This is a genomic window from Paenirhodobacter sp. (assembly GCF_047600745.1).
Lineage (GTDB): Bacteria > Pseudomonadota > Alphaproteobacteria > Rhodobacterales > Rhodobacteraceae > Rhodobacter.
The window spans coordinates 281,476-733,271 of record NZ_JASGKI010000004.1 but is presented as its reverse complement, the minus strand read 5'-3'; the positions used below and the strand labels follow the sequence as shown (position 1 = coordinate 733,271).

Here is a 451,796-nt window from a genome sequence, read left to right as displayed (position 1 = left end):
CGGGCGCGAGACCGCCGAGCGCGGCACCGAGAAGGGGTTGCTGGAACAGGCCCACGGCGGGGTGATCTACTTTGACGAAGTGGCCGAGATGCCGATGGGCACGCAGTCGAAGATCCTGCGGGTGCTGACCGAGCAGCAGTTCACCCGTGTCGGCGGCAGCGACAAGGTGCGGGTGGACCTGCGGGTGATTTCCTCGACCACGCGGGAGCTGGCGGCCGAAATCGCGGCGGGGCGGTTCCGGCAGGAATTGTATGACCGGCTGAACGTGGTGCCGATCGCGGTGCCCGCGCTTTCCGAACGGCGCGAGGACGTGCCGCTGTTGGCCGCGCATTTCATCGAGATCTTCAACCGCACGCAGGGCCTGCCGCTGCGCGAACTGTCCGAAGAGGCGACGGCGGCGCTCCAGACGATGGACTGGCCGGGCAACATCCGGCAGTTGCGCAATGTCATCGAGCGGATCCTGATCCTGGGCGAGGGCACCGGCCCGATCGAGGCGCGCGAACTGCCGGGCGATGCGGCGCCGTCGGAGGAGGGGCGGATCGTGCTGGGCGGGCAACTGGCGACGCTGCCGCTGCGCGAGGCGCGGGAACTGTTCGAGCGCGAATACCTGCTGACGCAGATCAACCGCTTCGGCGGCAATATCTCGCGCACCGCGAATTTCGTCGGCATGGAGCGTTCGGCGCTGCACCGCAAGCTGAAATCGCTGGGCGTGGTGACCACCTCGAAATCCGGCGGGCGGATCGCCCATCTGGAAGATGAGGATCTGGACGAAGAGGTCTGAGATGAAGGTCATCATCTGCGGCGCGGGGCAGGTCGGCTGGCAGATCGCGCGCCATCTGGCGGGCGAGAAGAACGACGTGACCGTGGTGGATTCCAACGCCGAACTGGTGCGCCGGGCGTCGGATACGCTCGATGTGCAGGGCGTGGTGGGGTTCGCCTCGCATCCGGATGTGCTGGAACGCGCGGGGGCGAAGGACTGCGACCTGATCGTTGCCGCGACCTATTCGGACGAGGTGAACATGGTCACCTGTCAGGTCGGCCATTCGGTCTTTGGTATCCCGCGCAAGATCGCCCGGCTGCGGGCGCAAAGCTATCTGGCGCCGCAATATGCGAGCCTGTATCGCCGCGAACAGATGCCGATCGACGTCGTGATCAGCCCGGAGCGCGAAGTGGCCGAAGCCGCGCTGCAACGGCTTTCGGCCCCGGCGACCTTCGACACGGAGAGCTTTCTGGGCGGCAAGGTGCAGCTTCTGGGCATCGCGCTGGAGGAAGCCTGTCCGGTGCTGAACACGCCGCTGCGGCAGTTGACGGATCTGTTCTCGACGCTGCGCGCGCTGGTGGTGGGGGTGCGCCGCGAGGGGCGGTTGTTCGCGCCGGAACCGGGGGATCAGCTGTTCGCGGGCGATCAGATCTATGTCTTTGCCTTCACCGAGGACGTGGCCCGGACGCTGGAACTGTTTGGCAAGACGACGCGGAAGCAGGAGCGGGTGGTCATCATCGGCGGCGGCAATGTCGGGCTGGGCGTGGCGCGGGCGCTGGAAACGCGCTCCGACCGGGTGCGGGCGAAGATCATCGAGCGCGATCGCCCCACCGCCGAACGCGCGGCCGATGCGTTGCAGCGCACGATCGTGCTGCATGGCGACGGGATGAGCGCGGAGCTTCTGGAAGAGGCGAATATCGAGCGTGCCGATGCCGTTCTGGCGGTGACCGATGACGACAAGACCAACATCCTTGTCGCCGTACGGGCGAAGCAGGCGGGCTGCCCGATGTCGATCGCGCTGGTGAACGATCCGACGCTGGTGCCGCTGATGGCGTCTCTGGACATCGACGCCTATATCAACCCGCGGGCGACCACGGTGTCCTCGATCCTGCGCCACATCCGCCACGGCCGGGTGCGCGAGATCTATTCGATCGGTGATGCCGAGGGCGAGGTGATCGAGGCGCAGGTTCTGGGCACCTCGTCGATGGCGGGCAAGCTGCTGCGCGAGATCGAATTCCCCGAAGGCGCGCTGATGGGGGCGGTGCAGAAGGGCGACCGGATCGTGAAGCCCGGCGGCGATACAAGGATCGAGGAGGGCGATGTGATCCTGCTTTTCGCGCTGGCGGCGGATGTGCCGGAGGTCGAGCGCCTGTTGCAGGTTTCGGTCGATTTCTTCTGATGCTGCGGGCCTTGCGCGATACACCGTTGCTGATCCAGTTGATCGGGATCGCGGCGCTGGCGATGCTGGTGCCGATGTTCCATGCGATGAGCCTGCATGATTACCGGGTGGCGCGGGTCTTTCTGTATGGCTGTCTGCTGTTCCTGTTCCTGGCGGTGTTGACGGGGCTGGCGGCGTCGTCCAATCCGGCCGGGAATTCGGGGCGGACACAGCTTCTGAACATGCTGGCGACCTTTCTGCTGCTGCCCCTGGTTCTGGCGCTGCCGTTCTACGAAGCGGTGCCCGATACCGGTCTGTTCCGTAGCTGGTGGGAGATGGTTTCCGCGCTCACCACCACGGGCGCGACGCTGTATGACCCCGAGCGGCTGGCCCCGAGCCTGCATCTGTGGCGCGCGCTGGTGGGGTGGCTCGGCGGCTTCTTCATGCTGGTGATGGCGATCGCGGTGCTGGCGCCGCTGCGGCTGGGCGGGTTCGAGATTTTCGGTGGCGGCGCGATGCTGGGGGGCGGCGCGAAGGGGGGCGAATCCCCCACCTTCTTCGATGAGGATACCGCCGAGCCCGAGGAGCGGATCCGCCATTACACCTTCGTGCTGCTGCCCGCCTATGCCGGGCTGACGGTGGCGTTGTGGCTTGGGCTGGTGCTGCTGGGCGAAGACAGCCTTGTCGCGCTGTGCCATGCGATGTCGACGCTTTCGACCTCGGGGATTTCACCGCTGCGCAGCCTTGAAAACAGCGGCGCGGGGATTCCGGGGGAGATGCTGATCTTCCTCCTGTTGATTCCCGCTTTGTCGCGCAGGCTCTGGCCCGGCGGGGGCGAGCTGCGGGCCACCGACAGGCTGCGCAACGATCCGGAACTGGTGCTGGCGGCGGCGCTGGTGGGGGCGGTGACGGTGCTGCTGTTCTTGCGGCACTGGATTGCGGCGCTGGAGATCGACACGGCGCTGTCGCCGCTGGCGGTGCTGCGTTCGGTCTGGGGATCGGCTTTCACGGCGCTGTCCTTTCTGACGACGACGGGTTTCGCCTCCGAAAGCTGGGACGATGCGCGAACCTGGTCGGGGCTCGGCACGCCGGGGCTGGTTCTGGCGGGGCTGGCGATCACCGGGGGCGGCATCGCCACCACGGCGGGCGGGGTGCGGCTGCTGCGGGTCTATGCGCTGGTGCGCCATGGCGAGCGCGAGATGAACCGGCTGATGCACCCGGCCTCGGTTTCGGGTGGCGGGCCGACGGCACGCTGGCTGCGGCGGCAGGGCGCCTATATCGCCTGGATTTCCTTCATGCTCTTCGCCATGACCATCTTGGTGGTGATGGCCGCCGCCACCCTGACCGGGCTCGATTTCGAGGCGGCGATGGTGATGACGATCTCCGCGCTGACGAATACCGGCCCGCTTGCAACCATCGCGGGCAACGCGCCGCTGCACTGGTCCGACCTGAACGACGGGGCGCAGTTCGTGTTGGCGCTCGCAATGGTTCTGGGGCGTCTGGAAACGCTGGCGATCATCGCGCTGTTCAACCCGGAGCTTTGGCGTTCCTAGCAAAGGATTGATTTTGGGGGTGGAAACTCGCCCGCTCTTGCGCATACTCTGGGAAGACGGGAGCCCCCTGGGCGGCCGCGCGACACCAACAACAATAACAATAGGCATAGATAATATGGCTGCCGACAAACAGAATCTTCAGGACGCCTTCCTGAACCACGTCCGCAAGACGAAGGTGCCGGTGACGATTTTCCTGATCAACGGGGTGAAGCTGCAAGGCGTCATCACCTGGTTCGACAATTTCTGCGTCCTGCTGCGGCGCGATGGCCAGTCGCAACTGGTCTACAAGCACGCGATCTCGACGATCATGCCGGGGCAACCGATCTCTCTGTACGAGGGCGAAGACTGAGCGATCCCGTCACCCATGCGGACAAGCCCACGCGGGCCTATGTCCTGCATCCTGATCTGAAGAACAGTGATGCGCGCCGCGAGCCGGGCTTGCGGCTTGCGGAGGCGGTGTCGCTTGCGGCGGCGCTGCCCAACCTCGATGTGGTGGGGGAGGAGGTCGTGCGCCTGCCCAAACCCCATGCCGGGCATCTGTTCGGTTCCGGCAAGGTCGAGGAGTTGAAGCAGCGGATGCGGGCGCTGGACGTCGATCTGGTGCTGATCGACGGGCCGGTGAGCCCGGTGCAGCAACGCAACCTGGAAAAGCTCTGGGGGGTGAAGCTGCTCGACCGCACCGGGCTGATCCTTGAGATTTTTGCCGACCGGGCGCGGACGCGCGAGGGCGTGTTGCAGGTCGAACTCGCCGCGCTGAGCTATCAGCGGACGCGGCTGGTGCGGGCCTGGACCCACCTTGAGCGGCAGCGCGGTGGCTTTGGCTTCGTCGGCGGCCCCGGCGAAACGCAGATCGAGGCGGACCGCCGGGCGATCGACGATCAGGTGATCCGGATCCGGCGTCAGCTGTCGAAGGTCGTGCGCACCCGCGAATTGCACCGTGCCGCCCGGCGCAAGGTGCCGTTCCCGATCGTCGCGCTGGTGGGCTATACCAACGCCGGAAAATCCACGCTGTTCAACCGGATGACCGGGGCGGATGTGCTGGCGAAGGACATGCTGTTCGCCACGCTCGACCCGACGATGCGGGGGATCACGCTGCCTTCGGGGCGCAAGGTGATCCTGTCGGATACGGTGGGGTTCATCTCTGACCTGCCGCATGAACTGGTCGCCGCCTTCCGTGCCACGCTGGAAGAGGTGCTGGAAGCCGATCTGATCCTGCATGTGCGCGACATTTCCCACCCCGAGACCGAGGAGCAGGCCGAGGATGTGGGCGAAATCCTCGAATCGCTGGGCGTGGACGAGGATGTGCCGCTGATCGAGGTCTGGAACAAGATCGACGCGCTCAGCCCGCCGCTGCGCGAGGCGCTTCTGGTGCAGGATGCGCGGCGCGCGGATATTCAGGCGGTCTCCGCGCTGACCGGGGAGGGGTTCGAGGCATTGCTGGCCGCGATCGAAACCCGGCTGGGCGAGGAGCGCCATGACGAGGTGCTGCATCTGGGCTTCGACAAAGGCCGCGAACGGGCATGGCTGCACGAACAGAACGTCGTGCGGGCGGAGACCGAGGGCAAGGACGGCTGGGAGATTCAGGTGAACTGGTCCGGCAGCCAGCGCCATCGCTTCCGCGCGCTTTAGCCGAGCGTGACGCCCAGCACGACCATCATCAGCCCGATCACCGAGACGAAGAGCGCCCCCATGTTCAGCGCCACGGCGCTGCGCAGCTTTGCCCGCAGCGCGTCGTCCGCAAGACCGGCCCGGCGTGCGCGTGCAATGGTCAGCACGCTGGCGAGGATCCCCGCGATGCCCAGCACGGAAACCAGCGCGCCCGCCCAGATCAGAGTGTCCATTCCCGTCTCCCCAACTGTCGGCATGGCCTAGCCTGCGCCGGGCGGGTTGGCAAGCAGGCGGGGTTGAAGCCGCCCCCGCGCCGGGCTACTCAGACCCCCGAGCCTTTTCCGAGGAAGAACAAGATGCCCAATGACACCGCCTATAACGTGACCGCGGACGAACTGCGCCAGTTCATCGAGCAATACGAACATCTCGAAGCCGAGAAGAAGGACATCACCGAGCAGCAGAAGGAAATCATGTCCGAGGCGAAGGGCCGGGGCTATGATACCAAGGTGATCAAGAAGATCATCGCGCTGCGCAAGCGCGACAAGGACGACATCGCCGAGGAAGAGGCGATCCTTGATATCTACAAGGCCGCGCTGAACATGATCTGAGGGCCATGCCCGCCGGGTCAGGGGTGCAGGAATGTCACCCCTGGCATGGCCGCAATCCGGGCCACATCGGCGTCATAGCCCTGGGTAATGTCCTCGACCAGTTCGTCGGTCCAGCCGGGCAGGGGCAGGTCCAGTTCCCGCGCATCGGGCAGGCTGTAGCTTTCCAGAAAGGCCGTCACGACCTTGCGCCGCTGCGCCACCGAATGCGGCGGGCGGCTGGCCAGATAGTCGCGCAGCCGCGTCAGGCCCTCGGGCGTCATGATCTGTTCGAGCATCCCGAATTCGCCCGCCAGCGGGTCGGTGGCCGCAAGCCCGGCCATCGCGCGCACCACCTCCGGCAGAATCAGCGGCATGTCCTCGTTGCACCAGATCGTCAGGCGCCGCCCCTGCGCCGCCTCGACCATCCGCGCGACGACCGGCGTCCAGGTCAGGTCGGTGGGGGACAGCCCGGCCATGATCTCGTCATAGCTGCGCCGGTGTTGGCGCGTGACCAGCGCCATCACCAGCAGCGCGGGGTTGATCAGCGCGAAGTGGAATTCGGTCTGCGCATCGGGGAACAGGTTGGCCAGCGGGCCGATCCGCTCCGCCGCCAGCGGATAGAGCCCCTCCGCTGTGATGATCCGCTCCGGCTGCGCAAGGAAATTCCCATGGCTGAGCACCAGCCTGCGCAGATCGTCCGCCTGTTCGACCGCCAGCGCATCGCAAAGCGCGGAGCTGGTTTCGGCACTGGCGGGTTGGCCCTGTAGGGCCGTAAGCGTGTCGCGCAGCACACCGCGAAAGGCGATCGGATCGGGCAGGCAGATCCCCCGCCGACGCAGCAGCCGATCGTTTTCGTGCAGGGTCCGGACCAGTTGGTCGGCATCCGTGGAATAGGCCCCGAGGTGGAACGCGACCTGCATTTCGTCATCCTTCATCGCTTGCGCGGACCATAGCGGGCGGATCCCGCCCTGGCAAATCGGTTCTACTTGCGCCCCATCCCGTGGACATGTATCGAGAAACCGGGCCGGCGTAGCTCAGTTGGTAGAGCGGCGATCTTGTAAGTCGAGGGTCGGGGGTTCAAGTCCCTCCGTCGGCACCAGAATTCCTGTAAGTCATTGGTCTCGGCCCGATGGGTCGGGGTGTCGGCGCGATGAACCGTGGCGGATTCGGACAGGGCGCCCCGGCGCGGACTGGTCCGCCGCCCTATTCCGGTGTTTCGACACTGCTCGATGCGCCTTATCGGCCCGATGCGGCGGCGGAAGATTTTTTCGGTCTGAAGGTCGCGCTGATCGGGGTGCCAGATGGATCTGGGCGTGACCAACCGGAATGGCTCGCGGTTCGGGGCGCGCGCCCTGCGTGGTGTTGAACGGATCGGCCCCTTTCATCACGTCCTGCGCACCGTGCCGTTGACGGAACTTGCGGTCGCGGATGTAGCTGACGTTATGTTCCGCAGCCGGTCTTGCCTGACGCCTCGACCGAGGACATTCAAGCCTATTATCGCCATGTCGCGGCCAGCGGTGTAACGTCGGTGGTGCCATTCGATAAGCTGTCCGATCCAGAAGGCGCTTTTGGCACGGGGCGATCCAGATCGACGCGCATTGCGATACGGCTGGCCCCTATGAGGAGCAGAGGTTTCATCATGGCGTGCCGTTCTGAATGGCGTGCTTGATTCCAGGCGCGTGGTTCAGATCAGCATTCGGGGCGGCGGGGAATACCTGTGGGAATTCTCCTATGCGTCCGGCATGACGCTGATACTGATCAGCATTGGTGGCATGGTGAGGCGAGAAATCCAAGCAGGTACCAGAATGGGCAATGAAAGCCTCTGTTTGCAAAGCTGTGGGCTCGCGTTAGAAACGCTGCCTTAGCTCGCCCTTCGAATAATCGCATAAGTCATCCTGTAACATATGATCCCCTCAACAGGGAAGATTCGCGTCATACTCCAAGGCCGCACTCATGGGGTCAACGCCCTCTCTATGGATGAACTTACCCATATGGTGATGGCGTCGGAATATCCAAGTGAAAGATGCGATCCCGAAATTCCGGCCCGATCATGCCTGGGAGGATAGGGGCGTCAGGTTTGCTTCTACGTTGAAGCCAATCCGCGAAAGGCGCGAATAGTGATCATTACGGGATTGCGCGCATCGCCGATCGAACCATTGCCTGCCGGAGAAAACCGGGAACCTCGGCGAACCGGGCGCCCGATATACGCTGCTCTTCGGTGTGATTGCGTGGCGCTCCCCCGCCCGGATCTTGCGGAACAGCGCCCTCTTGTCGCATCAAACCCCACCGAAATCCTCAGGTTAAAATCCCCAAGAAAATAACTCAACTATATGAAATTAAAAAGAAAAACTTGACGCCATCCGCCGGGGTTCCTATATGTCCCTCAAGAGACAGCGAGCCAGCCGAAAGCCAGCGAGCCAGCCGAAAGCCAGCGAGCCAGCCGAAAGCCAGCGAGCCAGCCGAAAGCCAGCGAGCGATCCACAACAGCCAGCCAGGAGATCATCATGGCCCATAATTGCAGCGCCTGTGCGTTCTATGAAAACCATGCCGCCAACTCCGGAAGCCAGCTTTCCGATGCCGGTCTGTGCCGCGCCAATCCGCCTGTCACCCAGAAGGACGCTGACAGTCGCGGCTATTGGCCGGTTGTCAAGCCGAATGACTGGTGCGGGGAATTCGCGACCAAATTCGCTGCCGAATAATCCGCAGAAGATATGTTTGCAGAAGGCAGCCTTTGGGCTGCCTTTTGACGTTTGGACGCGTTTTCTGCCCCTAACTATCAGTCCGTTTCCTGTCGGGAGAGTGCACGACCGCCTTCGGGGCGTCCTTGCCATGGGCCGGGGATACAGGCCGGTGCTTCGGCCTCGGCGCGCCCTGTCGGGGCCACCCCGGCGCCGCGTTGTGCACCGCGCCGCGCTCATCCCATGAGCGCCTTTCGCAGCATGTTTCCTGCGAGCAGGAGGATGGTGCAGGCGAAGACGGTGCGCAGCTGCGCCGGGCTGAGCCGATGCACCATCTTCACACCGATCTCCCCGAACACCAGTTGCAACTGGTCCGAATGATAGCCCATCGCGCCGAAGACATAGAACAGCGCGGGCACGAGGATGATCCCCCCGCCCACGCCCAGAAGCCCCGATATGATCCCCGCCAACCCCCCGGCAACCGCGATCACCGCAAGCAGGAGCATCATGCCGGTGCCTTGCCCACCGCGATATCGGCGAAGACCCCGGTCATGCCCAGCAGCGCCTGCCGCATCAGCGGCTTCAGGACATGTTCGTTCGGCGCGTGCTGGTTGCAGCCCGCATAGCTGTGCGGCACCCAGATCGTCGGCAGCGCCAGCACTTCGGCAAAACAGTCGTTCGGCAGCGACCCGCCGAGGTTCGGCAGCAGATGCGGCGCGAAGCCCGTCGTCTGTTCCAGCGACCGGGCGGTGAAGCGCACCCAGGGGTGATCCGGGTCGAGCCGCGTCGCCGGGAAGGTGCCCCGGTCGGCGGCGATGACCTGCACCGCGCCGAAGCCCCGGGCCGCCAGATGGCGCCGCAGCGCGGGAACGATGTCGTCCGGATCGGTGCCGACCACATAGCGCAACTGACAGGTCGCGCGGGCATGGCCGGCGATGGCGTTCACCGGCGCCTCGGGCACGCCGGATTTCATCGCCAGAACGGCGAAGCTGTTCCAGCCGAAGACGCGCTCCGCCGGGGTCAGGCTTTCTTCGCCCCAGTCGGGGTCGAGCGTGATCCCCGCCTCGACCGGCGGCAGGACGGAGAGCACCTCGCGGATGCGCGGGGTCAGGCTGTCGGGGCGCCATTCGGGGATCAGGATCTGCCCCCGCGCATCGGTGATCGTGGCCAGCGCATGGGCCAGAATGATCGACGGGTCCGCGATCAGCCCGCCGAAATTGCCCGAATGATGCGCGCCGTCGCGCAGATCGACCAGCAGATCGAAGGTCACGCCGCCACGCGAGCCGGTGAAGATCGTCGGCCGTTCGGGCGACAGCCGCGGCCCGTCCGAAGCGATCAGGACATCCGATTTCAGCAGATCGCGCTGTTCGGCACAGAACTGTTTCAGCCCGGGCGATCCCGCCTCTTCGCCCATTTCGATCAGGATTTTCGCGTTGAACCCCAGCTTTCCCTGTGCCGCGATCAGCGCGGAGAAGGCGCGCAGGTTGACGAGGTGTTGCCCCTTGTTATCCGCCGCGCCCCGGCCATAAAGGCGATCACCTTCCTCGGTCAGGGTAAACGGGGCAAGCCCCGCGCGCCACTGGCCCTCCTGCGCGCGCACCACATCGCCATGGCCATAGGTCAGCACCGTCAGCGCCGAAGGATCCTCGATCCGCTCCGCCGTCAGCAGCGGCCCGGCCCCCGTGACGGGATTGTCATGGATCCGCCAGACAAAGCCCATCTCCTCCAGCATCGGCACCATATGGCCGGTCAGGTAGTCCATCAGATGGGGCCCGCCCCGCGGATCCTGGCTTTCGCTCGGAACGGCGACCAGCGCCGCCAGTTCGCGTGCAAAACCGCCCGCGTCGAAATAGGTCGCGCTATGGCTCAGCGCCGCGTCACGGATGCTCATCTCGTCCTCGATTCTGCGGGAATGTCTGGGGGGGCGGCACCGTAGGGAGCGGCAGGCGAAGGCGTCATGCCGCGCCCTCCGCAGGGGGAAGGGCAGAGCCTGCGGATTGCGGCCACCATCGCCACGCGCAAGGTCGCCTCGACAACCGACGATTACGCGGGTGGGGTGGCGGAGGGGATCCTCGAACCGATCGCGGTCGAGGGGCTCGCGCCCGGCGCGCATGCCTGCACCGTCGCCACCAATGCGCTCCTGGAGGGCGCGCTGATCATCACCGAGGGTTTCCGCGACGTGCTGGAGATGCGGCGCATCCGGGTGCTGCGATGTCATGATCCGCTTTACGAAAGGCCCCCGCGCTCAGCCCGCGGAAATGGCGTTTCGAGGTCACGGAGCGGATGGGTTGCCGCGGCAATGTCCGGACTCCGCGGAACGAGGCGGGGGTGATGGTGGCTATCCGCGCGGGGGCTGCCCGCTGCATTCCTACGCCAATCCGGCGCATGAATGCCGTATCGGCGCGCTTCTGGCCGAACACCTGCCGGGGGTCTTCGTGTCGCTTTCGGTCGATGTGCTGTCCGAGATCCGGGACTATGAGCGGACCTCGATCACGGTGATCGGCTCCTGCGTCGGGCAGCCGGTGAAGGGGTATCTCGACTCGTTCAGCAGCCGGCTGGTCGGCCTGCCCGACGGCACCTGTCGCATATCGGTGGGCTGGGCGAAGATCCGGAGCCGATCGGCATCTGCGTGACGCCGGAGATCTAGGGCGATACGATCACGGGGGATTGCACCGGCTCCTGACCGCAGGTCAAGGGGGGCATGAACACGCCGCTGCCCTTTACCAGGGCTTCATACTGCGCTGCGCTCGGATATCCCGAATTGCCACGGGTTCGAGCGGGTGATGACGGTGAGCGCGCCGAAGGGCACGGTGGTCAATTCCATCCTGTCGCACCGGCTACCGGGTGATCGACGCGATGTTCGGCGCGCTGGCACCGGTGCAGGCCATAGGCGGGTTCGTTCCGGAATACGTCCAGCCCCGCCAGTTGCCCCGAGGCCAGCGCGCCGATCGGCGCCTCTTTGTCCACCAGGCTGCCGCGCGCGGGATTGACGAAGATCGCCGCGGGTTTCATCCGGGCGAAACGTGCGCCGGGGAGGTTCAGGCTGAGCGTATCCGCGCAGGCGATCAGCGCGTCGAGATCGGAGACATAATCCGTACCGGCCTCAGGCGGAGGCGGTTGTGACAGGCGATCCGCATGCCGAAGGCGCGGGCACGATGGGCGACGGCCCGCCCGATCCGGCCCATACCGACGATGCCGGGCAAGATCCTTGCCCAGCATCTCGTTCAGCGCAAAGCCGCGCGGCCAGCCGTCCTCCATGACCCGGGCATAGTCCCGCGCCCGGCATCGGCAGCAGCGTCATGTCGGCTTTGGCGCGGGGGAGAACATCGGATCACTGCAATGCCGTGGCGGGCGGCCGCGCTGGTCATGCCCCACGGAACATGTGGCGATCAGCCGGCTGCCTCGGGGCGGGATGCTGCGACGCCCTTTGGCTCAGCTTGTCACGGGACGGAGCCGCCCCTGAGCCACGCGGGATCAACCGTTGCGTGGGCGGTCAGGGGGAGAAAGCGCGGCGTATGACGGCGCCCGCGCCGCGCTATAGGCCCCGCGCCGCAACAGGATCCGGTCCGACTGTGGCCGCGCGATCAACTGGTCCATACTCCAGGCGTCGAAGATCATCAGATCGGCCGGGCGCCCGGCGGCGATGCTGCCGGCAGCGAGGCCGGTGATCGCGGCGGGCACCGGCCCCGCCAGCGCGGGCGCATCGGCGAAGGGGTGGTCGAGATGCAGGATCCGCACCGCCTGCCGCCAAGTGTCCAGCATATCACCGTCGCCATAGGCGTGGAATGGGTCGCGGGTATTGTCGCCCGCCACGGCGACCGGCACGCCCGCCGCGCGCAATTCCTGGACCGGCATCACCCCGCGCCAGCGCGGCGTGCGCCCGGCCCGACGGTCCTGAAGATACATGTTCACGGTCGGCAGCGTGACCAGCGACAGCCCGGCCTCGGCCACCAGCGCGATCACCTGCGCGGCCTCACGCTCGGGCAGGAGCGCCAGCGAACAGCAATGGCCGCAGGTCACCCGGCCCTGATAGCCGTGCCGGATCGCCGCGCGGGCGACATGGGGCAGGGCATCGGCCTCGGCGGCCTCGTCGACATGCAGATCGACATCCAGATCCCGTTCGCGCGCCAGCGTGAACAGCCGGTCGAGCAGCGCGTCGATGTCATCGAGCCCGCCGCCATGCGTGCCCCCCGTCGCCCGGGTGACGCCGCCCAGAAGCCCGCCCTTCGCTGCGACCAGATCGGCCAGTTGCACCGCGTAATCGCCGCGATAGGCATCGAGCGGCACCAGCGCCACCCCTTGCAGCGCCACCCTGTCCGACCAGCGCGCGCAGATCGTGTCGAAGGCGCCCCATGTGGTTTCGCCCTGACCCTCGTGGCTGTCCAGATGGGTGCGGATCGCGGCGACGCCATGCGCCTCGGCACAGGCAAGGGCGAAGTCCATCCGCCGCAGTAGGTCTTCGCGGGTCCAATGCGCGATCCGGTCGCGGGTCGTGGCCTCGCGCGCGCCGGGATGGGTGCCGCCCGAATCCGGCGCGCGGCCAAGGATATGCCCCTTGTCGAGATGGGCGTGCATGTCGATCAGCATCGGCCAGACATGCCGCCCCGCCAGATCATGGCCCGTATCGCCGGGCGCGGTCACCGCCACCACCACGCCATCCGCGATCCGGATATCCACCAGCGCGGTGCCATCCGCCGCCACCGGAACGCCCGCGGGCGCCCCCCCGGCCAGCAGGCACACCGGCACCCGCGCATGGTGCAGCACCAGCGCCCCGCGCCCCGTCATCATCTTCAGGTTGTTCATGGTCTTGTCCGATCCGCCGGATCAGGGGGTCTCGGACCCGCCGAAATGATCCAGCACGAATTGCATGAAGCGGCTCGCCGCAGGCGAGAGCGAACCGCGCGAACGATGCACGAGGCTGAGCCGCTGCCGCCCCGCCGCGCCGATCAGCGGCAGGAAGGCAAGGTCGCCGTCGCGCAGTTCCTGATCCACGTCGACGCGGTTCAGGAAGGTGACATGGGCCGACTGCCGGACCAGGCGCTTCATCAGCTCCATCGAATTGGTCTCGACCGCGGGCACGACCGCGACATTCGCCGGGGCGAGCTTGTCGATCAGGTCGCGCAGCGAGGAGGTTTTATCCGCCAGCACCAGCGGGTAGTTCAGGCAATCCGCCACCCGCACAGATTTCTTCAGCACCAGCGGATGTTCCTTCGCCACCACGGCGCCCAGACGGTGCTGGAACTCTGCCGCGCGCTGAAGCCGGCTGTCCTGCGGCAGGTTGTAGGCCAGCGCGATCTCCGCCGTGCCCGAGGCGACCATCTCCGTCACCCCGGCGCGGTCGCCGACCATGATCCGCAGGCTGACCAGCGGATGCGCCTCGCGATAGGCGGCGACGACATCGGCCAGCCGCCCGGCGGCGAGCGTCGCCATCGTCGCGATCGCCACCTCGCCCCGGCTGAGCCCGCGCAGCGACTGGATCTGTGCCCGCATCCGGTCATGGGCGCGCAGCGTTTCCCGGATATGGGCGAGCAGCAATTCCCCGGTCGAGGTCAGCTTCAGCCCGCGCGGCAGCCGTTCAAAGATCGGCGCGCCGAGTTCGGTTTCCAGCTCGATCACATGGCGGTTGATCGCCGAGGCCGCGATATGCAGCTCCTTCGCCGCCTTGCGGATCGAGCCCTGCCGGGCGATTTCGTCGATGTAGCGCAGCGCGCGTCCGTGCAGCATGGTCCTTCCGGGATCTGTCGGCGTCACGATGCCATCCGGAAGGACCATCTTCAACGCCTCACTTCTTCGCGAAATTGGCGTTGATGCGCATGGTCAGGTAATCGCCCGCGGTCATCGGCTCGTATTTGCCCAAGGGGCCGACCATCAGCGCATCGCGGTTCGCCTGGCAGAAGAACGGCAGCGACAGGCGGCGCCCCATATATTCGCCCTCATGCGGCATCCGCACCCGGTGCAGCGTCGATTGCAGCTGATCGTCCGACCAGCGCATCAGCATGTCGCCGATGTTGCAGGTGATATAGCCCTTCTGCGGCGGCACATCGGTCCAGGCGCCAGAGGCGGCATCCTTGCCCGGGCAGACCTGCAAACCGCCTTCGCCTTCTTTCTGGTGCAGGATCGTCAGCACGTCGAAATCGGAATGCGCCCCGGCACGCCATGCCTTGAAATCCTCGGGCTTGGCGTCTTCCATCGACATGTAATGGATCATCCGCAGCGTGGATTGATACTGATCCGAGTCCGGATCATGCGCCTTGGTAAAGAAATCCTCGGCGAAACCCATCTTCAGCGCGAAGCAGGACAGGATCCGCATCCCGAGTTCCCAGTTCTGCCGCTCGAATTTCAGCGCCTTTTCGCGGAAGCCGGGGAACTCTTCCTCGGTCGGCCATTTCCCCTCCATCAGCGGGCGGGTGACCTGATAGCTTTCCTTGTTGTCGGGCGTGCCGGTCGAGGGGCGCACCTGTGCCTTGAACTCCCAGCCCGCGTTGACGCCCTTCGGCATCGGATATTGCGCCTTCACCTCGGTCGGCAGTTCAAAGAAATCCCAGGCGTTGTCGAAGGCCGCGTCGATGTCTTCTTGCGGGATGCCGTGGTTGTAAACCTGAAAAAAGCCGATACCGGTCGAGGCTTCCCACAGCGCATCCGCGATCTCCTGCTTGCGGTTGTCGAAATCCGACAGGTCGATCGCGGGCACCGCGCGGGCAATGGTGGTGCCTTCGCCGCCGATGGTGGCTTCCTTGTTCAGTTCGGCAAGGGCATAGTCTTTCTGGGTCATGGTCGTCTCCTTGGGGTTGAGGAGCAATGTCCGGGCGCACCCGACCGCTTCTACTCCGGGGGAAATGGGGTCAGCCTTTGCGCGGCAGGCTCCAGGGGAACAGCAGCCGTTGCGCCAGCACGACCGCCTGAAACAGGATCAGCGACATCGCAGCCAGCACGATCAGCCCGGCCCAGGCCTGCGGCAGCTTGAACAGCGAGGTCGAGAACTGGATGAAATAGCCCACCCCGGCATCCGAGGCGCAGAACTCCGCCACCACCGCGCCGATCACCGCCAGCGTGATCGAGATCTTCAGCGCCGAGAAGATATAGGGCACAGCGAAGGGCAGGCGGATCTGCGTCATCTCGCGAAAGCCCGAGGCGCGCAGCGAGCGGGACAGTTCGATCAGTTCGGGCGGTGTCGCGGCAAGGCCCGTCGCGGTCGAAACCACCATCGGGAAGAAGGTGATGAGCGTGGTGATCACGATCCGCGGCGCATCGCCCGCGCCCAGCACCACGATGATGATCGGCGCGATGGCGACGACCGGCGTCGATTGCACCACCACCAGCAGCGGATAGAGCGTGCGCGACAGGAAGGGCGAGCGCATCATGATCACGGCAAGGGGGATCGCCACCAGGATCGACAGGCCGAAGCCCAGCAGCGCGACCCGCAGCGTTGCCCAGATATGCAGCGCCCAGCGGCTGGCCGGGATCGCCGCGAAGGAGCCGAAGATCGCCGAGGGCGCGGGCAGCAGGAAGGACGGGATCGCGAGGAGCCGAACCACCGCCTCCCAGATCAGCACGACGACAACCAGTGTCGCGACGGTGGACAGGCCGGGCAGGCGGCCGATCTGGCGCAGCCAGGCGGAGCGGTCGGAGGGGCGAAGCTCCATCTCAGGCCGCCTCCGGCCGGAGGAGGAGGTCGCGCAGATGGGCGGCGAGGTCATTGATCGCGGGATCCTTCATGGTTTCCGGCCCGCGCGGACGGCCCGCCGGCACCGGGATTTCGGTCAGCACCGTGCCCGGCCGTCCGGTCATCACCAGAACCCGGTCGGCCAGCAGCGCGGCTTCGGAGACGGAATGGGTGATGAAAACCACCGTCTTTGGCCGTTTCGCGAAGATGTCCAGCAGGTCGAACCCCATCACCTCGCGCGTCAGCGCATCCAGCGCGGAAAACGGTTCGTCCATCAGCAGGATGTCCGGGTCCATATGCAGCGCCCGGGCAATGCCCACCCGCTGCTGCATGCCGCCCGAAAGCTCGTCCGGCAGGCGCTTGCCGAAACCCTCCAGCCCGACCATCTGCAACAGATCCCGCGCCCGGTCGCGATCCGCCGCGCTGACCCGGCCGCGTTTGTGGCGCACCGGGAAGGTCACGTTGTCCTCGACCGTCGCCCAGGGCAGCAGCGTCGGCTTCTGGAACACGATGCCGATATCCTCGCGCGGGCCGCTGACCGGCAGGCCGAAGACCGCGACCTCGCCGCGCGTCGGTGTCAGCAGCCCCGCGATCATTCGCAGGATCGTCGATTTGCCGCAGCCCGAGGGGCCGAGCACGGCGAGGAATTCATGCCGGGCGACCTCGAAGCTGACATCGCGCAGCGCCTCGGTCTGGCCGGAGCGGGTGTCGAATACCTGCCCCGCGCGGGTGAAACGGATGGCCGGGGTGGGCTGCATGTCAGTTCCCCGGGATGAAGGCGCGGGTGACGGTCTTTTCGGCGTCATAGCTGGCCGGGTCGATCCCCTGTGCCGCCGACACGCGCGCCCAGGTTTCCGCGAGCCGCCCGGGTTCGAAAACGCCCAGCCCGTCCTTCTCCGTCACCTCGTTGAAGATCAGCGGCAGCGTATCGTTGAGCGAGCCCTGCACATCCTCGGACCCCAGTTCCGCCACCAGCGCGGTCACCGAGCGCGCGGCCTCGGCCGGGTTGTCCTGCGCGAACTGCATCGACTTGCGGAAGGCCGCCACGAAGCGGCGCGCGACATCGGGCCGATTGGCGAGGAAATCGTCATTCGCGATCAGCGAGGCGGAGTAAAGGTTCAGCCCCGCCGTCGACCATGGCAGCGCCTGGATCTCCTTCCCGGCCTCCTTGCCCTGATTGGTGTAGCGGGTCAGGTCCGTCATCCAGGCGATGATGCCATCGACCTGCCCGGTCATCAGCATCGGCCCGAGCGCGCCGGGATCGGCCTTGATCACCTTCACCTCGTCCTCCGGCACTCCGGCATCCTTCAGCACGAGCGGCAGGAACACGTTCGAGGAGGTGAAGGGAGAGGTGGCGATCGCCTTGCCCTTCACCTCCGCCACGCTGTCGAAGCCGCTGCCCTTGACGGTGTAGAAGGCATGCGGCCCCTTGTTGAAGATCGACAGCACGGCGGTGATGCCCACGCCCTCCCGTGCCTTCGCCGCCATCAGCGCACCGATGTCCGACACGCCGATATCCGACGACCCGGCCGAAAGCCGCGAGATCGCATCGGTGGAGCCCCGCCCCGGCGCGATCGTCACCTCGATCCCGGCATCGGCGCAGAACCCCTGCGCGATGCAGACGTAGATCGGCGCCTTGTCGCCGCCGGGCAGCCAGTCGAGTTGATAGGTAACCTTGTCGGCGGCAAGGGCAGGCGCGGTCAGCGTGGCGAGCGCAAGAACAGGGGCGGCGAGCCGTTGGGGCAGCATGGCGAGACCTTTCGGGTTCAGTGTGCGGTTTTGAAGAACAGTTCGGCGGAGGTGATCGCCTCCGGCGTGAAGCCATCGGCCAGCAGGTGGCGGATCGCGCAGTCCCGCTTGCCGCCATCGGCGCCACGCAGGCAACCGATGCAGCGATGCGCGGAGACTTTCGCGGTATTCAGAATATTTTCATCTGTTGTCATGGCATTGGCGATCATGTGCAGGTCCGTCCGACAGGGTTTCCGTCGAGCAATGTCCAGGATCTGTCCCGACGGCTTCTACTCGCAGCCCCGACTATGCGGGCTGTGCCGCCAAACCCGCAACGGAAATCCATGTTTCCGATTTCTGCCCACGGATTGACCTGAAAACACCGCCGGGACAGTCCATCCTTTGGGCTGTTTCAAAACATATGTATTTTACAAATACTTATGAGACTTCTTCGCAGGGCGGCGGTGGATTACATCCGTCGTTTTTCGCCCATTTTTAAACCGTTCTGATTTTGCGATCACTGCGGCGAAAAATCAGTGGATGTTGCAGTGCGATCGGAACGGCCGCCCGACCCGGTTCAGCGGAATTTTCTGTCCGGTTCAATAGCCCGGCGGGCTGATCGCCCAGATCACCACCGCATCTTCGGGGCCGGGGTTGGCATAGCGGTGCGGCTCGCGCGAGGAATAGGAAAAGCTGTCCCCCGCCTCCAGCCGCAGGTGCCGCTCCCCCACCCACAGGTCGAGCCGCCCGCTCAGCACCAGGCCCACCTCGTCGCCCTCGTGGCTGTAGCTCTGCCGCGCCTCGGTCCCGGGCGGCAGGCGCGACTGGATCATCTCCAGCGCCAGCGACATCTTCGGCGTCAGGAGTTCATCCACGATCCCCTGTTCGTATTCCACCCGCAGCCGGTTCGCCCGGCGCACGACATAGCCGCGTTCCGCCTCGGGCACCGCCGCCTCCGTGCCGGAGAAGAACCACTGCACCGTCACCCCAAGCTGCTGCGCGATCGACACCAGCGCGTTGATCGACGGCTGCGCAAGGTTGCGTTCGATCAGGCTCAGATAGCCGGTGGACAGCCCGCAGCGCTCGGCCAACTGCGCCAGCGTCATTTTTCGCCGCTTGCGCAGGTCGCGCACACGGTCGCCCAGAATTTCGGCGGGCGCGTCATCCATGGCCGTCTCCTATCGTGCCGCGCCACGATAGGGGGGCGCCGCCGCCCGGGCCAGTAAAAAAACATGTTGAAAATTTTACTGGCCATGACAGGCTTCCCCATCAGCCACGCCAGACGAGCCGCGCCATGACCTTTCCCCACCTGTTCCAGCCGCTGACGATCCGGGGTGTCACCCTGCGCAACCGGATCATGTCCTCGGGGCATGACACCTGCCTGCCGGAGCATGGCCTGATCGGCGATGCCTATATCGCCTATCAGGAGGCGCGGGCGCGGGGTGGCGCCGGGCTGATCGTGACGCAGGTGGCCGGGGTGCATGAGACGGCGCGCTATACCTCGCATCTGATCATGGCGACGTCGGATGACTGCATTCCCGGCTATCGTCGCCTCGCCGCGGCCTGCCATGCCCATGGCGCCGCCGTGGTGGCGCAACTGTTCCATCCGGGGCGGGAGATCATGGAAAGCGCCGATGGTTTTCTGGCGGTGGCCTGGTCTGCCTCCGCCGCGCCGAACGAGCGGTTCCGGGTGATGCCGCGCGCGATGGACCCCGCGATGATCGCCGAGGTGGTTCAGGGCTATGCCGAGGCCGCGCGGCGGATCCATGCGGCGGGGCTGGACGGGGTGGAATTCGTTGCCTCGCATGGCTATCTGCCGGCGCAGTTCCTCAACCCCCGGATCAACCGGCGCAGCGATGCCTATGGCGGCAGCGCGGAAAACCGGCTGCGCTTCCTGCGCGAGGCGCTGGCGGCGATGCGGGCGGCGACGGGGCCGGAGTTCCTGATCGGCATCCGCCTGTCCGCGAGCGAGAAGGACGAGGAGGGGCTGACGCATAGCGAAACGCTTGCCGCGATGACGGCCTTGCAGGGGGATCTGGATTATCTCTCGATCACGGTGGGCACTTCGGCCTCGCTGGGCGGGGCGGTGCATATCGCGGCGCCGATGAACCTGCCCTCCGCCTATGTCGCGCCGGAGGCCCGGGCCTACAAACAGGCGCTGAATATCCCCGTCTTCGTCGTTGGCCGGATCAGTCAGCCGCAGGAGGCCGAAGCCGCCATCGCGCGCGGCGATGCCGATGTCTGCGGCATGACCCGGGCGTTGATCTGCGATCCGCTGATGCCGGAAAAGGCGGCACAGGGGCGGGTGGACGACATCCGCGCCTGCATCGCCTGCGATCAGGCCTGCATCCACCATTTCCACCGGGGCCTGCCGATTTCCTGCATCCAGAACCCGCAGTCGGGGCGGGAACTGGCGTTCGGCACGCTGCCTCCCGCCACGGCACCGGGGCGGGTGATGGTGATCGGTGGCGGCCCGGCGGGGCTGAAGGCGGCGGCCACGGCGGCGGCGCGGGGCCATCAGGTCACGCTCTTCGAGGCCGCGCGCCCCGGCGGGCAGGCGCTATTGGCGCAACTCCTGCCGCAGCGGGCGGAATTCGGCGGGATCGTCACCAATCTGCTGCGCGAATGCGATCTGGCGGGGGTAGAGATCCGCCGCAACACCCCGGTCGATGCGGCGATGGTGCGGGCGTTCGCGCCCGATGCGGTGATCCTCGCCACAGGTGCGCGCCCCTTCGTGCCGGAGATGGAGACGGACGGCGAGATGCAGGTGCTGACCGCCTGGGACGTGCTGCGCGGCACGGCGCGGATCGGGGCGCATGTGGTGGTGGTCGACTGGCGCGCGGACTGGATCGGCCCCGGTCTGGCCGAGGCCGCCGCGCGGGCGGGCAGCCGGGTGACGCTGGCCGTGAACGGGCTGCACATGGGCGAAAGCCTGCCGTTCTACGTCCGCGATGCGACGGCGGCATCGCTGCACCGGCTGGGTGTCGTGGTGATGCCCTATGCCCGGCTGGTCGGAACCTCCGGCGCGACGGTCGTGCTGCAACATACCGCCTCGGGCGAGGCGATGGAGATCGACGGGGTGGATACGCTGGTTCTTTCGACGGGGCACCAGCCGGTCGATGACCTCGCCGGGGACATCGCGGCTCTGGGGATCGCCTGCCATGTGGTCGGCGATGCGCTGGCCCCCCGTACCGCGGAGGAAGCGGTGTATGAAGGCATGATCGCCGGGCGCAGGGTCTGAGGGTGGTCAGGGGCGCTCCATCAGCGCGTCTTTCATCCGGCAATCGCGCAGCGCATCGGCGCCGCAGGGGCGGGGGGTCAACTCGCGCGTCAGGCAGATCCGCACCTCCTCGATCCGGCCCTGATCGCAGGTAACGGTCACCATGTCGCGGCTCAGGCCGGGGTTCGCCTCGATGAATGCCTCCTCCACCACCGAAGCGGGCAGCTTCACGTCACGGTCGAGCTTGCGGAACACCTCGGGGATCGCGAAACGGGTATAGGCCCGCCGCGCCAGCGCATAGTAATCCGCCGCCGTGAGGCCCGAACAGCGCCCGTGTTTCTTCCACTGATACCAGGCGGCGCCCTCGGTGCCCATCACATCCACCATCGCCGCCGATTGCACGCGCGACGGATCGCGCTGCGTGGTACGGCAGTAGCTCGGATACCCGCGTTCGTATTGCGGCCAGAGGCCGTGCAGCACGAAATCCGCCCGCTCGCGGCATTGCGGCGCACCGCGGCCCTTGCCCTCGGTCGCGCACCAGGCGGGCGACCAGCTCAGCGCCATGACGTAATAGTCGAACCGCCCCGCGCGCTCGCCCTGTGCAAGGGCCGGACCGGCGCAGAGCAGCGCGATGACCGCCGCGAATTGCATTTGTGCTTTCCCTCCTGTCGTTTTCAGCCTATATAGCGGACCAATTCCCCACCAGAAATGGACCGCGGAAAGGGAGCGACCCCGCCGCAGCCGATTTCCCGGCCCGGGAGAGATTTGTGCAAAGGATGCCGTGATGACGACGAACAAGCCCCTGATGGCCAAGGCCACCGCCGTGTGGCTCGTGGACAATACGACGCTGACCTTCAAGCAGATCGCGGATTTCTGCGGCATGCACGAGTTGGAAGTGCAGGGTATTGCCGATGGCGACGTGGCCGTGGGCGTCAAGGGCTTCGACCCGATCGCGCACAACCAGCTGGAGCAGAAAGAGATCGACAAGGGCGAGAAAGACCCGATCTACAAGCTGAAGCTGAAGTTCAACGCCGCCGCCGTGGGCGAGGACAAGCGCCGCGGCCCGCGCTATACGCCGCTGTCGAAGCGGCAGGACCGGCCGAATGCGATCCTGTGGCTGGTGAAGTTCCACCCGGAACTGGCCGATGCGCAGATCGCGCGGCTGGTGGGGACGACAAAGCCGACGATCGCCTCGATCCGCGACCGGACGCATTGGAACATCCAGAGCATGACCGCGATCGACCCGGTGGCGCTTGGCCTGTGCCGGCAGTCGGAACTGGATTCCGAGGTGCAGAAGGCCGCGAAGAAGCGCGCCGCCGAGGGCGTGATGAGCGACGACGAGCGCCGCAAGCTGGTCTCGACCGAGCAGTCGCTGGGCATGGGCACCGAGCCGCGCATGCCGTCGTCGATTTCGGGGCTGGAGAATTTCTCGCTGGGCGAGGAAGAGCGCAAGGAGCCGAAGGATTATTCGGATGCCGACAGCTTCTTCAACCTGCCGCATGGCGAGGACGAGGAAGAGGACGAAGATCCCCGCGCCTGAGCGGGGGCTTCCGGGCCGCCCTTCGGGGCGGCTTTTTCATATGCGGGCGGGTGCTGATCCGGAGACCTTTCGGGGAAGACGGGCGTCTTGGCGCAGGGGGCACCGCCTTGATGGCGCGGCAATGACGGACGCCCCGGCGCGGGCGGGACCATCGCATGCGCGCGTCGCCGCGGGCGGGGCAATCGGGCTGCCGGACGGTGAACCCCGCGTATGGCAATCCACCGCTCAGCCCCCGCGCGGATAGACGCGACCACCGCGCCGGTCGGCACGCCTGACGTCATCCCTCTTTGATGGCGTGGATGGCAACGGGCCGATCGCCGAGCCTTGGGGCCGGTCGCCCGCTCCCCTGGCGGTCCGCATGGCGCTCGCCCGGGGGCAGGGGTGTTCCGGCAACCCCGCGCGGGTGGGTCAGACGGCGCGCGGGCGGAGTTTCAGGCGCTGGCCTTCGACAGCCCCCCGCGCGGGTGGATCAGACCGAGAGGCAGATGTATTTCATCTCCAGATAGTCCTCGGTGCCGTGATGTGATCCCTCGCGCCCGAGGCCGGATTGCTTGACCCCGCCGAAGGGGGCGACCTCGGTCGAGATCAGGCCGGTGTTGACGCCGACGATGCCGTATTCCAGCGCCTCCTGCACCCGGGTGATCCGGCCGATGTTCTGCGCGTAGAAATAGCAGGCGAGGCCGAAGATCGTGCTGTTCGCCATTTCGACCACCTCTTCCTCGGTGTCGAATTTGAACAGCGGAGCGACGGGGCCAAAGGTTTCCTCGGTCGCGACCTTCATTTCCTGGGTGACGCCGGTGATCACGGTCGGCTCGAAGAAGGTGCCGCCGAGGGCATGCCGCTGGCCGCCGGTCAGCACCTTGCCGCCCTTGTCCAGCGCGTCGCGGATGTGGCTCTCGACCTTGGCGATGGCCTTGTCGTTGATCAGCGGGCCTTCTTCGGTGCCGGGTTCCAGCCCGTCGCCGACCTTCAGCGCCCGGACCGCGGCGGCGAGCTTTTCGGCGAAGGCGTCATAGACCCCGGCCTGCACATAAAGCCGGTTCGCGCAGACGCAGGTCTGGCCGTTGTTGCGGAACTTCGACGCCATCGCGCCCTTGACCGCCTCGTCAAGGTCGGCGTCGTCGAAGACGATGAAGGGCGCGTTGCCGCCCAGCTCCATCGAGCATTTCATCACCTGATCCGCCGCCTGCCGCAGCAGGATCCGGCCGACCTCGGTCGAGCCGGTGAAGGTCAGTTTCCGCACCGTCGGGTTTTCGCAGAACTCCTTGCCGATGTCGGCGGCGCGCGACGATGACACCACCGAGAACACCCCGGCGGGCAGCCCCGCCCGTTCCGCCAGCACCGCGAGCGCCAGCGCCGAAAGCGGCGTGAGTTCCGCCGGGCGCGCGACGAAGGCACAGCCCACCGCCAGCGCCGGGCCGGCCTTGCGGGTGATCATCGCGTTCGGGAAGTTCCACGGCGTGATCGACCCCACCACCCCGATCGGCTGTTTCAGCACGGTGATGCGCTTGTCGGGCATATGGCCGGGGATGGTCTCGCCATAGATCCGCTTCGCCTCTTCGGCGAACCATTCGATGAAGGCGGCGCCATAGGCGATTTCGCCCTTCGCCTCGGCCAGCGGCTTGCCCATTTCGGCGGTCAGGATCAGCCCGAGGTCATCCTGGTTCGCCATCATCAGGTCGAACCAGCGGCGCAGCACCTGGGCGCGGTCCTTGGCGGTGCGCGCGGCCCAGTCCTTTTGCGCGATGCGGGCGGCCTCGATCGCGCGGGCGGTCTCGGCCCGGCCAAGGTCGGCCACATGGGCGATGACATCGCCGCGCGCGGGGTTGATCACCGCGAAGGTCGCGCCATCGTCGGCGTCGATCCAGGCGCCGCCGACATAGGCTTGCGTCGCCAGCAGCGAGGGATCCTTGAGCAGGGATTTGAGGTCGGTGGCGGTGTCGAGCATGGACGTCTCCCGGAGATTTTCCTCTAAGGAAACACGTTGCGCGTTGTTTGTCCATCCACCGGATCGAAGCGCGTCCGCCAGCAGGGTTGCAGATCCCCCGGTATCGGCCGGGCGGCATGGACGGCGCGGGCGATGGCGCGCGCAAGGCAACAGGCGGCGGCATGGCCAAGCGCGAAGCTGTCCGCCACCGGATCCGTCAGCGCCCGCCCGCCGGTCGCCGCGGCAAAGACCAGATCGCCGTCCAGCGGCGTATGCGAGGGCACCAGCGCCCGGGCCATGCCGTCATGCGCGGCGACGGCCATGCGCTGCGCCTGCGCCGTGGTCAGGGCGGCATCGGTGGCGACGATGGCGATGGTAGTGGCCTCGCCGGTGCGCTTCATCGGCTTCGGCTCATCGGTGGGAAAGGTGGTCGCCGCGCCGCGCCCGCCGAATTCGCCCGCCATCTCCCAGGGCGCGGCCCAGAACTCTGGCCCGTCGCCCACCGTGGCGGAGCCGAGCGCATTGACCGCGACCAGCGCCCCCACCGTCAGGCCATTTCCCAGCACCGCCGACGCCGACCCCAGCCCGCCCTTCAGTGTGCCGGTCATCGCGCCATAGCCCGCGCCCGCCGTGCCGATGGCGAACTCCGGGGCCGCAGCCGCCAGCGCGCGGCGACCAAGCGCGGGATAGGGGTTTTCGTCCCAATCCTTGGCACCACCGTTCAGCAGGTCGAACAGGATCGCGCCCGGCACGATCGGCACCCGGATGTCGCCCACGGCAAAGCCGCGCCCGGCCTTGCGCAGGGCGTCCGCCACCCCCGATGCGGCATCGAGCCCGAAGGCCGACCCGCCCGAAAGCACCAGCGCATCGACCTCCGCCACCAGCTTGTCGGGCGCGAGCAGGTCGGTTTCGCGGGTGCCGGGCGCACCGCCCATCACATGCACCGCCGCCGTGAAGGGGCGCGCGGCGGTCAGCACCGTCACCCCGGAGCGCAGCGCCGGATCCTGCGCATTGCCGACCAGCAGGCCGGGAACATCGGTGATCAGGTTGCGCGGGCCGGGTTTCATGTCTGCCTCCATGCGGCGGGGATCTGCGGCACGGCGGCGACCAGCCGCTGCGTGACCGGGTGTTGCGGGGCGCGGAACAGGGTTTCGGTCGGGCCTTCCTCGACGATCCGTCCGGCGTCCATCACCAGACAGCGCGAGGTGACCGCCCGCACCACCGACAGGTCATGCGAGATGAACAGATAGGCGAGGCCGTGGCTGATCCGCAGCCGCGCGAGCAGATCGAGCACCTGTTCGCGCACCCGCACATCCAGCGCCGAAACCGCCTCGTCCAGCACGATCAGCCGGGGCCGGGTGATCAGCGCGCGGGCGATGGCCAGCCGCTGCCGCTGCCCGCCGGAGAATTCGTGGATGTAGCGGCTGTGATGGGCGGGGTTCAGGCCGACCTCCTCCATCGCCTGCGCCACCCGCTCGCGCCAGTCGGCGGGACGGCCGGTCAGGTGAAAGGGCTCGGCCACCAGCGTCTCTACCTTCTGGCGCGGGTCGAAGGAGCCGTAGGGATCCTGAAACACCACCTGCATCGCGGCACGGGCGTCGGGGGGCATGCGCGGCGACACCTCGGCCCCCGCCAGCGTGATCTTGCCCGATTGCAGCGCCTCCAGCCCCAGAACCGCCCGCGTCAGCGTGGATTTCCCACAGCCCGAGGCGCCGACGAGGCCAAGCGCCTCGCCCGCGTTCAGGGTGAAGCTGACGTCATCGACGGCGCGCAGCGTGGGATGCGGCGCGAACAGATGCGGGCGCGGCAGGCGGTAGCTGCGGCGGGCCTGTGCCACGGTCAGCAGCGCTTCGCCCGAAGGCTGAGAGACCGGCGCCGGGCGCGGCTCCGACGCCGCCAGAAGCGCGCGGGTATAGGGTTGCTCGGGCGCGCGGAACAGCCGCTCGGTCCGGCGCTCCTCGACCACCCGGCCCGATTGCATCACCGCCACCCGGTCGGCCATCCCCGCCGTCACCGCAAGGTCATGGGTGATCAGGATCAGCGCCATGTCCTCCTCCCGCGCCAGGGTGCGCAGCAGGTCCAGCACCCCGGCCTGGGTGGTGACGTCGAGCGCCGTCGTCGGCTCGTCCGCGATCAGCAGTTGCGGGCGCAGCGCGATGGCCAGCGCGATCGCCACCCGTTGCCGCTGCCCGCCCGAGAGTTCGTGCGGATAAAGGCCCAGCGGGAAGCGCGCGGTGGGCAGGCCCACCCGGTCCAGCCGTTCGCGCGCAAGGCGCAGCGCCTCGGCCCGGCGGGCCTTGCCGTGGATGATCAGGGACTCCGCCACCTGATCGCCGATCGTCATCAGCGGGTTGAGCGCGGTCATCGGCTCCTGGAAGATCATGCCGATCCGGTTGCCGCGGATCCGGCACATCCGCGGTTCGGGCAGGGCGAGCAGATCGGTGCCGTCCAGCCGTACCGCGCCCCTGACCTGCGCCCGTTCGGGCAGAAGGCCCATCACCGCAAGCGCCGTCATCGACTTGCCCGAGCCGGATTCGCCGACGATGCCCAGCACCTCCCCCGGCGCGACGGTCAGGGTGATGCCCTTCAGCACCGGATGCCCGCCGATCCGGACGGAAAGCCCGTCGATCTCCAGAAGGCTCATGCCGCGCGCTCCCGCAGCCGGGGGTCGAGCGCGTCGCGCAGCCCGTCGCCCAGCAGGTTCAGCCCCAGCACGGTGACGACGATCGCCAGCCCCGGAAACAGCGCGACATGGGGCGCGAGCGTCACCAGCGTCTGCGCATCCGCCAGCATCCGGCCCCAACTGGCGGTGGGGGGCTGTGCGCCAAGGCCGACATAGCTCAGCCCCGCTTCGGCAAGGATGCCAAGGCTGAACTGGATCGTGCCCTGCACGATCAGCAGGCTGGCGATATTGGGCAGGATATGTTCGGCGCTGATCCGCGCGGCGCCCTTGCCCGCGACCCGCGCGGCGCGAATATAGTCGAGCGTCCAGAGGCTCAGCGCGCCCGCCCGCGCCACGCGCGCAAAGACCGGGATGTTAAAGATGCCGATGGCGAGGATCGCGTTCCGGGCCGAGGGGCCGAAGGTCGCGGTGATCAGGATCGCCGTCACCAGCGAGGGGAAGGCGAAGATCAGGTCGTTCAGCCGGGCGATGGCGCCATCAAGCCAGCCCCCCCGCCGCGCCGCCGCCGCAAGGCCGAGCGGCACGCCGATCCCGGCGCCGATCGCCACTGCCAGCGCCGCAACGGCAAGCGAGGTCCGCGCCCCCGCCATCAGCATCGAGAGAATATCGCGGCCCAGCTGATCCGTACCGAGCCAATGCGCGCCGGATGGCGGCTTCAGCCGCTGCGCGACCGAGAGCGCCGCCGGATCCCAGGGCGTCCAGACCAGCGAGAGCAGCGCGGCGGCGAGCGCCGTGCCGGTCAGCGCGGCACCAAGGGCGAGGCCGGGCCTCATGCCGGGCGCCTCAGCCGGGGGTCCACGGCGGCATAGGCCAGATCGGTGAGGAAGCTGACCACGATCACCGCCACGACCAGCAGCATCACCGCAGATTCGACCACGATCAGGTCGCGCTGCGTGATCGCCTGAAAGATCAACCGGCCAAGGCCCGGAAGGTAAAAGACATTCTCGATGATGATCGCTCCCGCCAGGAGAAAGGCGAACTGCATGCCCAGGATCGTCAGCACCGGGATCAGGGCGTTGCGCAGGGCATGGCGGGTGATCGCCTGCCTGCGGCTGAGGCCCTTGGCGCGGGCGGTGCGGATGTAGTCCTGATCGAAGGTCTCGATCAGGGCGGAGCGCAGCACCCGCGCGAGGATCGCCGCCTGCGGCAGGGCCAGCGCCACGGCGGGCAGGATCAGCGCGCGCAGCGCCGCCACCGGATCCGTCCAGCCCGGAAACCCGCCTGCCGGAAGGATCCGCAGCCGCAGCGCGAACAGCAACACCAGCAGCATCGCGAACCAGAAATTCGGCACCGCGATGCCGACCTGCGCGATGCCCATCACCACCGTATCCGTGCCCCGCCCGCGCCGCGCCGCCGCGATCAGCCCGAGCGGCAGCGCCACCGCCGCCGACAGCACCAGCGCGATCCCCGCCAGCGGCAGCGACACCGCCAGCCGGTCGGCGATCAGCCCGGCGACGGGGGCCTTGTAGGTATAGCTCAGCCCCATGTCCCCGGTCAGAAACCCCTGGATCCAATGCAGATACCGCCAGACCAGCGGCTCGTTCAGGCCCAGTTGGTCGCGCAGTGCGGCGACGGTATCGGGCGCCGCGTTCATGCCCAGCATGAAGGCCGCCGGATCGCCCGGCACCACCTCGACCGCCGCGAAAATCACCACGCTCGCGGCGAGCAGGCTGGCCACGAGCGTCAGGATGCGGGTGAGGATATAGCGTCCCATCGGCGCAGCCTCGCGTGCGAGGAGGCGCGGGTCAAGGGGCGTCGAGCAGGGCGGCGCGGAAGGCGGGATCGCTGAGCGCGACCTCGGTGCGGCCAAGGCGCTGCGCCTCAAGGATGGCGCGGGTCATCTGCGCCTGCGCCGCGTCAACGGCGGCGGGCAGCGGCGTGTTACGCCCCATCGCCGCGACGATCAGCCCCGCGAACAGATCCCCCGTTCCGCCAAGCGCCACGGGAAGCTTGCGGACCGGATGGCGGCTGATCGCTTCGGGCGCGACCACGACGGTTTCGATATGGCCGGGCGCGGTATCGGGCAGGCGGCAGCCGGTCGCGATCAGCACCGCGCCGGGGTTCAGCCGCAGGCGCCCCGGCATCCGTTGCAGATCCTCCGGACGGGTCAGCGGCTGGCCGGACAGCCAGCCCAGTTCAAAGGGATTCGGCGTGACGATATCGGCAAGCGGCAGCAGGTCGTCACGGATCACCTCGGCAATCGGCTCGGGCACATAGCGGCCGGGGGCTTCGTCGCCGATCACCGGGTCGCACAGATAGCGCAGCGCGGGATTGACGGCCTTCGCCCGGCGCACGAAACCGGCGGTCAGCTTCGCCACTTCGAGCGAACCGAAATAGCCGGTGACGATATAGGCCGCGCGCTCGGGCAAGCCGCGCTCCTCCGCCCCCAGAAGCAGGTCCGCGAACATCTCGGGCGGCAGCGCGGTGCCGCGCCGGGTCGGATAGGTCGGCGTGTTCGAGAACAGGACCGTGGGGATCGGCGCGACCTCCATCCCCGCCGCCAGCATCGGAAAGACCGCAGCGGAATTGCCGACATGGCCGAAAACGACCTGGCTCTGGATCGAGATCACGAGGGGCGGCATGGCGGTTCCTTTCGTTTCGACCGGTCTGGCCCGGTTCACGTCCCGGCGCAAGGGTCAGACCGCCGCATGGGCCAGACGCGCGACATCGCGGCTCAGCGGCAGTTCCGCGATCCGCGCGAGCGGCACCCAGCGGGCATCGGCGGCATCATCCGCCGCGACCGGCGCGCCGGTGACGCCCGAAATCCGCACCGCGATCAGGACGTAGTGATGCGCCAGCGTGCCGTCCGGCGCATGGCTCAGGGCGTCGAGCGCGGTGATCACCTCTCCGGCGCGGCCGGTCAGGCCGGTCTCCTCCTGCAATTCGCGCAGGGCGGCCTCGGTCAGGGTTTCGCCCGGCTCGATCTTGCCGCCCGGAAAGCCCCACAGCCCGGCATCAGGCGCGTTGCGGCGCTGCACCAGAAGCACATCAGTGCCGCGCAGGGCGACGGCGATCACGGCGGGAACGGGGCGGGGCATGGGGGCTCCTTCGCGGGCAGTCTAGGGCGTTTCGGGGCGGGGCGAAAGGGGAACGCGCGCAGGGCTCACCCGTAGGGAACACCTTCGCAGGATAATCGCCGGACTTTTCAATGGAGAACCCTGATGGCGAAGGAGAATTTCGCCGCCTGTCTGGCTCAGATCCTGCTGAGCGAGGGGGGGTGGTCCGACCATCCCGCCGATCCGGGCGGCGCGACGATGAAGGGGATCACCCTCGACACCTACCGCAAATACCACCCCGGCGCGACGAAGGCCGACCTGCGCGCCATTCCGGACGCAGAGGTCGCGCGGATCTACCGCGCGGGCTACTGGGACCGGATGCGGGGCGACGATCTGCCCGCGGGGCTCGATCTCGTGGCCTTCGACGCGGCGGTGAATTCCGGCCCCGGGCGGGCGGCGAAATGGCTGCAATCGGCGGTTGGCGTCCTGGCCGATGGCCGGATCGGTCCCCGCACGATCGAGGCGGCGCAGACGGCGCGGCACCCCGAGGCGATCGCGCGCGCGCTTCAGGCGCGCAAGTCCTTTCTGATTTCCCTCTCGACCTGGGCGACCTTCGGGCGCGGCTGGTCCAGCCGGTTGAACCGGGTCGAGCAGGTGGCATTGACCATGGCAAAAGGAGCCTGACATGACCCTGAATCCGACAATCATCCGCAATGTGCTGCGCTATATCTCCGGCGCGCTGGTCGCCAAGGGGCTGATCGGGGCCGATACCGGCACGGCACTGGCGGTCGATCCGGTCATCATCGAAACGGTGACGGTGGCCGCGGGCGTGATGCTCGGCTCGGTCACCGAAGTGATCTATGCGATTGCGAAGAAGATGGGCTGGCGGACCTGAGACCACGGAACGGCCTGCCGACCCAGAGGCCGGCAGACCCGCGTCCCCCGGCGATCCGCCGGGGGGGCGTTTTTTAGTTGCGGGCCTTGTCGACCAGCTTGCCCTTGGCGATCCAGGGCATCATTGCGCGCAGCTTTTCGCCGACCTGTTCGATCGGATGCTCGTCGTTCAGGCGGCGGGTGGCCTTGAAATAGGGCTGCCCGACGGTGTTTTCCTGCATGAAGTCGCGCACGAACTTGCCGTTCTGGATGTCGGCCAGCACGGCCTTCATGTTCTTCTTCGTCTCTTCGTAGGGCAGCACGCGCGGGCCGGAGACGTATTCGCCATATTCCGCGGTGTTCGAGATCGAATAGTTCATGTTCGCGATGCCGCCTTCGTAGATCAGATCCACGATCAGCTTCATTTCGTGCAGGCATTCGAAATAGGCCATCTCGGGTTCGTAGCCCGCTTCGACCAGCGTTTCAAAGCCCATGCGGATCAACTCGACCAGACCGCCGCAGAGCACCGCCTGTTCGCCGAACAGGTCGGTTTCGCATTCCTGCCGGAAGGTGGTCTCGATGATGCCCGAACGGCCGCCGCCGATCGCCGAGGTGTAGGACAGCGCGACATCCATCGCCTTGCCGGTCGCGTCCTGCGCCACGGCGACGAGGCAGGGCACGCCGCCGCCCTTGACATATTCGCCGCGCACGGTGTGGCCGGGGCCCTTCGGCGCCATCATGATGACGTCCACGCCCTTTTTCGGCTCGATCAGGCCGAAATGCACGTTCAGGCCGTGGGCGAAGGCGATCGCCGCGCCTTCGCGCAGGTTGTCATGGACGTATTTCTTGTAGGTTTCCGCCTGAAGTTCGTCGGGCATGGTGAACATGATCAGGTCGCACCAGGCGGCGGCTTCGGCGATGCCCATGACCTTCAGGCCCTCGCCTTCGGCCTTCTTCGCGGAGGCCGAACCTTCGCGCAGCGCGACGACGACGTTCTTCGCGCCCGAATCGCGCAGGTTCAGCGCATGGGCGTGGCCTTGCGAGCCATAGCCCAGGATGGCGACCTTCTTGTCCTTGATCAGGTTCACATCGCAATCGCGATCATAGTAAACGCGCATCGGTTCCTCCGGTTTTGCTGCCGACAGGATAGGCGGGTGGCGAAATCGTTCAGATCAATGTTTGAGGATTTTTGCTATCGGCGTTAAAGATCATTCGTATGAATGGTGGATGATGCAATAATCATGCAGATCGACGATACCGACCGGCGCATCCTGCGCCATCTGATGGCGGAACCCGGAATGGCGACGGCGGATCTGGCCGAGCGGGCGGGGCTGACCACGGCCACCTGCTGGCGCCGGATCGAGAAGCTGCGCGAGGGCGGGGTGATCCGTGGCGCGCAGGCGGTGATCGACTGGCGCAGGCTGGGATGGGAGGTGGAGGTTTCGCTGCGCTTCACGCTCGACAAGACCCATCCGCGGGCGTTCGACGAATTCCTCGCCGCCGCGCGGGAGGTGCCCGAAGTGCTGGAGATCCAGACCTTTCTGGGCCAGACCGATGTGCGGCTGAACGCCATTGCGCGCGACATGGCGCATTGGCAGGAGATCTACCGCAGCCGGATCCTGACCCTGCCGCATATTCAGGACACCGAGGCCTTGATGCTGATTTCCACGATCAAGAAATCCGAGGAGCTGCCGCTGTGACCGCGCTCGACGATACCGACCGGGCGATCCTGCGCGCGCTGGAGGCGGATGCGACGCTCTCGGCGGGGGCTTTGGGGCGCAGGCTGGGGCTGTCGCAGCCCGCCTGCTGGCGCCGGATCCGGCGGCTGGAGGAAGAGGGGATCATCGCCGGGCGGCGGCTGGTGCTGGATCACGCGGCGCTGGGGTTCGGGGTGACGGTGTTTCTGGGCATCCGGCTGGCCGCCAAAGGGCGGGTGAGCCTTGAGGATTTCGAGCGCGCGGTGACGGCGATTCCCGAGGTGCAGGTGGTGCAGCATGTGCTGGGGCTGTTCGACTATCGGATCAAGGTGCGCGCCCGCGACATCGCGGATTTCGAGCGTGTGCTGCGGCGGCGGATCATGACGCTGCCGGGGATCGGGCAGGTCGAGGCGAATGTGTTGCTGTCGGAGGAGCGGCTGCCCGGGCCTCTCGGATGAGCGAAGCGCCTGAATTTTCAGCAAATGGAGCGGGCCACCGCGCGGCGGGCGCGGCCGGGATGGACGCCGCCCGCGACGCGCGGTTAGATCACCGCCAAGGGGGCCAGATGTTCGACAGTTCGTGCCATAGCCGCATGCAGCGGGCGCAGGGCGAGGCCGCCGTGCTGTTCGAGGCCGGGCGGCTGCGGGGCCTGCGCCAGCAGGGGTGCGCCAAGGCGCTGCTGCCGCGGGTGCGGGGTGTGCCGGAGGTGGTGTTCCTGAACACTTCGGGCGGGTTGACCTCGGGCGACCGGCTGGCCTATGCGACGCGGACGGATGGTCCTCTGATCGCCACGACGCAGGCGGCGGAGCGGGCCTATCGCGCCGATCAGGGCGCCGCGCGGGTGACGGTGCGCCATGAGGTCGGGGCGGGGGGCTGGCTCGACTGGCTGCCGCAGGAGACGATCCTGTTCGACCGGGCCGATCTGGACCGCGAAACGGTGATCGCGCTGGCGCCCGGGGCGGGCTGCCTGATGCTTGAGGCGGTGGTTCTGGGCCGGGCGGCGATGGGGGAGCGGGTGCGGACCCTGCGGTTTCGCGACCGGCGGCGGATTGAACGCGCCGGGCGGCCGGTGTTCTACGAGCCCTTCGCGCTGGATGCGCCGCGCCCGCGCCGGGCGATTCTGGGCGAGGCGCGGGCCTTTGCGACGCTGGTTCTGTGCGCGCAGGGCGCCGAGGACGCGGTGCAGGCCGTGCGCGCGGCATTGGGCGATGGGGTCGAGGCGGCGGCCTCCGGCTGGGACGGGAAATGCGTGGTGCGGGTGCTGGCGGCGGATGGATGGCCGCTGCGGCAACAGATCCTGCGCCTGATGGAAGTGATGCGCCGGGGCGCCGCGCCGCCGCGCGTCTGGCAACTATAGAGGGACGAGATGAACCTGACCCCCCGCGAGAAGGAAAAGCTGATGATCAGCCTTGCCGCCATGGTGGCGCGCAACCGGCTGGAACGCGGCGTGAAGCTGAACCATCCCGAGGCGATCGCGATCATCTCGGATTTCGTCGTCGAGGGCGCGCGCGAGGGCCGCACCGTCGCCGATCTGATGGAGGCGGGGGCGCAGGTCATCAGCCGCGAACAGTGCATGGAGGGCATTGCCGAAATGATCCATTCGATCCAGATCGAGGCGACCTTCCCCGACGGCACCAAGCTCGTCACCGTCCACCACCCCATCCGTTGAGGCCGCACATGATCCCCGGAGAAATCATCCCCGCCGCTGGCGACATCATCCTGAACGAAGGGCTGGAGGCGATCACGCTGACGGTTGCGAACACCGGCGACCGGCCGATTCAGGTCGGCTCGCATTACCATTTCGCGGAAACCAACGCGGGGCTGAGCTTTGACCGCGTGGCGGCGCGGGGGATGCGGCTGGACATTGCCGCCGGCACCGCCGTGCGGTTCGAGCCGGGCCAGACGCGGGAGGTACGGCTGGTGCCCTATCGCGGTGCGCGCAGGGTCTTCGGCTTCAACCAGAACGTGATGGGGGATCTGTGATGCCCACGAAAATCTCGCGCGGGACTTATGCCGACATGTATGGCCCGACGACGGGCGACCGGGTGCGGCTGGGCGATACCGACCTGATCATCGAGGTCGAGCGCGACCTGACCACCTATGGCGAGGAGGTCAAGTTCGGCGGCGGCAAGGTGATCCGCGACGGCATGGGGCAATCGCAGATCAGCCGCGCGGGCGGCGCGATGGATACGGTGATCACCAATGCGCTGATCGTGGACCATACCGGGATCTACAAGGCGGATGTGGGTCTGCGCGACGGGCTGATCGCGAAGATCGGCAAGGCGGGCAACCCGGACACGCAGCCCGGCGTGGACATCATCATCGGCCCGGGGACGGAGATCCTGGCGGGCGAGGGGCGGATCCTGACGGCGGGCGGCATGGATGCGCATATCCATTTCATCTGCCCGCAACAGGTGGAGGATGCGCTGTTCTCCGGCGTGACCTGCATGCTGGGCGGCGGCACGGGGCCGGCGCATGGCACGCTCGCGACCACTTGCACGCCCGGGCCGTGGCATATCGGGCGCATGTTGCAGGCGCTCGACGGGCTGCCGATGAATTTCGCGCTGGCGGGGAAGGGGAACGCGTCGCTGCCCGAAGCGCTGGAAGAGATGGTGACGGCGGGGGCCTCGTCGCTGAAGCTGCATGAGGATTGGGGCACCACGCCCGCCGCCATCGACTGCTGCCTGTCGGTGGCCGACGACATGGATGTGCAGGTGATGATCCACACCGATACGCTGAATGAATCGGGCTTCGTGGAGAATACCTTGGCGGCGTTCAAGGGCCGCACGATCCATGCCTTCCATACCGAAGGCGCGGGCGGCGGCCATGCGCCCGACATCCTGCGCGTGGTGGGCGCGGCGAACGTGATCCCGTCGTCCACCAACCCGACGCGGCCCTATACCGGCAACACGCTGGAAGAGCACCTCGACATGCTGATGGTGTGCCACCACCTCGACAACAAGGTGCCGGAGGACGTGGCCTTTGCCGAAAGCCGGATCCGCAAGGAGACCATCGCCGCCGAGGATATTCTGCACGACATCGGCGCGATCTCGATCATCTCGTCGGACAGTCAGGCGATGGGCCGGGTGGGCGAGGTCATCACCCGCTGCTGGCAGACCGCCGACAAGATGAAGAAACAGCGCGGGCGGCTTTCCGAGGAAACCGGCGAGAACGACAATCTCCGCGTGCGCCGCTACGTCGCGAAATACACCATCAACCCGGCGATCGTGCATGGCATGTCGCGCCATATCGGCTCGGTCGAGGTGGGCAAGCGCGCGGATCTGGTGCTCTGGGATCCGGCGTTTTTTGGCGCAAAGCCGGAGATGGTGCTGATGGGGGGCATGATCATCGCGGCGCAGATGGGCGATCCGAACGGCTCGATCCCGGCGCAGCCGTTCTACATGCGGCCGATGTTCGGCGCCTATGGCAAGGCGTTGGGGGCGAGCTGCGTCACCTTCGTTTCGGCGGCGGCCGAGGCGGATGGGGTGAAGGGGCGGCTCGGGCTCGACAAGACGGTTCTGGCGGTCACCGGCACGCGCGGCATCGGCAAGGCGGACATGAAGCTGAACGCGGCGCTGCCGAAGATCGAGGTCAATCCCGAAACCTACGAAGTGCGGGCGGATGGCGAATTGCTGACCTGTGAACCGGCGCGGTCCTTGCCGCTCGCGCAGCGGTATTTCCTGTATTGAGGGCGGACGGATGACGGAGGTGCTGCGGGCGGAGCGGGTGCTGCCCAAGGGGGAATGGACGGCGGCGGATCACATCGCGCTGGATTACGAGGGGCGCTTCCTGCGCCGCAAGCGGCTCACCACGGCGGGGGGCCTGTCGTTTCTGGCCGATCTGGCGGAGGTGACGAACCTCACGGGGGGCGAGGCGTTCGTGCTGAGCGATGGCCGTCTGGTCGAGGTGCGCTGCGGGCTGGAGCCGGTGCTTTCGGTGACGGGCGACCTGACCCGGCTGGCCTGGCATATCGGCAACCGGCATACGCCGTGCCAGATCGAGCCGCTGCGGCTGGTGATCCGGGCCGATCATGTGCTGGAGGCGATGCTGCGGCAGTTGGGTGCGAAGGTGGTGCCCTCGGTCGAGCCGTTCCAGCCCGAGGGCGGCGCCTATGGCATGGGCCGCACCATGGGCCATTCGCACGGGCCCGGGCATTCACATGGTCCGGGGCATTTCCATGTCCATACCTGAGCAGACCGCGGCGCTGATGTCGCTGGTGCAATGGCTGTCGCCTGCCTTTCCGACCGGGGCCTTTGCCTATAGCCACGGGCTGGAACAGGCGGTTTCCGTGGGGGATGTGGGCGACGAACAGGCGCTGGAGGACTGGCTGTCGGATATTCTCGCCCATGGCGCGGGTTGGAACGATGCGGTGTTGATCGCCTGCGCGCTGCGGGGGGAGAGCCTGGACGAACTCGCCGATCTGGCCCGCGCGCTGGCCGGTTCCGCTGAGCGGCTGCGCGAGACCGAGGAGCAGGGCGCTGCCTTTGCCCGCGCCCGGGGCGAGATGACCGATGCCCGGGTGGAGCCCTTTCCCCTGCCGCTCGCCGTGGCGCAGGCGGCGCGGGGGTTGGAGTTGCCCGACATGCAGGTGATCGCGCTTTACCTGCATTCCTTCGCGGCCAATCTGGTTTCCGCTGGGGTGCGGTTCATGCCGCTGGGGCAGGCGGCGGGGCAGCGGGTTCTGGCGGCGCTGCATCCGCTGATCGGGATTCTGGCGGAGCGCGCGCTCGATGCCACGCGGGCGGATCTGGCGACCTCGGCCTTTCGCGCGGATCTGGGCGCGATGGCGCATGAAGTGATGGATGTGAGGATTTTCAAGACATGAACGGACCTTTGCGGGTGGGGATCGGCGGGCCGGTGGGCGTGGGCAAGACCACGCTGACGGAGCAGCTGTGCCGGGCGCTGGCGGGGCGCTGTTCGATGGCCGTGGTGACGAATGACATCTACACCCGCGAGGATGCCGAGGCGCTGATGCGGGCGCAGGTTCTGCCCGCCGAGCGGATCCGGGGCGTGGAAACCGGCGGCTGCCCGCATACCGCGATCCGGGAGGATGCCTCGATCAACCTCGCCGCGATCGCCGATCTGAATGCGCGGTTTCCGGATCTGGATCTGGTGCTGATCGAATCCGGGGGCGACAATCTGGCCGCGACCTTCAGCCCGGAACTGGCCGACCTGACGATCTATGTGATCGACACGGCGGCGGGGCAGGACATTCCGCGCAAGCGGGGCCCGGGGGTGACGCGCTCCGACCTTCTGGTGGTGAACAAGACCGACCTCGCGCCCTATGTGGGGGTGGATCCGGTGCTGCTGGAAAGCGACACCCGCGCGGCGCGCGGCGCCCGCCCCTATGTCATGGCCCGTCTGCGGCAGGGGCAGGGCGTGGCGGAAATCGTGGCCTTTCTGATCCGCGAAGGCGGGCTGGACCTGGCGCCGATTCCGTCGGTTTCAGGCTAAAACCGACCAATAATTAATCGAATGATCGAATAACGCGCAGTTTCCGGGCATTCCTCCCGGGGGCGTGATGATTGGCCTGTGCCGTCCGCATGGCTGTCTTGCCGCTGCCAAAGGCGGGCGTTTCAGTGACCCGAAGCCATCCGGCGCGGGTGGAACGAGGGACAATCATAGGGAAGTATGATGACAGGGATGCGTAACTATCTGTTTGGTGCGACGCTTGCCACGCTGTTGTCGGGCGGCATCGCCTGGGCCGAGGGCGACACGATCAAGGTCGGCGTTCTGCACTCGCTCTCCGGCACGATGGCGATTTCGGAGACCACGCTGAAGGATACGGTCCTGATGCTGATCGACGAACAGAACAAGAAGGGCGGCATCAACGGCAAGAAGCTGGAACCCGTCGTGGTCGACCCGGCCTCCGACTGGCCGCTGTTCGCGGAAAAGGCGCGCGAGTTGCTGACCGTGGACAAGGTGGATGTGATCTTCGGCTGCTGGACTTCGGTCAGCCGTAAATCGGTGCTGCCGGTGCTGGAGGAACTGAACGGCCTGCTGTTCTACCCGGTGCAGTATGAGGGCGAGGAATCGTCGAAGAACGTGTTCTACACCGGCGCCGCGCCGAACCAGCAGGCGATCCCGGCGGTGGACTACTTCCTCGATGAACTGGGCGTGCAGAAATTCGCGCTGCTCGGCACGGATTACGTCTATCCGCGCACCACGAACAACATCCTGACCGCCTATCTGAAGTCGAAGGGCATCGCGGAGAGCGACATCTTCGTGAACTACACCCCGTTCGGGCAGTCGGACTGGTCGAAGATCGTGGCGGATGTGAAGGCGCTCGGCGCGGATGGCAAGAAGGTCGGCGTGATCTCGACCATCAACGGCGATGCGAATATCGGCTTCTACAAGGAACTGGCGGCCTCGGGTATCACGGCGGAGCAGATCCCGGTCGTGGCCTTCTCGGTCGGCGAAGAGGAACTGTCGGGCCTCGGCGAGGGTGACCTGAAGAACCTGGTGGGGCAACTGGCGGCCTGGAACTATTTCCAATCCGCCGACACCCCGGAAAACAAGGCGTTCATCGAGCAGTGGCATGCCTTCACCGGCAATCCGAAGCGCGTGACCAATGACCCGATGGAGGCCACCTATATCGGCTTCAACATGTGGGTGAACGCGGTGACCGCCGCCGGGACCACCGAGGTGGACAAGGTGACCGATGCGATGATCGGCCAGAAGTTCCCGAACCTGACCGGCACCGAGGCCGAGATGCTGCCGAACCACCACCTGACGAAGCCGGTTCTGATCGGCGAGATCAAGGCGGATGGGCAATTCGACATCATCAGCCAGACCGATCCCGTCCCGGGCGATGCCTGGACCGATTTCCTGCCGGAATCGGCGGTGCTGGAGTCGGATTGGAAAGATCTGAAATGCGGCATGTACAACACCGAAACCAAGACCTGCGTGCAGCTGAAGTCGAACTACTGATCCCGGAGGGGGCTTCGGCCCCCTTCTTCCTCACCTGTGGGAGCAGCCATGCGCAGCTTTCTTCTGGCGCTGACGGCAGGGATCTGCCTCGCGCTGCCGGTGCGGGCGCAGGATGCGCCGCCGGCCCCGCCCGTTGCCGTGGCGCCGCTGAGCGGCCTGGCCGCCGTGATCGCCCGCAATGCCGATGCCATCGCCAAACCTTCGCGCCAGACCATCGGCCCCGTGATCGCCGAAATCGCCGGGACGGGGGATGCGGGCGTGCGGGATTTCCTGCGCGCCTGGACAGACCGGACTTTGGGCCAGCGCAAGGCAGATGGCGCGATCTTCGTTCTGGCGAAGACGGCGGAGGGCTACGCGCTGACCGATCCGGTGACCGGTGCTGCGGCGGGCACCGCCGTGAAGGCCGAGATAACTGAGATCAAGCCGAATGCCGGGGTGCAGGGCCTGATTGCACAGGCGCTGGTGCGGTTCCAGCTTTCCGACCCGGATCCCGCGAAACGGCGTGCGGCGCTCGATACGCTGGGGCGGGAGGGCACGGCGGAGAACCTCGCCCCGCTGCGCGAGTCGATCCCCGGCGAGACCGATCCCGCGCTCCGGGCGCAGAAGGAGCGGCTGGACCGGCTGCTGACGATCCGCTTCGGCGCGCCGGGCGAACGGGTGGCGGCGATCGAGAAGCTTCGGTTCCGATATGGGGCTGGATTTCCGCGCCGCGCTGAACCCGATCCTTGCAACGAAGCGGCAGGTGTTCGCGGGCGTGCCCACGGGCAATGTCGCGCAGGAGCTGAAACCCGGGTCCGGAATTTCCGCCGAAGAGTCCTATGGGCTGCTGGTCGCGGCGGGTCTGGCGCCCAAACGCCTGACCCCGGCCGAGGCCCGCGCCGCGCTGGAGGCGAATGTGGTCGATGGCAGGGTCGGTGGTTTCCCGGTGGGCGAACTGTCCGACCCCGCGAAACGCGACGCGGCCTATACCGCGCTGGAACGGGCGGGCACCGTCCCCGCCGCCGCGACGGATGACGAAGTGGCCGCCGCCGTCGTCGCGCATCGCTATGCCGATGTCTATACCGAGACCGATCCCGCCGTCACCACCGCCGCGCGCGCCGCGCTCAAGGGCGTGACGCTGAAGGTCGATGCGATGTGGGGGCTGGATCTGGGGCTCGATGCGCTGTCGCTGACCTCGATCTATTTCCTCGCGGCGATCGGGCTCGCCATCACCTTCGGCGTGATGCGGGTGATCAACATGGCGCATGGCGAATTCATCACCATGGGCGCCTATACCGGCTATGTCGTGCAAAGCCATATCAGCGACTATACCGTGTCGATCCTCGTCGCGCTGCCGCTGGCCTTCGCGGTGACCTTCCTTGCCGGAGTGACGATGGAGCGGCTGGTGATCCGGCATCTGTACAAGCGCCCGCTGGAAACGCTGCTGGCGACCTTCGGGATTTCCATCGCGCTGCAACAACTGTTCAAGAACATCTTCGGCACGCAGGCCCGGCCGCTGACCGCGCCCGGCTGGCTCGAAGGGGCCTGGACGTTGAACGACGTCGTGTCGATCAGCTATATCCGGATCGCGATCTTCGTTCTGGCGATGGTGTTCCTGGCGGTGTTCCTGTTCGTGATGAACCGCACCCGGCTGGGGCTGGAGGTCCGTGCGGTGACGCAGAACCCTGCCATGGCCGCGTCCATGGGCATCAACCCGGACCGGATCAACATGCTGTGCTTCGGCTTCGGCTCGGGCATCGCGGGGATTGCGGGGGTGGCGATCGGGCTGTTCGCCAAGGTCACCTCGGAACTCGGTTCCGACTATATCGTGCAGAGCTTCATGACGGTCGTCGTCGGCGGTGTCGGCAATATCTGGGGCACGCTCGCGGGGGCGGCGCTGGTCGGCACGCTGCAAAAGCTGATCGAGGCGGTGAACCCCTCGAACACGCTCGCGGCGCAGACCTACATGATCCTGTTCATCATCATCTTCATCCAGTTCCGGCCAAGGGGCATCATCGCCCTCAAGGGCCGCGCGGCGGGGGACTGACATGAAATCCGGCTTTCTCGCAAAGAACCCCTCGGTGCTGTGGTTCGTGCTGATCCTCGCGCTGTTCACGCTGGGGGTGACGCTCTTGTCGCAGGCCTATGGCACGGGGGCTGTCTCCACCTCGATGGTCAAGACATTGGGCAAGACGCTGTGCCTGTGCCTTGTCGCCATCGCGATGGATCTGGTCTGGGGCTATACCGGGATCCTGAGCCTTGGCCATTTCGCCTTCTTTGGACTGGGCGGCTACATGATCGGCATGTGGCTGATGTATGCGCGGACAAAGGAAATCGTGCTGGCCTCCGCCACCGGGCAGATCCCGATGACCCCGCAGGAGATCAACGACGCCATCGCGTCACAGGTCTTCGGCGTGGTCGGATCGTCGCAGCTTCCCGGTATCTGGCATTTCGCGGGCTCGCTGCCGATGCAGCTTCTGTTCGTCGTGCTGGTGCCGGGGCTGTTGGCGTTTGTCTTCGGCTGGCTGGCGTTCCGGTCGCGGGTGACGGGGGTCTATCTGTCGATCCTGACGCAGGCGATGACGCTGGCGCTCGCGCTCTACCTGTTCCAGAACGACTCCGGCCTGCGCGGCAACAACGGGCTGTCGGGGTTGCAGAACATTCCGGGCATCGCCGCAGGGCAGGATGCGCTCTCGGTCTGGTTCCTGTGGATTTCCGCGCTGGCGTTGGCGCTGGGCTATGTCGTCGCGGCCTTCATCGTCTCTGGCAAGTTCGGCTCGGTGATGCGCGGCATCCGCGATGACGAGGCGCGCGTGCGGTTCCTCGGCTACTCGGTCGAGACCTACAAGCTCTTCGTCTTCACCCTCACGGCGGTGATCGCAGCCATCGCCGGGGCGCTGTATTATCCGCAGGCGGGGATCATCAACCCGGCGGAAATGGCGCCGATCGCGTCGATCTACCTCGCGGTCTGGGTCGCCATCGGCGGGCGCGGGCGGATCTATGGCGCGGTGATCGGGGCGTTCTTCGTCTCGCTGGTCTCGACCTGGTTCACCGGCGGGCGGGTGCCCGACATCAACCTGGGCTTCTATGTGGTGAAATGGGTGGACTGGTGGCAGGTGCTTCTGGGCCTCAGCTTCGTTCTGGTTACGCTGTTCGCGCCGAAGGGGCTGTCGGGGCTGGTCGATCTGCTCACCGGCTGGCGCAGTCCGAACCGGGGCGGCGATCCGCTCGGCCCCGATGATGGTGCCCTGCGCGAGAAGGAGGCCGAGGCATGAAGGCGCTGCTCGAAGTCTCCGGCATTTCCGTCACCTTCGACGGCTACCGCGCGATCCGCAACCTGTCGTTCTCCATCGGCGCGCGCGAGTTGCGCGCGGTGATCGGCCCGAATGGCGCGGGCAAGACGACCTTCATGGATATCGTCACCGGCAAGACCCGCCCCGACGAGGGCAAGGTTCTGTGGGGCGAGAAATCGGTGAACCTGCTGCGCCTGAATGAAGCGAAGATCGCCCGTATCGGCATCGGCCGCAAGTTCCAGCGCCCCACGGTGTTCGAGGATCAATCGGTCCGCGAAAACCTGATGATGGCGCTGAAGCATAGCCGCAACCCGTGGAAGGTGCTGTTCTGGCGCCCGGCGCCTTCGGATTTCACCCGGGTCGAGGCGCTGGCGGGGCAGGTCGGCCTTGGCGCGCAGTTGCCGCGCAAGGCGGGGGAGCTCAGCCACGGCCAGAAGCAATGGCTGGAGATCGGCATGCTGCTCGCGCAGGAACCGAAGCTGCTTCTGGTCGATGAACCCGCCGCGGGCATGACGCTGGCAGAGCGCGAACAGACCACCGCGCTGCTGGTCGATCTGGCCAAAACCCGCGCCGTGGTGGTGGTAGAACATGACATGGATTTCGTGCGCCGCCTGAACTGCCGCGTGACCGTGCTGCACGAAGGCTCGGTTCTGGCCGAAGGGTCGCTCGATCACGTTACCTCCGACCCTCGGGTCATCGAAGTCTATCTGGGGCGCTGACATGCTGCAAACAAAGGGGCTGACGCTGCATTACGGGGGCTCGCAGATCCTCTATGGCATCGACATGGAGGCGAAGGCGGGCGAGGTGACCTGCATCATGGGCACCAACGGCGTGGGCAAGACCTCGCTGTTCAAGGCGATTTCCGGCTGGCACCCGCGTTCGGGCGGCGAGGTGATCCTGAACGGCGAAAGCGTGCCGAAGGTGCCGCCGCAGGGCATGGCGCGGCGCGGTCTGGCCTATGTGCCGCAGGGGCGGATGATCTTTCCGCTGCTGACGGTGGAGGAGAATATGGAAACCGCCTTTGCGCTGCTCCCGCGCTCGGAACGGTTCATCCCGGCGGAGATCTACGACCTGTTCCCGATTCTGAAGGACTTCCTGCACCGGCGCGGCGGCGACCTTTCGGGCGGGCAGCAACAGCAACTGGCGATCGCGCGGGCGATGCTGATGAAGCCGAAGGTGCTGTTGCTCGATGAACCGACCGAAGGCATTCAGCCCAACATCATCCAGCAGATCGGCCGGGTGATCAGCTATCTGCGCGACAAGGGCGATATGGCGATCGTGCTGGTCGAGCAGTATTTCGACTTCGCCCACGACCTCGGCGACCGGTTCTATGTGCTGAAACGCGGGCAGGTGGCGATGCAGGGCACAAAAACCGCGCTGACCCGCGATGCGCTGCGCGAGGTGGTTTCCGTTTAGGGGATGCGCCTGACAGCCCCCGGTGCGAGAAGCTAGCGCGGCAGGGCGGCGGCTTCGCGGGCGAGCGTTTCGATCCCCGCCCAGTCGCCCGCCTGCACCTTCGCATCGGGCGCGACCCAGCTTCCCCCGGCGCAAAGCACATTCGGCAGGCTCAGGTAATCGGGCGCGTTCGACAGGCTGATCCCCCCCGTCGGGCAGAACCCCACCTGCGGCAGCGGCCCGCCGAGCGCCTTGAGCGCCGGGGCGCCGCCCGACGTCGCGGCGGGGAAGAATTTCAGCATGTCATAACCCCATTCCAGCGCGCGCATCACCTCGGACGCGGTGACTGCGCCGGGCAAGAGCGGCAGGCCCTCCTCCTCGCAGGCCCGCATCAGCCGCTCGGTCAGCCCGGGCGACACCCCGAACCGCGCCCCGGCGGCCTTTGCGGCCTTCACATCGGCGGGGGTCAGCAGGGTGCCCGCACCGACCACGCCGCCCTCCACCTCCGCCATCGCCCGGATCGCATCAAGCGCGCAGGGCGTGCGCAGCGTCACCTCCAGCGCGGGCAGGCCCCCCTTGACCAGCGCCCGGGCGAGGGGGGCGGCATGGGCTGCGTCCTTCACCACGATCACCGGGACGATCGGCGCCAGCGCACAGATCTGGCGGGCCTTCACGGATTGTTCGGCGGGGGTCATGCGGATCTCCTCAGACGACGACGGCCGCGCCTTCAGTGGCGGGCCCGACGGAACGGCGGAAGGCGGCGAAGAGTTCGCGCCCGATGCCATGGGCGTTGTGCGACAGATCCGCCACCACCGGCGCGCGGTCGGCGAACCCCGGGGTCAGGCAGGTGAGCGTGCCCGCTTCGGCATCGAGGCGCAGGACATCGCCGTCGATCAGCTTTGCGATCGGCCCGCCGGTCGCGGCCTCCGGGCTGACATGGATCGCTGCCGGAACCTTGCCCGAAGCGCCCGACATCCGGCCATCCGTCACCAGTGCGACGCGCAGCCCCCGGCCTTGCAGCACCGACAGGATTGGCGTCAGCGAATGCAGTTCCGGCATGCCATTCGCCTGCGGCCCCTGAAAGCGCACCACCACCACGGTGTCGGTGGTGAATTCGTCGCGCTTGAAGGCGGCCTTGACCTCTTCCTGATCGTGGAAGACGCGGACGGGGGCCTCGATCACATGATACTCCGGCGCGACGGCGGAGATCTTGATCACCCCGCGCCCGAGGTTGCCGTTCAACTGCCGCAACCCGCCCTGCGGCTGAAACGGCGCCACGGAGGGGCGCAGGATCTTGTCGTTCAGGCTGTCCTCCGCCCCTGCGACCCAACTCAGATGACCGTTGATCAGCTTCGGCTCGCGGGTATAGGCCGCGAGCCCATCCCCCGCCACGGTCTTCGCATCGGCATGGAGCAGCCCGGCGCCCAGCAATTCGCGGATCAGGAACGCCATCCCGCCCGCCGCGTGGAAATGGTTCACATCGGCCAGCCCGTTCGGATAGACCTTCGCCAGGAGCGGCACGACCGAGGAAATCTCGTCGAAATCCTCAAGATCCAGCATCACCCCCGCCGCGCGCGCCATCGCGGGCAGGTGCAGCACGAGGTTGGTGGACCCGCCCGTCGCCATCAGCCCGACGATCCCGTTGACAAAGGCACGTTCATCCAAAATCTCACCAACGGGCCGGAAATCATTGCCAAGATGCGTTATTTCCGCCGCACGCCGCGCCGCGCGCTCGGTCAGCGCATCGCGCAGCGGGGTGTTCGGGTTGACGAAGCTCGCGCCCGGCAGATGCAGGCCCATGATCTCCATCAGCATCTGGTTGGAATTCGCCGTGCCGTAGAAGGTGCAGGTGCCCGGCCCGTGATAGGAGGCCATTTCCGCCGCCATCAGCGCATCGCGCCCGACCTTGCCCGCCGCATAGTCGTTGCGCACCCGCGCCTTTTCATCGTTCGGCAGGCCCGAGGTCATCGGCCCCGCGGGCACGAAAACCGCCGGGATATGGCCAAAGGTCGCCGCGGCGATCACCAGCCCGGGCACGATCTTGTCGCAGATGCCCAGATAAAGCGCCGCGTCGAAACAGTTGTGGCTGAGCGCGACCCCCGCCGCCAGCGCGATCACATCGCGCGAGAACAGCGACAGTTCCATCCCCGTCTGGCCCTGCGTGACGCCATCGCACATCGCGGGCACGCCCCCTGCCACCTGCGCCGTGGCGCCGACCCCGGCCAGTGCGGCCTTGATCCGCGCGGGGAAGGTCTCATAGGGCTGATGCGCGGACAGCATGTCGTTATAGGCGGTGACGATGCCGATGTTCGGCGCCCGCCCTTCGGCCAGAAGCGGCTTTTCCGCGCCCATCGCCGCATAGGCATGGGCCTGGTTGCCGCAGGCCAGATGCGCCCGCGCCGGACCCATTGCCACCGCCGCCCGCATCCGTTCCAGATACGCGCCGCGCGGCCCCTCGGAGCGCTGGCGGATACGATCGGTGACACGGGCGATAGTGGCGTTCGTCATGGCTTCCATCCGGTCGGCTGTGATCGCTGCGGGTTTATTTTTGCATAGGGGTTTAGCGTTAACAAATCATTTTCGTCCTATGGGCCGATTGTGCAGGCCCGGCGTGGGGAGACAAGCGGAAATGTGAATGTCAGCGCTCTCGTTCCTGTGCTGCCGGAAATACGGGCGGGCTTTCGCTTTGGCCCGGGGCGCGCTAGAGGAAGCGAAACGACAGGAGCCGCCGATGACCGAAGACCGCACCCGCCCCGTGGTTCGCCTGCGCCCGAAGGCCGAGGCGCGCGCCATCCGGCATGGATTCCCCTGGGTCTATGCCGACGAACTGGTGACCGACCGGCGCACGCAGGCGATGGCCCCGGGCACGATCGCCACGCTGGAGGATGCCGAGCGGCGCCCCCTGGCCACGGTGACGGTAAACCCGAAATCGAAGATCATCGCGCGGGTGCTGGACCGCGATGCCGGGGCGGAGATCACCGGCGACTGGATCGCGGCGAAGATCACGCGGGCGCTGGCGCTGCGCGAGCGGCTGTTCGACGCGCCCTTCTACCGGCTGGTTCATGCCGAGGCCGATGGCCTGCCGGGCGTGATCATCGACCGGTTCGGCGATCTGGCCGTGGTGCAGCCGAACGCCGCCTGGTCCGAAGCGATGATCGGCGAGATCACCGCCGCGCTGGCGGCGATCGGCATCGCGACGGTGGTGAAGAACGGCTCGGGCCGGGCGCGCGGGCTGGAGGGGCTGCCGGAGGAGACGGTGGTGCTGACGGGCGCTGTCAACGGGCCGGTGCCGGTGCCGATGAATGGCGCGGTCTATATGGCCGATGTGCTGGGCGGACAGAAGACGGGGCTGTTCTTCGATCAGCGGCCAAACCATGCCTTTGCCGCGCGGCTGGCGCGCGGCGCGCGGGTGCTGGATGTGTTCAGCCATGTCGGCGGCTTTGCGCTGGCGTGTCTCGCGGGCGGGGCGGAGCGGGCGCTGGCGGTGGATGCCTCGGCCCCGGCGCTGGATCTGGCGCGGCAGGGGGCGGCGGCGATGGGGGCCGAAGCGCGGTTCGACACACGACAGGGCGATGCCTTCGCCACGCTGGAGGCGCTGGCGACCGAGGGCGCGCAATTCGATCTGGTGATCTGCGATCCGCCGGCCTTCGCGCCGTCGAAAACCGCGCTACAGGCGGGGCTGCGGGCCTATGAACGGGTCGCGCGGCTGGCGGCGCCCTTGGTTGCGCCGGGGGGCTATGTGGCGCTGTGCTCGTGCTCGCATGCGGCGGATCTGGTGCAGTTCCGGGCGGCCTCGGCGCGGGGTCTTGGCCGGGGTGGGCGACGCTCGCAACTGCTGCATACGGGCTATGCCGGGCCGGACCATCCGATGCTGCCGCAACTGGCGGAATCGGCCTATCTGAAGGCGCTGTTCTTCCGGCTCGACTGATGCGGGCGCTTCTCGATGCCTGTGTGCTGTATCCGACGGTGCTGCGCGAAATCCTGATCGGGGTCGCGCGGGCGGGGCTGTATCAGCCGCTGTGGTCGGCGCGGATCCTTGAGGAATGGGCGCGGGCGGTGGCGCGGCTTGGCCCGGCGGATGAGGCGGTGGCGCGGGGCGAGATCGCCGCCCTGCGTGCGGCTTTCCCAAAGGCCGAGGTTGCGCCGCGCCCGGGGTTGGACGCGCGGCTGCACCTGCCCGATCCGAACGATATTCATGTGCTGGCGGCGGCAATCGCGGGAAATGCGGATGCCATCGTCACCTTCAACGCGCAGGATTTCCCGCGCGGCACACTGGCGGCGGAGGGGCTGGACCGGCGCGATCCGGACAGCCTGCTGTGGGAATTGTGGTCCACGGACCCGGGGCCGGTCGCGCAGGTGGTCGAAGGCGTGCGGCAGCGGGCGGAGATCCTTTCGGGCCAGCCGCAACCGCTCCGCCCGCTGCTGAAACGCGCGAAACTGCCCCGGCTGGGCAAGGCGCTGAGCGCGCATCTGCCGTGAAATCAGGCGCTTGCGCGTTTTCGTGCCGGGGCCGGGTCAAACCGCTTTGACGGCGCGGACGGGCGGATTAAACTGACCCCAGCGACAGGCAACAGCCAGCTACGGAGCAGCCAATGGTTTCCCGCGTTATTCCGGTAGAGGTGTTCGACCTCGTTATCTTTGGCGCCACCGGAGACCTTGCCACCCGCAAGATCCTGCCCGGTCTCTACCGCCGCTTTTACGGCGGCCACATGCCCGAGGAGGCGCGCATCATCGGCTGCGCGCGTTCGGAGATGGATGCGGCGGGCTTCCGCGACCTGGCGCGCCGGGCGATCGACGAATTCGTGGATGCGGGGAAGCATGACGCGGCGCAGATCGCCGCCTTTCTCGACCGGCTGGAATATGTGCCGGTCGATGCCACGGGAACCAGCGGCTGGCCGGAACTGAAGGCGCTGATGCGGCCCGATGTGGTGAATGCCTTCTACTTCTCGGTCGCGCCCGCGCTGTTCGGCGAAATCGCCGAGCGGCTGCACGGCCACGGCATCGCGGGCCCGGATGCGCGGATCGTCGTCGAAAAGCCCTTCGGGCGGGATCTCGCCTCGGCCCGCGCGCTGAACGCCACGCTGGCCGCGCATTTCGACGAGCATCAGATCTACCGGATCGACCACTATCTGGGCAAGGAGACGGTGCAGAACCTGATGGCGGTGCGCTTCGCCAATATCCTGTTCGAGCCGCTGTGGAACAGCCAGTATGTCGACCATGTGCAGATCACGGTGGCGGAAACCGTGGGTGTCGGCGGGCGCGGCAGCTATTACGACAAGTCGGGCGCGATGCGGGACATGGTGCAGAACCACATGATGCAACTGCTGTGCCTGATCGCGATGGAGCCGCCCTATCACTACGACCCGGATGCGGTGCGGGACGAAAAGCTCAAGGTGATCCGGGCGCTGCAACCGATGGCGGCGGGCGACATCGTGCGCGGGCAGTATCGGGGCACCGGGGGGAAGAGGGCGCTGAGCAGCTATCTCGACGATGTGGAAAACCCGCAGAGCCGGACCGAGAGCTATATCGCGCTGAAGGTGCAGATCGCGAACTGGCGCTGGCAGGGGACGCCGTTTTACCTGCGCACCGGCAAGCGGCTGCGGGCGCGGACATCGGAAATCGCGATCACCTTCAAGCAGCCGCCGCATTCGATCTTTGACGAGGCCGATCACGACTGGCGCGAGAATGTTCTGGTGATCCGGTTGCAGCCGAACGAGGGGATGAACCTCAAGGTGATGATCAAGGAGCCCGGCCCGGGCGGGATGCGTCTGGTGCAGGTGCCGCTCGACATGTCCTTCGCCGATGCCCTGGGCGACGAGGGCGCCGATATTCCCGACGCCTATGAGCGCCTGATCATGGATGTGATCCGCGGCAACCAGACGCTGTTCATGCGCGGCGACGAGGTGGAGGCCGCCTGGGCCTGGGCCGATCCGGTCATCGCCGGATGGGAGGCGCGGGGCGAGCGACCGCAGGGCTATGATTCCGGATCCTCCGGGCCGGATGATGCGTTGATGCTGATGCACCGCGACGGGCGCAGATGGAGGGAGATCCGCGGATGAACCTGATCGAATATCCGGACCGCGAGTTGATGATGATTTCGCTGGCGGACAATTTGGCGGCGGAGCTGCGGCTGGCGCTGCAACTGGGACCGGCGACGTTTTCGGTGCCGGGCGGAACCACGCCGGGGCCGGTGTTCGACATCCTGTCGGGGCTGGATCTGGACTGGGGGCAGGTCTCGGTGCTGCTCAACGATGAACGCTGGGTGCCGGAGGGGGATCCGCTCTCGAACACCCGGCTGCTGCGCGAGCGGCTGTTGCGCAACCGGGCGGCGGCGGCGCGGCTGGTGCCGCTTTACGCCGATGCGCCGACGCCCGAAGAGGGCCTGCCCGGGCTCCTGCCGGGGGTGGAGGCGGCGCTGCCGATCACGGTGCTGCTTCTGGGGATGGGGGCGGATATGCACACTGCCTCGCTGTTTCCGGGGGCGGAGGAGGCGCTCGCGCCCGATGCGCCGGCGCTGATGGCGGTGGCGGCGGATGTGCCGCGCGTCACGCTCACCGCGCGGGTGCTGCGCGATGCGATGCACTGTCACGTTCTGATCACTGGCGGGGAAAAGCGCGCCGCGATAGAACGGGCCGAAACGCTGAGCGAGGCAGAGGCCCCGATCCGCGTCGTGCTGAAGACCGCCACCATTCACTGGGCCCCCTGATGAACCAATTCTCCGACCTGATCGCCCATGCCGCCGCCCACCCGGACCAGCGGATCATGGATTTTTTCGACATCAACGACCGTGCCGCGGATTTCAGCGCGGCTTTCGGGGATTTCGTCTTCGACTATTCCAAGACCTCGATCGACCCGGAGGCGCGCGCCCTGCTGATCGCGCTGGCCGAACGCATGGGCGTCGCGCAGAAGCGCGAGGCGATGTTCACCGGCGCGAAGATCAACGAGACCGAGGGCCGCGCGGTGCTGCATACCGCCTGGCGCAACCCGGAAGGGTCGGTGATGGTGGATGGCGTGGACGTCATGCCGAAGCTGCGCGAGACACTGGCGCGGATGGAGGCTTTCGCCGCCGATGTGCGCGAAGGCCGGTTCCGGGGGCAGGGCGGCGCGATCACCGATGTGGTCAATATCGGCATCGGCGGGTCGGACCTCGGCCCGGTGATGGCGACGCTGGCGCTGGCGCCTTATCACGACGGGCCGCGGGTGCATTTCGTCTCGAACATCGACGGCGCGCATATTCATGACGTGCTGAAGGGGCTGAACCCGGAAACCACGCTGGTGATCGTGGCGTCGAAGACCTTCACCACGATCGAAACCATGACCAACGCGGAAACCGCGCGGAAATGGATGGCGGCGAAGGTTGCCGATCCGGCGGCGCAATTCGCGGCGATCTCCACCGCGTCGGACCGCACGGCGGCCTTCGGTATCGACGCAGCGCGGGTGTTCGGGTTCGAGGATTGGGTCGGCGGGCGCTATTCCGTCTGGTCACCCATCGGGCTGAGCGTGATGATCGCCGTCGGCCCGGCGAATTTCGCGGAATTCCTGCGCGGCGGCGCGGCGATGGACAAGCACTTCCGCGAGGCGCCCTTTGCGCGGAACCTGCCGGTGCTGCTCGCGCTGGTGGGGATCTGGCACAATCAGGTGCTGGGCCATGCGACGCGGGCGGTGCTGCCCTATGATCAGCGGCTGCTGCGGCTCCCGGCCTATCTGCAACAGTTGGAGATGGAGTCGAACGGCAAGCGGGTGAGCATGGACGGCGCCGATCTGCCCTACAACTCCGGGCCGGTGGTCTGGGGCGAGCCGGGCACCAATGGCCAGCATGCATTCTACCAACTGATCCATCAGGGTACGCGGGTGGTGCCGTGCGAATTCCTGCTGGCGGCGCAGGGGCATGAGCCCGATCTGGATCATCAGCACATGCTGCTGATGGCGAATTGCCTTGCGCAATCCGAGGCGCTGCTGCGCGGCCGGTCGCTGGAGGAAGCGACCGAGATCATGCGCAAGAAGGGCCTGACCGGGGCGGAGTTGGAGCGGCAGGCGCGGCACCGGGTGTTCCCGGGCAACCGGCCCTCGACCACGTTGCTTTATCCGAAGCTGACGCCCTTCACCTTCGGCGCGATCATCGCGCTGTATGAACACCGGGTGTTCGTCGAAGGCGTGATCCTCGGCATCAACAGCTACGACCAGTGGGGGGTGGAACTGGGCAAGGAACTGGCGCTCGCGCTGGCGCCGGTGCTCGAAGGGACGTCGGACGGCGCGGGCAAGGACGGCTCCACCCGCGCGCTGGCCGCGAAGATCCGGGCGATGCGCTAGCGCGTCTCCCTCGGGCGCAGCGCGAGCCAGATCAGCGCCGCGCCCGCCAGCGTCAGGAAGGGCAGCATGGCGAGGTTCACCGCCTGCCAGCCCGCCTGCGGGTCGTTCGCGCCCGAGCAGTTCATCAGGCTGCCGGAGCTGAGCGAGGCGAGGAACACCCCGCCGAAGACCACGAAATCATTCATCCCCTGCACCGCGCCGCGCTCTTCGGGGCTATGGGCGGAATTGAGCATGGCCGTGGCGCCGATGAAGCCGAAGTTCCAGCCAAGGCCCAGCAGGATCAGTACGGCGAAGAAGTTGTGCAACTGCACCCCGGTCATTGACACCGCCCCGGCACAGGCCAGGATCACCAGACCGGCACCGACGATGCCGCGTGCGCCGAAGCGGGCGATCAGGCTGCCGGTGAAGAAGGAGGGCAGATACATCGCCACGACATGGGCGGAAACGATGTCGGCGGCCTGCGTCGGCGCGAAGCCACAGCCCACCACCGCGAGCGGCGCCGAGGTCATCACGAGGTTCATCAGCGCATAGGAGACCATGCCGCAGATCATCGCCACCGCGATCACCGGATCGCGCAGCAACTCGCGCCGGCTCCGCCCGCCCGCGATGCCCTTGACCCGCCGCCCCGGCGCGGGAATATCGAGGAAGGCGAACAGGATCGGACCGAGCAGGTTCAGCCCGATGATCGCCAGATATGTGCCCAGGAACGGCACCACCATCGCCTGTGCCGTCAGTTTGACCAGTTGCGGGCCGAGGATCGCCGCCGCCAGCCCCGCCGCCATGACATAGGAAATCGCTTTCGGCGCGAACTCCGCGCTGGCGCCATCGGTCGCGGCAAAGCGGTAAAACCCCTGCGCCGACATGTAGATACCCGTCAGCAGCGCGCCCGCCATGAACAGCCCGAACGATCCCGTCCACAGCGCCCAGGCGGCGATGGCCGCGCCGAGGGCCCCGGCGAAGGTCGACAGCACGAACCCCGCCCGCCGCCCCTTGCGCGCCATGAATTCGGACAGCGGCTGCGCCGACAGCACCGAGCCGAGCACGATCATCGACAGGGGCAGCGTCGAGAGGCAGGGATTCGGCGCGAGCGTCTGCCCCGCCAGCCCCCCCACGGTGAAGATCATCGACATCTGCGCGCCCAGCACCGCCTGCGCCAGCACCAGAACGACAACATTGCGCCCTTCGCGGACACTCGGCGGGGGGAGGGCATATCCTGCATGACGAATGGGTATATCTCCGCAAACGGTCTGGCAAGCGGGCGCGGCTTCGGGCAGGGTGGCGCCATGGTGGGACGGATCATCAGCAGCGACGACGATATCGCCGAAGGCATGGCGTGGCTTGCCGCCCGCGAACCGGCCTTTGCCCGCGCGGCGGAGGCGACGGGACCATGGCCCTTGCGGCGGCGCGCGGATGGATTTGGGGCGCTGCGCGACGCGATCATCGGGCAACAGGTTTCGGTGGCCTCCGCCAATGCGATCCGGGGGCGGCTGCTGGCGGCGGGGCTGGGCGAGGCGGGGGCGATCGCGGCGGCGTCCGACACGGATCTGCGCGGCTGTGGCCTGTCGCGGCAAAAGATCCGCTACCTTCAGGCGCTGGCCCGGTCCGGCGTGGCGTTCGACGCGCTGCGCGACCTGCCGGATGCGGAGGTGGCCGATGTCCTGCTGCCGCTGCCCGGCATCGGGCGCTGGACGGTCGAGATGTATCTGATCTTCGCGCTTGGCCGGGCGGATGTGTTCGCGGTCGACGATCTGGCGCTGGCCGAGGGGGCGCGGCTGCTGTTCGGCCTGCCGGAGCGCCCGAAGCGCCGGGCGTTTCACGACATGGCGCGCGACTGGTCGCCCTGGCGCGCGGTGGCGGCGCGCGGGCTCTGGGCGTTTTATGCAATTGTGAAGCAACGTGAAGGAGTGGCTCCGTGACACGCGAACTGAAGGCGGGGCGCGTCGCGCCGGTATCGGGCAAGACGCAATCGGTGGTGGTTTTCCTGCATGGCTATGGCGCCGACGGGGCGGACCTGCTGGGTCTGGCCGGGCCGATGGCCGAGCAACTGCCCGATACCCTGTTCCTGGCCCCCGACGCGCCGGAACCCTGCACCGGCAATCCGTTCGGGCGGCAGTGGTTCCCGATCCCCTGGCTCGACGGCTCGTCGGAGGAGCAGGCGGCGCAGGGGCTGGCGCTGGCGGCCGAGGATCTGAACGCCTTTCTGGACGGGGTGCTGGCGGCGGAGGGGCTGGAACCCGACCGGCTGGCCCTCGTCGGCTTTTCGCAGGGCACGATGATGGCGCTTGAGGTCGCGCCGCGCCGCGCCGAACCCGTGGCGGGGATCGTGGCCTTTTCCGGGCGGCTGCTGCGGTCGGAGAAGCTCACTTCCGAAGCGGTGTCGAAACCGCCCGTCCTGCTGGTCCATGGCGATGCCGATCCGGTCGTGCCCTTCGAGGATATGCGCCTGGCGGGGGATGCGCTGATCGCCGCAGGGTTCGAGACCTACGGCCATGTCATGCGTGGCACCGGGCATGGCATTTCGCCCGACGGCCTCGGGGTGGCGCTGTCTTTCCTCAAGGACCGGCTGGCCTGATACCCGGCTGTCACATTTTCATGCGATCCCTGCTGCGGGGCAGCAATTGGCCGGTCGCGAGGCTTGCCAGAGCGAAAACGCCGGATATAGTCGGGGGTATTGGCAGGGGCGCGCTCTCGCCGCGTCCCCCGCCGGGTCGGGTGAGGACGGGTGCAGCAATGCCGATGGTCGGTCGCAGGACACAATTCCGGATATGCGCGTGGTCTTCCAGGCCGCCGCACAGCCGCCTGACCCCGAAAGATTGCCTGACGAATGCGAAGCGCGTGGTTGCCACGCGCTTCTTTCATTTTCAGCCGGAGGTCACGCCATGAACCAGTCGATCGGGAACCTGCGGACCCTGGTCCTGAATGCCGACATGCAGCCGCTGAGCTGGGCGCCGCTCTCGGTCTGGAGTTGGGAAGACGCTTTCGTCGCCGTCCATCAGGAGCGGGTGATCCAGGTCAAGACCTATGAGGATGTCTTCGTCCGCTCCGCTTCGCGCAGCTATGAAATCCCGGCGGTGGTGGCGCTGAAACGCTTCCGCAAGCGCAAGAAGGTCGCCTTCACCCGCTACCACCTGTTCCTGCGCGACGAATTCACCTGCCAGTATTGCGGCGAGCGCTTCGCGGCGAAGGATCTGACCTTTGACCATGTGGTGCCGCGCAGCAAGGGCGGCACGTCGAGCTGGAAGAACATCGTGGCCGCCTGTAGCCGGGACAACCTGCGCAAGGCGAACCTGACCGTGAAGCAGGCGGGGATGAAGCTGCTGCGCGAACCCTTTGAACCCACGGTGCATCAGCTGGATCAGGCGGCGCGGCGGTTGCCCTTCGTGAAGGGCGAATTGCACCAGACCTGGATGGATTTCCTGTATTGGGAAAGCGAACTGGACACCTGAGGCGGGGCTATGTGTCGGCCTTCGGGCGAACATAGATCTCCAACCGGTGACCGACGATCTCAAAACCGTGTTCGCGCGCGATCCTTTCCTGCAACCGTTCGATCTCGTCGCAGCGGAATTCGATCACCTCGTCGGTATCGACATTGATCAGGTGATCATGGTGTTCGGAGCCGCTGGCTTCATAGCGCGCGCGGCCATCGGCAAAGCTGTGACGCTCTATCAGCCCGTGTTCGGCGAGAACGTTCATCGTGCGGTAGACGGTGGCGATATTGATCCCCGGTTCCACCGCCTTGACCCGCCGGTGTAACTCCTCGGCATCCGGATGGTCGGGCGATTCCGACAGGACATGCAGGATCACCCGTCGCTGGCCGGTCAGGCGCATGCCCTTCTCCTTGCAGAGTTCGGCCAGTTTTTTCTCCAGATCCGTGCTCATGGCGTCAGTTCCCGGTTGCATCCGGCTCTGAATAGCAGGTGCGCGGGGCAGGGTCATCACCCTGTGTTGCGCGCCGGAGGGCCGCCCTCCGGCGCGCAGGGGGTTACGCGCCGATGTCGTCCATCTTCTTTCCCGCATCCGGGCCGGAGCGCAGCGAGCAGATTTCCTCGATATGGATCAGGACGGCGAATTTCGGCGGTTTCATGCCATTCCGGCCCGCGAAGTCCAGGGCGTTGTCATAGGCGGGGCCTTCGCCAAGGATCTCCGGCGTGCCGAGGAAGCGATACCCGTCGAGCTTTTCCCGGTCGACCACCGCCACGGCGATCTTTGAACCGTCCCGCATGTTCCGCAGCGTCTGCCCGCCGGTGTTTTCGTTGAAGATCAGGGTGGTGTCGTCATAAACGCGCAGCGACCGCTTCGGCCCGATGTCCGGAATTCCGGCTGCGCTTGTGGTGGCCTGCACCGGTGTCTGCTGCGCCAGCATGTCCTTCATCGCGGGGGTCAGGGTGTTCATGTCGGTGTTCCTTTGGCGGTTAGTGGGGGAGGTCGCAATGCCCGCAGGCCGACGCCGTTATCCGGCGCTGGTGTTCCGCGGCGTGGCGCGTGGCAAGCGTGACGGCCGTCGCGCGGGCGATGCAGGCATCCATCTCTGCCTGCGCGGCGCCATGTTTGGCCATATGCGCGACCAGTTCTGCCAGCGCGTATTTCAGATGCCGCGCGCAGTCGATCCGCAGCGCGGTGGGGGCGGAGGGCCGCCCCGCCGTCCCGGCCAACAGGTCGAAGGCGCGTTGCAGGTGCCGCGTCGCCTCGGCATGATTTCCATCATCGTCCAGCAGCGCGGCGAGATTGTGGCACGAAATGTTGACAATCACCGGCAGCGGCAGGCTCAGATCCCCGGGCCTTTGCGCCGTAAAAAGCCGTTCCGCCTCGTTCAGCGCCCAGTGATAGAGCTTGCGCGCCGGGGCGCGTTCTCCGGCGGCGAACAGGCGGTTGGCGGTCTCCGTCAGGTCGCGCCAGAGCCGGTCTTCGCCGACCGGCATCGCGTTGGTCTTCATGCCATCGGGAGTGTTGAAGGCATTCATCGGGGTCTCCTTGTGCGGGCGGGTCAAGCTAATGCGAACGATTCGCATTAGTAATGAGGGGTCCGATGTCTGGGGTCAAGCAACTATGCGAATGAATCGCACTTGCAATAAATTCCCGAACCGCTATTCCTAATCGCGACTCGCTTGCAACTGAGGTGGCAGTGATGCGGGCCTGGGTTCACTGAAAACTGGAAAGGAATTCCGATGTCTTCGACATATGCGCGCCTGCTGGGTGCGGTGGCGGCAACGGCGCTGACGGCGGGGGCCGCACTGGCGGATGGCAAGATGAAGGTGGTGACGACCTTCACCGTGATCGCCGATATGGCCAGCCATGTCGCGGGGGATGCGGCGGAGGTGGTGTCGATCACCAAGCCGGGCGCCGAGATCCACGGCTATGAACCCACGCCGCAGGATATCGTCCGGGCGCAGGATGCCGACCTGATCCTGTATAACGGGTTGAACCTCGAACTGTGGTTCCAGAAGTTCCTGGGTAATCTCAAGGACGTGCCCGCTGTGACGGTGACCGATGGGATCGTGCCGATCCCGATCCGGGGCGGGGAGTATGATGGCAAACCGAATCCGCATGCCTGGATGGGGCTGGAGACGGCGAAGATCTATGTCGACAATATCGAGAAGGCTTTCGCCGCGCAGGATCCGCAGAACGCGGCGACCTACAAGCGCAATGCCGAAGGTTACAAGGCCGAACTGGAACGCACCATCGCACCGCTGAAGGCGGAGGTCGAGGCGATCTCCGAGGATCGGCGCTGGCTGGTGAGCTGCGAGGGCGCGTTCAGCTACCTTGCGCGCGATTTCGGCATGAAGGAACTGTACCTCTGGCCGATCAACGCCGACCAGATGGGCACGCCGCAGCAGGTCCGCGCGGTGATCGACGGGGTGAAAGAACACCACATTCCCACCGTTTTCTGTGAAAGCACGGTGAACACCGCCCCGGCCAAACAGGTCGCGCGCGAAACCGGGGCGCATTACGGCGGCGAGCTTTATGTCGACAGCCTGTCCGGGCCGGAGGGTCCGGTGCCGACCTACCTCGACCTGCTGAAGGTGACCTCGGAAACCGTGGCGAAGGGGCTCACTGAGGGGGCGAAGTAAGCTTCGGGCCGAAAGCACGTTCCTGCCGCGCAGCCGCGCGGCAGGTTTCCCGTTTGAGGGCGACCGACCAGATCCGGCAGAAAGCGATGACCACAATGCGCGACGAAAGCAACATGACGACGGGTCCGGGTGGCGGCATCACCGCGCGCGGCGTGACGGTGACCTATCGCAACGGCCATACCGCGCTGCGCGATGCGAGCTTTGAGATACCGACCGGGACGGTTACGGCGCTGGTCGGGGTGAACGGGGCGGGGAAATCGACGCTGTTCAAGGCGATCATGGGCTTCGTGCCGGCGTCGAGGGGCGAAATCCGGCTTCTTGGCCTGACGGTGAAGGAGGCGCTGAAGCGCAATCTCGTCGCCTATGTGCCGCAGGCGGAGGAAGTCGACTGGTCTTTTCCGGTGCTGGTCGAAGATGTGGTGATGATGGGCCGCTATGGCCATATGGGCTTTCTGCGGATCCCGCGCGCGGCGGACCATGCGGCGGTGGAGCACGCGCTGCGCCGGGTCGATATGCTGGAGTTCCGGCATCGGCAGATCGGCGAACTGTCGGGGGGGCAGAAGAAGCGGGTGTTCCTCGCGCGGGCGCTGGCGCAGGAGGGGCGGGTGATCCTGCTCGACGAGCCCTTCACCGGGGTCGATGTGAAGACCGAGGAGCAGATCATCGTTCTTCTGGGCGCGTTGCGCGCCGAGGGCCGGGTGATGCTGGTCGCGACGCATAACCTCGGCTCGGTGCCGGAGTTTTGCGACCGGGTGGTGATGGTCAAGGGCACGGTGCTGTTTTCCGGGCCGACCGAAACGACCTTCACGCATGAGAATCTGGAAGTGGCCTTTGGTGGGGTGCTGCGGCATTTCACGCTGGGGGGCGATGTGCTGCATGACGATGACGACCCGCGCCATGTCTCGATCCTGACCGATGACGAGCGGCCGCTGGTGCAATATGCGGGGCGCACCCATACGGGGGGCCAACGCGCGGATGCGGCTGGCCCGGTGGTGGCGGGTGGGCCCCGCGTGGCGGGGACCGGGTGTTGTACGTCGGGGACCGGGGCGACGGCGGACGGGGGGCAACGCGTGGATGGGCCTGGCCCGGTGGTGCCGGGTGGGCCTCGCGTGGGGGAGTCGGCGCAATGAGCGTGTTGCTGGAACCGTTCGGCTATCACTACATGACCAATGCGATGTGGGTGTCGGCGTTGGTGGGCGGGGTCTGTGCCTTTCTGTCGGCCTATCTGATGCTCAAGGGCTGGTCGCTGATCGGCGATGCGCTGTCGCATTCCGTGGTGCCGGGGGTGGCGGGGGCCTGGATGCTGGGGCTGCCCTTCGCGCTCGGAGCCTTCATTTCGGGCGGGCTGGCGGCGGCGGCGATGTTGTTCCTGTCGGACCGCTCGGGGCTGAAGGTCGATGTGGTGATCGGGCTGATCTTCACCTCCTTCTTCGGGCTGGGGCTGTTCATGGTCTCGGTCAACCCGATGTCGGTTTCGGTGCAGACGATCACCATGGGCAATATCCTCGCCATCACGCCGGAGGATACGCTGCAACTGGCGATCATCGGCTTCGTTTCGCTGGCGGTGCTGGCGCTGAAGTGGAAGGATCTGATGGTGGTGTTCTTCGACGAGGCGCATGCGCGCTCGATCGGGCTGCGGCCCGGGTTGCTGAAGGCGGTGTTCTTCGTGCTGCTGTCGGCCTGTGTGGTGGCGGCGATGCAGACGGTGGGGGCGTTTCTGGTGGTGGCGATGGTGGTGACGCCGGGGGCCACGGCCTATCTGCTGTGCGACCGCTTTCCGCGGCTGATCCTGACTTCGGTGGCGATCGGCACGCTGACCAGCTTCACCGGCGCCTATCTGAGCTATTTCCTCGACGGCGCCACCGGCGGGATCATCGTCGTGCTGCAAACGCTGATCTTCCTGTGCGCCTTTGTCTGGGCGCCGAAACACGGGTTGCTGGCGGCCCGGTCGCGTGCGGCGGAGGTGCTGAAATGACCGATCTTCTGCTGCCGTTCCAGTTCGGCTTCATGCGGAACGCCTTCCTGATCGCGGCGATCATTTCGGTGCCGACGGCGCTTCTGTCGTGTTTTCTGGTGCTCAAGGGATGGGCGCTGATGGGGGATGCGATCAGCCATGCGATCCTGCCGGGCGTAGTGCTGGCCTATATCTTCGGCTTTCCGCTGATCGTCGGGGCATTCGGCGCGGGGATGGTGATGGCACTGGGCACCGGATACCTCTCCGGCAACAGCCGGTTGAAGCAGGACACGGTGATGGGGGTGGTGTTCTCCGGCATGTTCGGGCTCGGGATCGTGCTTTATACCTCGATCACCTCGGATGTGCATCTGGACCATATCCTGTTCGGCAACATGCTCGGCGTCGGCGCGGGCGAGCTGCGCACCGCGCTGTGGATCGCGGTGCCGGTGTCGGTCGTGCTGTTGCTGAAGTGGAAGGATCTGATGCTGCATGCCTTCGATCCGGCGCAGGCGAAGGCGTCGGGCCTGCCGGTGGGGCTGCTGCATTACGGGCTGCTGACGATCCTGTCGCTGACCATCGTGGCCACCATGTCCTCGACCGGGCTGATCCTGGCGGTGGGGCTCCTGATCGCGCCGGGGGCGATTGCCTTCCTGACGGTGCGCAGCTTCGGGCGGATGATGGCGGTTGCGGTTGCGGTCTGCATGGGGGCGATGCTGGCGGGGGTTTATGCGAGCTTCTGGCTCGACAGTGCGCCTGCGCCGACCATCATCCTGATCCTCACGGCGGTGTTCCTGATCGCCTTTGTGCGCAAGGCGTGGCGGGTCCGGCACGCGGCTGCCAGCCTTTGAAACGGTGGGGGTCGCGTGACCTGCGGGGGCATTCTGCCTCTCGCCCCGGGGGCAAGGCGGTGATCGTATCTCGATCGGAGTGACACTGGCGGTCGTGGCTTTCGCGTGCCGCGAATGGGCGACGCAGGCGCAGGATGGCGGGCTAGTTCGATGACAATTTCCCGATCATCCTGCGTCAGGGGATCGGGGCGTCACCCTGCAATTCGAGGATGCGCGCCCCGTCGTGGGGTCGGATCGAGAACTCATTTCCGCCGGGGCCGAACCCGGTGATGGCGTCGTGGCGGGGATCGACCGGATGCCCGATGCGCCGCGGGCCGTGAGCGTCTTTCAGGATGCGCCATGGTGCGGATCTGGCCGAGCGGGCGGTCTACACGCCGTGACCCCGGAAGATGCCGGTGACTGTTCGCCGCGCCGCGCCCGGTCGTCGGCCCATGCCGAGATCCGCGGGTCGGCTCTTCCTCGGGCTGGACCGGACGTTTCGCCGAAAATGACCACCTTCAGGATCAGTCTTGGGTGCGGGCCTGCGCGGATATGGCGACGGCCCGGGCTGCTGCTGGTAACTGGTCGATCTGCCTCCGGTTCTCGGGGAGCATTTGTTGCTGTATTTCAGTATTGCAATTTTTATTGCAATGACATTGCGGAGGGATTAGGCTCGGCGAGGAGGAGAGAATCCCGGCCGTGTGGAGCCTATGGGCGGATTTACCCGGCGTCTCGGGGTGGGGCGGAGGCGCCACGGGGCGCGGTCCCGGCCGCATCGGGGTTTTGGCTTCACCCGCCCCCGGATCGGGTGGACGTAACAGGAGGAGGAAAGGATGAAGAGAATTCTGACGGCGACCGCGTTTTGCGCGCTGATGGCGGGCGCGGCGCAGGCTGAAAAGATCGGCGTGGCGATGTCGCTTTTCGACGACAACTATCTGACCGTGCTGCGCCACAACATCCAGCGCCACGCCGACGCCCTGGGCATCGAGGTGCAGATGGAGGACGCTCAGGGCGATATTGCACGGCAGCAATCGCAGATCGAGAATTTCGTGGCGGCCGGGCTCGACGGCATCATCGTGATGCTGGTCGATGCGGATTCCGGCAAGGCGATGTCCAAGATTGCCGAACAGGGCGGGGTTCCGCTGGTCTTCGTCAACATGCTGCCCGCCAATATGGACAAGTTCCCGGAAAAACAGGCTTGGGTCGGTTCGGACGAGGAACAGGCCGGTGAATTGCAGGCGACCGAGGTGTGCAAGCTGATGGGCGGCTCCGGGGATGCGGTGATCCTGATGGGCCAACTGGGAACCACCGGGCAGCGCGGCCGCACGGATGCCGAGGAGCGTGTGTTCAAGAACCCGCCCTGCGACGGGATCAAGATCCTCGACGCGCAGACCGCCAACTGGATGCGGACCCCGGCGATGGACCTGATGACGAACTGGATCACCTCGGGGATGAAGCCCAAGGCGGTGGTGGCCAACAATGACGAAATGGCGCTCGGCGCGGTGCAGGCGCTGAAATCCTCGGGTTTCGACATGAAGGACGTGATCGTCGCCGGGGTGGATGCCACGCAGGATGCGCTGGCGGCGATGAAGGCCGGCGACCTCGACGTGACCGTCTATCAGTCGGCGAAGGGTCAGGGCGAAGGCGCGCTGGATACGGTGCTCAAGATCGCCCGGGGAGAGGCGTTCGAGCACAAGGTCGCGGTGCCGTTCGAACTGGTGACGCCTGCGAACCTCGACGAATACATGAAGAAGAACTGATCCTCGGGGCGCCCGGGATCTTCGGGCGCCCCGGCTGGTGCAGGGGGGAACCATGGTATCGACGAGAACCTTGCAGGCGATCGAACGCCTGCGCGAGAAATCGGGTGGCTACGTTCTGGAGATCGAGGGCATCCGCAAGGAATTTCCCGGCGTCGTCGCGCTCGACAATGTGCAGTTCCGGCTGAAACCCGGCACGGTGCATGCGCTGATGGGCGAGAACGGCGCGGGCAAGTCCACGCTGATGAAGATCATCGCCGGAATCTACACGCCGGATCGCGGCACCATCCGGCTGCGCGGGCACGAGGTTGCGCTCAAGGGGCCGCTCGACGCGCTGGAACGCGGAATCGCGATGATCCATCAGGAACTCGCGCTGATGACCTGGATGACGGTGGCGGAGAACATCTGGATCCGGCGCGAACCGAAGAACGCCTTCGGCCTGATCGACCACGCCCGCATGACCCGCCAGACGCAGGAGTTGTTCGACCAGCTCGGCATCCGCATCGACCCGACGGCGGAAGTCAGCACCCTGACCGTGGCACAGCGCCAGATGGTCGAGATCGCGAAGGCGGTCAGCTACGAGACCGATGTGCTGATCATGGACGAGCCGACCTCGGCGATCACGGAGACGGAGGTCGAGCATCTGTTCCGCATCATCCGGGATCTGAAGGCCAAGGGCGTCGGCATCGTCTACATCACCCACAAGATGAACGAACTGTTCGAGATCGCGGACGAATTTTCCGTGTTCCGCGACGGTACCTATGTCGGCACCCATGCGAGCGCCGATGTCACCCGCGACGACATCATCCGCATGATGGTGGGGCGCGAGATCACCGACATGTTCCCGAAGGAGGAGGCGGAGATCACCGATGTGATCCTGAAGGTCGAGGGCCTGAGCCTCGCGGGTGTGTTCCACGACATCAGCTTCGAGTTGCGCCGGGGCGAGATCCTGGGCCTTGCGGGGCTTGTCGGCTCGGGGCGGACGAATGTCGCCGAGGCGATCTTCGGCGTGACCCCCGCCACATCGGGGACGATCCGGATCGACGGGCGGGAGGTGACGATCGCCTCGCCCGCTCATGCCATGCGCGAGGGCATGGCGCTTCTGACCGAGGATCGCAAGGATACCGGCTGTTTCCTGCAACTGTCGATCCTGGAGAACATGCAGATCGCGGCGCTGCATCAGGGCCATGTGAAGGCCGGTTTCGTGGAGGAACGGGAACTGGGCGGCCTGTGCGAGGATATGCGCCAGCGGCTGCGGGTCAAGACGCCGAACCTTGAGGAGCGGATCGAGAACCTGTCGGGCGGCAACCAGCAGAAGGTGCTGATCGCGCGCTGGCTGCTGACGAAGCCGCGGATCCTGATCCTCGACGAACCCACGCGCGGCATCGACGTCGGCGCGAAGGCGGAAATCCACCGCCTGATCTCGCGGCTGGCGCAGGAGGGCGTGGCGGTCATCATGATCTCGTCGGAACTGCCCGAGGTGCTGGGCATGTCGGACCGGATCATGGTCATGCACGAGGGCCATATGACGGGGATCCTGCCCCGCGCCGAGGCCGATCAGGTGAAAATCATGGAACTGGCGGCGCGCTGAGGCAGCGCCGGGGGAGGACGATATGGAAAACGTTCAGATCGAGCCGACGGCCAGGCCAAAGCGCCGGTTGCCGCAAGAGATCAACATCCTGCTGGTGCTGGTCGGTGTGGCGCTGATCTTCGAGGTGCTGGGCTGGATCTTTCAGGGGCAGAGCTTCCTGATGAATCCGCAGCGGCTGACGATCATGATCCTTCAGGTCTCGGTGATCGGGATCATCGCGATCGGGGTGACGCAGGTCATCATCACCGGCGGCATCGACCTGAGTTCGGGCTCGGTCGTGGCAATGACGGCGATGATCGCCATGAGCTTCGCGCAATCGAGCGATTTCGCACGGGCGATCTATCCCGCGCTGACCGATATGCCGGTGATCGTGCCGCTGGCGGTGGGGCTGGGGCTTGGCATGCTGGCGGGGGTGATCAACGGATCGCTGATCGCCACGACCGGCATCCCGCCCTTCATCGCCACGCTCGGTATGATGGTGACCGCGCGCGGTATCGCGAAATGGTATACCAAGGGCCAGCCGATTTCCTTTCCGACGGAAAGCTTCGCGAAGATCGGTTCGGGCGCCTGGCCGGTGGTGATCTTCCTCGCCGTCGCGGTCGTGTTCCATGTCGCGCTGCGCTATACCCGCTACGGCAAGTTCACCTATGCCATCGGCGCGAACATGCAGGCGGCGCGCGTCTCGGGCATCAATGTCAACACACATCTGATCAAGGTCTATGCCATCGCCGGGCTGCTCTCGGGCCTTGCGGGCATTGTCACCGCGGCGCGGGCGGAAACCGCGCAGGCGGGCATGGGCATGGCCTATGAACTCGACGCGATCGCGGCGGCGGTGATCGGGGGCACCTCGCTCACCGGTGGGCGGGGGCGGATCTTCGGCACGGTGATCGGCACGCTGATCCTCGGGCTGATGATGTCCGGTTTCACCTTCCTGCGGGTGGATGCCTATTATCAGGAAATCGTGAAGGGCATCATCATCGTTGGCGCGGTCGTCGCCGACGTGTATCGGCAAAGGGCGCGCAGCAAGAAGTCCTGACGCACCCTTTTCCGGCCCGGAGCGCCCCCCGCTCCGGGCAGTTTCATGGATCCGAGATGCCTTTCGCTCTGTTCAACTCCCCCACCGAACTGGTGGTGACGCTGGTTGCGGTGATCCTTGTCGGCCTGTCGAAGGGCGGGCTGGGCGGCATGAGCATGCTGGGCGTGCCGCTGATGGCGCTGGTGATGTCGCCGGTCACGGCGGCGGCGGTGCTGCTGCCGGTGCTGGTGGTGATGGATGTGGTCAGCGTGGCGCAGTGGCGCAAATGGGTCGACTGGCGCATCATGCGGCTGATCCTGCCCGGTTCGGTGGCGGGGATCGTCATCGGCTGGCTGACGGCGGAAATGGTGTCGGATGCGGTGGTGCGGCTGATCGTGGGCGTGGTCTCGGCGCTGTTCGTGGCGAAGGCGGTGTTCGCGCCGCGCGGCGGGCCGGTGGCGGCGACGGGCGACCGGCCGCTGCTTGCCCATCTGTGCGGCACCGCGGCGGGCTATACCAGCTTCGTCGCCCATGCCGGCGCGCCGCCGTTGCAGATCTACATGATGCCGATGCAGCTTGACCCGAAGCTGTTCACCGGTACCACCGTGATGTTCTTCGCCATCACCAATGCGCTGAAGCTGATCCCCTATGCGATGCTGGGGGAGTTCGACGCGCAGAACCTCGGCCGGGCGGCGCTGATGTTCCCGGTCGCCGTTCTCGCGACATGGGCGGGCGGCTGGGCGGTCAAGCGGATGCGGAGCGAGATCTTCTATCCGCTGACCTATGTCTCGGTCGCACTGGTGGCGGTGAAGCTGATCTGGGACGGGATCGCGGGGCTTTAGGTTCCGGTCACTATCGGGATGCGGGGGGCCTTGTCATCGTGCTGAACGCGCGCGGCGACGGCCACCACAAGCGCCTGCGCAAGGCACATCGGTGCTGCGAGCGAGCGCGAGAAGGTGTAGTCGTGCTCCGGCACGGGGAACAGCACGCGGGCGGATTTGGCGAGCGGCGAGAGCGTGCTGTCCGAGATCGCCACGATGTCGATCCCCTTCGCGCCAAGCTCCTCGGCGATATTGACGACTTCCTTGGCATAGAAGCGGAAGGACACCGCCATCAGCACATCGCGCGGGGTGATCGTGCGCGCGACATAGGTCGAAAGGCCGCCCGCGCTGTCGAGCAGGATGCAGCGCTTGCCGACCATGGTGAGCTGGTAACGCATCAGTTCGACCACCGGCAGTGAGCGCATCTGCCCGACGAGATAGATCGTGTCGGCCTCGAACAGCAGCCGGGCGGCGGCGGCGAGATCCTCCTGCCGGATGTCCTTGAGCAGTTCATGCAGCGAGGCGATGTCGCGCACGACGAGATCGCTCAGGAAGCCGGTTTCGTTGCGGTCGCGGGAGGTGTGGAGTTCGGCTTCGAGCGCCTTGACGCGCGCCTCGAAGCCGGGGGCGGCGGTGGCAAGGCGCTGCTGGAACAGGGCCTGCAACTCCTTGAACCCCTTGTAGCCGAGCGCCTGTGCGAAGCGCACGAAGCTGGAGGCATGAATGCCGCAGCGTTCGGCAATCGCATTGACCGACTGCACCGCCACATCGTTCGGATTCTGCGTCAGGAACACCGAGATGCGCTGATAGGTCTTGCTCATCTGATCGTGGCGATCGTGGATGACGCGGATGAGTTCTTCGTAGTCCCGGGGTGGGTGGCTGATGGGCATGGCGTTCCTCTTTCATCATGTTTGCAACAAATATTGCAGAACGCCAAGCCCCTGATGCCTGTTCTCCTTCACTCAGGCGGTCTTTTGCGCCGCACCGCCTGGCGGGTATGGCCGGGCACTCAGGCCGTGACGGTCATCCATTGCCGCGCCGAGGAAGAGCGGTGGATCGTCTCGACCAGCCGCTGGATCCGCAGGCCCGCCGCGAAACCGAACGGCTCGGGGATTTCTCCGGCGATGGCGCGCAGATAGCCTTCGATCTCTATCGCCTTCAGGTCGTTGAAGCCGATCTGATGGCCCGGGGCGACGCAGAAACGTCCGTAGGGGGGATGATCCGGGCTCGCCTCGATGCGGCGGAAACCGCGCCGACCGGGGGCATCCGAGGCCGCGTAGAAATGCAGCTCGTTGAAGCGTTCCTGGCTGAAGGCCAGCGCGCCCTTCGTGCCATAGACCTCGAAATCATGCTGCATCTTGCGGCCGGTGGCGATCCAGTTGCCCTCGACGGAGCCCTGCGCGCCACTGGCAAACCGCAGGAACGCGCGCCCGACATCATCGACCTCGACGGCGCGGGTGCCGCCCTTGCCGTCGGGCCGCTGGTGGATCATCGTGACGCAATCGCCCATGACCTCGCTGATCGGGCCGAGCAGGAATTCGGCGGTGGCCAGCGCATGGCTGCCAATATCGGCCAGCGCGCCGCCCCCCGCCGGATCGTGGCGGAAGGTCCAGGGGCCTTCGGCATCGGCCATGTAATCCTCGGCGTGCAGGCCGCGATAGCCGCGGATCTCGCCCAGTTCCCCCGCTGCGATCATGTCGCGCGCAAGACGCAGCATCGGGTTGCACAGGTAGTTGAAGCCGACCTGCGTCTTGACGCCCCGGGCACTGGCCGCATCCGCCATCTGACGCGCATCCGCGGCCAAGGGCGCCAGCGGCTTTTCGCAATAGACATGCTTGCCAGCGGCGATGGCCGCCAGCGCCATTTCCTTGTGCAGGGCGTTCGGGGTGGTGATGTCGATCACGTCGATGTCGGGGGTGGCAAGCATGCTGCGCCAATCGGTGGTGGCATGGGCAAAGCCGAATTCGGCGGCGGCGCGGGTGGCGGCTGCCTCGGTCACATCGGCGACGGTGTGAAGCTCCAGCCGATAGGGCAGGTCGAAGACCTTCTGGGCGGTGGCGAAGCCGAAGACATGGGCCTTGCCCATGAAGCCGGTGCCGATCAGGCCGATACGCAGGACGGGTTTGTCAGACATGGGCGAATTCCGGGTTGACGATCAGTTGCGGGTCGATGGTGCCGTCCAGGTAACTCAGCGCGTTGTGGATCGCGGCGATGGCCATGCGTTCGCCGCATTCGGCGGTCAGCCCGGCGATATGGGGCGACAGGAGCGCGTTGCGATGCACAAAGAGCGGCGAGGTGCCGGGCGGTTCGGTGTCGAACACATCGACCCCGGCGGCGCCGACCTGTCCGGAGGCGAGCGCAGCGGCCAGCGCCGCCTCGTCCACCACGCCGCCCCGGGCGGTATTGGCGAGGATGACGCCGGGCTTCATCAGTGCAATCTCGCGCGTGCCCAGTGTCGGCCTGTCGGCCTTCGGCACATGGATCGAGATGCAGTCGGCCCAGGCCAGCGCGTCGTCCAGATCGGCGGCCTCGGCCACCGGACCATCGGGCCAGCCCTTACGGGCGAGGTAAGGGTCATGCGCGCGGACGTTCATCGCGAAGCCCGCCGCCATGCGGGCCAGGCGCTGCCCGGTGCGGCCATAGCCGATGATCAACAGGTTCTTTCCCGAAATCTCCTGCTGTTCCAGCCTGTTGCGCCAACCCCACTGGCCCGGCTCGCGCACCGCGCGGTCGGCCAGCAGCACGCGCTTGGCCGCGGCCAGAAGCTGCATCATCGCATGTTCGGCGACCGAGATCGAATTCACGTCGCCGACGATGGTCAGCGCGATGCCGCGCGCGTTCAGCGCCGCAAGGTCAACGGAATCATAGCCGACCCCGTGGCGCGACACGACCTTCAGCCGTTCGGCCAGCGCCACCGTCGCGGCGGTGAGCGGCTGCGTGCGGATCAGCAGCGCGTCGGCCTTGTGGATCAGGGGCGCGTAGGAGGGTTCGGATACTTCCTCGACATAATCCACGCTGATGCCGCGCGCGGGCAGGTCGCGCAGCAGCGCCTCGCCCGAGGGATGCAGCTTTCCGGCAACGAGAAGATGCGGCATCAATAGGCTCCTTTCGTGGCGGCGACGGGGGCGGAGCCGGTCAGCTCGCGCCATCTGGCGACCGAGGCGGCGGCGGCGGTGGCGAGCAGCCGGGTATCGCCGCCGACCGTGGTCAGGTCGAACCCCCAGCCGATGGCCCGGGCGGCATAGTCCGGCGTGCCGCAATGGATGCAGGCGCGGATGCCGTTCGCCTTGCAGGCGTCCCTGATGCGCTGGATCAGCGCGATGATCTCGGGTTCCTCGCGGTCGAAACCGGGGGGCAGGCGTCCCTCCTGCGTGCCGAGCGTCAGATCCGCCGGGCCGATATAGATGCCGTCGAGGCCGGGCGTCGCCGCGATCGCATCGAGGTTATCCACCCCCTGCCGGGTTTCGATCATCGCCAGCGCCAGAACCTCGTCATTCGCGGCCAGGCCATAGCTGCCATAGGCGAAGGCGGCGCGGGTCGGGCCGTAGCTGCGTTGGCCAAGCGGCGGATAGCGCAGGTAGCTGACGAATTCCGCCGCCTCTTCGGCGGAATTGACCATCGGGCAGATGATGCCCTGTGCGCCCGCGTCCAGCGCCTTCATGATCGCGCCCGGCTCGCGCCACGGCACGCGGACAATCGGCGTCACGCCGGAGGCCCGCATTGCCTGTAGCATCGGCAGGACGGCGCTATAGTCCAGCGCGCCGTGCTGCGCGTCGATGGTGATGCTGTCATAGCCCTGCGCCGCCATGATCTCGGCGGTGAAGGGATTGCCGATGGACAGCCAGCCGTTGATCGCGGCGCGGCCCTCGGCCCAATGTTGCTTCAACTTGTTGGTGAACATCGCGTTTCCTCCCCCTAGAACACGATCTGCGCGAGCTTGGTGTCGAGGTAGTCCTCGATGCCCTCGGTCCCGCCTTCGCGGCCCATGCCGGAATGGTTGGTGCCGCCGAACGGTGCCTCCGATGCCGCCAGCGCGAAGCTGTTGATCCCGACCATCCCGGCCTTCAGCGCCGCAACCATACGCCGCGCCCGCTCGGGTGAGCGGGTGAAGGCATAGGCCGACAGCCCCATGTCGGAGGCATTGGCGCGGGTCAGTGCTTCGTCCTCGGTCGAGAACCGGGTGATCGCGGCGATCGGGCCGAAGTTCTCTCCGGCAAAGACCTTCATGTCGTCGGTGACATCGGTCAGCACGGTCGGCTCGAAGAAATAGCCGCTGTTCAGATGCGCCGGGCGCTTGCCGCCGTGGGCCAGTGTCGCGCCGCTGCGCAGCGCGTCGGCGACGATGGATTCGATCTCCTCCAGCCGCCCGCGGTTGATCAGGGGGCCCATGCCGGTCCCGGGGTCCAGCCCGTCGCCCAGCCGGATCTGCGCCGTGCGCGCGACGAAACCCGCGACGAAGGCGTCATGCAGGCTGTCATGGACGAAGATCCGGTCGGGCGTCACGCAGACCTGCCCGCAATTGGCGAATTTCGTGGGCACGGTCAGGTCCAGCGCGGCTTGCAGGTCGGCATCGTCATGGATGATCAGCGGCGCGTTGCCGCCCAATTCCATGCTGACCTTCTTCACCGTGTCGGCGGCGTCGCGGATCATCTGCTGGCCCACGCGGGTGGAGCCGGTCAGGCTGACCTTGCGCACGCGGGTATCGGCCATGACCGGGGCATAGGTGGCGGCGGTGGAGCCCACGACCAGGTTCACCGCGCCATCGGGCAGCCCCGCTGCGCGCAGGCAGTCCACCATCACCATCGCCACGCCGGGCGTCTGCGAGGATGGCCGCAGCACCACCGGGCAGCCCGCCGCCAGCGCCGGGGCCAGCTTGCGCGCGGGCAGCGCGGCGGGGAAATTCCAGGCGGTGAAGGCGCCGACGATGCCCACCGGCTCGCGCGTCACCTCGAACCGACCGCCGGGCACGCGGCTTTCGACGAGGCGGCCGTAGATGCGCCGCGCCTCCTCGGCGAACCAGCGGAACTGGTCGCAGGCCAGGGCCCATTCCCGGCCGGCCTGCGCGATCGGCTTGCCGGTCTCGGCGGAGATCATCCGCGCGGCTTCCTCCGCGCGGCGGATCATCTCGTCCGCCGCCTTGTGCAGCGCATCGGCGCGGGCGAAGCCGCCCATCTCGCGCAACCGGGGCAGGGCGCGGGCGGCGGCATCCAGCGCCGCCTTCGTTTCGTCCACCGTGGCGAGCGGCACCACCCCGAGCGGCTTTTCGGTGACCGGGGAGATGACCTCCCCGCTGTCGGTTCCGGGAGCCCAACTCCCGTCGATGAACAGTCCGAACCGAGCATACATCAGCCGATCTCCGCGGTTGCGACGGTGCGGCCCTCGGCGATGGAGCGGAGCGCGGCCTCGGCGAGGATCAGCGCCTGCCGCCCGTCCTCGAAGCCCACCGGAACCGGCTTGCCCTGTTCTATGGCGTCCACGAAGGCGCCGATCTCGGCGGCGAAGGCATCGGCATAGCGGTCGATGAAGAAGTTCTTCAACGGCGCGGCGCGGTCGGTGAATTCTTCGCCGTAAAGCCGGACATGATCCATCGTCCGGTTCTCCGAAATCGCCATGCCCGCGCTGCCGAAGGCCTCGACCCGCTGGTCATAGCCATAGACCGCACGGCGCGAATTGGTGATGACCGCCTGCTTGCCCGATACGGTTTTCAGCACCACGGTCACGGTGTCGTAATCCCCGCAGCGTTCCATCAGCGCGGGATCGACGAGACGCGAACCGGTGGCGCTCACCTCGGTCACCTCCTCGCCCAAGATGAAGCGGGCCATGTCGAAATCGTGGATCGTCATGTCGCGGAAGATGCCGCCCGACACCTCGATATAGGCTTCCGGCGCCATGCCCGGATCGCGCGAGGTGATGGCGACCTGATGCAATTCGCCGATCCGGCCCGATTCGATGGCCCGCCGCACTCCGGCATGGCCGCTGTCGAACCGGCGCACGAAGCCGAGCATGATCGGCAGTCTGGTGCCCGCAATCCTCGCCGCGCAGGCGTTCACCCGGTCGAGCGACAGGTCGATAGGCTTTTCGCACAGGATGGCCTTTCCGGCCGCGACCGACTGTTCGATCAGGTCGGCATGGGTGGCGGTGGAACTGGCGATCAGCACCGCGTCCACGCCGGGCGCGGCCAGCGCCGCCTCGACCGAATCGAATTGCGGCACGCTCAGACGGGTGGCCACTTCGGCCGCCGCCGGGGCATGGATGTCATAGACGCCAGCCAGCCGGGCGCGCGGATGGGCAGCGATGTTTTCGGCGTGCATGCGGCCAATCCGGCCGGTGCCGAGGACGGCGATTCCTGTCATGAGGTTCCTCCCGAAATTCCCTCCGAATTCTCACCGCAATAATCATTGCAGAACTATTGCATTGTCAATCATCATTCCGTATCGTCCGCCAGACACCATCCGCAGGAGGAGGCGAGATGACCCGCAAGACCGTGCGCCTGACCATGGCTCAGGCCCTTGTCCGTTACCTTTGCAACCAGTTCACCGTGATCGACGGCACGCGCGTTCCGCTGTTCGCGGGCGTCTTCGGCATCTTCGGGCATGGCAACGTGACCTGCCTGTCCGAGGCGCTGGAACAGGTGCAGGACCAGTTGCCGACCTGGCGCGGCCAGAACGAGCAGGGCATGGCGCTGGCCGCCATCGGCTTTGCCAAGGCCAAGCGGCGGCGGCAGGTGATGGTGGCCGCGACCTCGATCGGGCCGGGGGCGCTGAACATGGTGACGGCGGCGGGGGTGGCGATGGCGAACCGCCTGCCGGTGCTGTTATTGGCGGGCGACACCTTCGCGAATCGCCTCCCCGATCCGGTGTTGCAGCAGGTCGAGCATTTCGGTGATCCGACCCTCACCGCGAACGATGCCTTCAGGCCGGTCGTGCGCTACTGGGACCGGATCGTGCTGCCCGAGCAGTTGATGCAGTCGTTGCCGCAGGCCATCGCCACCATGCTGGACCCCGCCGATTGCGGCCCGGCCTTCATCGGGCTGGCGCAGGACACGCAGGAACTGGCCTATGACTACCCCGAGGTGTTCTTTGCGCCGCGCCTCTGGGCGATCCCGCGCCCGCGGCCGGACCGTGATGCGGTTGCAGCGGCGGCCGACCTGCTGAAAACGTCGAAGAAGCCGCTGATCATCTCGGGCGGCGGCGTGCGCTATTCGCTGGCCGAAAACGCATTGGCCGATTTCGCCGCCAAACGCGGCATCCCGGTGGTCGAGACCATCGCGGGCAAGGGCGCGCTGACGCATGACCATCCGGTCCATGCCGGGCCGATCGGCATCGTCGGCTCGACCTCGGCCAATGCGCTGGCGAAGGAGGCCGACGTGATCCTGGCCATCGGCACCCGGCTACAGGATTTCACCACCGGATCGTGGACGGCCTTCGCCGCGGATGCGCAGTTCATTTCCGTCAACGCGGCGCGGTTCGATGCGATGAAGCACCGCGCGCTGCCCGTGGTGGGCGATGCGCTGGAAACCATCGGCGAGCTGGATGCGGCGCTTGGCGATTACGCCGCCGATGCCGGGCTGATGAAACACGCGAAGGATCTGTTCGCCGAATGGAACGCGCTTGTGGACGAACATCAGGCGCCGACGAATGATCCGGTGCCCTCCTATGCGCAGGTCGTGGGTGTGCTGAACAGTGTCGCCGGGCCGGATGACACGCTGATTTCCGCAGCGGGTGGCACCCCGGGCGAGGTCACCAAGGGCTGGCGGGTCAAGAACCCGAACACCTTCGACTGCGAATTCGGATTTTCCTGCATGGGGTATGAAATCTCGGCCGGATGGGGCTGTGCCATGGCGCAGGAGGGGCCGGGTGCTACGGGCGGCACGCCCATCGTCATGCTGGGCGACGGCACCTATATGATGATGAATTCGGACATCTATTCGGCGGTGCTGACCGGCCACAGGATGGTCGTGGTGGTCTGCGACAACGGCGGCTTCGCGGTCATCAACCGGCTGCAACAGGCCAAGGGCGTGCCGGGCTTCAACAACCTGCTGGCCGATTGCCGGATCCGGAACCGCGACAACCCGCTGCATGTCGATTTCGTCAGACATGCCGAGGCGATGGGCGCCCGCGCGATCAAGGCCGAAAGCCTTGCCGATCTGGAAACCGCGATGAAGACGGCGCTGGCCCATGACGGGGTGACGGTGATCTCGATCGTCTCGGATGCCTGGAAATGGGTGCCGGGGGATGCGGATTGGGATGTCGGCGTGCCGGAAATCTCGACTTTTGAAACCGTCCGTGCCGCGCGTGCGGCGCAGGAAAAGATCCGTGAAGCGCAACGGCGGGGTGTGTAAATGAAAGCAAAACTGGGTATCGCGCCGATCGCGTGGTGGAACGACGATCTGGCCGAACTGTCGGATGACGTCAGCCTTGAGGAATGCTTGCGGCAGGCCTCCGTTGCCGGGTTCACCGGCATGGAGACCGGGCGCCGCTTTCCGATGGACATGGCCGAACTGGGGCCGGTCCTCGACCGTTTCGGGATCTCGGTCTGTGGCGGCTGGTTCTCGGGCCTGCTGCTGGACGGCGACATCGAGGCGGAGAAGGACCGCATCGCGCGGCAGATGGCGTTCTTCATCGCGGCGGGGGCGCCCTGCATCGTCTATGGCGAAACCGCCCGGTCCATTCAGGGCGTGCGGTCCGCGCCACTGGCCACCAAGCCGAAGCTGACTGAAACAGAGATGGCCGCCTATGGCCGCAAGATGTCGGATTTCGCCGACTGGTGCGCAGCGCAGGGGATGCCGCTCTCCTATCACCACCACATGGCGGCGGCGGTGGAGACGGAGGCGGAGCTTGACCTGTTCATGAAGCACTCCTCGGTGCCGCTCCTGTGCGACGCGGGGCACATGGCCTTTGCCGGGGGCGACGTGATGCGGGTGATCGAAAACCACCACGCGCGGATCACCCATGTCCATACCAAGGACATCCGCCGCGTGGTCTTGGACGGGCTGGACCGGAGCCGGGACAGCTTCCTCGACGCGGTGATCAAGGGCGCCTTCACCGTGCCGGGCGATGGCGACCTGGATTTCGAGGCCATCGTCAAGGCGTTGGCGGGGAAGGGCTACGAGGGGTGGTTCGTGGTCGAGGCGGAACAGGATCCGGTCGCGAATCCGCCGCTGGAAATGGCGAAAAAAGGGCATGGGGAACTGCTGCGCGTGATGGCGGCGGCGGGTTATGAGGTGGTGAAATGAACCGCATTGATGGAAAGATCGCCGTCGTTACCGGCGGCACGCAGGGGCTTGGCGCGGCCATCGCGCGGCTGTTCGCAGAGGCGGGCGCGGCGGGTATCGTGATCGTCGGCCGGGGCGTGGACAAGGGCCGGAACGTCGCGGAGGAGATCGCGCGCGCGACCGGCGTGCCGGTCGAGATGGTCGCCGCCGATCTGGGCAACATCGGAGACGTGCAGGCCATCATCCCCGCCGCCGACAAGCGGTTCGGGCGCGTAGACATCCTCGTCAATGCCGCCGGCCTGACCGACCGGGGCAACATGCTGAACACCACGCCCGACCTGTTCGACCGCATGTTCGCGGTCAACGCCCGCGCGCCGTTCTTCCTGATGCAGGACGCGGCCAAGGTAATGATCCGCGAGGGGATCGAGGGCCGCATCGTCAATATCGGCTCGATGTCGGCGCTGGTGGGGCAACCGTTCCTCGCGCCCTATGCGGGGTCCAAGGGAGCCTTGGCGACGCTGACCCGGCACGCGGGCTTTGCGCTGATGCGGCACCGGATCCATGTGAACCAGCTGGATATCGGCTGGATGAACTCGGACCACGAACGCGCGCTGGTGCTGTCGGAAACCGGCGATCCCGATTTCATCGACCGGGCGGCGGCGCAGAAACCCTTTGGCCGGATCCTCGACCCGAAGGAGGTCGCGCGGGCCGTGCTGTGGATGGCCTCCGACGACAGCGGCATGATGACCGGGGCGGTGATCCCGTTCGACCAATCCGTCCACGGCGGCTATGACGATGCCCCGGTGCCCGCAGCGAAGCTGGAGGCGTGACGATGCGGACCATCAAGGGGCCGGGTGTCTTCCTGGCCCAGTTCGCGGCGGATGATGCGCCCTATAACTCACTGCCCGGCCTGGCGGAATGGGCGGCGGGGAAGGGGTTCAAGGGCGTCCAGATCCCGACCTGGGACACCCGCCTGATCGACATGAAGCAGGCCGCCGAAAGCGACGCCTATTGTGACGAGATCAAGGGGATCCTGGCCGATAACGGGCTTCAGATTACCGAATTCGCCTCGCATATCACCGGGCAGCTTGTGGCGGTGCATCCGGCGCATGACGTCATCATGGACAGCTTCGCCCCCGAACAGGTGCGTGGCAATCCGGCCGCACGCCGGGCATGGGCCGAGGAGCAGTTGCGGTTCGCGGCGCGGGCCTCGAAGCGGTTCGGCGTGGACCGGCATGTGACCTTCTCGGGCGCACTGCTGTGGCCTTACCTCTATCCCTATCCGCAATGGCCGGAGGGGTTGGTCGAGGAAGGGTTCGATGAACTCGCGAAACGCTGGACGCCGATCCTGAACGATTTCGACGCGCATGGCGTGGATGTCTGCTACGAGATCCACCCGAGCGAGGATCTGCATGACGGCCATAGCTGGGAATATTTCCTGGAGAAGGTGAAGCACCACCCCCGTGCCAACCTGATGTATGACCCCAGCCATTTCGTGCTTCAGGCGCTGGATTACCTGGCCTTCATCGACCACTACCACGAGCGGATCAAGACCTTCCACGTCAAGGATGCCGAGTTCCGCCCGGATGGCAAGTCCGGCGCCTATGGCGGCTATCAACCGTGGTCGAAGCGCGCGGGGCGGTTCCGGTCGCCGGGTGACGGGCAGGTCGATTTCGGCGCGGTCTTCACCAGGCTGACGACCTATGGCTTCGACGGCTGGGCGGTGCTGGAATGGGAATGTTTCGTCAAGAACCCCGAGGACGGCGCCCGCGAAGGCGCGCAGTTCATCGCGGACCATATCATCCGGGTGTCGGACCGCGCCTTTGATGATTTCGTGAAATCCGGCGCCAATCGCGGCGCCAACCGGGCGATGCTCGGACTGGAGGGGTGACGATGTTGCGTCTTGGAATGGTGGGAGGCGGGGAGGGCGCCTATATCGGCAATATCCACCGGCTTGCGGCGCGGTTGGATGGGCAATGGCAGTTGGTGGCCGGGGCCTTCGACGTGGACCCCGAACGGGGCCGCGCCTTTGCCATCGCGCAGGGGCTGGATCCGGCACGCAGCTACGGCAGCTATCAGGAGTTGATCGCGGGCGAGGCGGGTCGTGCGGACAGGGTGGACGCCGTGGCGATCTGCACGCCGAACTTCACCCATTACCCGATCGCGAAGGCGCTGATCAAGGCGGGGTTCGACGTGATCTGTGAAAAGCCTCTGACCGCGACGCTGGAGGATGCCGTGGCGCTGGAGGCGCTGGCGCGGGAAAGCGGCCGTTTCGTCGGGGTGACCTATACCTATTCCGGCTATCCGATGGTGCATGAGGCCCGCGTCCGCGTGGCGCGCGGCGAACTGGGCGCGATCCGCACGGTGCAGGTGGAATATCCGCTGGAATGGATGGCGACGGCCATCGAACAGCAGGGCAACGCGCAGGCGGCCTGGCGGACGGACCCGAAGAAGAACGGGCGCGGCGGTTCCATCGGCGACATCGGCACCCATGCCTATCATCTCGCGGGCTTCGTGACGGGGCTGAAACTGGAAAGCCTGACCGCCGATCTGGCGACCTTCGTGGGCGGTCGGGCGCTCGATGACAATGCGCATGTGATGATGCGCTATCAGGGCGGGGCGCGGGGCTTGCTGTGGTCCTCGCAGGTCGCGATCGGAAATTCCAACGGCGTGCGGCTGCGGGTGTTCGGCGACAAGGGCTCGCTGCAATGGTTTCAGGAACAGCCGAACGAACTGGTCCTCACCCCTCTGGACGGGCGGATGCAGATCCTCAAGCGCGGGGCGGAGGATCTTTCCGAGGATGCCAAGCTGCGGATCCGCACGCCCCCCGGCCATCCTGAGGGCTATCTGGAAGCCTTCGCCAACCTTTACGCTGGCTTCGCCGAGGCGATCCGCGCGCGGAAGGAAGGGCGCGCCCCCGGCCTTCTGGGGCAGAACCTGCCTCTGGCCCATGACGGGCTGAAGGGGGTCGCCTTCGTCGAGGCGGTGGTGGACAGCCATGAGGCGGACGGCCAGCCCTGGCTGACGCCCGTGGCGGTTTGACGATCCGCGGCCCCCGGGGCCGTGCAGGAGGACAGGGGAGGAGACCATGAAGACACTTGACGTGATCACGATCGGCCGTTCGTCGGTTGATCTGTATGGGGAGCAGGTTGGTGGCCGGCTGGAAGATATGGGGTCGTTTGCCAAATATATCGGCGGCTCGCCCACCAATATCGCCTGCGGGACGGCGCGGCTGGGGTTGCGTTCGGCGGTGATCACGCGGGTCGGCGACGAGCATATGGGCCGCTTCATCCGCGAACAGCTCGCCCGCGAGGGCGTCGATACCCGCGGCGTCGCGACCGATCCGGAGCGGCTGACGGCGCTCGTGCTGCTCGGCATCCGCGACGAGGACAGCTTTCCGCTGATCTTCTACCGCGAGAACTGCGCCGACATGGCGCTGAGCGAAGACGACATCGACGAGGGGTTCATCGCCGGGGCGCGCTCGGTCGTGGCGACCGGCACGCATCTGTCGCATCCGCGCACCGAGGCCGCCGTGCTGAAGGCGCTGGACCTGGCCCGCAAGCATGGCGCGCGCACGGCGCTGGACATCGACTATCGCCCGAACCTCTGGGGCGTGGCCGGGCATGGCGCGGGCGAAAGCCGCTTTGTCGAAAGCGCCGCCGTCACCGCCAAGCTGCAATCGACGCTGCATTTCTTCGACCTGATCGTCGGCACCGAGGAAGAGTTCCACATCGCGGGCGGCAGCACCGACACCATCGCCGCGCTGCGCGCGGTGCGGGCGGTCAGCGCGGCCACGCTGATCTGCAAGCGCGGCGCCAAGGGGGCGGTGGCCTTCGAGAGCGCCGTCGAGGGCTGGGAAAGCGGCCAGACCGGCCCCGGCTTCCCGATCGAGGTGTTCAACGTGCTGGGCGCGGGCGATGGCTTCTTCTCGGGGCTGCTGAAGGGTTGGCTGGATGGCGAAAGCTGGCCCCGCGCGCTGGAATATGCCAATGCCTGCGGCGCTTTTGCCGTCAGCCGCCATGGCTGCACCCCGGCCTATCCGTCGCTGTCCGAGCTGGACTTCTTCCTCCAGCGCGGGATCGTGCGACCCGACCTGCGCAACGACGCCGATCTGGAGCAGGTCCACTGGTCCACCAACCGCAAGGGCGACTGGTCCGCGATGCGGGTCTTCGCCTTCGACCACCGGGCGCAACTGGAGGACATGGACGGCTATACGCCGGAAAAGGGCGGTGCCTTCAAGGAGTTGTGCCTGAAGGCGGCGCTGCGGGTGGCGGATGGCAAGCCGGGCCATGGCATCCTGTGCGACAACCGCATCGGGCGGCGGGCGCTGCATGCGGCTTCGGGGACGGGGTTGTGGATCGGGCGGCCCTGCGAATGGCCGGGGTCGCGCCCGCTGGAACTGGAACCCGAACTCGGCCCCGATTGCGGCGGCCTGTCCGAATGGGCGCGCGAGAACGTCGTCAAGGTTCTGTGTTTCTGCCATCCCGACGACGATGCCGCCACGCGGCAGGCGCAGGAGGCGACGGTCAAACGGCTTTACACCGCCGCGCGCCGCAACGGACTGGAATTCCTGCTGGAAATCATCCCCTCCAAGGTCGGCCCGGTCGATGACGACACCACCGCCACACTGATCCGGCAGTTCTACGCCGCGGGCATTTATCCGGACTGGTGGAAGCTGGAACCGATGAAGACCCGCACGGGCTGGGCCAATGCCATTGCCGCCATCAAGGAGCACGACCGCCACACCCGCGGCATCGTCGTCCTCGGGCTCGACGCGCCCGAGGCGGAACTGGCCGCCAGCTTCCAGGTCGCGGCCAGCTTCCCGCTGGTCAGGGGCTTCGCCGTCGGCCGCACCATCTTCGGCGACGTCGCCCGGCAGTGGTTCCGGGGCGCAATGGCCGACGATGCCGCCGTGGCGGAAATGGCCAGGAAATACGCCGCGCTTTGCCGGATCTGGGACGAAGCGCGCGCATCGGGGGGCTGACGTGTTCGATCTGGATAACGCCTTTTATCGCCCGCTCTGGATCCGGCTGCTGCTGGTCGCCTGTGCTCTGGGCTGGGGGCTGTTTGAATTCATTACCGGCGCGCCGTTCTTCGGCGTGATCTTTTGCGCCATCGGGCTTTATGCGGGCTGGCGCTTTTTCGTGACATTCAACCCGTCAGGAGGAAACGGATGAGCAATCTGCTGCTGCGGGCCTCTGCCGACAGGGGCAAGGTCTTTGACGTGACGCCGGGGTCCGCCGGTTGGAGCTATGTCAGTTTCGGTCTCTACCGGCTGAGACCGGGTGAGACCGCAGTCGAGGAGACCGGCGGCAACGAGGTCATTCTGGTCATGGTCGAAGGGAAGGCGGCATTTCGCGCGGCGGGCACGGATTGGGGCATTCTGGGCGATCGCATGAGCGTCTTTGAAAAGACCCCGCCGCACTGCCTTTACGTCCCGAATGGAGAGCGGTGGGAGGCCGTGGCGCAGACCGACTGCATCATCGCGGTCTGCGGCGCCCCCGGGCATGGCGGGCACGCAGCGCGACGCCTGGGCCCGGAGGGGATCACACTGACGCAACGCGGTGCGGGTGCGAATACGCGCTTCATCAACAATATCGCGATGGAGGCCGATCCCGTCGCCGACAGCCTGCTGGTGACCGAAGTATTCACACCTGGGGGCAACTGGTCCTCTTACCCCAGTCACCGGCATGACGAAGATGATTATCCCCGGATCACCTATCTGGAGGAAACTTATTATCACCGGCTGGACCCGCCCGATGGCTTCGGCTTTCAGCGGGTCTATACCGACGACGGGGCGTTGAACGAAACGATGACCGTTCGCAACGGCGATGTCGTTCTGGTTCCGCGCGGCCATCACCCCTGCGGCGTGCCGGTCGGCTTTCAGATGTATTACCTGAACGTGATGGCCGGGCCGCTGCGCAAATGGCGTTTCGTGCCTGCGCCAGAGGTTGCGCATCTGTTCTGAGCGTTTCTGGGGAATTGGGATCGAAAAACCCTAATGGCGCGATATTGTCAGCGGTTTCGGCGGTCGACATTCGCTCATCCCACCGCGTTGCAGGATCCGCGAAACCGCGCCTTGATCGCGTTATGTTCGGTTTTGGGATTCCGGAGGGCAGGCCAGTGCCGCACGAAAAGGACGGTGGTATCGACCAATGCCATATCGGCATGATGATTTTCGCCGTTGTCGGATTCGGTTCGGGCGTCACGTCCGAACCCGCCATCAGGAGAACCGATTTCCATAACGCAATGCCGCCTCTGTTGGCATATCATCCGGATTTCACGGAAACGCGTTTCACCCGCCCTCCGTCGCTTTCGCGAACGCCCATGTCCGAAACCGGGGATATGTCCTTGTAGGCGCCCTGCCGAAGGACCGGCAGAGGGCGATGCGATCTGGCCGGTAAACGGCACTCCCGGGCGGCAGCGCCACGGCAATGCCAGGGAATTCCGGTTGCGAGGATCTGCCTGTGCTTATCCTTGCGCGGATACCGGACGGATGGCCCGATCCTGCGCTTTTGCAAGCTCTGTGTCCCGTGTCGCAAGGCCACTGGCGTGATCGAGAGGCCATAGCCGTAGGCCGGTTCGTGCCGCTGAAACTGCATGACCGGTGGGTTGATGCGCGCCGATCAGGCCCGGACCGCTATCGGAGCAAGGGTTCGGGCCCATCGCGACGAGATCCTTGCGGCGGACGGTGGCGGTGGGATAGCGGTGATCGCCGTTGCGGCAGTCGATGGACCCGCAGACGAAGGCCCAGGATCACTTCCTCTCGGGGAAAGGCGGAGGTGTCCGGGCCGAATGCCGCTTCCGTCGCAGGCATTGGCAAACAACGTGTAGGCACTGTTCTCTCCGGCGCGAATGCGGAACTCATGCCGTGACAGGGATCGGGGCCGGTCGGAATAGTTCCTGGCTGCGCGATGCCTGTCCCGAGGTAGGGGTGAAGAAATCGGCATCGCGCTGCGCCGGAAAGGCGATCATATCGCAGCCTTCAAGCGCGAGAATCCGCGCCGCTTCGGGAAAACGTGTCATGCCCGATCAGCAGGCCGATCCCACCCAATCCTCTCCGGGCGGGCCCGGGCGTGATCTTCGCCGGACAGATGAGATGCCCCGGATGTTTCCTCCTGCCACCAGAAAAGCGGCGTTGTCGGGGCCGTCCTCCGCCGCCTCGGCGAAGCCCGCGACGATCGCGAGGCCGAGGCCGCGTAACAGACGCACCATTGTGGCGCGTTCGGGCCCATTGCGCCGAAGGCCTACCGTGCCGGTTCCGGTCAGCGCCCGTTCCGGGAAGACGATAAGTTCGACCCCCTGCCGCCGGGCATCAGTGGCGATCCCCGCGACCCGTTCGAAGTCCACCGTGGTCACGCCGCCCGGAACCGCATGCCCTGCGGTCTGCGCCATGAAACGTTCGAGAACGAGTTTCACCGTCAGGGACACGATGCCGAGGAACACACCGCTGATACGAATATGAAATAACCGAGGATGGCGGCGAAAAGCGCACTGATCCCGGCCGAGAGCAGGAGCGAGAACAGCGTCAGCCCATCGGCATAGCCGAGGTTGATCGACAGCACCCGTCGCTGTAGCCCGCGACGCCGAAGAAGGCCGTCTGGCCGAAACTCGGCGCCGCCGTAGCCGCAGATCAGGCTGAGGCCGAGCGCCATGAACAGCCAGTTGAAGACTTAGACGTTGTTACCGACGTCGTAGCTGTCGACGAATAGTGGGTATCCTGATCGAGAAACGGCTGGATGGCTGTGGCGTAATTATCGAGGATTTCGTAAGGATCGCGGATTTGCGGCAGCAGCCGGACGCCGATCCCCGAAGTTTCGTTGGCCTCCCGGCAGGCCAGAAGCGCGCCGTTCAGCAAGGAATGCGCGACCGTCCCATAGGAACCGGTTCGGGAAAACAGCAATCCGCTCGGTAGCTCGATCTGCATTCGCGTCACCCCAGACGACAAAAAAACGACAGCAGAAATCTGCTTCGGGGCAACGTTGCCGACATATCTGAGAGGTTTGGCAGCGGGATAACAGGGCGCCATTGCTCGCGGCGTGGTTCAAAGGCCAGGGAGCGATCCTTCCCCCTGTCAAGATGGGGATCGACATGTTGGATCCGTGAATGGGGGAAGTTTGGGGCTGCCCGATAATTCTTTGCGAAAATGTCTGACCTCGCGTGATCGCCGCGAATCTGAGCATTTTTCAGGCTTGGGAGTGGATTCGGATACCCGGCTTTCGGCTGAGAAAGGAATCGGGCCGCATCGCCGCCGGAGCCTGAGGCGATGTCTTTTTGGGCCGGCTATTTTCGACGCGATCACCCACCTTGGAATGCCTTTCGATATTGAGCGTGGGATGCTCTCAACTGCGGCAGCGGTCGCCTTTGCATCTGCCCCGCCAGTTCGGATCGCGGCGTCGAACCGAGCAGTGTATTGCGCGCCGGGGTGGACAGCGGAAGGATACCGCCGCTTTCGGGGCGTGACGGGTGACAATCTCGGTCTGCCCGGGCCAAGGCTTCGCGATCTCCCGCTAGAGCCAGTCGAGATAATCGCGGTGGCGGTGGAGGTGACAAGATCCCAATCGGCACACCGAATCCTGGCGTAATCCGGCATCGGCTGGGGCGCGCCACGCCCGCCCAGCAGGAGGAAATGGGTCAAGAGGGCGCAGCACAGAAAACGGCTGGCGCCGAAGGTGAGGACGTTTCTGCGCGAAGTGCGCTCCGGCGGCGTTGGCAAGTCCTGCCAGCATGAGATCGTCGGGCATGGCGCCATAATACCCATGCTTGCCGGGAATGACCGAGATCCGTCCGGGCGCCCCCAATCGACCAAGCCGGGGGAGCGCCCGAGGTCAATTCCGGTGCGGATCATTGCCGGATCACCCGCGATGATCAGCGCGTCGAGGTCACGCAGCACCGGCAGGATGCGGGCAAACGGAACGCGTCCGGCGCGGGCCCAGTGGTCGAGGGGTCGGGCGTCGGCCAGGTTGGTGTGGGAGGGACCGGCCTTGGCTACAGGGAGAGCCGATCAGGTCGCGGAGGTGTTCGGGCGGCATGGGCGTGTCTCCGAGTGGATATGCGGCTCCGGTCCGGAAAGCGGGGCCTTCCGGGCGGGGACTGCAAGGGGTGGCGAATTCCGGATTGGTCGGACCCAAGGGGGCCGCGGCGGGGCCGAGGCCGTCAAGGCGGGCGGGCCAGAGGCGCGGATGACGACGCGGCGGGATCGCCCGGTTTCGCCGTTTCGGGAGATTCAGGTTAACGCCATGAACTATAAGTATATTCATCGGGTGAGGCGGGGCGTGGGCGATAGCTGCCTTGGAAGTGGCCGCCGAAAACCCGGGAAATGGGTCTCGACTGGCTGTCGTTTCGGTTTCAGCCAGATGAGGCGGGCGCGGCATTTGCGGTGCCCCGAAGTTATCCGAATTTGCAATTTGCGAAGACGTGTGTGCCAATGTTATGCAAATTTTCCAGAAACAGCTTTGTAACAATCTTGCGCGGGGATAGTGTGCCTGCAAAATTTCGGAGGAGAATCCATGAAAGACATTCTCAGCGAGCTGGACCAGCGTCGTGCGGCGGCCCGTCTTGGCGGGGGGCAGCGCCGGATTGATGCGCAGCACAGCAAGGGCAAGCTGACGGCGCGGGAACGCATCGAGCTGCTGCTCGACGAGGATTCCTTCGAAGAATTCGACATGTTCAAGACCCATCGCTGCGTCGATTTCGGCATGGAGGCGGACAAGCCCGCGGGCGATGGCGTGGTGACCGGATGGGGCACCATCAACGGCCGCATGGTCTATGTCTTCTCGCAGGACTTCACCGTCTTCGGCGGCTCTCTGTCGGAAACCCATGCGGAAAAGATCTGCAAGATCATGGATATGGCCGTGCAGAACGGGGCGCCGGTGATCGGCATGAACGATTTGGGCGGCGCGCGGATCCAGGAGGGGGTGGCCTCGCTCGCGGGCTATGCCGATGTGTTCCAGAAGAACATCATGGCCTCGGGCGTGGTGCCGCAGATCAGCCTGATCATGGGGCCCTGCGCGGGCGGCGCGGTCTACAGCCCGGCGATGACCGACTTCATCTTCATGGTGAAGGACACGTCCTATATGTTCGTGACCGGCCCCGACGTGGTGAAGACGGTGACCAACGAAATCGTCACCGCCGAGGAGCTGGGCGGCGCCACCACGCATACGCGCAAATCGTCGGTCGCCGATCTGGCCTTTGAAAACGATGTCGAGGCGATTGCCGAAACCCGCCGCCTGATCGACTTCCTGCCGCTGTCGAGCCGGGAAAAGGCGCCGGTCCGGCCGTTCTTCGACGACGTGGCGCGGATCGAGCCCTCGCTCGACACGCTGATCCCGGCGAACCCGAACCAGCCCTATGACATGAAGGAACTCATCCTGAAGATCGCCGACGAGGGCGACTTCTACGAGATCCAGAAGGATTACGCGGGCAATATCATCATCGGCTTCATCCGGATCGAGGGGCGCTCCGTTGGCGTCGTCGCGAACCAGCCGATGGTGCTGGCGGGCTGCCTCGACATCGACAGCTCGCGCAAGGCGGCGCGCTTCGTGCGGTTCTGCGATGCGTTCGAGATCCCGATCCTGACGCTGGTCGACGTGCCCGGCTTCCTGCCCGGAACGTCGCAGGAATATGGTGGGGTCATCAAGCATGGCGCGAAGCTGCTGTTCGCCTATGGCGAGGCGACCGTGCCGAAGGTGACGCTGATCACCCGCAAAGCCTATGGCGGGGCCTATGACGTCATGGCGTCGAAGCATCTGCGTGGTGATTTCAACTATGCCTGGCCCTCGGCGGAAATCGCCGTGATGGGGGCGAAGGGTGCGGTCGAGATCCTGTATCGCAGCGAACTCGGTGATGCGGGCAAGATCGCCGCGCGGACCAAGGATTACGAAGACCGCTTCGCCAATCCCTTCGTTGCGGCGGAGCGCGGCTTCATCGACGAGGTGATCCAGCCTCATTCGACGCGGCGTCGGCTGGCGCGGGCTTTTGCCTCGCTGCGCACCAAGCAGCTGACCAACCCGTGGAAGAAACACGACAACATTCCGCTCTGAGGGGCGCGGAATGGGGCGCGGGGCCGGGCTGACATTCCTGATCGGGTGGTGTCTTGCCTGGCCCGCCTTCGGGCAGGGGGTGCCGGTGCCTTCGGGGCAGGCGGTGCAATGGGTGGAAACCCTGCACGACACTCAGGGGCCGGAGGGGCTGACGGTGCGGTTCCGGTTCGTCGCTCCGGGAATTGGCGGGGCGCATCCGGTGTCGGCGGAGGTTGCGCAAACGGACATGGAGGCGCTGTGCAACGGATTTGCCCTGCCGCGCGTCGCCGGGGCCGGGCCGCAGCCGAGGCAGATCATCATTTCGCTCTCGGATCGCCCGACCCGTTTCGGCGAGGCGGATGAGGGTGTGGTGCAATATTTCGAGGCCTATTCGATCGTCGATGGGGCCTGTGTCTGGGACTTGTTCTGATGTGCGGTGAAGCGCGGTTCACGGAGCGGAAGGGTAGGGGTGATTCGGCCCCTGTCCAGACATGTCTTCGGAACAATCGCGGGGGTGATGCGTCTGTGCCACAGCATTGCGGCATTGCAGTTAACCGCTTCAACCCTGCGACGGCGCAATATAACGTGACAACGGGTCGGAATAGTCCGACTCATTGCATGATCGGGGAACCGGAATCGATGGGCATCTGCCCGGCGGATTTCCGGCCTCATTGGAGTGTAAAATGTCGAAGACTCTCATCGTCGCCGCTATGGTCGCCGTTCTCGGCGTTGCTGCCTGCGCCAAGAAAGAGCCGCCGGCTCCGGCTCCGGAGCCTGTCACCGTCGAACCGACGACCGGCAAGTACAAGTAATATCGCGCGGGGGCAGGGCGCGTCCGCTGCCCCCCGCCTTTCCGCCGGTGCGCGGCTTCGGCCCGCCGACGGTTGTTCCGTGGTTCAGCGGTTGCGCTGCATCCCCGGCCCGTGCGATCCCGCGCAGCAGGAGGTCGCACCATGCTGAAACATCGCGGATTCCCGGGCCGTCTTCCGGGCACTGACCATCAATTCACCATTCGCCGGGCCAACAAGGCCGGCGCCACGAAGATCATCCGGCGCGAACGCTACCGGGACCGCGCTCCGGCGGACCGGCGCGCCGATGCGGGCTTCATGGCGGCGCTGTGGGATTATTTCGGAGAAGAGCCGTTCGAACGCGGCAACCTTGACGCCGGGCGGTTGTCCTGGCTGATCGGGCGCGAAGTGGTCGCGGCGGAGGAACCCTTCGACCCGGAATCCTACGAACAACTGCTGCGGATCGACGTGAAACGCGCGCAGGCCGCCTTCCCCGAGGTTTTCGAGGATCCGGACGCTTTCGTCTGGGACGCGGAAGAGGGGGAGGATTGAGGATGCCGCAGCCATTTTCCCGGAATCAGTGGCGATTTGTCGCCGATATGCGAACGGTTAGCGTGTTTGGCTTTGCCAAATGCGGTGGGCTGTCGCAGTCTGATTCCGTGGTGTGGCTGCACGATGTGGCCTTGCCGCTTCACATCCCTACCCCTTCCAATGCCTCGCGGTCTGGCCTTCCGGCCGGGCCGCGCCTTTGGGCATATGATCGGCAGAGCGGTGCCGATTTCGCGGGCCGGGGCTTTCATTTGCCGTTCGCTGCGCTAAATCAGGTGGGGACAATAATCTCTTGTGGAGGCAGTTTCCCATGCGCAGTGTCCTTGTTCTCTCTCTTCTCGCCCTTGGCGCCCTCGCGGGCTGCAACGACCCCTACGGCGGTGGCGGCATCACGCAAAGCCAGGCCGGGCGCGCGGCGCTCGGTGCGGGCGCGGGTGCCATCATCGCCGATGCGACCGACCAGAACATCGTCGCGGGCGCAGCCCTTGGCGCGCTTGCTGGCGGCGCGAGCTGCAACGCCGGTGTCGGCGGCGGTTGCCGGCGCTGATCTGACCGCCGCCTTCGCGGCGCATCATCCGTCATGCGATGCCATCGGGGTTCTCCGCCCCGGTGGCATTTCTGTTTTCAACGATCGGAAGGAGAGGCGCCGGGTGGCCCCCCGTGCGTCCGAGGGAAAGGACTGATATGTTCAAGAAGATCCTGATTGCCAACCGCGGCGAAATTGCCTGCCGCGTGATCAAGACGGCCCGCAAGATGGGCATCCAGACGGTGGCCGTCTACTCGGATGCCGACGCCCATGCGCTGCATGTGAAAATGGCGGATGAGGCGGTGCATATCGGCCCGCCGCCCGCGAACCAGTCCTATATCGTGATCGACAAGATCATGGAGGCGATCCGTAAGACCGGCGCCGAGGCGGTGCATCCGGGCTATGGCTTCCTGTCGGAGCGGATGGATTTCGCCGCCGCGCTGGAGAAGGAAGGCGTGGTCTTCATCGGACCCCCGAGCCCGGCGATCGAGGCGATGGGCGACAAGATCACCTCGAAGAAGATCGCGCAGGAGGCCGGGGTTTCGACCGTTCCGGGCTATATGGGCCTGATCGCCGATGCCGAAGAGGCGGTGAAGATCTCCGATCAGATCGGCTATCCGGTGATGATCAAGGCCTCCGCCGGGGGCGGCGGCAAGGGCATGCGGATCGCCTGGAACCCGCAGGAAGCCCGCGAAGGCTTTGAAATGTCGCAGAACGAGGCGCGCAATTCGTTCGGCGACGACCGGATCTTCATCGAGAAATTCGTGACCCAGCCGCGCCACATCGAAATCCAGGTGCTGGCCGACAAGCATGGCAACTGCGTCTATGTGCATGAGCGCGAATGCTCGATCCAGCGCCGCAACCAGAAGGTCATCGAAGAGGCGCCCTCGCCGTTCCTGGACGAGGCGACCCGCAAGGCGATGGGCGAACAGGCCGTCGCGCTGGCGAAGGCGGTGGGCTACGCTTCGGCGGGGACGGTGGAATTCATCGTCGATGGCGACCGGAATTTCTACTTCCTCGAAATGAACACCCGGTTGCAGGTGGAACATCCGGTCACCGAGCTGATCACCGGAATCGACCTCGTGGAGCAGATGATCCGCGTCGCGAATGGCGAGCCGCTGCCCTTCAAGCAGGAAGACCTGAAGATCAACGGCTGGGCGATGGAAAGCCGCCTTTATGCCGAGGATCCCTACCGCAGCTTCCTGCCCTCGATCGGGCGGCTGACGAAATACAACCCGCCGAAAGAAGGCAAGACGGTGCGCGGCGGGATGGTGCGCAACGATACCGGCGTCTTCGAGGGCGGCGAGATCAGCATGTATTACGACCCGATGATCGCGAAACTCTGCACCTGGGCGCCGACCCGCGCCGAGGCGATCGAGGAAATGCGGCTCGCGCTCGATACGTTCGAGGTCGAGGGCATCGGCCACAACCTGCCCTTCGTCGCGGCGGTGATGGACCATCCGCGCTTCACCAGCGGCAACATGACCACAGCCTTCATCGCCGAGGAATACCCCGAGGGCTTCCAAGGGGTTACGTTGGACGAGGAAACCCTGCGCCGGGTCGCCGCCGCCACCGCCGCGATGAACCGGGTGTCGGAAATCCGGCTCAGCCGGATCTCGGGCACGCTCGGCAATCACGAGCGCAAGGTGGGCGACGATTGGGTCGTGAGCCTGCAAGGCAAGGATTATGCCGTGCATGTGGCGGCGGATCCCGATGGCTCCACCGTGACCTTCGCGGATGGCGGCAAGCTGCGCGTGGCCTCCGACTGGGTGCCGGGCCGGACGCTCGCGGAACTGCTGATCGAACTCGGCGCCGCTGGTGCTCAAGGTCAACACCATTCCGATGGGCTACCGGGTCCGGGTCCGGGGCGCCGATCTGAAGGTCTATGTCCGCACGCCGCGCGCGGCGGAACTCGCGAAGCTGATGCCGGAGAAGATGCCGCCGGACACGTCGAAATTCCTGCTCTGCCCGATGCCGGGGCTGATCGTGAAGATCAACGTGGCCGAGGGCGACGAGGTGCAGGAAGGGCAGGCACTGGCCACCGTCGAGGCGATGAAGATGGAGAACATCCTCAAGGCCGAGCGCAAGGGCATCGTCAAGAAGGTCAACGCCGCCCCGGGCGCGAGCCTCAAGGTCGATGACGTGATCATGGAGTTCGAGTGACCTCATGGGGTTTTCGGTCCACCTCATCGCCTGTCCGGCCGGGAAGGCATCCGCCTGCCTGGCCGGGCTTGGGCTGACCAAACCGGCGCATACCGGTGGGGTGGTGGGCGAATGCTTTCCGGTCTGGCGCAATCTGCGGCAGACCGAACACTGGCCGGATTTGGCGTTGCCGTCGCGCAAGATGGGAACCATCGGTGCGGAGCGCCCGTTCACCGCGCCGCTCCGCAGGCCATGGGGGCGCTTCGGCTACAGCCCCGGCGCGCCGCGCCGTGCGCGCATCTCCTCGCGCCGGATCGGCATCTTGTCGATCGCATGCGAGAGTTCGCGGGCGTCGCGCGGGGTGGGCTTGCGGCTGGCGACGGTGCCGTCCTTTTCGATCAGCACGATCGAAAAACCGCGCGGGCGCAACGCTTTGCGCGCAGGTCCGGCGGCGGCGGGATCGGTGTCGGTGAGGATCACCACGTCGCGCGCCGCCAGATCGGGCCAGCCCGCCTCCAGCGCGCGCATCTGCTCGACGAAGGCCGGATCGGCGGGGCTGTCGGCAAAGACGACGACGGGACGTTTTTGCCAGATGAAGTCTTCCAGCCGGACGGATGTATCGGTAAGCGGCGCAAAGTCCTGCGCGGCAAGCGGCAGGGCCAGGCAGGCGATCAGCGCGGCAAGGCGGAGAGTGCGGGTCATCGGGGCCTCCTCTTTTGCTGATATAGGCGGCATTTCACGTTCGCACCATGTTCTTGGTGCAGGGATTTCAATGCGAGGCCGGGGAAACGCCCGGGCGGTGGGGGAAAGGATCGTTTCATGACGACGAAAGAGGATTGGGCCAAGCTCGCCCAGAAGGAACTGAAGGACAAGCCGCTCGACAAGCTGACCTGGCACACGCTCGAAGGGATCGACGTCCAGCCGCTTTATACCGCGGAGGATCTTGAGGGGCTCGACCATCTGGGCACGCTGCCGGGGTTCGGCCCGTTCACGCGCGGGGTGCGGGCGACGATGTATGCGGGCCGGCCCTGGACGATCCGGCAATATGCGGGCTTCTCGACCGCCGAGGAATCGAACGCCTTCTACCGCAAGGCGCTGGCCGCCGGGCAACAGGGCGTGTCGGTCGCCTTCGACCTCGCGACGCACCGGGGCTATGACAGCGACCATCCGCGCGTGGTGGGCGATGTCGGCAAGGCGGGTGTGGCGATTGATTCCGTCGAGGACATGAAGATCCTGTTCAACGGCATCCCGCTGGAAAAGATCTCGGTTTCGATGACGATGAACGGCGCGGTGATCCCGATCCTCGCGAATTTCATCGTGACGGGGGAGGAGCAGGGCGTGAACCGGGCGCTGCTCTCGGGCACGATCCAGAACGACATTCTCAAGGAGTTCATGGTCCGCAACACCTATATCTATCCGCCCGAACCTTCGATGCGGATCATCGCGGACATCATCGAATACACCTCGAACGAGATGCCGAAGTTCAACTCGATCTCGATCTCGGGCTATCACCTGCAAGAGGCGGGCGCGAATCTGGTGCAGGAACTGGCCTTCACGCTGGCGGACGGGCGCGAATATGTGCGCGCGGCGCTGGCGCGGGGGATGGATGTCGATGCCTTCGCCGGGCGGCTGAGCTTCTTCTTCGCGATCGGCATGAACTTCTTCATGGAGGCGTCGAAGCTGCGCGCGGCGCGGCTGCTGTGGCACCGGATCATGACGGAGTTCAACCCGAAGAAGCCGGGCTCGCTGATGCTGCGGACGCATTGCCAGACTTCGGGCGTGTCGTTGCAGGAGCAGGACCCCTACAACAACGTCGTGCGCACGGCCTATGAGGCGATGGCGGCGGCGCTCGGCGGCACGCAGTCGCTGCACACCAACGCGCTCGACGAGGCGATCGCACTGCCGACGGAGTTCAGCGCCCGGATCGCGCGGAATACGCAGCTGATCCTTCAGGAAGAAACCGGCATCACCCATGTCGTCGATCCGCTGGCCGGGTCGTATTACGTCGAGAGCCTGACGGCGAAACTGGCCGATGAGGCCTGGAAGCTGATCGAGGAAATCGAGGCGATGGGCGGCATGACCAAGGCCGTGGTGTCGGGCATGCCGAAGCTGCGGGTCGAGGAAACCGCCGCGCGGCGTCAGGCGCTGATCGACCGGGGCGAAGAGGTCATCGTCGGCGTGAACAAATATCGGCTGGCGAAGGAAGACCCGCTCGACATCCTCGACATCGACAACGCCGCCGTGCGCGAAAGCCAGATCGCGCGGCTGAAGAAGATCCGCGAGACCCGGGACGAGGCGAAGTGCCAGGCGGCGCTGGCCGAAATCACCCGGCGCGCGAAAGAGGGCGGCAACCTGCTGGAAGCCGCGGTTGAGGCTGCGCGGGCACGCGCTTCGGTCGGGGAGATTTCGCTGGCCATGGAAGAGATTTTCGGCCGTCACCGCGCCGAGGTGAAGACGCTCGCGGGCGTCTATGGCGCGGCCTATGAGGGCGATCAGGGCTTTGCCCAGATCCAGCAGGATGTGGAGACCTTCGCGCAGGAAGAAGGCCGCCGCCCGCGGATGCTGGTGGTGAAGATGGGGCAGGACGGGCACGACCGCGGCGCCAAGGTCATCGCCACCGCCTTCGCCGATATCGGCTTTGACGTCGACGTCGGCCCGCTGTTCCAGACGCCGGAAGAGGCCGCCGATGACGCGATCGACAACGACGTTCATGTCGTGGGGATTTCGTCGCTCGCCGCCGGGCACAAGACGCTGGCGCCGAAGCTGATCGAGGCGCTGAAGGCCAAGGGTGCGGAGGACATCATCGTGATCTGCGGCGGGGTGATCCCGCAGCAGGACTATGATTTCCTGAAATCCGCCGGGGTGAAGGCGATTTTCGGGCCGGGCACCAACATCCCCGCCGCCGCGCGCGAGATCCTCGACCTGATCCGCATCGCGCGGAAATGACCGGAGGGGGCTTCGGCCCCCTTCAAATTCGGGAGAGGCAGCCTTGTGGTGATGCAAAAGCGGATCCGAGGCGTTATCGTGCCGCCATGGACAAGCCGCTTTCTCTTTGGAGCCGCATCGCGCAGGCCCTGACCGCGCTCGCCCGTGGCGAGGGCCTGTCGAGTGTCTTTGATCATCTCCGGGCGCCGCCGGAACGCACGGTGGCCTTCACCATCGCCGTCATCGCGCTTGGCGCGAAGATGGCGAAGGCGGATGGCCGCGTCACTCGCGACGAGGTTGCGACCTTTCGCCGGATTTTCCAGATCCCACCGGGGGAGGAGGCCCATGCCGCCCGTGTCTTCGATCTCGCGCGCACCGATATTGCGGGCTACGATGCCTATGCGCGCAAGATCGCGGCGATGTTCGGGCCGGGGTCTCCCGCGCTGAAACATGTACTTGAAGGTCTGTTCGCCATTTCGGTCGCGGATGGGCATTATCACGAGGCCGAGGAGCACTTCCTGCGCGACGTCGCGACGATTTTTGGTCTGGGAGAGCCCTGTTTCCGCTCGATCCGCGCTGCTTTCGTGCCTGATGCCGAACCCGACCCCTGGACCGTGCTGGAACTTCCGCCCGGATCGCCGATCGCCTCCGTCCGCAGCCGCTGGAAGGAGGCCGTGCGCGAAGCGCATCCCGACCGGGCGATTGCCCAGGGCCTGCCGGAGGAGGCCGTACGGCTGGCCGAAGCCCGGGTCATCGCGCTCAACCGCGCATGGGAGAGTATCCGGGATGCGAATCGCCACCTATAACGTCGAATGGTTCACCAGCCTGTTCGACCGCCGGGGCCGGATCCTCGACGATAACGAGCGTTCCGCGCGTTATGGCGTGAGCCGGGCGGAACAGTTGGGCGCGCTCGGCATCGTGTTTTCGGCGGTGGATGCGGATGTCTTCCTGATCGTTGAGGCGCCGGACGACAACGACCATCACAAGACGGTGGCGCAGCTCGAATCCTTCGCCGCCTGGTTCGGCCTGCGGCAGCGCCGTGCCCTGATCGGTTTTCCGAACGACACGCAACAGGAAATCGCGCTGCTTTACGACCCGGATGTGGTCAGCGTGGTGCATGACCCGATGGAGGGCTCGGCGGACTGCCCGCGCTTTGACCAAAGCCTGCGGATCGACCTCGACATCGACGACCGGCTGGATGTGGTGACCATGGGCAAGCCGCCGCTCGAAGCGGTGCTGACGCTGAAATCCGGCCGCCAAATCCGGCTGATCGGCGTGCATATCAAATCGAAGGCCCAGCATGGCGCACTCGATCCCGCCGCCGAACTGCGTCAGGCGATCGAGAACCGGCGCAAGCAACTGGCGCAATGTATCTGGCTGCGGCGCCGGGTGGATCAGGTTCTGGATATGGGCGAGCCGCTGGTGGTGCTGGGCGATTTCAACGACGGCCCGGGGCTCGACGAATATGAACGGCTGTTCGGACGGTCGGGGCTGGAGATCGTGGTGGGCGAGGGGCTGCCGCCCGAACGGCGCCTGCGCGATCCGCATGTGCGCCTGCGCAGGGGCACCATGGCGGCGCAACCCTCGACCGCGCGGTTCTATCTGAAGGATGCGGGGCAGTATTTTTCCGCCATGCTGGATTTCGTTCTGGTCTCGCCCGACCTGTGCCTGCCGGCGCCTGCCTGGCGGATCTGGCATCCGTTCGACGATCCGGGCTGCTACCGGGTGCCCGAACTGCGCGAAGCGCTGGTGCAGGCTTCGGACCATTTTCCTGTCAGCGTGGATATCCCGACATGAGACATCTTCTGCTTGCCGCCGCCTTTGTCCTCGGCCTGTCGCCCGCCATGGCGCAGGACGGCAAGGGTCTGATCGAACGCGGGGCGGAACTGTTCCTGCGCGGCCTGTTTTCGGACATAGGCCCGGCGCTGGAAGAACTCCGCGCGCTGATCGACGACATGCAGAATTACGAAGCTCCGGTGCGGCTGCCGAATGGCGACATCCTGATCCGGCGCAGACCCGAAGCCCCCGCGCCGGAACCGCAGGGGCCGCAGATCGACCTGTGATCAGCCGCGCTGCACCACTGCCGTGGCCTTCAGCGTGGAGGCCAGCGACTGGAACCGCGACTCGCAGACCTCACCATAGAGTTCCGCGCCGCGCCGCGTGAGCTGAAGCGTCAGCGTGGCCTTCTTCGGGTCATGGGTCAGCGTTCCGGCTTCCTGCGGATCCTGGATCGCGAACATCGCGGCGAAACGCATCGCCTTGCCCAGTGTCTCGGCCTCCTGGATCTGTTCGGGTGTCAGCAGCGTGAACAGCGGCTCGAACCGCGATCCCGTCCGGGAATTCTTGTAGCGGTGCAGCAGCGCCAGACCGATGAACACCCGCTCGGCATGGTTCAGCGCGGCCATGTTGGCGCGGGTTACATTGTCGAAACAGGCTTCGGCGCGATAGTCCGGATGGGTGCGCCAGGTGGTGTCGTGCAGCAGGCAGGCCGCGCGGTGCAGCCGGAACCGCTCGGGCGGGACCGTGCCCATCACCGGCTCGATGAAACTGTGCAGCCGCTTGCCGAAGCCCGGGATCCGGGCCTGTGTCTTTTCCGCATGGCGGCAGGCTTCGATCAGCGGATCGCGGCGGCGCAGACGTTCGGGCATCTGCTCATACAGAAGCCCCTCGCGGATGCCATAGGACGACACGTCGATTTCGGCGGGTTTCAGCGTGTCGATCAATTCGCGCAGCACCATCGCCGCCAGCGGTACCAGTTCCATCCGCGCGGCCGATGTCCCGGTCTTTGCGCGCAACTGGTTCATGTCGCTCTTCTCGATCCAGTCGAGCGTCTTGAGCACGCTGTCCGGCGCCATCCGGTATTCGTGCAGCACCAGAAGCGGGTAGTTGCGCCGCTCCATGTCCAGCCGGGCGACCGCCCGCCACGATCCGCCGACCAGATAGATCCGCTCGTGCCCGGTGCCGACCACCTTCGCCAGTTCCGCGATCTGCGTGCGGATATGGGCGATCAGATCCTTGCGGCCGCCCTTGACCTGCTGCAACCGGAACGGACCAAGCTGCGATGTCGCGCGCCGTCCGACCCGGCCATTCGACACCTCGGCCAGTTCCATCGAGTTGCCGCCGATGTCGCAGATCAGGCCCTGCGCCTCGGGCCAGCCCAGCAGGACGCCCTGCGCCGACAGCCGCGCTTCCTCGGCGCCGTCGATGATGTGCAGATGCAGCCCGGTTTCGGATTCGATCTGGCGGCGGAATTCGGGGCCGTCCTTCGCGTCGCGCATCGCCGCGGTGGCGACACAGGTCAGCGGGCCGATGTCCATCCCCTTCGCCACCATGGCAAAGCGGCGCAGCGCGGCCAGCGCCCGTTCCCGCCCGCGCGGGTTCAGCCGCCCGGTTTCCGCCAGACCCTGACCGAGCCCGGCCATGACCTTCTCGTTGTAGAAATAGGCGGGGGAGCGCGCGGCCCCGTCGAACACCACCATCCGGACGGAGTTCGAGCCCACATCCACCACGCCCACGCGGCTCAGCGCGCGGGCGGAGGGATCGTCGAACAGGGGCTTCCCGAACGGGTCCCAGTCATCGGCGGTGGTCGCCTCGCGCGGGCCTTCGGTCTTCGGGGTCATCTGTCCGTCCTGCCGTGAATCACTCTCGGGGGCTCACGCGCACGTTAACGCCTACTCGCTGCCATGGGCAAGCTCCGGAACGTCCTTCGCGCCCGCAGAGCCGCGCCCCGACAGCGAAGGATATTCCATGAAGAACCGATGGCAGGAGAAAAGCTCTTTGCCTTCAGGGAGTTCTCGGATGAACTTGCCATCGGGTTGCAAGATCCAGCTTTGCGCCTCATCGGCCATGTTCGCCGCCATGATCTGGCTGACGATCTGCGCCTTCACCGTGTCGTTCTTCGCTTCGATCAGGGTTTCGACGCGACGGTTGAGGTTCCGGCCCATCCAGTCGGCCGAAGACAGGAACACCCGGGCGTGTTTCGAGGGCAGGCCATGGCCATTACCGAAGCACACGATCCGGCTGTGTTCGAGGAACCGCCCGACGATGGATTTCACCCGGATGTTCTCGCTCAGCCCCCTGATACCGGGCCGCACGCCGCAGATGCCGCGCACGACGAGGCTGATCTTCACCCCGGCGGCGCTGGCGGCATAGAGCGCGTCGATCACCTCGGGGTCGATCAGGCTGTTCATCTTGGCCCAGATCTCGGCAGGCTTGCCCGCGCGGGCATGGGTCACCTCCGCCGCGATCAGTTCGAGCAGGCGCGGCTTCAGCGAAATCGGCGAGATCGCCAGGTTTTCCAGCCCCTCCGGCTGCACATAGCCCGAGAGGTAGTTGAACACCTTGGTCGCATCGCGGCCAAGCGCCGGGTCGCAGGTGAACAGGCTCAGGTCGGTATAGATCTTCGCCGTGATCGGGTGATAGTTGCCGGTGCCGAAATGGGTGTAGGTCACCAGATGGTCACCTTCGCGCCGCACTACCGTGCTGATTTTCGCGTGGGTTTTCAGGTGCATGAAGCCATAGACCACATGCGCGCCCGCGCGTTCCAGCCGCCGCGACTGCCGGATGTTCGCGGCCTCGTCGAACCGCGCCTTCAGTTCCACCAGCGCGGTGACGGATTTCCCGGCCTCCGCCGCCTCGCACAGCGCATCGACGATCGGGCTGTCCTTCGAGGTGCGGTAGAGCGTCTGCTTGATCGCCAGCACGTTCGGATCCTGCGCCGCCTGTTGCAGGAAGCGGATCACCATGTCGAAGGTTTCATAGGGGTGATGCAGCAGCATGTCCTTCTGCCGGATCGCGGCGAACATGTCGCCGTCGTGATCCTGCACCCGTTCCGGCACGCGCGGCGTGAAGGGCGGCCAGAGCAGGTCGGGCCGCGACGACAGCACCAGTTCCTTCAGATCTGCGACGCCGAGCAGCCCCTTCACCTCGACCACCTCGTCGGGGTTGACGTGCAGTTCGTCCATGATCACCGAGCGCAGCGCCTTGGGGGCGCCGGCGGTGATCTTCAGCCGGATCACCTGACCCCGGCGGCGGCGCTTCAGCGCGGTCTCGAATTCGCGGACCAGATCCTCGGCCTCGTCCTCGACCTCAAGGTCGCTGTCGCGCAGCACCCGGAAAGCGCAGGAGCCGGTATCGGCATAGCCCGGGAACAGCGAATTCAGGTTGAGCAGCAGCAGTTCCTCAAGCGGCAGGAACCGCGATTCCCCCGGCAGCCGCACGAAGCGCGAGATCTGTTGCGGAATCGGCAGCAGCGCCTGCATCCGGCGATGGTCGGTCTCGCGCTCCAGTTCCAGCGCGAGGCAGAAGCCGGTGTTCGGGATGAAGGGGAACGGGTGCGCCGGGTCTATGGCCAGCGGCGACAGCACCGGGAACACGTTCGACAGGAAATATTCGCCCAGGAACTTGCGATCCGCCGCGGTCAGTTTGCCACGCGTCAGGATCTGGATGCCCGCGGCCTCCATTTCGTGCCGGATCGCGTTCCAGCTCGACTGTTGCGTCTCCATCAGGCGGCGCGCATCGGCGTTGATCTGCGCCAGTTGTTCAGAGGGCTGCATGCCGTCATCCGACGGAATCGCATCGCCCTCGCGCACCAGTTCCATCAGCCCGGCAACGCGGACGGTATAGAATTCGTCCAGGTTGGTCGCCGAAATCGACAGGAACCGCAGCCGTTCCAGAAGCGGTACGCGCGGATTGGCGGCCTCTTCCAGCACGCGCCAGTTGAAGGCGAGCCAGCTCAGCTCGCGGTTGAAGAACCGCTTCGGCCCGGCGAAAGATTCGGGGGGCAGGTCGGCGGGGACGGGGAACGGGGTCTTGAGGAAATCTGCCTGGGTCATGGTGGCGCTCTTATGGGGCCTTATTGTAATTGGAATGTGACAGTTGTGGCCGGTTCAGCGCAGACTGTCCAGCACCTCGGCCGCCATGGTGCGGGTGAGGGGGCGGCCCTCCGACACGGCCCGGGCGTCGAGCGCCGCAACCAGCCGCCGCGCAAAGCCGAGCGAGCGGTCCATATGCGTCACCAGCCAGGGGATCAGGCTGTGCGGCACCTTGGTCTGCCGGTCGGCGAACAGCTTCACCAGCACGGCGGACAGCAGCGCATCATCGGGCGCCGCGATGCGAACGGTGGCGGTGGCCTCCATCCGGCTTTTCAGGTCTGGCAGCGTCAGGCCCCAGTCGCGCGGCGGCGCATTGGCGGTGAGCAGAAGCCGCCCGCCCTCGGCCTGCGCCAGATTGTGCAGGTGGAACAGCGCCGCCTCCGCCGGACCGATCTGCTGCGCATCCTCGATCACCGCGGCACGCGACAGCGCGGGCGCCATCTCCGCCGTCAGGTCGCGGGCGCGCAGGATCGGGGCCTCCTGCGCCTCGGCCCAGATCGCGGCCAGATGCGACTTGCCCGCGCCCTCCGGCCCGATCAGCAGCATCCGCCCCTGCGGCCAGCTTTCGGGCGCGTCGAGTGTCGCCAGCGCCAGCGCATTGGCCGGGGCGACGAAGAAATCGTCGCGCCCGCGCGCCTGACGCACGGGCAGGTCGAGGATCAGTTGTCGGGCCATGGCTCCTCAGGGTTCGGCGGGTGGTCCGTTGTCGGCTTCGTGCCCCATGTAGAGGCGCCCTTGCAGGTAACGGTCGAGCGCGTAACGCGCAAGCACCCCGATCACCGCGGCGACCGGCACCGCGACCAGCATGCCCACGAACCCGAACAGCGTGCCAAAGGCGGACAGCGCGAAGATCAGCCACAGCGGATGCAGCCCGATCGAATTGCCCACCAGCTTCGGCGTGATGACATTGCCCTCCAGGAACTGCCCCACGGCAAAGATCGCCACCACCGTGCCGATGGCGAACCAGTCGCCCCAGAACTGATAGAGCGCGAGGCCGATCGACAGCCCGCCGCCAATGATCGCGCCGACATAGGGGATGAAGGTCAACCCGCCCGCGATCGCCCCCGCGATCAGGCCGAAGTTCAGCCCCGCCAGCATCAGCGCCACCGCGTAGAACGTCCCCAGGATCAGGCAGACCGACACCTGCCCGCGCACGAAGCCCGACAGCACCCGGTCGATCTCGCGCGCGATTTCGCGGATTTCCTCGGCATGGTCGAGCGGCAGCCAGCTATCCACCCGGGCGATCATCTTGTCCCAGTCGAGCAGCATGTAGAAGGTCACCACCGGCACGACCACGATGAAGACGATGAAATTCACCACGCTCATCGCCGAGGTCAGCAGCGTCTGCGCCAGCTCCCCGCCCCGCGCCTTTACCGCCTCGCCCAGCGATTGCAGCGTTTCATAGACCATCGAGCCGCGCTTGTTGATCTGCGGGAAATTGTCGGAGAGGAAATGCTGCAACTGCGTCGCCATGTCGGGAGCCGAGGCGATCAGTTGCGTCAGCTGATGCACCAGAACCGGGATCACCGCGAGCCCCAGCACCACGAAGATCAGCGTCGCCGTCAGCGCGATCGTCGCCGTGGCCCAGACCCGCGACATCCCCCATTTCTCCAGCCGGTCCGCCACCGGGTCGAGGAAATAGGCAATCGCGCCGCCCACCAGAAACGGCAGCAGCACCCCGCCCATGCCCCACAGACCCGCGAACAGCAGGGCCGCCGCCGCGCCCCAATAGGTCATCTGCTGTTTTGCCGGTAATGCCATCGGGGCCTCCTTTTGGCCCCGGGGATGCCGGGGCCGGGGGTGTTACAGCTTGCCGCCGCGCTGCTGGATCATCAGGAAGGTGTCGTAATTGTATTCGGCCACCTGGTCCCAGAAATACCAGTCCTTGCGGAAGTCGTTGATGGATCCCCAGATCTTCTTGAAATCCGCGTTGGTCGATTCGATTTCGGCATAGGTCGCGATGGTGGCGTCAAAGCAGGCCTGCATGATCTCGCCCGAGAACGGCCGCAACTGCGCGCCATTCGCGATCAGCGACTTGATCGCCTTGGTGTTCTTCCAGTCGTATTTCGCCAGCATGTCCTGATCTTCGGCCTGGGCCGCGATGCGCAGGATTTTCTGATACAGCGGCGGCAGCTTTTCCCAGGCGTCCTTGTTGAACATGAAATGGACGGTCGGGCCGCCTTCCCACCAGCCGGGATAGTAGTAATAGGGCGCGACCTTGTAAAAGCCGAGCTTTTCGTCGTCATAGGGGCCGACCCATTCAACGCCGTCGATCGTGCCCTTTTCCAGCGCGGGATAGAGGTCGCCGCCCGCGATCTGCTGCGGCACGACGCCCAGCCGCTCCATCACCTTGCCGGCAAAGCCGCCGACCCGCATCTTCAGCCCCTTCATATCGGCGAGGGTTTTGATTTCCTTGCGGAACCAGCCGCCCATCTGCGCGCCGGTATTGCCGCCGGGCAGGGCGAACAGGTTTTGTTTCGCCATGAATTCGTTATACAGGTCGATCCCGCCGCCGTGGTAGTGCCAGGCATTCATGCCCCGCGCGTTCAGTGCGAAGGGAACCGCCGAACCGAGCGCCCAGGTCGGATCCTTGCCCCAGTAGTAATATGCCACCGTGTGGCAGGCTTCGACCGTGCCGGACGATGCCGCATCCGCCGCCTGCAACCCGCCGACGAGTTCGCCCGCCGAAAACACCTGGATCTGGAAATTGCCGTCGGTGGCTTCCTTCACCATCCGCGACAGCACCTCGGCGCCGCCATAGATCGTGTCGAGCGATTTCGGGAATGACGAGGTTAGCCGCCATGTCACCTTCGGATTGGTCTGCGCAAGCGCGGGCGTGGCCAGCGCGCCCGCGATGGTGCCGCCTACGGCGGCCTTGGTCAGGAACGACCGACGATCCATGATATTCCTCCCCTGTTGTCAGGCCGGTCCGGTCTCCTCGCCGGTGCGGCCTTGGGGGAAGTTTACCCGACCGTAAACGCCTGTCCAGCCCGTGGAAGGTGGCACGGCGAACAAAATGCCCCGGCCTTGCAGTCCGGGGCATTGGCTGGTGCGTCAGAGCTTGCCGTTGCGCTGCTGGATCATCAGGAAGGTGTCATAGTTGTATTCGGCCACCTGCTGCCACAGATACCATTCCTTGCGGAAGTCCTTGATCGAATCCCACAGCGTCTTGAAGTCCGCATTCGTGGATTCGATCTCCGAATAGACCTGATTCGAGGTGTTGAAGCAGGCTTCGAGGATTTCGGGCGAGAACGGGCGCAGCTGCGTCCCTTCGGCGATCAGTCGCATGATCGCCTTCGGGTTGTTGTAGTCATATTCCTGCAACATGTTCGCATCGACGGCCTGACAGGCGGTGCGCAGCAGCGACTGATACTGCTTCGGCAGTTCGTTCCACTTTTGCAGGTTGAACATGAAATGGACGGTCGGGCCGCCTTCCCACCAGCCGGGGTAGTAGTAATAGGGCGCGACCTTGACGAAGCCGAGCTTCTCGTCATCGGCGGGGGAGGTGAATTCCACCGCGTCGATCGTGCCCTTTTCCAGCGCCGCATAGATGTCGCCGCCCGCGATCTGCTGCGGGATCACGCCGAGCCGCTCGACGATCTTGCCGGCAAAGCCGCCGATCCGCATCTTCAGGCCCTTCATGTCGTCGAGCGTGTTGATTTCCTTGCGGAACCAGCCGCCCATCTGGGTGCCGGTATTGCCGCCCGGGAAGGCGATGATGTTGTCCTTGGCCAGGAACTGGTTGTAGAGGTCGATCCCGCCGCCGAAATAGTGCCAGGCGTTCATCCCGCGCGCCGACAGCGCGAAGGGAATCGCCGAGCCAACCGCCCAGGCCGGGTTTTTGCCCCAGTAGTAATAGCCCACCGTATGCGCCATCTCGACGGTGCCCGCGCTGACCGCATCCGCCGCCTGAAGCCCGCCGACCAGTTCGCCCGCCGCAAAGGACTGGATCTGGAAATTGCCGTCCGACGCCTCGGCCACGCGCTTGCCCAGTTCCTCGGTATTGCCGAACAGGGTCGAAAGCGACTTCGGGAAGGAGGAGGTCATCCGCCAGGTGATCTTCGGCGCGGCCTGCGCCAGGGCGGGAGCGGCCAGGCCCGTGGCGGCGGTGCCGAGCGCGGCTTTCGTCAGGAAGGAACGGCGGTCCATCGGGATCCTCTCAATGCAATCGGGATGCCGGGCGCGACGGGAATCGCGCGGCGGCGCGAAGGTGTCAGCGATCCGGCGCCGTGTCCAGATATTCATTGCCGAAAATGCGGGCTTTAACGCAACAATGCGTCGCGTTAAGCGGCATTCCGACACTCAGCCGCGGGAATCGGGAAGCTGGATCTTGGCGACCTGCTCCGCGATCGGGTCGACGGAGAGCGGATGCGTCTCGCCGTCATGGCTGGCCGGATCGCCGATCTCCTGCCAGCGGCCGCCCTTGTAGATCTCCAGCGCGCCGAATTTCGCCTTGTAGCCCATCTTGCGCGAGCCGGGCACCCAATAGCCCAGATAGACATAGGGCAGGCCGGCGCGGCGGGCGATCTCGATATGGTCCAGCACCAGATAGGTGCCCAGGCTGTCTTCGGGCCGGTCCGGGTCGTAAAAGCTGTAGACCATGCTCAGCCCGTCATCCAGCACATCGGTCAGGCACACGGCCGTGAGCGCGCGGGTGGTGCCGGGCGATGCCTCCGTCTCGCGGTATTCGATGACACGGGACTTGACCGGCGTTTCCTCGATCATCGCGGCGAATTCAAAGATGTCCATGTCGGCCATCCCGCCATCCGCGTGGCGCTGGTCGAGATAGCGGCGGAACAGCGCGAACTGCTCTTCCGTCGCCCAGGGGCTGGTCGCCGTGCGTTTCAGATGGGCGTTGCGGCGCAGCATCTTGCGCTGCGTGCGGGTGGGCTGGAAATCGGCGACGCGGATCCGCGCCGACAGGCAGGCCGAGCAATCCGCGCAGCTTGGCCGGTAAAGCACGTTCTGCGACCGCCGGAACCCCTGCCGCGAGAGAGTGTTGTTCAGCTTCTCCGCCCCTTCGCCCTGTAGCGCGGTGAACAGCTTCCGCTCCGCCCGGCCATCGAGATAGGGGCAGGTCTGCGGAGCAGTCACATAGAACTGCGGAGCGAGAGGAAGCGAATGGCGCATTTACACCCGGGGGAAGCTGGACCGCTGGGGCCGCAGGGGCTGAATTTCGCGGAAGGCTAGCAAGATCGTTCCGCCCCGCCAAGTCCTTCCTTTCCGCCAGATAGTTACAACCCCGCCTTTTGCAAGGCGGGGCCGGGGCGACAGGGGATCACGCTTCGGGTGCGTCGTCCTTTTTCGGCGCGGACTCGGGCGCGGACTCTGCGGCGGCGCGGGCGCGTTCGTCCATGTATTGGTCGAACTCGGCCTTGTCGCGGGCTTCGCGCAGACGGATCAGGAAGGCCTCGAATTCATCCTGTTCGCGTTCCAGCCGGGCCAGCGTATCGGCCTTGTAGGCGTCAAAAGCGCGGTTGCCGGTGGGGCGCGAGGCATGGAAATGAAGCCGCGGGCCGCAGGCGACGATCCCTTCGCGCCGCGCGCGGGACCGGAACCGCCCGGTGATCAGGATGAAGCCCAGCACCAGCAGCCCGAGCGGACCGCCGAAGATGAACGACCCGACCATCACCACGATCCAGGACAGCGGGCCGCGCTCGTCCATCCAGTTCAGGGTGCGACTGATCAGACCCGGACGCGCCGGGGCGGGAGTATAGGCGTAGGACATCGGAACCTCCGGGTTGGATGTAAATGGCTTTCACATCCGCAAGGTGGACTCCGGCGTGGTCACCGTCAAGGGGCGATGTAAATGTTTTTTACATCACTCGGTGAAATCCGCCGGGACAGCGCCGGTGATCCGCCTCAACTCCGCCGGGGTGGTGCGGAAGATGTGGCGCGGCGTGCCCGCAGCCGCCCAGATCTCCCCGAAATCATCCAGCCGCGGATCCCAGAACGTCTGCACCGGTGTCAGATGGCCCACCGGAGACACCCCGCCGATGGCAAAGCCGGTTTCCGCCCGGATCAGATCGGCATCCGCCTTGCCAAGCGGCTGCCCGGCGGCGGCGCTGGCCTTTTGCGCGCTGACACGGTTGCCGCCCGCCGTCAGGAACAGCACCACATGGCCGCTGCTCTCGCCACGGAAGATGATCGACTTGACGATCTGGTCAATGCTCACGCCGGCGGCTTCGGCTGCCTCGGCGGCGGTGCGGGCCTGGCCGACCTCGCGGATATCGGGTTCGGTGCCGGCGGCGCGCAGGGCGGCTTCGACACGCTTCAGGGATTTGCTCATGGATCCTCCTGTTTGCGCCGGAATATTTGGAAAGCCACCGCTGCGGAAGGGGCGATAGGGCATTGACCCGCTGGCTGCGGAATGGGCACTGTGCCGCCATGACATTCGCACCGACCCGCTGCCCGATCCCCTATGAGCCCGAGCGTGGCGCCGAAGCCGCCGCGCTTTTCCCCGACCTGCCGCCCGAGACCCGCGCCCTGATCGCGGGGGCGGCGGGCTGTTCGCCCTATCTGGGCGGGCTGATGGCGCAAGAAAGGGACTGGCTCGCCCCTGCGCTATACGATCCCGATGCCGCGCTGGCGGCGGAAATCGCGCGGATCGGCGCGGTGGCGCAGGACACGCTTGCGGCGGAACTGCGGCGGGCAAAGCGGCGGGTCGGGGTGCTGACGGGGGTGGCCGATCTGGGCGGGGTCTGGACGCTGGAACAGGTGACGGGGGCGCTGACGCTGCTGGCCGATCGCGCGGTGGATCTGGCGCTGAAGCATTTCGTGGCAGAAGAGATCCGGCGCGGCAAGCTGCCCGGCGCCACGGCGGAGGATGCCGATACGGCGGGCGGGCTGGTCGCGCTGGCGATGGGGAAGATGGGCGCGGGGGAGTTGAACTATTCCTCCGACATCGACCTGATCTGTCTTTACGACGAAACCCGCTATGACCCGGCGGATCGGGTCGAGGCACGTTCCGCGCTGGTGCGGGCGACGCGGAAGATGGCGGCGCTGCTGTCGGAACGTACGGCGGAGGGCTATGTCTTCCGCACCGATCTGCGGCTGCGCCCGGATGCCTCGGTGACGCCTGTGTGCATCTCGATGGCCTCGGCTGAACTGTATTACGAGGCCGAGGGCCGGACATGGGAGCGCGCGGCCTATATCAAGGCGCGGCCCTGTGCAGGCGACATCGCGGCGGGGGCACGGTTTCTACAGGCGCTGACGCCCTTTGTCTGGCGCCGGCATCTGGATTTCGCGGCGATCCAGGACGCGCATGACATGCGGCTGCGGATCCGTGATCACAAGGGCCTGCACGGCCCGATCGAGATCCCCGGCCACAACATGAAACTGGGCCGGGGTGGTATCCGCGAGATCGAATTCTTCACCCAGACCCGGCAATTGATCGCGGGCGGGCGGGACGTGGTGCTGCGCGACCGGACCACGGTGGGCGGGCTCGCGCGGCTGGCGGAGCGCGGCTGGCTTCCCGGTGACGTGGCCGCGGAACTGACCGACCATTACCGCCAGCACCGCGATATCGAACACCGGGTGCAGATGGTGAACGACGCGCAGACCCATCTGCTGCCCACCGCGCCCGAGGGGCTGGACCGGATCGCGCGGATGATGGGCGAGGGCGACACCGCGCGCTGGTCCGCCGTGCTGCACGAGCGGCTGCGGCGGGTGGAGGAACTGACCGGCGCCTTTTTCGCCCCGGCCGAAGGTGGCGGGCGGCCTGACCTCAGCCCGGCGTCTGAGGCCATCGTCGAGGGCTGGCGCGGCTATCCGGCGCTGCGCTCCGAGCGGGCGCAGGCGATCTTTCAGCGCATCGAGCCCGAGATCCTGAAACGCCTGCAACGCGCCGCCAACACGGATGAGGCGCTGTTACAATTCGACGGGTTTCTCAAAGGGTTGCCAGCCGGAGTTCAACTGTTTTCCCTGTTCGGTTCGAACCCGACGCTGATCGACCTGATCGTTGATATCTGCGCGACGGCACCGGGGCTTGCGGCCTATCTGTCGCGTAATGCGGGCGTGCTGGATGCGGTGATCGGCGGGTCGTTCTTCGCGCCCTGGCCGGGGGCCGGGGAGTTGCGCAAGACCTTCGATGCCGCGCTGGCGGGGGAAACGGATTACGAACGCAAGCTCGATGCCGCGCGGCGTTGGGCGAAGGAATGGCGCTTCCGCACCGGGGTGCATCACCTGCGCGGGCTGGCGGATGCGGCGGAAAGCGCGCGGCAATATGCCGATGTGGCCTCGGTTGCGGTGGCGGGGCTCTGGCCCGGAGTGGTGGCGGAATTCGCCCGCCGCCATGGGCCGCAGCCCGGGCGGGGCGCGGTGGTTCTGGGCATGGGGTCGCTCGGGGCGGAGCGGCTGAACGCGAGTTCGGACCTCGACCTGATCGTGATCTATGATGCGCAGGGGGCGGAGGGCTCCGACGGGCCGAAGCCCCTGCCCACGCGGCAGTATTTCGCGCGGCTGACGCAGGCGCTGATCACCGCGATCACCGCGCCGATGCCGGAGGGGCGACTCTATGAGGTCGACATGCGGTTGCGCCCTTCGGGGCGGCAGGGGCCGGTCGCGACCTCGTTCGAGAGTTTCCGCGCCTATCAGATGAATGAGGCCTGGACCTGGGAGCATCTCGCGCTGACCCGCGCCCGCCCGCTGGCGGGGGATCCGGGGTTGCAGGCGGATATTGACGCCGCGCGGATCGAGGTTCTGCACGCCAAGGGGACCGATCCGAAGGTCATGCCGGATCTGGCCGAGATGCGCGCCCGGATCTTTGCCGCCAAGGCGCCGGATGGGGATTGGGAGGCGAAGATCGGCCCGGGCCGGTTGCAGGATCTGGAACTGCTGGCACAGAGCTTCGCGCTGCGCTCCGGCGCGCCCGCCCGGCGGGTGGAGGCGCAGTTGCGCGCGGGTCTTCAGGCCGGGCTGATCGGCAAGGCGGAGGCGGAGGTGCTGGCCTCGGCCTATCGGTTCCTGTGGCGGTTGCAGGCGGGGGGGCGGCTGCTGACGGACCGGCCGCTGGACATGGCGGCGATCGGCGAGGGCGGGCGGGCCTTCCTGCTGCGCGAGGTGGATGCTGCGACGCTGGACGAGCTGCGCGCGCGGCTGGACCAGACCACCGCCGCCGTCGCCCGGATCGTGGAAGCGGCGCTCGCGACCTAGCCTGACGGCAGAACGAGTGGGCGCGGTCAGCGCATCCCGAGCCCGGCCCGCATCAGTGCGCGCCGCACCGGCGCCATGCCGTAAAGCACGCCCAGCACCCCGGCGCGCAGGTCGCGCAGCGGCGGCGCCCCGACCATCGAGGCGCGGTTGAGCAGGTCGATGCCGATCTCGCGTGCCTTGACCTCGGGCCAGCGGCGGCGGTGATAGGCGTCGAGCATCGCCGGTTCGCCCAGATGCACGGGGTCCTTCTCGCACAGGTCGAGCAGGCAGCGCAGATCGGCCAGCGACATATTCAGCCCCTGTGCCCCGATCGGCGGGATGACATGCGCGGCCTCGGCGATCAGGGCGGTGCGCTCGGCGCTGAACCGGCCCGCGATCTGCGTGATCATCGGCCAGAGCGCGCGGCGCGTGGCCAGCCGCAGCGGTCCCAGCAGCCCGGTGGAACGCTCGGTCATCGCCGCCTCGAACTCGGGCACCGGCAGCGCGGCCAGGCGCTCGGCCTCGGCGCCGCGCTCCATCCAGACCACGGCGGAGGAGGGCACCCCCTCCCGGTCGGGCAGCGGCACGAAGGTGAACGGCCCGCCGGAGCGGTGGATCTCGGTCGAAACATTGTCGTGCGGAATCGGGTGGGTCACCGCGAAGGCCAGCGCCTTTTGACCATAACGCGTGGTCCGCACCGGAATGCCCACCGCGCGGCGCACGAAGGAGTCGCGCCCATCCGCCGCCACGACCAGCCGCGCATGGATACGCGAGCCGTCTGACAGCGTGACCTCCGCCCCTGTCAGCCGCGTGACCAGCCCGGAGACCGCCACACCCGGGCGGAAATCGGCGAGCGGCAGGTCGGCCAGCCGCGCAACCATCTCCCGCCGCAAGAGCCAGTTCGGGAAGTTCCAGCCGAAGGGCGCGTCGGACAGTTCACCCGCGTTGAAATCACGGCTCAGCCGGGCGACGGGTTCGGCCCCGCCCGCGTCGATGATGCGCATCACCTTGAGCGGCGCGGCAAAGGGGGCCAGCCGCTCCCACAGCCCGGCGCGTTCCAGAACGATGCGGGACGGCTGCAAGAATGCGGTCGAGCGCATATCCGCCCCCGCCGCCCCCTCGGAGGTAACGGGGGGCGTGGGATCGACGCAGATCGTGGTGAAACCCGCGCTGGCAAAGGCCGCCGTGGCAATCAGCCCCGCGACACCGCCACCGGAAACAAGAATATCGGTTTGCTGGCTCATGGCATCCTCCGCTCAGGCCACTTTATCCGGTGGCACGCCGAAGGCCCAGAGCGATCAGCCGCCCGCCGTCATGATGACGAGCAGCGCGAGGATCAGCCAGGTCGCGCCGACGCCGAACAGGATCAGCCCGCCGAGCCCGGCAAACACGATCGACCCCGCCAGAAGCGCGATCACCAGAACCGCGACAAGATACATGAAGCCGGCATGCTGGTTGGGAACGGCGGCGTGGCTATCGGTGGTCATGGGGCTTTCCCTCTGGCAGATGGGTCTTCATAGCGCGGCGGCGGCGTTCTGCCTACTCCCCCCACGGGGCGGCGAAAGGTCGCGCCACTATTTCGTGCGCAAGCTGGTCAGGAATTGGGCAAGATCGTCGGTGTGGTGGCCGATATGGGGCAGGTCCACCCGTTTGGGCGCGACATGGACGGTGCGCAGCCCCATCGCATGCGGCACGGCCAGATTGCGCGGATCATCCTCGAACATCGCGGCGCGGTCGCGCCGGATCCCGGCCTTGGCAAAGACGGTCTCGAAGGCGCGGGCCTTGGGCTTGGGTTCGTAATTCGCGTGTTCGACGCCGAAGATCCCGTCGAACAGTCCGCTCAGGCCCCGCGCCTCAAGCACCCTTTCGGCATAGGGGGCGGAACCGTTGGTATAAACGATGCGGCGGCCGGGCAGGGCCCCGATCGCGGTGCGCAGCGCCGGGTCCGGCGACAGCGGCGCAAAGGAAATGTCATGCACATCGGCCAGATAGGCCTCGGGTTCCAGCCCGTGTTCGTGCATCAGCCCCGCCAGCGTGGTGCCGTAAAGCTGCCAATAGTGATCGCGCAGCCGGTCGGCCTCCGTCCGCCCGACGCCGAGCGCGCGCATGACGTAATCGGTCATCCGCACCTCGATCTGGTCGAACAGGCGCATCTGCGGCGGGTAAAGCGTGTTGTCGAGATCGAAAACCCAGTCCTCGACATGGGCGAAGTCCGGGGCGGGCGAGGGGATGGTGCGCATGGCGCGACCCTAGCCCTTCGCGGAACGGGGCGCAACCGCAAGGCTTGTCAGGGGGGCGCCGCGCTCCTAAGTTCCGCAGTTCAACGGCAGGGAACGGTAATGCAGAAAGATGCCTATGCGATGATCGTCGAGGCGATTGATTCCGGAGTTTACCGCCCGGGCGACCGGCTGGTGGAATCGGAACTGGCGGAGCGGTTCGGCGTGTCGCGTACCCCGGTGCGCGAGGCGTTGCAGCGGCTGGAGACGCAAAGCATGCTCGCGCGCGACGGTCGCAGCCTGATCGTCGCCTCGCTCGACCACAACCAGCTGGCGGAGCTTTATGTCGTGCGCGCGGAGCTGGAGGCGCTGGCGGCGGCGCTGGCGGCGAAACATGCGGCGCCCGAAGAGGTCCGCGTGTTGCAGGACATGGTGGATCAGGACTGGACCTGCCATGGCGATGCGCTGTCGCTGTCGCGCTCGAACAAGCAGTTCCACAGGCAGATCCATCTCGCCTCGCACAACCGCTATCTGGTGCAGCAACTCGATCTGGTGCATCGCTCGATGGCGCTGCTGGCGACCACATCGCTCGCCGCAGAGGGCCGCAGCGATGCCGCGCTGCGCGAGCATCAGGCGATTGTCGATGCGATTCGCGAGGGCGACGAACAGGCCGCCTCCACCGCGCTGCGCACGCATATCTCGAAGGCGTTCGAGACGCGGCTGAAGCTCGATGCCGCGCAGGGTGGCAAGACGCTGTTCTGATCGGGATCGCAAACCCGGATCGCAAACATAGTCTGGGCCTATTTGAGTTCGCGGCGCGCGGCTGGTTCAATCCGGCGCGACGCGGAGCCTGACCTCCGCCGGATACAGCATGAGGTTCCCATGAGCTTTTCCCCCGATTCCCGCGTTGATCTCGGTCGGTTCTGGTCGACCATCGCGCGTTCCGCCGAGATCGGCCAGGGGCGCGAGAACGGCCTTGCGCGCCTGACCCTGACCGACAGCGACCGCGAGATGCGCGATCAGTTCGTGGACTGGTGCAAGGCGGCGGGGCTGAGCGTCATGGTCGATGAGATGGGGTCCATCTTCGGCCGCCGCGAGGGCAGCGACCCGAGCCTGCCGCCGGTGGTGATCGGCTCGCATCTGGACACGCAGATCAACGGCGGCCGGTTCGACGGCATCGCGGGGGTTCTGGCCGGGCTGGAGGTGATCCGCACGCTGAACGACCTTGGCCATGTCACGAAACGGCCGATCATCGTCGTCGACTGGACGAACGAAGAGGGCGCGCGGTTTTCGCCGCCGATGGTGGCTTCGGGCGTGTTCGTCGGGCGCTACACCACGGAATGGGCGCATGACCTGATTGCGGATGACGGCGCGCGGTTCGGTGATGAACTGGCGCGGATCGGCTACCGCGGGACCATGCCCTGCGGCTTCGACGTCGATGGCTATTTCGAGCTGCACATCGAACAGGGTCCGATCCTCGATGCCGAAAAGCGTCAGGTCGGCGTGGTTACCGGCGGCTATCCCAGCTTTGGCATGCGCGTGCGTTTCGACGGCGAAACCGCCCATACCGGCCCGACGCCGATGGACCTGCGCCACAATGCGCTGATCGCCGGGGCGCGGTTCCTGACAGCGGTGGACGATATCGGCTGGGATTTCGCGGTGATGGACGGCAAGGCCACCGGTTCGCGCCTCGCCGCCTGGCCGAACAAGCCGGGGATCCTGTCGGAAACCGCGCAATGCGTGGCCGATGTGCGCCACCCCGACCTGATCACTGCGAAGGTGATGGCGGAAAAGATGCGCCGCGCCGCGCATGAGGCGGGGGCGAAGGCGGGCTGCACGGTCACGGTCGAGGACGAATGGGCCTGGGGCGGCGATATCTTCGACCCCGACATGGTGGCGCTGGTCCGGGCCGAGGCGGTGCGGCAGGGCTGGAACTGGCGCGACATTCAGGCCCAGGCCGGGCATGACGCCTATCACATGGCGATGCGCTACCCGACCGCAATGATCTTTACCCCCTGCAAGGGCGGGATCACCCACAACAACAACGAAAGCTGCGATCCGGAGGATTTCCGCGCCGGGCTGAACATGCTGCTGCATGCCGCCGTCGCCCGCGCGGATCGCTGACTAGATCATGCCGGGATAAAGGGACAGGAGTTCTTCGATCAGGTCGATGAATTTCTGTTCCGGCGGCGTGGGTTGCACCTCGGAACTGCTGACGAGGAAGACATCCGCCCCGAGCGGTTCATCCGTCAGCGACAGCCGCCACAGCCGCCCCGCCGCCGCCTCGTCCGACACCGCCATCAGGGGCAGGATGCCGATGCCCAGCCCGGTGACGATCATCCGCCGCACCTCCTCCAGATCGTGGCTCGACCCGCAGATCCGGTTGCCGAGGTTCAGCCCCTCGCGCAGGATGATCATCGGTTCGAGCCCCATCCCCTCGGTCGCGCAGGTGAAGGCGACGAAGGCTTCCTGTTGCAAATCGCGGGTGGTGACATCGGTGCGGCCGTAAAGCGGATGTTCGGCGCCGCAGAAGATACCGAATTCCTCGCGGAACAGATGGCGGCAGTTCAGGTTGATCAGCGGCTTGATCAGCAGGCAGATGCCGATCCCGGCCTTTTCATGGGTGATGCGGCGCACCGTTTCGGCGGAATTCTGCACCTCGATCCGCCAGGTGACCGAGGGGTGGCGCTGATGATACAGCCGGATCGCCTCGTCGATCAGGGGGGAGTGCAACTGGCTGATGATGCTCAGCCGCAATTCGCCGAATTCCTCGTCGTTGCGGTCCTCGGTCAGCACGCCGATGCGGTCGACCGCGCGGAACATCTCGGCGCATTCCTGATAGATCTTCTCGCCGCGCGAGGTCAGCGCGAAATGCCGGCTGCCGCGAAAGATCAGCTGGCACCCCAGCTGGTCCTCCAGCTTTTGCAGCGCGAGGCTCACCGAGGGCTGGCTCATGTTGAGCCGCTTCGCCGCCCGCGTCAGGCCCTTTTCCTCGGCGATGACACAGAAACTGCGCAGCAGGTTCCAGTTCAGCTCTGACAGGTCGGGACGCTGGGGCATGGGTGAGTCTCGTTGGGTCCGGCCCGTTCCTAGCACGGTTTGGAAAGCTCCAAACATAGGCGCTGGCTATCCTTCGGATCAAGGGGGCGGGCGTTTGCCGCTATGTCCACGGCGCTTCCGCCCTTACCGTTGGACACCTTCCCGCACCGGAGCCGCCATGATCCCCGACCTTTCCCAGATCGAAACCGCCACGCTCGGCCATTTCCTGACCACCGGGTTCATGTCGCCCGCGATCCAGGCGCTGATCCCGGGCACGCGGATCTGGGGCCCGGCGCTGACCGTGCGGCTGCCCGGGCTCGACGGGTCGGCGCTGGTCGAGGCGCTTCTCGGTCGCCGAGCCGGGCGAGGTGATCGTGATCGACCGCTGCGGTGACCTGCGCCATGCCTGCTTCGGCGCGGTGACGGCGCAGGCCGCCCATGCCCGTGGCGTCGCCGGGGTGGTGATCGACGGCTTCGTCACCGACCTGTCGGCGCTGCTCGCGCTCGGCCTGCCGGTCTGGTGCCGGGGACGCTCGCCGATCACCACGCGCAACCGGCAGATGTCGGGCCATGTCGGTGGCACCGTCACCTGCGGCGGCTCGATGGTGGGGCGCGGCGACATCATCCTTGCGGATGAAAGCGGGGTGGTCGTGCTGGACCCCGAGACCGTGGCCGAGAACGCGGCCATCGCGCTGAAGATGCAGCAAGATGAAATCGACATCCTCCGCCGGTTGCAGGCGGGGGAGACGCTGAAGGCGATCAACGCCCAGACGAAGCCCGAAGACGACGGGACGCGGCGCCGCTTTCTGAACCTGAACTTCCGACAACAGTGAGGTGACCATGACCCTTTCCCTGAAGCAGATCCTGCTTTCCGGAGCGGCCGCGACGATGCTGGCCGTTCCCGCCCTGGCCGACAAGGCGAGCGATACGCTGAACGTGGCCTTCGCGCTGGAGCCGGAGCCCCTCGACACCTACAAGATCGCCGGGCGCGAGGGGCTGATCCTCGCGCGTCACGTCTATGACGGGCTGGTCTACAAGGACATGGACAGCGGCACCTTCAAGGGCCTGCTGGCCGAAAGCTGGAGCCAGCCCGATCCGCTGACGATGGAATTCATCCTGCGCAAGGGCGTGACCTTCCACAACGGCGCGGCTTTCACCGCGGATGACGTTGTGGGCACGCTGAACACGGTGATCAAGCCGGAATACGGCGCGCGCTACGCGATCTCGGTCGACTGGATTAAGTCGGTCGAGAAGGTCGACGATTACACCGTCCGCATCCATATGGCGAAGCCCTTCGCGGGCGCGATGGAGATGCTGGCCGGGTCGCTGCCGATCTATCCGCATGAGTATTTCGCGCAGGGCGGTTCGGCGGGCATGGCGAAGGCGCCGGTGGGGACCGGCCCCTACAAGCTGGTCGAACAGGATCCCGGCGTGCGCTATGTGCTGGAACGGTTCGACGGCATCTATCCCGAAAGCCCGAAGGCGGGCGCGACCATCGGCAGGATCGTCGTGCGCACCATGCCCGAGCTGAACACCCAATATGCGGAACTGATGTCGGGCAAGCTCGACTGGATGTGGCGCATCCCGCCGGATCAGGCGGCAAAGCTGCAATCCCGGGTGCAGGTGATTTCGGCGCCGATCATGCGGATTTCGTTCATCAACCTCGCGCCCACCGGGGACTCGCCGCTCAAGGATGTCCGCGTGCGTCAGGCGGTGGCCCATGCGATCAACCGCGAGGCGATCACCCGTGCCTTCGCGGGCGGCGCCTCGGAAACGCTCAGGGCGTTCTGCAACCCGGCGCAGTTCGGCTGTACCGATGATGTCGCGCAATACGGCTACGACCCGGAAAAGGCCAGGGCCCTGCTGGCCGAGGCGGGCTACAAGGACGGCCTGTCGCTGCCGATGACCTTCGCCGCCATGCCCCGCCCGGTGGCCGAGGCGATCGCCGCCGATCTGGCGAAGGTCGGCATCACCGTGCAGCTGGACGAGTTGCAATATGCCGCCGGTGTCACCCGCTGGCGCGACAAGCAGGCACCGGCCTTCTTCTCGAACTGGGGCAGCTATGGGGTGGGCGACGTGGCCTTCCTGTTGTCGAATTTCTTCGGCGGGGGTGCGGATGACCTGGTGCAGGATGCCGAGGTGACCGGCTGGTTGACCGAGGCCGATACCGCGACCGACCCGGACCTGCGCAAGGCCGATTACGCCAAGGCGCTGAACAGGATCGCCGATCAGGCATGGGTCGTGCCGATGTATAGCTTCAACGTCAACTACGGCCTGTCGAAGGATCTGAGCTTCACGCCCTATCCCGACGAATTCGCCCGGTTCTGGCAATCGTCCTGGAAGTGACCGCTGTCCCAGCCCGGGGGGCCGCCGTGCCCCCCGCCGCAAGGAGGTTCCCATGTTCGTCTATCTGCTGCGCCGTCTGGTGGTGGCGCTGTGCGTCTGCATCGCGGTGTCGCTGCTCAGCTTCGGGCTGATGTTCGCCGTCGGCGATCCGGCGGTGGCCATCGCGGGGTCGGGCGGGTCGGCACAGGACGCCGCGGCGATCCGCATCGCCTATGGCTTCGACCGGCCCTTCCTGGTGCAATATCTGGACTGGGTTCTGCGCGTGCTGCGCGGCGATTTCGGCCAGAGTATCTATTTCAACATGCCGGTGACCGAGATCATCGCCGCGCGCCTGCCGGTGACGATGTGGCTGGGCGTGCTGTCCTTCGTGCTGGCGCTGTTGGTGGCGCTGCCCCTGGGTATTCTGGCGGCGCTGAAGCCGAACGGGATCATCGACCGGCTGGCGCTTCTGCTCGCCGTGACCGGGCAGGCTGTGCCGAGCTTCTGGCTCGGGCTGATGGCGATCGTGGTCTTCGGCGTCTGGTATGGGCTGGTGCCGACCTCGGGCACGGATGTCTGGCAGGGCTATATCCTGCCGGTGGTGGTGCTGGCCTATTCGGCGATGCCGGCGATGATGCGGATCACCCGATCCGGCATGATCGACGTTCTGGGCACCGATTACATCCGCACGGCGCAGGCGAAGGGGCTGCCGATGTGGCAGGTGATCACCGGGCATGCGCTGCGCAATGCGATCCTGCCGCTGGTGTCGCTGGCGGCGGTGCAGCTGGGGGTGCTGCTGTCGGGCTCGATCGTGATCGAGAGCGTCTTTGCCCTGAACGGCCTTGGCCGTCTGGCCTGGGAGTTGCTGCTGCGCGCGGATCTGCCGGTGGTGCAGGCGATCATCCTGATCCTGTCGCTCGTCTATGTCGTGCTGACGACGGCGGGTGATCTCGTCAACGCGTGGCTCGATCCGCGCATCCGGGGGGCACGCTGATGGCGGTTCGGGGAAGGGGTGCGCTGATCGCCGGTGGCGGGGTGGTGGTGCTGATCGCGCTGGTCGCGCTGCTGGCGCCGTTGATCGCGCCACATGACCCCTATGCGCAGGATCTGACGCGGCGCGTGCTGCCGCCGTTCTGGATGCCGGGGACGGATCCGGCGCATTGGCTCGGCACCGACCATCTGGGCCGGGACTACCTGTCGCGGCTGATCTATGGCGCGCGGATCTCGCTCGGCGTCGGGTTCGGGGTGGTGGCGGTTTCGGCGGTGATCGGGGTTTCGCTCGGCTTGATCGCGGGTTATTTCGGCGGGCTGGCGGATATGGCGATCAGCTTTCTGATCACCACGCGGCTGTCGCTGCCCATCGTTCTGGTGGCGCTGGCGGCGGTGGCCTTTGCGGGGGCGTCTCTGACGACGCTGATCACCGTGCTGGGGCTGCTGCTGTGGGACAGGTTCGCGGTGGTGTCGCGGGCGGCGGCGCAGTCGCTGCGCTCGCGCGATTTCATCAAGGGCCTGCGCGCGATCGGGGCCGGTCAGGCACGGATCCTGTTCCTCGAAATCCTGCCCAACATGCGTTCCTCGCTCATCGTCGTGCTGACGCTGGAGGTGGCGAACGTGATCTTGCTGGAGGCGGCGCTGTCCTTCCTCGGGCTGGGGGTGCGGGCGCCCACGCCGTCCTGGGGGCTGATGATTTCGGAGGGGCGGGACAACATCCTGTTCGACCCCTGGCTGATCGCGCTGCCCGGCGCGGCGCTGTGCGTGCTGGTGCTGGCGGTGAACCTGCTGGGCGACGGGCTGCGCGACATCACCGGAGGGCGGCTGAAATGACCCTGCTCGATCTGCGCAACCTGCGCATCACCATCCCGACCGCGCGGGGCGATCTGAACGCCGTGCGCGGGGTGGATCTGACGCTCGCGGCGGGGGAGACGCTGTGCCTCGTGGGCGAATCCGGCTGCGGCAAGTCGCTCACCGCGATGACGCTGATAGGCCTCGGCCCGAAGATCGCGCGCACCACGGCGGACCGTTTCGGCCTGCTGGGGCAGGACATGGCCGGGCAGAAGCCGCGGGCCTGGAACGCGCTGCGGGGCAGGGGGCTGTCGATGATCTTTCAGGATCCGATGACCTCGCTCAACCCGACGCTGACGGTGGGGCGGCAGTTGACCGAAGGCGTGATCCGCACCGAGGGCCTTTCGCGCCGGGTGGCGGAGGCCCGCGCCATCGACCTGCTCGAACGGGTCGGCATCGCGCGGGCGGGGCAGCGGCTGGGGCAGTATCCGCATCAGTTCTCGGGCGGGCAGCGGCAGCGGCTGATGATCGCCATGGCGCTGATGAGCAATCCGAAATTCCTGATCGCGGATGAGCCGACGACGGCGCTCGACGTCACCATCCAGGCGCAGATCCTGACGCTTCTGGCGGGGTTGCAGCGCGATCTGGGGCTGGGGCTTTTGCTGATCACCCATGACCTTGGCGTCGTCGCTGCCATCGCCGACCGGGTGGCGGTGATGTATGCCGGCCGGATCGTCGAGGAAGGCCCCGCTGCGGCCATCTTTCGCGCTCCGGCGCATCCCTATACCGCCGGGTTGATGGCGGCGATCCCGGTGCCCGGGCGCACCCCGCGCGGCACGCCGCTGCCCGCGATTCCGGGCCGGGTGCCGGGGCTGATCGGGGCGGTCACCGGCTGCGCCTTCCGCGACCGCTGCGCCCGCGCCCTGCCGGTTTGCGCCGCCGCCGCCCCGCTGCAGACCCGCGCCGGGGGCCGGATGTTCGAATGTCAAAACCCGGAGGCCCTGTCATGACCGCCGTCCCGATGCTGGAACTCGATCATGTCGGCAAGCGGTTCCGGGTGGCGCAGGGCCTGTTCCGCCCGCCTGCGGTGCTGACCGCGCTCAACGACCTGTCGCTGAAGGTGATGCCGGGGGAGACGCTGGGCCTTGTGGGTGAATCCGGCTGTGGCAAGAGCACGGCAGTCAACATCATGCTGGGCCTTCTGGCGCCGGACGAGGGCAAGGTCTTCCTCGACGGGCGCGAGATCCGCACGATGGGCCTGGCCGAACGGGTGCGGCTGATCCAGCCGGTGTTCCAGGATCCCTATTCCTCGCTCAACCCGATGCGGCGGATCGCCGATCTGGTGGGGCAGCCGCTGCGCCTGCAAGGCCGCGATCCCGGCCCGGCGGTGCGCGAGATGCTGGACCGTGTGGGCTTTCCGCTGCGGCTTGCCGATGCCTATCCGGCGGAGCTTTCGGGCGGGCAGCGGCAGCGCGTGGCGATCGCCCGGGCGCTGATCACCCGGCCGAAGGTGCTGATCTGCGACGAACCGACCTCGGCGCTCGATGTCTCGGTTCAGGCGCAGGTGATCAACCTGCTGCTGGAACTGCGCGCGGAATTCGGCCTGACCATGATCTTCGTCAGCCATAACCTTGCCGTGGTCGAACACCTCTCCGACCGGGTTGCGGTGATGTATTTGGGCGAGAAGGTCGAGGAAGCCCCCGTCGCGCCGATCTTCGCGCGGGCCCGCCACCCCTACACCCGGGCGCTGCTTGGTGCGACGCTCTCGCCCGAGCCGGGCGCCGCGCTGCCCGAAATCGCGATGGGGCAGGGTAGCGCCGATCCGCTGGACCGTGGGCCCGGCTGCGGCTTCGCGCCGCGCTGCCCGCTGGCGACCGACACTTGCGCGGCGGCCCCCATCGGGCCGACACAGCAGGGCGATCACATGTTCCGCTGCCTGCATCCGCCCGGGTGATTATGGCAGCCATAGCTTCCGCCGCAATCTCGCAGGCGACAGATTGCGACGGAACGCGCACAGTGGGATAAACGACAAAACTCCATTCGACAGGGACACATCATGACCTTCAGCTTCCGCTGCCTTGCCGCCGCCGCGACCGTCCTGCTCAGCCTCACGACGGCGCAGGCCGACGATCTGGCCGACATCAAATCGGCCGGGGTGATCAACGTCGGCATCTTCCCCGATTTCCCGCCCTTCTCCTCGGTCGCGCCGGACATGAGCACCATCGGCTATGATGTCGATGTGGCCGATGACATCGCAAAGACGCTGGGCGTGAAGGTGAAGCTCGTTCCGGTCAACGGCCAGAACCGCATTGCCATGCTGAACGACAAGCGCGTCGATATGCTGATGAGCGTCGGCTATTCCGAGGAGCGCGCGAAGGCCATCGGCTTTGCCGCGCCCTATGCGCCCTATTACATCGCGGTGATCGGCCCGGCGGCGACCAAGGCCGAAGGCCCGGCGGATATGGCGGAGAAATCCATCGCCGTCCATCAGGGCACGCTGGAGGATACCTCGCTGACTGCGGCCGCGCCCGCTTCGGCCACGATCCGCCGCTTCCCGAACTATGCCGCCGTGATCCAGGCCTTCATCACCGGCCAGACCGACCTGATGGCGGTGGGCAACAACGTGGGCGCGCAGGTGCTGGAAAAGCAGGCGGCGCTGAAGCCCGAGGAGAAGTTCCAACTGATGTCCTCGCCTTCGCATATCGCCGTGCGCAAGGGCGAAGACGCGTTGAACGCCACGATTGCCGAAGTGGTCGCCAAGATGATCGCCGATGGCACGCTGAATGCCGCGTCGGAAAAATGGCTGAAGACGCCGCTGAAGGTTGAAAACCTGAAGCCCGCTCAGGAATGACCGACGCGCTGGATTTCGGCTGGCTGGAAACCGGTTACCGCGCCCTGCTGGAGGGCGCGGTGATGACGATCTGGCTGACGCTGTGCTCTACGGTGCTGGGGCTGGGGATCAGCATCCTCGGCGCGGCGGCGCGGCGGGGGCGGATCCGCTGGCTGCGCGCCGTGGTGGGGATCTATGTCGAGGCGATCCGCAACACGCCCTTCATCGTGCAGCTGTTCTTCATCTATTTCGGGCTGCCGGGGATCGGGATCAACCTCGATCCGATCACCGCGGCGATCCTTGCGATGACGCTGAACGTCGGCGCCTATGCCACGGAAATCGTTGCCGCCGGGCTGGATGCCGTGCCGGTGGGGCAGCGCGAGGCGGCGCAGGCGCTCGGCCTGCGGCCCCGGGTGGTGTTCCTGAAGGTCGTGCTGCCGCAGGCGCTGGCGGTGATCTTCCCCGCGCTGGCAAGCCAGGTGGTGATCACCATGCTCGACAGCGCGGTCGCCTCGCAGATCTCGGTGCGCGAACTGACGATGCGCGCCAACCTGATCCAGAGCGAGACCTTCCGCCCGTTCGAGACCTTCCTGATCGCGGCGGCGGTCTATCTGGTGCTGTCGGTCCTGCTGCGGCGGGTGATGACGCTTTGCGCGAAACGCTATCTGGGGGCGGGGCTGTCTTGATCGAATTCACGCTCTGGGATCTGCTGCGCAACCTGCTGTTCGCGGCGCGCTGGACGGTGCTGCTCTCGGTCGTCGCCTTCGTCGGCGGGACGGTGATCGGGCTGGCGGTGCTGTTCGCCCGGATCGCCAAGCGCAAGGCCCTGCGCCGCATGGCCGAGGGCTATATCGAGGTGTTCCAGGGCACGCCCTTGCTGCTGCAACTGTTCCTGATCTTTTTCGGCCTGCCGCAATTCGGGATCCGGCTCGAACCCTGGTCGGCGGCGGCGGTGGGGCTGACGCTCTATGCTTCGGCCTATCTGGGCGAAATCTGGCGCTCGGGCGTCGAGGCGCTGCCCTCGGGGCAATGGGACGCGGGGGCGAGCCTCGGGCTGAAACGCTGGCAGGAACTGCGGTTGATCATCCTGCCGCAGGCGTTCCGGATCACCCTTGGCCCGACGGTCGGGTTCCTCGTGCAGCTGATCAAATCCACCGCGCTCGCCTCGATCCTCGGTTTCGAGGAACTGGTCCGCACCGCCGATGCGCTCAACAATGCGACCTTCCAACCCTTCCGCGTCTACGGCCTCGTCGCGCTGATCTATTTCGTGCTGTGCTTCCCGCTGACCCGCTACGCGAAACGGCTCGAAACCCGTCAGGCCCGCGCCTGACCTCAATGGGGTATGGCCGGTTCAATAGGCTGCGCGACACCGACTTGACGGCGCCCCGAACGGACCGTGGTCACGCGCAGCCTGTGCATGCTGTCCTAAGGGCCGACATCGGCGCTCGACACGATGATCCAGTTGGCCGAGGAGGGCAGGACGATGCTTTGCGTCACCCACGAAATGGGCTTTGCGCAGGCCGTCGCGAACCGGGTGCCGACGGCCAGATCGTCGAGCAGCCCCCCCAGAGCGCACCAAGCAGTTCCTCAGGCATTGAGAGGCATTCAGATCACGGGCGCAACGCATTCGATCTCGATGTCGAAGGCGGGCCAGGCCGCGACTTCAAGACAGGTGCGCGCCGGAAAGCCATCCGGGAAATAGTCGCGATAGACCGAATTCATCTCACCGGTCAGGGCGTTGTCGACGATGTAGACCGTCACCTTCACCGCCCGCGCCAGCGACGAGCCACCGAAGGTGAGGGCGAATTCCAGCGAGTCCAGCGCGGCGCGGGTCTGCGCCCTGATGTCGCCGCGCACGATCTCTCCGGTGCGGTGGTCGATCGGCGGCATCCCGCAGGTGTAAAGCATCCCACCCGTCCGGACGAGCGCCGAAACCGGCGCGCCGATCCGGTGCAGCGTCTCTGAGATGACCGGGATATGGAGGATGATCCTGTCCATCGGGGGGCTCCTTTGCCGCAGATCCGGGCATTCTAGCGCAGGCGGTGGGAAAGCTCACGCCGCCCCGCGGATCGCAATCATAGGGCGGGCCTATCCGGCGCGGGTGGGGGCAAGGCAACAATCCGTCCGGTCCGCAGAGGCATGGTGTTCGCCCGGCGGCCGTGGCAAGGTGCCTCGGTTGATCTCTGCCGTGGGCCTCACGATGCCGACAGCAGGACCACCCCGAAGATCAGCACCCCGCAGCCGCCCAGCCGCCATGGCCCCACCGTCTCGCGCAGGATCAGCATCCCCATTAACGCGCCGACCATCATCGACATCTCGCGCATCGGCGCCACCACGCTCAGCGGCGCACCATCCGTCAGCGCCGCCAGCACGAGGATATAGGACAGCGGCGACAGCAGCCCGACTCCGAGCGCGGTCCCCCAATGCCCCCGCATCGCGCCGCGCGCCCGGAGCGGATCGGCCAGCACCAGCGGCAGCAGCAGCCCGAACCGCAACAGGTTCGATACCCAATCCAGCACCACCGGCGCGATGCCGAGGGCCTTGACCGCATAGGCATCCACCACCGTGTAGCCGGCGATCAGCCCGCCCGTCGCCGTGCCCCATCGTACCCCCGCCTGCCCGCCGGGGTGGGTGAAGGCGGCAAGCCGTCCCTGCGTGGCGATCAGCAGGATGCCGGTGACGACCAGCACAAGGCCCATACCTCTAGGCATTTCACCAAGGATCACGAAGGCGCCGATGCTCGACAGCATCGGCCCGGTCCCGCGCGCCACGGGATAGACAACAGACAGATCGGCCAGCTGATAGCCGCGTTGCAGGCACAGGCTGTAGGCCAGATGGATCAGCCCGCTGAGCAGCACGAAGCCGATGCCCGCCCCGGTCCAATGGATGCGGCCTTGCATCAGCAGCCACATCACCCAGGGCGCATAGGCGATGCAGGAGATCAGGTTGTAGGCAAAGACGAAGACCGGCCCGACCGGGGCCGCCCGTTTGGCCAGCAGGTTCCAACCGGCATGGATGAAGGCAGCGAGAACGACAAGAAATACCGAGGCAAGCGTCATGGAGACCCCCTTTGCGCCGGTTGGCGCGGTTGATCCCGACGTCTCCTCCCCTGGGCTTTTGTCCCTTGGGTGCAGCCGGGAACTCCCCGGTCTCTGCAACGCTCGGTCCTGCGGCGGATGCCCGGAACCCTGGTTGCCACTCAGTCGATGCCCTGACCTTAACCCGTGCCGGACAGGGGGATCAAGCCCGCTGGTCATCTGGCGGGGGGACGGGTTCCGGGCGATGCCTGACGGGTCCGGAATGCAGCCTTCGGTGATGATGTTCGGTGGTGGGGGCGCATGGCGATAGGCGGAGCCGGAATAGGTAGCGCGTGAACGTTTTTGCCCGGCGCCGGAGACTGACATCGGTGTTGATCGAATGGGAGAGCCTTCTCGTGGGAAAACCTATTCGGGACACTCCCGTAGGCGCACACCACGCCATCTTTCCCGCGCGTGGAGGGGACTATCCGATGATACGCGGCGAAATGGCCATTCATTATCCCCGCGCGCTGAGGGGATATGCAGCCGCCGCCCGTCGCAGCCAACACTCCTTTTCCCCGCACGCGGAGGGAGCATTGCAAGACAATAAGTCAAATCATCTGCCCCGCGCGAAGGGTACTACCGCCGCCGTGACGGATATTTGCGGCACTAACTCTTCGTCCCCATACGGGGGCATCGGGCGCAGGAAATGGCCAACGCCCCGGCGATCACTCTTCGTCCCCGCGCGCGGGGGCATCGGACGTCCTCGACCGTATTTACTGTCGCAAAATTCTTCTTCCCTGCACGGGGGAATCAATATCCGCAATCAACAGGTTGTCCACACCGCTCATCTTTCCCGCGTGAGGAGGGAAGATATTGGCGCGCGTCGGATCGGACACCATGCTTTTCCACGCGCGTGCCTTCCCGATGAGTGGCAAAGTCGCGGGGGCAATCGACGCGGGCATTTTCCGGAGAATTCAGCCCTCTACAGCCGCAGGATTCCGCTGCTGGCAGAAAGGGGCGGCCTGCGAGGACGGGCCAACCCGCAATCGTGCGCGGGCAACGGGGGATCAATCCACAGTGGCAGGTCGCACACGCGTTCACGCGTTGTTGGATCCTGTTGCTGACCATGGCGGGAGAGACCTGCCGAACAGGCAATAGCTTTATCCTGCCGCAATAGACTGTAGCCAGCGATAACCAAAACCCATACCTGCCGGGCGTGACGGGACACACCGCCTCACCCGGGTGACAGTTGCGATGGGTCAATAGGTCCGGATCAAGCCCACCAGCCGCCCCTGGACCTTCACCTGATCCTCGCGCAGCAAACGGGTCTCATAGGCCGGGTTTGCCGCTTCGAGCGCGATCATCCCGCCGCGCCGGAAATAGCGTTTCAGCGTCGCCTCGGCCCCCTCGACCAGCGCGACGACGATATCGCCATTGTCCGCCGTGGTCTGCTCCCGGATCACTACGACATCGCCATCGTTGATCCCGGCGTCGATCATCGAATCGCCCTTGACCTCCAGCGCGTAATGCTCGCCCCGGCCCGAAACCATCGGCCCCGGCACGGCGACGTGATGGGAGACCTCGGCGATTGCCTCGATCGGTACGCCCGCGGCGATCCGGCCCATGACCGGGATTTCGACCGCCCCGATCGCGGCGACGGGCAGAGCGCCACGCGGCGGATCTACCCGGTCGCCGGAGATCACCCGAGGGGCGAAACCGGGCGCCTTTTCCCCCGTTTCCAGCGCATCCGGCAGCTTGACGATTTCGATCGCGCGGGCGCGGTGGGCCAGGCGGCGGATGAAGCCGCGCTCCTCAAGGGCAGTGATCAAACGGTGAATCCCCGATTTCGAGCGCAGGTCGAGCGCATCCTTCATTTCGTCGAACGAGGGCGGTACCCCATCCCGTGCAACGCGTTTCTGAATGAAGTCCAGCAATTCCAATTGCTTGCGCGTCAGCATCCGGCAGGGCCCCGTGTTGTCGGTAATCTATTGTTCGCGCAAGGTTCTATCGGTGTTCCTGTTTCGTGTCAAGGGCTTCGGGCTTGACCCAAGGCGCCGCGCGGCATACAGGCCGCGCATGACCGAGGATCCGCAAACCCCCGCCTGGCGCAATTTCTATGGCCGCCGCTCCGGCAAGACGCTGAGGGCGAGCCAGAAGGCCTATCTGAGCGAAGATCTGGAGAGCCTGCGCCCGCGCGGCATCACGCGCGAGGAAAACCCGGCGCGCGATCCGGTCGATCCGGCGGCGATCTTCGGCAATGACAACCCCGCCTGGCTGGAAATCGGCTTTGGCGGCGGCGAGCATCTGGTCCATATGGCCGCGACCTATCCCGGCATCAACATCATCGGCGCGGAACCCTTCATCAACGGCGTCGCGATGCTGCTGGGCAAGATCCGGGCGGCGGGGGTCACCAATCTGGCCGTGCACCCGGGCGATGTGCGCGACCTGATGGATGTGTTGCCAGACGGCAGTATTTCCAGGGCCTTCCTGAATTATCCCGACCCCTGGCCGAAGGCGCGCCACCACCGGCGCCGCTTCGTCACGCCGGATTACCTGCTGCCGCTGCGCCGGATCCTGACTCCGGGCGCCGAATTCCGCGTGGCGACGGATATTCCGAGCTATATGGAGCAGGCGCTGGAAGAGGCGCCGAAGGCGGGCTTTGCCCTGACCGCGCATTCCGGCACGCCGTGGGGGGACTGGATCTCGACCCGCTACGAACAGAAGGCGCTGCGCGAGGGCCGGGTGCCCGACTACGCGACCTTCCGCCGCTGACCCCTTCCGGGGCGGCGCCGCATAGGCTAACAGGGGCCGACCAATTCAGGGAGGCGCCTCATGTCCGGCCACGGTGAACCAGTTCCGATGATCGCGCGCAGGGGCGCGGCCCTGTCCGGTGTGGCCGAGGTGCCGGGCGACAAATCCATTTCGCACCGGGCACTGATCCTGGGCGCGCTGTCGATCGGGCGGACGGAGATCACCGGCCTGCTGGAGGGGCAGGACGTTCTGGACACCGCGAAGGCGATGCGGGCCTTTGGCGCCACCGTCACGCGGCTGGGGCCGGGGCACTGGACGGTGGACGGTGTGGGCGTGGGTGGCTTTGCCGAGCCTGGGGACATCATCGACTGCGGCAATTCCGGCACCGGCGTGCGGCTGATCATGGGGGCGATGGCGACCTCTCCGGTCACGGCGACCTTTACGGGCGACGCCAGCCTGCGCAAGCGGCCGATGGGGCGGGTGACCGATCCGCTGGCGCTGTTCGGGACGCGGGCGGTGGGGCGCGCGGGCGGGCGGCTGCCGATGACGCTGGTCGGCGCGGCGGAGCCGGTTCCGGTGTGCTACACCACGCCGGTGCCCTCGGCGCAGGTGAAATCGGCGGTGCTGCTGGCCGGGCTGAACGCTCCGGGGCAGACCGTGGTGATCGAAAAGGAAGCGACCCGCGACCATACCGAACGGATGCTGCGCGGTTTTGGCGCCGATCTGACGGTGGAAGAAACGCCGGAGGGGCGGGTGATCACGCTTCAGGGCCAGCCCGATCTGACCGGGCAATCGGTGGCGGTGCCGCGCGATCCGTCTTCGGCGGCCTTCCCGGTCTGTGCCGCGCTGATCGTGCCGGGGTCGGAGATCCTGGTGCCGGGCGTCAGCCAGAACCCGACGCGCAACGGGTTGTTCACCACGCTGGTCGAAATGGGCGCCGACATCACCTTTGAGAACCCGCGCGAAGAGGGCGGCGAGCCGGTGGCCGATCTGCGCGTGCGGCATTCGCGCCTGCACGGGGTGGAGGTGCCGCCCGAACGCGCGGCCTCGATGATCGACGAATACCCTGTGCTGGCTGTGGTGGCGGCGACGGCCACGGGCGCCACCATGATGCGCGGGGTGAAGGAGTTGCGGGTCAAGGAATCCGACCGGATCGACGCCATGGCCCGGGGGCTGGAGGCCTGCGGCCTGCGGATCGAGGAGGATCAGGACACGCTGATCGTCCACGGACAGGACCGCATCCCGGGCGGCGCGACCTGCGCCACCCATATCGACCACCGGATCGCGATGAGCTTCCTCGTGCTCGGGCTGGTCAGCGACCTGCCGGTGACGGTGGATGACGGCAGCCCGATCGCGACCTCCTTCCCGGCGTTCGAGGATCTGATGCGTGGCCTCGGCGCCGATATTGGCCCGGTTACGCGGTGATCACCCGGCGGATGCGGTCCAGCACCGCCTCCGGGTCGATCCCCTCCGCATAGGATTGCAGCGCGGCGTTGTCCCAGTCCGACGGCGGGAAGGTCATGTCCTGCGGCGCGGCCACGGTCATTCCGGTGCCGATGCCGCCGCTCAGCACCCGCACCCGGGCGGCGCGCGTGGCGAACAGGCCGGGATCGGTCAGCGCCACGCAGGCGCAGCAGTCGTGCACCACCATCCCCCGATGGCCAAGCGTCTCGTAGAAGCCCACATAATCCAGCGACAGATCCCGCAGCAGCGCAAGATCGGGGCTCTCTGCGCCAAGCGCCTCGATCTCCGCCCGCGTCATCTCCACCCGCCGCGTCACGTCGAGCCCGATCGCCAATACCGGCCAGGGCGCGCCGAAGACCTCATCCGCCGCCTGCGCATCGCCGAAGATATTCGCCTCGGCGGCGGGGGTGACATTCCCCGGCACGGCAAAGGCGCCGCCCATCAGGATCACCTGTTTCACCAGCCCGGCGATCTCCGGCGCCTCGCGCAGCGCCAGCGCAAGGTTCGTCATCCGCGCGACGGCGACAAGGGTCACTTCACCCGGATGCGCCCGGACCAGATCAATGATCAGCCGATGCGCGGGGCGGGGATCGGGTGCGCCCACGGCCTCCGGCACGCCGATATTGCCCAGCCCGTCATGGCCGTGGATATGGACGGGCCAATGCTCGGTGCCACCCCGACCGAGCGGCCCGGCCGCGCCCTTCGCGACCGGCGCGGGGATGTGCCATTCCTGTTTGAGAAACAGCGCGTTGCGGGTGGTCAGCGACACCGGCGCATTGCCGAAGACGGTGGTGATCGCCAGCAGGTCCACCTCCGGGTGGCGGTGCAGGTAGTAAAGCGCGAGCGCGTCGTCCACGCCGGGATCGGTGTCGAAAATGACCTTGTGCATCGGGGCCTCCGTGTTTGTCCCGGCTTAGCCGTGCGGCGCGGTCACTTCAACTGGCTGTCCTTGGAGCCGCGCCGGTTGATGCCGCCGCGCGCCTGATGCCGGGTGTCGCGGGCCTTCTGGCAGTCGATGCAGAGCTTGACGCCGGGGATTGCGATGCGGCGGGCCTCGGGGATCTCCTCGCCGCATTCGGCGCATTCGGTCAGGCTTTCGCCCACCGGGGCGCGGCGGGTCTGCAACCGCTTCAATTCATCCTCGATCGAGGCGTCGATCTGTTCGTTCACCGCGCCGTCGCGCGCCCAGCCACCGGCCATGTCGCTCTCCTTTCCCCCAACTTAGCGCGCGATCCCGGCACCACAAGAGGGCCTGCCCAATGGTTCAGCATCGCGCGGGTCCGGCGCCCGGAAACCGGGCGGATGCCTTGACAGGGCATGCCGAAGTGCTGAACCCTGAGGCAAAACAGGGAGACATCCATGGGTTACGCGACGGTCATCGGCCAGACGCGCTACCGCTTCGGCTCGCTCAAGGAGCTGCTGGCCCGGGCCACGCCGGAGCGGTCGGGCGACCAGCTGGCGGGGGTGGCGGCCGATGGGCCGGTCGAGCGGCTGGCGGCGCAGATCGCGCTGGCCGACCTGCCGCTGCGGGATTTTCTGGCAGAGGATATTCTGGGGGTCGAAGGCGATGAAATCACCGATCTGATCTTTGCCCGCCACGATGCCCGGGCCTTCGCGCCCGTCGCGCATATGACGGTGGGGGAGTTCCGCGAATGGCTGCTGTCGCCTGCGACCGGGCATGTGGCGCTGGAGGAGGTCAGCCCCGGCCTGACCCCGGAGATGGTCGCCGCCGTGAGCAAAATCATGCGGTTGCAGGATCTTGTTGCGGTGGCGGCGAAGCGGCGGGTGGTGACGCGGTTCCGCAATACGCTGGGCCTGCCCGGCCGGATGGCGACGCGCAACCAGCCGAACCATCCGACGGACGACAGCCGGGGGATCCTCGCCTCGGCGGTGGATGGGCTGATGATGGGGACGGGTGATGCGGTGATCGGCGTCAACCCGGCGACCGATACGGTCGAGGATTACACCCGCATCGTCACCCTGCTGGACGATCTTCGGCTGTCGCTGGACATCCCGACGCAGCACTGTTGCCTTGGCCATGTCACCGTGGCGATCGAGGCGATGGCCCAGGGCGCGCCGGTTGATCTGGTGTTTCAGTCCATCGCCGGATCACAAAAGGCAAACAAGGGGTTCGGCGTCGATCTTCATGTTCTGCGCGAAGCCTATGAAGCGGCGCTGGCGCTCAACCGTGGCACCATTGGCGACAATGTGATGTATTTCGAGACGGGTCAGGGCGCGGCGCTCTCGGCCAATGCGCATTTCGGCATGGATCAGCAGACGATGGAGACCCGCGCCTATGCCGTCGCGCGCGAATTCCGCCCGCTGCTGGTCAATACGGTGGTCGGCTTCATCGGACCGGAATACCTGTTCAATGGCAAGCAGATCATCCGGGCCGGGCTGGAGGACCACTTCTGCGGCAAGATGCTCGGCCTGCCGATGGGGGTGGATGTGTGCTATACGAACCACGCCGATGCCGATCAGGAGGATATGGACAGCCTGCTGATTTCGCTATGCGCGGCAGGGGTGAATTTCGTCATCGCGGTGCCGGGGGCGGATGACATCATGCTGAATTATCAAAGCCTTTCGGCCCATGATGCGGTGTTCGTGCGTGAAACGCTGGGCCGTCCGCCCGCGCCGGAATTCGCCGCCTGGCTGGAACGGATGGGTGTGCTGGACGCGGGGGGACGGATGTCGGATGGTGCCGCGCTGATCGACCGGCTGCGCGGCGTGCCGCTGCTGGAGGCCGCATGACCTTGCCCGCACCCTTGGCCGCGCGGCTGCGCGCGATGACGGCGGCGCGGGTGGCGCTTGGCCATTCGGGTTCCGGCCTGCCGACGCGGGCGGCGCTGGCCTTCGCGCTCGACCATGCCCGCGCGCGGGAGGCGGTCTGGTCCGACATGAACCTGCCCGCCCTGCGCGCGGCTTTTGCCGGCTATCCGACCGCCACGGTGGCGAGCGCAGCGCCAGACCGCGCCGCCTACGTCCGGCGTCCGGATCTGGGCCGCAGGTTGGCGCCGGGCGCAGTGCTCGACCTGCCGAAATCGGATCTGGTGATCGTGGTGGCCGATGGGCTTTCGGCGACGGCGGTGGATGCCCATGCGGCAACCGTGGTGGCCGCGCTACAGGCGCTGCGCGAAACACCCGCGCCGGTGGTTCTGGCGGAGCGGGGCCGGGTGGCGATTGGCGACGACATCGGCGCGGCGGTGGGGGCGGAGGCGGTCGTCCTGCTGATCGGCGAAAGGCCGGGCCTGTCCGCCGCCGACAGCCTGGGCGCCTATGTCACCTGGGCGCCGGAGCCCGGTCTGCCCGACAGCCGCCGCAACTGTATCTCCAACATCCGCCCCGGCGGGCTGGACCCGGAGGAAGCGGCGCATCGGATCGCGGGCCTGCTGGCACAGATGCGCCGGGCCCGGATTTCGGGCGTGGCCCTGCCGCGCGCGGTGCCGATCGCCGGAGAGACCGGCCCCGCGCAGATCGGTTAGCGCAGCCGCGCCGCCAGACGGTCGAGATAGGTGGCGAGCAGGGCGGCGGCGGCGGCTTTGCTGTCCGCCTCGACATAGCAGCGGAATTCCGGCGCATTGCCCGAGGCCCGCAGATGCACCACCGCGCCATCGGCCAACGTCGCACGCAACCCATCCGTCAGATCGACCAACTCCACCCGGCGCGGGGTGAAGAACTGATCGCGCCGGACCGGATCGTCCTTCAGCTCGGCGATCAGCGCCTGCGCGTTCTGGGTCGGGATCTCGGTCAGCCGGTCGGCGGCGGTGAAGCGCGGCGGCAGGGCGGCGACCAGATCGGCGAGGCTCAGCCCGGCGGCCTTCGCGGCGGCCAGCGGCGCAACGATCGGCAGCACGCAGTCCCGTGTCATCAGCGGCGCAAGCGGCCCCGCCGGTCCCTGCGCGGCAAAGCCCAGCAGGAAGCCGCCGTTCGCCTCATAGCCCACCACGGCGCCGGTCTCCTCCTCCATCGCGGCGATGACGAAGGGGGAGCCGATCCGCGTTTTCACGATCCGGCCGAAGCCCATCTCGTTGATCATGCTGTTCGAGGATACCGGCGTGCAGATCACCTCGGCGCCCAGGCTGCGCGCCGTCAGCGCCCCCAGAATGTCGCCCGGGATCACCTCGCCCGAGGCATCGGTGACCATCGGCCGGTCGGCATCGCCATCGGTCGAGACCAGCGCGTCGAGCGCATTGTCCCGGCACCATTGCGCGAAAAGGGTCCGGGTCACCGGATCCACCGCCTCGGTATCGACAGGGATGAAGGTTTCGGAGCGCGCCAGCGGCACCACCTCGGCGCCAAGCGCGGCCAGTACCTGCTTCAGGATCTCGCGCGCGACGGAGCTATGTTCATAGACCCCGATCCGCAGCCCGTTCAGCGCCACCGGACCATAGGCCGTGGCATAGCGCGCAACATAACGTGCCCCGGCCTGCGGATCGGCCTCTGCCGGACCCGCGCCGGTGCCGGGTGCCGTGCCGAGCGCGGCGAGGATCTTCGCCTCGTCGTCCTTGGTGATCTCCCCCGTCGGCACATAGAATTTCAGCCCGTTGCGGTCGGCCGGGATATGGCTGCCGGTGACCATCACCGCGCCACAGCCCGCCCCGATACAGGCCAGCGCCAGCGCGGGCGTGGGCAGCGCGCCAAGGTCGATCGCCCGCAGCCCGGCTTCGCGCACCGTCCGCAGCACCATCGCCGCGATGGCGGGCGAGGAGGGCCGGTAATCCTGCCCGACCATCACCGCCCCGCCTGTCGGGCAGGCGGCGATGAAGGCGCGGGTGTAATCCGCGACCAGTTCGGGTGTGAGTTCGACGACAAGGCCACGCAGGCCGCTGGTGCCGAATTTCGGGGCCATCATGCTCTCCTGTGATGCGTTGCCCCTCTATGGCCCGGGGGCCGGGGCGATGCAACTCAGGCGTTGAACAGGAAATGCAGCACGTCGCCGTCCTGAACTTCGTAAGTCTTGCCTTCGACACGGAATTTCCCGGCTTCCTTGGCGCCGGATTCTCCGTTGTATTTGACATAATCCTCATAGGCGACGGTTTCGGCGCGGATGAAGCCACGCTCGAAATCGCCATGGATCACGCCGGCGGCCTGCGGCGCCATCGTGCCCTTGCGGATTGTCCAGGCGCGGGCTTCCTTCGGCCCGACGGTGAAATAGGTCTCAAGGCCCAGCAATTCGTAGCCCGCGCGGATCAGCCGGTCGAGCCCCGCTTCGTGCAGGCCCAGTTCCTCAAGGAACATCACCGCTTCCTCGGCGTCGAGCTGGGAGATTTCCTCCTCGATCTTCGCGGAGATGATGACGATCCCGGCATGCTGCTCGGCGGCCATCTTCGCCACCGCTTCGGTCTTGCTGTTGCCGGTGGCGGCCGATGCCTCCTCGACGTTGCAGACATAGAGAACCGGCTTCGCGGTGAGCAGTTGCAGCATGCCCCATTGCTTGCGGTCATCCTCGGAGACCTTGACCGTACGGGCGGGCCTGCCCGATTCCAGCGCGGCCAGCGCGGCCTTCATCAGCCGTTCCTGATCCAGCGCGTCCTTGTCGCCACCCTTCACCTTGCGCGCGATGCCCTGAAGCCGCTTTTCGAGCGATTCCATATCGGCGATCATCAACTCGGTCTCGATCGTCTCGGCGTCGGCCACGGGGTCGATCCGGCCTTCGACATGGGTGATGTCGCCATCCTCGAAACAGCGCAGGACGTGGGCGATGGCATCGGTTTCGCGGATATTGGCCAGGAACTGGTTGCCCAGACCCTCGCCCTTCGACGCACCCTTCACGAGGCCCGCAATATCGACGAAGGTCATCCGCGTCGGGATGATCTGCTTCGAGCCGGCAATCTGCGCCAGCTTGTCGAGCCGCGGATCCGGCACCGCGACCTCGCCCACATTGGGCTCGATCGTGCAGAAGGGGAAGTTCGCGGCCTGTGCGGCGGCGGTTTTCGTCAGCGCGTTGAACAGCGTCGATTTGCCTACGTTCGGCAGGCCGACGATCCCCATCTTGAAGCCCATGATCCACTCCTGTCGAAATCTCGCCGCTTCATAGGCAAGCCGCGCCCGGCAGGCAATGCCCCCATTGATTTTCCCGCCCCCATGCCGCAAACCGGAGCCGAACAGAGAGGACGCGCACATGACCCGGATCGACGCCAAATTCGCCGCACTCAAGGCCGAGGGGAAGAAGGCCTTCGTAGCCTATCTGATGGCGGGGGATCCGGACATCGCCACCTCGCTCGCGGTGATGAAGGGGATGCCCGCGGCGGGGGTGGATGTGATCGAGCTGGGCATGCCCTTCACCGATCCGATGGCTGACGGCCCGACGATCCAGCATGCCGGGCAGCGCGCGCTCGACCATCACCAGACGCTTCAGCAGACGCTCGACATGGTGGCGGAGTTCCGCAAGGGCGACACGACCACGCCGGTGGTGCTGATGGGCTATTACAACCCGATCTATTCGCGCGGGGTCGAGAGCTTCCTGGCGGAGGCGGTGCGGGTCGGTATCGACGGGCTGATCGTCGTCGATCTGCCGCCCGAGGAGGACGTGGAACTGTGCCTGCCCGCGCAGGCGGCGGGGATCAACTTCATCCGTCTCGCCACGCCGACGACCGATGACAAGCGCCTGCCGAAGGTGCTCCAGAACACCTCGGGCTTCGTCTATTACGTCTCGGTCACCGGGATCACCGGCGCGCAGGCGGCGCAGGCCGATGCCGTCGGTCCCGAGGTCGCGCGGATCAAGGCGCAGACCGACCTGCCGGTGGTGGTGGGCTTCGGCATCAACTCGCCCGAGGCGGCGCGGACCATCGCCGGGGTGGCGGATGGCTGCGTGATCGGTTCGGCGATCGTCAAGCTGATCGGCGAGGGGTGCCCGGTGGACGAGGTTCTGGCCCGGGTGGCGGAACTGGCGGGCGGTGCTCACGCCGCCTGACGCGCGTTGACTTGACCCATTCCCGGGCGTAGGGCGGACCCAACAGGAGGTTCGCCATGCCCGTCATCACCTGCATTCAGGATCTGAAGGATCTGCACCGCAAGCGCACGCCGAAGATGTTCTACGACTATTGCGAGAGCGGCGCCTATACCGAGCAGACCTTCCGCGAGAACACTTCGGATTTTGCGAAGATCCGGCTGCGGCAGAAGGTGGCGGTGGATCTGCGGGACCGCTCGACGGCGGGGGAGATGCTGGGCCGCAAGGTGACCATGCCGCTCGCGCTCAGCCCCGTTGGCATGACCGGGATGCAGCGCGCGGATGGCGAGATCAAGGCCGCCCGTGCGGCGGCGAAATTCGGCGTGCCCTATACGCTCTCCACCATGTCGATCTGTTCGATCGAGGATGTGCATGCCGCCTCGCCCGAGCCGTTCTGGTTCCAGCTTTACGTTATGAACGACGCGGAATTCGTTGATAACATTATAGAACGGGCGCGCAAGGCGCAGTGTTCGGCGCTGGTCCTGACGCTGGATCTGCAAATCCTCGGCCAGCGGCACAAGGATCTGAAGAACGGGCTGTCGGCGCCGCCGCGGCTCACGCTGCCGAATATCGTCAACATGGCGACGAAGGTGCAATGGGGGCTGGAGATGCTTCAGACGCCCCGCCGGTTCTTTGGCAATATCGTCGGCCATGCGAAGGGGGTGTCGGATGCCTCCTCGCTGGTGAACTGGACGAACGAGCAGTTCGACCCCTGCCTTGATTGGGCCAAGGTCGCGCGGATCCGCGATCAGTGGGGCGGGAAGTTCATCCTCAAGGGCATCAACGACGCCGAAGATGCCAGAATCGCAGCGGATTTCGGCGCCGATGCGATCGTGGTGTCGAACCACGGCGGGCGGCAGTTGGACGGGGCGATGACCACGATCCGGATGTTGCCCTCGATCCTCAAGGCGGTGGATGGCCGCTGCGAGGTCTATATCGACAGCGGCATCCGGCAGGGGCAGGACATCCTCAAGGCGCTGGCCCTTGGCGCCACCGGCACGATGATCGGCCGCGCCTATATCCACGGTCTGGGCGCGATGGGGCAGGAAGGTGTCGAGGCCGCGCTGAATGTGCTGCGCAAGGAGCTCGACATCTCCATGGCGCTGTGCGGCGAGCGCGACGTGAGGAACCTGCGGCGCGAGAACCTGCTGATCCCGGACGGGTTTTTCGACACTTACGCCTGACGGGTCAGGCGGCGCAGCGACAGAAGGATCGTCGCCACCACCAGCGCCACCACGGCAAAGGCCGCGCGCAGGCCAATGGCCTGCGCCATCAACCCCATCACCACGGGGCCGATGAAGAAGCCGGTGAAGCCGATCATCCAGGCGCGCGAAATCGCCAACCCGATCTGCGCCGGTGCCACCCGGCGGCCCAGCAGCGAATTGGCCGAGGGCACCAGCACCGCGATCCCCGCGCCGATGATGCCGACACCCAGCACCGCACCCCATTGCACCGGCGCCAGCCCCACCATCAGCGCGCCGATTGCCGCCAGCACCGCCGACCCCGCAACCAGCCGCGCCTCGCCCACCCGCGCCGCCAGCATCTGCCCCGCCATCCGGCCGATCCCCATCGTCAGCCCCATCGTCGCCGGGCCAAAGGCACCTTCGCCCGGGCGCGTGGCGAAGGTGCGTTCGATATGCAGCGCGGACCAGCTTTCGGTGGCGTTCTCTGTCACGAAGGCCGCGAACAGGATCGCCGCCGCTGGCCAGACCACGGGCCAGGGCGTGCGGCCGCCCGCCGTGTCGGCGGGGAGAAGGGGCACCTGCCGCTCGATCATCATCGCCGCCGCCAGAACCAGCAGCAGTGCCATCGCCGGCTGGATCTGCTCGGGGCCAAAGCCCGCCCGCTGCGCCGCGCCCACCGCCAGCGCGGCGGCGGCAAAGCCAAAGGAATAAAGCGCGTGGTTGTAGTTCATCAGGGGCAGGGCGGTTTCGGATTCGCGCTCGGACACCCGGACATTGACGTTGATGTCCAGCGTCGCCATCGACGCCCCCATGACCACCAGCGCCACCCCCATCGTCGCCGCCGACTGGATCATCAGCGGCAAAATCGCCGCGATGGCCAGCACGCTCCCCGTGACCGGCAGCGTTGCCGCCCCCCAGAATGCGCCGGATCCGCGGCGCCAGCGCCATCGCCGTCATGCCGCCGATTGCCGTGCAAAGCAGCACCATCCCCATCTGCGCATCGTTGACCCCGGCGCGCAGCTTGAATTCCGGGATCTGCGCCGCGAAGGCGCCCCAGAACAGCCCGATCGCCGCCAGCCCGCTGCCCGTCCTACGGCTTGCCGCCGCGACCTGCCGAAATGTCATCCTGTTCTCCTGTCGTCAGGCCGTGTATGCGGTGCGGGGCCGTTTGACCATTGCCAAGCCGCCGGTTTCGGGCTATGCGCCCGGTTTCGTGGGCCTGCACCCTTGGAGGAGGCCCAAAACGCCAATACAAGGAATACGCAAATGGCAAAAGAGATCGAAACTCTCGAAGCCGTCGTGCGCACGGGGACGGGCAAGGGGGCCGCTCGCGCAGCACGTCGTCAGGGCTTCGTGCCCGGCATCGTCTACGGTGACGGCAAGGAGCCGCTGGCTCTGAACTTCGACTACAACAAGCTGCTGACCCGCCTGCGCAAGGGCCGCTTCATGTCCACGCTCTTCAACCTGAAGGTCGAAGGTCAGGAAGACGTCCGCGTGATCTGCCGCGGCGTGCAGAAGGATGTGGTCAAGGATCTGCCGACGCATATCGACTTCATGCGCACCCACCGCGCCTCGCGCATCAACCTGTTCATCCATGTGAACTTCGACAACGCCGATGCGGCGCCCGGCCTGAAGCGTGGCGGCACGCTGACCATCGTGCGCCCGGAAGTCGAGCTCGAAGTGCTGGCGGGTGACATTCCGGACCACATCACCGTGGACCTGACCGGCAAGGTGATCGGCGATGTGATCCACATCAACGACGTGACCCTGCCGGAAGGCGTGAAGCCGACCATCGACCGCAACTTCGTCATCGCGAACATCGCGGCGCCGTCGGGCCTGGTCTCGGCCGAAGCTGCCGAAGCCGAAGCCTGATCCTTTCCGTATCGCGGAACCTGCGCGGGGCCTTTCGGCCCCGCGTTTGCATTTGTGCCCGGCGTGCATGGGCCATCTCCGCAGCTTTCCCGACATCCCGATTCGGACTGCCCCCTGACGGCATGGGCGCGGAGTGCCGCGAATTTCAGCGCGGCTGCGGTGGGGGCGGTTTGCAACGCCTGTTTTCCGGGCGGAATTTGATCGGTGAGATATTCATATTCCCCATACGAAAAATATCTTGAACAGAAACTAACTTTCCTTTTAGTCAAACCATCACGGCCACGGGCCGCAATGTATGGAGAGAACAATGTGTGGGATCGTTGGGCTGTTCCTGAAGAAGGAATCGCTGCGTCCTCAGCTCGGTAGCCTGCTGACGGATATGTTGATCACGATGACCGACCGCGGCCCCGACAGCGCCGGCATCGCCATTTACGGCGACGAGGCGCAGGGGCTGAAGATGACGGTCCAGTCGGACACGCCCGAAACCACCTTTGACGGGCTGGAGGGCGCGCTGGAGGCGGCACTGGGGCAAAAGGTGTCGATGAAGGTGGTCGATACCCATGCCGTCCTGACGATCCCGGAGGGCAGCGAGGCCGAGACCCGCGCCTTCATGAAGGCCAAGGGGATCCGGGTCATGGGCTGCGGCACGGCGATGGAGATCTTCAAGGAGATCGGCCTGCCGAAGGACGTCGCCGCGCGTTTCGGTATCCGCGACATGGCGGGCAGTCACGGCATCGGCCACACCCGGATGGCGACGGAATCCGCTGTCACCACGATGGGCGCGCATCCGTTCTCGACGGGCGATGACCAGTGCCTGGTGCATAACGGCTCGCTGTCGAACCACAACCAGATGCGCCGGGTGCTGAGCGCGAAGGGCTTCGCGCCGGAAACGCAGAACGATACCGAGGTCGCCGCCTGCTACATCTCCTCGCGGCTAGCCGGGGGCGCGAACCTGGGCGAGGCGCTGGAAGGCACGCTGGAGGATCTCGACGGCTTCTTCACCTTCGTCGTCGGCACGAAGAACGGCTTCGGCGTGGTGCGTGACCCGATCGCGTGCAAGCCCGCCGTGATGGCGGAAACGGAGGATTACGTTGCCTTCGGTTCCGAATACCGCGCGCTGGCCAACCTGCCGGGGATCGAGACCGCGAAGGTCTGGGAGCCCGAACCCGCCACCGTCTATTTCTGGGAGCGCTGAGCATGCAGACCCTCGATATCGCCACCACGCCGCTGCGCGAGGTCAATGCCGCGCTGCAATCCCAGGCGGCGCAGACCAACCAGACCCAATGGGAGATCGTAAACCCGAAGGGCGCGCATGCGATTGCCGTCGGCCTTGATGCGCCGATCGAGGTCACCGTGAAGGGTTCGACCGGCTATTATTGCGCCGGGATGAACAAGCAGGCCACCGTCCATGTCACCGGTTCTGCCGGGCCGGGTGTCGCGGAAAACATGATGTCGGGCACCGTGATCATCGACGGCGACGCCTCGCAATATGCGGGCGCCACCGGGAATGGCGGGCTCCTGGTGATCAAGGGCAATGCGTCGAGCCGCTGCGGCATTTCGATGAAGGGCATCGACATCGTGGTCTTCGGCAATATCGGCCACATGTCGGCCTTCATGGCGCAATCGGGCAATCTGGTGGTGCTGGGCGATGCGGGTGATGCGTTGGGCGACAGCCTCTATGAGGCGCGGCTGTTCGTGCGCGGTTCGGTCAAATCGCTGGGCGCCGACTGCATCGAGAAGGAGATGCGGCCTGAACATCTCGCGATCCTGAAGGATCTGCTCGACCGTGCGGGCGCGGATGCGAAGCCCGAGGAGTTCAAGCGCTACGGTTCGGCCCGCAAGCTCTACAATTTCCACGTCGACCACGCTGGCGAATACTGAGGATCATTGCAATGGAACACACCCCTCGCACCCCGCCGCGGGACAGCTATACCTTCAGCAACGCCGTCAACGCCGAAATCCGCCGCGCCGCGGCGACCGGTATCTATGACATCCGCGGTGGCGGCACCAAACGGCACGTCCCGCATTTCGACGATCTGCTGTTCCTCGGCGCCTCGATGTCGCGCTATCCGCTGGAAGGCTACCGCGAGAAATGCGGCACGGATGTCGTCCTTGGCACACGCTTCGCGAAGAAGCCGATCGAACTGAAGATCCCGATCACCATCGCGGGCATGTCCTTCGGTGCGCTCTCCGGCCCGGCGAAAGAGGCATTGGGCCGTGGCGCGACGATGGCCGGGACCTCCACCACCACCGGCGACGGCGGCATGACGGACGAGGAACGCGGCCACAGCGAAAAGCTGGTCTATCAATACCTGCCCAGCCGCTACGGCATGAACCCGGACGACCTGCGCCGCGCCGATGCGATCGAGGTGGTGATCGGGCAGGGCGCGAAACCGGGCGGCGGCGGCATGCTGCTCGGCCAGAAGATCACCCAGCGGGTCGCCAACATGCGCAACCTGCCGGTGGGGATCGACCAGCGTTCCGCCTGCCGTCATCCGGACTGGACCGGGCCGGATGACCTGGAGATCAAGATCCTCGAACTGCGCGAGATCACCAACTGGGAAAAGCCGATCTATATCAAGATCGGCGGCGCGCGGCCCTATTACGACACGGCGCTGGCGGTGAAGGCCGGGGCGGATGTGGTCGTGCTGGACGGGATGCAGGGCGGCACGGCGGCGACGCAGGATGTGTTCATCGAACATGTCGGCATGCCGACGCTGGCCTGTATCCGCCCCGCCGTGCAGGCGCTTCAGGATCTGGGCATGCACCGGAAGGTGCAGCTGGTCGTCTCGGGCGGGATCCGCTCGGGCGCCGATGTGGCGAAGGCGCTGGCGCTTGGCGCGGATGCGGTGTCGATCGGGACGGCGGCGCTGATCGCGATTGGCGAACTCGATCCGAAATGGGGCGCGGAATATGCGGCGCTCGGCACCACGGCGGATGCCTATGACGACTGGCACGAAGGCCGCGATCCGGCGGGCATCACCACGCAGGATCCCGAACTGATGAAGCGGGTCGATCCGGTCGAGGCCGGGCGGCTGCTGCGCAACTATCTGGCGGTGATGACGCTGGAGGCGCAGACCATCGCGCGGGCCTGCGGGCACAACCACGTCCACAACCTCGAACCCGAGGATCTGTGCGCGCTGACGATGGAGGCGGCCGCGATGGCGCAGATCCCGCTCGCCGGCACCAACTGGTTCCCGGGCAAGACCGGCTTTTGACAATGACGGGCGGGGCACAGACCCCGCCCGCAGCACAACAGGGATATGAACATGACCGATCTGGCCGCATTCGCCCGGGAAAAGGGCGTCAAATACTTCATGATTTCCTACACCGACCTGTTCGGGGCGCAGCGGGCAAAGTTGGTCCCCGCGCAGGCGATCGCCGACATGCAGGAGAACGGCGCGGGCTTCGCGGGCTTTGCCACCTGGCTCGACCTGACGCCCGCGCATCCCGATATGCTTGCGGTGCCGGATGCCTCGTCGGTGATCCAGTTGCCGTGGAAGAAGGACGTGGCGTGGATCGCGTCGGATTGCGTGATGTCGGGCGGCGCGCCGCTGGATCAGGCGCCGCGCAATGTGCTCAACCGGCTGATCGCCGAAGCGGCGGAGATGGACCTTGAGGTCAAGACCGGGGTCGAGCCGGAATTCTTTCTGCTGACGCCCGACGGCACGCAGATTTCCGACCCCGCCGATACCGCCGCAAAGCCCTGCTACGACCAGCAGGCGGTGATGCGCCGCTATGACGTGATCGCGGAGATCTGCGATTACATGCTCGAACTCGGCTGGGAACCCTATCAGAACGACCACGAAGACGCGAACGGCCAGTTCGAGATGAACTGGAAATACGATGGCGCGCTGGCCACGGCGGACAAGCATTCGTTCTTCAAGTTCATGGTCAAGTCGGTGGCGGAAAAACACGGGCTGCGTGCGACCTTCATGCCGAAGCCGATCATGGGGCTGACGGGGAACGGCTGCCACGCGCATATCTCGGTGTGGAACACGAAGACGGGCAAGAATGCCTTTGCCGATGACACGAAGGAACTGGGCCTGTCGGACAGCGGGCGGCATTTCCTCGGCGGGATCATGAAGCATGCCTCGGCGCTTGCGGTGATCACCAATCCGACGATCAACAGCTACAAGCGGATCAACGCGCCGCGCACCACCTCGGGCGCGACCTGGGCGCCGAACACGGTGACATGGACCGGCAACAACCGCACCCATATGGTGCGCGTGCCCGGCCCGGGGCGGTTCGAGCTACGCCTGCCCGACGGGGCGGTGAACCCCTATCTGTTGCAGGCGGTGATCATCGCGGCGGGGCTGTCGGGGCTGAAATCGCAGGCCGATCCCGGCCCGCGCTATGACATCGACATGTATGCAGAGGGCTACAAGATCGAGGGCGCGCCGAAGCTGCCGATGAACCTGCTTGATGCGATCCGGGCCTATGATGAGGATCCGGGGCTGAAGGCGGCGATGGGGGAGGAATTTTCCTCGGCCTATCTGAAGCTGAAGATGCTGGAATGGAACAGCTTCGTGTCGCATTTCTCGCATTGGGAGCGGGAGAACACGCTCGACATCTGAGGGGGTGGAAATCCCCCCGGCGGCGGGGCTATTCTTCGGGCAGAACCAAAGGATCCCGCCGTGACCGTCCCCCGACGCAATCCGGCGCCGCTTGTCGGCGCCACCGTGCAATATGTGATCGACACGCTCACGACCCGGATCGTCGCGCAGGAATATGGCGTCGATGAACGCCTGCCGTCGGAGCGGCAGATGGCGCAGGATCTGGGCGTGGCGCGCAACACGGTGCGCGAGGCGCTGGACCAGCTTGAGGACCGGGGCATGATCCGGCGGCGCGCGGGGTCCGGGTCTTTCGTGACGTGGAACCCGGACGGCGTGGCGGTATCGGTCGCGCCGGTGGCGGATGAAACCGGGCCGCTGCAATTGCAGGTGGTGCGCGGGATCCTGGAGCCCGAGATGGTGCGGCTGTCGATCATCTCGATGCCGCCGCGGCAGATCGAGGCACTGGGCCATACGCTGTCGCAACTGGAGGCCGTCAGCACCGATGTCACCGCCTTCCTGCGGCTGGAGGAGGAGTTCCACCGCCAGATCGCCGAGGGCACCGGCAACCCGCTGCTGATCGCGTGCTACAACCTGGTGATCGACGCCCGGCGGCAGAGCTTTCGCGCCGCGATGTATCGCCGCCACCTGACGCCCGCGCGCATCGCCACCTATCAGCGCGGCTACAACGCCCTGTTCAACGCCATCGCCGCGCGCGACATCGAGGCGGCGAGCGAATTCATGAAGCTGAGCCTGATCGAGGATCAGAAGCTGCTCATGCAGGAGGACTGAAGCGCACCCGCTGCTGCCACATCTGGCCCAGATCCCGCATGTGCCGCACCAGCACCGTGCCGTGGCGTGCGAGCCAGTCCGGCACCGAGCCGAAGCCGACGATCCGGGCGCGGCCCCCGATGATCCGCACCACCGGCCAGTCACCGATCAGCGCATTGTCGATGCCGAACAGTTCCGCCCCCATCCAGCGTGCCGGGCCGAAGACATGCGGCATCTGCTGGCCACGCTTCATCGCCGCCAGCACCGAGACCGGCTCGACCGTATCCGCGATTTCCACCGCCGTGTGCCAAAGGTCCAGGATCGCGGCATATTCCCAACTGACCGCATTCCATTCGCCGGGAAAGCGGGCGTTGTAGCTGTCGAAAAACGCCTTCGGGTTGCGGAAGAAAAAGGCGGTATCGGCGAGCTTCGGGTCATCGAAATCGGGCGACTGGAACGTGTAGCGTGCCATGAATTCGGGCGAGGTGCGCGCGATCATCCGGGGGTAGTCATCCGCCGTGCAGGCCAGGATTTCGCCGGTGAAGCCGCGGGCATGGGCGGCCTCGGTCAGCGCGCCGATCATCGGCGGGGCGGAGGAACACCAGCACAGTACATCGGGGGCATCCGCCAGCAGCGCATCGACGATGCCCGCCGCGTCCTGCGTTCCGGGCGCGTAGCGGATTTCGCGCAGGACGGGCAGGCCCGCAGCCTCGAAGGCCGCGCGGTAGACGGCGAGAGAGGGCAGGCCGAGGCTGTCGGTCTGGCTGCACAGCGCCACCCGCCGCGCGGTGGGGCGATTGCGGGCCAGCCACTCGACCCCGGTGACGTTGAACAGCGGATGCACCTCGGCGGGCGCGATCAGATAGGGGGTGTCGGGCGATAGGTCGGAGGGCAGCAGCGTCGCCACCAGCACCCGTTGCGTCATCAGCCAGGGCAGGGCCGGGGCGAAGCTGTCGCCGCCCAGCGTCAGGATGATCCGGGCGCGCTGGTTCTCGACCAGATCGCGGGCGGCCTCACGGGCGCGGCCGGTGGCGCTGTTGCGCGCGACGATCTCGATCCGGTGGCGGCGACCCGCGACCATCATGCCGCCGTGGTCGTTGATCCAGTCCGCCCAGATCCGGCAGCCGTCCATCCCCGGCTTGCCCCAGGCCGATTTCGGGGCCGGAGAGCGGTGTCAGGAAGCCGATGCGCACCGGGGCGCGGTTGCGCGCCTCCATCCGGGGCAGGGCGCCGGTCACGGCGAGCCTCTGGGCGAATGACAAGCTGCTCATTAAATCATCCCTGCGCCATCCCGCACCCTTTGATCTGCCCAAATTCTCGCAGCATGGCATTCCGCGCAAGAAAAATTATTGACCAACAGGCATACCGCCCCCGCATGATTGGTTCAGGCCGGTTGAACCAGTTCCGAAATCTGGTCCGAACCGGAAAAATGATAAAACAGGGAGTCACCGCATGACGAAACGTGTTGCCGTGATCGGCGCCGGCCCTTCGGGCCTTGCCGCGCTCCGTGCTTTTCAGTCCGCCGCGAACAAGGGCGCCGAAATCCCCGAGATCGTTTGTTTCGAGAAACAGGCGAACTGGGGCGGACTGTGGAATTACACCTGGCGCACGGGTGTGGACGAAAATGGCGAGCCGGTCCATTGCTCGATGTATCGCTATCTGTGGACCAACGGCCCGAAAGAGGGGCTGGAATTCGCGGATTATTCGTTCGAGGAACATTTCGGCAAGCAGATTGCCTCCTATCCGCCGCGCGCCGTGATGTTCGATTATATCGAGGGCCGGATGAACAGGGCGGGCGTGCGGCCCTGGATCCGCTTCAATTCGGTGATCCGCTGGGTGGAATACGACCCGCTGGCCGAGGATTTCACCATAACCGTGCATGACATGGAAAAGGATCATGTTTACAAGGAACGTTTCGATCATGTGATCGTGGCCTCCGGGCATTTTTCCTCTCCCAATGTGCCGGAATATCCGGGATTCGACCATTATTATGGCCGTATCGTCCATGCGCATGATTTCCGCGATGCGCGGGAGTTCGAGGGGCAGGATGTTCTGGTGATGGGGTCGTCCTATTCGGCAGAGGATATCGGGTCGCAATGCTGGAAATACGGCGCGAAGTCGGTCACCTCCTGCTACCGCTCGGCACCGATGGGGTTCGACTGGCCCGACAACTGGGAAGAAAAGCCCGCGCTGGTGAAGGTCGAGGGCAAGACCGCCTTTTTCAGTGATGACACGTCGAAACATGTCGATGCGATCATCCTTTGCACCGGCTACCGGCATTATTTCCCGTTCCTGCCCGACGATCTGCGGCTGAAGACGGCGAACCGGCTGGCGACGGCGGATCTTTATAAGGGGGTCGTCTATGTCCACAATCCGGCGCTGTTCTATCTGGGGATGCAGGACCAGTGGTTCACGTTCAACATGTTCGACGCGCAGGCCTGGTATGTTCGCGACATCATCCTTGGCCGGATCGCGGTGCCCGCCGACAAACAGGTGCTGATGGCCGATGTGGCAGAGCGCGAGGCGCGGGAAGAAGCCTCGGACGATGTGAAATATGCGATCAGGTACCAGGGCGATTACGTCATGGAACTGATTGCCGAAACGGATTACCCGAGTTTTGACGTCGATGGAGCCTGCGCGGCTTTCTACGAATGGAAGCATCATAAGAAGGAAAACATCATGGCCTTCCGCGATCACAGTTATAAATCGGTGATGACCGGAACGATGGCGCCGCCACACCATACGCCGTGGAAAGATGCCCTGGACGATTCCATGGAAGCCTATCTGCGGGCCTGACGTCTCTTTCCCGACTGGGGGAGGTTTTGTTTTCCCCATTTTTCCGATCACGAGGGAGACGTGAATGGATCAGCCGACCCTGTTCCGGCCCGGCCCACCCCGGCCCAGCCACCCGCGCCGGGCGTCGGCCTATGGGCGCGCGCCGAACGAGGAGCGCTACACGGTGCCGGGCGGCGGTGCTGTGGTGGTTGAGTTCGCGGCGGGCGACCGGATTTCGGTGACGAATGACGAGGGCGGTCAGCGGGCCGAATTGCTTGCGGCGCGGGCCGATGGGCGCGTGGATTGTGGCCTGCTGGGGTGGCGGGCGGATTGCCCGGCGGAGGGTTTGCGGGCGGCTTTGTCCGGGCGGCTGCGGCTTTCGCTCGCGCGGCGGGGGATTGATGTCACGGGCGTGCGGGCGATCGGGCTGTTCGGAGCGGCGTCGCGCGCGGGCGAAACCGCGGGGTTTACCGCGCAGGGCCGGGGCTGGCTGATCGTCGCCGCGCCGGGCGGGCCGATGGATGCGGAGGCGCAGGATACCGTGACGCCGCTGACACTGCGGATCACTCGGGCCATTGCGCGCCGGGTCGGGCAATTCGCGCTGCCCGATCCGCTGGCGGATCCGCTGCTTGACCTGCGGGTGAAATCCGCGACGGCCGAGGCTTATGTGGTGAAGGCGGGCGACTATATCCAAATCATCGACGTCGATGGTCGCCAATGCACGGATTTCCAATGCTTCGATGCGCGCAAGCTGGAAAAGGGTCTGGCGCATCCGCTGGACGTGACCACCACCCGCACCGTTCTGGGTCGGAATTACCCGATGCCTGGGTTATATTCCAAATATTTCGATCATGATATGGTTCCACTGGTCGAGGTGATTCAGGATAGCTGCGGGCGGCACGATACGTTCGGCCTCGCCTGTGCGCCGAAATATTACGACGATATCGGCTATCCCGGCCATGCCAATTGCTCGGACAATTTCAATGCTGCGCTGGCGCCCTATGGCGTGCCCGCACGGGCGGGCTGGATGGCGGCGAATTTCTTCTTCAATACCGGTATTGACGCCCATGGGGTGATGTATGCCGATGAGCCATGGTCGCAGCCGGGGGATTATATGCTGCTCCGGGCGCTGACCGATATTGTCTGCGTGTCCTCGGCCTGCCCGGATGATACATCCGCCGCCAATGGATGGCACCTGACCGATATTCACATCCGAAGCTATGCGAAGGACGAGCGGTTCAACCGTGCCTCCGCCTGGCGTCCCTTTCCTGACTCGGAGCCGATTATGACGCGCGAGAGCGCCTTTCACGGCAGTTTCGCGGAGCTGACCCGCGATTTCATCGAATACCGCGGCTTCTGGCTGCCGAATTCCTTCCCGACCTGCGATCCGGTCGAAAGCTATTGGGCCGCACGCGAAGGTGTGGTGGTGATGGACCTCTCAGCGTTGCGCAAATTCGAGGTGACCGGCCCGGATTCCGAATCCTTGCTGAATTGGGTTCTGACGCGGGATGTCAGCAAGCTGAGCCATGGTCAGGTGGTCTATTCCGCGATGTGCTATGAGCATGGCGGCATGATCGACGATGGCACATTATTCCGGCTGGGGGTGCAGAATTTCCGCTGGATCGGCGGGTCGGACGAAGGCGGCGCGCATATGCGCGAACAGGCCGAGAAGCTGGGCCTGAATGTCATGATCCGGTCTTCGACCGACCAGATGCACAATATCGCCGTGCAGGGGCCGAAATCGCGCGATCTGATGACGGAAATCATCTGGACCGCGCCGCATCAGATCGCCATTCCGGAAATGGACTGGTTCCGCTTTACCGTGGGCCGGATCGGCGGGCCGGAGGGCGTGCCGGTGGTGGTATCGCGCACGGGTTATACCGGCGAATTGGGTTATGAAATCTTTTGCCACCCGAAGGACGGCAAGGCGGTGTTCGATGCTGTTTGGTCTACCGGTCAGGCGCATGGCATCCGTCCGATGGGCCTTGCCGGGCTGGACCTGTGCCGGATCGAATCCGGGCTGGTTTTCGCGGGCCATGATTTCAGCGACCAGACCGACCCGTTCGAGGCGGGCATCGGCTTCACCGTGGCCCTGAAGTCCAAGGCCGCCGATTTCATCGGCCGTGACGCCCTGATCCGCCGCAAGGAAACCCCCGCGCGGAAGTTCGTCGGGCTGGAGGTCGAGGGGCAGGAGCCGATCGGCCATGGCGATTGCCTCCGCATCGGGCGGGCGCAGGTCGGCGAGGTCTGCTCCGCCATGCGCTCGCCCCGCACCGGGCAGTGGATCGCACTGGCGCGGATCGACGTCGCCCATGCCGCGCCGGGCACGGCGGTCGAGGTCGGGCGCCTTGACGGACATCTCAAGCGGATCGCGGCGCAGGTGGCGCCCTTCCCCCATTACGACCCGAAAAAGGAACGTCCCCGGTCCTGACCGGGCAACAGGAGAGTGAAGATGACTGCATCGTGGCGATTTTCGACGCTGGCCGACCGGCACCGCGCGCTTGGCTCCAATCTGGAAGACTGGTCCGGCATGGGTACCGCCTGGAGCTATGACGGCGATCCGGAGGCCGAATATCTGGCGATCCGGACGAAGGCCGGGCTGATGGATGTATCGGGGCTGAAAAAGGTCCATGTCACCGGCGCGGGCGCGAGCCATGTGATCGACCGCGCCACCACCCGCAACGTGGAAAAGCTGATGCCCGGCCGCGCGGTCTATGCCGCCATGCTGAATGACGCGGGCAAGTTCGTCGATGACTGCGTGATCTACCGCACCGGGCCGAATGCCTTTCTGGTGGTGCATGGTTCGGGGCAGGGGTTCGAGCAGTTGACGATGGCCGCCGAAGGCCGCGACGTTTCGGTGCGGTTTGACGACAACCTGCATGACCTCTCGCTGCAAGGGCCGCTGGCGGTGGATTATCTGGCGAAATATGTGCCGGGAATCCGCGATCTGCCCTATTTCGGCCATATGCAGACGTCGCTCTTCGGTGTTCCGGCGATGATCTCGCGCACTGGCTATACCGGCGAACGGGGCTATGAGCTGTTCGTGCGCGGGCAGGATGCGCCGATGATCTGGGACCGGATCCTGGAGGAAGGCGCCGAAATGGGCATCATCCCCTGCCGCTTCACCACGCTGGACCTGCTGCGGACGGAAAGCTACCTGCTGTTCTTCCCCTATGACAATTCGGAAATGTATCCGTTCGAGGATGACCCCTGCGGCGATACCCTGTGGGAACTGGGGCTCGATTTCACCGTCTCGCCGGGCAAGACCGGGTTTCGCGGCGCGGAGGAGCATTACCGTCTGAAGGGCAGGGAACGCTTCAGGATCTGGGGGCTGAAGCTCGCGGGCGACAAGGCGCCGGGCAATGGCGCGCCGGTGTTCCGCAACGGTGAAAAGGTGGGCGTGGTGACCCAGGCGATGCACTCGCCCCTGAACGGCTGGACCATCGCCATCGCGCGCCTTCCCGTCGATTGCGCGAACGAGGGCACGCGGCTCACCGTGGTCTGCCCGGAGATGGGCGAGATCGCCGCCACCACCGCCGCGATGCCGTTCTACGACCCGGAGAAGAAACGCCGCACCGCGAAGGGCTGACATCCGGGCAGGGGCCGCGCCAGACGGCCCCGCCCGCTCCGCCAACAGGGAGACGACCCATGCCGCAAATCCAGTTCAGCCCGTCGATCCTCAGCCGTCCGGTCTATCCGGGGCTGGTGTCGCAGGGTGCGACACCGGCGATCATGCTGGCCGATGCCGAGGGGGCCGAGGCGCTGATCGCGCTGGCCGGGCGCGATGCCTCGGTGATGGACCGGGCGCATGTCATCTACATTCCGTCGGGTGCCGCGCATGGCCCCCGGCTGCGCGGCCTGGGCGCGCGGATGTATCACGAGGCGCCGAGCTATCCCGCCTGTCTGGAACGCTACCGCAAGGCGCTGCTGGATGCCCATATGGGGACGCAGCTTTATCTTGCCGGGACCGAGGGGCTGATCGGTCAGGCGACGGCCGAGGCGCTGGCCGCTGGCCTGCCCGCCGAGGCGATCCAGACCGAGCATCGCGGCTCCATCGCGCGGCGGATGCAATGCGTCCATTGCAAGGGCATTACCGAAAACGTCACCACCGACCCGTTCACCTGCGCGCATTGCGGGCTGACGCTGTTCGTGCGGGATCATTTCTCGCGCCGGCTCGGGGCGTTTCAGGGCGTCTGCGTCGACGCGGAGACCCCCGGAATCGTTCCCGAAACGCAGGAGATCACGCCATGACCAGCCAGATGCTCCGGGTGACGGATGTCGCGCCGCTGACCCCGCTCGTGACGCGCTTCCGGTTCGAGCATCCGGAGGGCGAGCCGCTGCCGCTATTCTCCGGCGGCGCGCATGTGGTGGTGGAGATGCCGGACGGCGACACCCTGCGCCGCAACGCCTATTCGCTGATTTCCGATCCGCTGGATGGCTCGGGCTATGAAATCGCCGTGCGGCGAGAGGATCGCGGCCGGGGCGGGTCGCGCTTTATGCACCGTGTGGCGGCGGGGGATCTGCTGCGCGTGAGTGCGCCGGTGAACCTCTTCGCGCTGGACCTGCGGGCGCGCAAACATGTGCTGATCGCGGGCGGGATCGGGATCACGCCGTTCCTGTCGCAACTGCGGCAACTGCAACGCCTGCAACAGCCGTTCGAGCTGCATTACGCCGCGCGCAGCCGGGCGGAGGCGGCGGGGCTCGCGCTGCTGCCCGATCTGCCGCAGGTGCATGTCCATATCTCGGACGAAGGCAACCGGATGGATATTGGCGAGATCCTGTCGGGCCAGCCGCTGGGCACCCATGCCTATACCTGCGGGCCGGAGGGGCTGGTGGCGGCGGTGGCGGAGACCGTCGCCCGCTTCGGCTGGCCGAAAAGCGCGCTGCATTCCGAGGCGTTCCTTGCCCCGCCGCCGGGCAAGCCGTTCACCGTGGCGCTGGCGCGGTCGGGCATCACCCTGACCGTCGGCCCGCACCAAAGCCTGCTGGAGGCGCTGGAGGCGGCGGGGGTCGATGCGCCCTGGCTCTGCCGGGGCGGGGCCTGCGGGCAATGCGAGACCGTGGTGCTGTCCTGCAAGGGGCGGATCGAACATCACGACCACTGGCTGAGCGGTGACGAACAGGCCGCGCAGACGAAGATCATGCCCTGCGTCTCGCGTTTTCAGGGCGAAGACCTCATTCTGGACAGGTGACCGATGACCCTCCGCTTCAACGACGAAACCTTCCGCGACGATTACACCTATCGCAACTCGCCCGAGGCGATCGCGCGCTTCCCGTTCCCCTTCGATCAGGACAGCTACATGTATTCGGTCAATATCGAGCCGCACCGCAGGACGCGGGCCGGTTCGGTGTTCGAGCATCGCTTCGACGTGGATGAACATTACGTCTCGGAAATGCGCGACCGGGCGATCACGCTGGCCGAAGACCCGCTGCGGTGTCAGTCGCTGCCGCATATGGACCTGGCGGGGTGGGATTTCCTCGAACTGGTGATGGTGTCGAAGGCCGAGGATTACCCCGAGCTGTTCACGCTTCACCGCGACGGCGACCGTTGGCACTGGATCAACCGGCCCCTGGGGATCGAGCAGCGGTTCACCTTTCTGGATTCCACCACGCTGCCCTGCGGCCCGCTGGAATACATCACGCGGCAGACGCAGGGGGACCATGCGCTGCTCGATCAGCGCGAGGGCAACCTGTGGATGGATGCCGGGATGGTGACGTCGCAGGCGGACTGGTCTCTGGATTTCGACATCGGGATGAATTTCTTTGAATGGCATGCCCCGGTGCCGAAGGCGCATGAACTGGGCGTGTTCCAGCGCGCGCTGAAATTCCTGATGAACGTGCAGCAGGGGGCGCCGTCGCGGCGGCTGAACTGGACGATGACGGTGAACCCGCGGCTGGATACCTCGCCCGAGAACTATCACAAATGGGGGCCGGAGAAGCGCACCATTACCCCGGAGAACGTCGGGCAGAAGCAATATCTGCGGGTGGAGTTGCAGACCTTCTGGCGGCTGCCGCGCTCGAACGCGCTGGCCTTTCCGATCCGCTGCTATCTGATCGCGCTCGAAGATCTGGTGACGGTGCCGAAATGGGGCCGCCGCCTGCATCGGGTGCTGCGCGACCTGCCGGATGAACTCGCCACCTACAAGGGGTTCCAGGTCAACCGGCCGATGATCCTCGGCTATCTCGCGCAGTTCGACGATGGGGCCGAAACCTCGCCGGGGATCTTCCCGGACTGAAAACCGGGCGCCGAAGGGCATGGGTGACCCCTCGGCTCCCGGCCCGCCGGCCCTGCCGCGTGCGGTTTGGCGGGGAATGCCCCGATCCGGTCCACCGGGTCGGGGCATTCATTTTCAGCCGGGAACCTTGTTCAGCCGGGTCGCCATGACCGGGGCCACTTCGCCCGGCGCGGTCATCACCGCATTGCCGCCGAAGGCGCCATCGCTCAGCCGGTAGCCGGTTTCGCCATGGGTGGTGGTGTCGAGGCCGGTATATTCGTCCTCTTCCTCGACCCGCAGCCCGACCAGCGCCGCAGTGATCTTCAGCGCGATATAGGTGGTGACCACCGAGACGAGGATCGAGAACGCCATGATCGCCAGTTGCGGCCCCATCTGGCCCATCATCGTGCGGCCCTCGGGGAAGCCCGTACCGCCAAGCACCGGTGCCGCGAAGATCACCGTCAGGATGCCGCCGACCACCGCGCCCACGCCATGCACGCCGAAGACGTCGAAACTGTCGTCATAGCCGAACTTCGGTTTCATTACCTCAACCGCGAAGACGCAGACCGGCGCCGTCAGCAGGCCGACCAGGATCGCCCCGGCGGGGCCGACAAAGCCACAGGCCGGGGTGATCGCCACCAGCCCCGCGATCGCGCCCGACAGCACGCCAAAGGTCGAGGGCCGCTTGCGGTGGATCCATTCGGTCACCATCCAGCCAAGCGCCCCCGCCGCGCCGCCCAGCATGGTGTTGAGCATGATCAGCGCCGAGAACCCGTTCGCCGCCAGCGCACAACCGCCGCAGAACGCCAGCCAGCCGACCCACAGCATCGCGCCGCCGGAATAGGTCATCGTCATGTTGTGCGGCGCCATCATCGTCGTGCGCCAGCCGCGCCGGGGCCCGATCACCAGCGCGCAGACCAACGCCGCCATCCCCGCGTTCAGGTGAACCACATTGCCGCCCGCGAAATCCAGCACGCCGACATGGAATACCCAGCCGCCGCCCCAGGCCATATGGGCCATCGGCACATAGTTGATGGTGAACCAGACCGCCATGAACACCAGCACGGCGGAGAACTTCACCCGTTCGGCAAAAGCGCCGATGATGAGCGGCGGGGTGATCGCGGCGAACATCATCATGAACAGGACGTAAAGATATTCAGGCAGCGTGCCGGTAAGGCTGTCCTGCGTGACACCCGCCAGGAACACCTTGCCCAGGCCGCCCAGTACCGGCCCGGTGCCGTCGATGAACAGCGAATAGCCATAGGCGATCCACAATATGCAGATCAGCGCGATCGAAGCGAAGATCTGCGTCAGCACCGAGAGCACGTTCTTTGACCGCGCCATCCCGGCATAGAACAGCCCGAGGCCCGGCAACATCATCAGCATGACGATGAGCGCGCAGGTCGCCACGAAAGCCGTATCCCCGGCGCTGAGCGCGGGTTCCGCCTCCTGTGCGAGGGCAAGGCCGGGCAGCGCCGCAAAGGCGCCCGCCAGCCGAATCATTTTTTTGAGATACATCGTGATACCCATGTGAATTGGCAGGTGGTGCATGATGCCACCCGCCCTTCTGGTAAAAATATTTTACACACAGGCAATGTTGCGTTTTGGCGATTCCCTTTCGGAATCTGGGCGGTTTTGCCGGAACTGCACAAATTCCCGCCAGTCGGAAATCCCTCAGGCCGGGGCGCCGATGGTCAGACGCAGGGGCGGCAGCCCGTCGATCGTCGCGGTGATCACATCCCCCGGCACCACCGGCCCGACGCCCGAGGGCGTTCCGGTCATGATCAGATCGCCCGGTTGCAGGTGATAATACTGCGACAGATGGGCGATCAGTTCCGCCGCCGACCAGATCATGTCATCAAGCCGCCCGTCCTGCCGGGTCTCGCCGTTTACCTCCAGATGGATCCTCTGCGCCGCAAGGGCAAAGCCGCGCGCGAGCGGGGCGAAGACCGCCGACTCCTCGAAATCCTTGCCCAGATCCCAGGACAGCCGCTTGTCCTTGAAGCCGTTCTGCAAATCGCGCCGGGTCATGTCGAGCCCGCAGCCACAGGCCCAGATCGCCGCCTGCGCCTGTTCGGGCGTCGCGCGGAACAGGGCCGCACCGAGCGCGAGCACCAGTTCGACCTCGTGATGCAGGTTCTGCGTGCCGGGCGCATAGGCCACGGTCGCGCCCGACAGCACCACGGCGAAGGGCGATTTGGTGAAGTAGAACGGCGCCTCGCGGTCCACCTGCGCGCCCATCTCGGCGGCATGGGCGGCGTAGTTGCGCCCAACGCAGAAGATACGGCGCACCGGATAGCCGGCCGTTTCGCCCTCGACCGGAAGCACCGGCAGGGTGGGGGTGGGGAACAGGGTCTGGGTCATCGCAACCTCCATGAGTGGCCGCCACCCTGCCGCGCGGCGGCGACGGCGGCAAGGGGCGCTTGCCCCGCGCGCGGCTTTCCTCTAGGCCAGCAGGAACCCAACCTGATACCGGACCCGGACATGCGCCTTTCCCGCTACTTCCTCCCCGTTCTCAAGGAAAACCCCGCCGAGGCGCAGATCGCCTCGCACCGGCTGATGCTGCGTGCGGGCATGATCAAGCAGCAGTCGGCGGGGATTTATTCCTGGCTGCCGCTGGGCTACAAGGTGCTGCGGCGCCTCGCGCAGATCGTGCATGAGGAGCAGGAGAAGGCGGGGCATATCCCGCTGCTGATGCCGACGCTGCAATCGGCGGATCTGTGGCGTGAATCCGGGCGGTATGACGCCTACGGCCCGGAGATGCTGCGCTTCAAGGACCGGCACGACCGCGAAATGCTCTACGGCCCGACGAACGAGGAAATGATCACCGACATCTTCCGCGCGCATGTGTCCTCCTACAAGGACTTGCCGCTGACGCTGTATCAGATCCAGTGGAAATTCCGCGATGAGGTCCGCCCGCGCTTCGGTGTGATGCGGGGCCGCGAGTTCTACATGAAGGACGGCTACACCTTCGACCTGACGAAGGAAGACGCGCTGCACGCCTACAACCGCCACATGGTCAGCTATCTGCGCACCTACGAGCGGATGGGCCTGACCGCGATCCCGATGCGCGCCGATTCCGGCCCGATCGGTGGCGAGAACACGCATGAATTCCTGGTGCTGGCGCAGACCGGCGAGTCCGAAGTGTTCTACGACGACCGGGTGGAGGCGCTGAAGCTCGGCGACCGTGCCGTCGATTTCGACGACCGTGGCCAGGTGGCGGACATCTGCAAGGAATTCACCACGCTCTATGCCCGCACCGACGAAACCCACGACGCGGCGCTGTTCGAGCAGATCCCCGAGGCGCATCGCCGCGTCGCCCGGGGCATCGAAGTGGGGCAGATCTTCTATTTCGGCAGCAAATATTCCGAGGCGATGGGCGCCACCGTCACCGCGCCGGACGGCTCGAAAGTGCCGGTCGAGATGGGCTCGCACGGCATCGGCGTCAGCCGCCTGATCGGCGCGCTGATCGAGGCGAACCACGACGAAAAGGGCATCATCTGGCCCGAGGGCGTGACGCCCTTCCATGTCGGCATCGTCAACCTGAAGCAGGGCGATGCGGCGACCGATACCGCCTGCGAGGCGATCTATGCCGCGCTGAAGGCTGCCGGGCTCGATCCGCTCTATGACGACCGCGACGAACGGGCGGGGGCGAAATTCGCGACGATGGACCTGATCGGCCTGCCGTGGCGGATCACCGTCGGGCCGCGCGGCCTGGCAAAGAACCTGGTCGAGGTAACTTCGCGCCGCTCCGGCGAAAGCGAGGAACTGTCGGCGGAGGCCGCCGTCGCGAAGATCGCGCAGATCTACGAAGGCATCTGATCCGGGATTTGCTGAACGGAAGCGCCCCGGTCGAAAGGCCGGGGCTTTTTCGTAGGCTCCGGGGCGTTGGCATGGGTATAACCCAAGAAAAACGCCCCCGCGAAGGGGGGCGTTGAGTTAACCCGTTTTGCCGAAGTCACCGGCGAACGCCCCGCACAACAGGGCCCCAACCCATGGCGCCTCCCGGCGCTCAGTTGATGAGCGTCGGCTTCACGCTGGTCGCATTGGTCGGCAGAACGCCCAGACGGCGCGCGACCTCGGTATAGGCGTCGGTCAGCGAGCCAAGATCGCGGCGGAACACGTCCTTGTCCAGATGCGCGCCGGTTTTGACATCCCACAGCCGGCAGGAATCCGGGCTGATCTCATCGGCGACGATCAGGCGCATGAAGTCGCCATCCCAGACCCGGCCGATCTCGATCTTGAAATCGACCAGCTTGATGCCGACGCCATAAAACACGCCCGACAGGAAATCGTTCACCCGCAGCGCCAGCGATACGATGTCATCCAGATCCTGCTGGTTCGCCCAGCCGAAAGCGATGATATATTCCTCGGGCACCAGCGGATCGCCGAGCGCGTCGTTCTTGTAGCTGTATTCGACGATCGGACGGGGCAGGGCGGTGCCTTCCTCCAGCCCGAGCCGCTTCGCGATCGAGCCTGCGGCAAAATTGCGCACGATCACTTCGAGCGGCACGATCTCCACCTGACGGATCAGCTGCTCGCGCATGTTCAGCCGCCGGATGAAGTGGTTCGGGACGCCGACATTGGTCAGGCCCTGCATGAAATATTCGCACAGCCGGTTGTTCAGAACCCCCTTGCCCTCGATCGTCGCTTTTTTCTGGGCGTTGAAGGCGGTCGCGTCGTCCTTGAAATACTGCACCAGCGTGCCGGGTTCCGGGCCTTCATACAGGATTTTGGCCTTGCCTTCGTAGATCTTCTTCCGACGCGGTGCCATGGGCTCTCCGTTTCTGGTCTGGCCGTTGCGCGCGAAGGGCCCGTGCGCGACGATACGGGCTCAAAAGCCCCTTTCGGCCCCTATAGGCCAAGGCCGCAGAGGCCGCAAGACAAAGGGCGATGCCCCGGCCGCAGAAACCCCCGCGGGCGCGTTTCCTGAGCAAAGGATTGCGATGGCCGCGCGTTTCCCTTGAAGTGGGCGGCACGGGCGGGCATATGAGGTTCAACAACTCGTGATCCGGGGGGAATCCATGACGACGTTCGACGACCGCGAAAACGCCTTTGAAAACAAGTTCGCGCATGATGCAAACCTGCGTTTCAAGGCCGAATCCCGCGCGGTGAAGGCGATGGCGCAATGGGCGGCGTCGCTGCTGGGCAAGCCTGCCGAAGACTATGCCGCCGAACTGATTGCGGCCGATTTCAAGCAATCGGGCAAGGAAGATCTTGTCGAGAAACTGGTGAGCGATCTTGAGGGCAAGGCCGACGAGGCGACCATCCGCACCCGTCTGACGACGGCGCTGAACGTGGCGGCGCGGGAAATCACCGAGGGCTGATCCGGGCGCCTGATCCGTCCGCATCGGGGGGCCATTTCCCCGGCGCTCCGGCTGCACGGCAAGGGCTAGAACAGGGACAATTGATCCCCCGCCTCCGGCGGTGGCGCGAAACGGCTCCGGTCGAGCGGCGGCAACGGTCGATCATAGCCCAGCCTTCGGCACGAAACGCGGAACCGCTGCGCCAGCAGATCGGCCTCCACCCCTTCGCCGGTCATCCGGCTGCCGAAGCGCGGATCGTTCAGCCGCCCGTCCCGGAAGGCCGCGACTGCGTTCAGCACACGCTCCGCCCGGTCGGGGAAATGCCGGTGCAGCCAGTCCGCGAACAGCGCCGCGACCTCATGCGGCAGGCGCAGTGGGATGAAGGACGCCGCGCGGGCACCCGCGCGCCGCGCCTCGGTCAGGATCGCTTCGAGTTCGTGATCCGTCAGTCCCGGAATCATCGGCGCCGCCATGACCCGCACCGGAATCCCCGCCCGCGCAAGTGTCCCGATCATCCGGATCCGTACCTGTGGCGTGGGCGCTCGGGGCTCCATCTTCCGTGCCAGATCCGCGTTCAGCGTGGTGACCGAAATCCCGACATGCAGCAGGTTGCGCGCCGCCATCCGGGACAGGATGTCGATGTCGCGCAACACACCCGCCCCCCGCGTCACGATCGCCACCGGATGGTTGAAGGCGTCGAGCACCTCCAGCAGCCCGCGCATCACGCCCATTTTCGCTTCGGCGGGTTGATAGGGGTCGGTATTGGTGCCGATCGCCATGACATCCGGCGCATAGCCGCGCCGCCGCAATTCGCGCGCCAGCAGGGTGGGGGCATCGGGCTTCGCGACGATACGGGTTTCAAAATCCAGCCCCGGCGACAGGCCGAGATAGCTGTGGCTGGGCCGGGCGAAACAATAGATGCAACCGTGTTCGCAGCCCCGGTAGGGATTGATCGAGCGGTCGAACGGCACGTCGGGGCTTTCGTTGCGGGTGATGATCTTGCGCGGGCGTTCGATGGCGATTTCGGTGCGCAGGAGCCGTTCCTCCTCCGGCAGATCCCAGCCGTCATGCACCCATTCGCGGCTGAACGGCTCGAACCGTCCGACCGGCACGCTGGCGGCCCCGCGCGCCTTGCGTTTCACATGCGGGTCGAGCGCAGGAAGGAAGAGGGGCAGATCGTTCATTGCGACAAGCTAGAACATATCGCGAACAAACGCCAGATCCCATCGAAGGCTTCCGATATTTTCGGACGTTTTCACCTTTCCCTTCGCGTCAGAGAAGTCCCATATTGAAACGAGGAGGTCGTGATATGGAACCGATGCCGCTGCCGCATTTCCTGGTGCTTCTGTGCCTCGTCGTGATCGCCGCGGGCGTGACGATCTGGCTGGCGAGTCAGGTGGGCGTGTCGGGCGCGATCGCGGCGATGGCCGTGTTGCTCGCGGGTGCGGTTCTGCGGCTGTTCATGAAGGTCGAGCCCTGACCTAGTGGATCGGTTCCTCGGGCGTGCCGGGGACGGGATCCTCTTCCTCGGTGATATTGCCGGGGATGACGTAGGAACCGTTCAGCCAGCGCGCCAGATCCACATCCGCGCAGCGCTTCGAGCAGAACGGCCGATATTTCGGATCGCTGTCCTTGCCGCAGATCGGGCAGCTCATGCCTGCCCCCCGATCAGCGTAGAGAGTACCGCCCGGTCGCGTTTGCGCACCAGTTCGTAATTGCCCAGCGGGGTCCAGCCGGCAAGGCTCGTCTCCGCCGCCTCGTCCTTGAAGGCCACGCGCAGTTGCTGTTCCAGCGTGGCGCGGTCCTTCTTCGGCATCGGCGCGAAATCGACCACCACCTGCCCACCCAGGCCGCGCAGCCGCAACTGCCGCGGCAGGTCGCGCGCGGCGGCGATATTGGCCTTCAGGCTGGCCGCCGGGGTGGTGTCGTTGCCGGTATTCACATCCACCGCGATCAGCGCGCGGGTGGGTTCGATCATCATATGCCCGCCGCCCGCAAGCGCCACGCGCGGCGACAGCAGTGCATCCAGCGCCTCCAGCACGCCATGATCGCCGAAGCCCTCGACCACCTCATCCGGCACCGGGTCCGCCCATTCGCGCCAGGCTTCCTCATGCGGTGCGGGGGCATCGACCAGCAGTTCCGGCTCGCCCGTGGTGTCGGCGGTCACTGCCTCGGCCAGTTCGCGCAACGCGGCGATGTCTTCGACGATCTCGCCGTCCTCGGCGCCTTCGCAGGCAGAGCGCAGGATCAGGCCCATCTCCGAGCCCTCCATCACCACCCGCGCCAGCGCCTGAAGCCCCTCGCGGGTCTCCTCCTCGCGGATCCGGCGCGAGACGTTCAGCCCCGGCGCGCCGGGCGTGACGATGCCGTAGCGGCCCTTGAACAGCAGCCGCAGCGAGACCGGAAGCGCCTTGCCCGGTTCGGTGCCGCCGGTGACCTGACAGATCACGTTCTGCCCCGGGGTCAGGCCCTTCGCCTCGCGCAGGAAGCCCTTCTCGCCGCCGGGCAGCTTGACGAAGACGCCGCCCTGGCCCTTCATCTGCCGTTCGACCCGGCCCCGGCAGATCGCGCCGGGCGCAAGCGTCATCGCCTCCGAGGCGTCGATCAGCAGATCCTCAAGCTGGCCGTCCACCATCAGCGCGGCGGCTTCCAGCCCGTTCACTTCGCCCAGAACGACGATCCGTCCCTTCATGTCCGCACCCCCGCGGCCCGCAGCAGGACCGCCGTTTCCGCCAGCGGCAGGCCGACGATTCCGGTGAAAGATCCCTGGATCCATGGGATGAACGCGCCGGCCATTCCCTGAATCGCATAGCCCCCGGCCTTGCCCTCCCACTCGCGCGAGGCAAGGTAGCCGTTGACGTCTTCGTTCGACAGCGGGCGGAACTTCACCACGCTGTCGACCAGCCGCTCCCGCAGGCCCTGCGCGCTGCGCACGGCAACGGCGGTCAGCACATGATGGCGGCGACCGGACAGCAGCCAGAGGAACTCCGCCGCTTCCTTCTCATCCGCAGGTTTGCCCAGAATCCGCCGCCCGCAGGCAACGGTGGTATCGGCGCACAGGATCACCTCATCCGCCGCGCAGGGCAGGGCGGCGGCCTTCTCGCGCGCCATGCGCGCAACGTAGTCGCGCGCGCTCTCGCCCTTCACCGGCGTTTCGTCGATGTCGGGGGCCCGCACGTCGGCAGGCGTCAGCCCCAGCTGCGCAATCAATTCGCGGCGGCGGGGGCTTGCGGAGCCGAGGATCAGCTTCACTTGAACCGATAGTTGATGCGGCCCTTCGACAGGTCGTAGGTGTTCATCTCAACCTGCACCTTGTCGCCGGCCAGAACGCGGATGCGGTTCTTCCGCATCTTCCCTGCCATATGCGCGATGATCTCATGGCCGTTTTCAAGCTCGACCCGGAATGTCGCATTCGGCAGGAGTTCCTTCACGACGCCGGGGAATTCGAGCATTTCTTCCTTGGCCATGGTCACTCCAGAATAGGCACCCGTGGGAGTCGCGGGCGGGGCTCATATGCGCCGGGATCACGCAAAATTCAAGCCATATGTCAGGGATCAGCGCGAAACGGTGATCCGCGCCGCCTGTGCCACCTGTTCGGGCCAATGCGCGAAGGTCAGGACGGCGCCCTCCGCGCGGGTCTGCGCGACCCGCCGCAGGTCCACCTCCGCCCGCACCCAGCCGGGGGTGTCGAGCCCCCCTTCGGCAAGTATGCCGGTCTCTGGCCAGCCGCTGTCGGATGGCCCGTAAACCGCTGCGGCACCACGGTTTTCGTCGATCGCCGGGCACCAGGGCGCGGCCCCCACTGTGGGGGATTGCACCGTCACGCATTGGCCTTCCAGGGCCCGCGCCATCGCCCCCACCTTCACCCGCCAATAGCCTGCCAGCGTGTCCGTGCAGGAGGGCACCAGCAGGATTTCCGCCCCCGCCTCGCACAGCGCGCGGGCGAGCAGGGGAAATTCGCTGTCGTAGCAAATCACCACCCCGAGCCGCCCGAGCGCGGTGTCGAACAGCGTCAGGCCGGAGCCGGATTCGATATGCCAGATCTCGCGCTCGAACCGGGTCATGATCGCCTTGTCCTGATGGCCGATCAGGTCGTCCGGGCCGAACAGGCTGGCCCGGTTGAGCCGCCTGCCGCCCTCGATCACCGGGCCGGAGGGGGCGAGGATATGCAGGCCATGTTCCCGCGCCAGCCCGTCGAACAGCGCCTCCATCGCCGGGCGGTGGCGCGCGACCTCCTGCAACGCCCGTTCCAGATCCGCGGCGACCTCGGCCCCACCCAGCGACGCCAGTTCCATCGCCCCGTATTCCGGGAAAACCAGCAGATCGGCCCCGGCGGTTTCGACCCAATGGCGGATCTTCGCCGCATAGCTGGCCCAGTCGTCATGCCAGTCGAGCGGGAAAGCAGCCGTCGCGATCCTCACAGCGTACGCCCCCAGAATTGCAGTGGTTTTTCCGTCTGTTCACTGTCACCCAGATCTGTCCAGCGGAAATGCGCGACCACCCCCGGCATCGGCGCATAGCCGCGCTTGCGCCAGAACCCATCCAGCGGGCGATAATCCGCAGGCCGCAGCGGATGCACCGCCGGACGCAGCACCGAGCAGAAGGCCGAATACCCCCGCCCAAGCGCGCGGGCATGGGCCTCGCGCGCGTCAAAGAACGCATGGCCCAGCCCGTGGCCGCGATAGTCCGGCAGCAGCACCGATTCGGCGCAATAGAACACATCGCGCAGCGCGAGGCCCGTGCCCGTGAAGGGCGCGGCGAAATCCTCGGCATGGTCTTCGAGCGGCGTGCCCGTGGCCGCCCCCACCAGCCGGGGGCCGTCGAAGGCACCGACCACCACCGCACCGGCGCCATGATAGCTTTGCAGATAGCGGCGTTCGTAGTCCAGCGAACCGGCGTAGATATAGGGCCAGTCGCGGAACACCGCGATCCGCAGCCGCGCCACATCGTCGAGCGCGGCGTCAAGTGCATCGCCCGTCAGAACCCGGACCTCCACCATCAGCTGACCTGACGGATCCAGTCGGCCAGATTGTAATAGGTGGTGATCCGCGCGATCTTCCCGTCGCGCAGGGTGAAAAATCCGCCGGCGGGCAGCACATATTTCTGGCCGCGCGCCTCGGGCAGGCCGGGGTCGGTGACCAGATAGGTGCCATGCACGGTGAATTCGGCGGCGGCGCGGGTGCCGTCGTCGGTGGCCATGACGGTCACGCCTTCCAGCTTCTCGCGATAGCAGCGGGTCATGTAGCCATTGAATTCGCGGAACTTTTCGCGGCCCTTGCGGATCAGGCCCTCGTTCATGTGATGCTCTATATCCTCCGTCACCAGCGATTCCATGGTGGCGGTATCGCCCGCGTTGAAGGCGGCGTAATAGGCTTCGATGGTCTTTAGGGCGGTAGCGCGGGACATCATTCCTCCGTAGGCGGACCGAAACGTTTGATCAGGTGGTCACGGATCTGGTCGCGGGTCTGGCGATAGGCGCTCAGCCGGGCTTCGCGGGTTTCCCCAAGCCCGGTCGGATCCATGATCGGCCAGTATTCCACCTCCAGATGATAGAATCGCGTCAGTTCCTGCGCCTGCCGCAGGGCGGCGGGGCTCAGCGCGATGATCAGGTCGAAGGCGCCCAGATCGTCGCCCCATTCCTGCAATTCGGTGAAGGACCGGGAACGGTGGCGTTCCAGATTCACGCCGACCTCGGCGCAGACCGACACGGCGAAACCGTCGATCTCCAGGTCGTTCTTCACCCCCACGGACTGCACATAGGTCTGCCGCCCGTAGAATTTTTTCATCATCCCCTCCGCCATCGGCGAACGCGTGGCGTTGTGGTCGCAGCAGAACAGGACCGATTGGGGAAACTCCGGCATCACGTCACGGGGGTCAGCACGCAGACCAGCGTGAACAGGCGCCGCGCGGTGTCGATGTCGATCCCGGCCTTGCCTTCGAGCCGCTCCTGAAGGATCCGGGCGCCCTCGTTGTGGATGCCGCGCCGGGCCATGTCGATCGCCTCGATCTGACTGGGGGGAGCTTCTTCACCGCTTCGAAATAGCTGGCACAGATCTGGAAATAATCCTTCACCGCCTGTTTGAACGGGCCGAAGGAGAGGTGGAATTCCGCGACCTTGGCGCCATCCTCGGTGGTGGTGTCGAAGACCAGCCGCCCGTCCCGCACCGCCAGCTTCAGCGCGAAGGGCCCCTCGGGCGCGGGCACGCCGTCGCGGCCGGGGATGGAGAAGCTGTTGTCCTCCAGAAGGTCATAGATCGCGACCCGGCGCTCCTGCTCGATTTCCGGGCTGGGCGCGGGCAGGCCGCTGTCGTCGATCTCAAGCCGGGTGATCCGTGGCATCAGGCGTCCTCCTCCTTCAGGGCGTCTGCGGCGTTCAGCGCGTCGAGCCGCGCCCGCACGGACAGGCCGTGTGCTTCGAGGCTTTCCGACGTCGCCAATGTCTCGGCCGCGGGGCCGATGGCGCGCAGCGCCTCGGGCGTCATCTTGGCAAGGGTCGTGCGCTTGAGGAAGTCCAGAACCGACAGGCCGGATGAAAAACGTGCCGACCGTGCCGTCGGCAGCACATGGTTCGGCCCGCCGACATAATCCCCGATCGCCTCGGGCGTCCACGACCCAAGGAAGATCGCCCCGGCGTGGGTGATCAGCAGGCTGAGCGCATCCGGATCCTCGACGCAAAGCTCCAGATGTTCGGGCGCGACGCGGTTCGACAGTTCCGCCGCCTCGGCCAGATCGCGGGTGACGATGACGGTGCCATAGTCGCGCCAGCTCGCCCCGGCGATTTCGCGCCGCGCGAGGGTGTGCAGCCGCGCCTCCACCGCCTCCATCACCTTGCGGGCCATGCTCTCCGAAGGCGTCAGCAGCAGGGCCTGCGCGCTCTGGTCGTGCTCCGCCTGGCTCAGCAGGTCGATGGCGACCCAATCGGGATTCGCAGTCTCATCCGCGATTACAAGAATCTCCGACGGCCCGGCGATCATGTCGATGCCGACCTTGCCGAACACCCGCCGCTTCGCCGCCGCCACATAGGCGTTGCCCGGTCCGGTGATCTTGTCCACCGGCGTGATCGTCGCGGTGCCATAGGCCAGCGCCGCGATCGCCTGCGCCCCGCCGATCCGATAGACGGTATCCACCCCCGCCAGCCGCGCCGCCAGCAGTACCAGCGGATTGACTGCGCCGCCGGGCGTGGGGCAGGCGATGACCAGCCGCTCCACCCCCGCGACCTTCGCCGGGATCGCATTCATCAGCACCGAGGACGGATAGCTCGCCAGGCCCCCGGGCACATAGAGCCCCGCCGCCGAAACCGGGGTCCAGCGCCAGCCGAGTTCCGCGCCCGTGGGGTCGGTCCAGCGCGCATCTTCGGGCATCTGCCGTTCGTGATAGGCCCGGATCCGGTCGGCCGCGAGTTCCAGCGCCGTGCGTTCGGCCGCAGGCACCTGCGCCAGATGCGCGTCGATCTCGTCCTGCGAAAAGGCCAGCGTTTCGGGCGTCAGCTCCAGCCGGTCGAATTTCGCCGTCAGGTCGATCACCGCCCGGTCGCCGCGCGCCCGCACATCGGCGATGATGTCGGCCACCGCCGCATCGACATCCGGGCTGTCCTCGCGCTTGAGGCCCAGAACTGCGGTGAAGCGGCTGTCGAAATCGGTGTCGCGGGTGTTGAGGATATGCGGCATGGCGGCCTCCTGTGTCTCGTCGATGGCATAGGGCCAGTCGGCCTGTGGGGCAAGCCTCAGAGGAAGCGTCCGCCGCGTTGCAGCACCTCGATCTGATAGCCGTCCGGATCGGCGATGAAGAAGAACCGGGCGAAGACCTCGCCGCCGGGGGCGAAATCCACCATCTTGCGCGGCGCAAGGCCCGCCTCGGTCAGCCGCGCATGTTCCGCCGCCAGATCGGCCACCGAAACGGCCAGATGGCCATAGCCCTCGCCCGGGGCATAGGGTTCGGTTCGGCCCTTGTTCACCGTCAGTTCCAATTCAAACCCCGTTTCCGGATTCGACAGATAGATCAGCGTGAACTCCGGGAAATCCAGCCGCTCGGCGACCTTCAGCCCGAAGGCCGTGTCGTAGAACGCCACGGAGCGCGCTTCGTCGAGAACGCGAATCATCTGGTGGATCATTTTCGCCATGCGGATCTCCCTGCCTGCCCCGAGGGATAGGGGCGGGCGGGGTCAGGTGTCAAGAAACGGGATCGGCACGCCGAAAAAGGCACCCAGCAGGATGAAGTTCAGTGCCAGCACCAGCACCGCCCCCAGCGTCGCCGCCACCCGCGTCAGCGGACGCGCGACGAAATCGCCCATCACCCGACGGTTGCCGATGAAATGGATCAGCGCCAGCATCGGCACCGGCAGCGCGATCGACAGCACCACCTGCGACAGCACCAGCGCATCGGTCGCGTTCACCCCGGCCAGCACCACGGCAAAGGCGGGCACCATCGTCACCGCGCGGCGCACCCACAGCGGCACCTGAAAGTGCAGGAACCCCTGCATCACCATCTGCCCCGACATCGTGCCCACCACCGAAGACGAAATCCCCGACGCGATCAGCGACACCAGAAACACCCCCGCCGCCGCCGAGCCCAGAAGCGGCGTCAGGGTGTGATAGGCGGTCTCGATCTCTGCCACCTCGGGATTGCCGGCATGGAAGGCCGAGGCCGCCATCATCACCATGGCGATGTTCACCATTCCGGCCACCGCCAGCGCAACCACCACCTCGATGTTGGAGAAATGCAGCACCCGGCGTTTCTGATCGTCCGAATGGGTCGTGGCGCGGTGCTGGGTCAGGCCCGAATGCAGGTAGATCGCATGCGGCATCACGGTGGCGCCGATGATGCCCACGGCAATGGTCAGTGCGGTGGCATCGGGGATCTGCGGCGTGACAAGGCCCGTCGCCGCCTCGCCCCAGGCGATGGGCGCGATCCAGACCTCGATCAGGTAGCAGATGCCGATCACGCCCACCAGCGCGCCGATGATCAACTCCATCGGGCGGAAGCCGCGCCCCTCGAACATCAGGATGCCATAGGTCACCAGCGCCGTCACACCCATGCCCCACAGCAGCGGCATTCCGGTGAGCAGCGAGAGCCCGATCGCCCCGCCCAGGAATTCGGCCAGATCGGTCGCCATCGCAGCGACCTCGCTCACCGCCCACATCACCCAGACCAGCGGGCGGGGCAGGTTCTCGCGGCTCAGTTCCGCCAGATTGCGCCCGGTGACGATGCCGAGCTTCGCCGACAGCCCCTGAAACAGCATCGCGATCAGGTTCGCCATCAGCACCACCCACAGCAGGGTGTAGCCATAGCCCGCGCCCGCCTGGATGTTCGTCGCGTAATTGCCCGGGTCCATATAGGCGACCGAGGCCACCACCGCCGGCCCGGCAAAAACCAGAAACGAAAACGGCCCGCGCCGGCGTCCTTCCAGAACCTCCGACATGGCCGCCTGCGCGCGCCCCGACAAACTTCCCTGCATCTTGCTCTCCTGTGCCGCGGCGCCGGTTTGAAGCCGAGGCTACAGAGTTGTCAAGCGGCGACATTGTGGGCCGGTTCACATTCCGTTGCCGGGGCTGTAAACTGTCACCGGAATGACAGGAGGGCGCATGGAGCAGGTTCAGGAAGACCCCGGGCACGGGTCCGAAAGGTTCCACCATGCGCGGGCGGCGCAGTCCGTCGCCGTGCTGGAAGACTATGCCGAGATGATCGACGATCTGATCGCCCAGATGGGCGAGGCGCGGATCACCGACATCGCCGCGCGCATGGGCGTGACCCATCCGACGGCAACGAAGGCCGTCGCGCGGCTCAAGCGCGAGGGGCTGGCGGTGTCGCGGCCCTATCGCGGCGTGTTCCTGACGGAGGAGGGGGCTGCGCTGGCGGCGCGGGTGCGGGCGCGGCACCGGGTGGTGGTCGATCTGCTGGTGGCCGTCGGCGTGCCGCCCGAGACCGCCGAGATCGACGCCGAGGGGCTGGAGCATCACGTCTCCGATGTCACCCTGCGCGCCTTTGAACAGTTCCTGGCCGGGCGCGGCTGATGGAGACGAAAGCGCCCGCCCACCTGAACACCTATCTGGGGATCCGGGAGATGATCCTGTCGGGCGACCTCGTGCCCGGGCAGCCGGTGACGATCCAGGGGCTGGTCACCACGCTCGGCGCCGGGATGACCCCGGTGCGCGAGGCGCTGCGGCGGCTGACATCCGAAGGCGCGCTGCGGTTCCATGACAACCGGCGGATCACGGTGCCGCTGCTGACCGTGGGGCAGGTGGATGAGTTGATCTTCGCGCGGCTGGCGCTCGAACCCGAACTCGCGCGGCGTGGGGCGGAGCGGCTGACGCCCGGCGACATTTCCCGGCTGGAGGGGATTGACCGCGCGCTGGATCGGGCGATGCAGGCGGGCAATATCCGCGACTACATGCTGTTCAACCACCGCTTCCACGCGACGCTCTACAATGCCGCGGGAACCGAGGTGATCGAGCCGCTGGTCGATACGCTGTGGCTGCGCTCGGCCCCGGCGCTGCGGGTGATGTGCGGGCGGTTCGGGGCGCAGAACCTGCCCGACATGCACCGCGCGGCGCTGGCGCATATGCGGGCAGGGGATTCCATCGCGGTGGCCGTGGCGATCCGGGCGGACATTCTTCAGGGGCTGGAGAATGTCCGCGCCCTGATCGCCGCCGGGGAAGCGCTGGTCTAACCCCGGAGCGCCGCGCGCCGGGCCACCCGGGCGCGGATCGCCTCGACATCCGTCACCGGCGTTGCGGCGAACAGCTGGCGCGTATAGGGGTGCTGCGGATCGGCAAAGATCGCCTCGCGCGGGCCCTGTTCGACCACCTCGCCCTTGTGCATCACCATCACGTCATCGGCGATATAGCGGATCACCGAAAGGTCGTGGCTGATGAAGACATAGGTCAGGCCGAATTCCTCCTGCAAATCCGCCAGCAGGTTGAGCACCTGCGCCTGCACCGACAGATCCAGCGCCGAAACCGGCTCATCCAGCACCAGCAGCGCCGGGTTCAGCATCAGGGCGCGCGCAATCGCGATCCGCTGCCGCTGCCCGCCCGAGAACATATGCGGGTAGCGGTTGAAATGCTCGGGCGCGAGGCCGACCTTCACCAGCATCGCCTCCGCCCGCTCCCGCCGCTCCGCCGCCGGGATTTTCGTGTTCAGCAGCAGCGGCTCCATCAGCACATCGCCCACCTTCTGCCGTGGGTTCAGGCTGCCATAGGGGTTCTGGAACACCATCTGCACCTTGGCGCGCAGGGCATGGTCCGGGCGGCGGCGGGAAATGTCCACCTCCTGCCCGTCGATCTTCAGCACCCCGCCCGACTGATGGTCGATCAGCGCGACGATCCGCGCCAGCGTGGATTTGCCCGAACCGGATTCGCCGACGATGGCCAGCGTCTTGCCCTTTTCCACCGCGAAAGAGGCGCCCTTCACCGCGCGCACCGTCTTGGCCTTGGCGAACATCCCGCCCGGGACTTCGTAATCCTGCGTCAGGGCAATGCCTTCGACCACGCTCATCGCACGCCCTCCGCGCCGAAGAAGTCCGACACCGTGGGCAGCCGGTCGCCCGTCGCATTCTCCGGCAGGGCCGAGAGCAGCGCGCGCGTATAGGGATGCTGCGGCGCCTCGAACAGGGTCAGCACGTCGGCTTCCTCCATCTTGTGGCCCTTATATTGCACGATCACCCGGTCGGCGGTTTCGGCAACCACCCCCATGTCATGGGTGATCAGGATCAGCGCCATGCCGTGCCGCTCCTGCAAATCCATCAGCAGGTCGAGGATCTGCTTCTGGATCGTGACGTCCAGCGCCGTGGTGGGTTCGTCCGCGATCAGCAGGCGCGGATTGGTGGCGATGGCCATGGCGATCATCACCCGCTGACACTGCCCGCCCGACATCTGATGCGGGTAGGCGTGGATCTTCGTTTCGGGCTCCGGGATGCCCACGGCCTTGAACAGCTCCACCGCACGGTCCCGCGCCGCGTGATGCGACAGGCCGAGGTTCAGCCGCAGCACCTCCTCGATCTGGAAACCCACGGTGAAGGAAGGGTTGAGCGAGGCGATCGGCTCCTGAAAGATCATCGTGATCTGCCGACCGATGATGGCGCGCCGCTCCCGCGCCGTCATGCGCAGCAGGTCGTGGCCGTCGAAGGTCATCTCGTCCGCCGTCACCGTCGCGGTATCGGGCAAGAGCCCCATCACCGCCAGCATCGACACCGACTTGCCCGAGCCGGATTCCCCGACGATCGCCAGCACCTCGCGCGCGTCAACGGAAACGTCGATGCCATCGACGGCGGTGAAGCTGCCGGTGGAGGTGGCGAAACGCACCGTCAGGTTGCGGATGTTCAGGAGTGCCATCGCCTCAGCCCTTCTTCAGCTTCGGGTCGAGCGCGTCGCGCAGACCGTCGCCCATCAGGTTGATCGCCAGAACCGAGATCAGGATCGCCAGCCCCGGGAAGGTCACCACCCACCAGGCGCGCAGGATGAACTCCCGCGCCTCGGCCAGCATCGTGCCCCATTCGGAGGCAGGCGGCTGCGCCCCCATGCCCAGAAACCCGAGCGCCGCCGCATCCAGCACCGCCGAGGAAAAGCTGAGCGTCGCCTGCACGATCAGCGGCGCGAGGCAGTTGGGCAGGATCGTCCTGAACATCAGCCGGATGTTCCCCGCCCCGGCGACCCGTGCGGCGGTGACATATTCGCGCGCCTTCTCGCCCATCACCGCGGCGCGGGTCAGGCGGGCGAAATGCGGCTGATAAACGATGGCAATCGCGATCATCGCGTTCAGCAGCCCGGGCCCCAGAACCGCGACCAGCACCAGCGCCAGAAGCAGCGACGGGAAGGCCAGGATCACATCCATCACCCGCATGATCACCGTATCGACCCAGCCGCCGAAGAACCCGGCGATCGTGCCGATCAGGATCCCGCCGAACAGCGCGATCGACACCACGACGACGCCGATGAACAGCGAATATTGCGCGCCGTAGATCAGCCGCGACAGCATGTCCCGCCCGACCGCATCGGTGCCGAGAAGATAGGCGGAACGCCCGCCCTCCTGCCAGACCGGCGGCACCAGAAGCGCATCGCGGTACTGCGTCGTCGGGTCATGCGGCGCGATCACCGCGGCGAATACCGCCGCCAGCACCAGCAGCACGAACACGATCAGCCCCGCGACCGCGCCCCGGTTCTGCCGGAAGTGATACCAGAAATCCGCCAGCATCTGCCGCCGGATCGCCGCATCGGAAAGTTTCACGGTCGCGGTCATTTGTGGCGGATCCTCGGGTTGATGAGACCATAGGTCAGATCGACGATCAGGTTCACGATCATCACGATGGCGGCGATCAGCAGCAGGCCGGACTGCACCACCGGGTAATCACGCCGCGAAATCGAGTCGATCATCCATTTGCCGATGCCGGGCCAGCTGAAAATCGTCTCCGTCAGGATTGCGCCCGCCAGCAGAACGCCGACCTGAAGCCCGATCGTGGTGATCACCGGGATCATCGCGTTCCGGAGCGCATGGACCATCACCACGCGGGCGCCGGGCATGCCCTTGGCGCGGGCAGTGCGGATGTAATCCTCGCCCATCACCTCCAGCATCGCCGAACGGGTCTGCCGCGCGATCACGGCCAGCGGGATCGTCGCCAGCACCACGGAGGGCAGGATCAGGTGCGACACCGCCGAGGTGAACGCCCCCTTCTGCCCGGACAGCACACTGTCGATCAGCATGAAGCCGGTGACCGGCGGGAAGAAATACATCAGGCTGAGCCGCCCCGACACCGGCGTCCATTGCAGGATGCCCGAGAAGAAGATGATCAGCAGCAGCCCCCACCAGAAGATCGGCATCGAAAAGCCGACCAGCGCCGCCGTCATCGACAGCTGATCGAACCACGAGCCGCGCCGGATCGCCGCCAGAACCCCCACCGGGACGCCGACCAGCGTGGCGATCAGGATGGCGCAGACGCCAAGCTCCACCGTCGCCGGGAACAGCGCCAGGAATTCTGCCATCACCGGCTTTTTCGTCACCAGCGAATTGCCGAGGTCGCCGTGGAGCAGCCGCACCAGGAAATCCCAGTATTGCGCGAGAAAGGGTTTGTCGAAGCCGAGCTGACGCGCCAGTTCGGCATGCCGTTCGGGCGACAGCCCGCGTTCGCCTGCCATCAGCAGGACCGGATCGCCCGGCAGCACCCGCACGAAGCCGAAGGCGACGAAGGTGATGCCCAGGAAGGTCGGCACCAGATAGGCGAGCTTGGTGAGAATGAAGCGTATCATGCGAATCTCCGGCGGGCGCAGGGGAACCCCGCGCGCCCGCCCGTTGTCAGAACCGGATCATTCGAGATCGACGTGCTCGAAGGTGAAGTCACCCAGCGGGCTCATGGTGAAGCCGGTGACATTCGCCCGCATCGGCACGAATTGCGTCGAATGCGCCAGCGTGTCCCAGGGCGCCTGATCCTTGAAGATCACCTGCGCCTGTTCATAAAGTTTCGTGCGTTCCGCCACATCCGAGGTCTTCTTCGCCTGCGTCAGCAGATCCGAGAATTCCTCGTTGCACCATTGCGCCCGGTTCGCCCCGCCCTGCGTCGCGGCGCAGGACAGCAGCACCGTCAGGAAGTTGTCCGGATCGCCATTGTCCCCGGTCCAGCCCATGATGACCGCGCCCTTGCGGTCCGGATCGCTCGACTTCTTCAGATATTCGCCCCATTCGTAGGAGACGATATCGACCTTCACGCCGACCTTGGCGAGGTCCGACTGCATCAGTTCGGCGGCGCGGCGCGCGTTCGGCATATAGGGGCGCTGCACCGGCATCGCCCAGATCTCCATCGACAGATCCTTCACGCCGGCCTCGTCGAGCATCTTCTTCGCCGCTTCCGGATCATAGGGGTCGTCCTGAATGGCGTCGTTATAGGACCACATCGTCGGCGGGATCGGGTTCTTCGCCACCTGACCCGCGCCCTGGAACACCGCGTCGATGATCGCCTGCTTGTTGATCGCCATGTTCAGCGCCTTGCGCACCTCAACCTTGTCGAAAGGCGCGACGGTGGCGTTATAGGCCAGATAGGCGACGTTCAGCCCCGGCAGTTCATCGACCTTCAGGGCCGGATCGGCCTTCATCGCGGCCACGTCGGCGGGCGACGGATAGGGCATCAGGTGGCATTCGCCCGCCTTCAGCTTCTGATAGCGCACGGCGGCATCGGGCGTGATCGCAAAGACCAGATCGTCGATTTTCGGCGCCTCGCCCCAATAGTCGGGGTTCTTCTGGTAGCGGATCACCGCATCCTTCTGATAGGCGACGAATTTGAACGGGCCGGTGCCGATCGGCTTGTTGTTGAAGTCTTCCTTCGTGCCCAGCTTTTCCAGCGTATCGGCATATTCCTTCGACACGATGCGCATGAAGGGCATGGCGAGGTTGGCGATGAAGGGCGCCTCGGGATGGGTCAGGGTGACCTTCACGGTGTAATCGTCGACCTTCTCGATCGACTTCACCAGTTCGGGCATCTCCATCGACTTGTAATATTCGTAGTTCACACCCGGCACATATTCATGCCACGGGTTGGTGGCATCGCCCTGCCGGACGAAGCTGAACACCACGTCATCGGCGGTCAGGTCGCGGGTGGGGGTGAAGACGTCGTTCGACTGCCATTTCACGCCCTTGCGCAGGTGGAAGGTGTAGACGGTGCCATCCTCGGACACGTCATAGCTTTCGGCGAGCGCGGGGAAGACCTCGGTCAGGCCCGGCTTGAACTGCACCAGCCCGTTGTAGACCGCATGGCCCGAGGCATCAAACGTGGTGCCGGTGGTATAGGGCGCGGGGTCGAACCCTTCGGGCGAGGCTTCGGAGCAATAGACGAAGGTCTTCGCAGCCAGCGGCCCGGCGGCGGTGAGCGCAATGGCAGAGGCAGCGAGAAGGCTGCGGGTGCGGAATTTCATAAGGCTTCCTTTCCACTCACTGTTGAAGGTCGTTCGCCCGCGGGTTCTGCCCGGCGGGACGGGGCCCGGGGGTGTTGACCGGCCCGTCAACTTCCTTCCGGTTCCTCACATCTTTGCGATCCGTATTCAAGGCGTAACACGGCGTCATGTAAAGGCTTATTCAAACGGCGCGTCGATCCGTCCGGCAGGTGGACAGAACCAGCGCGGTCCGGCCTGCGTCATATGCACGATGCCCTCCAGCCGCACGCCGCATTCGCCATAAACGCACAGCATCGGCTCGATGGAAAACACCATGCCGGGGGCGAAGGGGGGCCGCGACGATGAACGGGTCTTCGTGGGGGTCGAGGCCGAGCCCGAGGCCGGGCAGGTCATAGCCCGGACCGAACCCATCCGCGCCGCCGCCATACCGCGCCACAGGCCCGCAAGCCGCGCGTGCAACTCCGCAACGGGGATCGCCGGTGCCGCGACCGGGCCAATGCGTGGTCCAGATCGGTGATGCGCGTCTCCTTTGCCGGACCCGATATGCACCCCGCGCCGGTCGGTTTCCTGCCCGCGTTGACGCCCGGATAATTTGATCATATTTTGAGGGCAACCCATATGCACAGGAGGTTATCGTGCGCGAGAACCAGCTTCCCACCGCCGAGTTGCAGGCGCTCGACGCCGCCCATCACATGCACCCGTTCACCGATGGCGCTGCGCTGAACAGGAAAGGCGCCCGGATCATCACCCGCGCCAAGGGCGTCTGGCTGACCGACAGCGAGGGGGAGGAGATCCTCGACGGCATGGCCGGGCTGTGGTGCGTCAACGTCGGCTACGGGCGCGAGGAACTGGCCGAGGTGGCGGCGGCGCAGATGCGCGATCTGGCCTTCTACAACACCTTCTTCCAGACCTCGCACCCGCCGGCGATCAAGCTGGCGAAGCGGCTCGCCGATCTGGCGCCGGGCCCGCTGAACCATGTGTTCTTCAATGGCTCGGGGTCGGATTCCAACGACACCAACCTGCGGATGGTGCGGCATTACTGGGCGGCGCTCGGCAAGCCGGAAAAGAGCGTCGTGATCTCGCGCTGGAACGGCTACCATGGCTCGACGATGGGGGGCGGCTCGCTGGGCGGGATGAAGGGGATCCACGCGCAGGGCGGCCTGCCGATCCCGGGCATCACCCATATCGACCAGCCCGACTGGTGGTCCGAAGGCGGCGATATGGCGCCCGAGGAGTTCGGCCTCGCCCGCGCGCGGCTGCTGGAACGGAAGATCCTCGAAATCGGCGCCGACAAGGTTGCGGCCTTCATCGCGGAACCGGTGCAGGGCGCGGGCGGCGTGATCATCCCGCCCGCCACCTACTGGCCGGAGATTCAGCGGATCTGCCGCGAATACGGTATCCTGCTGATCGTGGACGAGGTGATCACCGGCTTCGGCCGCACCGGAAACTGGTTCGGCAGCGAGACCTTCGGCATTCAGCCCGATATCATGACCTGCGCGAAGGGGCTGACCTCGGGTTATATCCCGATGGGGGCGTCGCTGGTTTCGGATCAGATCGCCGAGGTGATCAACAACGCCGATGAATTCGCCCATGGCTATACCTATTCGGGCCATCCCGTCGCCGCCGCCGTGGCGCTCGAAAACCTGCGGCTTCTGGACGAAGAGGGGATCATCGACCGCGCCCGCGCCGAAATCGCCCCTTATCTGAAGGCGCAATGGGAGGCGCTGGCCGATCATCCGATGGTCGGCGAAGCGAAGATCGTCGGGCTGATGGGGTCGATCGCGCTGACGCCGGACAAGGCGGCGCGGGCGAAATTCGCGGCCAAGGAGGGCACCGTGGGCTATATCTGCCGTGAGCGCTGCTTTGCCAACAACCTGATCATGCGCCATGTCGGCGACCGGATGATCATCTCGCCGCCCCTGGTGATCAGCAAGGACGAGGTAGACATCCTGATCGCCCGCGCGCGCAAATCGCTGGACGAAGGCCATGCCAAGGCGAAGGCCGAGGGGCTGATGGCCTGAACGGAAAGGGCCTGCCGGATCGCTCCGGCAGGCCATGGGCTTAGTCCTTGAAGCTCACGGTCTTCAGATCGGCATCGGGCGCCGTCTTCTGGCTGCGCACCCGCAGCCGGTTCAGCGCGCCGACATAAGCCTTGACCGAAGCCAGGATCGTGTCGGTATCCGCGGCGGAGCCGGTCACGATGCGGCCATCCTCTTCCAGCCGGACGGAGACGGTGGCCTGCGCATCGGTGCCCTGCGTCACCGCCTGCACCTGATAGACCTTCAGCCGCGCATTGGTCGGATAGATCGCCTTCACCGCCTTGAAGCAGGCATCGACCGGGCCATCGCCGGGAACGCGGGCCGATTTCTCGACGCCATCGACCGTCATCTTCAGTTCCGCTTCCTGCCCGTCCGAACCGCAGGTCACCCGCAGCCATTTGACTTGCAGATAGTCGCTGTCGGTATTGGCGGCGGAATCGGTCATCAGCGCGACCAGATCGTCGTCGTAGATTTCCTTCTTGCGGTCGGCCAGCGCCTTGAACCGCACGAAGACGTCGTTCAGCTGGTTGTCCGCCAGCTCATAGCCCAGATCGGCCAGCTTCGTGCGCAGCGCCGCGCGGCCCGAGTGCTTGCCCATCGCGATATTGGTCTCGGTCAGGCCGATGTCGGCGGGCTTCATGATTTCAAAGGTTTCGACGTTCTTCAGCACGCCGTCCTGGTGGATGCCCGATTCGTGCAGGAAGGCGTTCTTGCCAACGACCGCCTTGTTGAACTGCACCGGGAAGCCCGAGACCTGCGCGACGCGGCGGCTCAGGTTCATGATCCGCGTGGTGTCGATGCCGGTGGTGAAGGGCGTCAGGTCATGGCGCACGCGCATCGCCATCACGACTTCCTCCAGCGCGGTGTTGCCTGCGCGTTCGCCCAGCCCGTTGATCGTGCATTCGATCTGCCGCGCGCCCGCCTCGACCGCCGCCAGCGAATTCGCCGTCGCCATGCCCAGGTCGTTGTGGCAGTGGGTCGAGAAGATCACCTCATCCGCGCCCGGCACCTTTTCCAGCAGCATGCGGATGATGTCGGCGCTTTCGCGCGGCATGGTGTAGCCCACGGTATCGGGGATGTTGATCGTGGTCGCGCCGGCCTTGATCGCGGTTTCCACCACGCGGCACAGGTAGTCGCGCTCGGTCCGGGTGGCGTCCATCGCCGACCATTGCACATCCGCGCACAGGTTGCGGGCATGGGTCACGGTCTCGTGGATCCGGGCGATCATCTGGTCCTGATCCAGATTGGTGATGCCGCGATGGCTCGGCGAGGTGCCGATGAAGGTGTGGATGCGCGGCTTGACGGCGTGTTTCACCGCCTCCCAGCAGCGGTCGATGTCCTTGATATTGGCGCGGGCCAGCCCGCAGACCGCCGTGGTCTTCAGGCGGCGGGCGATCTCGGACACCGCCTCGAAATCGCCTTCGGAGGCGATCGGGAAGCCCGCCTCGATGATGTCCACGCCCATTTCTTCGAGCAGCTGGGCGATTTCCAGCTTTTCGTCATGGGTCATGGTGGCGCCGGGCGACTGTTCGCCATCGCGCAGGGTGGTGTCGAAAATCAGAACGCGGTCTTTGTCGGTCATGTCAGGTCTCCTCGCGGGGTGTTCCTAGCTTTGCGTTGGGCCGAAGACCAGCCTCTCGCGTGGGCTTCGGCGTGGTCCGGGCGCTGGTTACCCCTGAGCGGTCGCGCCCGAAGGCACGCTCAGAGGCTGCTAAGAAGAAGGAGACCACGGACGGACAGGCCGGGCGCCAAGGCTCCGGTGCGGTTCGTCAGATTGTTCAGCATCCGTGTCATGCGGGGAATATGCCGTGCGGTTTCGGGAATGGAAAGCACGAATTTCCACCTTTGTGCGGAATTTCAGCGTGAAATATGGGCAGGGCGCGGCGGGTTCCGCCCCAGGGGCGCGTTCCAATTCGTCCTTCCTTCCGGAACCTGCCGCCCCTGCGCCAAAGCGGCGCGGGTGTCGCGCCAGAGCGCAGGTGGTGGGGCGGGCCTGTCGCAGGTCTCTGTGCCGGTGCGTCGCGGGCGGGGCCGGGCGATGCGGGTGGTAGCTGTCACCCCTGCGCACTCGCCCCGGGGTCGACATCCTGTCACCCCGCGCGGGTTTCCGTCATCGCCAGGGCCGTGCGGGTAGGGCGCATCCTGTCGGTCCCGAATGCCGTTACGGCCGCGCCGCGCCGGTGGGGGTGGTGAGGGCGTCGTCCTTCCATTCGCCCGAGGAGACCTGGCCGCTTTTGTAGCGCATCGTGCCCTGGCCCTGCCGTTTGCCCATGACGAAATGGCCTTCATAGGTGTCGCCGTTCGCATAGGTCGCGATGCCCTGGCCGTCGATCTCGCCCTCGCGCCACGACCCTTCGTAGCGGAACCCGTCCGGCATCGTGAGCACGCCCCGGCCCGAGCGCTTGCCCGCGACGAAGCCGCCCTCGTAGACCGTGCCGTCGGCATAGGTGGCGCGGCCCTGACCCTCGCGCTGGCCATCGACCCAATCGCCTTCGTAGACGTAACCATCGGGATAGGTCATCCGGCCCTTGCCCGCGTTCTTTGCCGCGCGGAATTCGCCCTCGTAGATCAGCCCGTTGGCATAGCGCGCGGTGCCGGTGCCCTCGATCACCCCGGCGAGCCAGTCGCCCTCGTAGCTCGACCCGTCCGGATAGGTGATCTTGCCCTTGCCGTCGGGCTGGTCGGCCCTGAACTGGCCCTCATAGGTCGAACCGTCCGGATAGGTGACCTTGCCCCGACCCTCGATCCGGCCCTCGGTCCAGTCGCCATCATACAGATATCCATCCGTGCCGCGGAACACCCCATGCCCCTGCCGCCGGTCGGCGACGAAGCCGCCCTCATAGATGTCGCCGTTGGCATAGGTGACCTTGCCTTCGCCCTCGCGCTTGCCATCGGCCAGCCGGCCCTCGAAGACATCGCCGTTCGGCTGTTGCAGGCGGCCGGTGCCGTTCATCTGCCCGCGCGCCCATTCGCCTTCGTAAACCGTGCCATTGGCCAGCGTCAGGCGCCCTTGCCCGGCGCGCAGGCCCGCGGCCATGCCGCCCTCGTAGACCGAACCGTCGGCATAGGTGATCCGGCCCTGACCCTGCTTGACGCCCTTCACCCAGTCGCCATCGTAGCGATACCCGTCCGGCCCGGTCAGCACGCCCTTGCCGTCATGCAGCGCATCGGTGAACTGGCCGGTGTAGCTGGTGCCATCGGCATAATGCGCGGTGCCCTCGCCGGTGATTTCGCCCGCCGACCACTGCCCCTCGTAGGTGCCGCCATCGGCAAAGGTGATCTTGCCCATGCCGTCGGGTTTGCCCCGGGCGAAATGGCCGACATAGACTGCGCCGTTCGGGAACCGGGCGCGGCCCTGGCCAAGGATCTCGCCCTTCACCCATTCGCCTTCGTATTCGTAGCCCGAGGGCAGCCGGTAGATGCCGCGGCCGTCCTGCCTGCCGTCGGTGAAGGTGCCTTCGTAGACGCCGCCGTCCTCGTATTGCTTGGTGATGACCTCCTGTGCCGAGGCGTTTCCCGCCGCGAGCGCCAGTGCGAGGCCGAGGATGCGTGCCGCCTGCATAGGTTCTCCTGTCCGTCCGGGCGCCAGAGTAGTCCGCGCGCGCAGGCGGCACAAGCCGCAGGCTTTCCTTGGCGGGAATCAACCGCTAAACCGGGAGCGCAACCAGAGGGACTTTCTCCGCATGGCCGACAGATTCCGCCTCACGCTCGCCCAGTTGAACCCGACCGTGGGTGCCCTTGCCGCCAATGCTGAAAAGGCGCTGGCCGCCTGGCGCGCGGGCCGCGACGCGGGGGCGGATATGGTCGCGCTGCCCGAAATGTTCCTCACCGGCTACCAGACGCAGGATCTGGTGCTCAAACCCGCCTTCGTGGCGGAGGCGATGGCGGTGGCCGAGGCATTGGCCGCGCAGATCACCGATGGCCCGGCGCTTGGCATCGGTGCGCCGTATTGGGACGAAACCGGGCATTACAACGCCTGGTGGGTGATGCAGGAGGGCAGGGTGGTCGCCCGCGTGCTGAAACATGACCTGCCGCATGAGGATCTGTTCGACGAACTCCGGTTGTTCGATTCGGGCAAGGTCTCCGGACCCTATCGGATCGGGCCGCTGCGGATCGGCACGCCGATCTGCGAGGATAGCTGGCATCCCGATGTGGCCGAGACCCTGGCCGAGACCGGGGCCGAGATCCTTCTTGTGCCGAACGGCTCGCCCTACTTCCGCGGCAAGCAGGAGACCCGGCTGAATGTCACCGTCGCGCGCGTGGTGGAAACCGGCCTGCCGCTGGTCTACCTGAACGCGGTGGGCGGGCAGGACGATCAGTTGTTCGACGGCGCGAGCTTCGTTCTGAACCCGCATGGCGAGATCGCGGCGCAGCTTCCGGTCTTTGACGAGGCGATCGCGCATATCGACTTTGAGCGCGGGGCCGAGGGGTGGCGCGCGCTGCCCGGGCCATTCACCGCGCAGCCCGATGAATGGGAGCAGGATTACCGCGCGATGGTGCTGGGCCTGCGGGATTATCTGGAGAAATCCGGGTTTTCCAAGGTGGTGCTGGGGCTGTCGGGGGGCGTCGATTCCGCGCTGGTGGCGGTGATCGCGGCGGATGCCTTCGGCCCGGAGAACGTGCATTGCATCATGCTGCCGTCGCGGCACACCTCGCAGGGGTCGCTGGACGATGCGGCGGAACTGGCCCGGCGGCTGGGGGCGCGGCTCGATACGGTGGAGATCGAGGGCAGCCGCGCCGCCGTGACCGAGGCACTGGCCGGTGTGATGGCCGGCACGAAGCCCGACGTGACCGAGGAGAACATCCAGTCGCGCCTGCGCGGCGTGATGCTGATGGCGATCTCGAACAAGTTCGGCGCGATGCTGCTGACCACCGGCAATAAATCGGAAATGGCGGTGGGCTACTGCACCATCTACGGCGATATGTCGGGCGGCTACAACCCGCTGAAGGATCTGTATAAAACCCGCGTGTTCGAGACCTGCCGCTGGCGCAATGCCCATCACCGGCCCTGGATGCAGGGGCCGGAGGGGGAGGTGATCCCGGTCACGATCATCGACAAGCCGCCTTCGGCCGAGCTGCGCGACAACCAGAAGGACGAGGACAGCCTGCCGCCCTATGAGGTGCTGGACGACATCCTCGAACGGCTGGTGGAGGGCGATCAGTCGGTGGCCGAAATCGTCGCTGCGGGCCATGACCGGGCGGTGGTGAAGCGGGTGGAGCACCTGCTCTATATTTCGGAATGGAAGCGGTTCCAGTCGGCGCCGGGGCCACGCCTGACCCGCCGCGCCTTCTGGCTCGACCGCCGCTATCCGATGGTCAACCGCTGGCGCGACGGCAGTGGTGCCTGATCATTTCGGAACAGGGATGACGTAGCTGGCCGGATATTCGCGGTGCTTGTCGGTGATCGCATCGACGATCCCGAGGTCGATAAATACCGCGCTCGCGACGATCTTGCCGCCCATCGTGCTGGGGATCGCGCCGGTGGCTTCCTTGCCGCGCGTGGTCTTGCAGTTGTATTGCAGCATGTCATCCGAGCGGCGCACCTGCACCACACTGGGGATATTGGCCGATTGCGACTGCCGCTTGTTGCGCAGCGCACAGGTTCCCGACTTCCCCGAACTGAAGGACAGGGCAACCGGGACGTTCTCATCATTGGTCAGTGTGGCACAGCCCATGAGGCCCGAGGCCATGAGAGTGACAAGGGCGGTCTTTCTGATCATCGTGGTCTCCTGACGACGGCACCTGATTGGGCGCCTTGCTCCAGAAGCCAGCAGAACCATTCCACTCGGGTTAATCCGCCGTGGTCAAATGTATCGAATTGTCAGGGTTGCACCGCCGGGTGGCCGACGGTGCGCCATGGCTCAGATCTCTTCGAGTGCGCATCCCTTCAGCAGGGCCTTGAAATCGCGCGGCAGGCACAGGCCGGTGGCGGGGGTCATCACCGCCGCCGCCGCCGCCGAAGAGCCCCAGCGGAGCGCCTCGGGCTGCGTCATGCCGCGGGCCCGTGCCAGAGTGAACCCGGCGACGAAGCTGTCCCCCGCGCCGACCTTGGACACCACCGCCGGCGGGATCGCCTTCGCGACCCAGCGGCCGGCGGCATTGGCCAGCACATTGCCATCCGCCCCGCGCGCCACGATCACCGAATGCGCCAGCCCCCGGTTCACCAGCGCCTGCGCGAAATCCGCCGTATCGCGCCGTTCGGGAAGAAGACGACCGGCCAGCTCCTCGGCCTCCAGATCGTCCATCCGCAGCACATCGGCGGGTTTCGCGCCCGAATGCATCAGTTCGTGCAGCGCCTTGCCCGAGGTATCCAGGAAGAACCGCGCCTGCGTCCGCGCCAGCCGGGTGGCCAGCCGCGCGGGGAAATCGTCGGGCACGCCGGGCGGCTGGCTGCCTGACAGCACGACGATCCCTTCCTCGGGCGCGGCGCGGGCGATGCGGTCGATCACCTTGCTCACATCGGCGGGGCGCCATTCCGGCCCGGGCATGACGAAACGATATTGCTCGCCGGTCGAGGAATCGGTGACGGTCAGGCTTTGCCGGGTTTCGCCGGGCGCGGGGAAGGGGCTGAGCGCGATGCCCTGTTCCGAGAGCAGGTGCATCACCTTGTCCCCCACCGGCCCGCCCAGGGCGACGAAGGCCGTCGAATGCCCGCCAAGCGCCGAAATCGCCCGGCTGACGTTGAGCCCGCCACCGCCCGGATCCGTTTCGGGGCGCGAGCAGCGCAGCTTGCGCTCGGGCAGCACATGATCGGCGGAAATCGACAGGTCGACGGTGGGGTTCAGGGTGATGGTGAGAATCGCGGCCATCGTGTCCTTCGCAAGGGTCCGGGGAATCCCGGCGATCATGGCAGCATGGCTGACCGGATGCCAAGGGAAAACCGGCGCTTGGATAATGCGCCGTTACCGCCCTATTCCCACCAGCGGTCGATCGCGGCGATGTCTTCGTCCGACCAGCCGAAGTGATGCGCCATTTCGTGCACGAAGACATGCGCGACGAGCGCATCGAGCGCGACGTTCCCCCGGTCCGCCCATTCGTCGAGGATCGCGCGGCGGAACAGCCAGATCACATCCGGCCCGGTCGGATCCATCACCGATTTCTGCGTCATCGGCACGCCGTCATACAGGCCGGTCAGTTCGAACGGATCTTCGATCCCCATGTCGTTCAGCATGTCGTCGGGCGCCAGATCCTCCACCCGCAGCACCACGACCGCCGCCGGGGCGCGGAACGCCTCGGGCAGGGCGGCGCGGGCGGCCTCGGCCATGGCGAAGATATCGTCGAGCGAAGGCGCCTCGCGCCCGGTCCAATCGGTCATCGGATCCTCCTGTCTGCCCTGTGGATATGGACAAAACGGAGCCTTTGTGAAAGAGCGGGCGCAACAGGAGAGTTCCGATGACCACCACCCGCTTCGCCCCGTCGCCCACCGGCTATATCCATGTCGGCAATCTGCGCACTGCGCTGATGAACTATCTGATCGCGCGCAAGGCGGGCGGCACCTTCATCCTGCGGATCGACGACACGGATCAGGAACGCTCGAAGCAGGAATATGTCGATGCGCTGAAGGCGGATCTGGAATGGCTGGGCCTGACCTGGGACCGGGAGGAGCGGCAGTCGGCGCGTCTTGGCCGCTATGAGGAGGCGGCGCAGCAGTTGCGCGACAAGGGGCGGCTTTATGAGGTGTTCGAGACGCCGACCGAGCTCGACCTCAAGCGCAAGAAGCAGTTGAACATGGGCAAGCCGCCGGTCTACGACCGCACCGGGCTGCACCTGAGCGATGCCGACAAGGCCGCGCTGCGTGCCGAAGGGCGGGAGGGTTACTGGCGCTTCCTGCTCGACCAGCAGCGGATCGAGTGGACGGATGGCATTCTGGGGCCGATCTCCATCGACGCGGCCTCGGTGTCGGATCCGGTGCTGATCAAGGCGTCGGGGCAGGTGCTCTATACCTTTGCGTCTTCGGTGGACGACGCCGATATGGGCGTGACCGATATCGTCCGCGGCGCCGACCATGTGACCAATACCGCGACGCAGATCCAGATCATCGAGTCGCTCGGCGCCACGCCGCCGCGGTTTGCGCACCATTCGCTTTTGACCGGGGCGCAGGGCGAGGAACTGTCGAAGCGGCTTGGGGCGCTGTCGATCCGCGACCTGCGGGCCTCGGGCATCGCGCCGGAGGCCCTGCTGAGCATGATGGCGCGGCTCGGGTCCAGCCAGCCGGTGGAACTGAAGATGTCGCTCGACGAGATCGCCGAAGGGTTCGATCTGAGCCAGTTCGGCGCCGCGCCCACCCGGTTCGATGCCGAGGATCTGATCCCGCTGACCCGGCACCGCAACCAGCAGCTGCCCTTTGCCGCCGTGGCCGCGCAGATCGCCGATCTGGGCATCCCGGCAGAGCAGGCGGAGGCGTTCTGGAAGGTCGCATCGCAGAACATCGACAAGCTGTCGGACCTGAAGCAATGGGCCGATCTGTGCCTGAACGGGGCCAAGCCGGTGATCGACGCAGAGGATGCGGAGTTCGTGGCGCAGGCGCTGGCACTCCTGCCCGCGCGGCCCTTCACCGCGACGACCTGGAGCGAATGGACCGGGACGGTCAAGGCCGCGACGGGGCGCAAGGGCAAGGGGCTCTTCATGCCGCTGCGCAAGGCGCTGACCGGGCAGGCGCATGGGCCGGACATGGCCGACCTGCTGCCGCTTTTGCACAAGATCCCGGCGTAATCGGGGCGCGACTGATTATGCGGCTTGGTTGCATCGCAGCCAGGCGCGGAACCTGCTGCCCAACGCGCGCGCGATCTACAGTTGATTGCGCGCGCTTGGCAGGGTCAGGCCGTGATCGCGCCGCCTAACAATGTGATCGCGACGAAGGCGAGCCAGCCCGCCGCGATCCGTTGCAGCAGCATCATCCGCCCACCGGCCAGACCCGCGCGCAGCGCCGCGCCGAGCAGCCCCCATGCGGTAGCGACCAGCAGGACCAGCGCGCAGAAGGCGGCGAGGCGGGCGGGGAACTCCGGCGCCGTCGCCCCGGGCAGCAGGACCAGCCCGAAGACCAGCGCCTTCGGGTTCAGGACGGTGGTGACATAGACCCGCCGCCGGCTGACTCCACCCGGCGCGGCCTTGCCGCCGGGCTGCCACAGCCGCACCGCCAGCACCATCACCCAGATCGCCGCGGCAATCTTGAGCATCACCGCCGCCTCGGGCCAGCGCGCGACCAGCGCACCGCCGAACACCGCCAGCGGCAGCACCGTGGTCAGGTAGCCCGCAAGTTCGGCGGGCATCATCCGTGCCGCGCCGCGCAATCCGCCCTGCGCCCCGGCCAGGCCGATCAGCGTATTCGTCGGCCCGGGCGCGAGCAGCAGCGCCAGCACGGCGGGGATGAAGGCGATCCAGGTCATGCTCTCTCCGTTCCGGTTCGGCCCGCTCATAGCAGGCCCGTGCCGCATTTGCATGACCCTTTGGCACCGCGTCGCATTCGCGCGCCGAAGGGTCGATTTTTCCTGTTGCCAGGGCGCGCGGCAGTCGGCTATCCGATAGGAGACGGAATTGGGAGAAGCTGGCCCCGCGCCAGTGCCGAAGGAGCAACCGCCCCGGTAAACTCTCAGGCAAAAGGACCGTTCCGGCCAGAACTCTGGAGAGGGCATTCGCCCGCCGAAGGGATAACGATCTCAGGCGCCCTTCGGGGCAGGGACAGAGGGGGCATCGAGCGGGTCGCAAGGCCCGGAGAATCGGTGCCGGGCATCCGGCAGGACGGGGGACGGCATGGCCGGAGACAGCCTGAAGCGGACGGGGCTATACGATCTGCATATCGAACTGGGCGCGAAGATGGTGCCTTTCGCGGGCTGGGAGATGCCCGTGCAATACCCGATGGGGGTGTTGAAGGAGCATCTGCACACCCGCGCCGCCGCCGGGCTGTTCGACGTCAGCCATATGGGGCAGGTGATCGTGCCGCGCGCGGCGATCCCGGCGCTTGAGGCGCTGGTGCCGGTGGATGTCGCGGGGCTGGGCCTGAACCGGCAACGCTATGCGATGTTCACCAATGCGGCGGGCGGGATCGAGGATGACCTGATGGTGGCGAACCGGGGCGATCACCTGTTCGTCGTGGTCAATGCCGCCTGCGCCGAAGCCGACATCGCCCATCTGAAGGCGCATATCGAGGGGGTCGACGTGCTGAACCGTGGCCTGCTGGCGCTACAGGGGCCGCAGGCGGAGGCAGCCCTGGACCGGCTGCTGCCCGGGGTGGCGGCGATGCGCTTCATGGATGTGGCGGATTTCGACTGGCAGGGGGCGGGGCTTTGGGTCTCGCGTTCGGGGTATACCGGCGAAGACGGCTATGAGATTTCGGTGCCCGTGGCGGTGGTGGACAGTTTCGCCCGCGCGCTGCTGGCGATGCCGGAGGTGGCGGCCATCGGCCTGGGCGCGCGCGACAGCCTGCGGCTGGAGGCGGGGCTGTGCCTGTATGGCCATGACATCGACACCGCCACGACGCCGGTCGAGGCCGATCTGACCTGGGCGATCCAGAAGCGGCAGCGGCTTGAGGGTGGCTTTCCGGGCGCCGATGTCATCCTCGGCCAGATCGCGCGGGGCGTCAGCCGCAAGCGTCAGGGCCTGCGCCCCGAAGGCCGCGCGCCGATGCGCGAGGGCACCGCGATCTATGCCGGGCCGGAGGGCGGCGAGCCCATCGGCATGGTGACCTCGGGCGGGTTCGGCCCTACGATCAACGCGCCGATGGCGATGGCGTATCTGCCGCAACTGCCCGAAGGCACCACCGTTTACGGCGAGGTGCGCGGCAAGCGCCTGCCCGCGACCGTGGCGCCGCTGCCCTTCCACCCCCATTCCTACAAACGCTGAGGAGCGTCCCCATGACCGTCAAATTCACCGAAGATCACGAATGGCTGCGGGTCGAGGGCGATCTTGTCGTCGTCGGCATCACCGCGCATGCGTCCGAACAACTGGGCGATGTGGTTTTCGTCGAACTGCCCGAACTGGAAACGCAGGTGGCGAAGGGCGATGAGGTCTGCGTGATCGAATCCGTCAAGGCCGCGTCGGACATCCTCGCGCCGCTGGATGGCGAGGTGGCCGAGGTCAACGACGCCCTTTCCGACAACCCCGCGCTGGTGAACGAAGACCCGATGGCGGCCTGGTTCTTCAAGCTGAAGATCGAGGATCTGTCGCAGCTCGACGGTTTCATGTCCGAGGACGATTACAAGGCATTCACCGGCTGAACGGTGCCCCCGCGCTGAGTCCCGACCCCCCGGCGTGACCGGGTTCATGAGGTATATCCATGGCTTACACGCCTTCGACTTACGATCCCTATGATTTCGCGAACCGCCGCCATATCGGCCCGTCACCCACCGAGATGGCGGCGATGCTGACGGTGGTCGGTGCGCCCACGCTTGACGCGCTGATCGACGAAACCGTGCCCGCGAGCATCCGTCAGGGCACGCCCCTGACCTGGGCGCCGCTGTCGGAGCACGACCTGCTGGCGAAGCTGCGCGGGGTGGCGGCGAAAAACCGGGTGATGACCTCGTTGATCGGGCAGGGCTATTACGGCACGGTCACGCCCCCGGCGATCCAGCGCAACATCCTGGAAAACCCGGCGTGGTATACGGCCTATACCCCCTATCAGCCGGAGATCGCGCAGGGGCGGCTTGAGGCGCTGCTGAACTTTCAGACCATGGTGGCGGACCTGACCGGGCTGCCGGTGGCGAATGCTTCGCTGCTGGACGAAGCCACCGCGGCGGCGGAGGCGATGACCATGGCGGAGCGCAGCGCGAAATCGAAGGTGCGGGCGTTCTTCGTGGACCGCAACCTGCACCCGCAGACGATCAGCGTGATCCGCACCCGGGCGCTGCCGCTCGGGATCGAGATCATCGAAGGGGCTCCGGAGGCGATGGTTCCCGAACAGGTCTTCGGCGCGATCTTCCAATATCCCGGCACCTACGGCCATGTCACCGATTTCACCGATCTGATCGCCCGGCTGCATGAGGCGAAGGCGCTGGCTGTCGTGGCGACGGACCTTCTGGCGCTGTGCCTGCTCAAGGAACCGGGCGCGATGGGGGCGGATATTGCCGTGGGTTCGGCGCAGCGGTTCGGCGTGCCGATGGGCTATGGCGGGCCGCATGCGGGGTTCATGTCCTGCCGCGATGCGCTGAAACGGTCGATGCCGGGGCGGATCGTGGGCGTTTCGGTCGATGCGCGGGGAAACCGGGCCTATCGGCTGTCGCTGCAAACGCGCGAACAGCATATCCGGCGGGAGAAGGCGACATCGAACGTCTGCACGGCGCAGGCGCTGCTGGCGGTGATGGCCTCGTTCTACGCGGTGTTCCACGGGCCGGTGGGCCTGCGCGCCATTGCCGAGCGGGTGCATTTCAACGCGGTGCGGCTGCGCGATGCGCTGGTCGCCGCCGGGGCCGATGTCGCGCCCGAGGCGTTTTTCGACACGATCACCGTGCGGGTCGGTGTGGGGCAACAGGGCATCATGGCCGCCGCGCGGCACCGTGGGCTGAACCTGCGCAAGGTCGGGCGCGACCGGGTGGGGATTTCGGTTGATGAACTGACGAATGCCGATGTCATCGTTCGGGTGCTGGACGCCTTCGGGATCACGGATCCGGCGCCGGAACCCGCGGGCCTTGGCTTCCCGGAAACCATGCTGCGCGCGACCGATTATCTGACCCATCCGGTGTTCCACATGAACCGCGCCGAGTTGGAGATGATGCGCTACATGCGGCGGCTGTCGGATCGGGATCTGGCGCTGGACCGGGCGATGATCCCGCTCGGTTCCTGCACGATGAAGCTGAACGCGGCGGCCGAGATGATGCCGATCACCTGGCCCGGGTTCAACACGCTGCACCCCTTTGCCCCGCGCAATCAGGCCGAGGGCTATGCCGAGGTGATCGAAGACCTGACCGCCAAGCTGTGCGACATCACCGGCTATGACGCCTTTTCGATGCAGCCGAATTCCGGCGCGCAGGGGGAATATGCCGGGCTGCTGACGATCCGGGGCTATCATCGTGCACGGGGCGAGGGGCATCGCGACATCTGCCTGATCCCGGTTTCGGCGCATGGCACCAATCCGGCCTCGGCGCATATGGCCGGGATGCAGGTGGTGCCGGTGAAATCCGCGCCGAACGGGGACATCGACCTCGACGATTTCGCGCAGAAGGCGGCGGAGGCGGGGGACCGGCTGGCGGCCTGCATGATCACCTATCCCTCGACCCATGGCGTGTTCGAGGAGACGGTCCGCGCGGTTTGCGACCTGACGCATCAATACGGCGGGCAGGTCTATATCGACGGTGCGAACATGAATGCGATGGTCGGCCTGGTGCGGCCCGGCGAGGTTGGCGGCGATGTCAGCCACCTGAACCTGCACAAGACCTTTGCGATTCCGCATGGCGGCGGCGGGCCGGGGATGGGGCCGATCGGGGTGAAGGCGCATCTGGCGCCCTATCTTCCCGGCGATCCGGAGGCGGGCGAGGGTGCGGTTTCGGCGGCGCCCTATGGGTCGGCCTCGATCCTGCTGATTTCCTGGGCCTATTGCCTGTTGATGGGCGGCGCCGGGCTGACGCAGGCGACGCGGGTGGCGATCCTGAATGCGAACTACATCGCGGCGGCGCTGCGGGGTGACTATCCGATCCTGTTCATCGGCAACCGGGGCCGGGTGGCGCATGAGTGCATCCTTGATACCCGGGCCTTTGCCGATGTCGGCGTGACCGTGGACGATATTGCCAAGCGGCTGATCGACAACGGGTTCCACGCGCCGACGATGAGCTTCCCGGTCGCCGGGACGCTGATGGTGGAGCCGACGGAATCGGAAACCAAGGCCGAGCTGGACCGCTTCATCACCGCGATGCGGGCGATCCGGGCGGAGATCGCCGATGTCGCCGAGGGCCGGATCACGCCAGAGGAAAGCCCGCTCCGCCATGCTCCGCATACGGTCGAGGATCTGGTGGCCGACTGGACCCGCGCCTATCCGCGCGAACAGGGCTGCTTCCCGCCGGGGTCGTTCCGCGAGGACAAATATTGGCCGCCGGTGGGGCGTGTCGATAACGTCCATGGTGACAGGAACCTGATCTGCACCTGTCCGCCGGTCGAAGCCTACGCCTGAACCGGCGGTTCAGGCTGTGACGATGGGGCCAAAACGAAGCGGGGCCGGGAAAATCCCGGCCCCGTTTGTAGATGCTGTTCCCGATTGCCCGGGGTGTATCAGGTGATCCGAAGGGGGAAGCCCTCTCGTTCAAGGGCTTCCGATCGTGGTCGGATCTCAGGCCCGCTTGCGGCGCCACAGTGCGGCGGCCCCGATCGCTCCGGCCAGCAGCGGCAGCGTGGCGGGGAGCGGAACCGCGGGCACATCGGCGGGAGCCGCGGAGGTGATCAGAACGTTGTCCAGCAGCGGAGCGTAGTAGTCGCCGCCGGCCGCACCGATATAGAAGGCGAACATCCCGCTCGTCGCGGCCTCGAAGGTGTAGCTGTAGGTATTGAAACCCTGATCCCAGGCGATGTCGCCGATCGAACCCGAGAACAGCCCGCCGGTGATGCCGAAGGAGACGGCATCGACCCCCCGCGCGCCTTCGCGTTTCTGACCGCGTCCATTGCCGGACAGGTCGAAGCTGATAGTATAGCTCGACCCGGCCTCGATGGCGAAGAGGCTCGACGTCATCACGCCGGCCTTGCCGGTCGAGCCGTCCAGATCCACGCAGCCGCCCGTGCCGCCGGCGCAGGACAGTTGATAGGTGCCGGTCCGGATATAGTCGACGGAGCCGTCCGAAACGGTGAAATTGGGGAAATTATTGAAATTCTTCTTCTGACCTTTGCCGATGACCTCGAAATCATCCGCAAATACCGTGGCGGCTTGCGCTGCCCCACCGACCAGACCAAGAGCGAGAATGGCTGCGACCAGGGACTTCATTTGCTTATCTCCGAAACACATACTATTTACCTCCGGTAAACCCTTACCGATTTCACAACTTGAGGGAGACATATACAGGGTTCCGCTCGGCGGTGAAAGAGGTGTTACCATGATTTTTACAATTACGGTTGACGGACCTGCTGCGGCAGGAAAAGGAACTATAAGTCGGGCACTTGCGGCGCGATTTGGGCTCGCTCATCTGGATACGGGTTTACTATATCGCGCGGTCGGGGCGAAGGCGGCGGAAGGAATGGATCCCGTTGCGGCGGCGGAGGGGCTGACGGCGGCGGATCTGGCGCGGGACGATCTGCGCAGCCTGGCGGCCGGTCAGGCCGCGTCCCGGGTGGCGGTTCTGCCCGAGGTGCGCCGGGCGCTGGTCGAATTCCAGCGCCGTTTCGCGCGCCGCGAGGGGGGGGCTGTGCTGGACGGGCGCGATATCGGCACGGTGATTTGCCCCGAGGCCGAGGTGAAGCTCTTCGTCACGGCCTCGCCCGAGGTGCGGGCGCATCGCCGCTGGCTGGAGGTCGGCGGGGACGCGGCGCAGGTTCTGGCCGAGGTGCGCGAGCGGGACGAACGCGACATGAACCGCGCCGCTGCGCCGCTGCGTCCGGCGGCGGATGCGATCATCATCGACACTTCCGGGCTGGAGATCGCCGAGGCGATCGCCCGGGCTGCCGAGCCTGTCGCGCGGCGGATCGGCTAGGCCATGCTGCGCATCGCGGCCCTGTTGATCCTGCTGGCCACCGCCGCCGTGGCGCAGACCCGTCCGCAGGGGCTGATGTGGAACCGTTCGGGCCTGCCCGCGACACTGCCATTGCAGGTGCGCAGCGACGCGGGGCGGGACTATTTCCTGACCCTCACCCGCCCCGATACCGGGGAGGCGGTGCTGGCGGCCTATGTGCGGGGCGGGGCCGCGTTCCGGGTTCTGGTGCCGCCGGGGGATTATCGGATCGCGCTGGCGCAGGGCACGGGGTGGCGCGGGGAGAAGGCGCTGTTCGGCCCGGAAACCCGGCATATCCGCATCGCCGAGCCGCTGCATTTCGGCGCGCAGGGCGCCTTGCGCCGCATCGGCCATGAGATCGACCTGCGCGGCGGGGCGGAGGGGGTGCGGACCTTTGGCCTGTGCCGACCGATCGACGCGCGCGATGCGCCCGAGGTCACCCCGCGCCGGCTGGCGCAGGTGGCCCCGCCGCCGCAGGCGCGCCAACTGCCCGAGGTCCGGCGCCCGAAATCCGTCCTGCCCCCACCGGACCAGCCGCCGCCCTCGACGCCCGAAGGGGCGCTGAAACCCTTTGCCCATCCCTTCGTCGAACGGCCGCGTGCGCCGATCATGCTGCCCTCGGTGCCGACGGGACAGGTGCCGCAATTCGCGCCCAGTCGTCCGCGCGCCACCGCCCGGCCGCGCGGCGTGCCGCGCTGGAAGCGGTGCGACTGACGGGAAAGGCTTGCTCCGTTGGGGTTTTGCCCCTATACGGGCGCGATCCGTGACATCGGATTCCCAATCAAAGACCGGCGGAGCCAACCGCATGGCCAGTGAAACACACGCAAAGGAAACTGAACCGCATGTGCGCTAAAGCGACTATGGAAGAATTCGAGGCCCTCCTTAACGAGAGCCTGGAAATTGACACCCCGAACGAAGGTTCGGTGGTGAAGGGCAAGGTCATCGCCATCGAGGCGGGCCAGGCCATCATCGACGTCGGCTACAAGATGGAAGGCCGCGTCGACCTCAAGGAATTCGCGAATCCCGGCGAGCAGCCGAACATTTCCGTGGGCGATGAAGTCGAAGTCTATCTCGACCGCGTTGAAAATGCCCGCGGCGAAGCCGTCATCTCGCGCGAGAAGGCCCGCCGCGAAGAAGCCTGGGATCGCCTCGAAAAAGCCTATGCCAGCGAAGAGCGCGTCGAAGGCGCCATCTTCGGCCGCGTCAAGGGCGGCTTCACCGTCGATCTGGGCGGCGCTGTGGCGTTCCTGCCGGGCTCGCAGGTCGATGTCCGTCCGGTGCGCGATGCCGGCCCGCTGATGGGTCTGAAGCAGCCGTTCCAGATCCTGAAGATGGACCGCCGCCGTGGCAACATCGTGGTGTCGCGCCGTGCGATCCTCGAAGAATCGCGGGCGGAACAGCGCGCCGAAGTCATCGGCAACCTCACCGAAGGCCAGGTGGTCGACGGCGTGGTCAAGAACATCACCGAATACGGTGCGTTCGTTGATCTGGGCGGTGTCGACGGCCTGCTGCACGTCACCGACATGGCGTGGCGCCGCGTGAACCATCCTTCGGAAATCCTGTCGATCGGCGAGACCGTGAAGGTCCAGGTCGTCAAGATCAACAAGGAAACCCACCGCATCAGCCTCGGCATGAAGCAACTGCAATCGGATCCGTGGGATTCGGTCGAGCAGAAGTTCCCGATCGGCTCGGTCCACAAGGGCCGCGTGACCAACATCACCGATTACGGCGCCTTCGTGGAGCTGGAAGCCGGTGTCGAAGGTCTGGTTCACGTTTCGGAAATGTCCTGGACCAAGAAGAACGTGCACCCCGGCAAGATCGTCTCGACCTCGCAAGAGGTGGACGTCATGGTTCTTGAGATCGACACCGCGAAGCGTCGCGTGTCGCTCGGCCTCAAGCAGTGCATGCGCAACCCGTGGGAAGTCTTCGCGGAAACGCATCCGGTCGGCTCGGTCATCGAAGGCGAAGTCAAGAACATCACCGAATTCGGTCTGTTCGTCGGCCTCGACAACGACATCGACGGCATGGTTCACCTGTCGGACCTGTCTTGGGACCAGCGCGGCGAAGAAGCGATCCAGAACTACCGCAAGGGCGATGTCGTCCGCGCGGCGGTCACCGAAGTCGACATCGAGAAGGAGCGCATCTCGCTCTCGATCAAGGCTCTGGACGCCGACACCTTCTCCGACGCGGTTGACGGCGTGAAGCGTGGCTCGGTCATCACCGTGAACGTGACGGCGATCGAAGACGGCGGCATCGAGGTCGATTACAACGGCATGAAGTCCTTCATCCGCCGTTCGGATCTGGCCCGCGACCGCGCCGACCAGCGCCCCGAGCGCTTCCAGGTCGGCGATCATGTCGACGTCCGCGTCGTCAACGTCGATCCGAAGACCCGCAAGCTGGGCGTGTCGATCAAGGCGCGCGAGATCGCCGAAGAGAAGGAAGCCGTGGAGCAATACGGCTCGTCCGACTCGGGCGCCTCGCTCGGCGACATCCTGGGCGCCGCGCTCAAGGGCCGCGATTAATCTTCGCGACACCGCTTTTTGGACCCCGCCCGCAAGGGCGGGGTCTTTTCGTTTCCGGAACCGCAACACGCCCGATTCGGCTCCGGGTCGTGCCCGCGCGGCGGAATCCGGGTGTTCGTGCCCATGCGGCGGGCCTTCCCCGCCCCGGCAGGGGACGACATGCGCGTAACCTCGCCATTTCCTTTGCCATTCCAAGCGTTTGCTGTTTGAGCCTGGAAAATTTCTCCGTATAGTCGGGCCAAATCGCTTACCACCGGGCGCCACCCGGGCAGATCCTGGGGGAATGACGCATGATCCGCTCCGAACTCATCGCCACGATCGCCGAGGAGAATCCGCATCTCTTCCAGCGCGACGTCGAAAAGATCGTGAATACGATCTTCGAGGAAATCATCGAGGCCATGGCCCGGGGCGACCGGGTGGAACTGCGCGGCTTCGGCGCCTTCTCGGTGAAGAAGCGCGACGCCCGCACCGGCCGCAACCCGCGCACCGGCGATTCCGTCGATGTGGACGAGAAGCACGTTCCCTTCTTCAAGACCGGCAAGCTGCTGCGCGACCGGCTGAACGGCGCGGCGGAGTAAGCCATGCGGATTTTGCGTCTTCTTCTGCTGGCCCTGATCGCGGCGGTTCTGGTCGTGGTGGCGGTGGCCAATCGGGCGCCGGTCGTGGTGCATGCCCTGCCGCCGGAGGCGGGCGATTTCCTTGGCCTGAGCTGGAGCGTGCAGATGCCGCTGTTCCTGCTGATCTTCGCGGGAATCGTGGTCGGGCTGGCGCTCGGCTTCGTTTGGGAATGGGCGCGCGAGCGGCAGCATCGGGTGACCGCAGTGAAGGCCAAGCGCGAGGCGGCCTATCTGGCGGGTGAGGTCGACCGGCTGAAGACCAAGGCCGACGAAAAGCCGAAGGATGAGGTGCTGGCGCTTCTGGATAAACCGGCGCGCTGAGATGGTGACGGTTGCGGTGAACCGGGGCCGCCCCGGCGGGGTGCGGGTGAAGATCTGCGGTCTGACCCGGCCCGAACATGTCCGCGCCGCTGCGGAGGCAGGGGCGGGTTATCTGGGCTTTGTCTTCTTTCCGAAAAGCCCGCGTCATGTGACGGTGCCGCAGGCGCGGGATCTGGTGCTGGTGGCGCCCTTCGGCGTGGCCAAGGTGGCGCTGCTGGTCAATGCGACGGATGACGAAATCGCGGCGATTGTCGAGGCGGTGCCGCTCGATATGCTGCAACTGCACGGCAAGGAAAGCCCGGAGCGGGTGGCGGCGGTCCGGGCGCGGTTCGGCCTGCCGGTGATGAAGGCGGTCGGCGTGTCGGAGGCGGCCGATCTGGCGGCATTGCCCGGCTATGAGGCGGTGGCGGATCAGATCCTCGTCGATGCCAAGGCGCCGAAGGGCGCGGCGCTGCCGGGCGGCAACGGCCTTTCCTTCGACTGGCGGCTGATCGCGGGGCGGACCTGGGCCCGGCCCTGGATGCTGGCGGGCGGGCTGACACCCGAAAATGTTGCCGAAGCGGTGCGGCTGACCGGGGCCGTGCAGGTCGATGTGTCTTCGGGGGTTGAGGCGGCGCCCGGAGAGAAGGATCCGGCGAAGATCGCGGCCTTCATCGCGGCGGCGCGGGGCTGAGGCCGCTTTACCCTTTGCCGCATTCGCGTTAAGCCGCAGGAAACAGCGCGAGGTATGACATGGCCGAGGATCTTCCCAACAGCTACCGCACCGGCCCCGACGAGAACGGGCGTTTCGGCATCTTTGGCGGGCGTTTCGTGTCGGAAACGCTGATGCCGCTGATTCTTGAGCTTGAGGCGCAATATGAACATGCGCGGCACGACCCGGAATTCTGGGCCGAGATGGATTACCTGTGGAAATACTACGTTGGCCGCCCGTCGCCGCTGTATTATGCGCCGCGGCTGACCGAGCATCTGGGCGGGGCGAAGATCTACCTCAAGCGGGAGGAGCTGAATCACACCGGCTCGCACAAGATCAACAACGTGCTGGGGCAGATCCTGCTGGCGCGGCGGATGGGCAAGACGCGGATCATCGCCGAAACCGGCGCGGGGCAGCATGGCGTGGCGACGGCCACCGTCTGCGCGCGGTTCGGGCTGAAATGTGTGGTCTATATGGGTGCCACGGATGTGGAGCGGCAGGCGCCGAACGTGTTCCGCATGCGCCTGCTGGGGGCTGAGGTGCATCCGGTGACCTCGGGGCGCGGTACGCTGAAGGATGCGATGAACGACGCGCTGCGCGATTGGGTGACCAATGTGCGCGACACCTTCTATTGCATCGGCACGGTGGCGGGTCCGCATCCCTATCCGGCGATGGTGCGCGATTTCCAGGCGGTGATCGGCAAGGAAACCCGCTGGCAGCTGGAAGAGCAGGAAGGCAAGGGGCGGCTGCCCGATACGCTGGTGGCGGCGATCGGCGGCGGGTCGAATGCGATGGGGCTGTTCCACCCGTTCCTCGACGATCCTTCGGTGCGGATCATCGGCGTCGAGGCCGGGGGCCATGGCGTGGATGAGCGGATGGAGCATTGCGCGAGCCTTACCGGCGGGCGGCCCGGCGTTCTGCACGGCAACCGGACCTATCTGCTTCAGGATGCCGATGGGCAGATCCTGGAGGGGCATTCGATTTCGGCGGGGCTCGACTATCCGGGGATCGGGCCGGAACATGCCTGGCTGCATGACATCGGCCGGGCGCAATATGTGTCGGTGACCGATACCGAGGCGCTGGAGGCGTTCCAGCTGCTGTGCAGGACCGAAGGCATCATCCCCGCGCTGGAGCCGAGCCATGCGCTGGCCCATGTGACGAAGATCGCGCCGGACCTGCCGAAGGACCATATCATCGTGGTCAATCTGTCGGGGCGCGGCGACAAGGACATCTTCGCCGTGGCGAAGCATCTGGGCACAGAAATCCAGGGTTGAGGAAAGATTGACGGGAGCCTTGCGGCGCCCGTTGACAAGGATTCCGGCTTGTATCAGGACAGCGGCAGAATGCTCTGCCGCCCCTTGGGGTGTATCGAAAGGTAATTGCCGTGGAACTCCGCGCCCTTGTCGTTCTGGCCCTGCTGCCGCTTGCCGCCTGTGGCGAAAAGGATGGCGAGATGCAGCTTTATCCGATTGCCGGACCGATCGCCGATGTGGCGCCGGCGAGCGTGATCAATATCAGCGCGGACAACATTGATCTGGCCTCGGGGACGATTTCCTTCCGGCTGCCGAAGCCGGACGACACCAAATGCCGCGGCAAGTGGAGTTCGGTGCGTCCGAAGGTGACGTCTCGGGAGCGGGGGATGTCGCTGTCGATCCGCGACACCGGCGGGCGCTACAAGAATGCGGTCGAGGATGTCGGCGGCGTCAACAACGGCGAGATCTATGCCATCTGCAAGGACGGCACCCGGGTACAGGGCAATTTCATCTCGGGTTCGGGCACCAATTCCGGGACCGGGACCGCGACGGATACCCGGGGGAACAGCTACAAGCTGCTGTTCTGACCCGTGATCACAAGGTGAGGGCGGCAAGCCGCCCTCCGGTTCATGCGCAGGGCCCGCGCCTTGCGGCGCGGCCCCTGCCGGGGCCTTACTTCGGCAGTTCCGCCTTGATCCCCTCGACGAAGAAATTCATCCCGGTGAGGGTGCTGTCCTGCGGCGTTTCGCCGTCCTTCAGCCAGGGGGAGCCGTCCTGTTTGTTCAGCGGGCCGGTGAAGGGGTGATAGGCGCCGGAGGCGATCTTGTCCTTCAGCGCCTCGGCTTCGGCTTTGACTTCCGCGGGAACGGCGTCGGTGATTTCGCCGATGCCCACCATGCCGGTGCCGATCCCGCCCCAGGTGGATTCGGATTTCCAGCTTCCGTCGAGGGCTTCCTGGATCCGTTTCTTGTAATAGGGTTCCCAGTTGTCGATCGTCGAGGAGACGCGCGGCTTCGGCGCGAAGGAGATCATGTCGGACGCCTGACCGAAGGTGTAGACGTTGCCCTTTTCCTGCGCCTTGGCCTGCGGGGCGGTGGAGTCGGTGTGTTGCAGCACGAAATCGCAGCCCTCGGAGATCAGCGCGGCGGCCGCATCGGCTTCCTTGGCCGGGTCGAACCAGGTGTAGGCCCAGACGACCTTCATCTCGACATCCGGGTTGACCTTCTTCGCGTGGATATAGGCGGCGTTGATGCCCTGGATGACCTCGGGGATCGGGAAGGAGCCGATATAGCCGATCTTGTTGGTCTTCGTCATCCGCCCGGCGATCGTGCCCTGAATCGCGCGGCCTTCATAGAAGCGCGCGTCATAGGTGGCGAGGTTCTCGGCCAGTTTGTAGCCGGTGGCGTGCTCGAACTTCACCTTCGGGAATTTCTTCGCGACGTTGACGGTGGCATCCATGAAGCCGAAGGAGGTCGCGAAGATCAACTGGTTGCCCTGGAGCGCGAGCTGGGTCAGGGCGCGTTCCGCATCCGGGCCTTCGGGGACGTTTTCGATGAAGGAGGTGACGATCTTGTCGCCGAATTCCTTTTGCACCGCCAGCCGCGACTGATCATGCTGATAGGACCAGCCCATGTCGCCCACGGGGCCGACATAGATGAAGCCCACCTTCAGCGGTTCGGCGGCGCGGGCGGCGATGCCGGTGCTGGCAATGACGGCCGTCGCTGCGGTGGTTTGCAGGAAGGATCTGCGGTTCATGGGGACTCCTGAAGTTGGCCTCAGTTCGAGGCATGGAACGACCGCCCGAGGGCCGCAGGGCCGGCCTGCGCCCCCTTGCGGTGAAGGGCGGACAGAAGGACGAGGACGACGATGGTCAGCACATAGGGCGCCATCGACAGCAGGTGCACCGGGATCGCATAGCCCGCGGCCTGAAGTTGCAGTTGCAGCGCGGTGATGCCGCCGAAGAGATAGGCGCCGATCAGCACGCGCTCGGCCCGCCAGCTGGCGAAGACGACGATGGCGAGGGCGATCCAGCCCGCGCCCGCCGTCATGCCCTCGGTCCATTGCGGCACGCGCACGAGGCTGAGGTAAGCGCCGCCGAGGCCCGCGAGCGCGCCGCCGAAGGCCAGTGCCGCGCAGCGCACCGCGATGACCCGGTAGCCAAGGGCATGGGCCGCGTCATGGTTTTCGCCCACGGCGCGGAGGATCAGCCCGGCGCGGCTGTATTTCAGGAAGGCCCAGATCGCGGCCACCAGCGCAAGCGACAGATAGACCATCCAGTCATGCGAGAACAGGATCGGGCCCAGGACGGGGATATCCGCCAGCGGGCCGAATGGCAGCTTGCCGGTGGCGGGGGGGCGGATGCCCTCGAACGGTTTGCCCAGCAGCGCCGAGAGGCCGAGGCCGAAGAGCGTCAGCGCGAGGCCCGTCGCCGTCTGGTTCGACAGCAGCACCTGCGTCAGCACCGCGAACAGCGTGGCCATCGCCGCCCCCGCCAGCGCCCCGCCAAGAAAGCCCAGAACCGGGCTTCCGGTGGCGACGGCAGTGGCAAAGCCCGCGACGGCGCCGGTGATCATCATCCCCTCGACGCCGAGGTTCAGCACGCCCGCCTTTTCCGCCACCAGCTCGCCCGAGGCCGCCAGCAGAACGGGCGTCGATGCCACCATCAGCATCGAGATGAGCGTGACGATATCAATGCCGCCGATCATGTGCGCTTGCCTCCGATGCGGATACGGTAATTCGTCAGCAGGTCGAACCCCAGCAGGAAAAACAGCAGCATCCCCTGAAACACCTGAATCGCGGCAGAGGGCAGCGACAGCATGAGCTGCGCCATGTCGCCGCCGATATAGGTCAGCGCCATCAGCAGCCCGGCAAGCAGGATCCCCACCGGATGCAACCGGCCCAGAAAGGCGACGATGATCGCGGTGAAGCCGTAGCCAGCGTTGAAGCCATCGGTGATCTGACCCGAGGGGCCGGAGACCTCGAACAGCCCGGCAAGGCCCGCGAGCGCGCCTGAGAGGCCGAGGCAGAACATCACCAGCCGCGCCGGAACCACGCCCGCGAAGCGCGCGGCCCGGGGGGCCTCGCCCGCCACGCGGATGCGGAAGCCCGCGATGTGGCGCTGCATCAGCACATAGACGAACAGCACCGCACCGAGCGCCGCCAGCACCCCCCAATGCGCGCCGGAGCCCTCGATCAGGTCGGCGTTGAAGGCGGAGGGGTATTGTTGCAGGTTGCGCGAGCCGGGAAAGCCCATGCCCTCGGGGTTCTTCAGCGGGCCGAAGGCCATATAGGCCAGCAGGAACTGCGCGACATAGACCAGCATCAGCGAAACGAGGATCTCGGACGTGCCGAACAGCACCTTGAGCACCGCCGGGATCATCGCCCAGAGGAACCCGCCAAGCGCGCCCAGTACCACCATCGCCGGGAACAGCAACGCGCTTTCCGCCGGATAGACGGCGAGCGCGAGCGACGCCCCGGCGAGCGCCCCCATGATATATTGCCCCTCGGCGCCGATGTTCCAGATCCCGGCGCGGAACCCCACCGCCAGCCCGCAGGCGATCAGGATCAGGGGCCCCGCCTTCACCAGCAGCTGGCCCCGGAAATAATCCGCATTGGGGCCGAAGAGCGGATCCCAGAAGATGGTGCGGATCGCCTCGATCGGGTTCTTGCCCAGCAGGGCGAACAGGATCCCGCCCGCGATCATCGTCGCGACGACGGCGATCAGCGGCGTGGTCCAGGACCAGAATTTCGAGGGCGTCGGGCGTCGGACGAGGGTGATCATTCCGCCGCCTCCATCCCATGCGCGCCGCCCAGCATCAGGCCGATTTCGTCGATCGTCAGCCCCTCGGTCGGGCGCGGCGGGCTGAGGCGGCCTTCGTTCAGGGCGCAGAAATGGTCCGCAACCTCCATCAGTTCGTCGAGGTCTTGCGAAATCACGATCACCGCGGCGCCTTTCCCGGCCAGATTGAGGATCGCCTGCCGGATCGAGGCCGCCGCCGCCGCATCCACCCCCCAGGTCGGCTGGTTGACGATCAGCACCTCGGGGTTTTGCAGCACCTCGCGGCCGATGACGTATTTTTGCAGGTTCCCGCCCGAGAAGCGCCCGCGCCGCGACCCAGGGGCCGGGGGTGCGCACGTCGAATTCCTGAATGATCTCCTCGGCGAAGCTGCGGGCTTCGTTCATGTTGAGGAATCCGTTCCTGGTCAATGGTTTGCGGATCGTTCCTGTGACGAGTGTGTTCTCGGTCAGGCTCATCGCCGGAACGGCGGCATGGCCCAGCCGCTCCTCGGGCGCCGAGAGGATGCCGCGCGCGCGGCGCGGATTGGGGCCGAGGGCGGAGATGTCCGCGCCCTTCATCACCACCGTTCCGGGGGCCGAGGGCCGTTCGCCCGCCAGCGTCGCCAGCAGTTCCTCCTGCCCGTTGCCCGCGACGCCGCCGATGCCCAGCACCTCGCCCGCATGCAGCGTCAGGGTCACATCCTTCAGCGCCGGGCCGAATTGCGACATCGGCGGCAGGTTCAGCCCCTTCACCTCCAGCACCGGCGCGCCAAGGCTGCGCCCGGCCCGATCGGTCACCGCGAACTCGCCGCCCACCATCATTTCCGCCAGTTCGCGCGCGGTCTTTTCGCGCGGGATGCAGTTGCCCACCACCTTGCCGCCGCGCAGGATCGTCGCGCCGTCGCACAGTGACCGGATTTCTTCGAGCTTATGGCTGATGTAAAGGATCGCGGTGCCTTCGGCGGAGAGTTTGCGCAGGGTGCGGAACAGGATCTCCACCTCCTGCGGCGTCAGAACCGAGGTCGGCTCGTCCATGATCAGGAGCTTCGGATCCTGAAGCAGGCAGCGCACGATCTCCACCCGCTGCCGCTCGCCCGCCGACAGGTCACCGACCAGCCGCGCCGGGTCCAGGGGCAGCCCGTAGGCCCTTGAAATCTCGCGGATCCGGGTCGAAAGATCGCCCATCTTCGGCGGCTTCTCCATGCCGAGGGCGACGTTCTCCGCGACATTCAGCGCCTCGAACAGCGAAAAATGCTGGAACACCATCGCCACGCCCGTGGCCCGCGCCGCGCGCGGTTCGGGCGGCGCGTAGGGCCGGCCCCGGAATTCCATCGTGCCGCTGTCGGGCTTGACCAGCCCGTAGATCATCTTGACCAGCGTCGATTTGCCCGCGCCGTTTTCGCCCAGCAGGGCGTGAACCTCGCCCGGCGCGACGGAAAAGCCCACATGGTCATTGGCGACCACGCCCGGATAGGCCTTGGTCAGGCCCTCGATCTTCAATAGTGTCCCCGTCACGCGGTGCGTCCCTCTTTGGCTCTGGCCGTTCCGGCTCCGCTTGCGCACAAGTCTTTCAATAGCCCGGCGGCGACGGAAATCGCAATCGCCTGTGGCGCTTTTCCAAGCGATGGATCACCGATTGGGCAGGTGATGCCCGAAATCCGGGCGTCGCTATGCCCCAGGGTCCGCAGCCGCCCCCGGAACCGCGCCCATTTCGTGGCCGAGCCGATCAGCCCGCAGCCCGCAAAACCATGGCTCAGCAGCCGGTGGCACAGCTCCAGATCCAGCGCATGGGAATAGGTCAGGATCAGGTGCCGCGCCCCCAGCGGCGCCAGCGTGACCAGATCGGCGGGGTTTTCGGCGATCAGCGGCGTCACCCCCTCCGGCACCATTTCCGGGAAGCGCTCCGGCCCGGTATCCGCCCAGCGGATCCGCACCCCCGGCAGCGGCGCCAGTACGTTGACCAGCGCCCGCCCGACATGCCCCGCGCCCCAGATCCACAGCTCATCCGGCGGCGGTGCCACCGCTTCGATCAGCCAGCCGTCGATCAGCAGGGCGGGCGCCTCGCCCCGGTCCCGCGCGCGTGCCAGCGCCCGGCGCACGGACAGCGGCATCGGCCCAGGCCCGCGCGCGTGCCAGCCCTCCGCCACGGGCGCGCCGGTCATCGGCTCATAGGCCAGCACCACCGATCCGCCGCAGCATTGCCCCATCGCCGGGCCGAGCGCGATCCGTTCCAGCCGCAGCGTCCGGGTCGCCCGCGCCCGCGCGATTGCCTCGTATTCCAGCCGCCCGCCGCCGATCGTGCCCTCGGTCCGGTCGGGCCAGACCAGCATCGCCGCGCCCGGTTCGCGCGGGGCGGAGCCCTTCACCTCGGCCACCAGAACCCGCACGAAGGGGCCACGCGCGCCCGCCCGCGCCAGCATCTCCGGGTCGATACTCATGCCCCCCTCGCATGTGCACAGGCGGCCAGAACGGCCTCCGCCGTGGCCGGGGCGCGTAGCGCGGGCCAGTTCGGGCCGCAGGCCGCGCAGGCATCCTGCAACGCCAGAAAGGCCGAAATTCCCAGCATGAACGGCGGCTCCCCCACCGCCTTCGACCGATAGATCAACTCCTCCCGGTTCGGCTCGTCCCACAGCGCGACGTTGAACACCCGGGGCCGGTCGGAGCAGGCCGGGATCTTGTAGGTCGATGGCGCATGGGTCATCAGCCGCCCCTTGCCGTCCCAGACCAGTTCCTCCGTCGTCAGCCAGCCCGCGCCCTGCACATAGGCGCCTTCGACCTGCCCGATATCGAGCGCGGGGTTCAGGCTGTCGCCCGCGTCGTGCAGGATGTCGGCGCGCAGGATCCGGTTCTCGCCGGTGAGCGTGTCGATCACCACCTCGGTCACCGCCGCGCCATAGGCGAAGTAGAAGAACGGCCGTCCGCGCCCCTGCACCCGGTCCCAACTGATCTTCGGCGTGGCATAGAAGCCGGTGGAGGACAGGCTGATCCGCGCGGCATAGGCCAGCGCCGCGACCTCCTCGAAACCGTAATCCCGTTCGCCCGCCCGGACCCGGCCATCCGCGAAGACCGCCTCGCCGCCCAGAAATTCGGTCAGCCGGGCCTTGATCGTCTCGCAGGCGGCCTTCACCGCCATGCCGTTCATATCCGCCCCCGAAGAGGCCGCCGTGGCCGAGGTATTCGGCACCTTCGACGTATCCGTTGCGGTGATCCGCACATGGTCCAGATCCACGCCGAAGACCCGCGCCGCGACCTGACGGCATTTCTGATGCAGGCCCTGACCCATCTCCGTCCCGCCATGGTTGAGCAGGATCGACCCGTCGGAATAGACATGCACCAGCGCGCCCGCCTGGTTCAGGTGGGTCAGCGTGAAGGAGATCCCGAATTTCACCGGGCTCATCGCGATGCCGCGTTTCAGCGTCCGGTTCGCGGCGTTCCACTCCGCGATCGCGGCCTTGCGCGTATGGTAGTCGCTGCTGTCCATCAGTCGCGGTACCAACCGATCCAGCACGAAATCCTCGACCTCCTGTCCGTAATGCGTGCTGAGGAAGGGCGCCTGCGCGGGATAATAGTTGCGTTGCCGCAATTCGCTCGGCTCCAGCCCCATGACATGGGCCAGATGCTCCACCGCCGCCTCGCAGCCCAGCATGCCCTGTGGTCCGCCAAAGCCGCGATAGGCGGTGTTCGACTGTGTGTTGGTGCGCAGCCGGTGGCTCTCGATCCGGATTGCCGGGATGTAATAGGAACTGTCGGCATGCAGCATCGCCCGGTCGCAGACCGGCAGGCTGAGGTCCGGGGACCAGCCGCAGCGGGCGAGATGCACGAACTCCGCGCCCAAGATCTTGCCCTCGGCATCCGCCCCGATCCGATAGCGGATGGTGAAATCGTGCCGCTTGCCGGTGATCACCATGTCATCGTCGCGGTCGTAGCGCATCTTGCACGTCCGCCCGGTCAGCCGCGCCGCCACGGCGCAGGCGATGGCGAGGTGATTGCCCTGCGATTCCTTGCCGCCGAAACCGCCACCCATCCGGCGCATCTCCACCCGGACGTCGTTCATATGGACGCCGATGGCATGGGCGACCTTGTGCTGAATTTCCGTCGGGTGCTGCGAGGAACATTGGATCAGCACGCCCTGATCCAGCGGATGGGCGATAGCGGCCTGACCCTCCAGGTAGAAATGTTCCTGACCGCCCATCTCAAAAGTGCCCTCGGCGATATGGCTGGCCTGCGACAGCGCCGCACCGGCATCGTCGCGCGACCAGACGACCGGGCCGCCCTCGAACCGGCTGCCCGCCGCATAGGCCGCTTCGATGGTCAGCAGTGCGGGGCGCGGGGTGTAGGTGATCCGCGCCTTGCGTGCCGCGATCCTGGCCGCGCGATGCGAGGTGGCGATCACGAGGAAGATCGGCTGGCCGACGAAATGCACCTCGCCCTCGGCCAGAACAGGTTCGGGCAGCGGCGCGGGCGAGGCGTCATTGTCGAACGGCAGATCCTGCGCCGTCAGCACCCGCACCACACCGGGCGACTGCCGCACCGGGTCGAGGTCGATGGCATCGATCGTCGCGCTCGCCTCGGTCGAGAGGCCAAAGGCCAGATGCAGCGTGCCCGCCGGAACCGGCGTATCATCGACGTAACGCGCATGACCGGTGACATGAAGTTCCGCAGAATCATGGGGTTGCGAGCGTGCGTTCATGCCGAGACCTCCAGCACCGAGACCGCTTCGCCCCGCCGTTCCCGGATATAGCGCAGCGCCATCGCCTGCGCGGTCTGCATCCGGTAGGCGGCGGAGGCGCGCATGTCGCTCATCGGCGCGAAATCCTGTGTCATGGCGGGAAGCGCGGCGGCGATGGCGGCTTCGGTGAAGGGAATGCCGGTGATCGCGGCCTCAAAGGCGCTGGCGCGTTTCGGCGTGCCCGCCATGCCGCCGAAGGCCACGCGGGCGGCGGTGATCGTGTCCCCCTCGACCGTCAGGTTGAAGCAGCCGCAGACGGCGGAAATATCCTGATCGAACCGCTTCGACAGTTTGTAGCACGCCAGCCCCGGCGCGGATTTCGGCAAGAGGATGGATTCAACGAATTCAGATGGTTGCCGGTCTTGCTTGCGATAGTCTATGAAGAAATCCTCCAGCGGCATCACCCGCCGCACATCGCCCCGGCGCAGCACGAGCCGCGCGCCCATCGCGATCAGCGCGGGCGGCCCGTCGCCGATGGGCGAGCCATTGGCGATATTGCCGCCGATCGTCGCCGACTGCCGCACCTGCTCCGAAGCGAACCGCCGCAGCATCGCCGCCAGCGCGGGATGCGGCCCCTGCGCCCATTTGCGCAGCGCGGCGATGGTTACCCCGGCACCCATGCACACCTCATCCGGTGCATCAACAATGGTCTGCATATCACTGCAACCATTCAGAAATGCTACCTCCGGAAGGTCGCGCAACTGCTTCGTCACCCAAAGCGCGACATCCGTCGCCCCGGCGATCAGCGTGGCCGAGGGATGCGTCAGATACCACGCCGCCAGTTCATCCGAATTCCGCGGGCGGAAGGCCGTCTCGGTGCCCCGGGTCGCTTCCGGCAGGGCACGGCCCCTGTCGTCGACCCAATCAGGTGCCGGCTCCGCCCGCGCCGCAGCGCAGGCCCGGATGATCGGCGCGTAGCCCGTGCAGCGGCACAGGTTCCCGGCCAGAACGTCATCGTCATCCGTCCGCCCGTTCAGATGCGCCGTCGCCATCGAGACCACGAAACCCGGCGTGCAGAACCCGCATTGCGAGCCGTGATGCGCCACCATCGCGCGCTGAACCGGATGCAGGTGGCCATCCGGCGCGGCGATCCCCTCGACCGTGCGCAGCGCCTTGCCCGCGATCTGCGGCAGCATCAGGATACAGGCGTTCAGCGCCCGCGTGCCGTCCGCATCGCTCACCATCACCGTGCAGGCGCCGCAGTCGCCTTCGTTGCAGCCCTCCTTGGTGCCGGTCAGGCCCTCCGCGCGCAGCCAGTCGAGCACGCTCACCGTCGGGCGGTCGATCCGCGCGGTGCGGGTTTCTCCGTTCAGAAGAAACGAAATTTCCATCGTCATATCCGCCGCGTTACCGGTTCCGCGGCCTCCCGTCCGATGCGGCGTAGAATGGGGGCCTTGGTTCAGCAGACCGCAGGCGCCGCGCCTTGGCAAGCATGCCGCGGCGTGCCCCGGCGCATCATGCGGCGTTTGCCTGAAAATTGGGCGAATGTGCCAGAGGTTGCGGCTTTCGTTCGGGCGCGCGGCACCTTATCCTGGGGCCATGCCTCAGCCCCGATTCATCCATCTCCGCGTCCATACCGAATATTCGCTTCTCGAAGGGGCCGTCCCGGTCAAGAAGCTGATCAAACTGTGCGATGCCGCGAATATCCCCGCCGTCGCCGTGACCGATACCAACGCCATGTTCGCGGCGCTGGAGTTTTCGGTCAACGGGCTGGCCGCCGGGTTGCAGCCGATCATCGGCTGTCAGGTCTCGGTCACCTATGACACGCCCGCGCAGGGGGAGCGGCCGCGCGCCCCGGCGCCGGTGGTGCTGCTCGCGCAGAATGAACGGGGGTATGAGAACCTCGAAAAGCTGTCCTCCTGCCTGTATGTGGACAAGCACGGTGCCGCGCCGCAGGTGACGGTCGATGAACTCGCTGCCCATGCCGAGGGGCTGATCTGCCTGACGGGCGGGGCCGATGGCCCGGTGGGGCGGTTCCTTCAGGCCGGGCAGCGGCCGAAGGCGCAGGCCCTCATGGAGCGGCTGGCGGCGATCTACGGCGACCGGCTTTATGTGGAGCTGCAACGCCATCCGGGCGAGGGCGGGCGCCTGACCGATGGCGAACGCGCGACCGAGCGACCCTTCCTTGAAATGGCCTATGCGATGGGGCTGCCGATCGTCGCCACAAACGACGTCTATTTCCCGAAGCCCGAGATGTTCGAGGCCCATGACGCGATGATCTGCATCGCCGAAGGCGCCTATGTCGATCAGGCCGAACCGCGCCGCCGCCTGACGCCGCAGCATTATTTCAAATCCGAAGCCGAGATGGCGGCGCTGTTCGCCGACCTGCCCGAGGCAATCGAGAATACCGTCGAAATCGCCAAGCGCTGCGCCTTTGCCGCCTATACCCGCAAGCCGATCCTGCCGCGTTTCGCCGCGAACGAGGTCGAGGCGCTGCGCGAACAGGCCTGGGACGGGCTGCGCCGTCGGCTTGAGGTCATCCCCCATGCCGTCCCGGTCGAGGAGTACGAGGAACGGCTGCGGTTCGAGCTTGGCATCATCGAGCAGATGGGCTTTCCGGGTTACTTCCTGATCGTGGCCGATTTCATCAAATGGGCGAAGGCGCATGACATTCCGGTCGGCCCGGGGCGGGGGTCGGGGGCGGGGTCGCTGGTGGCCTATGCGCTCACCATCACCGACCTTGACCCGCTGCGCTACAGCCTGCTGTTCGAACGCTTCCTGAACCCCGAACGGGTGTCGATGCCGGACTTCGACATCGACTTCTGCATGGACCGGCGCGAAGAGGTCATCAAATACGTTCAGGGCAAATACGGCCGCGAAAAGGTGGGGCAGATCATCACCTTCGGCGCGCTTCTGTCGAAGGCCGCGGTGCGCGACGTGGGCCGGGTGTTGCAGATGTCCTATGGGCAGGTGGACAAGCTCAGCAAGATGATCCCGGTCGAGGGGGTCAAGCCCGTCAGCATCGAAAAGGCGCTGGCCGATGAGCCGCGCCTGCGTGAGGCGGCGAAGAACGAAGAGGTGGTGGCCCGTCTGCTGGGCTATGCCCAACAGGTCGAGGGGCTGTTGCGCAATGCGTCGACCCACGCCGCCGGGGTGGTGATCGGGGACCGTCCGCTGGATGACCTCGTACCGCTCTATCAGGATCCGCGCTCGGACATGCCCGCGACCCAGTTCAACATGAAATGGGTGGAAAAGGCCGGGCTGGTGAAGTTCGACTTCCTCGGGCTGAAGACGCTGACGGTGATCCAGAACGCGGTGAACCTGATCCGGAAGTCGGGCCGTCCGCTGCATGTGGATGCGGCGGGCAACACGCTTTATACCCCCGCCGAAGGGGCGGAGAACCAGATCAACGCGATCCCGATCGACGACGCCAAGACCTATGAACTATACGCCCGCGCGCATACGGTGGCGGTGTTCCAGGTGGAATCCACCGGCATGATGGACGCGCTCAGGCGGATGAAGCCGACCTGTATCGAGGACATCGTGGCGCTGGTGGCGCTCTATCGGCCCGGCCCGATGGAGAACATCCCGGTCTATTGCGAGGTGAAGCACGGGCTGCGCCCGCTGGAATCGCTGCATCCGACGATTGATTACATCCTGAAGGAAACGCAGGGCATCATCGTCTATCAGGAACAGGTGATGCAGATCGCCCAGGCGATGGGGGGCTACAGCCTCGGCGGCGCCGACCTGCTGCGCCGCGCGATGGGCAAGAAGATCGCGGAGGAGATGGCGAAGGAGCGGCCGAAGTTCCTTGAAGGGGCGAAGAAGACCCATGGAATCGACGCGAAGAAAGCCGGGGAAGTCTTTGACCTTCTGGAGAAATTCGCGAACTACGGGTTCAACAAGTCGCACGCCGCCGCCTATGCGATCGTCAGCTATCAGACCGCCTGGCTGAAGGCGAACCACCCCGTCGAATTCATGGCGGGGGTGATGAACTGCGATATTCACCTGACCGACAAGCTTGCCACCTATATGGGCGAGGTGCGACGCGCGCTTGGCATCACCGTGGTGCCGCCCTGCGTGAACCGCTCGCTGTCGACTTTCGACGTGGTGGATCAGCAGCTGGTCTACGCCCTTGGCGCGCTGAAGAACGTGGGCGTCGAGGCGATGAACCTGATCGTGGACGCCCGCAACGGCGAGCCGTTCCGCGACCTGTTCGATTTCGCCCGGCGCTGTGATCTGAAGCGGATCGGCAAGCGGCCGCTGGAAATGCTGGCGCGTGCCGGGGCGTTCGACCAGATCGACCCGAACCGCAAGCGGGTGTTTGACAGTATCGAGAGCCTGACCGCCTGGTCTGCCGCGGTGATCGAGGCGAAGACCTCGGCGCAGGTGTCGCTGTTCGGCGATGCGGGGGACGATCTGCCGCCGCCGCGCCTGGCCGATACCGACGACTGGCTGCCCGCCGAGCGGCTGGCCGAGGAGCACAAGGCGATCGGCTTCTACCTTTCGGGCCATCCGCTGGACGATTACCTGCCCGCGCTGAAACGCAAGAAGGTGCTGACCTACGCCGAAGTCGCGCAGAAGGCGCAGGACGGCCCGTTCATCGGCAAGATCGCCGGTCAGGTCGCCGCGCGGCAGGAGCGGAAATCGGCCAAGGGCAACCGGTTCGCCTTTGTTTCGCTGTCGGATCCCACGGGGCCGTTCGAGGTCACGGTGTTCTCGGATACGTTGGAAGCCACGCGGCAATATCTGGAACCGGGACAGGGTGTCGTGCTGACGGTCAAGGTGGATGTCGAGGGCGAGACGGTGAAGATGCTCGCGCAGGGTGCGCAGCCGATCGACCAGGTGGCGGCGGATGCCGGGGCCACCGGGCTCGACATCCATGTCGAGAAGCCCGATGCCATTGCCTCCATCGCGGCGCTGCTGGCACGGTTGGCCGAGGAGGGCCGGGTGCGGGCGCGCGGGCCGGTGCATTTCACCGTCTTCGATCCGGAAAGCGGCAACCGCTACCGGCTGAAGGCGGGGGAATTCCCGGTCAATCCGCAGGTGAAGGGCGCGATCCGCTCACTGCGGGGGGTGGCGATGGTCGAAGAGGTCTGACCTGAGGCCGGTCGCGCAGCAGGGCGTCGATGATGGTCGTGTAGCGCGTGGCGATCTGGCCGACTTCCTTGTAGGCGGTATCCAGCACCTGCCGCAGCGCTTTGTTGTTGGCGAGGGGCTGATAGCCGTGTCGCGCCATATGCGCCTTGATCCGGGCGATCCGCTCGGCTTGCCCCGCTAAAAATGTCGCGAAATGCTTCTCACCCTTCTCCCCGTTGCAGGCGGCGCAGGACGGGACCAGATTGCCCAGCCGGTGTTCGCCCAGGGCGCGCTTGCTGATCGGGATGGCATGGTCCATGACCAGATCCCCCGATTTGTCGCAAATAGGCGCATTTCCCCTCGAACTCCTCGATGACGTTCAGCCAGTCCTTCTTGGTGAACGTCTCCGGCTTGATCTGCCCGAGGAGGTAACGCACGAGGCCGTTTCCGCTTTTGCCGATGGAGAAGCTCTTGTAGCTCGCGCGGAGCGGCGGCGTCTCATATTCCACAGTCTCCTGCGGTGAGATTCCCTTTTGCCGGAGATAGTCCGTGAACAGGTCCAGCCTGTTGCTGGCCCATTGGCTCGTGACCCTGACCGTCACGCCCCGGACGACATAGGTCTGCCGCCAGTAGCGCACGGTATCCTTCGGTTCGATACGTTCCATGGCCCGGCAGAAGGGGAAATAGACGTTGAAGGTCTTCTTCGAATAGTCCGGATCCTGTAGCTGGGTGAACTCCTCCGGATGCTTCTCGCAATAGTCGAAAATCGCCGGGATGGCGCGCTGCACGATCTTGCCGATCTTCATGGGAACTCTCCGGGCCTGATTGGGGGATCGTGGCGCACAGGCATGAATGAAAGCTGAACGTGGAACCGTGACAGTGTGATGAAACCCGCCCGGCCCCCCTGTTGTCGGGGGCCGGGTGCGGCTATGGTGGCGCCAACGAAAACGGGGGCGGCATGGCGGACGATACGACGATTCAGCGGGCAGGGGATGACGGGCGCGAGGAAGAGGATTTCGCGCTCGACCGAGACCTTGTGGACCGCATCGTCGCGGCTGCTGATGCAGGTGATGCCGGGCAACTCAAGGATCTGATGGCGCCGCTGCACGCGGCCGATATCGCCGATCTTCTGGAACAGGTTTCGGCGGCGGAGCGGCGCGAGATCCTGTTGCTCTGGGGTTCCGAGATGGATGGCGACGTGCTGTCCGAACTCGACGATTCGATCCGCGAAGAGGTCATCGGCACGCTGCCGAAGCATGTTCTGGCCGAAGCGGTGCGAGAGCTCGATTCGGACGATGTTGTCGACCTGATCGAGGATCTGGAAAAGCCGCAGCAGGCGCAGATCCTTGGTGCACTGGATGCGGGCGACCGGGCGGCGGTCGAACAATCGCTGACCTATCCGGAATATTCCGCCGGCCGGTTGATGCAGCGCGAGGTCGTCACCGCGCCCGAACACTGGACCGTGGGCGAAACCATCGACCATCTGCGCCGGGACGAGGAACTCCCGGATCAGTTCTATCACGTCATCCTGGTGGATCCGGGGCATCATCCGGTGGCCTATGTGACGCTGGGGAAGCTCTTGTCGTCACGCCGGGACACCGCGCTGAAGGACATCACCGAAGACAGTTTCCGCACCATTTCCGCCCGACAGGAGGAAGGCGATGTCGCCTATGCCTTCAACCAGTATCACCTGATTTCCGCGCCGGTGGTGGATGACGACAACCGGCTGGTCGGCGTCATCACCATTGATGACGCCATGTCCGTTCTGGACGAGGAACATGAGGAGGACATCCTGCGCCTCGCCGGGGTGGGCGACGAAAGCTCGATCGCCGATACGGTGATCGAAACCGTGCGGCAGCGCCTGCCGTGGCTGGGGGTCAACCTTTGTACGGCGTTGCTGGCGGCGTCGATCATCGGCCTGTTTCAGGATTCGATCAGCCATCTGGTCGCGCTGGCGGTGCTGATGCCGATCGTGGCCTCGATGGGCGGCAATGCGGGCACGCAGACGCTGACGGTGGCGGTGCGGGCGCTGGCCACGCGCAACCTGACGGAGAACAACGTGCTCCGCGTCGTGCGGCGGGAGGCGATGGTAGGGGTGCTGAACGGGCTGGTCTTCGCGCTGCTGCTGGGCGTGGTGGCGGCGCTGTGGTTCGCGATGCCGGAACTCGGGCTGGTGATCGCACTGGCCATCATCATCAACCTGATGGTGGCGGCTTTGGCGGGGATACTGGTGCCGGTGGTGCTCGATAAACTGGGCGCGGATCCGGCGCTGGCCTCGGGGACGTTCGTGACGACGCTGACGGATATGGTGGGCTTTTTCGCTTTTCTGGGGCTGGCGACGCTGGTGTTGCTGTGACGAAATCCGAGGCGCGCCAGCATGCCTTTGCGGCGCGCAAGGCCGCCCATGCCGCCGGGCCGGGCCGCGCGGCGGAGCATCTGCGCGCGGCGCTGGCCCCCTTCGGCGCGGTGCCGCTCGCGGGCTATATGCCGATCCGGACCGAGATCGACCCGCTGCCGGTGATGGCCGCGCATCCCGGCCCGGTGGCGGTGCCGGTGATCGTGGCTCAGGGGCAGGCACTGGTTTTTCACCGCTGGACGCCGGGCTGCGTGATGGTGCCCGGCCTCTTCGGCGCGCAGGTGCCGGCGCTGGCCGCGCCGCTGGTGCCGCGCGTGCTGATCGTGCCGCTGGTGGGGTTCGACCGGCGCGGCTACCGGCTGGGCTATGGCGGCGGGTTCTATGACCGGACGTTGCAGGGGCTGCGCGCGCGCGGCCCCGTCACCGCGATCGGTTTTGCCTATGCGGCGCAGGAGATGCCCGCCGTGCCGGTTGAGCCTACCGATCAGCCGCTCGACCTGATCGTGACGGATACCGAAGTGATCCGCCCCTGACGAAAGGATTTGCCCTTTCCCGCGCCCCGGCCTATCCCGTCTGGCATGAAGATACTGTTTCTGGGCGATGTGATGGGGCGCGCGGGGCGTGCCGCGATCGCGGAGCGGCTGCCGAAGCTGCGCGCGGAGTGGGGGCTCGATTTCGTCGTGGTCAACGGCGAAAACGCGTCCTCGGGCATGGGGCTGACGGGGGAGCATGCGAAGCTGATCCTCGATGCCGGGGCCGATGTGGTGACGCTGGGCGACCATGCCTTCGACCAGAAGGACATGCTGCGCTTCATCGAGGCGGAGCCGCGCGTGATCCGGCCGCTGAACTTCGCCAAGGATGCGCCGGGCCGTGGCGCGCGTCTGTACGAGGATCGCCGGGGCCGGAAGGTTCTGGTGACACAGGTTCTGGGCCAGGTGTTCATGAAACGCGCCTTCGACGATCCTTTTTCGGCGATTGATGCGGTGCTGAAGAAGCATCCGCTTGGCGGTCTGGCGCAGGCGATCCTGGTCGATGTGCATTGCGAGGCGACCTCCGAGAAGATGGCGATGGGGCATTGGTGCGACGGGCGGGCCTCGGTCGTGGTCGGCACGCATACCCATGTGCCGACGGGCGATGCGATGATCCTGTCGGGCGGGACGGCCTACCTGACCGATGCGGGGATGTGCGGCGACTACGATTCCGTCATCGGCATGGAAAAGGCCGAGCCGATGCGCCGCTTCATCACCGGCATGGCGCGCGACCGTTTTACCCCGGCGGCGGGAGAGGCGACGCTGAGCGGCCTTTATGTCGAAACGGACGACCGCACGGGCAAGGCCACGCGCACGGTTCCGGTGCGGGTCGGCGGGCGGCTGGCGGCTTCGGGCCCGTAACTGTCGCTCCGGGGCGCCTTTTTCAGGCAGCTCGCTTGTTCTCTCCGCGCCGCGCGTTACACTCGCCCCGAAGCGAGGCACCCACGAGGAACCATGATCGACCTGCCCCTGACCGAATCCGGTCGCGCCCTTCTGGCCCTTGCGGTCGTGGTGGTGATGTTCGTCATGTTCCTGCGCGAACGGTTTCCGCCCGAAGTGGTGGCGATCGGCGGGGCGGCGGTGATGCTGGTGCTGGGACTCGTGCCCTATGCCGAGGCGCAGGATGCCCTGTCGAATTCCGCGCCCTGGACGATTGCCTTCATGTTGCTGATCATGGGGGCGCTGGTGCGCACCGGCGCGCTGAACGCGGTGATCCGCTTTGCGGAGCAGCATATTTCCGAACGCCCCGTGCTGACCATCGTGCTGCTGTATGGCATGACGATGAGCGCTTCGGGCTTTCTCAACAACACGCCGGTGGTGGCGGTGATGATCCCGATCTTCATCCAGCTCGCGCGCAAGCTGAACGCGCCGCCGTCGCGCTATCTGATGGCGCTGAGCTACCTGACGATCCTGAGCGGGATGTTCACGCTGATCGGCACCTCGACCAATATTCTTGTGGATGGGGTGGTGCGTCGCGATGGGCTGGAACCCTTCGGGATTTTCGAGATCATGCCGCTCGGGCTGGTGGTCGCGGCGGCGGGGACGGCGTTCATGGCGCTGTTCTCGCGCCGGCTGGTGCCCGACCGGCAGTCGATGGCCGCGCTGCTGGGGGAAGGGCGCAAGAAGAGGAAATATTTCACCGAGGTGGCGATCCCGGAGGAGTCCGGCCTGATCGGGCGGCCGGTCCTTGAGGTCGAGCATTTCCGCCGCGATGGGGTGCGGATCATCGACGTGCTGCGTGGGGATGCCTCGCTGCGCCGCGATCTGGGCGCGGTGGTGCTGGAGGCCGGGGATCGTGTCGTGCTGCGCACCGAGGTGGCCGAACTGCTGACGATGCAGCAAAGCACCGACCTGCGGCTGGTCGACAAGCTCTCCTCGGTCGAGACCGAGACGGTCGAGGTGCTGATCACCCCGGGCTGCCGTCTGGTGGGCCGCTCGCTCGGCGCGCTGCGGTTGCGGCGGCGCTATGGCGTTTATGTCGTGGCGGCGCATCGGCGCAACCAGAACATTGGCCGCAAGCTCGACGATCTGGTGGTGGTGGTGGGCGATACGCTGCTGCTCGAAGGCGCGCCCGAGGACATCGCCCGGCTGGCCGCCGACATGGATCTGGTCGATGTGTCAAAGCCGACGGCGCGGCCGTTCCGGCGCAGCCACATGCCGATCGCGATCGGGGCCTTTCTGTCGGTGGTGCTGCTGGCGGCGCTGGATGTGGCGCCGATCATGGCGCTGGCGGCGGTGGCGGTGGCGGTGCTGCTGCTGACGCGCTGCATCGACTCGGACGAGGCCTTCACCTTCATCGACGCGCGGCTGATGGCGATGATCTTCGGCATGCTGGTCGTCGGTGCGGGGCTGGATGCGGCGGGGGCGGTGCAACTGATCGTCGATGCCGTGGCGCCCTGGTTGCAGGATCTGCCGCCGCTCGCCGCGCTGTTCGGGGTGTATTTCCTCGGGCTGGTGCTGACGGAATTGCTGTCGAACAACGCCGTCGCGGTGATCTTCACGCCGATCGCGGTGAACCTGGCCCATGCGCTCGGGCACGATCCGAGGCCCTTCGCGGTCGCGGTGATGTTTTCGGCCTCGGTGGCCTTTGCCACGCCGATCGGCTATCAGACGCATATGATGGTCTACGGGCCGGGGGGATACCGGTTTTCGGATTTTCTGAGGATGGGGATTCCGATGGATATCGTCACCGGCGTGGTGGCCTGTCTGACGATCCCGCTGATCTGGCCGCTCTAGGAGGGTTCCATGCGTTTCGCGCCGCTTTTCATCCTGCCGTTCGCCGCCTGCGCGGCGGCGCTTCCCGCCAATCCGGACCGGATCACGCTGCTGGGCGGTGAACTGGCGGTGCATTTCTATGACGGTACGAGCTGCCGCGCCGATATCCGCACCACCCGGTCGGGCCGTTTCGCCGATTGCGGGCAGGTGATGGATTACGCCGTGGTCATCGACAAGCCGTCGCTGGCGCAGGGCACCGTGCTGGACAACCTGTTCGAGCCCTATGCCACCGTCACCCTGACCCGGCCTTCGGATAACCGCACCTGGACCTTCCAGACCCCGCAGGCCGGCCGCGTGAACGAGAACGGTTCGACGGGCTATGTGAAGCATCGGTGACTTGCCCTTGGGCGCCCCGCCGTTTTATAGAGGCGCCAATTTCAAGGAATTCGACGGGAGAAGGTCATGGCAGGCCATTCCAAATGGGCGAACATCCAGCACCGCAAGGGCAAGCAGGATGCGATCCGCTCGAAGATGTTCTCGAAGCTGGCGAAGGAAATCACCGTCGCCGCGAAGATGGGTGACCCCGACCCCGACAAGAACCCGCGTCTGCGGCTGGCCGTGAAGGCCGCGAAGGCGGTGTCGATGCCGAAGGACGTGATCGACCGCGCGATCAAGAAGTCGCAGATGGGCGACGCGGCGGATTACACCGAAATCCGCTATGAAGGCTATGGCCCGAACGGCATCGCGATCATCGTCGAGGCGATGACTGACAACCTGAACCGCACCGCGTCGAACGTGCGCAGCTACTTCACCAAGGCGGGCGGCAATCTGGGGCAGACCGGATCGGTCAGCCACGGGTTCGACCGCGTGGGCGAGATTTCCTATCCGCTGACGGCGGGGGATGTGGATACGGTTCTCGAAGCCGCGCTCGAAGCCGGGGCGGATGACGTCGAATCGGATGAGGATGGGCATTTCATCTACACCTCGGTCGAAACCCTGTCCGAAGTGGCCGATGCGCTGGAAAAGACCCTGGGCGAGGCGGCCGAGGCCAAGCTGATCTGGAAGCCGCAGACCACGACCGAGGTCGATCTGGAAACGGCGCAGAAGCTGATGAAGCTGATCGACCTGCTTGAGGAAGACGACGATGTGCAGACGGTGACGCACAACTTCGACGTTCCCGAAGAGGTCGCGGCGCAGCTCTGAGATGGTGGGCGCCTGCGGGCGCCCCTTCCTTTTGCGGAGGTAGAGATGGACTACAGTAAATCCGGTGGCCCGAAGGCCGGCCGCAAGAACGCCCCCGGCCATGCCGAGCACAACGCCAAGGGCAGCCGGAAGAATCCCTTCGGCGATGACGGGACGGACAAGGCCGCGCTGCTCGCCCGGATGAAGGCCGCCGCCCGGAAGGACCGGCCGGAGCAGGGCTGACCCCTTGCAGCGCACCGCAGAAGCGGGGGTGAACATGCGCGCTTCCTCTGCCGACCGGCCGGTTGAAGGCATCCTGTGGATGCTTGGCACGACCTTCGCCTTTGTCGGGGTCAATATCATCGTCCACCATATCGGGACCGGTGTCCCGGCGGCACAGAGCGCGTTTCTGCGGTTTGCCTGGGGGCTGGTCTTTGTCGCGCCGGGGCTGGTGTCGCTGCTGCGGCGCCCGCCCTCGGGGCGGGTCTGGGCGTTGTTCGGCCTGCGCGGGGGGCTGCAATCCATCGCCGTGCTGCTGTGGTTCTATGCGATGGCGCGGATCCCGATGGCCGATGTGACGGCGATCGGTTATCTGAATCCGATCGTGGTGACGCTGGGCGGGGCGATCCTGCTGGGCGAGGGGCTGGCCTGGCGGCGTGGGCTGGCGATCGTGGTGGCGATCCTTGGCGCGCTGGTGATCCTGCGGCCCGGCCTGCGCGAGATCGCACCGGGCCATCTGGCGCAGCTGGTCGCCTCGGTGTTTTTCGGCATCGCCTATCTGGTGATGAAGCGGCTGACGCAGGTCGCCACGCCCGCGCAGATCGTGGCGATGATGACGCTTGCGGTGACGCTGTGCCTGGCGCCCCTTGCCATCGCGGGGTGGCAGCCGATCGGGCTGGGCGATTTCCTGTGGCTCGGGCTGACGGCGCTGTTCGCGACGCTGGCGCATTACTGCATGACCCGCGCCTTTGCCAGCGCGCCGGTGACGGTGACGCAGCCGGTGCTGTTCCTGCAACTGGTCTGGGCAGCGCTTGCGGGGCTCGTGCTGTTCGGCGAGCCGGTTGACCCGTTCGTGATTTTGGGCGGCGGCATCATCGTTGCCGCCGTCACCTACATGGCCTGGCGCGAGGCTCGGATCAGGGGCTCGCGAGCCGCGTGATGGCGCCTTCGCGCGTGACCCGGCGCCCGTCCGTCAGCGCGACGGCGGGGGCCGTGGCCAGGTGGCGCAGCACCTCGCGCAGCGGCGTGTCGGGCGCGAGCGCAGGCCCCTCGGTCCCGCCCGGTTCGGCCAGATCGGCGGCGGTCAGCACCCCGAGCGGGTTCATATGCGCGACGAATTCCGCGACGTACTCATCCACTGGATTGGCGATGATCTCGCGCGCGGTGCCGATCTGCACGACCCGCCCGCCCTCCATCAGCGCGATCCGGTTGCCGAGCTTGAACGCCTCGTCGAGGTCATGGCTGACGAAGATGATCGTGCGTTTCAGCCGGGCCTGAAGCTCCAGCAATTCGTCTTGCAACTTCGCCCGGATCAGCGGGTCGAGCGCGGAGAACGGCTCGTCCATCAACAGGATCGGCGCTTCGGTGGCAAAGGCGCGCGCAAGGCCCACCCGCTGCTGCATGCCTCCCGACAGCTCGCCCACCCGCCGGTCGGCCCAGTCCGACAGACCGACGAGCGCAAGCTGCCGGTCGATCTTCTCGCGCCGCTCGGTCACCGGCATCCCGGCGAGTTCCAGCCCCAGCCCGACATTCTCGCGCACCGTGCGCCAGGGCAGCAGGCCGAATTGCTGGAACACCATCGCCACCCGGTTCAGCCGCAGCCGCCGCAGCGTCGCGGCATCGGCGTGGGTGACGGAGGTCAGCTTGTCGCCGTCGAGAATGCGCACATTGCCCCGGCACACGGGGTTCAGCCCGTTGACCGCGCGCAGGAGCGTCGATTTCCCCGACCCAGACAGCCCCATCAGGACCAGGATCTCGCCCTCGGCCACGCTCAGCGTGCAGTCATGCACCCCCAGCACCTGCCCGGTGCGTTCGTTGATCTCGGCGCGCGAGCGGCCCTGATCCATCAGCGGCAGGGCCTCTTGCGGCGAATCGCCGAAGACGATGTTCACGGCGTCGAATTCCACAGCGGTCCGGGTCATTTCTTGTCTCCCCTGCGCAGCATCCGGTCGAGGATGATCGCCACGACGACGATGATGATGCCCGATTCAAACCCAAGCGCGGTGTTGACGGAGTTCAGCGCCCGCACGACCGGAACGCCCAGCCCGTTCGCGCCCACCAGCGCCGCGATCACCACCATCGACAGTGACAGCATGATCGTCTGGTTCAGCCCCGCCATGATCTGCGGCATCGCCCAGGGCAGTTCGACCTTCCACAGCACCTGATTGCGGGTCGCGCCAAAGGCACGCGCGGCCTCAAGCAGCGGCTCGGGCGTTGACGACACGCCCAGATGGGTCAGCCGGATCGGCGCGGGCAGCACGAAGATCACCGTCGCGATCAGCCCGGGCACCATGCCGATGCCGAAAAACACGATCGCCGGGATCAGATAGACGAAGGTCGGCAGCGTCTGCATCAGGTCGAGGATCGGTTGCAGCACGGCATAAAGCCGGGGCCGGTGCGCCGCCGCGATGCCGATCGGCACGCCGACCAGCGTGCACACGACGCAGGCCGAAAGCACCAGCGTCAGGCTCTCCATCGTCGGTTTCCAGTAACCTTGATTGAGGATGAACAGGAACCCCACCACCACCAGCGCGACCAGCTTCCAGTTGCGCTGCAACATCCAGGTCAGCGCGGCGGCAATCGCCACGATCACCAGCGGATGCGGCGTCGCCAGAACCCACAGGATCGCGTTGATCAGATGGGTCAGCAGCCCCGACAGCGCGTCGAAGAAGCCGCCTGCATTGTCCTTGAGCCAGTCGAAGACGGTTTTCGCCGTCTTGCCGACGGGAATCTTGTTGGCGGTCAGCCAATCCATGTCGTTCTCCCTTTGGGCGGGCTGGCCCCCGTTGCCGGGGGCCTTGGCTCACTTCAGCGCGGCGGAAACGGCGGAGGCGGCATCGCCGCCGTCCTTCGTCGTGACGCCGGCCAGCCAGGGGGTGACCGCATCGGGATTGGCCTTCAGCCAGGCTTTGGCGGCCTCGGCAGGGTCTTCGCCGTCGTTCAGGATGGCGCCCATGATCTCGTTTTCCATCGTCAGGGTGAATTCGAGATTTTGCAGGAACTTGCCCACGTTCGGGCATTCGGCGACATAGCCCTTGCGCACGTCGGTCTCGATCCGCGCGCCGCCGAAGTCCGGGCCGAAGAAATCATCTCCGCCGGTCAGATAGGTCAGTTTGAAATTCGCGTTCATCGGATGGGGCTCCCAGCCGAGGAAGATCACCGGCTCGCCCGCCTTGTCGGCCCGGGTGACCTGCGCCAGCATCCCCTGTTCCGAGCTTTCGACCACCTCGAAGGATTTCAGCCCGAAGGCGTCCTTCTCCACCATGTCGAGGATCAGCCGGTTGCCGTCATTGCCCGGCTCGATGCCGTAGATCTTGCCGTCCAGTTCCTTTGCATGGGCCGCGATGTCGGCGAAATCCTTGATGCCCAGCTTCGCGCCCGCCTCGTTGGTGGCGAGGGTATATTTCGCGCCGGTCAGGTTGACGCGCACCATCTCAACCGAGCCGTTTTCGCGATAGGGGGCGAAGTCCGCCTCCATCGTCGGCATCCACTGGCCGAGGAACACGTCGACGTCGCCTGTGGACAGCGCCGAATAGGTCACCGGCACCGAGAGGATTTTGATGTCGGTTTCATAGCCGAGCGCCTGCAAGAGCGTGGCGGCGACGGCGGTGGTCGAGGTGATGTCGGTCCAGCCCACATCCGAGAAGGTCACCTTGTCGCAGCCAGCAGCCTGTGCCGTCGTCACGAGGCCGAGGCTGGTGGTGGCTGCGAGAAAAAGCGTCCGTAGCGTCATTTCAGTCTCCCGTTGAGTGTCACGGATCGAGGTCCGGCATTTTTGTTGATTGACGAGTCAATAAACTTGCCGTTAGCTCCGCATTGCAAGAGTTTTTTCACAGAGGTCACCACAGTCATGCCGAAACTCGGAGCCGAGCCTATTCGACGTGCGGCGCTGGTGAAAGCGACGATCGAAGCCGTCGGCGAAGCCGGGTCGCTCGAAGTGACCGTGGCGCAGATCGCGCGGCGGGCGGGGATGAGTTCGGCGCTGGCGCATCACTACTTCGGATCGAAGGAACAGATCTTCCTCGCGGCGATGCGCTGGATCCTCGAACGCTACCGCGCCGAGGTGCATGGCGCGCTGGCGATGGCGGTGGGGCCGGAGCAGCGGCTGCGGGCGATCGTGGTGGGGTCTTTCGCGCAGGGCAGCTTCCGGCACGAGGCGATTTCGGCCTGGCTGAACTTCTACGTTCTGGCGCAGACACAGCCCGAGGCGCGGCGCCTGCTGCGGATCTATCAGCGGCGGCTGCGCTCGAACCTGCGCCATGAATTGCGGCAGGTGGTGGGTGACCGGGCCGAGGCCGTGGCGCGCGGTCTGGGGGCGCTGATCGACGGGGTTTATATCCGCGCGGCGCTGGCCGATGGCGCGCCGGACCCGGACTATGCGCGGCGCATCGTGATGGAATATCTGGATCGGGAACTGGGAGAACGGGCATGAGGGCGCAGCCGCAGGCAAGCCATTTCGTCAACGGGGATTGGCTGGAAGACGCCTCCGGCGCGCCGATCGAGGTGATCTATCCGGGCACGGGCGAGGTCATCGCGCGGCTCCATGCGGCAACGCCCGCGGTGATCGAGGCGGCACTGGCCGGGGCGCATGCGGCGCAGGGTGCATGGGCGGCGATGCGCCCGGTGGAACGCTCGCGGATCCTGATGCGGGCGGTGGCGCTGATCCGCGAACGGGCCGAGGAACTGGCGGTTCTGGAGACGCTCGACACCGGCAAACCGATCCAGGAAACCCGGGCGGCGGACTGGCCTTCGGGGGCCGATGCGCTGGAATATTTCGCGGGGCTGGCGCCCACGGTGACCGGGGAGATGATCCCGCTGGGCGGCGATTTCGCCTATACGATCCGCGAGCCGGTCGGCCTGTGCGTCGGCATCGGCGCGTGGAATTATCCAAGCCAGATCGCCTGCTGGAAGGCCGCGCCGGCGTTGTCTTTGGGCAATGCGATGGTGTTCAAGCCGTCCGAGGTGACGCCGCTGGGTGCGCTGAAACTTGCCGAAATTTTCATCGAAGCCGGGATGCCCGCCGGGATCTTCAACGTCGTGCAGGGCTATGGCGCGGTGGGCGCGGCGCTGGCGACCGATTCGCGGGTGGCGAAAGTGTCCCTCACCGGATCGGTGCCGACGGGGCGGCGGGTCTATGCGGCGGCGGCCGAGGGGATGAAGCACGTCACGATGGAGCTGGGCGGGAAGTCCCCGCTGATCATCTTCGACGACGCCGATGTGGAAAGCGCGGTGGGGGCGGCGATGCTGGGGAATTTCTATTCCTCGGGTCAGGTCTGCTCGAACGGCACGCGGGTTTTTGTTCAGCGCGGCATCCGGGAGCGGTTCCTCGCGCGGCTCAAGGCCCGGACCGAGGCGATCGTGGCGGGCGATCCGCTGGACGAGACCACGCAGTTCGGCCCGCTGGTGAGCGCGGCGCAGCACGGCAAAGTCATGGCCCATATCGCGCAGGCGAAGGCCGAGGGCGCGCGGCTGGTCACCGGCGGCGGCGCGGGGGGCGCGCTGTTCGTGCAGCCCACGGTTTTCGAGGTCACCGATGACATGGCGCTCGCGCGCGAGGAGGTCTTCGGCCCGGTGATGGCGGTGCTGACCTTCGACACCGAGGAAGAGGTGATCGCGCGGGCGAACGGCACCGAATATGGGCTGGCGGCGGGGGTGTTCACGGCGGATCTCGCGCGTGGGCACCGGGTGATCGGGCGGCTTCAGGCCGGGACGTGCTGGATCAACGCCTACAACCTGACGCCGGTCGAAATGCCCTTCGGCGCGGTGAAGGCGTCGGGCATCGGGCGCGAGAATTCAAAGGCTGCGGTCGAGCATTACACCCAGGTCAAGGCGGTCTATGTGGGCACCGGCCCCGTCGACAGCCCCTATTGAGGCGCGTCATGGAAGCGGATTATGTCGTTATCGGCGCGGGCTCGGGCGGGTCGGCGCTGTCCTATCGGCTGTGCGAGGCGGGGCACAGGGTCATCATCATCGAATATGGCGGATCGGATGCCGGGCCGTTCATCCAGATGCCCGGCGCGCTGTCCTATCCGATGAACATGGCGCGTTACGACTGGGGCCTGCATTCGGAGCCGGAGCCGCATCTGAACGGACGGGTGCTGGCGACGCCGCGGGGCAAGGTGATCGGCGGGTCGTCGTCGATCAACGGCATGGTCTATGTGCGCGGCCATGCGGGCGACTTCGACCATTGGGCGGAGCAGGGCGCGGATGGCTGGCGCTTTGCCGATGTGCTGCCCTATTTCAAGCGGATGGAGAACTGGCATGGCGATGGCGAGGCCGAGTGGCGCGGCCATTCCGGCCCGCTGCATGTGACGCGGGGGCCGCGCGCGAATCCGCTGTTCGATGCCTTTATCGAGGCCGGGCGGCAGGCGGGCTATCCGGTGACGCAGGATTACAACGGTCGCCAGCAGGAGGGTTTCGGCCCGATGGAGGCGACGATCTGGAAGGGGCGGCGCTGGTCGGCGGCGAATGCCTATCTGCGTCCGGCGCTGAAGGGCGGGAACCTGCGGATCGTGCGCGGGCTGGCGCAGCGGGTGGTGATCGAAAACGGTCGCGCCGTGGGGGTGATGGTCGACGGTGCCATGATCCGCGCGCGGGCCGAGGTGATCGTTTCGGCCAGTTCGATCAACACGCCGAAGATCCTGATGCTGTCGGGGATCGGTCCGGCGGCGCATCTGCGCGACCATGGGATCGAGGTGGTGGCGGACCGTCCGGGCGTGGGCGCGAACCTTCAGGATCACCTGGAGGTTTACATGCAATACGCCGCGCAACATCCTGTGACGCTTTACAAATACTGGAATGTCCTGGGGAAGGCCGCGGTCGGCGCGCAATGGCTGTTCACGCGCAAGGGGCTGGGCGCGTCGAACCAGTTCGAGAGCTGCGGGTTTATCCGGTCGGATGCCGGGGTGGACTATCCGGACATCCAGTATCACTTCCTGCCGCTCGCCGTGCGCTATGACGGCAAGACGGTGGCCGAGGGCCATGGGTTTCAGGTCCATGTCGGGCCGATGCGGTCGAAGGCGCGCGGTAGCGTGACGCTGCGCTCTGCCGATCCGCGCGACAATCCGGTGATCCGCTTCAACTACATGAGCCATCCGGACGACTGGCTGGAATGGCGCAAATGTATCCGCCTGACGCGGGAGATTTTCGGCCAGCCGGCGATGGCGGGGCATGTGAAGCACGAAATCCAGCCCGGTGACGCGGTGCAGAGCGATGCGCAGATCGACGATTTCGTGCGGGCCCACGGCGAGAGCGCCTATCACCCCTGCGGCACTGCGCGGATGGGGCGGCGCGACGACCCCACGGCGGTGGTGGATCCGGAGGGCCGGGTGATCGGCGTCGAGGCGCTGCGGGTGGCGGACAGTTCGATTTTCCCCCGGGTGACGAACGGCAACCTGAACGCGCCCTCGATCATGACCGGCGAGAAGATCGCCGATCACGTTCTGGGGCGCCGCCTGCCGCCCGAGAATCTGGAGCCCTGGGTGAACCCGAACTGGCGCGAGGCGCAGCGGTGAAGGTTCACCGCTTCGTTCCTTGACCCCCGCATCGGTTGCGCTAAGAAGCGCGGCAAAACGGGGGTCATGATGCAGTCATATGAATACAAGGTGGTTCCGGCGCCGGTACGGGGCGAAAAGGAACGCGGGTTGAAGACCGGGGCGGAGCGGTTCGCGCATACCCTGTCGCAGTTGATGAACGAACTGGCGCAGGACGGCTGGGAATACTGGCGCGCCGAGACGCTGCCCGCAGAGGAGCGCAGCGGCCTGACCTCGAAGACGACGGTTTTCCACAACCTGCTGGTGTTCCGCCGGGTTCTGGCGGAGGGCAGGGCGCCCGTCTATGCGGCGCAACCCATGGTTGAGGGGCGCGGCCTGTCGGTCTTTGCGCCGGAGGGCAAGGCGCCGCGTCTCGGCCCCGCCGAAGAAAGCCACGCCTGAGGGGGCATCCCCCTTCCATGTCGCGTCATTTCCCCTAAACTGCCCTGCCCGAGTCGGGACGGCGCCGAGCAGGCTGCCCCGGCCGATCCAATGACGACCAGAACACGAGGCAGCAATGACCACGGGTGATCCCTTCGGCTTCAATCTTTCGGCCGCCGCAGACAAGAAACGGCGCACGAAAGGGAAGCGCGGCATGTCGGGGGCCTTTGAAACCTCGACGCGGAAATGCGACCATGCCGGCTGTAACCAGCCCGGCCAGTATCGCGCGCCGAAAAGCCCGAAGGTGCTGGATGACTACTATTGGTTCTGCAAGGACCATGTGCGGGAATACAACCTGAACTGGAATTACTTTCAGGGGCAGTCGGAGGAGGAATTCCAGCAGTTCCTGGACAATGCGACGGTCTGGGAACGTCCGACGAAGCCCTTTGGCAAGTCCAAGGAAGAGATGGGCTGGGCGCGGCACGGCATCACCGACCCGCATGAGATGCTGGGCGACAATGCGACGCAGAACCCCGGCAAGGCGGTGATCGGCCGCAAGCTGCCGCCGACCGAGCGCCGCGCGCTGGACATTCTGGACTCGCGCGACACCATGTCGAAGACCGAGATCCGCGCGCAATACAAGGCGCTGATCAAAGTGCTGCACCCGGACATGAACGGCGGCGACCGCTCGCAGGAGGAGATGCTGCAAGAGGTTGTCTGGGCCTGGGATCAGATCAAGGACAGCCGCAACTTCAAGTAGGGCGTTCAGGCCGGGTGGAACCGCGCATCGGGGGAAAGCGCGCCCTCGACCGCGGCCTGCCCGGTGGCGACCAGTTCGACCAGATGGGCAAAGACATTGCGCCGCGCGGCACCGCGCAGGGCGGGCGGGACATCGGTATAGATCCGGTCGGTGAGGTCCACGACAGTGTGCGCCCCCTGCGCCAGTGCGGCGCGGATCTGCGCCGTCCGGTCGTGGCGGTGGCTCGCGAGCTCATTCAGACGGTCCTCCGGCGCGGTCACCGGCGCGCCATGGCCGGGGTAGAACACCGCCGCGCCCTCGGACCGCAGCCGCTCCAGCGCGCGGAAGTAATCGCCCAGATCCCCGTCGGGCGGGGAGATCAGCGTCGAGGACCAGCCCATCACCACATCGCCGGTGAACACCCGCCGGCCCCAGGCGAAGCTGAGGTGATTGCCGAAATGGCCCGGCGTGTGCAGCGCCCGGACCTGCCATGTGGCGCCGCCGGTCTCTGCCCCGTCGGCGAGGATCGCATCGGGGCGGAAGGCCGCATCCACCCCCTCGCCGCCACCCGCCATCCCCGTCGCCGCAAGGCCGCGCATCACCTCCGAGCGCCCGGCCTCGGGCGGGCCGAAGGCATGGATCGGCACGCCCGTCGCTTCGGACAGCAGCCGCGCGCCGGGGGAATGGTCGAGATGCGCATGGGTGACCAGGATCGCCTCGACCCTCTCGCCCGGATCGAGACCGTCGAGAATCGCGCGGATATGGCGCGCATCCGCCGGGCCGGGGTCGATCACCGCCACCCGGTCGGTGCCCAGCACATAGCTACAGGTGCCCTGTGCCGTCATCGGCGAGGGGTTCGGCGCCACGATCCGGCGCACCCCGGGTTCCAGTTCCTGCATCATCGCGCTTTCCCTCTGCTCCGGCTCCGGCTACGGTTCTGCCATGAAATTCGGCTGGCTCAAACAGATGCTGCCGCGCGGGCTTTACGGGCGGGCCGCGCTGATCCTGATCGTGCCGGTGATCACGATCCAGCTTACCGTGTCCGTGGCCTTCATCCAGCGCCATTTCGAGCGTGTCACCCAGCAGATGACCGAAACGATGATCCGCGAGGTGGAGCTTCTGATCGACCGGGTGGATCGGGCGCCCACGCTCGGCGCGGCGCGGCAGGTGATCGGCGATCTGGCCGAGCCGCTGGGGTTGCAGGTGGCGCTGCCCGATACGGCGCCGCGCAACCTCGACCACGACCGGCGCAGGCTGCTCGACCTGACGGGGATAGTGGTGATCGAGACGATCCGCCGGAACGTACCCACGGTGCGCGCGATCGACCTTTCGGCCAGCCCACGGGTGACGATGCACATCGACACCCGATGGGGGCCGATGCGGGTGACCTTCTCGCGCGATTGGGTTTCGGCCAGCAATCCGCATCAGCTTCTGGTGCTGATGGTGGGGGTCAGTATCCTGATGACGCTGATCGCCTTCATCTTCCTGCGCAACCAGCTTCGCCCGATCGCCCGGCTGGCCCGCGCGGCGGAGGCCTTTGGCCGGGGTCATGCGATTCCCTATCATCCCTCCGGCGCGACCGAGGTGCGCACCGCCGGGCGCGCGTTCAACGACATGCGCGCCCGGATCGAGCGGCAGATCCAGCAGCGCACGCTGATGCTGTCGGGGATCAGCCACGACCTGCGCACGCCGCTGACGCGGCTGCGGCTGGGGCTGTCGATGCTGCCCGAGGATGTCGAGACCCGCGACGAGATCGCGGCGATGGAGCGCGACGTGGACGAGATGGGTAAGATGATCGACGCCTTCCTGGAATTCGCGCGGGAGGGGGCGATTTCGGGCGAGCCCGAGCCGGTGGAGCTTGGCGCCTTTCTTGCGCGGATCGTCGAGGATGCCGAGCGCGGCGGGCAGGATGTGACGCTGGTCGAGAAACCGGCGGCGCCGGTGGTGGTGTCGCTGCGCGCCGATGCGATCCGCCGCGCGGTGGAGAACCTGATCGGCAATGCGGTGCGCTATGGCAAGCGGGCGGAGGTGTCGTTCTCGGTCACGCCGAAGGCGGTGCGGATCGTGGTGGAGGACGACGGCCCCGGCATTCCCGCCGCGCAGCGGGAGGAGGCGCTGAAGCCCTTCACCCGGCTCGACCCCGCGCGCAACCAGAACCGGGGGCAGGGCGTGGGGCTCGGCCTTGCCATAGCGGCCGACATTCTGCGCAGCCATGGGGGCAACCTGTGGCTGGGCGAGAGCGCGCGGCTGGGGGGGCTTTCGGTGGGGCTGATGCTGCCGCGCTGAGGGGGCTTGCCCCCGCTCGCGCTCCCCGGCAATGTAAATCCGACGTGACAGGGCCGGTGACGGAGTCCTGGTTGAACAAAGGGGGCACGCCCCCTAGATATTGTCCAAACCGGGAAGGGCCGGGGCTGCCGCAGGGGCGGGGCCGGTGCCCTTTCGCCAAAGAGGAAACAAGATGACCGAGACGCTTCTCGACCACCTATCCGGTCCTTCCGCTACGCGACATCGTGGTGTTCCCCCACATGATCGTGCCGCTGTTCGTGGGCCGGGAGAAATCCGTCCGCGCCCTTGAAGAGGTGATGTCGGATGACCGCCAGATCCTGCTGGCGAGCCAGCTCGACCCCACGGTGGATGACCCGACCGAAGATGGCATTTACCGCACCGGTGTGCTGGCCAATGTGCTGCAACTGCTGAAATTGCCCGATGGCACGGTGAAGGTGCTGGTCGAGGGCAAGACCCGGGTGCAGATCACCGATTTCGTCCCGAACGACGCCTATTTCGAGGCCCGCGCCGCGGAACTGGACGAGACCGAGGGCGATGCCGAGACGATCCGCGCGCTGCTGCGCTCGGTCGCCGAGGAATTCGAGCGCTACGCCAAGATCAAGAAGAACGTGCCCGAGGAAGCGCTGGCGGCGGTCGTGGAAACGCATGAGGCCGACAAGCTGAGCGATCTGGTCGCCGGGCATCTGGGGCTTGATGTGAAGGCGAAGCAGGAACTGCTGGAGACGCTCGACGTCTCCGAGCGGCTGGAAAAGGTCTATGGCCTGATGCAGGGCGAGGTTTCCGTCCTTCAGGTCGAGAAGAAGATCAAGTCCCGCGTCAAGACCCAGATGGAGAAGACGCAGCGCGAATATTATCTGAATGAGCAGATGAAGGCCATTCAGAAGGAACTCGGCGATGGCGAGGAAGGTCAGAACGAACTGACCGAACTCGAAGAGCGGATCCGCAAGACGAAATTCTCGAAGGAGGCCCGCGAAAAGGCCGAGAGCGAGTTGAAGAAGCTGAAGTCGATGTCGCCGATGTCGGCGGAGGCGACGGTCTCGCGCAACTATCTCGACTGGCTGCTGAGCCTGCCGTGGGGGGTGAAGTCGCGCACGCGCAAGGATCTGGCGGCGGCGGAAAAGGTTCTGGATGCCGATCACTACGGGCTGGAAAAGGTCAAGGAACGGATCGTCGAATACCTGGCGGTGCAGGCGCGTTCGGCAAAGCTGAAAGGGCCGATCCTGTGCCTCGTCGGCCCGCCGGGTGTGGGGAAGACTTCGCTCGGGCGGTCCGTGGCGAAGGCGACGGGGCGCGAGTTCATCCGTATCTCCCTCGGCGGTGTGCGCGATGAATTGGAAATCCGTGGCCACCGCCGGACCTATATCGGCTCGATGCCCGGCAAGATCATCCAGGCGCTGAAAAAGGCGAAGACCACGAACCCGCTGATCCTGCTCGATGAAATCGACAAGATGGGGCAGGATTTCCGTGGCGATCCGGCTTCGGCGATGCTGGAGGTGCTGGACCCGGAACAGAACGGCACCTTCGTCGACCATTACCTTGAGGTCGAATATGACCTGTCCGACGTGATGTTCATCACCACGGCGAACAGCTACAACATGCCGGAACCGCTGATGGACCGGATGGAGATCATCCCGCTTTCGGGCTATACCGAGGACGAGAAGATCGAGATCGCCAAGCAGCACCTTGTGACCAAGGAGATGAAGGCGAACGGGCTCAAGGCGTCGGAATTCGACGTCACCGAGGAGGCCCTGCGCGGCATCGTGCGCTATTACACGCGCGAAGCCGGGGTGCGGTCTTTGGAGCGCGCGATTGCCAAGCTGGCACGCAAGGCGGTGACGGAGATCCTCAAGTCGAAGGGTGCGGTCAAGCACATCACCGTCGATGGCGCGAAGCTGGAGGAATACCTCGGCGTGAAGAAGTTCCGCTATGGTCTGGCCGAGAAGGAAGATCAGGTGGGCGTGGTCACCGGGCTGGCCTGGACTTCGGTCGGTGGCGATCTGTTGCAGATCGAGGCGCTGCGCCTGCCCGGCAAGGGCCGGATGAAGACCACCGGCAAGCTGGGCGATGTGATGAAGGAGTTGATCGAGGCGGCATCGAGCTATGTCCGTTCGATCTCTCCGGAACTCGGGGTGAAGCCGCCGAAGTTCGAGGCGGTGGACATCCACGTTCACGTTCCCGAAGGCGCGACGCCGAAGGATGGGCCGAGCGCGGGGATCGCCATGGTGACCTCGATCGTTTCGGTCCTGACGGGGATTGCGGTTCACAAGGACATCGCCATGACCGGCGAAGTCACGCTGCGCGGCAATGTGCTGCCGATCGGCGGGCTGAAGGAAAAGCTCCTCGCGGCGCTTCGGGGCGGTATCAAGACGGTGCTGATCCCGGACGAAAACGCGAAGGATCTGGCCGATATCCCGGAGAACGTGAAGCAGGGCCTGACGATCATTCCGGTGAGCCATGTGCGCGAGGTTCTGCCGCGCGCGCTGGTGCGGATGCCGGAGCCGATCGAATGGGACGAAGTGGCGGAGGAAGCCGCCGCCGCTGCCCGTGCCGCCGCCGCGCGGGAAGGCCACGGCGCCGTCGCGCATTGACCTTCGGCCCGACAACAATTGATCCCGGTCCGCGAGGGCCGGGATTTTTTGTGGGCTGAACGCTGATGCTGTATGGTTTTGCGCGAAGGCGGGGCGCCATGGTTAGGGGATTTGCAGGATTTCGGATCCTATGATCAGGAGACACCCCGCCGCAAAGGATCGGTTCCATGAACATCAATCCAGTGACCAGCGCCCCGAGTGCAAAGGGTCATATCAGGCCCATCAACCCCAGGTCATTTCAGGATGTCGTCCATGACATCCAGCGGATGGCAAAGGCCGGGTGGATTTCACGAACATGATGCGCGGCGAGATACGCGAATGAACAGTATCTCGGCGGGAAGATTTCCATTGCTGAATTGCTTGTTTTTGGCCTGATGACCATGGCCGTCCCCGTTGGCGGGAGAGTGACACGTCCCGATATGATTTCATCCAGAAAGCGCGTGACGGGATGGAATTCTCCGTTTCTCATGGTGACAGGGATGCCCTGGAAATGTTGAACTCCGCCATAGGGGTCATGCAGAAATATCAGGGGCAGTCTGCGACGTTCGATATTCGCGCGTGAAGCTGGTCGACCGCCTGCTGATCAACTCCAACGGATCCTCTGATGGGATAATGCCCGTTGCGGGGAGCGCATCGCTCGGCCCTCGTCGCTCAAGGGGGTGATGCTGCACGACGTATCGTGCCTGCGCATGGCTGGGCGGATAGTTGAGACGGCAGGACGCAGATCACCGCCGCGATGGGCGTGCAGTAAATTGAAGTCAAATGCGTATTTCCGTCTGGCACGATGGTCGGGCGGGCCGATAAGGCCGCAAGGCGGTTCACGCCCTGCGGCCCCGATGGATCAGGGCAGCATCGACCCGGTTTCGACGAACCGCTGATGCCAGGACAGCGCTTCGTCGAGCAGGGTGGGCGCGTGGCGGCCCCAGCTCGCCTTCAGCGCGCGGTCGTAGTAATCCTCCAGCAGCGGGCGATAGGTCGGATGCGCGCAATTCGCGATGATCGCCGCGGCGCGTTTCTTCGGTGCCAGCCCGCGCAAGTCGGCCAGCCCCTGTTCGGTGACGATCACCTGCACATCCTGGCTGATATGGTCGACATGCGCCGCCATCGGCACGATCGCCGAAATCTTGCCGCCCTTCGCCGTCGAGGGGGTCATGAAGATCGACAGGAAGGCGTTGCGCGCGAAATCGCCCGAGCCGCCGATGCCGTTCTGGATCCGCGAGCCCATGACATGGGTCGAGTTGACGTTGCCGTAGATGTCGGCCTCGATCAGCCCGTTCATCGCGATCACGCCCAGGCGGCGCACCAGTTCCGGGTGGTTGGAAATCTCCTGCGGGCGCAGGATCAGCTTGTCGCGGTAACGGTGCGCGTTGGCGTTCATTTCCTCGGCCCGGGTGGGGCTGAGCGAAAACGCCGTGGCCGAGGCCATGCGCAGCTTGCCCGCGTCGATCATGTCGAGCATGCCGTCCTGGATCACCTCGGTGAAGGCGGTCATCGGCTCGAACGGCGCCTCGACCAGCCCGGCCATCACCGCATTCGGCACATTGCCCACGCCCGATTGCATCGGCAGCAGGGCGGCGGGCAGGCGGCCTTTCTTCACCTCGTTGCCGAGGAAATCGAGGATATGTTCCGCGATCGCCTTGGCTTGCGCATCGGGCGGGCTGAAGGGCGCGTTGCGGTCCGGCGCGTCGGTTTCGACGATCGCCACCACGCGGGAATGATCGACGTGAAAATCCGGCTCGCCGATCCGGTCATCGGGCTTCACCAGCGGGATCGGCACGCGATGCGGCGGCAGGCGGGTGCCATAATAGATGTCGTGCATCCCCTCCAGCGACTCGGACTGCCAGCGGTTGACCTCCAGGATGATCTTGTCGGCGCGGTCGAGCCAGGTCTTGTTGTTGCCGATCGACGAAGACGGGATCAGCCGGCCATCGGGCGTGATGCCCGAAATCTCGACCACGGCGAAATCCAGATGGTCGTAAAGCCCGGCCCAGACCATCGGCGCGACCTGGCTCAGGTGCATGTCGATATAGTCCATCTCGCCCTTGTTGATCCGATCGCGCAGGATCGGGTCGGAATTGTAGGGCAGGCGGAATTCGATGCCATCGGCGCGGGCCAGCGCCCCGTCGAGTTCCGGCCCGGTCGAGGCACCGGTCAGCACCCGCACCCGGAACGGGCGCCCGGCTTCGTGTTCGGCCTCGGCGCGCGCGGCGAGTGCGAGCGGAACGGCCTTCGGATAGCCCGCCCCGGTAAAGCCCGACATGCCGATGGTGGCCCCGTGCGGGATCATCGCGGCGGCATCCTCTGCGCTGACGACTCGCGCGGCAAGACCGGCATGACGGATGCGGGTGCTGCTCATCTGGCTGGTGGTCACGCGGCTCCTCCCCCTTGTTGAAACGACGTGAAATAATCTTTCAATGCAGGAAACTGCATGTAGAGGGGACGGAAGCACGGAAGTATACAATTGTCTATGTTGGAGCAGCCATGCGTTGCGCGCATGGATCGCATGTCGCAATAAAATTGCCAGAGCATGGCGTTATGATCCGACGCATGGGCTTGCCCCGGCGGCGGTCGCGTTGGAAGGTCCGGGCGAAGCGGGATGCGCAAGGAGGCGGTATGAGTGTCGAGGAGAGTTTCGCGCGGCTGGCGGCGAGCAATGCGCGGCGGCGTGTGGCGTTCGGCCTGACCGAACGGCGCCGGGTGCTGCGCGATCTGGCCGCGGCGCTCAGTCGCCACGAGGCCGCGATCCTTGCGGCCCTCGCGCAGGATCTGGGCAAGGCCGAGGCCGAGAGCCGGTTGACCGAGATCCTGCCCGTCCGGGCCGAGATCCGCCACGCCCTGCGCCATCTGCGCCGCTGGATGCGTCCGCGTCGGGTGGCGCCGATGCTCGCTCTTCTGGGCACATCGGCGCGGATCCGGCCCGAGCCGCGCGGGACGGTGCTGATCATCGCGCCGTGGAACTATCCGCTCGGGCTGTCGATCGGGCCGCTGGTGTCGGCGCTGGCGGCGGGGAATGCGGCGGTGGTGAAGCCCTCCGAACTCGCTCCGGCCACGTCGGCGGTGGTGGCGCGGGTGCTGGCGGAGCTGCCCGCCGATCTGGTCGCGGTGGCTCAGGGTGGGGCCGAGACCGCGACCGCGCTGCTGGACCTGCCCTTCGACCATATCTTCTTCACCGGTTCGCCCGAGGTGGGCCGCGTGGTGATGGCTGCGGCGGCGGAGCGGTTGATCCCGGTGACGCTGGAACTTGGCGGCAAGTCTCCGGCGATCGTTGGACCGGGGGCGGATATTGGCCGGGCGGCGCGGATGATCGCCTGGGGCAAATTCGTCAATGCCGGGCAGACCTGCATCGCGCCCGATCACGTCTATGTCCCGCGCGCGCGGATGGACGACCTGCTCGCCGCGCTGCGGGCCCGGATCCGGGCGATGTATGGCAAACGGCCGGATGATCTGGCGCGGATCGTCAACACCCGGCATTTTGCCCGCCTGACCGGGCTGATCGCCTCGGCGCGCGCAGCGGGCGCCGGGGTCGAGGGCGGCGAGGCGGATGAGGCCGCCCGCATCCTGACCCCCACGCTCCTGACCGGCACCACGCCGGAGATGCCGGTATCGGGGCAGGAAATCTTCGGCCCCATCCTGCCGGTGATTCCCTATGACAGCATCGAAGACGTCCTGACCTGGATCGAGGCCGGGCCGAAGCCGCTCGCGCTCTATGTCTTTGAACGCGACCCGGCGATGATCGAACGCCTGACCCATGCCACCAGTTCGGGCGCCGTGGGGGTGAATGTGACGCTCGCGCATTTCATGCATACCGGCTTGCCATTCGGGGGTGTGGGCCGCTCTGGCATCGGCGCGGCGCATGGGGAATGGGGGTTTCGCGCCTTCAGCCACGAAAAACCCGTGCTGCGGGATCGGTTCTCGGCGCTGCCGCTGCTGATGCCGCCCTATGGCCGGGGGCGCAGCGCGCTGATCCGGCTGGCGCAGCGGCTGTTCGGCTAGCCCCTTGCCGCCGCTCCGGATTTGCCGCAAACCGGCGCCAGACGGAGGCACGGACATGCAACAGTCACGGATCGGACCTATGGCTCTGGCGGCGCTCGCGCTGCCATCGCTGTTCTGGGCGGGGAATTTCATCGTGGCGCGGGCGGCGCGGGGCGAAGTGCCGCCGATGGCGCTCAGCTATGGGCGCTGGCTGATCGCGGGGCTGTGCATGCTGCCCTTCGCGCTGCCGCATCTGCGCCGCGATGCGCCGTGGTATCGGGCGAACTGGAAGCTGGTGCTGGGCACGGCGGTGACCGGGGTGACGCTGTTCAACACGCTGGTCTATCTGGGCCTGCGCTATACGAATGCGACGAACGGGATGCTGCTGAATTCCACCATCCCGGTGCTGATCCTGCTGATGGGCGCGCTGTTCATGGGGCGGCCGCTGCGGGGCGGGCAGGCGATCGGGCTGGCGGTGTCGATCCTCGGGGTCGCGGTGATCATCCTGCATGGCGAATGGTCGCGGCTGGTGACGCTGGAATTTTCCATGGGCGACCTGATCATCTTCGGCGCGATGGTCAGCTGGGCGATCTACACGCTCTGGCTGACCCGGATCCCGGCGTCGGTCAACCGGCTCGGCCTGCTGACGGTGCAGATCGGGATCACGCTGGTGCTGCTGACGCCGTTCCTGATCGCGGAAATCGCCTCGGGTCAGGTGCCGACATGGAGCCCAGCGGCCATCGCGGCGCTGCTTTATGTGGGGCTGGTGCCTTCGGTCCTGGCGACGCTGCTTTACATGAAGGCGGTGTCGCTCGCGGGCCCGGCGCTGGCGGGGCAGTCGATCCACCTGTTGCCGCTTTACGGCGCGCTGCTTTCGACCCTGTTCCTGGGCGAGGAGCTGCATCTCTATCACGCCATCGGCTTTGCGCTGATCCTGAGCGGGATCGTGATTGCCGGACGCTTGGGAAAACGCTGACCCCGCCCTAGATGGAGGGGGAAAGGAACCGCCATGATCCCCTATTCCCTGCTCGACCTCTCGCCCATTCCGCAGGGCGCGACCCCCGGCGACGCGCTGCGCAACACCGTGGACCTCGCGCGCCATGCCGAGGGTTGGGGCTATCACCGCTACTGGCTGGCGGAGCATCACAATTCCACGGGTATCGCTTCGGCGGCGACGGCGGTGGTGATCGGCCATGTCGCCGATCATACCCGCACGATCCGGGTGGGGTCGGGAGGCATCATGCTGCCGAACCATGCGCCGCTTCAGGTGGCCGAAGCCTTCGGCACGCTGGAAACGCTGTTTCCCGGGCGGATCGACCTTGGTCTGGGCCGCGCGCCCGGAACGGATGGGGTGACGGCGCAGGCCCTGCGCCGCGGCGTGCTGAACGCCGACCGCTTCCCCGAGGATGTCGTCGAACTGCTGGGCTATCTGAAACCGGCGGAGGAGGGCCAGCCCGTGCAGGCGGTTCCGGGGCAGGGGACGAATGTCCCGGTCTGGATGCTGGGATCGTCACTGTTCGGTGCGCAGCTGGCCGCCTATCTGGGCCTGCCCTATGCTTTTGCCTCGCATTTCGCCCCCGACGCGCTGGACGAGGCAGTAGATCTTTACCGCGTACGGTTCCGCCCGGGCGTGACGCAGGCGCCGCGCTTCATGCTGGCGGTCAACCTGTTCGCCGCGGAAACCGATGCCGAAGCACATCTGTTGCGGTCATCCATGATCCAGAGCTTCATCAACCTGCGTCGAGGCAAGACCGGCCCCCTGCCGCCGCCCTGCGCCGATCTGTCCACGGTGGCCAGCCCGGCGGAAATCGCCCTGGCCGAACGCGCCCTGCGCGTGGTGGCGGTGGGCAACCCGCAAACGGTGCAGGACCGGCTGAGGGGCTACATCGACACCTACCGCCCCGACGAACTCATCCTCACGGGCCATATCTTCGATCACGCCGCCCGGCTCCGCAGTTTCGCGATCGGGGCGGAGGTGATGAAGGACTGACGCGGGAGTCGGGCTGCTTGTCGCATGCCTTGACATAGACACGCTGGATGCTTCCCGCAGGCAATTCCACAACCCGGTCCGGTCCGGTCTGGCCATTGGACAGGCGCACATAGGATGGCCCGCCCAATGCGGACCACACCAGCGTTGCGTTTGTGAGTGTCCAGAGCGTCTTGTTCGTTTGCTCAAAGTGATGGTCCGACTTCGCCCCAAGAGCAATCATCTTATCGCGGATTTCATCGTTCACCATGAGGATGTCGTCATGGCCAGACCGAATATTCAGCACTTCCATAGTATAACGCAGGATCGGGCGGTCTGACCCCGCGAGGACCAGTATGAAGATAGCCATCACGGGAATGGCAAGGATTACACTTGGGGTGGTGCGATGAAATACCGGGAGAGTGAGGATGGCGCCGATGCCGAAGAACGCAATGAGGGTGAGGGCGGTTTCTGAAAATAGTTCGTTCGGATTGATGTAAAGATAGGTCGTGCCCCAGATCACAAAGACAGCTATAGAATATAGGATAATGAGTATCCCTTGGGATATTTTGTCGCCCGATGTGTTGTAGAGGTTCGATACAGTCAAACCCATTAGGGACAGTATTCCTAGTATCACCAAGAGCAGCGCCCAAAAGAAGGCGCCAAGTGTCAGCGGGAGTAGCGAGAGTGTGATCCAAAAGAAGGCGCTGTCGGACGGAAGCCTGAATAGTGCGGCACGTATCCCGAACCCCAACGCAGTGATGGGGAGCGCCGCGATGAACGCGCCCAGCAGCACGGCTGCCATTATCACGAAGAAAGCCATTGTGATGCCGATCAGCGCCAGCCCTTGTGTCAGGGAGCCCGGCAAGGGGATGCCTTCATGCACCGTGTAAAGCACCACGAGACCGAAGCTCAGCAGCGCACCGAAGGGACTGACCTCGCGCAGGATAGTGAGTATTTCACGCAGTCGGGCGAGGGAAAGCGAAGCCTTGGGCGGAGATGGACGGCGAGGCCGAAGGGGGCGCAAACGGGGACGAGACATCAGCAGGTTCCGGGAAATTTTGCGGCGGATCCTAGCCGAGGGGCCACGGCAGGGAAAGCCCGGAAGAACCTTGCAATCGCGCCGCGATACCGTATAAGGCCCACACTTCCGCAATCATGTGAACCGGCGGAGCCTCTCGTGGTGGGCCGCGGAAGTTTTTGCCCTCCTATGAAGCCGCCTTGTGAAACAGGAGCATACATGCCGCTTTACGAGCATGTCCTCATCGCGCGTCAGGACCTGTCCAACGCGCAGGCCGAAGGTCTCGTCGAACATTTCTCGACCGTTCTCGCCGACAACGGCGGCAAGGTCGTGGGCACCGAATATTGGGGTGTCAAGACGATGGCCTACAAGATCAACAAGAACCGCAAGGGGCATTACGCCTTCTTCCGCACCGACGCGCCCTCGGCCGCCGTGCAGGAAATGGAGCGTCTCGCCCGTCTGCATGACGACGTGATGCGCGTGCTGACCGTCAAGGTCGATGCCCATGACGAAGGCGTCTCGATCCAGATGCAGAAGCGCGAAGAGCGCGAAGACCGTGGCTCGCGTGACGACCGCGGCCCCCGTGGTGATCGCGGCGACCGCCGCGAGCGTCGTTGATCGGAGGACTGACACATGGCCAACAAACCGTTTTTCCGCCGCCGCAAGGTCTGCCCGTTCTCGGGCGACAACGCGCCGAAGATCGACTACAAGGACACCCGTCTGCTGCAACGCTACATCAGCGAACGCGGCAAGATCGTCCCCGCCCGCATCACCGCCGTCTCGGCGAAGAAGCAGCGTGAACTGGCCCGCGCCATCAAGCGTGCCCGCTTCCTCGCCCTGCTTCCCTACGCCGTGAAGTAAGGAGCAAGTCCCATGCAAGTCATCCTGCTGGAACGCGTGGCCAAGCTCGGCCAGATGGGCGAAGTGGTCAACGTCAAGGACGGGTTCGCCCGCAACTTCCTCTTGCCGCAAGGCAAGGCGCTGCGCGCGTCGGAAGCCAACATCAAATCCTTCGAGGCCCGCAAGGCCCAGCTTGAGGCTAACAACCTCGAAACGAAGAAGGAAGCCGAGGCGCTGGCCGAGAAGCTCGAAGGTCAGACCTTCGTGGTGATCCGCTCCGCGTCGGATTCGGGCGCGCTCTACGGTTCGGTCACCCCGCGTGACGCCGCCGAGGCCGCGACCGCTGGTGGTTTCACCGTCGACCGCAAGCAAGTTGCGCTCAAGTCGCCGATCAAGGATCTGGGCCTGCACGAAGTGCATGTCGTCCTGCATCCGGAAGTCGATGTGACGATCGTTCTGAACGTCGCGCGCTCGAACGAAGAAGCGGAACTGCAAGCCTCGGGCAAGTCGATCCAGCAACTCGCCGCCGAAGCGGAAGCCGAGGCCGAGTTCGAGATCGCCGAACTGTTCGACGAAGTTGGCGCCGCCGCTTCGGACGACGAATAATCGAACCCTTCACGGGGTTTGCGGCCGCGTCCCTCCCGGGGCGCGGCCGTTTTCATTGGGGGATGGGGATGATCGAGACGGAACGGCTGTTGCTGCGTCCCGTGGCAGTGGCGGATCTTGCGGAGGTCGTGGCGATGCTGTCCGATCCGGGCACGTCCCGGTTTCTGGGCGGGGTGAGCGATCCGGAGGGGATCTGGAACAAGCACCTGCGCAATATCGGCCATTGGACGGCCTTCGGCTACGGCATCTTCACTGTGCGCCGCGTCTTGGATGGGGCGTATGTGGGGCAGATCGGCCTTGGGCATTTCTGCCGTGGACTGGGGACCGATTTCGATCCGTTCCCGGAGGCGGGCTGGGTCCTCGACGGGAGGATGCACGGCCAGGGCTATGCGCTGGAGGCCGCGCGGGCGGTGCATCGCTGGTTCACGGCGGAGCAGGGCGCGGGGCGGCGGGTTTGCCTCATCCATCCGGACAATGCGGCCTCGCTGCGTGTGGCGGAGCGGATGGGCTATCGGCCTTATGACACGGCGGAATATCGGAATGCGCCGGCGGTGAAGCTGGAACTTCTGCCCGAAACCGTGGCTCCCTGAGCCGGGACAATGCCAGAGGTGAACCCTGAAACGCAAAAGGCCGCCCCGAAGGGCGGCCTTTCGTTTGAGGGAGCGCGGATCAAACTTCGTCCAGCGCTTCGATCGCCTTTTGCAGATCTTCCTTCGAGACTTCCTTCTCGGTCACCTCGGCGCCATTGACGATGTAGTCAACAACTTTGTCCTCGAAGATCGGCGCGCGCAGTTGCTGTTGCATCTGCGGGTTCTGCTGCACGAATTCAAAGAAAGCGCGTTCCTGGCCCGGATATTGGCGGGCCTGGTTCAGCACGGCCTGGGTGAATTCGGCATCGGTGACCTCGATCTCCTGCTTGCGGCCGAGTTCGGCCAGCAGCAGACCCAGACGCACGCGGCGCTCGGCCAGCTTGTTGTGCTCGTCGGTCGGTTCGATCGCGCCGTGATCGTGGCCGTGATCTTCCGGATGCTCTTCGTGGTAAAGCTGATGCGCGATCTGATGCGCTTCGGCTTCCACCAGCGACGGCGGCAGGTCGAACTTCACCTTGGTGTCGAGCACGTCAAGCAGGCCGCGCTTCAGAACGGCGCGGGCGGCGCCCTTGTATTCGGCTTCCAGACGCTCGGCGATCTGCGCCTTCAGGGCGGCCAGATCTTCGGCACCGAATTTCTTCGCCAGTTCGTCGTCGATCTCGGCTTCCTTCGGCGCCTTCACCGCGGTGACCTTGGTCTTGAACAGGGCTTCCTTACCGGCCAGATGCTTCGCACCGTAGTTTTCCGGGAAGGTGACCTTCACTTCGACTTCTTCCTCGGCCTTGGCACCGGTCAGCTGGTCCTCGAAGCCCGGGATGAAGGTGTTGGAACCGAGGACCAGCGGATAGCCTTCGCCCTTGCCGCCCTCAAAGGCTTCGCCGTCGATGAAGCCCTCGAAGTCGATGGTGATCTGATCGCCTTCCTTCGCCTTCGAACCCTTGCGGCGGTCCTCGAAGACCTGCGCGGTCTTGGCGAGGTTGGCCAGCGCCTCGGTCACGGCTTCGTCTTCGGCCTTCACCACCAGACGTTCCAGCTTGACGTCCGACAGGTCGACATCCGGAATCGCGGGGAGCGCTTCGTAGGCGACGTTGACAACAACGTCATCGCCTTCCTTCCAGGTCTCGCCCCCGGCCATTTCGACCTTCGGTTGCAGCGCCGGACGGTCGCCCGTTTGCGCGAAATGTTCTTTCATCGCGGTGTCGACGGCTTCCTGCATCGCATCGCCCAGAACCCGCGCGCCGAAGGTCTTGCGCAGCATCGGCAGCGGCACCTTGCCCTTGCGGAAGCCCTTCAGCTCGACCTCGGGCTGCGCCTCCAGCAGCTTTTCGGTGACCTTCGCATCCAGTTCCGCAGCGGGAATGGTGATCGTGTAGCCGCGCTTCAGGCCTTCGTTCAGCGTCTCGGTGACCTGCATGGGTATCCTCTGTTATCCGGGCGTGCCCGCAACGGGGCGCGCGTCAATCGCTTTTGTCTGCCGCCTTCTATTGTTCGGGGGCGGCAGAGGCAAGGTGAAAAGCGGGCCTAGCGGCAGCCGGTGCCCATGGCGCGCAGGCCCCAGGCGGTGATCTGCGCCGTCAGGTCGCGGGCCGCGGCGTCGAAGGCCGGGACCAGATCGGCGGTCTTCGTCGAGGCGGCGGGGCGGGTGACGGCGAACCGGCTGCGGGCCGCCACGCGGGCGTCGCCCTCACGCACCAGTTGCGCATCCACGGTCAGCCGCACCTGCGGCCCGGCCTCGCTGACCTCGGCGTTGAAATCCTCGATCTCGGAAATCAGCGCATAGTCCCCCGCCGCACCGAGCGGCGCGCGCCCGACGTGGGAGAAGGCATCATAGCGGGCGAAACCGCGCACCAGCAGCGTTTGCAGCATCACCGGCACGCTGTCGCCCCATTGCGCATCGGGGAGGTATTGCGCCTCCAGCGCGCCGGGGCGGATCATGATCCGGTCGGTGTCGAGCGTGCTGCGCGTCTTCGGGGTCTCGACCACCAGTTCGGTGCCGGTGCGGCGCGCGCATTGGCGCGGGCTGTCATCGGCGGGCAGCAGTTCATAGACGCCGCGGGCGGGTGCGGTCAGCGCGCCGAGCGTGGAGCAGCCGGCGAGCGAGAGGATCAGGGGCAGGGCGATGATGCGCATGGGGAACCTCAGCGGCGGAATTCGGGCGCGCGTTGCCCGGTGAGCAGTTGCGACGGGTTGCGGCGCAGGTTGGAAACGAGCTGGTTGGTGTTGTCGATCAGGCTGCGCAGATCCACGGCCAGCCGGGTGAACTGCGGCAGGCCGTCGCGGGCAAAGCCCTGAACCGGGGCGCGGGCGCTGTCCATCATGCCGCGCAGGCTGACGAAGGCGGTATCGGCGGAATCGGCGGCGCTGCGCAGGCGGGTCATGATTTCGGGCAGATCGCCCGACACATTGCCGATCGCGCCGTTCAGGCTCGACAGAGTGTTGCGGAAATCCGTCAGAACGGGGTTGAAATCGGTGTTCAGCGCCTTGGCCGCGCCGTCGAAGGCGAGCTTCGCCGAGCCCAGCGTTTCGGCCGCATCGGGCATCGCCGCGCTGAGCTTTCCGGTCAGCGGGCGCAGGTCGGTTTCGACATAATCGCCAACCTTGCCGATGGCGGTGGCGCCCGCGTCGATCAGGGTATTGGCCCTGTCGGCGGTTTCGACCACCTTGCTCAGCACGGTGTCGGCATTGGCGAGCGTCGTCTTGACCGCATCGCCCAGCCCCTGGAACTTGTCCCCGAAATCGGAGACCCCGCCCGCCGCCGAGCCGATCGCCGAAGTGGCGGCGGAAATGTCGGCCATCGCCCGGTCCAGATTGCCACTGGAGCGTTCAACGTTGTCGAGGATGTTGCGCACCCGGGTCTGGTTCTCCTCGCCCAGAAGCTCGGTCAGTTGCGCGGTGACGGTGTTCAGCCGCTCGATCATCTCCGGGCCCTGATCACTCAGCGTTTGCAGCACCGAGCCGCGCGCCGGGATCACCGGCACGCCCGAAGCCGCCGTCCGCAGGAGGGGCTGGCCCGCGCTGCCCGCAGTGATGGCGACATTGCTCACCCCGGTCACGCCCTGCAACACCAGAGACGCGGTGGAATCAGCGCGCACGGGGGTGTCTTCCTTGATCTCCACCCGTACCCGCACCGTGCCATCGCCCCGGTCCGACAGTTCCATGTCGATCACCTTGCCGACCGACAGGCCCGAGAAGCTAACGTCGGAGGAGACGGACAGGCCGCTCACCTCGGGGAAATAGATGTCATACCAGGCGAATTGGCGGTTCAGTTGCAGCTTTGCGAACCACATCAGAAACAGCAAGATCCCGACGAACCCCGCCACGGTGAAGGCGCCGATCAGCATGTAATTGGCCTTGGTCTCCATCCGTCACTCCTTCTTCCGGCCGCTTTCCATCGCGGCATGGGCGCGGGGCCCGTGGAAATATTCATGGACCCAGGGATGATCGACCTTCATCATGTCGGCCATCGTCCCGGTCGTCAGCACTTTCTTCTCGGCCAGTACCGCGATCCGGTCGCAGCAGGCATGCAGCGTGTCAAGGTCATGCGTCACCAGAACCACGGTCAGGTTCATCATGTTGCGCAGGTTGACGATGAGTTGGTCAAAGGCATCGGCGCCGATCGGGTCGAGCCCGGCCGTCGGTTCGTCCAGAAACACGATTTCCGGGTCGAGCGCCAGTGCCCGCGCGATACCCGCCCGCTTGCGCATCCCGCCCGAGAGATCGGCGGGGTATTTCGCATTCGCGAGCCAGGGCAGCCCCGACATCGACACCTTCAGTTGCGCCAGCGCCACGCGCTGTTCATCCGTCAGGCCGGGAATGTCGCGCAGCGGCACCTCGACGTTTTCCTGCACGGTGAGCGAGGAGAACAGCGCCCCGTTCTGGAACATCATCCCCCAGCGGCGTTCGAGCGCGGCGCGTTCCTCGGGCGGCAGGTCGCCGATCGTCTGGCCCAGCACCGTCACCTTGCCCGCCGCCGGCCGCACCAGCCCGACGATCGAGCGCAGCAGCACCGATTTCCCCGTGCCCGACCCGCCGACGATGCCCAGGATCTCGCCCCGGTAGACATCGAGGTCGAGCCCGTCATGCACCACATGGCTGCCGAAGCGGTTCACCAGCCCGCGCACTTCGATGACCGTTTCCCTCATATCCCGATCTCCGAGAAGAAGATCGAGAAGATCGCATCCAGCACGATCACCGCGAAGATCGCCTGCACCACCGCCGTCGAGGTCATGGCGCCAAGCGAGGCCGCGTCATTGCCGACCTTCATGCCGCCCCGCACGCCGATGATGCCGATCACCAGCGCGAAGACCGGCGCCTTCGACAGGCCGACGACCGCGTGCCAGATGCTGGTATCCGCCACCAGCCGCCCGGTGAACATCGAAGGCGAAATGCCGAGCGTGATCCAGGACATCAGCCCGCCGCCCACAAGCCCGGCGATATTCGCGACCAGCCCGAGGATCGGCAGCATCAGCACCAGCGCCAGCACCCGCGGCAGCAGCAGAACCATATCCGGGTCGAGGCCCAGCGTGCGCATCGCGTCGATCTCTTCCTGCATCTTCATCGAGCCGATCGACGCCGTGAGCGCCGAGGCCGTCCGCCCCGCCACCACGATCGCCGTCATCAGGATCCCCAATTCGCGCAGGAGCGAAATCGAGATCAGGTCGACGACGAAAATCTCCGCCCCGAACTGTTTCAGCTGCGTTGCGCCCTGAAAGGCCAGCACGATGCCGATCAGGAAGGCCATCAGCGACACGATCGGCACCGCCCGCAGCCCGGTTTCCTGACAGTGATACACCAGCGAGGTCAGCCGGAATTCCGACGGATGCCGGATCGCCCGCCCGACCGATGCCAGGAACCGCCCGAAATATTCCGCCAGTTCCGCCATCTGCGCGCCGAAGCCCGCCACCGAAACGCCGATATTCGCGAACCACACCCGCATCCCGGTTTCCGGCGGGCTTTGCGGATCGGGCCGGGGCAGGGCGGCGGTGACGACATCGAGCAGCCTGGCATGGCCGGGGCTCAGCCCGTCGATCTGCGCGCCCGCCTGTTGCCGCCGGGCAATCTCCCACGCACCCGCCGTATCGAGCCGCGTCAGACCGGACAGGTCCAGCCGCCCAGCCTGCGCAGGCAGCTCCGGCAAAGTCCAGACCGTCAGATCCCCGGACAGGCGCAGCCCCTCGCCGGTGGTGTCGCAACTCAGGGCATGCGGTGGACGTATATCGTCAGCCACGGCGATGCCCCCTTGCGACAATCTCCTGATTTCCGCGCATTCCATTCCGTTCCAAGGCCGCGATCATCCGCAGTTTGTCACCAATCCCCGGCAGGGGCAACGATCGGCTCACACGTCCAGCTCTTCGACGAAACGCGCGTTTTCCTGAATATACTGGAACCGCAGTTCGGGCTTCTTACCCATCAGCCGCTCGACCAGATCGCCGGTTTCGCCGGGGAAGTCGTCGTCGATGGTGACCCGGATCAGCTTGCGCGTCGCGGGGTTCATCGTCGTGTCCTTGAGGTCCTTGGCGTCCATCTCGCCCAGCCCCTTGAACCGCTGCACGTCGATCTTGCCCTTGCCGCCAAGGCCCTTCTTCAGCCACTCTTCTTTCTCGGCATCGTCGGAGACATAGATCCGCCGCGCGCCCTGCGTCAGCCGGTACAGCGGCGGGCAGGCCAGATACAGATGCCCCTTGTCGATCAGGGGCCGCATCTGGGTGAAGAAGAACGTCATCAGCAGCGATGCGATATGCGCGCCGTCCACATCTGCGTCGGTCATGATGATGATCTTGTCATAGCGCAGATCGTCGACGCGGAACTTCGTACCGAGCGCCACCCCGAGCGCCTGCGACAGGTCGTTGATCTCCTGATTCTGGCCCAGTTTCGACGAAGCCGCGCCCAGCACGTTCAGGATCTTGCCCCGCAGCGGCAAGAGCGCCTGATGCGTCCGGTCCCGCGCCATCTTCGCCGACCCGCCCGCCGAGTCGCCTTCGACGATGAACAGTTCCGTGCCGGAGCGGTTCGTCGCCGAACAATCGACCAGCTTGCCGGGCAGGCGCAGCTTTTTCGTCGCCGTCTTGCGCGAGGTTTCCTTTTCCGCGCGCCGCCGCAACCGTTCCTCGGCCCGCAGCACGAGGAAATCGAGAATCGCCCCCGCCGATTTCGGGTCCGACGCCAGCCAGTTGTCGAAATGGTCGCGCACCGCGCTTTCCACCCATTTCGCGCATTCCTCGGTGCTCAGCCGGTCCTTCGTCTGCCCCACGAACGAAGGCTCGCGGATGAAGACGGAAATCAGCGCACAGCCGCCGGTCAGCATGTCCTCGCGCGTGATCAGCCCGGCCTTCTTGTTGTTCGACAATTCGCCATAGGCCCGCACGCCCTTGAGGATCGCGGCCCAGAACCCGGCCTCATGCGTGCCGCCCTCGGGCGTGGGGACGGTGTTGCAATAGGACTGGATGAAGCCGTCGCGCATGGGCGTCCAGTTGATCGCCCATTCGACGGACCCGGGGACGCCGAACTTCTCCTCGAAGCTCACCTTGCCGGAGAACGGCTTGTCGGCATAGGTCGATGTGCCCGCCAGCGTTTCATTGAGAAAATCCGCGAGCCCGTTCGGGAAATGGAACGTCGCCTCCATCGGCGTGTCGCCATCCGGGATCGCCGTCTTCCAGCGGATTTCCACGCCCGAGAACAGGAACGCCTTCGAGCGGGTCATCCGGAACAGCCGCGTAGGTTTCAGCGCGAGCGAGCCGAAAATCTCCGGATCGGCATGAAAGGTCACCGAAGTCCCGCGCCGGTTCGGCGCCGCGCCCAGCTTTTCGACCGGACCCTGCGGCACGCCGCGCGAAAAGCGTTGCTCGAACAGTTCGCGGTTGCGCGCGACCTGCACGATCATCACATCCGACAGCGCGTTCACCACCGACGAGCCCACGCCGTTCAGACCGCCCGAAGTCGAATAGGCCTTGTTCGAGAATTTCCCGCCCGCGTGCAGCGTGCACAGGATCACCTCCAGCGCCGATTTGCCGGGGAATTTCGGATGCGGATCGACCGGGATGCCCCGGCCGTTGTCGGTGACGGTGACGGAGCCGTCCGCGTTCAGCTCGACCCCGATCCGGGTCGCGTGTCCCGCAACGGCCTCGTCCATGGCGTTGTCGAGAATCTCGGCCACCATGTGATGCAGCGCGCGTTCGTCCGTGCCGCCGATATACATCCCCGGACGCTTGCGGACAGGTTCGAGCCCTTCGAGCACCTCGATCGAGGAGGCGTCATAGGTCTCGGCCTGCGCGGAGAGGAGGTCATCGGCCATGCTGCTCTGTCCCTTGTGGTTGTTGGCCCAAGGGATACCGCAGCTTGGGGGGCAGGGGCAAGCGGCGCGGTCTCAGACGAAGCGCGCCATCAGCAGGATCGAGCAGACCGCCATCGAAACGCCCAGGATTTCCCGTGCTTCGAGCCGTTCGCCGAACTGAAACACCCCGATTCCCACCAGCGCGAGCAGCGAGAATACCGAAAACGCCACCCCGGTCTGCGAAAGGGTCATGCGTTGCAACGCCAGAAACCAGCCGATCGCGGAGAGTCCATAAAGCCCGAACCCGGCTGCGACGAGCGGCGATGACAACGTGTGGCCGCGTTCAACCGCGACCTTCAGCGCGACATCGCCCGCAATGACGACAAGCGTCGCCATGAAACACAGTCCATAGGAAATCAAGGATGCCATAATGCTATCGGAGACAATGAAACTGCTTTCTCATAGCAGAATTCACGCCTTCCGACAAAACATTTCACGCGGGCTCCGCCTCCCGCGCCTGCCACATCCGTTTGAAGGCCGGGCGCGACTGGCACAGCTCCAGCCAGCCTTTCACCCGTGGGAAGCGGCCCATCAGCGCGGCATCGGGCTGCGCATAGCGCAGGATTTCCGCCATGTTGATGTCGGCGATGGTGAAGCGCCCGCCGACGATATGGCTATGCGTCGTCAGATGAGCCTCCAGCACGGCGAGGGGGCGCAGGAGGCTGTCCTCCGCCGCCTTGACCTCCGGGTCATCGGCGGACCTGCCGGCGCCGAACAGGGTCTGGATCGCCAGCGCGGGGCTTTCGACCGAGGTCGCGCCGAACAGCGTCCATTGCAGCATCTGCGCCTCTTCGCGCGGGGTCGCCGGGCCGAGCGGGCCATCCGTCTTGCCCGCCAGATAAAGGTTGATCGCCAGCGATTCCGACAGCACGAAGCCGTCCTCCTCCAGCACCGGCACCGCCCCCGCGGGCGACAGGCGCAGGAATTCGCGCGAGCGGGTGTTGAAGGGGGCATCCGGCGCGGCGGGGTCGATGCCCTTCGCCAGCAGACGGTTCGCCTGGATCACCGGGCGCAGCCGCCAGGGCAGGCCCAGTTCCTCCAGCGCCCAGATGTTGCGCGTGGCGCGCGACCGGCAGACACCCCAGATCGTGATCATCGTCCCCTCCCTGTTTGCGCCAGCCTGCCGTGCGGCGGTGGGAAAGGAAAGGGCGAAGAACGCGGCGCGGATTTGATGCGTGTCAAGGAATTGTTGTCACATCGCCGTTACGGTGCCGCCAGAACAGGACAGGAGCACATGCGCATGGAAGATCAGACCCCCTCGGATACCGTCACGCTTGTAACGCCCGCCGAACTCCCCGCCGCGGCGCCGGTCGAGCCGGAGCCGGTCGCTCCCGGGGAAGGGGCGCTGAGCGGACCGACGGCGTTCCCGCGGATCGACCCGAACGCGATCCGGCTGGCCTTTGAAAGCGGTCGTTATCCCTATCCGCGGCATATGGGCCGCCCCGCCTATGAAAAGGAAAAGGCGCTGCTTCAGGCTGAACTGCTGAAGGTGCAGCTATGGGCGCAGGATACCGGGCAGAAATTCGTCATCCTGTTCGAGGGCCGCGATGCCGCGGGCAAGGGTGGCACGATCAAGCGGTTCATGGAGCATCTGAACCCGCGCTTCGCCCGCGTGGTGGCGCTGAACAAGCCGTCCGAGATCGAGAAGGGCCAGTGGTTCTTTCAGCGCTATATCGAGCATCTGCCCACCGCCGGGGAAATGGTGTTCTACGACCGCAGCTGGTATAACCGCGCGGGCGTGGAGCGGGTGATGGGCTTCTGCTCGCCCACCGAATATCTGGAATTCATGCGCCAGACGCCGGAACTCGAACGGATGCTGGTGCGCTCCGGGGTGCGGCTTTACAAATACTGGTTCTCGGTCACGCGCGAAGAGCAGCGCCGCCGCTTCAAGGAGCGCGAGACCGACCCGCTGAAGCGCTGGAAGCTCAGCCCGATCGACCTCGCGTCGCTCGACAAATGGGATGACTATACCGAGGCGAAGGAGGCGATGTTCTTCTATACGGACACCGCCGATGCGCCTTGGGTCATCGTCAAGTCGAACGACAAGAAGCGGGCGCGGCTGAACTGCATGAAGCATTTCCTGTCGACGCTCGACTATCCGGATAAGGATCTGGATATCGTCGGCGCGCCGGATCCGCTGCTGGTCGGTCATGCGAGCCATGTGGTGAACAAATCGGAACATGTGCTGGGCGCGGCGCTGCATCCGTCGCTGCGCAGCTTTGGCACAGGCAAAGCCGCGGCATCCTGATACGCGTTCAGGATGCTGAATGCGACGATTGGCCGCCCCCGTGAATGCGCGGGGGCAGCCATTGAATTCGCATGGTTTTTCTTCTGGCTTGTCCTGACTTTCCCGTGAGCTGGGGCAAGTCGGGCTGGACCTGCCGCGCCGCAGCGTGTCACCCTTCGGAAGCGGCCGACGGAATCCGATACGGTGCGCGTATAGACAGTGCCAGCGATGAATTGAGGATAGACCCATGCGCAAGCTCGCCCTTTTGACACTTCCGGTCGCGATCGCCCTCGGGGCGGCCAGCGTGGCCTCCGCCGACAGTTCAGGGGCGATCGCCACCCGCCACGCCTATTTCAAGAGCCTCGGCTTTCAGATGAAGAAGATGGGCGAGATCGCGAAATCCTTCGATCCGGCGGCGGCGAAGGCGCAGGCGGTGGAGTTCGAGTCGATTCTGAAGACTGATTTCAAGACCCTGTTCCCGGAAGGCACCTCGGCGAAGGATATTCCGGCGGATAACGGCGCCAAGCCCGAGATCTGGACGAATTTCGACGATTTCCTGGCGAAGGAAGCCGCGTTCAAGGCCGCGGGGGCCGAACTGGTCGCCGCCGCGCAGGGCACGGATGCCAAGGCTTTCGGCGCCGCGATGGGCAAGACCGGTGGCACCTGCAAGGCCTGCCACGACGACTACCGTCTGCCGCAGTAAACCGATGGCGGAGCGTTCCTCGGGACAGATCTGGGATCCGGCGCTGCGGGTGTTCCACTGGACGCTGGCCTTCGCGGTCACGGCGGGCTGGCTTCTGGGGCATTTCGGCCCGTTGCAGATGACGCTGCATTTCCGGCTGGGCTATCTCGTCGCGGCGCTGCTGGTGTTCCGGCTGGTCTGGGGCTTTGTCGGGCCGCGCAATGCGCGGTTCGCGAGCTTCGTGACGGGGCCGGGGCCGGTGCTGCGCTATCTGCGCACGCTGCCCAAGCGCACGGCGGCGCATGTGACCGGGCATAACCCGCTTGGCGGCTGGTCGGTCGTGGCGATGCTGGTGGTGCTGGCGGCGCAGGTCTTTACCGGGCTGACGATGGATCCGGAGGATTACATCAACACCGGCCCGCTGGCGGAACATTTCTCCGGCAGCTGGAACCGGCGGGCGCTGTCGATCCATCACCTGCTGGGCAATGTGCTGCTCGGGCTGGTGGCGCTGCATGTCGGCGCGATCCTGTTCTACCGGATCTGGAAGCGGCAGGATCTTGTCACCCCGATGATCACCGGGCGCGAGCGGGACTGATCATTCTAACGACTGGACGGCGCGCGGGCGGAAGGGTAGCTTGCGCGCCATGTCCGAACATATTCAAATGCCCCCGCGGCTTTCTTTCGCCGCCCATATCCGTGCGCTTCTGACGCTCGGCCTGCCGCTCGTCGGCTCCAACCTCGCCCAGATGGGGCTGCATGTCGCCGATACGGTGATGATGGGCTGGTATGGGGTGCGGGAACTGGCCTCGGTCGTGCTGGGCGCGGGGTTCTTCTGGATCCTGTTCCTGATGGGCTCCGGGTTTTCCTATGCGCTGATGGGGCGGGTGTCGGCGGCGCTCGGCTCCGGCGACGAAACGCAGGTGCGGCGCGATACGCGGATGGCGATCTGGCTTTCGGTGCTGGCGGGCGTGCTGATGATGCCGGTGCTGTGGTTCTCCGGGTCGATCCTGCGCGCACTTGGGCAGCAGTCGGAAATCGCCGATCTGACCGGGCAATTCCTGCGCATTGCGATGTGGGGCATGGTGCCGGCACTGATCGTTGCGGTGCTGAAGGCCTATCTGAGCGCGTTCGAGCGCACCCGCGTCGTGCTTGCGGTGACGCTGGTGGCGGTGGCACTGAACATCGGCTCGAACTGGTTGTTCATCTTCGGCAATCTGGGCATGCCGGAACTGGGCCTGCGTGGCGCGGCGCTGAGTTCGGTGATGGTGCAGATCATTTCCGCCACGGTGCTGATGATCTATGCCGCGCGCCTGCCGGAACTGCGCCGCTTCACGCTCTTCGCCCGGTTCTGGCGCCCGGATTGGGAGGCGTTCCGCGCGGTGTTCCGCGTCGGCATGCCGATCGGCCTGACCTCGGTGTTCGAGACCTCGATGTTCCAGGCCTCGGCGGTGATGATGGGCTGGATAGGGACGGTGCAACTGGCGGCGCATGGGATCGCGCTCGAACTCGCCTCGCTGGCCTTCATGGTGCATATGGGCCTGTCGAATGCGGCGACGATCCGTGTTGGCCGAGCGCAGGGCGGGCGCGATCTGCGCGGCATGCGCGATGGCGCGGCGGCGGGGCTGGCGCTGTCCTTCGGCTTCGGCTTCGTGACGGTTGCCTGTTTCCTGCTGCTGCCGCATCAATTGATCGGGCTGTTTCTGGACCGCTCTTCGGCGGAGGCCGGGCAGATCCTGATCTTCGGCACGGTGCTGCTGGCGGTGGCGGGGCTGTTCCAGCTGTTCGACGCGGCGCAGGTGATGGCGCTCGGCCTGCTGCGCGGCGTGCAGGATACGCGGGTGCCGATGTGGGTTGCGGGGGGCAGCTACTGGCTGGTAGGCATCCCGGCGAGCTATGTTCTGGCTTTCCCGCTGGGGCTGGGCGGCGCCGGGCTCTGGCTCGGGCTGGCGTCGGGGCTGGCCTGTTCGGCGGTGATCCTGACGCTGCGGTTCTGGCGCGGGCCATGGCTGACCCCGCGGGGGTGATCCGGGCCGGAGACCGGCCCGGATACGGGATTACTTCAGACCTTCGCAGAACGCCTTGATCCGGGCGCAGGCTTCGGTCAGCTGCGCGTCCGAGGTGGCATAGCTGATGCGGAAGTTGGGGCTCAGGCCGAAGGCCGCGCCGAACACCACGGCGACGCCGTTTTCTTCGAGCAGCGCCGAGGCGAAGGCTTCGTCATCCACGATCTTCACGCCGCCCGCCGAGGTCTTGCCGATGCAGCCCGCGATCGAGGGGTAGACGTAGAACGCGCCCTCCGGCGTCGGGCAGGTGATGCCGGGGCAGGTGTTCAGCGCGGAGACGACCAGATCGCGGCGGCGCTCGAACGCCTTCTTGCTCTCGGTGATATAGTCCTGCGGACCGGTCAGCGCCTCCAGCGCGGCATATTGGCTGACCGAGCAGGGGTTCGAGGTCGATTGCGACTGCACCTTGCCCATCGCCTTGATCAGGGCATCCGGCCCGCCGGCATAGCCGATCCGCCAGCCGGTCATCGCATAGGCTTTCGACACGCCGTTGCAGGTCAGCGTGCGGTCGTAAAGGCCGGGTTCGACCTGCGCGGGCGTGGTGAATTCGAAATCGCCGAACACGAGATGCTCATACATGTCATCCGACATGATCCAGACCTGCGGATGGCGCATCAGCACATCGGTCAGCGCCTTCAGTTCCTCGCGCGAATAGGCCGCGCCTGAGGGGTTCGAGGGCGAATTGAAGATGAACCACTTCGTTTTCGGCGTGATCGCGGCCTCAAGCTGTTCGGGCGTGATCTTGTAGCCGGTCTGCATGTTGCCTTCGACGAAGGTCGGCGTGCCGCCTGCGAGCAGCACCATATCCGGATAGCTGACCCAGTAGGGCGCGGGGATCAGCACTTCATCGCCCGGGTTCAGCGTCGCGACCAGCGCATTGTAAAGCACCTGCTTGCCGCCGGTGCCGACGGTGATCTGCGAGGGCTTGTAGCTCAGGCCGTTTTCGCGCGCGAACTTGTCGCAGATCGCCTGCTTCAGTTCCGGGATGCCGTCGACGGCGGTGTATTTCGTCTTGCCGGATTCGATCGCGGCGATCGCGGCCTTCTTGATGTTGTCCGGCGTGTCGAAATCGGGTTCGCCCGCGCCCAGGCCGATGACATCGCGCCCGGCGGCTTTCAGCTCGCGCGCCTTGTTGGTGACAGCAATCGTGGGCGAGGGCTTCACCCGGGCAAGCGTATCGGAAAGGAAAGCCATGTCGGTGCTCCGGTTTGTATCTGACCGGAGCCATTCTTTACGCGCGAGCCGGGTGTGGATCAAGGACATCCGGGCTTGACGGGGCGCCGGGCACGGGGCAAGCCCGGCGAAACGATGGAGGACGGCATGGAAACCCCGGAAGCCCGGCTGAAACGGATGCGGATGCGTAGCTGGCGGCGCGGCACGAAGGAGATGGACATGATCCTCGGCCCCTGGTCTGATGCGCGGCTGGCGGATCTGGATCAGGCGCGGCTGGAGATCTACGAGCGCGTGCTCGAAGAGAATGACCAGGATCTGTATCTCTGGGTCTCGGGCGCGCGGCCCTGTCCGGAGGAATATCGCGATCTGCTGGCGGAAATCGGCGCTTTCGCGCGGGAGCGTCACGCCCAGTAACAAGCGAGCGATGAATTCGTGACCGCTTAACTGAATTTTCGGGCTTTTGGGCGAATCTCCGTCGCAGACGAAATGGCGGAGAGTTGGATGACTTTTCAGATCCCCATGAAAGCGTCCGGGGACGCGCAACTATCCTCGCCGCTGCTGGCGGATTATCTCGAAAGCCTTGGGCTGTTCGAGCGGCTGCACCGTTTGCTGCTCGACCTGATCAAGGACGAATTCGAGCGGTTGGGCATTTTCGAGATCAATCCCGTGCAGGCGCTGTTGCTCTACAATGTCGGGGAGAATGAGGTGACCGCGGGGGAGTTGAAGACCCGCGGCTATTATCAGGGCTCGAACGTCAGCTATAACCTGAAGAAGCTGGTCGAGACGGGCTACATGCACCATCAGCGCTCCGAGGTGGACCGGCGCTCCGTCCGGGTGCGCCTGACGCCAAAGGGGCGGGCGCTGCGCGAGACGGTATCGGACCTGTTCGAGCGACATTCCGCCGGGATCGAAAGCCGCGAGGTTCTGTCGCATGAGGCGATCATTGCCCTGAACCGAAGCCTGCGCCAGGTGGAACGGTTCTGGGCTGACCAGATCCGTTACATCTACTGACCCTCCGGCTGCATCATCGGGTGGCATATCCCCGCCTGCGTGGTGGGGCTTCGCGTCAGCACGCGGGAAATGAGGCCTCTGGGTGCCCCGGCGGAGAGCCCTCCGTGTGGGGCGGATGGGGCCTGCGTACCGGGTTTTCCGGAGGCTCCAAGTCTTGAGGAGGGAGCATCATGAGCAAGACGACGAACAAGTTCTCCCCTGAGGTCCACGAGTGTGCGGATGGTTCTCGACGGCGAGGGTCCGCATATGTCGCACTGGCAGGCCATCGTGTCGATCCCCGCGAAGATCGGCTGTTCGGCCAACACGCTGAATGATCGGGTCAAGAAGGCCGAGGTCGGCAGCGGCCGGCGTGCCGACTGAGATGGCCGACAAAATGAAGGCGCTGGAACGCGAGAACCGCGAACGGCGCCAGGCCAACGAGATCCTGCGCAAGGGTGAGGATCCGCCGCCACTGGTCCGACGCTGATCCGAGCGCGTATTTTGCGATGATCGAAGGCACTGCTTCAGCATTGCCGGAGATGCTCGACCGCCGGTCGAAGTGATCGTGTCGTTCATTGATGTGCATCGGGGGAGGCATGGGGTCGCGCGGATCTGCGGCGTGCTGCCGATCGCCCCTTCCACCTACTACAGCCATCTGGCGAAGCGGGCCGATCCGGCGCGCCGTGACGATGCGCTACGCCCCGAGGTCCTGCGGGTCTATGGCGTGCGCAAGGTCTGGCGGCAGCTCGCCCGGGATGGCTTCGACATCGCCCGATGCACGGCTGCGAGGCCGATGAAGAGCATGGGCATTCAGGGGATTATCCGTGGCAAGCCGCACAGGACGACGATCCCGGACAGATCGGCCCACGTCCGTTGGACAAGGTTAACCGCCAGTTCCGCATGCCTGCGCCGAACATGCTGTGGGGCAGCGACTTCACCTGTGCCGCCACCTGGAAGGGCTTTGCTTATGTGGCCTTCGCCATCGCGCCTATGCCCGCAAGATTTTGGGCTGGCGCGTCAGCGCCTCGGCGCATGCAGGCTTCGTTCTTGATGCGCTGGAGCAGGCCGTGCATGACCGGCGCCCGATCGAGGGGCTGGTTCACTATAGCGACCGCGGTTCGCGATATCTGAGCATTCGCTACAGCGAATGGCTGGCGGAAGCGGGCATCGAGCCATAGGTCGGCAGTGTCAGCGACAGCTACGGCAACGCCTTGGCCGAGACGATCAACTATTCCGGGGCTTGCGCGGCCCCGCTGGGGCCAGGGTCCCCTCCATATGATCAAAGCCGAGGTCATCCATCGACGTGGACCCTGGCGCAGCTTCGAGGCCGTCGAATACGCGACGCTGGAATGCGGCGACTGGTTCAACAACCGCCGCCTCCTCGAGCCCATCGGGAACATCCTGCCAGCGAAAGCGGAGGCAGGCTTCTGCGTCACACTGGAAACCGAGCCCGTGGCCGCGTAACTAGGGCGTGTTAACACTGTCTTGGGTGTGACAAGCGTGTTATGCATTTGAAATGAATGAGATACGCGAAACATAATACGATTTGATCCGTCCATATCTGCCTGTGCAGCGCGGCAATGTGCGGGTCTCCAACCTGACAATGATCAACGCGGTGCTTTACGTCGCGAGAATGGATGCAAGTGGCGGGCGCTTCCTGCGCGGTTCGGCAATTGGCACACGATCTATAACCCGGCTGCGCCCTTGGGCCGAGGCTGGCGTGCTTGATCGGCTGTTCATCGCCTTGCAGAAACACCGGCTGATCCGGGTCGAATGCCTCGACCTCGACAACAGCTCGGTCAAGGTTCACGCGGGGGCGCCGAAAAAGGGGCCGCAAGCCATCGGGAAATCCCGTGGAGGATGGACTGCCAAGGTTCATCTCGTTGCTGCGGATGCTCGAACAGATCTGACATTCAGCCTTTCAGGCGGACAGGCGTATGATGCACCAGAGGGGCGGGCCTTGCTTCATGGCTGGAAAAGGCCGCTTTCCGGCGATGGATCGAGCATGGCGAAGAGACCCAACAGCTTGTTCTCGACCTGGGCCTCAAACCGATCGTACCCCAAAAAGCAAACTGCAAGGAGCCGTGGGACTACGACCGCGATACAAGCGGCGCAACGAGGTGGAGCGGCTGTTTCGCAGGCTGAAGGGCTTTCGCCGCATCTTCTCACGCTTCGAGAAGCTCGACATCATGTTCAGGGCCTTCCTGAACTTCGTCCTCATCGGCGATATGATGAAGTGTTGAAATGCCCCAACAAAATCAGCCTCCGGCAAACCCGGCGCGGTTCAACTGTGGATCGTCCTCTTGGATCCCTCTACCGCGCGTAGAACGGGCGCCAGTCCGATGACCAGACAAGCCCTCTGCACGCGCGACGGGTGCAGGTTTCCGCCGCCTGCCGAGGTGCGTCCGTGCGCGAGCGAGGGCGGATTTGCTGCGGTTGCCGGCCCGTGTATATTGCCCTGGCCAGGTTGTGGATATTCCGTCTGCGGGCGTGCTGGCACCGCCGTTGATGTCCGCTTCCACGGTCGGGAGACCTCAGTGCGCGGGCCGGGCGTAACGCCACTGAACGTCGGGATGTCGGCCTGACCGGGAGCCCTGCGCACGCGGGCTGGGCCCGTGGTGCGCGTCACGATCGGCTCAGACGTGCGGGCGGAGCCACCGCGCGCGCGTTGGCGGGGGCTGAGCCTCAGAGCCCTGCGCACGCGGGCCCAGCCGTGGCGTGCGCTGAAGAATTAAAAGCCGCCCCGGAGCCCTCCGCGCATAGGCCGGGCCGTGATCGAACGCCCCGAACTGCGGGAACTCTTTGGGCGCGGGGCGGGCCGCGCGGAACGAATGCAGGATTCCATCCGCGGGATGGGCCGTGTCGGGGCGGATTTTTCAGAGCTCGGTCAAGGCGTGCGCATCGCTCAGGCCGGCTGGGAGTTTCCCGGCACGACGGGCCTTGTCAGAATCCATCGTCTCGCGCACCCTGATCACAAAAAAGGGAGATGCGATGATGATGGGAATGGAGGCTTCGGTCAATGTTCTGGGAGGACGGCTGGAATCCTGTTCCATGCAGCCGAGGACAGGATATTTCCGCGATGGTTCCTGCAATACCTGCGCGGAGGACAGCGGCCAGCATACGGTTTGCGTGATCACCACGGCGGAATTTCTGGCCTGGTCGAAATATGTCGGCAACGACCTGACCACGCCACGGCCGGAGTTCCACTTTGACGGTCTGCGGGAAGGGGACCGATGGTGCCTCTGCGCCTCGCGTTTTCTGGAGGCGCACGAGGAGGGCTGTGCGCCGCCGGTCGTGTTGGAAGCGACGCATCGTCGGACGCTGGATATCGTGCCGATGCCGGTGCTGCGGCTTTATCGCGTGCTGTGGCCGCATTGAGGGGGCATGTGGCCGGACCGTCCGACGCGCGGTATCCGGACCATTCCGGGGCTTCACGCGCTTTCGCCGCGCTGAATATGGTGGCGCGGACAGCGTTCGTGTGCCCGGGTTGTTTGAACCTTCCGCAGGGTCGTGCGCGTTCGATATTGCCCGGATTTCAGCGCCGGACGGCAGGATGCTGTCCGGAGAAATCCCGGGCCGGTTTCGGCGAAAGCAAGGCCGGGCGCACCCGGCGTAGCGGAGGGAAAACGCGGGGTTCGCGCATCCCCGCAATGCGGTCGGTGGGAACCGGTCAGGGCTGACCCCATCCCGAAGGCGTCGTGCCCTCCGCCGGTCAGGCAGAGGGATCGGCGACCGGCGTCCACAGAATATCGTCGATCCGCGGTGCGGAGGTTGCCAGCATGACCAGCCGGTCAAAACCCATGGCGATGCCGCTCGCCGCGGGCATCTGCGAGAGCGCCGCCAGAAAGTCCTCGTCCAGCGGGTAACGCTCGCCGTAGATGGCTTCCTTCTCGTCCATCTCGGCGCGGAACCGGCGGCGCTGCTCGGCGGCATCCGTCAGTTCGCCGAACCCGTTCGCCAGTTCGACGCCGCAGGCATAGACCTCGAACCGCTCCGCCACGCGCGGATCGTCCGGCGCGGGGCGGGCCAGCGCGGCCTCGGCAGCGGGGTAGCGGTCGAGCACGGTGAGACGGCCATGGCCAAGATGCGGCTCGACCTTCTCGACCAGAATTTTCGACAGCATGAAGGACCAACTGTCATCGTCCCCCATCCGCAGCCCCGCCGCGCGGGCCATCGCGCGCAGCGCATCGGCATCCGTCTCCGCCCCGTGACAGGTCGCCAGCAGGTCGATCCCGGCATGGCGGTGAAACGCTTCGGCGACCGAAAGCCGCTCGAAGGGCGCGAAGGGATCGCATTCCGCGCCGCGAAAGCGGAGCCGGGTGACATTGGCCGCCCGCGCCGCGAGGCCGACCATCTCCTGCATGTCGGCCATCAGCCGGGTATAGTCCTCGCCCACGCGATACCATTCCAGCATGGTGAATTCGGGGCTGTGCAGCGCGCCGCGCTCGCGGTTGCGCCAGACATGGGCGAAGGCGTAGATCCGCTGCTCGCCCGCCGCCAGCAGCTTTTTCATCGCGAATTCGGGCGAGGTGTTCAGATACATCGGATGCGGCACGCCGTCATTGCCGATCGCGCGGGTCGCAAAGCCGTGCAGATGGGTTTCGTTGCCCGGGCTGATCTGCAACGCGGCCGGATCGACCTCGATGAAGTCCTGCGCGTCGAGCCAGCCGCTGATTGCGCGGCGGATCCGGTTGCGCGCCAGCAGCAGCGGCCTGCGGTCGGCATGGCGGTCGCGGTTCCACCACGGAGTCTCGGTCATCGGTTCGGCTTTCGACTGGAATTTCTTCTGCGGATGGTTTAGGCGCTCTGCCATCCGGGCGCCAGAGCCTGCCATGAACCACAAGGACCGCACCAATGGCCAAAGTCATCGCCTCCTCGATCCGCAAGGGCAACGTCATCGACATGGACGGGGTGCTCTATATCGTGCTCACCGCCGAAAACGTCCATCCGGGGAAGGGCAACTCGGTGACCCAAGTCGAAATGCGCCGGATCTCGGACGGGGTGAAGGTGTCGGAGCGCTGGCGTACCGTGGACAGCGTGGAAAAGGCCCATGTCGACGAAGCGGAATACGATTTCCTGTATGAGGACGGCGAAGGCTTCCACTTCATGAACCCGGAAACCTACGACCAGATCGCGGTGTCCGAAGATGTCGTGGGCGATGCCAAGGTCCACCTGCGCGACGGCATCCGGGTGTGGATGCTGACCCATGAGGGCGTGGCGCTGTCGATCGAACTGCCGCAGAAGGTGACGGTCGAGGTCGAAGAGACCGAGCCGGTGGTGAAGGGGCAGACCGCTTCGTCGTCCTACAAACCCGCCGTCTGCACCGGTGGCATCCGCGTGATGGTTCCGCCGCATATCGGCGTCGGCACGAAGATCGTGATCAACACCGCCGAAAACGCCTATGTCGAACGCGCGAAGGAGTGATCCTGCCGCGGCATCGACAATGGAAAGGCGCCCTTGGGGCGCCTTTTTCGTTTTACAGGACCGTGGTGGTGACGACTTCGATATTGCCATGGGTGGCGTGGCTGTAGGGGCAGATACCGTGGCCCGCCACGGTCAGCCGGTCCGCTTCGTCCTGGGTCAGGCCCGGCAGCGACACCACCAGCCCCACCTTCAGGCCGAACCCTTTGTCCGGGCGCGGGCCGATGCCGACCGTCGCTTCGACGGTGATGTCGGCGGGCACGCGCGGCAGGCTCTTGTCTTGCAGGGCGGCGAATTTGATCGCCCCCAGGTAGCAGGCGGCATAGCCGGCGGCGAACAACTGTTCGGGGTTGTTGCCGCCGCCGGGGCCGCCCAGTTCCTTCGGCGTTGCCAGTTTCACGTCGATGGCGCCGTCGAGCGTGCGCGAGCGGCCGTCGCGGCCGCCGGTTGCGATGGCGGTGGTGGAATAGGCGGGGGTGATGATCGTGGTCATGGGATTCTCCATTTGCGCACAACTACATTGTACACAATTTAATATGCGAGAATCGCGGTGCTTGCAAGAAGATTGTGTGCAATGTATTTGGGGGCATGACCCGAGCCCTCTCTCCGGCAGACATGATCTGCTATTCGATCTATTCGGCCAACCACGCCCTGACGCGGACCTACCGGGGGTTGCTGGATCCGCTTGGGCTGACCTATCCGCAATACCTTGTCCTGACGGTCCTGTGGGCCGCCCCCGAACCGCTGGCGGTCAAGACCATCGGCGCACAGTTGCGGCTGGATTCGGGCACGCTGACGCCGCTGGTCAAGCGACTGGAGGCGGGGGGCTATGTCAGCCGGGCCCGCAACCCGCGCGACGAGCGCGAGACGCTGGTGTCACTGACCGATGCGGGCAGGGCACTGGAAGCGAGGGCGGCGCATGTGCCGGACGCCATCATGAAGGCCACCGGGCTGACGCTGGACGGGCTGGCCGATCTGCGCGACCGCATCAGTGCGTTGCGCGAACGGCTGGATGAGCGCTGATCAGATCTTGCGGACGCGGATGATGACGTCGACGCGGGTGATTTCGGTGCCCGCGGGCGGGGTAGGGATCTGCGCGAGGTCCAGTTCCTCCGCCGGGGCATCGCTGAGCCGGTTTTCCTCTTCCCAGAAGAAATGCGGGTGATCGTCGATTCGCGTGTCGAAATAGCTGCGACTGCCATCGACGGTGATTTCGTGCATGATCCCGGCATCACAGAAGGCGCGCAGGGTGTTGTAGACCGTCGCGAGCGACACTTTGTCGCCCGCCCGGACGGCGGCGTCGAAAAGGCTTTCGGCGGTTACATGCCGGTTCTGCCCGTCGCCGACCAGAAGCGTGGCCAGCGACAGCCGTTGCCGCGTTGGTCGCAGGCCGCCGGCCTCCAGCCAATTCCGTCCGCGTTGCTGTGCGCTGCACGTCTCGGTCATCGCGTCATGTTCCATACCAAAGATATATTGCGCGAAACAGCCGGATGACAATGACGATTCGACAGCGAAACCCCGCCCGCAAGCACGGGCCGACCCGCTTGCGCCTGCGCCCCGCCGGGTGGTAAGGGAGAGAAAATGACGAGGGGGACGGGCTCCATGACGGGCTTTCCGACAAGTTTCGGGAAAGAAGATCTGCTGAAATGCGCGCGGGGCGAGCTGTTCGGGCCGGGCAATGCCCAGCTGCCGGCGCCGCCGATGCTGATGATGGACCGGATCACCGAGATTTCCGGCGACGGCGGCGCGCATGGCAAGGGGCATGTGGTGGCGGAATTCGACATCACGCCCGACCTGTGGTTCTTCGAATGCCATTTCCCCGGCAACCCGATCATGCCGGGGTGCCTGGGGCTCGACGGGCTGTGGCAGTTGACGGGGTTCAACCTCGGCTGGCGCGGCTGGAAAGGCCGGGGCTACGCGCTCGGCGTGGGCGAGGTGAAGCTTACCGGCATGGTCCGTCCGGACCGCAAAATGCTGACCTACAAGGTGGATTTCACCAAGGCCGTGCAGACGCGGCGGCTGACGATGGGCGTCGCGGACGGCATCGTCGAAGCCGACGGTGAAGTCATTTATCAGGTCAAGGACATGAAGGTCGCTCTTTCCGAGAAGCTGACCAGATCAAGGAGGCCATCATGCGCCGTGTCGTCGTCACCGGGCTGGGCATCGTTTCGCCGATCGGGAACAATGCCGCCGAGGTTCTGGAGAGCCTGAAGGCGGGCCGTTCAGGCATCACCGCCAATGAGGAGATGATCGCGCGCGGTTTCCGCAGCCAGATCGCCGGGGCGGTGAAGCTCGACGTGACCGAACATGTCGAGAAGCGCACGTTGCGCTTCATGGGGCCGGGGGCGGCCTATGCCTGGATCGCGATGGATCAGGCGATCCGGGATGCGGGGCTGAGCGAGGCGGATGTGTCGAACGTCCACACCGGGCTGATCGCGGGATCGGGCGGGCCCTCGACCTCGGCGATGTTCGCGGCGCATCAGGTGGTGCTGAACTCGGGCGCGCCGAAGCGGATCGGGCCGCTCGCGGTGCCGAAATGTATGTCCTCGACGATTTCGGCCAATCTGGCGACAGCGTTCAAGATCAAGGGTATGAGCTATTCGATCACCTCGGCCTGCTCGACCTCGCTGCATTGCATCGGGGCGGCGGCGGAGCAGATCGCCTTCGGCAAGCAGAACGTGATGTTCGCGGGCGGGGGCGAAGAACTGGACTGGACGCTGAGCTGCCTGTTCGATGCGATGGGGGCGATGTCGTCGAAGTTCAACGACACGCCGGAGAAGGCATCGCGCGCGTTCGACGCCAACCGGGATGGATTCGTCATCGCTGGTGGTGGTGGCATCGTCGTGCTGGAAGAATTGACGCACGCGCTGGCGCGCGGTGCGAAGATATATGCCGAGGTCACGGGCTTCGCCGCGACCTCGGACGGTCATGACATGGTGGCGCCGTCGGGCGAGGGTGGCGAGCGCGCGATGCGGATGGCGCTGAAATCGCTGCCCGCGGAGCGGAAGGTCAGCTATATCAATGCGCATGGTACCTCGACCCCGGTGGGCGATGTCGGCGAGATCGAGGCGGTGCGCCGGGTGTTCGGTCGCGGCCATACCCCGCCCGTCAGTTCCACCAAGTCGATGACCGGGCACAGCCAGGGCGCCACCGGCGCGGCGGAGGCGATTTATTGCCTGCTGATGCTGCAAGACGATTTCATCGCGCCGTCGATCAATATCGAAACGCTCGATCCGGCGATCGACCCGGGCGAGATCGCGATGGAAACCGTCTTCAACGCGGGCCTCGATACGGTGATGACCAACAGTTTCGGCTTTGGCGGGACCAACGGCTCGATGCTGCTTTCAAAATATCTGGGGTGATCCATGGCTGATCTGATGAAGGGAAAACGCGGGCTGGTCATGGGCGTTGCCAATGACCACTCGATTGCCTGGGGCATCGCCAAGGCGCTGCATGCCGAGGGTGCGGAACTGGCGTTTTCCTATCAGGGCGAGGCCTTTGGCAAGCGGGTCGCGCCGCTGGCGGCTTCGGTCGGTTCGGAATTCCTGCTGGATGTGGATGTGAACGACGACGCGAGCCTCGATGCCGCCTTCGCGCGGCTGAAGGGGGAATGGGGCTCGATCGACTTTCTGGTCCATGCCATCGCCTATTCCGACAAGAACGAGCTGACCGGCCGCTTCACCAATACGACGCGCGAGAATTTCAAGAATTCGATGAGCATTTCGGTCTTCAGCTTCATCGACGTGGCGCGGCGCGCGGCGGAGATCATGCCGAATGGCGGCTCTCTGATCACGCTGACCTATGGCGGGTCGAACCGGGTGACGCCGTTCTACAACGTGATGGGCGTGGCGAAGGCGGCACTGGAAAGCTCGGTGCGCTATCTGGCGAATGACCTGGGGCCGCAGGGGATCCGCGTCAATGCGATCAGCCCCGGCCCGATGAAGACGCTTGCGGGTGCGGCGATCGGCGGGGCGCGCAAGACCTTCCGCTTCACCGAGGCGAACAGCCCGCTGCGGCAGAATGCGACGCTGGAGGCGGTGGGCGGCACGGCGGCCTGGCTGTGTTCGGATTACGGCGCCTGTTCGACGGGGGATGTGGTGCTGGTCGATTGCGGTTTCCACGTTCTGGGCATGCCGCAGCCCGAGAACCTCTGATCCTCGACGTACCGAAGCTCCCTGTGGAGCTTCGGTAGCCCTTGGCACCGCCATAGTCGCAGAAACGATGCGCGCCCTACATCCGGGGAGCATGTTTGATCGGGCACTACGCCCGGCGATTTCGCGCGCATAGGAAATCATCCCGGGGCCGTAAGCGCAGCAGAGGCAGCTGAATTTCCGTAGCGCGTTCAGATAGGCCAGATACTGGCGGTCGAAGACGATATGGTCGCGGTTGATCCGGTAGTGCATGGCCTCGCGGCGGGGGGACTACGGTCGATCTCGGCCAGGCACGCCTGGAGGTCCGTCAGTCTGTCGGGCATGGTCTTCTTTGCTTTTCGGGCTAAGGTGACGGGAAGCGTGCGCAGGCCAAGGGGGAAAGATGGCGGATATCAGCTATTTCACGGCGGACGACGGGGCGCGGATCGCCTATCGGGACGAAGGCGAAGGGCTGCCGGTTCTGGCGCTCTCCGGGCTGACCCGGACGGGACGGGATTTCGACTATGTGGCGCCGCATCTGCGGGATGTCCGGCTGATCCGGATGGATTACCGCGGGCGGGGGGCGAGCGATTTCACCGGCGCGGCGACCTATACCGTCCCGCGCGAGGCATCGGATGCGCTGCAACTGCTCGACCATCTGGGGATCGCGAAGGCGGCGGTGCTGGGCACGTCCCGGGGTGGGCTGATCGGGATGTGGCTGGCCTATGCTGCGCGGGAGCGGCTGCTGGGGCTGGCGCTGAACGATGTCGGGCCTGCGCTGGAACGCGGTGGGCTGATGAAGATCTTCGACTATCTCGGCCGCAACCCGGCGGCGAAGACGCCCGGGGAACTGGCGGAAAAGCTGCCGGGGGCGATGGCGGGATTTGCCAATGTGCCCGCGAGCCGCTGGGCCGAGGAGGTCGCGCGCCAATATGCCGAACGCGATGGCCGGATGGTCATCACCTACGATCCGGAGCTGCGTCAGCCGTTCGTCGAAGCCTTCAAGGGGGAGGAAATTCCGACGGCCTGGCCCCTGTTCGACGCCTGCGCGGGGCTGCCGCTGTGCCTGATCCGGGGGGCGAATTCCGACCTTTTGAGCCGCGAGACGGCGCAGGAGATGCAGCGGCGGCGCCCGGACATGATCTTTGCCGAGGTGCCCGACCGCGCCCATATCCCCTTCCTCGATGAGCCAGAGGCGGTGGCGGCGCTGCGGATGTGGATCGCGCGGGTGCAGGAAAACCCGGGCTGACCCGGTTCGGGGGCTTTCAGAAAATCCGAAGGGTGGCTATCGGTGGGGCGCGCCTCAGGCGGCGGTGCGGCAGAACACCGTCACCTGATTGCGGCCCTCGGCCTTTAAGTCGAGCAGAGCATGGTCCGCCTGGGTGATCAGCATGTCCACCGGCGCCTGCGAACCGTTCGCACCGACCGCGAGGCCGATCGAGACAGTCACCGGGACGGCGCGCGCGATTTCGGGCACATGCACCGGGCTGCCGCGGATGACCGAGCAGATGTGTTCCGCCGCCATCCGGGCATCGCGCAGGTTGATGTCGGGCATGCCGATCAGGAATTCCTCGCCGCCGATCCGCGCCAGCAGGTCGGCCGGGCGCAGGCAGCGGCGCAGGCGGCGTGCGACCTCGACCAGAACGGCATCCCCGACGCCATGCCCCCAAGTGTCGTTGATCGACTTGAAGCGGTCGAGATCCAGCACCATCACCGCAATCGGTTGGCCACTTTCGCGCGCGGCTTCCGTCATCCGCAGCAGTTGCGGCATCGCATAGCGGCGATTGTGCAACCCGGTCAGCGGATCCGTGAGCGCCATCCGCAGCCCGTTCGTCAGGCTCTTGCGCTGGCGGTCGGACCGGCGCTTGCGCTCGATCTGGCGGCGCAGGCGCAGGGCGGCTTCCTCGGCCAGCGCCGGGGTCGGATTGTCCCCCACGATCAGGTCGTCGGCCCCCAGGTCGAAGGCCGCCGCCGCCGCTTCGGACCCGGCATTGGGCACGGTGATGCAGATCGCCGAATGGCGCGACGGCGCCCGCGCGCGCAGGTCCGACATCAGGCGCAGGCCCTCCGACGGATGCGCCAGATCCGCCGCGATCAGGAAAGCATCGGGGCAACGCCCGCCACCGGCCTCTGCCAGCGCCTCGTCGCGCAGCAGCACCGTCAGGATATCGCCCGGAAGGTGGCGGGAGAGCGCATTCTTCCAGTTCAGCGCGGTCTCCCGGCTTGCGGCGACCAGCGCGACCGTTGCGGGCGGGGTGTAATCGGCGGGGGTTTCGGCCAGGCCGAATTCGTGAAAAGCGGTCTCGCGCATGCCGAGGTCGAGATCATCCGCCCGCGCCCGCAACAGCCCGCGCAGCCGCGCGAACAGATCCTGTTCATCGACGGGCTTGGGCAGCAGGTCATTCGCCCCGGCCCGCAGCGCGGCCAGCCGGGTTTGCGCGTCCGGATCGGTTGCGGTCAGGATGATCGGGACATCGGCCGTGGCGGGCGTGCAGCGCAGCCGGCTGCACAGGTCGAACCCGTCCGCGTCGGGCAGGTTCGTATCGAGGACGATCAGGTCGGGCACTTCGCGCGCGATGATGCTCAGTGCTTCGTCTCCGGAAGCGGCCTGAAGCGACTGGTAACGCGCGGCGGCCAGTTTCACCTTCAATACAGATTCTATTCGTGGCGACGTCATCCACGATCAGGATCTTCCCGGTCATGGCGGCTGGCACTCCTTCACGCTGCTCTCGAATAAGTTTATGTTTCGCGGTAAATGGTTAACAAAACCTTTCGCGGCGCTGACGTTAAGGAGAGTTCCCGATCATGAACGAAGAAGATGCGCGGATTCTTGCCTTAGGGGCGCTGGCCTGGCTCGCGGGCGAGGATGAGGTCTTCGCGGCCTTCCTGGGGGCCAGTGGTGCCACGGCGGCGGATGTGCGGGCGCAGGCCGATCAACCGGCCTTTCTGCTTTCCGTGCTGGATTTCGTCATGCAAACCGACGAATGGGTGCTGGCCTGTGCCGGTGCCTGCGGGGTCCGGCCCGAACGGATCGGCACTGCGCGGGCGGTAATGGGTGGACGCGACCGGATGCATTGGACCTGACATGATTGCGGCATTGATCTTCGATAAGGACGGCACGCTGTTCGATTTCACGGCGACCTGGGGGGGCTGGGCGCGTTCGGCGCTGGTGGCGCTGGCGCGGGGGGATGCGGATTTGGCGGCGCGTCTGGCCACGGCCATGCGCTATGATCCGGTGGCCGGGCTTTTCGCCCCGGATTCCACCGTCATCGCCGGAACGACGGCGGAGGTGGCCGAGCTTCTGCTGCCGCATCTGCCGGGGCGGCAGGCGGCGGAGATCGCGGCGGAGCTGAATGCGCTGTCGGCGCAGGCGGAGCAGGTTCCGGCGGTGGATCTGCCGAAGGTTCTGGGCGCGCTGCACGGGCGCGGGCTTCGGCTCGGGCTGGCGACGAACGATTCGGAGGCTTCAGCCCGCGCCCATCTGGCCGGGGCGGGGGTTGCGGATCTGTTCGATTTCGTCGCGGGCTATGACAGCGGCCATGGCGCAAAGCCCGGCCCGGGGCAGCTTCTGGCCTTTGCCGGGGCACAGGGCCTTGCGCCCGCCGAAGTGGCGATGGTCGGCGACAGCCTGCATGACGCGGCGGCGGCGCGGGCGGCGGGCATGGCCTCTGTGGGCGTGCTGACGGGCGTGGCGCCGCGGGATGTGCTGGAACCGGCCTTCGATGTGGTCCTGCCGGATATCGCTGCGCTGTCCGGCTGGCTGGAGACCCGGCGCTGAGCGCTGGCCTTATGCCTGCCCCAAGGGTAGGTGGGGGCAACGAGTGGAGGAGCCGATGACGAGACGGTTGCAGTTCATCCTGTTGGGCCTGCTGGCGGGCCTGTCGTTCTGGCAACTGTCGGAACTGCCCTGGGAATGGCGGGACGACCGCGCCTTTGCCGCCGTGGCGGTGCTGGCGCTGGCGTTCTTCGGCGCGGCGCTTGGGATGCTGGGCGATCTGGGCGGGCGGCGGGCGCTCCTTTGGGCGGCGGCGATCGCGCTTCCGGCGGCGGGGCTGACCTGGCTGAAATCGCTGGGCTATTCGGATGCCGGGCAGATGCTGCGCGCGGGCCATGTGGCGGTGGCGCTGCTGGTGGTGACGGTGCTGCCCGTGCCCTTCGCCATCGCATTGGCAACCGAAGGGCGGAGCGGCTGGCGCAACTATGCCGTGCTGTTTTCCAAAAGCTGGACGATCACCGTGCGCTATGCGGCGGCCTGGCTGTTCGTGGGTGTGGTCTGGCTGGTGCTGTGGCTGCTGTCGGCGCTGCTCGAACTGGTGGGGATCGACCAGTTGGGCGATTTCCTGGCCCGCGCTCCGGTCGCCTGGCTGGTCAGCGGGGCGGTGCTGGGGCTTGGCCTGTCGGTCGTGGTCGAGCTGTCGGACATGCTGTCGGCGGCGCTGCTGTTGCGGCTGCTGCGGCTGCTGCTGCCTGTCGTTCTGCTGGTCGAGGTGGTTTTCGTCGCGGTGCTGCCGGCCAGCGGGCTCGGCCATCTGTTCGGTTATCTTTCCCCGGCCGGGATCCTGATCGCGACGGCGCTGGCCTCGATCCTGCTGATCGCCATTGCGGTCGATCAGGACGATGAGGAGGCTGCGCAGGCGCCCGTTCTCACCTGGTCCGCGCGGGGGCTGGCGGTGCTGCTGCCGGTGCTGGTTGGGCTGGCGGGGTGGTCGCTGGGCCTGCGGGTGGTGCAACATGGCTGGACGCCGGACCGGGTTGCGGCGACGGCGGTGCTTGGGCTGATTGTGGGCTATGCGGCGCTGTATCTGGGCGCGGTGCTGGCGGGCAGGCATTGGCGCGCGGTGATCCGTCGGGCCAATGTCTGGATGGCGCTGGTCACGCTCACGGTGGCGGTGCTGTGGCTGACACCGCTGCTTTCGGCGGAGGCGATCTCGGTGCGCTCGCAGATGGCGCGGTTCGAGGCGGGGCAGACCCGGGCCGAACAGATTCCGGTATGGGAATTCGCGCATGACTGGGGCGTTCCGGGGGAGCGGGCGGTGGAAATGCTGCGGCAACGCGCGGCCCAGCCGGGGGAGGAAGCATTGGCGCAGCGGCTTGCGGTTCTCGAAGGCGCGGTGACGGATACCAACGCACCATCGGCTTCGGCCGATGCGCGGGCCAAGGCCCTGCGCCCGGTCATCCGGGTTCTGCCGGAGGGTGAGGCGCTGCCGGAGGAACTCTTGCAGGCGATCGCCCGGGTGGCGGATCCGGATTGGGCCGCGCGTTGCGCGCAGACCACGCCGCATGGCAATCCGGGATGCGTCGTGCTGATCGCGGATTTCAGTCCCGTGCAGCCTGGCCGTGACGCGCTGTTCCTGCGGGTCGAGGGATTCGAGACCCTGTTCGCCTTCCACGAAAGCGGCGCGCGCTGGATCCCGGCGCGGCCGGTGTTCCTGGGCGCGAGCGGCGCACCCGCCGGCGCGGCGCTGATCGACGCCCTGATCGGCGGCAACGGCGCGACGGAACCGGCACGTTTGCAGGCCCTTCCGCTTGGTGCGCGGCAGTTGACCGTGTTGCCGTGATGGATATTGGCGGTTCTTTAACGAGCTTTATCTAGGCTGCCGTAAAAGTAAGGCGGGGATGCCCGGATGATGTATGGCTTGGTGAACAAATCGGTTCAGTATTTTCTGAGCGACAATTACGGATCGGCGGTGTGGCGCAAGGTGGCGCAGCGGGCTGGAATCGGGCCCGAAGGGTTTGAGACCATGCTGCATTATCCGGCCTCGGTTACGGAGGATCTGATCTCTGCTGCGGCGGAGGTTCTGGGCACCTCTCCCTCCAACGTTCTGGAGGATATTGGCGCCCATCTGGTGACAATAGAACTTGTTCGGCGCCTTCTTCGCTTTGGTGGAACCGTTTACGGCGAGTTTCTGCTTTCATTGGACGAATTGCGGGACCGTGGACGCATGGCACTGGCGGAACTCGACCTGCCTGCGGTATGTTTGGCCTCGGAAAGCGGTAATCGCTATGTTTTTGAAGTGCGTGCGGGAATGAGTGGATGGGGTGCGGTGACGGCGGGTGTTCTCAGGGCGATGGCCGATGATTACGGGGCGCTGGCGCTGATCGAACAACTGCCCGACGATGGCGACGGGGTTGAGCGGGTTCAGGTTATGCTGCTGGAGGAGGATTTCGCCACCGGCAAGGGATTCGCTTTGGCACCATCTGCCACCGAGGGGCACCCATGACCACGGATCCTGGCCCTTTCCCCGGAATCTCGATTACTGCCATCGGGCAACTGATGCCGATGTTCCTGTGGCTGGACGGGCACGGCATGATCCGTGGCGTCGGGCCGACACTGGCGAAGATCCTGCATCCCGCGCCCTGCATCGGCGAGCTTGGGGAGGAACATTTCCTGCTCCGTCTGCCGCAGGCGAGCCGGGGCCGGGGCGGCCCGGGGATGGACCTGCCCTGCGGCGCGGTGATTCCGCTGGGCGGCCAACGCATCCATCTGGTGATGAAGAACCGGCCGGAGATCGTGCTGCGGGGCTCCGCCGTGGGATTGGGGCAGGACGGGAAGGACGGGGCGTTGTTCAACCTGACCTTCGGCATTCACCTGCCGGATGCCGTGCGCGAATTCGGCCTGACCGAAGGGGATTTCGCGGCGTCGGATCTGGCGATCGAGCTGCTGTATATGGGCGAGGCGAATGCCGCGGTTCTGGGCGAGCTGAGCGCATTGACGGGGCGGCTGGACATGGCCCGGCGCACCGCGGTCGCGCAGGCGCAGAGCGATCCGCTCACCGGGCTCGCGAACCGGCGCGGGTTCGACAAGGCGCTTGCGGATTTCCTTGAGGCGCAGGCGATGGGTGGGGCGCCCTTCGCGGTCTTTCATATTGACCTCGATTATTTCAAGGCGGTGAACGACACCTTCGGCCATGCGGCGGGGGATCAGGTACTGATGAAGGTCGGTGTGCGGCTGATCCATGAGTTGCGTCGTGGCGATATCGTCGCGCGCACGGGGGGGGGACGAATTCCTGCTGATCGTGCATGACGCCGAGGATGGGGAGTCGCTTCAGCGTCTGGGCGAGCGGTTGATTGCCCGGCTTGAGGAACCCTACGATTTCGAGGGCAAGACCTGCCGGATTTCGGCTTCGATCGGGGTCGCCTTCGCGACGGGGTACGGCCCCGGGGATGCGGCCCGGTTGGTCGAGGATTCCGACACCGCGCTCTATGCGGCCAAGCGTGCCGGGCGGAGGCGGTGCGTGCTGTATTCGCGGGCCGAACGGGTCGACTGAGTTTTTCCGTTTCAACAGGCGCCGCAATCGGTTACGGCTCGCGCCATGAGACAGGGCTTTCCCATTGCGCAGCCGGGCATGCGGATCGGCATTCTGGGCGGATCGTTCGATCCGGCCCATGAAGGCCATGCCCATATCACGCGGGAGGCGCTGCGCCGCTTCGGTCTGGATCGGGTCTGGTGGATGCTCAGCCCGGGCAATCCGCTGAAGGTCCGCGGGCCCGCGCCGATGGCCGCGCGTCTGGCGGAAGCCCGCCGCGTGATGCCGGATCCGCGGGTGGACATCACCGACATCGAGCTTCGGCTGGGCACGCGCTATACGGCGCAGACGCTGAAGCGGATCCTGGCGCTCTATCCCGGGGTGCAGTTCGTCTGGCTGATGGGGGCCGACAACCTGATCCAGTTCGACCGATGGGAGAACTGGCGGCGGATTTTGCAGATGGTTCCGGTGGGCGTCCTGGCCCGGCCGGGGGCGCGCATGGCGGTGCGGCAGGCGCGGGCGGCGCGGATTTTCGAGGGCGCGCGGCTGTCAGTCGCGCGGGATCTGCCCGGTGCGCCGCCGCCGGCGTGGTGTTTCGTGCAGATGCCGATGTCGGATATGTCGTCCTCCGAACTCCGGGCGCGGGGCGCGTGGAAGATTCGCGGCGCGGGATGAAGATTCGTTAACCTTGTTCAGCGAGGTTGCGAGGGGGCAGCGCTTGCCGCGCGAAAGGCGCGGGCGCATGATCAGGCCACGAGTCGGGGGCGATGACGATGACGGTGACACGGCGGACAGTTCTGGGCGGAATCGCGGCACTGGCCGTTCCCGGAACGGCGCGGGCACAGGCGGCGGTCCGGGCGCAGGGGGTGGGCGATCTGATCGCGGCGGCGCAGCTTGGCGGGCAGGTCGGCTTCGTGGTGGTCGATCCGCGCGCGGGAAAGGTGCTGGAGGCCCATAACGAAACCGTCGGAATGGCGCCCGCCTCGACCGTGAAGACGATCACCTCGCTTTATGCGCTCGAATCGCTCGGGCCGGAGTTCCGCTTCCCGACCCGGCTGATCGCCACCGGGCCGGTGAGCGGCGGGCAGTTGCGCGGCGATCTGATTCTTTCGGGCGGCGGGGATCCGACGCTTTCGACCGACGATCTGGCCGATATGGCGGCGCGGCTCGCGGCGGCCGGGGTGCGCCGGGTGACCGGGCGTTTTCTGGTCTGGGGCGGGGCCTTGCCCTATGCCGAGGAGATCTGCGACGATCAGCCCGTCCATGTCGGTTATAACCCGGCGATTTCCGGGCTGAACCTGAATTTCAACCGCGTCTGTTTCGAGTGGAAGCAGGGCAAGGGCGGTTATGCGGTGTCGATGGATGCACGCGGCGCCAAGGCCGTGCCGCGCGTCACCGGCAGCGAGGTCACCGTGACCAGCCGCGCGGCGCCGCTGTTCACCTATGCGCGCCAGAACGGGCGGGAGCGCTGGACCGTGGCGCAGGGCGCGCTTGGCAAATCGGGCAGCCGCTGGCTTCCGGTGCGCGACCCGGCGGGCTATGCGGGGGAGGTGTTCCGGACGCTGGCGCGCGGGCAGGGGATCGACCTTCCCGCGCCGCAGCGGATCGGGGCGGCGCCCTCGGGCAAGGTTCTGGTCGAACGCGGATCGGCGCCGCTCACGCCGCTGCTGCGCGACATGATGAAGCATTCGACCAATCTGACGGCGGAGACCATCGGCATGACCACCAGTCTGCGGCTGGGGCAGGCGGCGGCGCTCGGGGCTTCGGGCGCGGCGATGAGCGGCTGGTTCCAGCAACGGTTGGGGCGCGGTCCGGCCCGGTTCGTGGATCATTCGGGCCTGGGCGCCGACAACCGGATCGCGCCGATCGAGATGGTGCGGGCGGTGGCGCTGCTGGGGCCGCGCGTCGGGTTGCGGGGGTTGATGAAGCCTTTCGCACTGCGGGACGCGAATGGCCGGATGGAGAAGGATTCACGGATCAAGGTCGATGCGAAGACCGGGACGCTGAACTTCGTTTCGACACTGACCGGTTATGCCACGGTGCCGGGCGGGCGGGATCTGGTGTTTGCGATCTTCACGCAGGATCTCGCGCGCCGCGCACGTTCGGGGCGGGAAGAGCAGCCGAAGGGTGGAGCTGCCTGGGTGGCGCGCTCGAAGAATTCTGCAAAGTCGGCTGCTCGACCGATGGGGGTCGCTCTACGCCTGAGCATGCGCATTGCTCCGGGATGCGCGGTCGGAAGGCGATAGCCCAGGGTCCGGAAGTCCGGATGATTACCGCCGCCGCGCCTTGCGCAGGAACCGCGAGAACAGCGTTCCGCGCGGCGCGGGTTCCGGCGGGGGGAGCAGTGAAATCTCCGCGGCAAGATCAACCGCCGCAGGTGCATAGGGAACAATCGCGCCAGCGGCCGCCCTGTCCTCGATCCCGTCCAGAAAGGCCTCCGGCTGATCGACTGGCAGCCCGGCGAAATCCTTGACGTGATATTGCCACCATTGCGTGCGCAGCAGCCGTTCGATCATCGGCGCGTCGAACCGGTAGCGGATCAGCCGGGCGGGCACGCCGCCGACGATCGCATAGGGCGGAACGTCCTTGGTCACCACGGATCCGGCGGCGATGATCGCCCCGGTGCCGATCGTCAGCCCCGAGCGAAGGCGCACGTCCTGCCCGATCCAGACGTCATGGCCGATGGTGATCGGGCCATGGTCGATCTCGAAGGGTTTCCAGTCCGGCGCGGCGCCGTGCAGTTTCGCGATCGTGTCGTGGTGGTTCTTGCGGAAGGTGAAGGGATGGCTTGAGATCCAGCCGCTGGGATGGTCGATGCCCAGAACCTCGACCCGCTTCGCGATGCTGCAATACCGCCCGACCGTCGTCCGCCACGGCAGCACGGAGAGCGCATAGCTCATCGTCCCCATGCTCAGGAAGGATCCGACTGGCAGGGTCGCCTCCGGCTCGATGACAACGGGACCGTGAATGGTCAACCGGGTGCCCATCTTGTGGACGCCCGCGATCCGCCGAAAATGCCCGAGATAGATCTTCTGGCTCTGGAAATAGTCCAGAACCGGTTCGCTGATCTCGAAGGAAAACGGGTAGCGGGGCATTTCGATGCCCTCCTGTCCGATGGCATTTGCGCGAAACGCCGATCCGCGTACGGGTCGGCGGGTGTTGCAGTCCCGGAAGCGCTCAGACCAACCGGCTCTGTTCCTTCGCCGCCTTCACGAAGCCCGCGAAGAGCGGATGCGGCGCGAAGGGCTTCGACTTCAGTTCCGGGTGGAACTGCACGCCGATGAACCACGGGTGACCCTTATGCTCGACGATTTCGGGCAGGCGGCCATCGGGCGACATGCCGGAGAACACCAGCCCGCATTCCTCCAACTGATCGCGATAGCGGATGTCGACCTCGTAGCGGTGGCGGTGGCGTTCCTCGATCTGCGTGGTGCCATAGACCTCCGCGACCTTCGAGCCCTCTTTCAGCACCGCCGAATAAGCACCAAGGCGCATCGTGCCGCCCTTGTCATCATCCAGCTTGCGCTCGACCCGGTGATTGCCCTGCACCCATTCCTTCAGGTGATACACAACCGGGGTAAAACGTTTCTTACCCGCCTCGTGGTCGAATTCCTCGGACCCCGCGTCGTTGATCCGCGCGAGGTTCCGCGCCGCCTCGATCACCGCCATCTGCATGCCAAGGCAGATCCCCAGATAGGGGATGCCCTTTTCGCGGGCATATTGCGCCGCGCGGATCTTGCCCTCGGTGCCGCGCTCGCCGAAGCCACCGGGAACCAGGATCGCGTTGAAATTCTCCAGATGCGGGGCAGGGTCTTCATGCTCAAAGATCTCGGCGTCGATCCATTCGGCCTTGACCTTCACCCGGTTCGCCATGCCGCCATGGGTCAGCGCCTCGGCGATCGACTTGTAGGCGTCTTCGAGCTGCACATATTTGCCGACGATGGCGACCTTCACCTCGCCCTCGGCATTGGTCAGCCGGTCCATCACATCTTCCCAGCGGCCCATGTCCGGGCGCGGCGCGGGCGAAATGCCGAAGGCATCCAGAACCGCCTGATCCAGCCCGACGCGGTGATAGGCCAGCGGAGCCTCGTAAATCGACTTCAGGTCATAGGCCGGGATCACCGCATCCGGGCGCACGTTGCAGAACAGCGCGATCTTGGCGCGTTCCTTGTCCGGGATCGGATGTTCCGAGCGGCAGACCAGCACATCGGGCGCGAGGCCGATGGATTGAAGCTCCTTCACCGAATGCTGCGTCGGCTTGGTCTTCAACTCGCCCGAAGCCGCCAGATAGGGCAGCAGCGTCAGGTGCATCAGAATACATTGCCCGCGCGGGCGTTCGTGGATGAACTGGCGGATCGCCTCGAAGAACGGCAGGCCCTCGATGTCGCCCACCGTGCCGCCGATCTCGCAGAGCATGAAATCGACCTCATCGTCGCCGATAGTCAGGAAGTCCTTGATTTCATTTGTAACATGCGGAATGACCTGAATCGTCTTGCCCAGGTAGGCGCCCTTGCGTTCCTTCTCCAGAACATTGGAATAAATCCGGCCGGAGGAGATCGAATCCGTCTTGCGCGCGCTCACCCCGGTAAAGCGTTCGTAGTGGCCGAGGTCGAGGTCCGTCTCCGCCCCGTCATCGGTGACGAAGACTTCGCCATGTTCAAACGGCGACATCGTGCCCGGGTCAACGTTCAGATAGGGGTCGAGCTTGCGCAGCCGCACCGAGAAGCCCCGCGCCTGCAACAGCGCGCCAAGCGCCGCGGAGGCAAGGCCCTTGCCCAGCGATGACACCACACCGCCGGTAATGAAGACATATCGTGCCATGGAAGCCCCCGTGATTCAGCAAAAACGCATCTGTTACCTGAACCAAAGATTCAGGATCACGGGACTTGATATCTAACCGATTCGGGGCGCGCCCGCAACCGCCCCGCTACACTTTGCGATGTTCGAGAAAGCCTGACGCCAGTTGTAGTGTCAGTTTGCCGCAGGCGGCGTCACTGGAGCATCAGCGGCCGGCGGGGCGACGGGCGCATCCACGGCCGGCGGCGGAAGTTCGACATTCGGCGCAGCCGGGGCGGTTGCGGCCGGCGGTGCCTCGAACAGGCTGTCGAAGACCGAGCTACCGCCCGCCTTATGCGCGGCCAGAACCGTCAGCGTCAGCGAGGTCACGATGAAACCCGCGGCCAGCGCCCAGGTCAGCCGGGTCAGCGCATTCGCCGCCTGCCGCCCGGTCATCACGCCGGTGCCGGAGCCACCCATGCCGAGCCCGCCCCCTTCGGAACGTTGCAGCAACACGACGCCGATCAGAAGAAGGGCGAGGATCAGGTGGACGGTAAGAACGACGTTTTCCATAGGCGAGGGTTCCGCTTGCTGCCGGGTCTATCTATGCGGAGCGTCCCGGTACCGCAACCCCGAATAGCCGCGTTTGCCGCTTCTGCGGAAAAAGCGGTTTCCCCGGCGGTCCGGCCCCGTTATAGAACGCACGGTTTTAAGAACCTATCAGGAGTGGCAAATGGCCAATGTCGTGGTGGTCGGCGCCCAATGGGGCGACGAGGGCAAGGGCAAGATCGTCGACTGGCTCTCGGAGCGGGCGGATGTGATCGCGCGGTTTCAGGGCGGGCACAACGCGGGCCACACGCTGGTCATCGGGGGCAAGGTCTACAAGCTGAACGCGCTGCCTTCGGGCGTGGTGCGGGGCGGCAAGCTGTCGATCATCGGCAACGGTGTGGTGCTGGATCCCTGGCACCTGATCAAGGAGATCGCCGCGATCCGCGAGCAGGGCGTGGATATCAGCCCCGAAACGCTGATGGTGGCGGAGAACACCGCGCTGATCATGCCGTTCCATGGCGAACTGGACCGCGCGCGCGAGGCGCAGGCCTCGGGTTCCAAGATCGGCACCACTGGCCGCGGCATCGGCCCGGCCTATGAAGATAAAGTCGGCCGCCGGGTGATCCGGGTCGCGGACCTCGCGGATGAAGAAACCCTGCGGCAGCGGATCGACCGCGCGCTGGTGCATCACAACGCGCTGCGCTCGGGCCTTGGCATGGAGCCGATTGACCCCGAGGCGCTGCTTGCGCAATTGCGTGACATCGCGCCCGAGATCCTGAAATACGCCGCGCCGGTGTGGAAGATCATGAACGAGATGCGCCGCGCCGGCAAACGCATCCTGTTCGAGGGTGCGCAGGGGTCGCTCCTGGACATCGACTTCGGCACCTATCCCTATGTCACCTCGTCGAACGTGATCGCGGGGCAGGCGGCGACGGGCGTCGGCCTTGGGCCGAACGCGGTCGATTACTCGCTCGGCATCGTCAAGGCCTATACCACCCGCGTCGGCATGGGTCCGTTCCCGACCGAGCTGCATGACGAAGACGGCGAGCGTCTGGGCACGCGCGGCCATGAATTCGGCACGGTCACCGGGCGCAAGCGCCGCTGCGGCTGGTTCGACGCGGTGCTGGTACGGCAGACCTGCGCGCTGTCCGGCATGAAGGGAATCGCGCTGACCAAGCTCGATGTGCTTGACGGTTTCGAGACGATCAAGATCTGCACCGGCTACGAAGTGGACGGCGTGCATTACGATTACCTGCCGACGCAGGCCGCGCTTCAGGCCAAGGCGAAGCCGATCTATGAAGAAATGGAAGGCTGGCAGGATTCGACTCAGGGCGCCCGGTCGTGGAACGATCTGCCCGGCGCGGCGGTGAAATACGTCCGCCGGATCGAGGAACTGATCCAATGCCCGGTTGCCATGCTCTCCACCAGCCCGGAGCGGGATGACACGATCCTCGTCACCGACCCCTTCGCCGACTGATGCTGAGCTATCGCACCCGCCGCCGCCTGTCCCTGCTCGCGCTCGTCGTGGGGCTGCCGCTCTACATCGTCGTGGCGGTCAGCGTGGTGAACTGGGCCGAGGCGCGGTGGGGCGCGATGCCGGTCTGGGGCGCGCTTCTGGTCTATATCGGGCTGGGGTTGCTCTGGGCGCTGCCGCTGAAGCCGGTGTTCACCGGCATCGGCAAGGCGGATCCGGAGCAGGACAAACGCCCACAATGAAAAACGCCCGGCTTCGGCCGGGCGTTCTGGTTTTCGTCATTCCCACTCGATCGTGCCCGGGGGCTTCGAGGTGATGTCGTAGGTCACCCGGTTGATGCCCTTCACTTCGTTGATGATCCGGGTCGCGGTTTCGCCGAGGAATTCGTGCGAGAACGGATAGTAATCCGCCGTCATGCCATCGACCGAGGTCACCGCGCGCAGGGCGCAGGCGTAGTCGTAGGTGCGCCCATCGCCCATCACGCCGACGGTGCGCACCGGCAGGATCGCCACGAAAGCCTGCCAGATCTCGTCATAAAGGCCGTGCTTGCGGATCTGGTCGATATAGACGGCATCGGCCTCGCGCAGGATGGCGAGCTTTTCGCGCGTGATTTCGCCGGGGCAGCGGATCGCCAAGCCCGGGCCGGGGAAGGGGTGGCGCCCGATGAACTTCTGCGGCAGGCCGAGTTCGCGGCCCAGGGCGCGCACTTCGTCCTTGAACAGCTCGCGCAGCGGTTCGACCAGCTTCAGCCCCATCTTCTCCGGCAGGCCGCCGACATTGTGGTGCGACTTGATCGTCACCGAAGGGCCGCCCGAGAAGGACACCGAATTCGATGACATCGGGGTAGAGCGTGCCCTGTGCCAGGAACTCCGCGCCCTCGATCTGGTTCGCGTATTTCTGGAACACGTCGATGAACAGCTTGCCGATGGTCTTGCGCTTGACCTCCGGGTCCGAGACGCCTTCGAGCGCGCCGAGGAACAGGTCGCTCTCATCCGCCGCGATCAGCTTCATGTTGTAATGGTCGCGGAACATCGTCACGACCTCTTCGGCCTCGCCCTTGCGCAGGAGGCCGTGGTCCACGAAGACGCAGGTCAGATTGTCGCCGATCGCCTCATGGATCAGCACGGCGGCGACGGAGCTGTCCACGCCGCCCGACAGGCCGCAGATCACCCGCTTGTCGCCGACCTGCGCGCGGATCTGCGCGATCGCCTGTTCGCGGTAGCCCGCCATCGTCCAGTCGCCGGTAAAGCCCGCCAGCCGCACGAAATTCTCGTAGAGTTTCGCGCCCTTCGGGGTGTGATGCACCTCCGGGTGGAACTGCACGGCGTAGAAGTTGCGCGCCACATCCGCCGTGATCGCGAAGGGCGCGTTGGGCGAGGTGCCGTAGACCTTGAAGCCCGGGGCGATCTGGCTGACGTGATCGCCGTGGCTCATCCAGACCTGTTCCTTGCCATCCACGAACCAGCCGTTCAGGATCTCCAGCCGCTCTTCGGTCTGGGTGACGAAGGCGCGGCCGAATTCGGCGGTGCCATGGCCGCTTTCGACCTTGCCGCCAAGCTGCGTCATCATCGTCTGCTGGCCGTAGCAGATGCCCAGAACCGGCACGCCCATCGCCCACAGGCTTTCGGGCGCGCGCGGGGAGCCTTCGCGCGTCACGCTGTCAGGGCCGCCCGACAGGATCACCGCCCGCGGCGCGAAATCGCGCAGGAAAGCGTCGGTGACCCGCTGATAGGGGTGGATTTCGCAATAAACGTTCAGTTCACGCAGGCGCCGCGCGATAAGCTGCGTGACCTGCGAGCCGAAGTCGATGATGAGGAGGCGCTGGTGCTGTGTCATGTGCGGGGAATAGGCGGGCGAAAACGCAAAAGCAAGGGGATGTGGTAGGCCCGGAGGGACTTGAACCCCCAACCAAGGCGTTATGAGCGCCCTGCTCTGACCATTGAGCTACAGGCCCCCAAGGTCTGGTTTCGGGTTAGGCGGATTTTCCGGGCGGGTCAAGAAACACTGTAGGGCGGCGTTGCCCCCGCGCGGCCTTTGCGGTAAGGGCCGGGCCACGGATTTCCAGCACGGAGCAGCGCGATGACCAAGGGCAGGAACGGGCTTACCTATGCCGATGCGGGCGTGGACATCGACGCGGGCAATGCGCTCGTCGAGCGGATCAAGCCGGCGGCGAAACGCACCACGCGGCCGGGCACGATGTCGGGGCTTGGCGGCTTTGGCGCGCTGTTCGACCTGAAGGCCGCGGGCTACACCGATCCGGTGCTGGTGGCGGCGACGGATGGCGTAGGCACGAAGCTGCGGATCGCGATCGACACCGGCAATGTCGATACGATCGGCATCGACCTGGTGGCGATGTGCGTGAACGACCTTGTGTGTCAGGGGGCGGAGCCGCTGTTTTTCCTGGACTATTTCGCCACCGGCAAGCTAGATGTCGATCAGGCGACCCGGATCATCGAAGGCATCGCCGAGGGCTGCGCGCAATCCGGCTGTGCGCTGATCGGGGGGGAAACCGCCGAAATGCCTGGCATGTATGCGAAGGACGATTTCGACCTGGCGGGCTTTGCCGTCGGCGCGATGGAGCGCGGGGCGGATCTTCCGGCGGGCGTGGCGGAGGGTGACGTGCTGCTCGGCCTCGCGTCGAATGGGGTGCATTCCAACGGCTACAGCTTCGTGCGCAAGGTGGTGGAGCTTTCGGGTCTGGGCTGGGAGGCTGACGCCCCCTTCGCCGAGGGGCCGCTGGGCGCGGCGCTGCTCGCCCCGACGCGGCTTTATGTAAAGCAGGCGCTGGCGGCGGTGCGGGCGGGCGGCGTCCATGCGCTGGCCCATATCACCGGCGGCGGGCTGACCGAGAACCTGCCGCGCGTGCTGCCCGAGGGGCTGGGCGCTCAGATCGACCTGTCGTCCTGGGAACTGCCGCCCGTGTTCCGCTGGCTGGCGGAAACCGCGCAGATGGCGGAACCGGAACTGCTGAAGACCTTCAACTCCGGCATCGGCATGATCCTCGTCGTGGCGCCGGAGCGGGCCGGGGCGCTGGCCGAACTGCTGGCGGAACAGGGCGAAACGGTGACCCGGATCGGCACCGTGACGCCGGGGCAGGGCGTGCGCTACACGGGCCGCCTGCTTTGAAACGTGTCGCGATCCTGATTTCCGGCGGCGGGTCCAACATGGTCCGGCTGGTCGAGACGATGCAGGCCGAGGGCTATGCCGCGCCGGTTCTGGTCGCCTCGAACGATCCGGCGGCGGGCGGGCTGGAGAAGGCCCGGGCGCTTGGCGTGCCCGTGGCGGCGGTGGATCACCGCCCCTTCGGCAAGGATCGCGCGGGGTTCGAGGCGGAATTGCTCAAACCGATCCTGGCGGCGGAGCCGGATGTGCTGTGCCTGGCCGGGTTCATGCGGGTGCTGACACCGGAATTCGTCACGCGCTTCGCCGGGCGGATGCTGAACATCCACCCCTCGCTTTTGCCGAAATATCCGGGGCTGCATACGCATCAGCGTGCGATCGACGCGGGCGACAGCGAGGCGGGCTGCACAGTGCATGAGGTCACGCCCGTGCTGGATGATGGCCCGATTCTCGGACAGGGGCGGGTGCCGGTCCTGCCCGGAGACAACTCGGCGACACTGGCCGCCCGGGTGCTGACGGTCGAACACCGGCTCTACCCCGCCGTGCTGCGCCGATATGTGGCGGGCGACCGCGATCCGGTGCTGATCTGATCGAATCTGTGGCACCGGCGCGCCGTAGCCCGAGATTCGCGGGGTGCATGCTTTTCTTTCCGGCAACCACTGCCTAAAGGAAAGAAAAGGCGGGATGACCCCGCGGACAGGATGCCGCATGCAGACCATTACCACGACCGAAGCCCTGGCCGAATTCTGTGCCAAGGCGAAGACCCAACCTTATGTCACCGTCGACACCGAATTCCTGCGCGAGCGGACCTATTGGTCGAAGCTCTGCCTCGTGCAGCTGGCGATTCCGCCCGCGAAGGACGGCGAGGCGGTTCTGGTCGATCCGCTGGCGGAGGGGCTGTCGCTCGAACCGCTTTACGACCTGTTCCGGCACGAGCCGACGGTGAAGGTGTTCCACGCCGCGCGGCAGGATCTGGAGATCTTCTTCACCGAGGCGCATGTGTTTCCAACGCCGCTGTTCGATACCCAGGTCGCGGCGATGGTCTGCGGTTTCGGCGAGCAGGTCGGTTATGAGACGCTGGTGAAGAAGGTCGCGCGGCAGCAGCTCGACAAGACCTCGCGCTTCACCGACTGGTCGCGCCGTCCGCTGACCGATGCGCAGAAGACCTATGCGATCGCCGATGTGACCCATCTGCGGGTGATCTACGAATTCCTGTCGAAGGAATTGCAGAAATCGGGCCGCGAAGATTGGGTACAGGAGGAGGTGGGCATTCTGCTCAACCCCGAGACCTATATCACCCGGCCCGAGGAAGCCTGGCTGCGGGTGAAGACGCGCACGACCTCGGGGCGGTTCCTGGCGGTGGTGCGGGAACTGGCGCGGTTCCGCGAGGGGTTTGCGCAGAACAAGAACATCCCGCGGTCGCGGATCTTCAAGGATGACGCGCTGCTGGAACTGGCCTCGACCAAGCCCACGACGATCGACGAACTGAACAAGTCGCGGCTGCTGCTGCGCGAGGGGCGGCGCGGCGACATTGCCGATGGGATCATCGCTGCGGTGAAGGCGGGGATGGAGTGTCGGCCCGAGGATTTCCCGCAGGTTCCCGACGAGGATCACCAGTTGCAGGTGAACACCGCGCTGGCCGATCTGCTGCGTGTTCTGCTGAAGGCGAAATCCGAGGAAACGGGCGTGGCGGCGAAGCTGATCGCGTCGTCCTCAGACCTCGACCGGATCGCGGCGGGCAAGCGCGATGTGCCCGCGCTGACCGGGTGGCGGCAGGAAGTGTTCGGCCGCGACGCGTTGCGGCTCGCGAAGGGGGAACTCGCGCTTACGGCTTCGGGTGCGGCGGTGCGGCTGGTCCCGGTCTGAGGGTGCCGACCGCTTCGCGGTCCGGCCCGGGGCGCGCTACGCGCGCCGGGGCAGGAGTTTCGGAGATGGGGGCGGAGACAGGCTTGGCCTGAAAGGTGCGGTTGGTCCCGGTGCCATGGTGCCGACCGCTGGCGCGGTCCGGCCCGGGGGCGCGCTGCGCGCGCCCTGAGGCCAATGGACAGGGTTTGCGCCGGTGCGGTGCGTGGCTCAGCGGCTGGCCGAGCGGGAGTTTTCCGCGCCGATCACGACGACCTGATGCACGCCCGCGAGGCGGGGGCCGCGGATGAAGGCGGCGGCGGTGACTTCGCGCGACTCCTGGGTCAGCACGCGGCGGGGGGCGTCTGCCGGGGGCGGTGCCAGCAGGAAGCGATAGGTCATCACCCCATCGACCGGATGGCCGTCATTTTCGGCGACGAGGCGCGCGGCCCACCAGCCCTGTGTCGGCGGCAGGCCGGTTGCGCGCACGATGGCGCCGGACAGGGTTTGTTCCACCGTGACGTTGGTCACCTGCGCCACGGGAACGCGGCCGTCTTCCTGTGGCTTGAGGTAGCCGCCTTCGGGTTCCAGCGTGGGGGCGGTTTCGCTTCTGAACCAGCCGCAGCCGGCGAGGGAAAGTGCAAGCAGCGGCAGGGCGAGGATGCGAAGCGGTTTCATGGTCTCTCCGGTCTTGCGCGCGGGACGCGCGGCGCCCTGTTTGGGTAGCCGATCGCGAGGGTTTTGAAAAGCCGCCACTGGACCCTTGCGCGCCCCGGCGCTAGGACGGGCAAAACCGGATGGAGGGGCAGATGGCAACCCAGGCTTTCGAGGATATCGCCGACACTTTCGACTTTCTGGACGATTGGGAGGACCGATACCGCCATGTCATCGAACTGGGCAAGGCGATGCCCGCGATGGATGATGCGGTGAAGGTTCCGGCGACGAAGGTGGAGGGCTGTGCGTCGCAGGTCTGGATGCTGCCGAGGATCGAGGGGCAGGGGCCGCAGGCGCGGTTCGACTTCGAGGGCGAATCGGATGCGCTGATCGTGCGCGGGCTGATCGCGATCCTGCATGCGCTCTACGCCGGGCTGACGACGGAGCAGGTGCTGGCGGTGGATGCGGGGGCGGAACTCGCGCGGCTCGGGCTCGATGAACACCTGTCGCAGCAGCGCTCGAACGGGCTGCGGGCGATGGTGGAGCGCATCCGCCATCTGGCGGCGGCGGCGTAAGGCCCGCCGGAGCGGGCCCTGTGGGTCACTTCACTGCGGCGGTGACGATCACCTCGACCAGATAGTTCGGCGCGGCGAGCTTGGCTTCGCCGGTCGCGCGGGCGGGGGTATGGCCCTGCGGCACCCAGGCATCCCAAACGGCGTTCATTTCCGCGAAATCGGCCATGTCGGCAAGCCAGATCTGCGCCGACAGGATATGTTCCTTGTCCGAACCGGCTTCGGCCAGCAGGCGGTCCACCTCGGCCAGGGCGGCCTGCGTCTGCACCGTCACGCTTTCGCCCGGCGTGCCGACCTGACCGGCCAGCCAGACCAGCCCGTTATAGACCACCGCGCCGCTCATCCGTGCGCCGCTTTCGATGCGTTTGATCCCGGCCATCCGGCCCTCCTGTCGTTGGTTTCGCGACAGTCTTAGCGGATGGGGCGGGTGCTGTCCACGCAGGGCCCGACCGAGCGCAGCACCCAGCTTACCGGTCCGATGCTGCTGCGCCTGCGCGGTTCGACCTGCACCGTCGCCGTGCAACGCTCCGTGCGCAGGTGCCAGTCCTGCCGCCCGCCGGACCAGCTTTGCCCCCGGCTGATCCCGAGAACCGGGGCCTGATACAGCGCATCGGCCACCAGCCCGCTTTGCACGATGACGGAAATCTGTGCCGCGCTGTCGTTGAACCCGGACAGCGCCGCCTGCGCCGGGGCGGCAAGGGTCAGGGACAGGGCGAGTACGATCGGGCGCATGGGAATCCTCATGTTTGCGCCGAAGCTGCGCCCGCGCGGGGCGGAAGTCCAGCGCCGCGGGTCCGTATCCGGTTGCCCTCGGGCAGGGAGCGGTTAGATTGCCCGCAACAAGGAGGTGCCGATGTATCGCGTCTGGAATATCATTTCGACCTATTCGCTGCTGTTGATCACCGGGGCGGTGGCGGCGCTGGTCTGGGCGAACATCGCGCCGGAAAGCTATCACCATGTCGTCGAAACCCCGCTTTGGACCGGTGGGCCGTTCGGTACGATCGGGCCGGATGGGGTGCGGGTGCTGACGCTGCACTATCTGGTCAACGACATGCTGATGGCCTTCTTCTTCGCTATCGCGGCAAAGGAAGTCTGGGAGGCGGTGATCCTCAAGGACGGGTCGCTGCGCGGGCGCAAGGCGCTCACCCCGCTGATCGCGACGCTTGGCGGCATGGCCGGGCCGGTTGCGGTCTATCTGCTGATCGCGGTGCTGTTCGGCGTGCTGGGAGAGATCCAGCACGGCTGGGCGGTGCCGACGGCGACCGACATCGCGTTCTCCTATCTGGTCGGGCGGATCGTCTTTGGCCCGGGGCATCCGGCGATCGGGTTTCTGCTGCTGCTGGCGATTGCGGATGACGCGGGGGGGCTTTTGATCCTCGCGACCTTCTATCCGTCGGCCCCGCTCGTGCCCGGGTGGTTGCTGCTGTCCTTCGGCGCGGCGGCTGCGGTGTTCGTGCTGTGCAACTGGCTGCCGCGGCGGCTCGACCGTCACAAGCAGGACCGGCCGAATTCGACCTGGGTGCGGCGGGTTCTGGGCTTCTGGCCCTATGCCATCGCCGGGGCGCTCAGCTGGTATGGTTTTCAGCAGGCGGGGATCCATGCGGCGCTCGGCCTGTTGCCCATCGTGCCGGTGATCCCCCATGCCGAGCGCGACTTCGGTATCTTCGCCGAGGGCGAGCGCCATCAGACCGACCTGCTCAACAGCATCGAACATGCGGTCAAGATGCCGGTCGAATGGGTGCTGCTGCTGTTCGGCCTGATGAATGCCGGGGTGGAGTTCAGCGCGATCGGTGCGCCCACGGCGGCGGTTCTGGGCGGGCTGATGCTGGGCAAGCCGGTGGGGATCCTGCTCTTCGGCTGGTTCGCGGCGCGGGTGCTGCGGCTGGGCCTGCCGAAGGGGATGGAGATGCGCGACCTCTTCGTTCTGGGCTGTGTCGCGGCGATTGGTTTTACCGTGGCGCTGTTCGTGGCGGCGGTGGCCTTTGCCCCCGGCCCGCATCAGGACGCGGCGAAGATGGGCGCGCTGCTCAGCCTGCTGAGTTCTTTCGTCGCCATCGCGGCGGGGCGGCTGGCGGGCGTGCGCAGGGTGGACCGCTAGAGCTCCCGCGCCGCCATCGCCGCCCGCAGCCGGTCGAGCGCCGCTTCGCTCCAGCCCTCGGGCGACAGAAGCGCCAGCCAGCCGTTCAGGTAATCCACCCCGGCATAGACATGGCCATGGCCGCGCGGGGTGGTGGTGGCGGTCATCACGTCGAAGCCGACCTGAAGGAAGGTCACCACCGGGATCCAGCGCAGTTCCGGCGCCACATCGGGACCGCGCGGGCCCCGCATCCAGTCGGGCTCGCGCCAGAGCATCGAGGGCGAAAAGAAGGTGATCGGATCCGAGGCATATTGCAGATAGACGATCCGCACCGGCCCCCAGGGCGCGCCTTCGTCCCCGCCGTTCTGATTAAGGAAGCGCACCACCGATCCGTCGCGGAACCGGGGCAGCCATTCCGGCGAACCGGGCGCGCGGTCCTCGGTGATATGGCGCCAACTCCGGCTGCCGAAGGGCGGCCCGACCCAGAGCGCGCCCTGATACGGATCGGCGATCAGATCGTAGAAATCGGCCGACAGATCCGAATTCAGCGCGCCGAGGCTGAGCCCGAACAGATAGAGCTTCGGACGGCTGTCGCGCGGCAGGCTGCGCCAATGGTCGTGGATCGCGGCAAAAACGGCGCGGGCGGTCTCCTCGCCATATTCCGGCACGGTCAGCAGGCTGAGCCAGCTTGGCAGGTAGGAATACTGCACCGAAACCGTCGCGACATCGCCCCGGGTCAGCACTTCGAGCGGAAACATCGCCGCCGGATCCACCCAGCCGGTTCCGGTGGGCGTGGCGATCACCAATGTCCTGCGCGTGAAGGCCCCGGTGCGGATCGCCTCCTCCAGTGCGAGGCGGGCACGGTCGTCGGGCGTTTCGCCCGAGCCGAGGCCGACATAAATCCGCAGCGGCTCCCGTGCCGGGCGGCCGGTGATCGCGGCAATGCCCACGGCATCGAGCGGGTCCGAAATCCGGTTGCGCCCCTCCGCCCCCAGATCCTCCCACCGGATCAGCGAGCCGGTCTTCATCGGATCGGTGGACGGGAGCGCCGCGTCGATCCGCTGATAGCTGGCGTCAAAGGCGCCGATCGCCTGCCGCAGCAGCAGGTCATTACCGATGAAATTGAACAGCATCAGCACGATAACAACCCCCAGAAGCAGCGCCAGCCGCTCCGGCAGGATGATCCGCAGCCGCCCCGAAACCGCCAGCGCTGCCCGGTGGAACAGCACCCCGAGCGCCAGCAGCACCCCCGCCACCGCCAGCGCCGTCAGCGCGATCGACAGCGGGCGCACCGTCTCCACCGGCGGCAGGTTCATGACCCGATGCAGCGCGTCTTGCCCCTGAGGCGCGCGGATCAGCGCCCATCCCACGATGGCAAGCGCGATCCCGGCGGCAGGCAGCCGCAGCCGCTCCGCCCGCAGAACCGGCAGGCCGAGCCCGCGCCAGATCAGGCCCGCCAGCACCGCGACCCCATACCCCGTGGCAAAACAGGCCCCCGCCAAAGCGCCCTGCACCACGCCCGCGCGCGGTACGAGGCTGGGGGTCAGCGAAGCGGCAAGGCAGAGCGCGCCGAGGATCAGGCCGGAGGGAGACATCCGCGTAAATTGCCACGCCGCCCGCCCGCTGTCCATTCCGCCCGGCGACCTTCATGGCCCCCCTCTGATGGCGGCTCGGGGAACCTCGTGCGGGGGGCAACCTTGGCGGTCTGGCCTTCGCCCATGCCTCGCAGCGCCTTCAGACCTGCCCATCCGGGCATCCGCCCCGCGACATAGCTCCATGCTCAAACCAGCCGCATCCGCTCGGGTTCTGCGGTCAGATCGGTGGGCGGCTATATTCAGCCGGGCCCCCGCCGCCGATCACGGATTTGTCAGAATCCGACCGCGCTCGCGTCACTGGCCCCGACGATCGCGGGGCCTTCAGGCCGCGCGTTCCCGGGCAAGCCGTTGCGCCAGCGCCTCCAGCGCGGCGATGGTCGCGTCATAGGAATGCAGCGACTTCGGATGCTGCTCGCGCAGCCGCTTGTAGAAGTCGATCCAGAAGCCCAGTTGCTCCACCGGATAGTCGTTGAACCACGCATCGCGGCGGATACGGAAGCTCTGGCCGTCCGGCAAAAGGTCGGCGGTGCACTCGGTGAGCATGCCCGCCCCCTCAGAGGCCGAGCTTCTTCGCCACCAACTCGTTCACCGCCGCCGGATTGGCCTTGCCGCCCGAGGCCTTGATCACCTGCCCGGTGAACCAGCCCGCCAGCTTCGGATTGGCCTTCGCCTTTTCCACCTGCGCGGGGTTGGCGGCGATGATCTCGTCCACCGCCTTCTCGATCGCGCCGAGGTCGGTGACCTGCTTCATACCGCGCGCTTCCACGATTTCCGCCGGGTCGCCGCCTTCGGTGTAGACGATCTCGAACAGGTCCTTGGCGATCTTGCCGGAGATGTCGCCCTTGCGGATCAGGGCGATGATGCCGCCGATCTGCACGGGGGTGACCGGGCTTTCGCCGATCTCCCTGCCGTCCTTCTTCAACCGGCCGAAAAGCTCGTTGATGACCCAGTTCGCGGCTTGCTTGCCGTCTTCACAAACGGCCACAACCCCCTCGAAATAATCGGCATTTTCCACTTCGGCCGTCAGCACCGAAGCATCGTAGTCGCTCAGCCCCAGATCGGCGATGAACCGCGCCTTCTTCGCATCCGGAAGCTCGGGCATGGTGGCAGCGATGTCATCGACCCAGCCCTGTTCGATCTCCAGCGGCAGCAGGTCCGGACAGGGGAAATAGCGGTAGTCATGCGCCTCTTCCTTGCTGCGCATCGACCGTGTTTCGTTCTTGTCCGGATCGTAAAGGCGCGTCTCCTGCACCACTTCGCCGCCGTCTTCGAGGATGGCGATCTGCCGCCGGGCCTCGTAATCAATCGCGGCCTGGATAAAGCGCATGGAGTTCATGTTCTTCAACTCGCAGCGCGTGCCCAGATGCGAAAAGTCCTGCGTTTCCTGATATTTTTCATACTGCCCCGGCTTGCAGACGGACACGTTCACATCCGCCCGCAGGTTGCCGTTCTGCATGTTGCCGTCGCAGGTGCCCAGATAGCGCAGGATCTGGCGCAGCTTCACCACATAGGCGGCGGCTTCCTCCGGCCCGCGGATGTCGGGGCGGCTGACGATCTCCATCAGCGCGACGCCGGTCCGGTTCAGGTCGACAAAGGACATGTTCGGATCCATGTCGTGGATCGACTTGCCCGCGTCCTGTTCCAGATGGATCCGCTCCACCCGCACCCGGCGCGCAACGCCCGGTGACAGTTCAACCAGAATCTCGCCTTCGCCGACAATCGGATGATAAAGCTGCGAAATCTGGTAGCCCTGCGGCAGGTCCGGGTAGAAGTAGTTCTTCCGGTCGAAGGCCGAGCGCAGGTTGATCTGCGCCTTCAGGCCCAGCCCGGTGCGCACCGCCTGTTCGACGCAGAATTCGTTGATCACCGGCAGCATCCCCGGCATCGCCGCATCGACGAAGGCGACATGGCTGTTCGGCTCCGCGCCAAAGCCCGTGGACGCGCCCGAGAACAACTTCGCGTTCGAGCTGACCTGCGCGTGGATCTCCATCCCGATCACCAGTTCCCAGTCGCCCTTGGCGCCGGCGATGACTTTCGGTTCCGGGGATTTATAGCTGAGGTCGAGCATGGTCCGCTTCCGTATCAGGGTCTCGGGGTTGTCTTAGGCCAGTGGGGCGCGCGGGGCAAGCCTTGGTCAGCCGAGGAGGCGCGCCGTCATTTCCGACAGATCCCGGCTCAGCGCGGGCGTATCGGCGATGCGCCGCAGTTCCGCGCGGATCAGCGCCTGCCGCGCCGGGTCATAGCGCCGCCAGGTTTCAAACGCCGTCGAGAGCCGCGCCGCCGTCTGCGGATTGACCGGATCAAGCCGGATCAGCCAGTCGGCATAGAACCGATAGCCCGCGCCATCCGCCCGGTGGAAGCCCGCATGGTTCGCCGACAGCCCGCCCATGACCGAGCGGAACCGGTTCGGGTTCTTCCAGTCGAACAGCGGATCCGCCGCCAGCGTTTCGGCCAGTTCCGCCGCCTGTCCGGGCGGGCAAAGCGACAGTTGCGTCAGGAACCACTTGTCCATCACCAGCGCATTGCCCTGCCACCGCTCGCGGAACGCGGCCAGTTCCCGCGCGGCATCCCCGGCGGCGACCAGAACCCCAAGCGCGCCAAGGCTTTCGGTCATGTTCGTGGCCTCGGTGAACAGCCGCTTTGCGCGGGCACCACCGTCCAGCGTGCTCAGCAGCCCGAGGCAGGCCAGCCGCAGCGACCGCAGCCCCGCGGGCCCCGCATCCGGCGTATAGGGGCCGGGCACCGCGCAGGCGTCATAGGTCGCAGCCAGCGCCGCTTCGTGCCGCTGCGCCATCGCCCGCATCAGGGTGCGGCGCGCGCGGTGGATCGCCTCGGGGTCGGGCGTGGCCCCGGCGGCAAAGAGCGCCTGCGCGATTTCGTCTTCGCCCGGCAGGCGCAGCGCCAGCGCGCGGAAGGCGGGTTCGGTCGTGCCCGCGGTCAGCGTGCCGATGGCGTCGAGATAGGCGGAATCGGGCTCCGCGCCGCCGCTCATCGCGATCAGCGTTGCACGCGCAAGGTTGCGCCCGGCTTCCCAGCGGTTGAACAGGTCGGTGTCATGGGCCAGCAGGAACGCCTGTTCCTGGGCCGAAGTCTCCCGCTCCAGCACCACGGGGGCGGAGAAATTGCGCAGGATCGAGGGCACCGGCTTCGTCGCCAGCCCGGTGAAGGTAAAGCTCTGCGTCGCCTCGGTCATCTCAAGAATTGTCGTCGGCACCACCTCATCGCCGTTCGGCGACAGCAGGCCGACCGCGATCGGGATCAGCCGGGGCGGCTTCTCTGGCTGCCCCGGTGTCGGCTTGGTTTCCTGAGTGAATTCCAGCGTATAGGTGCCGTTGTTGAAGTTCTCCGTGACCTTCAGATGCGGCGTGCCGGCATCGGTATACCAGCGTTTGAACTGGCTCATATCCCGGCCCGAACTGTCCTCGAACACCTTGATCCAGTCTTCGATCGTGCAGGCCTGCCCGTCATGGCGCGCGAAATACAGATCGAGCGCCTTGCGGTAACCCCCGGCCCCCACCAGCGTCTTCAACATCCCCACCACCTCGGCGCCCTTTTCATAGACGGTCGAGGTGTAGAAGTTGTTGATTTCACGGTAATGATCGGGCCGTGGCGGATGGGCGAGCGGCCCGGCATCCTCACGGAACTGCCGCCCGCGCAGCGCGATCACATCGTCGATCCGCTTCACCGGCCCCAACCGCACATCGGTGGTGAAGGACTGATCGCGGAACACCGTCAGCCCCTCTTTCAGGCACAGTTGGAACCAGTCGCGGCAGGTGATCCGGTCGCCGGTCCAGTTGTGGAAATATTCATGGCCGATCACCGCCTCGATCCGCTCATAATCGAGATCGGTCGCGGTTTCGGGCGAGGCCAGAACCAGCTTCGAGTTGAAGATGTTCAGCCCCTTGTTTTCCATCGCGCCCATGTTGAAATCATCGACGGCGACGAGGTTGAACAGGCTCAGGTCATATTCCCGGCCATAGGTCTCTTCGTCCCATTTCATCGACCGTTGCAGCGCACCCAGGGCGAATTCGGTGCGGTTTTCGTCGCCCGGCCGGACCCAGATGTTCAGATCGACTTTGTTCCCCGACATTGTGGTGAAGGTGCCATGCGTCGCCACCAGATCCCCCGCGACCAGCGCGAAGAGATAGGCGGGCTTCGGCCAAGGGTCATCCCACTCGGCCCAACCCGGCCCCTGTCCGGCGGGGTTGCCGTTCGACAGCAGCACCGGCGCGTCCCCCTCGATCCGGACGTGGAAGCGCGCCATCACATCGGGACGATCCGGATAAAAGGTAATCTTGCGAAACCCTTCCGCCTCGCATTGCGTGCAATACATGCCCTTCGACATGTAAAGCCCTTCGAGCGCTGTATTTTCCTCGGGCGCGATCTCCACTTCGGTCTGAAGGGTGAATGCCCCCTCGGGCAGCGCGGCGGGATGGATCGTCAGCCCGGTCTCGGTCAGAAGGTAGTCCGCCGGGGTCAGCGGCGTGCCATCGAGCGCAAGGGAAATCAGCTTGATCTGCTCGCCATCCAGATGCAGCGGCGTGCCCGCCTCGCGCGGAGACAGCGAAAGCGCCGCCGTCACCCGTGTTGCCCGTGGCGACAGCCGGAAGGTCAGCGCCACCCGGTCCAGCGTGAAGGGATAGGGGCGATAGTCGGAAAGATAGGTCGTGCCGTCCATGATGCGTCTCCTGTTGGCCGCAAGCTATGCCCATGCGGGCGCGGGGACAAGATCGGGCTGGACAGGCCGCGCCTCGCGGCCCAAGACTGGCGCAAAAGCACGGGAGAGTTTCATGACGGCTCGGGTCGATCGCGAAGGATTGCAGGTTGCGGCGGAACTGGCCGCCTTTGTCGAGGAACAGGCGCTGCCAGGATCGGGTGTCGATCCGGCGCGGTTCTGGGCCGGGTTTTCGGCGCTTTTGCACGATTTTGGCCCGCGCAACCGGGCGCTGCTGGACAAACGCGAGGCGATTCAGGCGCAGATTGATTCGTGGCATCTGAACCATCGCGGGGCGCCCCATGACGCGGCGGGCTATCAGGCATTCCTGACGGAGATCGGCTATATCGTCCCGGAAGGCACTGATTTCACGATTGAAACCCCGCAGACAGATCCGGAATTCGCCACCGTTTGCGGGCCGCAATTGGTGGTGCCGGTGATGAACGCGCGCTATGCGCTCAATGCGGCAAATGCGCGGTGGGGCTCGCTCTACGATGCGCTTTACGGCACCGATGCGCTTGGCGATCTGCCCTCGGGCAAGGCTTATGATCCGGCGCGCGGGGCGAAGGTGATCGGCTGGGCAAAGGCGTTCCTTGATGATGCCGCGCCGCTGGTGGCGGGGTCCTGGGCCGAGGTCACGCGTCTCTGGGTGCAGGATGGCGGGCTGTTTGCGCAGACCAGCGAGGAAACCGGGCTGATGGATCCGGCAGAATTCGTCGGTTATGCGGGTACGGCGGAGGCGCCCCTCTCGGTTGTGTTGAAACACAATGGGTTGCACATCATCGTTGATGTGAACGCTGAACATCCGATCGGTCGCACCGACCCGGCGGGGATCTGTGACGTTCGGCTGGAATCCGCGGTTTCGGCGATCATGGATTGCGAGGATTCGGTCGCCGCCGTCGATGCCGAGGACAAGGTTCTGGCCTGGGGCAACTGGCTCGGGCTGATGCGCGGCACGCTGGCGGAGGAGGTCGCGAAGGGCGGCAAGACCTTCACCCGCCGCCTCGCACCCGATCTGGAATTCCTCACGCCGGAGGGCGCGCCCTTGACCCTCAAGGGCCGGTCGATGATGCTGGTGCGTAATGTCGGCCATCTGATGACCAATCCGGCGATCCTGACGCGCGACGGGGCCGAGGCCTATGAGGGCCTGATGGATGCGATGCTCACCACGCTCTGCGCGATGCACGACCTGCGCAAGGCCGAAGGCGCGCGCAATTCCGTCACCGGATCGGTCTATGTGGTGAAGCCGAAGATGCACGGGCCGGAGGAAGTGGCCTTTGCCTGCGAAGTCTTCGATCATGTCGAGGACGTGCTGGGCCTGCCGCGCGAGACGGTGAAGCTCGGCATCATGGACGAGGAACGGCGGACCTCCGTCAACCTCACGGAATGTATCCGCGCGGCGAAACGCCGGGTCGCCTTCATCAACACCGGCTTCCTCGACCGGACGGGGGATGAAATCCACACCTCGATGGAAGCCGGGGCGATGCTGCGCAAGGGCGAGATGAAGACCCAGCCCTGGATTTCCGCTTATGAAGACCGCAACGTCGATATCGGCCTGCGTTGCGGCCTGCCAGGGCGGGCGCAGATCGGCAAGGGGATGTGGGCGGCACCCGACCGGATGGCGGATATGCTGGCGCAGAAGATCGGCCATCCGATGGCGGGGGCAAGCTGCGCCTGGGTGCCGAGCCCCACCGCCGCAACGCTCCACGCCACGCATTACCACCGCGTCGACGTGGCGGCGCGGCAGCGCGAGATCGCGGCGATGGACCGGCCCGCGCGGCTCGACGATCTGCTGACGATTCCGCTCGCCATCGGAAAGAACTATTCCGAGGCCGAGATCACCGACGAGATCGAGAACAACGCGCAGGGTATCCTGGGCTATGTCGTCCGCTGGGTCGATCAGGGGGTGGGGTGCTCCAAGGTGCCCGACATCCACGACATTGGCCTGATGGAAGACCGCGCGACCTGCCGGATTTCCAGTCAGGCGCTGGCGAACTGGCTGCATCACGGCGTGGTGTCGGAGGGCCGGGTGATGGAGGCGCTGTGCAAGATGGCAGCGGTGGTCGATCGGCAGAACGCGGGCGATCCGGCCTATGTGCCGATGGCGCCGGGCTATGACGGCTATGCCTTCCAGGCGGCCTGCGATCTGGTGTTCAAGGGCCGGGTCCAGCCCTCGGGTTATACCGAGCCGGTGCTGCACATGCGCCGCCAGCAGGTGAAGGCGCAGGGGTGACGCATGCACAGCCCCCTGTGCGGGGCTGGGCCTTTTGTGCGGCCGTGAAGCGCATTACCCTGAACGCCGGAAGGAGAGCGCCATGACCAGACCTGTCGTCGGCATCATCGGAAACCGCGGGCTGGTGAACGGGCGCTATCCCGTGCATGAGGGCGGGCAGATGAATTCCTGTGCGGTCAGCCATGTGGCCGACTGCATCCCGCTGCTGATCCCGGCGGATCCGGATTACGTCTCTGTCGCGGAGCTGATGGAGGTCTGCGACGGCTTCCTGCTCACCGGCGGGCGGCCGAATGTGCATCCCTCGGAATATGGCGAGATCGAGACCGACCGGCACGGCACCTTCGACCGGGCCCGCGATGCGATCACCCTGCCGCTGGTGCGCGCCTGCGTCGAGCGGGGGCAGCCGTTTCTGGGCATCTGCCGTGGGTTTCAGGAGGTGAACGTGGCGATGGGCGGGACGCTCGACCCGGAAATCCGCGAATTGCCCGGCCGGATGAACCACCGGATGCCGCCCGAGGGCACGATGGAAGAGGTCTTCGGCCTGCGCCACAAGGTGATCCTCACGCCCGGCGGGCGGTTCGCGCGGATATTCGGCGCCGAGGAGGTGATGACCAACACCCTGCACGGGCAGGGCATCGCGCGGCCCGGCGCGCGGATCGTGGTCGAAGGCCACGCCGAGGACGGCACGCCCGAAGCGATCTGGGTCCGCGACGCACCCGGCTTTACGCTGGCGGTGCAATGGCATCCGGAATGGAACGCCGAGGCGGATCCGGTCTCGCGCCCGCTGTTCCGCGCCTTTGGTCAGGCGGTGCGCGACTGGGCCGAGGGGCGCACCGCGCGCGTGGCCTGAAGGGGGCCATCACCCGATTGGTTGCTGAAATAGGCGACGTCGCGGAATCATTCCCCATTCGGTGAAGTTCGGCAGGAAGACGGGACGCTTCTGTGCCATTCGAGGTGGATTTCCGGGGTGACTCTTCAGTGGCTTGCCCAGGGGGCGCCTTTGTCAACGCGACCATCCGCCAACCCCAGGCCCTTTTCCGCCGCGCGGCGCAGCCCCTTGGGCAGGTCGGTGCGGGTGGCGAGCCAGGCTTGCAGCTCTTCGGCGCCGTGTTTCGCCAGCGTCCGGATCCAGTGCTCCACCGCCCGGACCACGCGCGGATCCGGGTCGCGCGACAGCCGCGCGCACCAGTCGAGCGCGATCTGCCGGGCCTGTGCCTGCTCCGGGCCGAGGTGGTTGAGCCGGGCGAAGGGCAGGGCCGCCAGAAGCGCGGCGCGGCGGGTCCAGGGGTTCGGCGCGTCCAGCCACTCGGCCACTTGCGCCATCCGCGACGGATCGGCGAGCAACCGGCGCCCGGCGGCGGAGCAGGCGGCATCCGAGGTTGCCGGCCCCCGGAACTCCGGCGCCCAGCCGAGGATCAGCGCCCAGGCCCCCTCATCCGGGCGCAGCCGCGCCTGCGTCAGCAGTTTCGCCGCCGCCAGCATCGCCTCGTGGATGCCGCTCGCCCAAAGCCCTTCGGCCAGCGCCAGCCGTTCGGGCAGCGTCGCCTGCGCCCGCCAGAGCCAGGCCATGTCGTCGATCAGCGCCGCGGGCACGCCAAGCGCCCGGCGCCCGTCGCGCTCCTCCGCCCCCGTGCCCGATGCCTCCAGCGCGGCCAGCGCCTCGGACAGGCCGGGCGGCGGGCCGAGGTCTTCGTCATCGGCCTCGCGATACTGGGTATATTCGGCATCCGATCCGGCATAGGCGGCCAGTTCGGCGGCCAGGCGGTCGGTCTCCGGGTCCGGGGCTGCGCCCTTCTGTCGCGGATGGGGCGGGGTCTGGGGCACGGGCGCGGCCTCCTGTCTGGTTTCAAAGGGTTAATACGGCATATCTCCGCGCAAGGGTAGACCCAACCGTTGTTGATGTTTTTTATCTGGATTGACTTTCCGCCAACCGGGGTATTTTCCTGCGGGACACAGAGGCCGCCGGTCGGCCCGCCCGTGGATGCTCCCGCCCGCAGCCCGAACATCCCTGTGGCGTTATTCAGGAAAGGGACGTGCATGCTGGCGCCGTTTCTCATCATGCTGCGGGAAGGGCTGGAGGCGGCCCTGATCGTTGGGATCATCGCGGGATATCTGCGCCAGACCGGGCGGGGCGAATGGCTTCCGGTGGTCTGGGTCGGGATCTTTTTGGCCGCTGCTCTGGCGCTGTTCGCGGGGGCGCTGTTGCAGATCATCTCCGCCGGGTTTCCGCAAAAAGCGCAGGAGATGTTCGAGGCCCTCATCGGGGTGCTCGCGGTGTCTGTCCTCACCGGGATGGTGTTCTGGATGAAGCGCGCGGCACGGTCGATCAAGCGCGAGCTGCATCAGTCGGTCGATGCGGCGCTGTCCGGGAAGGGCGCGACCTGGGGCCTGATCGGGATGGTGTTCCTGGCCACGGCGCGGGAGGGGCTGGAGTCGGTGTTCTTCCTGCTCGCGATCTTCCAGCAAAGCCCGAGCGCCGCCGCGCCGGTGGGCGCGCTGCTGGGCGTTCTGGTCGCGGTGGCGGCGGGCTGGGCGCTTTATCGCGGGGCGTTGATGCTGGACCTGCGGAAGTTCTTCCGATGGACCGGGGTGTTCATCCTGTTCGTGGCGGCGGGGCTTCTGGCCGGATCGGTGAAGGCGTTCCACGAGGCGGGCGTCTGGAACAGCCTTCAGGGCGTGGTCTGGGATCTGAGCCGGGTACTGCCGGAAACCAGCCCGCTGGGCACTGTCCTCTCCGGCCTGCTTGGCTATCGCGAGACGCCGACGGTGGGCGAGGTGATTGTCTATGTCGTCTTCCTCGCCGTGACGCTGTTCCTGTTCTTGCGGCCCGCGCGGGCCGTCCCTGTCTCCAAGAGTGTGTCTGATGTCTGATGCTCCAAACCGTTCGATCTACTGGGCCGTCGCGGCGGCCGCCTGCCTTGCGGCTGCGGGGGGCGGGGCGTTCTGGTATGCCTCGGTGAAAAACGCCGAGGCGACGCGCGGCCAGAAGGCCGACCGCGTGGTGACCATCACCGCCACCGCCTGCGAGCCGATGGAGATGACCGTTCCCGGCGGGCGGCGGACGTTCGAGATCGTCAACGCCTCGGACCGCCCGATCGAATGGGAAATCCTCGACGGCGTGATGGTGCTGGCAGAGCGGGAAAACATCGCGCCCGGCTTCCGCGCGACGCTGGTGGCACAGCTTCAGCCGGGCGAATATCAGATGGCCTGCGGGCTGCTGTCGAACCCGCGCGGCGTGCTGAAGGTGACGCCTTCGGACGAGGCCGCTTCGGCGGCCTCCGAGGTGACGTTGCGGAAATTCCTCGGCCCGCTGTCGGAATATCGCGTCTATCTGGTGATGCAGGGCAATGCGGCGGCGAGCACGGCGCAGGCGCTGCGCGATGCGGTCGCGGCGGGCGATCTGGCGGCGGCGCAGGCGGCATGGGAAGCGGCGCGGCTGCCCTATCGGCGGATCGAACCGCTGGCGAACCGGCTGTCGGATCTGGCCAATGCAATCAACCCGCAGGCCGCCTATCTGGCCGAGCGCGAGTCGGATCCGGGCTTCACCGGCTATCACCGTATCGAATACGGCCTGTTCGCGCAGAACACGACCGAAGGGTTGCTGCCCCATGCCGACCGTCTGCTGAGCGATCTTGAGGCGCTGAAGGCGCGGATGCGGGAGGCAAAGCTGGACCCGCAACTGCTGCTGTCGCTGCCCGCGCAGATGACGGCGCAGCTCGCGCAAAGCCAGGTTCCGGCGGGCGAAAACAGCTATGCCGGGAATGACCTCGACGATTTCGCCGCTTCGGTCGAGGGGATCGGCAAGCTGGCCGGGCTCTTGCGCACTGTCGTCGCGCCGGTCGATGCCGGGCTCGATGCCGATCTGGGCGCCGCGCTCGACAAGGTGCAGGGCGATCTGGCGGCGCTGAAGCAGGGCGACGGGTATCCGCCCTATGCGGATGTAACGCGTGAGCAACGTGCGGCTTTGGCTGCGGATCTGACGGCGCTGGCCGGGGTTCTCGACCGGCTGCCCGCAGTGATCGGAGTGAACTGAGATGAACACCGGACCCAACCGCCGCCTTGTCCTGATCGGGCTGGGGGCGACCGCGCTGACGCCGTTGGCGTCGCGCGCGGAACAGGCACAGGTCAACGACGCGCCGCATGGCAATGCCGGAACGGCGGCGCAGCGGGTGGAGTTCTACGGCCGCCATCAGGCCGGGATCACCACGCCGCGCCCGGCGGCGGGGATCGTGGCGTCCTTCGACCTCGCGATCACCAGCCTCGATGATTTCGAACGGATGATGCGGATGCTGACCGAACGGGCGGTATTCCTGACGCAGGGCGGCGAGGTGCCGGAACGGGATCCGAAGCTGCCCCCGGCGGATTCGGGCCTGCTCGGGCCTGTCGTCGCGCCGGACAACCAGACGATCACCGTCAGCCTCGGCAACAGCCTGTTCGAGCGGTTCGACTGGCTGCGCCCGCTCAAGCCCGCGCATCTGCAACAGATGGTGCAGTTCCCGAACGATGCGCTGATCGCCAGTCTGTGCCATGGCGACATGACGATCCAGTTCTGCGCCAATGTGCAGGATACCAATATCCACGCCCTGCGTGACCTGATGAAGAACCTGTCGGAATTCCTGGTGATCCGCTGGGTGCAGGAAGGTGACGTGCCGCCGGTGGTGCCCGATGCCGATGGGTCGACCCCTTCGGCGCGGAATTTCCTGGGCTTCCGCGACGGGTCCGCCAATCCGGATTCCAATGACGCGAAGCTGATGGAAGATGTCGTCTGGATCGGCCCCGGGGAGGGCGAACCCGCCTGGGCCGAGGGCGGCAGCTATCAGGTGGTGCGGCTGATCCGCAATATGGTGGAACGCTGGGACCGCACGCCATTGCAGGAGCAGGAACGCGATTTCGGCCGCCGCAAGATGTCGGGCGCGCCGCTGGACGGCGGGCCGGATACGACCGAACGCGACGTGCCCGATTACAGCAAGGATCCGGAGGGCGAGATCACCCCGCTGGATTCGCATATCCGGCTGGCCAATCCGCGCACGCCCGAGACCGAGAAGAACCTGATCCTGCGCCGCGCCTTCAACTACACCAACGGCGTGCTGAAGAACGGGCAGCTCGATCAGGGCCTGCTGTTCATCTGCTATCAGGCGGATCTGGAGGCCGGCTTCATCACCGTGCAGAACCGCCTGAACGGCGAGGTGATGGAGGAATATTTCAAACCCATCGGCGGGGGCTATTTCTTCACCCTGCCGGGCGTGACCGGGCCCGGGGATTTCCTCGGCTCCGGCCTGATTTCCGCAGCCAGGGCACTATGAGCCCCCGCCAGAACCATATCGTGAAAAGGGAGACCATCATGGTCGCACACTATCTTCGCTCGACGGCGCTGGCCGTTGCCCTCACCGCGGGCTTTGCCGCTCCGTCGATGGCGCAGGACGCGTCGCTCGATCTCGTCGGGCCGCTGTCGGAATACAAAATCTACGTCGCCGAGAACACGGCCAAGCTGGTCACCGATACGCAGGCCTTCGTTGCCGCGATCAAGGCGGGCGATGTCGAGAAGGCGAAATCGCTCTTCGCGCCGACCCGCACCAGCTATGAAAAGATCGAGCCGATCGCCGAACTGTTCTCGGATCTCGACAGCGCGATCGACGCCCGCGCCGACGATTACGAGAAGGGCGAAGCCGATCCGACCTTCACCGGTTTCCACCGGATCGAGCATGCGCTCTGGATCGAGGGCAAGACCGATGGCATTCAGGACTATGCCGACGGCCTGCTGAAGGACGTCAAGGATCTGAACGACCGGATCAACGGCCTGACCTTCCCGCCGGAAGTGGTTGTGGGCGGGGCCGCCGCGCTGATGGAAGAGGTCGCGGCGACCAAGATCTCGGGCGAGGAAGACCGCTATTCCCGCACCGACCTGTGGGATTTCGACGCGAACTTCGCGGGCTCGGAAAAGATCTACGAGCTGTTCAAGCCGCTGGTCGATGACAAGGAATTCATTGCCCGGGTCGATGCGAACTTCAAGGCTGTCGATGAGGTGCTGGCGAAATACGAGCAGGGCGAGGGCTATGTGTCCTATGTCGAGCTGACGGATGCCGACCGGACCGTTCTGTCGACCAAGGTCAACACGCTGGCCGAGGATCTGTCGACGCTGCGCGGCAAGCTCGGGCTGAACTGACCCGGATCGCGGGGCGGCCCCGGTCGCCCCAACCGTCATTCCGGCATGACCGGCGGTGTCCCTTGGGCGGAAGAAATTCCGAAGGGGGCTTTTCGTCGCGTCCTGCGGAATATCCTGCCCGGAGCGGAAGAAGATTTGCGCCGCCGTCGGAACGTTCCCCGGGAAATCATTCTGCCCGGTATGGGGTGCCATACGGCGGCATCGGTTTCCGTGAAAATTCTGTATAAATTTTAATTAGTTGCCTTGGGGCAGGTTGTGCCGATTCCTTGAGCGGTTTCCGGCGGCGTGGTAGCAGAAACAGGTTACGAGTTTTCGGTCGAAAGGGTGCCTGTGATGACAAAAGCGATTGTTTCTGCTGGCTTTGCTGCGGTTCTGGCGTTCCCGGCGGTCGCCGCGAGCGTTTCGCTTGAGTCCTTCAACCCGGCCTCCGGCGCCGCGACCACCGGACCCACCGTCGAGTGTATCGGCCCCACATGTGGCGGGGCGCCCGGTTCGATCTCCGGCGATCATCGCTGACGTTCGGAATATTGCTGGGGCGTGGCAGACGTTTCCTGCCGTCCGGAATTCTCCCGGTCCGTCCGATGCGGCCGCCCGACCTGTTGCCCGTTTCACCTGGCGCGTTTCAGGGCGGCCCATCCGCCGGGAACCCGGCCAGAACGCGGGGATGGGAATGGCTGTGCGGGGCATCCGCGTCATGGGTGTGATGCGCGGGATCCTCGGCCACCGGGATCAGCGCGACGTTGCCATGTATCACCCCACGTTCAAGAAACAGCGCCTCGGCGTAATCCGACACCACCCGTGCCGGGCCGCGCATCACCGTGACCTCCAGCGCATGGCTGTGGTCGAGCGGAACCGACAGCGCGCTGACCGTCTGGTCATGCCGGTCGAGCCGCCCCTGCGGCAGCCGCGCCGCCAGATTGCGCACCGAGGGGTCGACGACATAGCTGACGACGCCATAACACCCGGCCCCCTCGGGCGCCCGGCTGCGCGCGCCAAGGCCCCGGCGCAGCAGATCCCGGATCGCCTCCGACCGGCTTTGCGCCCCCGTCGCGGCGATATAGGCGTCCAGTTCCGCCGCCAGATCGTTGTCCAGCGTGATCGTCGTGCGTTGCATGGCCCCTCCGTTCCTGCACTCAGGGTAGCAGCGGCCCGGGGGCTTGTCATGCGGGCGCATGCTGCGTATGAATAAATGAACAAAAATACATACGGGGACGGTATGCGGATATTTCTTTACACTGCGGCGCTTGTTGCGTTCTGCGGCCCGGCTGCGGCGCATTTTCAGCAGATCGTCCCTTCTGCGGATGTGCTGCCGGAGGGCGGGCCGGTGACGATCGACCTGACCTTCACCCATCCGGTCGAGGGTGGCCCGCAGATGCAGATGGCCCGGCCTGCCGCAGTGGGGATGCTGGCGCAGGGGCGCAGGACGGATCTGTCTGCGTCACTGGTCGAAACCCCGGTCGAGGGCGTTCTGGGCTGGTCGCTGACCACAGACCTTGCGGAACCCGGCGCGGCGGTGTTTTACGTCACGCCGCAACCCTATTGGGAACCGGCGGAAGGCAAGTTTATCGTCCATCACGCGAAGGTCGTGGTGGATGGCTATGCTTCGGGCGAGGGCTGGGATGCGATGGTCGGCCTGCCGGTGGAGATCGAGCCGCTGACCCGTCCGAATGGCCTTTGGGCCGGGAACCTGTTCACCGGCGTGGTGCGGCGTGATGGTGCGCCGGTGCCCTTTGCCGAGGTCGAGGTCGAGTTCATCAACGACGGGTCCGTCGTGCCGCCGAATGACGATTTCATCACCCAGGTCGTGAAGGCCGATGCCAATGGCACCTTCAGCTATGCGATGCCGCGCGCCGGTTGGTGGGGCTTTGCCGCGCTGACCGAGGGCGGCACGATGACCGCGCCCGATGGCCGCGCCGTGCCGCTGGAGGAAGGCGGGCTGATCTGGGTGAAGGCCGTGTCGATGCGGGCCGAGTGACATGGCCCATATCCCGGACGGCCTGCTGTCGGCGCCGGTCCTGATCGGCGGTGGCGTGGTCGCGGCGGTGGGCGTGGCGGTCGCGCTGCGGCGGATGGATGACCGGGCGATCGTGCGGGTGGCGATTCTGTCGGCGGTGTTTTTCACCGTCTCGCTGTTCTCCGTGCCGCTGGGGCCGACGAGCGTGCATCTGCTGCTGGCGGGGCTGATGGGGCTGATGCTGGGGCCGGGGGCCTTTGTCGCGGTGCTGGTGGGGCTGGTGCTGCAACTGCTGCTGTTCGGGATCGGCGGGCTGACGACGCTGGGCGTGAATACGGTGAATATCGCGCTGCCGGGGGTTCTGGCGGGGATGGCGTTCGGCCCCATGGTCCGGCGCGGGCGGATCGGGCTTGCGGCGCTGGCCGGGGGGCTGTCGGTGCTGGGTACCGGGGCGTTGGTGGCGGCGAGCCTCTGGCTTTCGGCCTCGGAATTTGTCCCGGTTGCGCGGGTGCTGTGGCTGACCTATCTGCCGCTCGCGGTGGTGGAGGCGGTGGTGACGGCGGTGGTCGCGGGCTTTCTGGCGCGGGTCGAGCCCGCCGCGCTCAACCCGAAGGAGGGGCGATGAAACCGCTTGCGCTCGCATTGATCCTGACCGTTCTGGCCAGCCCGGCGGCGGCCCATCGGCTGAAACTCTTCGCCACGGTCGAGGGGGCGGAGGTGACGGGCTATGCCTATTTCGTCGGCGGTGGCCGCGCGCAGGGCAGCGACTGGACCGCGCGGGATGTGGAGGGGGCCGAGATCGCCTCGGGCCGCACGGACCCCGATGGCCGCTATCGTTTCACCCCGCCCGCGCCGGTGACCGGGCCGATCCGCGTGACCGTCGACACCCACGAAGGCCATGTCGCCACGGCGGAGATCACTCCCGAACGTTTCGCGCCACCCAACCCCGGTTCGGTTCTCGCATCGCCGACGCCCCTGACGGCGGGCAACCCCGGTTCGGTGCTGACACCGCGTGCGGCCCCCGTGGTGCCTGCGGGTCCGTCGCTGCCGATCAACCCCGGTTCGGTCCTTGCCCCCGGCGCGCGCCCGGTTCTGGCGCCCATGCCGCCCGAGGAGATCGCGCCGCTGGTCGAGGCCGCGGTGCAGCGGCAGGTCGCGCCCTTGCTTGAGCGGATCGAGCAGATGGATGCGCGGATGCGGGTCACCGATGTGGTGTCGGGGCTGTTCCTGATCATCGGCCTTGCGGGGGCGGCGCTGTATCTGCGGGGGCGGCGGGGATGATCGCGGACCTGCGGTTACGGCTGGTTGCGGCGCTGGTGCTGGTGGCCTGCCTGTCGCAACTGCATCATCCGGGCGTCGCTTTGCTGGCCGTTGTGCTGGTGTTGCCGCTGGCCCAGCGGCGGCTGCGCCATGTCGAGGGCTTCGTGCTGCTGCTGTTCGTGACCCTGCCGCTGACGGTGCCGGGCGAGCCGCTGTTCGGTCCCGTCAGCCGCGAGGGCACCGCGCTTGCGGCGCTGCTGGCGTGCAAGGTGGCGGCGGCGGCGCTGGTGCTGCGGGCGCTGCTGGGGGATGTCGAGATTGCGCGACTCGGGGCGGCGCTGCGCGCGCTGCGGCTGCCGGAACCTTTGGTGCGGATCTTTGTTCTCGCGCCGCGTTATCTGAGCGTCATCGGCGATGAATCCCGCCGCCTGCGGCTGGCGATGCGGGCGCGGGGTTTCCATCCGGGCACCAACCGCCACACGCTGCGCAGCTATGGCAATCTGACGGGGATGCTGCTTCTGCGCGGGCTGGACCGCGCCGGGCGGGTGGAAGAGGCGATGCGGATGCGCGGCTTTTCGGGGCAGTTCCTGCATGCACCCTTTGCCCGGCCCGGGGCGGCGGATTGGGCCCGGGGCGCGGCGCTTTGCGCGGCGGGCCTGCTGTTGCTGGGGGTGGACCGGCTATGTTCCCTTTGATTTCCCTCACAGATGTCGCGGTGGCGCGCGACGGGGCCGAGGTGCTGCGATCCGTTTCCCTTACGCTGGCAGCGGGGGAGCGGCTGGCCATCGTCGGCCCGAACGGCGCGGGCAAGACCACGCTGCTGCGCGCCATCGCCGGGCTGGAACCCGCGCGGGGGACGGTCACGCTGTTCGGGCAGCCCTGCCGGACCGAGCGGGATTTCCGTTCACAGCGCCCGCGCCTTGGTTTCCTGTTTCAGGACAGCGACGATCAGCTGTTCTGCCCGACGGTTCTGGAGGACGTGGCCTTCGGCCCGGTCAACATTGGCCTGCCCGATCCCGAAGCCGTGGCGCGCGCGACGCTCGGGCACCTCGGCATCGGGCATCTGGCGGAGCGGGTGACACATCGGCTTTCGGGCGGGGAAAAGCGGCTGGTCTGTCTGGCGGGCGTGCTGGCGATGAAGCCCGATGTGCTGCTGCTGGACGAACCCACGAATGGCGTCGATGCGGCGAATATGGCGCGGCTGCGCGCGGCGCTCGCGGATTTCGCGGGGGCGATGATCCTTGTTTCGCATGACGAAGGCTTTGTCGCCGGGCTTGCCACCCGGGCGATGATGATGCGCGACGGCACCCTGATCCCCGCACAGATTCAGATCCACCCGCATGCCTATCCGCATCTGCATCCGCATGGGTAACCCCTGCTGACCCTTTGAACATTGGCATTTCCGCGCCGCGCGCGTAATAGGACGCGATACCGCCACTCGGGCGGAGCCCCGGAGAAGCCAGATGCCCTATTACCGTTCCCGCAAATCCACCCACGGCCGCAACATGGCGGGCGCGCGCGGCCTGTGGCGCGCCACCGGCATGACGGACGGGGATTTCGGCAAGCCGATCATCGCGGTGGTGAATTCGTTCACGCAATTCGTCCCCGGCCACGTCCACCTCAAGGATCTGGGCCAGATGGTCGCGCGCGAGATCGAGAAGGCGGGCGGCGTCGCCAAGGAGTTCAACACGATCGCGATCGACGATGGCATCGCGATGGGCCATGACGGGATGCTTTACTCGCTGCCCTCGCGCGAGGTGATCGCCGACAGCGTGGAATACATGGTCAACGCCCATTGCGCCGATGCGATGGTGTGCATTTCCAACTGCGACAAGATCACCCCGGGCATGATGATGGCGGCGATGCGGCTGAACATCCCGGTGATCTTCGTGTCCGGCGGGCCGATGGAGGCGGGCAAGATCTCGAAGGACATCATCGCGCATGACCTCGATCTGGTCGATGCGATGGTGGTGGCCGCCGATGACAGCTATACCGACGAGCAGGTGGATGCGATCGAAAAGGCGGCCTGCCCGACCTGCGGCTCCTGCTCGGGCATGTTCACGGCGAATTCGATGAACTGTCTGGCCGAGGCGCTTGGGCTCGCGCTGCCGGGGAACGGCTCGATGCTGGCGACCCATGCCGACCGCAAGGAGATTTTCCTGGAGGCCGGGCGCAAGATCGTCGAGATCACCAAGCGCCATTATGAGGGCGAGGAAGCGGGCCTGCTGCCGCGCGACATCGCCACCTTCGACGCGTTCGAGAATGCGATGAGCCTTGACATCGCGATGGGCGGGTCCACCAACACCGTGCTGCACCTGCTGGCCATCGCCTATGAGGGCAAGGTCGATTTCACCATGGACGACATCGACCGGCTGAGCCGCAAGGTGCCGGTGCTGTGCAAGGTCGCCCCGGCGAAGCAGGAGGTCCATATGGAGGACGTCCACCGCGCCGGCGGCATCATGGGGATTCTGGGCGAAATGCACCGCGCCGGGCTGATCCACGCCGGGGTGCGCACCGTCCACACGCCGACGCTGGGCGAGGCGATCGCGAAATGGGACGTGATCACGGCGAATGATCCGAAGGTGGATGAGTTCTATCGCGCGGCCCCGGGCGGCGTGCGCACCACGCAGGCGTTTTCGACCGCGAACCGCTACACCGAAGTGGACCGCGACCGGGCAAAGGGCGTGATCCGTTCGGCTGAACATGCGTTCTCGAAGGATGGCGGTCTGGCGGTGCTGTTCGGCAATATCGCGCTGAACGGTTGCATCGTGAAAACGGCGGGGGTGGATGAACTCGATCCTGAAATTCACCGGCAAGGCCAAGGTTTACGAATCGCAGGACGACGCGGTTTCCGGCATCCTCACCGGCAAGGTGACCGAGGGTGAGGTTGTCGTGATCCGCTTCGAGGGGCCGCGCGGCGGGCCGGGGATGCAGGAGATGCTTTACCCCACCAGCTACCTGAAATCGAAGGGGCTGGGCAAGAAATGCGCGCTGCTGACCGATGGCCGGTTCTCGGGCGGGACGTCGGGGCTGTCGATCGGCCACGTTTCGCCGGAGGCGGAAGAGGGCGGGCTGATCGGTCTGGTGGAAACCGGCGACGTGATCGAGATCGACATCCCGAACCGGACGATCAACCTGGCCGTTCCGGACGACGTGCTTGCAGCACGCCGTGCCGCGAAGGGGCCGCTGCCGTGGAAACCCGAAGCGCCGCGCACGCGCCATGTTTCGACCGCGCTGAAGGCCTATGCGATGCTGGCGTCCTCGGCGGCGAAGGGCGGCGTGCGGATCCTGCCCTGACCCGTGTGACCGGGAAACGTTGACGGGCTCACCGCGCAGGGGCTTCAGTGGAAGCCCTTGCGGATCCGGCGCACCATCAGCCAGACGCCGAGGATCACCAGCGGCGTCAGCCCGGCCACCGCCATTTCCTTGCTGATCCCCACGGCCTTCGCCGCCGGATAGGTCAGATAACCCGCGAGGCTGACGGCGTAATAGCTGATCGCGACCACCGACAGCCCCTCGACCGTGTGTTGCAGCCGCAGCGCCAAGTCGGAGCGGCGATCCATGCTTTCCAGCACCTTCTGGTTCTGCGACTGCCGCGCCACCTCGACCCGCGTGCGCAGCAGTTCCGCCGCCCGCGAGGCGCGTTCGACCATCGCGTTCAGCCGCGCCTCCGCCGATTGCACGGTGCGCATCGCGGGCTCATAGCGGCGCAGCATGAACTCGCCGAATTTCTGCCGCCCCTGAAAACGGCTCTCGCGCAGCACCTCGACCCGCTCGCGCACGATCGCCGCATAGGCGCCGGTCGCGCCGAAGCGGAAGCTGTGGTGGACGGCCAGCCCCTCCAGTTCCGCGGAAGCCGCCAGCAGATGTTGCAGCGTCTCCTCGGCCGGGCCTTCGCCCATGCCATTGACCAGCTCCGACAGCCCGGGCTCCAGCGCGTTCATCCGCGCCGTCAGTTCCCGCGCGCGGCCAAGGCCCAGCATCGACATCGCACGATAGGTCTCCATCTCGCACAGGCGCTGCACGATCCGGCCGATCCGCCCGGGGCCGGTGTCGGGGCGGGCGAAGATGGCGAACCGCATCTGGCCGTTCGCATCGACGCGGAAATCGGTCGCGACGACGGCGGCCCCGTCCAGCACCCAGGCGCAGACCAGGCTTTCATGCACGAACCAGTCCTCGACCATCGGCACGATCGTGTCGGGGTCGTCGGGCAGGATGTCGATGCGGATCTGCACCGCCGCGATGCGCCGACCCGGCGCGGCGGCCAGCCAGTCGGCGGGGAAGACCTCCGTTTCGGCGGGGTCGAAGGCCCGACCGGGCAGGCCGGGCGTATGGGTCAGGTAGGAGACGAATTCGGTATGGCTTTCCCAGATCAGATGATGCCGCCCAAGCGCGCAGGCCAGATGCCCGGCATCCGCGGGCGGCAGCGGCGCGCCGTTACGCTCCAGCAGATCGCACAGATGCGCATGGTCACGGGCGCGGTCCCGGTTGGCGGCGTCGCGCGGCTCCTTGATCGCGACATGGACGACATGCGCCGGCCCCTGAATCGTGGGGTAGGGCCGGGCATGCAGTTCGTTCACAAGCGCAAGGCGCAGAGGGTGGTCTTCGATCAGCGGCATTACGCTTTCCTTCGGGCTTCGGCCCGGATGTCACAGGCGGTCGAAATCGTGCGCGTCGTGGCGTTCGCGCAGCTGTTCGGACGGATCGCCGGTGGTGCGGTTGACGATCCGGCCCCGCTTCACCGCCGGGCGCGCGAAGACCTGATCCGCCCAGCGGATGACGTTGGGATATTCCTGCACCGACAGGAATTCCCCCGCGCCGTAGTTCCAGCCCTTCGCGAGCCCGCCATACCAGGGCCAGATCGCCATATCGGCGATCGTATACTCCGGCCCGGCGACATATTCTGTATCAGCCAGCCGCCGGTTCAGCACGTCCAGCTGCCGCTTCGTCTCCATCGCATAGCGGTTGATCGCATATTCGATCTTCACCGGCGCATAGGCGTAGAAATGGCCGAAGCCGCCGCCGACAAAGGGGGCGGAGCCCATCTGCCAGAACAGCCAGGACAGGGTTTCCGCCCGCGCGGCGCCCGATGTGGGCAGGAAGGCGCCGAACTTCTCGGCCAGATACATCAGGATGGCGCCCGACTCGAACACGCGGATCGGCTCGGGGCCGGAGCGGTCGAGCAGCGCGGGGATCTTCGAGTTCGGGTTGACCGCGACGAAGCCCGATCCGAACTGATCGCCCTTGCCGATGTCGATCAGCCAGGCGTCGTATTCCGCTTCATGGCCTGCGGCCAGCAGTTCCTCGAACAGGATTGTGACCTTCTGCCCGTTCGGCGTGCCGAGGGAATAAAGCTGGAACGGATGTTTGCCGACCGGCAGTTCCGCGTCATGCGTCGGCCCGGCAATGGGGCGGTTGGTGGAGGCCCATTTGCCGCCATTGTCCTGATCCCAGGTCCAGACCTTCGGCGGAACATAGGGGGTATCGGTCATCGGGAATCCTCCGGTTGCGGGTTGGCGCGAAGATTAGGCCTATGGTGCGCACTGGCAAGTCAGATCCCCGGCATCCAGCCGGAACGCCCTGCCAAACCCGCCGTTCAGCGCGCCGGACAGGAGCCGGAACTCGACGAAGAAGAAATCGCCCAGGTCGATGTAGAGCTTCGATTTCGGATGATCGGCGAGCCAGCGCGCACGGGCGGCACCGTGGCGCGGATCGTCGCGGTTCAGGGGCTGCGCCTCGGCCCGCAGGCTCAGGCGGGGATGGGTGAGCGGATCGCCCTTCGCCCCGGGTTCGCCCACCAAGAGCCCCACGCGCGGATCGGTCCGCAGCGCCCGGCTATGCGCCGAAAGCCCGGAGACCAGCGTCCAGAGCCCGCCCTCCGGCCCCGAACCGAGCGCAATGCGGGTGACGGCGGGAAACCCGCTGTCCGGGTCGATCACACCGAGCGCGCCGAACCGTGCACCCGAGATCAGGCGGCGGGCGAGGGCGCGGGCCTCGTCATCGGTCGGGCGGATCGGGTCGGTCTGCGTGATCATGGTGCGGCGGGTGATGAGGGCGTCAGGCACCTTCGGTAAAGCGCCTCGATGCCCAAGGCAAGCCTGCGCGGGCGGTCAGCCGCCCATGGTTCCGCGTTGACCGGGCGCGCGCCCGATACGAATTGGCACGGCCCTCCGGATGCCGCCTCACGATGCTGCGGCGCGGCATTTTTCGATGATTTTTCCTGCGGTTGCACAATCCGGATGGAGTCAACAGGCAAGCACTTGAAACACAAGGTCAAATCTTCGCGATATTTCCGTAAATTTACCACATTATCGCTTATCCTGTGAATAAATTAACAGGAAAAATCAGTAAACATAGGGGGTTACGCAAATACACTGTTCCGGTTTACACTGATGTCGGGGAGTAGAGCGCCTTCGGCCCAGCCGGGGGTGGAGTTGCGGCCTTCAGGCCATCCGACTGAGGAGGAGGAGAGCTCATGACTGTTCAGGAACAGGTCGTTGCGGAGCCCGAAATGCACCCGGTCCCGCCGGGTTTCGAGAATGCGCATGCCGACCAGGCGAAATACCTGGAGATGTATCGCGAATCGATCGAGGATCCGGACAAGTTCTGGGGCCGCGAGGGGATGCGCCTCGACTGGATCAAGCCCTATACCAAGGTGAAGAACACCGATTTCACCTTCGGCAAGGTCTCGATCAAGTGGTTCGAGGATGGCGTCCTGAACGCTTCGGTGAACTGTATCGACCGGCACCTGAAGGACCGCGCGCTCCAGACCGCGATCATCTTCGAGCCCGATGACCCGAACGAGCCCGCGCAGCACATCACCTATCGCGACCTGTCCGAACAGGTGAACCGTTTCGCCAACGTGCTGCTGTCGCAGGGCGTGATGCGCGGCGACCGGGTGGTGATCTACCTGCCGATGATCCCCGAAGCCGCCTATGCGATGCTGGCCTGCGCGCGGATCGGGGCGATCCATTCCATCGTCTTCGCCGGGTTCTCGCCCGATGCGCTGGCGAACCGGATCAACGATTGCGGCGCGAAGCTGGTGATCACCGCCGACTTCGCCCCCCGTGGCGGGCGCAAGACGCCGCTGAAAGCGAATACCGATGCGGCGCTGCTGCACTGCTCGGACAAGGTGCGCTGCCTCGTCGTGCGCCGCACCGGGGATCAGATTTCCTGGGTGCAGGGCCGCGACGTCGATGTAAGCTATCTGATGGAGCAGGTCTCCCCCGAATGCCCGCCGCGGCCGATGGGGGCGGAGGATCCGCTGTTCATCCTCTATACCTCGGGCTCGACCGGCAAGCCGAAGGGCGTGGTGCATACCACCGGCGGTTATCTGGCCTATGCCGCGATGACGCATGAATATGTCTTCGACTACAAGGAAGGCGATGTGTTCTGGTGCACGGCGGATGTCGGCTGGGTCACCGGGCACAGCTATATCGTCTATGGCCCGCTGGCGAATGGCGCGACCACGATCATGTTCGAGGGCGTGCCGAGCTATCCGGACGCGGGCCGGTTCTGGGCGGTGTGCGAAAAGCACAAGGTAACGCAGTTCTACACCGCGCCGACGGCGATCCGCGCTCTGATGGGGCAAGGCGCGGAATGGGTCGAGAAATACGACCTGTCCTCGCTGCGCGTGCTGGGATCGGTCGGCGAGCCGATCAACCCGGAAGCCTGGGTCTGGTATGACAAATACGTCGGCAAGAGCAAATGCCCGATCGTCGACACCTATTGGCAGACGGAGACCGGGGGGCATATCCTCACCCCGCTGCCGGGGGCGACGCCGACGAAGGCGGGTTCGGCCACCAATCCGTTCTTCGGGGTGAAGCCCGTCGTTCTGGATCCGCAGACGGCGGTCCGGATCGGCGAGGTGGAATGCGAAGGGGTTCTGGCGATCTCGGACAGCTGGCCGGGGCAGATGCGCACGCTCTGGGGGGATCACGAGCGCTTCCAGGAAGCCTATTTCAGCCAGTATCGCGGCTATTACTTCACCGGTGACGGCTGCCGGCGCGACAAGGATGGCTATTACTGGATCACCGGTCGGGTCGATGACGTGATCAACGTCTCGGGCCACCGGATGGGCACGGCCGAAGTCGAATCCGCGCTGGTCGCCCATCCGGCGGTGGCCGAGGCGGCGGTCGTCGGTTATCCGCACGACCTGAAGGGGCAGGGCATCTACGCCTATGTCACCCTGATGAACGATCAGGAACCCTCGGACGCGCTGCGGGCCGATCTGGAGAAATGGGTCCGCACGGAAATCGGCCCGATCGCCAAGCCCGACCTGATCCAATGGGCGCCCGGCCTGCCGAAGACCCGTTCGGGCAAGATCATGCGCCGCATCCTGCGCAAGATCGCCGAAAACGATTATGGCGCGCTTGGGGATATCTCGACGCTCGCCGATCCGTCGGTGGTCGAGGATCTGATCGAAAACCGCATGAACCGGGGGTGAGCATGGATGCCGTCGAAACCAGACCGGCCGTCCTGATCCTGCTCGGGCCTCCGGGCGCGGGCAAGGGCACGCAGGCGCGGATGCTGGAGGAGGAATTCGGCCTCGTGCAGCTTTCGACCGGCGACCTGCTGCGCGCGGCGGTGGCGATGGGCACGCCCGCGGGCCTCGCGGCCAAGGCGGTGATGGAGGCAGGCGGCCTTGTCAGCGACGAGATCGTCCTTGCGATCCTGAAGGACCGGATGGCGGAACCCGATGTGACCAAGGGGGTGATCCTCGACGGTTTCCCGCGCACGGCGGGGCAGGCGGCGGCGCTCGACGGGCTGCTGGCGGAAAGCGGCCAGCGGGTCGATGCGGCGGTCAGCCTTGAGGTGGACGACGAGGCGATGATCGCCCGCGTCGCCGGGCGCTACACCTGCGCCGATTGCGGCGAGGGCTATCATGACGATTTCAAACAGCCCGTCCATGCGGGGGTTTGCGACAAATGCGGCGGCACGGCGTTCAAGCGCCGCGCCGACGACACTGCCGAAACGGCGCGTGCGAGGTTGGAGGCCTATCACGCCCAGACGGCGCCGCTGATCGACCATTACGACCATCTGGGCGTTCTGGCGCGGGTCGATGCGATGGGTTCCATCGCCGATGTGCGCGCCGCCCTTGGTGGGATCGTGGCCGCGATCACGGTCTGAGAAGGCCGCCGCGCATCGCCGATGCGCGGCCGGAAGGGGAGGCTGAACGCCCCAGGGCATCAGCAAACAGGCGTCCACCGCTGTCCGAGCGGTGCACCGGAGGGGTGGTCCCGTTCCGGCAGGGGTGGACACATGTCACAGGGAGGCCGGCAGCACCGGCCGTCAGGAGGAGAGCCGATGGCATCATACAACACCAATGTGGCGGCCGAACGGTCCCGCCCGATGACCAAGGAGGAGAAGAAGGTCATCCTTGCTTCCTCCGCGGGCACGATCTTTGAATGGTATGACTTCTACCTTTACGGGTCGCTTGCCGCGATCATCGGCGCGCAGTTCTTTACCGCCTTCCCCGAAGCCACGCGCAACGTCTTCGCGCTGCTGGCCTTTGCGGCGGGCTTCATCGTGCGGCCGTTCGGCGCGCTGGTGTTCGGCTCGCTGGGCGACCTCGTGGGGCGGAAATACACCTTCCTCGCCACCATCCTGATCATGGGCTTCTCGACCTTCATCGTGGGCCTGCTGCCGGGCTATGCGAGCTGGGGCGTCGCGGCGCCGATCATCCTGATCATCCTGCGCATGCTTCAGGGTCTCGCGCTCGGTGGGGAATACGGCGGCGCAGCCGTTTATGTGGCGGAACACGCGCCGCAGAACCGTCGCGGCTACTTCACCGCCTTCATCCAGACCACGGCGACCCTCGGCCTGCTGCTGTCGCTGATCGTCATCCTGCTGGTGCAGGGCTATGTCAACGGCGCCTATCCGCCGGTGGCCGTGCTCGACCTCGCGGGCAACCCGGTCCTGAACCCCGATGGCACGACCAAGATGATCCAGGCTTTCGACGCCTGGGGCTGGCGGATCCCGTTCCTCGGCTCGGTCTTCCTGCTCGGCATCTCGCTCTATATCCGTCTGCAAATGGAAGAGAGCCCGGCGTTCAAGAAGATGAAGCAGGAAGGCGCGCAATCGAAGGCGCCGCTGCGCGAAGCCTTCGGCACCTGGAAGAACGGCAAGATCGCCCTGATCGCGCTGCTCGGCCTTACTGCGGGTCAGGCTGTGGTCTGGTACTCGGGTCAGTTCTACGCGCTGTTCTTCATCCAGAACGTCATCAAGGTGGACAGCTTCACCGCGAACGTACTGGTGGCCTGGTCGCTGATCCTCGGTTCGGGCGGGTTCCTGTTCTTCGGCTCGCTGTCGGACCGGATCGGGCGCAAGCCGATCATCCTCGGCGGCTGTCTGATCGCGGCGCTCACCTACTTCCCGGTGTTCAAGGCGCTGACCCATACGGCGAACCCGGCGCTCTATGCCGCGCAGCAGACCCAGGTCATCGTGACGGCGGACCCGAACGACTGCTCGTTCCAGTTCAACCCGACCGGCACGGCGAAGTTCACCTCGTCTTGCGACATCGCCAAGGCGTCGCTGTCGAAGCTGTCGGTCAACTCGATCACCGAAGAAGGCCCGGCGGGCCAACCCGCGACCGTGACGATCGAAGGCAAGGTGATCCCGTCCTATGACGCGAGCGCCCTGTCCGGCGACGATCTGGCGGCGGCGAAGAAGACCTTCGACACCGAAGTCAACGCGGCGCTGGCGGCGGCTGGCTATCCGATGTCGGGTGAGGCCAACTCCACCGTGGCCAAGGCCAACCACTTCTTCGACATCTTCACGGTGCAGAAGCTGACGGCGATCATCATCATGACCTATCTGATCCTGCTGGTGACGATGGTCTATGGCCCGATCGCGGCGATGCTGGTCGAACTGTTCCCGACCCGGATCCGCTACTCCGGCCTGTCGCTGCCCTATCACATCGGCAACGGCTGGTTCGGGGGTCTGCTGCCCGCGACCGCCTTCGCGATCTCGGCACAGTCGGGCAATATCTACGCCGGCCTGTGGTATGCGATCGTGATCGCCGTGATGACCGTGATCATCGGCGCGATCTTCGTGCCCGGCGACACCCACAAGAAGGACATCTTCGCCGAATAGGCGAAGAAGTCCCAGGAAAAGGCTTGCGGCCACCCCTTGGGGTGGCCGCTCCGCTTTACAACAGGTCGAGAACCGCTTCCGGTGGCCGTCCGATCCGGGCACGCTCGCCCACGATCACCACCGGCCGTTCGATCACCCGCGGCGTGGCGGTCAGCGCATCCAGAATGGCATCCTCCGAAGCCCCCCGCTCCGGCGCGCTCTCTTCCTTCCACCGCACCAGCGCCGAGGCCGGAAGCCCCAGCTTCGCCAGCACCTCCACCAATTCCGCCCGCGTCGGCGGATCCTCCAGATAGAGCCGCACCATCGGCTCCACCCCGCGTTCGCGCAGCAGGGCCAGCGTCTCGCGCGATTTCGTGCAGCGCGGATTGTGCCAGATCGTCACCGTCACAGCCATTTCTCCCGCCCGGTGCCCACCGCTTCGGAGACCGAGGCGAACCCGTCCCGCGCCAGCAGCGCATCCAGCCCGCGCGCGATCTTCGGGATCAGCCCGAGCCCCTCGAACACCATCGCGGTATAGACCTGCACCGCCGTCGCACCGGCGCGGATCTTTTCATAGGCCTGTTCCGCAGAGCCGATGCCGCCAACACCGATCAGCGGGATCTGCCCCTGCGTCAGGTGCGACAGCCGCGCCAGAACCCGGGTCGAGCGCTCGAACAGCGGCGCGCCGGACAGCCCGCCCGCCTCATTGCCGAAACGGCTGCGCAGCCCGTCGCGCGACAGCGTGGTATTGGTGGCGATCACCGCGTCGATGCCGGACCCGCGCGCGACTTCGGCAATATCCTCCAGTTCGGCGGGCGTCAGATCAGGCGCGATCTTCAGGAACACCGGCACCCGGCGCGGCAGCCCGTCGCGGGTCTCGATCACGCCCTTCAACAGCGCGGCCAGCGCATCGCGGCCCTGAAGGTCGCGCAGCCGCTCGGTGTTGGGCGAGCTGACATTGACCGTGGCGAAATCCACGAACGGCCCGGCCTCGCGCAGCACCAATGCGAAATCGGCGGCGCGGTCGGCGCTGTCCTTGTTCGCGCCGAGGTTCAGCCCCACCGGCACCCCTTCGGGCCGTCGCGCCAGCCGCGCGGCCAGTGTGCCGACCCCTTCGTTGTTGAAGCCGAACCGGTTGATCGCGGCGCGATCCTCGGTCAGGCGCCACAGCCGGGGTTTCGGATTGCCGGGCTGCGGCCGGGGCGTCGCCGCGCCGACCTCGATGAACCCGAACCCGGCACGCATCAGCGGCGCGACCACCTCGGCATTCTTGTCGAACCCCGCCGCGAGCCCCACCGGATTGGGCAGCTTCAGCCCCGCCAGATCCACCGCCAGCCGCGACCCGCTCACCGGCCCCGGCATCGGCATCAGCCCCGTCTTCAGCGCGCGGATCGACAGGCCATGCGCCACTTCCGGATCCATCCGCAGCAGCACGGAAAGACCAAGGGTTTCGATCAGGCTCATAACAGGACCTCCGGAAAGATGTGGCCGGAAATGCCCATCGGCAACGAGGTGTCCCAGACCACCTCATCAAGCCGCAGCACCCGGTAAAGATGCGGGAACAGCGCGCCCCCGCGCGAGGGCTCCCATTTCAGCGCGGGGCCCAGCCCCTCGGCATTGACCGCGACCAGAACCAGATCGCTTTCCGTCGCGAAATGCTTCGCCGCGGTCTCGGTCACCTGCGCGGCGGTCGAGAAATGGATGAACCCATCCGCAAGGTCGATCGGCGCACCAAGGGTTTCCCCCGCGTCGCGGAAGGCATTCCATTCGGGCCGGCGGAATATCTTGTAGATCAGCATGGGCATGGAATGCCCTTTGTCCGGGCGCGGGTCAATCGCCTTTGACAGCGGCTGCGGCTGCGGTCAGGCTATGGCCGTGTCCATCACGGAGAATCCGATGACCCGTCTGCTGCTCACCGCCGCCACGCTCGCCCTGATGACCGGGACGGCGCAGGCCGATTACACGCTGCATATCCTGCACACCAACGACCTGCACAGCCGGATCGAGCCGATCAACGGGTTTGACGCCACCTGTGATGTGCAGGACGAGGCCGATGGCAAATGCTTCGGCGGCGTCGCCCGGATCGCGGCGAAGGTGGCGCAGTTGCGTGCGGAACTGGCCGGGCAGAACGTGTTGCTGATGGATGCGGGCGATCAGTTTCAGGGCTCGCTGTTCTATACCACCTACAAGGGCTCCGACACGGCCGAGTTCATGAACCAGATCGGCTATGACGTGATGGCGGTCGGCAACCACGAATTCGACGACGGGCCGAGGGCGCTGGCCTCGTTCGAGGGGAAGGTGAATTTCCCGCTGGTGTCGGGCAATCTCGACCTGAGCCAGTCGAAAGGGTTGAAGGGGCGGATCGGCGGGCCGTTGGTGCTTGCGGTGGGGGATCAGAAGATCGGTGTGGTCTCCGCGCTGGCGACGGATACGCCCGAAACCTCCTCGCCGGGGCGGGAGGTGATTTTCATCGACGATATCGAAAGCCTGAAGGCGCAGGTGGCGGAGCTTGAGTTGCAGGGCGTGACCAAGATCATCGCGCTGACCCATGTCGGCTTCCAACGCGATCAGGAGATTGCGCAGGCCGTGCCGGGGATTGACGCGATCATCGGCGGGCATTCGCATACGCTGTTTTCCAATGAAATCGAAGGGGCAGCGAAATATCCTACGACGGTGAATTAGATTTCCCATCGTAAGCGCATACGCTTATTCAAAATATCTGGGTCATCTTGAGCTGACCTTCGATGATGATGGCAAGCTGAAGGCAGCGGGTGGGGAGCCCATTCTGCTCGATGCCTCGGTGGTGCCGGATCCGCAGGTGGCGGCGCGGGTGGCGGAACTGGCAAAGCCGATTTAGGCCGTGCGCGAAAAGGTGGTGGCGGAGGCCGCCGCGCCGATCGACGCCGCGCGCGAGAAATGCCGGGTGGCGGAATGCGAAATGGGCAATCTGGTCGCCGATGCGATGCTTGACCGGGCGAAGGGCCAGGGCGTGACGATCGCGCTGGAAAACGGCGGCGGGTTGCGGGCCTCGATCGACGCCGGGCCGGTGACGATGGGCGAAGTGCTGACCGTGCTGCCGTTCCAGAACACGCTTTCGACCTTTCAGGCCAAGGGGGCAACGGTGGTGAAGGCGCTGGAAAACGGGTTGAGTCAGGTTGACCAAGGCGCCGGGCGGTTCCCGCAGGTGGCCGGGCTGCGCTTCGTGTGGAACCCGGCAAAACCGGCGGGCGCGCGGGTGGTGTCGGTCGAGGTACATGAGGGAGACGCATGGGCACCGATTGACCCCGAAAAGCTTTATGGCGTGGTGACGAACAACTATGTCCGCACCGGCGGCGATGGTTACAAGATACTGGATGCCGAGGGGATCAACGCCTATGATTTCGGCCCGGACCTTGCTGATGTTCTGGCGGATTATCTTGCGAAAACCCAGCGTTACAGGCCTTACCTCGATGGCCGTATCAAGAGCGAATGATGGAACCCGAAACCCTTTTGCATCATCTGTTCGATGTGGCCGTCGCGGCGGCGGATCCGATGGCGGTGGTGCCCGCCGCGCTGCCGCCCCGGCCCGACGGGCGGGTCGTGGTGGTGGGCGCGGGCAAGGCCTCGGCCCGGATGGCGGAGGCGGTCGAAAGTGTCTGGGGCCCGTGCGAGGGGCTTGTGATCACACGCTACGGCTATGCGCGGCCCTGTCGCGGGATCGAGATCGTCGAGGCGGGGCATCCGGTTCCTGACCTTGCCGGGGTGGCGGCCACAGAACGGATGCTCGACCTGTTGGCCGGGTTGGGCGAAGGGGATTTCGTGCTGGCGCTGATTTCGGGCGGCGGTTCGGCGCTGCTGTGTGCGCCGGCGGAGGGGCTGACGCTGGCGGATAAGCAGGCGGTGAATGCGGCACTGCTGGCCTCCGGCGCACCGATCGGGCAGATGAATGCGATCCGCAAACATCTGAGCCGGGTGAAGGGCGGGCAACTGGCGGCGGCGGCCTATCCGGCGCGGATGCTGGCGCTGGTGATTTCGGATGTGCCGGGGGATGACCTGGCGTTCATCGCCTCCGGCCCGACGGTGGGGGATGCGACGCCGGTTGCCGCCGCGCGGGCGGTGGCGGGGCGCTATGGCGTGGCGATGCCGGAGGTGCCTTCGGGTGTGATCACACCGGGGGATGAACGGTTGTCACGCTGTGAAACGCGGATCATCGCGGCGCCGTCGCGGTCTTTGCAAGCGGCTGCGGAGGCGGCGGGCCTGCCGGTGACGATTCTGGGCGATGCGCTGGAGGGGGAAGCCGCCGATCTGGGTGCGGAACAGGCGCGGATGGCGCTGGCCGCGGGCGGGCCGCGGCTGTTCCTGTCGGGCGGGGAATGCACTGTGACGCTGCGCGATGCCACCGGAACCGGCGGGCCGAATGCGGAATTCGTTCTGTCCGCGCTGGCCACGTTGCAGGGCGCGCCGGGGATTTACGTTCTGGCCTGCGATACCGATGGCGTCGATGGCGCGGCGGAGGTGGCGGGCGCACTGATCGGGCCGGAAACCTGGGCGCGGACCAGCGCGGTGGAGGTTGCCGAGGCGCTGGAAAACCACGATGCGCATGGGATCTTCGCGCGGATCGGGGCGCAGGTGATCACTGGCCCGACCCTGACGAATGTCAATGATTTCAGGGCTGTTCTGGTGCTTTGACGACCGTGACCGGGGTGGCCAGCACCACCTCTTCGAGGTTCGGCGTCGCCCCGATCCGGTCGAACACCACGAACAGGCCGGGCTCTGCCAGCGGGGTCAGGACGCCATGCCAGGTGCCACGATGAAAGCTGATCGCCTGATCCCCGCGCGTCACCAAGGCCAGCGGCGTGCCGGGGCGGCCGCCTTCGTCCGGCGCGACGATCACCAGAAACGGATCCGCCGTCATCGGCACGAAGGTCTGCGACCCCTCGGGATGGCGCTCCAGCAGATCGAAGGTATAGGGCAGCGCGCGGGGGATCGCCTTGAACACCGACACGCCCGCCCGGCCTTCGGGGCCGAAATCCAGCCGGGCGCGGTCGTGGTAGCGTCCGCACATGCCCGCATTGATGATCCGGTCCGGCGCGCCATCGGCGGACAGCACATCGCCAAACGCAGAAAACGCTTCTTTGGTAAGGGGTTGCGCTGTGATCTTCACCTTCCCAGAACCCCGCGCAGCTTCGCGTGCCGGTTCACGTCCTTATACAGCAGATAGCGGAACCGTTCGGTGCCGCCGGCGTAACAGGCCTGCGGGCAAAAGGCGCGCAACCACATGAAATCGCCGGGGCCGACCTCGACCCAATCCTGATTCAACTTGTAGACCGCCTTGCCCTGCAACACATAGAGCCCGTGTTCGTGGACATGGGTTTCCTCAAAGGGAATCACCGCGCCGGGTTCCAGTGTGACGATGTTCACATGCATGTCGTGGCGCAGGTCGAGCGGCTGCACGAAACGGGTGGTGGCCCATTTCATGTTCGTGCCCGGCATCCCCGCGGGCGAGAAGTGCTGTTCGTTGGTCACGAAAGCCTCGGGCACCTCGACGCCGGGAACACGGTCGTAGATCTTGCGGATCCAGTGGAATTTCGCCGCGCGCGGACGGGCGGCACGCAGCGACCATTTCACCCCCGGCGGGATATAGGCATAGCCGCCCTGCGCCATTTCATGCGGCCCGTCGGGCAGTGTCAGCGTCAGCCGCCCGTCGGTGACGAAGATCACGCCCTCCGCCTCGGGATCGGGTTCGCCGACATCGGTGCCGCCGCCGGGCATCACCTCCATCACATATTGCGAGAAGGTCTCCGAAAACCCGGACAGCGGCCGCGCGATGATCCACAGCCGGGTGTCGTCCCAGCCCGGCAGGTAGGAGGTGACGATATCGGTCATCACCCCGCGCGGTATCACCGCATAGGCATCGGTGAAAACCGCGCGTTGGGTGTGAAGCTCCATCTGGCCGGGAAGGCCGTCGCGGGGCGTGGCGTAGGTGGTCATCTGAACTGATCCTGTAGGCGGTGCCATGCGATCCGTTCGACCTGACGGCAGGCTTCGGCGAATTCGGTCGCGCGGTCCTGTCCGATGCGTCGGCGGAAGGCATCAAGAATGGTCGCCTTCGTATTGTCTTTCACGGCGATGATGAAGGGAAAACCGAACTTCGCGACATATTCCGCGTTGAGCGTTTCAAACGTCGCGCGTTCGGCATCGGTCAGCACGTCGAGCCCTGCCGACGCCTGTTCGGCGGTGCTTTCGGTGGTGAGGCGTTTCGCCTGCGCGAGTTTGCCCGCAAGGTCCGGGTGCGCGGTCAGCACGCCCAGCCGTTCGGATTCCGTCGCCGTGCGGAAGATCCGCGCCAGAACCGAGGCCACACCTTCGGCACAGTCATGCGCCGGGCCGAGTTCCAGATCCCAGGCGCGTTCCGGGATCCAGGGGCTGTGTTCGTAGATCGCGCCGAAGCGTTCGACAAAGCGCGCCTGTGTCATCTGCGAGGGGCGTTCGATCCGGCGGTGCGGGTGATGCGCGGCCCAATGCGCCGCGATTTCGCCGCGCGTGGCGAACCAGACGCCGCCCTTCGCCCGCGCGTAATCGAGGAAACGCTTCAGCCCCGCCATCTTGCCCGGCCGCCCGATCAGCCGGTTGTGCAGCCCGATCGAGAACATCCGCCCGCCTTCGTCATGCAGCGTGTCGAGGCTGTCCTTCAGATACTGGAAGAACATCTCGCCTTCGATATAGCCGGGCGAGGTGGCAAAGCGCATGTCGTTCGCTTCGAGCGTGTAGGGGATCACAAGCTGATCACGGTCGCCAAGTTCGATCCAATAGGGCAGGTCGTCGTCGTAAGTATCGGAAATCCAGTCGAAAGCCCCGGTCTCCGCCGTCAGCCGCACGGTGTTGGCGGAACACCGCCCGGTATACCAGCCCTTTGGCGGTTCGCCCGTCACCTCGGTATGCAGGCGGATCGCCTCGGCGATCTGGGCGCGCTCCTCGTCCTCGGGCATGTCCTTGTGTTCAACCCATTTCAGCCCGTGCGAGGCGATTTCCCAGCCCGCCGCCTTCATCCCCGCCACCTGTTCCGGGTTGCGGGCGAGCGCGGTGGCGACGCCATAGATCGTGGCCGGGACGTTCATCCCGGTGAGCAGCCGGTACAGCCGCCAGAACCCGGCGCGGGCGCCGTATTCGTAGATTGATTCCATGTTCCAGTGCCGCTGCCCCGGCCACATCCCCGCGCCGTTGATGTCGGACAGGAAAGCCTCGGACGCAGCATCGCCGTGCAGGATGTTGTTTTCGCCGCCTTCTTCGTAGTTCAGAACGAGCGAGACCGCGACCCTTGCGCCGCCGGGCCAGGCGGCTTCGGGGGGATTGGGGCCATAGCCGCGCATGTCGCGGGGATAACGGATCATGTCTGCCTCCGGGAGTTTGCGCGATCAAAGGACGAATGGCCGGGCAGCGCAAGGGGGTGCTTGCCGGTTTCCCCGCCGCGGGCCATAGTTGGCCAAAGCCCCGCCCCGGGCGGACAAGACAGGAGCCCGCGCGCCACAGGCGGGTAAAACAGGAGCCCGCGCGCCACAGGCGGGCAAGACAGGAGACAGCGATGAGCGGCTATCTGACGACCCATGTCCTTGACACTGCGCGGGGGGTGCCTGCGCAGGGGATCCGGATCGTTCTGTTCCGGATCGGCGACGCGGGGCCGGAGATGATCGCGCAGGCGGTGACGAACCACGACGGGCGCACCGACACGCCGATCCTGCCGGTGGGGGCGTTCGAGACGGGGAGTTATGAGCTGGTCTTCCACGCCGGGGATTACCTGCGCGCGACGGGTCAGGCGGGGGCGGAGCCGCTGTTTCTGGATACCGTGCCGCTGCGGTTCGGGATTTCGGATCCGGCGGCGCATTACCATGTGCCGCTACTGCTTTCGCCCTTCGGCTATTCGACCTATCGCGGAAGCTGATCCCGCAACTGCCTGAATTTCCGGCGCGGGCGCCTGTTTGCGAGGCGCCCGGTCGAGGAGGCGTGCCACAGGGCGCGCCGGGCCTTGTGCAGGTGGGGGCGCGGGCCGATCATCGCGGAAAAGAACACGGGGACATGATGTTAGATTACACGTTCTTTCTGGAATGGGCGCAGTTCGGCATGCGCTGGCTGCACGTCGTCACCGCCATCGCCTGGATCGGTTCGTCGTTTTATTTCATCGCGCTGGATCTCGGGCTGCGGCCGGAGAAGGACGCTCCGGCGGGGGTGAACGGCGCGGCCTGGCAGGTGCATGGCGGCGGTTTTTACCATATCCAGAAATATATGGTCGCCCCGGCGCGGATGCCCGATGACCTGACCTGGTTCAAATGGGAAAGCTACATGACCTGGGTGTCGGGCTTTGTCATGCTGGTGTTGCTCTACTGGACGCAGGCGCAGTTCTACCTGATCGACCCGACGGTGCTGGAACTGCCGGTCTGGGGGGCGATCCTGATCTCGGCCGGGTCGCTGACGATCGGCTGGATCCTTTATGATGCGATCTGCAAGTCGAAACTCGGGGACAACAATACCACGCTGATGGTGCTGCTGTATGTCATCCTCGTGGTCATGGCCTGGGGCTATACGCAGGTGTTTTCGGGGCGCGCGGCGCTTTTGCATCTGGGCGCGTTCACCGCCACCGTGATGTCGGCCAACGTGTTCTTCATCATCATTCCGAACCAGAAGATCGTGGTGGCCGATCTGAAGGCCGGGCGCACGCCGGATCCGAAATATGGCAAGATCGCGAAGCAGCGCTCGACCCATAACAACTACCTGACGCTGCCGGTTCTGTTCATGATGCTGTCGAACCACTATCCGCTGGCTTTTGCGAGCGAATACAACTGGATCATCGCCTCGCTGGTGTTCCTGATGGGGGTGACGATCCGGCATTTCTTCAACACCCATCACGCGCACAAGGGCATGCCCTGGTGGACCTGGGGGGTGACGGCGGTGCTGTTCGCGCTGTGCGTCTGGCTGTCGTCCTTCCATCCGGTGGAGGAGGAGGAGCAGGCCGCCCTGACGCCCGCGGAGCAGCGCTTTGCCGATCTGGAGAGCTTCCCCGAGATAGCCGATATCGTCATGTCGCGCTGTGCGATGTGCCATGCGAAGGAACCGGCGATGGATGGAATCACCCGCGCGCCGAAGGATGTCCATCTGGAAACGCCCGAGGAGGTCGCCCGCGCGGCGCATCAAATTTATGTGCAGGCCGGGCTGACCCATGCGATGCCACCGGCGAATCTGAGCTATATGGAGGGGCCGGAGCGCGCGGCGATCCGGGCCTGGTATCGGCAGGCGGTCGGGGGTTAGGGCCATTGGCGCATGCCAGAGCGGGCGGGCCTGGCCCGCCCTTTTCCGTTCCGGAGGCCCGCTTTTGTTCTCCGGTTTCGACCGGCTGCCCTTGCAGGGCCCGGTGCGCGCCACTAAGAACTCTCGTAAAGATCCGTATCTATGGATTGCAGGCAGGACTGCTAGGGAAGGCTGAGGAATGAAAGATCCGATCGACCTTTACATGAACACGCTGGTGCCGATGGTGGTCGAACAGACCTCGCGCGGCGAGCGTGCTTATGACATCTATTCGCGACTGCTGAAGGAGCGGATCATTTTCCTCGCGGGGCCCGTGCATGACGGGATGGCGACGCTGATCTGTGCGCAGCTGCTGTTCCTTGAGGCGGAGAACCCGTCGAAGGAAATCTCGATGTATATCAACAGCCCCGGCGGCGTGGTGACGGCGGGCCTGTCGATCTACGACACGATGCAGTATATCAAGCCGAAGGTCTCGACGCTGGTGATCGGGCAGGCGGCTTCGATGGGGTCTCTGCTGCTGACGGCGGGGGAAAAGGGCATGCGCTTCAGCCTGCCGAATTCGCGGGTCATGGTGCACCAGCCCTCGGGCGGGTATCAGGGGCAGGCGACGGACATCCTGATCCACGCGCGGGAAACCGAGAACCTGAAGAAGCGGCTGAACGAGATCTACGTCAAGCATACCGGCAACGATTACGGAACCGTCGTTTCCGCGCTGGAACGCGACAATTTCATGTCGGCCGAAGCCGCGAAGGACTGGGGCCTGATCGACGAGATCCTGCAAAGCCGGGGCAAGGCCGAGCCGGAGAAGTGATCCGCGACGCGCATATTTGACGTTGTGATGACGCAGGGGCTGCCCTAAAGTTTGGGGGCAGCCTTTCACGGGCCCCGTTTTCCGGGGCAGGAGCAGAGGAAGACGATGGCGAACAATCCCGGCCCGGACAGCAAGAACACGCTCTATTGCTCGTTCTGCGGCAAGAGCCAGCACGAGGTGCGCAAGCTGATCGCGGGGCCGACCGTGTTCATCTGCGACGAATGCGTCGAATTGTGCATGGACATCATCCGCGAAGAGACGAAGAGCACTGGCCTGAAATCCACGGATGGCGTGCCCACGCCGCGCGACATCTGCAAGGTGCTGGACGATTATGTAATCGGCCAGATGCACGCCAAGCGCGTTCTGGCGGTGGCGGTGCATAACCACTACAAGCGGCTCAATCATTCGTCGAAGACGGATATCGAGCTTGCGAAGTCGAACATCCTGCTGATCGGCCCGACCGGCACCGGCAAGACGCTGCTGGCGCAGACGCTGGCGCGGATTCTGGATGTGCCGTTCACGATGGCCGATGCAACCACGCTGACCGAAGCGGGCTATGTCGGCGAGGATGTCGAGAACATCATCCTGAAGCTGTTGCAGGCGTCGGAATACAATGTCGAACGTGCGCAGCGTGGCATTGTCTACATCGACGAGGTGGACAAGATCACGCGCAAGTCCGACAATCCCTCGATCACCCGCGACGTGTCGGGCGAGGGGGTGCAGCAGGCGCTTCTGAAGATCATGGAAGGTACCGTGGCGAGCGTGCCGCCGCAGGGCGGGCGTAAGCATCCGCAGCAGGAATTCCTTCAGGTCGACACGACGAACATCCTGTTCATCTGCGGCGGCGCCTTCGCCGGGCTGGACCGGATCATCGCGCAGCGCGGCAAGGGCACGTCGATCGGCTTCGGCGCGGCGGTGCAGGGGCCGGACGAGCGCACGGCGGGTGAGCTGTTCAAGGAGCTTGAGCCTGAGGATCTGCTGAAATTCGGCCTGATCCCGGAATTCGTCGGCCGTCTGCCGGTGATCGCGACGCTGGAGGATCTGGACGAGGCGGCGCTGGTGACCATCCTGACCGAGCCGAAGAACGCCCTGGTCAAGCAGTATCAGCGGCTGTTCGACATCGAGGGTGTGAAGCTGACCTTCACGCCGGATGCGCTGTCGGCGATCTCGAAGCGGGCGATCAAGCGCAAGACCGGCGCTCGGGGGCTGCGTTCGATCATGGAGGGCATCCTGCTCGACACCATGTTCGAATTGCCCGGCATGGATGGCGTGCAGGAAGTCGTGGTGAACGAGGACGCGGTGAATGCCGGGAGCGCGCCGTTGCTGATCTATGCGGAAAACACCAAGAAAGAACCGAAGAGCGTCGGCTGACGCTTTTGGGGGCGGGCGAAAGCCCGCCCTTTGCTTTTGCGGCTCTGGACCTTGCCGCGCAACCGGCTATAAGGAAGCGGAAGCCCCGCGGAGGATGCCATGAAATTTCTGCTTCGCATATTTACCTGGTGGAACGGTACACAGTCGACGGGTGTGCGCCTGATGACGGCCAAGGGCACCAAGGTGGGCGAGGACGCGGAAGGCAACACCTATTACCAGACCGCCGACGGCAAGCGCCGCTGGGTCATCTACAATGGCGAGATCGACGCAAGCCGCATCCCGCCGGAATGGCATGGCTGGATCCATTTCACCTGGGACGAGCCGCCGACCAAGGCGCCGCTGAAGCACAAGGACTGGGAACTGCCGCATCTGGACAACCGGACCGGCACGCCTGCGGCCTATGTGCCGCCCGGCTCGCTGCGCCGCGCCGATCCGGTGGCGCGCAGCGATTATGATGCCTGGCAGCCGGAATGAGGCTGGTCCCTTGGGGCCAGTCCCCAAGGAACGGGGAAGAACATGAGCGAAAATCGCGTTGAAATCCTGACCGGGGCCGTCGTGCTTGCGGTTGCTGTTGGTTTTCTGGCATGGGCCGGGAAGGGGCATGGGCTGGCGCCATCGCTTGGCACCTATCCGCTGCATGCCTCGTTCCGCTCAGTCGAGGGGGTCGATATCGGCACCGATGTGCGGATGGCCGGGGTGAAGATCGGCACGGTCACCAATATCCGGCTGGATGAGAAAACCTTCTTTGCCGATACGGTGGTGGCGATCCGCAACGGCATCGAACTGCCCGACGATTCGCAGATGATCGTGACGACCGAGGGGCTGATGGGCGGCACCTTCATCGAGATCCTGCCCGGCGGCAGCGCGACGAACCTCGCCGCGGGGGATGAGGTGACGGATACGCAGGGCGCCGTGTCCATGCTGAACCTGATGATGAAATTCGCGGGTGGCGGCGACAATAAGGACGCGCCTGCCGATGGGGCGTCTCAGTGAAATTGCTCTGCGCGCTCGCGCTGATCGCGGCGCCGGTCTGCGCGCAGGAGGCGGCGGAGAATCTGTCGCAGGCGCCGGGTGCCGAATTGCGCGGGCTCGACAAGATCGCCGGGGCCTCGACTGATATTCCCTTGTCGGTCGGCCAGACGGCTGAGTTCGGCCAGCTTACGGTGACCTTGCGCGAGTGCCGCTATCCGGCGGATGACCCGTCGTCGAATGCCTATGCCTATCTGGTGATTCAGGAGAAGGCGACGGCGAAGACGGAATTCGAGGGTTGGATGATCGCCGACAGCCCGGCGCTGTCCAGCCTGGACCATCCGCGCTATGACATCTGGGTCGTGCGCTGCAAGATCAACTGAGGATCCGGCAGCGCGGGGGCGGTGAAATCCGCCCGCAGCCGCAGCGCCGCATCCAGCCGCTGGCGATACTCCGCGCGGGGGATTTCGATCCCGCCGAGGCTTTTCAGATGCGACGTCAGATATTGCGTATCGAACAGCGCGAAGCCGCCCTGTCGCAGCCGGTCCACCGTATAGGCCAGCGCGACCTTCGAGGCATCCGTTTCGCGCGAGAACATGCTTTCGCCGAAAAACGCACCGCCCAGCGTCACCCCGAACACCCCGCCCACCAACTGCGGACCGCTCCAGACCTCCAGCGCATGGGCGTGTCCCTGCGCATGCAGGGCGTCATATAGCGCGAAGAGCGGCGCGTTGATCCAGGTCTCGTCGCGCGCGGCACAGCCTTCGACAACCTGCCGGAAGGCGGTGTTCACAGAGATCCGGAACACCCCGCGCCGGATCACCCGGGCGAGCGAGCGCGAGACATGAAAACCGTCGAGCGGGAGGATCCCACGCAGGCGCGGCTCGAACCAATGGAGTTCCGGATCGTCGCGGCTTTGCGCCATCGGGAAGATCCCCTGCGCATAGCCGGACAGCAGCATCTTGGGCGTCAGAATCGCGCTCATCCCGTTTCCCGGATCCGCCGACGACTCTCGGCACCGCGCAACGATGGACCAAAGCGGCGCGAAGGGCAAATGCCCAGTGCGGCCTATCTGATTGTTTCCGCAACGTGTTCCGGCGGGGGCGCAACACGAATCATCCGGGCGACCGATTCTGTGTCGCGGCGCAGCAGGACGGTGTTCGACGCGCGCAGGGTGGTTTCTCCGATGCCGATGAATTGACCAGCCCCGGCGGGCACTCTGGTCGTTCCTGATCATCCTGAGGTCGCAACGCAGCGGTTTCGCGTCAGATCGCGGGGTCGACACATGTCGTTGCGGCCGGTGCCGAAAAGGCGGTTGAATTCCTTCGGAACGGACGCTTAACTTGCCTCACGGGAAAACGAACGAGACAAAAAACAGGGGAGCCCGAATTTGGCGATTGCTGCAAACGACGATGGTTTTGTCGTGTTCGAGCATGTTCAGAAGAGCTATGATGGGGTTTCTCTGGTCGTTAAGGATCTGAACCTGTCGATTGGCAAGGGTGAGTTTCTGACGATGCTGGGGCCTTCGGGGTCTGGGAAGACGACCTGTCTGATGATGCTTGCGGGGTTCGAGACCGCGACGCGTGGGGAGATCCGGCTGAACGGTGTCGACATCAACCATGTGCCTCCGCACAAGCGCGGCATCGGCATGGTGTTTCAGAACTACGCGCTGTTTCCGCATATGACGGTGGCGGAGAACCTGTCCTTTCCGCTGGAGGTGCGGGGGATGGGCAAGTCGGAGCGGGAGGCGAAGGTCACCCGGGCGCTCGACATGGTGCAGATGGGCAAGTTCGCCAGCCGCCGCCCGGCGCAGATGTCGGGCGGGCAGTGTCAGCGGATCGCGCTGGCGCGTGCGCTGGTGTTCGATCCGGAACTGGTGCTGATGGATGAACCGCTCGGCGCGCTCGACAAGCAGCTGCGCGAGCATATGCAGTTTGAAATCAAGGCCCTGCACGACCGTCTTGGGATCACGGTGGTCTATGTCACCCACGATCAGGGCGAGGCGCTCACGATGTCGGACCGGGTTGCGGTGTTCAACGACGGCCGGATCCAGCAGCTTGCGCCGCCCGATGAGCTTTATGAGCGCCCGAAGAACAGTTTCGTCGCGCAGTTCATCGGCGAGAACAACAAGCTGCCCGGCACCGTCGAGAGCCTGGAGGGCGGGAAATGCACCGTGCGGCTGCGGACCGGTGAGCTGATCGACGCCACGCCCGTCAACATCCGCCATACCGGGCAGGAGACGCTGGTCTCGATCCGGCCCGAGCGGGTCGAGTTCAAGCCCGAGATGATGCCCCCGGACGCCCATCAGATCGAGGCCGAGGTGATCGAGGTCGTCTATATGGGCGACATCTTCCGCGTCCGGATGAAGGTCGCGGGGATCGAGGATTTCGTGATGAAATGCCGCAATACGCTGGGCCAGACCCGGCTTGCGCCCGGCCAGAAGGTCATGATCGGCTGGCATCCCGAGGATGCCCGCGCGCTCGATCTGGCGTGACCATCCGAAAGGCTCCGGGCCGCGGGCCCGGGGCCACCTGCCGCGCAGGCGGCCACCAATGACGCAATGTCGTCTCATGCACCAACAGGGGAGTCAATCATGAACAAGCTGAAACTGCTGGCCACGACGGCGCTGATCGCCGCGGGGTTTGCGGGGGCGTCGCTGGCCGAGGGGATCACCGTGCTGTCCTGGGGCGGATCCTATGAGAAGAGCCAGGTCGAGGCCTATGCGAAGCCCTTCACCGCGGCGACCGGCGTCCCGGTGAAGACCGATTCCGCCGACAACCCCGCCGCGCCGATCAAGGCGCAGGTCGAGGCCGGAAACGTCACCTATGACGTGGTGGACGTGGAATATGCCGATGGCATCCGGCTGTGCGACGAAGGGCTGCTGGAAGAGATCGACCCGGCGATCCTGAAGCCCGCGCCCGATGGCACCCCGGCGGCGGAGGATTTCCTGCCCGGCGCGCTGACCGATTGTTTCGTCGCGACCATCGTGTTCTCGACCGCCTATGCCTATGACGAGACGAAATTCCCCGATGCCAAGCCCACGACCATTCAGGATTTCTTCGACACGGCGAAATTCCCCGGCAAGCGCGGCATGCGCAAGGGCGCGAAGGTCAATCTGGAAATGGCGCTGATGGCGGACGGCGTTCCGCCCGAGAAGGTCTATGAGACGCTGGGCACGCCCGAAGGCGTCGATCAGGCCTTCAAAAAGCTCGACACGATCAAGAAGGACATGATCTGGTGGGAGGCGGGCGCCCAGCCGCCGCAGATGCTGGCCGATGGCGAGGTGGTGATGGCCACCGCCTACAACGGGCGCTTCTTCGCCGCCGCGGTGACGGAGAAGAAGCCGTTCAAGGTCGTCTTCGACGGGCAGGTCTATGAATTCGATGGCTATGTGATCCCGAAGGGGGCGCCGAACCTCGAACTGGCGAAGCAATACCTGGCCTTCGCGACCCAGACGCAGCAGCTCGCCGATCAGGCGAAATACATCGCCTATGGTCCGGCGCGGAAATCCTCGGCGCCGCTGGTCGGCCTGTTCGAGGATGGCGTGACCGAGATGGGGCCGCATATGCCCACCGCGCCGGAGAATCTGGTCAGGGCGCTGCCGTCCTCGGTCGAGTTCTGGGTCGATCACGACACCGAGCTGAACGAGCGTTTCAACTCCTGGCTCGCCAACTGAGCCCATCCCGCGGTCCGGCGCGCACCGCCGGGCCGCGGGGTTTCCGACACGGGGAAGACCGAATGACCGACCTCACCACAGACGACGGCAAGCCGCTCAAGGCCGCGCTGGCGGCTTCGATGGCCGTGCGCCGGCGCCGGGCGCTGTTGCTGGTGCTGCCGCTGTTCCTGTTCATCGCGGTGACCTTCATCGTGCCGATCGGGCAGATGCTGATGCAATCGTTCCACAACGACGGCTTTTCCAGCGCGGCGCCCGCGCTTGGCGAATGGTTCGACGCGCATCCGCAGGGCAGCGAGATCGACGAGAGCGCCTATGCCGCGCTGGCCTCCGACCTCGCCCGGATGAAGGCGGAGAAGACCGCGGGCTCCGCCGGCACGCGGATCAACTACGACGCGCCCGGCACGCGGTCGCTGTTCACCTCCTCGGCGCGCAACGCGGACAAGCTGCAACCGCCCTATCGGGAGGCGATCCTCGCGCTGGATAAAAAGTGGGGCGACAGGAACCTGTGGCGCGCGATGCGCTCGGCCTCCCATGCCTATACGATCGACTTCTACCTTGCCGCGCTCGACATGACGCGCGACGAAAACGGCAAGATCATTCAGGTTTCCGGCGATCAGGCGGTCTACAAGACGCTGTTCTGGCGCACGATCGTGATGTCGGTGCAGATCACCGTGCTGTGCCTGCTGATCGGCTTTCCGATCGCCTATCTGCTGGCGACGGTGAGGCTGAAGCATGCGATGCTGCTGATGATCCTGGTTCTGCTGCCGTTCTGGACCTCGCTCCTGGTGCGCACGACGGCCTGGATGGTGCTGTTGCAGCAACAGGGCGTGGTCAACGACCTGCTGGTCTGGCTCGGCCTGATCGACAACGGCCAGCGGTTGCAGATGATGTACAACAAGACCGGCACGATCATCGCGATGACGCATATCCTGCTGCCCTTCACCATCCTGCCGCTCTATTCGGTGATGAAGACGATCCCGCCGAGCTATGTCCGCGCGGCGCGCTCGCTCGGCGCAACGTCATGGACGGCGTTCCGCCGGGTCTATCTGCCGCAGACGATGCCGGGCATCGGGGCGGGGGGGCTGTTGGTCTTCATCCTGGCGATGGGCTACTACATCACCCCCGCGCTGGTCGGCGGCGCCGACGGGCAGATGATTTCGAACATGATCGCCTTCCACATGCAGAAGTCGCTCAACTGGTCGCTCGCGGCGGCGCTGTCGGCGATCCTGCTGGTGATCGTGCTGGTCTTCTTCTGGATCTACGACCGCCTCGTCGGCATCGACAAGATGAAGCTGGGCTGAGGAGAAACCCATGGCGCTTCCCGTCTACGCATCCCCCCTCGAACGCGCCTGGCGCGTGACCTATCTGGTGATCTGCACGCTGATCTTCCTGTTCCTGATCGCGCCGATCATCATCGTCATCCCGCTCAGCTTCAACGCCGAGCCCTATTTCACCTTCTCCTCCGGCATGATGCGCGGCGATCCCGATGCCTACAGCCTGCGCTGGTATGACCGGCTGATCACCTTCGGCATGCAAAGCCCCGATGCCCCGCGCGACGGCGCCTTTTGGGCGGATTTCTGGAACAACGCGGCCTGGATGCGGGCGGCGAAGAATTCGGTCATCATCGGGATCTTCGCGACGCTGCTGGCCACCACGCTCGGCACCATCGCGGCGCTTGGCCTGACGCGGCCGGAAATGCCCTGTCGCAAGCAGATCATGGCGGTGCTGATCTCGCCGATGATCGTGCCGATCATCATTTCGGCGACGGGGATGTTCTTCTTCTACTCGGCGACGCAGGTGCCCTATCCGAGCACCGAGGGCGTGGGCTGGATGCGGCTCGCGGGCTCCTATCTGGGGATCATCATGGCGCATGCGGCGCTCGGCATTCCCTTCGTGATCATCACCGTGACGGCGACGCTTCTCGGGCTTCGATCAGTCGCTGGTGCGCGCGGCGGCGAGCCTCGGCGCCAATCCGCGGGTCGCCTTCTTCCGCGTGGTGATGCCGCTGATCCTGCCGGGCGTGGTGTCGGGGGCGCTGTTTGCCTTCGTCACCTCCTTCGACGAAGTGGTGGCCGTGCTGTTCATCGCCAGCCCCGATCAGCAGACCATCCCGCGGCAGATGTGGAACGGCATCCGCGAACAGATCAGCCCGGCGATCCTCTCGGTGGCGACGCTGCTCGTGGTGATCTCGATCCTGCTGCTGACCACCGTCGAGCTCCTGCGCCGCCGCTCCGAACGCCTGCGCGGCATCAGCAGCTGACACAGCCCCCGCGCCGCCTGTGGTGCGCCCTCGCGCAGCGCGATGAGGCGCGGGGGAGGGAATGACAGGTTGCGCCACCTGACGGTGGCGCCCGGTGGCGCCGCCTTCGGCGGCGCCAAAAGCGGCCAACGCCAAAAGCCGCGCAACAAAAAGCAGGCGCCGAAGGCGGCGCAATCCCCGCTACAGACCCAGATCCCGAAACACCCCGGGCAGCAGGTCGGGCAGATCCTCCGCGATCAGGCCCGGCCCAAAGGCCCGTGCCGCCGCCGCATGCAGCCAACAGGCGGCGCAGGCAGCCTCGAACGGCTCCGCCCCCCGCGCCAGCAACCCGACAATGATCCCGCTCAGAACATCACCAGAACCCGCCGTCGCAAGCCAGGGCGCCGCCTGCGCCCCCACCGCGCGGTGCAGCGCCGTTTCGCCCGTGGGCGCGGCGACTGCCGTTTCCGCCCCTTTCAGCAGCACCACGCATCCCGCCCGCTCCGCCGCCCGCCGCGCGGCCTCCAGCGGCGCCAGACCCTCCGCCGCCAGATCCGGAAACAGCCGCGCGAATTCGCCCATATGCGGTGTCAGCACCACCCGCCCGTGCAGCGCGCCCAGCAACTGCCCCGGCTCATCGGCATAGGCCGAGAGCGCATCGGCATCCAGCACCGTCGCCCGCTTCGCCCAAAGCGCAGCAGGAACCATCTCCCGCACACGCCCAAGGCCCAGCCCGGGCCCGAGCAGCAGCGCATTCAGCCGCTGGTCCTGCAACAGCCCCCGTAGAGAATAGGAATCGGGCAGCACCCGCAGCATCACCGCCGTCAGCTGCGCCGCATTCTCGGCCATCGACGATTGCGGCGCCAGCACCGTCACCAGCCCCGCGCCGACTCGCAGCGCCGCCCGTGCCGCCAGCCGTGCCGCGCCGGAATGCCCGGCCCCGCCCGAGAGCACCAGCGCATGGCCGTAACTGTATTTATGGGCACCCTCGCGCTTGGTCAGCAGCGCGCGGAGCGCGTCATCCGCTTCGATCAGGCGGGTCATGCGCTTTCTCCTCCGAGGCCGATATCAACCACGACCACTTTTACGCCCTGATTCCTCAGCATTTGGTGAACGGGCTTTTCAGCATGAAATGTCACGACCAGCTCGGGCTCGAACGGAGCTTTGGCGCGCAAGGCACCGGAATCGCTTTCATATCCTGTGGGAACATCAAGGCTTACGGTGTGCGGCGCGAGGTGGCCAAGATTGGCGAAATGATCGTTCGCGGTGTTCCAGGGCGCGAGCAGATCGGAGCAATCTGTCGTCTGGCCGATGCCCAAAAGGGCATCAATCACCACCAGCGGGCCATCGGCCACCGTCAGCCTGTCTTGCAGATTTTCCGCGCTCCAGCCGAGAATCGGCAAAGCGGCGCAGCGCTGCGCATTGGCTTGGGCATCGGGCGGCAGGCGGTCGGCTGTGCGTGTGGCACAGATCGCCACCCGCCAGCCCCGCGCCGCCAAAAGCCGCGCAACGACATAGCCATCGCCGCCATTGTTGCCCGGACCGCATAGGATCAGCGCATCGCGCGCCTCGGGCCACTCGGCCTGAATCGCCGCGGCGGCGCCTGCACCGGCCCGTTCCATCAACTCAAGCCCGGTGACCGATCCTTCCGCGATCGCGGCGGCTTCGATGGCGCGCATTTGGGCGCTGGTCAGAATTTCCGGCACGTTTTCCCCGCATCCTTTCATATTCAGCCGTAAAAATAGGCAAGTCGTTTAAAATATAGACGCTCCACCCGGATTCCCCCAGCCGCCCCGCATGCCGCCATCCTAGCCGATTGCGGGCCTGCGCGGAAAGTGTTCAGACGGTTTCGGCAAAACCTGACGGGGGGAGTCGGCGGAATGAAAAAGGTTGAGGCGATCATCAAGCCCTTCAAGCTCGATGAGGTGAAGGAAGCGCTACAGGAGGCCGGGATCCAGGGCCTCTCGGTGATCGAGGTCAAGGGATTTGGGCGGCAGAAGGGGCATACCGAGCTCTATCGTGGGGCCGAATATGTCGTGGACTTCCTGCCCAAGGTGAAGATCGAGATGATCCTGCCCGACGACATGGTTGAGGCCGCCGTCGAGGCGATCATCTCCGCCGCGCGGACCGAAAAGATCGGCGACGGCAAGATTTTCGTGTCTCCCGTGGAACAGGCGATCCGCATCCGCACCGGTGAAACCGGCGACGACGCGGTGTGAACGAATTCCGGGCTGCGGCCCGGAGACCCATGCTCAAGGAAAGGGTAATTGAATGAGCGCAGTCAAGAAGGCTTCGACCTGATGAAGGCCGAAGAAGTCGAATATGTCGACGTCCGTTTCACCGACCCGAAGGGGAAGCTCCAGCACGTCACGCTGGTCGCCGATCTGGTCGATGAAGACTGGTTCGACGAAGGCTTCATGTTCGACGGTTCGTCGATCGCCGGCTGGAAGTCGATCGACCAATCCGACATGAAGCTGATCGCGGATCCGACCTCGGTCTATATCGACCCGTTCTATGCGGAAAAGACGATGTGCGTGCATTGCAACGTCGTTGAACCCGACACCGGCGAGGCCTATTCGCGTGACCCGCGCGGCACCGCGGTGAAGGCCGAAGCCTATCTGAAGTCCTCGGGCGTGGGCGATGCGTTCTATTGCGGCCCCGAAGCCGAATTCTTCATCTTCGACGACGTGCGCTATTCGGTCACCCCGGCGAAGGTCGGCTATCAGATCGACGCGGAAGCGGCGGCCTGGAACACCGATGCGGAAATCGAAGGCGGCAACCTGGCGCACCGTGCGGCCCACAAGGGCGGCTATTTCCCGGTGAACCCGGTGGACGAAGCGCAGGATCTGCGCGGCGAAATGCTCTCCACCATGAAGCGCATGGGCATCAAGGTCGACAAGCATCACCACGAAGTGGCGACCTGTCAGCACGAGCTGGGCATGATCTTCGGCTCGCTGACCGAGCAGGCCGACAACATCCAGAAATACAAATACGTCATCCACAACGTCGCGGCCGCCTATGGCAAGACCGTGACCTTCATGCCGAAGCCGATGAAGGGCGACAACGGCTCGGGGATGCACGTCAACATGTCGATCTGGAAGGACGGCAAGCCGCTGTTCGCAGGAGACAAATACGCTGACCTGTCGCAGGAGGCGCTGTATTTCATCGGCGGCATCCTGAAGCATGCGAAGGCGCTGAACGCGCTGACCAACCCCTCGACCAACAGCTACAAGCGGCTGATCCCCGGGTTCGAGGCGCCGGTGCTGCGCGCCTATTCGGCCCGCAACCGGTCGGGCTGCGTCCGTATTCCGTGGACCGAATCGCCGAAGGCGAAGCGCGTCGAAGCCCGGTTCCCTGATCCCTCGGCGAACCCCTATCTGTGCTTTGCCGCGCTGCTGATGGCGGGTATCGACGGGATCAAGAACAAGATCGACCCGGGCCCGGCTTCGGACAAGGATCTGTACGATCTGCCGCCGGAAGAACTGGCCGCGATCCCGACCGTCTGCGGTTCGCTGCGCGAGGCGCTCGAAGAGCTGGAAAAGGACATGGACTTCCTGCTCGCAGGCGACGTGTTCACGAAGGACCAGCTCGAAGGCTATATCGCGCTGAAGTGGGAAGAGGTTTACGCCTACGAACACACGCCGCACCCGGTGGAATATGCGATGTATTATTCCTGCTGATTGCACGGCAGGATTACGGAAAGGGCGCCTTCGGGCGCCCTTTTGCGTTGGCTTGCCGAAAGGGCCTGCGCGGGCTAGACCGGGGAAAACAGGATGGAGGACGGCATGAGCCGAGCATTCGTATTCCCCGGTCAGGGCGCACAGACCATCGGCATGGGCCGGGCGCTGGCCGATGCCTATCCGGCGGCAAAGGCAGTTTTCGAGGAGGTGGACGCGGCTCTGGGGCAGGCGCTTTCGGCGCTGATCTGGGAGGGCGACATCGCGGAACTGACGCTGACGGCCAATGCGCAGCCCGCGCTGATGGCGACCTCGATCGCGGCGCTGCGGGCGCTGGAGGCGGAGGGGTTTGCGGTGACGGACGCGGCCTTTGTCGCGGGGCACAGCCTGGGGGAATATTCGGCGCTGTGTGCGGCGGGGAGCCTTGGGCTGAGCGATACGGCGCGGCTTCTGCGGATCCGGGGCGAGGCGATGCAATCGGCGGTGCCGGTGGGCGTGGGCGCGATGGCGGCGCTGCTGGGGCTTGATTTCGCGGCGGCCTCCGAGGTTGCGGCAGAGGCGGCGCAGGGCGAGGTCTGCCAGGCGGCGAATGACAACGATCCGGCGCAGGTGGTGGTTTCGGGCCACAAGGCGGCGGTCGAACGTGCGGTGGAGATCGCCAAGGCGCGCGGCGCGAAGCGGGCGCTGCTGCTGCCGGTGAGCGCGCCGTTCCATTGCGCGCTGATGCAGCCCGCGGCCGAGCGGATGGCCGGGGCGCTGGCGGAGGTCGCGCTGAAGGCGCCGGTGGTGCCGGTGGTGGCGAATGTGGTGGCCGAGGCGGTGACCGACCCCGAGGAGATCCGCCGCCTACTGGTGGCGCAGGTGACGGGATCGGTGCGCTGGCGCGAGAGCGTGCAGTGGATGGCCGGGCAGGGCGTCACGGAATTCTGGGAAATCGGCGCGGGCAAGGCGCTCTCGGGCATGATCAAGCGGATCGCGAAGGATACGGTCCAGAAGGCGATCGGCACGCCCGACGATATCGCCGCGCTGAAGGGATAGATTGAATTGCCGGGATGCGAGGCTGGCGGGACCGGGCGGCGGCTGTTAAGGACAGGGCGAATTGCGGGAAGGAGCGACGATGTTTGATCTGACGGGAAAGAACGCGCTGGTGACCGGGGCCTCGGGCGGGATCGGGGCCGCGGTGGCGCGCGCGCTGCATGCGCGGGGCGCGACGGTGGCGCTGTCGGGCACGCGGGTCGCACCGCTGGAGGCACTGGCGGCGGAACTGGGCGCGCGGGCACATGTCTGCGTGGCGAACCTGTCCGATGCGGCTTCGGTCGAGGCGCTGCCGAAGGCGGCGGCCGAGGCGATGGGATCGGTCGATATTCTGGTGAACAACGCGGGCATCACCCGTGACAACCTGTTCATGCGGATGTCGGATGACGAATGGCAATCGGTGTTGGACGTCAACCTGACGGCCTCGTTCCGGCTGATGCGGGGCGTGCTGCGCGGGATGATGAAGGCGCGGTGGGGGCGGATCGTCTCGGTCGGTTCGGTCGTCGGCGCGACGGGCAATCCGGGGCAGGGCAACTATGCCGCGACCAAGGCCGGGATCGTCGGCATGTCGAAATCGCTGGCCTATGAGGTGGCGAGCCGGGGCATCACGGTGAACTGCGTCGCGCCGGGCTTCATCGCCACGGCGATGACGGAAAAGCTGAACGACGAGCAGAAGGGCAAGATCCTGGGGCAGATTCCCGCCGGCCGGATGGGCGCGCCCGAGGACATCGCCGCGGCGGTGGTGTATCTGGCCAGCCCCGAGGCGGCCTATGTCACCGGCACGACATTGCACGTCAACGGCGGCATGGCCATGATCTGAGGGGCATGCGGCGCTTGCGAAACGGCTTGTGTTGGGGCAAGACTGTGATATGAGCGGCGCCGTGAGTTCCGGGGGTGACCCCGGGGAATGGCATTCGGTGCGGATGCCTCGAACGTCCGGAAAACGGGCGGCAAGCGCCCGGAACCGGGCAGGGATCAAGGGGACGGGCCTCGGGCCCTCTAACTGAGGAAGAGACATGAGCGACATCGCAGATCGCGTGAAGAAGATCGTCGTGGAGCATCTGGGCGTGGAAGAAGATAAGGTCACCGAGACCGCTTCGTTCATCGACGATCTGGGCGCGGACAGCCTCGACACCGTTGAGTTGGTCATGGCGTTCGAGGAAGAGTTCGGCATCGAGATCCCGGACGACGCCGCGGAAACCATCCAGACCTTCGGCGATGCGGTGAAGTTCATCACGGAAGCCGTGTAAGGCTTACCGAACGATGGTTCACGGACGGCGCCCCTTGGGGCGTCGTTTGCATTTGGGGGGATCGGATGCGGCTGTTCGTGGCTTTGGCGGTGCCGGAGGCGGTGGCGGGGCAGATCGTTGCCCTTCAGGAGATGCTGGGCACCGGGCGGCTGGTGCCGGAGGAGAACCTGCACCTGACGCTGGCCTTTCTGGGCGATGTGGCGGGGGCGGATCTGGCGGATCTGGACCTTGCGCTTGCGGATCTGCGCAGCCCGGCGCCGATGGTGGAACTGGCGGGGATCGACCTGTGGGACGAGGCGCTGGTGATCGGGGTGCGGGCGAATCCCGTGCTGGAGGCGCTGGCGCGCAAGGTTGCGGTTGCGGTGCGGGGCGTGGTCGAGATGCCGCGTCGCCGGTTCCGCCCGCATGTGACGCTCGCCCGGGTGCGGCCCGGCGATGCGGTGCGGGTCGGGCGGTTCCTGTCGGCGCGGGCGGATGCGGTGCTGACGCCCTTCGCGGCGGAGGGGTTCACCCTCTACCGCTCGCATCTGCGCGCCGAAGGGCCGCTATATGAGCCATTGGCGGAATATCCGCTGGGCTGAGGCAACTGCGTTGCGTGGCGCGGCGGGCGCGTGTATCAGGGCGGCAAAGGGGTTCTCTCAGAAGAGGTAGAGCATGCGTCGTGTTGTCGTCACGGGTCTGGGACTGGTTACGCCTTTGGCCAGCGGTGTCGAAGAGACATGGGCACGCCTGATCGCGGGCGAGTCCGGGGCCGGGCCGATCACCCGGTTCGATGCCACGAATGTCACGACCAAATATGCCTGCGAAATCCCGCGCGGCGATGGCACGAACGGTACCTTCAACCCCGACGACTGGATGGAGCCGAAGGACCAGCGCAAGGTCGATGACTTCATCCTGTATGCGATGGCGGCGGCGACGCAGGCGGTGAAGGATTCCGGCTGGGAACCCGAGGACGAAGACGCGCGTGAGCGGACGGGCGTAATGATCGGCTCGGGCATCGGCGGGCTTAAGACGATTGCCGACACCGCGGTGCTGATCAAGGAGCGCGGGCCGAAGCGGGTGAGCCCGTTCTTCATCCCCGCCTCGCTGATCAACCTTGCGTCGGGGCAGGTGTCGATCCGGTTCGGGTTCAAGGGGCCGAACCATTCGGTGGTGACGGCCTGTTCGACCGGGGCGCATGCGATCGGCGATGCGGCGCGGCTGATCATGCTGGGCGATGCGGATGTGATGGTCGCGGGCGGGGCGGAAAGCCCGATCTGCGAAATCGGCATCGCCGGGTTCAATGCCTGCAAGGCGCTGTCCACGCAGGCCGAGGATCCGAAGGCGGCGAGCCGCCCCTATGACGTCGACCGCGACGGGTTCGTAATGGGCGAGGGCGCGGGCGTCGTCGTGCTGGAAGAATACGAACATGCCAAGGCGCGCGGCGCGAAGATCTATGCCGAAGTGCTGGGCTATGGCCTGTCGGGCGACGCCTATCACATCACGGCGCCCTCCGAGGATGGCGATGGCGGCTTCCGCGCGATGAAGGCGGCGCTGGCGCGGGCCGGGCTGGACCCTTCGGCGGTGGATTACATCAACGCGCATGGCACCTCGACCATGGCGGATACGATTGAACTGGGCGCGGTCGAGCGGCTCTTGGGCGATTCGGCGGCGCAGGCCACGATGTCCTCGACAAAATCGTCGATCGGGCATCTGCTGGGTGCGGCAGGCGCGGTGGAGGCGATCTTCTGCATCCTCGCGATCCGCGATCAGGTGGCGCCGCCGACGCTCAACCTCGACACGCCAGCGGTGGAGGCGAAGCTCGACCTCGCGCCGAAGGTGGCGGTGAAGCGCAAGATCGACGTCGCGCTGTCGAACAGCTTCGGCTTCGGCGGGACCAACGCGAGCCTGGTGGTCGGCAAGGTCCGCGACTGATGCTGTGGCGCAATATCGCCTCCAACTTCCTGACGGTGCTGATCGTGGTGCTGGTGGCCTTGGGCGGTCTGGCCGCCTGGGCGAAGAAGCAATACGAGGGGCCGGGGCCGTTGGCGCAGGGCGTTTGCCTGCGGGTCGATCCGGGGGCGAGCTTTGCGCGGGTGTCCGAAGACCTGAAGGCGAAGGGGGCGATTTCCTCGGCCTATATCTTCCGGGCCGGGGCGGATTATGCCGATCTGACGCGACAGTTGAAGTTTGGCGCCTATCTGATCCGGCCGGGCAGTTCGATGGCCGATATCGCCACGCAGATCACGGCGGGCGGGCCGTCGACCTGCGGGACGGAACTGAACTACGTCATCGGCGTGAACGGTCAGCAGATGATCCTGCGCGAGATGGACCCGGCGAGCGGTGCCTATATCGAGGCAGCGAAGTTCGACCCGAAGGCCGGACCGGCGCCCGACGGCTTTGCCGAGGCGGCGCAGGCGCCGGATGTGCGGCTGCGGGTGACGCTGGCCGAGGGTGCCACGAGCTGGCAGGTGGTCGAGGCGCTGAAATCGGCCGATTTCCTGAAGGGCGATGTCGCGCAGGTGCCGCCGGAAGGCGCGCTGGCGCCGGATAGCTACGACCTGAAGCGCGGGGCGGATCGGTCGGCGCTGCTGGCCGAGATGCAGAAGCGTCAGGCGGCGATTCTGTCAGCGGCCTGGGAGAGCCGGGACGCGGGGCTGCCCTACAAGACGCCCGAGGAGGCGCTGGTCATGGCCTCCATCGTCGAGAAGGAAACCGGGGTGCCGGAAGAGCGGCGGCGCGTCGCGAGCGTTTTCGTCAACCGGCTGGAGCAGGGGATGCGGTTGCAGACCGATCCGACGGTGATCTATGGCCTGACGAAGGGCAAGGGCGTGCTGGGGCGCGGGCTGCGGCAATCCGAACTGGCGCGGCGGACGCCTTATAATACCTATGCGATTACCGGCCTGCCGCCGACGCCTATTGCGAATCCGGGGCGGGCGGCGATCGACGCGGCGCTGCATCCGGAGACGACTCGATACCTGTATTTCGTGGCCGATGGCACAGGTGGACATGTGTTCGCCAAATCGCTGGATGAGCATAATGCCAATGTCGCGAAATGGCGGCAGATCGAACGGTCCCAGGGCGCTGCACCATCAGGAGACTGATTTCATTGGATTATGTTTTCTGATGGATGATTTTAAACCATTGACAAATGGTTAAAAATCGGGGGTGCGTTTTTACGCTTGACTTGGCGAACGGTCTAATGTAGAAACATGTCATGCTAGGAGAAGTGGGTAAGCACCGCGGTTAACGCCGTCGGTGCTTTTTCATTTCGCTCGTGCGGAACAGGCATGAGAGGCGGGTTCCAGAAGTATGGATATGACCTTTTCGGGTGGGGACGGTTCTCCGGCATCGCTGCTGGAGGAAACTGAGGTTCTTTATCGTGAAATGGCCGAGGAATTGGCCCGGGCGATGCAGGAGCTGCGCCGGGGTGAGGCGAAGGATGCCAAGGTCGCGGTCGCCGCGGTCAAGGATCTTCGCACGGCCTTTCAGATGGTGATGGAAGAAAGGACACGCGTTGAAAAACTCCGCAAACAAGTTGCCGGGGTCGTCCAGGGACATGACCTCGACTTTGACGCAGCGCGGGCTGAAATCGGGCGCCGCCTGGCTCGCCTCCGCGACGCCGGAGACGGTTGACGCCTTTCTGGGGGCGCTGGATGACAATGCCCTGCTGGCGCTGCCGTGGATTTTCGAGTTCTGGGCGCTGCCGCATCAGCTACCACCGGCGGGGGCGTGGAAAAGCTGGGTGATCATGGGCGGTCGCGGCGCGGGGAAAACCCGGGCCGGGGCCGAATGGGTGCGCGGTCAGGTGGAGGGGGCGACGCCCCTGATGCCGGGCCGCGCAAGCCGGGTGGCGCTGGTGGGGGAGACCTTCGACCAGGTGCGCGACGTGATGATCTTTGGCGACAGCGGGATTCTGGCGTGTTCTCCGCCCGACCGGCGGCCGGCATGGGAGGCGACGCGGCGGCGGCTGGTCTGGCCCAACGGCGCGGTGGCGACGGCGTTTTCGGCGCATGAGCCGCAGATGCTGCGCGGGCCGCAATTCGATGCGGCCTGGGTCGATGAACTGGCGAAGTGGAAGAAGGCGGAGGAAACCTGGGACATGCTGCAATTCGCGTTGCGGCTGGGCGATCATCCGCAGCAGGTGGTTACCACGACGCCGCGCAACGTGGGGGTGCTGAAGACGATTTTGCACAACCCGTCGACGGTGGTGACCCATGCGCCGACCGAGGCGAACCGGGCCTATCTGGCGGCGTCGTTCCTTGAAGAAGTGCAGGCGCGCTATGCCGGAACGCGGCTGGGGCGGCAGGAGCTGGATGGCGTTCTGCTCGATGACATCGAGGGGGCGCTGTGGACGACGGCGGTTCTGGAGGCGGCGCGGATCGAGGATGTGCCGAAGCTCGACCGGATCGTGGTGGCGCTTGACCCTTCGGTAACCGGGGGGGCGGGGTCGGACGAATGCGGCATCGTCGTCGCGGGGGCGGTGACGAAGGGGCCGGTGCAGGATTGGCGGGCCTATGTGCTCGAAGATTGCACGGCGCATGGACGGCCGACCGACTGGGCGCGGGCGGCGATTGCGGCGATGCAGAAATGGGGGGCCGAGCGGCTGGTGGCCGAGGTCAACCAGGGCGGCGATCTGATCGAAAGCGTGCTGCGGCAGGTTGATCCGCTGGTGCCGTTCAAGGCGCTGCGGGCGGGGCGGGGCAAATCCGCGCGGGCCGAGCCGGTCGCCGCGCTTTATGAACAGGGCCGGGTGCGACACGTCCGGCATGGGCATCTTGGACCGCTGGAGGATCAGATGTGCCGGATGACGGTGCGCGGCTATGAGGGGCGCGGCTCGCCCGACCGGGTGGATGCGCTGGTCTGGGCGGTGACGGAACTGATCATCGAGCCATCGCTGCATCTGCGAAGGCCGCAGGTGCGCAGCCTCTGACAGCAGCGCGAGGGTCGGGGATTTCCCCGGCCCTTTTTTCATGGCCGCGCGGCGGTCGGGAAAGGGAATGGTATGGGGATCAACATCTTTCGCAAGACCGCGAGCGCGCCACCGGAGCGCAAAGCCTCGGTGACGGGGCGGATCGTGGCGATGGCGACGGGCAGCGGGCGCACGGTCTGGGGGCCGCGCGATACGGTCGGGCTGACGCGGAGCGGGTTCACCGGCAATCCGGTGGGGTTCCGCTGTGTCAAGCTGATCGCGGAGGCGGCGGCGGCGGTGCCGCTGGTGTGTCAGGATACAGAACGGCGCTACGATACGCATCCGCTGCTGGCGCTGATCCGGCGGCCGAATCCGGGGCAGGGACATGCGGAACTGTTCGAGGCGCTGTATGGCCAGATCCTGCTGTCGGGGAACGGCTATCTGGAAGCGGCGATGTTTGAGCCGGGCCTGCCGCGCGAACTGCATGTGCTGCGGTCGGACCGGATGTCGGTGGTGCCGGGCGCGGATGGCTGGCCGGTCGCCTATGAATATGCGGTGGGCGGGCGCAAGCACCGGTTCGACATGACCGGCCATCCGGATCCGATCTGCCATATCAAGAGCTTCCATCCGCAAGATGACCATTACGGGTTGAGCCCGATGCAGGCGGCGGCGGTGGCGCTCGACGTGCATAACTCGGCGAGTGCCTGGTCGAAGGCGCTGCTGGACAATGCGGCGCGGCCTTCAGGGGCAATCGTCTACAAGGGGTCGGACGGTCAGGGGACGCTGGCGCCCGAGCAATACGAGCGGCTGGTGTTCGAGATGGAGACCCACCATCAGGGCGCGCGCAACGCCGGGCGGCCGATGCTGCTGGAAGGCGGGCTCGACTGGAAGCCGATGGGGTTCAGCCCGTCGGACATGGAGTTCCACGAGACCAAGGTTTCGGCGGCGCGGGAGATCGCGGTGGCCTTCGGGGTGCCGCCGATGCTGCTCGGCATCCCGGGGGATGCGACCTATGCGAATTACGCGGAGGCGAACCGGGCGTTCTTCCGGCTGACGGTGCTGCCGCTGGCAACGCGGGTTTCGGCGGCGGTGGCGTGGTGGCTGTCCGGGTTCCTGGGGGAACAGGTCGATCTGCGGCCCGATCTGGACCAGGTGCCGGCACTGGCGGCGGAGCGCGATCAGCTCTGGGCGCGGATCGGGGCGGCGGAATTCCTGTCCGATACCGAAAAGCGTGTGCTGCTCGGCCTGCCGCCGGTGGCGGGGGAGTGAGATGTCCGAGGGTGGCTCGCGCTTTCTGAAGGAACCTTTCGAAGTTCACGAAAGGCGCTTCGAGACCACGGAGCGGATCATGGAATTGCAGTTCCGGCATCTGGAGGGGCGGCTCGGCAAGATCGAGGCGATGATCGAGGGGCTGGAGCGGCGGCTCTGGATGACGGTCTACGGCGTGGTCGCCGTGATCCTGACGCAGGCAGTGCAGGGCATCCTGCAATACGCCCCGAAATAGGAAAGTTTCATGAAAACCAGTGATTACGGTCTGGAATTGAAGTTCTGCCGCAGCGAGGCGGCGGTGAGCCTCGTCGATGGATCGGGGATCGAGGGCTATGCGAGCCTGTTCGGTCTGGCCGATCAGGGCGGCGATGTGGTGCAGCCGGGCGCCTATGCGCGCAGCCTGGCCCGCATCGCCGCCGGGGGCGGGTCGGTCAAGATGCTGTGGCAGCACGACCCGGCCCAGCCGATCGGCGTGTGGGAGGAGATCCGGGAAGACGACCGCGGCCTTTACGTCAAGGGCCGGTTGCTGACCGAGGTGGCGCAGGCCCGCGAGGCGGCGGCGCTGATCCAGGCGGGGGCGATCGACGGGCTGTCAATCGGCTACCGCACCGTTTCCGCGGCGAAGGACGGCAAGGGCCGCCGGTTGCTGGAGGAAGTCGATCTTTGGGAAGTGTCGCTGGTGACCTTCCCGATGCTGCGCGAGGCGCGGGTTGCGGCGAAGGGTGATGCCCTTGGCGGTGACCTTCTGCGCGAATTGGCCGCGGCCTTTACCGAGGCCACGGCCGAAATCGCGTCCATGCGCTGACCTGGACGCCATTCCCGAGGAGAAGAGGCAAGGAAGATGACCGAGATCACGCCCGGCGCAGGCCGGATCGAGGGTGAGGACCAGGCGGCTTCGGTGAAGTCCGCCCTGTCCGGGTTCCTGAATGAGCTCAAGGGCTTTCAGGGTGAAGTTAAATCGAAGCTCCAACAACAGGATGAGCGTTTGACCATGCTGCAAACCAAGACTTTCGCCGGCCGTCCGGCCCTTTCGACCGCCGCGACCGAAGAGGCGCCGCACCAGAAGGCCTTCGAGGCCTATGTGCGTTCGGGCAATGAGGATGCGCTGCGGAACCTGACGATCGAGGGCAAGGGGATGACCACTGCCGCTGCCAATGCCGAAGGCGGTTTCCTGGTTGACCCGCAGACCGCGGAGACGGTCACTTCGGTGCTGCGTTCGACCGCCTCGATCCGCATGATCGCCAATGTGGTGAACGTGGAAGCGACCTCCTATGACGTGCTGATCGACCGGGCGGATATCGGTTCCGGCTGGGCTTCCGAGACGGCGGTGCTGACCGAGACCGCTTCGCCGCAGATCGAGCGGATCCAGATCCAGCTGCACGAACTGTCGGCCATGCCCAAGGCGTCGCAGCGGCTGCTGGACGATGCGGCCTTTGATGTCGAGGGCTGGCTGGCGTCGCGCATCGCCGAGAAATTCGCGCGGGCGGAGGCTGCGGCCTTTGTCTCCGGCGATGGCGTCGACAAGCCGAAGGGGTTCCTGATGGTCGGGCAGGAGCCCCACGCAACCTGGAAATGGGGCAAGCTGGGCTATATTGCCACCGGCGCGGCGGGGGATTTCAAATCGGACAAGCCTTCCGATGCCATCGTCGATCTGGTCTATGCGCTGAACGCGGAATACCGGGCGAATGCCAGCTTCGTGATGAATTCGAAGACGGCGGGCGCGGTGCGCAAGATGAAGGATGCCGATGGCCGCTTCCTGTGGACGGACAGCTTTACCGCCGGTGAGCCCGCGCGCCTGATGGGTTATCCGGTGCTGATCGCCGAGGATATGCCCGATATCGGCGCGAATGCCTATGCGATCGCCTTCGGTGATTTCACCTCGGGCTACACCATCGCGGAACGTCCGGACCTGCGGATCCTGCGCGATCCCTTCTCGGCCAAGCCGCATGTGCTGTTCTACGCATCGAAGCGTGTTGGCGGCAGCGTCAGCGATTTCGCCGCGATCAAGCTGCTGAAGTTCGCCGCCTCGTAAGGGGTGACGGCGTGGCCGGGGGCATTCCCCGGCCCGGCGGACGCGGGTCCGACTGCCGTCGCCTAGCTGCTCCCTCCGTCCGAGCGGCGGCGGGAGGGCCCGCGTCCGGTTTTGCTGCGAATTTCGGAGAGTGTCGATGATGCTGAGAGAGATTTCGGTGGTGCCAAATTCGGCGCTGCCGCTGGATGAATTTGCCAGTCACATGCGATTGGGGACCGGGTTTTCCGGCGCCGGGGGGGAAGATGCCGCGCTGATCGCCTATCTGCGGGCCGCGTTGGCGGCGATCGAGGGGCGGACGGCGAAAGTGCTGCTGTCGCGCGATTTCACCCTGTCGCTCGCCTATTGGCGCGGATCGGTGCAGCCGCTGGCGGTGGCGCCGGTGAGCGCGGTGACCGAGGTGCGGATCGTTGGCGCCGATGGCACGGTGACCACGGTCGAGCCCGAGCGCTACCGGCTGGTGCGGGATCTGGCGCGGCCGCGACTGGAGGGGCGGGGCGGCATGCTGCCGGTGCTGCCGGAGGGGGCGACGGCGGAAATCGACCTGACCGCGGGGTTCGGGCCGGAATGGTCCAACCTGCCCGTCGATCTTCAGCAGGCGGTGTTCCTGCTGGCCACGCAATATTTTGAACTGCGCCACGATGGGGCCGCCGAAATCAGCGCCATGCCCTTTGGGGTGATGGCGCTGATCGAGCGGTGGCGGACGGTGCGGGTGCTGGGGGGGCGGGGATGAGCCTTCCGAGGTTGAACCGCCCGCTGGTTCTGGAAGAGGCGGTCCGGACCCAGGACGGCGCAGGCGGGGCGCGGCTGACCTGGCAGGCGTTGGGCACCCTTTGGGCCGAGGTCACGCCGGGCACGGGGGTCGAGCGCGCGGGCGAATTCGTGCGGCTGGCCTCGGTGCCGTTCCGGATCGTCGTGCGGGCATCGCCGCAGGGATCGGCACAACGTCCCCGCCCCGAGCAGAGGTTCCGCGATGGCGCGCGGATCTTCCGCATCCTGGCCGTCGCCGAACATGATCTGGGGCAGCACTATCTGGTCTGCTTCGCGCGCGAGGAGATTGCGGCATGAGTTATGGCGTTACGGCGGCCCTGCAAACGGCGGTCTATCAGGCGCTGGCCGCAGATCCGGTGATTTCGAGGCTGGTGGGCGCGGCGGTCTATGACGCGGTTCCGCCCGGCACGCTTGCCGGCACCTATGTCTCGCTCGGGCCGGAGGATGTTCAGGACGCCTCGGACAAGACGGCGGGCGGGGCGCGGCACGATTTCGTCGTGTCCGTCGTCACATCCGAGGCCGGGTTTTCGCAGGCCAAGGAAGTGGCCGCCGCCGTGTCGGATGTGCTGTGCGGGGCGGATCTGGGGCTGAGCCGGGGCAGGCTGGTCGGGATCTGGTTTCTCAAGGCGCAGGCGCGCCGGGTGGAAAAGGTCAACCAGCGGCGGATCGACATCACCTTCCGGGCGCGCGTCGAGGACTGACGCGCCCCAACGGGATTTTCATTTCGGAGTAGTCACATGGCAGCGCAGAACGGCAAAGACCTTCTGATCAAGCTCGATCTTACCGGGGCGGGACAGTTCGAGACCATCGCGGGGCTGCGCGCCTCGCGCATCAGCTTCAACGCCGAGACGGTGGATGTCACCTCGCTCGAAAGCCCCGGCGGCTGGCGCGAACTGCTGGCGGGCGCGGGGGTCCGGTCGGCGTCGATCTCGGGCTCCGGGGTGTTCAAGGACGATGCGACGGACGAACGCGCGCGGCAGATCTTCTTTGACGGGGAGATGCCGGAGTTTCAGGTCATCATCCCCGATTTCGGCATCGTGCAGGGCGTGTTCCAGATCACCGCGATCGAATATTCGGGGAGCTACAACGGCGAGGCGACCTATGAAATGACGCTGGCTTCGGCCGGCAAGATGACCTTCACGGCGGTCTGATCATGGCGAACCCCTGGGCGGGAGAGGTCGAGGTCAGGCTCGACGGTGTGGCGCATCCGGCGAAGCTGACGTTGGGCGCGCTGGCGGAGCTTGAGGCGGAGGTCGGCGGTTCGGTTCTGGCGCTGGTGCGGCGGTTCGAGGCCAACGACTTTGCCATGCGCGACGTTCTGGCGGTGCTGCTGGCCGGGCTGCGCGCGGCGGGCTGGCAGGGCACGGCGGCGGATCTGCGACAAGCGGATCTGGGGGTCGGGGCGCTTGGCGCGGCGCGGATCGCTGCGGAACTGCTGGTGCGGGCCTTTCAGGTGCCGGGGCAGGAATGAGCGAGCGGCTCGACTGGCCCGGACTGATGCGGGCCGGGCTGCGCGGTCTTGGGCTGCGGCCGACCGAGTTCTGGGCGCTGACCCCGGCGGAACTGTCGCTGATGCTGGGGCGGGAGGCTGCGAAGCCGCCGCTGACGCGCTCCCGGTTGAGCGAGCTTGCGCGGAAATGGCCCGATCTGCCCCCATCCGGGGGCGGGGCGAAATCCCCGGAGGATGAGAATGAGCGATAGCGACAAGCTGGACGACCTGAGCCAGCGCACGGCCGACCTTGAGCGCAGCCTCGATGCGGCGGTTTCGGTCACGGGCACGTTCAACGACGAACTGCTGCAACTGCGGGAGGGGATGCTTTACACCACCCGCGAAGTGGGCGTGCTGGCCAACAGCATCGGGCGCAATCTGGGCAACGCCTTCCAGGCCGTGGTCTTCAACGGCGAAAGCCTGTCGCACGCGCTGACCAAGCTGGCCGAGAACATCTCGATGACGGCCTACAACATCGCGACCAAGCCCGTCGAACAGGCGGTGGGGTCGACGGTGGCGAACGGGTTGAATTCGCTGCTCAGCGGGGTGCTGCCCTTCGCCAATGGCGGCGCCTTCAGCCAGGGGCGGGTGATGCCCTTTGCCAAGGGCGGTGTCGTCAGCAGTCCCGTCAGCTTCCCGATGCGGGGGGCGACGGGGTTGATGGGTGAGGCAGGGGCCGAGGCGATCATGCCGCTGACACGCGGCGCAGACGGGCGGCTCGGGGTGCAGAGCTCGGGCGGGGGCCGTGCCGTGAACGTGACAATGAACGTGACAGCACAGGATGCGACGAGCTTCATGCGCAGCCAGAGCCAGATCGCCGCGCAGATCAACCGCGCCCTGTCGCGCGGGCAGCGCAACGCCTGAACCGAATTGCAGGAGGGAAGCATGGCATTTCATGAGGTCCGATTCCCGGCGAACCTGAGCTTTGGCTCGGTCGGCGGTCCGGAACGGCGCACCGAGATCGTGACGCTGCAAAACGGGTTCGAGGAACGCAACAGCCCCTGGGCTCATTCGCGCCGCCGCTATGATGCGGGGGTGGGGCTGCGGTCGCTCGACGATGTGGAGCGGCTGATCGCGTTTTTCGAAGCGCGCAGTGGGCAGCTACACGGGTTCCGCTGGAAAGACTGGTCGGATTACAAAAGCTGTCCGGCCTCGCGCGAGGTGGATTTCGAGGATCAGTTGCTGGGCATCGGCGACGGGGTGACGACCGTATTTCAACTGGCGAAGACCTACCGCTCCGGCGGGGTGGACTATGTGCGACCGATCCGCAAGCCGGTTGATGGCACGGTTCAGGCCGGGCTCATGGGGTCTCAGCGCGCGGAGACGGTACATTACGATGTCGATCTGACGACGGGTGTGATCACGTTCTACGACCCGCCGCCCGCCGGTGCGCGTGTCACGGCCGGTTTTGAATTCGATGTGCCGGTGCGGTTCGACACCGACGGCATTCAAGTCTCGGTGCAGTCGTTCGGGGCGGGCGATCTGCCGCAGGTGCCAGTGGTGGAGGTTCGGATCTGATGAGCTATCCCGAGGATTTTCAGGCCCATATGGCCACCGGCTGCACCACCGTCGCACGCGCCTGGGCGGTGGCCCGCAAGGATGGCAGGCAGTTGGGCTTTACCGATCATGACGGCACACTGGTGTTTGAGGGGATCACTTTTGAACCCGACAGCGGGATGACGGCACGGGCGCTTGCCCAAGGGACGGGGCTGTCCGTCGATAACAGCGAAGCCTATGGCGCGCTGAGTTCCGATGCGATCCGGGAGGAGGACATCCTTGCGGGCCGCTATGACGGGGCCGAGGTGCGCAGCTGGCTGGTGAACTGGGCCGATGTATCGCAGCGCGCGCTGATCTTTCGCGGTACCTTCGGCGAAATCAGCCGGGGCGCCGGGGCGTTCACGGTCGAGTTGCGCGGGCTGACCGAACCGCTGGGGCAGGAAAAGGGCCAGATCTACCATCCGCGCTGTTCGGCCATTCTGGGCGATCGACGCTGCAAATTCGCCACGTTGACCGAAGGCTATTTCGCCGAGATCGCGGTGGAGACGGTGCAGGATGCACGGGTGTTCCGGTTCGATGCGTTTGCGGATTTCGCAGAGCGCTGGTTCGAGAAGGGGCGGTTCCAGGTGCTGAGCGGCAAGGCGGCGGGACTGATCGGCATCATCAAGAACGACCGGACCGCTGCGGACGGATCGCGGACGATCGAGTTGTGGCAGCGGTTGGGGGCGGAGGTGTCGGCGGGCGACATGGTGCGGCTGGAAGCGGGCTGTGACCGCCGTGCCGAGACCTGCCGGATGAAGTTCGACAACTTCCTGAATTTCCGGGGATTCCCGCATATTCCGGGTGAGGACTGGCTGACGTCCTATCCGGTTTCGAGCGGCACGAATGACGGAGGAAGCCTGTTCAAATGAGCGAGACTTCTACGGGGCTGCGGGCCGTTGGGATTGCGCGCGGCTGGATCGGGACGCCCTATGTGCATCAGGCGTCGGTTCAGGGCGCAGGCACCGATTGCCTGGGCCTGTTGCGGGGGATCTGGCGCGCGCTCTATCGCCATGAGCCGGAAAGCGTGCCGCCCTATACCCCCGATTGGGCGGAGCCCTCCCGGGAGGAGCGGCTTTGGGCGGCGGCACGGCGGCATCTGCTCCCGTTGTCGGAGGTGGTCGGTTCGCCGCCCGATGGCCCGGGCGAGGTGCTGCTGTTCCGGCTGCGGCAAGGCGCCGTGGCCAAGCATCTGGGCATTTCCGCCATGGGCGGCTCTGGCCCGAGTTTCATTCACGCCTACACTGGACATGGGGTGATCGAAAGCCCCCTGTCCCAGCCTTGGCAACGCCGGATCGTCGCGCGTTTCGCCTTTCCTGAAGGAGCCGTCTGATGGCAACGATTCTGCTTTCCGCTGCGGGTGGTGCGATTGGGGCGGGGTTCGGGGGCACGATCCTCGGCCTGTCCGGTGCGGTCATGGGGCGAGCCGTGGGGGCGGTGCTGGGCCGCGCGATCGACCAGCGCCTGCTTGGATCCGGCTCGCAAAGCGTCGAGACCGGCCGGGTCGAGCGGTTCCGCCTGACCAGCGCCAGTGAGGGGGATGGGGTCGGGATCCTGTGGGGGCGGATGCGCGTTTCCGGACAGATCATCTGGGCGACGCGGTTCTTCGAGACCAAATCGGTGCAGAAGAGCGGCAAGGGCACTTCTCAACGGGTCACGACGACCAGCTACAGCTATTCGGTGAGCCTCGCGATCGCCCTGTGCGAGGGCGAGATTCTGCGGGTGGGGCGGGTCTGGGCCGATGGGACGGAAATCGACCGCTCCGCGCTGAACATGCGCGTCTACACCGGATCCGAGGCGCAGCAGCCCGATCCGAAGATCGAGGCGGTCGAGGGGCTGGGGATGGCGCCGTCCTATCGTGGCATCGCCTATGTGGTGATCGAGGATCTCGAACTCGGCGCCTTTGGCAATCGCGTGCCGCAGTTCAATTTCGAGGTGGTTCGGGCCGCGCAGGGCGCGGGCGCCGACACGGTTCCGGATCTGGTCCGGGGGGTGAAAGCGGTTGCACTGATTCCGGGGACCGGCGAATATTCACTGGCGACGACACCGGTTTACGAGCGGCAGCGGGACAGCAAGCTCGCGAAGTCGGTTGCGGTGAACCAGAATGCGCCGGGAGGTGTGACGGATTTTCGCGCCTCGCTCACCATGCTTGAGGAAGAGCTGCCGGAGTGCGGTTCGGTCTCGCTGGTGGTGTCGTGGTTTGGCAACGATCTGCGCTGTGGCCAGTGCGAAATCCGGCCAAAGGTGGCGGACAAGACCGTCGATGGCACCAATATGCCGTGGCGTGTCTCCGGCCTTGGCCGGGCGGATGCCTTGGAAATCCCCAAGCTGGGAGAGAAGGGCTCGGTGTATGGCGGCACGCCGTCGGACGCATCGGTGATCGAGTCGATTCGGGCGTTGCGGGCGGCGGGCAAGGACGTGGTATTCTATCCTTTCATCCTGATGGAGCAGATGCAAGGGAATACACTGCCGGATCCCTGGACGGGGGCGGAGGGGCAACCGCCGCTGCCTTGGCGCGGGCGGATCACGCTTTCGATGGCGCCGGGTCGCGAGGGCAGTCCGGATGGGACCGCAGCCGCTGCGCATGAGGTTGCAGCGTTTTTCGGTATGGCGCAGCCGTCGCAATTTTCCAGCGCTAAAGACACGGTGTCCTATTCCGGGCCCGAGGAATGGTCGATGCGCCGCTTCATCCTGCACTATGCGCATCTGTGTGCATTGGCGGGCGGGGTGGATGCTTTCTGTATCGGAACGGAAATGGTCGCCCTGACGCAAATCCGCGGGGCGAATAACAGATTCCCTTCAGTCGATGCGCTGCGGAAACTGGCGGCAGAGGTGCGTTCCATTCTCGGGCCGGACTGCAAGATCGGTTATGCGGCGGACTGGTCAGAGTATTTCGGCTATCATCCCGGGAATGGCGATGTGTTCTTCCATCTGGATCCGCTTTGGGCTGATAAGAATATCGACTTCATCGGGATCGACAACTATATGCCGCTATCTGACTGGCGCGATGGTGAAGAACATCTGGATGCTCATTGGGGGGCTATCTACAACCTCGATTATCTGAAATCCAACATCGAGGGTGGCGAGGGCTATGATTGGTATTATGCACTGGATGAACATCGTGATGCGCAGGTTCGCACTCCGATCACAGATGGATATGACGAGCCTTGGGTGTGGCGTTATAAGGATATCCGGAACTGGTGGTCGCACCTTCATCATGATCGTATGAACGGTGTGAGGAAAGATGCGCCGACGGACTGGATTCCCGGATCGAAGCCGATCTGGTTCACGGAACTTGGATGCGCCGCGGTCAATAAAGGAACGAACCAGCCGAACAAATTTCTGGATCCGAAAAGTTCCGAATCGAGCTTGCCACATTTTTCGGATGGGCGTCGCGATGAATTGATTCAGATGCAATACCTCCGCGCAATGACGGATTACTGGGAACGGGAGGAGAATAATCCAGTAGCCACGCTTTACAATGGTCGAATGCTGGACACTCGTCGAATGCATGTCTGGGCATGGGATGCGCGACCCTATCCGCAATTCCCACAGTTGGGAAATATCTGGGCGGATGGTGAAAATTACGCACGGGGACACTGGATATCTGGACGGGTTTCCTCACAGCCTCTGGCGAGTGTGGTCGGGGAAATATGTGCGCGATCCGATGTGACGGAGATAGATACCAGCGCGCTTTATGGCCTGGTCCGTGGGTTTACGATGACTGGGGGACAGACTGCGCGTTCTGCACTTCAGACACTGATCCTTGCCTATGGTTTTGAGGCGCTTGAGCGGAATGGCAAGATCGTTTTTCGCATGCGCGATGGTCGTGTCGACGCGCATATCCCGATTGATCGGTTGGTTGTGAGTGATGAACATGCGGTTCTGGAATATATGCGCTCTCCGGATGTTGATACGGCTGGCCGTATGCGGATTGCCTATATCGAGGCCGATGGCGATTTCGAAACCCGCGCGGTAGAGGCGATCTTTCCGGATGAAGAAGGAAACGCGGCAGCTGGTTCTGAACTTCCGCTGACGCTCACACGCTCGCAGGCACAAGGTACGGCGGAACGCTGGCTGAGCGAAGCACGCGTTGCACGGGATGGGGCAAAATTCGCTCTTCCGCCGTCTCTGGGCATGTTTGGAGCGGGTGATGTGTTGGCGCTGCCGATGGAAGAAGGCGTTCGGCGGTATCGCGTAGATCGCACCGAACGCTCCGACGCGCTTTCCGTCGAAGCGGTTCGCGTCGAGCCTTCGGTCTATGAACCATCGGACGAGGCAGAAGATATTCCGACACCGAAACCATATTCTGCCCCGGTCCCCGTTACGCCCGTTTTCATGGATCTGCCACTGATGACAGGCAATGAGGATCCGATTTCTCCCCATCTGGCGGTTTCGGTCAATCCTTGGCCTGGTGCAGTTGCCGTATATTCTTCAGTTGAAGACGATGGCTATGCACTGAACCACACCCTAAGCACCAGGGCGAGCATCGGCGTTACATTGTCACCACTGCTCGCTGCGCAACCGGGATTGTGGGATCGTGGCGCACCTCTTCGGGTTCAGATGGAATATGGGACGCTCGAATCTGTTTCGGATATGCGTCTTTTAAACGGAGCAAACCTTTTGGCGATTGGCGACGGGGCAAGCGAAAACTGGGAATTGCTTCAATTTATGGATGCAGTTCCTGTTTCCAAGAATATTTGGGATATCAGTCTTCGACTGCGTGGACAATTGGGGACAGATGCGAAAATGCCGGATGTATGGCCTGAGGGAAGTCGGATCGTCTTGATGGACGGCGCAGTTGAGCAGGTCCAGATGCCGGCATCCACCCGTGGATTGGCACGGCATTTTCGAGTGGGATCCGCACGCAACCCTTATGATGATGCCTCTTATGTTCATGTTGTCGAAAGTTTCAAGGGATCCGGTTTGCGCCCCCTGAGCCCCTGCCATCTGAGGAGTGCAGTGTCATCGGAGGGGGTATCTTTCAAATGGGTGCGCCGCACGCGTATCGACGGAGACAGTTGGGAGGGTCTTGATGTGCCCTTGGGTGAAGCCAATGAAAGTTATCGTATTCGTATTCTTAAGGGAACGGAGGAAATTCGTCAGATGGTAGTGACGTCCCCAAGATGGGTATATGATCCGGTTATGATGGCATTGGATGGAATATCTGAAAGTTTCGATATTGAAGTAGCCCAAATATCAGAAACCTATGGGATTGGGGCGATGAATTTAAAAAAGGTGATACTGTGATCTGTTTCTATAATTATGTTTTGATCAGTGGAAAAATTCAGATTTTATGAACGGTATACCGATTTCAAGTTTTGGTAGTTGTTAATAATCTGTCCGGATTGACCATGACTCTCTGATCGTGAATTTCGTCTGTCATGGCAAAGGTTGGCGGGATCTCTTGTTGAGCGGACTCAGCCACCACAGGAGTATAAGTAGGCGTAACATAGAAGGACCGCGCATGGATTGCATGGTCCGGGCGTCGTGGATGGGCTTTAAGGTAAGGAGGTCGATGGACACAGGGGTTTTAGTTTAGAGAAGACCCTGAACTAGCCCCCGTTTAGACCGGGATCTCAGGCCAAAAGATGGAGGCTTAGGCTTATGCCTGAGCACATGCTTATGGCTAACGTAGAGATCATCTCGATCGCGGCGCAATGGCGTGGCGCCGAACCTGCTATATCGTTGGCGGCGTCTGATGTTCGAAAGGGGAAGCATCGCCGTGACCGAAGACGGCGATGTCACCAGCAACCGCGTCGTGCGGGAGATGGAAAGCCGCATTCGCGAGCTGGAACGCCAGCTCTGGTGCAAGACCCTCGAAGCGGAGATCCTGGGTGAGGCGCTGGACAAGTCACAGATAAAAAACCGATGTTAGCAATGAGTACGAGCATGGATGGCAGCGCCAAACGGTGGGCGGCCAAGCGCGAAACGGCGCTGGCGATCGAGATCATCCAAGGCAAGACGATGGTGGTCGAAGCCAGCCGGTCCTTCGATCTTTCCTTTTCGGAGATCAAGGCCATAATCGAGCACGAGCCGTCTTTCGGCTACCGAATCGCGGTCTGGCCTCCGGGGTGCAATAAGAACATGGTTCAGGAGGTCTTTCAGCTCAAGGGCTGGCAGGAAACGACCGGGGGATGCGTCCCGCATCGCGGCGATCCCGTCTGGGGCCAAAACGCTGGTTGACCGACAGAACGGTATGGCGGGGCCACGCTGGCCTTGGTCATGGATTGCCGCACCCACGAACTGCCGGGCTAGAATCTGTCGCGCTCCGGCAAAGCCACAACCTGCTGGAACATGCGTCGATCACCAGGTTCGGCACCTTGGACCGGGTGTCAGCGGAGTTCCTCCTGAGGTTGGACAACGGCCTGGTTTTACAGTCGCAAATTCACGGCCACGGTCCGCAGCTACAGCCTGAAGCAGGCGTTCATCACCCCGCAGCAAAACGGCGTGGTCCGGACACTGAAAGAGCAATGCGGGCATCGCCTGCCGCACGACGGTATCCAGCACGCAACCCGCACCATCGGCGACGGGATCAGCTCCTACAACAGCCGCCCTCCACATGCGCTCGCAATGCGCACGCTTGAGAAGCCACTCAGAGTCGCCGCTTAAACTGAGCAGAGTCCGCAGGGGAAAGACACTCAGAAATCATGACTCCCAGCACAGGGCTGCGCCGTTGCGCTTGCAAAATATCCACCTGTCGCACAAAAGATGCCTGCCAAAACGAAAAAGCCAGCCCCGACGGGCTGGCTCAATGCTATCATCCGGATAGCGGGATCAGGCGAGTTGGAGATCCGTCGCCGATTCTTTGCCATCACGGCCGGTTTGGAGCTCGTAGCTCACCGCTTGCCCGTCGGCGAGGCCGCGAAGACCCGCGCGTTCCACGGCAGAGATATGCACGAACACGTCCTTGCCGCCCTTTTCCGGAGCGATGAAGCCGTAGCCTTTGGTTGCATTAAACCATTTCACGGTGCCATTGGCCATCGTGATGTCCTTTCTGATCATGCTGCCCGCGAAATTGCGACAGCCCGGCACAGACAAAATCGAACGCTGGCCGGTTAAGGATCAGTAACGAAGAAGCGATGCCTGCTTAATATAGCCAGAATCGCGCCAGATGCAAACATCTATAGAATAAAATCACGGTGATTGAGGGTCGTACAGCCGCCTGTCTTGCCGGAACGGATGCTCTCAGCGCGTCCAGAGGATCAGATAGATAGGGCAGGGATGCCATCCCAAGCCCATAAAATAATGAAATGTTGTCAGTTGGTTGCCTGCGAAACGGCGATCTGCGCCATGCGCAGAATGGCCTCCCGGCTGTCGGCAACGGCAATGAAGCGGGCGTTGTGACAGAACTTTGCTCCGCTGACACCGGAAGCGGCTTCGAGCGCCTCGTCCGTCAACCCCGCCCAAGCTTCGGGGAGGTCAGCGCGTTGGGCGAAGCTACCTTTCTCTTTGCGAATCCCGTTCAGCGCCCAGTCCCCGTTCCGCGGATGGATGACGAACAGAAGATGCTCCGCCCCCGCGCGCCCGATGGCGGAACCATAAGGCATCGGGCCGGGAAGCTCCAGAATCCGATCGGTGCCGGCGCGGGCTATGGCCGCTTCGACGATGGTTTCGGCTCGCCGCTGACCGGCGGCGCGGGCTATGGCCGCTTCGACAAAACTCCGGGCAACGGGGAGGGCGGCGGCAAAGGCGCGGTCCTCGGCGTCGGGGGTGAGGTCATCCCAGACCGGCTTGAGACTTTCGAGCAACACCGGCAGCGTCAGCCCCGCCAGCGGCCCGGCCACAGAAGGGTCAACCGCGCCATTGTCCATCAGGTCAATGGGGAGGACGAATCCGGCATCGAAACCGGCATGGATCGGGTCGATGTCCGCTTCGGGGATGGCCAGCGCCCGCAGGTAATCCCGCCCGAATTGTCGCCAGATCAGGCCAAACGAACTGAACGGCTGGCCATCCGGGCGCAGCGGCGCGGGGCGTTGGTGGTGGTCGAACACCCGCGCTTCGGGGTCGAAGGCGCGACCGACGTCATAGATGATACGCCCCGGCCCGGGGGTGATCCACTCCGCCGCGCGGCTGCGTACAATCTCGGCCTGCGGGAAAAGCCGCATCAGGATGACGGAGGACAGCAACTCATCAGCATGGAACCCACCCGAATGGGTGATCAGATGGGTAACTTCCATGGCGGTCAGTGCGTCCAGTTCGCGCGGCGGCCCGAGGCGAAATTCTCGCCATAGCCACCGGGGCGGATGTTGGCAGCGCGTTTGTGCGGCTCGGTCACAGCATAGTCGATGCCGTGTTCCTTGGCATAGGCTTCGGCGGCCTCGCGGCTGTCGAACCTCAGGCGGACCTGAGTCTGGGTGTCGTCCGAGCTGGTCCAGCCCATCAGAGGGTCGATCTCGCGCGCATCGGCGGGCTGATAGTCGAGATACCAGAAATGCGTCTTCGCCTGACCGGATTGCATGGCGTTGCGGGCTGGCTGATAGATGCGGGCGCGCATGGGAGTCCCTCTCGAAAAATCGCCTTTTCCTGCTGATAGCCGATCCGTGGAAAAAGGCAAGCACCACGCCCCCCTTGAAAGGGAACGGAAAGAGGACAAATCTGTGGCGAACCCCGGAGGGCCGAAATGCCGCACAACAACACCAACCTGCCGACGGACCGCTTTGATGTGCTGACCCGGCCGAAGCTGGAAGGCGGGCGGAGGTTCGTCATGCATACCGGGTTTTCACCGGCGGGCGACCAGCCCACCGCGATCGCGGAACTGGCGGGTGGAGTGCTGGCGGGGGAGCATGATCAGGTGCTGCTTGGCGCGACGGGCACGGGCAAGACCTTCACCATGGCGAAGGTCATCGAACAGACACAGCGCCCGGCGATCATTCTGGCGCCGAACAAGACGCTCGCCGCGCAATTGTATGGCGAATTCAAGAGCTTCTTCCCCGAGAACTCGGTCGAGTATTTCGTCAGCTATTACGACTATTATCAGCCCGAAGCCTATGTTCCGCGCACCGACACCTATATCGAGAAGGAGTCGATGATCAACGAGCAGATCGACCGGATGCGCCACTCTGCCACCCGCGCGCTTTTGGAACGTGACGATGTGATCATCGTGGCCTCGGTCAGTTGCATCTACGGTATCGGCTCGGTCGAGACCTATTCGGCGATGACGCAGGACATGACGGTCGGGCAGTTGTATGACCAGCGCCGGTTTCTGGCCGAACTCGTCGCGCAGCAATACAAACGACTGGATGCGGCGTTCCAGCGCGGCAGCTTCCGGGTCAAGGGCGATACGGTGGACCTGTGGCCCGCGCACCTCGAAGACCGCGCATGGCGGTTCAGCTTCTTTGGAGAGGAGCTTGAGAAGATTGACGAATTCGATCCGCTGACCGGGCAGAAGACCGATACGTTCAAGCAGATCCGGATCTATGCGAACAGCCACTACGTCACGCCGCGCCCGACGCTGCAACAGGCGATCAAGCAGATCCGGGTCGAGTTGGCGCAGCAGTTGAAGAAGTTCAACGACGAGGGCAAGCTGCTGGAGGCGCAGAGGCTTGAACAGCGCACGAACTTCGACCTGGAAATGCTTGAAGCGACAGGGATGTGCAGCGGGATCGAGAACTATTCCCGCTATCTGACCGGGCGTGCCCCGGGCGAGCCGCCGCCGACGCTGTTTGAGTTCATCCCGGACAATGCCATTGTTTTCGCGGATGAATCCCACGTTACCGTGCCGCAGATCGGCGGGATGTATCGGGGCGACTTCCGGCGCAAGTTCACGCTGGCGGAACACGGATTCCGCTTGCCTAGTTGCACCGACAACCGCCCGCTGAAGTTCGAGGAATGGGACGCGATGCGGCCGCAGTCGGTCTTCGTTTCAGCCACCCCGGCGAAATGGGAGATGGAGCAGGCGGGCGGCGTCTTTGCCGAACAGGTCATCCGCCCCACCGGCCTTCTGGATCCGGAGGTGGAAATCCGCCCGGTGGAGACGCAGGTGGACGATGTGCTGGATGAAATCCGCAAGGTCGCAGCGCGGGGGCTGCGGGTTCTGGTCACCACGCTCACCAAGCGCATGGCCGAGGATCTGACAGAATACCTGCACGAACAGGGCATCCGCGTGCGCTACATGCATTCGGACATCGACACGATCGAGCGGATCGAGATTTTGCGCGACCTGCGGCTTGGCGCTTTCGATGTTTTGATTGGAATCAACCTGTTGCGGGAAGGTCTTGATATTCCGGAATGCGGGCTGGCGGCGATTCTGGACGCGGATAAAGAGGGGTTCCTGCGCTCGGAAACCTCGCTGATCCAGACGATCGGGCGCGCGGCGCGCAATGCCGAGGGGCGGGTGATCATGTATGCCGACCGGATCACCGGCTCGATGGAGCGGGCGATTTCCGAAACCGACCGGCGCCGCGCGAAGCAGATGGCCTACAACCTAGAACACGGGATCACGCCGCAGACCGTGAAGAAGAATGTCGAGGACGTTCTGGCCGGGCTGTGGCAGGGCGATACCGATCTGGCCCGCGTCACCGCGCAGATCGAGGCGCCGAAGGTCGGGGCGAATCTGTCCGCGCATCTGGACGATCTGCGGGGCCGGATGCGCAAGGCGGCGGAGAACCTGGAGTTCGAGGAGGCCGCCCGGCTGCGCGACGAGATCAAGCGGCTGGAGGCGGTGGAACTCGCCGTGGCGGACGATCCGCTGGCGCGGCAATCGGTGGTGGAAGAGGCCGCCGGGCAGGCTGTCGCCGCGCGCGGACGGTCTACCGCCGGTCGGCCCGGACAGCGCGGCGGGGTCAAGAAGAAACGCCGCTAGGAGGGAAAGATGATCACGATCACGCTCGAACATCCGGTGCAGGAGGAGTTGTCGCTACTGCATGCGCGCCATACTGCGGCGATGTATGCCGACACTCCGCTGGAATCCATCCACATGCTGCCCGCCGATGCGCTGGCCGCGCCGGGTATCCTGTTCTATGTGATGCGCGAAGATGGCAATCCGGTGGGGATGGCGGCGCTCAAGCGGCTGGACGACGGGCTGGCGGAAATCAAGTCGATGCATGTGCTGATGGAGCTGCGTGGGCGGGGGCTGGCGCGGATGCTGCTGGGTCATCTGGTGACCGAGGCGCGCAACCACGGTTTTGCCCGCGTCAACCTGGAGACCGGCACGCAGGACTCCTTCGGCCCGGCGCGGGCGCTCTATCTGGCCCATGGCTTCCGGGAATGCGGCCCGTTCGGCCCCTACCGGCTGGACCCTTACAGCGTCTTCATGACGCTGGAGCTTTGAGGGCTTGCGCCGAGAGGGAAGTTCGCGCCATAGATAGGCACGCCCGCGCGGACGAAGAGTCCCGAAGCGCGGGCATCGGCAGTCAGATGTCATTGGCGAACGGAATGACTGCCGATCCGTTTGCGGCCCCGTAGCTCAACTGGATAGAGCACGGACCTTCTAAGTCTGGGGTTGGGGGTTCAAGTCCTCCCGGGGTCGCCATACATGCCACTCGCTGACGAGACGACAGGGTTTGTTCCTCCGAGGTTTCCCATGCGCATCCCATCAAATGAGAAGCTGATGATAATTGCCGGACGCGCGGCGGACCGCAATTCGTGTGATTGGATCACCTCTGTTGAAGGCGAACCATCGTTACGGCAACGAAGGCCATTCTGAGGGAACAAAGGACAATAACCCGACAGGGTAGGACCACCCACGATAGAACCAGGCACGCCCATCCATGAGCGCGAATACCCGACCGCCACAAGCAGGATTGAGCGGATCGCGTTCATCTTCAGCGCCGCGATCGCCGACCCGAAAATCTTTATCAGGAATGCAGGCGACAGCAACATGCCGGGGCAGGAGATTGCCATAATCAAGCAGTATGGGGCCTGCGAGGGAAAGCCCTGCCGGCGAATGGCTCCACCCCTAGAATTACGGATGTACTGATGCCGATGGAACCGCGTGTAAGGTCATGCAAATCCGCGAGAAAAAGCGGGAAGGGCCATGGATACCATATCGAAACCGCTCCCGAAACGTCCGCTGTTTGTCGGCGCAGCCCGCGGCAGATGCGGGATATTCCGGCAGTTGGCTGATCCTGGTGGCATTCGGGCCACTCGAAATTGACAAGACCGCGGCGGTGCGCAATCTGAAACGAAAGCGAACCCGAGTCGCGGACAAACAGGGAAGGGACCTCCAATGTCAAAACGCCTGGCCATCATCACGGCGCTGCTGTTTGCCGCGGGGCCCGTTCTGGGACAGGACGGATCGAACCTCAATCCGGGCGTGACCGCCTCGGAACTGGCGGCGACCGCGCCGGTGCATTGGGTCTCGGTCCCGCAGATCGCGGCCAGCCTTGAGGGGCAGCCGCCGATGGTTGTGGGCTTCGACGTGGACGACACCGTTCTGTTCTCCAGTCCCTGCTTCTATTACGGCAAGAACAAATATTCGCCGGAGTCCGACGACTATCTGAAGATGGACGCGTTCTGGACCGACATCCACACCAACAACTGCGACCAGTATTCCATGCCGAAACAGGTCGCGCGCGAACTTCTGGACATGCACGAGGCGCGCGGTGACGAGATCTATTTCATCACCGGGCGTACCAAGGGCAGCGGCGAGGAGAAGCTGACCGGCGAATTGCAAAAGACCTTCGATCTCGAAAAGATGAACGATGTGGTTTTTACCTCTTCGGCCGAAAACAAGGTGCAGTTCCTGAAGGATCACGCCCTGAAGATCTATTATGGCGATGCCGACAGCGACATGCGCGCGGCGACCGAAGCGGGGATCCGTCCGATCCGGGTGATGCGGTCGCCGAATTCCAGCTACAAGCCCGACCCGCGCAACGGCCGCTTCGGGGAAGAGGTGATCATCAACTCGACGCAGTGAAGCCCGTTCCCCGAACCATGGCGGAGCGCCACCGATCCGCTTCCGTCATGGCGGGGCAGGGCGCCCGGAGATCGCCGGTCCCCGGACCCTATTGGATCCGGAAGCCGGCATGCCGGACGTCCTCAGGCTAGAACCGGGCGTCCAGCCTCACACCGACCTCGCGGCGGTCTCCGAGGGTGGCCATTGCGCCGGGGCCGGTTTCATAGGTGAAATACTCCCGGTCGAAGAGGTTGGTGGCATAGACCGTCACCCGGGCACGATCCCAGCCATAGCCGACCGCGACATCCACCGTGCCGAAACCACCCAGAGTCAGCGGAGAATTATTTTCCAGCCGCGATAGCATGCTGCTTTGTGCCTGCACGTTGCCGCTCGCGAACCAGCCCGTTTCCGCGCCCCAGGCGAGACCCAGCGAAACGTTGCGCTCCGGCGCCCCGGCGAAGGACAGTCCGGAATAGTCCTGCGTGCCGACAGAGAAATCCTTGAACTCGGTCTTCAGCAAGCCCGCCGAAGCGGTGACATACAGCAGGTCCGATACCCTGTAGGCCATCTCCAGTTCGGCGCCCCAGGATTTCGATTTGCCCGCGTTGGCGATATAGCTGGTGTTCGAATTCGCAGGGTCTTCCCAAAGCTCGACCTGCTGGCTGTCCCAGTTCTGATGGAAGACATTGGCCGCCAGATGCAGCCTGTCCGCCATGAACCGGCCGCGCCAGGACAGTTCGATGTTCCGCGCCCGCTCCGGGTCATACTCGAATTTCGAGCCGTCCGAAGCCTTGATGCCCGCGCCGCCGGGGCGATAGCCTTCCTGATAGATCAGCGCGACGGACTGAGTGCCGCTGATGTCATATTTCAGCCCGACCTTGGGGATCAGCACCGTATCGCGGAAGGTATTGTCGCTTGCGGTCGTTCCCATGAAGGTGGTGAGCGCGGCCTTCTGCTCCTGCTTGATATGGTCCAGCCGCCCGCCGGCGATCATGGTCCAGCCGGGCGCGAAGCCATAGGCGACCTCGCCGAACAGCGCATGGTTGGTGATTTTCGCGCTGTTGCGGCTGGCCTCGCCGAACATCGACACACCCAGAATCAGGGGCGTGAAATCGTCGGTCAGGGTGCGGAAGGAGGATTGGTCCTCCCGCGCGGCATAGGCGCCCAGCACCCACCGCAGGTTGGCGCCGTCGTCATAGTTCAGCCGGACTTCCTGCGAGAGCAGCTTCTGATCGAAGGCGCCGTCGACATAGATCAACTCGCCCGGCGTGCCCGAATTGACGGAATGCCGGTTGGTGACGGCGCGCGACCAGCCCGTCGCCGCCGTCAGCGTCAGGCGGGAGTTGATTTCATGCGTGATCTCGGCGCCGAAATTATCCACCGTCGTGCTGCGGACATCCTGAAATGCGGCGAGATTGGTCAGGTAGTCGTTATAAGGCGGCGGCACCAGCCCGCCGTCGATCGGCCAGATATCGCCCCAGAGGTCGCCGCGCCGGTCGCCATAGTCCACCTTTCCGCGCGTGGGCCAGGCCGATCCGGCGATGTCATTTGCCGTCGGACGGTCGTAGGAGCGCGAATAGCTGAGCAGAACCCGCGTCGCCTCGCTGCCGGTGGGCAGCCACAGCAATTTCGCGCGCCAGTTCCAGTATTCATCCGTCACCAGGTCGTCATAACGTTTGTAGCCCCGGTAGGAGGGATAGTTCAGGTCGCTGTCCTTGCGCGCATATTCGCCGCTGATCCGGAAGGCGAGGTTGCTGCCGATGGCATCGCCAAAGGCCAGCCCCACCTGTTTGCGGGCATCCGAGCCATAGGTAAGCTGCGCGGCGCCCGAACGCGCAAATTCCGGATCCTTCGTGCGCAGATAGATCGCCCCCGCCAGCGCCGCGCGCCCGGTGAGGGTGGATTGCGGGCCGCGATAGACCTCCAGTTGCTCGGTATCGAAGGTGCCGCGCAGGCCCCGCCTCGTGCCCTCGACCGTCTGCTGCACGCCGTCGATGTAGAACGAGGCAAGCGGCGCCCCGAGCCCGCCCGGCGTCAGCCCTTCGGAATTGACGCCGCGGATGACGAAGCCGCTCTCCGTCCAGTCGCCGGTGCGGACATTCGCCATCTGGCGGAAGGCATCCGTCCAGGTCGGCGCCAGCGGCCCGGTCAGCGCCTGCTGCCCGACGATGGCCACGCTGGCGGTGGTATCGTCGATATTCGTCGTCGTGCGGTCGCCATAGATGACGATCTCGTCAAGACGGATTTCGCCCCCGTCCTGTGCCACGGCCACCGTGGCCGCAAGCAGGGAGACCGAGCCGAGAAAAGCCGCGATTGGTCGTGTTCCGTTCATCTGTCCCCCGATCTGATGCGCATGCGGGCTGCTCCGTGATTCTTGACAAAAATACACGGTTATTTGAAAACGGGAACCGGAGTTTTACCGGCCACCGTCCTGCGGGACGTGCGGACGGCGCAACGGCACGCACATTGGCCCCCCGGTTTCCGGATCGGTCAGGATGGTCACCGCTAGGCCGAACACCGCCTGCATGTTGTCGGCGGTCAGCACCGCGGCGGGCGGTCCTTCGGCATGGATGCGCCCGGCCTTCAGCAGCACCAGATGATCGGCGTAGCGCGCGGCCTGGTTCAGCTCGTGCAGCACGGCGACGACGGTGGCGCCGCGCGTCTCGATCAGGTGGCGGAGCAGTTCCAGAAGCTCCACCTGATGGGCGAGGTCGAGCCATGTCGTCGGCTCGTCCAGAAGCAGGATGCCGCCCTGCTGCGCCAGCGTCATCGCGATCCACGCGCGCTGACGTTGCCCGCCGGACAGCGTGTCGAGCCGCCGGTCGCGCAGATCGGCGGTGCCGGTCAGCGTCAGCGCCTCCGCCACCGCCGCGCTGTCTGCGGCGGTCCAGCCGCCCAGCAGGCTGCGGTGCGGATAGCGCCCCTGCCGGACCAGATCGCCCACCGTCATCCCCTCCGGCGCCGTGGCCCCCTGCGCCAGAAAACCGATCCGCCGCGCCACGGCCTTCGCGGGCAGGCGCGCGAGCGGCTGGCCATCCAGCAGAACCGCCCCCCGCTCCAGCCGGTGCAGCCCGGCGAGGCCCCGCAGCAGCGTGGACTTGCCCGATCCGTTCGGGCCAAGGAGCGCCGTGAACCGCCCGCGCGGGATGGCGAGGCTCAGCCCCTCCACCACCGGGCGGCGGCCATAGCCGATGGAGACCCGTTCCGCCGTCAGTTCCGCATCAGCCATCGCGTCTCCTCCACAGCAGCCAGCCGAAGAACGGCGCCCCCAGCAGCGCGGTGAACACCCCCACCGGGATCTGCACCGGCGGCATCACGTTGCGCGCGGCGAGATCAGCCGAGAGTACCAGCGCCGCCCCGATCAGCGCGGCCCCCGGGATCAGCCGCGCATGGGCCTGTCCGAACAGCCGCCGCGCCAGATGCGGCGCCACCAGCCCGACGAAGGCCACCAGCCCCGAGGCCGCGACCGCCGCCCCGGACAACAGCGCGCAAAGCAGCACCGCCGCACCGCGGACGGCATCCACCCGCTGCCCGAGCCCGCGCGCCACCGTGTCACCCATCGCGATTACGTCGAGTTCCCGCGCCATCGCCCAGGCCAGCGCCAGCGGCAGGGCGGACCAGGACGCCAGCATCCGCACCCGTTCCCACCGGCTGTCCTGAAGGCTTCCGGCCAGCCAGATCATCGCGCGCTGCACCGCCGGCGCATCGCCGAAGGTGGAGATGAAGCTGGCCGCCGCCCCGGCCAGTGCGGAAAGCCCGATCCCCACCAGAATGATCCGCGTCGAACTGCTGCCCCGCCGCCAGGAGAGCGCATGAATGGCCACGGACATGGCCAGTGCGCCGCCGAAGGTCAGCCAGGGTAGTAGGCCCTGCGGCACGCCGTCGAGTTGAACGATGACCAGAACGGCGGCCAGCGCCGCGCCCGCGTTGATGCCGAGAAGCCCCGGTTCCGCCAGCGGGTTGCGCATGATCGCCTGTGCCAGCGCCCCGGAGGCCCCGAGCGCCGCCCCCACCAGAAGCGCCATCACCGCGCGCGGCAGGCGCAACCCGGTCACGATCATCTGCACCGGAGCCTCCGCCGTTCCGCGCAGGGCGGAGAGCACCGCCACGAAGGGGATCCGCTGGTCGCCGAAACTCAGCGCGAGCAGGAAGACCGCCGCCGTCAACAGCATGAGCCCCACCCAGATCTTCATGCCTCCGCTCCCCGGCTGCGCGCCAGCCAGATGAAGAAGGGCGCGCCGATCAGCGCCATCGTCACCCCAAGCGGCACATCCACGCCCAGAACCGCACGCGGCAGCGCATCGCCCAGCACCGCCAGAACCGCGCCCCCGAGCGCCGCGACGGGCAGGATCCGCCGGTAGTCCGGCCCGAGGATCAGCCGCGCCAGATGCGGCACCACCAGCCCCACAAAGCCGAGCGGCCCGGCGATCGCCACCGCACCGCCCGCGAGCCCCACGACGATCAGAGCCGCGATCCCCTGCCAGAGGATTGGGCTCTGCCCCAGCCCCTTCGCCGTCTCCGCGCCGAGGGACAGGATGGTGAACTGCTCCCGCAGCAGGAGCGCCGCCAGCAGCGCGAGCCCGAGCCAGGGCAGCACCGGCAGAACCTGCGCCATCTGCCGGTTACGCAGGCTGCCCGCTGTCCAGAGCCGCACGACGTCCAGCGTGGCCTGATCAAGGATCAGCACCGCCATGGTCAGCGCGCCGAGGAACGTCCCCACCACGACGCCCGCCAGCACCAGCCGCACCGGCCCGGCTCCGCCCGCGCCGAGCGCGAGGACCAGCGCCGCCGCCGCTCCGGCGCCGAGGAAGGCCACCCACATCAGCGCGCCGCCGCCGCTGACGCCAAGGAAGGAGATCGCCATGACCACGGCGAAACTCGCCCCGGCATTGACGCCCAGAAGCCCCGGATCGGCCAGCGGATTGCCCGTCATCGCCTGCATCACCGCCCCCGCGACAGCCAGCGCCGCTCCGGCCGAAAGCGCCGCCAGAAGCCGCGGCAGGCGCACGTCGCGCACCACGATATCCGCCCGTTCTTCACCCGCCGAGAGCAGCGCCCGCAGCGCGCGGACCAGCGAAATGTCGGACGATCCCACCGTCAGCGACCACAGCGCCAGAACGGCCAGAACCGCCCCCAGGACCAGCAGCCCGCGGCTCACGGCGCCCCGATCACATAGCGTTCCAGATCGTCCAGCACCCGATGCGCCGAGGCGAGGCCGCTGAACTCCATCCATGTCGCGGCCTCGACCCGGTGGACATGGCCCGCCCGCACCGCGGGCAGCATCCGCCACAGCGGATTGGCCAGAACCTCCTCATGCCGGCCATCCCTGTCGGAAGCATTGGTGCCGCCGACGATATAAAGCAGCACGTCGCCGTCCAGCGCGGCCAGATCCTCCCAGTCGGGCCGCTTCATGGACTGCGCGGGATCGTCCGTCGTCTCATAGATGCTGCGCTTCACACCGGCCTGCCGCATCACCTCGAAGGGCGCATAGGCGCGGGGGCTGTCCAGATAGACCTGAAAATCCCAGGAAGTGATCCGCAGGACGGAAACCACCCGGTCCGGCATCCGGGCGCGCATGTCCTCCAGCCGCGCGCGATAGGCGGAAAGATCACGCTCCACCTCCGCCTCGCGGCGGGTGAAGCCCGCCATCAGCCGGTAAAATGCCTGCCAGTCCGTCGACGTATAAAGAAGCGTCGGCGCCAGCCCGGAAAGCTGCGGATAAACCGCATCCGCGAGCGATGCGTCGCCCACGAAGCCGAGGATCATGTCGGGTTGCAGCGCGACCAGCGCCTCAAGGCTCGGCTCCGCCACGAAGCCGAGCGAGGCCGCGCCCGCCGCTTCTGCCCGCGCCTTCAGGGCGGCGTCGCTCATCCCGTCCATCGGCGCGCCGACGATGGGCAACCCCACATCCAGCCCGATGCCGAGGCCGAAACCCGCATCCAGCACCACCACCCGGCGCGGCGCGGCGGGCACACAAAGCGGCGCCGCATGGACCGCTGCGCCTTCCAACAGCCGCCCCTCGCAGGCCCAGGACGGACTTGCCAGCACGGCCAGCGCCAACACCCAGCGTTTCAGCATCGGATCACCTCCCGCACCGTTTCTGGCGAATTCCCCGTGGCGCACGCCAGAACTAACCTGATAAACTTAGTAAGGAATGGGCCCGGTGGAAAGAGATCACGCGATGGCGCCTCATTCGACATATTCCGGCTGCCCCTCCCGTGACGGGCGCCCGGCGGGTTTCGGCAGGCAAAACCGCCGCCCTGTCCCTGTCCGGCGGCAGGCTGGAACGGCGATGCGCGGTCCGTCATCGCCGGGGAGGCACATACCCGATCCCGGCGACGCCCAGTCCGGACGCGATGAGCCGCCGACCGCTTCGTTTTCTTCGCCAGCGAACGCCAGCAGGTGGCGGCACGGAAGCGGGGATTATCATCGCACCGCCTGCCGCGGCCGATTTGGGGCAGGGGGCGCGGGTAACCATCCTCTGGCGAAGATGACGGCGACGGCCAACCTGGCCGGACCTTCAGACACGCGGCACCGGAAACCCCGCCCATAGCCAAAGCGGTGCGGGAGAGATTTTTATCGGAACAGTTGCGATTGACATGTGTGACAATTTTAATCATCTTTAAAAAGGCACCTTGGTGGCACCAAATCCCCAAAATTCGAGATTCTCAGGAGTGACTTATGTCAAGATCCGCCTTGGTGGCAGCCTGCGCGCTGGCCGCTTCTTTCCTTATGGCTGAAACCGCCGCTGCAAAGACCGTCGTCACCGGCGGTAGTGTCACGTTTGAATTGACCTATGACCTTGCATCCTCCAACCTCTGGGGCATTCCCGGCCCGGGCGCGCATCCCGGCGTGATCAATTCCGCCGGAAACCCGGTTCTGGAGTTCGACATTCAGGCCACCCGGAAAAACCGGAACGGAGAATGGAGCAACGGCAGTCAGGTTCTTGCCAATGGCTATCAGCTTTATCTGAACGGGGGGATCTATCTGTTCCCGCTCGATGGCAATGGGAACGAAATCGAATCCTTCGCTCCGGATACTACCCGGCTTTGCTGCCGCAACGAATTGTCCCGTTCCGGATCCGGCCCCAACGGCTTCGGCCTGAATACGGTCATCGGAGAATTGTTCGGGAACATCAATGGTGTTCGCCGCGACGACAATGTACTGTTCACGCTCGGAAATGCCGTTGGCGATGGCTATGAACTTCAGGTCACGGCAACGATGGCGGGACTTTTGAATTACGCCTATAGCGAATATAATTCCGACTGGTTCCCGAAAGAGCAATACGATACATGGGTGGCCGGAGGCGGCAGCCCGCTGAACCTTGCGGAGGGGGATGTGGTCGGCGTGGTGCGCTATAATGTCGTGACTGCCGAGCTTCCGGCCGTTCCGGTCCCGGCGGCGTTGCCGCTGCTTCTGGGTGGCCTCGGCGCCCTGGGTGTAATCGGCAGAGCGCGTCGCAAGGCCGCCTGATCGTGCCGAAGTGCGCGGCCCGTCAAATGGCTGACACGGTTATCAAGGGGCCGCGCACCCTCAGCTTTCCTGGGAACGTGATGAACCGTAATCACTTGCGAATTGATCCGCGAGCGGATTGCAACAAATCTCATGGGAAGACTGCCGTTTTCCATAAAAAGCGCTGATCCATGATAGTGATAAACATGGAAGGCCATGAGTGAAAATTCTATTCTCGATCGTGGAAGCCGGAGGGCTGATATTCGGAGGCCTCTTCGTTTTTTGCGATGTTTTCAACATTATCCGAGCCGTCCGGTATTCGAACGGGCGCAAGCCTGCGGAGCATCGACTCGTTCTGGAGGGCATTTTCTGGGTCGCGCGGACCGGTGCGCCCTGGCGGGATCTGCCAGAGGAGTTTGGCAGGTGGTCATCCGTCTGCCGGTAATTCCGGCGCGGGACGCTCGCCGGGCTGTGGGAGGATATCCTGAACCACGCTGGTGTTGCGCCCGACAAGCTCCAGGTGATCGACAGCCCCGTGATCAGGGCCCACCCTCATGCGGCCGGCGCAGTTTGAGGTAAAGAAACGCCCGGTGGGCATTTCGACCCGATAACGGGGATTCCAAAGAGGTTCTTGGCCGTGATCCAACTCCGCGTCAAAGGCGCGGACCTCCCGATGAGGACCGAGAACACGCCATTACCGAGGGGGGCATTCTTGAAACTTGCAATGACCCATGGAAAATGAACCGCGCGCCGGGGTGCAATCCGACGATGGCCCGCCCGATGTGACGCTAATCGAGAGCGGCCCGAAAAGCGGTGGTCTGCCTCGGGTTGCGGGTCGCAGCGCAATTCGTGCGGTGAAAAGGCCGGTGTGAAAAGGCGCCGCACGACCTATATTCCAATGAGTATTGATAGAAAACCGGGGAGATGGTGGCCATGAAGACTTCGGAACGACGCGGCTGGGGCCTGATCCTTGCGCTTCTGCTTTCCGGTCCTGCCGTTGCGCAGGATTTCAACGCGCCACCGCCCAATGCGCCGGACCAGCGGTCGGCCTTTGCCGGGCAGACGCGGGCGCCGGTTATTCGTGACGGTCTGCGGCTGGAACAGCAGGTTATCGCTTCGGGACTGCTCCATCCCTGGGGCATGGAGCAGTTGCCCGATGGCCGTTGGCTGGTGACGGAACGGCCAGGGCGGATGCGGCTGGTCTCGCCCGACGGGACAGTATCGGAGCCGATCGCGGGCCTGCCGGAGGTGGATGCCCGGCGTCAGGGAGGCCTGCTCGACGTGGTGATCCGGGACGATTTCGCGCAGACCCGGCGGGTCTGGTGGAGCTATGCCGAGCCGCGCGGCAATGGTGAAAACGCAACCGCCGTGGCGACGGGCACTCTGTCCGAGGACGGCCGCGCGCTGAGCAATGTGCGGGTGATCTTCCGGCAGAACCCGGCCTGGGCCTCGACCGCGCATTTTGGCGCGCGGCTGGTTTTTGACCGCGACGGCATGCTGTTCGTGACCACGGGCGACCGCTCGTCCCCCGAACCCCGCGTTCTGGCGCAGGATGTCGGCACCCATCTCGGCAAGGTGCTGCGGATCGACCCGGAGGGCGGCCCGGCCAGGGGCAACCCGGCAATCAGGGGCGGTCAGCCGGAAATCTGGTCCTATGGTCACCGCAACCTGCAATCGGCGGCGCTGGCACCGGATGGCGCGTTGTGGACCGCCGAACATGGGCCGCGCGGAGGCGACGAGTTGAACCGGCCTCAGGCGGGCCTGAATTACGGCTGGCCGGTGATCAGCTATGGCCGGGAATACAGCGGCGCACCGATCGGCGCGGGCCTGACGGCGCAGGAGGGGATGGAGCAGCCGGTCTATTACTGGGATCCGGTGATCGCGCCCGGCGGCATGGTGTTTTATGACGGCGCGTTGTTTGCGGACTGGCGCGGGAGCCTGTTGATCGGCGGGCTTGCCGGGCAGGCGCTGGTGCGCCTGACGCTGGAGGGCGATCGCGTGACGGGCGAGGCCCGCTACCTGCAAGGGCAGGCCCGGATCCGGGATGTGGCTGTCGCGCGGGACGGGGCGGTGATGATCCTGACCGATGCGGAAAACGGCGCCCTGATCAGACTGACGCCCGGGCAATAATCTCGGAAGGCACCAGCCGATGCGTCATTGGCCGTACAGTTTCGCGACAAGCGGTTCGGCCAACCAGAAGTGGCGGTCGAGGTCGTTCATTTTGCAGGTCTCGATGAGCGAGGTGCTGCCTTTATTAAAAATCCAATAATGTGAGTTATGTAATTATTCTTCGTCACAGCCCTTGGATCCCGGCGGGAACGCGGTGCCGTGGTGATAGACTTGAGAGGATCAGCCACCTTTCACGGCTCCGGCCAACAGGCCGCGCACCAGGTACTTTTGCAGGACGAAGAAGACCGCCAGCGGAACCGTGATCGACACGAAGGCCGAGGCTGCCAGTATCTCCCATTCGCCGCCGCGGGCGCCCATCATTTCGCGCAGCACACCGGTCATGACAAGCTGATCCGGTCGGTTGCCCAGGAAGACCGTCGCCACCAGAAGGTCGTTCCAGACCCAGAGGAACTGAAATATGGCAAAGGATGCCAGCGCCGGAAAGCTGAGCGGCAGGACGATCCCGCGGAAGACCTGGAGTTCCGAGGCGCCGTCGATCCGGGCGCTTTCGATGATTTCCCGTGGCAGGCGCGCCATGTAGCCGCGCAACAGGTAGATTGCCACCGGCAGGCCGAATCCGGTATGGGCGAACCAGATCCCAAGGTAACCCTTGCCCAGACCGATATCGTTGTGGAACTTCAACAGCGGGATCAGCGCGAGTTGCAGCGGCACCACCAGCAACCCGGCGAGTGCCGCCCCCAGCAGTGCCCGGCCCGGGAACTCCATCCACGCCAGCGCATAGGCCGCGAAAGCCGCGATCAGGATCGGCAGCACCGTCGCCGGGACCGTCACCATCAGCGTGTTCAGGAAGGCCCGCCCCAGCCCTTCGACCCCGATCACCCGACGATAATTGTCAAGCGTAAGCTTTGGCGGCACCTTCGCGGTGACGAAAATCCGCATCCCCCGCCCGTTGGGCGCCGTCAGCCGGTAGCGGCCATCGGCCGTGACGCTCACCTGCCCGCCCTTGACCTGTACCGTCTCGCCGGGCCTGTAGGCCATGGGCGCGCGCGACGACGTACCCCAGGCGACGAGCCTCTCACCGGGGCGAAGCGCCTGCCCCGCGATCTCCCCCTGATCGCCCACCCGGACGAACCCCGATACCGTCGCGGGCAAACCCGCGCGCCACCAGCCCGAGGCCGCGATCTGGTCGCGGTCGCGCAGCGACGTCACCAGCAGGCCAAGCGTCGGCACCGTCCACAGCAGCACCAAGAGCGCGACGGCGATGGTTACCGCCCGGCTCACCGCCGGATGTTCCAGATCATGACCGGCGCCACCAGCACCATGATCACGACCGCAATCGCCGAGCCCCGGCCATAATCCGGCGCACCCCGGAACATCCAGTCATACATCAGATTGGCCAGCACCTGTGTGCCCCATTGTCCGTTCGTCATCACGAAAACGATGTCAAAGACCTTCAGCACGGTGACGGTGATCGTAGTCCAGACCACGGCGATCGCGCCACGGATCTGCGGCACGGTGATCTGAAGGAAGATCTGCCACGGATTGGCGCCGTCCAGCATCGCGGCTTCGCGTATGTCCTGTGGGATGGCGCGCAGGGCGGCGGACAGGATCACCATCGCGAAGCCGGTCTGGATCCAGATCAGCACCGCCATCAGGCAAAAGCTGTTCCACAGCGGAAGGCTCAGCCAGGCCCGGGGCGCGCCGCCGAAAGCGACCACGACGGCATTCAGCAGGCCGATCTGCTCCTGATCCACCGACCTGAAATCATAGACGAATTTCCAGATCACCCCGGCCCCTGCAAAGGAAATCGCCATCGGCAGGAAGATCATCGCCTGCGCCACGGCCCGCCAGCGGATGCGGTCCGTCAGTTGCGCCGCCAGCAGCCCGAAGGTAGTGGACAGCGTTGGCACCACCAGGAGCCACAGCAGAGTGTTCCGCATCGCCTCGCGGAATTTCGGATCGTTCAGCAGCCACAGATAGTTCCCCGCGCCGACCCACTGCGTGCCCGTCGCGTCATGCAGGCTGCGCCAAAGCGTTTCCAGCGCGGGCCAGACCAGATAGAGCCCCAGCCCCGCCAGCGCAGGCCCCAGAAACACCCATGGCCGCAGGATCGCCCCACCCGGCCACAGGTCCAGAACCCGGTTCGCGCCCCAGATCCAGCCGACGCAGCCGGACACCCCGGCCAGGATCGTTCCTGTGGCGAAAAGAATCTGCTCCATCTACCGCCCGAGCGTGTCCCAGACCGCCTGAATCTGCCGCGCGACCTCTGTCGCCGGTTTGCCGCCGACGAAATCCACCATCCCGGTCCAGAACGCCCCTGCCCCGATCGCCCCCGGCATCAGGTCCGACCCATCGAACCGCACGGTGGTCGCGCTCAGCAGAATATCCCCGATGCCGCGCAGGACCGGGCTGCCGTAGACCTCCGGGTTCACCCCCCGATGCGGCGTGACGAAGCCGGTCTGCGCCATCCAGACCTCATGCGCGATCGGGCTTTGCAGGAAGGCGATGAAGGCATCCGAGTCCGGATTGTCCGTCATCTTCGCGAACATCGACGTCGCCACCAGCACCGGCCGCTCCGCACCATCCGCCGGGAAATAGAAGACGTCGTAATCCGCGCCGATCACCTGTCCTTCGGGGAAAAACGACGGGATGAAAGACCCCTGCCGGTGCAGGTAGCAGCGCGGTGGCACGGTGAACAGCCCCTTCGGGCTGTCGCGAAAATCGGTCGCGGCGACCGTGGCCCCGGAACCGGCCCGCGCCGCGAACCAGCCGAATTCCCCGATCGCGGCAATCACCTTCGGATCGTCGAATTTCAGCCGGTTGGCGACCCAGGCATCATAATCCGCAGGTGCGTTGAGCCGCAGCATCAGATCCTCGACCCAATCCGTCGCGGGCCAGCCTGTTGCCCCGCCCGACGCGATACCGATGCACCAGGGCGTGCCGCCATCGCGCGCGATCCGCTCGGTCAGCGTCTTCAGATCGGCCAGCGTCTGCGGCACTTCATAGCCTGCATCCGCGAAATTCTCCGGTACATACCAGACCAGCGATTTCACATCCGCCTTATAGGGAAAGGCATAGAGCCGCGCCGTGCCATCCGGCCCCGGATAGCGACCATATTGCGCCCAGGTCTCGCCCTGCGCGTAATTCTCCCTCAGCCAGTCCTCCATCCCCGCCGCCAGAGGCCGCAGATAGCCCTTGCGCGCCATATCGGCAGCAAGGCCCGGCTGTGGGAAGGCCGCGATGTCGGGGGGTGATCCCGCCTCGGCGTCAATCACGATCTGCTGCTCGAAACTGGTCGATCCGGCATAGACCACCTCGGCCCCCGTCGCCGCCTCGAAATAGGCCAGAACGCTTTCAAACAGCGCCTTGTCCGGCCCGAGCCACGGCCCCAGAACGGTAATCGTCTGCCCCTCCAGCCGGGTCGCTTTCAGTGCGTCGTAGCTGTCCCAGTGGAAGCGGGCATCCGCGCCGGGCGCAAAGGCCAGATCCTGCGCCAGCGCGCCCTGAACCATCAGGCCAAGCGCGAAGGTCAGGGCAAAGGGTGTCCTCATCTCATCCTCCCGCCGTGTCACCCGATCGGATGCCGGAGGGTTACCGACAGAATGGTTAACCAAGCGTTAAAGCCGCACCTTCGCGGCGTGCAAACGCTGCGGGGTTCGGGACAACCGCTTGCAGCAGCCCCCCGAGGCGTCCTATCACCCTTGCACCACGGCTCAGGAGCTTCGAGATGTCCCGTTACACCCTTCTGGCCGATATCGGCGGCACGAACACCCGCGTCGCGCTGTCGGAGGATGGGCGGCTGCTGGCGCAGTCGATCCGCCGTTATGCCAATGCCGGACAACCGGCGCTGGAACCGATCCTGCGCAGCTATCTGGCCGAGGCGGGGGTGGCGCCGGAGGGTGCCTGTGTCGCCGCCGCCGGACCGGTGCGGGACGGTGTGGCGACGATGACCAATCTCGACTGGGTGATCGAAGGCGGCTCCGTAAGCGAGGCCACCGGCGCCCGCCGCGTCGCCGTGCTGAACGACCTTCAGGCACAGGGCCATGCCCTTGGCCGGATCGAACCCGGGATGCTGCGCGAAATCGCGCCCGGACGGGCCGCCCTGCCGGGGGTGAGCCAGCTCGTGGTTGGGATCGGCACCGGCTTCAACGCCGCCCCGGTCCACGAGGCGCCGGGCGGGCGGATCGTCTCCCCTTCCGAAGGCGGCCACGTCACCCTCCCCGTCGCGTCCGAAGCCGATATGCGCCTGTCGCGTTTCGTCGCACGCGAACATGGCTTCGCCTCGGTCGAGGACGTGCTGTCGGGGCGCGGCGTCGCCCATGTCCACACCTTCGTCTGTGACCAGGCCGGAGCGGGCACGCCGCTCGACGCCGCCGGAGTGATGGCGGCCCTGTCGGCAGATGATCCGCTGGCGCGCGAAACCGCACGGATCTTCGTGCGGGTCATGGGCGCGGTGATCGGCGACCTCGCCCTGACCCACCTGCCCTTCGGCGGCATCTACCTGATCGGCGGCGTCTCCCGCGCCTTCGCCCCGCTCCTCGCCGAATTCGGCTTCACCGAGGCGTTCCGCGCCAAGGGCCGCTTCGCCGATTTCATGGACGCCTTCCCCATACGCCTGATCGAAGACGACTACGCCGCCCTCCTCGGCTGCGCCGCCTATATGACGGCGCGGGAGTGAGGAGACATTTTCCTGTCCGCTTTGTGGACGTCGCCGTGAATGCCAGCAAGGGGATGACGATGCAAAAGGTGCGTTTGACCGGGCGTCTGATTTGCAGATCGGAAGCCGACATCGAAACCTTGAGAACACATCTTCCTGAGCATATCCGCCTCACGACAGCCGAACCCGGTTGTATATCTTTCAATGTGTTTCAGTCGGATAACCCTCTGATCTGGCATGTAGAGGAATGCTTCTGCGACAAAGCGGCCTTTGAGTTCCATCAGCAGCGAAACCGTGCATCGACGTGGTGGGCCTCAACGGCAGATATTCCTCGAGATTACGAAATATCTGGGCTTGAGTGACCCCACCTGATTGTCCCCAAGGGTTTGCCGAATGCCCCCTATCGCCGCAGGCGGGCGATGAGGGAGGAGGTATCCCAGCGGCCGCCGCCCATGCCCTGGACTTCCTTGTAGAACTGATCGACCAGCGCGGTGAGCGGCAGGCTTGCCCCGGTTGCGTTTGCGGTATCAAGGCAGATCCCCAGATCCTTGCGCATCCAGTCGACCGCGAAGCCGAAGTCGAAGCGGTTCTCCGCCATGGTCTGCGCGCGGTTCGACATCTGCCACGATCCCGCCGCCCCGCGCGAGATCGCCTCCACCACGTCGGGGATCGCCAGCCCGGCCTTTTCGGCGAAATGCAGCGCTTCGGACAGACCCTGCACCACGCCCGCAATGGCGATCTGGTTGCACATCTTGGTCAACTGGCCGGCGCCCACCTCGCCCATCCGGCGGCAGGCCCCGGCATAGGCGGCGATCACCGGCTCCGCCGCCGTGTAATCCGCCTCGGCTCCGCCGCACATCACGGTCAGCACGCCATTCTCCGCTCCGGCCTGCCCGCCCGAGACCGGCGCATCGACATAGCCGATCCCCGCCGCCGCAGCGACTTCGGCCAGTTCGCGCGACACCTTTGCCGAAACCGTGGTGTGATCGACGAAGACCGCCCCCGCCCGCATCCCGGCAAAGGCGCCCTCGGCCCCGGTGCAGACCGCGCGCAGATCGTCGTCATTGCCGACGCAGGCCATCACGAAATCGCAATCGCGCGCCGCATCGGCGGGCGTCGCGGCCCATTGGCCAGCGTGCCGGGCCGCCCAGGCTTCGGCCTTCGCCGCGGTGCGGTTGTAGACGGTGACGTCATGCCCCTTCGCCGCCAGATGCCCCGCCATCGGGAAGCCCATCACCCCAAGGCCGAGAAATGCCACTTTCGCCATTCTGCTCTCCCGTCATCCGGCGCGAAACGCGCGTTGATCATCTGCTTCCCGTGACTTAGTAACGCACCGGACCAATCCGTCAACCCGCGAGCCCCCCGATGTTCACCCTGTTCCGCTGGATGGTGCGATGTGTCACCCTCGCGCTCGTGGCTCTGGTCCTGTGCTGGGTGGGGGTGTGGTTTTTCGCCACCCGCTCGCTGCCTGATTACGACGCCACCTATCATGTGCCGGGCATATCCGCGCCGGTAGAGATCGTGCGCTCGACCGAGGATGTGCCGCATATCTTCGGTCAGTCGGATGCGGATGTGTTCTTCGCGCTCGGCCTTGCCCATGCGCAGGATCGGCTGTGGCAGATGACCGTCCTGCGCCGCACCGTGCAGGGCCGCCTGAGCGAGGTTTTCGGCGCCAAGACCGTCAAGACCGATGAAATCATGCGCCGGTTCGACCTGTATGGTGCGGCGGTGGCCTCGGTCGAGGCGCAGGACGCACCCACCAAAGCGGCGCTGGAGGCCTATTCCCGGGGCGTGAACGCCTGGATCGAACAGGTGAACCAGGGCGCGCTTGGCCGGGGGGCGCCCGAGTTCTTCCTGTTCGACGCGCCGATCGCCTATTGGACCCCGGCGGATTCGATCGCGATCATGAAGCTGCTGGCCGCCCGGCTTTCGGGGCAGTTGCAGGACGAGGTGCTGCGCGCGCGGGTGTCGATGCTGGGTCAGGGCTGGGTGCGCGACATCATGCCCGACATTCCGGGGCAGGGTATCGCCGCCCTGCCCGATTACGCCAGCCTGTTCCCGGACGCGCCGCGCAATATCCGCAGCGCCGATGCCGAAGGCCCGTTCTCGCCATTTGCCGAACGCGATTTCGCGGGCGCATCCAATGCTTTCGCCGCCGCGCCGCGCCGCTCCGCCGCGGGTGGGTCGTTGCTGGCGAATGACCCGCATCTGTCCCTTACCGCGCCAAGCTGGTGGTATCTCGCGCGGCTCGAACTGCAAACGGGCGGCGTGATCGGCGCGACCATCCCCGGCATTCCGATGATCCTGACCGGGCGGAACGCGCGGCTCGGCTGGGGCGTCACCACGGCCTATGTCGATGATCAGGATCTGCATGTCGAAGAACTGAACCCCGAGAATCCGACGACCTACCGCACCCCCGGCGGCTGGAAGGCGTTCGAGACCCGCCGCGCCATCATCAACATCAAGGATGCGCAGCCCGTTACCCTCACCCTGCGCTGGACGGAAAACGGCCCCGTCCTGCCGGGGAGCCATTTCGATCTGGCCGCGATCACGCCGCCAGGGATGGTGATGTCGCTGTCCTGGACCGGGCTGAGCCGCGAGGACACCTCGATGAGCGCGGCGCTCGCGCTGATGAAATCCGGATCGGTGGAGGAGGCCGCCGCCGCCGGGGAACGTGTCATCGCCCCGGCGCAGAACCTGATCCTGGCGGATCAGAAGGGTGTGGGCATGGTCACCGTCGGCCGGATTCCGCTGCGCGATCCGGGCCATGCCACGCTTGGACGGATGCCGACGCCGGGGTGGGAGGAAAAGAACCGCTGGCAGGGCTTCCTGCCCTATGACCGCAACCCGCGCTTTCTGGATCCGCCGGGCGGGATCGTCATCAACACCAACAACAAGACGGTGGACCGCCCCTTCCCGGAGCATGTCAGCTACCATTGGGGCGACAGCCAGCGGGTGCAGCGCCTGACCCGGCTGATGGAGGAGCGCGAGGTCCATTCCCGCGAGAAGCTTCATCGCCGCGCAACTGGATACCGTTTCGCCCGCCGCGCGCGGCCTGCTGCCACTGGTCGGCAAGGATCTGTGGTTCACCGGTGCCCCCGCCCCTGACGGCACGCCCGAACGGATGCGACAGCGCGCGCTGGAGCTTCTGGCAGCCTGGGACGGCGAGATGAACGAACACATGCCCGAACCGCTGATCTATGCCGCCTGGATGCGCAGCCTGCAAAACCGGCTGATCCGCGACGAACTCGGGCCGCTGGCGAATGAATTCAACCAGTTGCAGCCGCTGTTCATCGAGCGCGTCTTCCGCAACACCGAGGGCGCCGCGCGCTGGTGCGACGTGATGCAATCCGCCCCGGTCGAGACCTGCACCGATATGGCGCGGATGGCGCTGGACGATGCGCTGATCGAGCTGAAGCGGAAATATGGCGCGAATATCGACAGTTGGCGGTGGGGCAATGCGCATGAGGCCACCCATGACCATACCGTTCTGGGCAAGACGCCGCTGCTGCGCTGGTTCGTGAACATCCGGCAATCGACCTCGGGCGGGGATTTCACGCTGAACCGGGGGCAGACGGCGGGCACCGGCGCCAACCCCTTCGCCAGCGTTGCGGGCGCGGGCTATCGCGGGGTCTATGATTTCGCGGATCCGGATTCGTCGGTCTTCATCATCGCAACCGGGCAATCGGGCCATCCGCTCAGCCGCCATTACGACGATCTGTCCGAATTGTGGCGGCGCGGGGAATATATTCCGATGTCGCTCGATCCGGCGCTCGCGCGCGCGGCGGCGACGGGAATCACCCGGCTGGAACCGGCACAGCCCTGAAAACACCGCATAAATTTCTTGCGATGCACGGCTGAGGCCGTAAAGTCATGCGCAAGAATGCCGTCGCGGAAGACGACGGCCGGGCATGAGGCGGCAGGATATGGAGCAACGGCTTCGGCTGGAACGGGCGGGCGATCTCGCGCGGGTCGATTTTCTGGGATCGGCGGAGGGATTTGATGCGGCCCTGGCCGAGGATCTGGCAACGGCGCTGGAGGCGGCTTTCGCGATGCCGGATCTGCGCGCGGTGATCCTGTCTTCGCCGGGCTGGCCGGTGGCAGAGGATCCGGCTGAGGAACCCGCGCAGGCCCTGCTGACCCTGACCGCCCGGATCGCTGAGGCGCCGGTTCCGGTGATCGCCATCGCCGATGGCCTGCTGTCCGGAGCCGGGCTGGCGCTGATGCAGGCTGCGGCCTTGCGCGTGCTGCGCCCCTCCGCCCGGCTTTCGGTGCCCGAATTTGCCTTGGGCCTGATCCCCTCGGGTGGCGTGGCGGTGCGGCTCGCGCGCCGCGCGGGCCCCTATGCGGCGGCGGAGTTCCTGACCTCCGGGCGTAGCCTGTCCGCGCATCAGGCGCAGCGTCTGGGGATTTGCGACGCGATTTCCGAAGAGGTTCCGACGGAGAACGCCCCGCCCCCGGCGCTGGATCCGGTACGCTATCTTGCTGATCTCGCACGCTTTCGTGGTCAGATTCCACCCGGACCGCTCGCCCCCGTCGCGCATCGGCTGGCGGAGGTTCTGGAGGCCGCATTGCTGTTGCCGCCCAATGAGGCGATCGCCTTCGAGCAGGTCGCGCGGGAGGATCTGCTGGGGGACGAGCTTTCCGCCGCGCTGCGCCATGTTGCCCGGGCCCGCCGTCAGGCGGCGCGGCCCGCCGGGGCTCTGCCGCGCCGCATCGCCCTGTGGAACCAGCCGGATCGCCTCGCGCTCGGCCTGCTGCGCGCGGGATGCGACCTGCGGCTGGGCGCTTCGGACCCGGCGGCGCTGGAGGCCAGCCTGCGCGCCCTGTCGGAGGCATTGGCGGCGGCAAAGCCGCGCGATGCCGCCTGGCAGCGGTTGGAGCCGGTGATCGCGCCCGGCGATCTCTCTCCGGCCGACCTGATCATCGCCGCCCCCACGCCGGAGGAGCTACCGGCGCTGCGAGCGACCGGCGCTCTCCTTGCGCTGGAGGGCGTGGCGCCGGAGGGGGCGGAGCTTGGCCTGACGCGGCTTCCCGGTGTGGTCGAAATCCATGCGGCGGGGGAAACCGGCCTGGCCCCCCTGGCTGCGGCGCTTTCCGCCGGGCGGGATCTGGTCCTCCATGCCCAAGGGCTCGATGGCTGGTTCGAGGCCGCCTATATCACCGCGGCGGAACGGGTGCTGATGGCCGGCGCCTCCCCCGATGCGGTCGATGCGGCGCTGACCGGCTGGGGCTTTGCCGAAGGGCCGTTCGCACGGCTCGACCGGCGCGGCGTCGATGTCGTCATGGCCCGGATCGGGCCGCCGTGGCGCGCGGGCCCCTATCTGAACTGGCTGAAGATGGGGCGCGGTGTGCGCTGGCATGGCGACCGGGCCCGGCCATGGGCGGACAAAGAAGGCGAACTCGCTGCCCTCCGGCGGGAGGCGGGATCGGCCACACGCGCCCTTCCGGCCCGCGAAATCGTCGCCTCGGTGCTGGCGGAACTCGCTCAGGCCGGGGCGCTGGCGCTTCAGGCTGGGCGGGCGCATCGCGTGGGGGACGTGGATCTGCTGGCGATCGCCGCCCTCGGGCTTGCGCGGCACCGGGGCGGCCCGATGTTCCAGGCCGACCGGACCGGGCTGCTCGCCCTGCGCAAACGGCTGCGCCATCTGGAGTCCGAGGGCGCCCCGCCACCAGCGGAACTGCTCGACGTCCTGATCCGGAACGGCCGTCGGTTTTCCGACCTCGACGCGGGCGGGAGCAGACCGGGGTGAGGCGCCCCGTCCCGGATGCAATTCCGACGGACATTCCTGCGGTGTCAGGACACCATGGGCCAACGTGTGTGGACGCCCCCTGAATACAAGCGCAATCTTGGGGCCGGTCGGGCATGTGATCAGCTGCGGTCGTGTGTCCGGCCTCGAAGATGCGGCCTGTCATACGCCGCGGGCCGTTATGGAGATATGCAGGTCGGGACCAGTTCGGTTGCCCGCGCTCAACGGCGCTCCGTCCGGAATGCTGGTTCGCCCACCCGCCTGCCCTTATATTCCCTCGCTCCCGCTCACATCCTGCGACAACCCGACGACACCGGCCTATGCTGGATCCCTGTAATGCTCGCCCCTTTGCGATCCCCGATCGCAACGGTCCTTACGATCAGCAACCGGCGAATGTTACGTCCTTTGCCTCCGCCCGAATGCTGGCGTGGAGCGAGGCCGACCCGGGCGGCGAAGTCCCGACCCTTGGAGAATGTCTCCATCGGAGGCGCAAAGGTGGTAATCGACGGCCACCACTCCCGGGATCGTCATCAGTCGCCGTACCATGTCGTCTGCGCTTGCGCGGCTGTGAAGCTCGGCATCAAGGCTGGCGATCTGGTCCAGAAGGCGCGCCGGATCGCGCGACGCCATTGGTAGCATGCCATCATCCCCGTTGAAGATCACTGCGAGACGCCCGACCCGGTGGGGGCAACGATGCCCCGCTCCGCCAGATGCGCGCGCAGGGCGTTGGTCGTCTGTGTGCTATGGCAGGTTCCGGGTGCGGCAGGCCACCGCTGCCGCCTGCTTGGCCTCGCTCTTCACGGCCACGCATGGTCGGGCGCAAGACCGATTCCGCAATCGCCCCGGCATCGGCCATATCGTTCCGATGCGGCTTCACATAGGTCAGCGGGATCAGCCGCACTTCGTGGCCGGGATTCCCGATTGCCCGGCCGCAGTAATGCACACTGGCGAAGGTCTCCATCGCCACCACGCAAGGCAACACCGCTGCGAAAAACGTCAGACGCTGGACTCGCGACACCGCCCCGTCGGCCGCAGCGCCATGCACCTGGATCAAAGAGACGCCGAAGGCGACAAACACGCTTGGTCCAAAATCCAGACCGATCATCAACCCCCATAACGGTGCTTCAACACCCGCTACCCTGGCGCATCCAGGCCGCCGGGGGCGTCAACCCCATCGGTTACGGTTTCCCTGTCAGCCGCTGACAAAGAGCCTGCTCAGAGTCGGGGGCGATTTCGAAACGCGACGTTCCGGGCGTCCTCAAGTGATCCGTTTAGCCGCGCGGCGCCCCGAAGCATCATCGGCATCAATCCGCCCGCGTCGCTGGCCTCAATCGTGGGGCCGGCATTCCATGTGCTGCAAACTTGCCAGTTCCGGGGCATCTTGGAACGGGGCACAACTGTCCGGACAGGATCCCTGGTCAACCGGCGGCACTGCGGCGCTGCATGTAGGTGTCATGCTCCTGTGCTTCTGGTTCCTGTGGCTCGGGCGGGGTCTGTGTCGGCTGGGTTTTCTCCACCGTCGGCGGGGTCTGGGGCTTCAACGCAGGCGCGGCCCGGCGCGGCGAGGGGATGATTTCGTCATCCTCGGCCTCCGCGCCGATCAGACGCAGCGCCCGCATCCCGCTGTGCTGCCCCAGGCGTGCGAGCGACAGCATCCTCCCCCCCGCCTCAAGCCGCAGCCGCGTCAGCGCATCGGAGGGCACCGGGATCGTCATGCCGGGCTTCAATGTCATCACCGTCGACAGCGGCAGGGTGAAGCGATGCAGAACGGTGTCCATCACTGCCTGCGTCGCATTGACGGACAGTTCCATCCGTTCGGTCCAAACACGATCGGCCTGATCCTCCGCGCGCGCCGCCGCGCTTTCCCGCGCGCCCGGCGTCAGCCCGCGCTTGCCCCGGCCCTGCGCCGGAATGACCCAGAGCAGATTGCCCCGCCGTGCCCCACCCTCGCCCATCGCCAGTTCGATGGTCCAGGCGCGATAGGGCAGATCCTCCAGCAGCATCTCCAGCGGCCGCGGATCCTCCAGACAGGAGGCATAGCGAAAGCCGCTCGCCCAGACCGAAGCCTCGGTCAGGCCCATCTCCTCGTCGATCGCCATCAGCAGCGCATCGACCAGATCCGCCGCCATCGCCGCATCCGTCCGCGTCGGGCGCCGGGGTTCCGGATTGCCGCGACCCAACCGCCCGGTGGTCTGCATCTCGATGATCGCGGACAACGCCGCGGGCGGGATCGCGATCACACCAAGGGCCTCCCCCGGACCTTCGATCAGCATGAACAGGGAAAATTCCTCGATCGTCTCGGGCAGATCGGCGAGACTCAGGCGCCGTTCCCGCGCCTGCGTGACCGTCACCTCCAGCGCCAGCGTCTCGCGCATGGCCTTCGTCACGGCGAGAGAAATCGCCTTGTCGGGCGTCGCCTCCGCAACTTCGCCCGAGTTTTGTCGCCCTGCCTCGGCCTTGCGCCGCAATACCGTCTGAGCCTGCACCCGCCGTCCCCGCGTTTTCCGATGGCACCCGTCACATTCCCGGGCCTTCAGGAAAAGATTTGCAGATCAGGGTTTACGATCCGTTGAATTCGTCGCCCCGGCCAGCAGTTTTTCCGCCCCCCGCCGCTGCACCGGCAGCGTCACCCGGAAAGCGGCCCCGCCCTGCCCCGGCAGATAGTCGATGCTGCCGCCGAGGTTGCCCATGATCTCGCGGCAGATCGCCAGGCCAAGCCCGGCCCCCGGCGCCCGCCCGGTATCCCCCAGCCGGGAAAACTTCTCGAAAATCAGGGCCTGGTCGCGGCGCGCGATACCCTTGCCGTTGTCGATGAAATCGACCTTCAGACGCCCGCCCCGACGGCGCACCTCGATCCGCAGAACCCCGGGATCGGCATCGCAATATTTGCGCGCATTGGAAATCAGGTTGATGAAGACCTGCACCAGACGGTCGGCATCGGTGATGACCAGAATTCGTTCCGCCGCCGGGTCGCGGTCATAGCGGAAATCCCGCTCGGGCCGCGTGCTGGAGGCCGACTGGAGCGCGCGCCGCAGCAGGTCGTGCAGATTCGCGACCGTGATGTTCAGTTGCGCGCGGCGGTTCTCCAGCACGCTCAGATCGACAAGTTCGTCGAGCAGCCGGGTCAGGCGCCGCGCTTCCTCGTGGATGATCGAGGCATATTGCGCACGGGTATCCTCCGGCAGGCCGGGTTCCATCAGGATCTCCGAAAAGGCCCGGATCGAGGTCATCGGCGTGCGCAGTTCGTGGCTGATCTGCCCGAGGAACGAATCCTTCTGCAAGGCCAGTTCGGTCAGCTTCTCATTCGCCTCGCTGAGCGCGCGTGCGGTGCGGGCCAGTTCCCGCGATTTCGCCTCAAGCTGCGAGGAATGCTCCTTGATTTCCGCCGCTTCGCCCGCCACGGCGATCAGATCCTGCATCGACACCGACGCACCGCCTGTCAGCTGAGCCATCATCGCATGGGCCGTCGCGGCGCCCACGGAGCCCGCCAGTTCCCGTTCCAGCCGCGCGAGGAAATCCGGCGTCGGATCCGGCAGGAACCCGGCCTTGCCCTGCGCACCGGCCCGGTTCTGAAAGAACTGCTGCGCCGCCTCGGCACCCAGGATCCGCTGCGCCATCGTGAGCAGATCTTCGGCCTCAACCTGACCGCGCGCCCAGCCCTTCGCCCCCTCGCTATGGTCGAAGACATTGACGAAGGCGACACCTTGCAGCCGCTCCATCGGGTCCGGGAAGGACAGCAACGAAAACAGCAGGAAGGCGAAGGTGTTCAGCAGCAGGCTCCAGACCATCGCATGGACCAGCGCATCCATCCCGTCGAGCCCGAACAGCGCCTGCGGCCGCAGCCAGCCGATGCCGAACGGCCCCTCCGCCAGCAGGGTGACCGGCAGCAGCCCGCCGCCGCCGACCGACGGCAGGAACAGCGTATAAAGCCAGACGGCGAACCCGGTCAGCAACCCCGCCGTCGCGCCGACCCGCGTCGCGCCACGCCAGAACATCCCGCCGATCAGCGTCGGCAGGATCTGCGCGACCCCGACAAAGGCGATCAGCCCGATCGACGCCAGCGCATCCTGCCCGCCCGAAAGCCGGTTGTAGCCATAGCCGAGCGCCAGCACCCCCGCGATCGACAGCCGCCGGCTGAACAGCACGATGCCGCGCACATCCTGCGCCTCGCCGCGCCACAGCGACAGCCAGAGCGGCGTGACGATATGGTTCGACACCATCGTCGCCAGAGCGATCGCCGCCATGATCACCATCGAGGTGGCCGAGGAAAACCCGCCCAGAAACGCCAGCAGCGCCAGGTTTCCGTGCCCCTCCTGCAACGGCAGGGTCAGGACATAGAGATCGGGGTTCGCCCCCTCCGGCAGCCGCGCGAGGCCCATCACCGCGATCGGCATGACGAACAGCGTCATCCCCATCAGATAGGCCGGAAAGGCCCAGCTTGCCGTGGCCAGGTGACGTTCGTCGACATTCTCGACCACCAGCACCTGAAACATCCGCGGCAGGGTGAGAACCGCCGCCGCCGAAACGAAGGTCAATCCGGCGAAGCGGCCCGGTTGCAGCACCCAGCCCGGCGCCTCTGCCGAAGCGATGCGCGCCAGCATCTGTGCCGGACCGCCCGCCAGCCCCCAGACCACGAAGGCGCCCACCGCCAGCAGCGCCACCAGCTTCACCACCGCTTCGAGCGCGATCGCCATCACCACGCCGTGGTGCCGTTCGTTCGCGTCCAGGTTCCGCGTGCCGAACAGCACGGTGAACACCGCCAGCCCGCAGGCGAGCCAGAGCACGATGCGCCCCTGCTCCGGCGGGCCGCCCCCGTCATTCGCGGCGAAGACCCCAAAGCTGAGCGTGACCGATTGAAGCTGCAAGGAAATATAGGGCGCCGCCACGACGACGCAGATCACCGTGACGATGATGCCAAGGCCGTTCGACTTGCCGTAGCGCGACGAAATCAGGTCGGCGATCGAGGTCACCCGATGCGCACGCCCGATCCGCACCAGCTTGCGCAGCACCCACCACCAGCCGACGAAAACCAGCGTCGGGCCAAGGTAGATCGTCGCGAATTCAAGCCCCGAGCGCGCCGCATAACCCACCGCGCCGTAAAAGGTCCAGGCGGTGCAATAGATCGACAGCGACAGGGTGTAGATCCACGGGCTGCGCAGGAACCGCAACCGCCCCGCCCGCGCCCGCCGCTCGGCCACGAAGGCCACGGCGAAAAGCAGGATCACATAGCCTAGGCAGACCGCGACGAGGCTGTCGAAGGCCATCTCAGCCCTCGTCGTCCGGGGCGGAGAGGGTCTCCTCCTCAGCGTCGAGCGCGGGCGCGAGGCCGCGCGCCAGACCGAAGGCCGCGAGGATCAGCCCGCTCCAGACCGCAAAGAGATAGACCCCCGTCGCCCCCGTCCCCGGCTGCGGACGCCAGTAGAGCGGCACGAAGACCAGGATCGTGCCAAGTATCGGCAGGAGCCGCGCCGCATCCATCATCCGCCGCCGCCGATACGACCGGCGCGCGAGGAACAGCGGACGCTCGCGCCCCGCCATCAGCCGCGTCCCGCGATCGCCTCGACCGCCGCCAGCACATCGGCATTGGCGAAAGGCTTGGCGAGGAAGGCCGTCGCGCCCGCCTGTTCGGCGGCATCGCGGTCGCGCGACTGGCCCCGCGCGGTCAGCATCAGCACCGGAACCGGAGCCAGCACGGGATCCGCCCGCATATCCGTCAGGATCTCGATCCCGGTCCGGCCGGGCAGCATCAGGTCCAGCACGACGACCTCCGGGCGCAGCGCGCGCACCCGCTCCAACGCCCGCGCACCGTCGGACTCGACATCGACCCCCCAGCCCGCGCGCCCGAGAATGAACCGGATCGCCTCCGCGATATGTGGCTCATCCTCCACCAGCAGGATCCGCTTCTGCTCCATGCCGCCCCCCTTTCTTCCTGCGCGACTATCGCGGGGCGGCGGGCCGCTGTCAAACGCACGAAAGGTCTCATCCTTCGCCCGCAGGCAGGATCGACGGTTCGTGCCGCCCCCGGCAACCGGCCCGTGGACAGGTGCGGCAGGTCGTTCCCACCGGACGCGCCGCCCCCTCCGCCGGGGCCGGAAGCACCAGCATCATCGCCTCCATCAGCGCCGGCCCGTCGAAATCGCCCGGCTCTCGCGGCGCGGCGAAAGCATAGGCCAGGAACCGGCGCGGCACGCGACCCGCCATTTCCAGCACGGCGCGCACCGGCTGCATCGGCCGGTTCAGCGCCTCGTAGAGCGGCCACAGCGGACAGGCCGCGCCGAACCGGGGCGCCGTGAACCCCGGAACCGGGCGGCGCAGTGTCAGCGTGCCGGAACCGTCGCAGACCACCAGCCCGGCGGCGATCCGCCCTCCGGGCAGCGTCGCCAACCGCCGGAACACCACCCCCATCGGCACGCCGAACCGCGCGGCAAGGCGCGCGGGCTCCGGCCCGGTTTCGGACAGCGCGGCCAGAAACGGCCCCTCCGGCAGCAAAGCCGCATCCGCCCGTGCCCGCGCGATATAGTCCTCCGCGAGTTGCCGGGCCGGAGGGCTGAGGGCCGCGGGTGCTCCTTCCTCGGGCACCCCCCAATCGCGCGCCGCCAGCCAGGTTTCCAGTTCGTCGCGCGGCGCCGCGCGGCCAGTCTCGGGCGAGGCGATGCCTTCGAGATGGTGGACAAGGGCCTCCGTCGCGCCCGAAAGCCGCTGGCTCTCCTCCCCGATCGCGCGCAGAAAACGGCCGCGCCATTCCGCCTCCAGATCCTCCGTTTCGGTCAGGATCGCCGCGCTGGAGCGCAGCGACGTCACCACGGACAGAACTTCGTGCAGCGCATCGAGCAGGAACGGATCCTGTGCCAGCCGGTCGGCATAGGTTTCGACCAGCCGTTCAAGCGTGCCAACCCGGTCCTGACGTTCGGCCAGCGCGGCGGCCCATCCCGGAAACCGGCCGACGAATTCCTCGATACGGTCGAGTTCGGGCGGAACCGTCGCCCCCGTACCCGCAGCCACTTCGCGCAGCCCGTCGAACAGCGCGCTCTCCGCCCCCTCGGTCAGCGACAGCAGATCACTGCCAAGCGCCTGGGCGATGGATTCGAGCAGCGCATCGCTGACCCTGCGGCGGTTGTGTTCGATCAGGTTGAGATAGGCGGGCGAAACCCCGACACTGCGCGCCAGATCCGCCTGGCGGATCCGCAACGTGGTCCGCCGTTCGCGGATCCTGGTGCCGGTCAGGGCGGAACGGACCATCTTGCCTGCCTCCGATTTTTGCGGAATTTACAGGCTTTCCTGCCATGAACAAAGAGAATTTACATCAGTCTTCACATGGCACCATCCACGGCATCGGCTTTTCCCGCCGCCATTGCGTCATGGTCGCACAAGACGCACCCCCGGCAGCAACGTCATCGCGCCGACTCCATGTCGCTGCGTGCCCCAGCGCTTCCCCTTGCCTGTACCCCCCGTTCGACAGGGAGTCCGGCCCGCACGAATGCGGACCGCCGGTCAGGGGTTCCCCTAGTCAAATGTCCGGAAACGCGCCCCATACATCAGCGCGCGCCGGGAACAGATCTCCATCGCGTGCTGGAGCCAGTCTTCGGAGGACATTCCGGAACGCGATATATCCGCCGACAGCCTCGTCCGCCCCGAAGTGATCGCCGGGCCCATCTGCACGCCCAGCGTCCGCATCCGCTTGATCCAGAACTGCGCGGATTCGTCGAAATAACTGCCGACCGGTGCCCCTGTCGGCACGGCATCCTGCGCAACGGCAAGACAATATCCCGCCTCGACCTGGGATGACGGCGTATCGAACACATAAAGCGGCGCGGCCGCGAACTGCCCGCGCCACAGGATGTAGAACATCGTGCAGATGGCCACGACCGCCACGATCCCGATCGTCCAGGCCGTGTGCGCCGAAATCTTGTGGTCCGCCCGGATATGCGCCCGCATCTGTGCCATACTGCTTCCTCAGCCATTTCGGAGGCAGTATCGCGCCGGAAGGGTTAAGAAATCACTCCGAAGAACCGGGGCGCTATTTCAGCGCCTCATTCGTGATGTCGAGCGAATAGGCCCCCTCCGGCGCTTTCGAGATGACCGGATCCGACCCGCCCGCCAGCAGGATCTTCACCGTGCGCTCGTAATCTGCCGGATCCAGCGCGCCGTTCGACCCGGCGGTCAGCTTCGCGACCTCGGCCATCATGCGCTTCTGGTGCTTTTCGGTCTGGGCGCCGGATTCGTCGTTTTCCAAAACGATTTCCGCCGCTTCATCCGGGTTCGCCTCGGCGTATTTCCAACCCTTCATCGAGGCGCGGACGAATTTCACCATCTTCGCCTTGAAGGCCGGATCGGCCAGCTTGTCCTGCATGACGTAAAGGCCATCCTCCAGCGTGGCGACGCCTTCGTCCTCATATTTGAAGGTCACCAGTTCGTCGGGCTTGATCCCCGCGTCGATGACCTGCCAATATTCATTATAGGTCATGGTCGAGATGCAGGCCGCCTGTTTTTGCAACAGCGGATCGACGTTGAACCCCTGTTTCAACACCGTAATCCCATTCGCGGAACCGTCGGTCGGGATTTTCAGCGTGCTCATCCAGCTCAGGAACGGATATTCGTTGCCGCCGAACCAGACGCCCAGCGTCTTGCCGCGGAAATCCTCCGGCCCCTTGATACCGGTTTCCTTCAGGCAGGTCAGCATCATCCCCGACGCCTTGAACGGCTGCGCGATATTCACCAGCGGCAGGCCCTTTTCCCGCGCGGCGAGCGCCGAGGGCAGCCAGTCCACCGTTACATCGGCGCCGCCCCCCGCCATCACCTGCGTCGGCGAAATATCCGGCCCGCCGGGCATGATCTCGACATCGAGCCCCTCGTCCTTGTAAAAGCCCTTGTCCTTGGCGACATAATATCCCGCGAACTGCGCCTGCGTCACCCATTTCAGTTGCAGCTTGACCTCTTCGGCCGAAGCCGCCCCGGCCGCCAGCGCCGCAAGGGCCACGCCCATCAGGTATCTGTTCATCATCGTCTCCACTGTTGGCCCCGGTTTCTCCGGGTTGGTTAACTGCGTTGCGAGGGGTGCCAGAAGGTCACCGCCTTCTCGATCACCGTCATGATCCCGAAGAACCCGCTGCCCGCGAGCGCCGCCACCGCGATTTCCGCCCAGACCAGCGGCAGATCCAGCTGCCCGACGGCGGTCGAGATCCGGAACCCCATGCCCCGCGTCGGCGATCCGAAGAATTCGGCAACGATCGCGCCGATCAGCGCGAGCGTCGTGGCGATCTTCAACCCGTTGAACAGGAACGGCATCGCGGCGGGCAGGCGCAGTTTCAACAGGGTCTCGCGGTTGCTGGCGGAATAGGTGCGCATCAGGTCGCGTTGCAGCGCGTCCGTCGCGGCGAGCCCCGCGACCATGTTCACCAGCACCGGGAAGAACACCATCACCACCACGACAGCGGCCTTCGACTGCCAGTCGAAGCCGAACCACATCACCAGGATCGGCGCGATGCCGACGATGGGCAGGGCGGCGACGAAGTTCCCCACCGGCAGCAGCCCACGTTGCAGGAAGGGAAAGCGATCAACCATAATCGCCACCAGCACCGCCGCCCCGCAACCGATGACATAGCCCGCCAGCGCGCCCTTCAGGATCGTCTGGGTGAAATCCCCCCACAGGAGCGGCAGGCTCTCCGCGAAGCGCGCGGCGATGGCCGAAGGCGCGGGCAGGATCACGGGCGAGACGTTCAGCCCCGTCACCAGCCCCTGCCACAGCACCAGGAGCGTCACCCCGAACAGCACCGCCACGAAGGGCCGCGCCCAGCGGGCACCGCTATTGGCCACGCGGATATTGACCAGCGTCGCTGCGACCCAGAAGACGATGGCGGCCCAGCCCTGCCAGCTCATCGCGCCATCCCCATCCGTTTCAGCGTGCCCCGTTCGGCCGCACCCACCGCCGCCACCAGACCCGCCGCCAAGATCGCCGCCGCAAACAGCGCCGCCCAGATCTGGATCGTCTGGCCGTAATAGCTGCCCGACAAGAGCCGCGCCCCCAGCCCCGCCGTCGCCCCCGCCGGAAGTTCGGCCACGATCGTGCCGACCAGCGCCGAGGCCACCCCCACCTTCAGCGAGGCAAACAGATAGGGCATCGACGACGGCAGCCGCAGCCGGAAAAACGTCTCCGGCTGCGAGGCGTTATAGGTGCGCAGCAGGTCGAGCTGCATCCCGTCCGGCGCGCGCAGCCCCTTCACCATACCCACCAGCACCGGGAAGAAGCTCAGATAGGCCGCGATCAGCGCCTTTGGCAGCAGCCCCTTCAGCCCCACCGAAGCCAGCACCACGATCACCATCGGCGCAATCGCCAGCACCGGGATCGTCTGCGAGGCAATCGCCCAGGGCATCACGCTCATGTCCATCGCGCGGGAATGCACGATCCCCACCGCCAGCAGCATACCCGCCGCCGTGCCGAGCGCAAACCCCGCCAGCGTCGCCGAAAGCGTCACCCAGCCGTGATAGACGAGGCTCCGCTTCGAGGTCACCTTCTGCCCCGCGATGCCGTCCCACAGCCCCGCCACCACCTGATGCGGCGCGGGCAGGACGGGGCGCTCCTGCACCATCGTTTCGCGCAGCATCTGGCCGAAGGGCACCGTGGTCCCGGCCCGCGCCGCCTGATCCTGCACCCAGCGGCTGTTCAGCCCCACCGCCGCCGCATACCAGACCAGCACGATCACCGCGACGACGCTCAGCACCGGCAGCACCCTAGTCATAGGCGTGCCCCGCGTGCAGCCCCTCGCGCACCCGGTGGGCGATTTCCAGAAACTCCCGGCTGTCGCGGATTTCCAGCGGGCGATGGCCGCGCGGCAGCGGGCTGTCGATGATGTCGGTTATCCGGCCGGGGCGCGGGCTCATGACCACGATCCGGGTGGAGAGATAGACCGCCTCGGGGATCGAATGGGTGACGAAGCCGATGGTCTTGTTCGTGCGCTCCCACAGGCGCAGAAGCTCCTCGTTCAGCCGGTCGCGGACGATTTCATCAAGCGCGCCGAAGGGTTCGTCCATCAGCAGGATTTCGGCATCAAACGCCAGCGCCCGCGCGATGGAGGCGCGCTGCTGCATCCCGCCCGATAGTTGCCACGGATATTTCCGCCCGAACTGCCCCAGTTCGACCAGATCGAGCACCCTGCGCACCCGCTCTTCCTGTTCCGCCTTCGGATAACCCATGATCTCCAGCGGCAGGCGGATGTTGCCCGCGATGGTGCGCCACGGATACAGCCCCGCCGCCTGGAACACATAGCCGTAGCTGCGGGCCTTGCGCGCCTCGTCCGCCGACACGCCGCGCACCGTCAGCGTGCCATCCGTGGGGGTCTCCAGCGCCGCGATACAGCGCAGGAGTGTGGTCTTGCCGCAGCCCGAAGGGCCGATGAAGCTGACGAACTCGCCCTTGTCGATCGTCAGGTTCACATCCTTTAGGGCCTGCACCGGCCCGTCGCCGGTGGGGAAGATCAGGTTCAGGTGCCGAGCCTCGATGACTGGTGCCGCCGTCACGTCACACCCCGCTGGCGGGGATCCCCGCGCGCGGGACCGGGCGCGGTTCGGTCAGCGCCTTCCAGGTGGACAGCGCCCGGTTCACCGCGCCATTCGGTTCGCGCGCGACGAACTGGCCATGACCCTCGCGGGTATCGACCGTGCCTTCCGTCGCCGCGACATACCCCCGCGTCAGCGTATAGCGCGGCAGGCCGGTGACCTGCATCCCCTCGAACACGTTGTAATCAATCGAAGACTGTTGCGTCTGCGCGGAAATCGTCTTCACCGCCTCCGGATCCCAGACCACCAGATCGGCATCCGATCCGACCAGTACCGCGCCCTTCTTCGGATACATGTTCATGATCTTGGCGATATTGGTCGAGGTCACGGCGACGAATTCGTTCATCGTGATCCGCCCCGTCCGCACGCCCTGCGTCCACAGCACCGGAAGACGTTCCTCCAGCCCGCCGGTGCCGTTCGGGATTTTCGTGAAATCCCCGACACCGTAGCGTTTCTGTTCGGTGGTAAAGGCGCAATGGTCCGTCGCCACACAGGACAGCGTGCCAGAGGCCAGCCCGGCCCAAAGACTATCCTGATGCTTCTTGTTGCGGAACGGCGGCGACATCACCCGCCGCGCGGCATGGTCCCAGTCCTTGTTGAAATATTCGCTCTCGTCCAGCGTCAGGTGCTGGATCAGCGGCTCGCCATAGACCCGCTTGCCAGCGAGCTTCGCGCGCCGGATCGCCTCATGGCTTTCCTCGCAGGAGGTATGCACGACATAAAGCGGCACCCCCGCCATATCGGCGATCATGATCGCGCGGTTGGTGGCCTCGCCCTCGACCTGCGTCGGGCGGGAATAGGCATGGCCTTCGGGCCCGCAGTTGCCCTCGGCCAGCAGCTTCGCCGACATCGACGCCACGATGTCGCCATTCTCCGCATGGACCAGCGGGATCGCCCCCAGTTCCGCACAGCGCTTGAACGAGGCGAACATCTCTTCGTCGTTCACCATGAGGCTGCCCTTGTAGGCCATGAAATGCTTGAACGAATTGATCCCGCGTTCCGTGACGGCCTTCATCTCGTCAAAGACCCGTTCGCCCCACCAGGTGACCGCCATGTGAAAGCTGTAGTCGCAATTCGCCTGCGCGGCCTTGTTGTCCCATTTCTTCAGCGCATCGAGCAGCCCTTCCCCCGGTGCGGGCAGCGCGAAGTCGATCACCATCGTCGTGCCGCCCGCCAGCGCGCCGCGGGTGCCCGCCTCGAAATCATCCGCCGAATAGGTGCCCATGAAGGGCATTTCCAGATGCGTATGCGGGTCGATCCCGCCCGGCATGACATAGCATCCCGTTGCATCCAGAACCGTATCGCCCTTCAGCTCCGGCCCGATTTCAACGATTTTGCCGCCCTCGATCAGGACGTCGGCCTTATAGGTCAAATCCGCGGTAACGATGGTGCCGTTCTTGATGACGGTGGTTGCCATGACGCGCTTTCCTTCCTGTTGTCTTCAGATGTGGCGGGGCCGAAACCCCTGCCCGTCACGCAACGACTTCGGCCGTTTCCAGAACCGCATGCAGCAGCACATCGGCCCCGGCGGCGGCCCATTCGGGGCTGATCTCCTCGGCCTCGTTATGGCTCAACCCGCCGACGCAGGGGCAGAAGATCATCGTCGCGGGGGCGACCTTCGCGGCCCAGCAGGCATCGTGCCCGGCGCCCGAAACGATGTCCTTGTGACTGTAGCCGAGCTTCTCCACCGCATCGCGCACCCGGCCCACCAGAACCGGATCGAAGGTCACCGGGTCGAAATGCCCGACCGCCTCGACCGCGCAGCCCACGCCCAGATCCGCACAGATCTGCGCCGCGCGGGATTCGATTTCCGCCCGCATCTGGTCGAGCTTGGCCTGATCGACGGTGCGGATGTCCACGGTGAAGACCACTTTCCCGGGCAGCACGTTGCGCGAATTCGGGCTGAAGGTCACCTGCCCCACGCCGCCCACCGCATCGGGCTGCGCCGCCATCGCGACCTCCTGCACCATCTCGAAGATCCGCGCCATGGCAAGGCCCGCATTCACCCGCATCGCCATCGGGGTCGATCCGGTATGGGCCTCCTTCCCGGTCAGGGTGAATTCCAGCCACCACAGCCCCTGCACATGGGTCACGACGCCGATGGTCTTCGCCTCGGCCTCAAGGATCGGGCCCTGTTCGATGTGATATTCGAAATAGGCGTGCATCTTGCGCGCGCCGACGGGTTCCGTGCCCTTCCAGCCGATCCGCGCCAGTTCCTCGCCATAGGTCTTGCCGTCCAGATCCTTGCGCGCATAGGCGTAATCAAGGCCGATCTCGCCCACGAAGACGCCCGAAGCCAGCATGGCGGGCGCGAACCGCGCGCCTTCCTCGTTCGCCCAGTTTGTCACCACGATCGGGTGCTTCGTCCGGATGCCAAGGTCGTTCAGCGAGCGGATCACCTCCAGCCCGCCCAGAACGCCCAGCACCCCGTCGAACTTGCCCCCCGTCGGCTGGGTGTCGAGATGCGATCCGATATAGACCGGCAGCGCATCGGGGTCTTCGCCCGCCCGGGTCGCGAACATGGTGCCCATCTGGTCCACGCCCATCGTCATTCCCGCCGCCTCGCACCAGCTCTGGAACAGCGCGCGGCCCTCGGCATCGGCATCGGTCAGGGTCTGGCGGTTGTTGCCGCCCGCGACGCCGGGGCCGATCTTCGCCATATCCATCAGGCTGTCCCACAGGCGCGCGGAATTGATGCGGAGGTTCTCTCCGGGTGCAGACATCGCTTTTACTCCCTGTCGGCTTCGGGGCTGAAACACCCACTTGCGACGAATCTTTTTCTGACCGTATGGTCAGGTCGAGGGGGCCATGTTCTGACCATTCGGTCAACGAGAAACCTGCCACAGGGGCCTGAATGGACGCCATTCCCACCGAGAAACGCCCAAAAACCGGGCGCCGCGAAGCCAACCGCCGGGCGACCGAGGAGGCGATTCTGAACGCCGCCGAAACGGTCTTTGCCGAGGCCGGTTTCGGCGGGGCGACGATGCAGGTGATCGCCACGATGGCGGGCCTGCCGAAGGCCAACCTGCATTATTATTTCGCCACGAAGGAGGAGCTTTACCGCAAGGTGGTCGAGCGGATCTTCGGCATCTGGCTCGAAGCGGCTTCGGCGATGGACGGCGCTTCGGGCCCGGCCGAGGGGATCGGCGCCTATATCGACGCGAAGATGGAGATTTCGCGCCGCCACCCGAACGGGTCGAAGGTCTGGGCCTCCGAGGTGATGTATGGTGCGCCGGTGATCCAGGACTATCTGGAAACGACGCTGCGCGACTGGACCGCCGGGCGCGCGGCGGTGATCCGGCGCTGGATCGCCGAAGGCCGGATGGCGGATGTGGACCCGGCGCATCTGCTTTATATGCTCTGGGCGACGACCCAGCATTACGCGGATTTCAACCATCAGATCGAAGTGCTGAACGGCGGCCCGCTGAGCGATGCGGATTGGCAGGCAGCCAAGAAATCCGTCCGGCAGATCATCCTGCGCGGTATCGGCTGTTTGCCGGATGGTTGAACCGATAGTTCCCCTGCGGTATAGCGCCGCCGATTGCGGAGGTAGCCCCTTGGACGAACAGCGCCACTCCCGGCCGATGACGCGGATCCAGCGCCGCAATACGGAGGCGATTCTGGAAGCGGCGCTCGACGTTTTCTCGTCGCAGGGGTTCCGGGGATCGACGCTCGACCAGATCGCGCAGGCGGCGGGGCTGTCGAAGCCGAACCTGCTTTATTATTTCGCCTCGAAGGAAGCGATCCATGCGGAACTGCTGGCGGGATTGCTGGACATCTGGCTTGCGCCGCTGCGCGCGCTCGATCCTGCCGGGGATCCGCAGGCTGAAATCATCGCCTATATGCGCCGCAAGCTGGAGATGAGCCGCCAGATGCCGCGCGAAAGCCGCCTCTTTGCCAACGAGGTTCTACAGGGTGCGCCGCGGATCAACGACGTGCTGTCGGGCAACCTGAAGGCGCTGGTGGACGAAAAGGCGGCCATCATTGCCGGATGGGTCGCCGAAGGGCGGCTGGCGCCGGTCGACCCCTATCACCTGATCTTCTCGATCTGGGCCCTGACGCAGCATTACGCGGATTTCGAGGTGCAGGTGCGCTCGGTCCTGGGGCCGGAGCGCGATCCCTTCTCCGAAGCGGCCGGTTTTCTCGACAGCCTTTTCGTGCGCCTGCTGAGCCGTTAAACGAATCGGTGCCGGAAAGCCGGAATTTTCACATGGCGATGGGAAGAAAATACCGGCTTTCCGCCGGGTATCGCCGCTGTGGGTCGATTCCCTTCACGGTTGCGTAACTTTCTGCGCCTAGGTTGAGATCATACCTTAGTTTGGAGTATTCGGATGGACCGGATTTCTGGGATTTTGCCTCAGATCGGTTGGTCACCGGCGATGGCCCCGGTGACGGCCGAAAAACCCCCTGCAACAACGGTGGAAGCTGTCGCCGCCTCGTCCAGTGTCGAAAGCGGCCTGGGTGCGGATGTCGACACGCAGACCGAAAACGATCGCGCGGCGTGGATTTCGGCACAGCTGCGCAAATCCGGAAAAAGCGCCGAATCCACGGTGCTCGCCAAGGTTCAGGAGGATATCGACCCGAACGAACCCGTCGGCCCCCCTCCGACCTTCGAGATATCTCCGCTCGAAGCGAAGGCCGCCGAATTGAGAAAGCCGGAGCCCGTAGTGGCCAAAGATAAATCGAGCGTAATACCGGCAGCAGCCGGAGTAGAAGAACAGGAAGACTTCGCGAAACAGAATGTGTCGCAACTGCAACCGGACGAGAGCCGGACTGCGGGCAACCCACAAACGGAATGGCAAACGCTGGATACCGTCGCGCCCGGGCAAAGCCTGGACCTTCTGCGATGAAACAAATCCATGCGGCCCGACAGAATGTCGAGCAGTCGGAAGACCCCATTCACAACACGGAGGCCCCGCGCGTTGCGCGGGGCCTTTGGCATCCTACGATCCAAGCCGCCGGGTGACCTTTTCAAGGGGCCAGATTTGCCGTGATGTTTGGGAGTGTCGTGAATTGGCGCCTGCCCGGACAGTTCCAAGGCGGTCCCTACGGTCAACTGCCTGAGCACAGGCGGTCATCGTGACTCCTGGGTATGAGCGATTTGTTCTGATTGACCGATGCGCAGGCTGACCGGTTGCGATCGTTCTTTGCGCTCTATCTGGACAAAATCCATATTGGTGATCGGCGGATGTAATGCGAGATACGATAAATACAACGCAATATGTTGATCTGAGGACATGCGCTGCGCGACCGTAACCCATCGACTTGAGGGAAAGCGTCCCATGTTCCGGGGGGCTGACCAGCGCAGGGCCATAAGGCTGTGCGGGCCAGTTTTGATGAGAGCCCGGTGGTCGTTGACCACCAAGGCAGGCCAATCACAAGACTATCGGGTATGTCACATCGCAACCCGTACCTTCATCGGGGGAAGGATATTCAGCACTCCCAAACCTCGCCCTCTTCGATGATGCGCAACAAGTATTTTAGCGCCGGAAATCTGGCCCTTCCGCGCGTGGCACAGCGACCGGCCGGGTCTTACCGGTCGGCATGAAGGGCTGGCCCTGTCCGTGCGTGGCACAGCGCCAGAACCGTTGGGTCCGTCTGGGAGATCGGCTCCGGTGCCGGTTCTGCCGCCACGTCGATCCGCTTGACGATCAGGAGGCCCCGCGGGCAACATGGCCTTTGATCACGACGCGATCTTGCAGCCCCCTCCCCGGACCGATGCCGTTCCCCGCGATTGTCAGCCGAAGCGGAAACCCGCGACAGCTTCCCACGCGTTGACCAGTTCGGCGATTTTCGGTGGCGGTCGCGGGACTGCCCCTCCAACTGGTTTAAGCACAGCCTCCGCGCCCAGTGGCACCTCCCGCAATACCCTGACCGTGATGTCGTGGTTCAGCGACATCCCGGCAATAATGCGCTGTCCTGCGCGGGATCCGTGTCGTCTCGCATACTGAGGCACCGTCTCCGGCGCCGGGCAGAAGCTGGCTGTTCCCGCCCGAAATCGGCGGAGCTGGTGCTGGGCCTCTGACTGCTGCGGAGGCGCGGCCACATGGGAAGCCCGGCGGTTCCCTACCGTAAAAGCGTTCCCGCTGATCCGCGACGTCATGATCCTGCCCGGATGCGCGGGACACCAGGCCCGCGAGTTATCGTCCGCGGGCGTGGTATAATTTCGGGGCCGCTGACGGAGTGATCCCGGGTGGCCATCGAAGTGTAGGATTGAGGTGGAGTTTCGACGCTTCAACCTGAGCCCGATGACCAGGACCACCATGGACCTGTCCGGGCTTCTGGCCAGGCACCATCAGGGCGACTTGTCTCACGCGGCATCGCCGAGGCCGTTCCTCTGCTGATCATGGAATTCAAGCGTGAAGTGACCGCTCCAGTGGAGCAATCATAGCGAAGAATGATATGGAAGGCTCATCGGCGCCGCTCGGCATGAGTGCAGTGGCGACCGCACGACGCAGGCCGCAATGGGTATCGAGAGCGCGCTCTCGATACCCGTTTGGCACGCTGAACCTGAAGGTGCCGAAGCGCAAGCAGGGCAGCTATTTCCCCGGCTTCCTCGAAGCCCGCAAGACCTCGGAGCAGGCGCTGGTGGCCGTCATTCGGGGTGCGCCACCGGTTCGAGACCGCTGGCGAGCGGGATCGGTGGCGTCTCTACCCGCCGCGTCGACGAACTGGCGCAGGCTATGGGCCTCGGCGGCGTCCGGCTGGTGATCAGCGATGCCCATACCGGGCTCAAAGCCGCCATCGCCCGGGTCTTCGAGGGTGCAGGCACTGCCTGCACGGCAGCGCTGCCGCGTTCACTGGATGCGCAATGCCCTGGCGTTCGCCGTTGGGCTCGAACCGATGGCGCCTCGATGGCTCATTCCGTGCAGAGCACACCGTCGTCGCCGCCGCGATCCGGCAGGCCTTCGACCAACCCGACCGCGCACATGCCGGCGAAACCTGGCGCAAGGTGTCCGAACAGCTGCGCCCCCGATGGCCCAAACTGGCCGACCTCATGGAAGCCAGCGAACACGATGTGCTGGCCTATGTGTCCTTCCTCCGCCAGCACCGCACCAAGCTTCACAGCACCAACATCGAGCGGCTGAACAAGGAAGTGAAGCGCCGATGTCGTCGGCGTTCGGGCATTCCTTCGGACCGGTGGCAGTCATGCCCTCACTCCCGAACGAGCCCTCCATCATGCGCCTAATTGGCGCCGTGCTCTTCGAGCAGAACGACGTGTATGGACCACCTCGTCCTTGCAAGGGTTTTCTGCGACAATGGGCCTACCGGTGCTTGCGGTCGTGTATCCGGCCTGTTCTCGCGGCGATGCTGCCGCTGGCCTTGATGGTTTCCGCGGATCGGCGGCCAGACAAATGGACGAGCTCACGCAGGCTCGCATCGTTTCAGGGACCTTTGCCGAACCCCGGTTGCCCGGGTCTGCCATCATCGCTTGCTTCCCTCGCAAGCCAACGCCGCTGTGTGGGCGACGCAGGTCTTCGTCAGGCGGCGACCATGAATGTCGCCGGAAGCCTGTAGGCTTCTTCGCGCCGGATCATGGCCCAGAGCACCCGCGCCGTCTTGTGCGCAACGGCCACCGATGCGACATTGACCGGACGCCTCCCGATCAGTGCCTGCAACCAGGGCCGCGGTTTCACGCCGCGCCTGAAACTGGTGCCGACCATCGCCCTCGCGCCATGGATCAGCAGCGTTCGAAGATATCGGTCTCCTCCCTTGCTGATCCGTCCGATCCGCTCCCGGCTCCCACTCGCCGAGATGCGTGGCGTGAGGCCGAGCCAGGCCGCGAAGTGCCGGGCCGTGGTGAATTGCGACGCATCACCAATCGCTGCGATCAAGGCGGTCGCCGTGATGGGTCCGACACCTGGGGCGGTGGCCAGACGCTGGCTCACTTCGCTGGCCTTGTGCCAAGCAAGGATCTCATGGTCGACGGCGTCGAGCCTTTGCGTCAAGGTATCCAGGTGTTCGAAAAGAGCATCGAGCGCGACCCGTGCTTCCCGTGGCAGCACGTCTTCGTTCGCAGCCTCCATGTCCCTGCGCAGGGTCGCGATCCGGCACATGCCCTTGGGCGCGACGATACCGAACTCGCTGAGCAGCCCGCGCGCAGCATTCACGCTGGCTGTCCGCTGTCGGACCACGAGTGACCTGACACGATGCAGGGTCAGAAGTCCCTGACTTTCCTTCGACTTAACCGGAACAAAGCGCATGTTGGGCCGTCCGACCGCCTCACAGATTGCCTCCGCGTCGGCGGCATCGGTCTTGTTCCGCTTTACATAGGGCTTTGCGTATTGGGGTGGGATCAGGCGAACCTCGTGGCCGAGAGCCATCAACTCCCGCGCCCAGTGGTGCGCACTCGAGCATGCTTCCATGCCGACGAGGCAGGCTGGCAGGCCCCCGAAAAAGGCGAGCAACTCTCCGCGCCGGACACGGCGCTTCAGAACGGCGTCTCCACGGGCATCAACACCGTGGATCTGGAAAATGGACTTGGCGAGATCGAGACCGATGGTTGTGACGGACATTGCAGGCTCCTGGTTGATGGCAAGGACCAGCCTACATCGCGGAGAGATCAAGGAGGTGGTCCATGCCATCAAGTGGCAGACCGCCAGCCGCTACATGATGGTCGAAGCCTTCGCACAGATCGACAAGGAGGAGATCGACCCAATTCTCAACATAACCACAAAGGCCGCCTGATCAGGCCACCCGGGAAATCACACCACCTTGACGGACAGGACCATTCCTAAGGCTCGGTGCCAGCCAATCTGGCGCAACCCTTGAACGGAGAATGCCGCAGGAGAGGCCACCTATCCAGTCAGCGCATTCCGAGATCGTGGGGTCCAGGAGCGATCCGGCGGATGACGGATATATCCGCTTGCCTGCGGAAGGGGTAATCAGTCCGACCTGAACAACCCGGAAAGTGTTGATATTGTGTGATGATCTATCAGTTTTATTGACGGTGGATCGCAGGGTTTGGCAATCTGGACGCAGAAACCCTGCAATTTCCGGCCAGCGACGAAGCCCCATTCCCGCGCTTCCGAACAGGATGATCTTCTGCGCCCCAAGCTGGAGGACATGATCAATCCGCGCCACGAGTTGGTGACGCTCGCGGCGCGGATCGACGGGGAGTTCTTCGGGAAGGAGCGGGCCGGGTTCTTCCCCTCGGACAGGTCGCCCCGCAACGTCACCGCACCTGATCGCCGCCATCAGCACCGGCGCATGCGGGGAAACGGGCCAGTCTGGCGCATTGGCGACAATCGCGGCAAAGGGCCAGCGGGCGATGATACGGGGACTGGCCGCCGGATCGTCGGGGCGGAAAGTCTCGTCATTCCGCTTTCCCCGAGGATCAGGCCGAAGTGCGATTGACAATCCGCCCGCCCGGGTTTCTGGGTACGGGGTTCTGTCCACGCGGAAACATCGCATGCCCTGCCCCGAACCAACCGAAATCACCCCGCATGCCCGGCGGCCAGAATCCCTTGCGGCGGCCAGAGCGCGGCGGAACCGTTACCCCGAAGGGATCACGGCATGATCGTGCGCGACCGTCCGAATGCGCTGAGGCTGTTTTTCGTCGTCAAGGGCGCGCTGATCCAGCGGATCTGGCCGCAACTCCTTGGCGTCGGGCTGCTGTCCACGGCGATCGTCGCGGCGCATCGGCAGATGCCGGGCCTTGTGCCCGGGGTGAATCCGGCGGCCTTCGCGTTGATCGGGGTGGCGATCTCGATCTTTCTCAGCTTCCGCAACAATGCCAGTTATGACCGCTGGTGGGAGGCGCGCAAGCTCTGGGGCCAGATCATCGAGACCTCGCGCAGCATCGCCCGGCAGACGGCGGTTCTGAGCCCCGATCCGGAGCGCCGCGCGATCCTTGAGAATGTCATCGCCTTTGCCCAGACCACGGTTCATCAGCTGCGCGGCAAGCCCCGGGGCCCCGCGCCCGATGCGATCCTGTCCGATACCGCCGTCACGGTGGCGCGGCTGCTGCGCGCGGGGCGGCTGGATCAGGTCGAGGCGCTGGCGCTGAACGAAAGCCTCAGCCGCCTGACCCATGCGCTGGTCGGCTGCGAGCGGCTGGCCAATACGCCGGTGCCGTTTCCCTATACGCTGCTGCTGCACCGCACCGCCTATATCTTCTGCTTCATGATGCCCTTTGGCCTCGCCGACAGCCTTGGCTGGGCGACGCCGCTGGCCGTCATGCTGGTCGCCTACAATTTCTTCGGGCTCGATGCCTTGGCCGAGGAACTGGAGGAGCCCTTCGGGACGATGCCCAACGACCTGCCGCTGAGCGCCTATGCCACCGTCATCGAACGGCACATGCGCGCCGCCCTGGGGGATGAGTTGCCCGAGGCCCCTGCGCCGAAGGATTATGTGCTGACCTGAAAGCAGTTGTGGCCCTGTCCGGTCAGCCCCTGCCCCGCCGTTCCTGCGCAAAGCTGGTGAACGCCTGCGGGGAGGAGCCGAACTTCGCGCGGAACCCCTTGGAAAAGGCGGATCGCGACGAATACCCGCAGGCGATGGCGACATCCATCACCGACATGTTGGTTTCCGCCAGCAGCATCCGCCCGCGTTGCAGGCGCAGGTCGGCGGCGTATTGCTGCGGCGTCACGCCAAGATGCTGACGGAACAGGCGCTGGATCTGCCGCCGGGTCACGCCGGCATGGCGGGCGCAGCCTTCGAGGTCGAAGCCGTTCTCGACCTCGGCCTCGATATATTCCGCCGCGCGTACCACCGCCGGGTTGCGCGTCGCCAGCCGCGCGGCGAGCGAGGTAAACTGCCCCTCGCCCTCGCGCCGCGAACTGGACAGCAGGCACATTTCCATCACCGCCTGCGCCAGACGGGTGCCGAAATGCGTGGAGATCAGGTTGAGCGCAAGGTCCGCCCCCGCCACCCCGCCCGCGCAGGTGATGATCCGGTCATCCAGGCAGAACACCTGCCGCAGGGGGTCAAGGTCCGGGAAGGTTTCGCGAAAACCGGGGATGTTTTCCCAATGCAGGGTGAAGCGGCGGCCTTCCAGTATCCCGCCCCGCGCCAGCGCATAGGCCCCGGTGCACAGGCCCCCCACCGTCCGCCCGCGCCGCCATTGCGTGCGGATCCAGCTGCCAAGCGCCGGACGCATCGTCGTCTCGGGCGTGACCCCGCCGCAGATCAGCACACAGCCCGGCTCCGCCTCGGCGGGCAGGGGCGCGTCGGGGGTGACGGGCACGCCGCTCGAACTCTCGACCGGTTTGCCGTCCTGCGTGCAGATGTTCCAGCGAAACAGCGCCCGCCCCGCCAACTGGTTCGCCACCCGGAAGGGTTCGAGCGCCGAGGTGAAGGCCAGCAGCGTGAAGCGCGGCACCAGAACGAAGGTTACAACCACCTGCGCCGCGCCCTCGGGCACCGGCACATGCGCCGCGCCGGGCGCGACGAAGCGGCTGTCGCAGCGCGCCGTCATGGGATCAGGAAGCCCTTGAACAGCGGGTCGCGGTCATCGACGAAGATCGTGTTGTGCCCGGTGATCCGCGCCCAGGCCCCAAGGCTCGGGCGGATGCCGTCGTAGGGGCCGACGGGGAGGGTTTCCTCGATCCGGCCTTCAAAGATCGTGCCGATCGGGCTTTCGTTGCGCCAGGTCGCGCCGGGGGCGAGCCGCCCCTTGCCATATAGCTGCGCCATCCGCGCCGAAGTGCCGGTGCCGCCCGGCGAACGGTCGATGGCGCGGTCGCCATAGAATACCGCGCCGCGCCCGTCGCCCCCAGCCCGCGGCGCATCGCACCAGATCGCGTGATGCAGGCCGTGGATTTCCGGGTTTTCCGGATGCACCGGGTCCACATCGCGCAGCGCATGCAGCAGCCGCTGGCTCAGCGAAACCGTCTCCGCCGCCGTGGTCAGGCCGGGCCAGTTCGCCTGCGGCTCGATCACCGCGTAGAAATTGCCGCCATAGGCGATATCGACGGTGAGCGGGCCAAGCCCCTCGACCTCCGCCAGCAGATCGCGCGCATGCAGATAGCTCGGCACGTTGAACATCCGCACCGAGGCCACGCGGTCGCCCTCCATCTCATAGCGCACATCGACCCGCCCCGCCGGGGTTTCGAGCGACAGGACACCGGGCACGCGCGGCGTGACCAGCCCCTCCTCGATCAGCACGGTAGACAGGCCGATGGACCCCGCCCCGCACATCGGCAGGCAGCCCGAGACCTCGATGAACAGCACGGCCACGTCGCAATCCTCGCGGAAGGGCGCGTAGAAGATCGCGCCCGACATGATGTCATGGCCGCGCGGCTCGAACATCAGGGCGGTGCGGATCCAATCGTGATCGCGCTGAAACAGGGCGCGGCGTTCGGCGATGGGCAGATGCGGCAGCAGCGGCCCGCCGCCCGCCACAACCCGGACCGGATTGCCGCAGGCATGCGAGTTGATGCAGAAGAACGTCCGTTTCATGCCCGGCCCCTTTGCAACGCACCTTTTGAGAGCCGGTCGAGCAGCAGCGCCACCGCGACGATGGCAAGCCCCGCCCGCAGGCCAAGGCCCATTTCCATTCGTGTCAACCCGCGTGTCACTTCGGCCCCCAACCCCCCGGCGCCGACCAGCCCCGCCAGAACCACCATCGCCAGCGACATCAGGATGCACTGGTTCAGCCCGACCAGCAAGGTGGGCATCGCGGTCGGGATCTCGATCTTGAACAGCACGGAGCGGGGGCTGGCGCCGATGGCGGCGCCGAGCTCGGTAAAGGAGACCGGCACCTGCCGGAAGGCCAGAGTCGTCAGCCGCAGCATCGGCGGGATGCCATAGACGATCGTCGCCATGATCGCGGGCACACGGCCCAGGCTGAAGATCATCACCGCCGGGATCAGATAGACCCATGGCGGCACCGTCTGCATCACGTCCAGAACCGGGCGCAGTACGGCCTCGATCCGCGGCCTGCGCGCCGCCACAACACCCAGCGGAAAGGCGATGATCACCGACAGGATCACCGAAATCGTCACCAGGGCAATGGTCTGCATCGTCTGCGTCCACAGCCCCATCAGCAGCGCGAAGCCGAGGCAGAGCACCACCAGCACCGCATGACGCCAGCCGATCAGAAGCAGCACCGCAAGCGCCGCGACGCCGATCACCACCGGCGCGGGGAAATACAGCAACAGCCATTCGACCGCGCCGAGCGCCCCCTCCACCCCCCGGCTGATCAGCGCGAACAACCCGTGGAAATTGGCGTTCAGCCAGTCGATCGCGGGCGCGACCACCGCACCCGGGGAAAACGGGATCAGATCCATCAGTTTTTCTCCTGCGCGGGCACAAGGCTCTGGGTGATGCGGTCGATGATCATCGTCAGCACGACGATGGCAATGGCGGCATCGACGGAGCGGGCGATGTCCAGCGTGCGGATCGCCTCGTAGATCGTGCGGCCAAGGCCCCCGGCGCCGACGATCCCGGCGATGACCACCATGCCGAAGGCCATCATCAGGCCCTGATTGATCCCCGCCATGATCGACGGCAGCGCGAAGGGCAGCCGGATCTTCGTGAACATCTGCCAGCCGGTCACGCCGCTCGCCGCGCCGAGTTCGATGAAATTCCCCGGCACCTGCCGGATGCCGAGCGCGGTCAGCCGGATCACCGGCGGCATGGCGACGATGATCGTCGCGACCAGCGCCGTGGCCGAGCCAAAGCCCAGAAGCGCGATGGCCGGCAGCAGGTAGATATAGGGCGGCAGGGTCTGCACGAGATCGAGCACCGGCTCGATCAGCCGGTCGAGCCCGGTCATATATCCCTCCAGAACCCCGAGCGGCAGCCCCAGCACCAGCGCCACCGCGACCGCCGAAATCACCAGCGCCAGCGTGTCCATCGTCTCGGGCCAAAGCCCGATCCCCCAGCACAGCAACAGCCCCGCCAGCGCCATCACCCCAAGCGCGCGCCCTGCCGCCCACCAGCCGATCAGCCCGACCGCCACCGCAACCGCCCAGGCGGGCGGCAGGCTGACCGCCGCCAGCACGGCGCCGTAGAACGCATCGAGCCCCGCGCGGATGCCGTCGAAAATGAAGGCCGCGTGATCGCTCAGCCAGAACAGCGCGTCATCGACCACCTGGTCGAACCCGTCGATGAACCCCTTAGCCATGGGCGGCCACCGGGGCTTCGCGCAGGCTCAGAAGCAGGTCGCGCATCGTCACCGCACCCAGGATCCGCCCATCCTCGACCACCGCCAGCGCGCCCTGCGCCGTTTCGGTGATCTGCCCGATCAGCGCGGCCACATCGGCCTCGGGGCTGGTCTGGGGCAGGATGTCGGGCGCAAGTTCGGGGTGGTGTGCGCGGAACGCATCAATCGGGATCATCACCGAATGCGCCTTGACCAGATGCACCCGCGAAATCCCCGCCACGAAATCCGCCACATATTGATCGGCGGGGTTCAGGATGATCTCCTCCGCCGTGCCGGTCTGGATGATGGCGCCGTCCTTCATGATCGCGATCCGGTCGCCGATGCGGATCGCCTCGTCGAGGTCATGGGTGATGAACACCGCGGATTTGCCCAGCTCCTTCGTCAGTTGGCGGAATTCGTCCTGCAACTGGCGCCGGATCAGCGGGTCGAGCGCGGAAAACGGCTCGTCCATCAGGATGATTTCCGGGTCCGAGGTCAGCGCGCGGGCCAACCCCACCCGCTGCTGCATGCCCCCCGACAGTTCCGACGGGAAACGGTCGAGCCAGTCCGACAGCCCAACCTTGGCCAGCGCCGCGCGTGCCGCCGCCAGACGTTCGGCCTTCGCGACGCCGCGCACCTCAAGCCCGAAGGCGGTGTTTTCCAGAACCGTCCGGTTCGGAAGCAGCGCCACCGCCTGGAACACCATGCCGATATGGCGCGCCCGCATCTCGCGCAGCCGCGCGGTGTCGAGCTTCGCCATATCCTCGCCCTTCACCATGATCCGGCCAAGGCTCGGCTCGATCAGCCGGTTCAGCATCCGGATCAGCGTCGATTTGCCCGACCCCGACAGCCCCATGATGCAGAAGATCTCGCCCCGCCGGACCTGCAACGTGGCCCCCGAAACGCCCACCACGCAGTTGAACCGCTTCAGCACATCGGCCTTGCTCGCGCCCTCGTCGGAGACGGCGCGGATGGCGGCATCCGCCTTGTCGCCAAAAATCTTCCACAGCGACTGGCAGTCCACCAGCACTTCGGATCTGGTCTCGTTCATCATTCCGCTTTCCCTGCTGTCTGTCGGCCGACGCCCCACCCTCGCGGGGCGCCGGATGGCGTTATTCCGCCTTGTTGTTTTCCCAGCGGGCAATCAGGTCGCCATGCGCCGCGATCCAGTCGGCCACGGCCTGATCCATCGTCTTGCCATCGGCCACGGCGACGTTGATCTTCGAGATTTCCTCGATCGGCACATAGACGCTGGCGATGGTTTCGCGGGCAAAGGGGTCGGCCTCGGCAAAGCCCTTCTGCGCGATCCAGTAATAGGTCTGCGGCGGCGGGAAGGCGCCCTTCGGATCCTCAAGGAAGCGCATGTTGAATTTCGGCATCATCCACATCGGCTGCCACACGGTCACCGCGATCCATTCCTGCCGGTCCACGGCGGATTTGACGGCGGCGGTCATCGCCGCGGTGCTGCCTTCGACCAGTTGCAGCTTCAGCCCGTATTCGTCCACCACATGGGCGGTTTCACGCATGATCCCGGCGCCCGGCTCGATACCGATGATCTTGCCGCCGAACTTGTCGGCATTGTCGTTCAGCTCCTCGACCGAAGTGATCGTGACGTAATCCGGCACCGCGATCCCGTCGAACAGGCCGTGCGACACTGGCGAAATCTTCTCCAGCCTCCGGTTGTTCTTCTCCCAGTAGTCCTGTGCAACGTAATCAACCTGCGATGCCAGAAGCTGCACATCCCCCTTGGTCAGCGCGGCATAGGCAATGCCCCATTCGGCAAAGGTCGTCACCTCGACCTTGTAGCCCTTGTCCTCCAGAACCTTCTTGGTAATCCCGGTGATCGGCGTCAGGTCTTCCCACGACATCGTGCCCATCTTGATGGTCTTGTCTTGCGCAAAGACGGGGATGGCGGTCATCGCGGCCAGCGCGGCGGCGCAGAGTGTCTTCCAGATCGCTTTCATTGTCTTGCTCCCTGTGGCGTGACGTCAGCTTCGTGGCATGCCCCACCCGAACCCGCGCCGGAAGCACCGTGACCAAAGGCGGGATATTCCATGTCGAGGGATAAGAGTTTTCTTTCCCGCAATGGACAATGAAAATCGCCTTCCGCAGATCGAGATGCCCCCGCAGTGCCGGGGCTTCTCATGGTCATTCACGGTGTCCGGAACCGGATTCGGCCTTTGGGACAGCACATGAATGATATGGCTAGCAAGGGATTTTCGATCTGTATTGGATGTTTGCGACAGTGTTCGCAAATAATTGCGACACGCCCAAAGAAACCGCCAATCTGCCCGCAAAACCGCCGCAGCGGAAACATGAGCCGGTATTTTTATACGGTAAAATAAGTTTTTTCTTATGTCAAGGTGATGAAAATTCTCGTTTGCGGGGCGCTGGATTTGGCCTGAAACTCCGTTCGTCCGTCTCTTCCGGCACCCCCGGAAAGGCGCCCCCTCGCCCGGCGGCGGGTCCGCCCACCGCTCCGCTATCCTCATGCTCCGGTAACGCGATGACATTTCGACTGACGCTTGAGGGGATTTATACGCCCCTTGTGACACCTCTGACAGCCGACGGCGGGTTTGATCTCGACCGGCAGGCCGATCTGATCGAACACCTGATCGAAGCGGGTGTGCATGGCCTGATCTCGGGCGGCTCGACCGGCGAGAATTACGCCCAGACGGTCGAGGAGCGGCTGGATCTCGCGCGCTTCACCGTCGAGCGGGTCAAGGGCCGGCTGCCCGTCATCGTCGGCACCGGCGCGATGCGCACACCCGACAGCATCGCGCTGGCCAAGGGCGCGCGCGAGATGGGGGCGGATGCGCTGCTTCTCGGCACGCCGCCCTATTCGGTGCCGACCGAGCGGGAAAACGCGCTCAACGCACTCGCCATCGACCGCGCCGCCGACCTGCCGGTGATCCTCTATAACTACCCGGGCCGGATGGGCGTCGCGATGGGGGAGGAGTTCCTCAACCGCGTCGGCCGGTCGCGCAACATCATCGGGATCAAGGAAAGCTCGGGCGATATCAACCGGGTGCATCTTCTGGCCCGCGATTATCCGCATATCCAGATGTCCTGCGGGATGGACGATCAGGCGCTCGAATTCTTCGCCTGGGGCGCGCGGAGCTGGATCTGCGCCGGGTCGAACTTCCTGCCCGAGGAACACATCTACCTGTATGAGACCTGCGTGCTGAACGGCGATTTTGCCAAGGGCCGCCGGATCATGTCGGCGATGATGCCGCTGATGCGGGTGCTCGAACAGGGCGGCAAATTCATCCAGTGCGTCAAGCACGGCACCACGCTGGCGGGCATCCCCACCGGGCCGATGCGCCCGCCGCTCAAGGGGCTGAACAAGGACGAGAAGCGCGAGCTGGAACAGGTCATCGCGGTTCTGAAAACCACCATCGCAGCGATCAAGGCAGGGAACTGAGCCATGACGGATCTTCTCACCCGCGAAGAATACGAGGCGCTGGCAGCTTCGCTTGAGCTGCCCACCAATGCCTTTGTCGATGGTGCCTTCCGCCCGGCGCAATCGGGCAAGACCTTCGCCACCGTGAACCCGGCCACCGGCGCGAAGCTGGCGGATGTTGCGGCCTGCGGGCCGCAGGATGTGGATTTCGCCGTGGCGAAGGCCCGCGACGCCTTTGAGGATGGCCGCTGGTCGCGCCTGCATCCGGGCGAACGCAAGCAGGCGCTGCTGCGGCTGGCGAAGCTGCTCGAACGCAATCGCCATGAGCTCGCCGTGATGGAGAGCCTCGACAGCGGCAAGCCGATCTATGACTGCGCCACCGTGGATATTCCGGAGACGATCCATGTGCTGCGCTGGCATGCGGAACTGATCGACAAGATCTATGATCAGGTCGCGCCCGCTTCGGACGACCATCTGGCGCTGGTGCTGCGCGAGCCTGTTGGGGTCGTCGGGCTGGTGCTGCCGTGGAACTTCCCGCTGCTGATGCTGGCGTGGAAGATCGGGCCGGCGCTGGCGGCGGGCTGCACGGTGGTGGTGAAACCGGCGGCGGAGACTTCGCTCACTGCACTGCGGGTCGCCGAACTGGCGCTGGAGGCCGGGCTGCCCGCGGGTGTGCTCAACATCATCCCGGGCTCCGGGGCCGAGGCGGGCGAGCCGCTGGGCCGCCATCCGGATGTGGATATGGTCTCCTTCACCGGCTCGACCGCGACGGGGCGGCGGTTCCTCGGCTATTCGGCGGAATCGAACCTGAAGGAAATCGTGCTGGAGATGGGCGGAAAGAACCCCTGCATCGTGCTCGACGATGCCGAGGATCTGGACGCGGTGGCCGCCCATGTCGTCAACGGCGCCTTCTGGAACATGGGCGAGAACTGCTCCGCGGCCTCGCGGCTGATCGTGCAGAAGGGTGTGCGCGAGCGGCTGCTCGCGAAGGTCATTGAACATGCGCGGGAGTGGAACGTGGGCGACCCGCTCGACCCTTCGGTGCGGATCGGCGCGCTGGTGTCGAAGGCGCATTTCGACAAGGTGTCGGGCTATCTCGACCTGGCGAAGGGCAAGGTGCTGATGGGCGGCAAGGCGATCGGCGGCACCCATGTCGAGCCGACCATCGTCGAGACCGCCCCCGACCACCGCATCGCGCGCGAAGAAATCTTCGGCCCTATCCTGACGGTGATCGAGGTCGCGAGCTTCGAGGAGGCGATCCGCGTCGCGAACGATACGGACTATGGCCTCGCCGCCTCGATCTTCTCCGCGAATGGCAAGCGGGCGCTGCGCGGGGCGCGGATGCTGCGCGCCGGAACCGTGGCGGTGAACAGCTTCGGCGAGGGCGACATCTCCACTCCCTTCGGAGGGTTCAAGCAATCGGGCTTCGGCGGGCGCGACAACGGCTTCCATGCGCATGACCAGTATACGCAGCTCAAGACGATCTGGCTCGACCTGACCGACAGCGCCGATACCGCGATCGACTGACCCCCCGGCCGGAGGCCCCGCCTCCGGCCCATCCTCCATTCAGAGAAAACCAATGCCAGACTATCGCGCCCGCCGCCTGCCAAACCTCGCAGGCCCCGCCGCCTGGGAGAGCATTCTCGGCCCGCGCACACCGCTGCCGCCGCTTGATGGCACCCTGCGGGCGGATTTCGCCATTGTCGGCGGCGGCTTTGCCGGTCTGTCGGCGGCGCGGCGGCTGTTGCAGCTGGAACCCCGGGCGAAGATCGTGCTGCTCGATGCGGGCCAGATCGCACAGGGATCCGCCGGGCGCAATTCTGGCTTCATGATCGACCTGCCGCATGAACTGACCTCCGAGGATTACGCGGGGGCGGATGCCGGGTCGGACCGCGCACTGATCGCGCTGAACCGCCATGCCATCGGTTTCGCGGCCGAGGCGGTTGCGGAATATGCCATCCCCGCCGGGTATTTCCGCCGCGACGGCAAGGTGAACGGCGCCGCCAGCGCCCATGCCGATGCGCAGAACACCACCTATGCCCACCACCTTGCCAGCATCGGCGAGGCTCACGAAATTCTGGACGCCTCCGCGATGCGGGAACTGACCGGTTCGGACTGGTATCGCTCCGGCCTTTATACGCCCGGCACGGTGATGATCCAACCGGCGGGCTATATCCGGGGGCTGCTCGGGGGTCTTGCGCCGCATGTGACGGTGCATGAGAACACCCCCGTCACCGGCCTCGTGCGGCTGGCGCAGGGCTGGCAGGTGCAGACACTGAAGGGCCGGGTCGAGGCGGGCACGGTGATCCTTGCCAACAACGGCCATCTGGAGAGCTTCGGCTTTGCCGAGCGGCGGCTGATGCACATCTTCCTGTTCGCCTGCATGACCGCCGAATTGCCGCCGGGAACACGGGCGGGGCACGAATGCTGGGGCGTCACGCCGTCGGACCCGATGGGCACGACGATGCGGCGGATTTCGGCGGCGCAGGGCGGCAACCGGATCATCACCCGGACGATGGCGAAACTGCTGCCCGGCATGGTCACCACCCCCGGCCAGATGCGCCACGCCATGGCGATGATGCGCGAGAAATTCGACCAGCGCTTCCCGGCGCTGAAGGGCTTCGCGATGGAATATTCCTGGGCCGGGCATCTGTGCCTGACGCAGAACAACAGCTCGATCGCCGGGCGGCTGGATCAGGATCTGTTCGGCGCGGGCGTCTGCAACGGCCTTGGCACCACGCGCAGCACGCTGACCGGGATCGCGGCGGCGGAGGCGGCACTTGGCCATGACAGCGACGCGACCCGGTTCTTTGCCGCGCAGCACCTGCCGAACCGGCTGCCGCCCGCCCCTCTTGCGCAGATCGGCGCGAACATGTTCATTCGGTGGAAGGAATGGCGTGCCCGGAGGGAATGACATCGGCAATCCCGCGAAAAACCGGTTTTCGAAGCGGCGGCACCTGCCCTCGCTCGGTTCCTTCGCGACTTTCGAGGTGGCGGCGAAACACCTGAGCTTCACCCAGGCGGCGAGCGAATTGAACGTGACGCAGGCCGCGATCAGCCAGCAGATCCGGGGCCTGGAAAAGGCGCTTGGCCGGCAGTTATTCCTGCGCAAGCACAACAGCATGGAACTGACCTCCGAAGGGCGGATGCTGCTTGACGCGGTGACGCAGGGGCTAGACCGGCTGGGCGAGGCGATCTTCCGCATCGGCCAGAGCAGTGGCAGCCAGGCCATCACCATCGCGGGCACCTATGCGGGCGTGTCGAATTTCATCAAGCCGATCACCGACGATTTCCGCCGCGACAACCCGGAGGTGCGCTTCACCCTGCTGGCCTCCGACGAAAACGACCGGCTCCAGGATTTCGAGGAGGTCGACATCGCCGTGATCTGCGGCAACGAACGCTCCGAGATCGGGCACACCCTGATCGCGCTGTTCCCCGAGGTGGTCGAACCGGTCTGCTCCCCCGCCTATCTGTCCCAGCACGGCCCCTTCACCGCGCCCGGAGACCTCGCGCGCGCGGCTTTGATGGAGTTGCACCGGATGCACTGGTCCTCGGACGCCATCGCCTGGTATCCGCTGACCTGGCGCGACTGGTTCCGGATGCACGCGCCCGAAATCAGTGAAATCCCGCAGGATTTCGTGTCGAACAGCTATGGTCTGCTGGTCGAGGCGGCGGAGCGGGGGCAAGGCGTGATCCTCGGTTTCCGTCATCTGGTGCATCAGGCGGTGACGCAGGGGCGGCTGGTGCGGATCTTTGAAAGCCCGCTGAACGCCGGGCGGACCTATTACCTGAAGCTCAACCCCCGGACCTGCGACAGTCCGAACGTGCGGGCCTTCGTGGGCTATCTGCTCGACACGATCGACGAAATGCCCCTGTTGCGGCGGTAAACATGCTGCGCATCGGGATCGTGCCGCGCGCGGGGTTCGACCTGCCCGTGCTGACCGGCTTCATCGAGGCGCTGCGTCGGAACGGGCGCTGCACATGGCGGATCATCGCGCCGGAGATGGCGCCGCTGCGGGCAGAGAATGGCATCGCGATCCTGCCCGATAGCACCGCCGCCGATGTGGACTGCCTCGCCGTTCTGGGGGGCGCCGGGCCACTCCCGGATCCGCTGTGCGCCCTGATCCATGCCGCGGCGGCGCGCCCGCTGATCGGCCTGTGCGCGGGTGTGTTCGACCTGGCCGAGGCCGGGTTTCTCGATGGCTACGAATGCAGCGTTCCCCCCGCGCAGCACCGCGACTTCGCCACGCGGTTTCCCCGCGCCCTGCCCCGTGCCGAGCCCTGCATCATGGACCGGGACCGGCTGACCTGTGCCGAAAGCAGTGGCATTCCCGGACTGGTGACCCGGCTTCTTCCGGGGGAGGCGCCTGCGCTGTTCGGCGCCCGCGATCCGCTGGTGCGGGCGGCGCTCCTGCGGATGCAGCAGAGCCTTGAGACCGCGAAGACCATCGACGATCTGGTGCGGGAGATGCGCGTGGGCCGACGCAAGCTCGAACGCCATTTCCGTGCCGATATCGGCCAGTCGCCGCAGTTCGCCTATCTGGCGCTGCGCCTCGAAAAGGCGATGCTGCTGTTGCGGATGACCGAAGACCCGATCAGCGAAATCGCCCTGGCCTGCGGCTTCTGCGACGCCTCGCATCTGGTCCGGCTGATGAAGAGCCGCCAGAACACGACCCCCGCACAGTTCCGCCGCGCTACGCCAAGAACGCCCTGAGTGCGGGCAGGACATCGCCGGGGTTCTCCTCCAGCACCGTATGCCCGGCGAAAGGCAGGTTCAGCAGCCGCGCGCCCGTGACCTGCTCGGCCAGATCTACCCCCTGACGGCGGGAAACCAGAAAATCATCGTCGCCCCGGATCACCAGCAGCGGGCAGGTGATCTCCCGCACCGAAGCGCCCGGATAATCCGTGCCAAGCCACATCGCCGTGGTGGCGCTGAACAGGCGGGTGAAGTCCGGTTCGGGGTTTTCGGTTTCATAGCGGTGGACCTGATCGGGGAACATGCCGCGCCAGTCTTCGACCGTGATCCCGCGGTAGATCTCGCGCACCGGGTCATCGTCCGGCAATTGCCAATGCGCGCCGACGGCAACGACACACCGGGGCCGCCCGGAGGCCGCTACGCGCAGCGCCACGATCCCCCCGTCGCTATGGCCGATGATCCCCGCGCCGCTCAGCCCGAGTTCGCCCAGCACCGCAACCACATCCTGTTCCAGCCGATGGTAGCTGAGCGGATCGCTCCCCAGCGTCGAGCGGCCATGCCCCCGGCTGTCGAGCGCGATGAGCCGATGATCCGCCGCCAGATGCGCGGCCAGCGGCAGGAAGTCGTTCCGGCTTCCCAGACCGCCATGCAGCAGGACGATCGGCGCGCCATCCGCCCGGCCCGCTTCCGCCACGAACAGGGCGGCGTCGCCCACGGTCACCGTTTTCCCATTGTCGAACATGTTTCCCCCCCGGCTCGCCGCGAAGACCCTACATGCCTTCGCGGCGCGCCGGAAGAGGACAGGCGCCTACGGCAGGCTGAGCTTCGCCATCCTGCCGCCGTCCACGGTATAGACCTGCCCGGTGACGAAGCCCGCCTCTTCGGCAGCGAGGAAGGCGACCAGCGCGGCGACTTCCTCGGGCCGTCCGGTGCGCCCGACCGGATGGATCCGGCCGATGTCGCGGCGGAAGGCGGCCGGATCCGGCATGCTCTCGATGAAATCGACGTTCAGGTCGGTGTCGATCCAGCCGGGCGCGACGGCGTTGACACGGATCCCCTCGGCGCCGTGATCCACCGCGACCGCGCGGGTCAGGCCATGCAGCCCGGCCTTGGACGCGCAATAGGCCGCATGGCCGGGGTTCGATCCCAGCCCCTCGATCGAGCCGACATTGACGATGCTGCCCCGGGTGCCGCGCAGGTGCGGCAGCGCGGCCCGGATCATCAGGAAAGGCGCCGTCAGATTGACCATCAGGGTGCGCTGCCAATCGGCAAGGCTCATCGCCTCGACCGGGGATTCCTGCATCATGCCCGCGTTGTTGATCAGAACGTCCAGCCGCCCGGCCCGCGCGATCAGCGTATCGACCACCTGCGCCGGGCTGTCCGGATCGGCGAAATCGGCGGGGATGCCGTCAAATTCCGCATCCGCCCCGCGCTGCGCCGTGAACACCCGCGCGCCCTCTTCCCGCAGCAGCCGCGCGATGGCCTGCCCGATGCCGGACCGCCCGCCGGTCACCAGCGCAACCTTCCCCTCGAACCGCATCATGCCACCGGCTTCCCGCCATTGACCTCGACCAGCGTGCCGCACATGTAGCGCGCCGCGTCCGAGGCCAGGAACAGCACCACATCGGCGATGTCCTCGGGTTCCGCGATCCGGCCGAGCGGCACGGTTTTGCCCAGCTCGGCCACCGCCTTATCGGGGTCGAAGCCCCGGCGGGCAAAGCCCGTGCGCAGCATCGGCGTGTTCACCTCGTTCGGACAGACGGCGTTGATGCGGATGCCCTGATGCGCATGGTCCATCCCCATGCACTGCGTCAGCGAGGCGATCGCCGCCTTGGTCATGCAGTAAAGCGCATGGTTCGGCCCCGGTGCCTTGCCACCCCAGCACGAGGCGGTGTTGACGATCACGCCCCCGCCCTGCGCCGCCATCAGCGGGATCGCCGCGCGGCAGATGCGAAACGGCGCCTCGACATTCACGCCCAGCGACAGCGCCCAATCCGCATCGGTCGATTCCGTGACCGGGCCGCGCGTGATCACACCCGCATTGTTCACGACAATATCCAGCCGCCCGAGCGCGTCATGAGCCGCCTGCGCCAGCCCGTCGGCATAGCCCGGATCGAGCAGGTCGCCCGGCAGATGGGCCTCCGCCGTGATGCCCGACACATCGCGGTCGGCCACCGCCACCCGTGCGCCCCGCGCCCGCAATGCCGTGACGATGGCGGCGCCGATGCCGCCCGCCGCGCCGGTGACCAGCGCGGTCTTTCCCGTGAAATTCATCTTTTTCCCCTGTCAGAAACTGAAGATCGGCGCGCCAAGCGCCGCCACATCGGGCGTAACGCCCAGCCCCGGCCCCGTTGGCCGCCGGATATGGCCACCCTCGATCCGGATGCCGTTCTCCGGGTCGAAATTCCCCTCGATATAGGAGGCCGCGACCCAGGCGCCTTCGCACAGGTCGGGCCGCATCGTCGCCGCGATCTGGGTGCAGGCCGCCGCGATCACATCGCCGCCCCAGGCATCGTCGCAGGTATGCGGCAGGTTGCGCGCCTCGCAGATGTCGCGGAAGGCGCGCATGTTCTGCAAGCCTCCGATCCGCGTGACCTTCATCCCGAAGCCATCGACCAGCCCGGTGCCCGCCGCGCTGATCACGGTGTTCAGGTCGATGCTGTTTTCGTCCATGTAGATGCCATGCGAGACCTGCGGACGGATCTTGCGCAGATCCTCGACGGTGTTGCAGGGCTGTTCAAGGATGAAGGGGATGTCGGGGCATTCGCGGCTGACGCGCAGGGCGTCGCGGGTCTTCCAGCCGCGATTGGCATCCACCGCCATGCGCATGCCGCTGCCGCGGATCACCTCCCAGACCTTGCGGATCGCCTCGATGTCCAGGTCCACGGGCCGGCCGCCGACCTTGACCTGAATTCGGGGATAGCCCTCGTCGCGGACCTCGGCGGCGATGCGGGCGGTTTCGTCCGGATCACCGACGATGGTGGAATAATAGGTCGGCACCCGGTCGGTGACCGCCCCGCCCAGCAGGTCCGCCACGCTGACCCCCAGACGCTTGCCGATCAGGTCATGCGCCGCGATGTCCACCGCCGCCTTGGCATAGTTGTGGCCATTCAGCAGGCCGTTCATCCGGCGCTGCAAGGCCAGCGGCCACAGATCCGCACCGATCAGCCCCGGCGCCATTTCGATCAGCGCGGCGCGGGCGCCACCGGTATGGGCCTCGGCATAGGTCGGGCCGACGGGGCAGGTCTCGCCCCAGCCCTCGGTCCCGTCCTCGGCCACGAGGCGCACCAGCGTCGTGTCGAGCGACCAGACCTGGGCATTGGCCATCGTATAGGGGCCATCCACCACCGGCAGGTCGTGCTTGTAGATGTGAATTTCACGCAGTTTCATCGGGTTCGGCCTCTTGCCAAAGGGAAATCCGTTCAGCCGCCAGAAGGGCGCGCGCGGCGCGGAGCGCGGCGGCGGTGGCGGCTTCGGGGCCTTGCAGGCGCGCGGCCTCGGTCAGCCCCTCGTGCAGCAGGAACAGCGACTGGGCCAGCGCCTCGGTCTCGTGCCCCGGCGCAACGGCCCGCAGGCGCGTGCGGAAGTCATCGGCCAGCCGCCCCTTATGCGCCAGAACCACCGCCCGGATCGCATCGCTTTCCGGATAAGCCGCGAGCGCATTCAGGAACAGGCAGCCCGTGTTCGCCACCTGCCCGAGCCAGTCGCCCAGCCGGACCAGCGGATGCAGCACATGCTCTGCCCCCGCCTCCGGCCCGCCCGCGATCCAGTCGGCATAGGCCCGGTCGCGGTATTCGAGCGCGCCGATCACCATCTCCTCCCGGCTCGGGAAGTATTTGTAGAGCGTGCGCAATGACACCTGCGCCCCATCGCGCAACGCGCCGACGCCCTGTGTCGCAAAGCCCATCTCGGCGAATTGCCGGTCGAGTTCACGGGAGATTCTCTGTCGCATATCCATGAACAGAGGGTAGAACGATCATTCTACATGGATGCGCCGCAAAGCGACCATTCCGGAAAAGCGGCGACGCTCAGCCAATCCGCCCGCGCTGCGTCCGGGGCGGAATGCCAAACGCCGCCCGATAGGCGCGCGAGAAACTGCCCGGATCGTCGAAGCCGCACGACAGCGCGACATCGGTCACCGACATCTCCGTCTGCAACAGCAGGTAGCGCGCCTTTTCCAGCCGCAGGTCGAGGTAATAGCGTTTCGGCGTCTTGTTCAGCAGCTTGCCGAACAGCCGCTCCAGCTGCCGGGCCGAAATGCCGGTCTGGCGCGCGATCTCGGCCTGGGGCAGCGGCGCGTCGAGGTTGGCGCGCATGATCCCGATCGCACGGACCAGATGGGCGTTGCGGATCCCGGCGCGGGCCTGAAGCGAGACCTTCTGCGCCGAGGAGGCGCTGCGCACGGCGTTGTAGACCATCTGATCCGAGACCGCGACGGCAAGGTCATAGCCGTGATCGCGCTCGATCAGGTTCAGCATCAGATCCGCCGTCGCCGTGCCGCCCGAAGCGGTGATGAACCGCCCCTCGGCCACGAAGACATTGGGGACCAGATCCACATCCGGAAATTCGGAGCGGAAACTGTCGTGATATTCCCAATGGATCGCCGCCGCCCGCCCGTTCAGCAGCCCCGCCTTCGCCAGCACCCATGCCCCCGAGCACAGCGCGCCGATCCGGGTCCGGCCACCCCGGTCCATCTTGCGCAGCGCGGCGATGAGCGCGCGGCAGTCCTTTTGCTGCATGTTCAGCCCGGACAGGACGAACAGCCGCTCGCCGGGCGGCAGCGCGTCGAACGGGTGCTGCACCATGATCACCGTGCCGTCGGAACTCGTCGCCGTTCGGCCATCGCGCGAGGCATAGGACCAGCGGTATAGCTCCCGCCCGCTGATCAGGTTCGCGATCCTGAGCGGATCGACCGCGCAGGCAAAGGCCAGATGGGTAAAATCCTCGACCAGGGCAAAGATGAAATGCTGCGGCGCCATCGGTCTTTCCGGATGTGAGACGACGGGCATCCTACGCCGCCCAGAGGTCAGGCGTCGATCCCGACATCGCCCACCGGTTTCGAGCAGCAGGCGAGGATATAGCCCTCGTCGATATCCTCGTCCGAAATCCCGCCGCTGTGGACCATATGCACCTCGCCCGACAGTTTGCGCACCTTGCAGGTGCCGCAGACGCCGAAGGTGCAGCCCGAGGGGATCACGATCCCGGCCGAGCGCGCCACCGCCAAAACGGTATCTGCCTTGGTGCAGGCCGCCTCGACCCCGGAGGCGGCAAAGGTGATCCGCGCGCCCGCCTGCGCATCGGGGACGAAATCCTCGGGCTCTTCGACGGGCGGGGCAAAGCTCTCCTGATGGTACCCCGCCATGTCATAGCCGAGCGCGATCAGCATGTCGCGCACCGCCGCCATGAAGGGTTCGGGTCCGCAGCAATAGACCTCGCGCTCCATGTAGTCGCCCGCGATCAGGCCCAGCATCACCTGATTGAGGCGCCCCCGGAAGCCGGTCCAGACCTGATAGGGGTCCTCCTCCTCGACGATGAAATACAGCCGGATCGAGGGCACCCGCGCCGCCATATGCTCCACCTGCCGCCGCGCGATGATTTCGGACGGGCGGCGGGCGCAATTGACCAGCGTCACGTCGATATCCGTGCCCCGGTCAAACAGCCATGTGGTCATCGAAAGCGAGGGTGTCACCCCGGAGCCTGCCGAGATGAACAGGTATTTCTTCTTCTCCGCCCGCGGCAGGGTAAACACCCCCGCCGGACCGGATGCCCGGATCCGCATCCCCGGGCGCAGATGGTCGAGCATCCAGCGTGTGCCGATGCTGCCGTTCTGCGCCTTCACCGTCACTGAAACCGACAAGGGCCGCGAGGGTGAGGACGAAATCGTATAGGTCCGCCACACCGTGCCCCCCGGCACCGGCAGTTCGAGCGTCAGGAACTGCCCCGGCTCGAACCGGAACAGCGCCCCCGTGGGCGAGACGAAGCTGATCGTCGCGGTATCGGGCGCCTCGGGCACCACGGAGCAGCAGGCCAGCTCCTCACTGTCGCGCCAATAGTCCATCATTCCGCCGCCAGCATGCTGCGCCCGGTGATCGCGCGGATCAGCGTATCGGCATACCAGTCGGTGAACTGGATCAGCCCGCCTTCGTGGATTTCCGAATAGGGTCCGGGGGTATAGGCCGGGGTCAGGATGCCGCGCTGGTTGTTTTCCACCACCTCGCGGTCTTCGTCATTGGTGGCGATCCAGACTTCGGTGAGGCGCTTGAGGTCGTAATCCCTGCCCTCCTGCGCGTCCTTGTGCACCAGCCATTTGGTGCAGACCTCGGTCTCCGTCGCGCTCAGCGGCGTGACGCGGAACAGGATGACGTGATCCGACAGGAAATGGTTCCAGGTGCCGGGATAGCGGAACTTCAGCAGCGCGCCCGCATCGCGGAACGGCAGGCTGGAATTCGGCAAAGTCGCGGCGACCTTGCCATCCATCGTATAGCTTTCGGCCCCATCCAGAAGCGGCGTGCGCACGAAGCGCCATTCTCCGAGGTCCGAGATTTCATAGGCCGAGGGCGCGCCCACCGCCTCGCAGCGCGCGACATGCAGATCCAGCGCCCCGGCCAGCCCGCCATCGCCATTGTTGCCGATCGCACGCGGATCCTCGGGGAAGGTGCGGCACAGCGACGGGTGGTTGCCCGCACAGTGATAGCATTCGCGGTTGTTTTCCCAGACCAGCTTCCAGTTGCCCTTTTCGACGATGGTACTGCTGAAGGCGATCTTCGAATTCTCAAGGTCATGCGGCGCCAGATAGCGCGCGGTTTCCCGGGCCAGTTCCTCGATATCGGGCGCCTGATCGGCGACGCAGATGTAGACCATCCCCGACAGGTTGCGGCAATGCACCGGCTTCAGCCCGTGTTTCTTCGGGTCGAACTCCGGCCCCATATCGCGCGCCCAGAGCAGGCTGCCGTCGAGGTTGTAGGTCCATTGGTGATAGGGGCAGACGATCTTCGGATTGCGGCCCTTCTTGCTTTTGCACAGAACCGATCCGCGGTGGCGGCAGGAATTGTGAAACGCGCGGATCTCGCCATCCGAGCCGCGCACGATCACCACGGAATAGACGCCGACCTCGTGCACCACATAATCCCCGGCCTTCGGGATTTCGCAGGAAGGGATGGCGAACAGCCAGTCCCGATACCAGATGTTGTCCATGTCGACCTGAAACACGCCCGGGTCGCAATACAATTCCTGCACCAGAGAATGGGCGGGCTTTCGGCGCATCAGCAGGGACAGGACATCGGGTTCGCGCAACATGGCTTGGCTCCTTTGCGGGCGGGCTTTCGGGGAAAGTTCGGGCGCTTGCGGGCGCCGTTGGCGGATGATCACCACGGAACACGCTGCCGCACTTCGCAATTTCCGACATGGATGCCAGAGCCCGCGACGTTCTGCATCACGCGCGGCGGGCGACGCCGCATGCCGCCACCTGCGGGCCGCCGGAGCCCCGTTCTGCCTCGCGCGCGGCGGGCATTGCCGGGCTGGACTTCGGGCGCGGACAGGATCACCTTCGCACCATGGTGTCGGCAAACTCAGGACGTCGCATGAAACCGCTTTTCTCCCTTTCGCTGCTTCTGGCCGGGCTTGCCGCCCCCCTGCATGCCGAAACGCCGCCCGAGTTCATCGAAACCCTCCGCGCCCGCTGTGCGGGGGTCGAGGGCGGCGTTTTCACCGCGCCCGAAGAGGCCGTGAGTTCCATCGCGGATTTCAACGGCGATGGAATCACCGATCCGATCATCGAAGAAGCGCGGTTCGGCTGCTCCACCTCCGCCACGCTGTTCAGCGGCGGTTCGGGCGGCGGCGGCGTGCAGGTCTTCGTCTCGCGCCCCGGCGGCTATGATCGCTTTGAATTCCTCGCGCAGGGCACGATGGTCGTCGCGCCGCCCGGCCCACCGGACCGGCCGGTTCTCCTCCTCTCCGTCCACAGCGGGCAATGCGATGTCGTGGCCGAATCCTGTCAGGCCGCCTATATCTGGTCGGAAACGGGCCGCTTCGTGTCGATTGGCGGGGCGGTCGGACCGCAGAAACAGACCCCATGAAACCGCGTGATCTGTATCGCGACGAAGACCTGCTGCGCTGAAAGCGCCCCGTGCGGAGGAAGGAAATCATGGAGCAATCGCCGCGACTTTGGCGCCGGGCCGGGCGCCGGTTCACCGCGTGGAAGAACGGCGGCGGCCACACGGCCGAAATTCTCGCCATGCCCGAGGGGGCGGGGATTGATGCGTTCGACTGGCGGATCAGCACCGCCGAAGTGGCGCAATCGGGGCCGTTTTCGGAATTCCCCGGCATCGACCGCTGGCTGGCGGTGCTGGAGGGCGGGCCGATGGATCTGATCCTGCCCGACCGGCGCGTCACGCTCGGGCCGGGGTCCGCGCCGGAACATTTCCCCGGCGATGAGCCCTGCACGGCGGAGCTGACGGGGGTGCCGCTTCTCGACCTGAATGTGATGGTGCGCAGGCCGTTGCGGGCCCGGGTGGCGCCGCGCCCCTCGCAGGGCCCCGTGCGGGCGCGCTATGCGCTGGCCACCGAGGCGGTGCCCGAACTGGATCTTGAGCGCCACGACCTGATCGAAACCCTACCGCGCGACGGTTTCGACGGAAGGCTGATCTGGATCGAGATCAGCGGTGATCGCGCCCCTTGACGCGGCGGGCCGAAGACCGGATAAGGTGCGCTGTCCGGTCAGACAGGCCGGGCGGCATGTCCGCCTACCACGGGGATGCCGGCTGTGCGGGTGTGGCGGAATGGTAGACGCGGCAAACTCAAAATCTGCTTCCGCAAGGAGTGTCGGTTCGAGTCCGACCACCCGTACCAACCCCCTTGCCCGCCGCGCGCTTTGGGCCTAGCACAGGCGCATGATCGGACCTCGTTACACCCCGCTTGTCGACAGCCTTCCCGCCACCGTGCCCTTCGTCGGGCCGGAGACGCAGGAGCGCCGCATGGGCCACCCGTTCCGTGCCCGGCTGGGCGCGAATGAAAACGGCTTTGGCCCCTCCCCCCGTGCGATCGCGGCGATGGCTGCGGCGGCGGGCGAAGCCTGGATGTATGGCGATCCGGAGAATCACGACCTGAAGGTGGCGCTGGCGGCGCGGCACGGCTGCAAGCCGGGCAATATCGTCGTGGGCGAAGGGATTGACGGGCTGCTGGGCTATCTGGTGCGGATGCTGGTGTCCGAAGGCGATGCGGTGGTGACATCGCGCGGGGCCTATCCGACGTTCAACTTCCACGTCGCGGGGTTCGGCGGCGTGTTGCATCCGGTGCCCTATCGCGATGACCACGAAGATCCCGATGCGCTCATCGCCAAGGCAAACGAGGTTGCGCCGAAGCTGATTTATATCGCCAATCCGGACAATCCGATGGGCAGCCATCATCCGGGTCAGGTGTTGGCCGATATGGCCGCACGGGTGCCGGATGGCAGCCTGCTGGTGCTCGACGAAGCCTATGTCGAACTCGCCCCCGAGGGGACCGAGGCGCCGGTCGACCCGGACGATCCGCAGGTGATCCGGATGCGCACCTTTTCCAAGGCGCATGGCATGGCCGGGGCGCGGGTGGGCTATGCGATCGGGGCGGAACCGCTGATCCGTGCCTTCGACAAGATCCGCAACCATTTCGGCATGAGCCGGATCGGGCAGGCCGGGGCGCTGGCGGCGCTTGGGGATACCACCTGGCTCGCCTATATGCGTCGGCTGGTCGGGGCCTCGCGCGACCGGATCGCGGAGATCGCCCGGGCGAACGGGCTGATGCCGCTGCCTTCGGCCACCAATTTCGTCGCGATCGACTGCGGCGGCGATGGCGCCTTCGCGCGCCGGGTGCTTGAGGAACTGGTTGCGGCGGGGATCTTCGTGCGGATGCCGGGCGTTGCGCCGCAGGACCGCTGCATCCGCGTTTCCTGCGGGCCGGAGCCTGAGATGATGGCCTTTGCCGAGGCGCTTCCGGGGGCGCTGCTGCGGGCGCGCTGACTCTCGCCGAGTGGTGATTTGCCAACGGCCCTTTCCCGGCGCAAGATCTGAAAAAGGAAAGGAATCCCCAGATGATGACCCCCGTGCTTCGCCTCGCTCTTGCCGCGTTCTTGTTCGCCCCCGCCGCCTATGCGCAGGACGCCCATGGCGGCCATGACATGAGCAAGATGATGGCCGAGACCGCCGATGCCGCGCCCTCGACCCAAGCCTATATCGCCGCCGCGCGCGCGATGCACGGCGCGATGGAGGTGCCCTATACCGGCAATGCCGATGTCGATTTCGTGCGCGGCATGATCCCGCACCACGAAGGCGCGATCGCGATGGCGAAGGTCGCGCTGGAGTACGGCTCCGATCCGGATGTGCGCAAACTGGCCGAAGAGGTGATCAAGGCGCAGGAATCCGAGGTGCAGTGGATGAACGACTGGCTCGCCAAACACGACAAGTAAGGCGAGCCATCAGCCTCAGGCCCCGGCGCAGACCCGCGCCGCGGCCTCCAGCGCGCTCTTGCCATGCGGAATGTCGAGCGCGGTCAGCCCCGCCTCCATCACCGCGAGCACACCAAGCGTCATATGCGCGTTGACATGGCCCATATGGGCGACGCGCAGGAAGTCGGCGGCCTCCGGCGTGCCGGGTTCGGCCATGCCAAGGCCGATGCCCAGGGTCACGCCCGCCTCCGTCTCGCACCAGCGGCGCAGGCGCGCGGCGCCGCCGCCACCGATCCGTGCGGCGGTGACGGAATGGCCCCGATGCGCGGGATCGGCGATGTTCAGCGTGATGTCCCCGCCCTGCCCCCAGGCATCGAAGGCCGCCCAGACGGTGCGGGCCAGCGTTTCATGCCGGGCCCAGACATGGGGCAGACCCTCTTCGTCCAGGATCATCTTCAGTGATTCGGCCAGACCGAACAGGTGATGCGTCGGCGCCGTGCCCGCGAAATGCTGATAATACTGTTCCGGGAAGGCGCGCGGGGTCCAGTCCCAATAGGGCGTGCGCAGGTCCGACGCGCGGCCCGCCTCCAACGCCTTGTCCGAAAACCACAGGAAGCCCAGCCCGGGCGGCACCATCAGGCCCTTCTGGCTGGCGGCCACCATCACATCGACGCCCCAGTCGTCGAAGCGGAATTCGTCGCAACCGAGCGAGGCGATGCAATCCACCGCCAGCAGCGCCGGATGCCCCGCCGCGTCGATCGCCGCCCTGACCGCCGCCACATCGTTCAGAACCGAGGTCGCCGTGTCCAGATGGGTCAGCAGCACGACCTTGATCCGCCGGTCGGAATCGGCGCGCAGCGCGGCCTCGACCCGGGCCGGATCGACGGGCGCACGCTGACCGAAGTCGATCATCTCGACCTCCACCCCCATCGCGCCCGCATGCTGCGCCCAGTTGATGCCGAACCGCCCCGTAGCCAGAGACAGCGCCTTGTCCCCGCGCGAAAACAGGTTGGCGATCGCCGCTTCCCAGGTCGCATGACCGTTGGCGATGTAGATCGTCGCATGATGGCGCGTCATCGCGACGCGGCGCAGATCGTCCACGATGGCCCGCGTCATGTCGACGATATCGCCTTCGTAGATGTTCGGCGCGGCGCGGTGCATCGCGGCCAGAACCCGGTCGGGCATCGCCGATGGCCCCGGAATGGCAAGATAGGGGCGGCCCTGCGCGAGGCTCATCGTTCACTCCTGCGGATGGTGTCCCCTCGTGCCTAGCGAAGCGTTCCCCATGCGTCAACGGCGGGGAATGTATCGGGCACAAAGCCGCATCGCTTGCCGCGCCGGGGTGTTCGCGCTAAGTCGCAGGGAACCCGAGCCCAGACAGAGGTTGCCGTGGCCCGCATGAAAAATCCCACAAAAAATCCCTACGCATCGAATACCCTTTTCGCGCGGATGTGGCGCAGCTACCTGGCGCGGCACTGGCCGAAGATGCTGGTGGCCATCGCGCTGATGGTGATCGAGGGCTCGACCCTCGGCGCGCTGAGCTGGATGCTGGAGCCGCTGTTCGACAAGGTTTTCACCCAGGGCCATTCCGGACTGATCTGGGTCGTGGGCGGGGGCATCTTCGGGTTGTTCCTGCTGCGCGCGATCACGTCGGTCGGCTCGCGCACCATGCTGTCGCAGATCTCGCAAAGCTCTTCGGCAGCGATGCAGGTGGATCTGGTGCGGCACATGCTGACACTCGACCAGAGCTATTTCATGGAGAATTCCCCCGGCGCGCTGATCGAGCGGGTGCAGGGCGATACGCAGGCCGTGCAGGGCGTCTGGCAGGTGTTCATCACCGGCGCCGGGCGCGATTCGATCGCGCTAATCTCGCTGTTCGGGGTGGCGATTTCGATCGACTGGCGCTGGACGCTGGCGGCACTGGTGGGGGCGCCCCTGCTCATCGCGCCGACGGTGATCGCGCAGCGCTACATCCGGCGCAAGACGGCGCAGATGCGCGGACAGGCGAGCGACCGCGCCACCCGGCTGGACGAGGTGTTCCACGGCATCGCAGCGGTAAAGCTGAACCGGCTCGAAGACTACCAGATGGGCCGCTTCGCCACGCTGGTGGACCGGATCCGGCGCGCGACGGTGAAGATGGCACTGACGCAAAGCATGATCCCCGCGCTGATCGACGTGGTGACCGGGCTGGGCTTCATGCTGGTGCTGGTGCTGGGCGGGCACGAGATCGTCGAGGGCAAGCGCACGGTGGGCGAATTCATGTCCTTCTTCACCGCGATGGCGCTGGCGTTCCAGCCGCTGCGGCGGCTTGGCGGGCTGGCGGGCACCTGGCAATCGGCGGCGGCGAGCCTGGAGCGGATCTACCGCGTCTTCGACATCCAGCCGAAGATCCACGATCCGGTGCCCGCCGCGCCGCGCCCGGCGGCGATGGACGTGCGGTTGCAGGACGTTCATCTGAATTACGGTGCGAAACCCGTGCTGCGCGGCCTCAGCTTCACCGCCGAGGCGGGGCGGACAACGGCGCTGGTCGGCCCTTCGGGGGCGGGCAAATCGACGGTGTTCAACCTGCTGACGCGACTGGTGGATCCGGACAGCGGCATGGTTTCGGTGGGCGGCATACCGGTCGCGGCGATGGACCTTGCGACGCTGCGGGGCCTGTTCTCGACCGTGGCGCAGGACGCCGCGCTGTTCGACGAGACGATCCGGGAGAATGTGCTCCTTGGCCGCAAGGACGTGAGCGAGGAAGAGCTGCGCCGCGCGCTGACGGTGGCGCATGTGACGGAGTTCACCGATGCGCTGCCGCTGGGCCTTGAGACCCCCGCCGGGCCGCGCGGGGCGGCGCTGTCGGGTGGGCAGCGGCAGCGGGTGGCGATCGCGCGGGCGGTGCTGCGCAATGCGCCGATCCTGCTGCTGGACGAGGCGACATCGGCGCTCGATACCCAGTCCGAGGCGCAGGTGGCACAGGCACTCGACCACCTGTCCGAAGGGCGCACGACACTGGTCATCGCGCACCGGCTCTCGACCGTGCGCAACGCCGACAAGATCGTCGTGGTGGTCGAGGGGCGCGTGGTCGAGGAAGGCACGCATGAAACGCTTTACGCGCAGGGCGGGATGTATAGCGCGCTGTGCAGGATGCAGTTGGTGGAATGATGCGGACGATCTACGAAATCACCGGCACGGACCGGGAGCATTTCCTTCAGGGGCTGGTCAGCAACGATGTGCGGCGGCTGGCGCAGGGGCCGGTCTATGCCGCGCTGCTGACGCCGCAGGGCAAGTATCTGGCGGATTTCCTGCTGGTGCCCCGGGGGGATACGGTGTTGCTGGACATCGACTCCGGGATCGCCGAGGCGACGGTGCGGCGGCTGTCGATGTATCGGCTGCGGGCGGATGTGCAGATCGCGCCCTCGGCCCTGCGGGTCTTTCGCGGCACCGGCCCGGCGCCCGAAGGCGCGGTGGCGGATCCGCGCGACCCGGCGATGGGCTGGCGGCTGTATGGGGCGCAGGACGGCGATGACGGCAGCGACTGGGACGCGATCCGTGTCGCGCATCTGATCCCGGAAACGGGAATCGAACTGACGCCCGAGACCTATATCCTGGAGGCCGGGTTCGAGCGGCTGCATGGCGTCGATTTCCGCAAGGGCTGCTATGTCGGTCAGGAGGTCACCGCGCGGATGAAGCACAAGACCGAGTTGCGCAAGGGCCTGACCCGGGTGCTGATCGAGGGCGCCGCCCCGGTCGGCACGCCGATCGAGGCCGGGGGGCGCCCGGTCGGCACGCTGTTCACGCAATCCGGCGGGCGGGCGCTGGCGCATCTGCGGCTCGACCGGGCCGCGCCGGAGATGACGGCGGGCGATGCGCTGCTGCGCCCCGAGCTTAATGCGTAAAATTTGATCCGGCCCGGAACGAGCCATGCCCCGGGCACAGGGCGCGTCTCCACCCCATTGACATTCCCGATCACGGGCTTGCGACCGGATCGCGGCCCAAATTTTCTTGATTTACAGCCATGTGCTTTTATATATGCGCGACCTGACTGCGGCAAGGCGGTGCGGTTCGTGGCGTAGGAGGCGCAAGAGACATGCAGATTTCGCATGACTGTCATTCCTCTGACGGCATATCGAATCGGACCCCAAACGCCCTAGATGGCGCCACGCCAACAAACGCAAGAGCAATAAAAAGGACGGAATAATGCGCGATTTCGTTGACGGCTCCGCTTTCAACTATGAACAAGGCCAGCGAGCCCGCAAGCTTTTCGCCGCGGTGGTCCTTGCTGCCCTGGACGATGCGATTGCCGATGACAAGAAATACGGAAACGGCCCGGAGCAGATTGCCCGCTGGGCGCGGTCGCGCGATGGCCGGGAAGTGCTGTCCTGCGCCGGGATCGACCCGAACGAACGCGTTGTGAAGGGCCTGATGGAATTCGTCTCGAAGGGCGTGCGGACTTCGGTCGCCCTGTCGCGCGAAGAAAGCGAACGGCGCATGGCGGCTGAAGAGGCCGAAGCGGCGTGATCCACGCCACATGCTCGAAACCGCCCGGGACCGAAAGGCCCGGGCGGTTTCGTTTTCAGACCTTGCCGGCTGCGATCAGGCGCTGTGCGATCGCCGCATAACCCTCGGCCACCGGACCTTCGCCCGCCGCCGCCGGGGTGCCGCTGTCGCCCGCGATCCGCACATCCAGGTCGAGCGGCAGCGCCCCCAGGAACGGCAGTTCCAGCCGCGCCGCCTCGGCCTCGACCCCGCCATGGCCGAAAAGATGCGCCTCATGGCCGCAGTTCGGGCAGATATAGGTGGACATGTTTTCGATCAGCCCGATCACCGGCGCGTTCAGCCGGCGGAACATGTCGATCGCCTTTTTCGCATCCAGCAGCGCGATGTCCTGCGGCGTCGAAACGATGATCGCCCCGTCGAGCTTCGTCTTCTGGCACAGCGACAGCTGAATATCCCCGGTGCCCGGCGGCAGGTCGATGACCAGAACGTCCAGCGCGCCGTAATGCGCCCATTCGACCTGATTCAGCATCTGTTGCAGCGCGCCCATCAGCATCGGCCCGCGCCAGATCACCGCCTCATCCTCGCGCAGCATGAAGCCGATCGACATCAGCGTGACGCCATGCGCCTGTAGCGGGATGATGTGCTGCCCATCGGGTGAGGCGGGACGCCAATTCACCCCCATCATGCGCGGCTGGCTCGGCCCGTAGATATCGGCATCGAGCAGCCCGACCCGCTTGCCTGCGCGCGACAGCGCCACCGCGAGATTAGCCGAAACGGTGGATTTCCCCACCCCGCCCTTGCCGGAGCCGACCGCGATGATATGGCGCACGCCGGGGATGGACTGCGGACCGGCCTGCGGCGTCGGATGGCCGCCGATCTTCGGCCCCTGCCCGGTAGGAATCACCACAGTGATGTGACTGACCCCGGGAATCGCACGCACCGCCGCTTCGAGATGCGGCTTCATCGCCTCCAGTTCCTGCGGCGGCGCACCCTCCAGAACGAAGCGCACGGTCCCTGATTCGACGGCCAGAGCGTGAATCAACCCCCGCGCAACCGGGTTTTCCGCCTCCGGCCCCAGCTTTCGCAGCGCCTCCAGCACGATTTCCTTGCTCACCGCCATTTTTGTCTCCTGCTGTTTTCGGGCGGACTGTGGCGCTTTTGTCGCGGACTTCAAGGGGCGCAGGAGCAATGATTCATCTCATCTGCCCCTTTTTGAAACGATATTGCCAAATTTTTCCCGAAATCCGCCCGGAATTTCCTCGGAAATAGGTCAGTAGTTGTTATGCAATTTCTGCATGGCAGAATTGACCGACTTCGGGATTGTGCAGGTGCAGCATTGGCGTCATGTTAGCCCCAACAGCCAAGCAGAAACCTGCACCGGCACTACGGCAAACGAGACGAAACATGGCAATCGCGTCCGACATCCACGAACACCACTTTGGCCTCGCCCATCTCTTCGCGGGCTTCCGTGAGGCTCTGGCCCGGCGCCGGGTGTTCCGTGAAACCGTCCGCGAACTGCGTGGCCTGACCGGCCGGGAACTGGCGGATCTGGGCCTGAACCGGTCGATGATCAAGAGCGTGGCCTTCGAGGCCGCCTACGGCAAGTAAGAATTCCCTTCCTGAGGCTCCTCCTCCTCCCTGAGCCTCGGAAATCGGCGGCACCCTCCTCCTCCTCCCTGAGGGTGCCGCCACCAGATACCGGCCCCAGCCCGCAAGGCACTGCCGGACAGCCGAAACGAAGGCCCTCCTCCTCCCTCGGGCCTCGTGCAGAAGGCGGCGGCCCCCTCCTCCTCCCTGGGGCCGCCGCGCTTCGCTTTCGGCAGAAGTTGCGGCGATCGGTCCACTCCTCCTCCCGGATTGATCGCTTCGGCGGCGCCCTCTCCTCCTCCCTTGGGCGCCGCACATATACCGACGGGCCCCTCCTCCTCCCTGGGCCTTTCGGGCAGGCGCTGCTCGCTCCTCCTCCCTAGAGCGGCGCCGGACATACCAAGGCCCCCTCCTCCTCCCTGGGGTCATGGTTTTACGGCGGCACCCCTCCTCCTCCCTGGGTGCCGCCGTTTTCATTTTCACGGTTCGTATTCTCGGGGGATCCAGCAAGACATGAAAAAACCGCCTCCGTCCGGGGACGAAGGCGGCTGCGGCTCCCCGCCGATCACCCCTGAGGGTCGATCAGCCGGTGATATTCCTGGATCGCGAAACGGTCTGTCATCCCGGCGACATAATCAAGCACCACCCGCGCCAGTTCCGTTTCCGCATCGGGCTGCATCCGCGCCGCGGCGACATCGCCGTGCCAATCCTCGGGCAGCAGATCGGGATTGGCCAGAAACAGCGGGAACAGCGCGTTGACCATCATCGTCACCCGCTTGCGTTCGACCACCACCGTCGGCGCACGATACATCCGCTGGAACAGGAAGGACTTGATCGCCTTCAGGTTCTGATAGAGCGGCTTCGAGAACCGGATGATCGGCCCTTCCATGTGGCGGATATCGTCGACCGAGCGCGGTTGCAGCGCGCTCAGCCGGTTCTGCGCCACCGCGATCACATCCTCGACCATCACGCCAAAGACACGCCGCAGCGCTTCGTGCCGACGCCGCATCGGTTCCAGCCCGGGGTGCAGGCGGTCCACCTCGGCGAAACAGTCGCCGATCACCGGCAATTCGCACAGGTCGTCTTCCGTGAACAGCCCGGCGCGCAGCCCGTCGTGCAGGTCGTGGTGGTTATAGGCGCAATCGTCGGCCACCGCCGCCACCTGCGCCTCGGCGCTGGCATTGGTGCCAAGCTCCAGATCCCACAGCGCATTGACCTCGGCCAGCGCATAGCTCCACGGCGGATCGACGGGGCCGTTGTGCTTGGCGATGCCTTCGAGCGTCTCCCACGTCAGGTTCAGCCCGTCGAACCCGGCATAATGGCGTTCGAGCCGCGTCACGATCCGCAGCGCCTGCGCATTGTGGTCGAACCCGCCATAGGGCTCCATCAGGATCGCCAGCGCATCTTCGCCGGTATGGCCGAAGGGCGGATGGCCCAGATCGTGCGCCAGCGCCACCGCCTCGGCCAGATCGGTGTTCAGCCCGAGCGACCCGGCGATGGTGCGCGCGACCTGCGCCACCTCGATCGTATGGGTCAGCCGGGTGCGGTAATAATCGCCCTCATGCTCGACGAAGACCTGCGTCTTGTGCTTCAGCCTGCGGAAGGCCGAGGAATGGATGATCCGGTCCCGGTCGCGCTGAAACGGCGAGCGGAAGGTCGAGATGCTTTCGGGGTAGAGCCGCCCGCGGGAGGCCCCGGGATGGCAGGCATAGGGTTGCAACAAGGTTTCCTCGTCTTGTCGGCGCTTTTGCCCTATCCTATATCTTCAACGTCACGGAAATACAGGCCCCCCGATGCTTTTGCCGCCCCATGTCACCCCGCGCGCCTTCGCACGCCTCGCTCAGATCAACGCCGCCCATGCCGGTGCGCCCAAGGCGCTGCGGATCGCGGTGGAGGGCGGCGGTTGCTCCGGCTTCCAATATGACATGAAGCTGGACGAAACGGCGGCGGATGACGACATCGTTCTTGAGGGCGAGGGTCAGCGCGTGCTGATTGATTCCGTCTCGCTGCCCTTTCTGCAAGATGCCACCATCGACTTCACCGATGAACTGATCGGCGCCCGCTTCGTGGTGCAGAATCCGAATGCCACGGCGTCTTGCGGCTGCGGCATCAGTTTTTCGATCTGATCCTTTCCTGATCCCATCCGTGGACCCATGTTCCTTGAAATCCTGATCCTGATCGTGCTGACCGCGTTCAACGGGGCGCTGTCGATGTCGGAGCTCGCCGTCGTTTCGGCGCGCGACGCAAAACTGAAACGCATGGCGGAGGATGGCAGCAAGGGCGCCGCCGCCGCGCTGCTGCTGAAGGAGAACCCCGGCAAGTTCCTGTCCTCCGTGCAGATCGGCATCACCCTTGTCGGCATCGTCGCGGGTGCGGTGTCCGGTGCGACACTGGGCCTGCGGCTGTCGACCACGCTGGAGGCGGCGGGGCTGTCGCCCTCGCTCGCCGGCACGTTGGGCGTGGGGGGAGTGGTCGTCGCCATCACCTATGCGCAGCTTATTCTGGGCGAACTGGTGCCGAAGCAGATCGCGCTGGCCGATCCGGATGCGGTGGCGGTGCGGGTGGCGCCCGCGATGCGGATGATCGCGCGGATCGCGACGCCGGTGGTGTGGTTCCTCGATCTGTCCGGCCGGATCGTGCTGCGCCTGCTGGGGCAGTCGGACCGCGGCGACAAGGCGATGACGGATGAGGAAGTCGCCCTGACGCTGGACGAGGCCGAGGGCGCGGGGGTCTTCGCCCCCGGCGAGCGCGAGATGCTGACCGGCGTGATGCGCGTGGCCGACCGGCGGGCCTCCTCCCTGATGACGCCGAAGCGCGAGGTCATCGTGCTGGACCTGAGCCAGAGCCGGGCCTCGCTGATCGACCAGATCCGCAAATCCCCGTTCGACCGGCTGCCGGTGCGCGACGGTGGCGAGGATGACATCATCGGTGTCATCGTCTCGCGCGAGGCGCTGGCGCTCCCACGCGGGGGGGCGCTGGCCTCCATCGTGCGGCCCGCGCCGGTGGTGATGGATCAGGCCCCCGCCGCGCTGGTGATCGAGAAGCTGCGCACCGAAGGCAGCCGGATGCTGCTCGTCTTCGACGAATTCGGCCATTTCGAGGGCGTGATCACCTCAATGGACGTGCTGGAGGGTATCACCGGCGAATTCCTTGACCCCGGCGACGAACCGGCGATTCAGGGGCGGCCGGATGGCTCGTTCCTGATCTCTGGCTGGGCGCCCGCGGATGAGATGGCCGAGCGGCTGCGGATCCGCGATGCGCAGGGCGATTACGACACCGCCGCCGGTTTCGTGATCGACCGGCTGGCACGGCTGCCGAAGCAGGGCGATGTGCTGCGCACCGACGGCTGGGTGTTCGAGATCGTCGATATGGACGGCGCGCGGATCGACAAGCTGCTTGTCCACCGCGAACAGGCCGAGCCCTGATTGCCCTGCCCCTCCGTTGCCCCTAGAACGGGGGAAACGGAGGGCTCCATGAAGATCGCCACCTTCAACATCAACGGTATCAAGGCCCGGGCCGAGGCGCTGGTCGACTGGCTGCGCGAGGCGGAGCCGGATGTGGTCTGCCTGCAAGAGATCAAATCGACCGACGACACCTTCCCGCACGAGATTTTCGACGGGCTGGGCTACACGATCGCGACGCATGGGCAGAAAAGTTTCAACGGCGTCGCGATCCTCAGCCGCCTCGGGCTGGAGGATGTGGTGTGCGGCCTGCCCGGCGAGGACGAACAGGCCCGCTGGATCGAGGCGACGGTGGTCGGGCGGCGCGCGGTGCGGATCTGCGGGCTGTATCTGCCGAACGGCAATCCGGCGCCGGGGCCGAAATACGATTACAAACTCGCCTGGATGGAGCGGATGCGCACCCGTGTGCAGGAATTGCTGCACGCCGAAGAGCCGGTGGTTTTCGCGGGCGATTACAACATCATCCCGCAGGACGTCGACGCCGCGAAGCCCGAGCAATGGCGCGAGGATGCGCTGGCATTGCCCGAAAGCCGCGCGGCGTTTCGCCGGATCGTCAACCTCGGCCTGACGGATGCGCTGCGCGCGCGCACCACGGCGCCGGGGCAGTATACGTTCTGGGACTATCAGGCCGGGGCCTGGCCGCGCAACAACGGCATCCGGATCGACCACCTGCTGCTGAGCCCGCAGGCCGCCGACCTGCTGCGCGATCTGGGCGTGGACAAGGAAATCCGGGGGCGGGACAAGCCGTCGGACCACGTTCCGGTCTGGATCGACCTCGACGCCTGACTATTCCTCAAGCGCGCGGCAGCCGAGGGCGAACCATTTCACCAGCAGCCGCGTCAGCTCCTCCGGCGCTTCGAGCGGGGCAAGATGCCCCACTCCCCGGATCAGCCGGAACTCCGCCAGCCGCATCAGTTCGGCGAGGATTTCATGTCGGCGCGGCGGGCAGATCGTGTCGAATTCGCCGCAGACCAGCAGCGCCCTTTGCCGCGCCGAGCGCAGCGCGCGTTGCAGATCGGGGCGGCGCATCAGGGCGCGGGACTGCCGCGCGAAGGTCTCCGGCCCGAGCGCCCCGGCCATTTCCAGCAGCATCGCCTGCGCAGTCAGCGCGCCCTCGCCCGGGCCGAGCGTGGAGGCGGGCACCTCTTCGAGGATCGCTTCGTCCAGCCGACCGCTGAGCGCCCGGATGATGCGGTCCTCGCGCTGCGAGGCGAATTGCGCGCTTTCGGCCAGCGGCGAGACGTCGATCATCACGATTTCGGCCACGCGATGCGGGATGCGGCGCAGGATCTCCATCGCCACGACGCCGCCCAGCCAATGGCCGACCAGCGTGAACCGTTCGGGCAGGCGCGGGATGATGGAGTCGGCCATCTCTTCGATCGTGTCGCCTTCGAGCGGCACACAGATCACCGGGCGCAGGGCGGAAAAATACACGATCTGGTGCCAGAACAGGCGCGCATCGCACATGAAACCCGGAAGGAAGACCAGCGGATCGCCCGACATGACAGCCTCTTACAGAACCTGAGCGTTATGTGCCGCAGAGCGGCGGCAGGGAAAAGTCCCCAGCGGAAGTTTCCGCTCAACCGATGCGTGCAAGCACCTCTCCGATCGCCGCTTCGATGGTGGCAAGGCAATCGGGCGTCGAAAAACTGTGCTCGGCGCCCTTGACCAGCGTCAGGCGGATGTCCCCGCCACTGGCATGATGGAACAGCCGCAGCGCGGTTTCGACCGGAACAGAGCTATCCTCGGTGCCCTGCAACAGCCGGACCGGAACCGGCAGCGGCAGCGGGCTGCGCAGGACCAGACGCTCGCGCGCCTCCTCGATCAGGCGGCGGCTGATGCGATAGGGGTCGCCATAATCCGACGGCAGATCGACATGGCCGATTTCCAGCAGATCGCGGCGCTGCTCGGGGCTGAAACCCGCCCAGAAGCCATCCTCGGTGAAATCCGGCGCGGCGGCGATGGTGACCAGCCCCGCGACCAGTTCGGGATGCTCCCGCGCGATCAGCAGCGACAGCCAGCCGCCCATCGACGAACCGACCAGAACCTGCGGCCCCTCGGTGCAGGCGCGGATCGCGGCCACGGCATCCTCGAACCAGTCGCCGATCGCGCCCTCCTCGAACCGGCCACCGGAGCGGCCATGACCCGACACGTCGAGCCGCAGGAAGGCGCGGCCCGCATGCGCGGCCCAGGCGGAGAGCGCAACCGCCTTGCTCCCCTCCATGTCGGATTTCAGCCCATGCAGGAAAACGATGCCCGGGCCCGCCCCGGTCTGCCGCCGGACGGCGATGCGGCGGCCTTGCGGCGTGGTGATGAATTCGGTCATGCGCAATCCTCCTGTGCGGACCCTACCCCGCGCCACGGCCCGCGGCAATCCGCGCTTAAAACGTCAGCCACAGGCCGATCTTCGCATCGGTTTCCCGGTCCAGACGCAGGCGCTTGCCGATGCCCGCCTCGATCGCCAGGGGGCCGAAATGCCGCACCCAGCCAAGCCCCAGACGCAGCTGGCCCTCGCTGTATTTCGTCCAAGAATATTGCGCCTGCGAGAACAGGGTGTTGCTGTCGCTGAGGTTCACGCCCAGCGTCGCATCGAGCTTGCGCTCCTCCCGGTTGCCAATCGAAGACTTCCGCAAGGTGCCGTCGAGCGTCGCCCAGCCCGAACCGAAACGCGAGTCGAACCCCATGCCCCAGCTCGCGCCATATTGCATCAGCATATAGTCGCCCGGCGTCATGCCGTAGTGCAACAGGGCATTCGGGTCGATGTCGTCGCTCAGGCCGGGATAGACCACATGCTCCTTGCCGCCGCCGACGCTCACCGCGAAATGGTGCCGGCCCAGCGTCCATAGTGGGATCCGCGTTGACAGGATCGCGATCCAGCCGCCGTTCTGGCTGCGCCCGGCATCGAGCACGAAGGTCATCCGCTCGTTCCAGCCATATTCGACATAAAGGGCATCCCAGTCGTCGCCCGAGCGGATTTCGCGGCTGAGCGAAGCGAAGACCCCGCCGGGCGCGCGCGGCCATGGCCCCGCCGTGGCGGTACCGGCAAGCAGGCAGAACAGCAGGGCGAGGGCGATGCGCATCATGCGGGAATTGGACCGCTACATGGTTAATAACCTGCTAACACGCGAACGAATTTCCGGCCCGTTGACTTGCCCCGGGCGAAGGCGCATACCCGCGCGCACCATAACCCGCAACCGGGCGCTCCGTGGGCGCCAGACCGACGAGGAGGACGCATGTCCCAGATCACCCTCACCTTTCCCGATGGCAACAAACGCGAATTCCCTGCGGGGGTGACGGCGGGCGAGGTCGCGGCGGCGATCTCCAAATCGCTGGCCAAGGCCGCGATCTCGGCGCAGGTAGACGGCCAGCATTTCGACCTGCAATGGCCGATCACGCAGGACGCGCGGATTTCCATCAACACGATGAAGGACTTGGTACCCGCGCTGGAACTGATCCGGCACGACCTCGCGCATATCATGGCGCGCGCGGTGCAGGAGCTTTGGCCCGACGTAAAGGTCACCATCGGGCCGGTGCGCGATTACGGCTGGTTCTACGACTTCGACCGGGCCGAGCCTTTCACCCCCGAGGATCTGGGCGCGATCGAGGCGCAGATGCGCAAGATCATCAACGCCCGCGAGCCGGTGCGCACCGAGGTCTGGCCGCGCGCCGAGGCGCTGCGCTATTACGAAGAGAACAACGAGCCCTACAAGGTCGAGCTGGTCAACCGGATCCCCGAGGGGGAGAATATCCGGATGTATTGGCACGGCCCCTGGCAGGATCTTTGCCGCGGCCCGCACCTGCAAAATACCGGGCAGGTTCCGGCGGATGCGTTCAAGCTGACCCATGTCGCGGGGGCCTACTGGCTGGGTGATTCCTCGCGGCCGATGCTGCAACGGATCTACGGCATCGCCTTCCGCACCCGCGACGAGTTGAAGGCCCACATGACCATGCTGGAGGAGGCCGCGAAGCGCGACCACCGCAAGCTGGGCAAGGAAATGGACCTGTTCCACATGCAGGAAGAGGCGCCCGGGCAGATCTTCTGGCACCCGAACGGCTGGTCGATCTACACCACGCTTCAGGACTACATGCGGCGGCGGCAGCGCACGGATGGCTATGTCGAGGTCAACACCCCGCAGGTCGTCAACCGCAAGCTGTGGGAGCAGTCCGGCCACTGGGCGAACTACCGCGAGAACATGTTCATCGTCGAGGTGGACGAGGAAGGCGCGCGGGAAAAGGTCGTCAACGCGCTGAAACCGATGAACTGCCCCTGCCATGTGCAGATCTTCAACCACGGGATCAAGAGCTACCGCGACCTGCCGCTCCGGATGGCGGAATTCGGCTCCTGCGCGCGCTATGAGCCTTCGGGCGCGCTGCACGGGATCATGCGGGTGCGCGGCTTCACGCAGGACGACGCACATATCTTCTGCACCGATGACCAGATCGAATCGGAAACGAAGAAGTTCATCGAATTCCTGGCCTCGGTCTATTCCGACCTGGGGTTCGACCAATGGCGGATCAAGCTGTCCACCCGGCCGGAAAAGCGGATCGGCTCCGAGGAAAGCTGGGACCGGGTGGAGGCGGCGCTCGGCAATGCCTGCAAACACGCGGGCTATGAATTCGAGATTCAGGAGGGCGAAGGCGCCTTCTACGGGCCGAAGCTGGAATTCGTGCTGACCGATGCGATCGGGCGGGACTGGCAATGCGGCACGTTGCAGGTGGACCCGAACCTGCCCGAACGGCTGGACGCAAGCTATATCGGGCAGGACGGCGAGCGCCACCGCCCGGTGATGCTGCACCGCGCCTGTCTGGGCTCGTTCGAGCGGTTCATCGGCATCCTGATCGAAAGCCATGCGGGCAAGCTGCCGCTCTGGCTCGCGCCGCGGCAGGTGGTGGTGGCGTCGATCGTGTCGGATGCCGATGCCTATGTGCTGGACGTGGTGGCGAAGCTGACCGCCCGCGGCATCCGCGCCGAGGCCGACATCCGCAACGAGAAGATCAACTACAAGGTTCGCGAACACAGCCTGGGCAAGGTGCCCTATATTTTCGCCGTGGGGATGAAGGAGGTCGAGGAAGGCACCGTCTCCGTCCGCCGTCTGGGCGACACCCGGACCGAAACGCTGGCACTGGATGCGATTCTCGCGCAGTTGTCGCTCGAAGCGCAGGCACCTGACCTGCGCTGAGCGGCCATTTGATGGGCAAAGCTCCAAAATCAATCACAAACCGGGGGGCCTCTGCTCCCCGGTCCTTTTTTTATTGCATTTTGAGCGACCTGTGGCAGGCTTCATAGTCGCGTGGACGCAGACTTTCCTACCGGCCCTTCAACGGGCAGCCGGAAGACCCGAAAGACCTGGCTGCACGGCCCGTCGGCAATCTCGCCCCCGGGAATACTTGAAGGAGATACGGTAATGGCCACTGGCACCGTGAAATGGTTCAACACCACCAAGGGTTATGGCTTCATCGCCCCCGATGGCGGCGGCAAGGACGTGTTCGTCCATATCTCGGCGGTGGAACGCGCCGGGCTCAAGTCGCTGGCCGACAACCAGAAGATCAGCTTCGAGATGATCTCCGGCCGCGACGGTCGCGCTTCGGCGGGTGACCTGAAACTGCTCTGAGCGGTCATAACCCCAGATTCGAGCGGCCCGCGCGCCCCGCGTGGGCCGTTTGCCTATCCGTGGCTGATCCGGCCACCGCCGGTCGGGATGGGAACACCCGTGGTCGAGGGGCCGGAGGTCGGCAGGCCACGCGCCACCCGCACCGCCAGATAGGCGAAAGCCTGCGCTTCCAGCATGTCACCGTTGAGCCCGATTTCCTCCACCGGCTCCACCGGCAGCGCGGTCGCACGCGCGAGCCCCGCCATCAGCGCCGCGTTCAGCCGCCCGCCACCGGTGACATAAAGCGCCGTGGGCGCAGCGGGGAAATGTTCACCCCCCCGGGCAACAGCGGCACAGGCACAGGCGGCAAGGGTCGCGGCGGCATCCGCATCCGTCATCCCGGCCACCGCCGCCAGCAGCCCATGAAAATCGTTCCGGTCCAGGGATTTCGGCGGGATCCGCGCGAAGAACGGATGGCTCAGGAACCGCGCCACCACTCCTTCGTCCGCCGTGCCCGAAAGCGCAAGGCGCCCGCCCTCGTCCACCTCTTGCCCCCGCCGCGCGCGCATCAGGTCATTGATCGGCGCATTCGCCGGGCCGGTGTCAAAGGCCAGCACGGCGCCCGGCGCCTCTGGCCCCGGCTGGCGCGGATCGACCCAGGTCACATTGCCGACCCCGCCAAGGTTGAGAAACACCACCGGCGCCCGCAACCCGGCCCATTGCGCACAGGCGAAGTGGAAGAAGGGCGCAAGCGGCGCGCCCTCCCCGCCCCGCCGCACATCCTCCGAGCGGAAATCCCAGACCACGGGGCGGCCCAGTCCCCGCGCCAGCGCATCGCCCGACCCGGCTTGATGCGTGCCCCGCCCGCGCGGATCATGCGCCAAAGTCTGGCCGTGAAAGCCGATCAGCTCCGCCTGCGGAAAGCGGGAGAGCACCTCGGCATGGGCGGCATCGACCACGGCGGCGGCCTCCGCCACCCCCGGCTCTGCGGGCCAGCGGCCAAGGGCGGCGCGCAGCACCTCCCGCTCCGGCGCGGTATAGGCGCGGTAAGCGGTGGGGCCGAAACCCGCGATCCGCTCGCCATCCGTCGTCACTTCGGCCGCATCCACCCCGTCGAGCGAGGTTCCCGACATCGTGCCCACCGCGCGGATCATCCCGGTCATGGCTTCCCCTTTCACTACCCGCCCGGTATATGCTTCCCACCAAAGAGGGGACAAGCACGATGACCTACCATCCCAAATCCGACTTCCTGTCGATCATCATCGAGCGCGGCTACCTTGCGGATTGCACCGATCTGCAAGAGCTGGACGCGACGCTGAAAAAGGGGATGGTGACCGCCTATATCGGCTATGACGCCACGGCGGCTTCGCTGCATGTCGGGCATCTGCTGAACATCATGCTGCTGCGCTGGTTCCAGAAGACCGGGAACCAGCCGATCACCCTGATGGGCGGCGGCACGACGAAGGTGGGCGATCCGTCGTTCCGGTCTGAGGAACGCCCGCTGCTGACGCCTGCACAGATCGACGCGAATATCGGCGGCATGGGCCGGGTCTTCGCGCGCTACCTGGATTACGGCGATGCGCCGAATGCGGCGCGGATGCTGAACAATGCCGAATGGCTGGATCATCTGAACTATCTGGATTTCCTGCGCGACATCGGGCGGCATTTCAGCGTCAACCGGATGCTGTCGTTTGAATCGGTGAAATCGCGGCTGGACCGGGAGCAGTCTCTGAGCTTCCTCGAATTCAACTACATGATCCTGCAAGCCTATGACTTCCTTGAACTGAACCGCCGCTATGGTTGCGTGTTGCAGATGGGCGGGTCGGACCAGTGGGGCAATATCATCAACGGGATCGACCTGACGCGCCGGGTGCTCGACCGGGAGATCTTCGGCCTGACGACGCCGCTGCTCACCACTTCGGACGGGCGCAAGATGGGCAAATCGGCGGGCGGTGCGGTCTGGCTCAGCGGCGACATGCTGAGCCCCTATGAGTTCTGGCAGTTCTGGCGCAACACCACGGATGCGGATGTGGGCCGGTTCCTGAAGCTTTACACCGACCTGCCGCTGGTGGAATGCGAGCGGCTGGCGGGCTTGGGCGGGTCGGAGATCAACCACGCGAAGATCGTGCTGGCGAATGAGGTCACGACGCTGCTGCACGGCGCCGAGGCCGCGATTGCCGCCGAGGCCACCGCACGCGAGGTGTTCGAGCGTGGCGGTGTCGGCGAGGATCTGCCCCGGCTGCAACTGGGGACGGCGGATGTGGCCGAGGGCATCAGCCTCGCGCAGCTTGTCGTGCGGTCCGGCCTGGCGAAGACCGGCAAGGACGGCAAGCGGCTGATCCAGGAAGGCGGGCTGAAGGTGAACGACGAGGTTTGCCTTGATCCCGGTCGGATGTTCGGCGCGGGCGATCTGGCCGATCCGGTGAAGCTGAGCGCGGGGAAAAAGCGCCACGCGCTGGTCAGCCTGGGCTGAGATGAAAACGGCGCCCCGAGGGGCGCCGTTCGTCATTCCATGCTGGCTGCGGCGATATAGTCCGGCTCGCTGACGAGCCCGTTCGCCGAAGGGTTGCCCTTCTTGATCTTGTCGACCACATCCATGCCGTCGATCACCTGGCCGATGACGGTATATTGCCCGTCCAGATGCGGCGCCGAACCGAACATGATGAAGAACTGACTGTTCGCGGAATTGGGATTCGCCGAACGCGCCATGCCGACCGTGCCGCGCACGAAGGGCTTGTCCGAGAATTCCGCCGGAAGGTCCGGGTATTTCGACCCGCCCATGCCCGCCATCGAGGTATCGCCCTCGCGCTTGCCGAACTGCACGTCACCGGTCTGCGCCATGAAGCCGCCGATCACCCGGTGGAACACCACGTCGTCATAGGCGTGTTCGTTCACCAGCTGCTCGATCCGCGCGACATGCTGCGGCGCGACATCGGGGAACAGGTCGATGACGACCTTGCCCGATACCTGCCCGCCCATCGTCAGGACGAGGTTCGGGCCCGGGCCGTCGACCGCCTCCTGCGCCATGGCGCCGGTCGCAACGCTGAGCGCTGCGGCGAGGACGAAATTACGCATCCACATCGGCCGCGACCTTCACGGTGATCATCCGGTCCGGATTCGCAGGCGGCTCGCCGCGCGCGATCTTGTCGACGTTCTCCATCCCGGAAATCACCCGTCCGTAAACGGTGTATTGCCCGTTCAGGAAGTGGTTGTCCTTGAAGTTGATGAAGAACTGGCTGTTCGCCGAATTCGGGTTCATCGAACGCGCCGCGCCCAGAGTGCCCCGGTCATGCGGCAGCTTCGAGAATTCCGCCGGAAGGTCCGGATATTTCGACCCGCCCGTGCCTGCGCGGCGCGGGTTGTAGTCCTTTTCCATATTGGCATTCTCGACATCGCCGGTCTGCGCCATGAACCCTTCGATCACGCGGTGGAAGGCCACGTTGTCATAGGCGCCGTCGCGCGCAAGCTGCTTCATCCGCTCGGCATGTTTGGGTGCGACATCGGGAAGCAGCTCGATGACGACGGGGCCGTCCTTCAGCTCGATGATGATCGTGTTTTCAGGGTCTTTGATCTCGGCCATTGCTGGTCTCCTCGCTGGTTGTCGCGGACTTTAGGCAAGCTGTCGGCGATTTGGAAGGTGAAAGCCGCACCTGCCGTTGACGTTCGTGACACAGCGGGGCAAGTTTGCGTGAACTCCAAATGTCCACATTATCGGACGAAATCAGATTCGGGAGGAATGGATGGCCTGGAAAACGCTCGACGACATGGACCTTGCGGGCAAGGTTGTGCTCGTGCGCGTCGATATCAACGTACCGGTCGAAAATGGCGTGGTGACCGATGCGACCCGGATCGAAAAGATCGTGCCAACCGTCACCGACATCCTGGCAAAGGGCGGCAAGCCGGTGCTGCTGGCGCATTTCGGGCGTCCGAAGGGCAAGGTCGTGCCGGAGATGAGCCTGAAGCCGCTGGTGCCGGTGCTGCAAAAGGCGCTCGGACATCCGGTGATCTTTGCCGAGGATTGCGTCGGCGGCCCGGCGAAGAAGGCCGTGGCGGCGATGGGCGCGGGCGATGTCGTGCTTCTGGAAAACACCCGCTTCCAGGCGGGCGAGGAAAAGAACGACCCGGAACTCGCCGCCGGGATGGCCGCGCTTGGCGAGGTTTATGTGAACGACGCCTTTTCGGCGGCGCACCGGGCACATAGCTCGACCGAGGGGATCGCGCATATCCTGCCGTCCTGCGCCGGGCGGCTGATGGAGGCCGAACTGAAGGCGCTGGAAGCCGCGCTCGGCGCGCCGCAGCGGCCGGTGACGGCGGTCGTCGGTGGTGCCAAGGTCTCGACCAAGCTCGACCTGCTGGGCAATCTGGTGAGCAAGGTCGACAATCTGGTGATCGGCGGCGGCATGGCGAATACCTTCCTTGTCGCGCAGGGGATCGACGTCGGCAAATCGCTGGCCGAGCGCGACATGGCCGAGACCGCGAAGGAAATCCTGATCAAGGCGGCGGCGGCGAATTGCCGGATCGTCCTGCCGGTGGATGTCGTCGTCGCGCGCGAGTTCAAGGCGGGTGCCGAGAGCGAAGTGGTGGCCGCCGATGCCTGCCCCGCCGATGCGATGATCCTCGATGCCGGGCCGAAGTCGGTCGAGGAGATCTGCAAGGTGTTCGAGGGCTCGCGCACGCTGATCTGGAACGGGCCGCTCGGCGCCTTTGAAATCGCGCCCTTCGACACCGCGACCAATGCGGCCGCGCAAAAGGCGGCGGATCTGACCAAGGCCGGGCAGTTGATTTCCGTTGCGGGCGGTGGCGATACCGTCGCCGCGCTGAACAAGGCGGGCGTTTCGGCGGACTTCAGCTATATCTCGACCGCGGGCGGCGCCTTCCTCGAATGGATGGAAGGCAAGGAACTGCCCGGCGTAGCGGCACTCGACCGCTGAGCATGACAACCGCCCCGGCCCCGTTAGCGTTCTCAGAATTGCGCGCGCGGGGCCGAGGCGCTATCCGCAGACAGGGGCGTCCCACGCCCGAAATTGGCCAATATTCCCGGGGGAATTGACGATGACCAACGCCGCTCAGACCGAACAGATGCAAAAAGGGAACGGCTTCATCGCCGCGCTGGACCAGTCCGGGGGCTCGACGCCCAAGGCGCTGAAGCTCTACGGCGTCGCCGAGACCGAATATTCCGGCGAAGAAGAAATGTTCGACATGATCCACAAGATGCGCACCCGCATCATCAAGTCGCCCGCCTTCACCGGCGACCTGGTGATCGGCGCGATCCTGTTCGAACAGACGATGGACCGCGAAATCGACGGCCAGCCCACCACCACCTATCTGTGGGAGGTGCGCAAGGTCGTTCCTTTCCTGAAGATCGACAAGGGGCTTGAGGCCGAGAAGAACGGCTGCCAGCTGATGAAGCCGATCCCGGGCGTCGAGGCGCTCTTGGACCGTGCCGCGAAGGCGGGCATCTTCGGCACCAAGGAACGCTCGGTGATTTCCGCCGCCAACCGCGAAGGCATCTATGACGTCGTGGCGCAGCAGTTCGAGCTGGGCAAGACCGTTCTGGCGCATGGCCTGATGCCGATCATCGAACCGGAAGTGACGATCTCGATCCCCGACAAGGCCGAGGCCGAGGCGATCCTGCGCGAGGCGATTCTTGAGCAACTGGAACAGCTTGGCCCGGATCAGAAGGTCATGCTGAAGCTGACGCTGCCGACGGTGCCGAACTTCTACAAGCCGCTGGTCGATCACCCGAAGGTGCTGAAGGTCGTGGCGCTGTCGGGCGGCTATTCGCGCGACGAGGCGAATGAGATCCTGTCGCAGAACACCGGCATCATCGCCTCCTTCTCGCGCGCGCTGACCGAAGGGCTGAGCGCCCAGCAATCGGACAGCGAATTCGACGACAAGCTGCGCGAAGCGATCATCGCGATTTACAAGGCTTCGGTCGCGGGCTGATCCCCCTTTCGATGCAAATGCCGGCCTTCGGGCCGGCATTCGTTTTTCGGGCCCGCGCAGCCGCATTGAAATCCGTCACCGCGTCCCCATATACCGGGGCTCTGACGGAGGTTTCCATGAACGACACCACGCGGCTCTATATCGAGCAGCGCATCGCCAATGAGAAGAAATCGGCGCTGGTCGCCTATCTTCTGTGGTTCTTCCTCGGCTTCTTCGGCGCGCACCGGTTCTATCTGGGGCGGTGGGTATCGGGGCTGGTCATGCTGGCGCTGTTCGGCATCGGCTCCGCGCTGGCGGTGGTGCTGGTGGGCTACCTGCCGCTTGCGGTCGTCGCCGTCTGGTGGGTGATTGACGCGCTGCTGATCCCCGGCATGATCGGCCGCGATGTCCGGACCCTGCGCGACAGCCTGCAACAGGGGCTGGACGGCTAGCGCCGCCCGCCCTTGATCAGCGCCGCAACATCGGCCAGCGCCAGCATCGGCGACACCCCCACCGGCAGCGCGATATATCGCGGGTGCCATTCCGGATTGAACCGGGCCTTGAAGGCGCGCAACTCGTCGAAATCGGCGAAGGCGCTGCCGTGGCGGAACATGACATTGCCGAACCGGGTCCAGAGCCGCGCCATCCGCCGCTTGCCTAACCCGGCGAGGGGGGTGAGCCCGAGGCTGCATTCCTCGGCCCCCGCATCGCGGCAATGTGCGATCAGCGCATGCAGGAAAGTTTCCAGCAGCGCCACACCGCCTTCGGGACGGTAGCGCATCAGATCCATCGACACCCGCCGCCCCGATCCCGGCGCCAGCAGATTGGCGAAGGCGACCACCCTGCCCTCCTGCCGCATCACCGCCAGCGGGAAGCGGTTGAGGTAGTCTTCGGAAAACAGCCCGACGGAAAACCGCTTGTCGCGGCCGATCCGGTCGGCCAGCCAGACATCGGACACCGCGCGCAGTTCGGCCAGAAGTTCGGCGGAATGCGGCGGCTGGTGCAGGTCGATCCCATCCACCGGCCCCGGCGGCACGTCGCGCAGGCGGACGATAGCCTCTTCGCCGATCTCGTGGCAGGCAAGGCCCATTTCCACCATCAGCGGCAGTCGCGCGGCAGAAACCTCGAAGAACACCGGGCGGCAATTGGCGTTGCGGGCGGCCTCGGCAAAAGCCCAACCCGCATGGGTGCCGGACTCGAACGGCCCCACCGGATCGCCAAGCGCGATCCAGTCGGCGCGGCGGCGGGCAAACATCACGAAGGCGCGCTGATCCTCGGAAAAGCGCATCTCCTTGTCACCGGTCAGCGCGAGGCACCCGCGCGGATCCTCCTGCACGGCGACGATCCGCGCGGCGCGGGCCAGCGCCTCCGCAGGTGCATCGGCGCGGCGGCGCACCGGATGCAGCGCCACGAACAGCGTGAACACAAGTAGCACCGCCGAAGCCGCGATCCCCGCCCGCAGGGCACGCGGCGCATTGGCCGAAAGCGCGAAATCCGTCCAGTTCATCGAATGGCCCGGCGCCGCGTGGACGAAGAAAAAGAAAGAGGACACCGCCGCGATCACCGCCAGCACCATGCCGATCCAGGCCGGGCCGAAGACGCCCCGGGTGAGGGTCGTTTCGCGGTAGAATTCATGGCGGAACGGCAGCAGCAGAAGCCCGCCGAGGGCAAGAAGAACCGCGCTCGACAGATCGAGGTTGTTCAGGATCGCCGCAACGGCGCCCCCCGCGATTGCCAGCAGCGTCAGCCAATAGGCCCCCGACGCGCGCCGGATCAGCCCCTGCGACAGGATCAGCAGCACGATCCCCGCGACCGCCGATGTGAGCGTGCCGCCTTCGAGCAGGATCGCGCCCACGAGGTCGTTGTCATCCACCGCCCGCGCCCGGACCGAGGGCATCAGCGACACCGCCAGCAGATAGGCGCCCAGCCCGAAGGCCCAGGCACCGGCCAGCCAGGGCACCAGCCCGGACAGCGCGCCGAAGGCCGGACGCATCGGCTCTGAGATTTCGCCGAAGACCCGCACGGCCCAGCCGCCCGCCAGCCGCGCCTCGTTCAGCGATACGACGACGAAGGCGATCATGAAGGGCAGCAGGTAATAGATCATGCGAAACATCAGCAGC

At 65.9% G+C, this 451,796-nt stretch carries 439 protein-coding genes, 4 tRNA genes, 17 pseudogenes, 1 riboswitch and 1 other annotated feature (2 of these 462 only partly in view); of the genes and pseudogenes, 266 read left to right on the top strand and 194 right to left on the bottom strand.

Annotated features, from left to right (window positions below):
• From QM789_RS12295 to hflX, 5 genes are all read left to right on the top strand, one after another.
• Positions 1-781, top strand: the 3' portion of a protein-coding gene (locus QM789_RS12295) for a sigma-54-dependent transcriptional regulator (protein WP_420352181.1). The gene continues 632 nt to the left of window position 1, outside the view; only the last 781 of its 1,413 coding nucleotides appear in the window; its start codon lies beyond the left edge, outside the window; it ends in the stop codon at positions 779-781.
• Position 782: 1 nt separating this feature from the next.
• Positions 783-2,159, top strand: a complete 1,377-nt coding sequence (gene trkA, locus QM789_RS12290) for a Trk system potassium transporter TrkA (protein WP_420352180.1) — start codon at positions 783-785, stop codon at positions 2,157-2,159.
• Positions 2,159-3,691 (top strand): potassium transporter TrkG, encoded by a 1,533-nt coding sequence (locus QM789_RS12285; RefSeq protein WP_420352179.1) that lies wholly within the window; start codon positions 2,159-2,161, stop codon positions 3,689-3,691. Before trkA ends, QM789_RS12285 begins: the two co-directional genes overlap by 1 nt.
• A 115-nt stretch (positions 3,692-3,806) precedes the next feature.
• Positions 3,807-4,040 carry an RNA chaperone Hfq gene (hfq, locus tag QM789_RS12280; RefSeq protein ID WP_107323454.1) on the top strand — a complete coding sequence of 78 codons (234 nt, stop codon included), beginning with the start codon at positions 3,807-3,809 and terminating at the stop codon, positions 4,038-4,040.
• Positions 4,037-5,320, top strand: a complete 1,284-nt coding sequence (hflX, locus tag QM789_RS12275) for a GTPase HflX (protein WP_420353305.1) — start codon at positions 4,037-4,039, stop codon at positions 5,318-5,320. Before hfq ends, hflX begins: the two co-directional genes overlap by 4 nt.
• Here the strand turns inward: hflX and QM789_RS12270 are convergent.
• Positions 5,317-5,532 carry a hypothetical protein gene (locus tag QM789_RS12270; RefSeq protein ID WP_420352178.1) on the bottom strand — a complete coding sequence of 72 codons (216 nt, stop codon included), beginning with the start codon at positions 5,530-5,532 and terminating at the stop codon, positions 5,317-5,319. The two genes, hflX and QM789_RS12270, sit on opposite strands and share 4 nt — an antisense overlap.
• Positions 5,533-5,655: 123 nt before the next feature.
• Here QM789_RS12270 and QM789_RS12265 point away from each other — a divergent pair, with 123 nt between their 5' ends.
• Complete coding sequence (locus tag QM789_RS12265; RefSeq protein WP_420352177.1) at positions 5,656-5,907, top strand: DUF2312 domain-containing protein; 252 nt, start codon at positions 5,656-5,658, stop codon at positions 5,905-5,907.
• A 17-nt stretch (positions 5,908-5,924) separates the two neighbouring features.
• Here QM789_RS12265 and QM789_RS12260 read toward each other — a convergent pair whose 3' ends face one another.
• Complete coding sequence (locus QM789_RS12260; RefSeq protein WP_420352176.1) at positions 5,925-6,806, bottom strand: hypothetical protein; 882 nt, start codon at positions 6,804-6,806, stop codon at positions 5,925-5,927.
• A gap of 103 nt (positions 6,807-6,909) precedes the next feature.
• On the opposite strand from QM789_RS12260, the gene QM789_RS12255 reads away from it, so the two are divergent.
• The 4 genes from QM789_RS12255 (at position 6,910) to QM789_RS12240 (ending at position 8,585) form a co-directional block, all read left to right on the top strand.
• Positions 6,910-6,985 (top strand) — tRNA-Thr (locus QM789_RS12255).
• A 202-nt stretch (positions 6,986-7,187) separates the two neighbouring features.
• Positions 7,188-7,409 carry a hypothetical protein gene (locus QM789_RS12250; RefSeq protein WP_420352175.1) on the top strand — a complete coding sequence of 74 codons (222 nt, stop codon included), beginning with the start codon at positions 7,188-7,190 and terminating at the stop codon, positions 7,407-7,409.
• Positions 7,410-7,467: 58 nt separating this feature from the next.
• A complete protein-coding gene (locus QM789_RS12245; RefSeq protein ID WP_420353304.1) occupies positions 7,468-7,542 on the top strand; it encodes a hypothetical protein in 75 nt (24 codons plus the stop codon).
• Between the two features lie 848 nt (positions 7,543-8,390).
• Complete coding sequence (locus QM789_RS12240; protein ID WP_420352174.1) at positions 8,391-8,585, top strand: hypothetical protein; 195 nt, start codon at positions 8,391-8,393, stop codon at positions 8,583-8,585.
• A 215-nt stretch (positions 8,586-8,800) separates the two neighbouring features.
• On the opposite strand, the gene QM789_RS12235 is transcribed toward QM789_RS12240, so the two are convergent.
• Positions 8,801-9,073: a hypothetical protein gene (locus QM789_RS12235; RefSeq protein ID WP_420352173.1), complete on the bottom strand. Its 273-nt coding sequence runs from the start codon at positions 9,071-9,073 to the stop codon at positions 8,801-8,803.
• A complete protein-coding gene (locus tag QM789_RS12230) occupies positions 9,070-10,455 on the bottom strand; it encodes a M20 family metallopeptidase (protein WP_420352172.1) in 1,386 nt (461 codons plus the stop codon). Before QM789_RS12230 ends, QM789_RS12235 begins: the two co-directional genes overlap by 4 nt.
• Before the next feature lie 66 nt (positions 10,456-10,521).
• Between QM789_RS12230 and QM789_RS12225 the strand changes: the two genes are divergently transcribed.
• On the top strand, positions 10,522-10,896 hold the full coding sequence (locus QM789_RS12225) for a hydantoinase/oxoprolinase N-terminal domain-containing protein (RefSeq protein ID WP_420352171.1): 375 nt from the start codon (positions 10,522-10,524) through the stop codon (positions 10,894-10,896).
• Positions 10,853-11,197, top strand: coding sequence for a hypothetical protein (locus QM789_RS12220; protein WP_420352170.1), 345 nt, complete (start codon positions 10,853-10,855; stop codon positions 11,195-11,197). Before QM789_RS12225 ends, QM789_RS12220 begins: the two co-directional genes overlap by 44 nt.
• A gap of 181 nt (positions 11,198-11,378) precedes the next feature.
• Here QM789_RS12220 and QM789_RS12215 read toward each other — a convergent pair whose 3' ends face one another.
• The 9 genes from QM789_RS12215 to QM789_RS12175 form a co-directional block, all read right to left on the bottom strand.
• Entirely contained in the window at positions 11,379-11,690 is a 312-nt protein-coding gene (locus QM789_RS12215) for an NAD(P)-dependent oxidoreductase (protein ID WP_420353303.1), read from the bottom strand.
• 348 nt (positions 11,691-12,038) lie between these two features.
• On the bottom strand, positions 12,039-13,367 hold the full coding sequence (locus QM789_RS12210) for a cytosine deaminase (RefSeq protein WP_420352169.1): 1,329 nt from the start codon (positions 13,365-13,367) through the stop codon (positions 12,039-12,041).
• A gap of 21 nt (positions 13,368-13,388) precedes the next feature.
• On the bottom strand, positions 13,389-14,288 hold the full coding sequence (locus QM789_RS12205) for a LysR family transcriptional regulator (protein ID WP_420352168.1): 900 nt from the start codon (positions 14,286-14,288) through the stop codon (positions 13,389-13,391).
• 58 nt (positions 14,289-14,346) lie between these two features.
• Complete coding sequence (locus QM789_RS12200) at positions 14,347-15,336, bottom strand: isopenicillin N synthase family dioxygenase (protein WP_420352167.1); 990 nt, start codon at positions 15,334-15,336, stop codon at positions 14,347-14,349.
• A gap of 70 nt (positions 15,337-15,406) precedes the next feature.
• A complete protein-coding gene (locus tag QM789_RS12195) occupies positions 15,407-16,207 on the bottom strand; it encodes an ABC transporter permease (protein ID WP_420352166.1) in 801 nt (266 codons plus the stop codon).
• A 1-nt stretch (position 16,208) separates the two neighbouring features.
• Positions 16,209-16,985 carry an ABC transporter ATP-binding protein gene (locus QM789_RS12190; RefSeq protein WP_420352165.1) on the bottom strand — a complete coding sequence of 259 codons (777 nt, stop codon included), beginning with the start codon at positions 16,983-16,985 and terminating at the stop codon, positions 16,209-16,211.
• Between the two features lies 1 nt (position 16,986).
• Positions 16,987-17,976: an ABC transporter substrate-binding protein gene (locus QM789_RS12185; RefSeq protein ID WP_420352164.1), complete on the bottom strand. Its 990-nt coding sequence runs from the start codon at positions 17,974-17,976 to the stop codon at positions 16,987-16,989.
• A 17-nt stretch (positions 17,977-17,993) separates the two neighbouring features.
• Positions 17,994-18,185, bottom strand: coding sequence for a hypothetical protein (locus tag QM789_RS12180; RefSeq protein WP_420352163.1), 192 nt, complete (start codon positions 18,183-18,185; stop codon positions 17,994-17,996).
• 369 nt (positions 18,186-18,554) lie between these two features.
• A complete protein-coding gene (locus QM789_RS12175) occupies positions 18,555-19,124 on the bottom strand; it encodes a helix-turn-helix domain-containing protein (protein WP_420352162.1) in 570 nt (189 codons plus the stop codon).
• Between the two features lie 125 nt (positions 19,125-19,249).
• Between QM789_RS12175 and QM789_RS12170 the strand changes: the two genes are divergently transcribed.
• Complete coding sequence (locus tag QM789_RS12170) at positions 19,250-21,196, top strand: FAD-dependent oxidoreductase (protein WP_420352161.1); 1,947 nt, start codon at positions 19,250-19,252, stop codon at positions 21,194-21,196.
• A 6-nt stretch (positions 21,197-21,202) separates the two neighbouring features.
• On the opposite strand, the gene QM789_RS12165 is transcribed toward QM789_RS12170, so the two are convergent.
• Positions 21,203-21,826 carry a ribonuclease T2 family protein gene (locus QM789_RS12165; protein ID WP_420352160.1) on the bottom strand — a complete coding sequence of 208 codons (624 nt, stop codon included), beginning with the start codon at positions 21,824-21,826 and terminating at the stop codon, positions 21,203-21,205.
• A gap of 133 nt (positions 21,827-21,959) precedes the next feature.
• Between QM789_RS12165 and QM789_RS12160 the strand changes: the two genes are divergently transcribed.
• Positions 21,960-22,715 (top strand): DUF1013 domain-containing protein, encoded by a 756-nt coding sequence (locus QM789_RS12160; RefSeq protein WP_420352159.1) that lies wholly within the window; start codon positions 21,960-21,962, stop codon positions 22,713-22,715.
• A gap of 469 nt (positions 22,716-23,184) precedes the next feature.
• Here QM789_RS12160 and QM789_RS12155 read toward each other — a convergent pair whose 3' ends face one another.
• The 7 genes from QM789_RS12155 to QM789_RS12125 are packed head-to-tail and all read right to left on the bottom strand — an operon-like array spanning position 23,185 to position 30,363.
• Positions 23,185-24,663 carry an NAD-dependent succinate-semialdehyde dehydrogenase gene (locus QM789_RS12155; RefSeq protein ID WP_420352158.1) on the bottom strand — a complete coding sequence of 493 codons (1,479 nt, stop codon included), beginning with the start codon at positions 24,661-24,663 and terminating at the stop codon, positions 23,185-23,187.
• 23 nt (positions 24,664-24,686) lie between these two features.
• Positions 24,687-25,709 carry a P1 family peptidase gene (locus tag QM789_RS12150; RefSeq protein ID WP_420352157.1) on the bottom strand — a complete coding sequence of 341 codons (1,023 nt, stop codon included), beginning with the start codon at positions 25,707-25,709 and terminating at the stop codon, positions 24,687-24,689.
• Positions 25,706-27,286, bottom strand: coding sequence for an ABC transporter ATP-binding protein (locus QM789_RS12145; RefSeq protein WP_420352156.1), 1,581 nt, complete (start codon positions 27,284-27,286; stop codon positions 25,706-25,708). Before QM789_RS12145 ends, QM789_RS12150 begins: the two co-directional genes overlap by 4 nt.
• A complete protein-coding gene (locus tag QM789_RS12140; protein WP_420352155.1) occupies positions 27,283-28,098 on the bottom strand; it encodes an ABC transporter permease in 816 nt (271 codons plus the stop codon). Before QM789_RS12140 ends, QM789_RS12145 begins: the two co-directional genes overlap by 4 nt.
• A complete protein-coding gene (locus QM789_RS12135; RefSeq protein WP_420352154.1) occupies positions 28,095-29,039 on the bottom strand; it encodes an ABC transporter permease in 945 nt (314 codons plus the stop codon). Before QM789_RS12135 ends, QM789_RS12140 begins: the two co-directional genes overlap by 4 nt.
• Before the next feature lie 31 nt (positions 29,040-29,070).
• Positions 29,071-29,907 (bottom strand): pyridoxal kinase, encoded by an 837-nt coding sequence (gene pdxY / locus QM789_RS12130; RefSeq protein ID WP_420352153.1) that lies wholly within the window; start codon positions 29,905-29,907, stop codon positions 29,071-29,073.
• A gap of 54 nt (positions 29,908-29,961) precedes the next feature.
• On the bottom strand, positions 29,962-30,363 hold the full coding sequence (locus tag QM789_RS12125; protein WP_420352152.1) for an NUDIX hydrolase: 402 nt from the start codon (positions 30,361-30,363) through the stop codon (positions 29,962-29,964).
• Positions 30,364-30,486: 123 nt separating this feature from the next.
• Here QM789_RS12125 and QM789_RS12120 point away from each other — a divergent pair, with 123 nt between their 5' ends.
• A complete protein-coding gene (locus QM789_RS12120) occupies positions 30,487-31,005 on the top strand; it encodes a glycoside hydrolase family 108 protein (protein ID WP_420352151.1) in 519 nt (172 codons plus the stop codon).
• A 1-nt stretch (position 31,006) separates the two neighbouring features.
• Positions 31,007-31,216, top strand: coding sequence for a hypothetical protein (locus QM789_RS12115; protein WP_420352150.1), 210 nt, complete (start codon positions 31,007-31,009; stop codon positions 31,214-31,216).
• Positions 31,217-31,289: 73 nt separating this feature from the next.
• On the opposite strand, the gene ilvC is transcribed toward QM789_RS12115, so the two are convergent.
• Positions 31,290-32,312 carry a ketol-acid reductoisomerase gene (gene ilvC / locus QM789_RS12110; protein ID WP_420352149.1) on the bottom strand — a complete coding sequence of 341 codons (1,023 nt, stop codon included), beginning with the start codon at positions 32,310-32,312 and terminating at the stop codon, positions 31,290-31,292.
• A 123-nt stretch (positions 32,313-32,435) separates the two neighbouring features.
• Here ilvC and QM789_RS12105 point away from each other — a divergent pair, with 123 nt between their 5' ends.
• From QM789_RS12105 to urtE, 14 genes and pseudogenes are all read left to right on the top strand, one after another.
• Positions 32,436-32,894, top strand: coding sequence for an Lrp/AsnC family transcriptional regulator (locus tag QM789_RS12105; RefSeq protein WP_420352148.1), 459 nt, complete (start codon positions 32,436-32,438; stop codon positions 32,892-32,894).
• Entirely contained in the window at positions 32,891-33,349 is a 459-nt protein-coding gene (locus tag QM789_RS12100) for an Lrp/AsnC family transcriptional regulator (RefSeq protein ID WP_420352147.1), read from the top strand. Before QM789_RS12105 ends, QM789_RS12100 begins: the two co-directional genes overlap by 4 nt.
• A 107-nt stretch (positions 33,350-33,456) precedes the next feature.
• Entirely contained in the window at positions 33,457-34,248 is a 792-nt protein-coding gene (locus QM789_RS12095) for an urease accessory protein UreD (RefSeq protein ID WP_420352146.1), read from the top strand.
• A 9-nt stretch (positions 34,249-34,257) separates the two neighbouring features.
• Entirely contained in the window at positions 34,258-34,560 is a 303-nt protein-coding gene (locus tag QM789_RS12090; RefSeq protein WP_420352145.1) for an urease subunit gamma, read from the top strand.
• An 8-nt stretch (positions 34,561-34,568) separates the two neighbouring features.
• Positions 34,569-34,874 (top strand): urease subunit beta, encoded by a 306-nt coding sequence (locus QM789_RS12085; RefSeq protein ID WP_420352144.1) that lies wholly within the window; start codon positions 34,569-34,571, stop codon positions 34,872-34,874.
• Positions 34,874-36,580 carry an urease subunit alpha gene (gene ureC, locus QM789_RS12080; RefSeq protein ID WP_420352143.1) on the top strand — a complete coding sequence of 569 codons (1,707 nt, stop codon included), beginning with the start codon at positions 34,874-34,876 and terminating at the stop codon, positions 36,578-36,580. Before QM789_RS12085 ends, ureC begins: the two co-directional genes overlap by 1 nt.
• A 10-nt stretch (positions 36,581-36,590) precedes the next feature.
• On the top strand, positions 36,591-37,082 hold the full coding sequence (locus tag QM789_RS12075; protein ID WP_420352142.1) for an urease accessory protein UreE: 492 nt from the start codon (positions 36,591-36,593) through the stop codon (positions 37,080-37,082).
• A complete protein-coding gene (locus QM789_RS12070; protein WP_420352141.1) occupies positions 37,069-37,716 on the top strand; it encodes an urease accessory protein UreF in 648 nt (215 codons plus the stop codon). Before QM789_RS12075 ends, QM789_RS12070 begins: the two co-directional genes overlap by 14 nt.
• Positions 37,713-38,345, top strand: a complete 633-nt coding sequence (ureG, locus tag QM789_RS12065; RefSeq protein ID WP_420352140.1) for an urease accessory protein UreG — start codon at positions 37,713-37,715, stop codon at positions 38,343-38,345. Before QM789_RS12070 ends, ureG begins: the two co-directional genes overlap by 4 nt.
• 180 nt (positions 38,346-38,525) lie before the next feature.
• A complete protein-coding gene (gene urtA, locus QM789_RS12060; RefSeq protein ID WP_420352139.1) occupies positions 38,526-39,821 on the top strand; it encodes an urea ABC transporter substrate-binding protein in 1,296 nt (431 codons plus the stop codon).
• 48 nt (positions 39,822-39,869) lie between these two features.
• Positions 39,870-41,847 (top strand): annotated as a pseudogene (gene urtB / locus QM789_RS12055) (urea ABC transporter permease subunit UrtB).
• Position 41,848: 1 nt separating this feature from the next.
• The gene (gene urtC, locus QM789_RS12050; protein WP_420352138.1) at positions 41,849-43,075 is read left to right on the top strand and encodes an urea ABC transporter permease subunit UrtC; all 1,227 of its coding nucleotides are present in this window, start codon (positions 41,849-41,851) and stop codon (positions 43,073-43,075) included.
• Entirely contained in the window at positions 43,072-43,812 is a 741-nt protein-coding gene (urtD, locus tag QM789_RS12045; RefSeq protein WP_420352137.1) for an urea ABC transporter ATP-binding protein UrtD, read from the top strand. The genes urtC and urtD overlap by 4 nt, the downstream gene beginning before the upstream one ends.
• 1 nt (position 43,813) lies before the next feature.
• Complete coding sequence (gene urtE / locus QM789_RS12040; RefSeq protein ID WP_420352136.1) at positions 43,814-44,509, top strand: urea ABC transporter ATP-binding subunit UrtE; 696 nt, start codon at positions 43,814-43,816, stop codon at positions 44,507-44,509.
• Positions 44,510-44,541: 32 nt separating this feature from the next.
• Here the strand turns inward: urtE and eda are convergent, their stop codons facing one another.
• Positions 44,542-45,183: a bifunctional 4-hydroxy-2-oxoglutarate aldolase/2-dehydro-3-deoxy-phosphogluconate aldolase gene (eda, locus tag QM789_RS12035; RefSeq protein WP_420352135.1), complete on the bottom strand. Its 642-nt coding sequence runs from the start codon at positions 45,181-45,183 to the stop codon at positions 44,542-44,544.
• 10 nt (positions 45,184-45,193) lie between these two features.
• Positions 45,194-47,005 (bottom strand): phosphogluconate dehydratase, encoded by a 1,812-nt coding sequence (gene edd, locus QM789_RS12030; RefSeq protein WP_420352134.1) that lies wholly within the window; start codon positions 47,003-47,005, stop codon positions 45,194-45,196.
• A 214-nt stretch (positions 47,006-47,219) separates the two neighbouring features.
• Between edd and QM789_RS12025 the strand changes: the two genes are divergently transcribed.
• The 5 genes from QM789_RS12025 (at position 47,220) to pgi (ending at position 52,798) form a co-directional block, all read left to right on the top strand.
• Positions 47,220-48,416: an RSP_2647 family RNA methyltransferase gene (locus tag QM789_RS12025; RefSeq protein ID WP_420352133.1), complete on the top strand. Its 1,197-nt coding sequence runs from the start codon at positions 47,220-47,222 to the stop codon at positions 48,414-48,416.
• Positions 48,416-48,967 (top strand): RSP_2648 family PIN domain-containing protein, encoded by a 552-nt coding sequence (locus tag QM789_RS12020; protein ID WP_420352132.1) that lies wholly within the window; start codon positions 48,416-48,418, stop codon positions 48,965-48,967. The genes QM789_RS12025 and QM789_RS12020 overlap by 1 nt, the downstream gene beginning before the upstream one ends.
• Before the next feature lie 113 nt (positions 48,968-49,080).
• Positions 49,081-50,547 carry a glucose-6-phosphate dehydrogenase gene (gene zwf, locus QM789_RS12015; RefSeq protein ID WP_420352131.1) on the top strand — a complete coding sequence of 489 codons (1,467 nt, stop codon included), beginning with the start codon at positions 49,081-49,083 and terminating at the stop codon, positions 50,545-50,547.
• On the top strand, positions 50,544-51,194 hold the full coding sequence (locus tag QM789_RS12010; RefSeq protein ID WP_420352130.1) for a 6-phosphogluconolactonase: 651 nt from the start codon (positions 50,544-50,546) through the stop codon (positions 51,192-51,194). Before zwf ends, QM789_RS12010 begins: the two co-directional genes overlap by 4 nt.
• Positions 51,194-52,798 carry a glucose-6-phosphate isomerase gene (gene pgi, locus QM789_RS12005; RefSeq protein WP_420352129.1) on the top strand — a complete coding sequence of 535 codons (1,605 nt, stop codon included), beginning with the start codon at positions 51,194-51,196 and terminating at the stop codon, positions 52,796-52,798. The genes QM789_RS12010 and pgi overlap by 1 nt, the downstream gene beginning before the upstream one ends.
• Here pgi and QM789_RS12000 read toward each other — a convergent pair.
• Positions 52,795-53,928 carry an MFS transporter gene (locus QM789_RS12000; protein ID WP_420353302.1) on the bottom strand — a complete coding sequence of 378 codons (1,134 nt, stop codon included), beginning with the start codon at positions 53,926-53,928 and terminating at the stop codon, positions 52,795-52,797. The genes pgi and QM789_RS12000 overlap by 4 nt on opposite strands.
• Before the next feature lie 153 nt (positions 53,929-54,081).
• On the opposite strand from QM789_RS12000, the gene QM789_RS11995 reads away from it, so the two are divergent.
• From QM789_RS11995 to QM789_RS11985, 3 genes are all read left to right on the top strand, one after another.
• Positions 54,082-54,714 (top strand): DNA-3-methyladenine glycosylase family protein, encoded by a 633-nt coding sequence (locus QM789_RS11995; protein ID WP_420353301.1) that lies wholly within the window; start codon positions 54,082-54,084, stop codon positions 54,712-54,714.
• Positions 54,711-55,370, top strand: coding sequence for an alpha/beta hydrolase (locus QM789_RS11990; protein WP_420352128.1), 660 nt, complete (start codon positions 54,711-54,713; stop codon positions 55,368-55,370). Before QM789_RS11995 ends, QM789_RS11990 begins: the two co-directional genes overlap by 4 nt.
• A 307-nt stretch (positions 55,371-55,677) precedes the next feature.
• A complete protein-coding gene (locus tag QM789_RS11985; protein ID WP_420352127.1) occupies positions 55,678-56,244 on the top strand; it encodes an HNH endonuclease in 567 nt (188 codons plus the stop codon).
• Between the two features lie 7 nt (positions 56,245-56,251).
• On the opposite strand, the gene QM789_RS11980 is transcribed toward QM789_RS11985, so the two are convergent.
• From QM789_RS11980 to QM789_RS11970, 3 genes are all read right to left on the bottom strand, one after another.
• Entirely contained in the window at positions 56,252-56,677 is a 426-nt protein-coding gene (locus QM789_RS11980) for a Fur family transcriptional regulator (protein WP_420352126.1), read from the bottom strand.
• Positions 56,678-56,780: 103 nt separating this feature from the next.
• Positions 56,781-57,191, bottom strand: a complete 411-nt coding sequence (locus QM789_RS11975; RefSeq protein WP_420352125.1) for a pyridoxamine 5'-phosphate oxidase family protein — start codon at positions 57,189-57,191, stop codon at positions 56,781-56,783.
• A 19-nt stretch (positions 57,192-57,210) separates the two neighbouring features.
• On the bottom strand, positions 57,211-57,759 hold the full coding sequence (locus QM789_RS11970; RefSeq protein WP_420352124.1) for a hypothetical protein: 549 nt from the start codon (positions 57,757-57,759) through the stop codon (positions 57,211-57,213).
• Positions 57,760-57,963: 204 nt separating this feature from the next.
• Here QM789_RS11970 and QM789_RS11965 point away from each other — a divergent pair, with 204 nt between their 5' ends.
• The 8 genes from QM789_RS11965 to QM789_RS11930 all read left to right on the top strand — a co-directional run bounded on the left by QM789_RS11965 (position 57,964) and on the right by QM789_RS11930 (position 66,852).
• Complete coding sequence (locus QM789_RS11965; protein WP_420352123.1) at positions 57,964-58,866, top strand: metal ABC transporter substrate-binding protein; 903 nt, start codon at positions 57,964-57,966, stop codon at positions 58,864-58,866.
• A 95-nt stretch (positions 58,867-58,961) separates the two neighbouring features.
• Positions 58,962-59,996 carry a manganese/iron ABC transporter ATP-binding protein gene (locus tag QM789_RS11960; protein ID WP_420353300.1) on the top strand — a complete coding sequence of 345 codons (1,035 nt, stop codon included), beginning with the start codon at positions 58,962-58,964 and terminating at the stop codon, positions 59,994-59,996.
• Positions 59,993-60,841: a metal ABC transporter permease gene (locus tag QM789_RS11955; RefSeq protein ID WP_420352122.1), complete on the top strand. Its 849-nt coding sequence runs from the start codon at positions 59,993-59,995 to the stop codon at positions 60,839-60,841. Before QM789_RS11960 ends, QM789_RS11955 begins: the two co-directional genes overlap by 4 nt.
• Positions 60,838-61,668: a metal ABC transporter permease gene (locus QM789_RS11950; protein ID WP_420352121.1), complete on the top strand. Its 831-nt coding sequence runs from the start codon at positions 60,838-60,840 to the stop codon at positions 61,666-61,668. The genes QM789_RS11955 and QM789_RS11950 overlap by 4 nt, the downstream gene beginning before the upstream one ends.
• An 812-nt stretch (positions 61,669-62,480) precedes the next feature.
• Positions 62,481-63,407: a substrate-binding domain-containing protein gene (locus tag QM789_RS11945; protein WP_420352120.1), complete on the top strand. Its 927-nt coding sequence runs from the start codon at positions 62,481-62,483 to the stop codon at positions 63,405-63,407.
• A gap of 52 nt (positions 63,408-63,459) precedes the next feature.
• A complete protein-coding gene (locus tag QM789_RS11940) occupies positions 63,460-64,995 on the top strand; it encodes a sugar ABC transporter ATP-binding protein (protein ID WP_420352119.1) in 1,536 nt (511 codons plus the stop codon).
• 22 nt (positions 64,996-65,017) lie between these two features.
• Positions 65,018-66,031, top strand: coding sequence for an ABC transporter permease (locus tag QM789_RS11935; protein ID WP_420352118.1), 1,014 nt, complete (start codon positions 65,018-65,020; stop codon positions 66,029-66,031).
• Between the two features lie 56 nt (positions 66,032-66,087).
• Positions 66,088-66,852, top strand: a complete 765-nt coding sequence (locus QM789_RS11930; protein WP_420352117.1) for a sulfite exporter TauE/SafE family protein — start codon at positions 66,088-66,090, stop codon at positions 66,850-66,852.
• On the opposite strand, the gene QM789_RS11925 is transcribed toward QM789_RS11930, so the two are convergent.
• The 6 genes from QM789_RS11925 to iolG all read right to left on the bottom strand — a co-directional run bounded on the left by QM789_RS11925 (position 66,849) and on the right by iolG (position 73,184).
• Positions 66,849-67,721: a MurR/RpiR family transcriptional regulator gene (locus QM789_RS11925; protein WP_420352116.1), complete on the bottom strand. Its 873-nt coding sequence runs from the start codon at positions 67,719-67,721 to the stop codon at positions 66,849-66,851. The genes QM789_RS11930 and QM789_RS11925 overlap by 4 nt on opposite strands.
• Before the next feature lie 119 nt (positions 67,722-67,840).
• Entirely contained in the window at positions 67,841-68,965 is a 1,125-nt protein-coding gene (locus QM789_RS11920) for a Gfo/Idh/MocA family protein (protein ID WP_420352115.1), read from the bottom strand.
• The gene (locus QM789_RS11915; RefSeq protein WP_420352114.1) at positions 68,958-69,926 is read right to left on the bottom strand and encodes a hydroxyacid dehydrogenase; all 969 of its coding nucleotides are present in this window, start codon (positions 69,924-69,926) and stop codon (positions 68,958-68,960) included. The genes QM789_RS11920 and QM789_RS11915 overlap by 8 nt, the downstream gene beginning before the upstream one ends.
• Positions 69,926-70,732 (bottom strand): HpcH/HpaI aldolase family protein, encoded by an 807-nt coding sequence (locus QM789_RS11910; RefSeq protein WP_420352113.1) that lies wholly within the window; start codon positions 70,730-70,732, stop codon positions 69,926-69,928. The genes QM789_RS11915 and QM789_RS11910 overlap by 1 nt, the downstream gene beginning before the upstream one ends.
• A gap of 14 nt (positions 70,733-70,746) precedes the next feature.
• Positions 70,747-72,177, bottom strand: a complete 1,431-nt coding sequence (locus QM789_RS11905) for an NAD-dependent succinate-semialdehyde dehydrogenase (protein ID WP_420352112.1) — start codon at positions 72,175-72,177, stop codon at positions 70,747-70,749.
• Positions 72,177-73,184 carry an inositol 2-dehydrogenase gene (iolG, locus tag QM789_RS11900; protein ID WP_420352111.1) on the bottom strand — a complete coding sequence of 336 codons (1,008 nt, stop codon included), beginning with the start codon at positions 73,182-73,184 and terminating at the stop codon, positions 72,177-72,179. Before iolG ends, QM789_RS11905 begins: the two co-directional genes overlap by 1 nt.
• 116 nt (positions 73,185-73,300) lie before the next feature.
• Between iolG and iolD the strand changes: the two genes are divergently transcribed.
• From iolD to iolB, 8 genes are read left to right on the top strand one after another with little or no spacing between them, the layout of a single operon-like run.
• Complete coding sequence (gene iolD, locus QM789_RS11895; RefSeq protein ID WP_420352110.1) at positions 73,301-75,172, top strand: 3D-(3,5/4)-trihydroxycyclohexane-1,2-dione acylhydrolase (decyclizing); 1,872 nt, start codon at positions 73,301-73,303, stop codon at positions 75,170-75,172.
• Positions 75,173-76,066 (top strand): myo-inosose-2 dehydratase, encoded by an 894-nt coding sequence (gene iolE / locus QM789_RS11890; RefSeq protein ID WP_420352109.1) that lies wholly within the window; start codon positions 75,173-75,175, stop codon positions 76,064-76,066.
• The gene (locus tag QM789_RS11885) at positions 76,063-76,875 is read left to right on the top strand and encodes an SDR family oxidoreductase (protein WP_420352108.1); all 813 of its coding nucleotides are present in this window, start codon (positions 76,063-76,065) and stop codon (positions 76,873-76,875) included. The genes iolE and QM789_RS11885 overlap by 4 nt, the downstream gene beginning before the upstream one ends.
• Positions 76,876-76,877: 2 nt before the next feature.
• The gene (locus QM789_RS11880; RefSeq protein WP_420352107.1) at positions 76,878-77,936 is read left to right on the top strand and encodes a sugar phosphate isomerase/epimerase family protein; all 1,059 of its coding nucleotides are present in this window, start codon (positions 76,878-76,880) and stop codon (positions 77,934-77,936) included.
• Between the two features lie 17 nt (positions 77,937-77,953).
• Positions 77,954-79,087 carry a Gfo/Idh/MocA family protein gene (locus tag QM789_RS11875; RefSeq protein ID WP_420353299.1) on the top strand — a complete coding sequence of 378 codons (1,134 nt, stop codon included), beginning with the start codon at positions 77,954-77,956 and terminating at the stop codon, positions 79,085-79,087.
• 46 nt (positions 79,088-79,133) lie between these two features.
• Positions 79,134-81,029 carry a bifunctional 5-dehydro-2-deoxygluconokinase/5-dehydro-2-deoxyphosphogluconate aldolase gene (locus QM789_RS11870; RefSeq protein ID WP_420352106.1) on the top strand — a complete coding sequence of 632 codons (1,896 nt, stop codon included), beginning with the start codon at positions 79,134-79,136 and terminating at the stop codon, positions 81,027-81,029.
• Position 81,030: 1 nt separating this feature from the next.
• A complete protein-coding gene (locus QM789_RS11865) occupies positions 81,031-81,222 on the top strand; it encodes a DUF3329 domain-containing protein (protein WP_420352105.1) in 192 nt (63 codons plus the stop codon).
• Positions 81,219-82,013: a 5-deoxy-glucuronate isomerase gene (gene iolB, locus QM789_RS11860; RefSeq protein ID WP_420352104.1), complete on the top strand. Its 795-nt coding sequence runs from the start codon at positions 81,219-81,221 to the stop codon at positions 82,011-82,013. Before QM789_RS11865 ends, iolB begins: the two co-directional genes overlap by 4 nt.
• Before the next feature lie 1,064 nt (positions 82,014-83,077).
• Here the strand turns inward: iolB and QM789_RS11855 are convergent.
• From QM789_RS11855 to QM789_RS11845, 3 genes are read right to left on the bottom strand one after another with little or no spacing between them, the layout of a single operon-like run.
• Complete coding sequence (locus tag QM789_RS11855) at positions 83,078-83,440, bottom strand: nitrilase-related carbon-nitrogen hydrolase (RefSeq protein WP_420352103.1); 363 nt, start codon at positions 83,438-83,440, stop codon at positions 83,078-83,080.
• Between the two features lie 26 nt (positions 83,441-83,466).
• Entirely contained in the window at positions 83,467-83,700 is a 234-nt protein-coding gene (locus QM789_RS11850) for a hypothetical protein (protein ID WP_420352102.1), read from the bottom strand.
• A complete protein-coding gene (locus QM789_RS11845) occupies positions 83,679-83,972 on the bottom strand; it encodes a hypothetical protein (RefSeq protein ID WP_420352101.1) in 294 nt (97 codons plus the stop codon). The genes QM789_RS11850 and QM789_RS11845 overlap by 22 nt, the downstream gene beginning before the upstream one ends.
• 1,582 nt (positions 83,973-85,554) lie before the next feature.
• Here QM789_RS11845 and QM789_RS11840 point away from each other — a divergent pair.
• The 6 genes and pseudogenes from QM789_RS11840 (at position 85,555) to QM789_RS11815 (ending at position 91,092) form a co-directional block, all read left to right on the top strand.
• Positions 85,555-87,087, top strand: coding sequence for an acyl-CoA carboxylase subunit beta (locus QM789_RS11840; protein WP_420352100.1), 1,533 nt, complete (start codon positions 85,555-85,557; stop codon positions 87,085-87,087).
• A 10-nt stretch (positions 87,088-87,097) separates the two neighbouring features.
• Positions 87,098-87,496, top strand: coding sequence for a DUF6497 family protein (locus tag QM789_RS11835; protein ID WP_420352099.1), 399 nt, complete (start codon positions 87,098-87,100; stop codon positions 87,494-87,496).
• Positions 87,497-87,749: 253 nt separating this feature from the next.
• On the top strand, positions 87,750-87,878 hold the full coding sequence (locus QM789_RS11830; RefSeq protein WP_420352098.1) for a hypothetical protein: 129 nt from the start codon (positions 87,750-87,752) through the stop codon (positions 87,876-87,878).
• A gap of 141 nt (positions 87,879-88,019) precedes the next feature.
• Positions 88,020-88,406: a hypothetical protein gene (locus tag QM789_RS11825; protein ID WP_420352097.1), complete on the top strand. Its 387-nt coding sequence runs from the start codon at positions 88,020-88,022 to the stop codon at positions 88,404-88,406.
• A 307-nt stretch (positions 88,407-88,713) separates the two neighbouring features.
• Positions 88,714-88,950, top strand: a complete 237-nt coding sequence (locus QM789_RS11820; protein ID WP_420352096.1) for a hypothetical protein — start codon at positions 88,714-88,716, stop codon at positions 88,948-88,950.
• Positions 88,951-89,087: 137 nt separating this feature from the next.
• Positions 89,088-91,092 (top strand): annotated as a pseudogene (locus QM789_RS11815) (acetyl-CoA carboxylase biotin carboxylase subunit).
• Positions 91,093-91,338: 246 nt separating this feature from the next.
• On the opposite strand, the gene QM789_RS11810 reads toward QM789_RS11815, so the two are convergent.
• Positions 91,339-91,773: a DUF4174 domain-containing protein gene (locus tag QM789_RS11810; RefSeq protein ID WP_420352095.1), complete on the bottom strand. Its 435-nt coding sequence runs from the start codon at positions 91,771-91,773 to the stop codon at positions 91,339-91,341.
• A gap of 117 nt (positions 91,774-91,890) precedes the next feature.
• Between QM789_RS11810 and scpA the strand changes: the two genes are divergently transcribed.
• The 4 genes from scpA to QM789_RS11790 all read left to right on the top strand — a co-directional run bounded on the left by scpA (position 91,891) and on the right by QM789_RS11790 (position 96,059).
• On the top strand, positions 91,891-94,017 hold the full coding sequence (gene scpA / locus QM789_RS11805) for a methylmalonyl-CoA mutase (protein WP_420352094.1): 2,127 nt from the start codon (positions 91,891-91,893) through the stop codon (positions 94,015-94,017).
• An 86-nt stretch (positions 94,018-94,103) separates the two neighbouring features.
• Positions 94,104-94,802: a TerB family tellurite resistance protein gene (locus tag QM789_RS11800; protein ID WP_420352093.1), complete on the top strand. Its 699-nt coding sequence runs from the start codon at positions 94,104-94,106 to the stop codon at positions 94,800-94,802.
• The gene (locus QM789_RS11795) at positions 94,783-95,793 is read left to right on the top strand and encodes an endonuclease/exonuclease/phosphatase family protein (protein WP_420352092.1); all 1,011 of its coding nucleotides are present in this window, start codon (positions 94,783-94,785) and stop codon (positions 95,791-95,793) included. Before QM789_RS11800 ends, QM789_RS11795 begins: the two co-directional genes overlap by 20 nt.
• Positions 95,790-96,059 carry a hypothetical protein gene (locus tag QM789_RS11790; RefSeq protein ID WP_420352091.1) on the top strand — a complete coding sequence of 90 codons (270 nt, stop codon included), beginning with the start codon at positions 95,790-95,792 and terminating at the stop codon, positions 96,057-96,059. The genes QM789_RS11795 and QM789_RS11790 overlap by 4 nt, the downstream gene beginning before the upstream one ends.
• Here QM789_RS11790 and ppx read toward each other — a convergent pair whose 3' ends face one another.
• The 9 genes from ppx to QM789_RS11745 all read right to left on the bottom strand — a co-directional run bounded on the left by ppx (position 96,060) and on the right by QM789_RS11745 (position 106,158).
• Complete coding sequence (ppx, locus tag QM789_RS11785) at positions 96,060-97,616, bottom strand: exopolyphosphatase (RefSeq protein ID WP_420352090.1); 1,557 nt, start codon at positions 97,614-97,616, stop codon at positions 96,060-96,062.
• A 51-nt stretch (positions 97,617-97,667) separates the two neighbouring features.
• A complete protein-coding gene (locus tag QM789_RS11780; protein ID WP_420352089.1) occupies positions 97,668-99,830 on the bottom strand; it encodes an RNA degradosome polyphosphate kinase in 2,163 nt (720 codons plus the stop codon).
• A 54-nt stretch (positions 99,831-99,884) separates the two neighbouring features.
• Positions 99,885-100,544, bottom strand: coding sequence for a chromosomal replication initiator DnaA (locus tag QM789_RS11775; RefSeq protein ID WP_420352088.1), 660 nt, complete (start codon positions 100,542-100,544; stop codon positions 99,885-99,887).
• A gap of 6 nt (positions 100,545-100,550) precedes the next feature.
• The gene (locus QM789_RS11770) at positions 100,551-101,630 is read right to left on the bottom strand and encodes an AI-2E family transporter (RefSeq protein WP_420352087.1); all 1,080 of its coding nucleotides are present in this window, start codon (positions 101,628-101,630) and stop codon (positions 100,551-100,553) included.
• 42 nt (positions 101,631-101,672) lie between these two features.
• Positions 101,673-102,770, bottom strand: coding sequence for a TRAP transporter substrate-binding protein (locus QM789_RS11765; RefSeq protein WP_420352086.1), 1,098 nt, complete (start codon positions 102,768-102,770; stop codon positions 101,673-101,675).
• A gap of 153 nt (positions 102,771-102,923) precedes the next feature.
• Positions 102,924-104,018: a TRAP transporter substrate-binding protein gene (locus tag QM789_RS11760; protein WP_420352085.1), complete on the bottom strand. Its 1,095-nt coding sequence runs from the start codon at positions 104,016-104,018 to the stop codon at positions 102,924-102,926.
• A 153-nt stretch (positions 104,019-104,171) separates the two neighbouring features.
• A complete protein-coding gene (locus tag QM789_RS11755; RefSeq protein WP_420352084.1) occupies positions 104,172-104,999 on the bottom strand; it encodes an arginyltransferase in 828 nt (275 codons plus the stop codon).
• Between the two features lie 148 nt (positions 105,000-105,147).
• Complete coding sequence (locus QM789_RS11750; RefSeq protein ID WP_420352083.1) at positions 105,148-105,597, bottom strand: DUF2852 domain-containing protein; 450 nt, start codon at positions 105,595-105,597, stop codon at positions 105,148-105,150.
• Positions 105,598-105,690: 93 nt separating this feature from the next.
• Positions 105,691-106,158 carry a YbaK/EbsC family protein gene (locus tag QM789_RS11745; protein ID WP_420352082.1) on the bottom strand — a complete coding sequence of 156 codons (468 nt, stop codon included), beginning with the start codon at positions 106,156-106,158 and terminating at the stop codon, positions 105,691-105,693.
• Between the two features lie 98 nt (positions 106,159-106,256).
• Here QM789_RS11745 and QM789_RS11740 point away from each other — a divergent pair, with 98 nt between their 5' ends.
• Entirely contained in the window at positions 106,257-109,022 is a 2,766-nt protein-coding gene (locus QM789_RS11740) for a glutamine-synthetase adenylyltransferase (RefSeq protein ID WP_420352081.1), read from the top strand.
• A gap of 26 nt (positions 109,023-109,048) precedes the next feature.
• Here QM789_RS11740 and QM789_RS11735 read toward each other — a convergent pair whose 3' ends face one another.
• The 3 genes from QM789_RS11735 to QM789_RS11725 all read right to left on the bottom strand — a co-directional run bounded on the left by QM789_RS11735 (position 109,049) and on the right by QM789_RS11725 (position 111,241).
• Entirely contained in the window at positions 109,049-110,245 is a 1,197-nt protein-coding gene (locus QM789_RS11735) for a UbiH/UbiF family hydroxylase (RefSeq protein ID WP_420352080.1), read from the bottom strand.
• 54 nt (positions 110,246-110,299) lie between these two features.
• On the bottom strand, positions 110,300-110,488 hold the full coding sequence (locus QM789_RS11730) for a hypothetical protein (protein WP_420352079.1): 189 nt from the start codon (positions 110,486-110,488) through the stop codon (positions 110,300-110,302).
• 87 nt (positions 110,489-110,575) lie between these two features.
• Complete coding sequence (locus QM789_RS11725) at positions 110,576-111,241, bottom strand: pyrimidine 5'-nucleotidase (RefSeq protein ID WP_420352078.1); 666 nt, start codon at positions 111,239-111,241, stop codon at positions 110,576-110,578.
• Between the two features lie 99 nt (positions 111,242-111,340).
• On the opposite strand from QM789_RS11725, the gene QM789_RS11720 reads away from it, so the two are divergent.
• Both QM789_RS11720 and QM789_RS11715 read left to right on the top strand, forming a co-directional pair.
• Complete coding sequence (locus QM789_RS11720; RefSeq protein ID WP_420352077.1) at positions 111,341-111,979, top strand: GntR family transcriptional regulator; 639 nt, start codon at positions 111,341-111,343, stop codon at positions 111,977-111,979.
• Positions 111,980-112,099: 120 nt separating this feature from the next.
• Positions 112,100-113,341 (top strand): Zn-dependent hydrolase, encoded by a 1,242-nt coding sequence (locus QM789_RS11715; RefSeq protein WP_420352076.1) that lies wholly within the window; start codon positions 112,100-112,102, stop codon positions 113,339-113,341.
• Here the strand turns inward: QM789_RS11715 and QM789_RS11710 are convergent, their stop codons facing one another.
• On the bottom strand, positions 113,342-114,277 hold the full coding sequence (locus QM789_RS11710; protein ID WP_420352075.1) for a LysR family transcriptional regulator: 936 nt from the start codon (positions 114,275-114,277) through the stop codon (positions 113,342-113,344). It lies immediately after the preceding gene.
• Between the two features lie 157 nt (positions 114,278-114,434).
• On the opposite strand from QM789_RS11710, the gene QM789_RS11705 reads away from it, so the two are divergent.
• The 11 genes and pseudogenes from QM789_RS11705 to QM789_RS11655 form a co-directional block, all read left to right on the top strand.
• The gene (locus QM789_RS11705) at positions 114,435-114,650 is read left to right on the top strand and encodes a hypothetical protein (protein ID WP_420352074.1); all 216 of its coding nucleotides are present in this window, start codon (positions 114,435-114,437) and stop codon (positions 114,648-114,650) included.
• Positions 114,631-115,089 carry an RraA family protein gene (locus tag QM789_RS11700; protein ID WP_420352073.1) on the top strand — a complete coding sequence of 153 codons (459 nt, stop codon included), beginning with the start codon at positions 114,631-114,633 and terminating at the stop codon, positions 115,087-115,089. Before QM789_RS11705 ends, QM789_RS11700 begins: the two co-directional genes overlap by 20 nt.
• A 7-nt stretch (positions 115,090-115,096) precedes the next feature.
• On the top strand, positions 115,097-116,602 hold the full coding sequence (locus QM789_RS11695) for an ABC transporter substrate-binding protein (RefSeq protein WP_420352072.1): 1,506 nt from the start codon (positions 115,097-115,099) through the stop codon (positions 116,600-116,602).
• Between the two features lie 52 nt (positions 116,603-116,654).
• Positions 116,655-117,575, top strand: a complete 921-nt coding sequence (locus tag QM789_RS11690) for an ABC transporter permease (protein ID WP_420352071.1) — start codon at positions 116,655-116,657, stop codon at positions 117,573-117,575.
• Positions 117,575-118,405 (top strand): ABC transporter permease, encoded by an 831-nt coding sequence (locus tag QM789_RS11685; protein WP_420352070.1) that lies wholly within the window; start codon positions 117,575-117,577, stop codon positions 118,403-118,405. The genes QM789_RS11690 and QM789_RS11685 overlap by 1 nt, the downstream gene beginning before the upstream one ends.
• On the top strand, positions 118,402-119,373 hold the full coding sequence (locus QM789_RS11680; protein WP_420352069.1) for an ABC transporter ATP-binding protein: 972 nt from the start codon (positions 118,402-118,404) through the stop codon (positions 119,371-119,373). The genes QM789_RS11685 and QM789_RS11680 overlap by 4 nt, the downstream gene beginning before the upstream one ends.
• Positions 119,370-120,317: an oligopeptide/dipeptide ABC transporter ATP-binding protein gene (locus tag QM789_RS11675; RefSeq protein WP_420352068.1), complete on the top strand. Its 948-nt coding sequence runs from the start codon at positions 119,370-119,372 to the stop codon at positions 120,315-120,317. Before QM789_RS11680 ends, QM789_RS11675 begins: the two co-directional genes overlap by 4 nt.
• A 102-nt stretch (positions 120,318-120,419) precedes the next feature.
• A complete protein-coding gene (locus QM789_RS11670; protein WP_420352067.1) occupies positions 120,420-121,214 on the top strand; it encodes a transporter substrate-binding domain-containing protein in 795 nt (264 codons plus the stop codon).
• Entirely contained in the window at positions 121,211-121,879 is a 669-nt protein-coding gene (locus QM789_RS11665) for an amino acid ABC transporter permease (protein ID WP_420352066.1), read from the top strand. Before QM789_RS11670 ends, QM789_RS11665 begins: the two co-directional genes overlap by 4 nt.
• The gene (locus QM789_RS11660; RefSeq protein ID WP_420352065.1) at positions 121,876-122,523 is read left to right on the top strand and encodes an amino acid ABC transporter permease; all 648 of its coding nucleotides are present in this window, start codon (positions 121,876-121,878) and stop codon (positions 122,521-122,523) included. Before QM789_RS11665 ends, QM789_RS11660 begins: the two co-directional genes overlap by 4 nt.
• Before the next feature lie 114 nt (positions 122,524-122,637).
• Positions 122,638-122,730: pseudogene (locus tag QM789_RS11655) on the top strand (amino acid ABC transporter ATP-binding protein); the annotation flags it as partial.
• 68 nt (positions 122,731-122,798) lie between these two features.
• On the opposite strand, the gene QM789_RS11650 reads toward QM789_RS11655, so the two are convergent.
• From QM789_RS11650 to lexA, 3 genes are all read right to left on the bottom strand, one after another.
• Positions 122,799-123,191: a RidA family protein gene (locus tag QM789_RS11650; protein WP_420352064.1), complete on the bottom strand. Its 393-nt coding sequence runs from the start codon at positions 123,189-123,191 to the stop codon at positions 122,799-122,801.
• A 197-nt stretch (positions 123,192-123,388) separates the two neighbouring features.
• Complete coding sequence (locus QM789_RS11645; RefSeq protein WP_420352063.1) at positions 123,389-124,252, bottom strand: multidrug DMT transporter permease; 864 nt, start codon at positions 124,250-124,252, stop codon at positions 123,389-123,391.
• 1,220 nt (positions 124,253-125,472) lie between these two features.
• Positions 125,473-126,171, bottom strand: a complete 699-nt coding sequence (gene lexA, locus QM789_RS11640; protein WP_420352062.1) for a transcriptional repressor LexA — start codon at positions 126,169-126,171, stop codon at positions 125,473-125,475.
• A 118-nt stretch (positions 126,172-126,289) separates the two neighbouring features.
• Between lexA and trmB the strand changes: the two genes are divergently transcribed.
• Entirely contained in the window at positions 126,290-126,985 is a 696-nt protein-coding gene (gene trmB, locus QM789_RS11635) for a tRNA (guanine(46)-N(7))-methyltransferase TrmB (RefSeq protein WP_420352061.1), read from the top strand.
• A gap of 60 nt (positions 126,986-127,045) precedes the next feature.
• Positions 127,046-128,389 carry a 3-phosphoshikimate 1-carboxyvinyltransferase gene (gene aroA / locus QM789_RS11630; protein WP_420352060.1) on the top strand — a complete coding sequence of 448 codons (1,344 nt, stop codon included), beginning with the start codon at positions 127,046-127,048 and terminating at the stop codon, positions 128,387-128,389.
• Here the strand turns inward: aroA and QM789_RS11625 are convergent.
• Together QM789_RS11625 and QM789_RS11620 are read right to left on the bottom strand one after the other, a co-directional pair.
• The gene (locus QM789_RS11625; protein ID WP_420352059.1) at positions 128,379-129,317 is read right to left on the bottom strand and encodes a nucleoside hydrolase; all 939 of its coding nucleotides are present in this window, start codon (positions 129,315-129,317) and stop codon (positions 128,379-128,381) included. The genes aroA and QM789_RS11625 overlap by 11 nt on opposite strands.
• Positions 129,318-129,358: 41 nt before the next feature.
• A complete protein-coding gene (locus QM789_RS11620; RefSeq protein WP_420352058.1) occupies positions 129,359-129,628 on the bottom strand; it encodes a DksA/TraR family C4-type zinc finger protein in 270 nt (89 codons plus the stop codon).
• Positions 129,629-129,787: 159 nt separating this feature from the next.
• Between QM789_RS11620 and QM789_RS11615 the strand changes: the two genes are divergently transcribed.
• Both QM789_RS11615 and eutC read left to right on the top strand, forming a co-directional pair.
• A complete protein-coding gene (locus QM789_RS11615) occupies positions 129,788-131,179 on the top strand; it encodes an ethanolamine ammonia-lyase subunit EutB (RefSeq protein ID WP_420352057.1) in 1,392 nt (463 codons plus the stop codon).
• Positions 131,176-131,910: an ethanolamine ammonia-lyase subunit EutC gene (gene eutC / locus QM789_RS11610; protein ID WP_420352056.1), complete on the top strand. Its 735-nt coding sequence runs from the start codon at positions 131,176-131,178 to the stop codon at positions 131,908-131,910. Before QM789_RS11615 ends, eutC begins: the two co-directional genes overlap by 4 nt.
• Here eutC and QM789_RS11605 read toward each other — a convergent pair.
• Complete coding sequence (locus QM789_RS11605) at positions 131,907-133,277, bottom strand: phosphomannomutase (protein ID WP_420352055.1); 1,371 nt, start codon at positions 133,275-133,277, stop codon at positions 131,907-131,909. The genes eutC and QM789_RS11605 overlap by 4 nt on opposite strands.
• Positions 133,278-133,333: 56 nt before the next feature.
• Positions 133,334-134,431: a redox-regulated ATPase YchF gene (ychF, locus tag QM789_RS11600; protein ID WP_420352054.1), complete on the bottom strand. Its 1,098-nt coding sequence runs from the start codon at positions 134,429-134,431 to the stop codon at positions 133,334-133,336.
• A 118-nt stretch (positions 134,432-134,549) separates the two neighbouring features.
• Between ychF and trpA the strand changes: the two genes are divergently transcribed.
• Both trpA and QM789_RS11590 read left to right on the top strand, forming a co-directional pair.
• Entirely contained in the window at positions 134,550-135,341 is a 792-nt protein-coding gene (gene trpA, locus QM789_RS11595; RefSeq protein WP_420352053.1) for a tryptophan synthase subunit alpha, read from the top strand.
• 56 nt (positions 135,342-135,397) lie between these two features.
• Positions 135,398-136,561, top strand: a complete 1,164-nt coding sequence (locus QM789_RS11590; RefSeq protein WP_420352052.1) for an alpha-hydroxy acid oxidase — start codon at positions 135,398-135,400, stop codon at positions 136,559-136,561.
• Here the strand turns inward: QM789_RS11590 and QM789_RS11585 are convergent.
• Positions 136,552-137,415: an MFS transporter gene (locus QM789_RS11585; RefSeq protein ID WP_420352051.1), complete on the bottom strand. Its 864-nt coding sequence runs from the start codon at positions 137,413-137,415 to the stop codon at positions 136,552-136,554. The genes QM789_RS11590 and QM789_RS11585 overlap by 10 nt on opposite strands.
• Positions 137,416-137,827: 412 nt before the next feature.
• Here QM789_RS11585 and QM789_RS11580 point away from each other — a divergent pair, with 412 nt between their 5' ends.
• From QM789_RS11580 to QM789_RS11555, 6 genes are all read left to right on the top strand, one after another.
• Entirely contained in the window at positions 137,828-138,433 is a 606-nt protein-coding gene (locus QM789_RS11580) for a 50S ribosomal protein L25/general stress protein Ctc (protein WP_420353298.1), read from the top strand.
• Between the two features lie 307 nt (positions 138,434-138,740).
• Positions 138,741-139,628, top strand: coding sequence for a class II glutamine amidotransferase (locus QM789_RS11575; protein ID WP_420352050.1), 888 nt, complete (start codon positions 138,741-138,743; stop codon positions 139,626-139,628).
• Between the two features lie 2 nt (positions 139,629-139,630).
• Positions 139,631-140,314 carry a protein GlxC gene (locus QM789_RS11570; RefSeq protein WP_420352049.1) on the top strand — a complete coding sequence of 228 codons (684 nt, stop codon included), beginning with the start codon at positions 139,631-139,633 and terminating at the stop codon, positions 140,312-140,314.
• Positions 140,315-140,325: 11 nt separating this feature from the next.
• The gene (locus tag QM789_RS11565) at positions 140,326-141,651 is read left to right on the top strand and encodes an FMN-binding glutamate synthase family protein (protein ID WP_420352048.1); all 1,326 of its coding nucleotides are present in this window, start codon (positions 140,326-140,328) and stop codon (positions 141,649-141,651) included.
• A gap of 51 nt (positions 141,652-141,702) precedes the next feature.
• Positions 141,703-143,010 (top strand): type III glutamate--ammonia ligase, encoded by a 1,308-nt coding sequence (gene glnT / locus QM789_RS11560; RefSeq protein ID WP_420352047.1) that lies wholly within the window; start codon positions 141,703-141,705, stop codon positions 143,008-143,010.
• Positions 143,011-143,070: 60 nt separating this feature from the next.
• Positions 143,071-143,778 carry a FadR/GntR family transcriptional regulator gene (locus QM789_RS11555; RefSeq protein ID WP_420352046.1) on the top strand — a complete coding sequence of 236 codons (708 nt, stop codon included), beginning with the start codon at positions 143,071-143,073 and terminating at the stop codon, positions 143,776-143,778.
• Here QM789_RS11555 and QM789_RS11550 read toward each other — a convergent pair.
• Positions 143,762-144,889: an ABC transporter substrate-binding protein gene (locus QM789_RS11550; protein WP_420352045.1), complete on the bottom strand. Its 1,128-nt coding sequence runs from the start codon at positions 144,887-144,889 to the stop codon at positions 143,762-143,764. The genes QM789_RS11555 and QM789_RS11550 overlap by 17 nt on opposite strands.
• Positions 144,890-144,942: 53 nt before the next feature.
• On the opposite strand from QM789_RS11550, the gene QM789_RS11545 reads away from it, so the two are divergent.
• From QM789_RS11545 to QM789_RS11515, 7 genes are all read left to right on the top strand, one after another.
• Positions 144,943-145,110, top strand: a complete 168-nt coding sequence (locus tag QM789_RS11545; RefSeq protein ID WP_420352044.1) for a hypothetical protein — start codon at positions 144,943-144,945, stop codon at positions 145,108-145,110.
• A gap of 99 nt (positions 145,111-145,209) precedes the next feature.
• Entirely contained in the window at positions 145,210-146,553 is a 1,344-nt protein-coding gene (locus QM789_RS11540) for an NAD(P)-binding domain-containing protein (protein ID WP_420352043.1), read from the top strand.
• A gap of 64 nt (positions 146,554-146,617) precedes the next feature.
• Entirely contained in the window at positions 146,618-148,963 is a 2,346-nt protein-coding gene (locus tag QM789_RS11535) for a DUF1989 domain-containing protein (RefSeq protein WP_420352042.1), read from the top strand.
• Between the two features lie 21 nt (positions 148,964-148,984).
• Positions 148,985-150,121: an aminomethyltransferase family protein gene (locus QM789_RS11530; RefSeq protein ID WP_420352041.1), complete on the top strand. Its 1,137-nt coding sequence runs from the start codon at positions 148,985-148,987 to the stop codon at positions 150,119-150,121.
• A gap of 59 nt (positions 150,122-150,180) precedes the next feature.
• Positions 150,181-150,783, top strand: a complete 603-nt coding sequence (locus QM789_RS11525) for a dimethylamine monooxygenase subunit DmmA family protein (protein WP_420352040.1) — start codon at positions 150,181-150,183, stop codon at positions 150,781-150,783.
• Complete coding sequence (locus tag QM789_RS11520; protein WP_420352039.1) at positions 150,780-151,724, top strand: PDR/VanB family oxidoreductase; 945 nt, start codon at positions 150,780-150,782, stop codon at positions 151,722-151,724. Before QM789_RS11525 ends, QM789_RS11520 begins: the two co-directional genes overlap by 4 nt.
• A 3-nt stretch (positions 151,725-151,727) precedes the next feature.
• The gene (locus QM789_RS11515) at positions 151,728-152,768 is read left to right on the top strand and encodes a heme-dependent oxidative N-demethylase family protein (protein WP_420352038.1); all 1,041 of its coding nucleotides are present in this window, start codon (positions 151,728-151,730) and stop codon (positions 152,766-152,768) included.
• 114 nt (positions 152,769-152,882) lie between these two features.
• Here QM789_RS11515 and QM789_RS11510 read toward each other — a convergent pair whose 3' ends face one another.
• Complete coding sequence (locus tag QM789_RS11510) at positions 152,883-154,265, bottom strand: ammonium transporter (RefSeq protein ID WP_420352037.1); 1,383 nt, start codon at positions 154,263-154,265, stop codon at positions 152,883-152,885.
• 156 nt (positions 154,266-154,421) lie between these two features.
• The gene (locus QM789_RS11505) at positions 154,422-155,111 is read right to left on the bottom strand and encodes a fumarylacetoacetate hydrolase family protein (protein WP_420352036.1); all 690 of its coding nucleotides are present in this window, start codon (positions 155,109-155,111) and stop codon (positions 154,422-154,424) included.
• Positions 155,112-155,231: 120 nt separating this feature from the next.
• On the opposite strand from QM789_RS11505, the gene proS reads away from it, so the two are divergent.
• Entirely contained in the window at positions 155,232-156,569 is a 1,338-nt protein-coding gene (gene proS, locus QM789_RS11500; protein WP_420352035.1) for a proline--tRNA ligase, read from the top strand.
• 190 nt (positions 156,570-156,759) lie between these two features.
• Here the strand turns inward: proS and purC are convergent, their stop codons facing one another.
• Complete coding sequence (gene purC / locus QM789_RS11495) at positions 156,760-157,521, bottom strand: phosphoribosylaminoimidazolesuccinocarboxamide synthase (RefSeq protein ID WP_420352034.1); 762 nt, start codon at positions 157,519-157,521, stop codon at positions 156,760-156,762.
• A gap of 250 nt (positions 157,522-157,771) precedes the next feature.
• Here purC and QM789_RS11490 point away from each other — a divergent pair, with 250 nt between their 5' ends.
• Positions 157,772-158,074, top strand: a complete 303-nt coding sequence (locus QM789_RS11490; RefSeq protein ID WP_420352033.1) for a DUF1476 domain-containing protein — start codon at positions 157,772-157,774, stop codon at positions 158,072-158,074.
• 65 nt (positions 158,075-158,139) lie between these two features.
• Here QM789_RS11490 and QM789_RS11485 read toward each other — a convergent pair whose 3' ends face one another.
• The gene (locus tag QM789_RS11485; RefSeq protein WP_420352032.1) at positions 158,140-159,237 is read right to left on the bottom strand and encodes a PA0069 family radical SAM protein; all 1,098 of its coding nucleotides are present in this window, start codon (positions 159,235-159,237) and stop codon (positions 158,140-158,142) included.
• Between the two features lie 125 nt (positions 159,238-159,362).
• Between QM789_RS11485 and QM789_RS11480 the strand changes: the two genes are divergently transcribed.
• Positions 159,363-159,533 carry a hypothetical protein gene (locus tag QM789_RS11480; RefSeq protein ID WP_420352031.1) on the top strand — a complete coding sequence of 57 codons (171 nt, stop codon included), beginning with the start codon at positions 159,363-159,365 and terminating at the stop codon, positions 159,531-159,533.
• Between the two features lies 1 nt (position 159,534).
• Here QM789_RS11480 and QM789_RS11475 read toward each other — a convergent pair whose 3' ends face one another.
• The 12 genes and pseudogenes from QM789_RS11475 to QM789_RS11420 form a co-directional block, all read right to left on the bottom strand.
• Positions 159,535-159,708 (bottom strand): DNA gyrase inhibitor YacG, encoded by a 174-nt coding sequence (locus tag QM789_RS11475; RefSeq protein ID WP_420352030.1) that lies wholly within the window; start codon positions 159,706-159,708, stop codon positions 159,535-159,537.
• Entirely contained in the window at positions 159,705-160,745 is a 1,041-nt protein-coding gene (locus tag QM789_RS11470; protein WP_420352029.1) for a ribonuclease E/G, read from the bottom strand. Before QM789_RS11470 ends, QM789_RS11475 begins: the two co-directional genes overlap by 4 nt.
• Positions 160,742-161,305 carry a Maf family protein gene (locus QM789_RS11465; RefSeq protein ID WP_420352028.1) on the bottom strand — a complete coding sequence of 188 codons (564 nt, stop codon included), beginning with the start codon at positions 161,303-161,305 and terminating at the stop codon, positions 160,742-160,744. Before QM789_RS11465 ends, QM789_RS11470 begins: the two co-directional genes overlap by 4 nt.
• The gene (infA, locus tag QM789_RS11460; RefSeq protein WP_036636451.1) at positions 161,302-161,520 is read right to left on the bottom strand and encodes a translation initiation factor IF-1; all 219 of its coding nucleotides are present in this window, start codon (positions 161,518-161,520) and stop codon (positions 161,302-161,304) included. The genes QM789_RS11465 and infA overlap by 4 nt, the downstream gene beginning before the upstream one ends.
• A gap of 87 nt (positions 161,521-161,607) precedes the next feature.
• Positions 161,608-162,474 carry a carbon-nitrogen hydrolase family protein gene (locus QM789_RS11455; RefSeq protein ID WP_420352027.1) on the bottom strand — a complete coding sequence of 289 codons (867 nt, stop codon included), beginning with the start codon at positions 162,472-162,474 and terminating at the stop codon, positions 161,608-161,610.
• Positions 162,471-163,055: a GNAT family N-acetyltransferase gene (locus tag QM789_RS11450; protein ID WP_420353297.1), complete on the bottom strand. Its 585-nt coding sequence runs from the start codon at positions 163,053-163,055 to the stop codon at positions 162,471-162,473. The genes QM789_RS11455 and QM789_RS11450 overlap by 4 nt, the downstream gene beginning before the upstream one ends.
• A complete protein-coding gene (locus QM789_RS11445) occupies positions 163,052-163,462 on the bottom strand; it encodes a ketosteroid isomerase-related protein (RefSeq protein WP_420352026.1) in 411 nt (136 codons plus the stop codon). The genes QM789_RS11450 and QM789_RS11445 overlap by 4 nt, the downstream gene beginning before the upstream one ends.
• Complete coding sequence (locus QM789_RS11440) at positions 163,459-163,914, bottom strand: low molecular weight phosphatase family protein (RefSeq protein WP_420352025.1); 456 nt, start codon at positions 163,912-163,914, stop codon at positions 163,459-163,461. Before QM789_RS11440 ends, QM789_RS11445 begins: the two co-directional genes overlap by 4 nt.
• Positions 163,914-164,392, bottom strand: a pseudogene (locus tag QM789_RS11435) (UPF0262 family protein). Before QM789_RS11435 ends, QM789_RS11440 begins: the two are co-directional and overlap by 1 nt.
• The gene (gene hisD, locus QM789_RS11430) at positions 164,392-165,720 is read right to left on the bottom strand and encodes a histidinol dehydrogenase (RefSeq protein WP_420352024.1); all 1,329 of its coding nucleotides are present in this window, start codon (positions 165,718-165,720) and stop codon (positions 164,392-164,394) included. The pseudogene QM789_RS11435 and the gene hisD overlap by 1 nt, the downstream one beginning before the upstream one ends.
• A 56-nt stretch (positions 165,721-165,776) precedes the next feature.
• Positions 165,777-166,172: a VOC family protein gene (locus tag QM789_RS11425; protein ID WP_420352023.1), complete on the bottom strand. Its 396-nt coding sequence runs from the start codon at positions 166,170-166,172 to the stop codon at positions 165,777-165,779.
• Between the two features lie 42 nt (positions 166,173-166,214).
• Positions 166,215-167,507, bottom strand: coding sequence for an Nramp family divalent metal transporter (locus QM789_RS11420; protein ID WP_420352022.1), 1,293 nt, complete (start codon positions 167,505-167,507; stop codon positions 166,215-166,217).
• Positions 167,508-167,634: 127 nt separating this feature from the next.
• Between QM789_RS11420 and mntR the strand changes: the two genes are divergently transcribed.
• Together mntR and QM789_RS11410 are read left to right on the top strand one after the other, a co-directional pair.
• A complete protein-coding gene (mntR, locus tag QM789_RS11415) occupies positions 167,635-168,063 on the top strand; it encodes a manganese-binding transcriptional regulator MntR (protein WP_420352021.1) in 429 nt (142 codons plus the stop codon).
• Positions 168,063-168,719: a GntR family transcriptional regulator gene (locus QM789_RS11410; protein ID WP_420352020.1), complete on the top strand. Its 657-nt coding sequence runs from the start codon at positions 168,063-168,065 to the stop codon at positions 168,717-168,719. The genes mntR and QM789_RS11410 overlap by 1 nt, the downstream gene beginning before the upstream one ends.
• Here QM789_RS11410 and QM789_RS11405 read toward each other — a convergent pair.
• The 6 genes from QM789_RS11405 to QM789_RS11380 form a co-directional block, all read right to left on the bottom strand.
• A complete protein-coding gene (locus QM789_RS11405; protein WP_420352019.1) occupies positions 168,716-169,546 on the bottom strand; it encodes a dipeptide ABC transporter ATP-binding protein in 831 nt (276 codons plus the stop codon). The two genes, QM789_RS11410 and QM789_RS11405, sit on opposite strands and share 4 nt — an antisense overlap.
• On the bottom strand, positions 169,543-170,382 hold the full coding sequence (locus QM789_RS11400) for an ABC transporter ATP-binding protein (RefSeq protein WP_420352018.1): 840 nt from the start codon (positions 170,380-170,382) through the stop codon (positions 169,543-169,545). The genes QM789_RS11405 and QM789_RS11400 overlap by 4 nt, the downstream gene beginning before the upstream one ends.
• Before the next feature lie 4 nt (positions 170,383-170,386).
• Complete coding sequence (locus QM789_RS11395) at positions 170,387-171,286, bottom strand: ABC transporter permease subunit (protein ID WP_420352017.1); 900 nt, start codon at positions 171,284-171,286, stop codon at positions 170,387-170,389.
• Positions 171,283-172,290, bottom strand: coding sequence for an ABC transporter permease subunit (locus QM789_RS11390; protein ID WP_420352016.1), 1,008 nt, complete (start codon positions 172,288-172,290; stop codon positions 171,283-171,285). The genes QM789_RS11395 and QM789_RS11390 overlap by 4 nt, the downstream gene beginning before the upstream one ends.
• A gap of 57 nt (positions 172,291-172,347) precedes the next feature.
• Positions 172,348-173,946 (bottom strand): ABC transporter substrate-binding protein, encoded by a 1,599-nt coding sequence (locus QM789_RS11385; protein ID WP_420352015.1) that lies wholly within the window; start codon positions 173,944-173,946, stop codon positions 172,348-172,350.
• Between the two features lie 156 nt (positions 173,947-174,102).
• Positions 174,103-174,525, bottom strand: coding sequence for a hypothetical protein (locus QM789_RS11380; RefSeq protein ID WP_420352014.1), 423 nt, complete (start codon positions 174,523-174,525; stop codon positions 174,103-174,105).
• A 35-nt stretch (positions 174,526-174,560) separates the two neighbouring features.
• Between QM789_RS11380 and QM789_RS11375 the strand changes: the two genes are divergently transcribed.
• The gene (locus QM789_RS11375; protein ID WP_420352013.1) at positions 174,561-175,946 is read left to right on the top strand and encodes an aspartate aminotransferase family protein; all 1,386 of its coding nucleotides are present in this window, start codon (positions 174,561-174,563) and stop codon (positions 175,944-175,946) included.
• A 40-nt stretch (positions 175,947-175,986) separates the two neighbouring features.
• On the opposite strand, the gene QM789_RS11370 is transcribed toward QM789_RS11375, so the two are convergent.
• Both QM789_RS11370 and QM789_RS11365 read right to left on the bottom strand, forming a co-directional pair.
• The gene (locus tag QM789_RS11370) at positions 175,987-177,546 is read right to left on the bottom strand and encodes a 2-isopropylmalate synthase (protein WP_420352012.1); all 1,560 of its coding nucleotides are present in this window, start codon (positions 177,544-177,546) and stop codon (positions 175,987-175,989) included.
• A 579-nt stretch (positions 177,547-178,125) separates the two neighbouring features.
• The gene (locus QM789_RS11365; RefSeq protein WP_420352011.1) at positions 178,126-179,526 is read right to left on the bottom strand and encodes an MORN repeat-containing protein; all 1,401 of its coding nucleotides are present in this window, start codon (positions 179,524-179,526) and stop codon (positions 178,126-178,128) included.
• Positions 179,527-179,647: 121 nt separating this feature from the next.
• On the opposite strand from QM789_RS11365, the gene QM789_RS11360 reads away from it, so the two are divergent.
• Complete coding sequence (locus QM789_RS11360) at positions 179,648-181,312, top strand: NAD+ synthase (RefSeq protein WP_420352010.1); 1,665 nt, start codon at positions 179,648-179,650, stop codon at positions 181,310-181,312.
• Here QM789_RS11360 and QM789_RS11355 read toward each other — a convergent pair whose 3' ends face one another.
• The 3 genes from QM789_RS11355 to QM789_RS11345 form a co-directional block, all read right to left on the bottom strand.
• On the bottom strand, positions 181,313-181,684 hold the full coding sequence (locus tag QM789_RS11355) for a hypothetical protein (protein ID WP_420352009.1): 372 nt from the start codon (positions 181,682-181,684) through the stop codon (positions 181,313-181,315). It abuts the gene before it with no gap.
• Between the two features lie 141 nt (positions 181,685-181,825).
• Positions 181,826-182,773 (bottom strand): 1-phosphofructokinase family hexose kinase, encoded by a 948-nt coding sequence (locus QM789_RS11350; protein ID WP_420352008.1) that lies wholly within the window; start codon positions 182,771-182,773, stop codon positions 181,826-181,828.
• A 101-nt stretch (positions 182,774-182,874) separates the two neighbouring features.
• Positions 182,875-183,279 carry a metallopeptidase family protein gene (locus tag QM789_RS11345; protein ID WP_420352007.1) on the bottom strand — a complete coding sequence of 135 codons (405 nt, stop codon included), beginning with the start codon at positions 183,277-183,279 and terminating at the stop codon, positions 182,875-182,877.
• 77 nt (positions 183,280-183,356) lie between these two features.
• Between QM789_RS11345 and gltX the strand changes: the two genes are divergently transcribed.
• A complete protein-coding gene (gltX, locus tag QM789_RS11340; RefSeq protein WP_420352006.1) occupies positions 183,357-184,676 on the top strand; it encodes a glutamate--tRNA ligase in 1,320 nt (439 codons plus the stop codon).
• A 104-nt stretch (positions 184,677-184,780) separates the two neighbouring features.
• Here gltX and QM789_RS11335 read toward each other — a convergent pair whose 3' ends face one another.
• The gene (locus QM789_RS11335; protein WP_420352005.1) at positions 184,781-185,350 is read right to left on the bottom strand and encodes a LysE family translocator; all 570 of its coding nucleotides are present in this window, start codon (positions 185,348-185,350) and stop codon (positions 184,781-184,783) included.
• A gap of 139 nt (positions 185,351-185,489) precedes the next feature.
• Positions 185,490-185,579, top strand: a riboswitch (glycine riboswitch).
• Between the two features lie 135 nt (positions 185,580-185,714).
• On the opposite strand from QM789_RS11335, the gene gcvT reads away from it, so the two are divergent.
• From gcvT to gcvP, 3 genes are read left to right on the top strand one after another with little or no spacing between them, the layout of a single operon-like run.
• Positions 185,715-186,803 carry a glycine cleavage system aminomethyltransferase GcvT gene (gene gcvT, locus QM789_RS11330; protein ID WP_420352004.1) on the top strand — a complete coding sequence of 363 codons (1,089 nt, stop codon included), beginning with the start codon at positions 185,715-185,717 and terminating at the stop codon, positions 186,801-186,803.
• An 11-nt stretch (positions 186,804-186,814) separates the two neighbouring features.
• Positions 186,815-187,177 (top strand): glycine cleavage system protein GcvH, encoded by a 363-nt coding sequence (gene gcvH, locus QM789_RS11325; protein ID WP_420352003.1) that lies wholly within the window; start codon positions 186,815-186,817, stop codon positions 187,175-187,177.
• Between the two features lie 59 nt (positions 187,178-187,236).
• Complete coding sequence (gcvP, locus tag QM789_RS11320) at positions 187,237-190,059, top strand: aminomethyl-transferring glycine dehydrogenase (protein WP_420352002.1); 2,823 nt, start codon at positions 187,237-187,239, stop codon at positions 190,057-190,059.
• 156 nt (positions 190,060-190,215) lie between these two features.
• Here the strand turns inward: gcvP and QM789_RS11315 are convergent, their stop codons facing one another.
• Positions 190,216-190,860, bottom strand: a complete 645-nt coding sequence (locus QM789_RS11315; protein WP_420352001.1) for a hypothetical protein — start codon at positions 190,858-190,860, stop codon at positions 190,216-190,218.
• A gap of 109 nt (positions 190,861-190,969) precedes the next feature.
• On the opposite strand from QM789_RS11315, the gene QM789_RS11310 reads away from it, so the two are divergent.
• The 8 genes from QM789_RS11310 (at position 190,970) to QM789_RS11275 (ending at position 197,572) form a co-directional block, all read left to right on the top strand.
• Positions 190,970-191,563: a (d)CMP kinase gene (locus tag QM789_RS11310; protein WP_420352000.1), complete on the top strand. Its 594-nt coding sequence runs from the start codon at positions 190,970-190,972 to the stop codon at positions 191,561-191,563.
• 3 nt (positions 191,564-191,566) lie between these two features.
• Positions 191,567-192,295, top strand: a complete 729-nt coding sequence (locus tag QM789_RS11305; RefSeq protein WP_420351999.1) for a hypothetical protein — start codon at positions 191,567-191,569, stop codon at positions 192,293-192,295.
• Between the two features lie 128 nt (positions 192,296-192,423).
• Complete coding sequence (rpsA, locus tag QM789_RS11300) at positions 192,424-194,103, top strand: 30S ribosomal protein S1 (RefSeq protein WP_420353296.1); 1,680 nt, start codon at positions 192,424-192,426, stop codon at positions 194,101-194,103.
• Between the two features lie 290 nt (positions 194,104-194,393).
• Positions 194,394-194,681, top strand: a complete 288-nt coding sequence (gene ihfB / locus QM789_RS11295; protein ID WP_420351998.1) for an integration host factor subunit beta — start codon at positions 194,394-194,396, stop codon at positions 194,679-194,681.
• A 3-nt stretch (positions 194,682-194,684) separates the two neighbouring features.
• Positions 194,685-195,041 (top strand): LapA family protein, encoded by a 357-nt coding sequence (locus tag QM789_RS11290; RefSeq protein ID WP_420351997.1) that lies wholly within the window; start codon positions 194,685-194,687, stop codon positions 195,039-195,041.
• A 1-nt stretch (position 195,042) separates the two neighbouring features.
• Positions 195,043-195,714, top strand: coding sequence for a phosphoribosylanthranilate isomerase (locus tag QM789_RS11285; protein WP_420351996.1), 672 nt, complete (start codon positions 195,043-195,045; stop codon positions 195,712-195,714).
• Positions 195,715-195,773: 59 nt separating this feature from the next.
• Positions 195,774-197,006, top strand: a complete 1,233-nt coding sequence (gene trpB, locus QM789_RS11280) for a tryptophan synthase subunit beta (RefSeq protein WP_420351995.1) — start codon at positions 195,774-195,776, stop codon at positions 197,004-197,006.
• Between the two features lie 110 nt (positions 197,007-197,116).
• Positions 197,117-197,572 carry a hypothetical protein gene (locus tag QM789_RS11275; protein WP_420351994.1) on the top strand — a complete coding sequence of 152 codons (456 nt, stop codon included), beginning with the start codon at positions 197,117-197,119 and terminating at the stop codon, positions 197,570-197,572.
• An 85-nt stretch (positions 197,573-197,657) separates the two neighbouring features.
• Here the strand turns inward: QM789_RS11275 and QM789_RS11270 are convergent, their stop codons facing one another.
• The 7 genes and pseudogenes from QM789_RS11270 to xdhA form a co-directional block, all read right to left on the bottom strand.
• Positions 197,658-198,740, bottom strand: a complete 1,083-nt coding sequence (locus QM789_RS11270; protein WP_420351993.1) for a BMP family ABC transporter substrate-binding protein — start codon at positions 198,738-198,740, stop codon at positions 197,658-197,660.
• A gap of 20 nt (positions 198,741-198,760) precedes the next feature.
• Positions 198,761-199,690, bottom strand: coding sequence for an ABC transporter permease (locus tag QM789_RS11265; RefSeq protein ID WP_420351992.1), 930 nt, complete (start codon positions 199,688-199,690; stop codon positions 198,761-198,763).
• A complete protein-coding gene (locus QM789_RS11260; RefSeq protein WP_420351991.1) occupies positions 199,687-200,766 on the bottom strand; it encodes an ABC transporter permease in 1,080 nt (359 codons plus the stop codon). The genes QM789_RS11265 and QM789_RS11260 overlap by 4 nt, the downstream gene beginning before the upstream one ends.
• Positions 200,763-202,278 (bottom strand): annotated as a pseudogene (locus QM789_RS11255) (ABC transporter ATP-binding protein). The gene QM789_RS11260 and the pseudogene QM789_RS11255 overlap by 4 nt, the downstream one beginning before the upstream one ends.
• Entirely contained in the window at positions 202,275-203,201 is a 927-nt protein-coding gene (xdhC, locus tag QM789_RS11250) for a xanthine dehydrogenase accessory protein XdhC (RefSeq protein ID WP_420351990.1), read from the bottom strand. Before xdhC ends, QM789_RS11255 begins: the two are co-directional and overlap by 4 nt.
• A complete protein-coding gene (gene xdhB / locus QM789_RS11245) occupies positions 203,198-205,453 on the bottom strand; it encodes a xanthine dehydrogenase molybdopterin binding subunit (RefSeq protein WP_420351989.1) in 2,256 nt (751 codons plus the stop codon). The genes xdhC and xdhB overlap by 4 nt, the downstream gene beginning before the upstream one ends.
• Positions 205,450-206,823: a xanthine dehydrogenase small subunit gene (gene xdhA / locus QM789_RS11240; RefSeq protein WP_420351988.1), complete on the bottom strand. Its 1,374-nt coding sequence runs from the start codon at positions 206,821-206,823 to the stop codon at positions 205,450-205,452. The genes xdhB and xdhA overlap by 4 nt, the downstream gene beginning before the upstream one ends.
• Before the next feature lie 208 nt (positions 206,824-207,031).
• On the opposite strand from xdhA, the gene dnaE reads away from it, so the two are divergent.
• On the top strand, positions 207,032-210,532 hold the full coding sequence (dnaE, locus tag QM789_RS11235) for a DNA polymerase III subunit alpha (RefSeq protein WP_420351987.1): 3,501 nt from the start codon (positions 207,032-207,034) through the stop codon (positions 210,530-210,532).
• On the opposite strand, the gene QM789_RS11230 is transcribed toward dnaE, so the two are convergent.
• Together QM789_RS11230 and QM789_RS11225 are read right to left on the bottom strand one after the other, a co-directional pair.
• Entirely contained in the window at positions 210,468-210,830 is a 363-nt protein-coding gene (locus QM789_RS11230; RefSeq protein WP_420351986.1) for an HNH endonuclease, read from the bottom strand. The two genes, dnaE and QM789_RS11230, sit on opposite strands and share 65 nt — an antisense overlap.
• A complete protein-coding gene (locus tag QM789_RS11225; RefSeq protein WP_420351985.1) occupies positions 210,733-211,317 on the bottom strand; it encodes a hypothetical protein in 585 nt (194 codons plus the stop codon). The genes QM789_RS11230 and QM789_RS11225 overlap by 98 nt, the downstream gene beginning before the upstream one ends.
• 152 nt (positions 211,318-211,469) lie before the next feature.
• Between QM789_RS11225 and mgtE the strand changes: the two genes are divergently transcribed.
• The 8 genes from mgtE to QM789_RS11185 all read left to right on the top strand — a co-directional run bounded on the left by mgtE (position 211,470) and on the right by QM789_RS11185 (position 218,453).
• A complete protein-coding gene (gene mgtE / locus QM789_RS11220) occupies positions 211,470-212,867 on the top strand; it encodes a magnesium transporter (RefSeq protein ID WP_420351984.1) in 1,398 nt (465 codons plus the stop codon).
• Positions 212,864-213,400: a 5-formyltetrahydrofolate cyclo-ligase gene (locus QM789_RS11215; protein ID WP_420351983.1), complete on the top strand. Its 537-nt coding sequence runs from the start codon at positions 212,864-212,866 to the stop codon at positions 213,398-213,400. Before mgtE ends, QM789_RS11215 begins: the two co-directional genes overlap by 4 nt.
• 45 nt (positions 213,401-213,445) lie before the next feature.
• Complete coding sequence (locus QM789_RS11210) at positions 213,446-214,258, top strand: TIGR00282 family metallophosphoesterase (RefSeq protein WP_420351982.1); 813 nt, start codon at positions 213,446-213,448, stop codon at positions 214,256-214,258.
• 93 nt (positions 214,259-214,351) lie between these two features.
• Positions 214,352-216,133, top strand: a complete 1,782-nt coding sequence (locus QM789_RS11205) for an SLC13 family permease (protein WP_420351981.1) — start codon at positions 214,352-214,354, stop codon at positions 216,131-216,133.
• A gap of 9 nt (positions 216,134-216,142) precedes the next feature.
• Positions 216,143-216,508, top strand: a complete 366-nt coding sequence (locus tag QM789_RS11200; protein ID WP_420351980.1) for a hypothetical protein — start codon at positions 216,143-216,145, stop codon at positions 216,506-216,508.
• Positions 216,509-216,574: 66 nt separating this feature from the next.
• A complete protein-coding gene (locus QM789_RS11195; protein ID WP_420351979.1) occupies positions 216,575-217,315 on the top strand; it encodes a YebC/PmpR family DNA-binding transcriptional regulator in 741 nt (246 codons plus the stop codon).
• Positions 217,316-217,360: 45 nt separating this feature from the next.
• Positions 217,361-217,537: a hypothetical protein gene (locus tag QM789_RS11190; RefSeq protein ID WP_420351978.1), complete on the top strand. Its 177-nt coding sequence runs from the start codon at positions 217,361-217,363 to the stop codon at positions 217,535-217,537.
• Positions 217,538-217,571: 34 nt separating this feature from the next.
• Positions 217,572-218,453, top strand: a complete 882-nt coding sequence (locus QM789_RS11185; protein WP_420351977.1) for a DMT family transporter — start codon at positions 217,572-217,574, stop codon at positions 218,451-218,453.
• On the opposite strand, the gene choV is transcribed toward QM789_RS11185, so the two are convergent.
• Genes choV through QM789_RS11170 form a run of 3 tightly spaced genes read right to left on the bottom strand, consistent with a single transcriptional unit; the run spans position 218,431 to position 221,246 of the window.
• Positions 218,431-219,435, bottom strand: coding sequence for a choline ABC transporter ATP-binding protein (gene choV, locus QM789_RS11180; RefSeq protein WP_420351976.1), 1,005 nt, complete (start codon positions 219,433-219,435; stop codon positions 218,431-218,433). The genes QM789_RS11185 and choV overlap by 23 nt on opposite strands.
• Positions 219,432-220,268 (bottom strand): choline ABC transporter permease subunit, encoded by an 837-nt coding sequence (choW, locus tag QM789_RS11175; protein WP_420351975.1) that lies wholly within the window; start codon positions 220,266-220,268, stop codon positions 219,432-219,434. Before choW ends, choV begins: the two co-directional genes overlap by 4 nt.
• Before the next feature lie 48 nt (positions 220,269-220,316).
• Positions 220,317-221,246 carry a choline ABC transporter substrate-binding protein gene (locus QM789_RS11170; RefSeq protein ID WP_420351974.1) on the bottom strand — a complete coding sequence of 310 codons (930 nt, stop codon included), beginning with the start codon at positions 221,244-221,246 and terminating at the stop codon, positions 220,317-220,319.
• 117 nt (positions 221,247-221,363) lie between these two features.
• Between QM789_RS11170 and betI the strand changes: the two genes are divergently transcribed.
• The 5 genes from betI (at position 221,364) to QM789_RS11145 (ending at position 226,186) form a co-directional block, all read left to right on the top strand.
• Positions 221,364-221,945 carry a choline-responsive transcriptional repressor BetI gene (betI, locus tag QM789_RS11165; protein ID WP_420351973.1) on the top strand — a complete coding sequence of 194 codons (582 nt, stop codon included), beginning with the start codon at positions 221,364-221,366 and terminating at the stop codon, positions 221,943-221,945.
• Positions 221,942-223,384, top strand: coding sequence for a betaine-aldehyde dehydrogenase (betB, locus tag QM789_RS11160; RefSeq protein ID WP_420351972.1), 1,443 nt, complete (start codon positions 221,942-221,944; stop codon positions 223,382-223,384). Before betI ends, betB begins: the two co-directional genes overlap by 4 nt.
• Positions 223,385-223,392: 8 nt before the next feature.
• Complete coding sequence (betA, locus tag QM789_RS11155; RefSeq protein WP_420351971.1) at positions 223,393-225,027, top strand: choline dehydrogenase; 1,635 nt, start codon at positions 223,393-223,395, stop codon at positions 225,025-225,027.
• 69 nt (positions 225,028-225,096) lie between these two features.
• Positions 225,097-225,447: a DUF4177 domain-containing protein gene (locus QM789_RS11150; RefSeq protein WP_420351970.1), complete on the top strand. Its 351-nt coding sequence runs from the start codon at positions 225,097-225,099 to the stop codon at positions 225,445-225,447.
• Between the two features lie 115 nt (positions 225,448-225,562).
• The gene (locus QM789_RS11145) at positions 225,563-226,186 is read left to right on the top strand and encodes a J domain-containing protein (protein WP_420351969.1); all 624 of its coding nucleotides are present in this window, start codon (positions 225,563-225,565) and stop codon (positions 226,184-226,186) included.
• A gap of 5 nt (positions 226,187-226,191) precedes the next feature.
• Here QM789_RS11145 and QM789_RS11140 read toward each other — a convergent pair whose 3' ends face one another.
• Positions 226,192-227,067, bottom strand: coding sequence for an MBL fold metallo-hydrolase (locus tag QM789_RS11140; RefSeq protein ID WP_420351968.1), 876 nt, complete (start codon positions 227,065-227,067; stop codon positions 226,192-226,194).
• A gap of 40 nt (positions 227,068-227,107) precedes the next feature.
• Here QM789_RS11140 and QM789_RS11135 point away from each other — a divergent pair, with 40 nt between their 5' ends.
• Entirely contained in the window at positions 227,108-228,451 is a 1,344-nt protein-coding gene (locus QM789_RS11135) for an ATP-binding protein (RefSeq protein ID WP_420351967.1), read from the top strand.
• Between the two features lie 239 nt (positions 228,452-228,690).
• A complete protein-coding gene (gene lon, locus QM789_RS11130; protein WP_420353295.1) occupies positions 228,691-231,039 on the top strand; it encodes an endopeptidase La in 2,349 nt (782 codons plus the stop codon).
• A gap of 841 nt (positions 231,040-231,880) precedes the next feature.
• Here lon and QM789_RS11125 read toward each other — a convergent pair.
• Positions 231,881-233,395: an acetyl-CoA hydrolase/transferase family protein gene (locus QM789_RS11125; RefSeq protein ID WP_420353294.1), complete on the bottom strand. Its 1,515-nt coding sequence runs from the start codon at positions 233,393-233,395 to the stop codon at positions 231,881-231,883.
• Positions 233,396-233,652: 257 nt separating this feature from the next.
• Here QM789_RS11125 and QM789_RS11120 point away from each other — a divergent pair, with 257 nt between their 5' ends.
• From QM789_RS11120 to QM789_RS11110, 3 genes are read left to right on the top strand one after another with little or no spacing between them, the layout of a single operon-like run.
• On the top strand, positions 233,653-235,032 hold the full coding sequence (locus tag QM789_RS11120; protein WP_420351966.1) for an aldehyde dehydrogenase family protein: 1,380 nt from the start codon (positions 233,653-233,655) through the stop codon (positions 235,030-235,032).
• Positions 235,033-235,087: 55 nt separating this feature from the next.
• On the top strand, positions 235,088-235,987 hold the full coding sequence (locus tag QM789_RS11115) for a DMT family transporter (RefSeq protein ID WP_420351965.1): 900 nt from the start codon (positions 235,088-235,090) through the stop codon (positions 235,985-235,987).
• A gap of 33 nt (positions 235,988-236,020) precedes the next feature.
• Positions 236,021-237,001, top strand: coding sequence for an LLM class flavin-dependent oxidoreductase (locus QM789_RS11110; protein ID WP_420351964.1), 981 nt, complete (start codon positions 236,021-236,023; stop codon positions 236,999-237,001).
• On the opposite strand, the gene QM789_RS11105 is transcribed toward QM789_RS11110, so the two are convergent.
• A complete protein-coding gene (locus QM789_RS11105) occupies positions 236,928-238,019 on the bottom strand; it encodes a hypothetical protein (RefSeq protein ID WP_420351963.1) in 1,092 nt (363 codons plus the stop codon). The two genes, QM789_RS11110 and QM789_RS11105, sit on opposite strands and share 74 nt — an antisense overlap.
• A gap of 198 nt (positions 238,020-238,217) precedes the next feature.
• On the opposite strand from QM789_RS11105, the gene rpsF reads away from it, so the two are divergent.
• From rpsF to QM789_RS11085, 4 genes are all read left to right on the top strand, one after another.
• Positions 238,218-238,616, top strand: a complete 399-nt coding sequence (rpsF, locus tag QM789_RS11100) for a 30S ribosomal protein S6 (RefSeq protein ID WP_420351962.1) — start codon at positions 238,218-238,220, stop codon at positions 238,614-238,616.
• A 15-nt stretch (positions 238,617-238,631) separates the two neighbouring features.
• Positions 238,632-238,859: a 30S ribosomal protein S18 gene (gene rpsR / locus QM789_RS11095; RefSeq protein WP_128180829.1), complete on the top strand. Its 228-nt coding sequence runs from the start codon at positions 238,632-238,634 to the stop codon at positions 238,857-238,859.
• Between the two features lie 12 nt (positions 238,860-238,871).
• Positions 238,872-239,444 (top strand): 50S ribosomal protein L9, encoded by a 573-nt coding sequence (gene rplI / locus QM789_RS11090; RefSeq protein ID WP_420351961.1) that lies wholly within the window; start codon positions 238,872-238,874, stop codon positions 239,442-239,444.
• A gap of 68 nt (positions 239,445-239,512) precedes the next feature.
• Positions 239,513-240,034, top strand: coding sequence for a GNAT family N-acetyltransferase (locus QM789_RS11085; RefSeq protein ID WP_420351960.1), 522 nt, complete (start codon positions 239,513-239,515; stop codon positions 240,032-240,034).
• 79 nt (positions 240,035-240,113) lie between these two features.
• Here the strand turns inward: QM789_RS11085 and tig are convergent, their stop codons facing one another.
• The 8 genes from tig to QM789_RS11045 form a co-directional block, all read right to left on the bottom strand.
• Positions 240,114-241,448, bottom strand: coding sequence for a trigger factor (gene tig, locus QM789_RS11080; RefSeq protein WP_420351959.1), 1,335 nt, complete (start codon positions 241,446-241,448; stop codon positions 240,114-240,116).
• Positions 241,449-241,555: 107 nt separating this feature from the next.
• Positions 241,556-242,164 carry an ABC-type transport auxiliary lipoprotein family protein gene (locus QM789_RS11075; RefSeq protein ID WP_420351958.1) on the bottom strand — a complete coding sequence of 203 codons (609 nt, stop codon included), beginning with the start codon at positions 242,162-242,164 and terminating at the stop codon, positions 241,556-241,558.
• 8 nt (positions 242,165-242,172) lie between these two features.
• Positions 242,173-243,396: an MlaD family protein gene (locus QM789_RS11070; protein ID WP_420351957.1), complete on the bottom strand. Its 1,224-nt coding sequence runs from the start codon at positions 243,394-243,396 to the stop codon at positions 242,173-242,175.
• Between the two features lie 3 nt (positions 243,397-243,399).
• A complete protein-coding gene (locus QM789_RS11065; RefSeq protein ID WP_420351956.1) occupies positions 243,400-244,176 on the bottom strand; it encodes an ABC transporter ATP-binding protein in 777 nt (258 codons plus the stop codon).
• Positions 244,173-245,261: an MlaE family lipid ABC transporter permease subunit gene (locus QM789_RS11060; protein WP_420351955.1), complete on the bottom strand. Its 1,089-nt coding sequence runs from the start codon at positions 245,259-245,261 to the stop codon at positions 244,173-244,175. The genes QM789_RS11065 and QM789_RS11060 overlap by 4 nt, the downstream gene beginning before the upstream one ends.
• A gap of 108 nt (positions 245,262-245,369) precedes the next feature.
• The gene (gene parE / locus QM789_RS11055) at positions 245,370-247,325 is read right to left on the bottom strand and encodes a DNA topoisomerase IV subunit B (protein WP_420351954.1); all 1,956 of its coding nucleotides are present in this window, start codon (positions 247,323-247,325) and stop codon (positions 245,370-245,372) included.
• 72 nt (positions 247,326-247,397) lie between these two features.
• Positions 247,398-247,700, bottom strand: coding sequence for a hypothetical protein (locus tag QM789_RS11050; RefSeq protein ID WP_420351953.1), 303 nt, complete (start codon positions 247,698-247,700; stop codon positions 247,398-247,400).
• A 97-nt stretch (positions 247,701-247,797) separates the two neighbouring features.
• The gene (locus QM789_RS11045; protein ID WP_420351952.1) at positions 247,798-248,460 is read right to left on the bottom strand and encodes a glutathione S-transferase family protein; all 663 of its coding nucleotides are present in this window, start codon (positions 248,458-248,460) and stop codon (positions 247,798-247,800) included.
• 144 nt (positions 248,461-248,604) lie between these two features.
• Between QM789_RS11045 and ppk2 the strand changes: the two genes are divergently transcribed.
• The 4 genes from ppk2 (at position 248,605) to QM789_RS11025 (ending at position 252,297) form a co-directional block, all read left to right on the top strand.
• Positions 248,605-249,612 (top strand): polyphosphate kinase 2, encoded by a 1,008-nt coding sequence (gene ppk2, locus QM789_RS11040; RefSeq protein WP_420351951.1) that lies wholly within the window; start codon positions 248,605-248,607, stop codon positions 249,610-249,612.
• A 226-nt stretch (positions 249,613-249,838) separates the two neighbouring features.
• The gene (locus tag QM789_RS11035) at positions 249,839-250,294 is read left to right on the top strand and encodes a c-type cytochrome (RefSeq protein ID WP_420351950.1); all 456 of its coding nucleotides are present in this window, start codon (positions 249,839-249,841) and stop codon (positions 250,292-250,294) included.
• A gap of 4 nt (positions 250,295-250,298) precedes the next feature.
• Complete coding sequence (locus QM789_RS11030) at positions 250,299-250,868, top strand: cytochrome b/b6 domain-containing protein (protein ID WP_420351949.1); 570 nt, start codon at positions 250,299-250,301, stop codon at positions 250,866-250,868.
• Positions 250,869-250,935: 67 nt separating this feature from the next.
• On the top strand, positions 250,936-252,297 hold the full coding sequence (locus tag QM789_RS11025) for an MATE family efflux transporter (RefSeq protein WP_420351948.1): 1,362 nt from the start codon (positions 250,936-250,938) through the stop codon (positions 252,295-252,297).
• A gap of 30 nt (positions 252,298-252,327) precedes the next feature.
• On the opposite strand, the gene QM789_RS11020 is transcribed toward QM789_RS11025, so the two are convergent.
• Positions 252,328-253,530 (bottom strand): pyridoxal phosphate-dependent aminotransferase, encoded by a 1,203-nt coding sequence (locus QM789_RS11020; RefSeq protein ID WP_420351947.1) that lies wholly within the window; start codon positions 253,528-253,530, stop codon positions 252,328-252,330.
• Positions 253,531-253,656: 126 nt separating this feature from the next.
• On the opposite strand from QM789_RS11020, the gene QM789_RS11015 reads away from it, so the two are divergent.
• From QM789_RS11015 to QM789_RS10995, 5 genes and pseudogenes are all read left to right on the top strand, one after another.
• Positions 253,657-253,923, top strand: a complete 267-nt coding sequence (locus QM789_RS11015; RefSeq protein ID WP_420351946.1) for a succinate dehydrogenase assembly factor 2 — start codon at positions 253,657-253,659, stop codon at positions 253,921-253,923.
• A gap of 87 nt (positions 253,924-254,010) precedes the next feature.
• Complete coding sequence (locus QM789_RS11010) at positions 254,011-254,520, top strand: MarR family winged helix-turn-helix transcriptional regulator (RefSeq protein ID WP_420351945.1); 510 nt, start codon at positions 254,011-254,013, stop codon at positions 254,518-254,520.
• A gap of 219 nt (positions 254,521-254,739) precedes the next feature.
• Positions 254,740-255,963, top strand: a pseudogene (locus QM789_RS11005) (IS3 family transposase).
• Positions 255,017-255,136, top strand: a sequence feature (AL1L pseudoknot). (Overlaps the previous pseudogene by 120 nt.)
• An 82-nt stretch (positions 255,964-256,045) precedes the next feature.
• A pseudogene (locus tag QM789_RS11000) lies at positions 256,046-256,742 on the top strand (IS5 family transposase).
• A 754-nt stretch (positions 256,743-257,496) separates the two neighbouring features.
• The gene (locus QM789_RS10995; protein WP_420353293.1) at positions 257,497-257,877 is read left to right on the top strand and encodes a DUF2237 family protein; all 381 of its coding nucleotides are present in this window, start codon (positions 257,497-257,499) and stop codon (positions 257,875-257,877) included.
• A gap of 334 nt (positions 257,878-258,211) precedes the next feature.
• On the opposite strand, the gene epmA is transcribed toward QM789_RS10995, so the two are convergent.
• Positions 258,212-259,258 carry an EF-P lysine aminoacylase EpmA gene (gene epmA, locus QM789_RS10990; protein WP_420353292.1) on the bottom strand — a complete coding sequence of 349 codons (1,047 nt, stop codon included), beginning with the start codon at positions 259,256-259,258 and terminating at the stop codon, positions 258,212-258,214.
• Positions 259,259-259,353: 95 nt separating this feature from the next.
• On the opposite strand from epmA, the gene efp reads away from it, so the two are divergent.
• Positions 259,354-259,923 carry an elongation factor P gene (efp, locus tag QM789_RS10985; RefSeq protein WP_420351944.1) on the top strand — a complete coding sequence of 190 codons (570 nt, stop codon included), beginning with the start codon at positions 259,354-259,356 and terminating at the stop codon, positions 259,921-259,923.
• Between the two features lie 52 nt (positions 259,924-259,975).
• Here efp and QM789_RS10980 read toward each other — a convergent pair whose 3' ends face one another.
• Positions 259,976-260,413 (bottom strand): organic hydroperoxide resistance protein, encoded by a 438-nt coding sequence (locus QM789_RS10980; RefSeq protein WP_420351943.1) that lies wholly within the window; start codon positions 260,411-260,413, stop codon positions 259,976-259,978.
• A gap of 95 nt (positions 260,414-260,508) precedes the next feature.
• On the opposite strand from QM789_RS10980, the gene QM789_RS10975 reads away from it, so the two are divergent.
• The gene (locus QM789_RS10975) at positions 260,509-260,943 is read left to right on the top strand and encodes a MarR family winged helix-turn-helix transcriptional regulator (protein ID WP_420351942.1); all 435 of its coding nucleotides are present in this window, start codon (positions 260,509-260,511) and stop codon (positions 260,941-260,943) included.
• Here QM789_RS10975 and irrA read toward each other — a convergent pair whose 3' ends face one another.
• Positions 260,944-261,366: an iron response transcriptional regulator IrrA gene (gene irrA / locus QM789_RS10970; RefSeq protein ID WP_420351941.1), complete on the bottom strand. Its 423-nt coding sequence runs from the start codon at positions 261,364-261,366 to the stop codon at positions 260,944-260,946.
• A gap of 156 nt (positions 261,367-261,522) precedes the next feature.
• Between irrA and fabA the strand changes: the two are divergent.
• The 4 genes and pseudogenes from fabA to QM789_RS10950 form a co-directional block, all read left to right on the top strand.
• Positions 261,523-262,026: pseudogene (gene fabA, locus QM789_RS10965) on the top strand (bifunctional 3-hydroxydecanoyl-ACP dehydratase/trans-2-decenoyl-ACP isomerase); the annotation flags it as partial.
• Between the two features lie 26 nt (positions 262,027-262,052).
• Entirely contained in the window at positions 262,053-263,282 is a 1,230-nt protein-coding gene (gene fabB, locus QM789_RS10960; RefSeq protein ID WP_420351940.1) for a beta-ketoacyl-ACP synthase I, read from the top strand.
• Between the two features lie 3 nt (positions 263,283-263,285).
• The gene (locus QM789_RS10955; protein ID WP_420351939.1) at positions 263,286-264,074 is read left to right on the top strand and encodes an enoyl-ACP reductase FabI; all 789 of its coding nucleotides are present in this window, start codon (positions 263,286-263,288) and stop codon (positions 264,072-264,074) included.
• A gap of 379 nt (positions 264,075-264,453) precedes the next feature.
• Entirely contained in the window at positions 264,454-265,299 is an 846-nt protein-coding gene (locus QM789_RS10950) for an alpha/beta fold hydrolase (protein ID WP_420351938.1), read from the top strand.
• Positions 265,300-265,353: 54 nt separating this feature from the next.
• Here the strand turns inward: QM789_RS10950 and QM789_RS10945 are convergent, their stop codons facing one another.
• Complete coding sequence (locus QM789_RS10945; protein WP_420353291.1) at positions 265,354-266,694, bottom strand: diguanylate cyclase domain-containing protein; 1,341 nt, start codon at positions 266,692-266,694, stop codon at positions 265,354-265,356.
• A 161-nt stretch (positions 266,695-266,855) separates the two neighbouring features.
• Between QM789_RS10945 and QM789_RS10940 the strand changes: the two genes are divergently transcribed.
• The 8 genes from QM789_RS10940 to dacB all read left to right on the top strand — a co-directional run bounded on the left by QM789_RS10940 (position 266,856) and on the right by dacB (position 273,543).
• Positions 266,856-267,134 carry a DUF3572 family protein gene (locus QM789_RS10940; protein WP_420351937.1) on the top strand — a complete coding sequence of 93 codons (279 nt, stop codon included), beginning with the start codon at positions 266,856-266,858 and terminating at the stop codon, positions 267,132-267,134.
• A gap of 1 nt (position 267,135) precedes the next feature.
• Positions 267,136-267,828, top strand: coding sequence for an HAD family hydrolase (locus QM789_RS10935; protein ID WP_420351936.1), 693 nt, complete (start codon positions 267,136-267,138; stop codon positions 267,826-267,828).
• A 55-nt stretch (positions 267,829-267,883) separates the two neighbouring features.
• Positions 267,884-269,608: a hypothetical protein gene (locus tag QM789_RS10930; RefSeq protein ID WP_420351935.1), complete on the top strand. Its 1,725-nt coding sequence runs from the start codon at positions 267,884-267,886 to the stop codon at positions 269,606-269,608.
• 66 nt (positions 269,609-269,674) lie between these two features.
• Entirely contained in the window at positions 269,675-270,271 is a 597-nt protein-coding gene (locus tag QM789_RS10925) for a heme NO-binding domain-containing protein (RefSeq protein WP_420351934.1), read from the top strand.
• Positions 270,268-271,074 carry a GGDEF domain-containing protein gene (locus tag QM789_RS10920; RefSeq protein ID WP_420351933.1) on the top strand — a complete coding sequence of 269 codons (807 nt, stop codon included), beginning with the start codon at positions 270,268-270,270 and terminating at the stop codon, positions 271,072-271,074. Before QM789_RS10925 ends, QM789_RS10920 begins: the two co-directional genes overlap by 4 nt.
• Entirely contained in the window at positions 271,019-271,318 is a 300-nt protein-coding gene (locus tag QM789_RS10915; protein ID WP_420351932.1) for a diguanylate cyclase domain-containing protein, read from the top strand. Before QM789_RS10920 ends, QM789_RS10915 begins: the two co-directional genes overlap by 56 nt.
• A 45-nt stretch (positions 271,319-271,363) precedes the next feature.
• On the top strand, positions 271,364-271,972 hold the full coding sequence (locus QM789_RS10910; RefSeq protein WP_420351931.1) for a nicotinate-nucleotide adenylyltransferase: 609 nt from the start codon (positions 271,364-271,366) through the stop codon (positions 271,970-271,972).
• 98 nt (positions 271,973-272,070) lie between these two features.
• Positions 272,071-273,543: a D-alanyl-D-alanine carboxypeptidase/D-alanyl-D-alanine endopeptidase gene (gene dacB / locus QM789_RS10905; RefSeq protein ID WP_420351930.1), complete on the top strand. Its 1,473-nt coding sequence runs from the start codon at positions 272,071-272,073 to the stop codon at positions 273,541-273,543.
• Positions 273,544-273,567: 24 nt separating this feature from the next.
• Here the strand turns inward: dacB and QM789_RS10900 are convergent, their stop codons facing one another.
• From QM789_RS10900 to secG, 3 genes are all read right to left on the bottom strand, one after another.
• Positions 273,568-274,392, bottom strand: a complete 825-nt coding sequence (locus QM789_RS10900) for a CatB-related O-acetyltransferase (RefSeq protein WP_420351929.1) — start codon at positions 274,390-274,392, stop codon at positions 273,568-273,570.
• A gap of 82 nt (positions 274,393-274,474) precedes the next feature.
• Positions 274,475-276,118, bottom strand: a complete 1,644-nt coding sequence (locus tag QM789_RS10895) for a CTP synthase (RefSeq protein ID WP_420351928.1) — start codon at positions 276,116-276,118, stop codon at positions 274,475-274,477.
• A 150-nt stretch (positions 276,119-276,268) separates the two neighbouring features.
• Positions 276,269-276,646, bottom strand: coding sequence for a preprotein translocase subunit SecG (gene secG, locus QM789_RS10890; RefSeq protein ID WP_420351927.1), 378 nt, complete (start codon positions 276,644-276,646; stop codon positions 276,269-276,271).
• Between the two features lie 160 nt (positions 276,647-276,806).
• Between secG and QM789_RS10885 the strand changes: the two genes are divergently transcribed.
• Both QM789_RS10885 and QM789_RS10880 read left to right on the top strand, forming a co-directional pair.
• Positions 276,807-278,099, top strand: coding sequence for an adenylosuccinate synthase (locus QM789_RS10885; RefSeq protein WP_420351926.1), 1,293 nt, complete (start codon positions 276,807-276,809; stop codon positions 278,097-278,099).
• Positions 278,099-278,338, top strand: coding sequence for a DUF2842 domain-containing protein (locus QM789_RS10880; protein ID WP_420351925.1), 240 nt, complete (start codon positions 278,099-278,101; stop codon positions 278,336-278,338). The genes QM789_RS10885 and QM789_RS10880 overlap by 1 nt, the downstream gene beginning before the upstream one ends.
• 36 nt (positions 278,339-278,374) lie before the next feature.
• On the opposite strand, the pseudogene guaA reads toward QM789_RS10880, so the two are convergent.
• Positions 278,375-279,932 (bottom strand): annotated as a pseudogene (gene guaA, locus QM789_RS10875) (glutamine-hydrolyzing GMP synthase).
• 42 nt (positions 279,933-279,974) lie between these two features.
• Positions 279,975-280,050: transfer RNA gene (locus QM789_RS10870), tRNA-Ile, on the bottom strand.
• A gap of 125 nt (positions 280,051-280,175) precedes the next feature.
• On the opposite strand from QM789_RS10870, the gene purM reads away from it, so the two are divergent.
• The 3 genes from purM (at position 280,176) to rnd (ending at position 283,082) form a co-directional block, all read left to right on the top strand.
• The gene (gene purM / locus QM789_RS10865; RefSeq protein ID WP_420351924.1) at positions 280,176-281,222 is read left to right on the top strand and encodes a phosphoribosylformylglycinamidine cyclo-ligase; all 1,047 of its coding nucleotides are present in this window, start codon (positions 280,176-280,178) and stop codon (positions 281,220-281,222) included.
• Entirely contained in the window at positions 281,219-281,806 is a 588-nt protein-coding gene (purN, locus tag QM789_RS10860; protein ID WP_420351923.1) for a phosphoribosylglycinamide formyltransferase, read from the top strand. The genes purM and purN overlap by 4 nt, the downstream gene beginning before the upstream one ends.
• 118 nt (positions 281,807-281,924) lie before the next feature.
• The gene (gene rnd / locus QM789_RS10855) at positions 281,925-283,082 is read left to right on the top strand and encodes a ribonuclease D (protein WP_420351922.1); all 1,158 of its coding nucleotides are present in this window, start codon (positions 281,925-281,927) and stop codon (positions 283,080-283,082) included.
• A 207-nt stretch (positions 283,083-283,289) separates the two neighbouring features.
• Here the strand turns inward: rnd and QM789_RS10850 are convergent, their stop codons facing one another.
• The gene (locus tag QM789_RS10850; protein WP_420351921.1) at positions 283,290-283,736 is read right to left on the bottom strand and encodes a hypothetical protein; all 447 of its coding nucleotides are present in this window, start codon (positions 283,734-283,736) and stop codon (positions 283,290-283,292) included.
• 131 nt (positions 283,737-283,867) lie between these two features.
• On the opposite strand from QM789_RS10850, the gene QM789_RS10845 reads away from it, so the two are divergent.
• The gene (locus tag QM789_RS10845; RefSeq protein WP_420351920.1) at positions 283,868-284,287 is read left to right on the top strand and encodes a SufE family protein; all 420 of its coding nucleotides are present in this window, start codon (positions 283,868-283,870) and stop codon (positions 284,285-284,287) included.
• A 25-nt stretch (positions 284,288-284,312) separates the two neighbouring features.
• Here QM789_RS10845 and QM789_RS10840 read toward each other — a convergent pair whose 3' ends face one another.
• Both QM789_RS10840 and QM789_RS10835 read right to left on the bottom strand, forming a co-directional pair.
• Positions 284,313-284,663: a RidA family protein gene (locus QM789_RS10840; RefSeq protein WP_420351919.1), complete on the bottom strand. Its 351-nt coding sequence runs from the start codon at positions 284,661-284,663 to the stop codon at positions 284,313-284,315.
• 32 nt (positions 284,664-284,695) lie between these two features.
• Complete coding sequence (locus QM789_RS10835; RefSeq protein WP_420351918.1) at positions 284,696-285,016, bottom strand: hypothetical protein; 321 nt, start codon at positions 285,014-285,016, stop codon at positions 284,696-284,698.
• Between the two features lie 121 nt (positions 285,017-285,137).
• Here QM789_RS10835 and QM789_RS10830 point away from each other — a divergent pair, with 121 nt between their 5' ends.
• Positions 285,138-286,382, top strand: a complete 1,245-nt coding sequence (locus QM789_RS10830) for a Na+/H+ antiporter NhaA (protein WP_420351917.1) — start codon at positions 285,138-285,140, stop codon at positions 286,380-286,382.
• On the opposite strand, the gene QM789_RS10825 is transcribed toward QM789_RS10830, so the two are convergent.
• The 4 genes from QM789_RS10825 to pepN form a co-directional block, all read right to left on the bottom strand.
• Positions 286,379-287,956 (bottom strand): alpha/beta hydrolase, encoded by a 1,578-nt coding sequence (locus tag QM789_RS10825; protein WP_420351916.1) that lies wholly within the window; start codon positions 287,954-287,956, stop codon positions 286,379-286,381. The two genes, QM789_RS10830 and QM789_RS10825, sit on opposite strands and share 4 nt — an antisense overlap.
• Before the next feature lie 321 nt (positions 287,957-288,277).
• Positions 288,278-288,499: a hypothetical protein gene (locus tag QM789_RS10820; protein ID WP_420351915.1), complete on the bottom strand. Its 222-nt coding sequence runs from the start codon at positions 288,497-288,499 to the stop codon at positions 288,278-288,280.
• Between the two features lie 10 nt (positions 288,500-288,509).
• The gene (gatB, locus tag QM789_RS10815) at positions 288,510-290,024 is read right to left on the bottom strand and encodes an Asp-tRNA(Asn)/Glu-tRNA(Gln) amidotransferase subunit GatB (RefSeq protein WP_420351914.1); all 1,515 of its coding nucleotides are present in this window, start codon (positions 290,022-290,024) and stop codon (positions 288,510-288,512) included.
• Positions 290,025-290,090: 66 nt separating this feature from the next.
• The gene (gene pepN, locus QM789_RS10810; protein WP_420351913.1) at positions 290,091-292,634 is read right to left on the bottom strand and encodes an aminopeptidase N; all 2,544 of its coding nucleotides are present in this window, start codon (positions 292,632-292,634) and stop codon (positions 290,091-290,093) included.
• Positions 292,635-292,746: 112 nt separating this feature from the next.
• Here pepN and QM789_RS10805 point away from each other — a divergent pair, with 112 nt between their 5' ends.
• Both QM789_RS10805 and QM789_RS10800 read left to right on the top strand, forming a co-directional pair.
• Positions 292,747-294,903 (top strand): malate synthase G, encoded by a 2,157-nt coding sequence (locus QM789_RS10805; protein WP_420351912.1) that lies wholly within the window; start codon positions 292,747-292,749, stop codon positions 294,901-294,903.
• 82 nt (positions 294,904-294,985) lie between these two features.
• Positions 294,986-295,753 (top strand): gamma-glutamyl-gamma-aminobutyrate hydrolase family protein, encoded by a 768-nt coding sequence (locus tag QM789_RS10800; RefSeq protein WP_420351911.1) that lies wholly within the window; start codon positions 294,986-294,988, stop codon positions 295,751-295,753.
• 125 nt (positions 295,754-295,878) lie between these two features.
• Here the strand turns inward: QM789_RS10800 and QM789_RS10795 are convergent, their stop codons facing one another.
• On the bottom strand, positions 295,879-296,727 hold the full coding sequence (locus QM789_RS10795; protein ID WP_420351910.1) for a DNA alkylation repair protein: 849 nt from the start codon (positions 296,725-296,727) through the stop codon (positions 295,879-295,881).
• A 213-nt stretch (positions 296,728-296,940) separates the two neighbouring features.
• Here QM789_RS10795 and efeU point away from each other — a divergent pair, with 213 nt between their 5' ends.
• From efeU to QM789_RS10770, 5 genes are all read left to right on the top strand, one after another.
• On the top strand, positions 296,941-297,774 hold the full coding sequence (gene efeU, locus QM789_RS10790; RefSeq protein WP_420351909.1) for an iron uptake transporter permease EfeU: 834 nt from the start codon (positions 296,941-296,943) through the stop codon (positions 297,772-297,774).
• The gene (efeO, locus tag QM789_RS10785; protein WP_420351908.1) at positions 297,767-298,936 is read left to right on the top strand and encodes an iron uptake system protein EfeO; all 1,170 of its coding nucleotides are present in this window, start codon (positions 297,767-297,769) and stop codon (positions 298,934-298,936) included. Before efeU ends, efeO (QM789_RS10785) begins: the two co-directional genes overlap by 8 nt.
• 1 nt (position 298,937) lies before the next feature.
• Positions 298,938-300,206 carry an iron uptake transporter deferrochelatase/peroxidase subunit gene (efeB, locus tag QM789_RS10780; RefSeq protein WP_420351907.1) on the top strand — a complete coding sequence of 423 codons (1,269 nt, stop codon included), beginning with the start codon at positions 298,938-298,940 and terminating at the stop codon, positions 300,204-300,206.
• 38 nt (positions 300,207-300,244) lie between these two features.
• Entirely contained in the window at positions 300,245-301,066 is an 822-nt protein-coding gene (gene efeO, locus QM789_RS10775; protein ID WP_420351906.1) for an iron uptake system protein EfeO, read from the top strand.
• Positions 301,067-301,399: 333 nt separating this feature from the next.
• Complete coding sequence (locus QM789_RS10770) at positions 301,400-301,582, top strand: hypothetical protein (protein ID WP_420351905.1); 183 nt, start codon at positions 301,400-301,402, stop codon at positions 301,580-301,582.
• 106 nt (positions 301,583-301,688) lie between these two features.
• Here the strand turns inward: QM789_RS10770 and nikR are convergent, their stop codons facing one another.
• The gene (gene nikR / locus QM789_RS10765) at positions 301,689-302,180 is read right to left on the bottom strand and encodes a nickel-responsive transcriptional regulator NikR (RefSeq protein WP_420351904.1); all 492 of its coding nucleotides are present in this window, start codon (positions 302,178-302,180) and stop codon (positions 301,689-301,691) included.
• Between the two features lie 102 nt (positions 302,181-302,282).
• Here nikR and QM789_RS10760 point away from each other — a divergent pair, with 102 nt between their 5' ends.
• The 6 genes and pseudogenes from QM789_RS10760 (at position 302,283) to ilvD (ending at position 307,577) form a co-directional block, all read left to right on the top strand.
• A complete protein-coding gene (locus QM789_RS10760) occupies positions 302,283-303,041 on the top strand; it encodes a DUF4198 domain-containing protein (protein WP_420351903.1) in 759 nt (252 codons plus the stop codon).
• A 1-nt stretch (position 303,042) separates the two neighbouring features.
• Positions 303,043-303,645: a cobalt transporter CbiM gene (gene cbiM, locus QM789_RS10755; protein WP_420351902.1), complete on the top strand. Its 603-nt coding sequence runs from the start codon at positions 303,043-303,045 to the stop codon at positions 303,643-303,645.
• Positions 303,642-304,301 carry a cobalamin biosynthesis protein CbiL gene (locus tag QM789_RS10750; protein ID WP_420351901.1) on the top strand — a complete coding sequence of 220 codons (660 nt, stop codon included), beginning with the start codon at positions 303,642-303,644 and terminating at the stop codon, positions 304,299-304,301. Before cbiM ends, QM789_RS10750 begins: the two co-directional genes overlap by 4 nt.
• Positions 304,298-304,975: an energy-coupling factor transporter transmembrane component T family protein gene (locus QM789_RS10745; protein ID WP_420351900.1), complete on the top strand. Its 678-nt coding sequence runs from the start codon at positions 304,298-304,300 to the stop codon at positions 304,973-304,975. The genes QM789_RS10750 and QM789_RS10745 overlap by 4 nt, the downstream gene beginning before the upstream one ends.
• Positions 304,963-305,652, top strand: a complete 690-nt coding sequence (locus QM789_RS10740; protein WP_420351899.1) for an energy-coupling factor ABC transporter ATP-binding protein — start codon at positions 304,963-304,965, stop codon at positions 305,650-305,652. Before QM789_RS10745 ends, QM789_RS10740 begins: the two co-directional genes overlap by 13 nt.
• A gap of 91 nt (positions 305,653-305,743) precedes the next feature.
• Positions 305,744-307,577: pseudogene (gene ilvD / locus QM789_RS10735) on the top strand (dihydroxy-acid dehydratase).
• Between the two features lie 44 nt (positions 307,578-307,621).
• Here ilvD and QM789_RS10730 read toward each other — a convergent pair.
• The 3 genes from QM789_RS10730 to QM789_RS10720 are packed head-to-tail and all read right to left on the bottom strand — an operon-like array spanning position 307,622 to position 310,315.
• A complete protein-coding gene (locus QM789_RS10730; RefSeq protein WP_420351898.1) occupies positions 307,622-308,899 on the bottom strand; it encodes a DUF3422 family protein in 1,278 nt (425 codons plus the stop codon).
• Positions 308,900-308,929: 30 nt separating this feature from the next.
• Positions 308,930-309,772, bottom strand: a complete 843-nt coding sequence (yghU, locus tag QM789_RS10725) for a glutathione-dependent disulfide-bond oxidoreductase (protein ID WP_420351897.1) — start codon at positions 309,770-309,772, stop codon at positions 308,930-308,932.
• A gap of 39 nt (positions 309,773-309,811) precedes the next feature.
• Positions 309,812-310,315 carry a HugZ family protein gene (locus tag QM789_RS10720; protein WP_420353290.1) on the bottom strand — a complete coding sequence of 168 codons (504 nt, stop codon included), beginning with the start codon at positions 310,313-310,315 and terminating at the stop codon, positions 309,812-309,814.
• A gap of 440 nt (positions 310,316-310,755) precedes the next feature.
• Between QM789_RS10720 and acs the strand changes: the two genes are divergently transcribed.
• The 3 genes from acs to QM789_RS10705 all read left to right on the top strand — a co-directional run bounded on the left by acs (position 310,756) and on the right by QM789_RS10705 (position 315,374).
• Entirely contained in the window at positions 310,756-312,726 is a 1,971-nt protein-coding gene (gene acs / locus QM789_RS10715) for an acetate--CoA ligase (RefSeq protein WP_420351896.1), read from the top strand.
• A gap of 2 nt (positions 312,727-312,728) precedes the next feature.
• Positions 312,729-313,409 (top strand): adenylate kinase, encoded by a 681-nt coding sequence (locus QM789_RS10710; RefSeq protein WP_420351895.1) that lies wholly within the window; start codon positions 312,729-312,731, stop codon positions 313,407-313,409.
• Positions 313,410-313,586: 177 nt separating this feature from the next.
• Positions 313,587-315,374: an MFS transporter gene (locus QM789_RS10705; protein WP_420351894.1), complete on the top strand. Its 1,788-nt coding sequence runs from the start codon at positions 313,587-313,589 to the stop codon at positions 315,372-315,374.
• A 55-nt stretch (positions 315,375-315,429) separates the two neighbouring features.
• Here the strand turns inward: QM789_RS10705 and arsC are convergent, their stop codons facing one another.
• From arsC to QM789_RS10690, 3 genes are read right to left on the bottom strand one after another with little or no spacing between them, the layout of a single operon-like run.
• Positions 315,430-315,768, bottom strand: a complete 339-nt coding sequence (gene arsC / locus QM789_RS10700) for an arsenate reductase (glutaredoxin) (protein WP_420351893.1) — start codon at positions 315,766-315,768, stop codon at positions 315,430-315,432.
• The gene (locus QM789_RS10695; protein WP_420351892.1) at positions 315,759-316,817 is read right to left on the bottom strand and encodes a quinone-dependent dihydroorotate dehydrogenase; all 1,059 of its coding nucleotides are present in this window, start codon (positions 316,815-316,817) and stop codon (positions 315,759-315,761) included. Before QM789_RS10695 ends, arsC begins: the two co-directional genes overlap by 10 nt.
• A complete protein-coding gene (locus tag QM789_RS10690; protein ID WP_420353289.1) occupies positions 316,814-317,152 on the bottom strand; it encodes a DUF952 domain-containing protein in 339 nt (112 codons plus the stop codon). Before QM789_RS10690 ends, QM789_RS10695 begins: the two co-directional genes overlap by 4 nt.
• A gap of 97 nt (positions 317,153-317,249) precedes the next feature.
• Here QM789_RS10690 and QM789_RS10685 point away from each other — a divergent pair.
• Positions 317,250-318,825, top strand: a pseudogene (locus tag QM789_RS10685) (bifunctional metallophosphatase/5'-nucleotidase).
• Complete coding sequence (locus tag QM789_RS10680) at positions 318,822-320,021, top strand: glycerate kinase type-2 family protein (protein WP_420351891.1); 1,200 nt, start codon at positions 318,822-318,824, stop codon at positions 320,019-320,021. Before QM789_RS10685 ends, QM789_RS10680 begins: the two are co-directional and overlap by 4 nt.
• Here the strand turns inward: QM789_RS10680 and QM789_RS10675 are convergent.
• From QM789_RS10675 to puuE, 3 genes are read right to left on the bottom strand one after another with little or no spacing between them, the layout of a single operon-like run.
• Positions 319,999-320,496, bottom strand: coding sequence for an ureidoglycolate lyase (locus tag QM789_RS10675; RefSeq protein WP_420351890.1), 498 nt, complete (start codon positions 320,494-320,496; stop codon positions 319,999-320,001). The genes QM789_RS10680 and QM789_RS10675 overlap by 23 nt on opposite strands.
• Positions 320,493-321,323 carry a bifunctional allantoicase/(S)-ureidoglycine aminohydrolase gene (locus QM789_RS10670; protein WP_420351889.1) on the bottom strand — a complete coding sequence of 277 codons (831 nt, stop codon included), beginning with the start codon at positions 321,321-321,323 and terminating at the stop codon, positions 320,493-320,495. Before QM789_RS10670 ends, QM789_RS10675 begins: the two co-directional genes overlap by 4 nt.
• Complete coding sequence (puuE, locus tag QM789_RS10665; RefSeq protein WP_420351888.1) at positions 321,320-322,723, bottom strand: allantoinase PuuE; 1,404 nt, start codon at positions 322,721-322,723, stop codon at positions 321,320-321,322. The genes QM789_RS10670 and puuE overlap by 4 nt, the downstream gene beginning before the upstream one ends.
• Positions 322,724-322,914: 191 nt before the next feature.
• Here puuE and uraH point away from each other — a divergent pair, with 191 nt between their 5' ends.
• The 7 genes from uraH to QM789_RS10630 all read left to right on the top strand — a co-directional run bounded on the left by uraH (position 322,915) and on the right by QM789_RS10630 (position 328,163).
• Positions 322,915-323,271 carry a hydroxyisourate hydrolase gene (uraH, locus tag QM789_RS10660; RefSeq protein WP_420351887.1) on the top strand — a complete coding sequence of 119 codons (357 nt, stop codon included), beginning with the start codon at positions 322,915-322,917 and terminating at the stop codon, positions 323,269-323,271.
• A gap of 137 nt (positions 323,272-323,408) precedes the next feature.
• On the top strand, positions 323,409-324,632 hold the full coding sequence (locus QM789_RS10655) for a urate hydroxylase PuuD (protein ID WP_420353288.1): 1,224 nt from the start codon (positions 323,409-323,411) through the stop codon (positions 324,630-324,632).
• 178 nt (positions 324,633-324,810) lie between these two features.
• Positions 324,811-325,440, top strand: coding sequence for an ATP-dependent Clp protease proteolytic subunit (locus QM789_RS10650; RefSeq protein ID WP_420351886.1), 630 nt, complete (start codon positions 324,811-324,813; stop codon positions 325,438-325,440).
• Between the two features lie 105 nt (positions 325,441-325,545).
• Positions 325,546-326,811, top strand: coding sequence for an ATP-dependent Clp protease ATP-binding subunit ClpX (clpX, locus tag QM789_RS10645; protein ID WP_420351885.1), 1,266 nt, complete (start codon positions 325,546-325,548; stop codon positions 326,809-326,811).
• A gap of 99 nt (positions 326,812-326,910) precedes the next feature.
• Complete coding sequence (locus tag QM789_RS10640) at positions 326,911-327,285, top strand: NADH:ubiquinone oxidoreductase subunit NDUFA12 (protein WP_420351884.1); 375 nt, start codon at positions 326,911-326,913, stop codon at positions 327,283-327,285.
• A 42-nt stretch (positions 327,286-327,327) separates the two neighbouring features.
• Positions 327,328-327,804: an outer membrane lipid asymmetry maintenance protein MlaD gene (locus tag QM789_RS10635; protein WP_420351883.1), complete on the top strand. Its 477-nt coding sequence runs from the start codon at positions 327,328-327,330 to the stop codon at positions 327,802-327,804.
• Entirely contained in the window at positions 327,801-328,163 is a 363-nt protein-coding gene (locus QM789_RS10630; RefSeq protein WP_420351882.1) for a DUF2155 domain-containing protein, read from the top strand. Before QM789_RS10635 ends, QM789_RS10630 begins: the two co-directional genes overlap by 4 nt.
• On the opposite strand, the gene aat is transcribed toward QM789_RS10630, so the two are convergent.
• On the bottom strand, positions 328,127-328,765 hold the full coding sequence (gene aat, locus QM789_RS10625) for a leucyl/phenylalanyl-tRNA--protein transferase (RefSeq protein ID WP_420351881.1): 639 nt from the start codon (positions 328,763-328,765) through the stop codon (positions 328,127-328,129). The genes QM789_RS10630 and aat overlap by 37 nt on opposite strands.
• Before the next feature lie 405 nt (positions 328,766-329,170).
• On the opposite strand from aat, the gene QM789_RS10620 reads away from it, so the two are divergent.
• From QM789_RS10620 to QM789_RS10605, 4 genes and pseudogenes are all read left to right on the top strand, one after another.
• Entirely contained in the window at positions 329,171-330,274 is a 1,104-nt protein-coding gene (locus tag QM789_RS10620) for an ABC transporter ATP-binding protein (protein ID WP_420351880.1), read from the top strand.
• Positions 330,275-330,373: 99 nt separating this feature from the next.
• Positions 330,374-331,456, top strand: a complete 1,083-nt coding sequence (locus tag QM789_RS10615; RefSeq protein WP_420351011.1) for an ABC transporter substrate-binding protein — start codon at positions 330,374-330,376, stop codon at positions 331,454-331,456.
• A 62-nt stretch (positions 331,457-331,518) separates the two neighbouring features.
• The gene (locus QM789_RS10610) at positions 331,519-332,757 is read left to right on the top strand and encodes an ABC transporter permease (protein WP_420351012.1); all 1,239 of its coding nucleotides are present in this window, start codon (positions 331,519-331,521) and stop codon (positions 332,755-332,757) included.
• Between the two features lie 10 nt (positions 332,758-332,767).
• Positions 332,768-333,716: pseudogene (locus QM789_RS10605) on the top strand (ABC transporter permease).
• A 180-nt stretch (positions 333,717-333,896) separates the two neighbouring features.
• Here QM789_RS10605 and QM789_RS10600 read toward each other — a convergent pair.
• Positions 333,897-334,739: an NAD(P)H-hydrate dehydratase gene (locus QM789_RS10600; RefSeq protein ID WP_420351879.1), complete on the bottom strand. Its 843-nt coding sequence runs from the start codon at positions 334,737-334,739 to the stop codon at positions 333,897-333,899.
• The gene (locus QM789_RS10595) at positions 334,736-335,401 is read right to left on the bottom strand and encodes an NAD(P)H-hydrate epimerase (protein WP_420351878.1); all 666 of its coding nucleotides are present in this window, start codon (positions 335,399-335,401) and stop codon (positions 334,736-334,738) included. Before QM789_RS10595 ends, QM789_RS10600 begins: the two co-directional genes overlap by 4 nt.
• 174 nt (positions 335,402-335,575) lie before the next feature.
• Here QM789_RS10595 and QM789_RS10590 point away from each other — a divergent pair, with 174 nt between their 5' ends.
• The 27 genes and pseudogenes from QM789_RS10590 (at position 335,576) to QM789_RS10460 (ending at position 357,828) form a co-directional block, all read left to right on the top strand.
• On the top strand, positions 335,576-335,914 hold the full coding sequence (locus tag QM789_RS10590; RefSeq protein ID WP_420351877.1) for a P-II family nitrogen regulator: 339 nt from the start codon (positions 335,576-335,578) through the stop codon (positions 335,912-335,914).
• A gap of 81 nt (positions 335,915-335,995) precedes the next feature.
• The gene (gene glnA, locus QM789_RS10585; RefSeq protein WP_420353287.1) at positions 335,996-337,375 is read left to right on the top strand and encodes a type I glutamate--ammonia ligase; all 1,380 of its coding nucleotides are present in this window, start codon (positions 335,996-335,998) and stop codon (positions 337,373-337,375) included.
• A gap of 105 nt (positions 337,376-337,480) precedes the next feature.
• On the top strand, positions 337,481-338,410 hold the full coding sequence (gene fabD / locus QM789_RS10580; RefSeq protein WP_420351876.1) for an ACP S-malonyltransferase: 930 nt from the start codon (positions 337,481-337,483) through the stop codon (positions 338,408-338,410).
• A 79-nt stretch (positions 338,411-338,489) separates the two neighbouring features.
• Entirely contained in the window at positions 338,490-339,227 is a 738-nt protein-coding gene (gene fabG / locus QM789_RS10575) for a 3-oxoacyl-ACP reductase FabG (RefSeq protein ID WP_420351875.1), read from the top strand.
• A gap of 196 nt (positions 339,228-339,423) precedes the next feature.
• Positions 339,424-339,657 (top strand): acyl carrier protein, encoded by a 234-nt coding sequence (locus QM789_RS10570; protein WP_420351874.1) that lies wholly within the window; start codon positions 339,424-339,426, stop codon positions 339,655-339,657.
• Between the two features lie 65 nt (positions 339,658-339,722).
• Entirely contained in the window at positions 339,723-340,238 is a 516-nt protein-coding gene (thpR, locus tag QM789_RS10565) for an RNA 2',3'-cyclic phosphodiesterase (protein ID WP_420351873.1), read from the top strand.
• Between the two features lie 73 nt (positions 340,239-340,311).
• Complete coding sequence (fabF, locus tag QM789_RS10560) at positions 340,312-341,571, top strand: beta-ketoacyl-ACP synthase II (RefSeq protein ID WP_420351872.1); 1,260 nt, start codon at positions 340,312-340,314, stop codon at positions 341,569-341,571.
• Between the two features lie 2 nt (positions 341,572-341,573).
• Positions 341,574-342,740 (top strand): endolytic transglycosylase MltG, encoded by a 1,167-nt coding sequence (mltG, locus tag QM789_RS10555; protein ID WP_420353286.1) that lies wholly within the window; start codon positions 341,574-341,576, stop codon positions 342,738-342,740.
• Between the two features lie 208 nt (positions 342,741-342,948).
• Positions 342,949-343,272 (top strand): hypothetical protein, encoded by a 324-nt coding sequence (locus QM789_RS10550; RefSeq protein WP_420351871.1) that lies wholly within the window; start codon positions 342,949-342,951, stop codon positions 343,270-343,272.
• A complete protein-coding gene (locus QM789_RS10545; RefSeq protein WP_420351870.1) occupies positions 343,196-344,569 on the top strand; it encodes a DNA-packaging protein in 1,374 nt (457 codons plus the stop codon). The genes QM789_RS10550 and QM789_RS10545 overlap by 77 nt, the downstream gene beginning before the upstream one ends.
• 72 nt (positions 344,570-344,641) lie before the next feature.
• A complete protein-coding gene (locus tag QM789_RS10540; RefSeq protein WP_420351869.1) occupies positions 344,642-345,817 on the top strand; it encodes a phage portal protein in 1,176 nt (391 codons plus the stop codon).
• 1 nt (position 345,818) lies between these two features.
• Positions 345,819-346,052 (top strand): GTA head formation protein, RCAP_rcc01685 family, encoded by a 234-nt coding sequence (locus QM789_RS10535; RefSeq protein ID WP_420351868.1) that lies wholly within the window; start codon positions 345,819-345,821, stop codon positions 346,050-346,052.
• 9 nt (positions 346,053-346,061) lie between these two features.
• The gene (locus QM789_RS10530; protein ID WP_420351867.1) at positions 346,062-346,622 is read left to right on the top strand and encodes an HK97 family phage prohead protease; all 561 of its coding nucleotides are present in this window, start codon (positions 346,062-346,064) and stop codon (positions 346,620-346,622) included.
• 36 nt (positions 346,623-346,658) lie between these two features.
• Complete coding sequence (locus QM789_RS10525) at positions 346,659-347,849, top strand: phage major capsid protein (RefSeq protein WP_420351866.1); 1,191 nt, start codon at positions 346,659-346,661, stop codon at positions 347,847-347,849.
• Between the two features lie 136 nt (positions 347,850-347,985).
• The gene (locus QM789_RS10520) at positions 347,986-348,579 is read left to right on the top strand and encodes a head-tail connector protein (RefSeq protein ID WP_420351865.1); all 594 of its coding nucleotides are present in this window, start codon (positions 347,986-347,988) and stop codon (positions 348,577-348,579) included.
• The gene (locus QM789_RS10515; RefSeq protein ID WP_420351864.1) at positions 348,576-348,914 is read left to right on the top strand and encodes a head-tail adaptor protein; all 339 of its coding nucleotides are present in this window, start codon (positions 348,576-348,578) and stop codon (positions 348,912-348,914) included. The genes QM789_RS10520 and QM789_RS10515 overlap by 4 nt, the downstream gene beginning before the upstream one ends.
• Positions 348,911-349,318 (top strand): DUF3168 domain-containing protein, encoded by a 408-nt coding sequence (locus tag QM789_RS10510; protein WP_420351863.1) that lies wholly within the window; start codon positions 348,911-348,913, stop codon positions 349,316-349,318. Before QM789_RS10515 ends, QM789_RS10510 begins: the two co-directional genes overlap by 4 nt.
• Before the next feature lie 36 nt (positions 349,319-349,354).
• On the top strand, positions 349,355-349,768 hold the full coding sequence (locus tag QM789_RS10505; RefSeq protein ID WP_420351862.1) for a phage major tail protein, TP901-1 family: 414 nt from the start codon (positions 349,355-349,357) through the stop codon (positions 349,766-349,768).
• Positions 349,769-349,770: 2 nt separating this feature from the next.
• Positions 349,771-350,088: a gene transfer agent family protein gene (locus tag QM789_RS10500; RefSeq protein ID WP_420351861.1), complete on the top strand. Its 318-nt coding sequence runs from the start codon at positions 349,771-349,773 to the stop codon at positions 350,086-350,088.
• Entirely contained in the window at positions 350,085-350,318 is a 234-nt protein-coding gene (locus tag QM789_RS10495; RefSeq protein ID WP_420351860.1) for a rcc01693 family protein, read from the top strand. Before QM789_RS10500 ends, QM789_RS10495 begins: the two co-directional genes overlap by 4 nt.
• Positions 350,308-350,970, top strand: coding sequence for a phage tail tape measure protein (locus QM789_RS10490; RefSeq protein WP_420351859.1), 663 nt, complete (start codon positions 350,308-350,310; stop codon positions 350,968-350,970). The genes QM789_RS10495 and QM789_RS10490 overlap by 11 nt, the downstream gene beginning before the upstream one ends.
• A 21-nt stretch (positions 350,971-350,991) precedes the next feature.
• Positions 350,992-351,624, top strand: coding sequence for a phage distal tail protein, Rcc01695 family (locus QM789_RS10485; RefSeq protein ID WP_420351858.1), 633 nt, complete (start codon positions 350,992-350,994; stop codon positions 351,622-351,624).
• Positions 351,624-352,514 (top strand): DUF2163 domain-containing protein, encoded by an 891-nt coding sequence (locus QM789_RS10480; RefSeq protein WP_420351857.1) that lies wholly within the window; start codon positions 351,624-351,626, stop codon positions 352,512-352,514. Before QM789_RS10485 ends, QM789_RS10480 begins: the two co-directional genes overlap by 1 nt.
• Positions 352,511-352,975 (top strand): peptidase, encoded by a 465-nt coding sequence (locus QM789_RS10475; RefSeq protein ID WP_420351856.1) that lies wholly within the window; start codon positions 352,511-352,513, stop codon positions 352,973-352,975. The genes QM789_RS10480 and QM789_RS10475 overlap by 4 nt, the downstream gene beginning before the upstream one ends.
• Positions 352,975-356,892: a baseplate multidomain protein megatron gene (locus tag QM789_RS10470; protein WP_420351855.1), complete on the top strand. Its 3,918-nt coding sequence runs from the start codon at positions 352,975-352,977 to the stop codon at positions 356,890-356,892. Before QM789_RS10475 ends, QM789_RS10470 begins: the two co-directional genes overlap by 1 nt.
• Before the next feature lie 400 nt (positions 356,893-357,292).
• Positions 357,293-357,523, top strand: a pseudogene (locus tag QM789_RS10465) (transposase); the annotation flags it as partial.
• Positions 357,524-357,534: 11 nt separating this feature from the next.
• Positions 357,535-357,828, top strand: coding sequence for a hypothetical protein (locus tag QM789_RS10460; protein ID WP_420353285.1), 294 nt, complete (start codon positions 357,535-357,537; stop codon positions 357,826-357,828).
• Positions 357,829-358,419: 591 nt separating this feature from the next.
• Here QM789_RS10460 and QM789_RS10455 read toward each other — a convergent pair.
• The 3 genes from QM789_RS10455 to QM789_RS10445 form a co-directional block, all read right to left on the bottom strand.
• A complete protein-coding gene (locus QM789_RS10455; protein WP_420351854.1) occupies positions 358,420-358,626 on the bottom strand; it encodes a cold-shock protein in 207 nt (68 codons plus the stop codon).
• 275 nt (positions 358,627-358,901) lie between these two features.
• Positions 358,902-359,822, bottom strand: coding sequence for an MYG1 family protein (locus QM789_RS10450; protein WP_420351853.1), 921 nt, complete (start codon positions 359,820-359,822; stop codon positions 358,902-358,904).
• Positions 359,823-359,827: 5 nt separating this feature from the next.
• Positions 359,828-360,139 carry an ETC complex I subunit gene (locus QM789_RS10445; protein ID WP_420351852.1) on the bottom strand — a complete coding sequence of 104 codons (312 nt, stop codon included), beginning with the start codon at positions 360,137-360,139 and terminating at the stop codon, positions 359,828-359,830.
• Positions 360,140-360,265: 126 nt separating this feature from the next.
• Here QM789_RS10445 and uvrB point away from each other — a divergent pair, with 126 nt between their 5' ends.
• The 4 genes from uvrB to aphA all read left to right on the top strand — a co-directional run bounded on the left by uvrB (position 360,266) and on the right by aphA (position 364,501).
• Positions 360,266-362,446 carry an excinuclease ABC subunit UvrB gene (uvrB, locus tag QM789_RS10440; RefSeq protein WP_420351851.1) on the top strand — a complete coding sequence of 727 codons (2,181 nt, stop codon included), beginning with the start codon at positions 360,266-360,268 and terminating at the stop codon, positions 362,444-362,446.
• Positions 362,447-362,455: 9 nt separating this feature from the next.
• Positions 362,456-362,914 (top strand): GNAT family N-acetyltransferase, encoded by a 459-nt coding sequence (locus QM789_RS10435; RefSeq protein WP_420351850.1) that lies wholly within the window; start codon positions 362,456-362,458, stop codon positions 362,912-362,914.
• A 124-nt stretch (positions 362,915-363,038) separates the two neighbouring features.
• Positions 363,039-363,115: transfer RNA gene (locus QM789_RS10430), tRNA-Arg, on the top strand.
• A gap of 696 nt (positions 363,116-363,811) precedes the next feature.
• Positions 363,812-364,501, top strand: coding sequence for an acid phosphatase AphA (aphA, locus tag QM789_RS10425; RefSeq protein WP_420351849.1), 690 nt, complete (start codon positions 363,812-363,814; stop codon positions 364,499-364,501).
• A gap of 127 nt (positions 364,502-364,628) precedes the next feature.
• Here aphA and QM789_RS10420 read toward each other — a convergent pair whose 3' ends face one another.
• The 5 genes from QM789_RS10420 to QM789_RS10400 form a co-directional block, all read right to left on the bottom strand.
• On the bottom strand, positions 364,629-366,812 hold the full coding sequence (locus QM789_RS10420) for a TonB-dependent receptor (protein ID WP_420351848.1): 2,184 nt from the start codon (positions 366,810-366,812) through the stop codon (positions 364,629-364,631).
• A gap of 84 nt (positions 366,813-366,896) precedes the next feature.
• Positions 366,897-367,709: an ABC transporter ATP-binding protein gene (locus QM789_RS10415; protein WP_420351847.1), complete on the bottom strand. Its 813-nt coding sequence runs from the start codon at positions 367,707-367,709 to the stop codon at positions 366,897-366,899.
• Positions 367,702-368,673, bottom strand: a complete 972-nt coding sequence (locus QM789_RS10410; RefSeq protein WP_420351846.1) for a FecCD family ABC transporter permease — start codon at positions 368,671-368,673, stop codon at positions 367,702-367,704. Before QM789_RS10410 ends, QM789_RS10415 begins: the two co-directional genes overlap by 8 nt.
• Positions 368,670-369,638, bottom strand: a complete 969-nt coding sequence (locus QM789_RS10405; protein ID WP_420351845.1) for a FecCD family ABC transporter permease — start codon at positions 369,636-369,638, stop codon at positions 368,670-368,672. Before QM789_RS10405 ends, QM789_RS10410 begins: the two co-directional genes overlap by 4 nt.
• Positions 369,635-370,558, bottom strand: a complete 924-nt coding sequence (locus QM789_RS10400) for an iron-siderophore ABC transporter substrate-binding protein (protein ID WP_420351844.1) — start codon at positions 370,556-370,558, stop codon at positions 369,635-369,637. The genes QM789_RS10405 and QM789_RS10400 overlap by 4 nt, the downstream gene beginning before the upstream one ends.
• Positions 370,559-371,161: 603 nt before the next feature.
• Between QM789_RS10400 and QM789_RS10395 the strand changes: the two genes are divergently transcribed.
• The 3 genes and pseudogenes from QM789_RS10395 to QM789_RS10385 all read left to right on the top strand — a co-directional run bounded on the left by QM789_RS10395 (position 371,162) and on the right by QM789_RS10385 (position 374,062).
• Complete coding sequence (locus tag QM789_RS10395; protein ID WP_420351843.1) at positions 371,162-371,953, top strand: PEP-CTERM sorting domain-containing protein; 792 nt, start codon at positions 371,162-371,164, stop codon at positions 371,951-371,953.
• Between the two features lie 235 nt (positions 371,954-372,188).
• Positions 372,189-372,626, top strand: a pseudogene (locus tag QM789_RS10390) (transposase); the annotation flags it as partial.
• 239 nt (positions 372,627-372,865) lie between these two features.
• Positions 372,866-374,062 carry a PQQ-dependent sugar dehydrogenase gene (locus QM789_RS10385; RefSeq protein ID WP_420351842.1) on the top strand — a complete coding sequence of 399 codons (1,197 nt, stop codon included), beginning with the start codon at positions 372,866-372,868 and terminating at the stop codon, positions 374,060-374,062.
• A 219-nt stretch (positions 374,063-374,281) separates the two neighbouring features.
• On the opposite strand, the gene QM789_RS10380 is transcribed toward QM789_RS10385, so the two are convergent.
• Genes QM789_RS10380 through QM789_RS10370 form a run of 3 tightly spaced genes read right to left on the bottom strand, consistent with a single transcriptional unit; the run spans position 374,282 to position 377,613 of the window.
• Positions 374,282-375,343 (bottom strand): carbohydrate ABC transporter permease, encoded by a 1,062-nt coding sequence (locus QM789_RS10380; protein ID WP_420351841.1) that lies wholly within the window; start codon positions 375,341-375,343, stop codon positions 374,282-374,284.
• A complete protein-coding gene (locus tag QM789_RS10375) occupies positions 375,340-376,281 on the bottom strand; it encodes a carbohydrate ABC transporter permease (protein ID WP_420351840.1) in 942 nt (313 codons plus the stop codon). Before QM789_RS10375 ends, QM789_RS10380 begins: the two co-directional genes overlap by 4 nt.
• On the bottom strand, positions 376,282-377,613 hold the full coding sequence (locus tag QM789_RS10370) for an ABC transporter substrate-binding protein (RefSeq protein WP_420351839.1): 1,332 nt from the start codon (positions 377,611-377,613) through the stop codon (positions 376,282-376,284). It lies immediately after the preceding gene.
• 176 nt (positions 377,614-377,789) lie between these two features.
• Here QM789_RS10370 and QM789_RS10365 point away from each other — a divergent pair, with 176 nt between their 5' ends.
• The gene (locus QM789_RS10365) at positions 377,790-378,740 is read left to right on the top strand and encodes a glucokinase (RefSeq protein ID WP_420351838.1); all 951 of its coding nucleotides are present in this window, start codon (positions 377,790-377,792) and stop codon (positions 378,738-378,740) included.
• A gap of 35 nt (positions 378,741-378,775) precedes the next feature.
• On the top strand, positions 378,776-379,081 hold the full coding sequence (locus QM789_RS10360; RefSeq protein ID WP_420351837.1) for a putative quinol monooxygenase: 306 nt from the start codon (positions 378,776-378,778) through the stop codon (positions 379,079-379,081).
• A gap of 38 nt (positions 379,082-379,119) precedes the next feature.
• Here the strand turns inward: QM789_RS10360 and QM789_RS10355 are convergent, their stop codons facing one another.
• Positions 379,120-379,986, bottom strand: coding sequence for an NAD(P)-dependent oxidoreductase (locus QM789_RS10355; RefSeq protein WP_420351836.1), 867 nt, complete (start codon positions 379,984-379,986; stop codon positions 379,120-379,122).
• 98 nt (positions 379,987-380,084) lie between these two features.
• Between QM789_RS10355 and QM789_RS10350 the strand changes: the two are divergent.
• Both QM789_RS10350 and QM789_RS10345 read left to right on the top strand, forming a co-directional pair.
• Positions 380,085-382,545, top strand: a pseudogene (locus QM789_RS10350) (penicillin acylase family protein).
• A gap of 100 nt (positions 382,546-382,645) precedes the next feature.
• Entirely contained in the window at positions 382,646-384,472 is a 1,827-nt protein-coding gene (locus tag QM789_RS10345; RefSeq protein ID WP_420351835.1) for an enoyl-CoA hydratase-related protein, read from the top strand.
• 640 nt (positions 384,473-385,112) lie between these two features.
• On the opposite strand, the gene QM789_RS10340 is transcribed toward QM789_RS10345, so the two are convergent.
• The 13 genes from QM789_RS10340 to QM789_RS10280 all read right to left on the bottom strand — a co-directional run bounded on the left by QM789_RS10340 (position 385,113) and on the right by QM789_RS10280 (position 398,745).
• The gene (locus tag QM789_RS10340; RefSeq protein ID WP_420351834.1) at positions 385,113-385,574 is read right to left on the bottom strand and encodes a hypothetical protein; all 462 of its coding nucleotides are present in this window, start codon (positions 385,572-385,574) and stop codon (positions 385,113-385,115) included.
• A gap of 313 nt (positions 385,575-385,887) precedes the next feature.
• Positions 385,888-386,955: a FliM/FliN family flagellar motor switch protein gene (locus QM789_RS10335; RefSeq protein WP_420351833.1), complete on the bottom strand. Its 1,068-nt coding sequence runs from the start codon at positions 386,953-386,955 to the stop codon at positions 385,888-385,890.
• A gap of 66 nt (positions 386,956-387,021) precedes the next feature.
• A complete protein-coding gene (locus tag QM789_RS10330; protein WP_420351832.1) occupies positions 387,022-389,733 on the bottom strand; it encodes an ATP-binding protein in 2,712 nt (903 codons plus the stop codon).
• A gap of 1 nt (position 389,734) precedes the next feature.
• Positions 389,735-390,007, bottom strand: coding sequence for a hypothetical protein (locus QM789_RS10325; RefSeq protein ID WP_420351831.1), 273 nt, complete (start codon positions 390,005-390,007; stop codon positions 389,735-389,737).
• On the bottom strand, positions 390,007-390,381 hold the full coding sequence (locus tag QM789_RS10320; RefSeq protein WP_420351830.1) for a response regulator transcription factor: 375 nt from the start codon (positions 390,379-390,381) through the stop codon (positions 390,007-390,009). Before QM789_RS10320 ends, QM789_RS10325 begins: the two co-directional genes overlap by 1 nt.
• A gap of 67 nt (positions 390,382-390,448) precedes the next feature.
• Positions 390,449-391,708 (bottom strand): short-chain fatty acyl-CoA regulator family protein, encoded by a 1,260-nt coding sequence (locus tag QM789_RS10315; RefSeq protein ID WP_420351829.1) that lies wholly within the window; start codon positions 391,706-391,708, stop codon positions 390,449-390,451.
• Positions 391,709-391,972: 264 nt separating this feature from the next.
• Positions 391,973-392,413, bottom strand: coding sequence for a hypothetical protein (locus QM789_RS10310; protein WP_420351828.1), 441 nt, complete (start codon positions 392,411-392,413; stop codon positions 391,973-391,975).
• Between the two features lie 73 nt (positions 392,414-392,486).
• Positions 392,487-393,467: an ABC transporter substrate-binding protein gene (locus tag QM789_RS10305; protein WP_420351827.1), complete on the bottom strand. Its 981-nt coding sequence runs from the start codon at positions 393,465-393,467 to the stop codon at positions 392,487-392,489.
• Positions 393,468-393,505: 38 nt separating this feature from the next.
• Positions 393,506-394,345, bottom strand: a complete 840-nt coding sequence (locus QM789_RS10300) for an ABC transporter permease (RefSeq protein WP_420351826.1) — start codon at positions 394,343-394,345, stop codon at positions 393,506-393,508.
• Complete coding sequence (locus QM789_RS10295) at positions 394,342-395,205, bottom strand: ABC transporter permease (protein ID WP_420351825.1); 864 nt, start codon at positions 395,203-395,205, stop codon at positions 394,342-394,344. The genes QM789_RS10300 and QM789_RS10295 overlap by 4 nt, the downstream gene beginning before the upstream one ends.
• Positions 395,198-395,983 (bottom strand): ABC transporter ATP-binding protein, encoded by a 786-nt coding sequence (locus QM789_RS10290; protein WP_420351824.1) that lies wholly within the window; start codon positions 395,981-395,983, stop codon positions 395,198-395,200. Before QM789_RS10290 ends, QM789_RS10295 begins: the two co-directional genes overlap by 8 nt.
• 1 nt (position 395,984) lies before the next feature.
• The gene (hydA, locus tag QM789_RS10285; RefSeq protein ID WP_420351823.1) at positions 395,985-397,439 is read right to left on the bottom strand and encodes a dihydropyrimidinase; all 1,455 of its coding nucleotides are present in this window, start codon (positions 397,437-397,439) and stop codon (positions 395,985-395,987) included.
• A 55-nt stretch (positions 397,440-397,494) separates the two neighbouring features.
• Positions 397,495-398,745 carry a Zn-dependent hydrolase gene (locus tag QM789_RS10280; RefSeq protein ID WP_420351822.1) on the bottom strand — a complete coding sequence of 417 codons (1,251 nt, stop codon included), beginning with the start codon at positions 398,743-398,745 and terminating at the stop codon, positions 397,495-397,497.
• A 131-nt stretch (positions 398,746-398,876) separates the two neighbouring features.
• Here QM789_RS10280 and QM789_RS10275 point away from each other — a divergent pair, with 131 nt between their 5' ends.
• The 4 genes and pseudogenes from QM789_RS10275 to QM789_RS10260 all read left to right on the top strand — a co-directional run.
• Entirely contained in the window at positions 398,877-399,530 is a 654-nt protein-coding gene (locus tag QM789_RS10275; RefSeq protein WP_420351821.1) for a TetR/AcrR family transcriptional regulator, read from the top strand.
• 76 nt (positions 399,531-399,606) lie between these two features.
• A complete protein-coding gene (locus QM789_RS10270; protein WP_420353284.1) occupies positions 399,607-400,200 on the top strand; it encodes a TetR family transcriptional regulator C-terminal domain-containing protein in 594 nt (197 codons plus the stop codon).
• 153 nt (positions 400,201-400,353) lie between these two features.
• Positions 400,354-400,872 (top strand): hypothetical protein, encoded by a 519-nt coding sequence (locus tag QM789_RS10265; protein WP_420351820.1) that lies wholly within the window; start codon positions 400,354-400,356, stop codon positions 400,870-400,872.
• Between the two features lie 1,560 nt (positions 400,873-402,432).
• Positions 402,433-403,130 (top strand): annotated as a pseudogene (locus QM789_RS10260) (transposase); the annotation flags it as partial.
• Between the two features lie 373 nt (positions 403,131-403,503).
• Here the strand turns inward: QM789_RS10260 and QM789_RS10255 are convergent.
• Entirely contained in the window at positions 403,504-404,538 is a 1,035-nt protein-coding gene (locus tag QM789_RS10255; protein ID WP_420351819.1) for an IS110 family transposase, read from the bottom strand.
• Between the two features lie 16 nt (positions 404,539-404,554).
• Between QM789_RS10255 and QM789_RS10250 the strand changes: the two genes are divergently transcribed.
• The 3 genes and pseudogenes from QM789_RS10250 (at position 404,555) to QM789_RS10240 (ending at position 406,387) form a co-directional block, all read left to right on the top strand.
• Entirely contained in the window at positions 404,555-404,710 is a 156-nt protein-coding gene (locus QM789_RS10250) for a hypothetical protein (RefSeq protein ID WP_420353351.1), read from the top strand.
• 378 nt (positions 404,711-405,088) lie between these two features.
• A pseudogene (locus tag QM789_RS10245) lies at positions 405,089-405,221 on the top strand (IS5/IS1182 family transposase); the annotation flags it as partial.
• A gap of 317 nt (positions 405,222-405,538) precedes the next feature.
• Positions 405,539-406,387 carry a bestrophin family protein gene (locus tag QM789_RS10240; RefSeq protein WP_420351818.1) on the top strand — a complete coding sequence of 283 codons (849 nt, stop codon included), beginning with the start codon at positions 405,539-405,541 and terminating at the stop codon, positions 406,385-406,387.
• Positions 406,388-406,409: 22 nt separating this feature from the next.
• Here QM789_RS10240 and QM789_RS10235 read toward each other — a convergent pair whose 3' ends face one another.
• The 6 genes from QM789_RS10235 to QM789_RS10210 are packed head-to-tail and all read right to left on the bottom strand — an operon-like array spanning position 406,410 to position 412,075.
• Entirely contained in the window at positions 406,410-407,441 is a 1,032-nt protein-coding gene (locus QM789_RS10235) for a GlxA family transcriptional regulator (protein ID WP_420351817.1), read from the bottom strand.
• Positions 407,438-408,424, bottom strand: a complete 987-nt coding sequence (locus tag QM789_RS10230) for a 4-hydroxyproline epimerase (RefSeq protein WP_420351816.1) — start codon at positions 408,422-408,424, stop codon at positions 407,438-407,440. Before QM789_RS10230 ends, QM789_RS10235 begins: the two co-directional genes overlap by 4 nt.
• Positions 408,421-409,254, bottom strand: a complete 834-nt coding sequence (locus QM789_RS10225; RefSeq protein ID WP_420351815.1) for an ABC transporter permease — start codon at positions 409,252-409,254, stop codon at positions 408,421-408,423. The genes QM789_RS10230 and QM789_RS10225 overlap by 4 nt, the downstream gene beginning before the upstream one ends.
• The gene (locus QM789_RS10220; protein ID WP_420351814.1) at positions 409,254-410,093 is read right to left on the bottom strand and encodes an ABC transporter permease; all 840 of its coding nucleotides are present in this window, start codon (positions 410,091-410,093) and stop codon (positions 409,254-409,256) included. Before QM789_RS10220 ends, QM789_RS10225 begins: the two co-directional genes overlap by 1 nt.
• Complete coding sequence (locus QM789_RS10215) at positions 410,086-411,165, bottom strand: quaternary amine ABC transporter ATP-binding protein (protein ID WP_420351813.1); 1,080 nt, start codon at positions 411,163-411,165, stop codon at positions 410,086-410,088. Before QM789_RS10215 ends, QM789_RS10220 begins: the two co-directional genes overlap by 8 nt.
• Positions 411,166-411,223: 58 nt before the next feature.
• On the bottom strand, positions 411,224-412,075 hold the full coding sequence (locus QM789_RS10210; RefSeq protein WP_420351812.1) for a glycine betaine ABC transporter substrate-binding protein: 852 nt from the start codon (positions 412,073-412,075) through the stop codon (positions 411,224-411,226).
• A 542-nt stretch (positions 412,076-412,617) separates the two neighbouring features.
• Here QM789_RS10210 and QM789_RS10205 point away from each other — a divergent pair.
• From QM789_RS10205 to QM789_RS10185, 5 genes are read left to right on the top strand one after another with little or no spacing between them, the layout of a single operon-like run.
• Positions 412,618-413,535: a dihydrodipicolinate synthase family protein gene (locus tag QM789_RS10205; protein ID WP_420351811.1), complete on the top strand. Its 918-nt coding sequence runs from the start codon at positions 412,618-412,620 to the stop codon at positions 413,533-413,535.
• A 3-nt stretch (positions 413,536-413,538) separates the two neighbouring features.
• Positions 413,539-415,041: an aldehyde dehydrogenase gene (locus tag QM789_RS10200; protein ID WP_420351810.1), complete on the top strand. Its 1,503-nt coding sequence runs from the start codon at positions 413,539-413,541 to the stop codon at positions 415,039-415,041.
• A gap of 52 nt (positions 415,042-415,093) precedes the next feature.
• Positions 415,094-416,428 carry an NAD(P)/FAD-dependent oxidoreductase gene (locus tag QM789_RS10195; RefSeq protein ID WP_420351809.1) on the top strand — a complete coding sequence of 445 codons (1,335 nt, stop codon included), beginning with the start codon at positions 415,094-415,096 and terminating at the stop codon, positions 416,426-416,428.
• Complete coding sequence (locus QM789_RS10190; RefSeq protein WP_420351808.1) at positions 416,412-417,401, top strand: LysR substrate-binding domain-containing protein; 990 nt, start codon at positions 416,412-416,414, stop codon at positions 417,399-417,401. Before QM789_RS10195 ends, QM789_RS10190 begins: the two co-directional genes overlap by 17 nt.
• 2 nt (positions 417,402-417,403) lie before the next feature.
• Positions 417,404-418,228, top strand: a complete 825-nt coding sequence (locus QM789_RS10185; protein ID WP_420351807.1) for a GlxA family transcriptional regulator — start codon at positions 417,404-417,406, stop codon at positions 418,226-418,228.
• Here the strand turns inward: QM789_RS10185 and QM789_RS10180 are convergent.
• From QM789_RS10180 to QM789_RS10145, 8 genes are all read right to left on the bottom strand, one after another.
• On the bottom strand, positions 418,209-418,952 hold the full coding sequence (locus QM789_RS10180; RefSeq protein ID WP_420351806.1) for an alpha/beta fold hydrolase: 744 nt from the start codon (positions 418,950-418,952) through the stop codon (positions 418,209-418,211). The two genes, QM789_RS10185 and QM789_RS10180, sit on opposite strands and share 20 nt — an antisense overlap.
• 66 nt (positions 418,953-419,018) lie before the next feature.
• The gene (locus QM789_RS10175) at positions 419,019-419,753 is read right to left on the bottom strand and encodes an SDR family NAD(P)-dependent oxidoreductase (protein ID WP_420351805.1); all 735 of its coding nucleotides are present in this window, start codon (positions 419,751-419,753) and stop codon (positions 419,019-419,021) included.
• Positions 419,750-420,484 carry an SDR family NAD(P)-dependent oxidoreductase gene (locus tag QM789_RS10170; RefSeq protein ID WP_420351804.1) on the bottom strand — a complete coding sequence of 245 codons (735 nt, stop codon included), beginning with the start codon at positions 420,482-420,484 and terminating at the stop codon, positions 419,750-419,752. Before QM789_RS10170 ends, QM789_RS10175 begins: the two co-directional genes overlap by 4 nt.
• Positions 420,485-420,496: 12 nt before the next feature.
• Positions 420,497-421,600 carry a mandelate racemase/muconate lactonizing enzyme family protein gene (locus QM789_RS10165; protein WP_420351803.1) on the bottom strand — a complete coding sequence of 368 codons (1,104 nt, stop codon included), beginning with the start codon at positions 421,598-421,600 and terminating at the stop codon, positions 420,497-420,499.
• Positions 421,587-422,162 (bottom strand): TetR/AcrR family transcriptional regulator, encoded by a 576-nt coding sequence (locus QM789_RS10160; RefSeq protein ID WP_420351802.1) that lies wholly within the window; start codon positions 422,160-422,162, stop codon positions 421,587-421,589. The genes QM789_RS10165 and QM789_RS10160 overlap by 14 nt, the downstream gene beginning before the upstream one ends.
• Positions 422,163-422,238: 76 nt before the next feature.
• The gene (locus QM789_RS10155) at positions 422,239-423,189 is read right to left on the bottom strand and encodes a GlxA family transcriptional regulator (protein WP_420351801.1); all 951 of its coding nucleotides are present in this window, start codon (positions 423,187-423,189) and stop codon (positions 422,239-422,241) included.
• 47 nt (positions 423,190-423,236) lie between these two features.
• Positions 423,237-424,271, bottom strand: coding sequence for a 2Fe-2S iron-sulfur cluster-binding protein (locus QM789_RS10150; RefSeq protein ID WP_420351800.1), 1,035 nt, complete (start codon positions 424,269-424,271; stop codon positions 423,237-423,239).
• Entirely contained in the window at positions 424,268-425,506 is a 1,239-nt protein-coding gene (locus QM789_RS10145; protein WP_420351799.1) for an aromatic ring-hydroxylating oxygenase subunit alpha, read from the bottom strand. The genes QM789_RS10150 and QM789_RS10145 overlap by 4 nt, the downstream gene beginning before the upstream one ends.
• Positions 425,507-425,790: 284 nt before the next feature.
• Here QM789_RS10145 and QM789_RS10140 point away from each other — a divergent pair, with 284 nt between their 5' ends.
• The 5 genes from QM789_RS10140 to QM789_RS10120 all read left to right on the top strand — a co-directional run bounded on the left by QM789_RS10140 (position 425,791) and on the right by QM789_RS10120 (position 428,648).
• Positions 425,791-426,285, top strand: a complete 495-nt coding sequence (locus QM789_RS10140) for a hypothetical protein (RefSeq protein WP_420351798.1) — start codon at positions 425,791-425,793, stop codon at positions 426,283-426,285.
• Positions 426,286-426,353: 68 nt separating this feature from the next.
• Positions 426,354-426,887, top strand: coding sequence for a HutD family protein (locus tag QM789_RS10135; protein WP_420351797.1), 534 nt, complete (start codon positions 426,354-426,356; stop codon positions 426,885-426,887).
• Positions 426,888-426,973: 86 nt separating this feature from the next.
• Positions 426,974-427,057: transfer RNA gene (locus tag QM789_RS10130), tRNA-Leu, on the top strand.
• A 41-nt stretch (positions 427,058-427,098) separates the two neighbouring features.
• Complete coding sequence (locus QM789_RS10125; RefSeq protein ID WP_420351796.1) at positions 427,099-428,202, top strand: pyridoxal phosphate-dependent aminotransferase; 1,104 nt, start codon at positions 427,099-427,101, stop codon at positions 428,200-428,202.
• Positions 428,203-428,273: 71 nt separating this feature from the next.
• Positions 428,274-428,648 carry a DUF305 domain-containing protein gene (locus QM789_RS10120; RefSeq protein ID WP_420351795.1) on the top strand — a complete coding sequence of 125 codons (375 nt, stop codon included), beginning with the start codon at positions 428,274-428,276 and terminating at the stop codon, positions 428,646-428,648.
• A 15-nt stretch (positions 428,649-428,663) separates the two neighbouring features.
• On the opposite strand, the gene QM789_RS10115 is transcribed toward QM789_RS10120, so the two are convergent.
• A complete protein-coding gene (locus QM789_RS10115; RefSeq protein WP_420351794.1) occupies positions 428,664-429,863 on the bottom strand; it encodes a pyridoxal-phosphate-dependent aminotransferase family protein in 1,200 nt (399 codons plus the stop codon).
• Between the two features lie 213 nt (positions 429,864-430,076).
• Here QM789_RS10115 and QM789_RS10110 point away from each other — a divergent pair, with 213 nt between their 5' ends.
• From QM789_RS10110 to QM789_RS10100, 3 genes are all read left to right on the top strand, one after another.
• A complete protein-coding gene (locus tag QM789_RS10110; protein ID WP_420351793.1) occupies positions 430,077-431,777 on the top strand; it encodes an ABC transporter ATP-binding protein in 1,701 nt (566 codons plus the stop codon).
• Positions 431,774-432,511 (top strand): YgfZ/GcvT domain-containing protein, encoded by a 738-nt coding sequence (locus QM789_RS10105; protein ID WP_420351792.1) that lies wholly within the window; start codon positions 431,774-431,776, stop codon positions 432,509-432,511. The genes QM789_RS10110 and QM789_RS10105 overlap by 4 nt, the downstream gene beginning before the upstream one ends.
• Before the next feature lie 301 nt (positions 432,512-432,812).
• Positions 432,813-433,133, top strand: a complete 321-nt coding sequence (locus QM789_RS10100; protein ID WP_068765522.1) for a DUF6280 family protein — start codon at positions 432,813-432,815, stop codon at positions 433,131-433,133.
• A 55-nt stretch (positions 433,134-433,188) separates the two neighbouring features.
• On the opposite strand, the gene QM789_RS10095 is transcribed toward QM789_RS10100, so the two are convergent.
• The gene (locus QM789_RS10095; protein ID WP_420351791.1) at positions 433,189-434,232 is read right to left on the bottom strand and encodes a P-loop NTPase; all 1,044 of its coding nucleotides are present in this window, start codon (positions 434,230-434,232) and stop codon (positions 433,189-433,191) included.
• Between the two features lie 284 nt (positions 434,233-434,516).
• Here QM789_RS10095 and QM789_RS10090 point away from each other — a divergent pair, with 284 nt between their 5' ends.
• Positions 434,517-434,720, top strand: coding sequence for a DUF1127 domain-containing protein (locus tag QM789_RS10090; protein WP_420351790.1), 204 nt, complete (start codon positions 434,517-434,519; stop codon positions 434,718-434,720).
• Positions 434,721-435,264: 544 nt separating this feature from the next.
• On the opposite strand, the gene QM789_RS10085 is transcribed toward QM789_RS10090, so the two are convergent.
• Positions 435,265-436,422, bottom strand: coding sequence for a deoxyguanosinetriphosphate triphosphohydrolase (locus QM789_RS10085; RefSeq protein WP_420351789.1), 1,158 nt, complete (start codon positions 436,420-436,422; stop codon positions 435,265-435,267).
• A 70-nt stretch (positions 436,423-436,492) separates the two neighbouring features.
• On the opposite strand from QM789_RS10085, the gene erpA reads away from it, so the two are divergent.
• The 3 genes from erpA to xth are packed head-to-tail and all read left to right on the top strand — an operon-like array spanning position 436,493 to position 438,946.
• Positions 436,493-436,825 carry an iron-sulfur cluster insertion protein ErpA gene (gene erpA, locus QM789_RS10080; RefSeq protein WP_420351788.1) on the top strand — a complete coding sequence of 111 codons (333 nt, stop codon included), beginning with the start codon at positions 436,493-436,495 and terminating at the stop codon, positions 436,823-436,825.
• A gap of 27 nt (positions 436,826-436,852) precedes the next feature.
• Entirely contained in the window at positions 436,853-438,124 is a 1,272-nt protein-coding gene (locus QM789_RS10075) for a hemolysin family protein (protein WP_420351787.1), read from the top strand.
• Between the two features lie 48 nt (positions 438,125-438,172).
• The gene (gene xth, locus QM789_RS10070) at positions 438,173-438,946 is read left to right on the top strand and encodes an exodeoxyribonuclease III (RefSeq protein WP_420351786.1); all 774 of its coding nucleotides are present in this window, start codon (positions 438,173-438,175) and stop codon (positions 438,944-438,946) included.
• Here the strand turns inward: xth and QM789_RS10065 are convergent, their stop codons facing one another.
• The 3 genes from QM789_RS10065 to QM789_RS10055 form a co-directional block, all read right to left on the bottom strand.
• Positions 438,947-439,663, bottom strand: coding sequence for an alpha/beta fold hydrolase (locus QM789_RS10065; RefSeq protein ID WP_420351785.1), 717 nt, complete (start codon positions 439,661-439,663; stop codon positions 438,947-438,949). It abuts the gene before it with no gap.
• A gap of 76 nt (positions 439,664-439,739) precedes the next feature.
• Positions 439,740-440,486 carry an alpha/beta hydrolase gene (locus tag QM789_RS10060; protein WP_420351784.1) on the bottom strand — a complete coding sequence of 249 codons (747 nt, stop codon included), beginning with the start codon at positions 440,484-440,486 and terminating at the stop codon, positions 439,740-439,742.
• A 55-nt stretch (positions 440,487-440,541) separates the two neighbouring features.
• Positions 440,542-441,243 (bottom strand): hypothetical protein, encoded by a 702-nt coding sequence (locus tag QM789_RS10055; protein ID WP_420351783.1) that lies wholly within the window; start codon positions 441,241-441,243, stop codon positions 440,542-440,544.
• Positions 441,244-441,393: 150 nt separating this feature from the next.
• Between QM789_RS10055 and thrS the strand changes: the two genes are divergently transcribed.
• Positions 441,394-443,340: a threonine--tRNA ligase gene (gene thrS / locus QM789_RS10050; protein ID WP_420351782.1), complete on the top strand. Its 1,947-nt coding sequence runs from the start codon at positions 441,394-441,396 to the stop codon at positions 443,338-443,340.
• Positions 443,341-443,565: 225 nt separating this feature from the next.
• A complete protein-coding gene (locus QM789_RS10045; protein ID WP_420351781.1) occupies positions 443,566-443,772 on the top strand; it encodes a cold-shock protein in 207 nt (68 codons plus the stop codon).
• Positions 443,773-443,825: 53 nt separating this feature from the next.
• On the opposite strand, the gene QM789_RS10040 is transcribed toward QM789_RS10045, so the two are convergent.
• A complete protein-coding gene (locus tag QM789_RS10040) occupies positions 443,826-444,914 on the bottom strand; it encodes an anhydro-N-acetylmuramic acid kinase (protein ID WP_420351780.1) in 1,089 nt (362 codons plus the stop codon).
• Between the two features lie 59 nt (positions 444,915-444,973).
• Between QM789_RS10040 and tyrS the strand changes: the two genes are divergently transcribed.
• A complete protein-coding gene (tyrS, locus tag QM789_RS10035; protein ID WP_420351779.1) occupies positions 444,974-446,224 on the top strand; it encodes a tyrosine--tRNA ligase in 1,251 nt (416 codons plus the stop codon).
• A gap of 32 nt (positions 446,225-446,256) precedes the next feature.
• On the opposite strand, the gene QM789_RS10030 is transcribed toward tyrS, so the two are convergent.
• Positions 446,257-446,826 (bottom strand): peptidylprolyl isomerase, encoded by a 570-nt coding sequence (locus QM789_RS10030; protein ID WP_420351778.1) that lies wholly within the window; start codon positions 446,824-446,826, stop codon positions 446,257-446,259.
• The gene (locus tag QM789_RS10025; protein WP_420351777.1) at positions 446,819-447,331 is read right to left on the bottom strand and encodes a peptidylprolyl isomerase; all 513 of its coding nucleotides are present in this window, start codon (positions 447,329-447,331) and stop codon (positions 446,819-446,821) included. Before QM789_RS10025 ends, QM789_RS10030 begins: the two co-directional genes overlap by 8 nt.
• Before the next feature lie 160 nt (positions 447,332-447,491).
• On the opposite strand from QM789_RS10025, the gene QM789_RS10020 reads away from it, so the two are divergent.
• From QM789_RS10020 to QM789_RS10010, 3 genes are all read left to right on the top strand, one after another.
• A complete protein-coding gene (locus tag QM789_RS10020; protein WP_420351776.1) occupies positions 447,492-448,682 on the top strand; it encodes a phosphoglycerate kinase in 1,191 nt (396 codons plus the stop codon).
• Positions 448,683-448,803: 121 nt separating this feature from the next.
• Positions 448,804-449,697: a fructose bisphosphate aldolase gene (locus tag QM789_RS10015; RefSeq protein ID WP_420351775.1), complete on the top strand. Its 894-nt coding sequence runs from the start codon at positions 448,804-448,806 to the stop codon at positions 449,695-449,697.
• 116 nt (positions 449,698-449,813) lie between these two features.
• Entirely contained in the window at positions 449,814-450,128 is a 315-nt protein-coding gene (locus QM789_RS10010) for a TM2 domain-containing protein (protein WP_420351774.1), read from the top strand.
• Here QM789_RS10010 and QM789_RS10005 read toward each other — a convergent pair.
• Both QM789_RS10005 and QM789_RS10000 read right to left on the bottom strand, forming a co-directional pair.
• The gene (locus QM789_RS10005; protein WP_420353283.1) at positions 450,125-450,964 is read right to left on the bottom strand and encodes a phosphatidylglycerol lysyltransferase domain-containing protein; all 840 of its coding nucleotides are present in this window, start codon (positions 450,962-450,964) and stop codon (positions 450,125-450,127) included. The genes QM789_RS10010 and QM789_RS10005 overlap by 4 nt on opposite strands.
• Positions 450,965-451,541: 577 nt before the next feature.
• Positions 451,542-451,796: the 3' end of a lysylphosphatidylglycerol synthase transmembrane domain-containing protein gene (locus tag QM789_RS10000; protein WP_420351773.1), read on the bottom strand. It continues 849 nt past the right edge of the window; the window shows 255 of its 1,104 coding nt (coding positions 850-1,104); its start codon lies off the right edge, out of view — the gene reads right to left on this strand; its stop codon occupies positions 451,542-451,544.

Coding starts and splice junctions, on each gene's coding strand:
- QM789_RS11290 (WP_420351997.1), top strand. CDS start 194,685: ATGCGGATTTTGCGTCTTCTTCTGCTGGCCCTGATCGCGGCGGTTCTG.
- QM789_RS10415 (WP_420351847.1), bottom strand. CDS start 367,709: ATGGCTGATGCGGAACTGACGGCGGAACGGGTCTCCATCGGCTATGGC.
- choW (WP_420351975.1), bottom strand. CDS start 220,268: ATGGATTGGCTGACCGCCAACAAGATTCCCGTCGGCAAGACGGCGAAA.
- parE (WP_420351954.1), bottom strand. CDS start 247,325: ATGGCCGATGACCTCCTCTCCGCGCAGGCCGAGACCTATGACGCCTCC.
- QM789_RS10055 (WP_420351783.1), bottom strand. CDS start 441,243: ATGATGCGCATCGCCCTCGCCCTGCTGTTCTGCCTGCTTGCCGGTACC.
- QM789_RS10305 (WP_420351827.1), bottom strand. CDS start 393,467: ATGAACAGATACCTGATGGGCGTGGCCCTTGCGGCGCTGGCGGCCGGG.
- edd (WP_420352134.1), bottom strand. CDS start 47,005: ATGGAAGCCATGACGAACGCCACTATCGCCCGTGTCACCGATCGTATC.
- QM789_RS11360 (WP_420352010.1), top strand. CDS start 179,648: ATGGCCGACAGATTCCGCCTCACGCTCGCCCAGTTGAACCCGACCGTG.
- QM789_RS10930 (WP_420351935.1), top strand. CDS start 267,884: ATGACGAGACGGTTGCAGTTCATCCTGTTGGGCCTGCTGGCGGGCCTG.
- QM789_RS10800 (WP_420351911.1), top strand. CDS start 294,986: ATGACCAGACCTGTCGTCGGCATCATCGGAAACCGCGGGCTGGTGAAC.
- puuE (WP_420351888.1), bottom strand. CDS start 322,723: ATGATCCGTTATCCCCGCGACATGCGCGGCTATGGCCCCAATCCCCCC.
- QM789_RS11535 (WP_420352042.1), top strand. CDS start 146,618: ATGGATCAGCCGACCCTGTTCCGGCCCGGCCCACCCCGGCCCAGCCAC.
- QM789_RS10125 (WP_420351796.1), top strand. CDS start 427,099: ATGATCGGACCTCGTTACACCCCGCTTGTCGACAGCCTTCCCGCCACC.
- QM789_RS11950 (WP_420352121.1), top strand. CDS start 60,838: ATGACCGATCTTCTGCTGCCGTTCCAGTTCGGCTTCATGCGGAACGCC.
- QM789_RS11310 (WP_420352000.1), top strand. CDS start 190,970: ATGATTTTTACAATTACGGTTGACGGACCTGCTGCGGCAGGAAAAGGA.
- proS (WP_420352035.1), top strand. CDS start 155,232: ATGCGCCTTTCCCGCTACTTCCTCCCCGTTCTCAAGGAAAACCCCGCC.
- QM789_RS10240 (WP_420351818.1), top strand. CDS start 405,539: ATGATCGTGCGCGACCGTCCGAATGCGCTGAGGCTGTTTTTCGTCGTC.
- QM789_RS11025 (WP_420351948.1), top strand. CDS start 250,936: ATGCCCCCGCGGCTTTCTTTCGCCGCCCATATCCGTGCGCTTCTGACG.
- QM789_RS11625 (WP_420352059.1), bottom strand. CDS start 129,317: ATGCACAAGGTCATTTTCGACACCGATCCCGGCGTGGACGACGCGCTC.
- efp (WP_420351944.1), top strand. CDS start 259,354: ATGGCCAAAGTCATCGCCTCCTCGATCCGCAAGGGCAACGTCATCGAC.
- dnaE (WP_420351987.1), top strand. CDS start 207,032: ATGCCTCAGCCCCGATTCATCCATCTCCGCGTCCATACCGAATATTCG.
- QM789_RS12090 (WP_420352145.1), top strand. CDS start 34,258: ATGAACCTGACCCCCCGCGAGAAGGAAAAGCTGATGATCAGCCTTGCC.
- QM789_RS11545 (WP_420352044.1), top strand. CDS start 144,943: ATGCGCACCGGGGCGCGGTTGCGCGCCTCCATCCGGGGCAGGGCGCCG.
- QM789_RS12155 (WP_420352158.1), bottom strand. CDS start 24,663: ATGCTCGACACCGCCACCGACCTCAAATCCCTGCTCAAGGATCCCTCG.
- QM789_RS11260 (WP_420351991.1), bottom strand. CDS start 200,766: ATGATCACCCTCGTCCGACGCCCGACGCCCTCGAAATTCTGGTCCTGG.
- efeO (WP_420351908.1), top strand. CDS start 297,767: ATGTCTGATGCTCCAAACCGTTCGATCTACTGGGCCGTCGCGGCGGCC.
- QM789_RS11940 (WP_420352119.1), top strand. CDS start 63,460: ATGGTATCGACGAGAACCTTGCAGGCGATCGAACGCCTGCGCGAGAAA.
- QM789_RS10325 (WP_420351831.1), bottom strand. CDS start 390,007: ATGGCGGGGCGCGAGCGTCCGCTGTTCCTCGCGCGCCGGTCGTATCGG.
- QM789_RS11400 (WP_420352018.1), bottom strand. CDS start 170,382: ATGGCACTCCTGAACATCCGCAACCTGACGGTGCGTTTCGCCACCTCC.
- fabF (WP_420351872.1), top strand. CDS start 340,312: ATGCGTCGTGTTGTCGTCACGGGTCTGGGACTGGTTACGCCTTTGGCC.
- dacB (WP_420351930.1), top strand. CDS start 272,071: ATGACGGTGACACGGCGGACAGTTCTGGGCGGAATCGCGGCACTGGCC.
- glnT (WP_420352047.1), top strand. CDS start 141,703: ATGACCGATCTGGCCGCATTCGCCCGGGAAAAGGGCGTCAAATACTTC.
- QM789_RS12175 (WP_420352162.1), bottom strand. CDS start 19,124: ATGGATGACGCGCCCGCCGAAATTCTGGGCGACCGTGTGCGCGACCTG.
- QM789_RS10635 (WP_420351883.1), top strand. CDS start 327,328: ATGAGCGAAAATCGCGTTGAAATCCTGACCGGGGCCGTCGTGCTTGCG.
- QM789_RS10845 (WP_420351920.1), top strand. CDS start 283,868: ATGGCAACCCAGGCTTTCGAGGATATCGCCGACACTTTCGACTTTCTG.
- QM789_RS10500 (WP_420351861.1), top strand. CDS start 349,771: ATGGCGAACCCCTGGGCGGGAGAGGTCGAGGTCAGGCTCGACGGTGTG.
- QM789_RS10115 (WP_420351794.1), bottom strand. CDS start 429,863: ATGAGCCTCGCGCAGGGCCGCCCCTATCTTGCCATTCCGGGGCCATCG.
- QM789_RS11830 (WP_420352098.1), top strand. CDS start 87,750: ATGTCGAAGACTCTCATCGTCGCCGCTATGGTCGCCGTTCTCGGCGTT.
- QM789_RS11775 (WP_420352088.1), bottom strand. CDS start 100,544: ATGGCCCGACAACTGATCCTCGACCTGCCCGTGCGTCAGGCGCGCGGG.
- QM789_RS10840 (WP_420351919.1), bottom strand. CDS start 284,663: ATGGCCGGGATCAAACGCATCGAAAGCGGCGCACGGATGAGCGGCGCG.
- QM789_RS11015 (WP_420351946.1), top strand. CDS start 253,657: ATGGAAACCCCGGAAGCCCGGCTGAAACGGATGCGGATGCGTAGCTGG.
- QM789_RS10820 (WP_420351915.1), bottom strand. CDS start 288,499: ATGCTCACCGAGTGCACCGCCGACCTTTTGCCGGACGGCCAGAGCTTC.
- ppk2 (WP_420351951.1), top strand. CDS start 248,605: ATGGAAGATCAGACCCCCTCGGATACCGTCACGCTTGTAACGCCCGCC.
- QM789_RS11525 (WP_420352040.1), top strand. CDS start 150,181: ATGCCGCAAATCCAGTTCAGCCCGTCGATCCTCAGCCGTCCGGTCTAT.
- QM789_RS10540 (WP_420351869.1), top strand. CDS start 344,642: ATGGGGATCAACATCTTTCGCAAGACCGCGAGCGCGCCACCGGAGCGC.
- QM789_RS11200 (WP_420351980.1), top strand. CDS start 216,143: ATGCGTTTCGCGCCGCTTTTCATCCTGCCGTTCGCCGCCTGCGCGGCG.
- QM789_RS10010 (WP_420351774.1), top strand. CDS start 449,814: ATGAACGACACCACGCGGCTCTATATCGAGCAGCGCATCGCCAATGAG.
- QM789_RS10355 (WP_420351836.1), bottom strand. CDS start 379,986: ATGGCGAAAGTGGCATTTCTCGGCCTTGGGGTGATGGGCTTCCCGATG.
- QM789_RS10480 (WP_420351857.1), top strand. CDS start 351,624: ATGAGCTATCCCGAGGATTTTCAGGCCCATATGGCCACCGGCTGCACC.
- QM789_RS11755 (WP_420352084.1), bottom strand. CDS start 104,999: ATGCGCCATTCGCTTCCTCTCGCTCCGCAGTTCTATGTGACTGCTCCG.
- xdhA (WP_420351988.1), bottom strand. CDS start 206,823: ATGGAAATTTCGTTTCTTCTGAACGGAGAAACCCGCACCGCGCGGATC.
- QM789_RS10495 (WP_420351860.1), top strand. CDS start 350,085: ATGAGCGAGCGGCTCGACTGGCCCGGACTGATGCGGGCCGGGCTGCGC.
- QM789_RS12270 (WP_420352178.1), bottom strand. CDS start 5,532: ATGGACACTCTGATCTGGGCGGGCGCGCTGGTTTCCGTGCTGGGCATC.
- fabG (WP_420351875.1), top strand. CDS start 338,490: ATGTTTGATCTGACGGGAAAGAACGCGCTGGTGACCGGGGCCTCGGGC.
- QM789_RS11550 (WP_420352045.1), bottom strand. CDS start 144,889: ATGGACGGCTGCCGGATCTGGGCGGACTGGATCAACGACCACGGCGGC.
- QM789_RS10770 (WP_420351905.1), top strand. CDS start 301,400: ATGACAAAAGCGATTGTTTCTGCTGGCTTTGCTGCGGTTCTGGCGTTC.
- QM789_RS11760 (WP_420352085.1), bottom strand. CDS start 104,018: ATGGACCGCCGTTCCTTCCTGACGAAAGCCGCGCTCGGCACCGCCGCC.
- QM789_RS11885 (WP_420352108.1), top strand. CDS start 76,063: ATGAACCGCATTGATGGAAAGATCGCCGTCGTTACCGGCGGCACGCAG.
- betA (WP_420351971.1), top strand. CDS start 223,393: ATGGAAGCGGATTATGTCGTTATCGGCGCGGGCTCGGGCGGGTCGGCG.
- purM (WP_420351924.1), top strand. CDS start 280,176: ATGACCAAGGGCAGGAACGGGCTTACCTATGCCGATGCGGGCGTGGAC.
- pgi (WP_420352129.1), top strand. CDS start 51,194: ATGAACCAATTCTCCGACCTGATCGCCCATGCCGCCGCCCACCCGGAC.
- iolD (WP_420352110.1), top strand. CDS start 73,301: ATGACCCGCAAGACCGTGCGCCTGACCATGGCTCAGGCCCTTGTCCGT.
- gatB (WP_420351914.1), bottom strand. CDS start 290,024: ATGCTCGACCTCAGCTATAAATCCCCGGAACCGAAAGTCATCGCCGGC.
- hisD (WP_420352024.1), bottom strand. CDS start 165,720: ATGCCGCATATCCTCAACACCCGCGACACCGATTTCGACAGCCGCTTC.
- QM789_RS10005 (WP_420353283.1), bottom strand. CDS start 450,964: ATGCGCTTTTCCGAGGATCAGCGCGCCTTCGTGATGTTTGCCCGCCGC.
- QM789_RS10510 (WP_420351863.1), top strand. CDS start 348,911: ATGAGTTATGGCGTTACGGCGGCCCTGCAAACGGCGGTCTATCAGGCG.
- QM789_RS10705 (WP_420351894.1), top strand. CDS start 313,587: ATGGCATCATACAACACCAATGTGGCGGCCGAACGGTCCCGCCCGATG.
- efeU (WP_420351909.1), top strand. CDS start 296,941: ATGCTGGCGCCGTTTCTCATCATGCTGCGGGAAGGGCTGGAGGCGGCC.
- QM789_RS11620 (WP_420352058.1), bottom strand. CDS start 129,628: ATGGCCGGTGGCTGGGCGCGCGACGGCGCGGTGAACGAACAGATCGAC.
- QM789_RS10745 (WP_420351900.1), top strand. CDS start 304,298: ATGATCGCGGACCTGCGGTTACGGCTGGTTGCGGCGCTGGTGCTGGTG.
- glnA (WP_420353287.1), top strand. CDS start 335,996: ATGAAGGCCGAAGAAGTCGAATATGTCGACGTCCGTTTCACCGACCCG.
- QM789_RS10215 (WP_420351813.1), bottom strand. CDS start 411,165: ATGATGAACGAGACCAGATCCGAAGTGCTGGTGGACTGCCAGTCGCTG.
- QM789_RS10250 (WP_420353351.1), top strand. CDS start 404,555: ATGGCAAGGACCAGCCTACATCGCGGAGAGATCAAGGAGGTGGTCCAT.
- QM789_RS10830 (WP_420351917.1), top strand. CDS start 285,138: ATGTATCGCGTCTGGAATATCATTTCGACCTATTCGCTGCTGTTGATC.
- QM789_RS10610 (WP_420351012.1), top strand. CDS start 331,519: ATGACCGACCTCACCACAGACGACGGCAAGCCGCTCAAGGCCGCGCTG.
- QM789_RS11420 (WP_420352022.1), bottom strand. CDS start 167,507: ATGCAGGGAAGTTTGTCGGGGCGCGCGCAGGCGGCCATGTCGGAGGTT.
- QM789_RS11880 (WP_420352107.1), top strand. CDS start 76,878: ATGCGGACCATCAAGGGGCCGGGTGTCTTCCTGGCCCAGTTCGCGGCG.
- QM789_RS11720 (WP_420352077.1), top strand. CDS start 111,341: ATGCAGAAAGATGCCTATGCGATGATCGTCGAGGCGATTGATTCCGGA.
- QM789_RS10895 (WP_420351928.1), bottom strand. CDS start 276,118: ATGGCACGATATGTCTTCATTACCGGCGGTGTGGTGTCATCGCTGGGC.
- QM789_RS11480 (WP_420352031.1), top strand. CDS start 159,363: ATGGAACCGATGCCGCTGCCGCATTTCCTGGTGCTTCTGTGCCTCGTC.
- QM789_RS10450 (WP_420351853.1), bottom strand. CDS start 359,822: ATGGAAGTTACCCATCTGATCACCCATTCGGGTGGGTTCCATGCTGAT.
- lon (WP_420353295.1), top strand. CDS start 228,691: ATGATCGTGCCGCTGTTCGTGGGCCGGGAGAAATCCGTCCGCGCCCTT.
- ilvC (WP_420352149.1), bottom strand. CDS start 32,312: ATGCGCGTTTACTATGATCGCGATTGCGATGTGAACCTGATCAAGGAC.
- eutC (WP_420352056.1), top strand. CDS start 131,176: ATGACCTTGCCCGCACCCTTGGCCGCGCGGCTGCGCGCGATGACGGCG.
- iolE (WP_420352109.1), top strand. CDS start 75,173: ATGAAAGCAAAACTGGGTATCGCGCCGATCGCGTGGTGGAACGACGAT.
- QM789_RS11305 (WP_420351999.1), top strand. CDS start 191,567: ATGCTGCGCATCGCGGCCCTGTTGATCCTGCTGGCCACCGCCGCCGTG.
- QM789_RS10200 (WP_420351810.1), top strand. CDS start 413,539: ATGACGGATCTTCTCACCCGCGAAGAATACGAGGCGCTGGCAGCTTCG.
- pepN (WP_420351913.1), bottom strand. CDS start 292,634: ATGGACGGCACGACCTATCTTTCCGACTATCGCCCCTATCCCTTCACG.
- QM789_RS12150 (WP_420352157.1), bottom strand. CDS start 25,709: ATGAAACCCGGCCCGCGCAACCTGATCACCGATGTTCCCGGCCTGCTG.
- QM789_RS10470 (WP_420351855.1), top strand. CDS start 352,975: ATGGCAACGATTCTGCTTTCCGCTGCGGGTGGTGCGATTGGGGCGGGG.
- QM789_RS10095 (WP_420351791.1), bottom strand. CDS start 434,232: ATGGCGGTGAGCAAGGAAATCGTGCTGGAGGCGCTGCGAAAGCTGGGG.
- QM789_RS11470 (WP_420352029.1), bottom strand. CDS start 160,745: ATGAAGGGACGGATCGTCGTTCTGGGCGAAGTGAACGGGCTGGAAGCC.
- QM789_RS10015 (WP_420351775.1), top strand. CDS start 448,804: ATGACCAACGCCGCTCAGACCGAACAGATGCAAAAAGGGAACGGCTTC.
- QM789_RS11475 (WP_420352030.1), bottom strand. CDS start 159,708: ATGAGCTGCCCGATCTGCGGCAAGGACAGCGATCCGAAATATCGGCCG.
- QM789_RS12000 (WP_420353302.1), bottom strand. CDS start 53,928: ATGTCGATGATCTTCACCGTGGGGGGGCTGGCGGGGCAGACGCTCGCG.
- QM789_RS10090 (WP_420351790.1), top strand. CDS start 434,517: ATGGCAATCGCGTCCGACATCCACGAACACCACTTTGGCCTCGCCCAT.
- QM789_RS11365 (WP_420352011.1), bottom strand. CDS start 179,526: ATGCAGGCGGCACGCATCCTCGGCCTCGCACTGGCGCTCGCGGCGGGA.
- QM789_RS11520 (WP_420352039.1), top strand. CDS start 150,780: ATGACCAGCCAGATGCTCCGGGTGACGGATGTCGCGCCGCTGACCCCG.
- gcvT (WP_420352004.1), top strand. CDS start 185,715: ATGGCCGGAGACAGCCTGAAGCGGACGGGGCTATACGATCTGCATATC.
- QM789_RS11925 (WP_420352116.1), bottom strand. CDS start 67,721: ATGCCCATCAGCCACCCACCCCGGGACTACGAAGAACTCATCCGCGTC.
- efeO (WP_420351906.1), top strand. CDS start 300,245: ATGGTCGCACACTATCTTCGCTCGACGGCGCTGGCCGTTGCCCTCACC.
- QM789_RS10445 (WP_420351852.1), bottom strand. CDS start 360,139: ATGCGCGCCCGCATCTATCAGCCAGCCCGCAACGCCATGCAATCCGGT.
- QM789_RS12210 (WP_420352169.1), bottom strand. CDS start 13,367: ATGAACAACCTGAAGATGATGACGGGGCGCGGGGCGCTGGTGCTGCAC.
- QM789_RS12235 (WP_420352173.1), bottom strand. CDS start 9,073: ATGATGCTCCTGCTTGCGGTGATCGCGGTTGCCGGGGGGTTGGCGGGG.
- QM789_RS11995 (WP_420353301.1), top strand. CDS start 54,082: ATGGTGGGACGGATCATCAGCAGCGACGACGATATCGCCGAAGGCATG.
- erpA (WP_420351788.1), top strand. CDS start 436,493: ATGCTTTTGCCGCCCCATGTCACCCCGCGCGCCTTCGCACGCCTCGCT.
- QM789_RS11875 (WP_420353299.1), top strand. CDS start 77,954: ATGGTGGGAGGCGGGGAGGGCGCCTATATCGGCAATATCCACCGGCTT.
- betI (WP_420351973.1), top strand. CDS start 221,364: ATGCCGAAACTCGGAGCCGAGCCTATTCGACGTGCGGCGCTGGTGAAA.
- QM789_RS10515 (WP_420351864.1), top strand. CDS start 348,576: ATGAGCCTTCCGAGGTTGAACCGCCCGCTGGTTCTGGAAGAGGCGGTC.
- aphA (WP_420351849.1), top strand. CDS start 363,812: ATGTCAAAACGCCTGGCCATCATCACGGCGCTGCTGTTTGCCGCGGGG.
- secG (WP_420351927.1), bottom strand. CDS start 276,646: ATGGAAAACGTCGTTCTTACCGTCCACCTGATCCTCGCCCTTCTTCTG.
- QM789_RS12010 (WP_420352130.1), top strand. CDS start 50,544: ATGAACCTGATCGAATATCCGGACCGCGAGTTGATGATGATTTCGCTG.
- urtA (WP_420352139.1), top strand. CDS start 38,526: ATGACAGGGATGCGTAACTATCTGTTTGGTGCGACGCTTGCCACGCTG.
- QM789_RS11820 (WP_420352096.1), top strand. CDS start 88,714: ATGCGCAGTGTCCTTGTTCTCTCTCTTCTCGCCCTTGGCGCCCTCGCG.
- QM789_RS10600 (WP_420351879.1), bottom strand. CDS start 334,739: ATGACCCGCCTGATCGAAGCGGATGACGCGCTCCGCGCGCTGCTGACC.
- QM789_RS11490 (WP_420352033.1), top strand. CDS start 157,772: ATGACGACGTTCGACGACCGCGAAAACGCCTTTGAAAACAAGTTCGCG.
- QM789_RS11445 (WP_420352026.1), bottom strand. CDS start 163,462: ATGATGTCCCGCGCTACCGCCCTAAAGACCATCGAAGCCTATTACGCC.
- ureC (WP_420352143.1), top strand. CDS start 34,874: ATGCCCACGAAAATCTCGCGCGGGACTTATGCCGACATGTATGGCCCG.
- QM789_RS10475 (WP_420351856.1), top strand. CDS start 352,511: ATGAGCGAGACTTCTACGGGGCTGCGGGCCGTTGGGATTGCGCGCGGC.
- iolG (WP_420352111.1), bottom strand. CDS start 73,184: ATGACAGGAATCGCCGTCCTCGGCACCGGCCGGATTGGCCGCATGCAC.
- QM789_RS11945 (WP_420352120.1), top strand. CDS start 62,481: ATGAAGAGAATTCTGACGGCGACCGCGTTTTGCGCGCTGATGGCGGGC.
- mntR (WP_420352021.1), top strand. CDS start 167,635: ATGGAGCAGGTTCAGGAAGACCCCGGGCACGGGTCCGAAAGGTTCCAC.
- QM789_RS11590 (WP_420352052.1), top strand. CDS start 135,398: ATGCCCGTCATCACCTGCATTCAGGATCTGAAGGATCTGCACCGCAAG.
- QM789_RS10910 (WP_420351931.1), top strand. CDS start 271,364: ATGAGACAGGGCTTTCCCATTGCGCAGCCGGGCATGCGGATCGGCATT.
- QM789_RS10460 (WP_420353285.1), top strand. CDS start 357,535: ATGGATGGCAGCGCCAAACGGTGGGCGGCCAAGCGCGAAACGGCGCTG.
- QM789_RS10995 (WP_420353293.1), top strand. CDS start 257,497: ATGGGAATGGAGGCTTCGGTCAATGTTCTGGGAGGACGGCTGGAATCC.
- QM789_RS11085 (WP_420351960.1), top strand. CDS start 239,513: ATGATCGAGACGGAACGGCTGTTGCTGCGTCCCGTGGCAGTGGCGGAT.
- QM789_RS10225 (WP_420351815.1), bottom strand. CDS start 409,254: ATGGATCTGATCCCGTTTTCCCCGGGTGCGGTGGTCGCGCCCGCGATC.
- QM789_RS10145 (WP_420351799.1), bottom strand. CDS start 425,506: ATGTTGCGCGAACCCGATGTCCTGTCCCTGCTGATGCGCCGAAAGCCC.
- urtE (WP_420352136.1), top strand. CDS start 43,814: ATGCTGCAAACAAAGGGGCTGACGCTGCATTACGGGGGCTCGCAGATC.
- QM789_RS11735 (WP_420352080.1), bottom strand. CDS start 110,245: ATGAGCCAGCAAACCGATATTCTTGTTTCCGGTGGCGGTGTCGCGGGG.
- tyrS (WP_420351779.1), top strand. CDS start 444,974: ATGACCTACCATCCCAAATCCGACTTCCTGTCGATCATCATCGAGCGC.
- QM789_RS10400 (WP_420351844.1), bottom strand. CDS start 370,558: ATGCTGAAACGCTGGGTGTTGGCGCTGGCCGTGCTGGCAAGTCCGTCC.
- nikR (WP_420351904.1), bottom strand. CDS start 302,180: ATGCAACGCACGACGATCACGCTGGACAACGATCTGGCGGCGGAACTG.
- QM789_RS12120 (WP_420352151.1), top strand. CDS start 30,487: ATGGCGAAGGAGAATTTCGCCGCCTGTCTGGCTCAGATCCTGCTGAGC.
- QM789_RS10640 (WP_420351884.1), top strand. CDS start 326,911: ATGAAATTTCTGCTTCGCATATTTACCTGGTGGAACGGTACACAGTCG.
- xth (WP_420351786.1), top strand. CDS start 438,173: ATGAAGATCGCCACCTTCAACATCAACGGTATCAAGGCCCGGGCCGAG.
- QM789_RS12135 (WP_420352154.1), bottom strand. CDS start 29,039: ATGGGACGCTATATCCTCACCCGCATCCTGACGCTCGTGGCCAGCCTG.
- QM789_RS10170 (WP_420351804.1), bottom strand. CDS start 420,484: ATGAATTTCACGGGAAAGACCGCGCTGGTCACCGGCGCGGCGGGCGGC.
- gltX (WP_420352006.1), top strand. CDS start 183,357: ATGACCACCACCCGCTTCGCCCCGTCGCCCACCGGCTATATCCATGTC.
- QM789_RS11125 (WP_420353294.1), bottom strand. CDS start 233,395: ATGAGCAGCACCCGCATCCGTCATGCCGGTCTTGCCGCGCGAGTCGTC.
- QM789_RS11190 (WP_420351978.1), top strand. CDS start 217,361: ATGGACTACAGTAAATCCGGTGGCCCGAAGGCCGGCCGCAAGAACGCC.
- QM789_RS11350 (WP_420352008.1), bottom strand. CDS start 182,773: ATGGCCGCGATTCTCACCATCACCCTGAACCCCACCGTCGACCTGTCG.
- QM789_RS12115 (WP_420352150.1), top strand. CDS start 31,007: ATGACCCTGAATCCGACAATCATCCGCAATGTGCTGCGCTATATCTCC.
- efeB (WP_420351907.1), top strand. CDS start 298,938: ATGAACACCGGACCCAACCGCCGCCTTGTCCTGATCGGGCTGGGGGCG.
- QM789_RS11335 (WP_420352005.1), bottom strand. CDS start 185,350: ATGACCTGGATCGCCTTCATCCCCGCCGTGCTGGCGCTGCTGCTCGCG.
- QM789_RS10505 (WP_420351862.1), top strand. CDS start 349,355: ATGGCAGCGCAGAACGGCAAAGACCTTCTGATCAAGCTCGATCTTACC.
- QM789_RS10920 (WP_420351933.1), top strand. CDS start 270,268: ATGACCACGGATCCTGGCCCTTTCCCCGGAATCTCGATTACTGCCATC.
- QM789_RS10330 (WP_420351832.1), bottom strand. CDS start 389,733: ATGGCCTTCGACAGCCTCGTCGCGGTCTGCCTAGGCTATGTGATCCTG.
- QM789_RS12085 (WP_420352144.1), top strand. CDS start 34,569: ATGATCCCCGGAGAAATCATCCCCGCCGCTGGCGACATCATCCTGAAC.
- clpX (WP_420351885.1), top strand. CDS start 325,546: ATGGCGAACAATCCCGGCCCGGACAGCAAGAACACGCTCTATTGCTCG.
- QM789_RS10455 (WP_420351854.1), bottom strand. CDS start 358,626: ATGGCCAATGGCACCGTGAAATGGTTTAATGCAACCAAAGGCTACGGC.
- QM789_RS11030 (WP_420351949.1), top strand. CDS start 250,299: ATGGCGGAGCGTTCCTCGGGACAGATCTGGGATCCGGCGCTGCGGGTG.
- QM789_RS10135 (WP_420351797.1), top strand. CDS start 426,354: ATGGAGCAATCGCCGCGACTTTGGCGCCGGGCCGGGCGCCGGTTCACC.
- QM789_RS12165 (WP_420352160.1), bottom strand. CDS start 21,826: ATGCAATTCGCGGCGGTCATCGCGCTGCTCTGCGCCGGTCCGGCCCTT.
- QM789_RS11975 (WP_420352125.1), bottom strand. CDS start 57,191: ATGAACACCCTGACCCCCGCGATGAAGGACATGCTGGCGCAGCAGACA.
- QM789_RS12200 (WP_420352167.1), bottom strand. CDS start 15,336: ATGACCCAGAAAGACTATGCCCTTGCCGAACTGAACAAGGAAGCCACC.
- QM789_RS11580 (WP_420353298.1), top strand. CDS start 137,828: ATGGCAAAAGAGATCGAAACTCTCGAAGCCGTCGTGCGCACGGGGACG.
- QM789_RS11065 (WP_420351956.1), bottom strand. CDS start 244,176: ATGAGGGAAACGGTCATCGAAGTGCGCGGGCTGGTGAACCGCTTCGGC.
- QM789_RS11930 (WP_420352117.1), top strand. CDS start 66,088: ATGCCTTTCGCTCTGTTCAACTCCCCCACCGAACTGGTGGTGACGCTG.
- QM789_RS12140 (WP_420352155.1), bottom strand. CDS start 28,098: ATGAGGCCCGGCCTCGCCCTTGGTGCCGCGCTGACCGGCACGGCGCTC.
- QM789_RS11020 (WP_420351947.1), bottom strand. CDS start 253,530: ATGGCTTTCCTTTCCGATACGCTTGCCCGGGTGAAGCCCTCGCCCACG.
- eda (WP_420352135.1), bottom strand. CDS start 45,183: ATGACCCCCGCCGAACAATCCGTGAAGGCCCGCCAGATCTGTGCGCTG.
- ihfB (WP_420351998.1), top strand. CDS start 194,394: ATGATCCGCTCCGAACTCATCGCCACGATCGCCGAGGAGAATCCGCAT.
- QM789_RS10695 (WP_420351892.1), bottom strand. CDS start 316,817: ATGAGCCTGATCGAAACCCTTGGTCTTTCCGTGCTGCTGCGGATGGAT.
- QM789_RS10220 (WP_420351814.1), bottom strand. CDS start 410,093: ATGGCTAAGGGGTTCATCGACGGGTTCGACCAGGTGGTCGATGACGCG.
- QM789_RS10435 (WP_420351850.1), top strand. CDS start 362,456: ATGATCACGATCACGCTCGAACATCCGGTGCAGGAGGAGTTGTCGCTA.
- zwf (WP_420352131.1), top strand. CDS start 49,081: ATGGTTTCCCGCGTTATTCCGGTAGAGGTGTTCGACCTCGTTATCTTT.
- QM789_RS11955 (WP_420352122.1), top strand. CDS start 59,993: ATGAGCGTGTTGCTGGAACCGTTCGGCTATCACTACATGACCAATGCG.
- QM789_RS10060 (WP_420351784.1), bottom strand. CDS start 440,486: ATGACCGAATTCATCACCACGCCGCAAGGCCGCCGCATCGCCGTCCGG.
- QM789_RS11840 (WP_420352100.1), top strand. CDS start 85,555: ATGAAAGACATTCTCAGCGAGCTGGACCAGCGTCGTGCGGCGGCCCGT.
- QM789_RS10535 (WP_420351868.1), top strand. CDS start 345,819: ATGTCCGAGGGTGGCTCGCGCTTTCTGAAGGAACCTTTCGAAGTTCAC.
- QM789_RS11515 (WP_420352038.1), top strand. CDS start 151,728: ATGACCCTCCGCTTCAACGACGAAACCTTCCGCGACGATTACACCTAT.
- urtC (WP_420352138.1), top strand. CDS start 41,849: ATGAAATCCGGCTTTCTCGCAAAGAACCCCTCGGTGCTGTGGTTCGTG.
- QM789_RS10280 (WP_420351822.1), bottom strand. CDS start 398,745: ATGTCTGCACCCGGAGAGAACCTCCGCATCAATTCCGCGCGCCTGTGG.
- QM789_RS12105 (WP_420352148.1), top strand. CDS start 32,436: ATGCAGATCGACGATACCGACCGGCGCATCCTGCGCCATCTGATGGCG.
- QM789_RS10205 (WP_420351811.1), top strand. CDS start 412,618: ATGACATTTCGACTGACGCTTGAGGGGATTTATACGCCCCTTGTGACA.
- QM789_RS10270 (WP_420353284.1), top strand. CDS start 399,607: ATGACGCGGATCCAGCGCCGCAATACGGAGGCGATTCTGGAAGCGGCG.
- rplI (WP_420351961.1), top strand. CDS start 238,872: ATGCAAGTCATCCTGCTGGAACGCGTGGCCAAGCTCGGCCAGATGGGC.
- QM789_RS10300 (WP_420351826.1), bottom strand. CDS start 394,345: ATGAGCTGGCAGGGCTGGGCCGCCATCGTCTTCTGGGTCGCAGCGACG.
- QM789_RS10670 (WP_420351889.1), bottom strand. CDS start 321,323: ATGACCACCTACGCCACGCCCCGCGACGGCCTTCCCGGCCAGATGGAG.
- QM789_RS11770 (WP_420352087.1), bottom strand. CDS start 101,630: ATGGCATTACCGGCAAAACAGCAGATGACCTATTGGGGCGCGGCGGCG.
- pdxY (WP_420352153.1), bottom strand. CDS start 29,907: ATGCCGCCCCTCGTGATCTCGATCCAGAGCCAGGTCGTTTTCGGCCAT.
- iolB (WP_420352104.1), top strand. CDS start 81,219: ATGAGCAATCTGCTGCTGCGGGCCTCTGCCGACAGGGGCAAGGTCTTT.
- QM789_RS10410 (WP_420351846.1), bottom strand. CDS start 368,673: ATGAAGATCTGGGTGGGGCTCATGCTGTTGACGGCGGCGGTCTTCCTG.
- QM789_RS11270 (WP_420351993.1), bottom strand. CDS start 198,740: ATGAACCGCAGATCCTTCCTGCAAACCACCGCAGCGACGGCCGTCATT.
- QM789_RS11705 (WP_420352074.1), top strand. CDS start 114,435: ATGATCCCCGACCTTTCCCAGATCGAAACCGCCACGCTCGGCCATTTC.
- yghU (WP_420351897.1), bottom strand. CDS start 309,772: ATGACCGATACCCCCTATGTTCCGCCGAAGGTCTGGACCTGGGATCAG.
- fabD (WP_420351876.1), top strand. CDS start 337,481: ATGAGCCGAGCATTCGTATTCCCCGGTCAGGGCGCACAGACCATCGGC.
- QM789_RS10720 (WP_420353290.1), bottom strand. CDS start 310,315: ATGATCACGCAGACCGACCCGATCCGCCCGACCGATGACGAGGCCCGC.
- QM789_RS10850 (WP_420351921.1), bottom strand. CDS start 283,736: ATGAAACCGCTTCGCATCCTCGCCCTGCCGCTGCTTGCACTTTCCCTC.
- QM789_RS10935 (WP_420351936.1), top strand. CDS start 267,136: ATGATTGCGGCATTGATCTTCGATAAGGACGGCACGCTGTTCGATTTC.
- QM789_RS11780 (WP_420352089.1), bottom strand. CDS start 99,830: ATGACCCAGGCAGATTTCCTCAAGACCCCGTTCCCCGTCCCCGCCGAC.
- betB (WP_420351972.1), top strand. CDS start 221,942: ATGAGGGCGCAGCCGCAGGCAAGCCATTTCGTCAACGGGGATTGGCTG.
- QM789_RS10075 (WP_420351787.1), top strand. CDS start 436,853: ATGTTCCTTGAAATCCTGATCCTGATCGTGCTGACCGCGTTCAACGGG.
- QM789_RS11605 (WP_420352055.1), bottom strand. CDS start 133,277: ATGGCCCCGAAATTCGGCACCAGCGGCCTGCGTGGCCTTGTCGTCGAA.
- uraH (WP_420351887.1), top strand. CDS start 322,915: ATGAGCGGCTATCTGACGACCCATGTCCTTGACACTGCGCGGGGGGTG.
- aroA (WP_420352060.1), top strand. CDS start 127,046: ATGTCCGGCCACGGTGAACCAGTTCCGATGATCGCGCGCAGGGGCGCG.
- QM789_RS10365 (WP_420351838.1), top strand. CDS start 377,790: ATGTCCCGTTACACCCTTCTGGCCGATATCGGCGGCACGAACACCCGC.
- QM789_RS11715 (WP_420352076.1), top strand. CDS start 112,100: ATGAGCTTTTCCCCCGATTCCCGCGTTGATCTCGGTCGGTTCTGGTCG.
- QM789_RS12230 (WP_420352172.1), bottom strand. CDS start 10,455: ATGAGCATCCGTGACGCGGCGCTGAGCCATAGCGCGACCTATTTCGAC.
- QM789_RS10065 (WP_420351785.1), bottom strand. CDS start 439,663: ATGTCGGGCGATCCGCTGGTCTTCCTTCCGGGTTTCATGTGCGATGCG.
- QM789_RS10195 (WP_420351809.1), top strand. CDS start 415,094: ATGCCAGACTATCGCGCCCGCCGCCTGCCAAACCTCGCAGGCCCCGCC.
- QM789_RS10340 (WP_420351834.1), bottom strand. CDS start 385,574: ATGATCGGTCTGGATTTTGGACCAAGCGTGTTTGTCGCCTTCGGCGTC.
- ppx (WP_420352090.1), bottom strand. CDS start 97,616: ATGACCCCGAAGACCGAAGGCCCGCGCGAGGCGACCACCGCCGATGAC.
- QM789_RS12170 (WP_420352161.1), top strand. CDS start 19,250: ATGACCTTTCCCCACCTGTTCCAGCCGCTGACGATCCGGGGTGTCACC.
- QM789_RS10760 (WP_420351903.1), top strand. CDS start 302,283: ATGCGGATATTTCTTTACACTGCGGCGCTTGTTGCGTTCTGCGGCCCG.
- QM789_RS11410 (WP_420352020.1), top strand. CDS start 168,063: ATGGAGACGAAAGCGCCCGCCCACCTGAACACCTATCTGGGGATCCGG.
- QM789_RS11265 (WP_420351992.1), bottom strand. CDS start 199,690: ATGATCGGCGGCATTGATATCGTCACGCTCATCTCGATGCTGATGGTG.
- QM789_RS11385 (WP_420352015.1), bottom strand. CDS start 173,946: ATGAAATTCCGCACCCGCAGCCTTCTCGCTGCCTCTGCCATTGCGCTC.
- rpsF (WP_420351962.1), top strand. CDS start 238,218: ATGCCGCTTTACGAGCATGTCCTCATCGCGCGTCAGGACCTGTCCAAC.
- QM789_RS11965 (WP_420352123.1), top strand. CDS start 57,964: ATGTCTTCGACATATGCGCGCCTGCTGGGTGCGGTGGCGGCAACGGCG.
- QM789_RS11615 (WP_420352057.1), top strand. CDS start 129,788: ATGGGTTACGCGACGGTCATCGGCCAGACGCGCTACCGCTTCGGCTCG.
- QM789_RS11035 (WP_420351950.1), top strand. CDS start 249,839: ATGCGCAAGCTCGCCCTTTTGACACTTCCGGTCGCGATCGCCCTCGGG.
- QM789_RS10295 (WP_420351825.1), bottom strand. CDS start 395,205: ATGACTAGGGTGCTGCCGGTGCTGAGCGTCGTCGCGGTGATCGTGCTG.
- QM789_RS11230 (WP_420351986.1), bottom strand. CDS start 210,830: ATGGACCATGCCATCCCGATCAGCAAGCGCGCCCTGGGCGAACACCGG.
- QM789_RS11510 (WP_420352037.1), bottom strand. CDS start 154,265: ATGTATCTCAAAAAAATGATTCGGCTGGCGGGCGCCTTTGCGGCGCTG.
- QM789_RS11505 (WP_420352036.1), bottom strand. CDS start 155,111: ATGACCCAGACCCTGTTCCCCACCCCCACCCTGCCGGTGCTTCCGGTC.
- QM789_RS10490 (WP_420351859.1), top strand. CDS start 350,308: ATGAGCGATAGCGACAAGCTGGACGACCTGAGCCAGCGCACGGCCGAC.
- QM789_RS11710 (WP_420352075.1), bottom strand. CDS start 114,277: ATGCCCCAGCGTCCCGACCTGTCAGAGCTGAACTGGAACCTGCTGCGC.
- QM789_RS10385 (WP_420351842.1), top strand. CDS start 372,866: ATGAAGACTTCGGAACGACGCGGCTGGGGCCTGATCCTTGCGCTTCTG.
- QM789_RS10235 (WP_420351817.1), bottom strand. CDS start 407,441: ATGACGGCGCGCTGCGACAGCCGCTTCGTCGCGCCCGGCGCGGCGCAT.
- QM789_RS10110 (WP_420351793.1), top strand. CDS start 430,077: ATGTGGCGCAGCTACCTGGCGCGGCACTGGCCGAAGATGCTGGTGGCC.
- QM789_RS11010 (WP_420351945.1), top strand. CDS start 254,011: ATGACTTTTCAGATCCCCATGAAAGCGTCCGGGGACGCGCAACTATCC.
- hfq (WP_107323454.1), top strand. CDS start 3,807: ATGGCTGCCGACAAACAGAATCTTCAGGACGCCTTCCTGAACCACGTC.
- QM789_RS11695 (WP_420352072.1), top strand. CDS start 115,097: ATGACCCTTTCCCTGAAGCAGATCCTGCTTTCCGGAGCGGCCGCGACG.
- ureG (WP_420352140.1), top strand. CDS start 37,713: ATGAACGGACCTTTGCGGGTGGGGATCGGCGGGCCGGTGGGCGTGGGC.
- QM789_RS11790 (WP_420352091.1), top strand. CDS start 95,790: ATGAGACATCTTCTGCTTGCCGCCGCCTTTGTCCTCGGCCTGTCGCCC.
- QM789_RS10710 (WP_420351895.1), top strand. CDS start 312,729: ATGGATGCCGTCGAAACCAGACCGGCCGTCCTGATCCTGCTCGGGCCT.
- QM789_RS11850 (WP_420352102.1), bottom strand. CDS start 83,700: ATGGCGCTCGGCCTCAGCCTGATCTGCGGCTACGGCGGCGCCGAGTTT.
- QM789_RS10825 (WP_420351916.1), bottom strand. CDS start 287,956: ATGTCTCCCTCCGGCCTGATCCTCGGCGCGCTCTGCCTTGCCGCTTCG.
- QM789_RS11915 (WP_420352114.1), bottom strand. CDS start 69,926: ATGCCGCATCTTCTCGTTGCCGGAAAGCTGCATCCCTCGGGCGAGGCG.
- QM789_RS10040 (WP_420351780.1), bottom strand. CDS start 444,914: ATGACCGGGATGATCCGCGCGGTGGGCACGATGTCGGGAACCTCGCTC.
- QM789_RS10120 (WP_420351795.1), top strand. CDS start 428,274: ATGATGACCCCCGTGCTTCGCCTCGCTCTTGCCGCGTTCTTGTTCGCC.
- QM789_RS10975 (WP_420351942.1), top strand. CDS start 260,509: ATGACCCGAGCCCTCTCTCCGGCAGACATGATCTGCTATTCGATCTAT.
- QM789_RS10375 (WP_420351840.1), bottom strand. CDS start 376,281: ATGGAGCAGATTCTTTTCGCCACAGGAACGATCCTGGCCGGGGTGTCC.
- QM789_RS11045 (WP_420351952.1), bottom strand. CDS start 248,460: ATGATCACGATCTGGGGTGTCTGCCGGTCGCGCGCCACGCGCAACATC.
- trkA (WP_420352180.1), top strand. CDS start 783: ATGAAGGTCATCATCTGCGGCGCGGGGCAGGTCGGCTGGCAGATCGCG.
- QM789_RS10900 (WP_420351929.1), bottom strand. CDS start 274,392: ATGCCCCGCTACCCGTTTTCCTTCGAGATCAGCGAACCGGTTCTGGAC.
- QM789_RS12285 (WP_420352179.1), top strand. CDS start 2,159: ATGCTGCGGGCCTTGCGCGATACACCGTTGCTGATCCAGTTGATCGGG.
- acs (WP_420351896.1), top strand. CDS start 310,756: ATGACTGTTCAGGAACAGGTCGTTGCGGAGCCCGAAATGCACCCGGTC.
- QM789_RS10160 (WP_420351802.1), bottom strand. CDS start 422,162: ATGCGACAGAGAATCTCCCGTGAACTCGACCGGCAATTCGCCGAGATG.
- trpA (WP_420352053.1), top strand. CDS start 134,550: ATGACCCGGATCGACGCCAAATTCGCCGCACTCAAGGCCGAGGGGAAG.
- QM789_RS10885 (WP_420351926.1), top strand. CDS start 276,807: ATGGCCAATGTCGTGGTGGTCGGCGCCCAATGGGGCGACGAGGGCAAG.
- QM789_RS10520 (WP_420351865.1), top strand. CDS start 347,986: ATGATGCTGAGAGAGATTTCGGTGGTGCCAAATTCGGCGCTGCCGCTG.
- QM789_RS10650 (WP_420351886.1), top strand. CDS start 324,811: ATGAAAGATCCGATCGACCTTTACATGAACACGCTGGTGCCGATGGTG.
- aat (WP_420351881.1), bottom strand. CDS start 328,765: ATGAGCGCGATTCTGACGCCCAAGATGCTGCTGTCCGGCTATGCGCAG.
- QM789_RS10925 (WP_420351934.1), top strand. CDS start 269,675: ATGATGTATGGCTTGGTGAACAAATCGGTTCAGTATTTTCTGAGCGAC.
- QM789_RS10275 (WP_420351821.1), top strand. CDS start 398,877: ATGGACGCCATTCCCACCGAGAAACGCCCAAAAACCGGGCGCCGCGAA.
- QM789_RS11920 (WP_420352115.1), bottom strand. CDS start 68,965: ATGTCTGACAAACCCGTCCTGCGTATCGGCCTGATCGGCACCGGCTTC.
- QM789_RS12190 (WP_420352165.1), bottom strand. CDS start 16,985: ATGCAGCCCACCCCGGCCATCCGTTTCACCCGCGCGGGGCAGGTATTC.
- QM789_RS11980 (WP_420352126.1), bottom strand. CDS start 56,677: ATGAGCACGGATCTGGAGAAAAAACTGGCCGAACTCTGCAAGGAGAAG.
- QM789_RS11730 (WP_420352079.1), bottom strand. CDS start 110,488: ATGACCACCGATAGCCACGCCGCCGTTCCCAACCAGCATGCCGGCTTC.
- QM789_RS10955 (WP_420351939.1), top strand. CDS start 263,286: ATGGCTGATCTGATGAAGGGAAAACGCGGGCTGGTCATGGGCGTTGCC.
- trpB (WP_420351995.1), top strand. CDS start 195,774: ATGGCCGAGGATCTTCCCAACAGCTACCGCACCGGCCCCGACGAGAAC.
- rnd (WP_420351922.1), top strand. CDS start 281,925: ATGCAGACCATTACCACGACCGAAGCCCTGGCCGAATTCTGTGCCAAG.
- rpsR (WP_128180829.1), top strand. CDS start 238,632: ATGGCCAACAAACCGTTTTTCCGCCGCCGCAAGGTCTGCCCGTTCTCG.
- xdhB (WP_420351989.1), bottom strand. CDS start 205,453: ATGAACGCACGCTCGCAACCCCATGATTCTGCGGAACTTCATGTCACC.
- QM789_RS10210 (WP_420351812.1), bottom strand. CDS start 412,075: ATGAAAGCGATCTGGAAGACACTCTGCGCCGCCGCGCTGGCCGCGATG.
- QM789_RS10105 (WP_420351792.1), top strand. CDS start 431,774: ATGATGCGGACGATCTACGAAATCACCGGCACGGACCGGGAGCATTTC.
- infA (WP_036636451.1), bottom strand. CDS start 161,520: ATGGCCAAGGAAGAAATGCTCGAATTCCCCGGCGTCGTGAAGGAACTC.
- QM789_RS11825 (WP_420352097.1), top strand. CDS start 88,020: ATGCTGAAACATCGCGGATTCCCGGGCCGTCTTCCGGGCACTGACCAT.
- QM789_RS10020 (WP_420351776.1), top strand. CDS start 447,492: ATGGCCTGGAAAACGCTCGACGACATGGACCTTGCGGGCAAGGTTGTG.
- QM789_RS11745 (WP_420352082.1), bottom strand. CDS start 106,158: ATGAGCAAATCCCTGAAGCGTGTCGAAGCCGCCCTGCGCGCCGCCGGC.
- QM789_RS11395 (WP_420352017.1), bottom strand. CDS start 171,286: ATGACCGCGACCGTGAAACTTTCCGATGCGGCGATCCGGCGGCAGATG.
- QM789_RS11740 (WP_420352081.1), top strand. CDS start 106,257: ATGACATTCGCACCGACCCGCTGCCCGATCCCCTATGAGCCCGAGCGT.
- QM789_RS11075 (WP_420351958.1), bottom strand. CDS start 242,164: ATGCGCATCATCGCCCTGCCCCTGATCCTCTCGCTCGCCGGCTGCTCC.
- choV (WP_420351976.1), bottom strand. CDS start 219,435: ATGACCCGGACCGCTGTGGAATTCGACGCCGTGAACATCGTCTTCGGC.
- QM789_RS11570 (WP_420352049.1), top strand. CDS start 139,631: ATGCAGACCCTCGATATCGCCACCACGCCGCTGCGCGAGGTCAATGCC.
- QM789_RS11935 (WP_420352118.1), top strand. CDS start 65,018: ATGGAAAACGTTCAGATCGAGCCGACGGCCAGGCCAAAGCGCCGGTTG.
- QM789_RS11405 (WP_420352019.1), bottom strand. CDS start 169,546: ATGAGCGTGGTCGAAGGCATTGCCCTGACGCAGGATTACGAAGTCCCG.
- QM789_RS10590 (WP_420351877.1), top strand. CDS start 335,576: ATGAAAAAGGTTGAGGCGATCATCAAGCCCTTCAAGCTCGATGAGGTG.
- QM789_RS11120 (WP_420351966.1), top strand. CDS start 233,653: ATGAGTGTCGAGGAGAGTTTCGCGCGGCTGGCGGCGAGCAATGCGCGG.
- rpsA (WP_420353296.1), top strand. CDS start 192,424: ATGTGCGCTAAAGCGACTATGGAAGAATTCGAGGCCCTCCTTAACGAG.
- QM789_RS11985 (WP_420352127.1), top strand. CDS start 55,678: ATGAACCAGTCGATCGGGAACCTGCGGACCCTGGTCCTGAATGCCGAC.
- QM789_RS12185 (WP_420352164.1), bottom strand. CDS start 17,976: ATGCTGCCCCAACGGCTCGCCGCCCCTGTTCTTGCGCTCGCCACGCTG.
- thrS (WP_420351782.1), top strand. CDS start 441,394: ATGTCCCAGATCACCCTCACCTTTCCCGATGGCAACAAACGCGAATTC.
- QM789_RS11105 (WP_420351963.1), bottom strand. CDS start 238,019: ATGTCTCGTCCCCGTTTGCGCCCCCTTCGGCCTCGCCGTCCATCTCCG.
- QM789_RS10030 (WP_420351778.1), bottom strand. CDS start 446,826: ATGCGTAATTTCGTCCTCGCCGCAGCGCTCAGCGTTGCGACCGGCGCC.
- QM789_RS10185 (WP_420351807.1), top strand. CDS start 417,404: ATGCTGCGCATCGGGATCGTGCCGCGCGCGGGGTTCGACCTGCCCGTG.
- QM789_RS11810 (WP_420352095.1), bottom strand. CDS start 91,773: ATGACCCGCACTCTCCGCCTTGCCGCGCTGATCGCCTGCCTGGCCCTG.
- QM789_RS11675 (WP_420352068.1), top strand. CDS start 119,370: ATGACCGCCGTCCCGATGCTGGAACTCGATCATGTCGGCAAGCGGTTC.
- QM789_RS11765 (WP_420352086.1), bottom strand. CDS start 102,770: ATGGATCGTCGGTCGTTCCTGACCAAGGCCGCCGTAGGCGGCACCATC.
- QM789_RS11370 (WP_420352012.1), bottom strand. CDS start 177,546: ATGACCGACAAAGACCGCGTTCTGATTTTCGACACCACCCTGCGCGAT.
- QM789_RS11185 (WP_420351977.1), top strand. CDS start 217,572: ATGCGCGCTTCCTCTGCCGACCGGCCGGTTGAAGGCATCCTGTGGATG.
- QM789_RS10420 (WP_420351848.1), bottom strand. CDS start 366,812: ATGAACGGAACACGACCAATCGCGGCTTTTCTCGGCTCGGTCTCCCTG.
- QM789_RS11115 (WP_420351965.1), top strand. CDS start 235,088: ATGCAACAGTCACGGATCGGACCTATGGCTCTGGCGGCGCTCGCGCTG.
- QM789_RS11425 (WP_420352023.1), bottom strand. CDS start 166,172: ATGGCGAAAATGATCCACCAGATGATTCGCGTTCTCGACGAAGCGCGC.
- QM789_RS12180 (WP_420352163.1), bottom strand. CDS start 18,185: ATGATCGCCAATGCCATGACAACAGATGAAAATATTCTGAATACCGCG.
- thpR (WP_420351873.1), top strand. CDS start 339,723: ATGCGGCTGTTCGTGGCTTTGGCGGTGCCGGAGGCGGTGGCGGGGCAG.
- QM789_RS10525 (WP_420351866.1), top strand. CDS start 346,659: ATGACCGAGATCACGCCCGGCGCAGGCCGGATCGAGGGTGAGGACCAG.
- QM789_RS11225 (WP_420351985.1), bottom strand. CDS start 211,317: ATGAAGATCGGCAAGATCGTGCAGCGCGCCATCCCGGCGATTTTCGAC.
- QM789_RS10950 (WP_420351938.1), top strand. CDS start 264,454: ATGGCGGATATCAGCTATTTCACGGCGGACGACGGGGCGCGGATCGCC.
- QM789_RS12125 (WP_420352152.1), bottom strand. CDS start 30,363: ATGCCCCGCCCCGTTCCCGCCGTGATCGCCGTCGCCCTGCGCGGCACT.
- QM789_RS11845 (WP_420352101.1), bottom strand. CDS start 83,972: ATGCAGATCGAGCTACCGAGCGGATTGCTGTTTTCCCGAACCGGTTCC.
- QM789_RS11565 (WP_420352048.1), top strand. CDS start 140,326: ATGGAACACACCCCTCGCACCCCGCCGCGGGACAGCTATACCTTCAGC.
- QM789_RS11800 (WP_420352093.1), top strand. CDS start 94,104: ATGGACAAGCCGCTTTCTCTTTGGAGCCGCATCGCGCAGGCCCTGACC.
- urtD (WP_420352137.1), top strand. CDS start 43,072: ATGAAGGCGCTGCTCGAAGTCTCCGGCATTTCCGTCACCTTCGACGGC.
- QM789_RS11530 (WP_420352041.1), top strand. CDS start 148,985: ATGACTGCATCGTGGCGATTTTCGACGCTGGCCGACCGGCACCGCGCG.
- epmA (WP_420353292.1), bottom strand. CDS start 259,258: ATGACCGAGACTCCGTGGTGGAACCGCGACCGCCATGCCGACCGCAGG.
- QM789_RS11855 (WP_420352103.1), bottom strand. CDS start 83,440: ATGGCGCAGACCGCAGGGCATGCGGTTCCGGGCGGCGTGACCACGGTG.
- ychF (WP_420352054.1), bottom strand. CDS start 134,431: ATGGGCTTCAAGATGGGGATCGTCGGCCTGCCGAACGTAGGCAAATCG.
- QM789_RS11195 (WP_420351979.1), top strand. CDS start 216,575: ATGGCAGGCCATTCCAAATGGGCGAACATCCAGCACCGCAAGGGCAAG.
- QM789_RS11205 (WP_420351981.1), top strand. CDS start 214,352: ATGATCGACCTGCCCCTGACCGAATCCGGTCGCGCCCTTCTGGCCCTT.
- QM789_RS10570 (WP_420351874.1), top strand. CDS start 339,424: ATGAGCGACATCGCAGATCGCGTGAAGAAGATCGTCGTGGAGCATCTG.
- QM789_RS11910 (WP_420352113.1), bottom strand. CDS start 70,732: ATGTTCACCAACAAGTTGAAGCAACATTGGGCCGAGGGCCGCGCCGCG.
- QM789_RS11685 (WP_420352070.1), top strand. CDS start 117,575: ATGGCGGTTCGGGGAAGGGGTGCGCTGATCGCCGGTGGCGGGGTGGTG.
- QM789_RS10805 (WP_420351912.1), top strand. CDS start 292,747: ATGACGGCTCGGGTCGATCGCGAAGGATTGCAGGTTGCGGCGGAACTG.
- QM789_RS11210 (WP_420351982.1), top strand. CDS start 213,446: ATGAAGATACTGTTTCTGGGCGATGTGATGGGGCGCGCGGGGCGTGCC.
- QM789_RS10310 (WP_420351828.1), bottom strand. CDS start 392,413: ATGGCACAGATGCGGGCGCATATCCGGGCGGACCACAAGATTTCGGCG.
- QM789_RS11135 (WP_420351967.1), top strand. CDS start 227,108: ATGAAATTCGGCTGGCTCAAACAGATGCTGCCGCGCGGGCTTTACGGG.
- QM789_RS11670 (WP_420352067.1), top strand. CDS start 120,420: ATGACCTTCAGCTTCCGCTGCCTTGCCGCCGCCGCGACCGTCCTGCTC.
- QM789_RS10485 (WP_420351858.1), top strand. CDS start 350,992: ATGGCATTTCATGAGGTCCGATTCCCGGCGAACCTGAGCTTTGGCTCG.
- QM789_RS10320 (WP_420351830.1), bottom strand. CDS start 390,381: ATGGAGCAGAAGCGGATCCTGCTGGTGGAGGATGAGCCACATATCGCG.
- QM789_RS11960 (WP_420353300.1), top strand. CDS start 58,962: ATGCGCGACGAAAGCAACATGACGACGGGTCCGGGTGGCGGCATCACC.
- QM789_RS10655 (WP_420353288.1), top strand. CDS start 323,409: ATGTTAGATTACACGTTCTTTCTGGAATGGGCGCAGTTCGGCATGCGC.
- gcvH (WP_420352003.1), top strand. CDS start 186,815: ATGACCGTCAAATTCACCGAAGATCACGAATGGCTGCGGGTCGAGGGC.
- QM789_RS10140 (WP_420351798.1), top strand. CDS start 425,791: ATGAAACCGCTTTTCTCCCTTTCGCTGCTTCTGGCCGGGCTTGCCGCC.
- QM789_RS11650 (WP_420352064.1), bottom strand. CDS start 123,191: ATGGACAGGATCATCCTCCATATCCCGGTCATCTCAGAGACGCTGCAC.
- xdhC (WP_420351990.1), bottom strand. CDS start 203,201: ATGAGTATCGACCCGGAGATGCTGGCGCGGGCGGGCGCGCGTGGCCCC.
- QM789_RS10255 (WP_420351819.1), bottom strand. CDS start 404,538: ATGTCCGTCACAACCATCGGTCTCGATCTCGCCAAGTCCATTTTCCAG.
- QM789_RS10175 (WP_420351805.1), bottom strand. CDS start 419,753: ATGATGCGGTTCGAGGGGAAGGTTGCGCTGGTGACCGGCGGGCGGTCC.
- QM789_RS10680 (WP_420351891.1), top strand. CDS start 318,822: ATGATGGAACCCGAAACCCTTTTGCATCATCTGTTCGATGTGGCCGTC.
- QM789_RS11390 (WP_420352016.1), bottom strand. CDS start 172,290: ATGATACGCTTCATTCTCACCAAGCTCGCCTATCTGGTGCCGACCTTC.
- QM789_RS11970 (WP_420352124.1), bottom strand. CDS start 57,759: ATGAATGCCTTCAACACTCCCGATGGCATGAAGACCAACGCGATGCCG.
- lexA (WP_420352062.1), bottom strand. CDS start 126,171: ATGCTGACGCGCAAGCAATTGGAATTGCTGGACTTCATTCAGAAACGC.
- QM789_RS11575 (WP_420352050.1), top strand. CDS start 138,741: ATGTGTGGGATCGTTGGGCTGTTCCTGAAGAAGGAATCGCTGCGTCCT.
- QM789_RS10265 (WP_420351820.1), top strand. CDS start 400,354: ATGGACCGGATTTCTGGGATTTTGCCTCAGATCGGTTGGTCACCGGCG.
- QM789_RS10980 (WP_420351943.1), bottom strand. CDS start 260,413: ATGACCACGATCATCACCCCCGCCTATTCCACCACCGCCATCGCAACC.
- QM789_RS11050 (WP_420351953.1), bottom strand. CDS start 247,700: ATGGCGACGCTTGTCGTCATTGCGGGCGATGTCGCGCTGAAGGTCGCG.
- QM789_RS11835 (WP_420352099.1), top strand. CDS start 87,098: ATGGGGCGCGGGGCCGGGCTGACATTCCTGATCGGGTGGTGTCTTGCC.
- QM789_RS10150 (WP_420351800.1), bottom strand. CDS start 424,271: ATGATGGACTATTGGCGCGACAGTGAGGAGCTGGCCTGCTGCTCCGTG.
- hydA (WP_420351823.1), bottom strand. CDS start 397,439: ATGGCAACCACCGTCATCAAGAACGGCACCATCGTTACCGCGGATTTG.
- QM789_RS11170 (WP_420351974.1), bottom strand. CDS start 221,246: ATGACGCTACGGACGCTTTTTCTCGCAGCCACCACCAGCCTCGGCCTC.
- QM789_RS12225 (WP_420352171.1), top strand. CDS start 10,522: ATGCCGCGCCCTCCGCAGGGGGAAGGGCAGAGCCTGCGGATTGCGGCC.
- QM789_RS12075 (WP_420352142.1), top strand. CDS start 36,591: ATGACGGAGGTGCTGCGGGCGGAGCGGGTGCTGCCCAAGGGGGAATGG.
- QM789_RS11140 (WP_420351968.1), bottom strand. CDS start 227,067: ATGATGCAGGAACTGGAACCCGGGGTGCGCCGGATCGTGGCGCCGAAC.
- QM789_RS10740 (WP_420351899.1), top strand. CDS start 304,963: ATGTTCCCTTTGATTTCCCTCACAGATGTCGCGGTGGCGCGCGACGGG.
- QM789_RS10230 (WP_420351816.1), bottom strand. CDS start 408,424: ATGAAACGGACGTTCTTCTGCATCAACTCGCATGCCTGCGGCAATCCG.
- QM789_RS10545 (WP_420351870.1), top strand. CDS start 343,196: ATGACCTCGACTTTGACGCAGCGCGGGCTGAAATCGGGCGCCGCCTGG.
- QM789_RS10730 (WP_420351898.1), bottom strand. CDS start 308,899: ATGCCGCTGATCGAAGACCACCCTCTGCGCCTTGCGCTTGTGAACGAA.
- QM789_RS11690 (WP_420352071.1), top strand. CDS start 116,655: ATGTTCGTCTATCTGCTGCGCCGTCTGGTGGTGGCGCTGTGCGTCTGC.
- QM789_RS11725 (WP_420352078.1), bottom strand. CDS start 111,241: ATGCGCACCATCCCCTCGCCCGCCCCGGACTTCGCCCATGTCGAGGAC.
- QM789_RS10155 (WP_420351801.1), bottom strand. CDS start 423,189: ATGGCGCCGCAGCATTTCATCTTTGCCCTGGTCGAGGATTTTACCCAT.
- QM789_RS12070 (WP_420352141.1), top strand. CDS start 37,069: ATGTCCATACCTGAGCAGACCGCGGCGCTGATGTCGCTGGTGCAATGG.
- QM789_RS12095 (WP_420352146.1), top strand. CDS start 33,457: ATGTTCGACAGTTCGTGCCATAGCCGCATGCAGCGGGCGCAGGGCGAG.
- mgtE (WP_420351984.1), top strand. CDS start 211,470: ATGGCGGACGATACGACGATTCAGCGGGCAGGGGATGACGGGCGCGAG.
- QM789_RS12195 (WP_420352166.1), bottom strand. CDS start 16,207: ATGGAGCTTCGCCCCTCCGACCGCTCCGCCTGGCTGCGCCAGATCGGC.
- QM789_RS11795 (WP_420352092.1), top strand. CDS start 94,783: ATGCGAATCGCCACCTATAACGTCGAATGGTTCACCAGCCTGTTCGAC.
- QM789_RS12020 (WP_420352132.1), top strand. CDS start 48,416: ATGCGGGCGCTTCTCGATGCCTGTGTGCTGTATCCGACGGTGCTGCGC.
- cbiM (WP_420351902.1), top strand. CDS start 303,043: ATGGCCCATATCCCGGACGGCCTGCTGTCGGCGCCGGTCCTGATCGGC.
- QM789_RS10530 (WP_420351867.1), top strand. CDS start 346,062: ATGAAAACCAGTGATTACGGTCTGGAATTGAAGTTCTGCCGCAGCGAG.
- QM789_RS10835 (WP_420351918.1), bottom strand. CDS start 285,016: ATGCGCCCGATCGTACTCGCCCTGTCCCTGACCCTTGCCGCCCCGGCG.
- QM789_RS11540 (WP_420352043.1), top strand. CDS start 145,210: ATGACGAAACGTGTTGCCGTGATCGGCGCCGGCCCTTCGGGCCTTGCC.
- QM789_RS10370 (WP_420351839.1), bottom strand. CDS start 377,613: ATGAGGACACCCTTTGCCCTGACCTTCGCGCTTGGCCTGATGGTTCAG.
- QM789_RS11110 (WP_420351964.1), top strand. CDS start 236,021: ATGATCCCCTATTCCCTGCTCGACCTCTCGCCCATTCCGCAGGGCGCG.
- QM789_RS11355 (WP_420352009.1), bottom strand. CDS start 181,684: ATGATCAGAAAGACCGCCCTTGTCACTCTCATGGCCTCGGGCCTCATG.
- uvrB (WP_420351851.1), top strand. CDS start 360,266: ATGCCGCACAACAACACCAACCTGCCGACGGACCGCTTTGATGTGCTG.
- QM789_RS11440 (WP_420352025.1), bottom strand. CDS start 163,914: ATGCCGGAGTTTCCCCAATCGGTCCTGTTCTGCTGCGACCACAACGCC.
- fabB (WP_420351940.1), top strand. CDS start 262,053: ATGCGCCGTGTCGTCGTCACCGGGCTGGGCATCGTTTCGCCGATCGGG.
- QM789_RS12240 (WP_420352174.1), top strand. CDS start 8,391: ATGGCCCATAATTGCAGCGCCTGTGCGTTCTATGAAAACCATGCCGCC.
- QM789_RS11665 (WP_420352066.1), top strand. CDS start 121,211: ATGACCGACGCGCTGGATTTCGGCTGGCTGGAAACCGGTTACCGCGCC.
- QM789_RS10880 (WP_420351925.1), top strand. CDS start 278,099: ATGCTGAGCTATCGCACCCGCCGCCGCCTGTCCCTGCTCGCGCTCGTC.
- QM789_RS11070 (WP_420351957.1), bottom strand. CDS start 243,396: ATGGAGACCAAGGCCAATTACATGCTGATCGGCGCCTTCACCGTGGCG.
- QM789_RS12160 (WP_420352159.1), top strand. CDS start 21,960: ATGACGACGAACAAGCCCCTGATGGCCAAGGCCACCGCCGTGTGGCTC.
- QM789_RS11645 (WP_420352063.1), bottom strand. CDS start 124,252: ATGACGCTTGCCTCGGTATTTCTTGTCGTTCTCGCTGCCTTCATCCAT.
- QM789_RS11345 (WP_420352007.1), bottom strand. CDS start 183,279: ATGACCGATTGGACCGGGCGCGAGGCGCCTTCGCTCGACGATATCTTC.
- QM789_RS12260 (WP_420352176.1), bottom strand. CDS start 6,806: ATGCAGGTCGCGTTCCACCTCGGGGCCTATTCCACGGATGCCGACCAA.
- QM789_RS12265 (WP_420352177.1), top strand. CDS start 5,656: ATGCCCAATGACACCGCCTATAACGTGACCGCGGACGAACTGCGCCAG.
- gcvP (WP_420352002.1), top strand. CDS start 187,237: ATGGCTTACACGCCTTCGACTTACGATCCCTATGATTTCGCGAACCGC.
- QM789_RS10690 (WP_420353289.1), bottom strand. CDS start 317,152: ATGCTGATCTACAAGATATTCCGCCGGCCCGAATGGAATGCCTTCCGC.
- arsC (WP_420351893.1), bottom strand. CDS start 315,768: ATGGCTGTGACGGTGACGATCTGGCACAATCCGCGCTGCACGAAATCG.
- QM789_RS10940 (WP_420351937.1), top strand. CDS start 266,856: ATGAACGAAGAAGATGCGCGGATTCTTGCCTTAGGGGCGCTGGCCTGG.
- QM789_RS10550 (WP_420351871.1), top strand. CDS start 342,949: ATGGATATGACCTTTTCGGGTGGGGACGGTTCTCCGGCATCGCTGCTG.
- QM789_RS10750 (WP_420351901.1), top strand. CDS start 303,642: ATGAAACCGCTTGCGCTCGCATTGATCCTGACCGTTCTGGCCAGCCCG.
- QM789_RS10165 (WP_420351803.1), bottom strand. CDS start 421,600: ATGAAACTGCGTGAAATTCACATCTACAAGCACGACCTGCCGGTGGTG.
- QM789_RS10180 (WP_420351806.1), bottom strand. CDS start 418,952: ATGTTCGACAATGGGAAAACGGTGACCGTGGGCGACGCCGCCCTGTTC.
- QM789_RS11585 (WP_420352051.1), bottom strand. CDS start 137,415: ATGATCCAGTCGGCGGCGACGATGGGGGTGGCGCTGGTGGTCATGGGG.
- QM789_RS11905 (WP_420352112.1), bottom strand. CDS start 72,177: ATGTATGCTCGGTTCGGACTGTTCATCGACGGGAGTTGGGCTCCCGGA.
- QM789_RS11750 (WP_420352083.1), bottom strand. CDS start 105,597: ATGTCCTACGCCTATACTCCCGCCCCGGCGCGTCCGGGTCTGATCAGT.
- trmB (WP_420352061.1), top strand. CDS start 126,290: ATGACCGAGGATCCGCAAACCCCCGCCTGGCGCAATTTCTATGGCCGC.
- QM789_RS10025 (WP_420351777.1), bottom strand. CDS start 447,331: ATGGCCGAGATCAAAGACCCTGAAAACACGATCATCATCGAGCTGAAG.
- QM789_RS10345 (WP_420351835.1), top strand. CDS start 382,646: ATGGAGCAACGGCTTCGGCTGGAACGGGCGGGCGATCTCGCGCGGGTC.
- QM789_RS12145 (WP_420352156.1), bottom strand. CDS start 27,286: ATGAGCCTTCTGGAGATCGACGGGCTTTCCGTCCGGATCGGCGGGCAT.
- QM789_RS11315 (WP_420352001.1), bottom strand. CDS start 190,860: ATGAAGTCCCTGGTCGCAGCCATTCTCGCTCTTGGTCTGGTCGGTGGG.
- QM789_RS11150 (WP_420351970.1), top strand. CDS start 225,097: ATGCAGTCATATGAATACAAGGTGGTTCCGGCGCCGGTACGGGGCGAA.
- QM789_RS11380 (WP_420352014.1), bottom strand. CDS start 174,525: ATGATCAAATTATCCGGGCGTCAACGCGGGCAGGAAACCGACCGGCGC.
- QM789_RS10100 (WP_068765522.1), top strand. CDS start 432,813: ATGCGCGATTTCGTTGACGGCTCCGCTTTCAACTATGAACAAGGCCAG.
- purC (WP_420352034.1), bottom strand. CDS start 157,521: ATGGCACCGCGTCGGAAGAAGATCTACGAAGGCAAGGCCAAAATCCTG.
- QM789_RS10395 (WP_420351843.1), top strand. CDS start 371,162: ATGTCAAGATCCGCCTTGGTGGCAGCCTGCGCGCTGGCCGCTTCTTTC.
- QM789_RS10045 (WP_420351781.1), top strand. CDS start 443,566: ATGGCCACTGGCACCGTGAAATGGTTCAACACCACCAAGGGTTATGGC.
- QM789_RS11680 (WP_420352069.1), top strand. CDS start 118,402: ATGACCCTGCTCGATCTGCGCAACCTGCGCATCACCATCCCGACCGCG.
- QM789_RS10315 (WP_420351829.1), bottom strand. CDS start 391,708: ATGGTCCGTTCCGCCCTGACCGGCACCAGGATCCGCGAACGGCGGACC.
- tig (WP_420351959.1), bottom strand. CDS start 241,448: ATGCAGGTCACCGAGACGCTGAACGAAGGCCTGAAGCGCGGCTACACG.
- QM789_RS12205 (WP_420352168.1), bottom strand. CDS start 14,288: ATGCTGCACGGACGCGCGCTGCGCTACATCGACGAAATCGCCCGGCAG.
- scpA (WP_420352094.1), top strand. CDS start 91,891: ATGACGACGAAAGAGGATTGGGCCAAGCTCGCCCAGAAGGAACTGAAG.
- QM789_RS11285 (WP_420351996.1), top strand. CDS start 195,043: ATGGTGACGGTTGCGGTGAACCGGGGCCGCCCCGGCGGGGTGCGGGTG.
- QM789_RS11870 (WP_420352106.1), top strand. CDS start 79,134: ATGAAGACACTTGACGTGATCACGATCGGCCGTTCGTCGGTTGATCTG.
- QM789_RS12025 (WP_420352133.1), top strand. CDS start 47,220: ATGACCGAAGACCGCACCCGCCCCGTGGTTCGCCTGCGCCCGAAGGCC.
- QM789_RS10615 (WP_420351011.1), top strand. CDS start 330,374: ATGAACAAGCTGAAACTGCTGGCCACGACGGCGCTGATCGCCGCGGGG.
- QM789_RS11145 (WP_420351969.1), top strand. CDS start 225,563: ATGACCACGGGTGATCCCTTCGGCTTCAATCTTTCGGCCGCCGCAGAC.
- QM789_RS12250 (WP_420352175.1), top strand. CDS start 7,188: ATGGATCTGGGCGTGACCAACCGGAATGGCTCGCGGTTCGGGGCGCGC.
- QM789_RS11485 (WP_420352032.1), bottom strand. CDS start 159,237: ATGAACGATCTGCCCCTCTTCCTTCCTGCGCTCGACCCGCATGTGAAA.
- irrA (WP_420351941.1), bottom strand. CDS start 261,366: ATGACCGAGACGTGCAGCGCACAGCAACGCGGACGGAATTGGCTGGAG.